The organism is Rhodococcus sp. SMB37 (assembly GCF_004345605.1).
In the GTDB taxonomy this organism is placed as follows: domain Bacteria; phylum Actinomycetota; class Actinomycetes; order Mycobacteriales; family Mycobacteriaceae; genus Rhodococcus.
On the sequence record NZ_SLVY01000002.1, the window covers coordinates 115,343 to 524,405 of the forward strand.

Consider the following 409,063-nt stretch of genomic DNA (forward strand, 5'->3'; position numbering starts at 1 on the left):
AACTCGTCGAGTTCCGCATCGGTCAGCGCAAGGCGGGACAACCGGGCGAGGTGCGCAACCTCGTCACGGGAAATGGCAGGCACCGTAGGTGGCCCCTTTCCAGTGGTGATGGATCATCTGGCGTTCGAACGTCCTGTCCAGGGTAATGCCCCACGTTCACGGCCGTGTACTCGGTTCGGCCGGTACCCGTAGGTGCCCGCTGCGTTGCGTACGCGAGAAACCCTTGTTGCGTTCGTGTGAAGACGCCACCGATGACCGGGTGTTTTCCTCCGTCACGTCACGATTCCCCGGCCGAGCGTCCCTATGCACGCCGCGAGGGTGAAAAGATGGACGACGCCGGGGGTTCTGATTGCTGCTGTAGTGGACGCGACCTGCACCCCTGGGCCGGCGGGTGTTCACGCGTCGGCGAGGAATGTGGGAAAGGACGCACGTGTCGTACCTGCTGCGTGTCCAGCTTCCCGACCGTCCCGGTAGCCTCGGCGCGCTCGCGTTGGCTCTGGGCTCGGTCGGCGCGGACATCCTGTCGCTCGACGTTGTCGATCGAGGAGCCGGCTTTGCAATCGACGACCTCGTCGTCGATGTCGAACCGGGCAAACTCCCCGACACCCTGATCACGGCAGCCGAAGCACTCGACGGCGTCACGGTCGACTCGATCCGTCCCTACGCGGGCATTCTCGACACCCATCGCGAACTCGAACTCATCGATCAGGTGTCGGCAGCGCGCGATGACCGCCTCCAGGTCCTCGTGGACGGCGCTCCCCGGGTCCTGCGTGTGAGCTGGGCGACCGTCATCGGGATCGGACCACAGGGCCCGTATCGAATCGCCGGAAGTCCCGGCGCCCCGGAAACCCGGCCGGCCGACACTCCGTGGATGCCCCTCGAGAAGCCGACGCTGCTCGACCACGAAGCCGGCTGGGTGCCCCAACTGTGGCGAGACATGGACACCATGCTTGCTGCGGCACCACTGGGTAGGCCGGACCGTGTGCTGATGCTGGGTAGGCCGGGTGGTCCGGAGTTCCGGCCGTCCGAGGTTGCACGAATGGGCTATCTCGCGGGAATCATCGGCACGGTGCTCGGCTGACGGGCCCTGACCGATGGAATGCGATCGAGTCAGGGGGCACTGCCACGTCAGGTGATCGCGTCGGCTTTGCAACCTCAGACGAGAACCACGCGACGCGCCACCGCGACGGCGTCTCTGCGCGAGTTCACCCCCAGCTTGCGGTACAGCGAACGCAATTGCGTTTTCACAGTGTTGAGACTGACGAATTGGGACTCGGCGATCGTTCCGATACTGCCACCGGACAGAAGCGCATCGAGCACTTCCCGCTCACGTGGTGTCAGTCGCACTATCTGACGAGACGGGCGGAAAGTGGCGAACTCGGCTGCCATCTGTTTCAGGTCGACGGGCAATTCGATGCCGAGCCCCGCGACCTCCTTGATCATCGACGGAGGCAGACCGGTGAACGGTCGAAGCGCCCCGGTCCGACGGGACCGCGTGGCGGCATCAGCGATGTGACGGCGCGCTTCGCTCCGACGTCCCCGTGCGCAGGCCGCAGCGGCACCGATCACGAACAGCTCCATGGACACCCGGAGCGGACAGTGCGGGTCCTCTCCGTATTGATGGACGATCGTTTCGGCACCGACGAAATCTCCTGTGAGCAAACAGATCCGAGCACGAACGGCAGCGGTGTGCGGATCGGCCGACCGCCCCACCAACCCGGCTGCCACATCGGCGCGCCCGAGAGCCAGATTGAGATCGGCCCGGACGGCGAGCAGGAGTTGCCCGGAGATACCGGTGGACAACCGCGCGAACGACTGCAGCTCGGATTCCACGTACTGGAGTCCATCCGCGTACAGGCCTGCAAGCAACGCGTACTGCCCACTCGCATACAACGCGAAGGCCCAAAACTCTTCGTCCTCTTGGGGGGTACCGAATTCGACGAGCATGCCGAACGCCTCGTCGGGCGCGAGTCGGTCCAGAGCAACAAGGGCGGAAGCAACCAGGCCTGGTGTTTTCGCCTGGGCCCCGACCGGCTCCGGGTACTCCAGATGCTGCCGCTCGGTTTCGATCCAGCGCTGAGCATCGATCGTTGCGCCGCGCACTGCATGAATGAGGGCCAGCGTGCCGGCCGCAACTCGCTCGACGGACATTCCCGCCCCGGCATCCCGAGCTCGCCGAAGCATGAGCGTCGAATCGTCCGGACGATCAGCGAGAAGATAGGTGATCCCCATCTGGAGATAGGAGCACGCGGCGGAGCGCCTCGCGGCATCGTCCGACTCCTCGAACACAGGTGAGGTTCCGGAGGCAACCGTGTCGCAGATCGCGGCCGCCTCCACACAATGCCCACCCCTGCGCAGCGTCACCGCGCGCGTGATCGCTGCCGTATGTTCCTCCGTGAAAGCTACAGGCGCCTCGAATGCGCGTACGGCCGGAGTGTCGAGGATCTCCGACCGGTTCGGAGTCGACGCAGCCATGACTCCACTACGGTGCAGGACCACCGATGAGCGCACCAGGGATGCACGGACGGCACCCGGGAACTTGCGCGACGACCCGCCGTTGGAGCACTCCGACTCCACCATCCCCGCCGACTCCAGGATGTCGAGGAAACCGACGGATTCGGGCGTTACCGGAAGGGTCGCGGCCTCGGCGTACTTCAGAATCGACCGCAACATCGGCTCCAGAACGGGATCGCTCGACACCGCGTTCGACACGAGCATGTCGACCGCGGTGTCGACGAGACGGGCAAGCCGGGGCGAAGCCTCCGAGAACTCGAGGCCACTGTCCATCAGCGCCTGGCAGACGCTCGAGGACAGTGCCGCCTGCCCCTCGATCCGCTGTGTGATCCACCGGGATACTCGCATCCCGTGCGGAACCCCTGACACCCGCAAGAATTTCAGTAGTTCTTCCTCGGTGAATGCAAGCGCGTCCGAGGAGATCACCATCCCATTCGGACAGGAATCGACGAGTCGGGGCCACGAGCGTGCAGTCCTGGTGGTCACGATGATCTGTGACACCGCACCGCAATCGAGAAGTCGCTCGATGCACGCCACCACCGAATCCACCTCATCGATGCCGTCCAGCACGAGAACTGATGCACAATGTTGCGCCATCAGCATCGAATACAGAGTATCGAAATTGTCACTGCCACTGTTCGGCGGCGGCGTGCCGGTGTATGCGCACACCGAAGACAACACCCGACCCCAGTACTCGTTGCTCGTGACACCACGTGAGGGCGACGGAACGAAGACAGGAAGACGATCCGGGACCGGATCGGTCATGAGCCAGGTACGGACCAGAGTGGTCTTTCCCGAGAACCGACTGCCGTGCACGATGACCACACGCGCGGAACTCGACAGCATCGAAAACAAGCGGTCACGAAACAATGGCAGTGTTTTCGGCACCGATCGTTGCCCTCCCCGATACTGGGCGCCCGACATCGCCACAGATCAACGGTCCAGCAGAACAATTCAGGCGCTGGACCGAGATAATCCGACTTCCGTGACTTTATCAGCGCCCCGAGAATTCCGCAGCGCTACGGACATCACCGGATTCCTCGCCTCCGTCGACTCCCCGCCTCCTTCTACCCGGGCCCGTCGACTCAGTGCGCGAATCCTCGTGCTGTATGTCCTCTACCCACACCCTCGCGCAGACGCTCGACCACGTCCTCGATCGCCTCTGCCAGCTTGTATGCGAGGTCGCGACTGAAACCTTCACGCAGCACGATCCTCAGCACGGCGACATTCTCGGCATCCGCCGGCATCGTGTACGCCGGGACCTGAAAGCCGCGGGCGCGCAGTTCATGCGAGATGTCGAATACGGTGAAACCCGGATCGTCGACTACCTCGAACGACAACACCGGAATCGCAGATCCATCCGTGATGATCTCCATATTGTCGATCTTGGCAATCTGCTGGGACAGCATCAGTGCGGTGTCGCGCAACGACTCCATGATCTGCCGATACCCGGCTGCACCCAGCCTGATGAAATTGTAGTACTGGCCGACCACCTGATTTCCGGAACGGGAGAAGTTCAGAGTGAAGGTCGGCATGTCACCTCCGAGGTAGTTGACGCGGAACACGAGGTCCTCGGGAAGGCATTCCTTCGAGCGCCAGACCACGAACCCGATACCCGGATATGTCATGCCGTATTTGTGGCCACTGACATTGATCGAGACTACGCGAGGGATCTGGAAGTCCCACTTCAACTCAGGATGCAGGAAGGGCACGACGAATCCACCGCTCGCCGCATCCACGTGCAACGGGACGTCCGGACCCCCGTTCGCAGCGACCTGGTCCAGAACATCGGCAATGGCCTGGACGGGTTCGAGTTCTCCGGTGAACGTCGTTCCGAGAATCGCCACCACACCGATGGTGTTCTCGTCGACGGCCTCGCGGACCTGCTCCGGAGTAATCACATATCGGCCTGGTTCCATCGGCAGGTACTTCGGCTCGACATCGAAATAGCGGCAGAACTTCTCCCACACCACCTGGACATTGCTGCCCATGATCAGGTTCGGCTTGGTCGAGTCCTTTCCCGCGGCGTCACGAGCCTGCCGCCACCGCCATTTCAGTGCGAGCCCCGCGAGCATCACTGCTTCGGAGGATCCCACCGTCGATACACCGGTCGCAGTTGCCGGATCCGTCGGGGACAGACCCTCGGCGTGGAAGAGTGCGGCAACCATGTTGACGCACCGGGTCTCGATCTCCGCGGTCGCCGGGTACTCGTCCTTGTCGATCATGTTCTTGTCGAAGGTCTCCGCCATCAGGCGGTCGGCCTGTGGATCCATCCACGTGGTCACGAAGGTCGCCAGGTTCAGGCGCGAACTTCCGTCGAGCATCAACTCGTCGTGGATGAACCGATATGCCGCTTCGGGTTCGGTTTCGGATTCCGGCAGCCGCAACGCAGGTATCGGATCGGTTCCGAGCCTGCCGGTATACGCGGGCGCGAGCGTCTCTGCGGGAGCGGCAATATGGTCTGACATCTCTTCCTCCGATTCATGACGCATCGAACACTCGTCCGATTCGATGACAACTGTGAAAACTGGATCTCGTCCGATCCGGTCGTTCCGGTCACACCTCGATCGGCGGGTAGAGCCTTTCCATGGTGTAACGGCGATTGCGCCGGACCGAGAGTGCACTCGCGGACAACGACGCGAGCAGAATGCCCCCGAGGACCGCGATCGCTATCCACAAGCGCGAATCGATCTGATCGGCCACGGTGAGCTGCCGGAGACCGTTCACCGTGTAGGTCATCGGATCGAACGGGTGGATGTACTGGAACGGCTTCGCTGTGGTGGGAACAGGGTAGATTCCGCCCGCCGACACCAACTGCAGCATCAGGAACGCGAGAGTGACGACGCGTCCGACTGCGACACCGAACACCGCGTTGAATGCCTGGATCATCGCCAGATACGTCGCTGAGACCAGCATCAGGAAGAGGATCGTTCCGGCCACGTGTTTGACGTCGAGGCCCACACCGAAATGCACGACCGTATACATGACGATCACTTGGAGAACGCCTACGAGCAATGCCGGCCAATACGACGCGAGGACCGTCCGATACAGCCCGAGGCCGCCGACCGTCGGCCTCGACTGCAACGGAGTGAGCAGCATCCACGTGATGATACCGCCGACGAACAGGGCCAACGACAGGAAGAACGGGGCGAAACCGGTACCGAACGTCGATGCCTCGTTGGTGGTGTCCTGCTGCAGCGCTACCGGCGTCGACAGCGTGTCGGCTGTTGCAGTGCGCTGCTGATCGGTCCAGCTCGGCACCTGCTGTGCTCCCTGGGAAAGCGCATCCGCCAGTTCATGCGAACCGGACTGCAGTTCCACCATGCCGGATGAGAGTTGCCCGGCACCGTCCGACAATTGGACACTGCCGTCGGTCAATTCGATCAGACCCGAATGCAGTGTAGCTGCGCCGGAGTTCAATTCGTTCACACCGCTCTGCAACTCGCGGATGTCGGCTGCCAGTCCGCCACCCTGCAACATCGCAAGGCCACTCTGCAGCGGGCTGCTCGGATCGTTCAGCTCGTACTCGAGTGTACGAGCGTCGCCTTGCAACCGGACGATCTCTGCACGCAATGCCTCCGTATCGGAGACCACCTCCTGCGGAGTGAACGGAGTCAACGCGGCGATCGCCTGCTGGACGATCGGGTCGGGACTCTGTCCGAGAATATCGATCACCTGTTGCACCGCTGCACCGGCAGAGGCCTGCGCGGGCTCGGGTATCCGGTTCTCCAGCTCGACGAGGTCCGCTCGAATCTGCGAGGCCCGAGTCGCGACACCCGCCAATTCACCGCTGTCGAGTGCGTTGAGCAACGGCTCGGTGACACCATCGATCTTGGTGGCCAGCTCATCGGTCCCCGCGGCCAGCTGAGCGGATCCGTCGCGCGCGGTGACCATGTTGTCTGCCAGCTCGGTGGCACCCGAGCTGAGCTGGTCTGCACCGCTCGCCGCGGTGTCGACGCCGCCGGCCAAAGTGCCGGCACCGTCGGCTGCCTGCTTCAGACCCGAACCCGCCGACTCCAGGCCGGTGAGGACCTGGCCGACCCCCTGGGCGCCGATCGTCGAGTTGACCTGGCTGATGACCTGCTCGGACGCGTCCTGCCCGATGATCGTGGCCAGATAGTTGTTCGCGTCGTTGAAAGTGAAGGTCAGATTCGCTTTCTCGGGATTGTCACCGTTGGGTGACTCCACGGCCGCGGTGAAGTTCGAGGGAATCGTGATCGTGTAGTAGTACTTTCCGTGTGCGAGACCGTCGACCGCCTCGCTCTCCGATACTTCGTCCAGGTCCAGCTGTCCGGACGCGATGAGCGATTTGACGACCTGGTCGCCGGCATCCACCTGTTCACCGGTCGAAGACATCCCGGTGTCGTTGTTGACGATCGCGGCGGGGATCTTGTCGACCGCACCGAACGGGTTCCAGAAGGCCCACAGATACATGGCGCCGTACAGCAGCGGCATGAGGATGATGGTGGCGATCGCGATGCGCGGCATGGTGCCGCGGAAGTATCGTTTCGAATCGCTGCCGAGAGAGACTCCTGCCAGCATCGGTCACCTCCCCTCTGTCATGACGCCGATGTCGCCGGGACCGAGCAGTCCGTGAAGATCGACTGTCGCCCGTATTCCGGCCCCCGGCTTCACCGGATTCACGTCGGCCGTGATCACCGATTGTCGTTCTCCGAGTGCGACCAGTCGTTCCACCAAGACCCCGCGTTCCACATCGTCGGCGATCTTGTCGACGCGCCCCACCACCAGAAGCGGGGGCCTTCGCGTGTTGGCGACCGCGATCCGCAGGAGCAGTTGCTGAATCTCCGGCAGATCGTCGATGAATGCATTGAGGCCGGGAAGCGGGACATCACCGAAGACCTCGGCGCACATGTCGGCCACACCGGCATCGTCGACGCGTGGAACGAATTTGTACCACGGCGAATCCCAGCGCTTCTGCTCGGTGACGAGGTCTCGGACGGTCACCGAGGGTTGCACGGCATCGAGTTCGTCCATACATGCAATCGCCGATCGGTCGAACACCTTCCTCGGCTCGTTCTCGAATCCGAGGACGGTGAGCGAACCTCGGGTGAGCCGCATCCGCCCGCACATTGCCATCAGCAGCGCGGTGCGCGCCGCGCCGGCCTGCCCCGATACCACGGTCACCCCACCGACGTCGATATCCAGGTCGAGAGGACCGAACACCCGCCCCCACGGGCCGTGAAGCTCGATCCCCCGGGCCGAGACGAGGCTGCCCGGGATTTCCGCCCACGCGGATTCGTCGATGGCAGGGTCATCGGCACGCCCGTAATCCTCGGATCCGTATTCATCGAGATATGCATCGGCCACTACACATTCCACACTTTCGCGTCGATCATCGAGTCGCTGCGGCCCCCGAAGGCACCCTCGGTCAGAGTTGGTTCTTGACCACCTGACCGTTCTTGACGATGACCGACAGGTTCTTTCCCGGATCTGCGAGCAGGTTCAAGTCGTCGAGTGGATTCCCGTCGACGAGCAGGACGTCGGCCCACGCACCCTTCCGGACAATCCCGAACTCCGCCTGGCGGTATGGATCTCGCTCGCCGGCCAGTCGGAACAGTTCGGCGTTGCCCGAGGTCAACATCTTCAGCGACTCGAGGTTCGTGTAATGGTCTCCGAGGCGAGCCGCCATCTCACTCTGCCGCGGCGCGATCTGCGGCTCGAGCAACAGATCGGTACCCCACGCGGTCTTGACGCCGTGCTTCTTCGCCCATTCGTAGACGTGGTCCACACCCGTGCAGATCTCGCGGTCCTTCTCTGCACGATCGGGATCGGGATAGTGATGATCACCGAGCGCGAAGGGCTGCATGGACAGCCATACTTCCTTCTCGGCGATCAGTGCGATGGTCTCCTCGTCTGCGAGGTGGCCGTGCTCGATGGACCTCACCCCAGCAGCAAGTGCCCGTCGGATGCCGGTGACATTGTAGACATGGGTCGCGACGTACGTGCCGTAGTCTGCCGCCGCATTCACCGCAGCTCTGAGTTCCTTGTCGATGAACTGCACGGTGTACAGCGGGTCGTACATCGATGCTGCGCCACCACCCACCATCAGTTTGATCTGCGAGGCGCCCTTCTTCAGTTGCTCTCGCACGCCCGCGAGAACCTGATCCTCCCCGTCGGCGACCCGCATGAAGCCGATCTGTTCGGCACGGCTCTGGTCGCCTCCGAACGCGGTCGGGCATTGGTAGACGAAACCGAAGTCACCGTGACCGCTGGTCTGCGAGAGGGCCGCCTGAGAAGGGTAGATGCGAGGGCCTTCGAAGAGCCCCCGGTCGATCACCGACTTGATGCTGCCGGTGTCTCCCGCCATGTCTCGCACTGCGGTAAAACCTCGGTGCAGCATGTTCTTCGCCTCGGCGAGCCCGTTCAGCGCGATATGCGATTCGGAACCCATCACCATGTCGACGTAGGAATTGGCATTCCCGACGAGGTGCACGTGGGCATCACTCATCCCTGGCATCAGCACTCGATTACCACCGTCGACGACGAGGGTTTCGCGGCCCGGTTCGTCGCCGATCGGCGACTCCGACACTGCCGTAATTCTGTCGCCGTCGATCAGTACGTCGCCGCCGAGCAGGTCACCGGAGTGGCCGTCGAACACGCGAACATTGCGGAACAACAGGCGCTTACCGGTTTCCGGGGTTGCCGTCATGAGCCGGACGTTAATCCGGATACTCCCGGCGCGCGCGCGATCGAACCGTCCACCGAGAGAATTCACCCTCCCACTTCACCCTCAGCCGACGGTGGCGGATAAGTGCACCCGAACTGGGATTTTCGACCTGGAATGCACGCCAACGTATTCCATGCATCGCGCTCTGCCGTGTTCTACACTGCCGCCATGCTGATCCGTCCAACTCTGCGCATGCAGTCGTGGGGATTCGTTGTCGGAGCTTTCCTCTTCGCACTCGGTTCGGCCCCTGGCGTTGCGCACCTGCTCGGTACCGCGGGTGCAAATACCTCGTTCTTCGTCGGCTCGTGGTTCTTCACCGGCGCTGCGTTCGTACAGTTGATATTGAGCGGCAACGCGACCGTTTCGGACGAGCAGGGCGTCGGGATTCGCGCCGAGTGGCTCTCGGCGATCATCCAGTTTCTCGGCACCCTGCTGTTCAATGTGAGTACCGGCGCGGCGCTGCACGCACACACTGTCAAGGGCGAGATGCACCTGGTGTGGAACCCGAACCTCGAGGGGTCGCTGTGCTTCCTCGTCTCCAGCGCACTCGCGGTGCTGATCCTGTGGCGCTCGAAGTCGTACTGGGAACCACGGTCGAAGAACTGGCAGAGCGTGTGGCTCAATATGCTCGGGTCGATCGCTTTCGGTGTATCGGCCGTCGGCTCGTTCGTCCTCGGAAACGGCAACACCCTGGATCCGAGTCTCGCGAACTTCGGAACATTCGTCGGCGCGCTGTGCTTCCTTCTGGCATCTGCAGTCTTCCTGGGCAGAGCCCACACATCTGCACCGGCACCCTCATCGGCACCTTGACACCGCGCAGCGTCAGGTTTCGGATTCCTCCGACGAGCCGAGCACCGCCTCCGGTCCCTGCTCGAGGACGACGCGGAACGCGTCCTCATCGAGAATCGGGATGCCCAGGTCGGAGGCTTTGTCGGCCTTGGACCCCGGATTGTCGCCGACCACCACGAAGGCAGTCTTCTTCGACACCGATCCCGCGGCCTTCCCGCCGCGGGCGAGGATCGCTTCCTTCGCTTCGTCGCGAGAAAGCCCGGCCAGGGTGCCGGTCACCACGATGGACATGCCTTCGAGGGTGCGCTGGATGGATTCGTCGCGCTCGTCCTCCATACTCACACCCGCCGCGGCCCACTTGTCGACGATCGCGACGTGCCAGTCGACGGTGAACCATTCGACGACCGCGGTCGCGATCGTGCCCCCGACACCTTCGACCGCAGCAAGCTCGTCGAGTGACGCCGACCGGATACGGTCGAGGCTGCCGAACTCCGTGGCCAGGGCGCGTGCTGCTGTGGGGCCGACGTGCCGGATCGACAGAGCCACCAGGACGCGCCAGAGCGGCTTCTCCTTCGCCTTCTCGAGGTTCTGCAGCAACCGCTCACCGTTCTTCGACAGCACGCCCTTGGTGGTCTTGAAGATCGATGTGCGCATCAGATCTTCTGCAGTGAGAGAGAACAGATCGCCTTCGTCGCCGATCGCCTCGGATTCGAGCAGTGCCGTCGCCGCCTCGTAGCCGAGGGCTTCGATGTCGAATGCGCCGCGCCCCGCCACATGGAACACCCGCTCACGTAGTTGGGCCGGGCAGTACTGCTGGTTCGGGCAGCGTAGATCGACGTCGCCCTCCTTTGCCGGCGCGAGCGGTGTCGCGCATTCGGGACACTCGGTGGGCATCACGAATGCGTGTTCGCTGCCGTCGCGCAGATCGACCACCGGTCCGAGCACTTCCGGGATCACATCTCCGGCCTTGCGAAGCACAACGGTATCGCCGATGAGCACACCCTTGCGTTGCACTTCGGACGCGTTGTGCAGAGTCGCGAGCGACACCGTGGACCCAGCGACAGAGACCGGTTCCATGTAGGCGAACGGAGTCACGCGACCGGTACGCCCGACGCTGACCCGAATGTCGAGGAGCTTCGTCGTCACTTCTTCGGGCGGGTACTTGTACGCGATCGCCCAGCGCGGGGCACGCGAGGTCGCGCCGAATCGGCGGTGCAGGGCCATCTCGTCGATCTTCACGACGAGTCCGTCGATCTCGTGCTCGATGTCGTGGCGGTGCTCGCCCCAGTACTTCATCCGTTCGATCACCGCGTCGGCGCCGGTGACCCGCATGGTGTGAGGCGAGACCGGGAGCCCCCACGCCGCGAGCGCGTCGTAGGCATCGGACTGGGACTCGGGCCGGAAGCCTTCGATCCGCCCGAAACCATGACAGATCATTCCGAGCCGGCGCTTCGCCGTCACTGCGGGATTCTTCTGACGCAGCGACCCCGCCGCCGAGTTCCGAGGATTGGCGAACGGCGCCTTACCGTCGGCGACGAGACTTGCGTTGAGTGTCTGGAAATCTTCGAGCCGGAAGAACACCTCCCCGCGGACTTCGAGGACCGAAGGAATCGGGTATTCGTCTGTGGCAGTGAGCCGTTCCGGAACAGAGTCGATGGTCATCGCATTGAGCGTGACCAGTTCGCCGGTGCGGCCGTCGCCGCGCGTGGCCGCGCGCACGAGCCGTCCGTCCTCGTAGACGAGGTTCAATGCGACGCCGTCGATCTTCACCTCGCACAGGTAGTGCAGATCCGATCCGGCCTCGGATTCGACGCGAGCGAGCCAGGCGCGCAGTTCGCCTTCGTCGAAGACGTTGTCGAGGCTGAGCATCCGTTCGAGGTGATCGACAGCCGTGAAATCGGTGGCGAAACCGCCACCGACGAGCTGTGTGGGCGAATCGGGAGTGCGAAGGTCCGAGTACTCGTCTTCGAGCGCGTTGAGCTGTCCGAGCAACTGATCGAACGCGCCATCGGAGATGATCGGGGCGTCGCGCACGTAATAGCGGAACTGGTGTTCGCGCACTTCCTCCGCGAGCTGCTGCCAGCGCTCGCGCACTTCTGCTGGAGCTGTGGGGGCCACGTCCGTCGGTTCACTCACAGCTTGCAAGCGTAGTCGAGGGGACCGACCGACTCGTCAGAGTGATTCGGGGTCTTCCGTGAACGCGGCAGAGATGTCTTTCGCCAACCGGAGCGCGGTCCGTGCCCAGGTGGGGTCGGCGTCGGCCAGACCGCACGCGGGGGTGACCGATACCGAACGCAACGTGGTGCGGGCGAATCCGAGCCGGTCGATCAGCGCTACGGCCGGCTTCGCCAGCTCCTGCCAGGTCGGATGCTTCTCCGGCGCGGTCGTCGGTATCAGACCGAGCAGCAGAGTCGTACCCGAATCGAGCAGTTCGCCCACTGCGTCGAGATTTGCCGCTGTGAGTTGCGCGAGGTCGAACGAGACGGCGACGGCCATACTACGACGCAGTAGGTCCGCAGGCAGACCACCCGAACAGCAGTGCACCGCGGTCGGTGATCCGAGGCCGGCGAGAGTCACATCGAGGACGTGCTGCACCTCGGGTTCGGGCACGGCAGGCACGGTTTCGAGCATGGTGCGTCCCTTCAGCGACCCGGCGAGCACGGCCGGCAGTGCCGGCTCGTCGAGCTGGACGACGGTCGAGACGCCGAGGCGCCGGCGGAGTTCGGCCGCGTGCCGTGCGACACCTTCCGCGAGAGACTCCGACAGGTCGCGCACCGCGCCTCGGTCGACGAGAGCGCGTTTGCCTGTCGCAAGCTCGGTATGCGCGGCGAGCGTCCACGGTCCGATCGACTGCACCTTGACGGTGCGATCGGTACCGGCCCCTGCGAGCTCCCACGCCTCCTCGAATGCGTCGAGATCCTGTTCGAGCAGGTCCTCGGCAACACGGGCGAGCGCACCCCGTCCGCCGCGCAGACGGTAGCCGGTGGTGGTGGTGTCGAGATGCATGTCGACGAGCACTGCGCCGGCCCGGCCGATCATGTCGGCACCGAGCCCACGCGCGGGGAGTTCGACCACGTGCGGCAGCGCCGGAAGTTCTCCTATGATCACCGCGGCAGCTTCCCGGGCGTCGGTGCCCGGCCATGATCCGATTCCGGTGGCAAGCCCCGCCCAGGGATTCGTACCGGTCTGCTCTGTCGTCACTGTTCTCCGGCCGTGTCGGTTGCCGCGATCGTGCCGCTACCGAGGACGATGTCGCCCCCCGGATCGCGGCGGTACAAGACCGCCGCTTGCCCTGCAGCGACACCGGTGAGCGGTTCGCGAAGCGAGATCTCGATACCACCGTCGCGGTCCGCGACATCGTCGACGCTGCCGACAGCTTCGGCGACCGCCTCGGCGAGGCCTCCATGCGCGCGGACCTGTACGACGCATTCGATCGGTCCGACCGGCGCGGAACCCGATGTCCACACGGCACGTTCGGCCCTGATCCACGACACCTGCAGGCGTTCGGCACCACCCACCTTCACGGTGCCGGTCTCGGGTTCGATCTCCGTGACGTAGCGAGGGCGCCCGTCGGCGCCCGGTCCGGCGATCCCGAGACCCTTGCGCTGCCCGATCGTGAAGCCGTGCACACCTTCGTGTTCGGCGAGGATCTCACCCGAGTCGGCGTCGACGACGGAACCCGGCCGGACACCGATCTCGGCTCCGAGAAATGCGCGGGTGTCGCCCGACGGGATGAAGCAGATGTCGTGGCTGTCGGGCTTGTTCGCCACCGCCAGGTCACGCTCGGCGGCCTCCTCGCGGATCTGTTCCTTCGGGGTGTCGCCCACGGGGAACATCGCACGCGAGAGCTGTTCCGCCGTCAACACTGCCAGCACATACGACTGGTCTTTGTCTGCGTCGACCGCACGACGCAGAACGCCGTCGTCGAGCTGCGCATAGTGGCCGGTCGCGACGGCGTCGAACCCGAGGGCGACGGCGCGATCCGCCAGCGCCGAGAACTTGATCTTCTCATTGCATCGCAGGCATGGGTTCGGGGTCTGCCCCGCGGCATAGGACGCAACGAAATCGTCGATCACGTCCTCCTTGAAGCGATCCGCGAAATCCCATACGTAGAACGGAATTCCGAGCACATCGGCGGCGCGGCGCGCATCGCCGGCATCCTCTTTGGAGCAGCATCCGCGCGAGCCGGTGCGCAACGTTCCCGGCGCCGTCGACAGCGCCAGATGCACACCGACCACCTCGTGACCTGCGTCGACGGCACGGGCCGCGGCAACCGCCGAGTCCACACCGCCGCTCATCGCCGCAAGAATCCTCATCCCCGGTCACCTCCTCGTCCGCCGACACTCGCCATTCCGGCAGCGCGCGCTCTCTCCACCACTTGCGGCAACGCCGCGAGTAGGACTTCGATATCTTCTCGGGTCGTGGTATGCCCCAACGAAAATCGCAGGGACCCCCGGGCGGTGGCGGGGTCGCATCCCATTGCGACCAGCACATGGCTCGCTCGCGCGACTCCCGCGGTGCATGCCGAACCCGTCGAGCATTCGATCCCGGCAGCGTCGAGCAACATCAGCAACGAATCGCCTTCGCACCCGGGGAAAGTGAAATGCGCATTGCCCGGCAAGCGGTCGGCTCCGCGCGGCCCGTTGAGCACCGCGTCGGGCACGACCCGTTCGACACCGGCGATCAGTGCGTCGCGCAGAACCTCGAGTTCGACGCTCCGTGACTGCAGTTCAGTGGTCGCATGGCGAAGCGCCGTCGCCATGCCCGCGATCGACGCGGTGTCCTGGGTCCCGGACCGAACGTCGCGTTCGTGACCGCCGCCGTGGGCCAGCGGAACACACGGCACCTGCCGGCCGAGCAGTAGCGCACCCACTCCCTGGGGGCCACCGAACTTGTGTGCGGCCACGGTGAGGGCGGACAGACCACTGTCTGCGAAGTCGACGGGAAGGTGCGTGACGGCCTGGACGGCGTCGCTGTGGATCGGAATATCGAATTCTGCGGCAACCGCAGCGAGCGAGGCAATCGGCATCACGGTGCCGACCTCGTTGTTCGCCCACATCACGGTCACGAGAGCAACCTCGTCGGCGTGCGCCTCGAGTTCCTCGCGCAACGTGCGCGGATCGACACGCCCGTTCTCGTCGACGGCCAGCCAGGTCACGTCCGCGTCCTCGTGCTCGACGAGCCACTCGACAGCATCGAGGACCGCGTGATGTTCCACCGCGCTCGCAATGATGCGACGGCGACGCGGATCCTGTGCACGCCGACCCCAGTAGATGCCCTTGACAGCGAGGTTGTCGCCCTCGGTACCGCCCGAGACGAAGATCACCTCTGAGGGGCGTGCGCCGAGATCGGCCGCGATCGACTCGCGTGCCTCTTCGACGCGGCGCCTGGCGGCACGACCGGATCCGTGCAGGGACGACGCGTTTCCGACCGTGGCGAACACCTGCGTCATCGCCTCGATCGCCGCGGGCAGCATGGGCGTGGTCGCGGCGTGGTCGAGGTAGACGGTCTTCGGGGTGCCGGACGGACCGGCGGCGGGCAAGGTCATGACCGATCAAGGATAGCCGGTCCGGTCGGGTCACCGTTGCGGTCGCCTGGGTGACGGTGCGCTCACTTCCGGCGCCACTGTCGCCACCACGTGCGGCACGGCAACCTGTTGGGCCGGTCGCACCGCCCGCTCACACCGGGCAGCGAGGTCGCGGCGATCGGTACCCGGCCACTCGAGCGGTGCGACGGTCACCGACACGACCAGCCCCCGCGAGCGCACGAGCCTGCCGATCGAGGCTCCGATCGTCTCCTCACCCACGAATGCGGGACCGGTGGTCCGGACCCCGGTGTGGTCGAGGTAGGCGAACCCGATGGGCTGTACCGGGCATTCCGCATCGATGGCCGCCTCGAACAGTGCCGAGCGAAAGCCCCCGTATGCACGACCACACCAGGTTGTCCCCTCGGGGAAGACCGCGACGCGCTCGCCGCCCTCCAACCGAGTCCGGACGGTGTCGACGACACCGGGCAGAGCACGCAGGCGTTCGCGTTCGATCGGGATCACCCGCATCCGCCGCGCCAGCGACCCCAGCGTGCCCCAGTCGAGGAGGTCGGCGCGCGCCACGAATCCGGCCGGAACCACCGCCATGACCACGAGCACGTCGGTCCACGACACGTGTGGTGCCACGACGAGGAGGCCCCCGTCGTATCCACGTCTGTCACGAAGGTCGGTGACGTCGACGCGCATTCCCACGCATCGCAGCAGTCCGCGCGCGCCCGCACGCAGCAGGGCCTCTCGTGCGGAGGGCGGAACGAGTCGGGCCGCCACGAGGATCGGCGCACACGCGAGGACCATCACGACGGTGACGGCACGCATGACGACGGTCGGCCATGCGACCCGGGGTGACGTCGAGGGAAGGCAGCCGTTGCTGCATGGGCTCGCGGGCATCCACGCATGCGCGCGCGTGGTCATGCTTCGTTGCTCTCGGCAGCGCCTCGCAGGCGTTCGAGGTAACGGACGTTCGCGTCGTGCAGGCTCAGCATGGCGACGAAGTCCGCTACGCCGAATTCAGGATCGTGTGCGGGTTCACCGCAGATCTGGGCACCGAGTCGCAGATATCCACGCATGAGCGGCGGAACGACGACCCTCGCGGGCTCGTCGACCTCGTCGAGGCATCGGCCGTCGACCACCACCGGGTTCAGGGGGCGGACGCGCCGTTCCGGTTCGATACTGTGGCGCCCCAGCACCATGTCGCGAACGCCGCGGACGTTCACTCCCACAGCATCACCGGGCGTCAGCTGCATCGACACCGAGACACAGCCGATGACCCGATCGTGACCCGTCAGTTCCAGATAGCGAAGGATCCCGGCCCACATGAGGGTCAGGACGGACCCGGAGCGGTGCGCCGCATCGACGCATGCGCGGCCCATCTCGACGGCACGCAGCCCGTGGGGGTCGAGTGCTGAGAGGTCGAATTCGGTGGCGGTGTAGTAGCCGCCGGCCGCTGCCGCCGCGCGCGGCGGCAGCATCCGGTAGCAGCCGACGAGTTCGCCGGTGCTGATCTCGTGCGCGAGCAGGTGGTCGCAGAACTCGTCGAACGGGTCGACGTCGAGGTCGCTTCCGTCCGTTGGGAGTGTGAAACCGGGTTCGGTGTCGAACACCCGGCGCCGAAGCCGCTGCGCTGCTTCCCGGTGGTGTGCCTCGGTGGAGATACTCAGGGAGTATCTTGGACCGGACAGCACCGGAACCGTGAATTCTCGTGTATGTGACAGCACCGCTGATGTGGTCATGTTGCAGGTGTAGCGCGGCGGTGCTGCACGACGGCAGCGCTGCGGTGTCACGTTCGTGAACAGGGTGGAACAACCGCGCGGCCCCACCCTGGACTCACCGGGGTGGGGCCGCGCGGAGTACTACGCGAAGGACCTATCAGCCCTTGTGCTTCTTGACGGCCTCGGTCAGCTGCGGTGCGACGTTGAACAGGTCGCCCACGACGCCGTAGTCCGCGATCTCGAAGATCGGGGCCTCTTCGTCCTTGTTGACCGCGACGATGGTCTTCGACGTCTGCATTCCGGCGCGGTGCTGAATGGCGCCGGAGATGCCGAGCGCCACGTACAGCTGCGGCGAGACGGTCTTGCCCGTCTGACCGACCTGGAACTGGCCCGGGTAGTAGCCGGAGTCCACAGCGGCGCGGGACGCACCGACTGCGGCACCGAGCGAGTCGGCGAGTTCCTCGACGACCGAGAACTTGTCGGCGCTGCCGACACCCCGGCCACCGGAGACGACGATCGACGCCTCGGTGAGCTCGGGGCGGTCGCCACCGACGATGGGCTCACGCGAGACGACCTTGACGGCGTTCTCTTCCTGCGCCGGAACCTCGACGTCGACGCGCTCTGCGGCACCGGCCTGTGGAGCGGACTCGATGGCACCCGGGCGAACCGAGATGACCGGAACCTCGCCGTTTGCCTTGGCGTCGACGGTGAACGCGCCACCGAAGATCGAGTGGACGGCCGAGCCGTCGCTCTTGACGTCGACGACGTCGACGAGCAGGCCCGAGCCGATGCGCGCGGCGAGACGGCCGGACACCTCCTTGCCCTCGACCGATGCTGCGGTGAGGACCGCTGCGGGGCTGGTGGACTCGACGAGGGCGGCGAGGACGTCGACCTTCGGGGTCACCAGGTAGCCGTCGACGATGTCGGATTCGGCGGCGTAGACCTTGGCGGCACCGGCCGCGGCGAGGGCTTCCTGCAGCTTGTCTGCGGTGCCGGCAGGACCGGCGACGACGGCGGACGGCTCACCGAGTGCACGAGCGGCGGTGATGAGCTCGACGCTGACCTTCTTCAGTGCACCCTCGGCGTGCTCGACGAGCACAAGTACTTCTGCCATTGCTTGCTTCTCTCCCTAGATATGTCTGCTGTGTGCCGTGGGGCGCGATCAGATGATCTTCTGGCCGACCAGGTACGTGGCGATCTGGTTGCCGCCCTCGCCCTCGTCCGCGACGCGCTCACCTGCGGTACGCGGGGGCTTCGGCGTAACGCCGGTGACGGTGGTGGCAGCGTTGGCGACACCGAAGATCTCCGGGTCGAGACCGATCTCGGCGAGCGTGAACGTCTGCACTTCCTTCTTCTTCGCGGCCATGATGCCCTTGAAGGACGGGAAGCGCGGCTCGTTGATCTTCTCGGTGACCGAGATGATGGCCGGCAGCGGAGCCTCGATGCCGAAGAGTCCCTCGTCGGTCTCGCGCTCGCCGGACGCCTTACCGTCGGCGACGGTCAGCTTGCGCAGGTGGGTGAGGTGGGGCAGGCCCAGGTACTCGGCGATGATCGCGGGCACAGCACCTGCGCGACCGTCGGTGGCCTCGTTACCTGCGATGACCAGCTCGACACCCTCGATCTGACCGAGCGCAGCAGCAAGCGCGTACGAGGTCTGGATGGCGTCCGAGCCGTGGAGAGCAGGATCGTTGAGGTGGATGGCCTTGTCAGCACCCATCGACAGCGCCTTGCGGATCGCATCGGTGGCGCGGTCGGGACCGGCCGTGAGGACGGTCACCTCGCCGCCATCGCGCTCCTTGATGAGCAGGGCTTCTTCGACGGCCCGCTCGTTGATCTCGTCGAGCACGGCATCGGCTGCTTCACGGTCGAGAGTGAAGTCGCCGTCGGTGAGCTTGCGCTCGGACCACGTGTCGGGGACCTGCTTGATCAAAACGACGATGTTCGTCATGGGTCTACGTCGACCTCCTGTGTGTAGCTGCTTCGGATCGGAGAGGCGATGCCTGAACCGACTGATCGTGCCTGTCGCACGTCGCGTGCGTCAGGTTACCAAACGCTAAGTTACTGGGTGGTAACTTAGCAGAATTCACGGTTCACCATAACCGCAGACAAGGAGCGAAATGGCTGTGATCTGGACCACCGAATCCGACGCCACAGGCGGTGGGTCTACTCTCGGGGCGGTGAGTGACTCCACCGTCCGCGCCGACGGCGCGCAACAGCTGCCACTGACCGGCGAACGGACAGTCCCCGGTATCGCCGAAGAGAACTACTGGTTCCGCCGCCACGAAGTGGTCTACCGCGACATGCTGCAGCGATGCGCCGATCGCACCGTCCTCGAGGCCGGCGCCGGCGAAGGTTACGGGGCCGACATGATCGCCGATGTCGCCACACGCGTCATCGGACTCGACTACGACGAGAGCGCTGTCGCGCACATCCGCGCCCGGTACCCGCGCGTCGACGTCCGCCAAGGCAACCTCGCCGAACTCCCCCTCGACGACGCATCGGTCGATGCGGTCGTGAATTTCCAAGTCATCGAACACCTCTGGGACCAAGCACAGTTCCTTCGGGAATGCCACCGTGTTCTGACGCCCGGGGGCGAACTGCTCATCAGTACACCCAATCGGATCACCTTCTCCCCCGGACGCGACACACCACTCAACCCGTTCCACACCCGCGAACTCGACGCCGCCGAACTCACCGAACTTCTTGTGGACGCGGGTTTCCGCGTCGAACTCATGACCGGGGTCCACCACGGCAGCACTCTGCGCGCACTCGACGCCAAGTACGGCGGGTCGTTCATCGACGCGCAGATCGAACGCGCCCTCGCCGGTGAGCCGTGGCCCGACGATCTGACCACCGATGTCGCGGCCATCACCTCCGACGACTTCGCACTCTTCCCCGAGGACATCGACGACAGCCTCGACCTGGTCGCGATCGCGGTGAAGGATCCCGCTCCGTGAGACCCGAAGCGAACCGCGAACCGGGGATGTTCGCCCTGGTCCTGCACTCCCACCTCCCGTGGCTCGCGAACCACGGACGGTGGCCGGTCGGCGAAGAATGGCTGTATCAGTCCTGGGCCGCGACCTATCTGCCCGTCGTCGACGTCCTTCGCCGCCTCGCCGACGAGGGGCACACACGGCTGCTGACCCTCGGCATCACGCCCGTCCTCGCCGCTCAGCTCGACGATCCGCACAGTCTCACCGGCATGCACCACTGGCTCGGCAACTGGAAGCTGCGCGCGCACGAGGCCGCCGGGATGGCCGAGCCGTCCTATCGCGCACTCGGCGCCCGTGAGCACCGCGCCGCCGACTGGGCGCTCGAGACGTTCGAAACCCGGTGGCGGCACGGCGGATCACCCCTCGTTCGCGAACTCATCGATGCCGACACCGTCGAACTGCTCGGCGGGCCGCTGGCGCATCCGTTCCAGCCGTTGCTCGATCCCCGGCTGCGGGCGTTCTCGCTGTCCGAAGGGCTCGAGGACGCACACCAGCGATGGCGCCACGCCCCCCGTGGCATCTGGGGGCCCGAATGCGGATTCACCCCGGGCATGGAAAAGGATTACGCCGCAGCAGGTGTCGAGCACTTCATGGTCGACGGACCGGCACTGCACGGAGACACCGCACTCGGACGCACCGTCCGCGAGTCCGACGTCGTGTGTTTCGGCCGCGATCTGCAGGTCTCCTACCGGGTCTGGTCTCCGAAGTCCGGATACCCCGGGCATTCGGCATATCGCGATTTCCACACCTATTGCCACGACACGGGTCTCAAGCCCTCACGCGTAACCGGACGCACCGTCGCCTCTCAGGACAAGGCGCCGTACGACCCCGACCTCGCGTCGGCGGCCCTCGATCGGCACGTCGCGGATTTCGTCGACACCATCCGGCAGCGGCTGCGAAGCGAATCGGCCCGCATCGGCCGCGACGCCCTCGTCGTCGCCGCGTTCGACACCGAGCTGTTCGGGCACTGGTGGTACGAGGGACCGATCTTCCTCGAACGACTTCTGCGTGCGCTGCCCGAAGCCGGGATCGAGGTGGGCACGCTGTCCGACGCACGCGAACGCGGATACGTCGGCGGAGCGGTGGATCTCGAGGACTCGTCCTGGGGGTCGGGCAAGGACTGGCGGGTGTGGGCCGGTGATCAGGTCTCCGATCTCGTCCAGCTCAACGACGAGGTCGTCGCCACCGCTCTCGACACCGTCGACAAGTCCCGCGACGCACTCGGATCGAACGCCCCGCTCCTGCGCAACCGGGTACACGACCAGATTCTTCGTGAAGCACTGATGACCGTCTCGAGCGACTGGGCGTTCATGGTCAGCAAGGACACCGCAGCGGGCTACGCACGCGACCGCGCACACAAGCACGCCCACGCGACGCGGGAGATCGCCGCCGCTGTCGCCGAAGGTCGCGATTCCGCGGCGGCACGACTCGCCGACGCATGGAACCGAGCCGACAATCTGTTTCCCGGACTCGACGCGCGACGTCTTCCCGGACGACACGGAGGCACCCTGTGACATCGACGATCGCCCCGCGACTGAAGATCCTCCTGGTGTCCTGGGAATACCCCCCGGTCGTGGTGGGTGGGCTCGGTCGGCACGTCCACCATCTGGCCACCGAGCTCGCCGCAATCGGGCACGAGGTAGTGGTGCTGTCGCGCCGCCCCACGGGCACCGACGCATCGACCCACCCGACGATCACCCACATCTCCGAGGGCGTCCTCGTCGTCGCGGTGGCCGAGGACGCGCCGCACTTCGAGTTCGGCACCGACATGCTCGCGTGGACCCTCGCGATGGGACACGCGATGGTCCGCGCGGGAGTCGGGCTCAGCCGCGGCGGCATCGGCGACGGCTGGCAGCCCGACGTCGTGCATGCGCACGACTGGCTCGTCGCGCACCCCGCGATCGCCCTCGCCGAATACTTCGACGTCCCACTGGTTTCCACCCTGCACGCCACCGAAGCGGGCCGTCACAGCGGATGGCTGTCGGGTCGCATCAACCGGCAGGTGCACTCGGTCGAGTGGTGGCTGGCCAACGAATCGGATGCGCTCATCACGTGTTCGGCATCCATGCGCGACGAAGTCACCGAGCTGTACGGCCCCAGGCTGTCCACTATCTCGGTCATCCGCAACGGCATCGACATCACCACCTGGTCGTACCGGGAACGGCAACCCCGGGCTGTGCCCGCACAGCTGCTGTACGTCGGCAGGCTCGAGTACGAGAAAGGTGTGCAGGATGCGATCGCGGCGTTGCCGAAGATCCGACGCTCGCATCCGGGAACCACGCTCGTCGTCGCCGGTGAGGGTACACAGTTCGAGTGGCTGCGCGAACAGGCTCGTCTGCACCGGGTCGCCAGGTCGGTGACCTTCGTGGGCAACCTCGACCACACAGAACTTCTCGGGTGGCTGCACGGCGCCGACGCCATCGTCCTGCCGAGCCGCTACGAACCGTTCGGGATCATCGCCCTCGAAGCGGCAGCAGCGGGCATCCCGCTCGTCACCTCCACCGCGGGTGGTCTCGGTGAAGCCGTGGTCGACGGCGCGACAGGACTGTCGTTCCAGCCCGGCGACATCGCAGGCCTGGTGTCCGCGGTCCGCGAGACCCTCGACGATCCTGCCGCCGCCCAGGAACGGGCACGCGCGGCCCGCGAACGACTCACCGACGACTTCGACTGGGGCGTGGTCGCCGAGGAAACCGTCCAGGTGTACGCAGCCGCGAAACGCCGCGTCCGGCACCCGATGGCGCGGCCGACGATCCCGCAGCGACCCCTGCCGGATCGCGGCTGAACCATCGGTTCCCCGGGTCGGGGCTATTTCGGGTACACGTCGGGTGCAGGTAACAACGGTGGCTGCCTGTCGAACCATGGGCTCGCCTGTTCGAGTTCGCCGGTAAGTGAGAGCAGCAGCGCCTCACCGCCGAGCGGGGCGACGAACTGCACGCCCAGCGGCACTCCTTCAGCTGTCCAGTGCAACGGAACCGAGATCGCCGGGCGCCCGGTGATATTCGCCAGTTGCGTATAGGGGGTGCGACCGAGATTGTCGTCGATCACCTTGTCGATCAACCCACTCCAGCGCGCGAGTCGTCCCATCCGGGTCGTCATGAGTACCGACCCGAGCGCCCGCATCCACATCGGCGTGGCCAGTTCACCCACCCGCGCCGGCGGATACGCCAGGGTCGGGGTGAGCAGCAGATCGTAGCGTTCGTGGAACGCAGCGAGGTCGCGAATGTAATCCGCCCATCGGGCATGCGCGGCAAGATAATCCGGCGCCGACACCGACCGGCCCAGTTCGGCCAGCATGCGGGTGTCGAACTCGAACCCACCCGGCCCACACCCGGTGCGTTGCCGGGCATCGTCCACCTCGAGCGCGAGCGACGCGAACCACATCGTCAGGAAGTCGGCAGCGAGTCGCCGCTCGTCGATTCTGGTCTCGGCAGGTTCCACCCGGTGCCCGAGTTCGTCGAGCAACACCACCGCGCGGTCGACCGCAGCAACGGCCTCGGGATCGACGCCGGTACCGATCGGAGAGGCGGTCGCGTAGCCGATCCGCAGGCGCCGCGGCGGCGTACTCAGCACTGCAGCATAAGAACCGGGAATACCACCTACCGCATAGGGCGCCGCAGGATAGGCTCCGGCCATCACGTCGAGCATCGCGGCCGAGTCGCGGACCGTCCGGCTGATCACACCGTTGGACACTGCGCCGTGCAGCGGCTCCCCACCGACCGGCCCCGTGGGTACCAGGCCCCGACCGGGTTTGAGACCGACCAGGCCGCAGCATGCCGCCGGAATCCGGATCGAGCCGCCACCGTCGTTGGCACCCGCCACAGGTACGACACCCGCAGCCACGGCCGCTGCGGAACCGCCCGAGGACCCACCTGGTGTGAGCTCAGGGTTCCATGGATTGCGGGTTGCCCCACCCGCCTCCGGTTCCGTGATGCCCTTCGCCCCGAACTCGGGTGTGTTGGTCTTACCGAAGATCACCAGCCCCGAATCGAGCCAGCGGTCGACCACCACGGAGTTCTGCGCCGCCGGGAGCTCGGCGAGGGCTCGGGAGCCGCTCCCGGTGGGCATTCCGATCACATCCTGCAACAGGTCCTTGACCAGGAACGGCACACCCGCGAACGGCCCCGACAGGGGCCCGTCGGCGCGAACGCGGGCACGCTCGTCGAGACGGCGCACCACCGTGTTCAGCGTCGGATCGACAGTCTCGAGGCGTGCGAGTGCTGCATCGAGCAACTCGACCGGCGACACTTCACCTCGGGCGACGAGTCCTGCAAGACCCACCGCGTCGTAGCGGCGATACTCGGCGTACTCCACGGCCGTTACCTCCTCCTAGGCCTGTCAAGGCGCGAGATTCGCGTCGAGGGGCGGGTCGCCCGCCTTCTTACGCGCGATGTCTTCGAGCGCCGCGACGTAGGCCGCCCGATCAGCGGCGCCGGCCTCCCACGCGTCCTTGCGGTTCTTCACGACCTTGGCCGGGGATCCCACGGCGATGCCGTAGTCGGGGATGTCGCCCTTGACGACGGCGTGCGCTCCCAGGACGCACCCGCGTCCGACCCGAGTGCCGCGCAAGACCGAGACCTTCGCGGCGATCCAGGTGTCGGGGCCGATCCGGACGGGGCTCTTCACGATGCCCTGGTCCTTGATCGGATAGGTGATGTCCTCGGTTCGATGGTCGAAGTCGCAGATGTAGCACCAGTCGGCGACAAGGGTCGATGCGCCGATCTCGATATCGAGGTAGGTGTTCACCACATTGTCCTTGCCGAACACGACCTTGTCGCCGATGCGCAGGGATCCTTCGTGGCACCGGATAGCGTTACCGTCGCCGATGTGGACCCACTTGCCGATCTCGAGTCGCGCCAGGTCCGGTGTCGCGTGGATCTCCACATTCTTCCCCAGGAAGACCATCCCGCGCAGCACCACATGCGGATTCGCCAGCTTGAACTTCGCCAGCCGGTAGTACCGCACGAGGTACCACGGGGTGTACGCCTTGTTGTTCAGCACCCATCGCAGCGATGCCGGTGTCAGGAATCGGGCCTGCTCCGGATCGCGGCGTCGCGATCCACGCCACCTGGTGCTCAACGGTGCACCCCACATGCTCGTCATGGCACGCAGCGTAACGGTCTGCCTCGGTCGGCAGGTGAAACACCCGGCCCGATACGCTGGCGAGTCGAATCCGACAGTCCTGAAGGAGTTGAGCGATGCGGGGTGCCCGGCGAGCTGCGGTGCTGACGGCGACGGCAGCACTGGCGTTGAGCGGGTGCGGTAGCGATAACGGTGGACCGTACTCCGCGGGCGCGTGGCCTGGACGCCATTCGGACGCGCGCAACAGCAATACGACCGTCAGCGACGGACTCGACGAGGTCACGTCGTCGTGGTCGCGGGCGACCGGTGGCGCTGTCGGTTCACCGGCGACCGTGGCAACGAACGGCCAGATCACCGTCACCTCGGCCACCGACGCGGGCTGCAACATCTTCTCGTACCAGATGGACAACGGGCGCAAACGCTGGTGCACGCGTCTCGGCCCCGCCGTGGCGGATATCAGCCCGGTGGCGGACGATGTCGCCAACGTGTACGTCGGCGAGGCCGGTGGCGTGTACTCGTTCACCGAGAACGGCCAGCGCCGGTGGCGGATACCGGTGAGCGGCACTCCCCGCGTGGTGCAGTTCGCAGGCGACGGAAGCCTCGTCGTGGTCACCCATTTCGGTCAGGTCAACATCGTCGATCCGCAGACCGGGATGCTCCGTGCACCCCTGTTCGATCTGGTCCCGATCCCCGGAGTCGCAGACGGCACGAACATTCCGCGTCAGGATCCCGACCACGGCCTGGCCGGATGCTTCGGCGGCTCCCCCGACTGCCCCGTCGCGACCACCCCCGCCGTCGACCAGGACACCGGCCGGATCTTCACGACGGTGTGGCGCACCGGCGCCGACCGCGCCGCACTGGTCGCCCTGCGGTACCCGGGCGGCGACAACCCGGTGGTCACCGAGGAATGGTCGAACGTCGATCTTCCGGGCGGCTCCACGACAAGTCCTGCGCTCTCGGCCGATGCCACCACCGTCTACGTCCACGACGGCGAGGGCGCGTTGTGGGCGATCGATGCCGAGACGGGGCAGCCCCGATGGAGTCACGAACTCGGATTCACCCCGGCGACAGGCCCTGCAGTCGCCGATGACGGGCTGCTCGTGTTGTCGGCCGGTGGCCCCTCCGGTGCACTGACCGCCCTGCGCGACACCGGCGACGGCGTCGAGGCCGCGTGGGAGCGCGACGATGTTCGGCAGGCCGGTGTCCCGGCGCTCACGGCGAACGGTCGCGGCTACACGATCACCCAGAGCGACGACGGCCTCACTGCGCTCGTGTTCGACGTGGCCGACGGACAGACCCTCGATGAAGAGGCACTCCCCGAGGCGACCGGATTCTCGGTGGGAACGGCGGTCGGACCGGACGGCCAGTTGGTCGCCACTACCGTGCAGGGTGAGATCTACGTGCTGGACGGCTCCGAGGACTGAGTGCACGTGCGCACCGCGAGCATGTCAGCGACTCGGTGTGCACACGAACGCCACCGGTGTCCGGCCGACGCGGGTGAGCACGACGCTCAGCGCGCGGTCGCCGCGCAGCTTCAATCGCGGGCGTAGCTGTGCGGGGTCGACGTCGACCCCGCGCACCAGGATCTCGGCCGAACCACACTCGTGGCGGGTCAGAGCCTGCCGCAGGTTCTTCTCCGAGTACTTCAGCTGCTCGAGAATCCGGAAGCCGCGCACTCCGTCGGGAAGTGCGTCGCCGGTGAGATAGGCGATGCGTGGATCGAGTTGCCACAGACCGTGTGTCGCGGCGTAGTGCCGGACGAGACCCGCGCGCACGATCGCGCCGTCCGGGTCGATGATCCACTCCCCCGGCGCCTCTTCCGGGATGTCGTCGTCCATCGCATCGGTGACTTCGAAAGCCGACCCGTCCGACCTCAGAACAGCGGCGCGACGGCGGATCCCGGGCTCACTCAGGCCGGGTGAGTAGAGACAGGCCTCCCGCACACCCGAGTCGAGCGACACGATCTCGACCTCGCCGGCCCAGCCGAGCTTGTCGAAGTCGAGCCCCGGAGCGCACTTCACGGCGAGATCGCGACCTGAATAGGCATCGAGAAGGTCGGGCAGCGGCGGCTGCAGCGCGGCCGGATCGTGAGTGCGTCGACCGCCGGACCTGCGCGCCGGATCGGCGATCACTGTGGTTCCGCGTGTCACCGGCCGCAGCGCGTCGGCTCGCACCAGATGAGCTGCGGGTACATTGTGGGCCGCCATTGCGAGGCGCACCTCGTCGAGGTCGCTCCCCACGACGGTGGTGGCCACCCCGACCAGCGCGGCCAGCTCTGCTCCCACCGAGCAGGTCACGTCGTGAACCTGTCGCCCTGCGAGCCGGCGCGCCCGGTGAGCAGCGACAGGCGACGGGGTCGCCTGTTGCACCGCGTCGTCGGTCAGCAACCACCCGTGCGCGCCCGCGAGTTTGGTTGCGGCCTTTCGCCGCGCGAGCACCGTCTCGACGAGCGGCGCCGCACGATCGCCGAAACACGTACGCGCCCAGCCGATATCCGACAGGCGCGTACGCGTCGACAGTTCCCGGCCGTCGACAGCGGACAATGCTGCGACGCCCTGATCCGACGTCAGATACTCGACATCGGCGAGCGTGAACTCGTAGCCCAACTACTTGCCGGGCTTCACGCCGGTGATCATCACGTTGTAGAAGAAGTTCCGCGGGACGACGTGCTTGAGCACGTTCTCGTCGACCCAGCTGAGAGTCTTCCAGCCACCGAATGCGAACTTGGCCCAGTTCCAGCCCAGCTTCTCCTCGGGAACCGCGGCCTCGAACGTGCGGACCGGCCAACCGAGTAGTGCAGCTGCGAATTCTTCGCTCGACGCCTTGACCTCGACTGCGCCCGCCGAGGTGGCGAGCTTCTCGAGATCCGCAGGATCGAACGTGTGCAGGTCGACGACCGCCTCGAGCGCCGCAGCGCGTGAGGACTCGTCCAGTTCGGTCTGCGGGCGACGCCAGTCGCTCAGGAACGGAAGTTTGGTCACAGTGGTGGTCGCCTCCCAGGTGATGCGACCCAGCCATCGTGCGTAGAAGTTACCGACGGTGCTGGGTTCACCCGCGAAGACGAAACGTCCGCCCGGCTTGAGCACACGCAACACCTCGCGCAGCGACTGCTCGACGTCGGGAATATGGTGCAGCACCGCGTGCCCGACGACGAGATCGAAGGTGTCGTCCTCGTAGGGAATGGTTTCGGCGTCGGCGACCCGGCCATCGACGTCGAGTCCGAGGTTCTCCGCATTGCGCAACGCAACCTTGACCATGCCGGGCGACAGGTCGGTGACCGACCCGCTCTTCGCGATCCCGCCCTGCATCAGGTTGAGCAGGAAGAAGCCCGTGCCGCAACCGAGTTCCAGAGCGCGCTCGTACGGCAACTGCTGCTCACCGGCCGCCAGGTCGAAGCGACCGCGCGCGTAGTCGATACAACGTTCGTCGTAGGAGATCGACCACTTCTCGTCGTAGGTCTCGGCTTCCCAGTCGTGATAGAGCACCTGAGCGAGCTTGGAGTCCTCGAGAGCAGCCGCGACCTGTTCGGCGGTAGCGTGCGGGTTCGGCGCGGGATCGTTCCCGTCGGTCCTGCTTGCAGTCATGACGCAGATCCTACCCGGCAGTAAGCTCTCGACAAGTGGCCCGTCCCGGCGATTACTTGCCCAGGAATTCGGCCTTGCCGGGCCCGTTCTCGATGAACGACTTCATACCGATCGTACGGTCCTCGGTGGCGAACAGCCCGGCGAAGACGTGCTGCTCGATCTTCAGGCCGGTGTCGAGGTCGGTGTCCAGCCCCTGATCGATCGCGGCCTTCGCTGCAGCGAGTGCGCGGCCCGCACCCTTGGTGAACTGGGAGGCCCAGGTGCGAGCGGCGTCGTACACGGCGTCGGGTGCGACGACCTCGTCGACGAGCCCGATCGACTCGGCTTCGTCGGCCCCGACGAAGCGACCTGTGAAGACGATGTCCTTTGCCTTCGACGGCCCGACGAGACGCGCAAGACGCTGGGTTCCGCCACCGCCGGGGATGATCCCGAGCAGCACCTCGGGGGTGCCGACCTTGACGTTGTCGCCGGCGATACGACGATCCGCGCCGAGTGCCAGCTCGAGCCCGCCGCCGAGCGCATACCCGGTGAGTGCCGCGACAGTGGGCTTCGGGATGTCGGCGACAGCACCGAGGGCGGACTGCAGATCATCGATGATCTTGCTCATCTGCACGTAGCTCAGGTCGGCCATTTCCTTGATGTCGGCACCAGCGGCGAAGACCTTCTCGCCGCCGTACACGATCACGGCCTTGACATCTTCGCGCACTGTGGCTTCACGCGCGGCTTCCCGGATCTCCTCCTGGACCTGACGGTTCAGGGCATTCATCGGGGGGCGGTCCAGCCGGATCGTGCCGATGCCGTCGGAAACCTCTAGTGTCACGAATTCAGCCATGCATCACAGCCTAGAGGCCCCCAGCTGTGCCGTCTCGACAAGGCCGGTGGCCGCCTCGACGAGCCGAGTCAGATGTCGTCGCGATTCGCCCAAGGGTGCGGGCCGCCGCCCTCGTAGTAGCCCTCGTCGCCGTCGAACGCGATGTGGATCCCGGTGTCGGTCCGGCTCATGATCGGCAGGATCGTGGGAATCTCCGGTTCGGCCGCCAGGATCTCGGCAACCGTCGCGTACTTCGACAGTTCCGTGAGCTGAGCCCAGGTGGGGGGAAGCAACACCGACCGACCGGACCTCCAGTGATCGAGTGATTCTTCGGGGGTCTGCCAGAGCACGTGTTCGGCCTCGCTGGTCTCGCCATCGGCGTTCTGCCCTTCCGGGGCGGCAGCCACGAAGAAGTGCGTGTCGTAGCGCCTCCGCTCGCCGAGCGGGGTGATCCAGCGTGCCCACGGGCGCAGTAGATCTGCGCGCAGGACGAGGCCCTCGCGGGTGAGGAAATCGCCGAAGGACAGTGCGCGGGACTCGAGTTGTCCGCGTGCCTGCGCGTGGGGTGCGGTGTCGGCCAGCACCGACTCGGGGTCCTGACCGGCGAGCAGGACACCGCACTCTTCGAAGGTCTCGCGCACCGCGGCCAGCACCAGCGCCTGTGCCCGCGCCGACGTGACATCGAAGCGCTGCGCCCACCAATCCACATCGCGACCGGTCCACCTCACCGACGCTTCACTGTCGCTGCCGTCGACACCACCACCCGGGAACACGGTCATGCCGCCCGCGAAGTCCATACCCACGACTCGCTGCAGAAGGAAGACCTCGACCCCCCGTGCCGAGTCCCGGACGAGCATGACCGTGGAGGCGTCCCTGACCGGCACGGATGTGGGATCGAAGGCGGTTGCCGAGCGTTCTTTGGCCATGCTCGGAGCCTAATCGATCAGTCCCGCGCGAACCCGCCCGGTCTCACCCGCGGCGGTGCCGCCCCGGCTCGCTCGTGCGGCGGGCGAAGAAGCGATCGTCGACCTTCTCCAAGGTGATCGACTGGCTGAATGCGGCGCTGAGGTTCTCCGCCGTGATCACATCGTCGATCAGCCCCTGCGCGACCACACCGCCCTCCTTGAGGAGCATCGCGTGAGTGAAGCCCGGCGGTATCTCTTCGACGTGGTGAGTGATGAGGACCGTTGCCGGCGCGTCCGGGTCGGCGGCGAGTGTTGCGAGCCGCGCCACCAACTCCTCACGCCCACCGAGATCCAGGCCCGCAGCGGGTTCGTCGAGCAGCAGCAGTTCCGGATCGGTCATGAGCGCGCGGGCAATCAATACCCTCTTGCGCTCGCCTTCGGAGAGCGTTCCGTAGGTGCGCTGGGCCAAGTGCTCGGCACCGAGGCCTTCGAGCATCTCCACCGCGCGGATGTTGTCGATATCGTCGTACTCCTCCCGCCACCGGCCGAGCACGCCGTACCCGGCGGAGATCACCAGATCGACGACCAACTCGTCGCGGGGGACGCGATTGGCGAGCGCGGACGACGACAGTCCGATACGAGGCCGCAGCTCCGACAGGTCGGTGCGGCCGAACGTCTCGGACAGCACGTGCGCGGTGCCGGACGTCGGGAAGTCCTCGGCGGCTGCGACGCGCAGCAACGACGTCTTACCCGCGCCGTTCGGACCGAGCACCACCCAACGCTCGTCGAGTTCCACCTTCCAGGTCACAGGCCCGACGAGGACATTTCCACCTCGCCGCACCAAAACGTCTTCGAATTCGATGAGCAGATCGGGATCAGGTTGTGCCACGCCGTCCATCTTCGCTCACACCCGGACTCGGGACACGGCAGGATCTCCTTCGTGTCGTCCTCCACTCGTGTGTACACCCCGTCCGACTACGCGGCCGAGCCCGATCGGTCGCCGTTCCCACTCGGCGCGACGCCGGTCGAGGACGGTACCCGCTTCGCCGTCCACGCTCCCCATTGCGACCGACTGCAGGTGTGCCTGATCGACGATGACGGTCGCGAACACCGTGTCGATCTGCCCGACCGCACATTCGGCATCTGGCACGGCACGGTCCCCGAGGTCGGCCCCGGCCGGCGATACGGCTATCGCGCGTACGGGCCGTGGCGTCCACGCGACGGCCTCCGCACCAATCCGCACAAGATCCTGCTCGATCCGTGGGGCCGTCGAGTGACGGGTACCGATCTGCAGAGCGACTCCGCGGACGCGGCCCGACTGCTCGCGTACGACGACAATCCCTTCGGCTCGATGTCCACCGCCGACTCTCTCGGGTACACGCCACTGTCGGTCATCACCCCGGCCACCTCCTTCGACACGACTTCGATCGGTACGGCCTCGATCGATACGGCACAGCATCGGCGACCGCGCACGCCGTGGGAGGACACCGTCATCTACGAACTGCACGTCGGTTCGTACACGGCCGTGCATCCCCGCGTGCCGAGTGCGCTGCGGGGTACCTATCTCGGTCTGGCCCACCCGGCAGTGATCGGCTACCTCGTGCACCTCGGTGTCACGGCGGTCGAACTCCTGCCGGTGCATGCATTCATGACCGAACCCCCGGTACGGGCCCGGGGAATGCGCAACCACTGGGGGTACTCGACCGCGTCGTTCTTCGCGCCACACCCCGGTTACGCCGTGGCACCCGGCAACGAAATCGCAGAGTTCCGCGCGATGGTCGCGGCACTGCACGACGCGGGAATCGAAGTGATCCTCGACGTCGTCTTCAACCACACGTGCGAGTGGTCTGTCGCGGGACCGAGCCTGTCGTGGCGCGGGCTCGACGCTCCCGGCTATTACCTTCTGGCCGACGGCGGCCACGACATCGATCTGACGGGCTGCGGCAACACCGTCGACGGTGCGTCGCCGATCGCGGTGCGGATGGTGTGTGACAGCCTGCGCTACTGGGCGACGGACATGGGCGTCGACGGCTTCCGGTTCGATCTTGCGAGTGCTCTGGGGCGTCCACACGGCGGCGCGTTCGATGCGCGCGCCGCGTTGTTCACCGCGATCACCTCCGACCCCGTCCTCACCGACCGCAAACTCATCGCGGAACCGTGGGATGCGACAGCGGAGGGCTACCAGCTCGGCCGGTTCGGCGCGCAGTGGTCGGAGTGGAACGACCGATACCGCGACGCCACTCGACGTTTCTGGGCACGAAATTCCGGAGTGCGTGAGATCGCGTCGCGCCTGACCGGGTCGGAGGACCTGTATAGACGCCATGAACGCCAGCCGTGGATGTCGATCAACTATGTCACCGCGCACGACGGGTTCACCGTCACCGACGCTGTCTCGTTCACGCACAAGCACAACGATGCGAACGGTGAGGAGGGCCGGGACGGGTCCGACCACAACGAGTCGGTGAACCACGGCGCCGAGGGACCGACCGACGACCCCGCGATCCTCGCCGCGCGCGCCCGGCACGTCCGTGCCCTGCTTGCCACACTGCTGCTCTCGACTGGAACTCCGATGCTGCTTGCCGGCGACGAATTCGGACACTCCCAGGGCGGCAACAACAACGCGTACTGCGTCCCCGCCGGGACGCCGGTGCCCGAGGCGTGGCCGCTCGACTGGGAACACGCCGACCATGAACGCATCGAGTTCGTCCGTGCTCTGTTGGAGCTGCGTCGGAGAGTGCCCGTACTCCGGCAACGTCGATTCTTCGAAGGCCGGTCCCGCACCGTCGGCTATCCCGACCTGGTGTGGTTCGGACGTGACGGCATCGAACTGCAGGATGCCGACTGGCACGACGAAGACCGCCACACAGTGCAGGCATGGCTCGACGGATCGGAGCTGGGAACGGTGACGCCGACGGGAAAGCCGTTACCCGACAGCAGCGGTCTGTTCGTCCTGCACGCCGGTGATGCGACGAGCGTGACGTTGGCGGGCCCCGAGTGGTACCACGGCGACATCCGGTGTGTGTTCGATTCATCCGCAGTCGACGGTCGTCCGGTCGATTCCACGGCATACCGCGCTGGCTCGTCGTTCTCGCTGACGGGCCCGACCGTGCTGGTGTTCCGGATCGCGAGCTGACGAGCGAGGTCTCGGGACTGCCGCGTCAGGACACCGTGGCGATCACGGTCATCGAGCCCGGTTCGACCTCGGTGAAGCCGGCGTCGCGCACCGGCACTCCGGTGCCTTCGGCGGCCCCGACGACGAGTTCGGCCCACCGGTCGCGATCCGCATCCCGGACCGCACACCGAAAACCTGTCGCCGCCCACGCCCGCGCCGAGTCGACGTCGAGCGCGCCGGCCAGCAGCATAGATGCATGGCCGACCTGCGCGGCAGCCTTGCCCACGGTCATCCCGAGTGCTGCGTTGAGCCACAGAACCGGCACGCCGTCGGGGACATCGCCCGGGTCATCGTGCGGGAGGTCCGTGCCGCCGATCTGTAACCGCGCGATCCGCGGATCGAGTCGGCCGACCGGGCCCGGGACGAGCGCGCGGGCCTGTGCACCGTCACGGTCGACGGTCACGCCGTCGACGTCCTGCGCGGCACGCCAGTGCGCCCCGCGAGCACGACGGCTCACCTTGCGGATCCGGGCATCGTTCCACGCGAGGAACGCGTCCTGCCACTCACCCGCTGCACCGTCCTCCCCGGCACCGACCCGAGGGTCCAGGCACAGTGCGACCGTCGCAACAGCCGCAGCCTCGAGCAGCGCGCTAGGGGCTGGAGGCTCGGCTTTGGGTATGTGCAGCACGAGAGGCATCGCGAGCACCGCGGACGGATCGTCCGGATCCTCCCGGTGACCGTACCCACGGGCGAGTACGCCGTGCCTGGTTTCGAATCCGGGATCAGCGAAGACCGGATGCGGCTCAGGCACCGTGCTCGATCGGAACACGCCGGAGCGTTCCGTCGCCGCGGTCGGCTGCTTCGATCTCCTCGCGCGTCACGCCCAGGACGAACAGAACGGCGTCCAGGTACGGGTAGGACAGCGCGGTGTCGGCGACCTCACGCAGTGCGGGCTTCGCGTTGAAGGCGATACCGAGGCCGGCCGCGCTGAGCATGTCGATGTCGTTGGCACCGTCGCCCACCGCCACGGTCTGCTCGATCGGGACGCCGGCGTCGTCGGCGAATTCCCGGAGCGCCCGTGCCTTCGCCGCGCGGTCCACGACATCTCCGATGACCTTGCCGGTGAGCTTGCCGTCGACGATCTCGAGGGTATTGGCGCGTACGAAGTCGAGTTCGAGATCGTGCGCGAGTCCTTCGATGACCTGACGGAATCCGCCCGAGACGACGCCGCAGCGGAATCCGAGACGACGCAGCGTCCGGATCGTGGTGCGTGCGCCGGGCGTCAGTTCGATCTGCTCGGCGACCTCGTCGATCACGCTGGCGGGCAGCCCCTCGAGAGTGGCCACGCGCTGCTCGAGCGATTCGGTGAAATCGAGCTCCCCGCGCATCGCTGCTTCGGTGACGGCGCGGACCTTGTCCTCGACACCGGCATGTGCGGCGAGCATCTCGATGACCTCGCCCTGAACGAGTGTCGAGTCGACATCGAACACGATCAGGCGCTTGGAGCGGCGCGCAAGGCCACCGCGCTCGACGGCAATGTCGACGTCGAGTCCCGCCGCGAGTTCCGCGAGCGCCTTGCGCAGTCCTTCGTCGGCGTCGGCGCCCTGGTCGGTGGCGGTGACCATCAACTCGAGGCCGGTGAGCGGGTAGTCGGCGATACCGCGGATCGAGTCGATGTTCGCCCCGAGCGAGGCGAGTGTGCGGCCGACGGAGCGCATGGCGCGGGCGCTCACAGGGCTGCCGAGCACGACGACAGCGTGGGTGGAGACTGCGCGGCCGTTCTCGGGGCGGGCCCCGACCTCGACGTCGGCGTTCATGCCGATGGTGGCCATGGCCGCCTCGACCTCGTCCTGCAGGGCTTCGGGGTCGCCGGGGCATACCACCACTACCCCGAGCGTCAGCCGCCCCTTGATGACGACCTGCTCGACATCGAGCAGGTCCACGTCGTGGCGGCTCAACGCCGCGAACAGCACCGAGGTCACACCGGGATGGTCCGGGCCCGTCACCGTCACGAGCACAGTGGTCTCAGACGCCACTACGTCTCCGATCTTCGTCAGTCGAATCGCGCACGGGTCGAAGCACGTGCGCATCCATTGTTGCAGTCGCGTGTGCCCCCGACGTGCGGGGGTTCGGCGCGCGGGAACCGGCTTCGCACCCGGACGACGAAGACCCCGCCCGTGGTCGTGGGCGGGGTCTTCGTTACGGGTCCGGAGAGGTGGTGCGTCTAGCTCTCGCCGGCGCGCGGGTGGTCTCCGGGAGTGCGATCTGCACCCTCGAGCACATTGACGTTGTGCTTGTGGCTACCCGGTCCGACATGCGCTTCGGCGCGCATCCGCTCCACCATATGCGGGTAGTGCAGCTCGAACGCGGGGCGCTCCGAGCGGATCCGCGGCAGCTCCGTGAAGTTGTGGCGCGGCGGCGGGCAGCTGGTGGCCCACTCGAGCGAGTTGCCGTAGCCCCACGGGTCGTCGACCGTGACGACCTGGCCGTATCGGTAGCTCTTGAAGACGTTCCACATGAACGGCAGCGTCGAGGCACCGAGGACGAAGGCGCCGATCGTCGACACGATGTTCAGGTTGGTGAACCCGTCGGTCGGGAGGTAGTCGGCGTAGCGGCGGGGCATGCCCTCGTTGCCGAGCCAGTGCTGCACCAGGAACGTCAGGTGGAAACCGACGAACGTGAGCCAGAAGTGCCACTTGCCGAGACGCTCGTCCATCATCCGGCCCGTCATCTTCGGGAACCAGAAGTAGATGCCGGCGTAGGTGGCGAACACGACGGTGCCGAACACCACGTAGTGGAAGTGCGCGACGACGAAGTAGGTGTCGTGCAGGTGGAAGTCCAGCGGCGGGCTCGCGAGGATGACACCGGACAAACCACCGAAGAGGAAGGTGATCAAGAACCCGACCGAGAACAGCATCGGTGTCTCGAACGTGATCTGGCCCCGCCACATGGTGCCGATCCAGTTGAAGAACTTCACGCCTGTCGGCACCGCGATCAGGAACGTCATGAACGAGAAGTACGGGAGCAGCACAGCGCCGGTGGCGTACATGTGGTGCGCCCACACCGCGATCGACAGGGCCGCGATGGCGATCGTTGCGTACACCAGACCGGTGTAACCGAAGATCGGCTTACGGCTGAAGACCGGGAAGATCTCGGAGACGATGCCGAAGAACGGCAGTGCGATGACGTAGACCTCTGGGTGACCGAAGAACCAGAACAGGTGCTGCCACAAGAGCACACCACCGGTGGCCGGGTCGTAGATGTGGCCACCGAGGTGGCGGTCGACGAACAGGCCCATGAACGCGGCGGTCAGCAGCGGGAAGACCAGCAGGATGAGGATGCTGGTAATCAGGATGTTCCAGGTGAAGATCGGCATCCGGAACATCGTCATACCGGGGGCACGGAGGCAGACGACGGTGGTGATGAAGTTGACGCCACCGAGGATGGTGCCCAGACCCATGACGCCGAGGCCGAGGATCCAGAAGTCCGCGCCGACGCCCGGGGAGTGCAGCTCACTGGTGAGTGGCGTGTACGCCGTCCAGCCGAAGTCTGCAGCGCCGCCGGGGGTCACGAAGCCGAGCATCACGATCGTCGCGCCGAACAGGTACAGCCAGTAGCTGAACGCGTTCAGTCGCGGGAACGCCACGTCGGGCGCGCCGATCTGCAGCGGCAGGATGTAGTTCGCGAATGCGAACACGACCGGGGTCGCGTACATCAGCAGCATGATCGTGCCGTGCATCGTGAACAGCTGATTGAACTGCTCGTTCGACAGGAACTGCAGGCCCGGAACCGCGAGCTCGGCGCGCATCAGCAGGGCCATCAGGCCACCGATGAGGAAGAACGACACCGAGGTGATCAAGTACATGATCCCCAGATCCTTGGGATCTGTGGTCGTGATCATCTTGTAGATGAACGAACCCTTGGGTCCCTGCCGCGGCGGGTATGGCCTTGCTGCAGCTATCTCTGGGACTGGCTGGGGCGCTACGGCAGTCACTAATCCTCCTGAATGCGCGCTCGACTCGGGCTGGAGGCGAACGGTCTCTCTGGCTTGCGCTCATCGAATCGTAGACCGTGCGCGCACCACTCGTTAACCGGGTCCTACTCGCTGTCGTACTCGGCCGTCACACTACCGCCGAAGCAGCGATCGGTGCACGAGCGAATCGCCGCAACGAGCACGTCACACACAGCCGAGTGACGTACATCACGTCAGGTGGAATCGGGTGCGCGGAGGCGTGCTTCCCGTTCGGCTCACTGTGGCAGGATCGCCGGGGCCGATCTGCACAAGCGATAGTCTGGTTCGTCCCCTCTACAGGAAGTGGTGGAATTGCCCGCGCACCGTGTCCGCATCGTCGCTCTCGCCGCCACCACGGCCGCCACCACGGCCGCCCTCGCGATCGCCGGCTGTTCGGCTCCGGCCGACGACCCGGCCTCCGAGATCGTGCGCACCACCACCCGCATCGCGGGCGCCGCGGTGATCGGTATCGAACGCGATACGACGACGGCGTGCGCACTGCCGAGCCCCACCGACCCCGGTCTAACTGCCGGCAGCACGCACGGTGTCATCCACACGGCCGGCGTGTCCGAGGTCCCGAACGATCCGCAGCGGATCGTCGTCCTCGACGCGGCCTCACTCGACGCCGTGTGCGCGCTGGGACTGTGGGAGCGCGTCGTCGGCGTGGGCATCGCCCCGGACGAACGCCCCGAATACCTCGGTACGGGCGTCTCGGAGATTCCCGCGATCGGTTCACCCGGCTCTCCCGATCTCGCTGCGATCGAGCAGGCCCGACCGGATCTCATCGTCGGCGCAGCGGCCGACACAGGACTCTACGAATCGCTGTCGTCCGTCGCACCGACCGTCGTCGTCGGGTCCGACCAGGTGTTCTGGAGGCAACAGTTCGAACGCGTCGGCGAGTCGCTGGGCCGGTCCGAGGCGGCACGCAGGGTGCTCGAGGAGTACTCCGTCGCAGCGAGTGAACTCGGACGCGAACTCACCTCGTCTCAGACACAAGCATCGCTCGTGCGCTTCACCGGCGACGGACCCACCATCGACGGCACCGCGTCGTTCCCCGGTCAGGTCCTCGCCGACCTGGGGGCCGAGAGGCCGGCCCCCCAGAGGTTCGGAGTCGAGGACGGCCGCGCATACCGGCCGCTCGACACCGAGGACCCCTCCACTGCCGACGGAGATGTGATTTTCGTCCGATTCGACGGACAGAACGGCCTCGATCGGGGTACGGATTACATGCAGCGGGACGAGTGGCTCGATCTCGGTGCCGTCACCGACAACCGGCTGTTCTCCGTCTCGGACGAGGTGTGGTCCACGCCCGGCCCGGTCGCGGCCCACGCAGTACTGACAGATCTGAGGCACTCACTCAATGGCTATTCGAACTGAGATCACTGCAGGTATCGGCCGGATCGGGATCGGTCTCGCAGGCGCACTCACGCTGGGCACACTGGTCGTCGCGCCGGCATCCGCCCAGCCCGTCGTCCGACCGGACATCGAGGTGCTCGCCGCCGACGGTGTGACTCCCCTCGGTGACACTCCCGTCCACGAAGGCGACACGGTGGTCGTCCGCGGTACCGGGTTCGACCCCGAGGCCAACCGCACCGGCGGACTGCCGCTACCGGTGCCGCCCGGTGTTCCGCATGGCACCTTCGTCTCGTTCGGCGGCTTCTCCGAGCACTGGCGCCCGTCCGAGGACGCCCCCACCGAGAGTCGCGCCACGGTGCGCTCCACCAACGCGTGGGTGTTGTCTGAGCGTGCACTGAACCAGGTCCCGGATCGGCCGTTCGACATGCGCCGCACGGTGCGGCAGCAGTGGGTTCCGCTCGCCGACGACGGCTCGTTCACGGCAACGATCACCATCGACGCCCCCGAGACCGTTCCCGACGATGCCCGGTACGGCATCTACACATTCGGAGCGGCCGATGCCGTCAACGCCGAGCAGGAGCTGGCGGTGCCGGTGAACTTCGATCCCTCCCCCGGGCCGAACGCCCCGGTGGCACCGTCCCAGGATTTCGTGTGGGGATTCGCACCCGGATACAGCGACCTCGTCACAGGAACCACGCAGGGTTCGGTCGTCGGCAGCGACGGTGCCTCGGTCCGCGACGACGGGACGATGACCTTCGAGCTCTCCGAGGCACGGATCGATACGTCCACGGGCCTCGGACACATCGAGTACCGAGGCACGGTCGTGTCGTTCACACGCTTCCACCTGCTCGAGATCGCACTCGCGAATCCGTGGATCGAGTTCACCGCCGACGGCACCTACCTCACCGCGGAGTCCTCGACCGGTGACCAGGTGGGCACCGACTCGATGAGCCGCATCAGGCTCGCCCGGCTCGATACACCCGCCGAGGGCGGGCGCACCGAATGGAGCGACGTGCCGGCCCAGTTCGCGGTGCCGCTGCAGCCGACCGTCCTGCTGCCGTACTCGGGGCAGGCCGCCTCCCCGGTGTCGTTCCACTTCTGACGTGTTGGGATGGACGCATGCCCACCCCTGATTTCGTCGCCACCCTCCGCACTCACGTCGGACACGATCCGCTGTGGTTGTCCGGGGTGAGCGCGATCGTGCTGGACGGCGACGGCCGTGTGCTGCTCACCCGCCGGGCCGACAACGGCAAGTGGGCGGTGGTGTCGGGCATTCTCGAGCCAGGTGAGGAGCCGGCCGCGGCGGCGGTCCGCGAAGTCGCGGAGGAAACCGGCGTCGACGCCGAGGTACTCCGGCTCACGAGCGTCGACGTCACCGAGCCGATCGCCTACCCCAACGGGGACGTCGCGCAGTATCTGGACGTGTCGTTCGTGATGCGCGCGACCGGCGGGTCCGCCCGGGTCGGCGACGACGAGAATCTGGAGGTGGCGTGGTTCGCGCCGGACGAGTTGCCTACGCCGCTCACGGCAACGTCAGCGCTGCGGTTGGCGAAGGCGCTCGCCGGCCGTCCTGAAGCGTGGTTCCGGAGGCCATGACCTGATCCGGGACGACGTCATGGCCGAATGTCGTCCATGAAGGTCGACATTCGGCCGTAGCGACGCAACCGAACCGGATGCGGGAGTCGAACTAGAAGTCCCAGTCCTCGTCCTCGGTGACGACGGCTTTGCCGATCACGTACGAGCTACCCGACCCCGAGAAGAAGTCGTGGTTCTCGTCGGCGTTCGGTGACAATGCCGACAGGATCGCCGGGTTCACGTCCGCCTCGTCCTTCGGGAACAGCGCCTCGTAGCCGAGGTTCATCAGCGCCTTGTTGGCGTTGTAGCGCAGGAACTTCTTGACGTCCTCGGTCAGCCCCGCTTCGTCGTACAGGTCCGAGGTGTAGTGGGTCTCGTTGTCGTACAGCTCCAGCAGCAGATCGAAGACCCACTCCTTGAGCTCGTCGCGTTCTGCCTGCGTGACCTTTTCGAGGCCCTTCTGGTACTTGTAGCCGATGTAGTAGCCGTGCACGGCTTCATCACGGATGATCAGGCGAATCACGTCGGCGGTGTTGGTGAGCTTCGCCCGCGACGACCAGTACATCGGCAGGTAGAAGCCCGAGTAGAACAGGAACGATTCGAGCAGCGTCGAGGCGGCCTTGCGCTTGAGCGGATCGTCGCCCTGGTAGTAATCGAGAATGATCTGCGCCTTGCGCTGCAGGTTCTCGTTCTCCTCCGACCACCGGAACGCGTCGTCGATCTGGCGTGTCGAGCACAGCGTCGAGAAGATCTGCGAGTAGCTCTTGGCGTGCACCGACTCCATGAACGCGATGTTCGTCAGCACCGCTTCCTCGTGCGGCGTGACGGCGTCGGGGATCAGCGACACGGCGCCGACGGTGCCCTGGATGGTATCCAGCAGGGTCAGGCCGGTGAACACGCGCATGGTGAGCTGCTGCTCGTATTCGGTGAGCGTGCCCCAGGACGGGATGTCGTTGGATACAGGCACCTTCTCGGGCAGCCAGAAGTTACCCGTGAGGCGATCCCACACCTCGGAGTCCTTCTCGTCGGGGACGCGGTTCCAGTTGATCGCCGACACGCGGTCGATCAACTTGATCCGGGCCCCGTCTGCGGGTGAATGCGATACAGAGGTCATCGGTTACCTACCTGAATGTCTTCGTGGGACGGGAGCGGCCGGGGGTGGATCAGAGCATGCACGAGACGCAGTTCTCCACCTCGGTGCCCTCGAGCGCCATCTGACGCAGCCGGATGTAGTACAACGTCTTGATTCCCTTGCGCCACGCGTAGATCTGGGCCTTGTTCACATCGCGGGTGGAGACCGTGTCCTTGAAGAACAGAGTCAGAGACAGGCCCTGATCGACGTGCTGTGTGGCCGCCGCGTAGGTGTCGATGATCTTCTCGTACCCGATCTCATACGCGTCCTGGTAGTAGTCCAGGTTGTCGTTGGTCAGGTACGGCGCAGGGTAGTAGACGCGACCGATCTTGCCTTCCTTGCGGATCTCTACCTTCGACGCCACCGGGTGGATGGAGCTGGTGGAGTTGTTGATGTACGAGATCGATCCGGTGGGCGGGACGGCCTGCAGGTTCTGGTTGTAGATACCGTGCTCCTGCACGGACGCCTTCAGCTCGCGCCAGTCGCTCTGGGTGGGGATGGTCACGCCTGCGTCGGCGAACAGGGCGCGCACGCGATCCGTCTCCGGTTCCCAGGCCTGCTCGGTGTACTTGTCGAAGAACTCACCCGACGCGTACTTCGACTCCGGGAACCCCTTGAAATGGGTGCCGCGTTCGATGGCGATCCGGTTCGATGCGCGCAGCGCGTGGAACAGTACGGTGTAGAAGTAGATGTTGGTGAAGTCGATACCCTCGGCCGAGCCGTAGTAGATGCGCTCGCGCGCCAGGTAGCCGTGCAGGTTCATCTGTCCGAGTCCGATGGCGTGGGACTCGTTGTTGCCCTTCTCGATCGACGGCACCGACGCGATGCTCGTCTGATCGGAGACCGCGGTCAGGCCACGGATCGCGACCTCGATGGTATGGGAGAAGTCCGGCGAGTCCATGGTCTTCGCGATGTTGAGTGAGCCGAGGTTGCACGAGATGTCCTTGCCCACATGGCTGTAGGACAGATCGTCGTTGAACTCCGACGGCGTCGAGACCTGGAGGATCTCGGAGCACAGATTCGAGTGGGTGATCTTACCCGCGATGGGGTTCGCCCGGTTGACGGTGTCCTCGAACATCACATACGGGTAGCCGGACTCGAACTGCAGTTCCGCGACCGTCTGGAAGAACTCGCGGGCCTTGATCTTCGACTTGCGGATGCGCTTGTCGTCGACCATCTCGTAGTACTTCTCGGTTACGTCGATGTCGGCGAACGGCTTGCCGTAGACACGTTCGACGTCGTACGGCGAGAACAGGTACATGTCCTCGTTCCGCTTCGCCAACTCGAACGTGATGTCGGGGATCACGACGCCGAGCGAGAGCGTCTTGATGCGAATCTTCTCGTCGGCGTTCTCACGCTTGGTGTCGAGGAATCGGTAGATGTCGGGGTGATGGGCGTGCAGGTACACCGCGCCGGCACCCTGACGTGCGCCGAGTTGATTGGCGTACGAGAACGAATCCTCGAGCAGCTTCATGATCGGGATGACACCCGAGGACTGGTTCTCGATCTTTTTGATCGGAGCACCGTGCTCACGAATGTTACTGAGCAACAGTGCGACTCCGCCGCCGCGCTTCGACAGCTGCAACGCCGAGTTGATCGAGCGACCGATCGATTCCATGTTGTCCTCGATGCGCAGCAGGAAGCACGACACGGGCTCGCCGCGTTGCTTCTTACCGGAGTTCAGGAACGTGGGGGTCGCCGGCTGGAATCGACCGGAGATGATCTCGTCGACGAGGTGCCGGGCAAGGATCTCGTCGCCGTCGGCGAGGGTCAGCGCGACCATGCACACACGATCCTCGAACCGCTCGAGGTAGCGCTTGCCGTCGAACGTCTTGAGTGTGTACGACGTGTAGTACTTGAACGCACCGAGGAACGTCGGGAAACGGAACTTCTTCGAATATGCCTGCTGGAAGAGTGATTTGACGAACTCGCGCGAGTACTTGTCCAGGACCTCGGGCTCGTAGTACTTCTCCTCGACGAGGTAGTCGAGCTTCTCGTCGATGTTGTGGAAGAAGACGGTGTTCTGGTTGACATGCTGCAGGAAGTACTGGCGCGCGGCGGCCACGTCCTTGTCGAACTGGATCTCGCCGTTCGGGCCGTACAGGTTCAACATCGCGTTGAGTGCGTGGTAGTCGAGCGACTCGTCTGCCGCGGCGCTCGTGGTCCGAGCGGGATCGGTAATGGTCACAGTGCTGCCCCTACATATCGGAAGGTATGAAATCAGCCGCGCAGCCGGCAGGCGCGCGGTACTCGAGAACTGCGGGCCGAGACCCACCTGTGCGTTATGCCGTCCGGAGGCTCTGCCCCCAGAATTGCGCGAGACCATCACGGACACGCTCGACGTCGTCTGCCGTGCCCATCAGTTCGAACCGATACAGATACGGCACCTTGCACTTTCGCGAAACGATGTCGCCCGCGAAACAGAACGATTCACCGAAGTTGGTGTTCCCCGCCGCGATCACGCCACGGATCAGGCTCCGGTTGCGCTCGTTGTTCAAGAAGCGGATCACCTGTTTAGGAACGAAATTCGTGTCGCGTCCGGTGATGGTGGTGCCACCTCCGTACGTGGGCAGGATCAGCACGAATGGATCGGCGACCTCGAACGAACCCTCACGGTCGTGCAGCGGGATCCGGACGGCCGGAATCCCGAGTTTCTGCACGAACCTGTGGGTGTTCTCGGATGCGCTCGAGAAGTACACCAGGGACGTCCCCGGGGTGGACCCCTGCGAGGTCATCGGTACTCACCAACTTTTCGGTCGATTGCGAAGGCCGGCCCGTCGTACCGTGCCGTACTGCCGTAGCGATCCGTGCGGGATCAGGCAGCGACGGCGAGAGCCTTGATGCGATCAGGACGGAAACCCGACCAGTGATCCTCGCCGGCCACGACGACGGGTGCCTGGAGGTAACCCAGAGCCATGACGTAGTCGCGGGCTTCGGGGTTCTCGGAGATGTCGACGACCGAGTATTCGATTCCGGCCTTGTCGAGGGCTCGATAGGTGGCGTTGCACTGGACGCAGGCAGGCTTGGTGTAGACGGTGATGTTCATGGGATTCCCCTCTTCAACACGGCCGCGACGGGCCGGACGACTGACTGCTGCGCGATGCTCGAATGCCCACCAAACCCGGCCCGATCTCACTTCCCCGAGAGATCCGTGCCGTATGGGCTTCCAACGGTCTCGACACTACACCTTGTGCCCGACAGATACATAGAACCCAGGATGTTGTGAGTTACATTCTTGATATTCCCAGGTCGCCTCACTTTCGCACCGCAGCTCGGACGCGTCTGCGGCGTGTCGAGGACCGTATTCGAGGTGCGTTCCCACACAGTGTGACGCGACCCACCGACAAGTACCGGTGGGCCGCGTCACGGACCGGTCAGGGCAGCGCGCCGGACACATCCTCCAGGTGCGCCGGCAGTGTCCTCACCCGGACTCCCGTCGCATGCCACAGCGCGTTGACAACGGCCGCCGCGCTACCGACGATGCCGATCTCACCGACACCACGTGATCCCGTCGGAGTGGCCCGTAGATCGTCCTCGTCCAGCCATGCGGCGTCGATGTTGCCGATGTCGGCGTGCGTCGGCACGTGATACTCGGCCAGATCATGATTGACGACGTGTCCGAAACGCTCATCGCGGATGCTCTCCTCGAACAGCGCCATGGAGATCCCGAAACACATCCCACCGATGAACTGCGAGCGGGCGGTGCGTGGATTGATCACCCTCCCCACCGAGAACATCCCCAGCATCCTGGGCACCCTGATCTCGCCGGTATCGGCATCGACGCGGACCTCCGCGAAATGTGCGCCGTACGACTGCGCGCGACAGTGTTCGAGTTCCCGATTCTCGCCTGCGGCCGCAGTCAGTTCCGCGCCGACCTCGGGACGATCGCCGAATCGTTTTCGGAACTCCTCCACCGCGGTCACGATCGCGGTACCCCACGACGAGGTACCCGACGAGCCACCGGCGACCGTCGCATTGGGCAGCGCACTGTCGCCGATCTCGACCCGCACGTCGCCGGCTCGGCATCCGAGAGTATCCGCAGCGATGAGGGTCAGGGCCGTCCATGCACCTGTTCCGAGATCGGCGGCGCCGATTCGCACGACGAACCGGTCGTCCCCCTCGTGGCGGATCGATGCTTCCGAGCCGGGGTTGACCATGTGCGGGTAGGTTGCGACCGCGACTCCCGTCCCGGTCAGCCACCGCCCGTGACGCCGGAGCCCAGGCGCACGATCGTCCGGATCCCAGCCGAACCGTCGGCCACCCTCGCGGAGGCACTCGACCAGTCTCCGCGACGACCACGGCTTCCCGGTCTCCGGGTCCACTTCGGGTTCGTTGCGGATTCGCAGATCGATCGGGTCGATTCCGCAGGCCTCCGCGAGTTCGTCCATCGCAACCTCCCCGGCGTACATACCGGGAGCTTCCCCGGGCGCCCGCATCCAGAACGGCGCGGGCACGTCCAAGGCCACCGCCCGGTGGGTAGTCCTCAGGTTCGGTACCCGGTACAAGCTCCGCGCTGATACCGCGGCCTGCTCGACGAACTCCGAGACGTGCGACGACTGGGTGTACGCCTCGTGGATCAGTCCTGTGATCGTCCCGTCACGGTCGGCGGCAATGCGTACATGAGACGCTGTCGGCGCTCGATAGCCGACGTAACCGAACATGTCCTGCCGCGTCACCGCGAACTTCACCGCGCGCCCCGGTACCGCACGTGCGGCCATCGACGCGAGCACGTCGTGTGCATGAGGCGCGCCCTTCGAGCCGAATCCGCCGCCGATGTACGGGCATATCACCCGGATCTTCGATGGGTCGATCCCGAGGACCGGTGCGAGTGCCTCGACCACCCCGTGCGGATGCTGAGTCGAATCGTAGAGCGTCAACTCGTCGTCCTCCCACAACGCCACCACGGTGTGGGGTTCGAGGGGGTTGTTGTGCTCCTCCGGGGTCGAATACCACTCGTCCACAACCACATCGGCACTACCGAAGGCAGCGTCGACGTTTCCCCGTTCGCTGTCGGCCGAGTAGCCGCCGTTGGCTTTCTCCGGTGCATACATCGCGGGGTGATCGGGCCGGAATCCGGTGTCGTGAGGTTGCGGGTCGTACTCGATCGTCAACTGATCGCACACCTGCCGGGCCACTTCCGGTGTCTCCGCGATCACCGCGGCAACCATCTGCCCCCGATACGCGACGTCCGAGCTCTGAAGGACCACGTACTCGCCTTCCGCTTCCGCTGTCAGCCGCGGTGCGTCGAAGACAGTGAGCACAGCAAGCACACCGGGAACCGCCCGTGCTGCCGCCGCGTCGATGTTCCGGACCCGGCCGCGCGCAATCGTTGCGGTTGCGGGGACGAGGTACGCCGGATCCGCTACGCGGTGCTCGTATGCGTACGGCGCGGTTCCCGTCACCTTTCCAGGTCCGTCCAGCCTCGCGGTCGACGTACCGATTGCACGCTTCTCGATGCGGTTCATGCAGGCTCCTCACGAGAAAATCCGGTCTGCAAGCTCTCGCAGGACCGCGACGACGGTGCGTCGGAGCAGCACCACCTTGAACTCGTTGCCGTCGAGCGGTTGCGCGTGGGCGAGCTCGGCGTCCGCTGCTGCGGCGAATACGGCATCACTCGGGAATTCCCCCAAGAGCGCTTCCTCGGCACGATGCGCCCGCCACGGCCGGTGGGCGACTCCGCCGAACGCGAGCCTGCACCCACTGATCGCACCGTCGGTCACGGTCAGTTCCGCCGCCACCGACACCAGGGCGAATGCGAACGCGGCGCGATCTCGGACCTTGCGATAGGTCGACGCGCTGCCCTGCGGTGGAGGAATGTGCACATCCACGATGAGGTCGTCGCGCGCGAGGTCGGTGTCGAGTTCGGGTGTGTCCCCGGGCAGGCGGTACAACTCCTCGATCGGGATGGTCCGTTCACCTTCCGGTCCGAGAACCACGGCTTCGGCGTCGAGGGCGAGCAGGGCCACAGCCATATCGGACGGGTGCGTGGCGACACAGCCATCGGACGCGCCGAACAGTGCGTGATACCGGGTGTAACCACCGAGAGCCGAACACCCGCTACCCGGTTCACGCTTGTTACACGGGGTCGATACGTCTCTGAAGTACACACATCGCGTGCGCTGGAGGAGATTCCCTCCGGTGGTTGCCGAGTTCCGCAGTTGCGGCGACGCACCCGAGAGAAGTGCACGGGACAGCATCGGATAGCGGCGCCGTACAACCGGGTGCGCGGCAAGGTCGCTGTTGCGCACGTTCGCACCGATCCGGACACCGCCGTCCGCGGCATCGACGATGTCGTCGAGCGGCAATCGCGAGATGTCGACCAGCAGGTCCGGAGTCTCGACGCCGAGCTTCAGATTGTCGACGAGATTGGTCCCTCCGGCAAGGAATGCCGCGTGGGGGTTGTCATGGACGAGTGCGACCGCGCCGGCCGGGTCCGCCGCCCGCTCATAGCGCACCGACTTCATTCCTCGGGCCTTCCGGTCGGCACTACGGTGTCGCTGCCCGCGAACTCGGAGATCGCCGCAACGATGTTCGGATACGCCCCGCACCGGCACAGATTGCCGCTCATTCGTTCGCGGATCTCGGCATCGTCGAGCGCAACAGCCGATTCGAAGTCCTCGGTGACGTAGCTGGGATCTCCGTGCGCAAACTCGTCGAGCATCCCCACCGCGGAACAGATCTGGCCAGGTGTGCAGTATCCGCACTGGAACGCATCGTCATCGATGAACTGCTGTTGGAGTGGATGCAACTCGCCGTCCGGGGACAGTCCGGCTGCCGTGAGGATTTCGGCCCCATCATGGGAGACGGCGAGAGCGAGGCATGTGGCGACACGGCGACCGTCGAGCAGCACGGTGCACGACCCGCACTGACCGTGATCGCATCCCTTCTTGGGGGCGGTGACGTCGAGGCGGTCGCGAAGAGCGTCGAGAACAGTGGTGCGCACATCGACCGTGACGCGGTGCCGTGCACCGTCGACGTGGAGCACTATGTTCCGCTCACACTCGTTCACGACAGGGGTCGATGCGATCTCCGTTGGCATGGGTGACCTCCGAGCGGTGGGCTGTGCCCTCAGCATTCCCGTCAGCGACCCGATCCAATCGTTCTCCGGCGGAATCGCGGATATCGAGCGCAACATCCACCCACAACTTAGGCAACGCTGCCCTAACCGTAAGATCGCTTGAAATGCCGCCTCGGCATCACCACGCAGGAGGAAGATCTTGTCCACAACATTGCATCGCCGCCGCACCCGCGGCGCACGCCTGTTGGCAGCCGTCGGCACCCTGGCGCTCGGAGTCACAATGACGGCGTGCTCGTCCGACACCGAGTCGAATGAGGACGCGTCGACCCCCGCCACCGACTCGAGCGAGTCGAGCGGTGAGTGGCCGCGCACCGTGGAGACGGCCGACGGCCCCGTCACCCTCGATGCCCAGCCCGAACGGATCGTGTCGACGAGCGTGACCCTCACCGGCACTCTGCTCGCGCTCGATGCCCCGCTGTACGGCACCGCCGCACAGCCGCCGAGCACCGTGACCGACGACGACGGCCTGTTCACACAGTGGGCCGACGTCGCAGCCGAGCGTGACGTGGAGATCCTCTACCAGGGCGAGCCGAGCCTCGAGGCGATCACCGCCGCGACACCGGACCTCATCGTCGTCTCGTCCAGCGGCGCCGATTCCACACTCGATCAGGTTGAACTTCTCTCCCAGATCGCGCCCACCCTCGTCTACGACTACTCGGACAAGTCGTGGCAGGACCTGACCACGCAGATGGCCGAGGCGGTCGGTGCAGAAGAGCGCGCAGCCGAACTTCTCGAGGAGTTCGACAGCAAGGTCGACGAAGCGAAGAGCACGATCGCACCCGCACTCGCCGAGGACAACACGGTGAGCATCCTCACCTACAATTCGCCAGAGGATTCCCGGATCTTCACAGACGAGTCCGCTCAGGGTCGTCTCGCCACACGGCTGGGCTTCGAGATCGCGTCCGTCCCCGAGACAGCGGGAGCGGCCGCGGCGGGGCGCTCGGACATCATCGCCGTGGCGACCGAGAATCTGCCGCTGGCACTGACCGGCGGAACCACCTTCATCATCAACGCCCTGCCGGAGGACGCCGACCGTCTGAAGGCCGATCCGACGCTGGCCAACACGAAGTCGGTCCAGAACGGCACTGTCCACGCGCTCGGCTACGACAGCTTCCGCCTCGACTACTACAGCGCGAACAACGTCGTCGACCGTATTGTCGACGCGCTCGGCTGATCCCGGACACCGTTCGCGAACGTCCCCGGTATCACACACACAGCGGGGCCGGAAACCTCAGAGGTTTCCGGCCCCGCTCGCATGTGACGGTCGCGATCAAGCGCTGACGACAGCTGCCTTCGCGTCGACGAGAGCGGTCACGACGGCAGCGATCTGCTCCGCGGTCTCGGCGTGCTCCTTGGCGTGGGCCTCACCGAACTTGCCGAAGGTCTCTCCGACAGTGAGCGACCCACCCTCGACGACCTTGCCGCCGGCGATACCCACAACCTTGGTTGCATCCTCGAGCGCCCACTTGCCGGCGTTCTTGCTCGGCGACTGGCCCACGATTGCGACCGGCTTGCCGCTCAGGGCGCCCACACCGTACGGGCGGGAGAGCCAGTCGATGGCGTTCTTCAGCACAGCGGACAGGGTGCCGTTGTACTCGGGCGTGACGAGCAGGAACGCGTCGGAGTCGGCGGCGGCATCGCGCAGTGCAGCTGCGGCGGCGGGGACGGTCTCGCCGTCGAGATCTTCGTTGTAGAAGGGGACATCTGCGAGCCCTTCGTAGACGGTGACCTCGACTTCGTCGGGGGACACTGCAACGGCGGTCTCTGCAAGCTGGCGGGTGACTGCGGCAGCGCGCAGGCTGCCGACGAGGGCGAGAACTCGGGTCTGGGCCATGTTCGAAATCCTTGAGGTCCGGGGACGGGGAAGTCCGGGGCGAAGCAACTACACGAGCATAAACGGACCGCGGTCCACTTCCATTCCCGTCCGCTAAAGTGTGACCTTGTGAACACACCGGTCCCCCTCGCCGGCGAGAGCGTGGAACGATGCGACGCTGCGCGCAACCGGCAACGGCTCCTCGACGCCACCGCACTGCTCGTCGCCGAACGCGGACCCGACGCAGTGACCATGGACGCCGTCGCAGCCCGCGCCGGCGTCGGCAAAGGCACGGTGTTCCGTCGCTTCGGCTCGCGGGCGGGACTCATGGCCGCGCTCCTCGATCACAGCGAGTCAGCGTTCCAGTACGCCTGCATGTACGGTCCTCCCCCGCTCGGGCCCGACGCCGAGCCGATCGCGCGGCTGATCGCATTCGGCCGGGCACGCGTCGAACTCGTCGAAGTCCAGGGCGAACTGCTCCGCGCAGCGGAGAGCTCGGTCGAGACCCGCCACGGCAACGCCCCCCGGCAGGTCTCGCTCATCCACCTCGAGATGCTGCTGCGCACGATCGGGATGGGCGCCCGGTCCCGCTTGCTCGCCCACTCACTGTTGGCGGCGCTCGACCCCGGCCTGATCCTGTACCAGTGGCATGAGCTCGGCTATTCCCTGAAGGAACTCGCCGACAACTGGGCAGACCTCGCTCATCGGGTCGTCACCGGCGACGGCCTTCCCAGTACGGAGTACTCCACATGAAGCCCGAGTGCAGAGCACTCCACGTAACGTGAGCGGATGACTCGCATCCTCGGCGTCCTCGCACTGTGTTCCGTGGCAGTCGCTGTCTCCGCATGCAGCGCCACCTCATCCGACCCCTCCGGATCAGGCTCGGCCGACGACCTCACCGGTCGCACGTTCGTCTCGACCGAGGTGACCGGCGACGCGATTCCCGGCGGAGGGCCGCTCGTCGTGGAGTTCCCCGAGCCCGGCCGCCTCGCCGCGACCGCAGGCTGCAACCGCTTCGCCGGCGGCATCGAACTCGCCGACGGCACCCTGAGTGCCCCGAATCTCGCGAGCACGATGATGGCGTGCCCGCCCCCTGCCGATGGAGCCGATGGATGGCTCAGCACCTTGCTCTCGGGATCACCGCAGTGGAGCCTCGACGGGGACGTGCTCACCCTCACGGGCAGCGCGACCACCGTCTCTCTGACCGACAAGAAGGTCGCCGACCCCGACCGATCGCTCACCGGAACCGAATGGGTCGTCACGACCATGCGCACCGCCGACGCGGTCATGTCGTCAGCGGCACTCGAGAACGCCGACGTGACGCTGACGGTCACCGAGGACGGTCAGGTCTCGGGCAGCACCGGATGCAACCGTTTCACCGGAACCGCCCAGGTCGGCGACGGTACCCTCGTGTTCGGTCCGCTGGCCACCACCCGCGTCGCGTGCGCCGACCCGGCGCTCGCCCAGATCGAGAACCACGTCCTCGCGGTCCTCTCAGGTGAGACCACCTATACCGTCGACGGGTCGGAGATGACACTCACGGCGTCGAACGGTGTCGACGGTCTGGGCTACCGAGCCCGCTAGGCCGCGTGCCGTCAGCACCCTGTCAGTACCGCTCCTCGAGCCAGCACGCGAGTGCCCGCCCAGCGGCGTCGATCTGCTTCGGCCAGTCCATCGCCGTGTCGTCGGCGTGGTCGCTCACGTACTTCACCAGCCGGACTCCCGCTCCCATGTAGGACGCGGCGGACGCGATCGCGAATCCTTCCATGTCTACGAGGTCGGCCCGCGCGGCCAACGCGTCGCGGACCTCGGCGTCGGAGACGAACGTGTCGCCCGTCGCAAGGACGCTGCCGTCGCCGTCGTCGACCGAGAGCGCGTCCTCGACCGGATGCCCCAGGCTACGCAACACCTTGCTGCTGATGTCGTGATTGATCACCGTCGACGGCACGTACAGGCCACCGTGATGACCGTGCAGCGCACCCGCCGTGCCGATATTGACGACGAGCGGCCGTACGTCTTCGGGGAAACGTGCGAGCGCCGCGGTGACTGTCACGGCAGCTGTGACCTTCCCGATGCCGGTGATGAGAACGTCGTACCGATCCGGCACATGCGCCGCTTCGGCCTTCGTTGCGGATACGACGAGAATCCCGTTCACGTGCTGCCTTTCTCGGTCCGATGGTTCGCCCTGGCACCGCTCGGTGCACCGACAACCAGTTTCCCGCACCGTATCGCGGCACGTCGCACACCGGCGACGTGCCCGCTAGAGTTCCCGCATGGAGAATCTTCGCGATCGCATCATCGATGAACTCGGAGTCCGGCCCACCATCGACCCGCGGGCCGAAATCGACGCGCGCGTGCGGTTTCTCACGGACTATCTGCGCAGCACCCCCGCAAAGGGCTTCGTGCTCGGGATCAGCGGAGGGCAGGACAGCACCCTGGCGGGTCGTCTCGTGCAGCTCGCGGCGGAGGCACTGCGCGCCGACGGGCACGAGGCCGAGTTCGTCGCCGTCCGTCTCCCCTACGGTGAGCAGGCCGACGAGCACGATGCGCGGATCGCACTCGACTTCATCAGGCCCGACCGCGAGTTCCGCGTCAACGTCAAGCCCGGTGCCGACGCCACTGCCGCCGAGGCTGCGCAGGGCATCCGTGAACTCCTCGGACATGACGCCACGCTCCGCGACTTCGTCCGCGGCAACATCAAGGCCCGCGAGCGAATGATCCTGCAGTACGCCATCGCGGGCGAACTCGGTTACCTGGTGGTCGGTACCGACCATGCGGCAGAGGCTGTCACCGGTTTCTTCACGAAGTTCGGGGACGGCGGTGTGGACATCACCCCGCTCACGGGCCTGACGAAGCGGCAGGGCGCGGCGCTCCTGCGTGAACTCGGAGCACCGGACAGCACGTGGCAGAAGGTTCCGACCGCGGATCTCGAAGACGACCGTCCCGCTCTGCCCGACGAGGTCGCACTCGGCATGACCTACGCCGACATCGACGACTACCTCGAAGGTCAGGGCGTCACAGCGGAGGTGGCGGAGAAGGTCGAGCGTGTGTTCCTCGCGACGAGGCACAAGCGGACCGTACCGGTCACTCCGCTCGACACCTGGTGGCGCTGAGCGCTACCCCCCGGCGAAGGGTGGCAGCACGTCCACCTTCGCTCCCGCGGGGTAGGTCAGATCTCGGGTGAGTTCGCCACCATCCTGTCCCGGTTCGACGAGATAGGCGGCAACCGACAGGACTCGTTCCATATCGGCCCCGTGGCGCTCGATCAGAGCCACGCGCAGCGCTGCCAGGTCGGAGCCGACGGCAAGGTCGACCGTCTCCTTCTCCCGTCCCGCGGCGTCTGCTGCTGCCGCGAAGTACCGCACCTCGATCCCGGTCACCTGATCAACCACCGATTGCTCCCATACTGCGTTCCGGCGGAACGAAATCCGCCGCGTCGATGCCGTGTCCGGCCCACTTGTTCCACATCGCGCCGCGCCACAGCGCGGCAAGTTCATCGTCGGTCGCACCACCGCGCACCGCCGCCCGCAGATCGGTCTCACGATCGCTGAACAGACACGACCGGACGGTGCCCTCCGCGGTGAGACGCGTCCGGTCGCAGTCCGAACAGAACGACCGGGTGACCGAGGCGATGATCCCCACGGTCGCCGGACCCCCGTCGACGGACCACCGTTCCGCAGGAGCCGACGGATCCTCCCGGGGCGCCTCCGTCAAGGTGAACCGTGTGCCGAGCACCTCGAGCAGACGCTGTGCGGTCACCATGTTCGCGCGGGCCCACTCATGGTCGGCATCGAGGGGCATCTCCTCGATGAACCGTAGTTCGACGCCTTCATCGAGGCACCACTGCAGTAGATCCACGGCACCCTCGAGTGTCTCCGGCATGAGGACCGCGTTGACCTTGACCCTGGTGAATCCGACGGCTTTGGCCGCGCGGATGCCTGCGAGCACCGAATCGAGCCGGTCGCGTCGGGTCAGCCGGGCGAAATGATCGCGGTCGACGGTGTCGAGGGAGATGTTCACCCGCGAGAGTCCGGCGTCGCGCAGACCCCGTGCGCGGTGAGCGAGTCCGACGGCGTTGCTGGTCAGCGCCAACGGCACGTCAGGTGCGACTCGGCGGCAGCCCGCGATGATGTCTTCGAGGTCGCGTCGCATCAGGGGTTCACCGCCGGTGAACCGCACTTCCTGCACGCCGAGCAGGCCGGCGGCGACCCCGACCAGGCGCACGATTTCTGCGGTGGTGAGCAGTTGCTCGCGAGGGATCGCGGGTAGGCCTTCCTCGGGCATGCAGTAAGTGCAGCGCAGTGAGCATTTCTCGGTGATGGACACGCGCAGATCTCGCGCCACACGACCGAAGCGGTCGAGCAGGTCGGGCACATCGGGACGATCCGATACGTCGTCCGTCTCCGCGCGCACGGACGGCATTCCCACATCCACTGCTGTCACAGAATCACCGGCCTCATATCGTCAGTATGCCTATGAAACGCGCCCGGGGTTACGAATGCCCCAGAAGGGCACCGGTACGGTAGTCGCCATGACAGGCGGCAGGCGGTCCGTGGAGGAACATGCACAGCACGTAGCGACGCTTCTCGAACCGCTACGGTCGATACCTCCTGCCCGGGTGCCGCTCGCTCGCGCGCTGGACCGGACACTTTCCGAGCCGGTCCATGCACCGATCTCTCTCCCCCCGTTCCGTAACTCTCAGATGGACGGTTACGCTGTCGACGCCGCGTCGGTGGCCGCCGTGCCGGCGACTCTGGCCGTACAGGCCGTCATCGCCGCCGGCGACGCCGTGTCCACCCTGACTGCAGGTACCGCTCTCAAGATCATGACGGGCGCCCCGATCCCCGACGGCGCCGATGCGGTCGTTCCGGTCGAGGACACCGAGACGGACGAGGCAGCGGGCACCGTGACCGTGCATCACCCGACCAAGTCCGGCACGTATGTGCGCGAAGCCGGCAGCGATGTGCACGCTGGTGCGCTCCTGCTCCCCGCCGGAACCCTCCTGGCGGCCCGGCACATCTCGGTCCTCGCCGCGGTGGGCCTGACCGACGTTCCTGTTCGAGGTCGCCCCCGGGTCGCGGTGATCTCCACCGGCAGCGAGCTCGTCACCCCTGGCGAAGATCTCGGGCCCGGGAAGATCTACAACTCGAACGGTCCCGCTCTTGCGGCCAGCGCCGCCGCGAACGGCGCCGAAGTCGTGTCGATCGCGCACTGCGAGGACGACCCCGAGGAGTTCGCGATCATGATCGCCCACGCGGTGGCGGTCGCCGATGTGGTCTTCACCTCCGGCGGCGTCTCGAAGGGGGATTTCGAGGTCGTCAAGGACACCCTCGAGCCGCGCGGCGGCACCTTCGTGTCAGTGGCGATGCAACCCGGCGGACCACAGGGAACCGCCGTCGTCGACGGCGTACCGATCCTGACCTTCCCGGGTAACCCCGTGAGCGCACTCGTCTCGTTCGAGGTGTTCGCCCGCCCGCTGCTGCGCGAGATCGCGGGCCTGCCTGCAATCGCCTCCGGCACACGACCGCTGACGACCAAGCTCGAGTCCGTCCCGGGCCGTCGTCAGTTCCTGCGAGCCCGCCTCGACGGTGAAGGTGTGGCGCCGCTTCCGGGGCACGGTTCCCATCTCGTCGCAGGTCTTGCCACCGCCGATGCGCTCCTCGACATCGACCCCGACATCACCACCCTCGACTCCGGAGATCACGTGAAAGTACTTCCACTGTGAGCGAATTGAGCCACCTCGACGATCAGGGCCGCGCGCGCATGGTCGACGTCTCGGCGAAGAACGACACCCACCGAGTCGCCGTCGCCGCAGGTGAGCTGGCGACCACCGCCGAGGTGATCGCACTCGTCCGTGCCGACGACATGCCGAAGGCAGACGTGCTGGCCACCGCCCGCATCGCAGGCATCGGCGCCGCCAAGCGCACGTGGGAACTCATTCCCCTGTGCCATCAACTGGCCTTGTCGACCGTGAAGGTGACCTTCGGTTTCACCGATACGACGATCACGATCGAAGCCGTCGCGAAGACCACCGGTCCCACCGGAGTCGAAATGGAGGCGCTCACCGCGGTAGCCGTTGCCGGACTCACGCTGCACGACATGGTCAAGGCGGTCGATCCCGCGGCGGTACTCAACGGAGTGCGCCTGGTGTCGAAGGAAGGCGGCAAGCGCGGACGGTGGTTCCGTGACGAGGCATCCGCGCAGGCCGCCGCGTCGGTACCTGATCCTGTGTCAGCGCGTTCCGCTGTCGTCGTGGTGTCCTCCACCGGTGTGGCCGCGGGCACGCGCGACGACAAGACAGGCCCGACCATCGAACGGTGGCTCACCGAGCGCGGGTTCACGGTCCGCGGACCGCTGATCTACGCCGACGCCCGGATCTCCTCGGGCCTGGCCGACGCACTCACCGGCAGCCCTGCCTTGGTCATCACCACCGGCGGCACCGGCGCGTCCCCGACCGACGGCACACCCGAGGCCACCCTCGCGGTGCTCGACCGCGAACTGCCCGGTGTTGCCGATTCGATCCGCCGTCGTGGGCTCGATGTCACCCCGCACGCGGTGCTCTCCCGCGGTGTCGCCGGTCTGGCCGGGTCCACCGTCGTGGTGAACCTTCCCGGATCACCGGGCGGCGTCAAGGACGGGCTCGCCGCACTCGACCCGATCCTCGATCATCTGTTGGCGCAAGTGTCCGGAGGCGGAGCCCATGAGTGACCTGTTGGCAAGAATTTCGTCGGAGCCGTTGGATCCCGCCGCGGTGGACGCCGCGGTTGCCGGCCCCGAGCACGGCGCAGTGGTGGTGTTCACCGGTGCGGTGCGTAACCACGACGGCGGCCAGACGGTGACGGCACTCGAGTACAAGTCGCACCCGGACGCCGAGGCATTCCTGCGGCGGGTCTGCGAGGAGGTGGCCTCAGAATCCGGTCTTCCGGTCGCTGCGGTCCACCGGGTGGGCGAACTCACCATCGGCGATCTCGCGATCGTCGCGGCAGTCGCCGCACCGCACCGAGCAGAGGCTTTCGCTACGTGCGCCGAACTCGTCGAACGCATCAAACATGAAGTGCCCATTTGGAAACGGCAGCAGTTCGCCGACGGCATCTCCGAGTGGGTCGGGGTCTGCTGACCGCGCCTTCCATACGAGCGAACGGCACCTTCACCGCCTCGGACGTGGTGAAGGTGCCGTTCGCTCGTATGCGGTGACGCCGATTCGACGACGGGTGAGGTAAGCTGATCCGGTTCGGGTGTCACGACGACACCCACCGTCGTGGGATACCGGCGGCCCGGGATCGTGCCCGGCCCGCAAGCAAGAACAAGCATCGGCTTTCCTCGCGGCGATCACACCGCACCATCTCGGGATCGCTCCCGTATGCGTGCACACACGCCGCAGTGAAAGGCAGCGCTGTTCTATGACCACATCCTTTTCCGATCTCGGGGTTCCCCGTCCTCTCGTCGCCGCACTGAGCGACTCGGGTATCACCAGCCCGTTCCCCATCCAGGCGGACACCCTTCCCGACTCCCTTGCAGGTCGCGACGTCCTCGGCCGCGGCCGGACCGGTAGCGGCAAGACCCTCGCGTTCTCTATCCCGCTCACCGCTCGCCTCTCCGGAGGTTCGACGCGTGCTGCCGGGCGTCCCCGCGGCCTCGTGCTCGCTCCCACCCGCGAACTCGCAACGCAGATCGCTGCTGTGGTCGAGCCCCTCGCTCACACCGCGGGCCTGCGAGTCACCACCATCTTCGGTGGCGTGTCCCAGAACCGTCAGGTCGAGGCCCTGCGACGCGGCGTCGATATCGTCATCGCCTGCCCCGGTCGCCTCGAGGATCTGATGCGTCAGGGCTTCGTCAGCCTCGATGCAGTCGAGCTCACCGTTCTCGACGAGGCCGACCACATGGCCGATCTCGGATTCCTCCCCGGCGTCACCCGAATCCTGAATGCCACCGCCAAAGGCGGACAGCGGCTGCTGTTCTCGGCGACACTGGACAACGGAGTCGACAAGCTCGTCAAGAAGTTCCTGACCAACCCGATCCTCCACTCGGTAGACGAGGCCAACTCCCCCGTCGCCGCGATGACCCACCACGTGTTCGACGTCGCCGGCGTCGACGCGAAGAAGGACCTCGTCCGCACCCTCGCTTCGGGTACGGGTCGCCGCATCCTGTTCATGCGCACCAAGCATCAGGCCCGCAAGCTCGCCAAGCAGCTCACCGACTCCGGTATCCCCGCGGTGGATCTGCACGGTAACCTGTCGCAGAACGCTCGCGACCGAAACCTGGCGGCATTCTCGTCGGGCGAAGCACGCGTGCTTGTTGCGACCGATGTCGCGGCACGCGGAGTGCACGTCGACGATGTACAGCTGGTCGTGCATGTGGACCCGCCCGCTGAGCACAAGGCCTACCTGCACCGGTCCGGCCGGACCGCGCGCGCCGGCAGCGCCGGTGATGTGGTGACCCTCGTGCTCCCGGATCAGCGCAAGGACCTCGCGACGATCATGCGCAAGGCATCGATCAACGTCACTCCGGTGAAATCCACCGCCAGCTCCGAGCACGTCCTCGCGCTCGTCGGCGAGATCGCACCGCACGTGTCACCGGCCCCCAAGCAGGCCTCGTCGTCCGGTTCGAACCGGCAGTCGCGTTCCGGTGGTGCCCGCCGCACCGGCGGATCCCGGCAGGGCGCCGGTGTACGCAGCGAAAGTGGGGCACGCCAAGGTGGTTCGGGCCGGCAGGGCTCGGGTGCGCGCAACGGTTCCGCGGCACGTCAGGGCAGCACGGGTGGTCGTCGTACCGCGGCCGGCCAGGGCGGCGCCGCAGGGAGCGGCCAGCGTCGGGCACCGCGCCGCAGCGCAGCTGCACGTTAGGCAGCGGAGCTGCACATTGGACACTCTCGCAGGAAGATACTTCAGCGTGGCGTGAACCGGTGGACGGCGTACATCGCGTCCGCCGACACCGGTTCATCCGCCACACACCGACCCAGCTGCTCGCGCACAGCGTCGGAATCCAGATCGGCGCCGATGACGACGAGCCGGGTGGTACCCGGAGCGTCGTCGCCGCGACCAGGCGGTTCGAATCGGATGTGGTCGCCGACGGTCTGCACCAGGTATCTCGTCGAGCGCAGTCCCGCGGTGACCGTCACATAGCCCTTGATCCGGAAGACTCCCGCGGGCTGATTCTCCAGAAGGTCCACGAGTGCGCGCGGATGCAGCGGTGCGTCGCTTTCGAACGTGATCGAGTCGTACCCGTCGTGCAGGTGCCGATGGTCGTGCTCGTCGTGTTCGCGCAGCAAGTCGTCGAGCGTCAGTTGTTCGCCCGGCCTGGGCTCGGCGCGTTCGGAGAAATCGAACAGCAGTCCGGGGTCGACCCGACTGTGGTCGGTCGAGACCACCGCCGCGCGTGCATTGAGTCCGCACAGGCGACCGAGCAGGTCGTCGTGGGTCTCGGTGTCGACGCGATCGGTCTTGTTGAGCAGGATGAGGTCGGCCATCGCAACGTGCTGGTCGAGTTCGGGATGACGTTCCCTCGTGGTGTCGAACTCGTATGCGTCGACGACGAGCACCAGTCCCCCATAGGTGATGTGCTCGTTCTCCGAGCTCACGACGAGCCGGATCATATTGCGCGGTTCCGCCAACCCACTCGCTTCGACGACGATGACGTCGAGATCGGATTTCGGGTGCGCAAGTTTGTCGAGCATCGCGTCCATGTCGCTGACATCGATCGCGCAGCACAGACATCCGTTGCTGAGCGACACCATCGAGTCGACCTGACCGGCAACCATCATCGAGTCGATGTTGACCGAACCGAAGTCGTTGACGATCACCCCGATTCGGGCGCCCCGAGTGTTGCGCAGCAGATGGTTGAGCAACGTGGTCTTTCCTGACCCGAGGAAACCGGCGACAACGACGACCGGGATCTTCCGTTTCGCCACGTGTTCCTCCTCGACCGTCGTTCGCCCGGGCATCCCATGCTAGGACGTGCCGCCGCCGGCCGAGTCACCCACCCTCGACACACCCGTGCGGGGTTCCGGTAGCAGGCGCTACCGGAACCGCGCACGGGTGGTGTCAGCTACCTCGCTTGATCCACTCCTCGAGGTGCGGCGATTCGGTACCGATGGTGGTGCCGTCGCCGTGCCCGGTGTGAACCGTCGTCTCCGCCGGGAGGACGAACAGCTTGTCGCGGATCGATCCGATGATCGTCGGGAAGTCCGAGAAGGAGCGTCCCGTCGCGCCGGGCCCACCAGAGAACAGGGTGTCACCGGTGAACAGTTCCCCTGCCTCCGGCACGTACAGGCAGGTCGAGCCGGGCGAATGCCCCGGCGTCGAGATCGCATGGATGTCAGTGCCTGCAACCGTGATTCGGTCGCCGTCCTCGAGAGTGCCGTGCGCGGCCCCCGGGTGAGTGGCTTCCCAGAGCATGTTGTCGGCCGGGTTCAGCAGGATCGGCGCATCGAGCTTCTCGGAGAGTTCGGGTGCCACCGTGATGTGGTCGTTGTGCGCGTGCGTGCACACGATCGCCACGACCCTGCGGTTGCCGACAGCGTCGATGATCGGCTGCGCGGTGTGCGCGGCGTCGATCACCACCACCTCATCGTCGTTGCCGACCAACCAGATGTTGTTGTCGACCTCCCACTCGCCGCCGTCGAGCGCGAACACACCCGACGTGACGACTCGGTCGATCCTGATGGGGCTCGTCGCGCTCACAACACCACCACCGAACGCAGAACTTCACCGCGGTGCATCGTGTCGAACGCCTTCTCGACGTCGTCGATGCCGATGCGCTCGGTGACGAACTTCTCGAGCGGAAGACGTCCCTGCTGGTAGAGGTCGACGTAGGTCGGGAAGTCGCGCTCGGGCAGGCAGTCGCCGTACCACGAGCTCTTGAGCGACCCGCCGTGCGAGAAGAAATCGATCAGCGGCAGCTCGAGGGTCATTTCGGGGGTGGGCACACCGACGAGGACGACCGTGCCCGCGAGGTCGCGGGCGTAGAACGCCTGCTTGTAGGTCTCGGGACGACCGACCGCGTCGATGACGACGTCGGCGCCGAAGCCACCGGTGATCTCCTGAATGCGCTCCACGGGGTCGACGCTCGTCGAGTTGATCACGTGAGTGGCGCCGAGGTCGGTGGCCCAGGCGAGCTTCTTGTCGTCGCGGTCGACGGCGATGATGGTGCCGGCGCCCGCGAGCCGCGCGCCCATGATCGCGGCGTCACCGACACCGCCGCAGCCGATGACGGCGACGGACTGACCGCGCGTGACTCCGCCGGTGTTGACAGCCGCGCCCAGGCCTGCCATCACGCCGCAGCCGAGCAGTCCCACGACTGCGGGATCGGCGGTCGGGTCCACCTTGGTGCACTGGCCCGCGTGGACCAACGTCTTGTCGGCGAACGCGCCGATGCCCAGCGCGGGCGACAGCTCGGTGCCGTCCTCGAGGGTCATCTTCTGGGTGGCGTTGAACGTCGAGAAACAGTATTGCGGTTGGCCACGCTTGCACGCACGACACTGACCGCACACGGCGCGCCAGTTCAGGACGACGAAGTCACCCACCTGCACCGAGTCGACGCCCGCGCCGACGGATTCGACGACACCGGCCGCTTCGTGGCCGAGCAGGAACGGGAACTCGTCGTTGATGCCGCCTTCGCGGTAGTGCAGGTCGGTGTGGCACACGCCGCACGCCGCGATCGCGACGACGACCTCACCCGGTCCCGGATCCGGAATGACGATGGGCACGACCTCGACGGGAGCACCCTTCGCGCGTGCAACAACTCCCCGGACTGTCTGCGACATGGTGATGTCTCCTTCGTGACTGTGGCGGAAGCCTGATCGGGTTCCCCCACGACCCTATCCACCGCCACGACTCTCGGGACCTGTTCGAAGGACGGGACCTACCTACCCGAACGACCAGCCGGCGTTCTTCTGCGAGCACTCGTCGATATGTAACGCCGCAGTAAGTTTCCGCGACGTGTGTGGTGACCCGCTCGTAATTCCCGCCCGGATTCTTCCGAATGGTGTGAACGGAATGGTAATTGCCCATGGCAACTCATAACTCGTCGTCCCGACGCCGGATCCTCGCCGGCGTACTGGCTCCTGTCACGCTCGGCGTCGCGGCCATCGTCGCGGTCGCTGTGGCCCAGCCGACCGTGCCTACCACTGCCGATCCGGCACTTGTCGCGTCGACGCAGGACTGCTACGACATGGTGACCATCTCACTCGGCGGCAGAGGCGACGCGCCGCGCGACCAGAGCAAGATGCTGGTCACGCCGGACGGGACCGTACTGCCGGCAGCGCTGTCGGACGACTACCACAGCCATTGGGTCGACCCGGTCGTCAACGCACCGCGGAACACCGTGGGCGACGAATCGTACGCGGCCGTCTACGTCGACTACCCGGCTCATATGGACTCCTATGAGGAAGCCGTCGACGGGGGCGTGGAGAACACCAAAACGATCATTCAGGCCATCCAGGTCTCGTGCCCCGACACGAAGTTCGCCATCGTCGGCTACAGCCAGGGCGCCGACGTCGCGCGTCGGGCCGCCCAGGAGATCGGCAATCAGCAACCGAACGAGGACGGGTCCTACGACATCATCGATCCTGATTCGGTCGTCGGTGTGGTGATCCTCGCCGATGCCGGACGCGGCGCAGGTGAAGGACCGTTCCCGGGTGCCGAGAACGAGTACGGCAACCCTGACGGATTCGACCGGAAGTACCAGGACGGGAAGGACAGCGCGTCGGGAAGTGGTGCGCTGCCCGGCACCGGTGGCGGATTCGGTGCGCTCGACGGCAAGGTCGCGTCGTTCTGCTCCGAAGGCGACCTGACCTGCTCGGCGCCCGAGAACATCGCGCTCCTGCAGCTCGCGATCAACGTCGGCCGGCAGCTCAACATCGATGCAATGCAGCGTGACGGGCTCACCCCGGAAACAGGCATGAACGTCGCCCAGGTGCTCAGCGGTGTGGCACTTGCAGCCCTCGCGGATATCTCGTCGAACGACGAGTGGATGCGATCGGACGAGACGTTCCTCGACGTGCTGATCAAGGTGTCGGACCCAGCGTATGTTCCGAACGACCCTGCGGTGAAGAATGTTTCGGCGGACGACACCGATGGTGCCGATGAGCCGATCCCGGCCGACCGACTCGCGAACCTGGCGTACCTGCCCGAGAAGCTGCTCAAGGAGGTCGTCGGTTTCATCGAGGACAACCAGAACACTCTCCAGGTGGCATTGAGCGATCCCTACCAGCAGACCCTCGGTCCCGGCACCGGGCACCACTTCGACTACTGGCGCGACAACGGTGAAGGCAAGCCGCTGACCTCCGCCGAGTACGCGGCCGCATGGCTGACCCATCTCGCCGAGCAGGCGAAGAACGGTGAGACCGTGAAAACCGACGTCGACCCGAACACCGCGAAGCTCGGTATCGCAAGCGATGAGGCGCTCGCGGTCGAGTCCACGTCGACCACGACCACGACCACGTCGCCCGAGGTTCCTGCGACGGACACCGTCGTCTCGACCGAGGGCACTCCGTTACAGGAAGCGGGGATCCCCGCACCGGACCAGGGCACAGCACCTGTCCAGGGCACAGCACCGGTGGACCCGCTCGCTGTCCCCGCTCCCGGCTCGACCACACCGGCGGAGGGACTCGACATCCCGGCACCCGAGCTGACCCCGGCACCCACGACGACCACGCCCGCTCCGCCGGCGGGCGACGGCAGCGTGACCTCGCCCGAGCAGCAGGTCTCGGGCTCCACCACTACAACCAAGGCACCGAAGCCGACGACCACCACGACTTCGCAGCAACCCGCAGCGGCCTGAGCTGCGACCTGTGAGAGAGAGCCCGAGTCAGGAACTCGACGTCAGCCCGCGGCTTTGACACCGGCCTCCGCACCGAGTGCCGCTGCCTCGCCGCGGGTACTGACGTCGAGTTTTCTCATGAGGCTCGCGACATGGAACTTGACCGTGGATTCACTGACCCCCAAGCGCTCTGCAATCACCCGATTACGTCGTCCTGCGACGAGGTGTTCCAGTACCTCGATCTCGCGAGCGCCGAGCCCGACCAGGGCATCGGCCGCGGCCGCACCGGTTGCGAGGACCGGAAGGTCCAGCGGCAGCGTCGCGCTCACGCGGCACCCCCATCCGTCCGTCGACTCGGATTCGATGGTGCCGCCCATGGTTTCGACTCGGTCACGTAGCTGACGTTCGAGCTCTGACGCGTCGACCTCCCCTCGCCCGTCGTCACGTATATCGACGCCGAGTTGCGCGCCGTCGCAGCTCCACGCGACCCGGATACGCGTGACCTCGCTCTGCGCAGACATGGCGAGGACTGCTCCGCGGGCCAGCGCGCGGGCGGCGTGCGCGACCTCGCCGGGCAACGCTCGTCCGTGGACGGGCGGGGCCACCATCTCCAATTCGAGGTCGCGGTGGCGGACGAGAGAGCGCAATTCGCCGTGCATCCGGGCGAACGCTGTCGTCACCGCCTCCTCAGCCAGTTCGCGGTGCGCGTCGACGGCTGTGCGCAGTGCGATCAATGCGCCCGTCGCGGTGTCGCGTGCCGTGGTGCGGGCACGGGCGTCGTCGAGATCCTTCGAACGCAGGGTCGCCAAGATCGTTTCCAGGGTGACCGCGTGCGCTTCCGTGAGTTCGGCGACGGTACGCGCACGTTCCGCGGAAGCTGCCCTCGATTCCGCAAGATACGCGGGGCTCGCACTGTGTACCTGTAGCTGGATGCCGGTCGCGACGATCGTGAACAGCGACCGCACGAGCTCGAGAGACGCAGCGGAGGCCCGCGCCCCGCGTGGTACCAGGACGAGAAGGGTGTCGGTGCGATCCAGCATCACGCACACATCCCGGTCCCGACCCGCAACCCGTGCCGTACCGCGTCGGATCTCCCCTGCCGTCAGCTCGGTACGGATACGGTCGAGCTCCGCAATCGTGACCCGATCGACGATTGTGGGATCGCCCGCGACCTTGCGCGGCCGCCCGGTGCATTCACGTGTGAACACCACGAGTGCGCTGTGCGGAACGAGGGCATCGATCAATACCGAGAAGCGCTGACCGATCTCGGTCAACGGGCCCACCAGTACGTCCCTCGTGTCGGTGATCAGGATGTCGGGACGAGGCGGTGCAGTACTCACGGACCCACGATATCGGCCGGTATCATCCCGTTCATCCCCTGTCGCGGTTGGAGGTGTTCGGGTATGAGCGCCGGAATCGGGCCGAGCACCGAGAACGGGCCCGGCACCGTGCCGCACCTGCTCCTCGACCGAGTACGTCGCACTCCGGACGCAGAGGCCTACACGTACCCGGATCGCGACGAGTGGCATTCCGTCACGTGGTCCGGGGTGTACGCCGCGATCGTACCGCTGGCAGCGGGGTTGATCGCCCGCGGTGTCGTCGCCGGTGCACGGGTCGCGATGTGCGCCGTCACGAGCTTCTCTGCGATCCTCGCCGATCTCGCCATCGCCTGTGCCGGCGCCGTCGCGGTCCCGATCTATCCGGCCACCCGGGACGACGAAACCCGCACGCAGATCCATCGGGCCGGCGCTGTGCTCACGTTCGCCGACCGGCCGGTTCTCAGCAGTCCCGTTCAACGACTCGATCGGCTCGACGATCTCGCTGCGGAAGGCCGAGCACTGCTGTCATCCGACCCCGAAGCCGTGTCACGCCGGATCGCGGCACTGACCGCGGACGATCCGGCGTGGCTGATCTATACAGCGTGCGACGACGGTCGGACCAAAGGTGCGTGTCTGACCCACCGCGCCGCGACCTATGGCGCCGTCGCGGTGGCACTGACCGGCATCGTCTCCCCTGCCGACCGCCAACTGCTGTGGCTCCCCCTCGCGCACGTGTTCGGCCGTGCATTGCTGCTGATGGGGATACAGGTCGGCTTCCCCACCGCAGTGGACGGTCGCGCAGACCGCGTGGCAGGCAATCTGCGGGCCACCCGGCCGACATTCCTCGGATCGGTTCCTCACGTGCTCACCAAGGTCTGCACCCTCGACAATGAGGATCTCGGTGGCCGACTGCGTTTCGTGATATCGGGTTCGGCGCGGTTGAGCGGCGAGGTGATCGAGCACTTCGATCGTCGCGGGGTGCCCGTCCTCGAGTGCTACGGGATCACCGAGACCGGCGGACCCGCATGCGCGAACCGTCCCGGCATGCGACGCGTGGGTACGGTCGGTGTTCCATTGCCCGGCACACGGATTCGAATCAGCACATCCGGTGAACTACTCATCCGTAGCCCCGGGGTGATGACGGGCTACGACCACGACCCGGCGGAGACCGCCGCTGCACTCGACTCCGAACACTGGTTCCACACAGGCGATCTCGCCCATATCGATGCTGACGGTTTCGTCACGGTCACCGGACGCAAGAAGGAAGTCTTCAAGACCAGCACGGGAAAGTATGTGTGCCCGGCAGCGATCTCCGAACGGTTTCGTGCAGTGCTGCCGGGCGCCGAACTGGTAGTCGACGGCGAATTACGCCCGTACTGTGTGGGACTCGTGTTCACTGCGCTCCCCGATCCGGTGGTGGATGCCGCCCTCGACCGGCTGAATGCAACCCTGAACCGCTGGGAGAGAATCCGCCGGTTCGCGGTGATCCACCCACCGTCGGACACGCGCGACCGAAACGAGGCCGGCAGACTGATCCGCGACCGGGTGCTCACGCGGTACGCCGCAGTCGCTTCCGGCCTGTACGAGCATGGTCAGCTCCGGAACTCGGGCTGATCGAGCAGGCGTAGCCAACTGCCGTCCGACTGGCGGCGCACCACCTGCGCTCGCGCCCCGGCACCGTCGCCGGGAGGCGTGCTGGTCAGCGCAATATCCTCGCTGGCCAGCGTCGGGAGCGGCGCCTCCGGTTCGAATCGTGGCCGGTTCACGAGGACCGCAGCCCACAGTTCCCGGATTGCAGCCCGCCCGACGGTCGTCTGCCCGGGCGGATATGCCATCACGGCATTCTCTTCGTAGAGCGCTGCCACGCCGTCCGCGTCGCCCGCGTTGGACCGTTCGACGAAGAACCTGGTGAGGTCCTCTGGGCGGTAGGCCTTCTCGTACTGCATCTCGTGTGTCATGCCTCCAGCGTCGAGCACTACGATCGAGAAGTCCAACAGATTGTTCTTATCGGAACTAGAATCTCTGGTTATGGAACTGAGGCAGCTCGAGTACTTCGTCGCGGTCGCCGAGGAATGCAATTTCACCCGTGCAGCCGAGCGGGTGCACATCAGCCAGTCCGGCGTGAGCGCGCAGATCCGGCAGCTCGAACGCGAACTGGGCGCTCCGCTGTTCGAGCGTTCCGCACGTACCGCCACCCTGACCACCGCAGGCAAGGCGGCGCTCGAACATGCCAGGGCAGCACTGAATTCCGCGAAGTCGGTAAGGACCGCGGTCAATGAGGTCTCGGCGGTGATCCGAGGCGAGCTGGCTGTCGGAATGGTCACCGCGTGCACGGTGACGCCCCTGTTCGACGCACTGTCGCTGTTCCACCGCGCCCATCCCCGCGTCGAGATCGCCCTGCTGGAGGACTCGTCCGATCGCCTCGTCGAGCGAGTGCGGTCACGCGAGATGGATGTTGCGCTCGTCGGCACGGCGTACGGCCCTCCCGACGACCTGGAATCGATCCTCTTGACCCAGGACCGGCTCGTCGCGGTAGTACCCGACGAGCATCCGCTGGCGCGGCGGCCGGTCATCGGACTTGCCGAGGTCACCTCGCACCCGCTGGTGTGCCTGCCCATCGGGACCGGTATCCGATCGGTCCTCGACATTGCATGCCGTGCTCGCGGTATCGAACCGGCCATGGCGATGCAGGCGAGTGCACCCGATGCGGTCGTCGATCTCGCCGCGCGGGGCCTCGGCGTTGCGATCCTGAGCGAGTCGATGGTGACACCTCGACCAGGGCTCTCGATCACCGTCATCGACGACGTCGACATCCCTGCGACGTTGTCGCTGATCTGGCCGGTCCCGGCAAGTCCCGCGCTGGGAGTCCTGCTCACGCATCTGCGACACGCCTTCGGCTCATGACTCCACGCTATGACCCGTGCGGTACGCGTTCCTGTAGTCCGAGGGCCGGACGCCCGCGGTCCGCGTGAAGGCCGCACTGAAGGAAAACGCGTCTGCGTAGCCGACCTCGTGGGCGATGCCAGCGATCGTGGAGTCGGTGCCGCGAAGCCGATCTGCGGCGATGGCCATGCGACGCCCGGTGAGATAGCGAATCGGGGATTCGCCGAGCAGTTCGGTGAAGCGCCGAGCGAACCACGCGCGCGACACCCCCGCTTCGGCAGCGAGGTCCGTGACGGTCCACGGGTGAGCGGGGTTCTCGTGGATCAATGTCAACGCCTGCCCGACGACCGCGTCGGCTTGCGCACGGTACCACCCGGGCACCGGGGCGCCCGGCCGCGCGAACCAGCCTCGCAACGCGACGATGAGCGTCAGGTCGAGCAGCCGGTCGAGCACGAGCTGCTGGCCCGGCTCGTCCCGCACGACCTCGTCCTCGAGTCGACCTACCACCCAGTCCGGAACCTCACCGGCCGGCACCACCAACACGTCCGGCAGAGCCGCGAGCAACCTGTCGTCGACGTCCCCTGCAACTTGGTAGGTGCCGTACACGACGATCGTCGTGTCCGCGCCCGGTGTCGCCGAGGCAGTTCGCCGACCGGTCTGCAGCTTTTCGGTGACGTCGACCCCGCCGGGGGTCGTGTAGCGATCGCCTGGCAGCGCGACGAGTTGCGGCGCGATTCCCGGCTCATCGGCCACCGTGTAGGGCGACCGAAGGCTGACGATCGCGACGTCGCCCGGCCCGACTCGAACCGGCTCGGCGTCGTCGATGAGCACCCACATGTGACCTTCGATCACCGCGACGAGCATCAGCGGTGCGCCGTCCGCGATGCGGATCGACCAGCCACGGTCCATCCCGGCCCGGTAGAGCACCGCGCCGCGGGCCCGGACCCCGTCGAGCAGATCGGTCAGAAGGTCGATGTGACCAGCATAGAACGCCGAGCCCGTCGACTCCGTGGACGCACGCACATCGGTACGAGAGCTGCAGCGATGGATCGCTGGCGGTAGGGACGTTGACTGGTCATGGAACGACCCACCTCGGACAGGAGAATCCTATGGCCACCATCGTGATGACCGGCGGCAGTGCGGGATTCGGAGCGGTCGCCGTCGATCTACTGTCCCGAGAGTCGGACGTGCACTTGCTCATCGGCGCACGCACGGCATCGCCGGATTTCATTCCTGTGGATCTCGCGTGCCTCGACTCGGTCCGCGCATTCGCCGAGGCGGTTCAGGAGCGCCTCGGCGACACCGGTATCGACGTACTCGCACTCAACGCCGGGTCGATACTCCCGTCCGACGCCGTGCGCACCGACGACGACATAGAAGCGACCTTCGCCGTCAACCATCTCGCGCACTATCTGCTGGTGCGCCTGTTGATGCCTTCATTCGCAGAGGAAGCCCGCATCGTGATCACCACGAGTGGAACACACGACCCGGCCCTCCGCACCGGGTTGGAGGCGCCGCGGCACGCCGACGCCGACCTGCTCGCGCACCCGGACCGCGACCCCGAGCGACACCTGACACCGCAGCGGGCCGGACAGCATGCCTACAGCGCGTCGAAACTGTGCAACGTACTCACCGTCCGAGCGCTGCGCGTACATCCCGACATTCGTGCCCGGCACATCACGGCGCTGGCGTACGACCCCGGGCAGGTCTTCGGCACCGGATTGGTTCGAAGCCTGCCGCGTCCACGACGTATCGCATGGTCGGTGTTCGGGACGGTCCTCGGCGCTCCACTGCGGCGGTTCGACCGCACGATGAACACACGCGTCGCTGCGGGAATCGCCCTGGCATCTCTCGTCTCCGGCAGGACGACTCCTCCACCCGGCCGTTGTTACGCGGCGCTGCGCAGCGGGCGATTGATCTTCCCGGATCCGTCGACACTCGCACGCAGGGACGACGTGGCGCGCGCGTTGTGGAACAACAGTGCACGGATGGTCGGACTGGCGGTCGATCAGAGCGTCGGGACACTAGGCCGGCGGAGTCGCTAGGACAATTCACGTCGCAGGAGTTCAGCCCCAGCGGCAAGCGCGACCATCTTGTCTCGTGCGACGCGTCGGCCCAGTGGCGCCATACCGCAATTGGTACTCGGGTAGAGCTTGTCTGCGTCAACAAACGGGAGTGCGCGACGAAGGGTTGCGGCGACCTCTTCGGGCGTCTCAATGGTGTCGCTCGCCACATCGATCGCTCCCAGCATGACCTTCTTGCCCCGAAGCAGTTCGATCAGGTCAACAGGTACCCGCGAATTGTGACTCTCCAGCGACACTATGTCGATCGATGACTGTCGCAGCAGTGGAAACGACTCTTCGTACTGGCGCCACTCGGCCCCGAGCGTTGCCTTCCAGTCAGTGTTGGCTTTGATGCCGTAGCCGTAACAGATGTGAACGGCAGTTTCGCAACTCAGCCCTGCTGTCGCACGCTCGAGCGCCGCTACGCCCCAGTCTTTCAGTTCGTCGAAGAACACGTTGAACGCGGGCTCATCGATCTGGATGATGTCGACGCCGGCGGCTTCCAAGTCCTTTGCTTCTTGGTTCAGGATAGTTGCGAACTCCCATGCCAGCATTTCGCGACTCTTGTAGTGGTCGTCGTAAAGCGTGTCGATCATTGTCATAGGGCCAGGCAAGGCCCATTTGATCGGCTGGTCGGTCGCTGCTCGAAGACGCGTCGCATCCGCTGCGAACACTGACTTTTCGCGGCTCACCGCGCCGACAACCGTCGGGACGCTCGCGTCGTAGCGTTCACGAATTCGCACGGTCTCGCGCCGGTCGAAGTCAACGCCACTGAGGTGCTCGATGAACGTGGTCACGAAATGCTGACGCGTCTGTTCACCATCGCTGATGATGTCGAGCCCGGCATGACGCTGCTCATGTGCTGCGAGTGTCTGGGCGTCGAGTTTCCCTTCGCGCAGTTCGTCGTCTCGCAACTTCCACGGCGACCAGAGCTTCTCCGGCTCCGAAAGCCACGAGGGCTTGGGCAAGCTACCGACGATCGAGGTGGGCAGGAGCGTGTTCATCTTTGGTACCTTTCGGTCTCGGACGGTCAGGCGGATTGCTCGGTAGCCCACCGTTCAAGAACAGCGCCATACGGTTTCATGAGATTCACCTCGGTGAACTTTCCCTGTGTGGTCGCGAGCCGAGTGCGCTCAACACGGTCGTAGCTCACCTGCGGAACTGAATAGTTGCCGTTGTCGAGACTCGGCTGGTACACCTCCGACGCCGCAGTGTTCGCGTTGTAGATCTCGGGACGATAAACCTTCTGAAACGTCTCCATCGTCGCGATCGTTCCCGCGAGCGCGAGGAACGAATAGTCGTTGAGCAAGTCACCACGGTGGTAGAAGGCCAATGGAGCGACGGACCCCTGAGGCATGAAGTAGCGAACCCTGAGCCCCATCTTCCCGAAGTACTGATCGGTGAGCGACTTGTCATCTGCCACATACTCCACCCCAAGAATCGGGTGGTAATTCGTGAGCCGACGGTACGTCCTGGACGTCGAAACGCTGATGCAGATGACTGGAGGCTGCGAGAACCGTTCGCGATACTCGTCCGATTCAACAAAACGCTGAAAGACCTGCCCGTGCAGATCACCGAAGTCGCTGGGGATTCCCGTCGCTTCGTGCCCCGGGAGCCGAACGCTGAAATCGTAGTCGCGAATGTACGAGGAGAAGTTGTTTCCGACGATGCCCTCCGTGCGGGCGCCTGTGGTGGTATCGACGATGTCGACGTCGAGCACTTCGATCACCGGAAAGGCGGCGTCATCCCCGGCCGACGCGAGATGCAGGTCCACCGAGACGATGTCGAGTTCGAGTGCGTAGCGGTCACCACGCGGATTGTCCCAGTGCACCAACTCGTTGACACGGGTGTTCATCATCGTCACCGCGTTGCACAGATTCTGCCGACGATTCTCGCCGCGTGCGAGATTCGCAAAGTTCGTCGTGCCGCGCGAGTTGGTCGACGGGGTGTAGTCCTCATTGAAGCGCGTCGTGCCGATACTGAAAACACACTCGTTCGTCATGCTGATCAGTTGCCCCAATACTTGCGGTGAGTGCAGCGACGAGCGCGTCACCGCACGAAGTTCACTGCCTGAGTTTTCGCGGCACTTCAACCGAATCTCCCGATCGTCCAGGGCCGATCTTTCGGCCGAGAACACCCGGGAGCCGACTGTCCGAAGTGGCGTGGAAGTCAGTGTAAGTAGACCCGACGCCATAGCCTAATTACTTTTTGCGATAGCTGGATATAGTCAATCCCTATGCCAGTAGATCAACTCCGAACCCCGAAACAACGTCGCGCATCTCCGCCACGAATCGCTGGGCCTGGCCGGTCAGAGACACCGAGGCATGACCGATCCAACCGATCTCGATGCGATCGTCCACGTCGAGAGGAACAGCGACGATAGACGGATCGAGATCGTCCGAGACGATGCCGGTGGAGATGGTGTACCCACCCAGACCGATCATGAGGTTGAAGATGGTCGCTCGATCGCTCACCCGAATGTCTTGCTTCGATGAACGGGTGGAGAGGATCTCTTCAGCGAGGTAGAAGGAGTTGTTCACACCCTGGTCGAACGTAAGCCGGGGAAAATCTTCAAGATCCCTCAGCGTCACACTCTTTCGCCCTGCAAGGGGGTTCGTGCGGGCGATGAAGATATGCGGCGAGGCCAGAAACAGCGGCGTGAAGACCAGCCCTGCTTCGCGAATCAGCTTGTTGATCACGTTTGCGTTGAACTCGTTGCGATAGAGCACACCGAGCTCACTTCGCAGCGTGCGAACATCCTCGATGATGTCCCACGTGCGGGTCTCTCGAAGACTGAACGCGTACTCCGCAGCCTCGGACGCTTTCACCATGCGGGCGAAGGCGTCTACGACGAATGAGTAGTGCTGAGTTGATACGGCCAGGAGCCGGCGCGAGGGCCCGCGGCCAAGATACCGCTGTTCCAGAAGTTCCGATTGCTCAACCACCTGGCGCGCGTAGCCGAGAAATTCCGCCCCGTCTTCGGTGAGCCTCACCCCACGGGTCGAGCGAACGAAGAGCGTACGTCCCACGCGACTTTCGAGGTCCTTCAGCGCGGCCGACATGGTCGGTTGCGCGACATAAAGCAGGTCCGCCGCGGCACTGATGGATCCTTCGGCAGCCACCTCCACGAAGTACCGCAACTGCTGAAGGGTGATTCCCCGCACCGTTCCCGCGACGTCCCGTGCCATAGCAAAAACCTATCGCACCTGTACACCTCGCCGACGCTGCGGATGACCGGTGTGCCGTCTATGGGCGCGTCAGCGACGACCGGCTCAAGACCGGCCCCACCGAAAACAAACCCGCTCCGACTCGGTCGGAGCGGGCTTCTTTCTGTGGAGCTAAGGGGACTCGAACCCCTGACCCCCACACTGCCAGTGTGGTGCGCTACCAGCTGCGCCATAGCCCCATATTCTCGTTCTCAGCGTCCGGGTGGCCCCTCGCGCTGAAAGAAAAACTACACCATCCGGCTCTGAGCCAACAAATCGCCTGGTCAGGGCGGTGACGGGCATGAGCGCCGGCCACCGCCCCAGACAGGTCAGCCTGCGAGCTCTGACACCCAGTTGTCGTTGCCGAGCGCGTCGATGACGGTTCCGTTCTGGATGACGGCGGGAGTGCCCGCTGCACCTGTGGTGGCGAGGAGCTGGCGCCCCGCTTCCGCGGACGTCGCGGCCTGCTCGACGCGGGCGCCGTCAGCGATGCACGACACCGCGTCGTCGGATGCTCCCGCGTCCCGGGCAATCTGTGCGAGCTGCTCGTTGCTGTGATCGCCGTCGCCGCCCTCTGCCGGCTGATTGTCAGGTGAGAAGACCGCGGCATGGAAGGCAGAGAACGCAATCGCGTCGCCGGTTTCGGCAACACACTGGTTCGCCGCGACAGCTCGCGTCGAGTAGTCGCCACTGCTCGACAACCGATCGAGGAATGCGAGGATGTGGTACCGCACCGCGACCGTGCCGTCGTCGATCGCCTGTGCCAGTTCCTGCCCGTGCTTGTGCTCGAGCTCGGCGCAGTACGGGCACATCGGATCTTCGAAGACGTCGACGGTGGTAGCGGCGTCCGGGAGGCCGAGCAGGATCGTGCCGTCCTCGTCGAGGGTGACTTCGACGGCAGCGTTGCTGACACTTCCGTATCCGTCATTGCGGGAATCGGTGCTTCCCGACTGCCACAGCACTCCGCCGATGACGAGCACCGCAACGATCACGACCGCGATGCCACCGAGGATGTAGGTGGAGGTGTTCGACGTCGGCTCCGGCGAGTATTTGACCGGCTTGACCTTCTTCGCACTCACGAATGCTGTCCTTCGTTGATCGGTGAATTGTCCGGCTTCACTCTGCCACCGGGGTCTGAGTTCGTCCTGAGAGCCGCCCGGGAACGCGGACCGAGCGCGAGAGGCGTGCGCGGAAACACTGTCAGCCACACAGACAGGGCGAGGAAGCCGACGTCACGGGCGATCTCGCGGGCATAGTCGCCGCCGTCGATCCCTTCCGCCACGCCGCCACCCCCGAAGCATCCGCAGTCGATGGACAGTCCCCGGCTCCAGGCCGACACGATCGCGCCGATGAGCACAGCAAGCGTCACCCCGGACAGCACCGCCGCCGGCCGCACCGCGAGGCCCACCAGCAGCAGGAGCCCGAGGACGATTTCGACCATCGGAAGCACCGCGGCCACAGGTCTCACCAGGTCGGTGGGAAGAAGTTGGTAGGCACGCACCGCCACGACGGTCTGCGTCGGATCGGAGAACTTGATCCACCCGGAGATCAGCCATACCGCAGCGAGACCGAGCCGCGCCGCTGCGGAGACGATGCGAATCCACACGGGGACGACACTACAGACCTACCGGTCAGCGATCCGTATCGCCGGTCACAGGCTTCTCGACGACCGGCTCGGTGGCCGGTCCGTCGTGACGCGGAGCCCGCGCCAGGGCCCACGGAATCACCGCCGCCAGCATGATCACCCCGGTCACACCGAACGCCACCGAATAGGACCACCGCTCGGCGATCATCCCCGCGGCAATCGGTCCGATCACTGCACCGATGTCCGAGGTCATCTGGAATGTGGCGAGCACCGGCCCACCGCGTGCCTTGCTGCCCACCACGTCGGCGATCGCGGCCTGCTGCGACGGGTTGATCAGACCGGATCCCACGCCGGCCACGGCGGACGTGATCAGAAACACCGAGAGGTCTGAGGACAGGCCCATCACGACAGTGCTCACACCGCAGACGACGAGTCCGGCGAGGACGAACGGGCGCCGCCCGTATCGGTCGGACCACGCGCCGGACTTGACCAGCACGAGCGCGTTGCCCACCGCGAACGCGGTCAGTGCGACACCCGCGATCCCTTCGCTCTGGTTCAGGGCCTCGACGACGAACAGTGGGACCATCGCGACGCGGACACCGAACACCACCCAGCCGTTGGCGAAGTTGGAAGTGAGCGCCGCGCGGTACGTCGACGACCGGAGCGCGGTGCTCAGCCGCATCACCGGAGCGCTGTCGCCCGAGGCCGGTTGCGCCAGATGCGACTTGCGCAGGCTGATCCCGACCACGGAGGCCGCCACGAGCAGCGCGACCGCATAAATGAGGAACGGAGCACGCAGGCCGAGCCCGACAAGGGCTCCCCCGAGCAGCGGCCCGGTGATGTTGCCGAGCAGGAAACTCGTCGCATAGAGCGCGGACACGCGGCCGCGCGCATCGGGTGGCGCGATGCGCACGAGCAGCCCCAGCGCAGCCACGGTGAACATCGTCGAGCCGATGCCGCCGAGTCCTCGGAAGACCAGGAGCTGCCAGTAGGTCTGCGCGAAGGCAACCGCACCCGTCGACACGGCGACGATGAGGACGCCGGTGATGTAGATCGGCCGCTCGCCGAGTTTCTGGACGAGCAGTCCGCTGGCCGGAGCGAACGCGAGTCGCATGAACGCGAACGCCGAGATGACGACCGTGGCTGCGGTGATACCCACGTCGAAGCTCCGCGCGAACTGCGGCAACGCGGGAGCGACGAGACCGAAGCCAAGGGCGATGACGAAGCTCGCCGCAACGAGTACCCAGATTTCGCGCGGCAGAGCCACGCCACGTGTACGCATGATGCGGCAATGTTAGCGATGCGCACGACCGCGATCGGTTCGAGCCCGAGGTGCGCCTCGCGGTCAGCCCAACACCGACGACACCAGTGCGCGCGCCGCGTCCTGCACCTGCGCGAGATGCTCGGCGCCGTTGAACGATTCTGCGTAGATCTTGTACACGTCTTCGGTGCCGGACGGACGCGCCGCAAACCACGCGTTCTCGGTCGTCACCTTCAACCCACCGATCGCCGCGCCGTTGCCGGGTGCCTCGGTGAGTGTCGCGGTGATCTTCTCGCCTGCAAGTTCGGTGGCGCTCACCTGCTCGGGCGACAGCTTTGCGAGAATCGCCTTCTGTTCTCGCGTGGCCGGCGCATCGACCCGCGCATAGGCCGGATCCCCGTACCGGCCCGCGAGTTCGGCGTAACGCCGAGAGGGCGTCGCACCGGTCACCGCGGTGATCTCGGCGGCCAGCAACGCGAGCACGATGCCGTCCTTGTCGGTGGACCACACCGCCCCGTCACGACGCAGGAAGGAAGCACCCGCGCTCTCCTCCCCCCCGAATCCGAGACTGCCGTCGAGCAGGCCCGGCACGAACGACTTGAAGCCCACCGGTACTTCGAGCAGGTCACGTCCCAGTCCGGCAGCGACGCGATCGATCATCGACGAACTCACAAGTGTCTTACCGACCTTGCTCCCCTCGGACCAGCCCGGCCGGTTCCGGAAGAGATAGTCGATGGCCACCGCGAGGTAGTGGTTGGGATTGAGCAGGCCGCCGTCCGGGGTGACGATGCCGTGACGGTCCGAGTCCGCGTCGTTGCCGGTCGCAAGGTCGTACTTGTCGCGGGCGCCGATGAGCGACGCCATCGCATCGGGTGACGAGCAATCCATCCGGATCTTCCCGTCGGTGTCGAGTGTCATGAATCGCCAGGTGGCGTCGACGAGCGGGTTCACGACGGTGAGGTCGAGGCGGTGCCGGTCGGCGATCTCACCCCAGTAGTCGACGGACGCGCCGCCGAGCGGATCGGCGCCGATGCGCAGGCCCGCAGCCCGGATCACGTCGAAATCCACGATGTTCGGGAGGTCGTCGATGTAGGTGCCGAGGAAGTCGTAGCGACCGGCCGCTGCCCGCGCGTCGACCGCTGGTACGCGCTTGACGCCCGCAAGGCCCGCGGTGAGGAGTTCGTTGGCGCGGGCCGCGATGACGGAGGTGGCGTCGGTGTCGGCGGGTCCACCGTGCGGCGGATTGTATTTGAAGCCCCCGTCGCGGGGCGGGTTGTGCGACGGCGTCACGACGATGCCGTCCGCTGACGCACCGTCGCCGGCATTGTGACGCAGGATCGAATGGCTGATCGCGGGGGTCGGTGTGAACCGATCGCGCGAATCGATCACCACCGCGACGTCGTTGGCAATCAAGACCTCGAGCGCGGTCGTCCAGGCGGGCTCGGACAGCGCGTGTGTGTCGCGACCCAGGAACAGCGGTCCGGTCGTGCCCTGCGCTGCGCGGTATTCGACGATGGCCTGGGTGGTGGCGAGAATGTGCTGCTCGTTGAAGGCCGCGTCGAGACTCGACCCACGGTGCCCCGAAGTGCCGAACGCCACCTGCTGAAGCGGGTTCTCAGGATCCGGCCGAATTGTGTAGTAGGCAGTCACCAGATGCGCAAGGTCGACCAGATCCTCGGGTGCTGCCGGTTGCCCCGCTCGTTCATGCGCCATGGGTCCTCCTCGTCGAACGCGTGTGGTGACCATCTTGCCCGCGGGAGGGCGCGTACGCGCGGCCATCCTGAGTCGTTCGCGTCGGAACCCTGGGTCGGCTCGCCGTCCGGAGGCGGTGAAGGTAGTCGCACGACCCGCCGGCCGGCATCCCGACCCCTATTTCGATCCGCGTATCGAACGATACTGGGACGGGCAGCAGTGGACCGAACACACCCGTCCCATCGGAAGTTCGGTGTCGCAGCCCTGACCGGCGGAACCTCCGACGAACAGGGCCCTGTCACGGCCGCAGTGACAACGACGTCCGAATCGGCGCCCACCACGACAGCCCCTCGCACGACAGCCACCTCTCGCACCACCACGCCTGCGCCGACCACCACATCCCTCGCGCCCGACTCGACCACGACAGTTCCGGCGCTCGCACCGGCGGCACCTCGGACAACAACCACCGCGTTCCATACCCGGCGACCTCGCGAACACATGAAAATACCCCGGGTGAAAGACCTGATCTGGTCTCTCACCCGGGGTTTCGGTGGAGCTGCCGGGAATCGAACCCGGGTCCTCCGCCGCCTTGCCAAGGCTTCTCCGTGTGCAGTCCGCTATGTCTCTACTTGGATCTCCCGGTCTCGCGAACAAGCCGTGATGACGATCCCAGTCACTGTTGGGTGTCCCATCCGACTCCGTGACCGAGCCGGTAGGTAAAGCCCTCTAGCTGATGCCAGTACCCGACCCGAGGGCGAGATCGGACTGACAGACACGCTTCGCTACTTAGGCAGCGAGAGCGTAGTCGCGCTGATTGGAATCGGCGCTTAATTGGTTGCAGCGACGCTTACGGTGGTCTCTTGCCTGCACCGACACGCTTCCCTTGACTCAACGTACGTAGTCGAAACCGTTCAGCCCCGTACGCGCCTGCGACGTTCGCAGGACTACCTACATTAACGTCACGTGCACCCGATGTCATTCCCTTTTCCAGGATTGTCCGGATGACGCCGCTCACAATGCCCCGACGGCCCGGTGGGGTAGCTCAGGTCGCGACGGTGATCAACACGACCGACGCAAGCGCGAGCACCATGCCGGCGTACTGGCCGCGGCCGAGCCGCTCCCCCAGCACGACGAGCGCGAGCAGTACCGTGGCCGCGGGATAGAGAGCCCCGACGACGCTGACCAGTGAGAGCATCCCACCCTGGAATGCGAACATCATCGCGGCGTTGGACACCACGTCGAGCAACGCGACGGCCACGACATGCGGATACAGCATCCGCGGCGGACCGCAGAACTGCCGCACGGCCACGGCCGCCACCCACACGACCGCACTCGCCGACAGGCGCTGGATCACCAGTGGCCACAGACCCGTCCCCTCGGGAATCTGGTCGAGCGAGATGAACGTGAGCGCGAACGCGACACCGCCTGCAATGGTGAGCCCCGCGACACGAAGGGTGAAGGTCGGGTGGTCGTCGCCACCGACGGTCTCCCGCGACTCCCGGCTGACGAGCACGACCGCCGCGAGTGCGACGACGATTCCGGCGACCGCGAGCAGCCCCGGCCTTTCCCCCGCGCCGAGGCCCGCGAGAGCGGGGATGCCGGCCACGAGCAACGCGGTCACCGGCGACACCACCGACATCGGGCCGGATGCCAGGGCACGATAGAACCACCAGACCGCAAATCCGCCGAACAGGCCGGACGCCGCGCCCCATCCGACGGACACAGCGGTGACCTCACCACCCGCGAAGGGCGCAATCACCAGGGCGATCAGGAGTGACAGCGGATAGGACGCCACGACGAACGACAGCGCCGTGGCACGTCGCGAAGCCACACCGCCGAGAAAATCACTGACGCCGTAGCCGACTGCGGCCACGAGGGCCAGCAGTACCGCGGTCAGCGCATTCCCTTCACGCGCCTGCCGAGCTCGCGGGTCACCTCACGTTCGGCGGTGCGTCGGGCGAGATCCTGCCGCTTGTCGTAGTCCTGCTTGCCCCTGGCGAGCGCCAACTCGACCTTGACCTTGCCGTCGGAGAAGTACATCGACAACGGGACCAAGGTCTGGTTGCCCTCGCGGGTCTTGCCGACCAGCGCATCGATCTCGCGTCGGTGCAGCAGCAGCTTGCGGGTTCGACGCGGGGCATGGTTGGTCCAGGTGCCGTGCCCGTACTCCGGGATGTGCAACCCGCGCAGCCAGACCTCTCCGTCGTCGACCGTCGCGAACGCGTCGACGAGTGACGCCTTACCTTCCCGTAGGGCCTTCACCTCGGTACCGACAAGGGCGATACCCGCCTCGTAGGTGTCGAGGATGGCGTAATTGTGCCGCGCCTTACGGTTCGTGGCGATGACCTTCCGGCCCTTTTCCTTCACGTGCAGGCCTTTCAGGTTCAGATCGGTCGAAGAACAACACAGTCCAGCATAGGAACCCGCACAAATCGTTATTCACGCACGTACAGGCGAAGTGTCGCGTACGCAGTGATTGCCGCCATGCCTACGCCGACGAGCACCAGGAACGGCGCGACCAGCAGGATGTCGCTGTCGGTGATTCTCGCGACGATGTTCGCGCCGTAGACCTCGGCGAGCATGTCGTCGACGAACAGGGACTTGGCAGCGAACAACCCACCGATGGCGAGGGCTGCACCGACGATCGCGGCAACGACGGCTTCGAGAAGGAACGGGAGCTGGGTGTACCAGCGGGTGGCGCCCACGAGCCGCATGATACCGACCTCGGTGCGGCGAGTGAACGCAGCGATCTGCACGGTGTTGGCGATGAGCAGAATCGCCGCGACGGCCTGGATGGTCGCGATCGCGAACGCCGCGTTGCGGATGCCGCCGAGCACACCGAACAGGCGCTCGACCAGATCCTGCTGGTTGAGGATGCTGTCCACACCGGGCCGCTCGGCGAAATCGGTCTGGATGATCGCGAAGCTCGACGGATCCGACATCTTCACCTTGAACGATGCCGGGAAGCTCTCAGGGCTGACCAGTTCGGCCAACTCGGGCTGGTCCGCGAAGACACGCTCGGTCGCGTCTGCCACGGCGTCGTCGCGGCTGAGGTACTGCACGGACACCACGTCCTCGGTGTTCTCGAGGTCGGTGCGCAGGGTGCTGCAGAGCTCCTGCTCACACTCCGGGTCGAGCGACGAGATGTCCTCGGTGAGGAACACCTGGATCTCCACACGATCGAGGAAGATCTTCTGCGTCTTGTCTGCCATCTGGACGACAAGCAGACCCGCGCCGAACAGAGCAAGCGAGATCGCGGTGGTGAGGATCATCGCAACGGTCATGGTGAGGTTTCGGCGCAGGCCGGTGGTGACCTCGCTGAACAGGAAGCTGGCGCGCATGGGGAGTCAAGGTCCTTCGGTTGCCGGATGGACTGGTCTCGGAACGGGCGACCGGGTCAGCGACCCACGCCGTACACACCACGGGCTTCGTCGCGGATCACCCGGCCCAGGTCGAGTTCGACCACGCGGCGCCGCATTGCGTCCACGATGTGGTGATCGTGCGTGGCCATGAGCACCGTGGTGCCCGTGCGGTTGATCCGTTCGAGAAGCAGCATGATGTCCTGGCTGGTCTCGGGGTCGAGATTGCCGGTGGGCTCGTCCGCCAGCAGCACCAACGGACGGTTCACGAACGCCCGCGCGATCGCGACACGCTGCTGCTCGCCACCCGACAGTTCGGTGGGCAGGCGCCCCGCCTTGCCCGACAATCCGACGAGTTCGAGGACCTCGGGCACGGTCCGTTCGATCACGGAACGGGGCTTACCGATCACCTCGAGCGCGAAGGAGATGTTCTCCGCCACGGTCTTGCGCTGCAACAGACGGAAATCCTGGAACACGCAGCCGAGATTCTGGCGCAGTTTCGGTACCCGTCGCGCCGAAAGCTTGTTGACGTGAAAATCCGCGACGTGGATCTCACCGCTGGTGGGCGTGTCCTCGCGCAACAGGAGCCGCATGAACGTCGACTTGCCGGAACCGGACGGTCCGATGAGGAAGACGAACTCGCCTTTGCCCACCTCGACGGACACACCGTCCAGCGCAGGCCGGGTCGACGTCTTGTAGGACTTGGACACATTTTCCAGGCGGATCACGACGCCATGCTAGCCGTTACCCGAAAGTGATCTACTGTCCCGGTTCGCCGGTCTGCTCCGTGCCCGATTCCCCATCGAATCCCGGGAGTCCCGGGATCTGCGGCAATCGGAAAGGATTCGAGTCGGTCGTGGTGACGGTGGGTTGCTCGGTATCGGTCGTCGGAGCGGGCGTGTCGCGCGGTGTCGTCGTGACGGACGGCGTTTCGGTCGGCGTGATCTCGGTCGTGGTGGTCGGATACGACTGCTCGGTGGTCTGCGCGGGCGGCACATACGGCACGTAGGGCGTCTCGGAGATCATGACGGCACCCGCGGGCGAGCCCGCGGTCGAGTCGTCCTGACTGAGGGTGAGGTACGCCCCCCACAAAGCGAGCCAGAGAGTGCACAGCGCAAGGGTGCTGGTGCGTACGCGTCCATGGAGCAGGTGACTCGGGATCCGAACCCTGCGACGGTGCTGCTCATCGGTCATGGCTCCTCCGACCGTTCGACCACGCTCGCGGTGTCGAGCTGCGGGCTCACCGTGATCCCCTTGGCACGCAGGGCGCCCGCGATACGGGCACGAAGCAAGCGGCCGACCTGGAACTGCTTCCCCGGCAGGGTTCGCGCCACGATGCGCATGCTGACCTGGTCGACCTCGAGGCTCTCGACACCCATGACGGTCGGCTCATCGAGCAGCAGTTCACGCACACGCGGCTCGTTGTAAGCGGCGACGCCGACATCTCGGAGAATCTCGTTGACCGCGGTGATGTCGGCTGTGACCGGAATCGGCACGTCGATCACGGCACGGGCCCAGTCCTTCGACAGGTTGATGGCCTTGTTGATCTGGCCGTTCGGCACCGTGATCACTTCACCTGCCGCGCTGCGTACCTGCGTCACACGGAGCGTGACGTCTTCGACTGTCCCCACAGCGTCCTCCGACGACCCCGTCACCGAGATCTGCACCGTGTCGCCGAAGCCGTACTGGCGTTCGGTGATGATGAAGAAGCCGGCGAGGATGTCCTGGACCACGCGCTGTGCGCCGAAGCCGAGCGCAGCACCCAGGACGGTTGCCGGTGCCACGAGAGAGCCGATCGGCAAGCTGAGATAGTCGAAGATCTTGAGCGTCGCGATGATGTAGACGAAGGCGATCCCGATCCATGTGACAACCTGCGCCACCGAATGCCGATGCTTGGTCGCCTCCGAGCGCACCAGGTCGTCGGACTGCTGGTAGCGGTTGTCGATACGCCGGGTGACCCGACCGCCCACCCAGGTCACGAACCGCGCGATGATCACGGCCCCCAGCACTGTCAGGGTGATCAGCAGCCCACTGGAGGACAACCAGTCGAGCAGAACATCGGTGGGAAACAGGGCTCCTCCTCTCCCGCAGGTGGAACCGTGCCGGGAACCTATATGCGTGCAGGGTCTACCAGATCACGCCTTCTGCTCTTCGCCCATCCGCCACCGGATGCCGGCTTCCAGGAATCCGTCGATGTCGCCGTCGAGCACGGTGGACGGATTGTTGACCTCGAACTCGGTACGCAGGTCTTTGACCATCTGGTAGGGGTGCAGCACGTAGGAGCGCATCTGGTTGCCCCAGGAGCTGCCGCCGTCGCCCTTGAGCGCATCCATCTCGGCGCGCTCTTCCTGGCGCTTGCGCTCGAGGAGTTTCGCCTGGAGGACACGCATGGCCGAAACCTTGTTCTGCAGCTGCGACTTCTCGTTCTGACAGGTGACGACGATGCCGGTGGGAACGTGCGTCAGGCGTACCGCGGAATCGGTGGTGTTGACCGACTGACCGCCCGGGCCGGACGACCGGTAGACGTCGACGCGGACGTCGTTCTCGTCGATATCGATGTGGTCGGTGGTCTCGACCACCGGCAACACCTCGACCTCGGCGAACGAGGTCTGGCGTCGGCCCTGGTTGTCGAACGGGCTGATCCGGACGAGTCGATGCGTGCCCATCTCGACCGAGAGGGTTCCGTAGGTGTAGGGCGCCTTGATCGCGAAGGTCGCCGACTTGATGCCGGCTTCTTCGGCGTAAGAGGTGTCGTAGACCTCGACGCCGTAGCCGTGCTTGTCGGCCCAGCGGATGTACATGCGCATGAGCATCTCTGCCCAGTCCGCGGCGTCGATGCCCCCGGCACCGGCACGGATGTTGACGAGGGCGTCACGCTGGTCGTACTCACCCGACAACAGCGTCCGCACTTCCATCGCCTCGATATCGGTGCGCAGGGTCTCGCGCTCGGAGTCGGCGTCGGCCAGCGCGGAGGTCCTGGCGTCGCCCTCCTCACCCTCGGCGAGCTCGTACAGCACGGGCAGGTCCTCGAGACGCTGCCGCAACTCTTCGACACGGCGCAGTTCGCTCTGCGCGTGGGATAGCTGACTGGTGACCTGCTGGGCATGCTCCTGGTCGTTCCACAGGTCGGGGTCGGCCGCCTGATGTTCGAGCTCGTCGATACGGCGACGCAGCTCTTCCACATCGAGAACCGACTCCACCGTCCGGAGGGTCGTTGCGAGCTCGGCCAGGTCTGCGGAAACATCGGGATGCACGATTCTCTAGGCTACCGGCTAGGCGCTAGCGTCTGACGCATGGCCACCGACTACACCGCCGATCTCGACCTCGCTCTGCGTCTCGCCGACGCCGCCGACGCGCTCACCCGCGATCGTTTCGGCGCGCTGGACCTGAGAGTCGATGACAAACCCGACCTGACACCGGTGTCCGACGCCGATCTCGCGGTGGAACGTTTGATCCGGAGCACATTCGCCTCCGAACGACCCGGCGACGCGATCCTGGGTGAGGAATTCGGTGGCGATCCGGTGTTCGAAGGACGCCAGTGGGTGGTCGATCCGATCGACGGCACCAAGAATTTCGTGCGGGGTGTGCCCGTGTGGGCGAGCCTCATCTCACTTCTCGTCGACGGAGTACCGGTCGTGGGCGTGGTCAGCGCCCCTGCACTGAACCGCCGGTGGTGGGCCTGTGCGGGCTTCGGCGCGTGGACGTCGCACGACGGCAGCGAGCCGCGCCTGATCAGGGTGTCCGACGTGCGTTCGCTGGGGTCGGCGTCGCTGAGTTTTTCGAGTCTGTCGGGCTGGAACGACCGCAACATCCGCAACCGGTTCGTCGACCTGACGGACGAAGTGTGGCGCGTGCGCGCGTACGGCGACTTCTTCTCCTACTGCCTCCTGGCGGAGGGCGCGCTCGAGATCGCGCTCGAACCCGAGGTGTCGCTGTGGGATCTGGCAGCGCTCGACGTGCTCGTCCGCGAAGCGGGCGGTGTGTTCACGAATCTCGACGGCACGGCAGGACCGCATGGCGGAAGTGCTGTCGCGACGAACGGCGCGTTCCACGACGAGGTCCTCACCCGACTGAACTCCTGACGCTCACCCGACAGTGCCCGCGCCGCGGTTCACCTGCGGCGCGGGCACTGTTGTCACACCCGTTCGCCTGGAACTTACTTGGAAGTAGACACTGACCTTACTCCGGAGTAAGGTAGATCTGGTCCGCTCCGATACAAGAAACTTCTGGTGATCATGAGCAAGCAAGACAGTGTGGCCCGGAACACCCCCCGCGACACGTCCGCCGTCGGCCTCAACCCGATCAAGCGGGACGCGATGGGAGCAGCGATGCGCGTGCTCACGCGGATCACCGGCTCCGAACTCGCCGACCGCTACAACTTCCGCCAGGCGATCGACCGAGTGACGTACGAGTCCACCAAGACCGGCTTCAAGACCCTCGGCGCCGCGACTCGCACTTTCAAGAAGGTCTCCGGCGGCAATGGGCCCGAGCGTCTCGCCACCGCGAAGAACGCCGACTACTTCGACCTCACTCCCACCGACGACCAGCAGATGATCACGGAGACGGTGCGCGACTTCGCCGCCGAGATCCTGCGTCCGGCCGCGCACGACGCCGACGAGGCTGCATCGGCCCCCGCCGACCTGCTCGCACGCGCCGCAGAACTCGGCATCACCCTCGTCAACGTGCCCGAAGCATTCGACGGTGCAGCCACCGAGCGCGGAGTCGTCACCAACAGTCTCGTCGCCGAGGCCCTCGCGCACGGCGACATGGGTCTGGCGTTGCCGATCCTCGCGCCGAGCGGCGTCGCCGTGGCCCTGACCGAGTGGGGTACCGACGAGCAACAGAAGACCTATCTGCCCGCGTTCGCCGGCGAAGATGTTCCGCAGGCATCCGTCGTCATCGCCGAGCCCCGCGCACTGTTCGATCCGTTCGCGCTCCACACGAAGGCCGTACGATCCCCGAGCGGATATCGACTCAACGGAGTCAAGGCCCTTGTCCCTGCTGCCGGTAGCGCCGAACTGTTCATCGTGGCAGCGGAACTCGACGGCAAGCCGTCCTTCTTCATCGTCGAAGCGAAGAGCAAGGGCGTCGTCATCGAAGCCGATCCCAGCATGGGTCTGCGAGCCGCCGGCCTCGGCCGCCTCCTGCTCGACGACGTGGCAGTGCCGCAGTCGGCGCTGCTCGGCGACGACAACCCGGACGTCCGCACAGCGCAGTACGCCGACGCGGTGCGGTTGTCACGCCTCGGCTGGGCGTCGCTCGCCGTCGGAACCGGCCAGGCCGTGCTCGACTACGTCGTGCCGTACGTGAACGAGCGCGAGGCATTCGGTGAGCCGATCAGCCATCGTCAAGCGGTTGCGTTCATGGTCGCGAACATCAAGATCGAGCTCGACGGCCTCCGCCTCGTCACCCTCCGCGGTGCTGCGCGCGCCGAGCAGGGTCTTTCGTTCGCCCGCGAAGCCGCGCTCGCCCGCAAGCTCGCGACGGACAAGGGAATGCAGATCGGTCTCGACGGCGTCCAGCTGCTCGGTGGCCACGGCTTCACCAAGGAACACCCCGTCGAGCGTTGGTACCGCGACCTGCGCGCCATCGGCGTGGCCGAGGGCGTCGTCCTCGTCTGAGCGGCCCGGACACACACAAGGAACCTGTGATGATCAATCTCGAACTTCCCAAGAAGCTCAAGGCTTCCGCGAACCAGGCCCACCAGGTCGCCGCCCAGATCTTCCGACCAGTCTCCCGCAAGTACGATCTCGCGGAACATGAGTACCCCGTCGAGCTCGACACGATGGCGGCCATGGTCGAAGCGCTCAACGATTCCGGCCAGGGCGCGGCAGGCGCGACGCTCGGCCGCGAAGGCAAGACCAAGGACTCCGACGGCAGCAACGCCAACGGCGGCAACATGGCCGGCCTCCTCAACGTCATCGAAACCTGCTGGGGCGACGTCGGATTGACTCTGTCTATCCCGTACCAGGGACTCGGCAACTCGGCCATCGCCGCGGTCGCGACCGACGAGCAGCTAGAACGGTTCGGCAAGGTGTGGGCCTCGATGGCGATCACCGAACCCAGCTTCGGTTCCGATTCGGCCGCCGTCACCACCACCGCCGTTCTCGACGGCGACGAGTGGGTCCTCAACGGCGAGAAGATCTTCGTCACCTCCGGCGAGCGTTCGTCGCACGTCGTCGTGTGGGCATCGGTGGACAAGTCGAAGGGCCGCGCTGCGATCAAGTCGTTCGTCGTCCCGCGCGACGCCCCCGGACTGAGCGTCGCCCGGCTCGAGCACAAGCTCGGCATCAAGGCATCCGACACCGCGGTGCTGCTGCTGCAGGACTGCCGCATCCCCAAGGACAACATCCTCGGCTCGCCCGAGGTCAACGTCGAGCAGGGGTTCGCGGGGGTCATGCAGACCTTCGACAACACCCGCCCGATCGTCGCCGGCATGGCGATCGGCCTCGGTCGCGCCGTGCTCGAAGAACTGCGCGGCATCCTGTCCGAGGCAGGCGTCGAGGTCAGCTACGACGTTCCGGCCAACAACCAGCATGCGGCCGCCGCCGAATTCCTTGCACTCGAGGCAGATTGGGAATCCGCCTACCTGCTCGCGCTGCGAGCGACGTGGATGGCCGACAACAAGAAGCCCAATTCGCTCGAAGCGTCGATCTCCAAGGCAAAGGCCGGTCGCACCGGTACCGCAGTGTCACTCAAGGCCGTCGAGCTCGCGGGCACCTACGGTTACTCGGAGCGTCCGCTGCTCGAGAAGTGGGCTCGTGATTCGAAGATTCTCGACATCTTCGAGGGCACACAGCAGATCCAGCAGCTGATCGTGGCCCGCCGCGTGCTCGGCAAATCGTCCTCCGAACTGAAGTAACCGTACCGAAGTACGGTTCGGAGGCCCATCGGGGAGGAACGAAGCCCCCGCCACACCCAAGTGCGGCGGGGGCTTCGCCGAATCCGGCCGGGCTTCACCGAATTGGATCCGAACCGGCAAGGACCCACTTCGGGCAAACACCCCTCCGGACACCACCTCGCCGCTACTGTGTGGTCGAGTGCACAGCAACGGAGGGGGCCCATTGCTCGACCTGGACATCCTGGAACGGATCACCGGCGGGCGAGCGAGCACGCGGCAGATCACCGACACACTCGGTGCAGTGGCGGTCATGCTGCGCTCCGGCCTGCTGCACTTCCCACGCGTCGATCGGAGCCTGGCGACCTTGGCCGCCACCCGCAAGTACGGACCGTTCGCCGGCGCGGTCCATGCCCACGCTGTCCGCGGTCTCGATGCTGTGGCCATCTCCGACGAACGCGGCGACGTGACCTACGCCGAACTCGACGCATCGTCGAACGCGCTCGTACGAGCATGGAGTGCTGCCGGGGTCACTGCCGAATCCGTTGTGGGCGTGATGGCGCGCAACCACCGAGGCCTCGTGCTGACAATGCTGGCCGCCGCGAAACTGGGATCCCGTCTGGTCCTGATGAACACCGGGTTCGCGTCGCGACAGCTCGTCGATGTGGCCACCCGCGAAAACATCTCGACCTTGGTCTTCGATTCGGAATTCGCGGACGTCACCGCGACACTCCGTGGGAATGTCCGCAGATACCTGTCGTGGCAGGACGATCCGGCTCTCGCCGTACCGACACTCGACACGGTAGTCGCAGGACTCGATCGATCCGCAGTCCCCGCACCGGAGAACTTCGGCGGCTTCGTCCTACTCACGAGTGGCACGACCGGCACGCCCAAAGGCGCCCCACGGGGCCGGACCTCGCCCTTCGCGTCGGCGCAGTTCCTCGATCGCGTGCCCTTGCGCGAGGGCCAGACGATGGTGATGGCGGCCCCGGCGTTCCACGGAACCGGGGTCTCGCAGTTGGCACTCGCTCTCGCACTCGGGCAGACCGTAGTGATGGTGCGCCGATTCTCCCCCATCGATGCTCTGCGTGCGATCGAGGATCACCGTGCGAACGTCCTGGTGGTAGTGCCCACGATGCTTCAACGGATCCTCGAGCTCGGCGCGGCGACGATCGCCCAGTTCGACACGTCGAGTCTGAAGATCATCTTCTCGGCCGGCTCGGCGCTGTCCCCCGACGTCTGCCGTCGCACCCAGGAATCGTTCGGCCCTGTCCTCCACAACCTGTACGGCTCCACCGAATGCGCGGTGGCGACCGTCGCAACGCCCGAGGACATCCAGCGCGCGGCCGGCACCGCGGGTCGGGCACCGGTGACCTGCCACGTCGAACTGTTCGACGACGACGACCGGCGGATCACCGCACCGGGCGAGGTCGGCAGGATCTTCGTCAAGAGCGGGCTGAGTTTCGCCGGCTATACCGACGGTCACGACAAAGAACGTATCGGCGGGCTTCTGTCGACCGGTGACGTCGGGCACTGGGACGAGCAGGGCTATCTGTTCGTCGACGGCCGCGACGACGACATGATCATCTCCGGCGGCGAGAACGTGTATCCACTGGAGGTCGAGAATCTCCTCGCCGAGCGAGACGATGTATTCGACGTTGCGGTAGTCGGTATCCCGGATCCCGCTTTCGGTCATAGGCTGCGGGCGTTCGTGGTGTCGGCTCCAGGCACCACCTCCACTCCCGGCGAGATCAAGGCGTTCGTCAAGTCCAACCTCGCCCGCTACAAAGTTCCGCGCGAGGTGGTGTTCCTCGAGGAACTTCCCCGCAACGCGACCGGCAAGCTGCTCCGGCGTGTGCTCGAGGAGCTGGACCCGGTCTCGCCCCCGACGAGGATTAGAACAACGAAAAGCGAAGGCCGGTCTTCTCATTCGGAAGACCGGCCTTCGCATTGGTAGCGGGGACAGGATTTGAACCTGCGACCTCTGGGTTATGAGCCCAGCGAGCTACCGAGCTGCTCCACCCCGCGTTGCAAGAACAAAGTTACACGAACGGGGAAACGAAAAGCAAATCGTCTGGGCTGCCGCTGTTTTGAGGCAGCATCCGGTGACCTGGGACACTTTTCGGTCATGATCCCCGACACATAACGAATGAATAACAAGTTTGTGACGAGGAGGCGATTCCTGCAGGTGACCTGCGGAAACCCATTTCGGAATCTCACATTCTGGGCATTGGTAGTTGAACTTTGCAGAATGACGCCTACCCCACTCTCCTTGTACGGTCGGTCCCGGTTCGAATTCACCGGACCACCACCGGACCGCCGCCGCCGAGTCTGCCCCGCGGAATCCGGTGCCTACGAAGACCTTCGGAGGGGCAGAGGCACGCACTGCCCATCCCGACACCACATGTCGTCGATGGACCGTCGTTGCTGCGAGCGCGAGAGGACCACCCAGCATGACCACACCGTTCACCAAGCACGCCCTCCGTACCGTCGTCGTGACCGGCGCACTCGTCGCCGTCCCGCTCGGCCTCGCCGCCGGCACCGCCTCCGCTGCTTCCCACAACTGGGACGGTGTCGCACAGTGCGAAAGCGGCGGCAACTGGGGAATCAACACCGGCAACGGCTACTACGGCGGCCTGCAGTTCTCCCAGAGCACCTGGGAAGCCAACGGCGGCTCCGGCAGCCCCGCCAACGCATCGAAGGAAGAGCAGATCCGGGTCGCAGAGAACACGCTGCAGACCCAGGGTCCCGGCGCGTGGCCCGTGTGCGGCCAGTACCTGACCACCGAGTCCGCACCGGCAGAAGCCGCCCCGGCACCGGAGGCACCCGCCGTTCCGGTCGTCCCCGATGCTCCGATCGTGGAGGTTCCGGCCCTTCCCGCCGAAGCCCGGCAGGTCTTCGACGCCGCATCCGACCTCGCAGCTCAACACGGTTTCGATGCACAGTTCTCGCAGCTCGTCAGTGTCGCCGGACTCTGATCCTGCTCCGAGAGATGACGAGGCCCCGCCCCCGATCGGGGGCGGGGCCTCGTCATCTCGTCATGTGGCGCTGTGCCACCGTCTGTCACAGCAGATGATCAGCCACCACTCGACTGGTAACTCTCGACCGCGCGCTGCACCCGCGCGAGTGCATTGCCGTACGCATCGAAGTCACCACTGCGCTGCGCGTTGGCAAGCTCGTCGAGTGCCGAGTCGAGCTCGGTCACCGCGGACTCACGGCTGGCGGGTGGAACCGCCACCGGAGGTGTTCCGGGCTCCGGTTGCTGACCATCGTCAGGCACCGCACCTTCGACCGTCTCGCTGCGGGTATCGTCCTCGATCTCCGCACTCGACACCGCCGAACCGCCCGGTGCCGTCGCGGCATCGCCGACACCCTGCCCGAACACCTGGTCCAAGGCTGCAGCCAGGGTCGGTGCGTAACCGATCCGCACACCACCTCCCGAGCCCGGCTCACGGTAGCTGACCAACACACGCGAGAGCTGCGGGAACGTCGATGTACTGCCCGCCGTCGGATTTCGCTCTGTGTACATCGGCTGGACATACAGGATGCCACCCTCGGCGATCGGCAACGTGAGCAGGTTGCCGTACTGGATCCGGTTGGATCTCTCGAGCAGAGTCCGCTCGGATGCGACACGGGTGTCGGAGATCATCGCGTTCTGTGTCTGCTCCGGACCGAAGGTCTGAGTGTCGGTCGGCAATTGCAGGATCGTGAATTGTCCGTAGTTCTCCGGGTCTGCCTCCACCGAGATGTACGCGGACAGGAACTGGCGGTTGTAGCCCACCATCGCGGACGTCAGCCGGAATCTGGCGTCGGCGGTCTCCTCGTCGCCCATCAACAGGTAGTACGGCGGCTGATTGGCGGTGGTGTCCACCGTCGGGTCCGCCGGAACCGACCAGAACGCGTTGTTGGTGAAGAACTCCAGCGGCTCGTCGACGTGGTACTTCGCGAGCATCTCCCGTTGAACCTTGAACAGATCCTCGGGGTAGCGGAAATGCGAGCGAAGTTCGTCGGAGATCTGATCCTCTGCCGTCACGGCGTCCGGGAAGACCCCCATCCACGCGTTGAGGACGGGATCCTGCTCGTCGACCTGGTAGAGCGTGACAGTGCCGTCGTACGCGTCGACGGTCGCCTTCACCGAGTTACGGATGTACGAGACCTCCTTGCGAGGCAGCAGACGTCCGGTGGTCTGGTCGATGCTGTCCTCGAGGAGACCCTCGAGCGAGCTGCGCTGGGCGTACGGGTAGTTGTCGAGCGTGGTGTACGCGTCGACGATCCACACGATGCGGCCGTCGACCGCTGCCGGGTAGGCATCACCGTCGGCAGTGAGCCACGGTGCAACCTTGGTCACGCGGTCGCGCGGGTCTCGGTTGTACAGGATCTTCGAGTCGCTACCGATCGCACTGGAGAACAGAATGTTGCGCTCGGCGTATGTCGCGGCGAACGCGAAGCGGTTGATCCAGTTGCCGATATCGACGCCACCCGCACCTGTATAGGTGTAGGTCTCGGTGTCGGTGTCGTACTCACGGGGTGCTGTGCCCTCCCTGCCACCGACGATCGCGTAATCGGGATCGGCCTCGGCGATCACTTCACCGAAGTAGATGCGCGGCTGCTCGACGGGGATGACCTGGTTACCGGCCGCCTGCGACGCGAGGTCGCTGATCATGTAGACCGGGTACCCGCTGTTGCTGTTCGCGGCTTCTTCCGCGGAGGTACTCGCGGCGGCATTCACCCGGTTCGCGGGAGCCGCGACGAGACCGTTGCCGTGGGTGTACACCGTGTGGCGGTTGATCCAGTCGGTCTGGTTGCCGGTCAGGCTCGTGGGTGACAATTCACGAGCGGCGACGATGTAGTCCTCCACACGGCCGTCGACCTCGTAGCGGTCGATGTCCAGCGATTCGGGATAGCCGTAGAAGTTCTTGAGCTGAGTCTGCTGCGTGAAGGTACGCGGCAGCACGTTCGGATCGAGGAGACGGGTGTTCGCGATCGTCGTGATGTCTGCCGGAACATCCTCGGGAGAGACGGTGCCGACCCCGGGATAGTCCTCGTACGTGACCTTGTCGTCGGTGATTCCATATGCCTCACGCGTGGCCTCGATGTTCCGTTCGATGTACTCGCGTTCCTTTTCGGCGGCGTTAGGCCGGACCGAGAACTGCTCGACCATGAGCGGGTAGATCGCACCGACGAGAATCGACGAGAGGACCAGCAACGCTGTCGCGAGGGCAGGTATCCGCAGATCGCGGAACACGATCGCCGCGAAGAACGCAATCGCACAGATGATGGCGATCGCCATCAGGATCAGCTTGCCGGGCAGAACCGCATTGATATCGGTGAAGCCCGCGCCGCTGAACGTGGGTTCCTTCCGGCCGCTCCACAACAGTTCGTACCGGTCGAGCCAGTAGGCCACCGCCTTGAACGCGACGAACAGGCCTGCAAGGACGGCCAGCTGGATACGCGCCGCGTTGGAGATGTGGCCACCGCTTCCACCCCGGCCTGCGAGGCGGATTCCGCCGAAGATGTAGTGCGTGACCAGGCTCGCGAAGAAGGCCAGGATGATCGCGACGAACAGCCAGTTGAGGACGAAACGGAAGAACGGCAGGTCGAACGCGTAGAACCCGACGTCCAACCCGAACTGTGGGTCGGTGGTTCCGAACGATCCCCCGTTGAAGAACATCTGGACCGTCACCCAGCTCGACTGGGCGATGAGCCCGGACAATACGCCGATACCGATCGGGATTCCGAATCCGAAGGCCCGCATCCGCGTCATGACCGTAGTGCGATACCGCGCGATCGGGTCGCCGGGCCCGGCTGTGGGCACGAACACCGGGCGGGACCTGTAGGCGAGGAACAGCGCAAGCCACAGCACCGCCGCCACCAGGATGCCGACGACGAGGAACAACGCCAATCGTGTCAAGAGAACTGTGACGTATACGCCACGGAAATCGACTGACCCGAACCACAGCCAGTTCGTATAGGTATCCAGGATTCTCGGGCCGAGTAGCAGCAACACGGCCACCACCAAGGCGAGAATCAGCAGAGCCTTGCTCCGCTTCGTCAGACTCGGTACTCCGGTCGGGGGCCTCATGCCCACGTGCCACGCTCCCAATTCGTACGGCGACGCGGGGATCCGCGCCGTCTCCACCTCGTGTCACAACCCGGTGACCGTTTCGCCCTACTCTACGGAAACCGCGTGTCGTGGGTGCACCCCCCGCTCCGGTGGACACATCCCGGTCGTTCGAATGTCAGGATAGGCATGTGAACGATCACCTTCCTGTTCCTTCTCCCGATGCACTCTCGCATGCCGTCCACGAGATCATCGATTTCGTCGATGCGGAGGGCTGGGACCGACCTCCGGTGATGTTCGCCCTGGTCCCCACCGCGCTGCTCGCAGCCGCGGAACCGAACCTCAGCGACCAACTCGACGACGGCCACGACTACACGCCGATCGTCCAGGATCTACTGCCCGACGACATCGAGGGGGGAAGTCCAGCGCTGGACGAGTTCCTCGCGACCACCAGCTGGCCGGCCTCGGTGTCCGGTTGTGCGCTCGTGCAGGAGATCGTCGTGCTTCCTCCGAGCGCGGAAACCGACCTGGACGAAGCACTCGTCCCCCGGCTCGCCGACAGGCATGCAGCCGACGATGCGGCACTCGGCGCCGCGCGCACGCACCCCGACCGCCGCGAGGCGCGCCTGATCACCGCGGTGCTGCGCGACGGCCCGGCCATGAGCCTGCTCGAGCTTCGCCCCACCGACGACGATCCGTTCGCGGGCGCCGAACTGCGCACGGCCGACGATCTCGCTCCGAATGTCATCGAAGCGCTCTATGCGACGCTCGAGGCCGCGGAAGACGACTGAGCGGAGCTCCACCCAGGCCGTCCCTGTTCGGTCAGCCGCAGGTCGGCGCGTCGCCGCCGGAGGCGACGGACGCGAGTGCGTCGATTGCACCTTCGAGGGTCTCCACCTCGATCAGTTGGATGCCGTCGGGCGTGTCGGACAACGCTTCGGCACAGTTGTCGGCCGGAACCAGGAAGTACTCGGCGCCGCCCTCGGCGGCTGCGGTCAGCTTGTGGGTGATGCCGCCGATCGGCCCCACGACACCGTCGGAGTCGATGGTGCCGGTGCCGGCAACGTGCTTCCCGCCGTTCAGTTCACCCGGGCTCAGCTTGTCGACGACGGCCAGACTGAACATCAGGCCCGCCGACGGACCACCGACGTCTGCGAGGTTGAACGAGACGGTGAACGGCACGTCCGGAATCTCTTCGGTGCCGATTCCGAGGAAGCCCTTGTCCGGGTCTGTCGGGCGCTCTCCGACTGTGACGGGAACGACTTCTTCGACGCCGTCGCGTTCGATCGTGATCTCCAGGTCGCTACCCGGCGCGGTGCCGCCGACCGCGCGCTGCACCTGACCGGCGGTGCTCACGGTCTCACCGCTCACCGCGAGGATCCGGTCGCCTTCATGGAGCAGCCCCGCGGCCGGAGCGTCGTCGGCCACCTGCGCAACCCGGAGGGTGACCGGCATGTCCAGGTAGTGGAGTGCAGCCAGCTCGGCGCTGAGCTCGGACTGCGCGAACTGTGCGTGATCTGCAGCTTTGACCTCGTCCTTGCTGCGGGTCGGCGGGTACACCTGTTCACGCGGCGACAGGCCGTAACGTCCGCTGAACCAGGCCAGGACGGACTGCGCAAGCGTCAGGTTGTCGGTGACCCCCACCGTGGTCATCACCAGTTCGCCGGTTGTGGGGTCGGGTTCGACGCCCTCGATTTCGATGACCGGTGTCCCGTCGACGTCGCCGAGCGTGTCGAAGGTCGGCCCCGGGCCGAGCGCAACATAGGGCACACGCACATTGAATGCCAGCACCGCGAGGACCACTACCGGGAGCAGAACGGCAAGGGGCATCACGAAGCGTCGATTCACCCGGCCAGGGTAGCGGGCGCGTGATGTTCGCGTTCAGCGTGACCGCACCGGCCGTTTCCGGCTCCGTCCCCTTGTACCGTTGACGGTATGAGCGACACCCCCTTCGGATTCTCGAACCCCGACGACGATCCCGACCGTAAGAAGGACGGGGGGTCCGACGGCGGCGCAGGCGGCTCCGGGGGCGCATCCCCGTTCGGTTTCGGCGTGCCCGGCAGCGGCGGCGACAACCCGTTCGGCGCGCAGGGCTTCGACCCGTCCCAGCTCGGGCAGATGCTGAGCCAGTTCGGCCAGATGCTCAGTGGCATGGGCAGCGCGATGGGCACCGGCGAGTCCGGTCCCGTCAACTACGACGTCGCCACCAAGCTCGCCCGCCAGCAGATCGGGTCGGTCACCCCGGTGTCCGCCGGCACCACCGATGCTGTGCGTGACGCGGCACGCCTCGCGGAGTTGTGGCTCGATGCTGCGACGACGCTGCCGGCCGGCGCCACCAAGGCCGTGGCCTGGACCCCTGTCGACTGGCTCGACAACACGCTCGACACGTGGAAGCGTCTCGCCGACCCGATCGCCGAACAGGTCAACGGCATGATGGTGCAGGGGCTTCCCGAAGAGGCCCGAACGATGGTGGGTCCGATGATGGGCATGTTCGCCCAGATGGGCGGCCTCGCGTTCGGCTCGCAGCTCGGTCAGGCACTCGGCCAGCTCTCGAAGGAGGTGCTCACCTCCACCGACATCGGGATTCCACTCGGGCCCGAAGGTACGGCTGCATTGATGCCCGCTGCGATCGAATCGTTCGGTGAGGGACTCGAGCAGCCGGCGCAGGAGGTGCTGGTGTTCCTGGCGGCACGCGAATCCGCACACCAGCGGCTCTACAGCCACGTGCCGTGGTTGCGTCAGCGATTGCTCGGCGCGGTCGAGGAGTACGCCCGCGGGATCAAGATGGATTTCTCGGCCATCGAAGATCTCGCGCAGGGCCTCGATCCAGCGTCACTGACCGACCCTTCGAAGATCCAGGAGCTCCTCGGCCAGGGCGCGTTCGAACCTCAGACCACGCCGGAGCAGAAGGCTGCACTCGAGCGGCTCGAGACGATGCTGGCACTGATCGAGGGCTGGGTCGAGATCGTGGTGTCGGACGCTCTCAGCGATCGCCTTCCCGGCGTGTCCGCGCTGAGCGAGACTCTCCGTCGTCGCCGCGCCACCGGCGGCCCGGCGGAGCAGACCTTCGCGTCGCTGGTGGGCCTCGAGCTCCGGCCGCGGAAGCTGCGGGAGGCCGCGACACTGTGGCGACGCCTCACCACCGATGCCGGCGCAGACGCACGCGACAACGTCTGGGCACACCCCGACCTACTCCCGGATTCCGCCGATCTCGACAATCCGACCGCGTTCGTCGACCGGGTGATCGGGGCCGGAACCGATGCGTTCGACGACCCCATTGCGCAGCTGAAGGCGACGATGGAACGCGAGGAGGCCGAACGTGAGAAGAACTCGGACGACGAGAATCCCGACGAATCGAGCTGAGGCCGTCTTTGCCCTGGTCACAGGCATTCGAGCCTGTGGATAACCCGGCCTGAACGACCTCGGGTGGAGCAACGCGACTGCGAAGCTTCCCGGTATGACCAGTTCCGTCCGTACCGAAGCGTCGGCCGATGCCGACACCCACACCGGTCTCTCGTGCGATCCCGCACTGCTCGTGTTGAGACGCACCGATGGTCGTGTGCAGCTGGGATGGGGGCCCGATACCGGTCGCGTCATCGTGCCGCCCGAGGGACTCGACGAATTCGATGTGCGCACGGTCCTGCACTTGCTGGACGGCCGGCACACGGACGTCGAGCTCGTCGAGACCGCGGTCGAGCGAGGGGCGGACCCCGCCGGCGTACGGTTGCTGCTCGACGATCTCGTCGCCACCGGAATCGTCCGGGGGCCGGCGCGGCCCCGGACCCGGGTCGCCCCGGAGCCCGCACAGCGGATCCGGATCTACGGCGACGGTCCGCTCGCCGATGCACTGTGCACGCAGCTGTCGTTGCGGGACACCAAATGGTTCCGGGCGGGTAGGTACACCGGCGACGAACGTCTCCAGGAGGACCTCGCGTGTGTGGTCCTCGCCGACATCCAGGTGCCCGATCCACTCGTGGTGCGTGACCTCATGCGGCATCGTGTGCCGCATCTGGCTGTCCGTACGAGGGACGGGCGCGGGATCGTCGGTCCCTTCGTCGTCCCCGGTCGCACGAGTTGCCTGCGATGCGCGGATCTGACCCGCACAGATCTCGATCCCTCGTGGCCGCTCCTCGCCGCTCAGCTGTGGGATCGGCCCGCGCATGCCGAGCGCGCGACCGTTCTCGCCACCGCTGCTGTCGCACTGGGAGAACTCGATGCAATTCTTGCCGGGTCCGTGTCGCCTGCCGTGGCCGATCACACCGTGGAAATCGATCTCTCGTCGTACCGGTTGTCGAGGCGTCGCTGGTTCTGTCACCCGGACTGCGAGTGCGCCGGGTGACCCGCCCCCGGGCCGGAGATGATGTGAGCCCGGTCAGGCATGATGGTGTGCGTGGCAGACATCCCGCGCAGAAGCTCTTCCCGCACCGCCAAACTCGCGAGCATTCCGTTGGGTATCGCGGGGCGCGCCGCTGTGGGCTTCGGCAGGCGTCTGGCCGGGGGCGATCGCGACGAGATCGACGCCGAAATGACCGCAAAGGCCGCGGAACAGTTGTTCACCGTGCTGGGCGAACTCAAGGGTGGCGCCATGAAGCTCGGGCAGGCCCTCAGCGTGATGGAGGCTGCGGTCCCCGAGGAGTTCGCCGAGCCGTATCGAGAAGCCCTGACGAAGCTCCAGGCGGAGGCACCGCCTCTGCCTGCCAAGGCCGTGCATCACATGCTCGACCAACAGCTCGGCACCAAGTGGCGCGAGCGATTCGCGTCGTTCGACGATGTACCGACCGCGTCTGCCAGCATCGGCCAGGTGCATAGGGCGGTGTGGTCCGATGGCCGCGAGGTCGCAGTCAAGGTGCAGTACCCTGGCGCCGACGAGGCGCTGCGCGCCGACCTCAAGACGCTGTCGCGGTTCGCCAGCCTGTTCTCGACCGTGATGCCGGGCACCGATGTACGAGCAATCCTCGACGAACTCTCGGCGCGGACCGAGGAGGAACTCGACTACCGCACCGAGGCCGACAATCAACGCGCATTCTCGAAGGCGTTCGAGAACGACCCGCAGTTCACAGTGCCGCGCGTCGTCGCGAGTGCCCCCAAAGTCACTGTGACCGAATGGCTCTCCGCCACTCCCTTGTCGTCGATCATCACCGGCGGGACGCGGGAGCAACGTAACCGGGCGGGCGCCTTGCTCGCCGAGTTCCACTTCTCCTCACCGGCACGAGTGGGGTTGCTGCACAGCGATCCACACCCGGGCAATTTCATGCTGCTCGAGGACGGACGTCTCGGCGTCATCGATTTCGGCGCCACCGCAGCGATGCCGGACGGTTTCCCACCGGCGCTGGGCCGGATGGTCCGGCTTGCGCTCGACGAACGGTTCGACGAGCTGACGCAACTCTTGTACGACAACAAGTTCGTGTTGCCCGGCCGGACGGTGACAGACCAGGAGATCGCCGACTATCTCCGTCCGTTCACCGACCCGATCCGAACCGAGTCGTTCCATTTCACCCGGTCCTGGCTGCAGCAGGCGGCGGGTGTGGCCACCGACTTCTCCGGTCCTCAGTTCCGGACTGCCCGCACGCTGAACCTTCCGGCCGAGTATCTGAGCATCTTCCGGGTTCTGTTGGGTTCGGTGGGGATCTGCGCTCAACTCGACGCATTCGCGCCCTACATGCGGATCCTCACCGAGTGGCTGCCGGGGTTCGTCGACGAGTGACCGCCCCGGGCGGCCGGGCGCGAGTGACCGCCCCGGGCGGCCGGGGCGATGAGTCTCCCACGACCGCCGGAGTGGATCATGCACACACCAATTCTTTGTCGGGATCGGTGACGACGGGATGCTTGCGCGGACGCCCGCGGGGGCGTTTGCGTGCAACGACCGTTCCGCGGTCGAGGATTTCGCCGCCCCATACCCCCCAGGGCTCCTCGCGGTCGAGGGCGGCTGCAAGGCACCGCGAACGCACGGGGCATGCGGCACACAGTTCCTTGGCACGCTCGAGGTCGGCGGGTGTCTCCGCGAACCACAGGTCCGGGTCGTAGTTGTGGCACGGCAGGATGCCGGCACGCGCACCGGTATCTCCGTCGGAATCGTGCGGGGCGGTCGACAGGGTGTCGCTCGGCACGAGAGCTCCTTTTCGCTGGTTCGGATGAATTGCGGTGCGAACCGAGCCGAAAAGCAAGAAGGCCACGGTCCGCTGGGCGGGGTCCGTGGCCTGGAATTCGGATGGCGACTACCGGAGGCGAACCTCGGGCAGAGTCCTGACCACGGACGAGACGGCTGCTGCACGCACACGACGGGCGCGCGGAGCAGCCACGTCGGCTGCCCCGGCGGCGGGGGCAGCGATGAGTGCGAACGCTGTGAAGCCGAGCATCGGTGCTACCTCCTTGCCGTGATTCGTGCACGGGCTCTCCCGTGACATCGTCATCCAGAGTAGTGATGCCCCGGCGGATGACACAAGTTATTTTCTACCTGCAGGTTTGTTCGTCTACGACGACGGTTACCCGTGGATGCATGACACTCGCAACGAGGAGATTCATTCCAGTGCTCGATTGCCCCGACCCGCGAGCTCTCGCCGGTTTCTATCGTGACCTCCTCGGCTGGCAGATCGAGACCGACCGGGACGAGTGGTTCGAACTCGCCAGGGACGAGAGCACCGCGATCGCATTCCAGCTCGCGCCCGACTTCGTTCCGCAGCGATGGCCGGAGGAAGGCGTCATGGCCCATCTCGACTTCAATGTCCCGGATCTCGACGACGCCGAGCGAGTCGCACTCGACCTCGGCGCCACCCGTGTCCACGGTCCGTCGACAGCAACGACGTTTCGTGTGTTCCGGGACCCGGCGGGCCACCACTTCTGCCTCTGTTCTTGCTGACAGAAAGTCCCGTCAGCGAACCTCGCGCGCTCGAGTTGTGTCGATGCCCACGCGCATGTCGGTCAGGAACCGGTTGATCGTTGCCCGTTCGTCGGCGCCGTAGGCGTCGAGTGCGGTAGTTGCGCTGGCGATGAGGGGACCGAAGAACTCCCACCCCCGATCCCTCGCGGCCGAGGTGACCTCGAGAAGCACGCGCCGACGATCGCGCTCGTCGCGTCGTCGCCGCACGTGACCCGCCTTCTCCATGCGGTCGATCAGCGCTGTCACAGACGCGGACTCGAGGTGGAGCCGTTCGCGCAGCCAGGTCGGTGTCGCGGGACGGCCGGCTCGATCGGCGTCGAGCAGACAGATCAATGCGCGGACGTCCGTGGCGTGCAGACCGTTGACCCGTGCGAACTCGGTACCGAGCGAGTGCAGCTCGACCACGAGTGCACGTAGCTGATGCACGGCACCGAGCGAGTGCTCCGTGGCTCCACGTTCGACATCCATGACACTCCCCCGGTCTCGACAGCGATGCTTCGACACTCTACTATCTCGCCAGAACAAGTATCTCGATTTATCGAGCTATTTAGGAGGGTTCGAATGCCCGCCGTATCCATCACCCACTTCGCCTCTACTGCAGAGGGTGCCGCGTTCTATCGCGCCTACGATCGCGTGCTCGAGAAATGGCCCGTCACCGTCACCACCACCGACCTCGATTCAGAGTTCGGGACGACGCGCGTGAACTCGTGCGGCCCCGAGGACGCGCCACCGATCGTCCTACTCCCAGGTGGCGGAGCCACGTCTACGGTGTGGTTCGAGAACGTCGCCGCCCTGGCCACACGGCATCGGGTCCATGCCATCGATCTGCTGGGAGAACCGGGGCGGAGTGTCGCCGACGGCTCACCGATGCGATCGGCCGACGCGTTGCTGGCCTGGCTCGGCACCGTCATGGATGGACTGGGCCTCGGCTCCTTCGCTCTGGGAGGCCATTCGTACGGGGCGATGATCGCCCTCGCCTTTGCACTGGACGAGCCGGATCGGGTCGAGAAACTCGTTCTCCTCGATCCCAATTCGTGCTTCGCCCGAATGCATCCTCGATATCTGGCCCGCGCGCTGCCACTACTGCTCCGCCCGACCGACACGCGCCAGCGCACATTCATCGAGTGGGAGACGAGCGGCCACTCGCTCGACGACGACTGGCTTGATCTCCTGGCGCGAGGCGCGGCAGACTTTCCCGCATCGAAGACCGTCGTCCCTCCCCGACCTAAGCCCGCCATTCTCGAATCTCTGCGGCCCGACACGACCGTGATTCTCGCGTCCGACAGCCGGGTCCACGACAGTCGGCGCATTGCACGGCGAATCACCGAGACACACGGACAGATCCGTGTAGTCACCCTGAACGGCGCCACCCACCACACCGTGCCGATGCACCCCGCTGCAGCGGTAGACGCCGCGCTGATCGACGCACTCAGCACAGAAGGGTCAATTCGGTCGTTCCGACCCTCGGATCAGTGACCGGGAGCCGGACGAGACCGGATTGCAACCGACCCCACACCCCCACGCGACCCCCACCGTGTTGTCGAATGCGACCATCGAGTGATGCGGAAGTTGTGTGTGAGGTCAATGTTGCGTGTGTTGTCTACCTCGTCGATTACAGTGCTCGCGCTCGGAATCGGCGCGTCCGGCCTCGCCGCGGCACAGCCCGCCGCGGAACCGCAGTCACCGGAGGGTACCGTCGCATCGAAGGAGACTGCCGTATCGGAGAACACTGCCGTATCGGATCGTGCCCCGCATGTCGTGGAGACCCGGGAGATCTCCCCCACTCACACCGTCGTCGACGTCTACTCCCCGGCAATGGATCGGGTGATCTCCAACGACGTCCTCCGGCCCGCACACGGCGGCTCGCTACCCACGCTGTACCTCCTCAACGGTGCACTCGGCGGCGAGGACGGCGTCGGCTGGATGAACAATTCGCAGGCCCCCGCATTCTTCGTCGACAAGAATGTGACCGTCGTACTGCCCATCGGCGGTCGCTTCAGCTTCTACACGGATTGGGGAGCCCCCGATCCGATCCTGGGCATCAACATGTGGGAGACCTATCTGACCCGGGAGTTGCCGGGTGTGATCGACCGCGAGTTCGGCGGAACCGGACTCAACGCCGTCGCGGGGTTGTCGATGAGCGGTGGGCCTGCGCTGGATCTCGCGATCCAAGCACCCGAGTTGTACCAGGCCGCCGCATCGTTGAGCGGATGCCCTGCCCCGAGTAATCTCCTTGCCAGCGTGGGCATCTCGACCATGATCGCCAGCGGGCTGAACAACCCGTTCAACATGTGGGGCCCGCCCGGAAGCCGGGGGTGGAAAGCGCACGACCCCGCTGCCAACGCCGCGAAACTCTCCGGTACCGCCGTGTACGTCAGCGCGTCCCGCGGGGCTGTGGGTGCGGTGGACCAGATCCCGGAGGGCGCGATCCCGCCGGTCGGCGGCATGGTCGTCGAAGCACTCGTCCACCGATGCACCGCAATGTTCGTCGATTCGCTCGAAGCGGCGGGTGTCCCGGCGACGGTGTCGATGCGCGACACCGGCGCCCACACCTGGGCCTTGTTCGAAGATCAGCTGCGCGAAGCGTGGAGCACCACGATCGCCCCGGCACTGCAGACCCGCTGATTTCTACAGATCCGAGCCCTACAGATCCGAGCCCTACGGATCCGAGCCCTACGGATCTGAGTCCTACAGATCGAGGGTGTCGGCGGCCCGTTCACCGCGCACGAGCGCGAGGACGTCGGCCCCGAACTGTTCGAGCTTTCTCGCTCCGATTCCCGGGATCGAGACGAGCGCCCGATCGTCGGCGGGTTGCTGTTCGGCGATCGCGACCAGGGTGTTGTCGGTGAACACCACATAGGCGGGAACCTTGAGTTCCTTGGATCGGTCGCGTCGCCAGTCCTTCAACGCCACCAGCAGGTCCTCGTCGAGGTTCGAAGGACATCCCTCACACCGGCCGAGCTTCGTGGAGGTGGAGGTCATCAGCGGTTTCCCGCACACCCGGCATTGCGGGCGCTTCTTCTTCGACGGCGCCGGTTCGATGATCTTCGACGCCGGCGAACTGTCGGGGATCAACCCCAGCAGGAATCGTGATCGGCGACGTGTCTTGCGCCCGCCCTCCGTCCGTGACAACGCCCAGGACAACTGCAGATGCACACGCGCGCGTGTCACCCCTACATACAACAGCCGGCGTTCCTCCTCGATGCCGGCTTCGTCGGGTGCGGTGTCCTTGTCGCCGGTGACGTGCGTGATCGGCAGCATGCCGTCGGTGAGCCCGACGAGGAACACGGCATCCCACTCGAGCCCCTTTGCCGCGTGCAGAGACGCGAGGGTCACACCCTGCACGGTCGGTGGCTGTCTGGCCTCGGCGCGCGCCGCAAGATCGCGCAGCAGGCTCGCGAGCGTCAGGTCCGGTTCGTGTTCGAGGAGTTCCTCGGTGAGCTGCACGAGGGCGGTGAGCGACGCCCACCGCTCGCGCGCCTGGGTGCCGGCAGGTTCGGTGTCGGTCAGGCCGAGCGGAACGAGCGTGGCCCGGACCAGGTTGACGAGCTTGCTTCCGCGATCCGCGTCCTCGGGCAGGTCGTCGCGCGAGCCGGTCTGACGCAAGGCGTTCACCGCCTGGCGAACTTCGGCGCGCTGGAAGAACCCTTCGCCGCCACGAACCTGATAGGGAATGCCGGTCTCGGTGAAGGCCTGCTCGTAGGCCTCGGACTGAGCGTTGATCCGGTACAGCACGGCGATCTCGGACGCCGCTACGCCGTCGCGCAGCAGCTTGGCGATAGCTTTCGCGACGGCTTTCGCTTCGGCGGGCTCGTCGTCGTATTCGGCGAAGACCGGTTCGGGCCCGGGCGGGCGCTGACCGATCAGCTGGAGTCTGGTGCCGGCGATCCGGCCCCGTGCTTGACCGATCACCCGGTTCGCGAGGTCGACGACCTGTGGAGTGGATCGGTAATCGCGTTCGAGCCGGACCATGGTGGCCTCGGGGAACCGGCGGGAGAAGTCGAGCAGATACTTGGGCGAGGCTCCCGTGAACGAATAGATCGTCTGGTTGGCGTCGCCGACCACCGTCAGATCGTCCCGTTCGCCGAGCCACGCATCGAGCACGCGCTGCTGCAGCGGTGTGACGTCCTGGTATTCGTCGACGACGAAACAGCGATACCGGTCGCGGAACTCCTCCGCCACCGTCGGGTTGCCCTCGAGAGCGCCCGCCGTCTGCAGCAGCAGATCGTCGAAGTCGAGATAGATGCCTTCTTCGCCCCGGTTCTTGAGGGATTCGTATCCTGCGTAGACCTTCGCGACCCGCTCCGGGTCGGCGGGCGGCTCGCGCCGTGCGCGAGAGGCGGCCGCCGGGTAGTCCTCGGGTGCATGGAGCGACCCCTTCGCCCATTCGATCTCGGACAGGAGATCGCGGACCGTGTCGGTGTCGGTCGGGAAACCTGCGCGATGTGCTGCCTGCGACACAACCGCGAACTTGCGGTCGAGCAGATGCCACGGAATATCGCCGACGACCTGCGGCCAGAAGTAGCGCAGCTGCCGCAGAGCGGCGGCGTGGAATGTGCGTGCCTGCACCTGCGGACCCGATCCGCCGACCCCGAGTTCCCGGAGACGCGAGCGCATCTCTCCCGCGGCGCGCGCCGTGAAGGTGACAGCGAGGACCTGTCCGGCCGAGACGTGGCCGTCGGAGACGAGGTGAGCGATCCGGCGCGTGATGGTGCGGGTCTTGCCGGTACCCGCGCCGGCGAGAACGCACACCGGGCCCCGGGGTGCGAGGACTGCTGCTGCCTGTTCCGGGTCGAGACCGTCCACCGCCGCTTCCACACGCATGACCCCCATCATGGCAGTGCGGACCGACATCGCGACCGACCGGCGTCACCACGCCGCGCGCCACCTGTGTCGGAGAACACATTTGAGGGGAAGTGGAACAGATCGGGGCCCGCGCGACGTTGTCGCCGTCATGACGACCTCCGAGATTTCGACCGCCGACACGCACGCGCTCACCATCTACTCGACCACGTGGTGCGGCTACTGCAAGCGCCTCAAGAAGCAGCTCGACGAGAACGGCATCGGCTACGCCGAGATCGACATCGAGTCCGATCCCGCAGCCGCGGAGTTCGTCGGCAGCGTCAACGACGGCAACCATGTCGTCCCGACGGTGAAGTACGCGGACGGAACGACCGCGACCAATCCGCCGCTGTCCGCTGTCAAGCGGGCGCTGGGTCTGTAGATCGGCCGGTCGGGTCGGGCGGTGCGGGTCTCGGACCTGCACCGCCCGACTCATTCGGGTGAGCACTCATCCACCGGGAGCCGGGACAGCCGACTCCGCGGCCCGACTCACCTCCTGCCATGCCAACCAGGTGTCCGCACGCTGCTTCGCTGCGTCGACGGCCGCGTCGAGTACCGCACTGCCGAGAATGAGACGCAGTGGCGGCTCATCGCTGTCCACGAGCGCGCTGATCGCCGTGGCCGCGAGCGCCGGTTCGCTGTCGATACTGGCATCCGCGAACTGTTCGGCGATGTCGGCGCGGAGTTGCGCGTAGTCGTCGGACGGTTCGGTGAATCCCATCCCGGTGTAGAGGTCGGTCCAGTATCCGCCGGGTTCGACGATGGTGAGGTCGACGCCGAAGCCTGCGAGTTCCGCGGCAAGTGCCTCGCTCGCGCCTTCGAGCGCGAACTTGCTGGCGCTGTAGATTCCGGAGGTCGGTCCGGTGACGACACCGCCGATGCTCGACATCTGCACGAGGTGGCCACCTCGCTGCCGCCGCATCGCACCCGCCACCGCCTGGCTCACCCATAGTGCCCCGAAGAAATTCGTCTCCATCTGAGCGCGCACTTGTGCTTCGTCGAATTCCTCGACGAATCCCGACCACATCGTTCCGGCATTGTTGATCGCGATATCGATGCGACCGAAACGTTCGACGGCGGTATCGACCGCCCCGAAGACCGCAGCGCGGTCGGTGACGTCGACGGGAGCCTGAGCACTCTGTCGTCGTCGAGATCGCCGACGGTGTCGATCGTGCGTGAAACCGCAACCACACGATCTCCCGCTGCGAGCGCTTCATCGACGAACGCCCTACCCAGACCGCGGCTCGCTCCGGTGACGAACCACACGCGCTCCCCTGCGTCCGATCGAGTCATCTTGCCTCCTACAATAAGACGAGACGGTCCGTCTCAGTATGGACGAAACAATAGCCTGCGCCTTCAGGCTGGTCAAGACGGTCCGTCTCGTCTCACTAAACGTATGATCACGCCATGCCTTCCATCGAACCGAACCGTTCACGACGCAGCGCCACCTCGCACACCGCAATTCTCGATGCGGCCGTCGAACTCGTGGCCGAAGTCGGCTATGCGCGCCTGTCGATCGAAGCAATCGCCACGCGCGCCGGTGTCGGGAAGCAGACGATCTACCGTTGGTGGCCGTCCAAGGGGGCAGTGCTCCTCGACGCATTCCTACGCAAGAACACCGGTGACTCCGAGAATTCGCCGGGCCTTCCCGACACCGGCGACCTCGACGCCGACCTGAAAACGGTGATGCGCACGACGATCGAGGAACTACACGACCCGGCCTTCGAGAAACCCCTCCGCGCACTGACCGTCGCGGTCCTCACCGACGACGCACTCGCCGAGGAGTACCTGCAGCGGTTCGAGGCACCGACACGAGAGGTCAACAAGCAACGACTCCGGTCGGCGCAGGAATCCGGTCAGCTACCGGACGGCCTCGACCTCGACGCCGCACTCGACGCGATCTTCTCGCCACTGACCCAGCGATGGTTGTTCCGGACCGGACCACTGACGGCCGACTACGCCGACCGCACCGTCGAAGTCGCGCTGGACGGAATACGACGGACGGATCAGTCGATCAACCGTTGACCCAACCGGAGATCAGCCCGCGCGCAATCGAGATCGAACCGGGCAGCAACAACGGCGCCTCCTCCGACGACGCCCAGTCGCCTACCGAGAGGGCAGCGCGCACCTCGTCGCGCGTGAACCACCGTGCCTCAGCGATCTCGCCGTCCAGGAACTCGACCGTCTGCTCCGGATCCGCCACGGCGGAGAACCCGAGCATCAGCGAGCGCGGGAACGGCCAGGGCTGACTCCCGAGGTACTCCACGTCGTGGACGTCGATGCCGACCTCTTCTCGGATCTCACGAACCACGCAGGCTTCGAGCGACTCCCCTGCCTCGACGAATCCCGCCAGCACGGAGAAGCGGCGCTCGGGCCACGACGGCTGGCGCGCCAGCAGGACGCGGCCGTCGCCGTCGTGCACGAGGCAGATGATGGCCGGATCGGTTCGGGGGAATTCCTCGTGACCGGTCACGGTGCTGATCCGCGACCAACCCGCGACGGTGGGCTCACTGGGGGAACCGTCGACGGCGCTGAACGCGGCCTGATCGTGCCAATTGAGCAGCGCCACAGCACTGACCATCAGATCGGCGTCGGCATCACCGAGATCTTCGCCCACTCGGCGGAGGTCGGCGACCGTTCCGGTCTGCGCGAGCACACGCGCCGCCCACACGTGCAGACCGTCGCGAACCCCGAGGAACACTGCGCCGGATACTGGTTCCGGCCCCAGTTCGGTGGCATCGGCCAGCACGAGAACCGATCCGTCGACAGGCGCCTGGCCTCGGCGATCGATCCGCAGGAGCTTCGCTGTTGCCCATCCGGCGCGAAGCGCGTCGACGTCGGAGCGCAGTTCCTCGGCGCGCTCGACGACGGTGCGCGACAACAGCGGTGTCTCACCCAATGCGAATGCCGTCACACCGTGCACACTAACCGCGCATCGCTCCGGAAGCCGAACCGGACACCAGCCGGATGTACAGGAGTTTGTCGCCGGGCTCGATCGCATCGATCTCCGGGGAACCGATCCTCCACATGCGGCCGTCGCGCACCACCGCGAGAACGATGTCCTTGAGATGACGGGGCGAACCCCCCACCTCGCTCTCGTCCACATCACGTTCGGCGATCGCGAAGCCTGCCTCGGGCGTCAGCAGATCTTCGATCATTTCGACGACGTTGGGGGTGGTCGTAGCGAGACCGAGGAGCCGACCCGCGGTCTCGGACGAGATCACCACCGAATCGGCTCCCGATTGCCGCATCAGGTGGGTGTTCTCCGATTCACGGATCGCCGCAACGATCTTCGCCTTAGGTGCGATCTCGCGTGCACTGAGGGTCACCAGAACCGCGGTGTCGTCCCGGTTCGCCGCGACGATCACAGCGGCGGCGTGCTGGACGCCCGCGAGTCGCAGCACGTCGGATTTGGTGGCCGAGCCCTGCACCGTGACGAGTCCCAGACGCTCCGCCGCTTCGAGGACATGGGGATCGGTGTCCACCACCACGATCTCGGACGGGGGAACCCCGTCGCCGAGCATCGCGTCGACGGCTGTATGGCCTTTGGTGCCATAGCCGATGACGACGGTGTGATTACGCACGCGGCGCCTCCATCGCTGAATCTCGAATGCCTGTCGCGAAGTATCGGCCGGTCGCGAGCGTGTCGTACCGGCCAAGACGGCAGCCTACGCTCAGAGCGCTAGTGTGGCGTGCATGTCCCCGCAACGTTCCCGCGGCCCGGCGTTGCGCCTCGCCGCTCTCCTCGCCGGCGCCGGCGTCCTACATTTCGTCCTCCCGACGCCGTTCGACAGCATTGTGCCGAAACAGTTGCCGGGCGAGGCTCGTCACTACACCTACGCGTCGGGTGTCGCCGAGCTGGCCGTCGCGACAACGCTCGCAGTTCCCCGTACCCGCCGGCTCGGTGGCACCCTTGCCGCGGCGTTGTTCGTCGCCGTGTTTCCCGCGAACGTGCAGATGGCGCTGAGCTGGCTTCGCAGCAACCGCGTCTCCCCCGCGGCGAAAGCCGTGGCCGTGGCCCGTCTTCCCCTGCAGATCCCACTCATCACCGAAGCGTTGAAGGTCCGGCGTACCGCCCGTTCGTGACGTCCTCCTACCGGCGCGCCAGGAGGAGTTCGGTGAGCTCCGACGGGCACGCCAGCGCCGGCAGATGACCGCTGTCGACCGTCTCCGGTTCGACACCGAGTCTGTCGTTCGCCAGCCGTGTGAGGAACGGGAGCGGAAACAGCCGGTCGTTGCGACCTGCGATGACCCGCACCGGCACGTCGGGCCACCTCACCGCATCCCACTGCGGTTCGAAAGCCGTATCCGACAACCGGGTCTCGTCACGCGCGAACGCCTCGTCGCGCAGCTCCGTGGGCACATCGTGGAAGAACAGTTCCAGAGGGTCGGGTGCCGCATCGGGATCGCGTTCGTCGAGGACGTCCTGGGTGCGCTTGGCGTCCTCGTGCCCGACGTTGCCCCACCACAGCCCGGGTGATTCGCCGGGTGCGGGGATCATCGGCGCCACCAGGATCAGTTCGTCGACGGGAACACGCTCGGCGACGAGGACCGCGGTGAACGCGGACATCGACTGCCCCACGACGATCAACGGTCGCTCGGCACCCCGGATCGCGGCGACCACGATGTCGGCATAGGCGCGCTGGTCGGCCTGATCGTCGCAGTAGGGGAGGTCGACCGGCATCGCCGTGTGTCCGCGCTGCGCGAGCAACGGCACCACTCGATGCCAGTACCACGAGTCCGATCCCGCGCCCGGCAACAATACGAATGTCGACATCGCACTCACCCGTTCTCGGCACCCGCCGATCGCACGAGCCGTTCGAGGGAATCGGCGTCCGGGAGGTCGTCGGGCGCCACGGTCCGGCCTGTCCTCACATAGTGGAATGCCGCACGGACCTTGTCGAGCGGAAGTTCTGCGGGACGCCCGGTGATCCGCGCGGTGCGCGCCGCCATCAACCTCGCCCACGCCAACCGATACGCAGCCAGCTGCATCCCCACCGACGCGAGCTTGTCGGAATCGGGTTCGGCGCCGGTCTTCCAGTCGATCACTGTCCAGCCGCCGTCCGGATCCTCGAAGACCGCGTCGATCCGGCCCCGGATCACGGTGCCGGACAAGGAAGTTTCGAAAGGCACCTCGACCTCGATCGGGTTCCGTGCGGCCCACGGCGACCGTAGGAACGCTTCCTGCAACCTGTCGAAGTCGGATTCGTCGCCGCCTTCGTCGTCGGCTCCGGGCAGTTCGTCGAGATCGAGCAGCCGGGTCGCGCCGAAGCGGCGTTCGAGCCACGCGTGGAACGCTGTACCGCGGCGCGCGAGCGGGTTGGGCCGGAACGGCAGGGGCCGGCGCAGACGTGCCGCGAGAGCGTCGGGATCCGCGGCAAGATCCACGAGCTGGCTGACCGACAGCTGCGCGGGCATCACCACTTCGGCACCGAGTTCGGCACGCTGTTCGCGTTCCGCGAGGAGCGCGTCGACGTCTGCTGCCCACTCATCCGGGTCGTCGTCGGAATCGTCGAGCGGCTCGGGTTCACCGGCAGCCACCGCGTCGAGGACCAGCGCGGCACCGCGTTCGACCGCGCCGCGCCGCGCGCCGAGGGGGTCGCGCGGCCACACGGCGCTGCGCGGCGTCTCGGTCATCGGATTGGTAGTACCCGGCTCGGGTGCGGGTTCCCACTGCTCGATCGCTCCGAGTTCCGGGCGTGCGGTCAGCAGTGCATGTAATTCCGTGAGGAACTCCGACGGACCCTTGGGCTCCGACCCGGTATCGGCCCAGTGGTGTCCGGACGCGTACAGGGCCCGCTCGGTTCGGGTCAGCGCCACGTAGAACAGTCGCCTGTCCTCGTCGTGCTTGCGCCGTTTGAGAGCATCCTTGTGCGCATCGATCGCGTTCTCGAGCATCTTGCGGTCGGACAGGTCGGCGAGGTCGAGCACGGGCACACCGTCGGTGCTCCCACCCGGTTCGTCTCCCGGCTGAGCACGATCGCCGCGGAGCCCAGGCGGGAGTTCGGCGAGCGCGCCGAGCCACGTCGATATTCCGGTGGTCGATGGAAAGATCCCGGTGTTCACGTGCGGGACGGCCACGACCTGCCATTCGAGGCCCTTCGCCGAGTGCACCGTCAAGATCTGTACCCGCTCCGGGTCGACCTCGACCTCTCCCGGGGTGAGTCCCTGTTCGATCTCCTCGGCCGCCGACAGGTATGCGAGCAGACCGGGCAATGTCGCGTGGCCGCGACCGGCAAAGGACGCGACGACGTCGGCGAACGCATCGAGATGCTCGCGCCCGGCCACCCCGCTGCGGCTGCCTACCCGGGCCTGCGCCTCGATGCCGATGCCGAGGACACGTTCGACTTCGGCCACGAGTTCGGTCAGTGGCTGCCCCAGCCGTTCGCGCAACGACGCGAGTTCGCGGGCAAGCGCCGCGATCCGTGCGAATCCGAACTTCGAATACTGCTCCGGCCTACCGGGATCCGAGATCGCATCGGCAAGCCCCGCTTGGTCGGCGTACTCGCCGGGCAACGCCGAATCGAGAGCGTCGTCGAGCGCATCGGGATCCGTGACAGCACCGGCGACGCCGTGCCGGCCGGAAATCGCCAGTTCCTGAGCCCTCCGCCACAGAGCACGCAGATCGGCTGCGCCGAGCTGCCACCTGGCGCCCGTCAGGACCCGCACGGCAGCACTGCCTGCCATCGGATCGGCGGCGAGACGCAGCATCGCGAGAACGTCGGCGACCTCCGGTGTGTGCAGGAGACCACCGAGGCCGACCACCTCGACCGGCAATCCGCGAGCACGTAGCGCCTCGGCGATCGGAGCGGCGTCGGCGTTCCGGCGCACCAGAACCGCCGCGGTGGGCGGCGGTACGCCCTCGGCGCGCGCGGCGGCGTATTCGGCGGCGATCCGGTCGGCCACCCAGTTGCGTTCGGCGTCGACATCGGTATGCAGCGCGATCCGCACGTCGCCGGGGGCCGCATCGGGTCGTGGCCTCAACCTGCTCACGGCGACTCCGCGTTCACGCAGTGGCTCGGATGACACATTTGCGAGTTCGAGTGCCTCCGGCGGATTACGCCAGCTGGTCAGGAGTTCCAGCTTCGGCGCGGGTTCGCTGTCGGGGAGCCTGAAGTCGGTCGCGAAGCGCGGAAGATTCGCTGCCGAGGCACCACGCCACCCGTAGATCGATTGCATGGGATCACCCACAGCGGTGACGGCGAGACCACCGTCCTGGCCACCACCGAACAGCGCGGACAGCAGGATCCGCTGTGCATGCCCGGTGTCCTGGTACTCGTCGAGCAGGACCACACGGAAACGCTCGCGCTCGCCTGCTCCGACCTCCGGATGATCTCGGGCGACACGCGCCGCGAGCGACATCTGACTACCGAAGTCGAGTGCGCCTTCACGGCGCAGGGTTTCGGCGAGTCGGTGCACCAAGGGAAGCATTTGCACACGATCATCCTGGGTCCCGAGGTAACCGAGGAGCGTCTTCGACGGCCCACCGCGCTGCCCCGGCCCACCCGGCAACGTGTGGATCAGCGTGTCGAGTTCGGTATGTGCTTCGGCCAGCTGTTCGGGATCGACCAAGTGCTCGGCGAGCTGACCGGACAACGCGAGAACGGTCTCGGTGACCGACGCTGGGTTCCGGTCGGTGTCCAGTTCACCATCCCACGCGCTGACCACGCGATGCGCGATCTGCCACAGCTCGGTCTCCGAGAGCAACGCCGCTGACGGTTCGATCGGCAGCAGCAACCCGTGCTCTCCCAGCAGGCGTCCCGCATACGCGTGGTACGTCCCGACCTCCGGCTCGCTGCCCAGGATCCGGCTGCGAAGCCCGCCGGTGGGGTCGAGGTCGCGGATCAGCGACGACCCGGCGAGCTTCGCGAGCCGTCGACGGATCCTGGTGGTCAACTGCTGGGCGGCCTTGCGTGTGAAGGTCAGGCCGAGCACCTGCTCCGGCTCCACGAAACCGTTCGCGACGAGCCACACCACTCGCGCCGCCATGGTTTCGGTTTTGCCCGCCCCTGCCCCGGCCACCACCAGGGCAGGGCCCATCGGCGCCTCGATGACGGCGGTCTGTTCGGTTGTCGGGGACGGTTGGCCGAGTGCCTCGGCGAGTTGTTCCGCGCTCACCCGGGCCCGGCTCATCCGGTCACCTGTCTGCCTTCGTCGTGCGCGGGGCAACTCGACTGGACCGGGCAGTGCCGACATCCGTCGTTGACCTGAGCGAGGAACTGCGGTCCTCGGGTTGCGGCCGCCGCCTCGTGGATCACCTCGCGCCAGCGGTCGAGTCCCTCGTCGTCGAGGGGTGGCTGGACTCGCTGGGTGGCCCCTTCCTTGTTGTGCGGCTTGGCGACGAACACCAAGCGCGCACCGCCCGGCGCCGCGGCGGGTTCCCCCTCGACAGCTCCTTCGGCGACCGCCACCTGATAGGCCGCCAGCTGAGCGTGGTCACGCGCGGCGTCCTTCGACACGGGGTTCTTCGCGGTCTTGACATCGACGACCACAGGGCGTCCGTCGGAGTCGCGTTCGAGCCGGTCGATTCGCCCGCGGAGGCGTATCCGGGGCGCGCCCTCCTCACGGGGTTCGATCATGCCGTCGACGGTGACCTCGACGCCTACTTCCTCGAGTTCGCCGCGGGTGCCCTGTAGCCATGTCGAGAAGGTGTCGAGCATTCTGCGCGTCCGTTCGAGTTCGCGACGCGCATACCAGTCGGAACCGAGATCGACCGAACCCCATGCATTCTCGAGCGCCTGGTCGATCCGGTCCGGGGGGATTCGCCCCGCGAGTGCCTGAACGAGGGTATGCACGAGCGTGCCTGTCACCGCGTGCGAGTTCTCGCCGTCGGATCCGCCGTGTCGCTCGAACATCCAACGGAGGGGGCACGTGACGAGCTGTTCGACGGTGGACGGGGACAGACGTACCGCATCCTCGTCCGGCTCCCACAGCGGCAGATCGGTACTCGGATCTGCGGTGCCGTACCACTTGTCGGGGTGGGCGCCCTGCACTCCCGCGCGGGCGAGCCGCGCGAGTTGCACGGCGGCACGATGCACCCGGTCCGGTTCGTGCTCCACGAGCACCGGATCGCATACGACGGAACGCAATTCCGCGACGAGCGCGGGCAGGGCCAGTACGCGCGTACGCACCTCGTCGGGCACGACCGGTTGTTCGGAACCGTTCTCGTCGTCCGATCCGAGAAGCTCGTCGACGAACCGCGACCGCACCAGTTCGGTATCGCCGCCGACCGAGTCGACCGCCGTGACGAGAAGGTGCGTGCGGGCACGACTGCAGGCGACGAGGAACAGCCGCCGCTCGTCGGCGAGCAGCGGAGCAGTCCGCGAGAGACGGGTGGTGCTGCCGTCACCTCCGTCGGCCCCGGACACCGCGTCGATGAGTGCTTCGATGCCGAGCAGGGTGCCACGCGCCCGCAGGCTCGGCCACAACCCTTCCTGCACGCTGGCGACCACGACGACATCCCACTCCCGGCCCGCCGCAGAGTGCGCGCTCAGGACGGTGACGGCCTCGGATTCGGCCGCGGCACGGCTGCGCACCGTGCCCGGGATCTCCTGTTCGGTGAGGTAGTCGACGAATCCGGAGATCTGGGCGCGTGGGAGCCGGTCGACGTAGTCGGCTGCCGCGTCGAACAGCGCCACCACCGCGTCGAGATCGCGGTCGGCCTGTGCGCCCACCGGGCCTCCGCGCGCGGAGGCCGCCACCCAGCGACGTTCCAGGCCGGTTGCCTGCCACGCCGCCCACAACACGTCCTCGAGCCCCCCGCCGCGAAGCAATGCCGATCTCGCCTTGGCCACCACCGACCGCACCCGTTTCAGAGGGGCCGCCTCCACGTCGGTCAGTCCTCGCATCATCCGGTCGGATTCGGCGGAGTCCTCGACGAGCAGTGTCCGGAGGAGTTCGGCCGAGTCGCGGTCGCCGTCGGAGGCAAGTTCGACCCGGCGCAGTCCGCGCCGGAGCCGACGCAACGCGACCGGCTCGGCGCCGCCGACCGGACCCGACAACAACGCGAGCGCCTCCTCGGGACCGAAACGGCGCTCGGACACCGCCCGCAGCACCAAGAGCATCCCGGCGACACTGTGCTGCCTGGCCAGGGGTAATTCGGACGCGGCCGTGGTCATCGGCACACCGGCCGCGAGCAGTGCACGGCGAAGTGGCGCAAGCACCCGCGGGACGGATCGGACGATCACGGCCATCTTCGACCACGGCACCTCGTCGATCAGATGGGCGCGGCGCAAGGTATCGGCGACGACGGCGGCCTCCTTCGCCTGCGACGACATCACGGCCACGCGCACCCGCTCGGTTTCGTCGGCCGCAGCAGCCCCGGGAGCAATGTCGTCGGAGCCCGGAGTCTCGGGCACCGAGGCTCCGCGGTGTGGCGGAAGCCCGGGGAGACGTCCGGCGATCGCGCAGGTGACGGACACGATCTCCGCTGCCGCGCGGAAGTCGGTGCCCAAGATGATGCGGCGCTGTGGATCGTGCTCGGCGAGCCCGGTGAGGAACTCCGGGTCGGCTCCGCGGAAGGTGAACACGCTCTGGTCGGGGTCGCCCGCGATCGTGCTCGTGCGTGTACCCGTGCCGATGACCCGCACGAGATGGGCGGCCTGCGGATCGAGATGCTGAGCGTCGTCGACGAGAAGATGCCGGATGCGAGTGCGCTCCCCCGCCAACAAATCCGGATCGGTCGCGAACGCCGCGAGTGCTGCGCCGACCAATTCGGCAGCGTCGAGCGCCGGAGCGGTGGCTTCGGGAGCCTCGAGCCCCACCGCTCCCCGCAGGAGCATCACCTGCTCGTACCGCTGCGCGAACAACCCGGCCGCGACCCATTCGGGGCGCTCACGACGCTCACCGAGCTCGATGAGGTCTTCTGGACCCATACCACGCTCGTTGGCCCGCAACATCAGATCACGCAGTTCCACGGCGAAACCGGTCATGCCGAGTGCGGGCCGGAGACGCTCCGGCCACATCACCGCGCCGTCGTCGATGTCGCCGCGCAACAGCTCACGCAGGACCGCATCCTGCTCGGCACCCGTGATCAACCGCGGCGGAGGATTCCCGTGCGCGGACGCCTGCAGGCGCAGCACGGCGAACGCATAGGAATGTACCGTGCGGACGAGCGGCTCGCGGGTGGCGCGCGGGTCGGCCGCCGCCCCCGCGCTCAACAGACCCGCGGTGATCGCCTCGCGCACCGCGGTGGCCGCGCGCCGGGAGTGGGTGAGCACGAGCACCGAGTCGGGTTGAGCCCCGGACGCGATGCGATGCACCGCGAGGTCCACGAGCAGGGAGGTCTTACCGGTGCCTGGACCACCGAGGACCTGCCACGGTCGCCACTGCGGAGCGGGCGGAGCGTCGGCGAAGACCTGCTGGACGCCCTGTGCCCACTCGCGGGTCGCGGTGGTGTCTTCCGGCCGCCGGACGAGTCGCGCGGCGGGGCGCCGCGGGCGCTCGGGAGCGCCCCGCAGTCCCGTGCGGAGATCGGCGTCGGTCATACCGGTATCCCAGCAGACGGGTCCGACAGACAGCCGCACCACCTCCTTGATGTCCTCCCGGCCGTGAACGACCGGGCTCGCGCCGAAGATAGTGCGGTCACCCCGCGGCGTCACCCAAGTGCCATAGTGAATGAGGTGAGCGCCTCCGCATCGCCCCTCCACACACATCTGTTCGGACCTGCCGACGGACCACCGGTGCTGGCCCTGCACGGCCTGACCGGCCACGGCAGACGCTGGCAGAACCTGGCCGATCGGCATCTCCCGGACCTCCGTGTGATCGCCCCGGACCTGCGGGGCCACGGCCGGTCGCCGTGGGAGCCTCCGTGGAGTTTCGAATCCCACGTCCAGGACCTTCTCGGTGTCCTCCACGCACACACCCACGAACCGGTCACGGTGGTGGGGCATTCCTTCGGGGGCGCACTGGCGCTGCACGTCGCCGCCTCAGCACCCGACCGGGTTCGCGCGCTCGTCCTGCTCGATCCTGCGATCGCGCTGCCGCCGGGCAGGTTGCTCGAAGTCGCCGATCTCACTGTGCGCTTTCCCGACTACACGGATGAGGCCGAGGCCCGCTCGGAGAAGGTGCACGGTGACTGGGGTGAGGTCGCCCCGGAACTTCTCGATGCGGAGATCGCAGAGCATCTGGTCGCACTCGACTCCGGCCGGGTGAATTGGCGTTACTGCGTGCCGGCGCTGGTGGCGTCGTGGGGCGAACTCGCACGCGAGTTCGTGCTGCCGCCGGCCCGAGTACCCACGGTTCTCGCACGTGCCGGCAGGGTCCGTCCCGCGTACACCTCGGACGAGTTTCGCGCGGCCCTGGCCGAGCGGCTCGGTTCGCATCTGACGATGCTCGAGCTCGAGTGCGACCACATGATCGACCAGGCGATGCCCGAGAGTGCTGCAGCACTGGTCAGGAAGGTGCTGTAGGCGTGGTCACGACAGACGCTCAGATCGAGCACGTACGCGGGCTCGTCGCGTCGATTCCTGCCGGCTCCGTGGCGACCTACGGCGACCTCGCTGACGCGGCGGGGCTGTCCACCCCCCGCACCGTCGGGTGGATCATGCGGACCGACAGTTCCGACCTGCCCTGGCACCGGGTGGTCCCGGCGTCCGGCAAACCGGCCTCGCATCTCGCCCATCGTCAGCTGTCCAGCCTCGCACTCGAAGGCACACCGATCAGCGGCGATCGGGTCGATATGCGCCGAGCGCGTCACACATTCTGACGGCGCGCGCACGGATTCGGACGGTGTCGGGCAGCATGAGTGCATGTCCATGCTGTCCGACTCTGTGTCCGGGTCCGAGGCCGTCATCGTCGCGGGTGGGCGAGCAACCCGGATGGGTGGCGCCGACAAGCCCGCGCTCGTGGTCGCGGGTCGGTCGATGCTCGACACCGCCCTCGCCGCGGTGGAAGGTTTTCCCCGCATCACAGTCGTGGGCCCGCACCGCGATGATCTCGACCCCGCAGTTGTCCAGACTCAGGAATCCCCGATCGGCGGTGGCCCCGTCGCCGCGTTGGCCTCCGCCGACCCCGCCGCGGAGATCGTCGTGATCCTCGCGGCCGATCTCCCGTTCGTCACCGCCGAGTCGATCGCCGTTCTGGCCGGTGCGCTCGACGCCGCACCCGACGCGGACGCGGCCTTTGCCGTCGACAACGACGGGAACCTGCAGTTCCTGCTCGCTGCGTGGCGTGGGCGCGCACTGTCCACACGTCTGTCGGCACTCGGTCCCGATCCATCCGGCCTGCCTATGAAAGCGCTCCTGCCGGAGCATTACGTCACCGTGGCCGTGCCCGGCACCGAGGACTGCGACACACCCGATGATCTGCATCGCGCCCGGGTAGCCACGGGCACCCGGGCGGACCCGAAGGAAGCGCGAAAGATTCTTCGGGACGCTCAGCGTCCATTGCCGATTCGTAGTGTTGCGCGCGACGGGGCCTTCGGGGCCACGCTCGCGTCTCCACTCGTCGCAGCGGCGCCGCTACCGCCCGCCGCGACTTCCGCCATGGACGGGTACGCAGTGTCCGGGGCCGGCCCGTGGACTCTGCGGACGGAGGTCCGATATGCCGGGGCTGCGGGTGAATTCGCACTGAATCCCGGGGAAGCCGCCCGCATCGCCACGGGCGCGCACCTACCGTCCGGTGCGACGTCGGTGGTGCGCGATGAGTACATCCTCGTCGAGGACGGAATCGTCACACGACCCCCGGACGCTCCGGTGCGCGACGACTTCCGCGGCATCGGTGAGGAATGGGAACCCGGATACATCCTGGCGGAAGCCGGATCGGCCGTGACGCCCGCGATCGTCTCGACGGCAGCGAGCGGCGAGGTGTCGCACATCCACGTACGCGGACCTGTGCGGGTCCACCTGGCGCTCACCGGTGACGAGATCCGTCGCAGCGGCCCGCTGTTCGAGGGACAGACCCGTGATTCACTCGGGCCGGTTCTTCCGCAGTTCGTGTCGTGGTGCGGCGCGGAGGTGGCCGGCGACGAGCATCTCCGAGACACTGCCGACGCATTCGACGTCCTGCTGCGCACGACCACCGACGCCGACGCGATCGTGATCGTCGGCGCAACCGGTCGCGGAGCGGCGGATCAGCTGCGCTCTGCCCTGGACCGCGCAGGGGCCTCGGCAGTGGTCGAACGAGTTCGGTGCAAACCTGGGGGATCTCAGGTTGCGGCAGTACTTCCCGACGGTCGAGCGGTGCTCGGCCTTCCGGGCAATCCCGTTGCAGCACTGGCGACCCTGTTGGTGATGTTGCCCGCGATCGTCGACGGGCGCACCCTCCGCACGCCGGCGACACCACTGACGGCGCCACTGGCGAACGCATCGGAGGTTGCCGGGGACATCACCCGCTTCCTCCCGGCGCGACAGCTTGATAACGGAAAGTGGCTGTGCGACAACACGATTCGAACGTCGCATCTGGCCGGACTCATCGGCCGTTCAGCAATCGCCCTGGTGCCGCCGAATGCCGCCGACGGCGATACTGTCGAACTCGTGCTCCTGCCCCGATAACCACTTTGACGTCCTCCCGGTCGTGAACAACCGAGATTCCTACCGCAGCGCTACACGCCACCTCGGTGGGTTCCTGTTTCATCGAGTCGTGCTCCCCACCAAGCAGGAAGACTTGCCGTCTCTCCGCAGGCGTTTCGCCTCTCCGCCCGTCCAGCGGCGAGGATATTTCGTGCTGCATTCAGATCCCGGTCATGGACCGCCCCACACAGGCACGTCCATTCCCGCACCGACAACGACTTCTTCCCGTCCACGCGTCCACACACCGAACACATCGGCGACGACGGGAACCACCGGTCGACCTTCGAGAAATGCCTTCCGTACCGGGCGGCTTTCTCCTCCGACAACCGGGTGAACATCCCCCACCCGGCAACGTGCACGGACTTCGCCAACCTCGTCCGTACGAGGCCCGCGACACACAAATCCTCGACATACACCGCTCGATTCTCGCGAATCAGTGTCATGGACTGCATGTGCGCCCACTCGCTGCGGGGATCGGCCACCCTCGCGTGAGCTCTCGCAACCTTGATTCGGGCTTTCGCCCGGTTCGTGCTGCGCTTTTCGCAGGTTCCGTTCGGCGCGAGGGAAGAACCTCGGCGACTCGATCACCTTCCCATCCGACAGGACCGCGAACGCGGCCAGCCCCAAATCGATCCCCACCTCCGCATCGCACTCCGGCAATGGCACATCGGTGGTCTCCACCACGAACGACGCAAAATAGCGGCCCGCGGCATCCTTGATGATCGACACACTCGACGGTTCCGACGGCAACTCCCGTAACCAGGCCACCTTCAGCTCCCCGACCTTCGCGACATACAGCTTCCGGCTGCCTCGAATACTGAACCCGTTCCGAATGAGCCGGACCGACTGCCGATTGTCCTTGCGAGACCGGAACCGCGGAGCCCGACCCTGCGACCCTTCCGCTTCCCGGACAGCAAATCGAACCAGTTCCGATACACGCGACGCGCGTCCTGACAGGCTTGCACCAACACCGCCGACGCCACCTCGGAAAGCCACACCCGCTGCGGAGTCTTCTTCGCCTCGGTGACCACCCGTTTCTGCACCTCGGTGTCCGAGATTTCACCCCGGCCGCATACGCGTCCTGCCGGGCGCGCAACGCGTCGTTGAACACCACCCGCGCGCATCTGAGTTGCACGCCCGCACCGTACAAGCGACCACCGACACACACCGCTCGAGGGATCGGCTGTCCGGCCGTGAACGACCGGGCTCGCGCCGAAGATAGTGCGGTCAGATGCTGTACACCGTTGTCGTATTCGTTCGGAGCGCAGGGGTGATCGCCGCCCGGTAGCGCCTCGCGACCAGATCGACGATCGAATCGGTCACCCCGAGCGGCGCAGCGACGCCGTCGGCGCCGCACTCGAACAGCCGGCTGTGGAACAGCCCCTCGGCGAGCAGGTACGCCGCGATGAACACCCTGCGGTCCCCCTGCACCCGCATGTCGTTCACGACGTCGGCCACCCGGGGACTTCCGGTCGCGACGTATCCGATCCTGACCGTGGTTCGGGTAAGCGCCGCCAGCATCCGCGCGGCAGACCTGACGTCGCACAGCGCGCGCGGGTCGGACGATCCCGCCGCGGCGAGCACCACCGTGTCGCCGGGTCGCCATCCCGCATCCCGCAAGCGCGACACCATCACCCGCGCCAGCACCGGATCCGGCCCGAGAGCGTCGGTCACCACGACGTCGCGGTGACCGCTCTCGGCTACCTCCCGGGGAACATCGGTGTGCACGTGATAGCCCGACGCGAGAAAGGCAGGCACGAGCACGGTCGGGCGGCCACTGTCGCGCAGGACCTCCGCGGGCGAGGGACCGAGCACATCGACGAACGCCACGCGCGTCGGCCCCGCGGTCCGCGACACTTCGCCCGCGAGCTGCGCGATCATCTCGACTCCCCGGGGGTTCCGGGTGCCGTGCGCGACGAGGAGCAGTGCCGCGTCGGTCGAGTTCATGATTCCTCCAACTCCACTGCCAGTCGATATCCACGTTTGACGACGGTCTGCACGAGCGCCGGCACACCGAGCGCCGAACGCAACCGTGCCACCGCGGTCTCGACGGCGTGGGTGTCCCCACCACCGCCGGGCAGGACGGTCAGCAGTTCTTCACGGGAAACGACGTTTCCGGGCTTCGCCGCCAGTGCCCGGATCAGTGCCATGCCTGCGGGAGCGAGGCAGCGCACCTCGTCGTCGACGACAACGCACCGGCCCCGCAGTCCGAGGACGTGTGTTCCGATGTTGATCCGGACGGCCCGCCGCGGCAGATCCTCCGCGATGTGCCGTGCGAGCGATCCGAGCCTCGCCCGTGTCGGCATCGTCACGGGCACATCGAGTTCGTCTAACGGCGCGGCTGTCACCGGACCGACACACACGGCGGTCACTCCGGTGCGCAACCCCTGCAACATCGGTTCGAGCATTCCGGTTGCCTTGGCCCTCATCAGCATCGACGCGACCGCCGGTGCGCTGGTGTAGGTGACGGCGTCGAGTGCGCGGTCGCTGATCTGCTCGATCATCCGGTCGAGCGATGTCGAATCCTCGGGTGGGGTCCAGCGGTACACGGGCACCGGTACGACGTCGGCTCCGGCCGCGCGCAGCACGTCACACAGGTCTTCTCCGGGTTCCCATTCGGTCCGTTCCCCGTGGAGTTGGACGGCGATCCGCTTTCCCTCGACACCTTCCGCAAGGAGGTGTTCCAGGACCTCGCTCGACGACTCGGACTCCGGCGACCATTCCTCCCTCAGTTCCGCGGCCCGAATCGCCCCCGTCACCTTCGGTCCCCTTGCGAGGATGCGGCTCGCGCTCAACGCCCGTGACAGATCGTCCGCGAGCCCCCAGCCGTCCGCCGCACCGATCCATCCACGGAAACCGATCGCGGTGGTCGCGATGGTCACGTCCGGCGGAGCGGCGACGATGGCACGCGTGGCGTGCTCGAGCTCGGCGTCGTCGGACAGTGGGATGATCCGGATCGCGGGAGCACGGACGACGTCGGCACCTCGCCGTGTGAGCAGCGTCGCGAACTCGTCCGCGCGCCGCGACGCCGTCACTCCGATGGTGAACCCGCGCAGTGGCGTGTTCTCGGAGCTCACGAAACGACGCCGGAGTCCACGGTCTCGACACTCCTGCGGCCGCGGAGCGGGCTGTGAACCTGCACGACCCCTGCCCACACCCGGACGTCGTACACCGGCAGGCTCACGGTGGAATCATCGAGGCAACGACCGTCGTCGAGCGAGTAGACCTGCTTGAGCAGCGGCGACGCCACCGTGGGTTCGCCGGCACGGTCACCGATGATCCCCCTCGACATCACAGCAGCGCGACCGATCGGGTCGATGTTGCCGACCGCACGCAACGTGCCGTCGTCGAGCAGAAACAATGCCACCTGCTCTCCCCCTCTCAGCAACACGGCCACTCCCCGCCCGGGGATGAGGTGGCTCAGGGGGCAGGCCGATGTCCATTCCAGCCGGCCGTTCAGCACGCTGTCGCGTGTCGTGGTCTCCGCGGTCGGCATCGCGATGACGGTCATGGGTCCTCCTCGAGACTTGTTACCCGAAATTCTGGTCCTGCGGTGTTTCGCCTGCGTTACCCGGCGGTTCCCACCGGGTAATCACGCTCTATTCCGCCTCGCCGGTCCTGACTCCTGGCATACCCATCAGAACAGGCACCTTACGTGCACCGGAATCGTCGAACTGCACGGTGGGATCGGCCTCGTCGGGAGCATTGACGAACGAGACGAAGCGGGCCAGCTTCTCCGGGTCCTCGAGCACCCCCGCCCACTCGTCCTTGTATCCGGCGACGTGCTTGGCCATCGCCGCCTCGAGTTCTTCGCCGATGCCGAGGCTGTCCTCGCAGACGACAGCCCTGAGGTGATCGAGTCCGCCGTCGAGCGCGTCGAGCCACGGCGCGGTGCGCTGGAGCCGATCGGCGGTCCGCACGTAGAACATGAGGAACCGGTCGATGTACTTGACAAGGGTCTCGTCGTCGAGACCGCCGGCAAGCAACTGCGCGTGCTTGGGCGACTGACCGCCGTTGCCGCACACGTAGAGGTTCCAGCCGCCCTCGGTGGCAATGATACCGACGTCCTTGCCCCGGGCCTCCGCGCATTCGCGCGCGCACCCGGACACACCGAACTTGAGCTTGTGCGGAGACCGCAGCCCCCGGTAGCGGTTCTCGAGGTCGACGGCCATGCCCACCGAGTCCTGCACGCCGTAACGGCACCAGGTCGAGCCGACGCAGCTCTTGACGGTCCGCAGCGACTTTCCGTAGGCCTGGCCCGACTCCATGCCCGCGTCCACAAGTCGCTTCCAGATCTGCGGCAGCTGCTCGACGCGGGCGCCGAACAGGTCTACGCGCTGCCCGCCGGTCATCTTCACGTAGAGCCCGAAATCGCGGGCCACCTCACCGAGGACGATGAGCTGCTCGGCGGTGCATTCACCGCCGGGCATCCGCGGCACCACGGAGTAGGTGCCGTTCTTCTGGATGTTCGCGAGGAAATGGTCGTTGGTGTCCTGCAGACCTGCCTGGCTGCGGTGCAGGATGTGGTCGGAGTCCGTCGAAGCCAGGATCGAGGCGACGACCGGCTTGCAGATGTCGCAACCACGTCCGGCGCCGTGGCGCTCGATCAGAGCCGAGAAGGTGCGGATCCCGGTCGCCTGCACGATCTGGAACAACTCGGCGCGGGACTGCTCGAAGTGCTCACACAGCGCCTTCGACATCTCCACGCCCGACGACGCGAGCAGCTGCTTGACGGTCGGAAGACAGCCACCACAGGTGGTGCCGGCGTTGGTGCATTCCTTGATCTGCGCGATATCGCATGCGCCCTCGGCGATCGCCCCGCAGATCGCGCCCTTCGTGACGCCGTTGCACGAACACACTTCGGCGTCGTCGGGCAGTGATCCCGCTCCGGGCTTCTCGCCGGCCGGTGAGATCAGCGATGCCGGGTCACCGGGCAATTCACGCCCCACCAGGGGTCGCAGCGATCCGTACGCTGACGCATCACCGACCAGGATGCCGCCGAGAAGGACCTTGGCATCGTCGGAGACGACGAGCTTCGCATAAGTGCCCTTGGCAGAGTCCGACAGCACCACCTCGAGCGCGCCGGGGGTCCGTGCGTGCGCGTCGCCGAAGCTCGCGACGTCGACCCCGAGGAGCTTGAGTTTGGTCGACATGTCGGCGCCGGGGAACTCGGCGTCGCCGCCGAGCAACCGATCGGCGACGACCTCGGCAGTGCTGTAGCCGGGGGCGACGAGCCCGTAGCAGACGCCGTCGACCGCGGCGACCTCCCCGATCGCGTAGACGGCCTCGTCGTTGGTGCTGCGGCACGAGAGATCCGTGAGCACACCACCTCGGCCCGCGAGGTCGAGTCCGGCCTCCCGCGCGAGTTCGTCGCGGGGGCGCACACCCGCCGAGAACACGACCAGACCTGCGTCGATCGTGCTGCCGTCGGACAGGGACACCCTCAGCCCCGAAGACACCGGTTCGATCTTCTCGGTAGCGACCCCCGTGTGTGTGACGAGGCCGAGGCCCGTGACGAGCCGGTCGAGGACCTTGCCACCGCCTTCGTCGACCTGGGCGGGCATGAGCCGGTCGTTGTATTCGACGATGTGCGCGGTCAGGCCCATGCCTCGCAGGGCATTCGCGGCCTCGAGGCCGAGCAGTCCACCTCCGACCACGATTCCGGCGGCGCTGCGCCCGGTGACCTCGGCGTCGGCGACGGTCCGTGCCGCCGCGTCGCGGATGCCGTCGAGGTCGTCGAGCGTGCGGTAGACGAAACATCCGGGCAGGTCGTGGCCGGGGACCGGCGGCACGAACGCGAAGGATCCGGTCGCTAGGACTAGCGCGTCGTAGGACAGGACCTGCCCCTCGCCGGTGGTGACCGTGCGCGCCGCCCGGTCGATCGAAGCGGCACGGGTTCCGATCCGAAGATCGACGAGGTCGTCACCGCGGTAGTCATTGCCGGCGAGGGCAAGTTCCTTACGGTCCCACAAGCCGACGTACGACGACAGGCCGACACGGTCGTAGGCCGGGTCCGCCTCCTCGCACAGCACCGTGACCGACCATGCGTCCTGATCGTCGCGGGCGCGCAGCGCCTCGACGAAACGGTGTCCGACCATGCCGTGACCGGCGACGAGTACGTTCTTGCGGCTCATGGGTTCTTCGCTTTCTCTTCGTGCAGGTGGTGCTGGTACTGGTGATGCAGGTCAGGAGGCCGGGGCCGGCTCGATTTCCGCGTCCTGCTGCGGGACCCGTAGGAAGACCACCCAGGTCACCGCGATGCAGGCCAGGTAGAAGGCGCCGAAGACCCAGAAGGCCATCGTCGCGGACTGTGCTTCACCGGAGTACGAGGCGCGGAGTACCAGGTTGATGCCGACTCCTCCGAGACCGCCGATGGCACCGGCGAAACCGATGAGCGCACCCGACATACTGCGCGACCACGCCGCCTTCCCGGCTCGATCGAGATGCTCGAGCCCCTGTGCCTTCGCTTCGAAGATCGACGGGATCATCTTGTAGACCGAGCCGTTGCCGAGTCCGGACAGAAGGAACAGTGCGACGAAGCCGAGGACGAATGCGACCATGATCCCGCCGGATGCTGCGCCTTCGGTGGCGTCGTCGAGGGTTCCCGCGACGATGAGGACGCCGGCGGCGAGCGCCATCGCGACGAACGTCCAGACGGTGATGCGTCCCCCGCCGATCCGGTCGGCGAGTTTGCCGCCGAGCGGGCGGGCCACCGAGCCGAGCAGGGGGCCGATGAAGGCGATCTGTGCGGCATGGAGGGCGGCCTCCGCCGGGGTGTCGCCACCGGCGAGGAAGTTGATCTGCAGAACCTGCCCGAACGCGAAGCTGAATCCGATGAACGAGCCGAAGGTGCCGATGTAGAGGAAGGAAATGACCCACGAGTCGCTGAACTTCAGGCTCTCGCCCATCGCCCGGAGATCTGCGCGCTGGTCGCCGAGATTGTCCATGAACAGGGCCGCACCGAGGGCTGCGCCCGAGCAGAGGACAAGGTAGATGGCACAGACGATCCACGGTGCGGTGTTTCCGACGGTCGCGATGACCAGCAGGCCGATCAGCTGGATCACGGGGACACCGATGTTGCCTCCACCGGCGTTCAGACCCAGCGCCCACCCCTTGAGGCGCTGTGGATAGAACGCATTGATGTTCGTCATCGACGACGCGAAGTTGCCGCCGCCGACACCCGCGAGGGCCGCGACCAGCATGAACGTGGTGTAGGAATGACCCGGGTTCAGCATCAGATACAGCGTGGCCACAGTCGGAACGAGCAGGACCAGTGCGCTGAAGATCGTCCAGTTGCGCCCGCCGAACTTCGCGGTCGCCACCGTGTACGGGATGCGCAGAATCGAGCCCACGAGGGTGGGCACCGCGACGAGGAAGAATTTGCCGGCGGCGTCGATACCGTAGATCTCGGTGGGCATGAACAGCACCATCACCGACCAGATCGACCACACCGAGAAACCGACGTGTTCGGCGATCACCGACCAGATCAGGTTGCGCTTGGCAATGTCCTTGCCGCCCGCTTCCCACGCGTCGACATCCTCGGCGTCCCATTTATCGATGTAGTGCTTGCGCGCGAATTTGCTTCGCAGCGGCTCTTTTTCGAGTACAACACTCACGCCGGCCACCCCTCTCAGGTTTCTGATGCACCCAAGGTATGGAGCGGGTGTTGCCGCGGTGCTGCCTGCGGTGACTGGAAAGTCAAGAGTTCCTCACCGGAGGACGATGTCCGGTGTGAGGGCCTCGCAACGTCAGAGGAGCAGGCGAACCAGGTCGGTGGTGTGGGCGAGACCGGGGAACGCTTCCTCGGTGGACCGCGGGTGCAATGCGTGCACCGCCAGCCGGAACATCGCCGCACGCAGCAGCATCTGCGGCCATTCCGGGAGGTCCTCCCACCTGCCGATCAATGCGTCGTCGGCGCCGCCCCACGACAGAGCGTCGACGACGGCCACGGCTGCGGCCCACGACGCCGGTCGCCAATACGGGGTGATATCGGTCAGCCCCGGAGCAGCTCGGCCCGCGAACAGCACCGTGCCGAACAGGTCGCCGTGGACCAGCTGGTCCGGAAGGTGCACGGGCTTGCGGAACGTGGCAAGTTGCGCGATCAGGTCGAGGCTCTTGCGTCCGTCGGGGGTCACGGTTTCGGGCGCACCGGCGGCGCGCGCCGAACGCAGCGGCACCGTCTCCCACGCGGCCCGGTCCGCGGCGACGAAGACATCGACGTCCGCCCACGGCGCGACCGGAGGTTGCATCAGGAATCGAGGCCGTTCGAGCTGGGATGTGGCCGCATGCAGCCGGAGCGACAGGGACACCACTTCGTCGTGTCGGGGTTCGGATGTGCCGACGATGTAGGTGTCGGCACGCCAGCCGGACACCACGTATCGTCCATCGGTCGCGCGGACCGGCCGCGCCAGCCGGACCCCGTCCACAGTGAGAGTTTCCCGGACTTTCGCCGACCACGCCGCGCGCGCGTGGTCGGCGACCCTGGACAGGACCACGTCTCCACAGCGGTATCCGCCGTCCCAGTCCGCCCCGAGCGGGATCGGCTGGACGTCGCGGAGACCGAACGTGGAGCACACGTGTTGCGGGGGTTCGAGCGAACTCACGCGGCCAACGGTACCGCCGGTAGGCAGCACGGCCGAGAAGGCACCCCGGCACTCAGGTCACAACTTGACACCAATCCGACAGGAGATCTTGCGTCCATCTCGCTGGCGCCCGGGATCGCGCCCGGCGGAATCTGCGCCGAACCGGTGTCAGTACAGCGGCAGGGATGTGTCGACCTGCTGAGCCCAGGCCACGACACCGCCCTGCAGATGGGTCGCGTCGGCGAACCCGGCGCGTTTGAGCACGGCGAGGGCCTCGGCCGACCGGATACCTGTCTTGCAGTACAGGACGATCGGTGTGTTCTGCGGTAGCTCGGCGAGCGCCTCGCCCGACAGAATCCGATCCTTCGGAACGAGTCGTGCCCCGTCGATGCGGACGATGTCCCATTCCACCGGTTCACGCACGTCGATCAGCGCGAGGTCGCGGCCGGAGTCGATCATCGTCCGCAGCTCGGTCGCGGTGATCGTCGCATCCGCTGTCGCAGCAGCCGCGTTCTCCGGCATGATTCCGCAGAACGCGTCGTAGTCGACGAGTTCTGTCACGGGGGACCGCCCGGGGTCGCGTCGCAGCGTGACGGTGCGGAAGGTCATAGCGAGCGCGTCGTAGATCATCAGGCGGCCCAGCAGCGGGTCGCCGATCCCGGTGATCAGCTTGAGCGCCTCGGTTGCCATGATCGTGCCGACCGTGCCCGGGAGGACGCCGAGCACGCCACCTTCTGCGCACGACGGCACCATGCCCGGTGGCGGAGCCTCGGGGTAGAGATCGCGATAGTTGAGCCCGCGTCCGTCCGGGGCATCGTCCCAGAAAACCGAGATCTGGCCTTCGAACCGGAAGATCGACCCCCACACGTACGGCTTCCGGGCGAGGATCGCGGCGTCGTTGACGAGGTACCGGGTGGCGAAGTTGTCGGTGCCGTCCAGGATCAGGTCATACTGCTCGAACAGCGCCACGGCGTTGCACGAATCGAGTCGTTCCGGATGTAGATGCACTGCGATGTTGTCGTTGATGGCACGGATGCTGTCGCGCGCACTCTCCCCCTTGGAACGTGCAACATCCGCCTGCCCGTGGATGATCTGCCGCTGCAGGTTCGAGGATTCCACGTGGTCGTCCTCGACGATGCCGATGGTGCCGACACCGGCAGCCGCGAGATACAACAGCGCGGGCGATCCGAGACCGCCGGCTCCGATGAACAGCACCTTGGCGTTCTTCAGCCGCTTCTGGCCAGTGACGCCGACGTTCGGGATGATCAGGTGCCGGCTGTATCGCGCGATCTCTTCGCGGGTCAGCTCACCAGCGGGTTCCACGAGTGGTGGTAGGGCAAGAGTCGGTTCCACCGACGGCAGTGCGGTCACGATCTACTCCTCTGCGGGTACGCCGCCGATTGTCCCACCGTCGACGACCCCCCTCCGAGGCGGTCATGCTCCGCGGGGAAACGGCCACGGGTTGTAGCGGCAGACCTTTCCGTCGGCAGGAACGACCCCGTCGGGATCGAGTCGGGCGATATCGTCGTTCGCGGTGCCGTAGGTCTGCTGCATCATGATCGGCGAGAGTCCGCCGTCGGTGGTGCACGCTTCGTGCTCGGGATAGCCCACCGCGTGCCCGACCTCGTGGTTGACCAGGTATTGGCGGTAAGAACCGATGTCGCCGTGGAACGCGACCGCCCCCCGAACCCAGCGTGGCTCGTTCACGAAGACCCGTTCGACACCGGGATTGAAGCACGAGCCTTCGAGTTCGATGTCGAATCCACAGAACTGCCGGATCGTCATCTGCGAGGTGAGCGAGACCCGGAAGTCGGGGACCTCGTTGTCGACCCGCCGGAACGCGAAGGCCCGATCTGCGGTCCAGCTCCTCGGGTCGGCGAGAGTCTCGTCGACCATCCTGGCGAATGCGGCGTCTCCGCCGTACGCGGTGGTGTCGACACCGTCCTCGATCTCGACCGTGTAGGTGAACACCTGCCGCTCGCCGAATCCCGCCTGCTCGGTACTGCCGGGAAGAACCTCCCAGGTACCGGCGCCGCGCTCGGTGAAGGATCCTCCGTCCGGCAGCACACCGGATTCCAGGTCGGCCGGGAAGATCCCGTCGGCGATGGGCGCCTCGACGAGGGCGTCGTCCACGGCCCCTGTCGTGTCGTCACCGTCTGCGACCGCACTCGTTGCATCGCCCTGCACCGCGTCCCACATCACGAAGACGGTCACTGCAGCGAGTACGGGCACGGCGTAGGCACGCCACCCGTACCGCGCGACGAAGCGTCCGAGCCGGCTCTGCTTGCGCACATCTCGCGTCGGTCGCGGCCGGCGCGGCGGACGACGGTCGCCCCCTACCGGATCCCACTGCGCCCGGAGCGGTTGCCTCGATCCGGAACGCGGACCCGAATCGCCGAGCGACGGGCGCGCACGGAGACGCGAGTCCTGTGATTGCTGCGAGTCCTGCGAAGGCAGGGCCGAGCCGTGCGGTCTGCGGGTCGTACGTGCTCCTCCTCGGTCGATCACGGTTGTCAGAATGTCACACTGCGGTCGATCCGACGGGCTGTCCGTGATGGGTCCTTACTTCTCACACAAGGGGGCTACCGCACCACCGGAAAAGGCGGATACTCGACGGTAGGGCTATCCGCCTGCACCGACACCGACCTGTAACCTGCATAGATGATTCGCGTCGACGTGGCAACGCTCACGATCGTCGCTTGTGCAGATTGGGAGCAAGCATGACCGAAGTCGCCGCCCGAGCCTCGGGACGAGGCAACACCAACGGCACGAAGCGGGGCTCTCGCATGCCGAGGGACGAGCGACGCGCGCAGCTGCTCGAGGCGGCCAGCGAGGTGTTCGTCACGCGGGGCTACCACGCCGCCGGTATGGACGAGATCGCCGACTGCGCCGGGGTCAGCAAGCCGGTGCTCTACCAGCATTTCCCCGGCAAACTCGAGCTGTACTGTGCTGTTCTCCAGAACTATGTCGACATCCTGATCAACGGGGTCCGGCAGGCCTTGCGGTCGACCACCGACAACAAGCAGCGTGTCCGCGCCGCGGTCCAGGCATTCTTCGATTTCGTCGACAACGACAGCCAGGGCTTCCGACTGGTGTTCGAGTCCGATCTCATGGGCGAGCCGCAGGTGGCACACCGCGTCGAGCAGGCGACCGAGGCATGCGTCGACGCGGTGTTCGATCTCGTCGCTCACGATTCGGGCCTCGATCCGTATCGCGCGCGCATCCTCGCAGTCGGGCTCGTCGGTACGAGCCAGTTCACGGCTCGCTACTGGCTCGACGCAGCACGACCCATTTCCAAGGACGACGCTGTCGACACCACCGTCGCGCTTGCCTGGGGCGGTCTCAAGCACGTCCCACTGCAGCCCGAGTTGCAGAAGCGCTGACTTCCGTCTCGGCGGCCACCCGGCAGAAACACCGAAGGGGCCGGGACGCAACCTCGAGTGCGTCCCGGCCCCTTCGTCGTGTGCGACGTCAGTTCGCGGCGAAGCCCACCTTGCCGGCGGTACCGGGTCCGATGTCGACGTAGGTGACCTTGGTGGCCTGCACGAGAACCTTGCGGCCCTTCTCGTCGACCAGCGCGAGCACGCCCTTGTTGCCGCCGTTCAGGGCATCGGTCACGAGCGCCTCCACCTCGTCGGGTGTCTGTTCGCTGACGATGACGATTTCGCGCGGGCTGTCCGCGACACCGATCTTGACCTCCACGAAAGACCTCCGAGATTCTCAGGCTGAACTGCTTGTCCTCGCCAGGTTAATGCAAGCCGAGCACTGCCATCCGCTTGGCGTGTTCGACCTGCATGCGATCGATGAGCGCAGCGATGTTGGACAGGTCTCCCGACGCAAGAATGACGAGTTCGGCGAGCTCCTCGCGTTGCGCGAGCACGTATTGGGCCTGTGTGATCGCCTCACCGAGCAGACGCCGGCCCCACAACATGAGCCGGTCCTTCTGCGTGCTGCTGCGTTCGACGACCGACCTGACCTCCTGCACCACGAACTCCGAGTGCCCGGTCTCGGCGAGCACTCCGCGCACCACGGTGGCAACCTGAGGATCGAGCATGTCGGCGATCTCACAGTAGAAATCGGCTGCGATTCCGTCGCCGACATAGGCCTTGACCAACGACTCGAGCCACGTCGAGGGTGTCGTCGAGTCGTGGTAGGCGTCGAGCACCTGATGATAGGGCGCCATCGCCGTGTAGATATCCACGCCTCGCTCCTCGAGCGCTGTGCGCAAGATCTCGAAATGGCGCATCTCGGAGGCCGCCATCTGCGCGAACGCAACTTTCCCCTGCAGTGACGGCGAGAATTTGGCTTCGTCCGCGAGACGATAGAACGCGGCGATCTCACCGGAGGCGAGCACCGAGAACAGCTCCGAGACACCGGGATGATCGGCTGGCAAGGGCGTCGCAGAGGGCGACAGGCGGGGTTCTGCGGCGGACGGCGACGTTTCGGCTCCCATGACGACAAAGCGTAGTACTACCTCGTCGAATGCGCCCCTCGCGGTACAATGGGATCAGAAGACTGCGCATCGAGCCGCTCACCGTGGCCCGCGGTCTTCGACGATAATGTGCGCGCACCCGTTTGAGGATCGCTGCCGCGCTCGCGGGCCCCATCTTCAGGCTCGCGTGAATACGCAGGCCGGTCGCCTTGTCCACCTCGTGCGTGCGTGCCGAGACCAGGAAGGCCAGACCCCTGAGCAAGATCACCATCGACCACGAAGACGATGCAAGCGAAAACACCGTCTCCGCGCAACTCGACGACACTCACATTGCCCCCACCTTCGCCGAACTCGGCGTCCGCGACGAAATCGTGCGCGCGCTGTCCGAAGCGGGTATCGAACGCACCTTCGCCATCCAGGAACTGACGCTGCCGCTTGCACTCGCCGGCGACGACCTCATCGGCCAGGCCCGCACCGGCATGGGTAAGACCTTCGGCTTCGGCGTGCCACTGCTGCACCGGGTCACCACCGCCGCATCCGGCACCGCTCCACTCGACGGCACTCCGCGCGCGCTGGTCATCGTCCCGACCCGCGAATTGTGCGTCCAGGTCACGCACGACCTCGAGAACGCATCGAAGTACCTCCCCGGCAGCGGCAAGAAGGGCCTCGAAGTCCTCGCCATCTACGGTGGCCGCCCCTACGAGCAGCAGATCGACCAGTTGAAGAAGGGCGTCGACGTCATCGTCGGCACCCCGGGCCGACTACTCGACCTCGCCAACCAGTCGCACCTGATCCTCGGAAAAATCGGCGTGCTCGTGATGGACGAGGCCGACGAGATGCTCGATCTGGGTTTCCTTCCCGACATCGAGCGGATCCTCGGGATGGTGCCCGACAAGCGCCAGACGATGCTGTTCTCGGCCACGATGCCCGGCCCGATCATCACCCTTGCGCGCACCTTCCTCACCCAGCCGACCCACATCCGCGCCGAGGAACCCCAGTCCTCCGCAGTCCACGAGCTCACCGATCAGCTCGTCTACCGGGCTCATGCGCTCGACAAGGCCGAACTGGTCGCTCGCATCCTGCAGGCCGAGGGCCGCGGCGCAACGATGATCTTCACCCGCACGAAGCGCACCGCGCAGAAGGTCGCCGACGAACTCGCAGATCGCGGCTTCGCTGTGGGTGCAGTCCACGGCGATCTCGGTCAGATCGCGCGCGAGAAATCGCTCGGACGTTTCCGCGACGGCAAGATCGACGTTCTCGTCGCCACCGATGTCGCCGCACGTGGCATCGACATCGACGACGTCACCCACGTCATCAACTACCAGTGCCCCGAAGACGAGAAGACATACGTGCACCGGATCGGCCGCACGGGTCGTGCGGGTCGCACGGGCATCGCCGTAACCCTGGTCGACTGGGACGACATCCCGCGCTGGCAGCTCATCGACAAGGCTCTCGGCCTCGGAATGCCGGACCCGGTCGAGACGTACTCGAGCTCGCCGCACCTGTTCGAGGAGCTCAGCATCCCCGAGGGATCCGCGGGCCGTGTTCGCAAGCCCACGACGACCCGCACCGAGTCCGAGGGCGGATCGGGTGAGCGTCCAGCGCGTAGCGAAAGCTCGACACGACCCAAGCGCACCCGGACCCGTCGTCGCACCGTGCGCGGCAAGGTCGCCGGTACTACCGCCACAGGCACCGACCAGGCGGATGCTCCCGCAACCGAGGCCCCGGCAGCGACGTCCAGCGCCGACGGTAACGCCGGCGACACCACCACCGACGGCACCGCCTCGCCCACCCGCCGGCGTCGCCGCCGGCGCCGCAATTCCGCCGAGAGCAATGCGGCATCGAACACCACAGCGGCGGACACCGGGTCATCGGACACTGCCGGCGTCAAGGACGCAGTGTCGAGCAACTCGGCCCGCTAGCCACGTGCCTGTGCCCGAGCGTCGCACGCGGGCGGATCTGATCGTTGCAGCGGTACTCGTCGTCGCCGTCCTGGTGGCGGCGTGTGTCGTGTGGTTGCGATCGGATGCACGCGGCACCACGTCGATCACCTGGGACGGGTCGGCCACCGCCCCTCCTGTCGCGGAGTCCGTGCCCGACACCCTCGAAGAGTCGTGGCGCGCTCCGAGTTCGGCGACGGCACATGCCGTCGTGATCGCCGACACCGTTGCCACGGCCGACGGTGACACCGTCGTCGGCCGCGACCTGCGGACGGGGGCCGAGCGGTGGAGCTACCGACGCGACCGGCCGCTGTGCGCAGCGATCGGCGCCTGGGGCTCCGTCGTGTCGGTCTTCAACGATCCACGCGGATGCGGGCAGGTGACAGCGCTCGACGCAGCCACCGGTGCACGGGGTGCGCAACGTTCGAGCGACACCGACAGCGAGGTGCGTCTTGTCGACACAGGGACGCACCTGATCGCGCTCGGTGACACCCGCCTGGAGGTGTGGCGATCGGATCTGGTGCGCACGGTCGAATACGGCCGGGTCGACGCGCCCGTCAACCCCAATGCACAGCCCCGCAGCGGCTGCGTCCTCCGGTCGGCGGACGCCGACGACAGTCACCTCGCGGTGCTCGAACAATGCGCCAGGGAACCGGGCGGGCGGCTGACGTTGCTCGATACCACTCCAGAGGACAGCCAGAAGCCCGAAGAGTTCGCATCCTCGATCCTGCCTGCCGCGGTACCGGACGGCGACGCGCAGATCGTCGCAGTGGTCGACGATCACACCGCCGTCTATCTTCCGCCCGGTCCGGACGGCGGTGCACGCCTCGAGGTGTTCGATGCTTCGGGTTCCGCCGTCGACCGGCACGAGTTGCCGCAGGTAGCCGGGCCCGACGCGGCCACCGGCCCGGCGGACGGATTCGACGATCTGCTCCTGTGGTGGACAGGCACAGACACCGTCGCACTCGACACCGAGGATTTCAGGCCGCTCTGGACCGTCGAGAGCACGCTCGGGCGCGGCTCCCGGATGGCAGGATCAGTGCTGCTACCGATCGACGACGCGATCGCCGTGGTCGACCCCGCGACAGGCGAGATTTCTCGGACGATCGACGTCGACCGTGATACGGACACGACGGTCTCGTTGTCCGTCGCCGGCGACACGGTCCTCGAACAACGAGGCGACGATGTGGTCGCGCTGACGGAGGTGGGCACGCAGTGAACGGGTCCGCTGGACCCTTCGCTTGCTAGGCCTCGGCCTGGACCGCAAGCGTGACCGGCGCGGCACCGTCCGTCCAGCACGCCAGCAGGTTCTCTGCGAGTTCCCGATAGGCCTGCGCGCCCTTGTTCTTACGTCCGGACAGGACCGTCGCACCCGACGCCGACGCTTCCGCGAACCGCACGGTCCGCGGAATCGGTGGCGCGAGGACGGGCAGGTCGTACCGATCGGACACATCGGCGAGCACATCCCGGCTGTGCGTCGTCCGCGCGTCATACAAGGTGGGTAGGGCGCCGAGCATCTCCAGATCGGGATTGGTGATCTGCTTGACCTCGTCGACCGTGCGCAGCAACTGCCCGACGCCTCGGTGAGCGAGGGTCTCGCATTGCAACGGCACCAGGACCGATCGGGCGGCGGTCAGTCCGTTGAGGGTGAGCACACCGAGTGAAGGCGGGCAATCAACGATGACGATGTCGTAATCGTCCTCGACGACTGCGAGAGCGCGTTTGAGGGCGTATTCCCGCCCGGGACGCATCAGCAACAGCGCTTCCGCACCGGCGAGATCGATCGTCGCCGGTAGTAGGACCAGACCCTCCCCCGTCTCGATGAGCACGTCCGCGATGTCGACGTCACCCATGAGCACGTCGTGCACGGACCGCTCGAGCCGATCCGGGTTGTGCCCCAGGGAGAACGTCAGACAGCCTTGCGGGTCGAGATCGACCACGAGGACACGTTGCCCGAGACCCACCAGGGCAGCGCCCAGTGACGCGACGGTGGTCGTCTTCGCGACGCCACCTTTCTGATTTGCCACCGCAAGTACTGTTGCCACGCGTCGATCCTCGCTCATAGCGGCAGCCCGCGCGAGACTTGACGCATACACGGCTGCCCGCGTGTGTCGCCGGTACGCCGATCGACACGACCGCAGGAGGTATTCCGCCCGTGATCCGCCGCGCCCGCCCCGGCGACATCGCCGCATCACCGACCTGATCTACGCCCTCGCAGAGTACGAACATGCGCGAGAGCTGTGCACGGTTGTTCCGGAGCACCGAGGTGCGGGACACGGGCGCAGCTTGCTTGCGGCTCTCGCCCACGAATGCGTGGAACGCGATTACACACGGCTGAGTTGGTCTGTGCTGGACTGGAATGAACCGTCCATCGGTTTCTACCGGTCGCTGGGCGCGGAGTCCCAGGACGAGTGGACAACCTTCCGGCTCAGTGGAGAGGCATTACGTGCGCTCGGAACCTGAACCGCTGCTGGTGTCTGTGTCTGCATCCGGCGGTGAGTCGGGCGCATAGTCCTGCGCGAGCCATCCCGTCGTCGCCGGTGCGAACAACAACACCAAGGCCGGAACAACGATCACGGCCATCAGTGCCCCGAGCACGGGCTGATGCGAGTCTGTGAGCAGCGACCACACGACCGGCAGCAGAAGGATCTGCGCGACGACCGCCACCGCCCTGCCCCAACGCGCCCCCCGCAGCAATGCGATGCCCGCGGCAAGGACGCCACCGAACAACAGCGCCAGCCACAACGCGAAGCCGTATCCGTTGGTCACCGACTGGTCGTGTTCACCCGATGCGGCCCGAAAGATCGAGTACACCGCGAACCCCATTGCCACAACGCCCTCGAGTACAACGAGTATGCCGGCGATACGGACCGTCGACGGAATGGCGCTGCGGGAAGATTCGGTGGTCACCCGGCCAGCGTAGTGGACCCGGGAAAGACCACTTAGGCTGATGTTCCGTGCGCGCACTGCTGATCGTGAATCCCAACGCGACGACGACCACACCGGCCGGTCGCGACCGGCTCGCTCACGCTCTGGCAGGCCGGGTCGCGCTGACCGTGGCGCACACGACTCACCGCGGGCACGCAGCGGAGCTGGCCCGATCGGCGCACGCCGACGGTATGGACGTGGTCATCGCGCACGGCGGTGACGGCACGGTCAACGAGATCGTCAACGGAATGCTCGGCGAACCGTCCCCGCGTGCCGCAGATCCGTCGATGCCGTTGCTCGCCGTGGTTCCGGGTGGTTCGGCGAATGTGTTCGCGCGCTCGTTGGGAATCGCCGCCGATCCGATGGAGGCCACCGAGCAGCTGCTGACTCTGCTCTCTCAGCGGGCCCGACGCCGGATCGGGCTCGGATTCTGCGAAGACCGCTGGTTCGTCTTCAACGCGGGTCTGGGACTCGACGCCCAGGTGTGTGAGGCCATCGACCTGTCCCGGGCCTCCGGGAAGAGGGTCACCACCGCGCGTTACGTGCGGCACTCCGTCAAGCAGTTCTTCGAATCGAAGAGGGTGGAGCCCGCGCTGACACTCGAGATTCCCGGCCGCGATCCTGCCGAGGGTGTCTACTACGCATTCGTGTCGAACTCGAGTCCGTGGACCTTCCTCGACGAGCGTCCGGTGCACACCAATCCCGGCACGTCGTTCGACACCGGGCTGGGTGTGTTCGCCATGACCACCACGCGGGTGGTACCGAGCCTTCGAGTGGTGCGTCAATTGCTGGCACGGCACGGCGAACCCGAATCCCCACATCTGATACGTATCGACGACACCCCGCGGGTACGGGCACTATCGACGCGACCGATCGGACTCCAGGTCGACGGCGATTACTTGGGAATGCGTACGGACGTCGAATTCGTATCCGTTCCGGACTTACTGGACGTAGTGGCTCCCGCGTCAGAATCCAAGCGGGTAATTCTGTGATTCGTCTTACATCTCCGCTGGCCAGGATGTAAAAATGTACTTCGAGAACAACGCGGCATCAATGCCGGCGTGAGCTTCCCCACGGTCGTGGTCGATTCTATTGACTTCACGCTCGTTCGTGAAAGCATTCACAAGTAACTCCGCGGAAATACTTCGCGACTCCAGCATGAACTCGATAAGACCATCATCCGGTGCGCGCAGCACCATCGAAGGAGAGTAGAAGCATGGACTGGCGCCACAAGGCCATCTGCCGCGACGAGGATCCGGAACTGTTCTTCCCTGTGGGAAACAGCGGCCCGGCGCTCGCGCAGATCGCCGATGCCAAGCTCGTGTGCAACCGCTGCCCGGTCACCACCGAGTGCCTCTCGTGGGCTCTCGAGTCCGGCCAGGATGCAGGCGTGTGGGGCGGCATGAGCGAGGACGAGCGCCGCGCACTCAAGCGTCGCAACGCCCGGACCCGGGCACGCACCGCCGTCTGACGTAGCACCTGTGTGAGGCATCGAAGTCGACGCACGGCCCGGCACCACTTCGGGTGCCGGGCCTTTGTGCGTCTTGGTCTTCGTCGTCAGGCAGGCCGCTTACCCAGCGGCAGGCTGAGCCGGGCTTCCGTTCCGCCGGCGCCGCTGGTCTCCAATTCGATGGAGCCCCCTAGTTCGGCAGCGACCAGCGTCCGGACTATCTGCAGACCGAGACGATCGGAATCCTCGAGGCGGAAGCCGTCGGGTAGACCCTTGCCCTCGTCGTGCACCACCACATCGAGCACACGGGCCGAACGATGCGCCTTCACTGTCACCGTGCCGTGCGCACCCGGATCGAACGCATGCTCCACCGCGTTCTGCACGAGTTCGGTCAGCACCATCACGAGCGGGGTCGCCCGGTCCGCCGGAAACACTCCCAGATTGCCCTCACGATGCACCCGCACCTGACTGCCGACCGCCGACACATCGACGACGATCGGTATCAACCGGTCGAAGACGTCGTCGAGGTCGACTTCCTCGTCGACCGACATCGACAGCGCTTCGTGCACCAGCGCAATCGACGTCACACGTCGGACTGCTTCGCCGAGTGCCTGCTGTGCCTCGCCGTTGCCCGTGCGGCGCGCCTGCAGTCGCAGCAGTGCGGCAACCGTCTGCAGGTTGTTCTTGACCCGGTGGTGGATCTCGCGGATCGTCGCATCCTTGCTCATCAGCGCGCGGTCTCGCCGCTTGACCTCGGTGACGTCGCGTATGACGACCGCCGCACCGCCGATCCGGCCCCCCGGGGTCAGGACGAGGGCACGGATCAGCACCGTCGCACCACGGGCCTCGACCTCCATACGCTGCCCGTTGCGACCCTCCACGGCGCCCCTCAGGTAGTCGGAGACATCGCGGCTCTCGAAGGGATCGGTGACGAGCGCCCGAGTCGTCTCGATCAGGTCCTGCCCGCGCAGATCCGAGTTGAATCCCATCCGGTGATAGGCCGACAAGGCGTTCGGACTCGCATAGACCACACGTCCTTCCCGATCGAGCCGGATGAAACCGTCACCGGCGCGCGGGCTCGACTTCGTGTCGGAACGTGCCTCGGCGGTCGGGAAGCTTCCTTCGCTGATCATCCGGTAGAGCGCATCGGCGCACTCCAGATAAGCGGTCTCCAATGCGCTCGCCGACCGTCTCGATACACGTGCGGCGTCGCGGCTGAGGACCGCAACGATGTCGTCGCCCCATCGCACGGGCACCGCTTGCCGCATGTTGATCGCATCGCCGGAGCCCGGCTGCGCGGTGACGATCCGTCCGGTCTCGAACGCTTCACGCACATACGGGTGCTCGTCGTCGGATACGACGATGCCCACGGCATCCTCGGGCAACACCGTCGAGGTCGTCGTCGGGCGGCACTGGGCCACGCACACGATGCCGCGGGGATCCGCGTTCACCCATAGCAGTACATCGGCGAACGACAGGTCCGCGAGCAACTGCCATTCCCCCACCACCCTCTGGAGGTGGTCGACAGCAGCGCCCGGCAGATCGGTATGGGTTGCGAGCAGCGCGCTGAGCGTCGACACCGTCTGAACTTCCGCGCTCAGGAGATGACCGCGATGAGGTCACCCTGCTGGATGACGTCGCCGACCGCGACGTCGACCGAGGTGACAGTGCCTGCGTTCTCCGCGATCACCGGAATCTCCATCTTCATCGACTCCAGGATGACCAGAGTGTCTCCCTCCGCCACCACATCACCTTCACTGACAACCACCTCGAAGACTGTGGAGACCATTTCGGCGCGCACGTCCTCTGCCATCGAACACCTCGATTCGCTGCTCCGGAGCCCGGACGGTGGACCTGCCGACAAGGCCACTCGACCGCACGTGGAACACTGTAATCAACAAGAAAGGAGATCCCACCATGGGTAAGCGAGGTCGCAAGAAGCGCAGCCGCAAGGGCAACGCCGCAAACCACGGCAAGCGTCCCAACGCCTGACGCACAGACAGTCGTCGCGGGGGCCGGAAAGCGCTGCTTTCCGGCCCCCGCGACGTCTGTTCGCTTCTGCCCTACTTGTTGTCGCGGACGTTCACCACGACGGTCCGACGGATCTCGACCATCAAACGTTCCCGCAGGCCCTCCGGCGCGTGTTCGCCACCGCACTTGCGGCTGAGCAGAGCCTTGACCTTCTCTTCGATGCCGTACGTCGCGAGGCACGAACCACAGTCGTCGAGATGCCGTTGCAGTCGAGTTCTCGATGCCTCGTCGCACTCCGAATCGAGGAGCAGGTACACGTCCGCGATGACCGCTGAGCAGTCGAGTTGCTCGAAATCTGCCTGCTCGCTCACTGCGAGACTCCCTTCTGGCCCTCGGTGCCGATAGACCCGTCGGTGCTGACAGTCGCTGCTTCGTCCTTCGCGCGGCCACGGTGGAATCCACGTTCACGCGCGACATCTGCGAGGAGCCCCCGCAACTGCTTTCGTCCCCGGTGCAGCCTGGACATCACGGTGCCGATCGGCGTACCCATGATCTCGGCGATCTCCTTGTAGGGGAAGCCTTCGACGTCCGCGTAGTACACGGCCATCCGGAAGTCCTCCGGGAGCTCCTGCAGTGCTGCCTTGATGTCGTCGTCGGGCAGCGCATCGAGCGCTTCCACCTCGGCGGACCGCAGACCGGTCGACGAATGCTCGGCGGTTGCCGCGAGCTGCCAGTCGGTGATCTCGTCCGTCGGGTACTGGGCGGGTTGACGCTGCCGCTTCCGATACGTATTGATATACGTGTTCGTCAGGATCCGGTACATCCAGGCCTTGAGGTTGGTGCCTTCCCGGAACGACCGGAACGCCGAGAAGGCCTTGATGTAGGTCTCCTGCACCAGGTCTTCGGCGTCGGCAGGATTACGGGTCATCCGCAATGCGGCGCCGTAGAGCTGGTCGAGCAAGGGCATCGCATCCCGCTCGAACCGCTCGGCCAGTTGTTCTGCAGACTCCTCGACCACACCGATCCCTTCACTCATCCCCTCGGTGAAGGCTACCGGGCAATCGGGATCCGGACGGGGAGGGCTCAATACCGGCACCGGTGCTCCGATCTTCTCGCTTCGACATGTTCGCTCGACAGGGGCCGAAGTCCTCGACGTGCGGCCCACGGGGATCAACAACATCCCGGTGCGAGTTGTTCCCGAACCTTCACATTTCCGGGCCTCCCACCGTCCGTCCGGCAGGTATTCCTAGTCTGATGTTCATGGCTTCCACCTCCACACCTGCGACCACCCTGCTGAAGCGTGAGAAGGTCGACCACCGTGTTCACGAATACTCGCACGACCCGAAATCTGGGTCGTACGGCTCGGAAGCGGTGGACGTCCTCGGTGAGCGACTCGGTGTGGCCGCCGCGCAGATCCTCAAGACGCTGGTGATCTCCCTGTCGGACGGTTCGCTCGCCGTCGCGGTGATACCGGTCCCCGACACGCTGTCGCTCAAGGCCGCAGCGGGAGCGCTGGGTGGCGGTAAGGCAGCGATGGCGGAACGCGCGGCCGCTGAACGTGCCACCGGGTACGTACTGGGTGGAATCTCCCCGCTCGGTCAGCGCAAGCGTTTACGCACCGTCGTCGACGCCTCCGCGCAGCAGTGGCAGCGCGTGCTGTGCAGCGCCGGCAGGCGGGGTCTCGAGATCGAACTGGCCCCCGCCGATCTGATCCGCCTCACCGACGCCGTGGTGGCGCCCGTCGCCTCCGGCCGCTGACCACCTGCCCGCTCCCGGGTGGTCTAGAGGAAGGCCAGCTGGTCGCCCCTGCCTTCGTCGGGTGCCACGAGTTCCGGACCCTTGTTCCGGACACTGTTGACTTTGTCCGACACGCGCCGGATCTCGATCCCGGAGACCGCCTCTGTGCTGGGCACGATCAGATCCGGATGCCCGAGGCTGTCGGGATCGAGCCAGGCGTCCCATCGTTCGGGTGGCATGATCAGGGGCATCCGTTGGTGCACATTGCTCAGCTGCGCGATCGAATCCGCGGTGAGGATCGTGGTACTGAGCAGCGGTGGCGCGTCGGGGGTGCGCGGGTCGTGCCACACCGCCCACAGGCCCGCCATGTAGATACGTGAACCGTCGCCCTGCGACATGAAATACGGAACCTTGCGGGTCTTTCCGCCGGAAGCCGGCTCGACCTGCCATTCGTACCATCCGTCCATCGGGACGAGGCAGCGTTTGTAGCGAAGCGACTGCGCGAACGACGGTTTGGTGGCGACCGACTCGGATCGGGCGTTGAACAGCGGTGCGCTCTTGCCGACCTCCTTCGCGAAGGACGGCACGAGGCCCCAGCGCATGCGCCGGATCCGACGTCGTGCCGCGCTCTCCGGATCCTCACGATCGTGCCGTGCCACCACGGTGAGCACACCGGTCGTGGGTGCCACGTTGTACTCGGGCACGATCTCGGCGTCACCCGTCTCGTCGATCGCATCGAGTTCGGCTGCCAACGTCGCCGGATCCACTGTGGTCGCATACCTACCGCACATGCCACGAGTGTGGCAGCCGCGACCGACACCTCGCCATCTTCACCGCGCGGCACCATCCGCAGTCGAGGTTCGACCGGTCCATGGGCGAAGATGGACGGGTGAGCCTGTGGAGAGCACCCCGAGCCGTGAACGCCGTCGACGCGTCCGTTGCACTACCCGGATCGAAGTCGATCACGAACCGCGCCCTGATCCTGGCCGCGCTGGCCGACGGGCCGTCGACGATCACCGGAGCTTTACGTAGCCGCGACACCGATCTGATGATCGGTGCGCTGCGCGCCGTCGGCACCACGATCGTCGACCGCGACGGAGGCACGACCCTCGACGTCACTCCCGGCATGTTGCGCGGCAGCTCGGTCGAATGCGGCCTGGCCGGCACGGTCATGCGGTTCGTACCGCCGTTGGCCGCGCTCGCGGTGGGCGACGTGCACTTCGACGGCGACGAGCAAGCACGCGTCCGCCCGATGGGCACCGTCCTCGACGCAATGCGCGGCCTCGGGGCAGAGATCGACGGCGACGGGCTTCCGTTCACCGTGCGAGGCAAGGGCGCGGTGCGTGGCGGCAGTGTCACGATCGATGCGTCCGGGTCCTCGCAGTTCGTCTCGGGTCTGTTGCTGTCGGGCGCGGCGTTCGACGAGGGCGTCGCGGTGCACCACGACGGGAAGCCGGTTCCGTCGATGCCACACATCGACATGACCGTCGACATGCTCCGGGCGGCAGGGGTTTCCGTCGACACGTCGGAGGCGAACACGTGGCGCGTCGCACCGGGCACGATCAAGTCCCACGACGTGACGGTCGAACCCGATCTGTCGAACGCCACGCCGTTCCTCGCCGCTGCGGCTGTCACCGGCGGCACCGTCTCGGTGCCGCTGTGGCCCGCGACGACCACTCAGGCCGGGGATGCGATCCGCGGCATTCTCGAGAACATGGGCGCGGACGTGTCGCTGGCCGACGGCGTGCTCACCGTGCACGGACCCGAGAGGCTCGCCGGCATCGACGTGGACCTGCACGACGTGGGCGAGTTGGCCCCCACGGTCGCGGCGGTCGCAGCGTTCGCGTCCGGCCCGTCCTACCTGCGCGGGATCGCTCATTTGCGCGGCCACGAGACCGACCGGCTCGCCGCTCTGGCCACCGAGATCAACGGCCTCGGCGGATCGGTCACCGAGACCGACGACGGCCTGCGTATCGAACCGGCGCCGCTGCATGGCGGGGTATGGCGGTCCTATGCCGACCACCGGATGGCGACGGCAGGCGCAATCATCGGTCTCGTGATCGACGGAGTCGATGTCGAGGACATCGGTACGACGGCCAAGACGCTGCCGGGATTCGAAGCCCTGTGGGACCGGATGTTGACGGGAGTCCGCTCCTGAAACGGCGACAGTACGACGAGTCCGATGTCCGGGTCCGCCCGGGCAGAGGATCGCGGCCTCGTACCAAGGATCGGCCCGCGCACCGCGACGCGATGGACGGCATGGTCGTCTCCGTCGACCGCGGACGCTGGGGTGTGGTGCTGGGCGGCGACCCGAATCGGGGCGTCACCACAATGCGCGCCCGGGAACTGGGACGAACTCCCATCGTGGTGGGAGATCAGGTGGGAGTGGTCGGCGATCTGTCGGGACGCCCCGACACCCTCGCACGGATCGTGCGCGTGGACGACCGCAGCACGGTGCTGCGACGCACCGCGGACGACACCGACCCGTACGAACGAGTGGTGGTGGCCAACGCCTCGCATCTGCTGATCGTGGTCGCGCTGGCCGATCCCCCGCCCCGTACCGGTCTGGTCGAGCGCGCGCTGGTGGCCGCATACACGGGTGGCTTGACGCCGGTGTTGTGCCTGACGAAGAGCGACCTGGCCGACCCCGACGCGTTCGCAGCGCACTTCGCAGACCTCTCCGTTCCGGTGATGCTCGCCGGGCAGGACGACGACCTCACCGAGCTGGCCGCACTGTTGCAGGGCCGTGTGACGGCGCTGATCGGCCATTCCGGAGTGGGCAAGTCCACCCTGGTGAATCGGCTCGTCCCCGACGCCGCGCGCGCCACCGGCGTCGTGTCCGGAGTCGGTAAAGGACGTCACACATCCACGCAGTCAGTGGCACTGCCGCTCCCCCACAGCGGGTGGGTCGTCGACACGCCCGGTATCCGGTCGTTCGGACTCGCGCACATCGAAGCCGACGACGTCATCGGCGCATTCTCCGATCTCGCGGTGGCCGTCGAACAGTGTCCGCGCGGATGCACCCACCTGGGGCCGCCCGCAGATCCCGAGTGTGCACTCGACAAACTCGAAGGCCAGTCGTTGCGCCGCGCGATGGCCGTACGAGAGTTGCTCGCCGCATTGGCCACGAACGACTCGTGGTAGGCCACACATGTAAGAGCCCGGCCTCGTCGAAACGAAGCCGGGCTCTGCCGTCTGTCACTAAGTGTCGGTCAGCGCATCCCGAGCACACGGCGGACGAGACCACGCTTGCGGGCCTTCTCGATGGTGGTGGCAAGACCCTGCCTGCGACCCGTGACCGGATCCACTTCGGCGGGCCCGCCGAATCCGCGCTCGGACGCCGTTTCCGGCGCTGCGTCGCGCGTGTCCTTGAGGTACTTGTCGGGAAGCGACAGCTTGGCGATGGTTCGCCATGACTTCCAATACTGCACCGCGAGCGGACCGGTCGTGTACGGCAGATCGTACTTGTCGCACAGTTCACGCACCCGTACGGCGATCTCGGCGTACCGATTCGAGGGCAGATCCGGGTAGATGTGGTGCTCGATCTGGTAACTCAGATTGCCGGTCATGAAATCCATGACCTTGCCGCCCGAGATGTTTGCCGACCCCAGCATCTGCCGCAGGTACCACTCGGCGTGGGTCTCGTTCTCGATATCGTTCTTGGTGAACTTCTCGGCGCCATCCGGGAAGTGACCACAGAAGATCACCGCGTTGGTCCACAGGTTACGGACGAAGTTGGCGGTGGCGTTGGCCTTGATCGTCGACTTCCACGCCTTACCGGTGAGCGCCGGGTAGACAACGTAGTCGCGGAGGTTCTGCTTGCCGATCTTGGCGAGCACCTCCTTGCCACGGACCTTCGTCAGTTCGCGATCGTCACGGCCCTGGACGACCTTGCCGAGTTCGAGTAACTGAATCGCGATGCCGTACTGGAACAGGGACGCGAGGAGCGCGTTGTAGGCGATGTTACCGAGGTAGAACGGCTTCCAGCGCTGATCGCGCGTGACCCGGAGCAGACCGTATCCGACGTCGTCGTCCATGCCCAGGATGTTGGTGTACTTGTGGTGGTGGTAGTTGTGGGTGATCTTCCAGTGCGCCGACGGGTCGGCGTTGTCCCACTCCCAGCTCGCCGAGTGCACCTCCGGGTCGTTCATCCAATCCCACTGCCCGTGCATCACATTGTGCCCGAGTTCCATGTTCTCGATGATCTTCGACAGAGACAGCATGGTCGTCCCGAGAATCCAGAGGGGACGTTTCCGCGAGCCGAGCAGGACCACGCGCCCCCCGATCTCGAGACCACGCTGCAACCGGATGGTATTGCGGACGTAGCGGGCATCACGCTCACCGCGAGACTCTTCCACCTCGCGCCTGATCGCGTCGAGTTCGCGGCCGATGGCCTCGACGTCGGCCTCGGTGAGGTGCGCGTACTCTTTGACATCCGAAATCGCCATGCACTTACCCTACCGTAGGTTACGACTCCGTAGGTTAGTAGATTTCCTGCTGTGACCGGAATCACGCACTACTGGTTGCGAGTGTCTTCCTGTGTCGCACAGCGGCCTTCGTGCGTCGCGCCGCCACAGCGTGCTCCGCGTGCGTCCGCAGCGCGGTGAGCAGACCCCGTCGCCGGCCCGTGATCGGATCGGTGGTGATCGCTGACAACCCCACGTTCGCACGCACGTGCCGGAACTTACGCTCGGATGACGTCTCGGGCGCATCGTCGGAGGTCGCCCTCAAGAACCGGTCGGGAAGTGCAAGCTTGTGGATCGTGCGCAGAGCGAGCCAGTACTGACGCCCCAACGATCCGGTCGTGTAGGGCAGGTCGTACTTGCCGCACAACGCGCGGACCCGGGCCGCGATCTCGGGATACCGATTACTCGGCAGATCCGGGAACAGGTGATGCTCGATCTGATAGCTCAGATTGCCGGTCATGAATCCCATGACCTTGCCGCCCGAGATGTTCGCGCTACCGAGCAACTGACGCAGATACCACTGCGCGCGCGTCTCCCGCTCGAATTCGTCGGGGGTGAACTTCTCCGCGCCGTCAGGGAAGTGCCCGCAGAAGATCACCGCGTACGCCCAGAGGTTACGGATGAGATTCGCAGTGAGATTCGCCTTCAACGTCGAACGCCATGCGGGACCCGTGACTGCGGGAAAGAGGACGCAGTCCTTGAGGACCTGCTTACCCGCCTTGACAGCGAACTCCTTGTTCGGCTCCGAATTCCATTGTGCATGAGGCACACCGGCAAGGTCCTTTGCCGCCGTCAGGTCGTGCAGCGCGATGCCCCATTCGAATCCCGCAGCGAGAATCACATTCGCTACCGGCTGCAGGAGGTTGATCGGACGCCACTTCTCGTCGCGGGTCATCCGGAGGATGCCGAATCCGACGTCGTCATCCATGCCCACGATGTTCGTGTAGGTGTGGTGCGCGTAATTGTGCGCGCGCTTCCAGTGGGCGGACGGGCCCGTCTGGTCCCACTCCCAGGATGTCGAGTGGATCTCGGGATCGTTCATCCAATCCCACTGCCCGTGCATCACATTGTGGCCGAGCTCCATATTTTCGATGATCTTCGCCAACGACAGCGACGCGGTGCCCAACAACCACCACGTCCGCTCTCGTGACCGGAACAGCGCCAGACGGCCGATGACCTCGAGGGTCCGCTGCAGCCGGATAGTGTTCTGGATGTACCGCGCATCGCGCACACCGCGCGAACGCTCGATATCGCTTCGAATCGCGTCGAGCTCACGTCCGAGCGCCTCGACATCGGCGTCGGTCAGATGCGCGAATTCCCGAATATCGCTGATAGCCAAACGGGGCCCTTCCCCCTGTGTTGAACGACCTGTGTTGAACGACGCGGTCAGGCGTCGAGCGTGCAGTCGCCTGCGGCCGCAGAGATGCAGGTCTGGACACGCTCGCCCTCTGCATGCTCCTTGCCCGACCGGAGGTCGACGATGTGCCCCTTCTCCAACGGCACCACACAAGTCTGACAGATTCCCATGCGGCAGCCGAACGGCATGAGAGCACCGACACTCTCCCCCGCCTCGAGCAGGGTCGTTGCGCCGTCTATGGTGACCGTCTTACCGGACTTCGCGAAGGTCACCGTACCGCCGGATCCCGATGTATCGGCACGGGAGACTGCAAATCGTTCGAGATGGAGCTTCTCGTCGATACCCACCCCCTTCCAGAACGCAGCGATATCGTCGAGCATCGCCTGTGGACCGCAAGCCCAGACGGTGCGGTCGCGCCAGTCCGGGCACACCTCGTCGAGACTCGAGAGCGCGAACTTACCCTGCGTGCGCGTGAACTGGAGGTGCGAGCGGAATCGATCGTGGGAGTCGTCGAACCCCTCCAGTTCGGAACGGAACATGACGCTGTCGGGGGTGGGCGCCGAGTGGATATGCACGACATCCGAGATTGCGGCTCCACGCTCGGTCGCGCGGCGGTCGAGTGTCCGGAGCATCGACATGATGGGTGTGATGCCACTGCCCGCCGTGAGGAAGAGAATCTTCTCAGGGGGCGGATCGGGAAGGACGAAGTCACCCTGCGGAGCCGCCAGCCGAACAACTGTCCCGGCCGGAACACCGCTGACCAGGTGACTGGAGAGGAAGCCCTCCGGCATCGCCTTCACGGCGATCGAGATGAGTTTGTCGTCGCGAACCGGCGTGGACGTCAGCGAATACGAACGCCAGTGCCAGCGCCCTTCGATGTGCAGACCGATACCGACGTACTGCCCCGGCTCGTACTCGAAGTCGAAACCCCACCCCGGACGGATGACGATCGTGGCGGAGTCGGGCGTCTCCGAACGCACCTCGACGATTCGGCCGCGGAGCTCACGTGCCGACCAGAGCGGATTGACCAGATGAAGGTAGTCGTCGGGCAACAGCGGTGTGGTCACCCGTGCGACAGCGCCACGCACTACATTCGACAGGGATCGTTCCGAGGACACGACATGCGCCGCCGGCTTCTCGATCCATTCCTTCAAACCCATCCGACACCTTCTCCTCGCCGATTCCTACGCCACCGTAGGTTAACAGAAGCTACGGTAGCGTAGGTTGCGTGCGTTCAGAGAAGTTCGAGCAGGAACGGCAGCTCCTGAGCGGCATACCACGCAAGTTCGTGATCTTCGGCGTCGCCGAGCACGAATTCCGCTTCTTCGTCGCCGAGATCGGCCGCGTCGATCACCGCCACGGCACGCGCAACGTCACTCTCGGCCGCACCCAGGTCGACGTGGACCGACGCGAGGGCCGACATCGGGACGGCCGCGTCGAGCCTGACCACCGCGTCGTCGAGATCGGGGCGAGGTTTCGCACTGTCGACGTCGGCCGCGATCACGACCCGCCGAGGTCCGAGCGTCCCGTCGTCGTCCTCTGCGGCGAGCAATCGCAGCGATGCTCTGGCGGCCTCCCCCATTGCGACCTCGGCCAGCTCATCGTCGTCACCGGCCGTGTACGCCTCCCGCAGGGCAGCGGTGACCGCGAAGGCCGTCCCGCTCACCGCATCGATCTCGCCGTCGGCCACGAACCGCTGCAACATCGCGAGCGTCGCCGGTACATAGACGCGCGTCACTTCTCACCTACTGGCATCCAACAACTCCTCGAGCGATTCGTGCAGCAATGATGCGAGGACATCCACGTCGGGCATGGCATCGCGGTCTGCATTCAAACCGTAGTAGATGTTGCCGTCGTACGACGTGAGGGCAATGCTGAGCGCCTGTGTCTTGAGCAACGGCGACACTGGGTACATCTCGAGGACGCGCGCCCCTGCGAGGTACAGCGCATGCTGCGGCCCCGGGGCGTTGGTGATCATGAGATTGAACATCCGCTGCGAGAATCCGGTCGCGACCCGCGCCCCCACCGCGTGCATCGTGGCGGGCGCGAAGCCGGACAACCGGATCATCGTCTGCGCGGCGATCCGTCGCCGCTGGCGCGAGTACGCCTCACCGGCATGCGAGATGTGAGACAGACGCACCACCGCGTTCGGCTCACCCACCGGCAGATCCACCAGGAACGATGACACCTCGCCCTGAGGGTGGACCCGGATGGTGTCGCCGTCACCGACCGGCCCCTCCGGTTCCTGTGTGTACACCGACATCGGCACCATCGCGCGTACCGTCGTCGCCTCGGTGAGTGGCTCACCACGCGACAACAACCAGTAGCGCAACGCACCCGCGATGACGGCAAGGACCACGTCGTTGATCGTGCATCCGTAGCGCGCATGAATCTCTCGATAGGGCCCGAGGTCGGACTGCACGACCGTGAACCGTCGACTGCGTGAGATCGACGCGTTCAACGGCGATTCCGGGGCGGACTGCGCAGCAGTCCTCGCAAGCCTGCCCACCACGTCGACCGTCTCCGCGACCGTCGACGCGAGATCACCGAGCGCCGTGCGCACAGCTGCCACGCCCTCGCCAGGCCGTGCCACCGCGCCCGCGAGCGCTCCCACCAGCAGCGCGGTGTCCGACGGCTCCTGCTCGGGCATCCAGAGTTCCTCGGGGACCTCGCGCGGCTCGGGAGTGCGGTCGAAGAGCACCTGCCCGATCTCGAGCGACTCCTCGCCGTCGACGAGAGCGGAGTGGGACTTGGTGAACAACGCGGCCCGGCCGTCGGCGAGGCCTTCTACGAGATACATCTCCCACAATGGGCGCGTGCGATCGAGCGGACGGGAGATCAGACGCGCGATCAGATCGAACAGCTGCTCGTCCGATCCCGGCCGGGGCAGCGCCGAGCGTCGCACGTGATAGGTGATGTCGAAGTCCCGATCGTCGACCCAGACCGGACGTGCCATGCCGAAGGCCACTTCGCGGACCTTCTGCCTGTACCTCGCGACTTCCGGGAGACGCTTCTCGACGAGGCGGACGACGTTCTCGTAGTCGAGTCCGCCTTCCTGTGGTTCGAGGATGGCCAACGATCCGATGTGCATCGGAGTGTTGCTCGTCTCCAGGTAATAGAACGATGCGTCCTGCGCCGTCATGCGGCTCGTCATAGCGAAGCGCCCCCCTCGATCCCGTCGGCATCTTCCGATGCCTCACCGATATTGAAGAGTACGGCCAACTCCTGCCTCATTGCGCACGGAACGTCGTGGTGGACACCGACCATTCCCACCGCGGCGGCTCCGCGTACGTTCACGACGAGATCGTCGACGAACACGCATTGCGACGGTTCCAGGGCCAACCGTTGTGCAACCAGCAGATAGCTGCTGGGGTCGGGCTTCGCCACACCGATGTCTCCGGACAGGACGACCTCGTCGACGATCCGACCCGAACCGAGACGACGCAGTGCACGAGCACCCGGCCCGGAGCCACCGGGATCGTTGCTCAGGATCGCCGTGCGCACGCCGCGACCACGCACCTCGGCGACCATCGCCCACAGCTCGTCCGCCTCCGAGCCCGGGCCGGTGAGAACGCCACCGAAATCCAAGATCAATCCGCGTAGCACCGTTCCGCTCCTCGATCCTGACCGTGTCATCGGGCTCTCTGCGCGACAATATGTCACGATGTGCCTGGTTCCGTCCTCTCCCAGAGCCCACCACCGACCGGCATTCGCCGGCCGGCGCCAGTCGATGTTCCGGGAGGCATGCGTATGTCACGTCCACAGTCGGGCCGCTTCATCCGACCCGTTCCACATTTCGAACCTCCGGTTCAGGAATCCTGCACCGCGCACCGCCCGCATGTCCTACGACGGACCACACCACACTCCGGCAGGTCGGGACGACCCCGTGTCGCTGCCGATCGGCTTCGACCGCCCTACGTCGTCGAGATGGCACCGAGCCGGAACGTCGATACGAGCGCGCACCGGTTCGCCGAGCTCGCCGTGAGGCTCGTCCTCGAAGTCGTGGACGGCCGCCGACCGGACGCCCAACTTACGACAGTCCTCACACCGGCTCTGGTCACGACATTCAGTGCAGCCCGTCGTGCTCGAACCGAAGCGGACTCGGCCGTCGTACTTCGCACACGCCTGCAGACGGTCGATGCCCGCACGGCAGAACTGTTCGGGTCCTACGCGCGCGGGCACCGTGTGTTCGCGATGGCCGGACGGGTCGTGCGCACGCCGACGCGCGGACATACCCGTCACGGATGGGCCATCACGACCCTCTGGCTCGGCTGAAAGCGGTCGGCCGGGAAATCATCAGCCGCGCCGATTGGTCTTGGCGTCCTTGCGGGCTGCGGCGCGACGTTCCCGGCGTGTGCCACCCTGCTGGGGGCCGGTGCCCTCGCTCGGACCGGTGCTCCGGGCGACGTGGGCGCGACCGTCCTCTGCCGGCCCGGTGTACGTCAGTCGGCGCTCGGTCTCGTCGAGTCCCTTCGCTCGCAGTGCTGCCGGAGCCGGAGCCGGAGCCGGCTGCTGTCGAGTCGCGGGTTGCGGCTGGGGCTGCGGTGCAGGCTTGGTCAACGACGGTGCGTTGCGGGCAGCCACGGCCGCGGACGCGGGGGTGACGGCAACTCCGCCGCCTGCCGCCGGCGCCTGGGCTGTGTTCGCCTCGACCTGCAGGTTGAACAGGAAGCCGACCGATTCCTCCTTGAGCCCCTCGAGCATGCCCGTGAACATGTCGAAGCCTTCACGCTGGTACTCGACGAGGGGGTCGCGCTGAGCCATCGCCCTCAGACCGATGCCCTCCTTGAGGTAGTCCATCTCGTAGAGGTGCTCGCGCCACTTGCGGTCGAGGACGGAGAGCAACACCCGCCGTTCGAGTTCGCGCATCGCATTGTCACCGGCGATGCCCTCGATCTCGGCCTCGCGACGCGCGTACGCGTCCCGCGCATCCTGCAGCAGGATCTCGCGCAACTCGTCGCGGTCGAGATCCTCGTTCTCCGCGACCAGCTTCTTGTAGTCCACGCTGACGGGGTAGAGGGTCTTGAGTGCGGTCCACAGCTGCTCGAGGTCCCAGTCCTCGACGTAGCCCTCGGCGGTCGCTCCGTCGACATACGCGGTGACGACATCCGTGAGCATGCGCTCGACCTGGCCTTCGAGGTCCTCGCCACGCAGAATCCGGCGACGCTCCTCATAGATGACGGTGCGCTGCTGGTTCATCACCTCGTCGTACTTCAGGACGTTCTTACGGATCTCGTAGTTCTGCTGCTCGACCTGCGTCTGCGCGCTCTTGATGGCCTTCGACACCATCTTCGCCTCGATCGGGACGTCGTCGGGCAGGTTGAGGCGGGTCATGATCGATTCGAGTGCCGCGCCGTTGAAGCGCCGCATCAATTCGTCGCCGAGCGACAGGTAGAACCGGGACTCGCCCGGATCACCCTGGCGGCCGGAACGACCACGCAGCTGATTGTCGATACGCCGCGACTCGTGCCGCTCGGTGCCGAGGACGTACAGTCCGCCCGCCTCACGCACCCGCTCTGCGTCTGCCTTGACCTCGGACTTGATCTGCTCGAGAGTCGGGTCCCACGCTGCTTCGTACTCCTCCGGAGTAGAGACCGGGTCCAGGCCACGCTTGCGCAACGCGATGTCGGCGAGGATGTCGGGGTTACCACCGAGAACGACGTCGGTACCGCGACCCGCCATGTTGGTCGCAACGGTGACCGCGCCCGACCGGCCGGCCTCCGCGATGATCTGCGCCTCCTGTTCGTGGAACTTCGCATTGAGGACGCTGTGAGGCACACCCTTCTTGGTGAACTGCTTCGACAGGTACTCCGAACGTTCGACGCTGGTGGTACCGATCAGGACGGGCTGACCGTTCTGATGCCGCTCGACGACGTCGTCCACCACAGCAGCGAACTTCGCCTCCTCGGACTTGTAGATGAGGTCGCCCTGGTCCACCCGGATCATCGGACGGTTCGTCGGGATCGGGATCACGCCGAGGTCGTAGATCTGGTGAAGCTCGGCCGCCTCGGTCTCGGCCGTACCGGTCATGCCCGAGAGCTTGTCGTACAGACGGAAGTAATTCTGCAGCGTGATGGTGGCGAGGGTCTGGTTCTCCGCCTTGATCTCGACCTTTTCCTTGGCCTCGATCGCCTGGTGCATGCCCTCGTTGTAACGGCGACCGGAGAGCACACGCCCGGTGAACTCGTCGACGATGACGACCTCGCCGTCGCGGACGATGTAGTCCTTGTCCTTGGTGTAGAGCTCTTTCGCCTTGATCGCGTTGTTGAGGTAGCTGACCAGCGGGGAGTTCGCCGCCTCGTACAGGTTGTCGATGCCGAGCTGGTCTTCGACGAGTTCGACGCCGGCCTCGTGCACACCGATGGTGCGCTTCTTGATGTCCACCTCATAGTGGACATCGACCTTCAGCATCGGCACGATGCGCGCGAATTCCGCGTACCACTTGCTCGACGCGTCGGCCGGACCCGAAATGATCAGCGGGGTACGGGCCTCGTCGATGAGGATCGAGTCGACCTCGTCGACGACCGCGAAGTGGTGCCCGCGCTGCACCAGGTCGTCGAGGGAGTGCGTCATGTTGTCGCGCAGATAGTCGAAGCCGAACTCGTTGTTCGTGCCGTACGTGATGTCGGCCGCATATGCGGCGCGGCGCTGGGCCGGGGTGAGGCCGGAGAGGATCACATCGGTTTCGAGACCGAGGAACCGATGGACACGCCCCATCCACTCGGAGTCGCGCTTGGCAAGGTAATCATTGACGGTGACGACGTGGACGCCGTCGCCGGCCAGAGCATTGAGGTAGGCCGGAAGGACACAGGTGAGGGTCTTGCCCTCACCTGTCTTCATCTCGGCGATGTTGCCGAAATGAAGCGCCGCGCCACCCATGATCTGGACGGTGTAGTGCTTCTGGCCGATGACACGATACGAGGCTTCCCGCGCCGTCGCGAACGCCTCCGGCAGCAGGTCGTCGAGGGTTTCCCCATCCTGAAGTCGACCGCGGAACTCGTCGGTCTTGGCCCGCAGCTCCGCATCGGTCAAGCTCTCGAACTCAGGGGCAATGGATTCGACGTGCTCTGCGATGTGCTTGAGCCGCTTGACCATGCGACCTTCACCGATCCGGAGCAGCTTCGTCAGCGACAGCACTGGTGTGTTCGTCCTCAATCTCGGGTACCTGCACGGACAAGAAATCCGGCCGAGGCCTTTCGGACCCCGGCCGGATTCCATGGTAGGCGTTCTCTCGAACCGACGGCGATGGCCACTACCTCATCGCCGTCTCACACGGATGTCATCCGAGTCTGAGCAACCCGTAGTCGAACGCATGACGGCGATACACCACCGATGGCTTGTCGGTCTCTTTGTCGTGGAAAAGGTAGAAGTCGTGGCCCACGAGTTCCATCTCGTAGAGTGCATCGTCGACCGTCATCGGCTCCGCTGTGTGTTCCTTCGTCCGAACGATCCGACCGGGGCCCTGGGGCTCCTGCTCGTATCCGTCGAGGTTGAGATCCGGCGAGATCGCGAGCGAGTCGTCCTGCGCGAGTTCTGCCGTTGCTTCTGCAACCGACACCGGGGTCTTGTCTCCGTAGGACACCTTGCGGCGGTCCTTCGTACGACGCAGTCGAGATTCGAGCTTGGCCGTCACCGACTCGAACGCAGCGTAGAAACTGTCGGCCTTGGCCTCAGCGCGTACAACGGGCCCTTTACCCCGAGCCGTGATCTCGACCCTCTGACAACTCTTCATCTGGCGACGATTGCGTTCGTGCTGTAGTTCGACGTCGAACAGGAAGATCGTCGGGTCGAACCGTTCGAGCCGAGCTAGCTTCTCCGACACGTAGATCCGGAAATGATCCGGGACCTCGACGTTGCGGCCTTTCACCACGACGTCGGCGTTCACGGTCTGCGGAGCGGAGTCGCCTGTATCGGCGACCGCGACGGTGGAATTCGAAGGGGTCGTCACTCGTACCTCCCGAGTACGGCCGGCGCAGCACGCGCACCGGCAGGATCGATGAGCGCCTGGGCGCTCTGCCCGAAACGGGGAAGATCGAGTATTTCTACCCGTCTACCTTGTTGTTTCCGGGTCTGAGGCCGACGGTAGTACGTAACCGGAAGGTCCGCCACTGTTCCGATCGAATTCACTTCTCAGGCGTGTCGTCGCCTATCACACAGACGGCGTCAGGCACGTGCGATCACCAGAATTCCGGACGTCCGAAACCCCGCTTTTCGGAGCACTCGGACAGCCTCCCTCGTGGTCGCTCCAGTGGTGACGATGTCGTCGATCACGAGCAATGGAAGGCTCCGCGGTAAGGAATCGGCACGTATGGAGATCCTTCCGGCGAGATTGTCCTGCCGCTGAGACGCAGACAGCCCGACCGAGTCGCGCACCCTCGCGCCCGTGACCAGCATCGGATGCACGTGAAGCGACGGGTCGTGCGAGGCCGCGCATCGGGCCATCCGCGTGACCGGGTCTCCCCCGCGCGCACGCGCCGCCCGGGCGCGGGTCGGGGCAGGCACCACGATCAGCGGCCCGGCGGGGAGCTCACCCCACCGTCGCAAGCGAGCGACGGCGACCGCCACCGCCAAGCCGAGCGGTGGCGCGAGGTCGCGGCGGCCACGCTCCTTGGCCGCGACGACAGCGTTGCGCCGCGCGCCGGAGTACGCCCCGAGCGCCCACACCGGCACCCCCGGGTCGACACGCACGTGCACCTGCGCCGGTGGATCATTCAGAGCGCGGGCACACTCACGGCACCACGGCGTGCCGGGCACACCGCAGCCGCCACAGCGGACAGGGAGCACGAGATCGAGCAATGCCGCCAGCACTCGCACAGTGTGCCGACCCGATACGACAGGTCAGCCCGGCAACACCGGCACCGCGGTCAACCCGGCCAGGCCGGGTACCTCTCGCCAGTAGCGGTCACCCGCGGGATCGCTGTTGTTGAGTTGGAACACCGCTCTCGTGTCGGCCACGTACTCGGTGGTCGTCGAAGCCTCGACCGCCACGACCGGTGGCGTGAGGTTCCGGCTCGGAAGCGCGTCCATTCGCGATCCGTCGATCGCGATCTGCACAACGGGGATATCGGAGGCAGAGCGGGAGACCACGACGGTGTCGGACGTGCTCCAGTCCAGCGACAGGGCGGGTCCGCCCAGCTCGAAGGCGATCTCGCGTGGACTCGTCAGCGAGAACTCTCCGTTCGGGGTCTGCACCACGGTTGCGATGTAGACACGTCCGTCGATGATCATCGCCGCGCGCACGCCGTCGCGCGACAGCCGCAACTCGCTGATGCGGCCGCCGAGAGCGCGGATCGCTCCGGCTTCGACCCCCACTACCGTGACGCGACCACTCCCGGGTTCTCTGACCGCCCTCACGACAGCTGTGCCGTTGACGACCGCCCAAACCGAATTGCTGTCGGGAGCCCATGACGGCCGGGTGATCGATTCTCCTTCGACAGCCGGCTCGGGCGATCCGTCGTTGTAGGCACCGACCACGAGTTCTGCAGCGGGTTCCGGTTCCGGTCGGCCGGTATCCGCGACTGCTGCAAGCAGTGCGCCGTCCCGCGACATCCCGACCGAACGAAGGTTGTCGACGGATCCGAAGAAGCCCTGAACCGGGGTCACGCCGGTTTCCGCGACATTGACCAGACCGCCGCCGAGCACAGCGTGTAATCCGATCGGAGTTCCCGAAGTCGCGAGGGGATTCATCGACGCGACGTCCGCGGTGGTCCACCCGTTCGGGTACCGCTCGTCGAGCGGCCGGCCGTCGGCGAGAAGGACGTAGGGTCCCGCGATCTCGGCGTTGGCCAAGGTCCAGATCACCTGGGCCGCCAGGAGTTCCCGGGCCGGTTCCGTCAGCGACGTGAGTCCGCCGAAATCCACCCTGATACCGCCCAGCCCCACGCCGACCTGACCGGTCCGACCGTCCGCCTTGGTGATCGCCCCGAGGATCGTCGCATCGGCCAGCTCGTTGTGGACCGCGGGTGCGAGCGAGGGTTTGGGACCTTCGATGAGAAGCCCGATCAGTTGCGCCGCCGCCTGCTCGGGTGTTCCGGAGATCCACCTGGGATCGGGAACGACCGTGCTGCCGTCGGGGGTGACGAAATACAGCGAGCGACGCTGATAGCTGTTGAGGAATCTGGGCTTGTCCATGATCACGCCCGGCGGCAGCTCGTCGATCCGCCATTCGCCGTCGTCACGGACAAGCGTGAACTTCGCTTCGAGTTCACCGTTGTCGGCGCGGTAGAGGCCGCCTTCCTCGAGATGCCCGACGATGTTCGCACGCACGACGTACTTCGCGGTGTTGTCGTCGCGCTCCTCGGCCAGCACATCGACCTTGTCGACGATCGTGGCACTGGCCGCATCGTCCCACCGACCCGACATCCCCGACGTGAGGAACTGACGGGCTGCGACGTGCCGGTTGGCGGGGTCGGTATTCGCCTGGAGGAAGTCCCGCAAGAGCAGGTCGGGTTCGCGTCCCGGTTCGGGTGCCGAGACCTCCGTCGTCGCGGGTCCCCGGTCGATTGTCCCGATGGCCTGGGGCGACGAGGAATCGGGAAGGCTCGCACACCCGGACACCATCAACGCGAGCACCGACAGCAGGACGATCACGGGGCCGAGGACACGTGAGCGCGTGTGGCTCATGTCGCGGCTCCTTCCGATGGTGCAGGCTCGTTCGTCCCCGCACTGTCGTTCGATCCAGCACTGACGTTCGTTCCGGCACTGGCGTTCGTTCCGGTGTGTCCGGGGACTGCCGGGTTCTCGACGACCCCGTCCTTCTCGGCTTCCGGTACCATCGGCGGCGGTTTTCCCTGGACCGCGTGAGCCGCGGTGGGCACGAGCGGAAGCGGGCTACGACCCGCCTTGCGTCCCCGTACGCGCGGCAGCGTCAACCGGAAGCTTGCGCCCCGACCTGGTTCGCCCCAGGCCTCCAGTTTGCCGTTGTGCAGATTCGCGTCCTCGACGCTGATCGCCAGACCCAGACCGGTGCCACCCGAACGTCGCACCCGCGACGGGTCGGAGCGCCAGAACCGGTTGAAGACGAGCTTCTCCTCACCTGGGCGCAATCCGACGCCCTGGTCGCGCACGACGAACGCGGCAGCGTTGTCGTCGGTGCGCAACCGCAGCAGGATCGGTTTACCCTCGCCGTGGTCGATGGCGTTGGCGAGCAGATTGCGCAGAATCCGCTCGACACGGCGCGGATCGACGTCCGCGTTGACGGGTTCGTCCGGCAGATCCACGATCAACTCGGTGGCCATCTCGCGCGCGAGATGGCGGACTGTCCCGATCGCCGCCCGCGCGCACATGCGCAGGTCGAGTTGCTCGGAAGCGAGTTCGGCGACCCCGGCGTCGTGGCGGCTGATCTCCAGGAGGTCGTTCAGCAGCGACTCGAACCTGTCGAGTTCGGCGACCAACAGTTCGGATGCACGTCTGAGTGAAGGATCCAGTTCGTCGCTGCCATCGTGAATGAGATCGGCAGCCATCCGGACCGTGGTCAGCGGAGTTCGGAGCTCGTGGCTGACGTCGGAGGTGAACCGCTTCTGCAGATTGCCGTATTCCTCGAGTTGGGTGATCTGTCGCGACAGGCTCTCCGCCATCTCGTTGAACGACATCGCCAAGCGCGCGATGTCGTCCTCGCCACGCACCGGCATGCGTTCCTTGAGCCGGCCGTCCGCGAAACGCACCGCGATCCGCGACGCCGAGCGAATGGGAAGAACGACCTGTCGGGCGACGATCATGGAGATCGCCGCCAGCAACACCAGGAGTACACCGGCACCGACGAGCAGGGTTCCGCGGACGAGTGCGAGAGTGCGTTCCTCGCCTCCGAGGGGAAACACCAGATACAGCTCGAGGGTCGAGATGTCGGACTCGGTCGGGCTGCCCACGATCAGAGCCGGTCCGGAATACCCGTCCGGGTCGTCGACCGTCGCGAACTGGTACGCGATCTGATCGTTCTGGACGAACGCGCGCAGGTTCTGCGGGATCTGCTCCGCCGCACCGCTCGACGTCGGTGCCCGCGGACCGTCACCGGGGACGATGAGCACCGGGTCGAAGGTTCCGGCGACACCGGTGTCCTGCCCCGCCTCGCTCCCCCTGTTGGTCAGGCTTGCGGCAGCACCGTCGAGCCGGACGGTCAGGGAACCGGAGTCGTCTGCTCCCGCAAGCTGGGCTTCGACCAGCGCGCGGGAGCGTTCCATCTCCTCGGTGGCCGCATCGATCTTGACTTCGAGGAGACGGTCGGTGATCTGGCTTGTGAGGACCACACCCAGCACGAGCATCACGATCAGAGACAGAGAATAGGGTCGATGCAACGACCCTCAGCTGAAGTGATCGACGCCAGGTGTGCGCGAGCCCACTGCTCAGCGTGCGTGACCACCTCAGCAGCGGCAGAGTTCTTCGTGTGATCCTCCGCCGCAGACGGTAACCACGGATCACGGCGGTCCGGCCTTGTAGCCGACCCCCCGGACAGTCAGCACGACCTCGGGGTTCTCGGGATCCTTCTCGACCTTTGCGCGTAGACGCTGCACGTGAACGTTCACCAGGCGGGTATCAGCGGCATGACGGTATCCCCACACCTGCTCGAGCAACACCTCGCGGGTGAACACTTGTCGCGGCTTCCGCGCGAGTGCGACGAGCAGGTCGAATTCGAGCGGGGTGAGGGAGATCTGTTCGTCGCCGCGGCTGACCTTGTGCGCGGGTACGTCGATCGAGATCTCACCGATCGAGAGCATCTCGGCGGGTTCCTGCTCGGTGCGGCGCAGCCGCGCCCGTACACGCGCGACGAGCTCCTTCGGCTTGAACGGCTTGACGATGTAATCGTCGGCGCCCGACTCGAGACCGAGAACGACATCGACGGTGTCCGACTTCGCGGTGAGCATGACGATGGGCACGCCCGAATCCGACCGGAGCACCCTGCACACGTCGATCCCGTTCATGCCGGGCAACATCAGGTCGAGCAGGACCAGATCGGGGCGGATCTCGCGGACTGCGCCCAGAGCCTGAGTCCCGTCGCCCACCACGAAGGGTTCGAACCCTTCACCACGCAGGACGATCGTGAGCATCTCTGCGAGTGCAGAATCGTCGTCGACAACCAGAATCCTCGGCTTCATAACCTCTATCGTGTCACTCCTTGACCGTTGTGAAGCAGATTTGAGATCTGAACGGCGAGTTGTTGCGGGTCGGAATCCGGTCCGGCGACAATCCACTCCGACATCCATCGGTCTGCCGCGAGCCCGTCGTACACCTCACCGGTGCGTGCCTGCAGATCGCCGTCGCGTTCGTATGCATCCCGATCGCGCGTGGAATCTGCGGCTTCCCGCGTGCGTGCACGCTCGGCCGCCAGATCCACGGGGACCCGCAGCAGCACTTGCAGATCCGGCGCGGGAAGAGCGAACCTGCCGAACTCGAGTTCGCGCACCCACCCGACCGAGGACCCCGACGCCGACTCGTGGTGCCGCGCAGCGGTGTACGCAGCGTTCGACGCCACGTAGCGATCGAGCAGCACGATGTCGTTGTCGGCGAGGAGCTTTCGGAGTTCATCCGCCGCATCACGCCGATCCAGCGCCCACAGCAATGCCATCGCCTCGATACTCGAGGCGGTGTCTCCGTGCCCGCCCCGCAGAGCCTCGGCCCCCAGGTCGGCGTGCACGGACTGCCCGTATCGCGGGAAGGCGAGCGTCGCCACCGACGAACCATGCGCACGCCAGGTCTCGACGAGGCCGGCGGACAACGTCCGTTTGCCGGCCCCGTCGAGGCCCTCGACGACGATCAGAACACCCATGCGGCTGTGTTTCTCGGTTTCTGGGGCTCGCCGTATCAGTAGCGGTAGTGCTCGGGCTTGTACGGGCCCTCGACGTCGACACCGATGTACTCGGCCTGCTCCTTGGTGAGCTTGGTGAGGGTGCCACCGAGTGCCTCGACGTGGATCCGCGCGACCTTCTCGTCGAGGTGCTTGGGCAGGCGGTAGACCTCGTTGTCGTACTCGTCGGGCTTCGTCCACAACTCGATCTGTGCGATCACCTGGTTCGCGAAGGAGTTGGACATCACGAACGACGGGTGACCCGTGGCGTTGCCGAGGTTCAGCAGCCGGCCCTCGGACAGCACGATGATCGTGTGGCCGTCGGCGAATCGGAATTCGTCGACCTGCGGCTTGATGTTGATCCGGGTGACGTCGGCGGCCCGCTCGAGGCCCGCCATGTCGATCTCGTTGTCGAAGTGACCGATGTTGCCCAGGATCGCCTGGTGCTTCATGGCCTTCATGTGCTCGAAGGTGATGATGTCCTTGTTACCGGTCGAGGTGATCACGATGTCGGCCCGGCCGATGAAATCCTCGACAGTGACGACGTCGTAGCCGTCCATCATCGCCTGCAGGGCGTTGATGGGGTCGACCTCGGTGACGGACACACGTGCGCCCTGCCCACGCAACGCCTCGGCGCAGCCCTTACCGACGTCGCCGTAGCCGCAGACCAGCGCAGACTTGCCGCCGATCAGGACGTCGGTGCCGCGGTTGATGCCGTCGAGCAGCGAGTGGCGGGTTCCGTACTTGTTGTCGAACTTGCTCTTGGTGACCGAGTCGTTGACGTTGATCGCGGGAAACACCAGCTCACCGGCAGCAGCAAGCTGGTAGAGCCGCAGCACACCCGTGGTCGTCTCTTCGGTCACGCCCTGCACGGACTCTGCAATGGTGGACCACTTCTTCGAATCCGCAGCGAGCGACTCGCGCAGCAGCTGCAGGAACACCTGGTACTCGGCGGAGTCCTGCTCTTCGTCCGTCGGCGGCACGACGCCGGCCTTCTCGAACTGGGCGCCCTTGAGGACGAGCATCGTGGCGTCGCCACCGTCATCGAGGATCATGTTGGCGGGCTCCCCGGGCCACGTGAGCATCTGCTCGGCCGCCCACCAGTACTCCTCGAGGGTCTCGCCCTTCCACGCGAACACAGGCACACCCTTGGGCTCCTCGGGGGTGCCGTGCGGGCCCACGACCACGGCGGCCGCAGCATGATCCTGCGTGGAGAAGATGTTGCACGAGGCCCACCGGACGTCCGCGCCGAGCGCGACGAGGGTCTCGATCAGGACTGCGGTCTGCACCGTCATGTGCAGCGAACCGGAGATGCGCGCACCCTTCAGCGGCAGAACCTCTGCGTACTCGCGACGCAGCGCCATCAACCCGGGCATCTCGTGCTCGGCCAGACGGATCTCTTTGCGGCCGAACTCGGCCAGCGACAGATCGGCGACCTTGAAATCGAGCCCGTTGATCTGGTCGGCGACGAACGTGGTGTCAGACACTGTGCGGATGCCTCTTCCTATCGGCAATCGGTGGATGCCCACCAGGCTAACAACAGTGGACGAGATGTCTGATACTCGACAGCTCCTTCTGATACTTCCATTCTGTGTCGACTGGCCGCAGAACACATCAACATGTCCATCAGGCTGGATGTCGGTGCCCGACGATACGGTCGATGCCCCGCCGGACCACAACGAGATGTCGCCGGCAGCGGAACCGATCGACGACGCTCGAGGCGCGGGGGTGAACAATGACCGACATTACCGACAGACGTCCGTTCGCGTTCACCACCCGACCTCACCTCGCGGTCGACGACACCACCGGCGACCCGACCGGACTCGACAACCTCGACACCCGCGTCCGATGGCTGCTCGACTGATCACCAGCGCCGAAACCGAGTTGGTCACGCGATTGTGGCACCCGGGCACCTTCGACACCCGGCCGCCGGCCGCGACCGCGAGGGCCGAGCACTACCGAAACACGGACACGTCGCGGCCGCCCGTCTCGGCAGGACCCCCACCTACCCCGACGGGGTGTATGCGCCCTCGCGGGTCAGCCGTGTGGTCACCGCACAAGCCACAGCGACACTGCGGACCCTGACGTTCCAGGATTCAGCGATCGCGTCGCTGTCATCCAGGTTCGATCCCTCCACCGGCGGTATCGCCGCTCGCGCGTATCCGCTGGGTCGACGACGCGGCCTCGGACGCTGCGCAGTCCACACGACTGCGGATCACCGACATCCAAACCCCACCGCAGGTCACCGCGATGGCCCGCCTGCCCACCACCAGGGCCCCGACGACGCTGGCACAGTGGCAGCGGGTGCGGTTTACCGCCGCGCTACCACCGCACCTGGACGGTCGGCCCGTCACGCAGTGGCATCTCCCCACCTTGACTCTCGATGGCCGGGGGCTGCTGCTGCGCTGCGCGGCCACCGAAGTCGTTCCCGCCGACGACCTGGCCGCGGGCACGATCGCGGTCGGGGTGGACTGGTCACCGTCCACCCTCGGAGCCGCGGCGACCGTCACCGACAGTCCGGAGGGATTGGTATCGGACTATCAGGGCTACACCTACGACGACCGAGGCCTGGGCATCAAACTGCCCGCCTGCAGGACGAAGGGCAACGGCTGCACCGCAAGTCCGCCCGTCTACGCCGGCTCGCCGAGAACGCACCGCAGCAGGTCCGCAGCACACTGGAGGCGAAGAACGCCGTCCTCGACGCGAATCGCACCGCGGTCGGCGCCACCCTTGAACCGAGTAAGCACGGGCGGGTGAACAACAATCGGGCGGCGCAGTCCACGCGCCGCAAAGCCGCCGATGCGCTGGCTCATACCGCCGTCCGGGTAGGTGTGCTGACGGTGACGGTGCCGGCGCGGGGATCGTCTGCCTTGTATCCGGGGTGTGACGCGCCGCTGGCCCGCCCTGGTGGTTATCACAATGCGTGGTACGAGCCCTGCCAGCTCGGTAGGAATCGTGACCATGTGGCGGGTTTAACCTCGCCGAACGTGTTCTCCTCGGCCGAGGTGCGGCGGTCCGCACCCGCAATGGAAGCCTGGAGATCCGCACCGCCGAGCATGCTCCGGCGCGGATGTCGGGACAAGACCGGGCCGACCTCGGCAAGGCCGCGCCATCGGCGGGTCCGCCACAGTGTTCCGGCCCGGACACCATCCGAGGGGGTGAATCAGTCGAGGACTCGTCCTGCACCTGAAGCGTCGGTGTGGGACACGGTCGAGCCCGCAGCATCGCAGGATGTGTCGGGTAGCCGTGAGGAACGTGCATCTTCACCGCCTGCCACTCAGGTGGCAGAAAGTCCCAGAGTTACGTAGACGCTATACAACTCGCGGCCGTATGACCTGCCCCAGCCCGGTTCACCGTGTGCTCATTCCGTCACGTTGACCTTCTCCACGAAGGGCACGAGGATATCCGCGAGCTCGGTCGCGACATCCGAGCCGGACGTCGGTGGCATCGAGATGAAGCTCAAAGCCACGCGCACCACGACACGGGCGAGCATCACAGCGTCCGCAGTGGGTGCGGAAATCCAGCTGTTCGCGAAGGTGTCGGCGAGCCTGCCTGCGCCGCGCTCGAGGATCGGCGCGGCATCGGTCGTGATCAAGCGCAGCAGGTCCGGCTTGGCCTCACCGTCGAGCAATGAGCGGACGAGCGGATCAGCGGCAGAAGCGACGAAGTAGGAGCCGAACCCGTCGACGAGGGCTGCGCGCGCATCACCGACGTGGGCATACACCGAATCCGCCACCGCATCGGCGAATTCGTCGACGAGCCGCAGCGCGTATCCCTGGGCGAGCCCCTGCCGCGACGAGAACTCCTTGTAGAGCGTCTGTCGGCTGATCCCCGCCGCACGGGCTACATCGCTCATGGTCACCGCCGACCAGTCACGTTCCAGCAGCAGCCCGCGCATCGCGTCGAGGATGGTCGTGCGCAGCAGAACCCGGCCCGCCTCGTGGAAGTGACGAGGGGACTGTCCGTGCTCCGGTGCCATGACCGTGACATTCTCACGACCGTGAGGGTGCGTCAAAGCGCACAGCTCATCGCCGGACGATCTCGATCATCTCGAAATCCACCTTCGCCGCGCCGCAGTCGGGGCAGGACCAGTCGTCGGGGATGTCGTCCCACAGGGTGCCGGGGTCGATGCCCTCCTCGGGCCAGCCCTGCGCCTCGTCGTATTCGAACCCACAGACCAGGCAGCGGAACAGGCGGTACTCGTGGGTCATGCCTTCTCCTCGAAGTCAATCGTCCGGCCCTGATCCGCATTCGCCGTCGCTGAGTGGCGGGCGACGAGAACGTCCCGGCGCCGCGGGTGCACATTGACCCGCGAAATGTCACCGGAGTAGTGCTCGAGGACTCTGTGGTCCATCACCTTGCGCCACAGCGGGGGGAAGTAGGCGAGGGTGAGCATGGTGGCGTAGCCGGCAGGCAGCTGCGGCGAGATCTCCATGCTGCGCAGTGTCTGGTAGCGCCGTGTCGGGTTGGCGTGATGATCGCTGTGTCGTTGCAGGTGGTAGAGGAAGACATTGGTCACCAGGTGGTCGCTGTTCCAGCTGTGGGCGGGGGTGCATCGCTCGTACCGGCCACTCGCCGTCCGCTGCCGCAACAGTCCGTAGTGTTCGAGGTAGTTCACGACTTCCAGCAGGCTGAAGCCGAACACCGCCTGGATCACGAGATACGGCGCGATCTCGATCCCGAACGCTGCGATGAGCGCGGCGAACAGGACGACCGAGAGCAGCCACGCGCTCAGCACCTCGTTGCGCAGCGTCCACGCGCGGCGGCCGAGGCGCGCGAGCCGATCACGTTCGAGCCGCCAGGAAGAACGCAGGCTCCCGAACACGCTGCGCGGCAGGAACTCCCAGAAGCTCTCACCGAACCGCGCCGAGGCAGGATCCTCGGGCGTCGACACCCGGACGTGGTGGCCGCGGTTGTGCTCGACGTAGAAGTGACCGTAGAAGGACTGTGCGAGCGCGATCCGCGACAGCCGTCGCTCGAGCCGCACCGTCTTGTGCCCGAGTTCGTGTGCGGTGTTGATACCGATGCCGGCCACCACCCCCACCGAGATCGCGAGCCCGATCTTCGAGACGACACCGAGGCCGCCGTCGATACCGAGCCACGACAGATCGCCCGACGACCACAGGTAGCACGCCCACACCAGCGTCGCGAACTGGAACGGCAGGTAGAGATAGGTGCAATAGCGGTAGAATCGGTCGTTCTCGAGCGTCTCGACGATCTCGGCGGGCGGGTTCTCCCCGTCTGGACCGAAGATGAGATCGAGGGCGGGGACGAGCAGGAAGACGAGGATCGGCCCGATCCACCAGACGACCGGCGTGACCGCATCCAGCCCCAGCCGGTTGCCGCCCCACACCAGCGCCGTGGCCACGAAGACCGCTGTCGGCGGAACGAGACCGAGCAGCCACAGGTATCGCTTGCGGTCGCGCCATTGCAATGCGGATGGATTCTGAACCCCTCCTGTGTGCGTGGCCATGTCCGTGCCCCTTCATCCCGTAAAGAAATGATCTATGTCACTGCGGCATGGACACTACCCGTACTTTTGTACTCGGACTAGACAAATTGGCTGATTTGTAATCATTCACAGCTACGCAAAAGGGCGCTCCACAGGGGAGCGCCCCGAATGCGAGCGATCTATACCGCCCGGACCTGTGCCGTCACGATGTCACCTGTCTCCCGGATCCGACCCGAGGCGAGCACGGAACACCTGCACAGCAGCGTCACCCGCACGAATCTCCAGCTTCGGATCGGACGCGGCAAGCCACACCGAGCGTCCCTGCCCCAACTCGAGGCTCTCGCCGCCGCACTCGACCGTGGCCGAGCCCGACGTACACAGCAGGATCTGCGGTCCGTACGGAGCCAGCGATACGGTCTCGCCTGCATCGAGTTCGAGCCGCGACAGAGCGAACTCCGGAGCCGGCGTGCGATACCGCCATTCATGCGAACCCACCAGGTCCGCCTCGAGGATCGGCACACCGGGTGCACCGAAATCAAGCACTCTCAACAGTTCCGGCACATCGACGTGCTTGGGAGTGAGGCCGCCGCGCAGGACGTTGTCCGAGTTCGCCATGATCTCGATACCCATCCCGTGCAGGTAGGCATGCAGGTTGCCCGCGTCGAGGTACAGGCCCTGGCCGGGTTCGAGGGTGATCCGGTTCAGCAACAACGATGCGAGGACACCCGCGTCGCCGGGATAGATCTCGGCGAGCTGCAATGCGGTGCGCACCTCGGCGACGAACTCGCGGGGAGCATCACCTCCGGTCGCGAGATACGTCACACACCCGTCCAGGACGCGGGGAACGAGCGCGGACAGCGCCTGTGCCGGCAACGTGATCCAGGTGGTGAACAGGGCACGGAGACCATCGGAGTCCGGCTGACCCGCAAGCAGGCCCACATACGGATCGAGTTCGGGCACGCGCAGCGCCTCGAGCAGCTCGACGGTGCGCGCCGCATTGCGGAATCCCGCGAGCGCCTCGAAACGTGTCAACGCGACGACCAGTTCGGGCTTGTGGTTCGGGTCGCGATAATTGCGCACCGACGAGTCGAGTGGCACGCCGAGCGCTTCCTCACGCGCATAGCCCTCGGCAGCCTGCGCGGCGCTGGGATGCGCCTGCAACGACAACGGTTCCTCTGCCGCGAGCAGCTTCAACAGGAAAGGCAGCCTCGGCCCGAAGCGTTCGACGATGTCGTCACCCAGCTGCGAGGGAGGATCTTCGTCGAGCAGATCGAGCAGTGACACCGGCGCATGGTCGTCGTCGATCACCCGAGCAGGATCGGCCGGGTGCGCCCCGAACCACAGCTCCGCCTCCGGATGATCGGACGGCACGGTCCTGCCGCACAACGTGGCAATGGCAGTACGCGAACCCCACGCGTAAGAGCGCACTGCACCTTCGAGTCGGTGCACTACCGACCACCGGCCAGCCGCAGATAGGCCGCAGCCATTTCCAGTCGCACGGTCAATACCGCCACCTGCTCGAGCGCAGGTGGTACCTCACGGGCTTCGAACTCCCCCACAACAGACACCAATTCCATATCCGGTAGTGCCGCGGCTCGGCGTCGCGCGGCCGGTCGATCCGCGTCCGTGCTGAGCACGAACACCCGCACCGGTGCGACCGGTGCAGGACCATCCAGTTCCTCGTCGTGGAAGAACGGGTCGTACGTGTCGGAAGCAGCGGTCGAATCGAGCAGGCGATCTCGCGCCACCAGAACGTCCGGTAGTGCTGCCGGCGTGGCAACCACACCGGCAATCTGCAACAACGAATCCGTGGAATGCCGCGCCAGCACCGCCGTCGCCGGTGAATCCCCTGCGATCACCACCCGCCGCGACAACATCCGCGTCGCCAGCGCCTTCGCCGGGTTCTCGAAAACCTCGTACGACGGATGGTCACGTGCGGCCTCGGCGTCGACCGAATCGGCGATCCGCCCGAGATCAGGGACTGCGCCACCGAGGCGGGATGCCTCCAGCGATGTGAGCACCGCGCAGAACACAGCGAGGTGCCGCGCGAACGCATAAGCAGTCGGGACGTGCACGCGCGGCGCGAGCAACACTGCGCGGCCTGCGGCCACCGACCGGACCGGCCCTTCGTCGGGGGCGTCCACCACGACCTCCGCGCTTCGCCGAAGCGCACCGTCGATGGATGCAACCAGTGTCGGATCGCCCGCATCGTCCCCCGCCACGACCACGACGTCGAGCGGTCCTACCCACGGAGGTGTGGTGGGGGCGGCCACGAGCGGCACTGCACAACGATCCGAGAGGAGAGCAACCACGAGTTCCGCCGCGCGACCGGCGCGGGCACCACCGGCGACGAGGACGACGCTGCGTGGATGGATGCCCTGCAGTCGGTCACGCAGGAACTCGTCGGCGGCAGAAACGCTCGCGCGAATCTGCGCGCCCCCGAGCGCGGCGCTACGCAGGATGCCGTCGACGTCGGCCTCGATGAGTGCACTCGCGTCATCGAAGTCGAACAGCGGCGAGGGAGCCGTCACGACCGTGCCCCCTTTCTCTCCTCACAGACTCTGATCGGCCCGACGCCGCATACACACCGGGCACTTCGATTATCGCTGCCACGAATGCTTCCGTCACGCACGCACGACAGCCAGGATTTCTTCGACCAGTGCGTCGACCTCCGCGCGGGTGGGCGCCTCCACATTCAGCCGCAGCAACGGCTCGGTGTTCGACGCCCGAAGGTTGAACCACGTGTTGCCGGGGAGTTCCACGGTCACTCCGTCGAGCCGGTCGACGGACCGGGTGCGGTCCGCGAACGCAGCGACGACTGCCTCGGTCCGATCCGCCGCGTCGCTGACGGTGGAGTTGATCTCACCCGACGCCTCGTACCGGTTGTAGGACGCCATGAGATCGGACAGCGAACCGTCGTGCCCCGCGAGCGCGGCGAGGACATGCAGTGCGGCGAGCATGCCGGAGTCGGCGCCCCAGAAGTCGCGGAAGTAGTAATGGGCAGAGTGTTCGCCCCCGAACACCGCACCGGTCTCTGCCATCTGCTGCTTGATGAACGAATGGCCGACACGGGTGCGCACCGGTTTCCCACCGAGTTCCGCGACCAGTTCGGGTACGACCCGCGACGTGATCAGGTTGTGGATGATCGTGGCGCCCGGTTCCTTACCGAGTTCGCGAGCCGCGACCAAGGCGGTCACAGCAGACGGAGTCACGAGTCCACCGCGCTCGTCGACGACGAAGCAACGGTCCGCGTCGCCGTCGAAGGCCAGGCCGACATCTGCACCGGATTCGACGACGAGGCGCTGCAGATCCACCAGGTTCGCGGGATCGAGCGGGTTGGCCTCGTGGTTCGGAAAGGTTCCGTCGAGCTCGAAGTACAGCGGCACCAGATCGATCGGGAGCGGGCCGAACGTGGCCGGGACGGTGTGTCCGCCCATTCCGTTCCCGGCGTCGACCGCGACCTTCAGTGGGCGCATCTGCGACAGATCGACCAATCCCCGAACGAACGACGCGTACTGCTCGAGCACGTCCTGTTCGGTAATCGTGCCGGGAGCGCCGTCGTAGGCCGGAACCCCTTCGATCACGTCGGTGGAGATGGTTCCGAGTCCGGTCTGCTGGCCGACCGGTTTCGCACCGGCCCAGCACAGTTTGATGCCGTTGTACTCGGCCGGGTTGTGGCTCGCGGTGAACATCGCACCGGGCGCGTCGAGGATGCCGGAGGCGAAGTACAGCTGATCCGTGGAGGCGAGGCCGATGAGCACCACGTCGAGTCCCTGTGCGACGACACCCTCGGCAAACGCGCCGGCCAGCGTCGGGGACGATTCGCGCATGTCGTGACCGATCACCACTCGGGTTGCGGCGCTGTCGTCACGGACGAGACGTGCGAACGACGCACCGACCTCGCGGACGAACTCCTCGTCGATCTGCGTCCCCACCACGCCGCGAACGTCGTACGCCTTGATCACGGCTGCAACCGATTCGGCAGATCTCGCCACTGTTTCCGCTCCTGATCGTCGAATTGCACCCGCGCCATCCTCGTGGCGCAGGTCCGCGATCAGCCTAGTGCGACGGAGTCAGCTCGTGGGATCGGGCAACACCCGAAGGTGACCGCGGCGGCCGGTGCGGGCGGTCGACGGAACCGCAGCGCGCGGCGCGACCTCGGCCTCCGCCGGATCCGCTTCGGCTCGGTTGCGTTCGCCCATGCCTGCCTCGCGCACCGCCTCGGCGAGAGCGGTGAGATCGTCCTCGTCGGGGGTAGCGGTGTCGAACGCCCCCTCGTATCGGACGAGTTCCCAGCCCTTCGGCGCGGTGATTCTCGAGCCGTGCGTTTCGCACAGATCCCACGAGTGCGGCTCTGCGACCGTGGCCAGGGGCCCCACAACGGCGGTCGAGTCCGAATACACGTAGGTCAGCGTCGCAACAGCAGGGTTCTTGCACCCAGGCCGGCAGCATCGACGCAGTGATCTCACGCATCGGAGCGTAGCGTGTCGCCGGCCCCGGGACTATTCGGACACACCGGGGAGCATCCGTCTGTTTTCCTCTGTCGTAATCTCCACTGCATGGCCCGAGCACGTCGTACTACCCCCGTGTCGTCCCGCGCGGTGACGCGACGCGGTCGCGGAATCCGCGGACCGCTGTTTCCTCACGACCTGCCGGCATGGAAGTCGCGGGCCGAGAAGTTCGACCTCCTGGTGCTCAGCGCGTTCGCGCCGATCGACGCTCAGTGGCACGACCGGTTGACGAAACTCGATCTCGCGGTCGACGACGTTCCGAAGATTCGCGCACGCGACCCCGACTCGGTGAACTGGCCCGACGAGGTCGTCGCCGACGGGCCGGTCCCGCTGTCGCGACTCGTCCCCGCGGGCATCGACCGTCGCGGCGCCGCGACTCGCGCCAGGATCGTGTTGTTCCGTCGTCCGCTCGAGCTCCGCGCGGAGGATCCTGACGATCTCACCGACCTCGTTCACGACGTCCTCGTCCACCAGGTCGCGACCTACCTCGGACTCGAACCTGAGGTAGTCGATCCGGAACTCGGCGATCTCGGCGACGAGAACTGAGCGAGCAGGGCCGCACGCGATGAAGGCCGGGCATTCGGTTGCCCGAGTACCCGGCCTTCATCGCACATCGCGTCCGGACACAAATGGATCGAGCCCGTACTCCCCGTACCGGGCCGGACCCGACCGTCAGACGATGCCGCGCTTGAGGCGCCGCCGTTCCCTTTCGGACAGCCCACCCCAGATTCCGAAACGTTCGTCGTGAGCAAGGGCATACTCGAGACACTCGTCACGAACTTCACACCCCAGGCAGATGCGCTTCGCTTCCCGCGTCGAACCACCCTTTTCAGGGAAGAACGCCTCCGGGTCGGTCTGTGCGCACAGTGCACGTTCCTGCCACTGCTCCTCGACGTCCGCCGAATCACCAAACCCTGTAATCAATTGCAGAATCGGTGTGCCGCTGTCGGAATCGTCGCAGCCACTCTCGACTGCAGTATCGATCCGAGAGATCTCGAAAACTTCGCGCTCGTCGGCCATCCTCCGCCTCCTCACCTGCAGCGCCGCAACTTTCGCGGATCGGGATCTTTCTGCCATCCCCCGAATCTTGTTCGAATGCGACGTCGTCGCAATCGATCCCGATCCGGAAACCCGGAATGACACATATGTGATTAGACACGCCGGGCGTGTCGCGGTCAAGCGGAATGGATTTTCTCGCTTACGATCGACGACTTTGCAATTTCTTGGTTTAGGACGGCGCTCGACGGGGTACCACGCGCACCACATAGGCTGGCCCCGTGAATGTGACTGTATTGGTCGGAGGTGTCGGCGGTGCCCGTTTCCTCACAGGGTTGCGAAAACTTCTCGACATCGCACCGGGCTCGGACATCGACCCCGACGCGCCGCATCGGATCACCGCCATCGTCAACGTCGGCGACGACGTGTGGATGCACGGACTGAGGATCTGTCCCGATCTCGATACATGCATGTACACCCTCGGCGACGGAATCGACACCGAGCGCGGTTGGGGCCGCAAGGCCGAAACCTGGAATGCCAAGGAAGAACTCGCGGCATACGGAGCAGACCCCGACTGGTTCGGTCTCGGCGACCGCGACATCGCCACCCACCTGATCCGCACGAGAATGCTGCGCACAGGATATCCGCTCTCCGCCGTCACCGAAGCGCTGTGCACGCGATGGAAGCCCGGCGTGACATTGCTCCCGGCATCCGACGACCGCAGCGAGACCCACGTCGTGATCACCGACCCCGCCGACGGTAATCAGCGTGCAATCCACTTCGAGGAATGGTGGGTGCGTCACCGCGCACAGGTACCCACCCACAGCTTTGCCCACATCGGCGCAGACGAAGCAAGACCCGCACCGGGTGTCCTCGACGCCATCGAATCCGCCGACGTGGTCGTTCTCGCGCCGTCGAACCCTGTCGTCAGCGTCGGCGCGATCCTCGCCGTTCCTGGCATCCGCGGCGCACTACGGACGACGAAGGCGAAGGTCATCGGCCTGTCCCCCGTCGTCGGCGGCATGCCACTGCGCGGCATGGCCGACGCGTGCCTCGACGTGATCGGAGTCGACACCACTGCAGAGGCCGTGGGCCGACACTACGGAGCGCGTAGCGGCACCGGAATCCTCGACGGCTGGCTCGTGCATTCGACCGATGACGCCGATGTCCCCGGCGTCCAGGTGCGGAGCGTGCCGCTCCTCATGTCCGACCCCGACGCGACTGCCGAAATGGCACGTGCCGCACTGGAACTCGCCGGAGTGCAATTGTGATGCCCGCAGACAGCACGACCGGCACCCCCGTGCGTGATCACGCACCCGGCGGACCTCTCGAGATCCGGCCGGTCACCGGACTACCCGAGTTCCGACCCGGCGACGACCTCGCAGCCGCCCTCGTCGCTGCCGCACCGTGGCTCGCCGACGGCGACATCCTGGTGATCACCAGCAAAATCCTGTCGAAGACCGAGGGCCGTATCGTCCCCTCACCCACCGACCCCGACGCGCGCGACGCACTCCGGCGACGCCTCGTCACACAGGAAGCGGTGCGGGTGCTCGCTCAGAAGGGACGCACCCTGATCACCGAGAACAAGCTCGGGATCGTGCAGGCCGCGTCGGGAATCGACGGCTCCAACGTCGACGGCGCGGAACTCGCGCTCCTACCCGAGAATCCCGATGCCAGCGCCGCAGCACTGCGCACCCGGATCTCCGAACTACTCGGAGTCACCGTCGGCGTCGTGGTCACCGACACCATGGGCCGGGCGTGGCGTATGGGCCAGACCGACGCAGCGATCGGATCGGCCGGGCTACCGGTCCTCCACGGCTACGAGGGCTCCCACGACTCGCAGGGCAACGAACTCATGGTCACGTCCGTCGCACTCGCCGACGAGATCGCGGCCGCTGGAGATCTCGTCAAGGGCAAACTCGGCGGAGTCCCCGTCGCGGTGGTGCGCGGGCTCGACCTACCCGACGACGGTTCCACCGCGCGGGCACTCGTGCGCGGCGGCGAGGACGACCTGTTCTGGCTCGGCACCGCCGAAGCACTCGAACGGGGCCGCCGTGAAGCACTGCTGCTGCGCCGTTCGATTCGGGAGTTCTCCGCCGATCCTGTCGATCCCGAAGACCTGCGCGACGCCGTCGCCGAAGCCCTCACCGCGCCGGCGCCCCACCACACCCGCCCGGTCCGGTTCGTGTGGGTGCGCACCGAGCAGGTCCGCCGCCGGCTCCTCGATCGGATGCGCGACCGCTGGGCCGACGATCTCGCGGGCGACGGACTCGATCCCGTCGCCATCGAACGCCGTCTCGCACGCGGATCGATCCTCTACGACGCTCCCGAAGTACTGGTGCCGTTCTGGGTCCCCGACGGAGCCCACGAGTATCCGGACGCGCGCCGCACCGCCGCTGAAGCCACGATGTTCACCGTCGCGGCAGGCGCGGCCGTGCAGGGATTACTCGTCGCACTCGCGACACGCGGCCTGGGAAGCTGCTGGATCGGCTCGACGATCTTCGCCCCCGACGTCGTGCGTGAGGAACTCGATCTCCCCGACGACTGGTCGCCGCTCGGCGCGATCGCGGTGGGATATCCGAATGACGAGCCGCAACCGCGCGAAGCCACTGATCCCGGCGACGCCCTGCGGGAGCTGTGATCGTGTCGGCCGATTCCCTGCACGCGTCCGCACTCGAGAGGCTCGACGCGTGGCACACCGATTCGGTGGACGCAGAGTCCCTGCGGCACACGATGCTCGCGTTCCTCGACTCCGCGCCCGGCGGCTGTCTGCGCTCCCACGTTCCCGGCCATATCACCGCGTCGTCGCTCGTGCTCGACACAGATCACCGCAATGTGCTGCTCACACTGCATCCGCGGGTCGGCAGGTGGATCCAGCTGGGTGGGCACTGTGAGGAGAGCGACGAGACCGTCGTCGATGCCGCGCTGCGCGAGGCCCGCGAAGAATCGGGCATCGACGAACTCATGATCGATCCGAACGTGCTCTCGGCGCATACGCACCCGATCACGTGCTCGCTCGGCGTACCCACACGGCATCTCGACCTGAGGTTCCTCGTGATCGCACCGGTGGGTGCAGTACCGGTGCGCAGCGACGAGTCGACAGACCTGCAGTGGTGGCCGATCGACGCGTTGCCGACCGACGCCGAACACGAGACGATCGACCACCTCGTACGGCTCGCTGCTGCTCGGCGCTGATCCGCGTCCGGTCTGCCGACGCGCTACAGGTCGATAGGTGCCGGCACCGGGCGCTTCGGGGCGATCCCGTCGCCCGACGATTCGCGTCGGACCCGTCGCCCCACCCACGGCACGAGGAACTCACGCGCCCACTTGGCGTCGGCCCGACGCTGCTCGGGGCGCGCAACGACCGGGGCGGGCCCGAGATCTACGGGCTCGATCCGGTGCTGCGCTCCCAACGCATCCAACACCCGGATCGCCATGTTGCGGTGTCCTTCCGGCGACATGTGCAAGCGATCGAAGTCCCACATGCGGTAGTCCCGGTATTCACCGAACCGCCAATAATCGACGAGCGTCGCACCATGGCGGTCGGCGACCCCCCGGACGAGTTCGTTGTAGATGGCGACCCGTCCCCGCAGGTGCCGGAACACCGGGGCCCAGCCGACGTCGTACGCCGTCCACATCAGCACCCGGGCGCCGGTGCCGGTAAGCGCGGCGATCGCCTCCTCGTACTGCGCGACGAGCACATCGAGATCCAGGCCGGGCCGCATGATGTCGTTGCCGCCCGCATAGATCGTCACGAGGTCGGGTTCGAGTGCAAGTGCAGCATCGAGCTGTTCGTCGAGGATCTGCCGGAGCAACCGTCCGCGGATCGCGAGGTTGGCATAGCCGAATCCGTCGTTGCCGCGAGCGAGCTGCTCGGCGACACGATCGGCCCACCCGCGCACGCCGTTCGGGCGGGTGGGATCGTCATCCCCCACTCCCTCGGTGAACGAATCCCCCAGCGCCACATACTTCCTGTAGGTCATGGCGTTGTCGATATCAGACATCGGTGCTGAACCGGATCCCTCCATCCGGGATCTGGACGCCGGGCCACACCCGCGCGCCACGCAGCAGTTCGCAGCGCGCACCGATGTCGGCACCGTCGCCGATCACACCGTCGCGGATCAACGCGCGCGGACCCACCCGCACACCGAATCCGACGATCGTCCGCTCGATCACCGCACCGGCCTCGACCCGCGCACCGTCGAAGATCACTGCACCGTCGAGGCGGGCACCCGCACCGATCTCGGCGCCGCGGCCGACCACCGTACCCCCGATGAGCAACGCACCCGGAGCGACGGACGCACCGGGGTGCACCAGCGACTCGCCACGCTGCCCGGGCAACGCCGGCGACGGAGCGATCCCGCGCACCAGATCCGCCGAACCACGCACGAAGTCCTCCGGGGTGCCCATGTCACGCCAGTACGCGGCATCCACGTGACCGAAGAGCTTCTTGCCCTCTGTCAGCAGCGCGGGGAACACCTCACGCTCGACCGACACCGGACGACCCTCGGGAATCGCCTCGATGATCTCGCGGCGGAACACGTAGCAGCCCGCGTTGATCTGATCGGTCGGCGGATCCTGCGTCTTCTCCAGGAAGGCCGTGACGCGACCATCTGCGTCGGTCGGCACACAACCGAACGCGCGGGGATCACCCACACGGACGAGGTGCAAGGTGACGTCGGCCTCGGTGCGAACGTGGGTGTCGAGCACGGCACCGAGATCGGTTCCGCCGAGCACGTCCCCGTTGAACACCATGACGTTCTCGGCGCGAAGCTTCGGCAGCACGTTGCGGATGCCGCCGCCCGTCCCGAGCGGCTCTGTCTCGGTGACGTACTCGATTTCGAGACCGAGATCGGATCCGTCCGCGAAGTGTTCCTCGAAGACCTCCGCCTTGAACGACGTGCCGAGCACCACGTGCTTGATGCCCGCCTCGCGAATCCGCGCGAGCAGGTGTGTCAGGAACGGCAGTCCCGCGGTGGGCAGCATCGGCTTCGGCGCCGACAATGTCAGCGGGCGAAGCCTCGTCCCCTGCCCGCCGACCAGGATCACCGCGTCGGTATGCGGTGCGGCAGCACTCGTCATGATTTCCCCTGTTTCTCGTCGAAATCGGTCCCCTCATGACCGACCTTGCCTGCATCGCGCTCGCGCACGGCCGAAGCAACCGCCAGCTTGGATCTCACCGCGAGACCACCGCGCAGCGCCCAGCGCAGCGGCGCCTGCCACGGATGCGGGTGTCGATCGGCCTGGAACCGGTACGCACTCTCATGATGCGCCGGAAGCATCAGTTCCGGGTGACGTCCCGCCGCGTGCCCCTTCGCGTGGGTGACTTCGGCGGACGGAACGTAGACGTTGTGCCATCCGGCGCGCCCGAGACGATCACCGAGGTCCACGTCCTCCATGTACATGAAGTATCGGGAATCGAATCCGTCGACGGTGTCGAACGCGGCACGACGAAGGAGCAGGCAGGACCCGGAAAGCCATCCGACGGGTCGCTCACTGATCGCTTCGTTCTCCTGGCGGTAGCGCTGCGTCCACGGGTTCGTGGGCCATACCGTTCCGAGCAGTGCGTGGCCGGCACCGGACGACAACGTCGGCACCGTGCGCGCGGACGGATAGATGCTCCCGTCCGGTTCACGGATCAGGGGCCCCAGCGAACCGGCGCGCGGCCACCGTTGCGCCGCCTCCAGGAGCGTGTCCAGTGAGCCCGGACTCCAGCGGACGTCGGGATTGGCGACCACCACGAACTCTGCCGACCCGTCGATCTCGGCAACCGCACGGTTGACTGCGCCGCCGTAACCGATGTTGCCCCCGGTATGCAGCAGGGTGACGTTCGAATGCACCAGCGCTGCCGCTTCCGGCGCGCCGTCGGTCGAACCGTTGTCGGCCATGATCACCCGGGTGCGCTGCGACGTCGCCGTCGTGAGCGAAGTCAGAAAGTTCTCGAGGTGCTCGCCGGGCGAGTAGGTCACCGTCACCACGGCCAGCGTCGAATCCACGCGCGCAACCATAGCGGCCGAAGCGTTGTGCGACGAGTCACAGGCGGACTTCGCCGGGCTCACCCCGACGCATCCAGTGCGGCGAGCGCTGCACTCAACGCTTCCCGCCACGGCCGGAGCGGAGTGAGACCGGCCGCCGACCATGCCTGCCCGTCCAGTACCGAGTACGCAGGACGCGGAGCCGGGCGGACGAACTCGTCGCTCGTGCACGGGTGGACCCGTTCCGGATCTGCGCCGACACCGTCGAAGACTGCACGAGCCAGGTCGTACCACGTAGCCTCACCCGCGTTGGTCGCGTGCAGAATCCCACCCGGTACCGGATCGAAGTCGGCGCGGGTGGCGAGTTCGAGCAGGCCCGCAGCGAGGTCGCGGGCATAAGTAGGGCATCCGACCTGGTCGTCGACGACGCGCACGGTGTCGCGGTCACGTTCGAGACGTCGCATCGTCGCGACGAAATCGTTTCCGTCGCCGGTGTAGACCCATGCGGTCCGCACGATGTGCGCGGACGGCAGGGCCGCGAGGACGGCCTGCTCACCGAGCAGCTTGGTCCGTCCGTAGGCGCTACAGGGGCCGGTGGGCGCATCGACCGGGTACGGCTGTGTGGCGTCTCCGGCGAACACGTAGTCGGTGGACACGTGGATCAGGGTTGCACCGACGTCGGCGCAGACCCGGGCGAGCACTTCCGGTCCGTGCCCGTTGACCGCCGTGGCCGCTTCCTCGTCGGTCTCCGCCGCGTCGACCGCGGTGTATGCGGCGCAGTTGATCACCACCGACCCCGGCGCGACGGCGCCGACCACCGATGCGTCGTCGGTGATGTCGATCTCGGCGGAGCCCGCGCCACGAATCGGAATTCCGGAGGAGGTCGCAAGGTCGATCACATGGCGGCCGAGCTGGCCGTGGGCCCCGGTCACAAGAACGTTACGCACCTGTTCGAGTCTGGCACGCCGGTGTCGAACACGCCCGTCGAGGAATTCCACCAGTAACCTTCATCGAGTACCCGGACGCCAGTCGAAGGAGGATCGCACGTGCCGTCAGAGCCGCCCCGCCGAAGGACCAGGGCGCGCCCCAGCACGGACGAGCGGCGTAGGACGCGTCCGACGGGCGCGTCGTCCCGGCCCGTACGAGAGGGAAACGCCTCCCGGCGCCCGGCCGGTGAACGCGCGAGGCCCCAGGCCACCCAAGGGGTGTCACGGGTGTTCACGGGCCGGCCGCGCCAATTCGCTGCCGCGATCGCCGCCGCACTCGTCCTGATCGCCACGGGCGTCGGATGGCGCACCTACGATTCGTTCGCGTCGTCGCTCGCATCGGTGGAAGGTCTCAACCTCGGAAACGGCACGGACGGTGCCCTCGACATCCTCCTGGTGGGTACCGACAGCCGCACCGACGCGCACGGCAACCCCCTGTCGCAGCGCGAACTCGACGCATTGCGCGCCGGTGAAGAGGTCGCCAACAACACCGACACCATCATCTTGATCCGGGTGCCCAACGACGGAAGCTCCGCGACGGCCATCTCCATCCCCCGCGACACGTACGTCGAAGTCCCGGACATCGGAATGTCCAAGATCAACGCCGCGTACGGCGCAACGAAGGAACTCGCACGGCTCGAGGCCGTCGAGTCCGGTGAAGACGAGGCCGCGGTCGAGGAAACCTCCACGAAAGCAGGCCGGGACGCATTGATCGAATCGGTCGCGGACCTGACCGGCGTGACGGTCGATCACTACGCCGAGGTCGGTCTGCTCGGGTTCGTCCTGCTCACCGACGCGGTCGGCGGCGTCGATGTGTGCCTGAACGCCCCGGTGGACGAACCGATGTCGGGCGCCCGTTTCACGGCAGGGGAACAGACCCTGCAGGGGTCCGACGCACTGAGCTTCGTCCGCCAGCGTCACGACCTGCCGCGTGGCGATCTCGATCGGATCGTGCGGCAGCAGGTGTTCATGGCCTCGCTCGTGCAGAAGGTTCTCAGCGCGAAGACGTTGAGCAATCCGTCGAAGGTGGGGCAGCTGACCGCTGCGGTGCAACGCTCGGTGGTGCTCGATTCGGATTGGGACATCGTGCAACTCGCTACCCAGATGCAGGATCTCGCGGGTGGTGCGGTGCAGTTCTCGACGATCCCGGTGCAGGACATCAATGCGATGACCGACTACGGCGAGTCCGTCGTTCAGGTCGATCCGGACGAGGTGCGTGAGTATGTGGCCGGCCTGGTCGGCGCGGACTACGACGGGTCCGAGACAACCACCACCAGCGACACGCCGACCCCCGACATCGACCCGTCGACCGTGACCGTGAACGTCTCCAACGCCGGCAGCGTGTCCGGGTTGGCATCCGAGGTGTCGCTGGCGATGAGTTCCGAAGGTTACGTCGAGGGTATGGTCGGCAACTACGAGGGCGGCACGATGTCCTCGACCACTCTGTACGCCGCCGACCCCGACTCCGACGAAGCACTCGCCGTCGCAGCCGCGCTCGGAGATGTCGACATCGACTACGACCCGAACCTCCCGTCCGGAACCGTCGAGGTGGTGCTCGCCGACGACTACACCGGCCCCGGTTCGTCGTCCTACTCCGGATCGAGCTCAGGATCCACGTCGGACACGACGACGCAATCCGATGTGGTGCCGGCGGGTGAGTCGGCGACCCCGGCCCCGGCCGCACCGCCCATCGACGCCGGGTCCGACGGACCGCGCTGCGTCAACTGATCGATTCCGCACCGACTCCCGAGAACGAGGTTTTCCGTGACCACCCTGACTACAGCCCTGCTCGACCCGATCCTCGCATCCGATCCCGCAGGCCCGCGCATCACGTGGTACGACGATGCCACCGGCGCTCGGATCGAACTGTCCGCACTCACGCTCGCAAACTGGGCAGCCAAGACCGCCAACATGATCCGCGACGAGTTCGGGGTGCTACCCGGCAGCCGGGTAGCAGTCCTGCTGCCCGCACATTGGCAGAGCGCAGCGGTCCTGCTCGGTGCATGGTGGGCAGGCACCGAGGTGGTTCTCGACGCCGACCCCGACGCGGATCTCGCGCTCGTCACCCCGGACCGGCTCGACGAGGTCGACGACGTCGCAGAGGTGGCGGCGCTGTCATTGGACGCATTCGGCCGCCCCGTCCCCGACCTACCCCCGGGCGTCACCGACTACGCCACGAATGTGCGGCTGCACGGCGACCAGTTCCGGCCCTCCGGCGCCGGCGACACCGCGCTCGGTGGCCGCACGGTCTCCGACGTGCTCGACGCTGCGAAGGCGTCAGCGTCGCGATCCGGGATCACCGGCACCGACCGTGTGCTGTCGAGCCGAACCTGGACCACGGTCGACGAACTCGTGGACGGGTTGCTCTCGGTGCTCTCCGTCGGCGCTTCCCTTGTCCAGGTGAGCAATCCCGATCCCGCCGCGCTCGAACGTCGTGTCGCGAGCGAGAAGATCACCACGCGATTGGACGCATGACACACCTGTACTGCGCCACCGGAAGTGCAGTCGGTCCCGTGCTGTAGTCTCCTTGCCGGAGTCGACACGTAGGGGGATTCGTGCCGGGGGGCTCACCATCGGAAGAACTGTTCATCGACGTCGTGGCCGTGGCCATGCTCGCGTCGACGCTCGACACGGCGTCGGACGACATGTCGGCGGCTATCGACGTCCTCGGATCAATTAGCGGTCAGCATCTCGGCGGCGCCGAATTGGATCGTGCCGCATCCGATTTCCGTGATCGGTGGCAAAACGGCATCCGCAAGATCGCGTCGGCCACAGACGGCCTCGCCACAGCGCTGACGGAGACGTGCAGTTCCTACAGCGCCCAGGTCGGGGCGACCGCCGCAGCATTGAGCACGATCGGTTCGACGCTGCCGGCGATCAAGGCTGTCATGAGCTCTGCGACGAAGTGCGGTAGCCACCGTCCTCCAGACCCGCTTCGATCTCGAACTTGTTGCGCGAACCGGGATTGCGCAATTCCTCCCACAGATAGCGCACCGCGAAGCCGAGTCCGTGACGCGCCCATTGGTCGGCGTGGACGGCCTCGTGTCGAAGCAGCCGGCGCGATGGTGGTTTTCGAGTGAGGAACACTCCCCCGATGGTGGTGCCACCGCGCGCGAATCCGCCGCGCATGCCGGTACTCACATAGAGCCCGAACTCGTCGTCGAACATCACCGCACCGCCCCAGAGGCGCGCCCACCCCAGCGCCAGAGCGGTGGGGATACGAGCGGATGACACTCCCCGCGATGCCCGCGTCATGCGGTGTGAGGTCCGGCCTGTTCTCGACACGAGTCGAGCTTACGACGACGGTGGGCGGCCCTCACACGAGGACCGCCCACCCGTGACACAGTGTTCAGGCCCGTACCGGGACGGCTTCTTCCACCTTGTCGAGGTTCTTCCGCTTGGCGACGGGGATGGTGAGCGTGATTGCGGCCGCGACCAATGCGACCCCGCACCCGATGAGCAGCCCTGTCCGGAAGCCTGCTTCGGTCGGGATGCTGTAGTCGCCCGACTGCACGCTCATCTGCGCCAGCACGACACCGACGACGGCGGCCGAGATCGACGTGCCCATCGCGCGCATCAGCGAGTTGACGCTGTTGGCCGATGCCGTTTCGCTCTGTGGGACGGAGCTCATGATCAGCGCGGGCATTGCACCGTAGGCGAATCCGACGCCGGTACTGCAGATCGCGGCAACGATCATCAGGCCCCACGTCGAGCCCATGAGCAACTGCGACGAGCCGTACGCAATCGCGATGATCACGCACCCTACGAACAGAGAGACCTTGGGCCCGCGCGCCGACGACAGCTTCCCGGCGATGGGCGAGACCGCCATCATCATCAGACCTCCGGGTGCCATCCACAGGCCCATCGCCAGCATCGACTGGCCGAGTCCGTATCCGGTTTCGGTGGGAAGCTGGAGCAACTGCGGGATGATCAGTGACTGCGCGTACATTCCGAAGCCGACGACGACCGATGCCGCGTTGGTCAGCAGCACCGCGGGCCGGGCCGCGATCCTCAGATCGACGAGCGGATCGGTGCGGCGTAGTTCCCACCAACCCCAGGCCACCAGCACGATCACCGCAAGAGCGAACAGCTCGAGAGTCGTCGAACTCCCCCATCCCCAGTCGGCCCCCTTCGACACCGCGACCAGTAGGGATGTCAGCGCGATACCAAGACCGATGGCGCCCACGATGTCGAAGCGTCCGGGATTCGCCTTGCCCTGGACATCGGGCACCACGTTCCACAGCAATACGAATACCACGGCACTGAGGACTGCTGTTGCCCAGAACAGCACACGCCAGCTCGTGTTCTCCGCGACAGCAGCCGCAATGGGGAGGCCGAGAGCGCCGCCGATCCCCATCGACGCGCTCATCAGAGCGATCGACGAGTGCAGACGCTCGGGCGGGAGAACGTCTCGCAGCAGGCTGATGCCCAGCGGAATCAGGCCGACGCCCAGCCCCTGCAAGCCACGGCCGAGGAGCATCGGCAGCAGCGACGACGACAGCGCGCACAGCACCGCACCGAGGATCAACGGAATCGTGCAGATCAACAGCATCCGACGTTTGCCGTAGGTGTCACCGAGGCGCCCGATCACCGGAGTCGCGACCGCACCCGTGAGCAGAGTGACGGTGATCACCCACGACGCATTGGACGCGGTCGTGTCCAACATCACAGGCAGTTGACCGATGAGAGGAACCACGAGCGTCTGAGTGAGAGCGCCGACGATTCCGGTGAACGCAAGCACCCCTACCAGCAGGGAGGGACGCACTTCCGGCGCCGCGACAGAACCTTGCATTGAATGAACTCCGTCTTCGAGTAAAGAAAATCCCAAGTCAGCAGGTAATATGTATTGAGCACATGGTATGCATGATGCATATTCACGGGTCAACACGGAGTTCGCCCATACTGGGAAAACGCGACCTAGGAGTGATGAGACACACAGATGGACAAGCCGACGCACCTGATCGAGTTCGAAATGATGCTCATCGGGCGGCATCTCAACTTCTTCGGCCCCCGCCGGCGAGATGCCGGACGTCTGGACCGCAGTGCGTACACCATGCTCAGCCGTCTCTCCGCCCAGGGACCGATGAGCATCGGCCAGCTGAGCGACGCATTCGGACTCGATTCATCCACGGTCAATCGCCAGACCTCGGCACTGCTGAAGACAGGGTTGGCCGAGCGGATCCCCGACCCCGACGGGGGCATCGCACGCAAGTTCCAGATCACCGAGGACGGCGCCCGACGCCTGGACCACGAACGCGCCCGAGCGATCGAGTCGCTCGAGCACGTTCTGGTCGATTGGGATGCCGAGGACGTGGCCGAATTCGCGCGCTATCTCGAACGGTTCAACACCGACATCGAGCGCTTGTCCGGCTCGCCATGGACCCGGCGCGCCGACATCGGGCAGCCGAAGAACCCGTGACTACCCGGCCAGCGCAGCGACGGGCGACACCCGACTCGCCCGCTGTGCCGGCACCAGGGAGGCGACAATGCCTGCCGCGCCACCCGCGACAACGATTCCTGCCAGCTGCAGCCAAGGCACAGCGCCGAGACCGACATGGCTCGCACCGATGACCGATGCGGTGCCGAACGTCCCGAGCACCAGACCGAGTGCGACACCCAGGATCGACGCGACTCCCGCGATGATCACTGCCTCACGCACGAGAAGGCTCCGCACCCCTGACCGGGACAGACCCACCGAGCGGAGCATCGCCGTTTCACGTCGCCGTTCGAGGACCGACAAGGCCATGGTGTTGCCGACCCCGATGAGCGCGATCACCACGGCGACCGACAGGAGGCCGGCGACGATCAGCAGCATCGTGTCGAGGACGTTCTCGAGTGTCTGCCTCATCTTCGCAGCTCCGACGACCTCGCTACCCGGAAACGCTGCCGCAGCCACCCGCGACACCTCGTCGGTGACAGCGACCAGGTCCTCCTCGGACAAATCGTCGTCCAGTTTCAGCCACATCGTTTCAGGCGCTGCCGAATCATCGACTGCACTCAGGTCGCCCATGGAGATCATGTCCGGCGACCCGGCGTCTGCAATGGCGACGGCCAGGTTCTGCATGCCGGTGCCACCGCCGACCTCGACGATCTCGCCGTCCTGCACGCCCAATGTCTCCGCCAGCGACCGCTCGAGCACGATCGTCCCCGACTCGGGCAGCCTCACATCGGTTCGGATGGTCGATGCGGTGGACACCGGATCGACGCCGAGCACAGAGAACTCCGTGCCGGCCACCGTGACCGTCGCAGACGCGATCTCTGTGCCCGCGTGAACCCCGTCGATCGCAGTGAGCCTGGCCGAACCTCCCATGGCTACCGGTTCCGCAGTCGCCGTGACAGCGATATCCACCGGGAAGTTCTCGTCGACGACCTCGGGCGCCCCGGCCTTCAGCGTGCCGATGCCCACCACGATCGTCGCCGTCAGTGTCACCCCGATGAACAGGGCCGTCGCTGTCGATGCTGTCCGGCGCGGATTGCGGCGCGCATTTCCGGCCGCGAGTGCTGCGACCGGCCCGCCCGCCCGGGCGAAGGCATCACCGACAGCCCCCACTGCCGCGGGCACGATCCGGCGCGAGGCCAGGACGACACCCACGAACAGCAGCAGACCGCCGGGACACGCGATCAGCACATTGCTCACCCAGGCGCCGATCACCAGCAATGCCGAGCCTCCGGCCATCGCCAGCAGCGCACACGCGCGGCGCACCCACGACTCGCCCACCGACTCGGGCTGAGCCTCGAGCGGATGCAACGCCGCGAGCGCCGACACTCGTGTCGCTGTTCGAGCCGCGCCGTTCGCTGCGACCACCGTGACGACGGTTCCGAGTACGAGCCCGGCGACAATCGTCGTGATCGTCACAGAGACGGAGGTGAGCGGGATCGGAGCATCCGCTGCGCGGGCACCCGCAACAACGCCCGCCGCGAGCCCACACCCGGCGAGCACGCCGAGAACGGCGGAGACGAAGCCGACGATCAGCGCCTCACCTCGCACACTGCGCCGCACCTGGGAAGCGGTGACACCGACGCATCGCATGAGCGCCAGTTCGCGGGTCCGTGCGGCAAGCAGCACCGCGAACGTGTTCGCGATGACGAGTCCCGCGACGACCACCGCGATCGCAGCGAAGCACAGCAGAACGTTGCGCAGCAACGCGATGTCCCCGACGTGCGCGTCGGACACCGCAGTGGCACGCGCCTCACCCGAGACCACCTCGGTCCCCGGCGCGGCGAGCGCGACCGCGTCGCGCACCGCATCACCGTCGCCCGCGACACGTATCTCCCAGTCCGCGGACCCGCCGGACCACGCCCGGACCTGTGCGGCGCTACCGAAGATCTGGCCCGAATCCATTGCGAGGGGCGAACCTGCCACGTCCACGACACCGACCACAGTCACGGACGCGGGTGCCATCTCACCCGACAGATCGGCCACCGTCACGGTGTCACCGACCGCGCGTCCCGATGACGAACCCACCGCGATCTCTCCGTCGCCGGCGGGCCATCGTCCATCCGCGAGACGTTGCCAGCGCATCGACTCGTCGGATGCGATCGTGGCCGCAGTACCGTACCCGGATGCTCCGTCCGCGAGCCGGACGGGACCGGTCACGTCGAGGGTGGCCGCGCGCACACCCGGCGCTGCCCCGACCGCGGACAACGTCCGATCCGGGTCCGTGGCGGGCCCCTCGGGTGTCACCACCGAGGAAATCCCTTCATACTGCGCCGCAGTCGCTTTCGTGATCGACGCATTCACGGTGTCACTGAGCACGAGAGTCAGCACGACGAACGCCACCGCTACGATCACCGCGAGCGCCGTCGCGACGTACCGTCCTCGGTGGGCACGGGCCTGCGCCAGAACCAGGTGCCTCATCGCGCCGCCACCGCCGCACCGGTCACGCTCAGCGCGCGCATCGTGTCGATGACGGTATCCGTGGTGGGGTGCGCGATCTCACCGGCAGGGCGGCCATCGGCCAGCAGAACCACCCGGTCCGAATACGACGCGGCAACCGGATCGTGCGTCACCATCACCACCGTCTGACCGGTTTCCCGCGCACTCGACCGCAGCATCGACAGCACCTCCGCGCCGGATTGCGAATCGAGATTGCCGGTCGGTTCGTCGGCGAAGATGACGTCGGGTTGTGGCAACAGCGCCCGCGCGACAGCCACGCGCTGCTGCTGACCACCGGACATCTCGTGTGGCAGATGGTCGAGACGAGCGCTCAGCCCGAGGCGACCGGTCACCTCGTCGAACCACTCCTGCGACGGTCGCGTGCCGGCGAGACGCATCGGCAGCAGCACGTTGTCGCGGGCGGTGAGTACCGGCAGCAGGTTGAACGCTTGGAACACGAAACCGATACGGTCGCGGCGTAATCCGGTCAGCACCGCATCCGAGGCGGCACTGATCTCGACATCCTCTCGGCGACCGTCACCGTGAAGAACCACACGCCCGGAATCGACCCCGTCGAGACCGGCGAGGGCATGCATGAGGGTCGATTTACCGGAGCCCGACGGACCCATGATCGCGGTGAAGCGGCCTCGCTCGAACGCGATGGAGACCCCGTCGAGGGCACGCACCTCGGCATCACCGCGTCCGTAGACACGGACCACGTCGTGAGCGGAACAAGCCGGAACGAATGTGCTTCTCGAAGTCATACATCGACGGTAGGAACGATGTGTCGCGAGAACATCGGAGCGCGGCTCCATCTTGCCCCACGCCGCCCTCACACCCTGGTAGTACCGACCTACGACGCGAGTCCGACCACGGTCCTACTCACCCGCTCCGAGCAGCTCGTCGGGCCGCACGAGACCGGCACGGAATGCGAACAGCACCGCCTGGACCCGATCGCGTGAGCCGGTCTTCGCAAGAACCCTACCCACATGGGTCTTCACGGTTCCGGCCGACAGCACGAACCGATCGGCGATTTCGGTGTTGGTGAACCCGTGAGCCATCGCAACGAGAACCTCGAGTTCACGAGGCGTGAGACCGTCCGGAACCGGCACTGCTGCAGCAGAACTCGAGTGCCCCTCCCCTAACAGTGGCGTGACGTGCTGCAGCAGACGACGTGTTGCGCGCGGCGCCATGACAGCATCGCCTCGGTGCACCGTCCGCACTGCATCGAGCAGGTCCTCCGGAAGGGCGTCCTTGAGGAGGAAGCCGCTCGCGCCCGCAGCGATCGCCTGAACGACGTAGTCGTCGTTGTCGAACGTGGTGAGCACCACAACTTTCGGGGCATCCGGAGCGCGCAGGAGGGCACGGGTCGCGGAGATCCCGTCGAGCCGCGGCATCTGGACGTCCATCAGGACCACGTCGGCGTGCACCCGACCGAGTTCGACGACCGCAGCCTCGCCGTCGGAGGCCTCGGCGACCACTTCGATGTCGGGTTGCGACTCGAGCACCATACGGAAGCCCGCGCGCACGAGCTGCTGATCGTCGACGAGTGCGACGCGGATGGGGTCGGCGAATTCGATCACGGCCGCCAGCCTATGCCGGGACCTCGGCACGGACCCGATAGCCACCGCCGCCCCGTGGCCCGGTGATCGAGCGACCACCGTGCAGCCGAGCACGCTCTTCGATACCGGTCAGCCCCTGTCCCCCCGGCCGAGCTTCCACGAGCGCGGCGGCGCCGCGACCGTCATCGACGATCTCGACGACGAGTGTGTCGGCGCGCCAGTCGAGGGTCACCTCGGTGTGCGCGAGGTCCAGCGTGTTTGAGGACGTTCGTGAGAGATTCCTGCACGATCCGGTAGACGGACAGGCCCAGGCCATCGGAGACATGACGGATCTCCCCGGTCACAGCGAGCGTCACTTCCAGGCCGCTCGTACGTATCTGCTCGACGAGCGTGGGGATATCGCCGATACCCGGTGTCGTGGTGAATTCACGCGGTGCGTCTTCTCGCAGTACCGACAGCAGCGATCGCATGTCGGTCAACGCCCGTCGACCCGTTTCGGAGATCGTCGTGAGCGCGGTGGCCGCCGCATCCGGGTCGGCGGACGCCGCGTACCGGCCACCGTCGGCCTGGGCAATGATCGCGGTGAGCGAATGCGCGACGATGTCGTGCATCTCCCGCGCGATGCGCGTCCGTTCCTGGGTCGCGGCAAGTTCGGCCTCTTTGAGACGTTCGACCTCGAGCAATCGGTTGCGTTCGGTCAGGGCTTCCATCTCCCGCACCCGCAGACCCCGGAGACGGCCGAACGCCCACACCCCACCCACGAACAGTGCCACCATCGTCGCCGACGCCACCGTGTCGAAGAGGGTGCGCCCTTCGTACTGCCCGAAGAAGCGGATCCCGGCCAGCGCTCCCCCGGTCACCGCCGCCACCAGGGCGATGTTGGCCCACAGGCGCGGGGCATATGCAGCGAGCGCATACACCGCCATGGGTACCGCGACCGGCGCCACCGGCGACATGTCCGAGGACACCGCGAGGTGACCGAATGCCGCAGCGGCCACGACCGCGCCCGCGAGCACCGGACGGGTGCGGCGCCAGGCGAGAGGCACACTCAACGCCAGGACGAGCGCCGCATCACTCCACTCCAGATCCGAGGTCGCCACGACGAGCAATCCGAACGCCGTGACCAGGCCGGCGATGACCGAGTCGACGACGAACACGCGGCCACGACTCCACCGTTGCCAGCGTTCGATCATCGAGGTGGTCTGCACGGATCACACCGTCAGCCGAGCAGCTTCTGCCGCAACGCCTCGTCCTTGTCGAGCACCATGCTCTCGAGTCCGGCCTGGAACTGCTCCATGCGTTCACTCAGCGCCGGGTCGGCAGTCCCGAGAATGCGGGCCGCGAGCAGTCCGGCGTTACGTGCCCCGCCGATCGACACGGTGGCCACGGGGACACCAGCAGGCATCTGCACGATCGACAGCAGCGAGTCCATTCCGTCGAGGTACTTCAACGGAACCGGAACCCCGATCACGGGCAGCGGGGTCGCGGACGCCACCATCCCGGGCAGGTGGGCTGCACCGCCGGCCCCAGCGATGATGACCTTGATCCCGCGACCGGCGGCGTCCTTCGCGTAATCGAGCATGCGCTGGGGGGTGCGGTGAGCGGATACGACACCGACCTCGAATCGGATACCGAACTCGGCGAGCGCCTCGGCAGCGGCCTCCATCGTGGGCCAATCCGAATCGCTGCCCATGATCAGGCCGACCTGTGCGCCCTGTGTCATGGCGGTTCCCTGCGTCGTGTCTGTCACTCTGATTCTCCCGTGTGTTCGTTCCAGCCGTCGGTCCACTCTGCGTGCGAAAGCCAGTGCGCGGCGCGCTCTGCACGTTCCCGGACCGCGGCGACGTACTCCGCGTCCTCGAGCGAGCCGGACGGTGCGCCGAGCAGGTTGACGTGCCCGATCTTGCGGTCCTTGCGTTCGCCCTTGCCGTAGAGGTGCACGCGCACATCGGGCATCCGCGCGAACAGGTGATGCAGTCGCTCGTCCATGCTCATTGCCGGTGCTTCCGGGGCACCGAGGACGTTCGCCATCACGACGACAGGCGCGAGGGGCGTCGTGTCACCGAGCGGGTAGTCGAGCACCGCGCGCAGGTGCTGCTCGAACTGGCCCGTACGCGCACCGTCCATTCCCCAGTGGCCGGAGTTGTGGGGGCGCATCGCGAGTTCGTTGACGATCAGCTCACCGGCCTGCGTCTCGAACAGTTCGACGGCCATCACACCCACCACACCGAGTTCGCCTGCGATCCGCAACGCAAGTTGTTCCGCCGCGGCCGCGACGTCCGCAGGCAGGTTCGGTGCTGGTGCGATCACGACGGAGCACTGGCCGTCGCGTTGCACGGTCTCCACGACGGGCCAGCTTGCACCCTGCCCGAACGGCGAGCGCGCGACCATCGCCGACAGCTCCCGACGCCACGCGACCTTCTCCTCCGCGAGCAGCGGCACACCGCGGCCGAGTTGCTCGGCGACGATCCGCTCGAGTTCGGTCTCGTCGTCGACGATCCACACTCCGCGGCCGTCGTACCCGCCGCGGGCAGCCTTGAGTACGAACGGCCATCCGAGGTGGTCCCGCGCCGAGGCGAGGTCGACGGTCGAGTTGATCTCCGCGAACTTAGGCATGGGCGCGTCCAACGCACCGAGCCGCTTGCGCATCGCGATCTTGTCCTGCGCGAAGATCAGCGCCTGCGGCGGAGGCAGCACGGCGACACCCTCGCTCTGCAGAACTTCGAGGTGCTCGGTGGGGACGCCCTCGTGGTCGAAGGTCAGCGCGTGGGCACCCGTTGCGGCGCGCCGCAACGCGTCGAGATCGTCGTGGCTGCCGAATACGACGTCGGGGCTCACCTGAGCGGCCGGTTCGTCCTCACTGCCCGCGAGTACCCGCAGCGTCTGGCCGAGCGCGATCGCAGCCTGATGCGTCATCCGCGCGAGCTGGCCACCGCCGATCATCGTCACGACGGGCATCCCGGTCGTCAGGGCGCGGGGAGAATCGGGGCTGGGGAGCGAGTCAGGTCTACCGGTCACAGCTGACAATGGTGTCACAGCGCGCCCGTCGCCTTCGCGTGGCGATCAGGTGAACATTTCGGGACTGACATTCCGATTCGTCACTTTCCTGTGGTAGGCCTGAAAATTTTCGCTGTGGTTCGTAGAAACCGCTCCGAGTTTCGTAGACTCGGCCGAGTGTCCGTCGTCGATGATGCTCTGAGCCGCTTTCCCGCACCACTACGAGAGCTGATGCTGCGTCACCGTGAACTCATCAAGTTCGCGATCGTCGGAGGCACGACTTTCCTGATCGACTCCGGGATCTTCTACACCTTGAAGCTGACGGTCCTCTCGGAGAAACCTGTCACCGCGAAGATCATCGCCGGGGTCGTTGCGGTGATCTGCTCGTACATCCTCAACCGCGAATGGTCGTTCCGGAACCGTGGCGGGCGGGAACGCGCGCACGAAGCGTTCCTGTTCTTCTTCGTCAGCGGCATCGGAGTCGTGCTCAGCTTCATTCCGTTGTGGATCTCGAGTTACGTGTTCAACCTGCGTGTGCCCGAGGTCAGTCTCGCCGTCGAGAACATCGCCGACTTCGTCAGCGCGTACGTCATCGGAAACCTGCTGCAGATGTTCTTCCGTTTCTACTGTTTCAAGCGGTTCGTGTTCCCCGACGAAACCATGCCGGACGTGCACACCGTGGAGGAACTGGACAGGCCCGACCTCGACCGGACCTGACGACACTGCTCATCTCGGTTCCCGGACTCACTGCTCATCTCGGTTCCCGGACTCCGCCGGGGGGTACCGACGTCCAGTCGCGGGCCCCACCGAGGAACATCGCGAACAACGCGGGTCTGCGCCGCTGCAGTTCGAGGCGCCCACCGTCCGCTTCCGCGAGTGCGCGCGCGAGGGCCAGACCGACACCGGTGGATCCGCGCCCGGAGAAGCCTCGTTCGAAGATGTGTGGCACGAGATCGTCGCTGACGCCCTCCCCTTCGTCGCTGACTTCGACACACACCGTCGAATCTCCCCGCATCGCAACCTCCCGAACGGCGACCGTGCAGGTTCCTCCTCCGTGAGCGAGAGCGTTGTCGACGAGAACCGCTACCGCTTCACGGAGGCGCGAGGCGGTCACGGACGAGCGCAGGGCCGGGTCACCTCGAAGCAGCAGCTCGCGGCCGGCATCCTGATAGGGGCCTCGCCAGTCCGCGATCACCCCCGCCAGTTCCCCCACCACGGACACCTCGGCGCGAAGTTCGGCGCCGCTGTTCCGCGACTGACGAACCAGCCCGTCGATGGCGACGGTGAGGCGATCCACCTGGGCCATCGCGGCTTCTGCCTCCTCGACCACCGTCGGGTCCTCATGTGTGGAGAGTTCGTCGAGCCGCAATCTGATCGCGGTCATGCGGGAGCGGAGTTGATGGGAGACGTCGCCGACGAGCGCGTGCTCGCGTTGCAGCCGCCCCGAGATCTCCACCGCCGCGGCGTCGAGGACGTCCGACACCCGGTCCAGTTCGACGATGGAATGACGCTGCGGCACCGGCTTGAAGTCGCCCTCGGCGAGCCTGGCAGCACGCGCAGCGACATCGCGCAGCGGGAGGGCCAGCCGCCGGGCGGTGGCCACCGCGACCAGTGCACCCACCGCGACGGACAGCAGCACGAGGAACCCGACCGCGGCGAGCACCTGCCGTTGCAGCGTGCGCATACCCTCGGAGGGCGCCTCGACCCGCAGCGACCCCGAGGTACCCATCGACAAGGATTCGACGAGGGGGTTCGCCGGGGTGACGTCACCGATGTCGAGGCGCGCCGCTTCGTTCTCGGGAGTGGGATACACGGCGACCACCCGCCCACCGTCGGGTACGAGCAGGCGCAGCGAACTGGTGTCGAGTCCGCCGACCACAAGGCCGTCGGTGCCTTCCTGCGCAATGATCTCGTCGGACATCCGTTCGAGCCGATCCCGAAGGTCTCGGCGTGTGGTGTCCTCCACGAACAAGTAGGCAGTGAAAGCGAGGGGAAGCCCGAGCAGAAGAGCGACGAGCAGCACCGCGGCCAGGACGGCGTTGAGGATGCGCCTGCGCACCGTCGCGCCCCCTCTAGTCGGTGTTCAGCCGGAAACCGACCCCGCGCACGGTTGCGATGCGTCGTTCCCCCGCGGGCCCCTCGTCGCCGATCTTCCGGCGTAGCCACGACATGTGCATGTCGAGGGTCTTCGAACCTCGGAGGTCGGCGTCGCCCCACACTTCGTCGAGAATCGCGTCGCGTGAGACGACCTGACCGGCATGTTCGAGCAGGACACGCAGGAGTTCGTACTCCTTGTTGGCAAGGGTGACCTCGGAGCCGTCGACGAGAACCCGCCGGGCCGCGTGCTCGAGGCGGATGCCGGAGACCTCGACGACCTCGTCCGCGTCTCCACCACCGCGGCGGCGCAGCAGCGCCCGTACCCGCGCCATCAGTTCGGCGAGCCGGAACGGCTTGCCGACGTAGTCGTCGGCGCCGGCGTCGAGTCCCACTACGAAATCGACCTCGTCGGTGCGCGCGGTGAGCATCAGCACTGCCAGGTCGGAACGGTTCGCCCTGATCTGACGGCACACTTCGAGGCCGTCCATACCCGGCAGCCCGAGGTCGAGGATCAACAACTCGTAGTTTCCGGAGAGCGCTTGTTCGAGCGCACTGGGACCGGCGGCCTCGATGGTCACCTCGTAGCCCTCACGCCCGAGGGCGCGGGACAGGGGCGCCGCGATGGCTTCGTCGTCTTCCGCTAGCAGAACGGCAGTCACTCGCTCAGCCTACGGACAATGCGGTGGGAAACCAGATCACCACGCCAGTCACCACGCCTTCCGATGTCTCTCGCCTTCACCCGACGGTGGCGCCACTGACCGGCCGGTGGACGACTCGCCCTGCGCATCGAAGGCCGTCCGGTACAGCAACGTGTGGACCTTCTGGACATCGGGGATGTCGTCGAACTCGAGTGGGTCGTCTGCCGCAGAAACCACGACGAGCGTGCCTGTGCGCAGGAGCCGGTCGACCAGTCCGTGCCGGAACTGCACGTTGCTGATCCGCCCCATCGGGATGTCGATACCGGAATGGGTGATCACGCCCTGGCGCACGAGGACCCGCCGATCCGTGACGATGAAATGCGTGGTCAGCCACCGGATCAACGGCGCGAGACACCGCCACCCCATGAGGACGGCCCACAACACCAGAACCGCGATGACCAGGAAAGTGGACGCCCCACCGTCCAGGCGGGTCTGCGCGAGCCCCACGAGGAACCCGGCGACAGCCGTGGCCAGCAAAAAGACGATGACCGGAACGATCAGCATCTTCGCGTGTGGATGCCGGTGGAGTAGCAGGTTCTCATCCGGTGCGAGGGCGTCCTCCGGGTATCCCATGGGCACCACGATTGCACATAGGTCTACACCGGCCGCAGGTGCGTGATGTCGCCGGCAGCGACCGCGACGGGCTCGCCCTCGCCGTCCGGTTGGATGACGATGCGGCCCTGCTCGTCGATGTTCACGGCGACCCCGTGCAGTTCGGTGTCGCCGGGCAGGATCGCGCGCACCCGCCTGCCGATTGTGCTGCACCGATCCCGGTACGCGTCGGCAGCGACCGTCGGATCCCAGCCGTGCCGTTCCCATTGCCGGATGCGCTCACCGAACGAGGTCAGCAAAGCCTCTGCCAGCCTCGTGCGATCGAGTTCGCCGGCCCCGGCGAGCAGCAGTGACGTCGCCGTGGGCACCGGCAATTCGTCCTCGGTGAGGGTGACGTTGAGCCCGACACCGACGACAACCGTGGGAACCGGGGCCGTCGACGCGACCTCAACGAGGATGCCGGCGAGTTTGCGGCCGTCGACGAGAACGTCGTTGGGCCATTTGAGCTCGGCCGGAACGCCGGTGACCTGGTGGATAGCGTCGACCGTCGCGATGCCCGTGAGCAGCGGAAGCCAACCGAGATCGGGAAGGGCGACACCCGGCAGCTTCAGCAGCACCGACACGATCACCTGCGCCCCGGGAATTCCGTTCCAGGCGCGCGAGTGCCGCCCGCGTCCGCCACTCTGGAACTCGGCGAGCAGCACCCGGCGGTCGCCGGATGCGGCCTCGGCGAGCAGGTCGGCGTTCGTCGACCCCGTCTCGTCGACGACATCGAGGCGTTCGTAGAACCCCGCGCTGCTCCCGGCACCGTCGACCAGCACTTTCCGCAAACGCGACACGTCGAGCGGCGATCGCGGATCGGGGTCGTTCGGCAATTCGGGGTTACGCGGCATGGGTCCAGCCTAAAGTGGGCGAACATTGGTACTGGCCGGTAGCTTCAGTTCAATCATTCAACGCACACGGACCTCCGTGCGGCAGTGCAGATTGACGATCGCTAAGCTGACTGCCCATGACCACTGTCCAGGAGCCGTCCGCGCCCGAGGCGGCGAGTACGCCCGATATCCACACCACCGCTGGCAAGCTGGCAGACCTGCGCGAACGCCAGGCCAAGTCGCAGGCTCCGGTCGGTGAAGCAGCCATCGAGAAGGTCCACGCCAAGGGCAAGATGACCGCCCGCGAGCGCATCACCGCGCTCCTCGACGAAGGCTCGTTCGTCGAGATCGATGCGCTCGCCCGCCACCGCAGCACCAATTTCGGCCTCGCCGACAACCGTCCCATCGGCGACGGCGTCGTCACCGGTTACGGCACGGTCGACGGCCGCGACGTCTGCGTGTTCTCCCAGGACGCGACCGTCTTCGGTGGCAGCCTCGGTGAGGTCTACGGCGAGAAGATCGTCAAGGTCATGGATCTGGCGCTTCGCACCGGCCGACCGTTGATCGGCATCAACGAAGGCGCCGGCGCTCGGATCCAGGAAGGCGTTGTCTCCCTCGGCCTCTACGGCGAGATCTTCCACCGCAACGTGCAGGCCTCCGGCGTGATCCCCCAGATCTCGCTGATCATGGGCCCCGCTGCCGGCGGGCACGTCTACTCCCCCGCCCTGACCGACTTCGTGGTGATGGTCGACAAGACCAGCCAGATGTTCGTCACCGGCCCCGATGTCATCAAGACCGTCACCGGCGAAGACGTCACCATGGAAGACCTCGGTGGCGCTCACACCCACATGGTCAAGTCGGGTGTCGCCCATTACGTCGGAAGCGACGAGCAGGACGCCCTCGACTACGTCAAGGATCTGCTCTCCTACCTGCCGTCGAACAACCAGGCCGCGGCGCCGCGCATGGCCCCGACAGATCCGATCGCCGGCTCCATCGAAGATTCGCTCACCGACGAGGATCTCGATCTCGACACGATCATCCCGGATTCCGCGAACCAGCCGTACGACATGCACGAGGTCATCCGTCGCCTCCTCGACGACGACGAGTTCCTCGAAGTTCAGGCCGAACGCGCCCAGAACATCATCGTGGGCTTCGGTCGCGTCGACGGCCGCAGCGTCGGCATCGTCGCCAACCAGCCGACGCAGTTCGCCGGCTGCCTCGACATCGACGCCTCCGAGAAGGCCGCCCGCTTCGTGCGCACCTGCGACGCGTTCAACGTCCCGATCATCACGCTGGTCGACGTCCCCGGTTTCCTGCCCGGCACCGAGCAGGAGTACAACGGCATCATCCGCCGCGGCGCGAAGCTCCTCTACGCGTACGGCGAGGCGACTGTCGGCAAGATCACCGTCATCACCCGCAAGGCCTACGGCGGCGCGTACGACGTGATGGGCTCGAAGCACATGGGTGCCGACCTCAACCTCGCGTGGCCGACCGCGCAGATCGCCGTCATGGGCGCCTCGGGTGCCGTCGGGTTCGTGTACCGCGGCAAGCTCAAGGACGCCGCCGCAAACGGCGAGGACGTCGACGCACTGCGCCTCGAGCTGCAGAACGAGTACGAGGACACCCTCGTGAATCCATACGTCGCGGCAGAGCGCGGTTACGTCGACGCGGTCATCCCGCCGTCGCACACCCGCGGCCAGATCGTGTCCGCACTGCGACTGCTCGAGCGCAAGATGGTCTCGCTCCCGCCGAAGAAGCATGGGAACATTCCGCTGTGACCGCGCTGACCGAGGAAGAGATCATCACTGACGCAGAGCTGACCGCCGTGACCGACGGTGCCCTCGAGGGCACCGACACCCCGGCGACCGCGAACGCAGAGCCTGCAGCGGACTCCGACGCACCCGCAATCCGGATCGTGAAGGGCAACCCGACCGACGCCGATGTCGCAGCGTTGGTCACGGTGCTCGCGGCTGCCGCCGCGGACGGCGCACCCGAGGGCGACGGCAAGCCGCCGGAGACATGGGGCGACCCCACCCGGATGCACCGCCAGTGGGCTCCGTTCTCGCCGTATTCGTACCCCAACCGCGGCTGATCGATGCCCCGTCTGGTCCTCGCCTCGGCGTCGCCGGCACGGTTGTCCGTGCTGCGCGGCGCCGGGGTCGAGCCGCTCGTACAGGTGTCGGAAGTCGACGAAGACGCGATCATCGCAGAACTCGGCCCGGACGCGGCACCGGAAGTCGTGGTCACGACGTTGGCCCGCGCCAAGGCCACGGACGTTCTGCACAAGCTGACCGCAGAAGGCCACACCCTCGAAGGCCACGACGATCTCGTCGTGATCGGCTGCGATTCGATGCTGCTGTTCGACGGGAAACTTCAGGGCAAACCCGGCACCGCCGAGGTGGCCCGAGCCCGATGGAAGCGCATGTCCGGGCACAGCGCGGAGTTGCTGACCGGCCACAGTGTGCTGCGTGCGCGCGGCGGGCAGATCGTTGCGCAGGCCGAAGACCATTCCGGCACAACGGTGCGTTTCGGCACCCCCTCCGATGCCGACCTCGAGGCCTACCTCGCGACCGGAGAGGCATTGCAGGTCGCCGGAGCGTTCACACTCGACGGCCTAGGCGGCTGGTTCATCGACGGTATCGAGGGCGATCCGTCGTCCGTGATCGGGATCGGTCTGCCGCTCGTCCGGAGACTCCTCGCCGATGCGGGGATCTCCGTCGCGGATCTCTGGTCCTCGAACCCCTCAGCGCATGAGTGACCGCGGCGCGTCGGAAGCAAGCTTCGAGCGCCTCCGACAGGAACCGTTCTTCGAGGTGGTCGTCGACCTGGTCGCGGGCTACCTCGCCACCGCATTCGACGATCCGCAATCGGTCGCGGGCGAGAAGTGGACGTTGAGTTGCCTCCCGACGACCAACGAGAAGGCCGGCATGACCCGACTGTTCTCGCTCGACGTCGGGCCGCTCGAGGTCGTCTACGTCGACCAGTACACCGAGGACGGCGAGACGGTCGACTACCGCACGGTGATGGTCACCTCGACCTCCGCTCTGGTGCGGCAGCTCGGATGTCCGCTCGACGAGCTTCTCCTGCGCTACCCGCTGCTGCGTTTCCGCCCGGTCGAGGATGCGTCCGCGGGAGGCGACGCCGTGGCGATCGACTGGTTCCTCTCCGACGAGGGCGCCGACGATCAGTTCTTCACGCTGCCACTCGACGAGTCCACCATCGGACCTCTGGCAGCGCTGCTGGCCGATAACGCCGACGGCCCGAGCCCCCGGCCCCACAACCGATGGTTCGCGCAGTATGTGCTCGACGCGCTGGAAGACGATGACTGAAATCCCTGCGATCGACGTGCTCTTCCGCATGCAGGTGAAGTCGACCCGCTGACCGCGGTTCTCGGTCACATCCCTGTCGTAGAGCGACGCAACGCCGTGACCATCGCATCTGCCTTCGACTTCGCGCGGTCGGCGTCGACGCCGGTGAACAGCTCGTCGACCGACTCGTGCCACAGCTCGCGCCAGCGCTCGAAACGCTCGGGGGTCAACCCGTATTTCCCGTGTAATGCGCGGTGAACGGGTGTGAACGAGCCCTCGTAGCGCGTCGTGCGGAAGAGGATCTGTTCCCAGAAGTCACCGACGACCACGAGGTGCTCGTCGAGTCCGACGATCGCGAGCACCTCGAAGACCGGGGCCAGCAGAGGATCCACCATGGCCTGTTCGTAGAAGTGCTTCACCAACGCGTCGATGTCGGCACGCGACGAGAGTTCGGTGCGGTGGGGTCGACTGGAGGTCACGCCCACCGAAGGTACCGCCTAGAATCGACGACGCACCTGCCACCACTGCCTCAGGAGCCCCTGTGCCCGTCGCGCCCGACCCCACCACCTCCTTCGCTGCCTATGCAGACCCCGGCCGCCTCGTGTCCTCCGAGTGGCTGTCCGCTCATCTGGGCCACCCCGAGGTCAAGGTCGTCGAATCCGACGAAGACGTGCTCCTCTACGACGTCGGACACATCCCCGGTGCGGTGAAGATCGACTGGCACCTCGATCTCAACGACCCGGTCACCCGCGACTACATCGACGGCGCTGCGTTCGCCGCGCTCATGGATCGCAAAGGAATCCGGCGCACCGACACCGTGGTGATCTACGGCGACAAATCCAACTGGTGGGCCGCGTACGCCCTGTGGGTGTTCACGCTGTTCGGTCACGAGGACGTCCGCTTGCTCGACGGCGGCCGCGACGCCTGGATCTCCGAGAACCGCGACACCACCCTCGACATTCCCGTCACCACGACGAGCGGCTACCCCGTAGTCGAGCGCAACGACGCGCCCATCCGGGCCTTCAAAGGGGACGTGCTCGACCACCTGGGCAGGGGCCCGCTGGTGGATGTCCGGTCTCCGCAGGAGTACACCGGCGAACGTACCCACATGCCCGACTACCCGGAGGAAGGCGCGCTGCGCGGCGGCCACATCCCCACCGCGGTGTCGATCCCGTGGGCGAAGGCCGCGGCACCGGACGGCCGATTCCGTTCACGCGCCGAGCTCGACGAGATCTATGCGGGTATCGGCAAGGACGACGACGTCGTCGCGTACTGCCGCATCGGTGAGCGGTCGAGCCACACTTGGTTCGTGCTGACTCATCTCCTCGGATACCCGAACGTGCGGAACTACGACGGCTCGTGGACCGAGTGGGGCAACGCCGTGCGCGTCCCGATCGCCAAGGGCGAGGAGCCGGGAGCCGTTCCCGCGTCATGAGCATTCCCGCACCGCTCGCCGAGATCGTCGACGACTTCGCCGCCGTCGAGGGCCAGGACAAACTGCAATTGCTCCTCGAGTTCAGCCGCGAACTGCCTCCGCTGCCGCCTGAACTCGAGGAAGCGGCGATGGAGCCGGTCCCCGAATGTCAGTCGCCCCTGTTCCTTTCCGTCGACGCCGCCGACCGGGCGCACGTGAAGCTGTATTTCAGTGCGCCCGCAGAGGCACCCACCACGCGTGGTTTCGCGTCGATCCTGCATCAGGGACTCGACGGGCTCAGCGCACAGGAGATCCTCGACGTTCCCGACGACTTCTACTCGGATCTCGGTCTCGCCGACGCCGTCAGCCCGCTGCGACTGCGCGGCATGAGCGCGATGCTTGCGCGCATCAAACGGCATCTGCGAGCCTGACGGTTCCATGGAGTTCACGGAACTCACCGACTACTCGATCCCGGCAGGGACCTTGACCGAGTGGTTGCCCTGCGCCGAGGAAGACGCGTGGCGCCAGGACCCGCGCCCGGCGTCGTACATCCACGAGGCGCACTTGCGCCGGTCCGCAGACCCGCGGTCCGGCGAAGGCCGGGAATCGTGGCTGGGCACCGCATTCGAGATCGCCGGTCCGATCGACACCGAGGTATTCGGTCGCGCCCTCCAACGGTGGATCGACCGTCACGAGCCTCTGCGCAGTCAGGCAATGTTCACGTCGAAGGGCAATCCGGCGAGCGCCCTGATCCGCCGGACGGCCCCACCCGGCAAGGTGGCGGTGCGGCGTGTCCAACATGATCCGGCCGATTCCGCCACAATCCGGACCCAGCTCCACTTGTTGTTCGACGATTACACGACGCCGCAGCTGTGGCCCGCGTATGTCTTCGCGACGCTGGCCCACGACTCCGCCGATCCCGAAGAGGAGTCAGGTGGGTCGGGCGCCTTCACCGTGTTCTTCGGAGCCGATCACTCGATCATCGACGGCTACTCGATCGTGCTGGTCGCGCATGAGATCACGGCACTGTACGAGGAGGAACGGACCGGCCGACCGGCCGATCTGTTCCCCGTCGGCAGTTACATCGATTTCGGGGCATCCGAGCGCGCCGACGTCCACGACATCGACGCCGACCACGAGGCGGTGCGGATCTGGCGCGAGACGCTGCGTGAGAGCGGCGGAGCGGTGCCCGGGTTCCCGCTGCCGATCGGGCGCCGCACCACCGGGACGACGCCCCAGAAGCGTCTGTCCGAGCGCTGGTTCGACAGCGAGGACGCAACCCGGTTCTCCGAACGTTGCCGAGATGCCGACGTCGGATTCTTCGCGGGTGTGCTCGCGTGCTTCGGCCAGGCCACGACAGACCTCACCGGAGCCGATCGCTTCCGCACCGTCGTTCCGTCGCACACCCGTACCGGGCCGATGTGGGCCGGGTCCCTGGGCTGGTTCGTCGGGTTGCGTCCGATCGATCTCGGCCTCGAAGGCTCCCCCGGTTTCGTCACCCTCGCGGGCCGCGCGGCGCAGGAGCTGCGTCGTACCCGCGCGAGCGCGCGCATTCCCTTCGACAAGGTCGGCGAGTTGCTCGGCGTGCCGATCCGCCCGCGATTCCTCGTGTCGTACATGGACGTCCGGTTCGTGCCCATGGCCGCACAATGGCCGGAAGCGAATGCGCGTGCGCTGCGGAGCCGCAGTTACACCCACGACGTCTACGTCTGGATCAACCGGACACCGGAAGGCATCAATGTCTCGGCACGATTCCCCGATAATCCCGAGGCCGCTGCGAATGTCCCGGAGTTCCTGGATCGAGTACGCGACCTGATGCGCCGGCTGAACACATCCGGGCCGTGGGCTCCCGACCTGGAGAACCACGAGCTCCCGGCTACTGGTCGGTAGCATTGTGGGTTCGACCGCGCACCGTAGTGTGTAGAGGCCATCCGGTTACATCGTCTATCCGATTGGCGCTTACACTGCCGACGACGGAAATAACCTAACGATCGATCAACAGGAGGCTCCGTGCCCAGTCATGCCAGCGCGCAGATCTCGAAGGTGCTCGTCGCGAACCGCGGCGAGATCGCTGTGCGGGTCATCCGAGCCGCCAAGGACGCAGGCTACGGAAGTGTCGCGGTCTACGCCGAACCCGACGCAGACGCACAGTTCGTGAAGCTCGCAGACGAGGCGTTCGCCCTCGGTGGCCAGACCTCGGCCGAGTCCTACCTGGTGTTCGACAAGATCCTCGACGCTGCGGCCAAGTCCGGCGCCGACGCGATCCACCCCGGCTACGGATTCCTTTCCGAGAACGCAGACTTCGCGCAGGCCGTCATCGACGCCGGCCTGATCTGGATCGGCCCCTCGCCGCAGTCCATCCGCGACCTCGGCGACAAGGTCACCGCGCGCCACATCGCTGAGCGCGCCAACGCTCCGATGGCCGCCGGCACCAAGGACCCGGTCAAGAACGCCGACGAGGTCGTCGAGTTCGCCAAGCAGTACGGCGTGCCCGTGGCCATCAAGGCGGCCTTCGGCGGTGGCGGTCGCGGCATGAAGGTCGCGCAGACGATCGAGGAGATCCCCGAGCTGTTCGAGTCCGCCACCCGTGAGGCCATCGCGGCCTTCGGTCGCGGCGAGTGCTTCGTCGAGCAGTACCTCGACAAGGCACGCCACGTCGAGGCCCAGGTCATCGCCGACCAGCACGGCAACGTCATCGTCGCCGGCACGCGCGACTGCTCGCTGCAGCGTCGGTTCCAGAAGCTCGTCGAAGAAGCTCCCGCGCCCTTCCTTACGGACGATCAGCGCGGACGCATCCATGCGTCCGCCAAGGCCATCTGCAAGGAAGCCGGCTACTACGGCGCCGGCACCGTCGAGTACCTGGTCCAGGGCGACACGGTCTCGTTCCTCGAGGTCAACACCCGCCTGCAGGTCGAGCACCCGGTCACCGAGGAGACCGCCGGCATCGACCTCGTTCGCCAGCAGTTCCGCATCGCCAACGGCGAGAAGCTCGAGCTCACCGAGGATCCGGCACCGCGTGGCCACTCCTTCGAGTTCCGTATCAACGGCGAGGACGCCGGCCGTGGCTTCATGCCCGCCCCCGGCCCCATCACCGTCTACAAGGAGCCGACGGGGCCCGGCGTGCGCGTCGACTCCGGTGTCGTCCAGGGCGACGTCATCGGCGGCCAGTTCGACTCGATGCTCGCCAAGCTGATCGTCACCGGCGAAAACCGCGAGCAAGCGCTGCAGCGCGCCGCCCGCGCCCTCGCCGAGTTCGAGGTCGACGGCCTCGCCACGGTCATCCCGTTCCACCGCCACATCGTCGAGAACCCGGCGTTCATCGGTGACGGCGAGAAGTTCGACGTCTACACCAAGTGGATCGAGAACGAGTGGGACAACACCATCGAGCCGTTCACCGGCGGCGGTGCAGCCGATGACGAGGACGAGGCACTGCCGCGTCAGAACGTCGTCGTCGAGGTCGGCGGTCGCCGCGTCGAGGTGTCGCTGCCCGGTCAGTTCTCGCTCAGCGGCAACGGTGGCGGCGCCGCAGGCGCGATCCGCAAGAAGCCGAAGGCACGCAAGCGCGGCGGCGCCGGTGGCGGCAAGGCATCGGGCGACGCCGTGACCGCTCCGATGCAGGGCACCGTCGTGAAGGTCGCGGTGGCCGAGGGCCAGGAAGTCGCCGAGGGCGACCTCATCGCAGTGCTCGAGGCCATGAAGATGGAGAACCCGGTCACCGCACACAAGGCCGGTGTCGTCACCGGTCTGTCGGTGGAGCCGGGCGCAGCCATCACCCAGGGAACGGTCCTCGCCGAACTCAAGTGATGACGCGCTGAGCCATCACGCACGCTGAACAGCATCGACGGCGCCCACCCCCACACCGGGGATCGGGCGCCGTCGCTTTCTCCACCTCACAGCATTTCGGAAGGCATCTGATGGAACCTGTCGAGATCAACGCCGGCAACTGGTACCTCCTCGCACGTGAGCTCGACGCGTGGGCCGACGACACCGCGTACGGCTGGTCTGTGAGTGAGTCGACGACCGCCGACGTGCAGGCCACCATCACGTTGCTGCCGGACGGCGCGTTGAGCGGGACCGCAATCGACGGACACACCGACGCGCTCGACGCTGCCCGCGCCGCAGTCACGAGATTTGCCACGGGAGGGCTCGGGCTGACCGTGCGCGATGCGTGATACGCACCGTCTCGCTCGAGTCCCACTACTCTGGGTATATGGCCGAACTGCCCGAGATCCGAATCGGCACCGCAGAGCGTGAGGAAGCGGTCGCGCTGCTCGGTGAGCACTTCTCGGCCGGTCGCCTGTCCCTCGTCGAATTCGACGATCGAGTCGCGCTCGCGACACAAGCCGTCACGCGGGCCGATCTGGTCCCGTTGTTCTCGGACCTGCCGTCGGCACCGTCGTTCCTGTACGAACCTTCAGCGGGAAACGTCGCCACCGACCTGCTGACGCTGGTTCCGTTCGCGCTCGCGGCACTGGTCATCATGGTGGCGGTCCGCCATCCGATCGCAATACTGCTCGGATTCGTGGTCCTGTTCATCGTCGTCAGGCGCGGAGTGCGACTGATGCGAGATCCCGGAACCGGGTGACCGTCAGGCCCTCGTCCCGGCGTCTCGTCCCGCTACGCGGCCGAACGCGAGGGCGTCACCGATGTGGAATCCGCCGTCTTTGCGCCAGCTGTAGGTGGAACTGATCTCGCCCGCAGCGTAGAGCCCCTCGATGACGTCACCCCGGGTGTCGAGAACACGCGCGCGTCCGTCCCGTCGCGGTCCGCCATTGGTCCAACCCAGCAGCGGAGTGACCTTCAGCGCGTAGAACGGGCCCTGCACGACCGGTCCGAGTGTGCCCGGATCGCGGGCGAAGTGGTCGTCGCGCCCTTCCGCACACGAGGTGTTGTAGCACTCGACGGTGCGCTCGAGTGTGGACGCGTCCAGCCCGATCTTCTCGGCCAGCACCTTGATCGACTCGGCACTCGTGATCGAGCCTTTCTCGACCTCGTCGCTGTTGTCGGCGCTCCAGCGCGAGCCGTTCATGAGGAGGTTCCATCCCACCGGCAGGACGTCGGGTGCCGGACTCAACGGACCGGCCGCGCGCATCTGCTCGTCGAAGATCAGGTGGAACGGCCGAAGCGGGAAGAGCTCGTGCGATCCTCCGCGGAGTGTGTGCCCGTGGCACGGAGGCGCGGTCTCGTCCACGAAGCGCCGACCGTCGTCCCCCACCCAGAGATAGTTGTGCGCGTTCCACAGTGCGAGGTAATGACCGACGCCTTCGGTATCGCGAACTCCGGTGATGCTCATCATGTTTCCCATGTGCCATAGATCGGCGCCCACCGCCTGCGCCATACGGTGGCCGTCGCCGGTCGAAGCAGGCGACCCCCACAGCACGTGATCCTCGATTCGTAGATAGTCACGCACCATCGACGTGTCGGCCTGGAAACCGCCGGTCGCGAGAACGACGCCGCCACGCGCACCGATACGTCGCGAACCGCTCACGCCGCCCACCTCGACGCCCACGACACCGCCGCTCTCGACGATCAGTCGCGTGGCCGGTGTGCCGAATCGGATCTCGATGCCGCGTTCGAGCAGCGCCGAGATCAGAAAGGCGTGCAGCAGACCGTTGCCCATGCGTCCTTCGATGGTGTCCATGCCTGCATACGAGTCGCTGCCCTCAACGGACAGGTACTCGGGGTCGGTGTGGTAGTCGCCGCTCATCGCGACGTCGGCGCCGAGTTCCTTCAACCACGTCGAGATCTCGGCCGTCTCGGTCGCCCAGGTGTCCACGACATCATCTGCGACGGGGAAGGACCCGCTGAGGGCGCGAAGGAAGATCCGCGCACGCTCCGGGTCTCGATTGACCCACCACCCTCCGCCGGACACGCGCGTGTTCCCCCCTGCACTGCCCTGGTCGCATTTCTCGACCACGAGAACATCGGCTCCACCCTGTTGCGCCTCGAGCGCCGCGGCCGAACCCGCGGCGCCGGACCCCACCACAACAACGTCGAATACTTCGTCGAACGCTTCGCCACTCACCTGGACCCTCTTTTCGCTACCGGTTCGAAACTCCACCGCGAATGGGTGTGACACGGATCATCTTCGGTGCGAATCCGATGCGGGCACGGCTTCCCGTCCAACGGGAGGAATTCGTCACGGCAGCGAACATGGAGTGCGGAAGTTGTGATCTAGGCTCTGATCATGGACTCCCCCGAAATCCGGATCGGCGACACCGAGCGGGCCCAAGCGCTGAATCTGCTGGGCGAGCATTTCAGCCACGGACGCCTCAACCTGTCCGAGTTCGAGGAACGCAGTGCGCAGGCCACGGCTGCGACCACGCGGGGAGAACTCGAAATCCTGTTCACCGACCTTCCCGCCGTAGCGGCAAACGCGCCGGACGCGGTGCAGGAGAAGGACACCGCGTCGGGCACGCTCGGGCATTGGCGAGAAATCGTGATGGGCCTGACGCCGCTTCTGGCCCTCGTGCTGTTCTTCGCGTTCGACACGTGGCTCTGGTTCCTTCTCGTTCCGGCCGTGTCGATCGTCCTGTATGCGGGCAGAAGTGACGACGAGGACGATGTGGACGACAAGCCCGAGAAGAAGAACTGACCTGTGCCTGATTCGTTCCGGCGTCGGCGTTCTTTCTCGCGTCTCGGCGCCTGGTACCGCGTTGTGCCGTTGATGCTCGCGACAATCACGATCACCATCATGCTGCTGACGCCCGGCGGTACGGTCCCCAGCGGACCTCCCCATACCGACAAGATCACGCACGCATTGATGTTCGCTGTGCTCGCGTACTGCTCTCGATACGCACGCCTCTCGCCGATCGTCACCGTGGCGTGGCTCGCGGTCTACGGCATCGTCACCGAAGTCCTGCAGGCCACGATCGCGGTGCGACGGTCCGGTTCGGTATGGGATTGGTGCGCCGATCTCGTGGGTGTTGCGATCGGCCTGGCGATCGCCGCCGCCGTCGGTCGGCGAGTTCGTGCCGGTCGGACGAAGTAGGCCACCGGCCCTATTCGACAGTTCGGGCGTTCTCGGTGTCGACCATCCGGGTACGTAATGCCTGCAGGCTGTCGTCGTCGAGGCCGAGACCCGACGCGAAGTACTCGTCGATCGTGCCGTAACGACGCAACGCCTCGTCGATGGCCGCTTCGAGGTATTTGCGCTCGACCCCGAGCAGCGGGACGAGCAGCGAGCGATCGCCGCCGAGCTTCTCGAAATGAACGAACATCTCCTCGAACTCCGGAAGCAGCAACTCGTTCGTCAACATGTAGTCGTCGAAGACAACTTCTTCTGTCGCACCCGCGAACATGAGCAGCGCCGCGGCAGCCCAACCGGTCCGGTCTTTTCCGGTGGTGCAGTGGATGAGCGCGGGTACGTCACCCAGCGCGATATCCAGGTACATCCTCCGGTACGAACGTTGTGCACTCGGCAGCGTGACGAGATCGCGATACGTCTCGAGGAGGTACTGCTCCCCCTTTCCACCAGCGAATCCGAGCGCTGCCCGGACTGGATCGGCCACCAGGTCGCCCATGGCAGCAGCAATCGACCCCGCATCCTTGTCCGCCAGTACATCGAGGTCGATACCCTTCGCTCCGGGTGGCAGCCGGTCCGGGGCCTGATCGCGTTCGTCCGCTGTCCTCAGATCGAACACGGTGGTGATCTTCAGCTCGGCGAGTAAGTCCAGATCGGTGCCGGTGACGCCACTCAGGTCGGTGGATCTGAATACCACTCCGGTGCGAACGACACCACCGAACGAACTGGCCCGGCCCCCGATATCCCGAAGATTGGCGAGCGAAGGAACTGCGAAAGCCGCCATACCGGGGCCATTGCCCACCGCATCGGTCATACGCACCAAGTTACCGCCGGCGAGGACATTCTGCGGCCGCTTGCGAGACGCGCGTCACTCTCTGACAGTCCGGTCCTCGGTGTCGATCATCCGGGTGCGCAATGCCTGCAGGCTGTCGTCGTCGAGCCCGAGTCCGGCTGCGAAGTACTCGTCTATCGTGCCGTAACGACGCAGCGCTTCGTCGAATGCACTCTCGAGGTAGGTGCGCTGAACCCCGAGCAGCGGGAGGAACAGAGCACGGTCTCCGCCGGCAGCTTCGAACCGGGTGAACATCTCCTCGAACTTCGGTAGCAGCATCTCGTTCGTCAACATGTAGTCGTCGAAGACATGCTGCTCGGTCGCGCCGGCAAACATGAGCAACGCCGCGGCGGCCCAACCAGTCCGGTCCTTGCCTGCGGTGCAGTGAATGAGCGCCGGAACATCACCGTGAGCGATACCTGTGTACAGCTCTCGGTACGAGGCCACTGCACTCGGCAACGTGATGAGCTCTCGGTAGGTGGCGAGCAGATGCTGCTCAGCACGCCCGTCTCCCAGGTGAGCCGCAGCGGCAACCGGGTCGGCAACCACGTCACCGAGAGATCCCGCGACCGAGCCCGTCGGGCGATCCGCGAGCACATCGAGACCGACGAGCTTCGCCCCCACCGGGAGCCGATCCGGACGCCGCTCGCGTTCCGCTGCCGTCCGAAGGTCGTACACGGCTGAAATCTGAAGCGAGGTGAGCACATCGATATCGGTGTCGGTGATGTCGGCCAGCGCCGTCGAGCGAAAGACCACACCGGTGCGGATGACGCCACCGAACGAGGTGGTTCGGCCACCGATGTCTCGAAGGTTGACGAGCGACGGAACGGCAAAGGTCGGCGCGACATCGGCTGCATTGTCCACGGCATCGGTCATGCCACACAAGTTACGCAACATGATCCGTTCGAGCAGCTTACGATCCCATAATTCACTTAACTATTCGATCATTTGTTCGATTTTAACCTTGTATATCGATCATATGTTCTATATAATCTGATCATGGGTGGGGAACTCTGGAAACTCGACGACACACAACTCATGGCCGAGACACTCGCCGTCTCCGCCGAAATCCACACCGCCCAGGTGCACCGGATGGATCTGATGATCGCGATGTTCGAACGCGACACCGTCACAGACCACGGCTACCGCAGCCCCGCACACTGGCTCGCCGCCGCAACCCACCTCGAACTCGGCGAATGCCACCGCATCGAATCACTGGCTCGTTTGCTGCGGCTGGAACCGGAAGTACGCACAGCATATTCAGCAGGGCTGCTCGATGCAGACAAAGCCCGCCAGATCGCCTACTTCTGCCAGCACTACCCCCGCACCATGAACCCCTGCGACTTCGACAAAGCCCGCACCATCCTCATCGACCACGCCAGCGAGAAGGTCGCCACCAAAGCCACCGTGCGCGCTCTGATCCGCCGACTCGAACACCTCTACAGCACCGGCGACGGACCACCACCCGGCGAAGACACCACGCGCAACGAACTGTTCGTCTCCACCACCCTGCACGGCCGCGTGGTCATCAAAGGCGACGTCGACGCCGTCACCGGCGCGCGACTACGGCATCTGCTCTCCCCGCTGGCGGCACCGAGGCCCGAGGTAGGTGGCGCCAAGGATGACCGGCCGGCCTCCAAACGCAACGCCGACGCCTTCGATCAACTCCTCCAGTACGTCGAAGCCGCCGGACTCGTCCCCGTCGAAGGCGGCGTGAAACCACACGTGACGATCACCGCCTCCATCACGGATCTGACGAAGAACAACGCAATCAAAGAACTCTTCGCAAACTCCCCAGAACAGGGATACGCGACCGAACCCTGGGCCGGACCGCTGTCGATCGACACCGCCCGGATGCTCGCCTGCGACTGTCACGTCACCCGGATCCTGCTCGACGAACACGGCGTGCCGTTGGCGCACGGCCGGACCCGCCGCACCGCGTCCGCCGCGCAACGCCGAGCGTTGACTGTCCGCGACGGCGGATGCGCCTTCCCCGGGTGTTCGACACCACCGGCGTGGGCGGATGCGCACCACATTCACCACTGGGTCGACGGTGGTGACACCGACCTCGACAACCTCGTGATGTTGTGCGGACATCATCACCGGTTGATGCATCACACCGAGTGGGAAGTCGAGATGACCGAATACCGTCGGCCGCAGTTCATTCCGCCCGCGAGCGTGGACCTGTTTCGGACACCGATACCGGGGAACAGACCGGATTTCGTCGTCTGACCCACACGCAAAGAGAACCGAGAGAACACAGCCACCGTCACCAGGGCACTCGTGTGTCCTGGCGACGGTGGCTGCCGTTGCTTCTAATTCCGCCTGCTTCTAATTCGCCAGTGGCCTGCAGTCGGCCTCACATCCGGGATTCGTCGCGGGATGCTCGGCAGTGGCGGGCCGGTGCAGCACTCCCGAAGTCGGCCGGACGCGCAGCTCCGATCCAGCCAGTTCCGCCTCCCCGTCGACGATCAACGAGTATCCGCCCGGTGTCGCCGGTGGGTACACAAGTGAGACGATCGGGTGCACCTGCGCGTTGGCACCCGTCCGGCGGCCCGGCTCGCCGATGCGGAACACACCATCGACGAGGGCCGGAGTCACCGCAACCGCGTGCGGCTTGGCGTCGGTCCCGGTCGTCAGCAGGTAGGCGTACCCGAAGTCGCCGAGCGCGGCGTCGAGTGCGTCGAGTTCGACCTTGATGCTCATGGCACCAAGAGTGCTCTCCATACGCTCTCCCGGTCAACGCCAGCACATCGTCCGGATCCACGCGCGATCTCAGACCACAGCGGCGAGAACCCTGTCGAGCGCCGCGATCGCCTCGTCGAGTTCGTCGAGGGTGACGGTGAGCGGCGGCCGGAAACGGATTCCGCGCTGCCCGGAACCGATCATGAGGACCTGTTCGTTGCGGTAGAGGTGAGCGAGTATCTCGTCGCGAAACTCTTGGGACGGCAACGTGATCGCGCACATCAGTCCGCGACCCCGCGGTTCGGTGACGACCGGGTGCCGAATCGCGAGCTGCTGCAGCGCCGCCAACAGATGCGCGCCGGTCGTTCGCGCGTGATCGACCAGTCCATCGCGCTCGATCACTTCGAAGATCCGACGGGCGCGCACCATGTCGGTGAGATTGCCACCCCAGGTGGAGTTCAGCCGTGACGACACCGCAAAGACGTTGTCGGGGACCTCGTCGAGTCGACCCCCTGCCATGATCCCGCACACCTGCGTCTTCTTGCCGAACGCAACGATGTCGGGCTCGATCCCGAGCTGTTGATACGCCCACATGGTGCCCGTCATGCCGACCCCGGTTTGTACCTCGTCGACGACCAGCAGTGCATCGTGCTCGCGACAGAGCGCCGCGATCGCTTGGAAGAACTCCGGTCGGAAGTGGTGATCGCCGCCCTCACCCTGAATGGGTTCGGCGATGAAGCATGCGATGTCGTGGGGATTGTCAGCGAACGCAGCACGTGCCTGCGCGAGCGCGCGCGCTTCGGCCTCGTCGACGGCACGCCCATCACACAGGTACGGAGCCTCGATGCGCGGCCAGTCGAATTTCGGGAAGCGATCGGTTTTGACAGGATCGGTGTTGGTCAGTGACATCGTGTATCCGGTGCGCCCGTGGAACGCTTCCGTCAGGTGCAGCACCTTGGTCCCGAGCGCGGGATCGCGACCGCGCGATTCGTTCAGCCTGCTCTTCCAGTCGAATGCGGCCTTGAGCGCGTTCTCGACGGCGAGGGCACCGCCGTCGATGAAGAACAGGTGCGGCAGTGCAGGGTCACCGAGTATCCGTGCGAACGCGTCGACGAACCGGGCCATCGCCACGGTGTAGATGTCGGAGTTGCTGGGCTTGTTGGCGGCCACCGCAGCGAGTTCGTCGCGGAGCGCGGGATCATCTGCCAGGTCGGGGTGGTTCATCCCGAGCGCAGACGACGCGAAGAATCCGAACATGTCCAGATAGCAGGTGCGGTCGCGTCGGTCGACGAGCCTCACTCCCCTCGAACCTTCGAGGTCGAGGACAAGGGGAAACCCGTCGGTCAGCATGTGCGACCTGAGGACGGCGTGTACCCGGCCGGGTGCCACGACTTCGGCACCGTCCCGATCACGGAATGCAGTGCTCATATTCGCGAGGGTACGCGACTTTTTACGGCTGATCCTCGATTTCGATTGAAGAACCAGGAGTCGATCCGGTTACTTTTCGTAAAATGTCTGCAGCACAACGGTGCTGCGAGTGGCAACATTCGCAGTGGCACGGATCTCCTGGAGGAGATACTCGAGTTCCCGCGGCGTCGCAACACGCACAAGCAGGATATAGCTTTCGTCGCCCGCCACCGAGTGACACGATTCGATTGCCTCGATGTGGCGCAGACGTGCGGGCGCATCGTCGGGCTGGGACGGGTCGAGAGGGGTGATAGCGACGAACGCCGACAGCATGAGACCGAGCGCCTCCGGGGCGACTTTCGCGGTGTATCCGCGAATCACGTTCCGAGACTCCAGTCTGCGCACCCGCGACTGCACCGCGGAAATCGACAGCCCGGCCTTCTCCGCAAGCACCGACAACGTTGCGCGGCCGTCCGCGACCAGTTCCCGCAACAGCAACCTATCGATCTCGTCCAGCGAGTCTTTCGAAGATTCCGACACCAGCGCAGGTTAACCGAGCGACAAAGGACCACACCGATGAATGCAACGGACAGTTTCAGCAATCGTGCACGCACCGCAGCGCAGAAGTGTGGCGCCACTCTGCCCGACGGCGGTGGCGCGCTGGTGGTCACCACACCCATCGACGGCACCGAGCTCGCATGCCTGGAACCACACACCGCCGCACAGATCGACGACGCGATCGGTTCGGCAGCACAGGTATTCGAGCGGTGGCGCGACGTCCCCGCACCCGTACGGGGACGACTCGTCCGCCGGTTCGGGGACCTGCTCGTCGAGCACAAACACGATCTCGCCGAGCTCGTCACGCTCGAGGCCGGAAAAATTCCGTCGGAGGCGCTCGGCGAAGTCCAGGAGATGATCGACGTGTGCGACTTCGCTGTGGGCCTCTCGCGGCAGCTCTACGGGCGCACGATGCCGTCCGAGCGGCCCGGTCACCGTCTGATGGAGACGTGGCATCCCCTCGGTGTGGTCGGAGTGATATCCGCGTTCAACTTCCCGGTGGCGGTGTGGTCGTGGAACACCGCGATTGCGCTGGTGTGCGGCGACCCGGTGGTGTGGAAGCCCTCCGAGACCACTCCACTGACCGCGCTCGCGTGTGACGCGCTTCTTCGCCGCGCCGCCGCGGACGTCGATGCCCCCGCCGATCTGCACCATGTCCTGATCGGCGACGCCTCGGCAGGCGAAGCACTCGTCGACGATCCCCGGGTGGCGTTGGTCAGCGCAACCGGTTCGGTCCCGATGGGACGGATCGTGGCGCCCCGAGTCGCCGCACGGTTCGGTCGCTGCCTGCTCGAACTCGGTGGCAACAACGCCGCAATCGTCACCCCGTCGGCGGATCTGGAGCTGACCGTACGGGGAGTCGTGTTCGCCGCGGCCGGTACTGCCGGGCAACGCTGCACGACGATGCGCAGGTTGATCGTGCATCGTTCCGTTGCAGACGATCTCGTCGCGCGCCTCGCGTCCGTGTATGCCGGGCTCCGGGTGGGAAACCCGTTCGACGACGGCGTCCTCGTGGGACCGCTGATCTCGCCGCGCGCCTACGACGCAATGCGCTCGGCTCTCGACCGCGCCGAACTCGACGGCGGCATCCTCGTGGCGGGTGGGCAACAGGTGGGGGTGCCGGGCGGCGGCGTATACGTCTCCCCCGCCCTCGTACGCATGCCCGCCCAGACCGAGGTGGTGCGCGAGGAGACCTTCGCACCGATCCTCTACGTGCTCCCCTACGACGAATTCGACGAAGCGATCGCGCTGCACAACGGTGTTCCCCAAGGGTTGTCGTCGTCGATCTTCACCACCGATCAGCGCGAGGCAGAGCGGTTCCTGGCGCGCTCGGACTGTGGGATCACCAACGTCAACATCGGCACGTCGGGTGCCGAGATCGGTGGTGCGTTCGGCGGTGAGAAACAGACCGGTGGCGGCCGTGAGTCAGGCTCCGACTCGTGGAAGGCCTACATGCGCCGCGCCACCAACACGGTCAACTACTCGGACGAACTTCCGCTCGCACAGGGGGTCGAGTTCGGGTGAGAACACCCTGAGTAGCGGCACCCGAACGCGACACCGGAACAGGCACTGTGGCGCACGCCACAACCTGTGGTAGACCATGGTGCATGTACCCAGGTAACTTCGTCGCCACCACACCGGACAAGCCCGCCATCGTGCGCCCTGCCACCGGCGAGTCACTCACCTACCGGCAACTCGACGAGAACTCGATCCGGCTCGCGAAGTACCTCCGGGAACTCGGACTGAAACCTGGTGATCACATCGCGCTCATCTCCGACAACGACCTGCGCGTGATGGAGGTGTATTGGGCGGCACTGCGCTCGGGCCTGTACATCACCGTCGTCAACTGGCACCTCACCGCGCACGAGGCCGCCTACGTGGTCGACGACTGCGGAGCAAAGGCCCTGATCGTCTCCGCACATGCCGCCGGCGCGGTGGACATGTCCACCGACGCGTATCCCAACGTGGAACACCGCCTCGTGTACGGGGGCGAGCTGACCGGGTTCGAGGACTACGCACAGGCCGTCGAGCGCTTCGACACCGCACCTCTCGAGGATCAGCCGCGCGGCCAGGACATGCTGTACTCGTCCGGTACCACCGGCCGCCCCAAGGGCATCAAGCCGAAGTTGCCCGACGGACAGGTCCAGGACATCCCCGACCCCTACACGGCGGTGTTCGCCCCGATGTACGGTTTCGACTCGGACACGGTGTACCTGTGCCCCGCCCCGCTGTACCACGCTGCGCCACTGCGGTTCTGCGGCACCATCCAGTCGGTAGGCGGGACCGTGGTCCTCATGGACCGGTTCGATGCCGAAGAGGCACTCGCGCTGATCGACCGGTACGAGGTCACCGCCAGCCAGTGGGTTCCGACGATGTTCGTCCGCATGCTCAAACTTCCCGAGGAAACCCGCACGAAGTACGACGTGTCCACTATGAAGGTCGCAATCCACGCAGCAGCCCCGTGCCCGCCCGAGATCAAGCGAGCGATGATCGAGTGGTGGGGACCGGTGATCAACGAGTACTACGCCTCCACCGAAGGCTCCGGTGCGACCTTCATCAACTCCGAGCAGGCCATTGCTCGTCCGGGTTCGGTCGGACATGACGGCGTGATGGGACATGTCCGCATCTGTGGGGAGGACGGTCAGGAGCTGCCCACCGGGTCGATCGGGACCGTGTGGTGGGAACGCGACGAGCGTCCGTTCGAGTACCACAACGATCCGGAGAAGACCGAGAAGGCAACACATCCCGACCACCCGACGTGGACGACGAGCGGCGACATCGGATATCTGGACGCTGACCGGTTTCTGTATCTCACCGATCGCGCGGCGTTCATGATCATCTCGGGTGGGGTGAACATCTACCCGCAGGAATCCGAGAACGTCCTCACACTGCACCCGAAGGTGTTCGACGTCGCAGTCATCGGTGTGCCGAACTACGAGTTGGGCGAGGAAGTCAAAGCCGTCGTGCAGCTCGCCGAGGGCGTCGAGCCCGGGCCCGAGGTCGAGCAGGAATTGCTCGAGTACGTCCGGTCCAAGGTGTCGAAGTTCAAGGCTCCGCGCAGCATCGACTTCTCCGATGATCTGCCCCGCACCCCCACCGGCAAGCTCGTCAAGCACAAGCTGCGAGCCCGGTACGCTCCGGCAGTGTCGTGACGTCGTCCAGCGTGGATCCGAGCACCCTGGCCGGGCAACTCCCGGCCGGGGTTCTCGTCACCGATCCCGACATCCTCGCCGGCTACCGGCACGATCGCGCGTTCGACCCGGATGCGGCCGTGCCACTCGCTGTCGTGCGCGCGACCTCCACCGCGGACGTGCAGGCCACGCTGCGATGGGCGCACGAGAACCGTGTCCCGGTGGTGCCCCGCGGGGCCGGAACGAGCCTGTCCGGCGGCTCGGGCGGTCTGGCCGGCGGACTCGTGCTCAGCACCGAGAAGATGCGCGACATCACGATCGACCCCGCCACACGCACCGCCGTCGCACAACCTGGTCTGCTCAATGCCGAGGTCAAGGCGGCCGCAGCCGACCACGGCCTGTGGTACCCGCCGGATCCGTCGTCGTTCGAGATCTGTTCCATCGGCGGCAACGCCGCAACCAATGCGGGCGGGCTGTGCTGCGTCAAGTACGGGGTGACCTCCGACTACGTGCTCGGGCTCGAGGTGGTCCTCGCCGACGGCACCGCGGTACGACTCGGAGGCCCCCGGCTCAAGGACGTCGCGGGCCTGTCGCTGACGAAACTGTTCGTGGGCAGCGAGGGAACCCTCGGAGTCATCACCGAAGTGACGCTTCGCCTGCTCCCGCCGCAGCCACCTGCGTCGACCATGGTCGCGACCTTCGGGTCGGTGGAGTGCGCGGCCGATGCCGTCATCGCGATCACCGCGACCCTCCGTCCCGCAATGCTCGAGTTCATGGACCGCACCACGATCAACGCGGTCGAGGACGCACTGCGGATGGACCTGGACCGCGGTGCCGAGGCCATGCTGATCGCACGGTCCGACGCCCCGGGTGCGGCCGCGGCACACGAGATCGAGGTGATGGTCCGCGCATGCCGGGATGCCGGGGCCCACGACGTGTTCGACACGTCCGACCCCGACGAAGGCGAGGCGTTCACAGCGGCGCGGCGGATGGCAATTCCCGCGGTCGAACGCCTCGGGAGCCTCCTCCTCGAGGATGTCGGAGTGCCGTTGCCGATGCTCCCCGCACTCGTCGCGGGAGTTGCGGAGATCGCCGACCTCAACGCGGTGACGGTTGCGGTGATCGCGCATGCCGGAGACGGAAACACCCACCCGCTGATCGTCTACGACCCCGCGGACGAGAAGATGACTGAGCGAGCACACGCTGCCTTCGGTCAGATCATGGACCTCGCGATCGACCTCGGTGGCACCATCACCGGGGAGCACGGTGTGGGCAGGCTCAAGAAACCCTGGCTACCCGCTCAGGTGGGCCCCGACGTCATGGCGTTGACCCGCCTGATCAAGAACGCCCTCGATCCCCGTTCGATCCTCAACCCAGGGGCTGTCCTGTGACGAAGAGCCAACCGACCGACCCCGCGACCAGCCCTATCCGCACCTCGGTGCCGCCGTGGCAGAGAACACGCCATAATCGGGGCGTGAACATGCGTACGCCAGAGTCCGGTACCGATCTTCCGCTGCGCGATACCCGGTATCGGGAGCTCGAGCTCTACCCCGAGTTCGACTTCGTCACCGCCTGGTTGCGCGACTACGTCCGCTCGACGATCGACAATGCACGCATCAGCGAACGCGAGTACTGGTCCGTCGTGTGTCTGCCCTCCGTCGGTGCATCGGACGAGGGCCATCGCATGATCAGTGTCCATGCCGGTGACCAGGAAATTGCGTGCTTGTACGTCGACACCAGCATCCGCGAGGACAGGCGGGTGGGCGGCTTCGTGACTGTCGACACACGCGTCCTCGAGCAGTCGTGCGGCGCCGATATCGACCGGATCACCGCAAGCTCCTCGGCACTGAGCGTCCACCGTAGCGGCGAGCAGGTGTCGATCGGGTGGAGTGAGACGCCGGCGAGTCGCGAGCAATTCGATGCGCTCCCATGGCGACCCGCAGCGCACGAACTCGTCCGCCGGTTGATGCAGAACGGCAGGAACTACTGGGCCGATGCGCACTGCCCGCAGCTCGCCATGTTCGCTCTGGAGTAGAGGCGCCGCGTAGTTCGCGAACCTGTCGGACGTCGGGTGCACCATGGAGTGGTGACCGACGTCCTCGCCCGTTTCTCCGCTCCCACCCGGGAGTGGTTCGACGGCGCTTTCGACGCACCCACACCCGCCCAGCTCGGCGCCTGGGATGCGATCTCGTCGGGTGCGCATACTCTCGTCGTCGCACCCACAGGTTCGGGTAAGACACTGTCTGCGTTCCTGTGGTCACTGGACAGGCTCGCTGCACGCCCCGAGACAACCGATGCCCCGCGCGAACACCGCACCCGGGTGCTCTACATCTCTCCCCTGAAGGCGCTCGGGGTCGACGTCGAACGCAACCTCCGGTCGCCGCTCGTCGGCATCACGCAGACCGCGAAACGGCTCGGATTGACGCCACCCGAGATCACCGTGGGTGTCCGCTCGGGCGACACCTCGCAGGCCGACCGCCGCAAGCTTGCCCGCACTCCCCCCGACATCCTCATCACTACCCCCGAGTCGCTGTTCCTCATGCTCACCTCGGCCACCCGCGAGAGCCTCGCCGGCGTCGAATCGGTGATCGTCGACGAAGTGCACGCTGTCGCCGGAACCAAACGCGGCGCGCATCTGGCACTGTCCCTCGAGCGTCTCGACCTGCTGTTGCCGAAGCCCGCGCAGCGAATCGGGCTGTCCGCAACCGTGCGCCCACGCGAAGAGGTGGGGCGCTTCCTCGTCGGCGGCGCACCCATCCGGATCGTGGCCCCACCTGCAGTCAAGACCTGGGACCTGACCGTCCAGGTTCCCGTCGAGGACATGACGGAGCTGGGCGTGTCAGGGGCGAGCGAAGCGACGGGGAGTTTAACGGGCGTCGGAGGCGCTTCGGAGTCACCGACTCCGCAGGCCGGATCCATCTGGCCGCACGTCGAGGAACAGATCGTCGATCTCGTCACCGCTCACCGTTCGACGATCGTGTTCGCGAATTCGCGGCGACTGTCCGAGCGGTTGACGGGCCGGCTCAACGAGATCTACGCCGAACGCACCGGCAGCTCCGTCGACCGCGAGGCCGCACCACCCGCGCTCCTGGGTGCGTCCACCGAGGTGACCTACGGCGCCGAACCCGTCCTCGCCCGTGCCCACCACGGTTCGGTGAGCAAAGACCAACGAGCTCTCATCGAAGACGACCTGAAGTCGGGCCGGCTGCGCTGCGTCGTGGCGACCTCGAGCCTCGAACTCGGTATCGACATGGGCGCGGTCGACCTCGTCATCCAGGTCGAGGCACCACCGTCGGTGGCGAGCGGGCTGCAGCGAGTCGGCCGTGCCGGGCACCAGGTCGGTGAGACCTCGCGCGGAGTGCTGTTTCCCAAGCACCGCACCGACCTCATCCATTGCGCCGTCACCGTCGAGCGGATGGTCGCCGGACACATCGAGGCCCTGCGGGCCCCGGCAAACCCTCTCGATGTCCTCGCGCAGCAGACGGTGGCGGCAGCCGCACTCGAACCCATCGGTGTCGACGACTGGTTCGACACCGTCCGGCGGAGCGGGTCGTTCGCGTCCCTGTCGCGGGGTGTCTTCGAATCGGTGCTCGATCTGCTCTCGGGCCGCTATCCGTCGGACGAGTTCGCCGAACTGCGCCCCCGTGTCGTGTGGGACCGCACCGACGGCACGCTGACCGGCCGGCCCGGAGCGCAACGCCTCGCCGTCACCTCAGGCGGAACCATCCCCGACCGTGGCCTGTTCACCGTGTACATGGTGGGCGAGAAGAACACCCGTGTCGGGGAACTCGACGAGGAGATGGTCTACGAATCGCGGGTCGGCGATGTGTTCGCGCTCGGCGCGACGAGCTGGCGAATCGAAGAGATCACGTTCGATCGGGTGCTCGTGTCCCCCGCGTTCGGCCGCGCCGGGCGGTTACCGTTCTGGCACGGAGACAACCAAGGCCGCCCTGCCGAGCTCGGCGCGGCGCTCGGTGCGTTCATCCGCGAGCTCGGCCACGCGGCGCCCGACGACGCCGGCGCGCGATGCCGGGCCGGTGGGCTCGACGACTACGCGACCGCGAATCTGATCGGCCTCCTCGGCGAGCAACGCACAGCCACCGGCCAACTCCCCACCGACCGCACCCTCGTCGTCGAGCGTTTCCGCGACGAACTCGGCGACTGGCGTCTCGTCCTGCATTCCCCGTTCGGTCTGCGCGTCCACGCACCATGGGCACTCGCGGTCGGGGCGCGCCTGCTCGACCGCTTCGGCATCGAAGCTCATCCGTCGCCGTCCGACGACGGCATCATCGTCCGGCTGCCCGACACCGAGGACGACCCACCGGGCGCCGACATCTTCGTCTTCGACCACGACGAGATCGAAGATCTGGTTACCGAGCAGGTGGGTGGCTCGTCCCTGTTCGCGTCCCGGTTCCGTGAATGTTCGGCGCGCGCGTTGCTGCTGCCGCGGCGCAACCCCGGCAAGCGAGCACCGCTGTGGCAGCAGCGGCAGCGTTCCGCGCAACTGCTCGATGTGGCCCGCCGGTACCCGAGTTTCCCGATCCTGCTCGAGACGGTGCGCGAATGCCTGCAGGACGTCTACGACCTCCCCGCGCTGCGTGAGCTTCTCGGCCGTCTGGCGCGGCGGCAGATCCGGCTCGTCGAGGTCGAGACCCCCACGGCGTCGCCATTCGCGACCTCGCTGCTGTTCGACTACGTCGGCGCGTTCCTCTACGAGGGCGACAGCCCGCTCGCCGAGCGGCGTGCGGCGGCGCTCTCCCTGGATTCGACGTTGCTCGCCGAGTTGCTCGGCCGGGTCGAGCTGCGCGAACTCCTCGACGCCGACGTGATCGATCAAGCCGAGCTCGAATTGCAGCGCCTGGTGTCGGAGCGGCGCGCTCGGGATGCGGAGGGGGTCGCGGATCTGCTGCGTCTGCTGGGGCCGCTGACCGACTCCGAACTGCGGGAGCGCAGCACCGACGATCCGGGTCCGTGGCTCGCCGACCTGTCGGCGCAGCGACGCGTGCTGCAGGTGTCCTACGCGGGCGAGAAATGGTGGGCTGCAATCGAAGACGCATCACGTCTGCGTGATGCTCTCGGTGTGCCCTTGCCTATCGGAGTGCCCACGGCGTTCGTCGAACCGGTCGCGGATCCGCTCGGCGATCTCGTCGCCCGTCACGCCCGGACGCACGGGCCGTTCACTTCGGAGGCGGTGGGGGCCCGCTTCGGTCTCGGCACTGCCGTCGTCGAATCCGTTCTGCAGCGGTTGACCGACGAGAGGCGCGTCACCTCGGGTGAGTTCCGTCCCGGCGCCACCGGACCCGAGTGGTGCGACAGCGAGGTCCTGCGCCGTCTGCGTCGACGCTCCCTGGCCGCGGCACGCCACGAGGTCGAGCCGGTGAGCACCGCGACCCTCGGCCGGTTCCTGCCCGACTGGCATCACCTCGGGCGGGGACCGGGCGCGAGCGCACTCTACGGTCTCGACGGTGTCGCGGCCGTCGCCGAGCAGATCGCGGGTGTACCCGTCCCCGCGAGCGCCCTCGAACCGCTGATCCTCGCGCCGCGCGTGCGCGACTACTCACCCGCCATGCTCGACGAGTTGACGTCGAACGGCGAGATCGTCTGGTCCGGTGCCGGCTCGATCTCAGGGAAAGACGGCTGGATCGCGCTGCATCCCGCCGACCTCGCTCCCGCCACGCTCGCACCTGCCGAGGACATCGAGATGACCGGTCTCCACCGGGCGATTCTCGAGTCCCTCTCAGGTGGCGGCGCATACTTCTTCAGGCAGCTCGGAGATGCGGTGAAAGCGCTCGAACCGGACGCCACCGACACGGCTCTGGCTGCAGCGATGTGGGATCTGGTGTGGAGTGGGCACATCGCCGGCGACACGCTCGCACCGTTGCGCGCCCTCATCGGCGACACGTCGCGCGCCACGCCGGCGCACCGCACGCCGCGGAGGGCTCCCCGCGCCCGCATGTACCGGGCGCGTCCGGTCGTTCCGTCGCGGTCGGGGCCGCCCACGGTGGCCGGCCGCTGGTCGCTGCTGCCCGAGCGCGACACCGATCCGACGGTGCGGGCACACACCACCGCCGAGCTGTTCCTCGAGCGGTACGGGGTGGTGACCCGAGGTGCCGTGACGAGCGAATCCGTTCCGGGTGGTTTCGCGCTCATGTACAAGGTGCTCAGCCGATTCGAGGAGACAGGTCGGTGCCGGCGGGGGTATTTCGTCGATTCGCTCGGCGGAGCTCAGTTCTCGACTCCCGACGTGGTGGATCGGCTGCGCTCGTTCTCCGATTCCCTCGAAGGTCGCCACACCCGCACCGAGGCGGTGACGCTCGCCGCGTGCGATCCCGCCAACCCGTACGGTGCCGCACTCCCCTGGCCGAAAGCCACGGCGGAGACCGCAAACACGTCGAAGCATCGGCCGGGACGGAAAGCGGGTGGCCTTGTGGTGCTGGTCGACGGCAGTCTCGTGATGTTCGTCGAGCGCGGTGGGCGGACCCTGCTCACCTTCACCGACGATCCCGGACGACTACGCACCGCGTTCGCGTCGCTCGCCCACACCGTCAAGAACGGTGGCGTCGACAAGATCGTCGTCGAGAAGATCGACGGCGCCTCGATCCACGGTCATGTCCTCGCGGAACTGCTCGGCGAGGCCGGGTTCTCCGCGACACCACGCGGGTATCGGTTGAGGTCCTGACATGCCCGAGGGCGACACGGCATTCCAGACGGCCGCACGGCTGCACGCGGTACTCGCGGGAAATATCCTGACCGAGAGCGATTTCCGAGTCCCGCGGTTCGCAACGACCGATCTCACCGGTGAGACGGTGGAGGAAGTCGCCTCGCGCGGCAAGCACATTCTGGTTCGCCTGCCACAACACACCTTTCACTCGCATCTGATGATGGACGGGCAATGGCACGTGTACGAGCGCGGAACCCGCTGGCGCAAGCCGGGTTTCCAGGCCCGTGCAGTGCTCGGCACCGAACGGGTACAGGCGGTGGGGTTCGACCTCGGTTTCGTCGAGGTACTCCCTCACGAGAAGGAAACAGACGCGGTCGGGCACCTCGGTCCGGACCTCCTCGGGCCGGACTGGGATCCGGCGGTTGCGGCCGCGAATCTCATGCGTGAGCCTGCACGTCCGATCGGGCTTGCGCTACTCGACCAACGCATCATGGCCGGCGTAGGCAACGTCTACCGCAGTGAACTGTGTTTCCTACGCGGAGTCGATCCCGCAACACCCGTACGAGAGGCCGGCGACCCGGCCGCGTGGGCCGAACTCGCACACCGCGTATTGCACACCAACCGGAACAGGCCCCAGAGGGTGACGACCGGCGATCCGCGACGAGGTCGTCAGCTGTGGGTGTACGGACGCCGCGGCAAACCGTGTCTGCGGTGCGGACTACCTATCGAATCGGGAACCCTCGCCGGTGCATCCGATGCCGAACGTGTGGTCTACCGCTGTCCCGGGTGTCAGCCGTCGCGCTGAGCGTCGTGCGCGGCCCGCTCGAGAAGTGCAACGCAGTGGTGCACGAACGTCTCCCGCGGGACGGTGATCGCCCCGTCGAGATATCCCATGAACAAACTGGTCAGGGCTCCGACGAGCCCCACGGCCACCATGTGACGGACGGCGTCGTCGCCGATCTCGGTGAGTTGGGCGCTGACGAGCGAGACGAACACCGGCGCCAGTTCGACGCCTCTCCCGCTGATCGCGGGTTCGCGCAACGGCGCGAGCAGAAGCACGCGACCCATCGCCGGTTCGTCGACCATCAGGGCCACAAAGGCCCGGACCGCCGCTTCTGCCCGGCGGGTGTGCTCCGCCGAGGTCACTGCTGCGACGAGTGCATCGCGGGCACGTTCGCCCACGAGTCCGTACACCTCTCGGACGAATGCGTCGCGGTCGGTGAAGCTCTCGTAGAAGTAACGTTCGGTGAGTTCGGCAGCCCGGCACACCGCGCGCACATTCGCGACGGATCCGTCGGGAGCGCCGATGAGGGAGATCCCCGCGTCGAGGAGACGTACCCTGCGGACACGCCGGCGTTCGTCGAGGCCGATTCCCGCCCAGCTTCGGCGCGTGGTGTCCACCGTGTGCAATTCCTGTCGTTGACTACGTGTCTACCGGATCCTACTCTGACAACATGCGTAGTCAGAGATCTCCGCAGGACGCCGAGTCCACCACAACCGAGAACGATCCCCTTCCTCTCGGGCCCGATTCACTGACCTGGAAGTACTTCGGCGGATGGCGCGGGATGCTGTTCGGCCCGTGGGCCGGGTCGATGCAGAACATGCACCCCGGACTCGGCGCCGGCGTCGAGGATCACTCGCAGTTCTTCGACGAGCGATTCGAACGGCTCTACCGGTCGCTGTACCCGATCTACGGGGTCGTCTTCGACGGCGAACGCGCACCTGAGACGGCCAAACAGGTTCGCGGTTACCACAACACGATCAAGGGCGTCGACAAGTTGGGCCGCAAGTACCACGCGCTCGACCCCGGCACCTTCTACTGGGCGCACGCCACGTTCTTCTACAGTCTCGTGATCTCCATCGAATGGTTCGAGGGACCGCTCGCCCTCGAGCAGAAGCACCGACTGTTCGACGAACACGTCCAGTGGTATCGGCTCTACGGCATGTCGATGAAGTCCGTCCCCGGATCGTGGGAGTCGTTCGTCGAGTACTGGGACGACATGTGCCGCAACGTCCTCGAAGACAACAAGGCCACACGCGACGTTCTCGACCTGTCGAACCTCGACCGGCCGCCGTTCATGCGCTGGTTCCCCGAATCGGTGTGGAAGATCGTGCGCCCACCGGTCACCCGCGGATTCATCTGGCTCACCGTGGGCCTGTACGACCAGCCCGTGCGCGACCTCCTCGGATACAGCTGGAGCCCCCGCGAGGAGAAACTCCACCGACTGATCGGCCGGGCCATCGGGCTCGGCAACCGGCTGGTGCCCTGGCGGTACCGCTACCACCCGCGCGCCCGCGCCGGGTGGGATCGCGCATCCGGCCGCATCACCGCGAATACCCCGCTCGTGCACACCCCCGCCCGGAACCTGCCACCGATAGACCGCCGCGACTCCCCCATGCACTACAGCCCGGACCTTTCCGAACAACACTGAGATTGTCACAACGCTGAGATTTTCGCCGGCACCTGCCACGCTGGTCGGTATGGGACTCGACGCCAACGCACTACTCCACGGGCCGTTGTTCTCCCGAGCTACGCCACTCGACCGCAACAATGCCGCCAGCCGCATCAGCGCGTACGTCTACGGCAACGTGCTGGTGCTGGCGGTGCTCATCCCGATCGTCCCGGGGCCGAACTACGTCGGAATCGCGATCGTCCTCGGCACCGCCCTGTCGACGTTCGTGGCACACGCCTTCGCGGAATCGGTGGGACACAGCGTCCGACAGAGAAGCCGCCTCACCACCGCCGAGCGGCGGGCGGAAGTACGAGACTCAGTGCCCATCCTCACCTCGGCGGTCGTCCCGTGCGTCGTCCTCGCGATCGGGTGGCTCGGCTGGATCGAGCCGCGTACCGCTCAGCTGCTTGCGGAACTCGCGGTGCTTGTGCGGATCGGCGGCATCGCGTTCGTGATCGGACGGCTCAACGGTGAGCGTCCCAGCACTCGACTGCTGATGACCGCGGCTGCGCTGACCCTGGTCGGTGCAATGGTCGTGGTGGTCAAGGTGCTGTTCACCCACTGATCATCACAGGCACCGCGTCTCACTTCACAGGCACCGGTTCGAGGATCTCCGCGCGCGCCTCCGGAGCCGCGACGCGCAACGCATCAGCGGATTCGTCGTCCAGCCGGCTCTGCGACTCGATCTCCGCCTCGACCCGGGCCCGATACGTCTCGACCTCCCGGTCCACCGCTGCCTCGTCCCAGCCGAGGATCGGCGCCACCAGATGCGCGACCTGTTCCGCGCAGTGCATGCCCCGGTGCGAATACTCGATCGAGATCCGGGTACGGCGGGCGAGGATGTCCTCGAGATGCAGCGCTCCCTCTGCGGCTGCCGCGTAGACGGCCTCCACCTGGAGGTACAGCGGAGCGTCGGTGATCGGCTCGAGCAGTTCGGGCCGGCCGTCCGCGCACGCGAGTACGTCGTCGATCAGTGATCCGTACCGGTCGAGAAGGTGCTTGACCCGGTACGGGTGGAGCCTGTGCTGCTCGGCGAGGTGCATCGTCTGATTGACCAGGGCGAAGTACCCGTCCGCACCCAGGAGCGGCACCTTCTCCGTGATCGACGGCGCGATGCGCGACGGAATGTCCTCGGCCGCCAGATCCACCGCGTCCTCGGCCATCACACGGTAGGTCGTGTACTTGCCGCCGGCGATCGCCACCAGCCCGGGCGAGACTCGCGCGACCGCATGTTCGCGCGACAGTTTCGACGTCTCGTCGCTCTCCCCCGCAAGCAACGGGCGCAGGCCTGCGTAGACCCCGTCGATGTCGTCGTGGGTGATCGGGACGACAAGGACGCTGTTGACGTGGTCGAGGATGTAGTCGATGTCGGCCTTCGTCGCGGCGGGGTGTGCCAGATCGAGGTTCCAGTCGGTGTCGGTGGTGCCGATGATCCAGTGGTTTCCCCACGGGATGACGAACAACACCGACTTCTCGGTCCGCAGGATGATCGCCGAGTCGCTCACGATTCGGTCGCGCGGGACCACGATGTGCACGCCCTTCGACGCGCGCACCCGGAACCGGCCACGTTGGCGCGACAACGCCTGGATTTCGTCGGTCCACACGCCGGTCGCGTTGATGACCACGTGGGCGCGCACTTCGGTGACGGAGCCGTCCTCACTGTCACGCACCCGCACACCCGACACCCGGTCGGCTTCGCGCAGGAACCCGACGACCTGGGTCGAGGTTCGCACGACCGCGCCGTACTGGGCCGCCGTCCGCGCGACCGTCATGGTGTGGCGGGCATCGTCGACGACCGTGTCGTAGTAGCGGATCCCGCCGACGAGGGAGTTGCGTTTGAGTCCCGGCGCCATTCTCAGCGCGCCTGCGCGCGTCAGGTGTTTCTGCGCGGGCACGGATTTCGCTCCGCCCATCCGGTCGTACAGGAAGATGCCGGCCGCCATGTACGGCCGCTCCCATCCGCGGTGAGTGAGCGGGAACAGGAACTTCAGCGGCTTGACCAGGTGCGGCGCGAGTGTCGACAGCGACAGTTCGCGTTCGCGCAACGCCTCACGTACCAGGCCGAACTCCAGTTGCTCGAGGTATCGCAGACCCCCGTGAAACATCTTCGACGACCGACTCGACGTGCCCGACGCGAAGTCCCGGGCCTCGACGAGTGCCACGCGCAGGCCGCGGGTCGCGGCGTCGAGTGCGGCCCCCGCCCCGACAACCCCACCACCGATCACCACGACGTCGAACTGGTCGCCGCCGAGGCGTCGCCATGCTTCCTCGCGCTGCTGCGGACCGAGAATCTGTACACCTGATTGGTTGGTCACCGCACCGCTCCCTCAGTCGCCGACATGTCCTGCACAACGCTAGTAGGTTCGACCGCACAGTGCTGTGCCAGTGAACACCGTTTCGACACCTCGAGGATTCCCGTGAACCAGTACATCGCCGCGATCGACCAGGGCACCACGTCCAGCCGATGCATCATCTTCGACCACGACGGGCGTGTCGTGTCGGTTGCGCAGAAGGAACACCGGCAGATCTTCCCGCAGGCGGGCTGGGTCGAGCATGATCCCGAGGAACTGTGGCTCAACACTCGCGAGGTGGGTGCTGCAGCACTCGCAAAGGCGGATCTGCGCAGGAAGGACATCGCGGCGATCGGGATCACCAACCAACGTGAGACCACTGTCGTGTGGGATCGCGCCACCGGAAAGCCGGTGTACAACGCGATCGTGTGGCAGGACACCCGGACCGACCGACTGGTGGAGCAACTGGCGGGAGACGCCGGCCCCGACCGGTATCGGGCCACGACGGGGCTGCCGCTGTCCACCTACTTCTCCGGGCCGAAGGTCCGGTGGATCCTCGACAATGTCGACGGAGCGCGGGAGAACGCCGAGGCGGGCCACCTCGCTTTCGGCACGGTCGATACCTGGATCCTGTGGCACCTCACCGGCGGCCGCGGACAGGACGGAAACCCGCCGGGCGTCCACGTCACGGACGTGACCAACGCCTCGCGCACGATGCTGATGGATCTCGAGACCCTGCAGTGGGATCCGCAGATCTGTGAGGACTTCGGTATCCCGATGTCCGTGCTGCCGGAGATTCGCAGTTCCTCCGAGGTGTACGGACATGCACGCGAGCGTGGCCCGCTCGCGGGGGTGCCCGTGGCCGGAATCCTCGGCGACCAGCAGGCCGCGACCTTCGGCCAAGCGTGTCTGTCTCCTGGGGAAGCGAAGAACACCTACGGCACAGGAAATTTCCTTCTCCTGAACACCGGGACGACGCCGGTGCACAGCAAGCACGGCCTGCTCACCACCGTGTGCTACCGCATCGGCGATGCGGACGCCGTCTACGCCCTGGAGGGTTCGATCGCGGTGACCGGATCGCTGGTGCAGTGGCTACGTGACAATCTCGGCATCATCGACTCTGCCGCGGAGATCGAGACGCTCGCGGCGTCTGTTCCCGACAACGGCGGTGCCTACATCGTGCCTGCGTTCTCGGGTCTGTTCGCCCCTCGATGGCGTCCTGACGCACGCGGGGTGATCGCCGGTCTCACTCGTTTCGTCGACAAGAGGCACCTGGCGCGGGCCGCTCTCGAGTCCACGGCCTTCCAGACGCGGGAGGTGCTCGAAGCGATGCGCGCCGACTCCCAGGTGGACCTGAGCACCCTCAAGGTCGATGGCGGGATGGTCGCGAACGAGCTGCTCATGCAGTTCCAATCCGACATGCTCGCGGTTCCGGTCGTGCGTCCGATCGTGCCGGAGACCACCGCGCTCGGCGCGGCCTATGCCGCCGGACTCGCCGTCGGATACTGGAGCGGCGAAGACGACATCCGGCGGAACTGGGCGGCCGACAAGACCTGGAAACCCACCATGGCCGCGGAACAGCGCGAAAGTCTCTACTCGGCCTGGAACAAGGCGGTCGAGCGCACGTACGACTGGGCCTGACCCGGAGGTCCGGCTAGCCGGTGAGCCACATGCCATCGGGAATGGGCGCACCGAGACCGGACAGCCGGACCCCGTGCATGTCGTCACCTATGAGAACCGCCGGCGCGGGCCGGACGTACCACGCACCCGGGATCAGCTCGGCCAGGCGTTCCTGCACGACGGCGTAGGCCGCCTCGCGCTCGTCCACGGTGGGGCCGACACGACCGGCGTCGAGCGCCGCGTCGAGGTCGGGATCATCGATTCCCACGATGTTCCCCTCGGACGCCGAGTGGAAGCTCGACCACAGGGAATGATCGGGGTCCTGAATGGTCACGCCGTGGACCATCATGTCGAAGTCGCGCGTACCGAACCGCGCGAATGCGGCGGGGAAGTCGAGGACCTCGACCTCGACGTTGTCGAAAGCCCTCAGCTGTGCCTGTGTGGTCTCCGCGACCGCTTTGTTCTCCACGGTCGGGAATGTCGTGAAGGTGAACGACACCGGCTTCCCCTCGGCCGCCAATTCATCGAACAGTTGCTGTGCAGCTTCCGTGTCGTGGCCGCCCATCGGCACGACCTCGGCCGCCGTTCCTGCGTCTTCCGCTGTAGCGAGGGTGCTCCAGTTGCTGTCCGAGGCCAGGTCGGCGCCGCCGGTGGTGATCGAGTTGAGCCGTTGCGTGGTGTCGGCAGACGCGCGGAGCGTGAGTCCGTCCAGGTACGGCCGGGGCGCATCCCAGTAGTTCGGGTTCTTCTCGAGCTCGATGACGTCCTGTCTGAACCAGTTCGCCAGCGTGAAAGGACCTGCACCGATCGGGTTCTCGTCGAACGACGCCGCGCCCTGCTGCAACGCGTCCGGGGATGCGATCCAGTTCATCGAACTGACGATCACGCTGTGCGCGTAGTTCGGGTTCGGTGCGACCAACGTGACTTCGAGCGTCATGGGGTCGAGCACCTCGGTCGACGCGATCTGTGATGCCTCACCGATCGATCCCGACGCGGTGTCGGGGTCGCGCAACCGATCCCAGTTGAACTTGACTGCCTCGGCGTCGAGCGGTGTGCCGTCGGAGAACGTCACGTCGGGTCGCAGTGACAGCACCATCGTGGCGCCGCCGTCGTCGCTCGAGAAGTCGGTGGCCAATCCGTATTCGATCTCGAGGGTGTCGACGTCGGTGGTCATGAGTGTGCCGTACAGCGCGTTTCCCAGCAGGGACGAACCCGCATACGTATTGCTCATCGCCGCGGGGTCGAGAGTGCGCGGCTCACCCATCTGAATGACGGTCGCGACACCGCCCGCCACCGGTTCGCCGACCTCCGCCGGATCATTTCCTGCGCTACCGGAATCCGATCCGCCGCACGCGCTCAGCATCAGGACGGAACATACCGCGACGGCCGCCGCATCGATGCTGCGTTTCGTCCGCGACAGTCTTCCTCGAAACATTGGCACCTCCCGGCATCCCCGTCTGAACGAGACCGAGACTAGGTCATTACTGTAATATGCACCATAAGGTTTACCGCGGGGATGTCGACCGCTTCGCGTCAGGGTCGGACACGTGGTGCACGACCCTCGTGAGCATGTTCTCGGCTCCGACCTCTGCCGGGTCGGTGAGGTAGTACTCGCGCACCGGACCCACGGCCTCGACTCCGCGGGCCGCGAGGTCTGCGAACAGGGCGTGGTAGGCGACGGGCAGGAGTGACGCAGGTCCGGTGAAGTCCACGGCAGCGAAGAGTCCACCCGGCATGAGGACAGCGTCGGCACCGACATCGGGTGCGACCTCGATCCCCACCCCGAAGTCGACAGTTCCCTCGAGGACCACCGGGTACCGTCCGACCACCGGCGCATCCGTGTCGACGCCGAGCACGGCAGCATCCACCAGGAGACTCTCGATCGAGGCGGCAACAGTGCGGTCGAGGTCGTCCACGTCGGCGCTGCCTTCGCGCCACAGCACGACCTGATCGTCGATGCGGCGCACCCGAACGGGAAGTTCCGTCGCGGCAATCTCTTCGAGCGACCCGACGAGGGCGAGCGAGCGCAACGCCCGCTCGGCCTCATGCTCGATCCGGGCACGCTCGACGGCCAGCACATCCGCACTGCGCGCCGGATCGTCGACGATGCGCCGGATCGAGGCGATCGAGACTCCGGCCCGGCGGAGCAGACCGATCCGCAGGGCCGTCGCGAGTTGGGCAGGCGCGTAGTACCGGTATCCGGTGTGCGGATCGACCCGCCCGGGGGTCAGCAGTTCCTCGCGGTCGTAGTAACGTAGGGCCTTCACGGTGAGTCGGCACGCCTGCGCGAACTCACCGATGCTCATCCACGGTGTCCGATCGGTCATGTCGTGACAGTGCCTACCGTGACGGGACTCACCGGTCCTCCGCGAACGGAATCACCGTGATCACATCGACCAGCAGGCCGTCGGGGTCGACGGTCATGAAGTGTCGCTGCCCGAAGTCCTCGCTGCGCAGACTCAGGGCGATGGGCAGTTCTGCTGCTACCGCACACGCGTGGACAGCGTCGACGTCGTCGACCTCTACCGAGACGAGCACTCCTACAGGCGATCCGCGAAAGCCCTCCGGGATCGTCTCGTGGTCTTGTATGACGAGCCCGAGCTGCACCGATTCGGTGATCGGCGAGTGCAGCTGTACGTACCAGTCGCTGTCGTACACGACAACCAGCCCCAGGAGGCCGGCGTAGAAGTCGCGGCTGCGGCGAAGGTCGGCGACCGGGACGACGGGAAAGATGCTCTGAGTTACGGAGGTACTCCGTGCTGTGAAGGTGCTCATGCATTTCACCGTCTGCCCTCCCCTGAGGGGAGAGTCAACTCCCAGCGCCGTCATCGTGCGTGACCCGCCGATCAGTCCAGGTCGTCGTGCCGCATCAGCTGACGCGCAGCCTCGGTCACCGACCCGCTCAGCGACGGGTACACCGAGAAGGTCTGCGCGAGGTCGGTCACGTTGAGGTTGTTCTGCACCGCCAGTGCGATCGGCAATATGAGCTCGGATGCGTTGGGCGCGACGATGACACCGCCGATCACCACACCGGTCGCGGGGCGGCAGAAGATCTTGATGAAGCCGCGTCGCAACCCGGACATCTTCGCCCGCGGGTTCGTGTTGAGCGGCAGCATCACCGTGCGGGCAGGGATCTCGCCCTTGTCGATGGTGGCCTGGGTGACACCGACGGCCGCGATCTCGGGCCGGGTGAACACAGCCGCCGCCACCGTCTTGAGCTTGATGGGGCTCACACCCTCGCCGAGCGCGTGGTACATCGCGATACGTCCCTGCATCGCGGCGACCGAGGCGAGTGGCAGCAGGCCCGTGCAGTCGCCGGCCGCATAGATTCCGGGCACCGACGTGCGCGACACACGGTCGACATGCAGATAGCCACCCCGGTCGAGTTCGAGACCCACCTTGTCGAGTCCGAGACCCTGGGTGTTCGGGACCGATCCGACCGTCATGAGGGCGTGGCTGCCCTCGACGACGCGGCCATCCGACAGAAGCACACGGACGCCGCTCTCGGTGCGTTCGACCGAATCGGCGCGCGCGTGCTTGACGAGCGTGACGCCGCGTTCGGTGAGCACATCTTCGAGCACGAGTGCAGCGTCCTCGTCCTCGTGGGGCAGGATGCGGTCGCGGCTGGAGACCACGGTGACCTGAACCCCGACCTCGGTGTATGCCGACACGAACTCCGCGCCGGTCACACCTGAACCGACCACGACGAGGTGCTCAGGAAGCCTGTCGAGGTCGTAGAGTTGACGCCACGTCAGGATGCGTTCGCCGTCCGGTTCGGCGTTCGGAAGCACACGCGGACTCGCACCGGTCGCGATGAGCACCACATCGGCGTCGAGGACCTTGTCCTCACCGGTGAACAGATTGGCGCGGACCTTGTGCGCGGCCATCCCGACCTCGGGGTCGATCAGCTCACCGTGTCCGGACAGCAGCGCGATGCCCGCGGCCTCGAGTCTCGTGCGAATGTCGGCCGACTGCGCACGCGCAAGACTCTTGACACGCGCATGCACCTGCGGCAGCGCGACGGACGTGCGTTCGAGTTCGATTCCGAGATCGGTGGCGCGCCGCATGTCGGTACGGATACCGGTGGACGCGATGAAGGTCTTGGACGGGACGCAGTCGAAGAGAACACATGCGCCGCCGACGCCATCCGAATCGATCAGAGCCACCGACGCGCCGTACTGCGCTGCCACGAGCGCGGCCTCGTAACCGGCGGGTCCGCCGCCGATGATGACAATCCGAGTCATTGTTCTCCTCTGTATCGATTCCGAATAAGGGTATCGGGCCGAACACGGGCGTCCGCGGGGGTGTGCGAACTCCCGTGACAACGCTATGCCACAGCGGGGGCACAGTGCAGACAGACCGCCCGAGCGCGCCGACGGCTCCGTCACAGCAGGCAGTGCCCGGCACGGTGCGATCGAGACCGAACCGTTAGCCTTGAGGACGTGCCGATCTACGCCGCCTACGGGTCCAACATGCATCCAGAGCAGATGCTGACGCGCTGCCCGCATTCGCCGATGTCCGGTACCGGCTGGTTGCACGGGTGGCGGCTGACCTTCGCCGGCGCCGACATCGGCTGGGAAGGCGCGTTGGCGACGGTCGTCGAGGATCCTGAGTCCAAGGTCTTCGTCGTGCTCTACGACGTACCGGAGGACGACGAACGCAGCCTCGACCGCTGGGAAGGCGCCGAACTCGGCTTCCACCGCAAGATCCGAGTCCGCATCGACACGGCCGACGGCCCCATTCTGGCCTGGCTGTACGTCGTCGACGGATACGAAGGTGGACTTCCGTCGGCCCGCTATCTGGGTGTCATGGCCGACGCTGCAGAGATCGCCGGAGCTCCGTCCGACTACGTGATGAATCTACGCACCCGCAACAGCCGCAACGTGGGCCCGGGGCGTCCTGACGCTTTTTGATCGGCCGCCCGCTGATCAACGCCTTCTGACCTACAGACGGCCGACATGCATGTGTCCCGGGACGCCGAAGCGTCCCGGGACATATCGCCGGATTCCCACTATCCGGCTGCCAGCGCATTCCCGTCGGGTCCCGCGTCCGGTGGGAACGTCCCGTTCGCGTACGGGTTGTACTCGTTGGTGAACAGATCCTCGGGGTCGACCGCGCCGTCTTCCAGAATGCCGAGACGCACGCTCTGATCGATCCAGATCCCGAAGTCGTCGGCTGCGATCGGCCCGCCGGGGTCGGGCACGCCCGGACTCTTCCACTGCTGGACGAATTCGGTGCTCTCGCTACGACCCCGAGCCTCGATGACAGAGACGAATCGATCGATCACCTCGTCACGCGGTCGGGTCTGTGCCCATCGGATGGCTCGCGCGGTCCCCTGCACGAAATCGGCGACCTCGTCCGGATGCTCCGCGATGAAGTCGTCACGAAACACGAGTGCACTGTAGGAGAGAGGTCCGGAGAGGTCGATATCGGTGAACAACGGTCGCAGGCCGCCGCGGGCGAGTGCTGCGTCCTTGATGATGCCACCGAGGTTCCCCACATCGATCGCACCCTGCCGCAATGCCTGTTCCGTGTTGAGCGGAGGCACCACGACCAGTTCGACCTGTGCGATCTCGTCGTCGGACAACCCCGACCGGAACAACCATTCCTTGATCACATACTCGTGGTAGGCGCCGAGCGTGTTGATCCCGATCTTCTTCCCGATCAGATCCCGGGCGGACGTCAGTGGGCTTCCATCGAGGACGTAGTACCCGTTGAAGGTGTGCTCCGTCGTGTCTCCGTCCGCGCCGCTCACCGACACCACAGCGGTCAGTGGAGCACCGGCTCCGGCAAGCTTCGCGATCGCGCCGTGGAACGCGGAACCGAAGTCGGTCTCCCCTGTGGCTGCGTTCTGGATACTCGAGGGCCCACTGGTGTTGTCCCCCAACCACTCCAGAGAAACACGGTCGAAGTATCCGAGGTCCGCGGCAAGCTCCGGGAAGGTGACGTTGCTCGGGCTACCCTCGTATCGGAGCACCCTTTCCCGTCCGGAGACGCCGCTTCGACGCTTCCGGGTGCGGCACCACACGCCGTCGACACCAGCGCGATCACCGCAAGCATGACCGCACCCACCGAAGATCTTCCCAGTACCGACGACATTCACTGCTCCTCAGTCGTTACCGTAGAAGAGCTCGCCCACCACGGACACTGATGTTCGCCCGTCGACACCGACCGGCACATCGCCTTCGATCGTGGTGCGGTGCAGAACTCGCACCACGTCGAGGTGATCGAGATCGGTGGGCGCTTGATGGGCGGTGATCCGGTTGTCCCACACGCCGATGCTGTCGTTCTCCCATCGGATTCTCACCGTGTACGCAGGATTCGTGATCTCATCGAACAACAAGTCGAGGATCCGGTCACTCTGCCGCGGGGACACTCCGATGATCCGACTGGTGAAGCCGGGTGTCACGAACAGTCCGCGCTCACCCGTCTCCGGGTGCACGCGCACCACCGGATGCTCGGTGATGTACGGCTCCGTGGTGACATGCTGCTCCGACCGGCTCCCGGATGCCCACCTCGGTGTGCGCCCACCGAAACGGTGTTCGGCACGCAGGCCCTCGACGAATTTCTTCAGCGGCACGGGCAGATTCGCGTAGGCGGCACCCAGGTCGGTCCACGTGGTGTCACCCCCGACCTCGGGGACGAGTTCGGACCGCAGGAATGTGATCGCGGGAGGATTGACCAGCGCCGAAACATCCGAGTGCCAGAAGTTGGCGTACGAATACTTCTTGGTGCCGGACCGCTCCGCGTACTTTCGACTGTCGACCTCGAGGATCTCTTTATGGGGAGACTCCGGGTCATAGTTGTACGGATGCGAATTGGTGACCCGGCCGAAGTACCGGGTGAACGCGATCTGTTCCGCATGATCGAGCGGCTGACCGCGGAAGTAGAGGACCTTGTGCTCGAGGAGCGCCGCTCGCAGTCGCGCGACGGTGACTGCATCGAGACTCTTCCGGAGGTCGATGCCCCCGACTTCGGCTCCGAGATGGCCGGCGACGGGTGCGATCTCGAAGGTCGTCGTGGGTTCGGCGAAAGTTGTCATCTCATTCCTCGCCGCGGAATGCTGCGCCGGAGATCGACACGGACTCCCGGCCGTCCGGACCCACCGGGACATCCCCCTCGATGGTGGTGCGGTACAGCACGCGGGTGACGTCGAGATGGTCGAGATCGGTGGGTGCCAGGTGCGCGGTCGCGCGGTTGTCCCACACTGCGATACTGCCGGGAAACCAACGGAACCGGACGGTGTAGGCGGGAGCCGTGACCTCCTCGAACAGCAGATCGAGGAGGTGATTGCTCTGCGACGGCGACAGCCCGACGATGCGGGAGGTGAATCCCGGTTGCACGAACAATGCCTTCTCCCCCGTCACCGGATGCACCCGCACCACGGGATGTTCGGTGACGAAGGGGTTGGCCTGCACGCGGCGGCCGTAGTCGCTGTCGGCGGACCATTGCGGTTGACGCCCACCGAATCGATGCTCGGCACGCAGGCCGTCGACGAGGTTGCGGAGGGATTCGGGCAGGCCTTCGTACGCAGCGACCAGATTTGTCCAGGTGGTGTCACCGCCGCGCTCGGGAACCTCATGTGCGCGCAGCAGCGTTACGGCCGGCGGATTCACTACCGCCGTGACATCGGTGTGCCACTTGTTGTCATAGCTGTACTTCTTGCGACCGAAGCGTCGTTCGTACTTGCGGCTGTCGACCGCCAGGATCTCCGGGAATCCCTCCGGCGCCTCGTCGTCGTACGGGTGCGACGGCGTGACTGTGCCGAAGTGTCGGGAGAACGCGATCTGCTGCGTATGGTCGATGTGCTGATCGCGGAAGAACAGCACCTTGTACTTGTGCAGCTTCCGGCGCAGCTTCTCGGCATCGTTGCCTGCGACTGGCTTTCGCAGATCGATTCCGGTGACCTCGGCGCCGATATGGCCGGCGACCGGTCGTACGGCCAGTTCGGTCGATACAGGCGTTTCCTGTACAAGCGTCATGACATCCCCTCGGGCTGTGTGCTACTCGGCCACCTATCGGGCCGTTGCGATCACTCTTCCTCGCCGGAGGTTCCACGGGTAGTCCGTTTCCACGATGCGAAAAATACTCAGCCTGAACTTATTTCGCGCGCGATCGCGACGCGGTCGGACCCACGACCGATACGGTCGGCCGCACGGTGCATCGGAGGCACGATCTGCCGCACCACGGCGTCCGTCAGCCTCCGCCTTTGCGCCTGCACGCCGATTGCACCCCACGGCCGCCGCATGCCGTCGAACACCGGCACTGCTACAGTAAGCAGAGAAGAGTCGGACTCATCCGGAGCGACTGCAAACCCGCGCCGACGAATCTGTTCGAGTTCAGCGCGGCAGGGCGCCGCCACTCGGGAACTCGTTGAGAACGCAAGCATCACCCGGCCCATCACGCTACTCGCGACCGGTTGCCGGGCGCGTGGAATCTGGGCTTCGCAGAACTTCTCGGGAGGCCGGGCAGAAAAGAGCGTGAGTACTTCATCCGACCTCACGACACCCAAACTCGTCGTGATCTCGATGCCTGCCGCAAGCGCATAGAGCTGCGGTGCACAGAAGTCGACACCCGCCCTCACCAGTGGCGGTACCGCAAGGGTGATCAGGCCCGGGCCGATGCGATAGCCGTCGCCGCCGGGAACCCTCTCGAGCAGCCCACCACGTAGGAGCGCTTGGGCTATTCGATACGCACTGCTCACCGGAAGACCGGTGCGCGCCGCGAGCGAGGAGACCGACAGGTCGGTCGCGCCGTCGTCGAAACATGCGAGCATCGCCACAGCGCGCTCGACTGCGCGGGATCCGGACCGGGCCTCGTTCGACGGACTACTCACCATCACCTCACGACTCTCAGTGACCACCCTCTTCGCCCCACCGGCGCGGCAGGGTGATCCTGATCGGAACTCTTGTCGGCGCAGCCCCCGCAGACAACGGTTCGGCGCGGCACGATCCCAATCCGACCCGGACGGGGAGACACCCTGCACGCCACCCCCACACGTGTTATAAGGTCACGCTAACAAAAGTTAGGCAAGCCAAGCTTGACTTCGAAAGAATGTGACTCCTCGTGATACGTAGTACCCGGCGCCCCCGCGCCGTAACCCGGTCCAGTACGGCCCCGTCTCGTGCGGCACGCTCTGCCGCCCCGGCGCTGATCCTCATCCCCGCGTTGCTCGCCGCCGCATGTGGCTCGTCCGACTCGTCGACGTCCACCACGGAAGGGCCGGCTCGAGCCGAGTCGCTGACGGTCGCCGTCGCCAAGGACACCGGTCCTCTCAATATCTTCGCCGGTGCGTCCGACCAGATGACCGAGCTCGTCTACGACAAGCTGCTTTCCCCGTCGCCGTACGTCGCCGACCCGCAGCCGTGGCTGGCCACCGACGTCCGGCAGGTCGATCCCACGACCTGGGAGGTCGATCTTCGCGACGACGTCACCTGGCACGACGGCGAAGCGTTCACCGCCGACGACGTCGCCTTCAGTTTCCACTACATGCATGCCGCCCCGACCGGGCGCTTCACGCATCACGTCAACGACACTCCGTCGATCTCGACGGTGGAAGCGACGAGCCCGACCTCGGTCCGGTTCGTGTGCGACTACGCATGCCCCGAACTCGGCACGGTCACGCTCGCCGATCTCCCCGTGCTTCCCGAACACGTCTGGTCGAAGGTCGACCCAGCAACGGCCAAGGAAGTGACCGACCTCCCGATCGGCACCGGGCCGTTCGAGCTCGTGGACTACAGCCCCACCACCGGGTACAGGTTCGAGGCCAACGCCGACTATTTCGCGGGCGCTCCGACGGTCGACGAGCTGGTCATGCCGGTGATCGCGGACTCCTCGGCGGCATTCACCGCGCTCAGCTCCGGTCAGGTCGACGCCGTCGACCGCGCCCTCACCCCGGAACTCGTCGATCAGTTCACCGCCTCGAACGACATCGGTACGATCACCGTGGCGCCGCTGACCTACCCCGAGCTGAAACTCAACTTCACCCGTGAGCCCTTCGCGCAGAACGACTTCCGTGCCGCGCTGAACTTCGCGGTCGATCGGGATCAGATGCTCGACATCGTCGGCCTCGGCCAGGGCCGCCCCGGCACCCAGGGCTACGTGCACCCGGATGCACCGTTTGCCGACCCGGACGCCTCCACCCCGTACGATCCGGCTCAGGCCACCGCTCTGCTCGACTCACTCGGATGGAAGGATATCGACGGCGACGGCACCCGCGAGAACCCGGCGGGAGAGGACGCACCGTTCACATTGATCGTCAACGGTGGTGACGCGCCGCAGGTCCGCGCCGCCGAACTGATCGCCGAGGACTTCGCCGAGGTAGGTATCGACGTCGTCGTCAGCCCCCTCGACGCCGGCTCTCTCTCGGATGCGTCTGCAAAGAAGAACTTCGACCTCTACGTCACCACGAACAGTCCGCACGCGGTGGCCGACTCCACGCAGTTCATCATGTCGCACCGTTCGGGCAACCTGTGGAGTCACCCCGATCTTGCCTACCCGGAATTCGATGCGCTGTACGAGAAATGGCGCGCCACCGAGACCAACGAGTCGCGCATCGCGGCGATGCAGGAGATGCAGGAGCTGTTCAACCGTCAGCCCACCGCCATCGCCCTGTACTACCCGGACGAGACCTGGGCCTTCCGCGCCGACCGATTCGCCGGCTGGGTCGAGACCCCCGGCTACGGCATCGTCCACAAGTGGTCGTTCCTGCCCTCCGACGTCGTCGACGCCGCGAACGCGGAAGCCCCGCAGGACTGATGCCAGCCCTGCGCCGAGCGGGACAGTACGCGCTGGTTCTGTGGGCCGCGGTGACATTGAACTTCGCACTTCCACACCTGGCACCGGGTGATCCCGTCAACTATCTGTACGGCGGCGACCAACAGTCACTCGACCCGAAGTACATCGCACAGATGCGCGCAGACTACGGGCTCGACCGGCCGATCCTCGAGCAGTACGTCACCTTCTGGTCCGGCCTGCTGCGCGGAGATCTCGGAATGTCCGTACAGCACAATCGCCCCGTTCTCGATGTGCTGTGGGAAAAGCTTCCGTGGACGCTCGCGCTGGTCGGGATCGGGACGCTGCTCGCGTTCGTCATCGGCTCCCTACTCGGCGTATGGGCGGCATGGCGCCGTGGCACCGCGAAGGAAACCGGGACCGTCGTCACGGTTCTCGCGCTCGATTCGATGCCCGGTTTCTGGATCGGCATGATTCTCATCGCGGTGTTCTCGGTGACGCTCGGCTGGTTCCCGTCGTACGGCGCGGCCTCGTTCGACGCGACCGGTGTCGAATGGCTCACCGAGGTCGCGTCCCGCATGGCGCTCCCCGTCGCGACGCTCACCATCGCCGGTATCGGCGGGTTCTTCCTCATGACCCGTGCGTCGATGGTGAGCGTGCTCGACGAGCCGTTCATCCGGCTCGCCCGAGCCAAGGGGCTCGGCGAGTTCCGTGTCGCGCTCGGGCATGCGCTGCGCAACGCCCTGTTGCCCGTGTACACCACGCTCACCCTCACCGTCGGGGTGCTGCTGTCGGGTGCTGTCGTCGTCGAATCCGTGTTCGCCTACCCGGGCCTGGGCAAACTCACCTTCGATGCTGTCACCGCGCGTGACTATCCGCTGCTGCAGGGTGCGTTTCTGCTCGCCACGGTCGGCATCGTCGCCGCGAATCTACTTGCCGATCTGACCTACCCGCTGCTCGATCCTCGGGTGCGCAAGGACCGGACCGCCGCGACGAAGCGCGCACTGGAAGGGACACCGGTATGAGTCTTCTCGGCACGAAGACCCGCTCGCGTCGCCTCGCACTCGTGGGCGCCGTGATTCTGGGGATTCTTCTGCTGTGCGCGGCCGCAGCGCCCTGGCTCGCGCCGTACGACCCCACCGAACGCGTCACCCGGCCGTTTGCCGCACCCTCCACAGACCATTGGCTCGGCGCCGACGACGTGGGCCACGACCTACTGTCGATGCTCATCCACGGCGCCCAGATCTCCTTGTTCGTCGGTGTGGTCGCGGCTCTCGTCGCAACCACGATCGGCACCGCGATGGGCATCGCCGCCGGGTATGTGCGCGGAGCCGTCGACACCGTACTGATGCGCATCGTCGATGTGGTGCTGTCGTTGCCGGTGCTGCCGCTGACGATCGTCATCGGAGTCTTCGCGGGCCCCGGCCTGGGCACCCAGGTCATGGTTATCTCGGCAGTGCTGTGGGCAGGTCTCGCCCGCGAATTGCGCGCGCAAGTACTGACTCTGCGCGAGCGGGACTACATCCAGGCGGAGCGGGCCATGGGCGCAGGCCCCGTGTATGTGCTGCGTCGGCATGTCCTTCCCGCGATTCTGCCACTGGTGATCCCGCAGTTCGTACTTACCGTCAAGACCGCGATCCTGCTCGAGGCATCACTGGCGTTCCTCGGGCTGGGCGACATCTCGGCGGCGAGCTGGGGGGCGATGCTGTCGATGGCCCACGCACGCAACGCCTTCCTCACCGACGCATGGGTCTGGTGGGTCCTGCCGCCGGGCATCGCCATCGCGGTCACCGTGCTCGGGTTCGCGTTGCTCGGCAATGCTATCGAGGAACGGTCGCGCCCGATCCTCACGGCCCACCAGTACCGGCTGCGTCGAAAGGCGCGGCCGGCGGAGGCACCTCCTGTCGACGAGATTCCGGTCGCACCGCTCGTCGTCGACGGCCTGACGGTCGTGTACGGCGAGCAGGGCAGCGGCGCAACGAAGGTGTCGTTCGCTGTCGAGGCGGGTGAACTCGTCGGCCTCGTCGGCGAATCGGGCAGTGGGAAATCGACCGTTGCCGCCGCGACGCTCGGGCTGCTCCCCTCCGCAGCAAGGATCACGTCCGGACGTGTCCTCGTGTCCGGCCGCGATGTCGCCGCGCTGCCGAACGAGGAACTACGAGCGCTCCGTGGGAACCGAATCTCCCTGATCCCGCAGGAAGCGCTGAGCGCGCTGAACCCTGTGCGCAGCATCGGATCCCAGATGGACGAGGCGATTCTGGTGCACCGCCCGTGCAGCCGACACGAGGCGCGTGATCGAACGCTCGAGTTGCTCACACAGGTCGGACTCGGCGCCGACCGCGCCGCCGCGTATCCGCACCAACTCTCGGGCGGTATGCGCCAGCGGGTCGTGATTGCGATGGCACTGGCCAACGAACCGGATGTGGTGATCGCCGACGAACCGACCAGTGGTCTCGATGTTCTCCGTGAGGCGGAGATACTGGCGCTGCTCGATGACCTCCGCAGACACCACTCGCTCGCACTGCTCATCGTCACGCACAACCTGCCGGTCATCGAGCGCATCGCCGATCGCATCGCGGTGATGAAAGACGGCGAACTCGTCGAGATCGGCACGGCCTCGCAGATCGGCACCGACCCTCGGCATCCGTACACCCGCAGGCTGGTCGACGCTGCGCCGCGGCTCGAATCCCTCCGGGAGAAGGTAGCTCGATGAGCGCATTGCTCGAAGTCGATTCGTTGTCGGTGGTGTTCGGCGGGTCCCCCGCTGTGGACGACGTGTCCTTCCGGCTCCGCACCGGCGAATCCGTCGCCCTGGTAGGTGGTTCGGGGGCCGGAAAGTCCACGGTTGCGCGGGCGATCGCCGGGCTCGTCTCCGCGACGTCGGGCCGCATCGTGTTCGACGATGTCGACCTGACCACCGCCTCGACACGCGCGGGTCGAACGCTGCGGCGCGGCATGCACCTGGTCTTCCAGGATCCATACGCCTCGCTCCCACCGGGGATGCGTGTCGGCGACATCGTCGCCGAGCCGATGGTGATCCACCGAATCGGCGACAGAACCGCCAGGCGCGACTCCGTCCTGGACGCGCTCGCGTCGGTGCGGCTGACTCCGGCAGCCGATTTCGTCGACCGCTACCAGCACGAGTTGTCGGGTGGGCAGCGACAGCGCGTCGCGTTCGCGCGAGCACTCGTGACCCGGCCCCGACTCCTGCTTGCCGACGAACCCACCAGCGGACTCGACGCGTCGCTGCGCGTGGAGATCGTCGATCTGATGTCCGATCTGGCACGCACCCAGGATCTCGCCGTCCTCCACATCACGCACGACCTGGCGCTCGCAGCTCGGAGCTGCGACGCCGTCATGGTCATGCAGGACGGGGTGGTCGTCGAAACGGGAAGTTCCACTGAAGTGCTCACCAATCCCTCGCACCGATACACGGCGGCATTGGTGGCCGCCGCGACCGGCGCACAGTGAACAACTACAGGAGAGATACGACATGTCTGCACAACTTGATCTGATCGACAACGGGATGCCCATCGACTTCACCGTCGACGACGTGATGAAGTACCACGGCCCCGGATTCCCAGGAGGTGTCGCCCACGCCGTCAAGGTGCTCGAGCGCGCCCTGCCGGCCCTGAGTCCCGACGCCCCGGCCGAGCGTCGCGAGATCACCATCTCCACCGCACATCGCGGTCCGGGCGTACGCGACACATTCGAAGTGGTCGCACGCGCCGTCACGGAGGATCGGTTCACAGTGGATTCGACGCTCGAGCGCACCGACCGAGGCTCGACCCTCGAGCGCTACGTGTTCGTGCTCTCCTACCGCGCCACCACGGTGCGCCTCGAGATCCGCGAAGGTTTCGTCACCGACGAGTTCATCAACCTCGGCCGCAAGGCGGATCGCACCGACGCCGAGAACGCTCGGCTCACGGTCCTCAAGCAGGAGATGGCCGATCGTCTGCTCGCCGCACCCGCGGACGAGGTCTACGACATCGTGGGATAACCGCGGGTCCGTACTGTACGACCAATGCCCTCCCCACGCACACCATTGATCCTGCTCACTGTCGCCGCCGCGTCGGTGGCGACCTGGTTCGCGTGGCTCGGATGGGGGACCGGTTACCGAACACTGCCGGACGGCAGTGTGACAGGGCCGTATTCGACGATGCAGGTGGTCGCGTCCGGAGTGACGATCACCTGCATCGTCGTCGTCGGGTGCCTGGCGTTGCGCCGCTCGGTCAGGGGCAGCATCGCGGTGGTCACGTGCACGACCGTCGGGTTCGCGCTCGCGTGGGGGCGCAACGCAGCAGCGAGCGACGAGAGCGGACTGTGGGTCGTGGGTCTGCTGTTACTCGTAGCAGGCACTGCTGTCGGAGAATCCGCGGTCGCGGTGCTCACCTGGCTCGTGTCTCGCCGCGTAGTGCAACACCGGCGCTGAGCGAGGTGGCCGCTGGTCGAGGTGGACCAGCGACGTTCGCCGAACGTGTCGGACACCCCGGTTACCGTCCCGAGCATGACCGACATACCCAAGGGCCCCGAATCGTATTTCCCGTCCATCGAGAAGAAGTACGGCCGACCGATCGAGGAGTGGAAGGCGTTGATCCGCTCGTCCGAACTGACGAAACACATGGAACTCGTGAACTGGCTGAAAACCGATCACGAAGTGGGGCATGGTCACGCGAATGCTCTTGTCGCCCATATCCTGAGCGAATCCGGGGCAGAGTAGGCCGGCGCCCGGTCACCGACAATGCGGTGGCCGGGGCGCCGTCGTCTCACGTATCCGACGTACTCATGTGTGGTCTACCCAGCGCAGAAGCGCGTAGAGGAATCGGGTCGCGCCCGGCATGAAGTTGCTGCCGTGGTGGTAGGTCGGATCGAGGGTCGTGACGATCAGTCGCCCCGCGGTCGAGACGGTGTCCTCGTACAGCATCATGCCCGCGTCGTGCGCATCACCCGCGGCGTCGGGCTCCTCGGAGACGATCAGCGGTACCACGTCTGCGTCCGTGCGCAGCAGTCCGTGGTGATGCCAGATCGCCGACTTGGTGGTCAGGTACTGCCATGATTCGTGGTCGTGACTACGGGTGCGGATCAACGGATCCTCCCCGTGGAGCCACCACCAGAAGTTCGTCGGCCGCGGTTCCCATTCGACGCCGGGAAGCCAGGTGTGGACGTGGTTCTCGCCGAGCACGACTAGGGTGCCGCCGCGCTCGGCGACAGCGCGGAACTGCGCGGCGTGGCGGGCGACGAGGTCGGGGTGCAGGCGGTCGGCGAGGATCACCGTCGAGTAGCCGTCGAGGTCTCCGTCGACGAGGTCTGCGAGATAGTGGAATTCCGGCTGGTGGGCGAGCACCGCCGGGTCCTTCATCGTCTGCAGGTGCGGGTAGGAGCCGCCGTGGACGAGCGCGAGTCGCGTGCCCTGCTGGGGCGCACGGTCGGTACGGGAGAAGGGTTCGACGGTCGTCACCGCTGCACCAGCCAATCGATGAGTTGCGTCGTCAGTTTCGAGGAGCTGTTGGGGTCGTTCGCCCAGCCTGTGAGGTCGTTGCCGCCGTGCGCAAGTACCTGCCCCTGTCCCAATGGGTAGACGTAGTCGAGGGGCAGAGCGTGGCGCCCGATCCGGGTGGCAACGTGGGCGTCCACCGGAATCTTGTCGATGTAGCCGCGCGCGTAGAACCCTGTGACACCCTTTCGAGTACTCAGATCGACAGGATCGACGCCGGCCCATACCGGGTGCGGGTCGCCGAGAGTGATCGCCAGGTCTTTCGGACCGGTGTACGCGAGCTTGCGCCACACACCCAGCCCCGGAAGGAATTCGGTGAGCACATGTCCCATGACCGCGACCCGGCCACCCGAGGTGACGAACTCGGTGAGCAGGTGCTTGTTTCGCTCCAGGAAGATCTGGTCGGAACCTCCACCGATGATCAGGCCGCGTACCGACGAGAGGTCTGTGTGAGGAAGGCGGTAGAGGTCGACCTCACCGAGCCGGGGGTCGCCGTGGACACCCCCCTCGAGATTGTCGCTTCCCATGGTGATTCGTAGGACCGGAGCGAGTGCGGCGGAGACAACTTCGCCTGGGTCGGGAGCGGTGCGTTCAGGTGCTGACACAGGATTCTTCCGCTAGGTCGAGCATGACGCTCGTGAGGCAACGTAACGGTTCATAAGGTAAGCCTTTCTTAACTGATGGTCAACTTCGTGTACCTCCGCAAGAGGTTCACTCCAAGAGACCGGCGAGCGTCTTCCAGGTGGCGTCCCATGACCAACTCTGCGCCCACTCCCGCCCGGCGCTACCCATTCGGGCCGCAACATCGGCGTCGTCGAGCAGCAGGAGCAAAGCCTTCGACAACTCCGCATCGTTCGCCGTCACCAAACCTGTTGCACCCGCGCGGACGGTTTCCGGCGCACCACCCGAGTTGCCCGCGATGACCGGAAGTCCTGCCGCGGACGCCTCCAGGAACACGATGCCCAGACCTTCCTCCTCGAACCCCGCCCTGCGAGTTCGGCAGGGCATCGCGAAGATGTCGGACGCTGCGAGCACGGCGGGAATCCAGGAGTGAGGAAGACCGCCGACGAAGGTCACCACATCGGTTACGCCGAGTCGCCGCGCGAGCGCCTGCAGGTCACGACGGCGAGGCCCGTCGCCGACCAACACGAGACGGGTGCCCGGGTGGCGGTCGTGGATCATCGGCATGGCCCGGATCAAAGCGTCCTGCCCTTTTCTGCGCACGAGTCTCGCAACGCACACAATCACCGGTCCCCTGTGTGCCCGATCGGGACCGTGTCGTTTCGGTGCCGCGAACAGACCGGGGTCGACCCCCGGGGACAGCCGCGTGAAGCACGTTCGGTCGGGTACGACAGACCGCAGCACTGCCTCGGTGTGGTCGCTGATGTAGGTGAAGACATCCACACCGTCAGCCATGTGCCGCAACCATGCCCGGGTAGGCCGCAGTTTCGCCCACCAGGTTTCGTGCCCGTGGCTGGATGCGACGATGCGCTGCACACCGACCGTGCGGAGAGGACGCGCGAGAGACGAGAGCGGCGCGGCAGCGGCGAACCAGACACGATCACACCCGTGCTCGACCGCGATCGACTGCACCGTCCGTGCCATACGCCGGGTGGGAAGAAGCATGCGCGAACGATCCCTGATCACCCGAAACGGCATCTGCGCATCGTGGTGGAAGGCACCCGGTTCCGCGGAGGTGTAGACGATCACGTCAGCCGGATCGAAGCGGCGGACCATCTCGAACGCGAACGTTTCGATACCTCCTTGCCTGGGAGGAAAATCGTTTGTCACGACCAGGATGCGGTTATGTGGCTTCACCGAGTCGTCTCCGTCCGGTTCGTCTGCACCCGAGTCCGCGCGGAGCGACAGGTCGTGTCCAGCGCGAACACGACTGCGGTGCCACCGAGAACCAGCGGGTAGACGAAGTACCCGAACCGGGAAGTGGGAGCGAGCAGGAAGCCAACCGAGAGGCCGACGGCAGCGAACGAGGCAGCACGAACGAAGGAGTCCGGCGGATTCCGCACCAGCACCACGGCAGCACAGACTCCTGCAACGGCCAGAACGGCCGAGGTGAGCGTCGCGCCGTACGGCACCAGACGCGTCAATGCCCCACCGACGAGCGACTCTCCGGCCGGGGTCACGATATCCGTGCGCCCCAGAGGAAAGAGAAGTGTGTGCTCGACGAAGGCCTCCGGGTCAGTGAAGGCCGGAATGTGGAACACGACCGTCAACGCCGCGCACGTTGCCCCCGCCCGCAGGGCGGTGCGGCGGTCGTATCGCGCACACATCAGAACGAGCGCGACCACGAAGACCGGGACCACGAGCGGTTTGAGAGCACACGCGAAGGCGAACGACACCACCGTCGTCACCACCCGGCCTCGGGTCGCCGCCGCAAGGCCGAGAAGTGCAGCGCCCACAACCGGAAGATCGACTCCTCCGACCGCCATGGGCAGTGCAACCACCGGCGACGCGATCAGAACCGTGAGCTGTATCCGGGACCGTCGCGGAAGCGGCCGGGCCAGGACCAGCTTCGACGCCAGCAGGACACACGCAACGAAGAACAGTGCGAACCAGATCCGCGGATCACCGATCCTGTTCTCCGGAAAAAGCTGCGAGGGAACACCGAAGAGTGTCATCGCTGGGCCGTACGGATTGTACTCGGCGAGGACCGACGGGTCCGGAACGTAGGGGCTGCCCGTGGTGATCAGAGAAGCGACCGACTCCGCGACCACCGACACCTCGAGCTGCGCGGTGTGTGTCGCGATCAGCGCCGTTCCCGGCGCCACTACGGCGCCGATCACCGCAGACACCGCGGCCGGCGTGAGGCGTCGCCTCGCTGCAAGCGCAGTGGCCACCGCGTATCCGGCGACTGCCCACAGGGCCCAGACGCGATGCGGATGCAGCTGCGTCACTACCCCGTAGGCGAGAACGACCACGGAAAAGGCCGCGTAGGTCAGCGTCCATCGATGGGCGAACAGACCGGCCGAGACGAAGCGTGCCCGGTCGTGAATGTGAGTGCGCTCGAGTAGCATACGGAAAACGCTACGGACGCATGCTCATCCGAACATCCCCTGCAGCAGCGATTTTCGGGGTAGCTCGGGCGAGCTACCCCGAGCGCTCAGGCCCGGCCCTGGACGTGCTCGAAGTAGAAGACGACCGCCTGAGTGCGGTCGCGCAGGCCCAGCTTCCCGAGGATTCGCCCGATGTGGGTTTTCACCGTTTCCTCCGCCACCGACAGCTCCGACGCGATTTCCGGATTCGACCTGCCGCGCGCCATCACCTGCAGGACTTCCCGTTCCCTCGGTGTCAACGCCGATGCCCGACCGGATTCCACGACCGCAGTGCCCTTGCGCCTGGCGAATTCGGCGATCAGCCGGGTGGTGACCGACGGTGCGAGCATCGACTCCCCCGCTGCGACCGTACGCACACCGGTGATGAAATCCGACGCGGACGACTGCTTCAGCAGGAACCCGCTGGCTCCGAGACTGAGCGCGTCGTAGACGTAGTCGTCGAGGTCGAAGGTGGTCAGCATCATCACTCTGGTGCGATTGTCCGGCCTGGTGAGTACCGCCTCCGCAGCGCCGATTCCGTCGAGCCTGGGCATCCGGATGTCGAGGACCACGACGTCGGGATCCAATGCTGCGACGAGCTCGACCGCCTCCGCGCCGTCCTCCGCAGATCCCACCACGTCGATGTCGCTCTGAGTGTTCAGCACCGCGGCAATTCCGTCGCGGACGAGTGCCTGGTCGTCGGCCACCACCACGCGGATCACTGCCTACCCTCCACATCGTCGAGCACTCCCCGAGGCTCAGTACCCGGGCAATCGAACGCAACGTCGACCACGAACCGCCCACGATCGTCCGGGCCCGTATGCACAATGCCCCCGTACGCCACCACACGCTCGCGTATTCCGATCAACCCGTGCCCGCCACCGACGAACGCCGAGCGACCGGGCGCGAGAGCGTTGCGGACCGTGAGTCGCGCAAGGCCGGCGCCGATCCGAACGTCGACGGCCACGGATTGTCCTGGCGCATGCCGATTGGCATTGGTCAGAGCCTCCTGCAGGATTCGGTACATTGCAGACGAGATCTCCCGCGGCACAGCACCCAGGACCCCGACGACGCGCACCTCCACCTGTTGTTCCGACGACCCGCGCCACCCCGCAACCAGATCCTCGAGCCGCTCGAGCGTCGGAGCCACCGATCCACCCTGCTGAGTTTCGGGTCCGCGGAGCACATCGACAACCATGCGCATCTCGGTGAGCGCGGTCGCCGCTGCGGTATGGATCTCGTCGAAGGTGCGGCGTGCCCCCTCCGGTAACTCCGGGTGGGCGAACGTCGCTGCCTGCGTCTGTACTGCGATCATCGACATGTGGTGGGCAACCACGTCGTGCAGTTCACGCGCGATCCGCGTGCGCTCCTGGGTGATGATCGCGCGCTGCTCCTGCTCCTGGCGCAACCCTCGCTCCACCACCAGATGTTCCTCGACCGCGCGCAGTCGCCGAAAGACCGCGCCGGCAGCCACGATCCCCGTGGCGGCAACAGCGATCATCGCGACCGCATGCAGCGGCAGGCCGACCGTCCACATTGCAGGTAGGACGACCAGGATCAGCGACGTCGACGCCGCAGCCGAGACCACCCGAAGCGGCCGGTCCGAGGCGAGTGCGATCAGTGCCATACCGGCCGAGATGCAACTTGCGACCGGCCATGGCACGACTTCGTCCTGGACCAGCCCCGAGACCGTGCCCGCAGCAAACCCGAAGGTCATCAGTTGCCAGGTCACCAGCGGGCTCGCGAACACGAACACCAGCGGAAGCACTTGTACCGCCCCGAGCAGATAGGCGGCCACGACCCACGGCACCATGTCGGTCAGCTGTCCGACCGACGTGCCGAACAGCAGGGTCAGCAACAGCACTGCACCGACGAGACCTGGTGTTCCGCTGCGTCCGCGCGGGCGCAGCGGGGCGTACGACGTCTCCGGTGTCCACGCTTCGACAACGGCCCGGACCTGGCCGGAGGCGACATCCCGGACACGTGATGATGGGGCGGTCGCCCTCGATCTCGTATGGAGCACACCCGACACTAGGTCGATGGTTCGTCGTCGGGCATCCCCCCGGAGAGCTATTTATCTTGCGGGGGAATCCGCACCGCCCCGCAAAAGAGCTATCCGACCGCGCCGAGCGCAAGGTTGGTCAGTACCCGCACACCCACCGGGAGTGCCCGTTCGTCGAGATCGAACGTCGGCTGGTGGATGTCGAGTTCGGGCCCGGAGCCGGACCACACACCCAAGCGACCCATCGCACCGTGAATCTGCTCGAGGTACCACGAGAAATCTTCGCCCCCACCGGATTGCGGAGTATCCGACAGCGCGTCGGGGCCGGCCGCCCGGATCGCGTCCTCGAACACCCGCGCCGAGATCTCGTCGTTGACGACGGGCGGCACGCCGCGACGGTAGTGCAGTTCGTAGCTCACCCCGGTGGGAGCGAGGAGGCCGTGCACGATCTCACGGACCATCGGTTCGAGAAGCTCCCAGGTCTCGTGGTCGCCGGTGCGCACCGTACCGGCCAGCATTCCAGTGCGCGGGATGGCATTCGGGGCCTTGCCCGCACTGACGGCACCCCACACCATGACGGTGCCGGTGCGCGGATCGATCCGTCGGCTGAGCATGCCCGGGAGTCCGGTGATCACGGTGCCAAGTCCGTAGACGAGATCACCCGTCAGGTGCGGACGCGACGTGTGCCCGCCGGGGGAATCGAGAACGAGCTCGATGGTGTCGGCGGCCGAGGTGATCGCTCCGACCCGCATTCCCACCTTGCCGACCTCGAGCCGCGGGTCGCAGTGCAACGCGAAGATGCGGGACACGCCGTCGAGACCTCCGGCCGCGACGACATCGAGGGCACCCCCTGGCATGACCTCCTCGGCGGGCTGGAACACCAGCCGCACACCGACGGGTAACTCGGGCACCGCCGCAAGAGCCAGGCCCGCTCCCAGCAGCACGGTCGTGTGTGCATCATGACCACACGCGTGGGAGACACCGGGAACGGTCGACGAGAAGTCGAGTCCCGTCATCTCCTGCAGCGGTAACGCATCCATGTCGGCACGCAACGCGATTCGCGGCCCGTTCGTCGGTCCGAGATCGCAGATCAGACCGGTTCCCCGGGGCAGCACCTTGGGTGTGAGCCCGGCCGCTGTCAACCTGGTTGCGACGAATTCGGTGGTGGCATACTCCTGCCGTGCCAACTCGGGGTTGGCATGGATGTGCCGGCGCCAGGCGATCAGGTCGCCGGCGTGCTCGTCGATCCATTTCTCCACGTACGGGTTCACCGGCGGCCCACCCCTTCGAGCAGGCGGGCACGCTGACCTGGGTCGACAGCAACGCGGGCCGCGGTCGCGGCGAGTGCGCGGGCGCCGTCGAGAAGGGCGCGGTCGGCGGACTCTGTGATACACGCGGCCGCGAATGCTTCCTGGTGTGTGACGGCTCCACCCGAGTCGAGACCGATGACGGGGTGTATTCCTGGCAGGACGTTCGTCACGTTTCCCATGTCGGTGCTGCCCAGCGGGCGGAACCCTTCCTCTTCGACGGGCAGCGGTGTGCGCCCTAGACCGATGATCTCTTCACGATATGCCTGCACCAGCCACGGGTCCGGGGTGAGTTCGGTGTAGGTGGGCGACACCGTCCGGATGCTGTGGGTGCATCCGGCGGCGAGAGCGCCGGCCTCGAAGCAGTGTCCGGCGCGTTCACGGAGATCGTCGAGCAGGCCGGCAGTGGTCGCGCGCAGGTAGTAGAGCATCTCGGAGTGCCCGGGCACGATGTTGGGTGCGGCTCCGCCGTCGCTGACGATGCCGTGGATCTGCTGCCCCGGGATCAGGTGTTGTCGCATGAGACCGATCGCGACCTGCGCGACGGTTGCCGCGTCGGCCGCATTGCGCCCGTATTCGGGTGCCGCGGACGCATGCGCTTCCCGTCCGACATAGGAGACGGCGATGTCGGCGAGCGCAAGCGAGGTCGCCCCGGTGATGTCGAAGGGCCCCGGATGGACCATCAGAGCGGCACCGACGCCGTCGAACTCGCCGCGCTCGAGCATGAGGACCTTGCCACCACCGGTTTCCTCGGCCGGAGTGCCGATCACGCGCACGGTGACGCCGAGTTCGTCCGCGAGCGCGGCCAACCCGATCCCGGCCCCGACAGCCGCGGCGGCGATGATGTTGTGCCCACATGCGTGCCCGATTCCGGGAAGCGCGTCGTATTCCGCGCAGAACGCGAGAACCAGCTCGCCACTGCCGTATCGGGCGTCGAATGCGGTCGGGAGATCGGCGACGCCGGTGCGGACCTCGAACCCGGCGTCGCGGAGGACCTCGACGATCTTGGCGGCGCTGCGGTGTTCGCCGAACGCCAGTTCCGGCTCTGCGTGGATCGAATGCGACAGTGCGATCAAGGTGTCTGAGGCAGCCTCGATCGCACTGTCGGATTCGGTCGTCACGATGCCCAGTCTGTCATGCCGGACGGGCGCATCCGACGATGCCACGCTCCCCCGGGCGATGATCAGCCGAGCCGGAAGTTGGACTCGTCCGTCTTCGTCTGCAGCGCCTCGATCAGCGGCGCATGCAGGCCGCGCTTGATTCCGCCCAGGTTCTTGCCGCGGGTCGAGGTCAGCGCCGCAGCCTTCTCGACGGCCGCTGCGAGGACTCCGTCACCGTCCACGTGCTGCTCTGCGATGCCGGCGGCAACTGCGTCGACGCCTCCGAATCGGCGACCGGTGGTCATCGCGTCGACCGCGGTCTGGATGGGAAGACGCTCTCGCATCAACGTGGACATTCCGACGGTGAACGGCATGTTCAGGTTCACCTCGGGCAGGCACCAGAAACCACGATCAGCGCGCATCACCCGAAAGTCGTGGGTGAGGGCGAGCATCGCGCCTGCTCCGAAGGCGTGCCCCTGCACGGCGGCGATCGTCGGCATCGGGAAGGTCAGGATCCGCACGAAGAGTTCGTGCACCGAGTCGAGGTATCCGGGCAGGTCTGCCAAGTTGCCGAAGATCCAGTCGGTGTCGAGGCCGTTGCTCCAGAACTTCCCGGTTGCGGCAGTGACAAGGGCAGCGGGGCCCTCATGCGCCTCGACCTCGTCGAGCCGGTGGTGCAGCTCGATGAGCATGTCGGGGTGGAAGCGGTTCTCGTTGACCTCTTCGCCTTGGTTGCCGAGGTACAGGACGAAGACGTCGCCGTCGCGTTCGAGGTAAGCCATGATCGCAAGAATACCCCGATTCCTACTCGTGAGTAACTTCCGAGTTGCCGCTAGGGTCTGACCTCATGGGAACACCCGAGATCCTCGATCCCGCCGCCACGGCGAAGGCCGCGGCCGACGTCGTCGCCGAACGCACCGGCATCACCGAACACACCATTGCCGTCGTTCTCGGTTCGGGCTGGCGCGCTGCAGTCGACCGCTTCGGCGAACCCACCGCAAGCATTCCGATGGGTGACCTCCCCGGCTTCGCGCCACCCACCGCGGCCGGCCACCCTGGCACCGTGCACTCGTTCACCGTCGGCGACAATGCGGTGCTCGTACTCGCAGGACGCACCCACGCCTACGAGGGCCACGACCTGAGCCGGGTCGTCCACCCGGTACGCACCGCAGTCGCCGCGGGAGCACACACCGTGATCCTCACCAACGCCGCGGGGGGTGTCGATCCCGATCTCGGAGTGGGACAGCCCGTTCTCATCTCCGACCACCTCAATCTCACCGGCCGCTCGCCGCTCGTCGGCGCCCAGTTCGTCGACCTCGTCGACGCGTACTCCCCCGAGTTGCGAGCGCTCGCCCGCGAGATCGACCCCTCGTTGCCCGAGGGCGTCTACGCCGGACTGCCCGGGCCGCACTACGAGACACCCGCCGAGATCCGGATGCTCCGCGTCCTCGGCGCAGATCTCGTCGGCATGTCGACGGTGCACGAGACCATCGCCGCACGCGCGGCGGGTGCGCGCGTCCTCGGCCTCTCGCTGGTCACCAATGCGGCGGCAGGCATCACGGGCGAGCACCTCAACCACGCGGAGGTCCTCGCCGCGGGGCGAGAGGCCGCGACCCGCATGGGTGATCTCCTGCGCGATCTGGCGGCCGGGCTGTGACCCTCCGGTTCGGGACCGCGGGGCTGCGCGGTCCCGTCGGCGACGGACCGGACTGCATGAACGTTCCCAACGTCGTGCGCACCACCGCGGGCCTCGCGGCATGGCTCGCCGGACAGGGACAGCGCGGCGGCACAGTCGTGGTGGGGCGCGACGCACGCACCGGGTCCGCAGAGTTCTTCACCGCGACCGCCGAGGTACTCGCCGCCGCCGGATTCGACGTCGTCGCCCTCCCCCGACCACTTCCGACCCCGGTCACCGCCTACGCGGTACGGGAACTGAATGCAGTTGCGGGAGTACAGATAACCGCGTCGCACAACCCGGCATCCGACAACGGCTACAAGGTGTACCTCTCGGGTGGAGCCCAGATCGTGTCGCCGGCCGACAGGCAGATCGAGGCGGCGATCGACGACGCACCGGAGGCCGACTCGGTCCCTCGCGCGGCAGTGGCGACCTCGGGCAGCGACCTCGTCGACCGCTACCTCGCACGGGTGGCGTCGTTGCCACGCTCGCCGCATCGGGACCTGAAGATCGCGTTGACGCCGCTACACGGCGTCGGAGGCGAGACGGCGGTCGCCGCGCTGCATGCGGCCGGATTCACCGATGTGCACGTCGTCGCGACGCAGTTCGAGCCCGATCCCGCGTTCCCGACGGTCGCATTCCCGAACCCGGAGGAGCCGGGCGCCGTCGATGCCTTGCTCGAACTCGCTGCCGACGTCCACGCCGACATCGCGATCGCGTTGGATCCGGACGCCGATCGCTGCGCAGTCGCAGTTCCCACTCAGGCCGGGTGGCGGATGCTTCGCGGTGACGAGACCGGAGTGCTGCTCGGCGACCGGATCCTCGAGAACGCACCGGCCGGGTCCCTGGTGGCGACGACCATCGTCTCGTCGACCCTGCTCAGCACACTGGCCGCCGCGCGCGGAGCCCGATTCGCGCAGACCCTCACCGGCTTCAAGTGGCTCACCCGAGCCGGTGAGGGTCTCGTCTACGCATACGAGGAGGCCATCGGGCACTGCGTCGACCCCGATGCTGTACGTGACAAGGACGGGATCGGCACGGCCGTCGTGGTCGCCGATTACGCAGCCGAACTGAAGGAATCGGGTCGCACGCTCGTCGATGCACTCGACGCCCTGCACCGCGAGTTCGGGCTGCACGTGGGCGACCAGGTGGCGATCCGCGTCACCGACCTCGCCCAGATCGACACGATCATGGCGAAGTTGCGGTCGGAGCCACCCTTCACGCTGGCCGACGAGCCCGTGACCCTGACCGATCTGGCGACCGACCCGGGACCACTGAACACCGACGCACTCGTCTTCGAGGGCGCCACTGTCCGAGTCGTGATCAGACCGTCCGGCACCGAACCGAAACTCAAGTGCTATCTCGAATCGGTGGCCCGCACGGGCAATCGCGATACTGCGACGAAGTCGCTGGACTCATTGCGCCGCTGGGCAATCGGGCTCGCCGGCTGAGCACGAGTCAGAGCCGGACAGGCTTTCCGTAGGTGATGGCGACGTCGTTGGACGACGTGACCGCCTTGGCGTAGGGCCGGATCGTGACCGGCCCGATCGCGCCGGACACCGATCCGCGGATACCCGCGAAACGCACCGTAGTGGAGTCGCCGTCGAAGGTGTGCTCTTCGATGATCGGCGCATCGGTGATACCCCCGGGCGCGAGCTCGACCTCGAGTTCCTGCTCCGGGACGAGCGACGCCTCCCAGGCGTTTCCGGTACCCAGGTCGACTCCCACTGCCAGGTCCGGGATGAGCTCCACCCCGAGATTCGCGCTGTTGTCACCTCCGACCGTCAGGCCGGGAGTGATGACGTGGGCGACCGCTCCGGGCAACGCGGCCGGATATCCGATCTGGTATCCGACGGTGAGTTTCGTACCCGCGGCCTGCGCCGCTTCATACCCGGTGATCCGGACGGATGTCGTTCCGTCTGCAAAGAACTCGACGCTGAGCGGCGAACTGTCGAGTGGTGGGTACATCTGGATCGACGTATCGGCCTGCGCCACTTCGATCGCGCGGCCACCCTCGAGGGGGGAGGATCCGGGAATTGTCGATGTCGGCGGAGGCCGCGGCGGGGTTGGCGAGGACAGCGAGCGTCGACGCCGCACCCAGCGCGGCAATCCGGAGCGGGGTTTTCAAACGTGTGTGAAAAAGGGTGTCGCGCATCGTATTTACCTGTTCCGCAGAGGTCATTCGGTCACAACGGACGTTGCGAACAGGGAGCAGCGTATAGAGGCGGGGTCACTGTCCGTGGCGGAGCCGGTCTCCGTACGGTTACGAAACAGAAACACTCTTGCGTCACACCAGGACCATTGGTCACATACGTAACATACCCCTAGCGGGTATTAACGTGGTCCGAATTGACGATCGCCGGCGTCGCCCAGACCCGGAACGATGTACTTCGCCTCGTTGAGTCCCTCATCGATCGACGCGGTCACCAGACGAACCGGATGCCCCGACGCAGCGAGCGTCTCGACTCCCTGCGGCGCCGCCACCACGCACACCGCGGTAATGTCGGTCGCGCCTCGCGACGCCAGCATGTCGAGCGTCTGCACCATCGAACCCCCGGTCGCGAGCATCGGATCGAGTACGAACACCGGCAGCCCCGACAGGTCCTCGGGCAACGACTCCAGGTACGGCACCGGTTCGAAGGTCTTCTCGTCGCGAGCCAGACCCACGAAACCGACCTGAGCCTGTGGGATCAGAGCGTGCGCCTGCTCGACCATGCCGAGCCCGGCACGCAGAACCGGGACGAGCAGCGGCGGTTGCTTCAACCGAACGCCGGTCGTGACGGTCACGGGTGTCCGAACTTCGAACGTCTCGACCGGTGCCTCGCGCACCGCCTCGTAGATCAGCATCTGGGTGAGCCTGCGCAAAGCGTGCCGGAAGGCAGCGTTGTCGCTGCGTTCGTCCCGCAGGATCGTGAGCAGGGAAGCAGCGAGCGGATGGTCGACCACGAGCGAATCCATGAATCGAAGGATAGAACGAGGGAACCGCGGGGCCGTCCGGTGCGTCGAAACAATGTGACACACGTCCAACGGTGAACGAGGAGACACGCGGTGCCCCACCCAGAGACTGACACCGGAACACTTCATGCCGATACCGAGGTGATCGCGGGATTCGGCCGCGTCGCCGCCGACCTCGCCGAACAGATCGACCAGGCCGCACTCCAGACCAGGACGAGCGACCCCGCCGGGCTCACATCCCTGCTCGGCCCGGTCGGCGCAGGCTTCGTCGCGGCGTTCACCGCCGCACACGACGGCCACTCCCGCGAACTGGACCGGATCCGCGAGGTCCTCTCGGGGATGGGCACGACAGCGACACTGACTGCTGCCGCATACGAACGTACCGAGAGGGAGACGATCACGTCCCTGCGTGGCATCGCGGAGGAACTCGAGATCCGCGAGGCCGCCCTGTGATGGCCGGGGTGGGGGCAGACGCACTCGTCTCGCCCCTGCACGATCTACTCGGAGCGTTCGGCTCGGACGTGCCGCCTGGTTCGGACCCGGGCAGCAACCTGCGTGCCGGGTGCGCGATGGCAGAGGAAGCGCACGCCACCTGCCGGAGTGCGCTCGCAGAGCTCTCGTGGGGGTGGACCGGGACCGCCGCCGAGGCCGCGCTCGGCAGCGGCGAGAGGATCCTCGCCGACACCCTCGGTGCCGTCGATCGGGGGATCGAGCTCGCCACCAGCGTGCTCGACGCCACGGTCACGGTGGTCATCGGGGCGGCCGAGTTGAAACGCATCATCGATTCGTTCGTCGTGCTCGCCCAGCAAGCAGCACCCGCGCTGGCCCTCCCGCAGGGGCAACTGATGCTGATCACAGCCGCGATCGAACACATCTCCGAGGGTCTGGACGTACTCACACGGGTGGTTACCGCACTCTCCGAGCTCACCTCGACGGTGACCGCATTGATCCCCGAGCCGCCGGTGGGGCCTCCGACACCGAGCGAGGGCGGCACCGTATCCGCCGCGTCCGGGACTGTGTCGACGGGATCCGGTGAGATATCCACGATGGGCGGCTCGGCACCCGCGGTCGGTGGCGAGGTCGCGGTGACCCTGCCCGACGGCACCGTCGCACATGCCCCGAACCCGACCGCCGCCGAAGCCGTTCGCCGCGCACTCGACCAGCAGGGAACTCCGTACGTGTGGGGTGGCACGACTCCGGGCCGCGGACTCGACTGCAGCGGCCTGACCCAGTGGGCATACGGGGAGGCCGGTCTCGAGATTCCGCGTCTCGCAGAGGAACAAGACGTCGGGACACCTGTCGACTCCGGGTCCGTGCTGCCGGGCGACCTCGCGGTCTGGGACGGGCACGTCGCAATGGTCGTCGGTGGCGGGATGATGGTCGAAGCAGGCGACCCTGTCGCCGTGACCCCCATCCGCACCACGAACGGCGGGATGGGCTTCCAGGGCTTCTACCGGCCCACGGCATGAGGCGAGGCCCGGCCCGAACTCCCTCCTGCATCCGAGGGAACCGATACGCCGTCCGGTGCGTCCAACCGTGTATGGACACCAACCAGACGATCCCGGTGACAGCCACCGCGCAGAACGCCGCCGGCACCATCCGGGTCCGCGCCACCGACGAAGGCCTTCCGATCGATCTACGCATCGACCCGCGAGAACTCCGATTCGGAGCCGCTCAGCTCGCCGAGGCCATCGTGGCGCTGAATCGGCGGGCCGCACTCGAAGCGGCGATTCTTCGGCGTGAGCAACTCTCCGCTCAGGGCGTCCACAGTGATGTCCTCGACCGGATGGGCATGCCCACCCGCGACGACCTCCCCGATCTCGAACACGACGAGGGCGGTCACGGCACGCATCCGACCTGGATGCACCGGCCCCTGTAGATCCTGCGACCGAGCACTCGACACCACATCAACGGAAGGACGACAGGCCATGAGCGAGCAACAGGTCGAGGAGATCGTCGACCGCGTACGCACACAGCTCGGTGTACTCGAGCACACACTCGACGGACTCGGTGCGGTACGCGGTTCCGCGAGGAACGAGGACGGCAGCATCGTCGCGCACATCGACGGTCGAGGCGCCCTGGCAGGCCTGGAACTTGCCGAATCGGTGACTCGGCGCGACGCTGTCGAGCTCGGGGCGGAGATCCTCGCGGCCGTTCACGAGGCCGCGCGCCGGGCGGGCGCGGAACGCGCCCGGCTGCTTCAAGACCTCCGGAGCGCGCTCGGGTGACGCTTTTCTCCCCTCCCCCGCTATATCTTCGGCGCTGCAATGGCTAGGCTTCGCGCCATGGCTGGAGACATCGTCCCGATCGAGCTCGGTCTCACCGACGGCGACCTCGTCACCTTGTGGGCGCCCAAGTGGCGCGAAGGTGACGACGAGTGGGAGGCCTTCCTCGGCCACGGTGACGACCTGTACGGGTTCCCGTCGGTCGCGCACCTCGTCGCGTTCGTGCGCGCGAACAACGACAACGACCTCGTCGAGCATCCGGCGTGGCCGGTCGTGTCGAAGCTCGCTGCCGTCGAGTTCGAGCCCGATGAGGCGCACGCGTTCGATCTGATCGGGGTCCCGGAGCTCGTGGCCGGCGATCTCGAGCCGGTCTTCGTCTCGGAGCTCCAGGACACTTTCGACATCGTCAGCATCCTCGGCGACGTGTGCGAGCTCGATGTGGTCACCAAATTCTTCGAACGCCCCGAGGTGGACACCGCGCTTCGGTACGGCGTCGCGGCGTTCGACGACCGCACCGGCGCGGAGCTGTGGAACAAGCTCGGTGCTGCGGTCGCCGAGGACTGGGACGCCGTGATCGACGCGCTCGACGCGGTCGTCACGATCCCGGACACCGACGAGGCTGCCGTTTCGGAGATCGAGTCGGAACTGGTCGCGGTCGACGAGAACGACGTCGAGGCGGACGACGCGGTCGATGATGCCGAGGACGACGAGTACGAATACGTCGACGACGAGGCGGGCGACGACTTCTGGGCGTCCGTGGGCATCGATCCCATCAAGATCATCACCTCCGAGGGCACGTGGTTCACACTGCGGTGCTACCTCGACGATGACGCCGTGTTCCTCGGCTCCGAGGGCTCGATCCTCGTATTCGGGTCCGAACGTGCGCTCGGCCGGTACCTGGCCGACAACCACGACCACGACCTGGCACCGCTGGAGACATACGAGGCCATCCGGCACGCCGCCACGGACGGCTCACTCGAGGTCGCGGTCACCGAGGACAACGTCTACGTCCTCACGGGGATCGCCGACGACATCGTCGAAGGCATCACCGCGGTCGATCCCGAGCAGATGGAACTCGCCGTCGAGCTGTTCACCGATGCCGCGAACTACGTCGGCGAGGACGCAACCGACGCGGCACTCGCCGGTTCGACCGAGCTGGGCTGGTTCGTCAACTACGTGATCGAACCGGATTCGAGCAGACTCGCCCCGAGTGCGCCGTTCGATGCAGAGGCCGTCGCGTGGCGCGACCTCGAACGTGAGTTCGAAGCCCACCTGCGCAAGCTGTGAGGCGTTCCGCGCGGTCGAGTACCGAGCCGGGTACTCAGCCGACGAGCACTGCGTAACCGGGCTTGATGACGTCATCGATCAGTTCGAGGCGTTGGTCGAACGGGAGGAACGCCGACTTCATCGCATTGATGGTGAAACGCTCCAGATCCGACCACCCGTAATCGAACGCCCCGACCAGCCGAGTCATCTCCCGCGTCATCGTGGTGTCGCTCATCAGCCGGTTGTCGGTGTTGACGGTCACCCGGAAGCGCAGACGGGCAAGCAGGTCGAAGGGATGCTCCTCGATGGTCCGCACGGCACCGGTCTGCACATTGGAGCTGGGGCACAGTTCCAGCGGAATCCTCTTGTCCCGCACGTAGTTCGCAAGCAGGCCGAGGGTTGCCGTGCCGTCCGGATGCACCGTGATGTCGTCGACGATGCGTACGCCGTGCCCGAGACGGTCGGTGCCGCAGAACGCGACTGCCTCGTGGATCGACGGCAAGCCGAACGCCTCACCGGCGTGAATGGTGAAGTGTGCGTTCGCGGCGCGCGTGTACTCGAACGCATCGAGGTGCCTGCTCGGAGGATTTCCGGCCTCGGCGCCCGCGATGTCGAATCCGACGACTCCGCGGTCGCGGAATCGCACGGCCAGTTCGGCGATCTCCCGAGAACGCGCGGCATGCCGCATCGCGGTGAGCAGGCACCCCACCCGAATGCGTCGCCCACTGGCCGCTGCCACTGCCGATTCCCCCGCGCGGAACCCTTCGAGGACATGCTCGACCACACGGTCGAGACTCAGACCCCGCTCGAGGTGTTGCTCGGGCGCGAACCGGACCTCGGCGTAGACGACGCCGTCTTCTGCGAGGTCGATGACGCATTCCCGCGCGACCCGCTCGAGCCCCTCGGGAGTCTGCATCACGGCGACAGTGTGCTCGAAGGTCTCCAGGTAGCGCTCGAGCGACCCGCTGTCGGCGGAGCCACGGAACCACGAGGCGAGCCCGTCGGCCGTATCGGCCGGCAATCGATGACCGCAGTCATCGGCGAGTTCGAGGATCGATTCGGGCCGCAGCCCGCCGTCCAGGTGGTCGTGCAGGACCACTTTCGGCGCGACCCGAAGCCGCGTCCCTCCCGGCTGCTCGTTCATGTCCCGGACGGTAGTCGCCTACTCGGCGATCCGCTCGATGACGAGTGGCCGCCGTTCCGGGAGCTCCGCCCCGATGCGTACTCCGCCGCGCAGGTCTGCCAGCGCGGCCGGGAACATCTGCGGCGTGTCGGTGTGGAGTGTCGCGATCGGCTGGCCGGCACGGACCGAATCGCCGGGCGTCACGTGAAGTTCGACACCCGCACCTGCCTGCACAGCGCTGCCCTGTTGTGCACGCCCCGCTCCGAGCCGCCATGCGGAGAGCCCGACGGCCATGGCATCGAGGCCGACGAGGACGCCGTCCGACTCGGCGCACACGGTCTCGGTGTGGTGCGCGGTCGGCAGCGGCGCATCGGGGTCGCCACCCTGGGCGACGATCATCGAGCGCCAGCGATCCATCGCGGCTCCGTCGCGTAGCCGGTCGGCGGGATCGATGTCGTGCACACCCGCCGCCGCGAGCATCTCACGGGCGAGTGCCAAGGTCAGTTCGACGACGTCGTCGGGGCCGCCGCCCGCGAGCACCTCGATCGCCTCACATACTTCGAGGGCATTGCCTGCGGTGCGTCCGAGCGGTGTGTCCATCCGGGTGAGCAGAGCGGTGGTGCTCAGGCCGGCATCGGAACCGAGTTCCACCATCGTCCTGGCGAGCTCTCGGGCTTCTCCGAGTTCCTTCATGAACGCCCCGCTGCCGACCTTCACATCGAGGACGAGCGCGCCCGTGCCCTCGGCGATCTTCTTGCTCATGATCGAACTAGCGATCAGAGGGATCGATTCGACCGTGCCGGTGACGTCGCGCAGCGCGTAGAGCTTCCGGTCGGCGGGAGCCAGGTCGGCACCAGCGGCGCAGACGACTGCACCGACTGCGGGATCGGTGAGGATCTCGGCTATCTCGGCAGTGCTCAGCTCGGCACGCCAGCCCGGAATCGATTCGAGTTTGTCGAGCGTGCCCCCGGTGTGCCCGAGTCCGCGACCCGACAGCTGAGGCACCGCCACGCCGCACGCTGCCACCAACGGGGCGAGAGGAAGGGTGATCTTGTCACCCACTCCCCCGGTGGAATGCTTGTCGACGGTGCGCAGGCCCAGCCCGGTGAAATCGAGTCGCCGGCCCGAGTCGATCATCGCCGTCGTCCAGCGTGAGGTCTCGGTGCGACTCATTCCGCGGAAGTAGATGGCCATGGCGAGCGCGGACATCTGCTCGTCGGCGACGATCCCGTGGGTGAACGCTTCTATCACCCAGTCGATTTCGGATCCGGTCAGTTCGAAGCCGTCGCGCTTGCTCCGGATGATCGAGGTGATCTCAGGCATGGTCACCACCGTCGGCGACGATCGCGGCAAGATCCTCGGGGCCGAAGGCGTCGGGTAGGAGTTCCGACATCGGGCGGGCACCGGCGGTGGTGTCGATGAGCAGACCGGGGCCGCCGTGTTCGAGAAGGACCTGCCGGCATCGGCCGCACGGCATCAGCAATGCCCCGCGCGCGTCGCACACGGTGACCGCTCGAAGACGTCCCCCACCACCGGAGATCAAGTTACCGACGAGTACGCATTCGGCACAAAGACCCAAGCCGTGTGAGACATTTTCCACATTGCAGCCGCTCACCGTCCTGCCGTCCACAGCGAGAGCAGCAGCCCCCACCGGAAACTTCGAGTAGGGCGCATAGGCGTGCCTCATAGCTTCATGTGCATTGGCGCGCAAGGACTTCCAATCAATCTCCGGCACAATCCCACATCCTTCCATGGTGGTCCACGCAACGATTCGACGCCCCCACCGCCCGCGATCACAGTTGGAAAGGCAAACCTAACTTACGTTTTCAGGCCGGTACGAATCAGCCGGGAGATTAGTTCCCGGCTTTGCGATGGGTTTAGAGTCATGCCAAGTCGGTTCAGGTTTCACGTCGGGCCCGGTACTGCGGTTTTCCACAGGCGAGAGCGGCTCGACGCGTCCACCATTGACGTTGGAGGCACAGCACTCGATGAGCAGCACGACTGAAGCCGCCCCCGCACCGGCGGGGCGCACACGGTCGCTATACCGGGGGGACCCCGGAATGTGGTCCTGGGTTCTACACCGGATCACCGGCGTGGCGACGTTCTTCTTCCTATTCGTCCACGTCCTCGATACCGCACTCGTCCGGGTCAACCCCGAGACCTACGACGCGGTCATCGAGACCTACAAGAACCCGATCGTCGGCCTGATGGAGCTCGGCCTGGTGGCCATGGTGCTCTACCACGCCCTCAACGGCTTGCGCGTCATGCTCGTCGACTTCTGGTCCAAGGGCCCGAAGTACCAGCGCGTGATGCTCTGGACGATCCTGGCGATCTGGTTCGTGGTGATGATCCCCGCGACCATTCGCATCTTCTACAACATGTTTGCGGGGCACTGACATGACTGAAGCGAAGACCCTCGGCACGTCGTACGACCGCCCGGCGAGCCTCGACAACCCACGCTCCCCGCGTCGCTCGGCGAAGAACAACTTCGAGCTGTACGCGTGGATGTTCATGCGCTTGTCCGGCGTCGCACTGGTCATCCTGGTGCTCGGCCACCTGCTGATCATGCTGATGCTCGACGACGGCGTTCACCGCATCAACTTCGCCTTCGTTGCGGGTCGCTGGTCCAGCCCGTTCTGGCAGGTCTGGGACCTGTCGATGCTGTGGCTCGCACAGCTGCACGGCGGCAACGGCCTGCGCACCGTCATCGCGGACTACGCACGCAAGGACTCCACCCGGTTCTGGCTCAACACGATCCTGGTCGTGTCGATGATCCTGATCATGGGTCTGGGCACCTACGTGATCTTCACCTTCGATCCCAACATCGTTGCGAGCTAGGGGAGCCAAGACTTCATGCAGGAACATCGTTATGACGTGGTCATCGTCGGTGCAGGCGGCGCCGGAATGCGCGCCGCGATCGAAGCCGGCCCCCGGGCCCGCACCGCGGTTCTGACCAAGCTCTACCCCACTCGCAGCCACACCGGCGCCGCACAGGGTGGCATGTGCGCCGCCCTGGCGAACGTCGAGGAAGACAACTGGGAGTGGCACACATTCGACACCGTCAAGGGCGGCGACTACCTCGCCGACCAGGACGCCGTCGAGATCATGGCGAAGGAAGCCATCGACGCCGTCCTCGACCTCGAGAAGATGGGTCTTCCGTTCAACCGCACGCCCGAGGGCAAGATCGACCAGCGTCGATTCGGTGGCCACACCCGCGACCACGGCAAGGCCCCCGTCCGTCGCGCGTGCTACGCAGCCGACCGCACGGGACACATGATCCTGCAGACGCTGTACCAGAACTGTGTCAAGCACGACGTGGAGTTCTTCAACGAGTTCTACGCGCTCGACATCGCGCTGACCGAGACCGAGAACGGTCCGGTCGCGACGGGTGTCATCGCCTACGAGCTCGCCACGGGTGAGATCCACGTCTTCCACGCGAAGTCGATCGTGTTCGCCACGGGCGGCTCGGGCCGTATGTACAAGACGACGTCCAACGCCCACACCCTCACCGGTGACGGCCTGGGCATCATCTTCCGTAAGGGCCTGCCGCTCGAGGACATGGAATTCCATCAATTCCATCCGACGGGACTGGCCGGACTCGGCATTCTCATCTCGGAGGCGGTCCGCGGTGAGGGTGGCATCCTACGCAACGTCGACGGCGAGCGCTTCATGGAGCGGTACGCACCCACCATCAAGGACCTCGCCCCCCGCGACATCGTCGCGCGCTCGATGGTTCTCGAGGTGCTCGAAGGCCGCGGTGCCGGACCGAACAAGGACTACGTCTACATCGACGTGACCCACCTGGGCGAAGACGTCCTCGAGGAGAAGCTCCCCGACATCACGGAGTTCGCGCGCACCTATCTCGGCGTCGACCCGGTCACCGAGCTCGTTCCCGTGTACCCCACCTGCCACTACGTCATGGGTGGTATTCCCACCAATGTCGAGGGTGAGGTGCTCCGCGACAACGACAACGTCGTCCCGGGTCTGTACGCGGCCGGCGAGTGCGCATGCGTGTCCGTGCACGGCGCCAATCGCCTCGGCACCAACTCGCTCCTCGACATCAACGTGTTCGGCCGCCGCGCCGGCATCGCTGCCGCGGAGTACGCGAACAGCCACGACCACGTGGACATGCCGGAGAACCCGACGAGGTACGTCGATGACTGGCTCGACCTGATCCTCCACCAGGGGGGCAGCGAGCGCGTCGCCGATATCCGTCGCGACCTCCAGCAGTCGATGGACAACAACGCGTCGGTGTTCCGCACCGAGGAGACGCTGACCCAAGCGCTCAACGACATCCACGAGCTGAAGAAGCGCTACAAGGAAATCACGGTCCATGACAAGGGCAAGCGCTACAACAGCGACCTGCTCGAGGCAGTCGAGCTCGGCTTCCTGCTCGAGATGGCCGAGGTGACCGTCGTCGGTGCCCTCAATCGCAAGGAATCGCGTGGCGGTCACGCACGCGAGGACTACCCGAACCGGGACGACGCGACCTACATGAAGCACACCATGGCTTACAAGGTGGGCGAGGACCTGATCTCCGACATCCGCCTGGACTACAAGCCGGTGGTCCAGACCCGGTACGAGCCCATGGAGCGTAAGTACTGATGACAACTCTCGAGAAGAACGACAACGCCCCCGCGTCCGAGCTGCCTCCCGTGCCCGAGGGCGCGACCATGGTCACGCTCAAGATCGCCCGGTTCAACCCGGAGGACGACAAGGGCCAGCACTGGGATTCCTTCCAGGTTCCCGCGCTTCCCACCGACCGCATGCTCAACCTGCTGCTGTACGTGAAGGGCTACCTCGACGGCACCCTCACGTTCCGCCGCAGCTGCGCACACGGTGTCTGCGGCTCCGACGCGATGCGGATCAACGGCGTCAACCGCCTGGCCTGCAAGATCCTGATGAAGGACATGCTGCCCAAGGACGGGAAGCCGGTCACCATCACGATCGAGCCCATCCGCGGTCTTCCGGTCGAGAAGGACCTCATCGTCGACATGGAGCCGTTCTTCGACGCGTTCCGTGCCGTCAAGCCGTTCCTCATCGCGACCGGTAACGAGCCGACCCGCGAGCGCATCCAGTCGCAGCACGACCGCGCACGTTTCGATGACACCACCAAGTGCATCCTGTGTGCGTGCTGCACCACCTCGTGCCCGGTGTACTGGAGCGACGGCAGCTACTTCGGTCCCGCTGCCATCGTCAACGCTCACCGCTTCATCTTCGATTCGCGTGACGAAGGTGCCGCCGAGCGTCTGGATATTCTCAACGACAAGGAAGGTGTGTGGCGCTGCCGTACCACCTTCAACTGCACCGACGCGTGCCCTCGCGGCATCCAGGTGACGAAGGCGATCCAGGAAGTCAAGCGTGCGTTGATGTTTGCACGCTGACAGCAGACCACCTCTGCAGCCCCATCGAAGGCCCGCACACTCGTGTGCGGGCCTTCGATGTTCAAGAACCGTGTGCTCTCAGCCGGGAACGACTACACCCGCAGTTCACATCCGAGCCGGGAACCCGATCAGTGGCGTGCACGCCCGGTACCGCTACGGCGTGCTCTGGCGCCGACGAGCGCGCCGCCGAGCACACCCGCGCCGAGCAGAGCCAGTCCCCCGCGCACACCCGGGCCCTCCTGGACCTGGACACGAGGCGTGATCACCGCGGGATCCGGTGCGGGAACGTGCGCGAGCGCGAGATTCGCCTTCGTCGACGCGGCAAACGCGGTGCAGAACAACACGAGCTGCGCGGTGATGTTTCCGAACACGAGGATGCCGAGAATCGGGCCGAACGCGACGCCCGCGGGTCCCTGGAGGACCCTCTCCAAGTAGATCGATCCGGCCTGCTTGAGGATCTCGAAGCCGACGCCTGCGATCACGCCGGCGAGGATCGCACTGCGGAACGTGACCGGTTCGCGTGGCAAACGCGCAATGACCCAGGTGAACACCGCGCTTGTGGCGGCGGTCGCGATGAGGAGCGCCGCGATACGCAGCAGCACGCCCACCCCGACGATGTTCTCGATGTTCAGCAGTTCCACGATCCACCGCATCACCGGCCCGCTACTGACCGCCGACAACCCCAACGACACGATCATCGCGAGACCCAGACTGATCAGCGCACCGCCGTCCTTGAGCTTCACGACGAGGAAGTTGCCCTTCTCGCGCGGGTTGTCCCACATCGCAGTGAGCGCGTCACGCAGGTTCGCCATCCAGCCGAGACCGGCGTACGACGCGGTGATCAGACCGATGACACCTACCGCACCGCGGGAATCGATCGCGGAATCGATGATTCCCTGGACCGTGCTGCCGAGCTCACCGGGGATGTTCTCGGTGATCGCATCGCTGATCTGCTCGAGCATCTCCGGCCGACCGGCGAGGACGAAACCGGCAATCGAGAACGCGACCATGATGACCGGGACGATCGCGAGGACCGTGAAGTATGTGAGACCCGCGGCGTAGTAGCTGCCCTTGTGCTCCTGATATCGCATACCGGAACGCACCAGATGGTCGAGCCACGGCCGGGCCGCACGTTGGCGTTCGAGGAATCCGGGCTTGTCGTCGACGTCGGGGCCACCGACCATCTGGGTCTCCTTACGCAATCACTTTCGCGGTAGGAATCCCACCTTGTCATAGACCTGGGCCAGTGTCCGGGAAGCCACCTCACGTGCCCGGTCCGCACCGTTCGACAGAATTCGGAGCAGTTCCGCCTCGTCAGCGAGGTACTCGTCCACCTTCGCTCGCAACGGTGTGACGAACTCGGTGAGTACCTCTGCGGTGTCGCCCTTGAGGTCGCCGTAGCCCTTGCCTTCGTACCCGGCGACGAGTTCGTCGATCGAGCGGCCCGACAGCGCCGACTGGATGGTGAGCAGGTTGCTCACGCCCGGCTTGCGCTCCGGATCGAACCGGATCTCGCGGTCGTTGTCGGTCACCGCCGACTTGATCTTCTTCGCCGAGACCTTCGGATCGTCGAGCAGATTGATCAGGCCGGCGTCGGTAGCTGCCGACTTGCTCATCTTCGACGTGGGATCCTGCAGATCGTAGATCTTGGCGGTGCCCTTGACGATCAGGGCTTCCGGGACGACGAAGGTCTTCCCGAAACGCTTGTTGAAGCGCTGCGCGAGGTCGCGGGTGAGCTCGAGGTGCTGCCGCTGGTCCTCACCGACCGGGACCTGGTGGGCGCGGTAGAGCAGGATGTCCGCAGCCATGAGCACCGGGTAGGTGAACAGGCCGACGCTGGCGTGCTCGGAGCCCTGCTTGGCGGACTTGTCCTTGAACTGCGTCATGCGGCTCGCCTCACCGAAACCGGTGAGGCAGTTGAGCACCCAGGACAGCTCGGCGTGCTCGGGAACCTGGCTCTGCACGAACAGCACGGAGCGCTCCGGGTCGATCCCGATAGCCAGCAACTGCGCAGCCGCGACGAGGACCCGCTTGCGCAGTTCCTTCGGCTTCTGCGGCACGGTGATGGCGTGCAGGTCAGGGATGAAGTAGAAGGCGTCGTTCTCGTCCTGCGCAGGAACCCACTGCTGCAACGCACCGAGGAAGTTCCCGAGGTGGAACGAATCCGACGTGGGCTGGATACCCGAGAGCACCCGTGGCCGCGCGGCGGGGCGGGCGTCCTGCGCTGTGGCGTTCTGATCTGCAGTCGACATGACCTCGATAATTTCACGCACCGGTTTCCGGGGCCGAACGAGGTCGAGAAGTGCCGTCGTGATCGCCGTCGCGATCGACGACGCCTACTCGAACGTGACGGTGACCGGGGCGTGGTCCGACCAGCGCTCGGCATAGGTCGCGGCGCGCTCGACCCGCGCGTCGGTCGCCCGGACAGCCAGGGCCGGGGTCACGAGGTGGTAGTCGATCCGCCAGCCGGCGTCGGCGTCGAAGGCCTTGCCGCGGTACGACCACCAGGAATAGGGGCCTGCGACGTCGCCGTGCAGGTCGCGTGCGACGTCGAGCCATCGACCGGTCGCGAGCAGGTCATCCATCCAGGCCCGCTCGCCGGGCAGGAAACCGGACTTCTTGACGTTGCCCTTCCAGTTCTTGATGTCGCGCTCGGTGTGGGCGATGTTCCAGTCGCCGCACACCACCATGTCGCGGCCTGCCGCGATGACGTCGGCCGCGCGCTCCCCCAGGTACGCGGCGAAGCCCTTCATGAAGCGCTCCTTGTCATCCTGCTTCGGGGTATCTGCTTCACCGGTGGGCAGGTACAGACTGCCGATCGTCACGTCCCCGAAATCCGCCTCGATGTAGCGGCCCGAGTCGGCGAACTCCTCGACGTCGAAACCCACACGCACGGCGTCCGCCGGTATGCGCGACAGTATCGCAACGCCCGCGCGTCCCTTTGCAGACGCCTCGGCTCCCCCGACATGCCAACCGGCGTCCAGCGCCGGCGCGATCGCGGTGTGGAACTGCTTCTCGCTCGCACGTACTTCCTGGAGACAGACGACGTCCGCAGAGGAGGTTTCGAGCCACGCGAGCAGGCCCTTGCCGGCCGCTGCGCGCACGCCGTTGACGTTCACGGTGGTGATGGTGAGGGACACGCCGGACACCGTATCCGACACCGCCGACGGACAGGAAACACGGGACGCCCCTGATAGGACGTCCCGTGTCGTCATGCACTCCGATCATCGAAGCGACGGGCTTCTAGTGCGAGGCGCGGGCCTTCTGCAGGTTCTCGTCGAGCGCACCGAGGAACTCCTCGGTGGTCAGCCACGACTGTTCGGGGCCGACGAGCAGCGCGAGATCCTTGGTCATGATGCCCGCCTCGACGGTCTTGATGACAACGTCTTCGAGCGCCTGCGCGAACTCGATCACGTCGGGAGTGTTGTCGAGTTTGCCGCGGTGCTCGAGACCTCGGGTCCAGGCGAAGATCGACGCAATCGGGTTGGTCGACGTCGGCTTGCCCTGCTGGTGCTGCCGGTAGTGCCGGGTGACGGTGCCGTGTGCAGCCTCCGCCTCGACGGTCTTGCCGTCCGGTGTCATCAACACTGAGGTCATCAGGCCGAGAGAGCCGTAACCCTGCGCCACGGTGTCCGACTGGACGTCACCGTCATAGTTCTTGCAGGCCCAGACGTAGCCGCCCTCCCACTTGAGGGACGACGCCACCATGTCGTCGATGAGGCGGTGTTCGTAGGTGAGTCCTGCAGCGTCGAACTCCGCCTTGAACTCTTCCTCGTAGATCCGCTGGAACTCGTCCTTGAACATGCCGTCGTAGGCCTTGAGGATCGTGTTCTTGGTCGACAGGTAGACCGGGTAGTTGCGCTGCAGACCGTAGGACAGTGAGGCGCGCGCGAAGTCCTGGATGGACTTCTTGTAGTTGTACATCCCCATGACGACGCCGCCGTCCTCGGGAATCCTGCAGACCTCGTGCTCGATCGGCTCGGAGCCATCGTCCGGTGTGTAGGTGATGGTGACAGTGCCGGCTCCGGGGACCTTGAAGTCGGTCGCGCGGTACTGGTCGCCGAATGCGTGACGACCGACGATGACCGGCTTGGTCCAGCCCGGAACCAGCCTCGGCACGTTGGAGATGATGATGGGCGCGCGGAAAATGGTGCCGCCGAGAATGTTACGGATGGTTCCGTTGGGCGAACGCCACATCTTCTTCAGGCCGAACTCCTCGACGCGCGCTTCGTCGGGGGTGATGGTCGCGCACTTGACGCCGACGCCGTACTTCTTGATGGCGTGTGCGGAGTCGATGGTGACCTGGTCGTCGGTCGCATCGCGATTCTCGATGCCGAGGTCGTAGTACTCGAGATCCACATCCAGGTAGGGATGGATGAGCTTGTCTTTGATGAACTGCCAGATGATGCGAGTCATCTCGTCGCCGTCGAGTTCGACGACCTTACCCTCAACCTTGATCTTGGACATACGCGGTTCGTGTCCTCCTTGGACGGCAGTCGAGTCCCCGATCGGCCGCACTTCAGGAATACGGCCGCCTTCGGCTCAGGTATCCGAGCGTGGCTCTGCACGCGTCCGGTGCGGAGCCAAACAGAACAAGCGTACTGCTATTCGATACGCACACAACCCCGGTCACACCCCTCGCAAACACTACTGACCGGTAACTTTTACCCCTCCCGACACCGGCCGGAGAGAGGTCGAGAGCCGCCTATCGGACCGTGGAACCCAGCCGTTAGACTTCCGACGAGGTCATGAGTGCCAGCGCGAAGCCCCGGCTTGCTGGTCGGCAACCCTCCGGCCAGGGTGGGGTGCTCCGGGTGAGGACACGGTCGTCGGCGCACCGCAGACGACAAGCCGGCTCCTGGGAGGTTCGAAATGCTGATGAACTGTCGATACCGGCTTCCCTTCCAGCCCTCCGACATGGCGAGTAGGACACGATGACCATCACCACCGGCCTCGAGGCGGTCGCATCTTGACAGCAGGTACCAACCGTCGGCGGATCGAACTCCCCGCGGAAGACGGACAGCTCGGCACCGTCGACATCGGCAACATCACCCTCGAGAGCGGCGACATCCTTCCCGACGTCACCGTTGCTCTGCAGCGGTGGGGCGCGCTGTCGCCCACCCGCGACAACGTCGTACTCGTCGAGCACGCCCTGACCGGCGACTCGCACATCACCGGGCCCGCCGGACCGGATCACCCGTCCCCCGGCTGGTGGTCCGGCATGGTAGGCCCCGGTGCCCCGATCGACACCGACCGGTGGTGCGTGGTGGCCACGAACGTCCTCGGCGGATGCCAAGGGACCACCGGACCGAGCAGCACCGCACCCGACGGCAAACCGTGGGGCTCGCGATTCCCCCGGATCACCATTCGCGATCAGATCACCGCGGAAGCCGCCCTTCTCGATACTCTCGGCATCGACGCGTTGGCCGCGGTGACGGGCGGCTCGATGGGCGGCATGCGTTCGCTCGAATGGATCGTCACCCACCCGAACCGGGTGCGGGCGGCACTGGTCCTCGCAGTGGGTGCCCGCGCAACCGCCGATCAGATCGGTGTCCAGAGCACTCAGATCGCTGCCATCATGGCGGATCCGGACTGGCAGGGCGGCGACTACTACGAGAGTGGCCGCCGACCGGAGGCCGGGCTGGGAATCGCCCGCCGCATGGCCCACCTGTCGTATCGCAGCGAGGAAGAACTCGACTCGCGGTTCGCGAATCTTCCTCAAGGCGACGAGGATCCGTGGCGTGATGGGCGCTACGCGGTGCAGAGCTATCTCGACCACCAGGCGTCGAAACTCGTCAATCGGTTCGATCCCGGGACCTATGTGGTGCTCAGCGACGCCATGAACCGGCACGACGTGGGCCGCGGTCGCGGTGGCATCGAGGCCGCGTTGAGGAGCACGCGTGTGCCGACGATCGTCGCAGGTGTCGATTCCGACCGGCTCTACCCGATCCGATTGCAGCAGGAGATCGCAGACGGTCTGCCCCACTGCGACCGGCTGCGCGTCCTCGAATCACGCGACGGACACGACGGCTTCCTCACCGAGGCCGATGCGGTCGCGAAGCTGCTCGTCGAGCTGATGGAGCTGGCGGACGCCTGAAAGCCGTGTGCTCTATCCGGTGCCGAGCGGATCGATCGAAACTGCCAGTGTCACGATCGCTCCGCCCATCGCGAGCATCGCGGCCACGTCGAAACGTTTGCTTCGCACCGCGAGCACACCCACTTGATCCGAGTCGAGAGCCCACCTGAGGATTCCCGCAAGGATCATCGCACCGCCGAACACGAAAGCGCCCCGGCGCCAGCGATCGGCCAGCACGAGGACCACCGCTGCGGCGATCACCAGGGTGACCGCCAGCAGCGGCAGGTTCAGTCGTGTGAGTCGCGCCGAACTGTCCATCTGCAGGTCGCTCAGAGACCGGCGTCGTGCTCGGCGCGTTCGACGACGTTCGTCAGCAGGAACGCGCGGGTGAGCGGTCCGACACCGCCAGGGTTCGGGGAGATGAACCCTGCGACGTCACGGACGTCGTCGGCGACGTCGCCGCGCAGGCCGTCGGCAGTGCGCGAGACACCCACGTCGAGCACAGCTGCACCGGGCTTGACCATGTCGGCGGTGATGAGTGCAGGCACGCCCGCCGCGGCGACGATGATGTCGGCGCGCTTCACCTCGGCGGCCAGGTCCTTGGTACCGGTGTGGCACAGCGTCACGGTCGCGTTCTCGCTGCGTCGGGTCAGCAGCAGCCCGATCGGGCGGCCCACGGTCACGCCGCGGCCGATGACCACCACGTGGGCGCCGTTGATCGGCACCTCGTAGCGACGCAGCAGGTGGACGATGCCGCGCGGGGTGCACGGCAACGCGGCTTCCTTGCCGAGCACCAGGCGTCCGAGGTTGACGGGATGCAGTCCGTCGGCGTCCTTGGCGGGATCGATGCGCTCGAGGGCGGCGTTCTCGTCGAGGTGCTTCGGCAACGGCAGCTGCACGATGTAGCCCGTGCATGCGGGGTCGGCGTTGAGTTCATCGATCGCCGCTTCGAGCTGCTCCTGAGTGATATCGGCGGGCAGATCCTTGCGGATCGAGGTGATGCCGACCTTGGCGCAGTCGTTGTGCTTGCCGCGCACATACGCTGCAGATCCGGGGTCGTCGCCCACCAGGATCGTGCCGAGGCCGGGCGTGATGCCCTTGTCCTTCAGCGCTGCCACACGGACCACCAGGTCCTCGAAGATTTCGTCGCGGGTTGCTTTGCCGTCCAGGATGGTCGCAGTCACGTCACTCATTCTTCCAGGTATCCGCTCGCCCACGGCAGGCGGTGTCGCATCTTCCCCGGCGGGGATCAGCCGCCAGCGTCCATCGGATTGTCGCCGGGGGCGCCGGCCCGGCACAGATCTTCGAAGGCCGATGCGAGCCGCCGTTCGTAGTCCTCGGGGTCCGGCATCGACGAATCGCTCACCAGGAACGTCAGATCCAGAACGTCACCGAGCGATGCCACCGCATGGACGAGGTCGAATTTTCGGTTGAGCATCGGCGTGCCGAGCGCTTCCACCACCGGGCTGTCGCCGAATCGGAGGCCCTCGACCGTACCGCGGGGCACATTGGTCACCGTGGTGTTCGCCAGCGCTACGACGTCACTGCTCGAGGCGATCTGCCGGTCGCGGGCACGACGGAACGACACTTTCAGGTCCAGGGCGGGCGAGACATCGACAGGGGCAGTGGTCGCCGCCGTTTCCGGACGCGAGACACGCTGCTTCTCCAGGTTCGCCGACTCCCGGACGAGGCGAAGTCGCCCGAGCGGGTCTGCGTGGTCGGTGTGCAGGTCGACATACATGAGCGTGACCTCGTTCGCCGCACGGGTCTTCCCTGTTTCGACGTGCCCTGTTTCGACGCCGGATCTGCGTCGGGTCGACCGGGGAACGATCGCCGCGAGCGAAGCGGGCGGGGTCTCACCGTGATGCTGGAGATACGAGTGCAGGCCGCCCGCGACCACTGTCAGGATCACGTCGTTGACGGATGTTCCGGTCGCGCGAGCGAGGGTCCGGACGTCGCGCAGATCCATGCGGACCCGGCCGAACCGCCGGGGCCCGCTGCCGCCGGTGTCGAAACGCGTTCGTGGACGGTGCGGCGTCGGTGCGGCGATCGTCCCCGCTGCGGTCAGTGTGGTCAGCGCCTTGCGCGCGCGGAGGGCGGCGAGGACCGCGGGTGCCATACGCGCAAACCGAAAGGGTAGTGCCGAGGCCGCGCGGAGCGCTCCCGGAACCGAGGTGGGCGCCCCTCTCCCGGTGGGCGCGGCGTCCGGGTCGTCGAACAGCGCACGGGCGATCTCGGCGGCACCCAGTCCGTCGGTGATCGAATGGTGCATACGCAGCGCGACGATGGTCGACGCGTCCGGGAGGTCGTCGACACCTCGGATGCCGGTCAGGACATGCACCTCCCACAGCGGCCGGGCCGGGTCGAGGGAGCGTTCCTTCATCGAGGCCATGAGCCTGTGCAGTTCGCTGCGGGTGGTGCGGCCGACCGTGGTGAAACGGATGTGGTGATCCGGGTCGATGTCCGCCTCGACCCAGTACGGGTAGTCGAGGTCGGCGGGAACTCGATGCAGACGTCGGCGAAGCGCCGGGGTCCGATGCAATCGATCGAGGAACCAGGTCGTCGCCTCGGCACGCGTGCGGATCGGGTTCGCGCCCCGTTCCGTGTCAAAGACGTAGAAACTCACCATGACCGCAGGTGGGTCGTCCGGGTTCACCTCCTCGACGAACACGTGCAGGGCGTCGCGCGGAGCCAGACGGACCCCGTGTCTGCGTGTCATCGCGATGGTTCGCCTCCGCGGTCTCGCTGTGCTTCCGACCGCCCGATTCAAACAGCTCCCGGCCGGCGCCACATCCGTTGCCTTCTGGTGAGCAAACATGAACACACTCGATGTGCTCCGCCATCAGGCAGCCTCACCTTCCGGTGAAACAGTCCCGGTCTCACCGACAGTGTCGTCGTGCCGGGTTGACGCTTCATCGCCTGCTGCGTTGACCACTGGCGTGGTCGCGGACTCCTGCGTGGCTCCACGTCCGTCCCCACCCGAATCGGTGGCGGCCGGGCTACTCCCGGTACCGGTCCCCGTATCACCCGTGCGGTGGGTCTCGCCGAGGCGGGCGAGGTTGATCGCGGCATTACGATCACGATCGATCGTCACACCGCAGTGCTCACACACATACATCCGGTCCGCGAGCGTCAGGTTTGGTTTTCGCCTGCCACACCCCGAACACATCTTGCTGGAAGGAAAATAGCGGTCGGCCTCCACCAGCACCGACCCGTACCACCGGGTCTTGTAGCCGAGCATCCGCCGGATCTGCGCCAACGCCGCATCCGCCAGCGCGAGCATCGTGTTGTGTGCTTTGCGGGCACCTCCGGCGTGCGAGCGTAACGCCCGCATCTGTGCCGGGGTGGGGTCGAGCGCGTACTTGTAGGCCTGTGCTGTCCAGCCGTGCGGGATCTCGAACCCGGGCCATCACCGGACCTCCGGCTCGGGTATGCCCTGTGTGGTGGCGGTAACCGTCCGCACCGGATCGTGGTTATGGTCATGGTCGCCCGCCACGATCCGGCGGCTCTGCGTCGTCAGGGCCGCGATCGGATGCTCGGTTCCGTGCCGGGCCGGGCGGTCGCGGTATGTCACGATGATCATGCTCGCAGAGGGGTCCGACAAGACCCGCCGTGCCGTCGCAGGTGTCTCGTCTGCACCGGGTCTCGCCTCAGTGAGCATCTCACCGACGGATGTCGGTTCGTGGGTGCTACACGCCTCCGGGTACGCGCCCACCCGGCTGGCTTCACACGCCTTGTGACACACATTCGGTCATGTTTGTTCACAGGATGTCGAGCAGTTCGTAACCCCCGCGTGCGCGCAGCCGCGGTCCGGCTGGCACGCTGGATCGAGTGTTCCGAGTGATGTTCCATGAGCCCCGTATTCCACCGAATACGGGGAATGCGATCAGAATGGTCGCCGCGACCGGCGACGAGTTGCACCTCGTGGAACCCCTCGGATTCGACCTGTCCGAGCCGAAACTGCGTCGGGCCGGGCTCGACTACCACGATCTGGCATCGGTGACGGTGCATGCCGATCTCCAGGCGGCATGGGAGGCCCTGAATCCGGAGCGTGTCTTCGCGTTCACGGCACACGCCGAGAACAGCTACGCCGACATCGAGTACCGGCCGGGTGACGTCCTATTGTTCGGTCCCGAACCGACCGGCCTGTCCGATGAGGTGCTCGCTGATCCGCATGTCACGGCGCAGGTCCGTATTCCGATGCTGCCCGGGCGTCGATCGCTGAACCTGTCGAATGCCGCCGCGGTGGTGGCCTACGAGGCGTGGCGTCAGCACGGGTTCGACGGCGCGGTCTGATCCGAGTTCCATGCCTCTGAGCGAATGAATCCTTCGCCTCGTTGAACAGCCGCAGTGTGCCATTCGTTCGGACTGTACCGTTTGTCGGACGAGGGCGACTGCTAGGCGCCGCTCTCGACGGGACGGCCCGACTGCTGCCATCCGTCGGTGCCACCGGCAACGGAGACCGCGTTGATGCCACGCCCGGACAGGTAGTCGGCGGCCTGCAGGCTGCGTCCACCCACCGCGCAGATGATGTACACGGTCTCGGCTGCAGGAATCTCCTCGACTCGTGCGACGAATTCGCTGAGCGGAATGTGCGTCACGCCCGGAACCCGCACCTGGACGTATTCGTCGAGTTCGCGCACATCGATGACGGGCGCCCCCTCGGCGAGTGCGGTTTCCAGTGCACCCAGATCGACCTCACGCATCGTTGTCGGTCCTCTCGTCGGTGGCTTCGCCGGGATTTCCGGCAGAAGGCCGTCCCGATCGGGCGATCAACCGGATCACCAGGTAGAGAATGCCGGCGCACACGATCAGGAACGCCAACCACGGTAGCGCGACACCCGCTGCGACCACCGCGGCCCCCAGGGTCGTCCACAGGCTGTTCCATCCCTCGACGACGCCGTCCCAGAAGCTGTCGCTGTCCGACGGCCGCTGCTGTGTGCTGATGTCGACGGTGAGCGTCGACAGGTCGACCATGTCGGCCAGTTGCCGACGCTGGGCTTCGAGGCTGTCGAGGTCGGCCTGCCGCTCGGCCAGAGCATTTTCCGCTTCGATGACGTCGGCGGTGTTGTCGGCCGTCTCGATGAGCGTGCGCAACCGGTCAACCGAGGCGCGGAGCGCACCGACCCGGGCCTCGAGGTCGGTGTACTGCAGGGTGACGTCGTCGCGGCTCGTGGTCAGGCTCGTGACGCGGCCGAGTTGCCGCACATCGTCGATCACAGCGTCGAGCCCGTCGGCGGGGACACGGACGGTGAGCACACTGCTCGATTCCGGCCGTTCGGTGATCGAGTCGACGCGACCGTCGGCGTCTTCCACGATGGTGACCACATCTCGACCGGTCGCGACAGGATCGTCTGCGGTGAGCATGATGCGTCCGGTCACAACCTCCTTCCGGTCCGGTTCTGCCTCGCCGGCCGGCGACGAGGAGCGGGCACCGTCGGTGAGCGCCGGCGTGGACTCCGACAATGCAGGTCCGGAATCGGTCGTGGGTCCCGAGCCGCTGCCACCACCTCCCTCCCCGCACGCAGCGGCAAGGAACGCGACCAGCGCGAGGAGCGCAACCATCAGCAGGCGTCTCATGGGGCGCGATGCTATCGAAAGTCGCGGGATTTCACCGATGTCCGCAGATCCATCCGCTGAAGCCGGTCGGCCAATATCGTCACGACACCCTCCGCGTTCTGGATTCGTCCGCGCACCAGCAGCGCAGGCGCGGTGTGCGCAAGGGTCCGGTATCGCGCCCACAGCCCCACCGAGCACACCACATTCACCATGCCGGTCTCGTCCTCGAGGTTGAGGAAGGTGACGCCGGCCGCGGTTGCGGGACGCTGCCGGTGGGTGACAGCGCCACCGACGAGAACCCGCGTCCCATCCGGGATCTGCAGCAGACGCGACGCGGGAATCACCCCCGACGCATCGAGCTGGTCGCGCAGGAACTGCGTGGGATAACTGTCCGGTGAAACTCCGGTGGCCCACACGTCGGCGGCGGCGAGTTCGACATCGCTCATGCCGGGCAGGGCGGGAGCCGAAGCGGACGCGCCGATGCCCGGTAGTCGGCCCGCGCGTTGCGTCGACGCCGGCCCGGCCGCCCACAACGCTTCTCGCCTGGTGGTGCCGAAACCCGCCAGGGCGCCGGCCGTCGCGAGGGCTTCGGCCGCAGGCGTGGAAAGTTCGATGCGCGCGGTCAGGTCGAGCAGTGAGAGATACGGACCGTGTGCCTGTCGTTCCTCGATGATGCGTTCGGCGAGGTCGTCGCCGATGTGTCGCACCTCTCCCAGTCCGAGGCGCACCTCCCGACCTCGATTCTCGACGGTGGCGTGGGCGAGGCTCGCGTTGACGTCCGGTCTGTGCACCACGACACCGTGTCGTCGGGCGTCTGCCACCAGCGACTGCGGCGAGTAGAAACCCATCGGTTGCGCACGCAGTAGGCCCGCGCAGAACGCCGCGGGATGATGCAGTTTGAACCAGGACGAGTAGAACACCAGCGACGCGAAGCTCTGCGAATGGCTTTCGGGGAATCCGAAATTCGCAAAGGCGTACAGCTTCTCGTAGATGCGGTCGGCGACATCCCCGGTCAGGCCGTGCAGTTCGCGCATGCCCTGGTAGAACCGGTCGCGCAGACGTTCCATCTTCTCCGGGGATCTCTTCGATCCCATCGCGCGACGCAGCTGGTCGGCTTCCGCCGCGGTGAATCCGGCGACGTCGACGGCCATCTGCATCAGCTGCTCTTGGAACAGCGGGATCCCGAGGGTGCGTTCGAGCGATTTCTCGAGGCACGGGTGGTCGTAGACGACGGGTTCGAGGCCGTTGCGCCGACGGATGTACGGGTGCACGGATCCGCCCTGGATGGGTCCCGGGCGGATCAGCGCCACCTCGATGACGAGATCGTAGAAATTTCTCGGTTTCAATCGTGGCAGTGTCGCCATCTGCGCGCGCGACTCCACCTGGAACACGCCGACGGAATCCGCGCGGCGCAGCATCTCGTAGACGGCGTCCTCCGACAGATCGAGCTGCGCGAGATCGACGTGGATGTCTTCGTGTTCGGCGACGAGGTCGATCATGTAGTGCAGCGCAGAGAGCATGCCGAGGCCGAGCAGATCGAATTTGACGAGTCCGACGGCGGCGCAGTCGTCCTTGTCCCATTGCAGGACGGTGCGACCGGCCATCCGTGCCCATTCGATGGGGACGACATCGGCGACGGGACGGTCGCAGATCACCATCCCTCCCGAGTGGATTCCGAGGTGTCGCGGCAGGCCCTCGATCTGGGCTGCGAGCCGGAGCACCGGTTCCGGGATATCGGTAGTGGTCGCGGTATCGGATCCGGGGCCCACCCCGCCCCAGCGGCTGACCTGCTTGCTCCATGCGTCCTGCTGTCCCTGCGCATAACCGAGTGCGCGCGCCATGTCGCGTACCGCGGACTTCCCGCGGTAGGTGATGACGTTGGCCACCTGTGCGGCGTGGGTGCGCCCGTATTTCCCGTAGACGTGCTGGATGGCCTCTTCACGGCGGTCGGATTCGATGTCCAGATCGATATCCGGTGGCCCGTCACGCTCCGGCGACAGGAACCTCTCGAACAACAGACCATTGCCGACGGGATCGACGTTGGTGATGCCGATCGCATAGCACACAGCGGAGTTGGCCGCGGATCCTCTTCCCTGACACAGGATGTCGTTGTTCTTGCAGAACTGCACGATGTCGTGGACGACGAGGAAGTATCCGGGGAAGCCCAGCTGTCCGATGATGGCGAGTTCGTGTTCGATCTGCCGGTAGGCCTCCCGATAGTGCTCCGGTGGTCCGTATCGGCGCAGCGCCCCGTCGTAGGTGAGTTCACTGAGCCACGTCTGCTCGGTGTGTCCGTCGGGTACGTCGAACGGCGGCAGTTTCGGTGCGATGAGACGAAGGTCGAAGGCGCATTCGCGGCCAAGATCCGCGGCTGCCTGCACGACGCCGGGAAACGCCTCGGACAGGCGCGCCATCTCCGCCCCCGATCGCAAGTGGCCGCCACCGACCGGAGGCAGCCTGTCCGCGGCGGCGTCGAGACTCTGCCGGCCGGAGATCGCAGCCATGGCCATCGCAAGCCGTCGCCTGTTCGGGGCGGCGAAATGCGCAGCCGTGCTCGCCACACAGGAGAGTCCGTATCGTCCGGCGAGCTCCGCGAGGACGGTGTTGCGTTCGTGGTCGTCGGGTAGGCCGGGCCAGGTGAGTTCGACGGTGACGCGCTCGGTTCCGAATCGGTCGACGAGATCGCGCAGAGCGTGATCGGCAGCGGCGGGCCCGTCCGTGCCCAGGGCCTGCCGCACATGTCCCCTGCGGCATCCGGTGAGGATCTGCCAGTGCCCCCCGGCGGCCTCGGTGAGAGCGTCGTAGTCGTAGCGGGGATTGCCCTTCTCCCCTCCGGCCAGGTGCGCAGCTGCGATCTGTCGCGAGAGGCGCCGATATCCTTCCCCTCCGCGGGCGAGGACGAGCAAGTGCGCGTCGTCGAGGCTCAGTTCGGCTCCGAAGACGGTACGCACGTCGAGTTCACGTGCGGCCTCGGCGAACCGCACCACGCCGTAGAGACCGTCGTGGTCGGTGAGTGCGAGTGCGTCGAGCCCGAGTCGGACCGCCTCCTCGACGAGTTCTTCGGGGGTGGAGGCACCGTCGAGGAAGCTGTAGGCCGAGTGCGAGTGCAGTTCGGCGTACGGCACGACGGGGCCGTGCGGCAACTGCACCTTCCCCTCGTAGTCGGGGCGGGTGCGCGACCAGGCGGGAGCATCGTTGCCGTCACCGGGATGTTCCGGGGCCGGTCGGCCGGACAGAACGCGTTCCAATTCCGACCAGGTCGGCGGACCGTTGTCCCATCCCATGTCCACCTCCGACGTCGCACGCTACACTCTATCGTACATACGTTCGAAAACCGGGGAGCGATGCTCTGATGAACGGCAGAAAACCTCATGCCGATGGCCGATCGGCATCATCTCCCCCGCCCGCGACGGGCAACAGCGCACGGCGGACCTGCTCGACTGATTCGACGCCTCGATCTCACGACGACCCCGATGGGCACACGTATCGTCGACAACGGACCGCCACCGAAGGAGCGTCTCGTGTACACCGCCGTGGGAATCGTCGCCGTGCTGCTGCTCGTGTTCGCGATCGACCGCCTCGGCCTGTTCGCCGAACGACGCGGCTGGGTCTACTGGCGTAAACACAACCGTCCCTCCGGCGCGAGCGCAGGAGTGTTCGGTGAGATGCAATCGCTGGTGTCGCCGTCGTACCGGCACGTCGTCGAAGAACAACAGCGACAGCAGACCTCACGGATCGACCATTCCACGGGAGCTCCTCCGCTCGATGTAGACCTCGAAAGCGGGACAGCAATCCTGCGCCGCGATTCGTGATCGTGGCGCGGGTTTCGACACCGGGTCAGTACCCAGCGTTCGGCTCGACCTGAGCGAGCAACTCCTCCCCCGCGATGAAGCGGCGTACGTTCTCTCGCAGCGTCGGCGCGAAGTTCGCAGTGAGGTGACTCCGGGTGTTGGCGATGTGCGGGGTGATCACCACATTGTCGAGAGCCCACAGCAGGTGGCCGTCGGGCAAGGGCTCGGGATCGGTCACATCGAGCACCGCACCGGCGATCTTCCCCGCCCGCATCGCATCGACGAGCGCGTCCGTGTCGACGAGGTTGCCGCGCGCGACGTTGACGAGCCACGCCGTGTCCGGCATCGCTTCGAGCACAGCGGCGTCGACGAGACGATCGGTTTCTCCGGTTGCGGGCGCTGCAATCACGAAATGATCTGCCATGGACCACACTTCGGCGGTGCGAGTCGACGGCAACGTGATCTTCGCTCCGTCGACCGGGCGACCTGAACGGTTGACGGCTACCACCTCCACGCCGAGGGCGTGCAGCCGCGGGATCATGGCCCGGCCGATCCCACCGCATCCGACGATCGCCACGGTCGATCCGTGGAGCGTCCGCACACGCGGGTCGATCTCGTCCTTCTGCCAGGTCGTCGCCGCCAGTGACGAGTGGAATTGGCGCAGTCCCACGAGCAGACCCGCGACTGCGTACTCGGCGACATTGTCGGCATACACACCCGAGGCATTCGCCCAGATGCGCCGATCGTCGATGAGCCCCGCGCGGAAGAACGGCTCGATACCCGCATAGGTGAGTTGTACCCAGCGGATGTGGTCGGGCAGACCCTTCGGGAAATCGTCGGGACCGCCGTCCCACACGAGGGCATCCGCGTCGTCGAGTTCGGCAAGTGTTCCCCCGCCTTCGACGATTGCAGTCGCGAGATGGTCGTCGTGCCCGGGTCCGAGATGAATGCGCATGGCTCGAGATTAGTGGCTTGCCGACCCGCGTGAGCGGCAACCTCGAAATAAATCGAATACATATTCGATTTCTCTTGTTATTCGTACTTTTGTTCGATATTATTTCAGCATGGGTGGGGAACTCTGGAAACTCGACGACACACAACTCATGGCCGAGACACTCGCCGTCTCCGCCGAAATCCACACCCTGCAGGTGCAGCGGGTGGATCTGATGATCGCGATGTACGAACGCGACACCGTCACAGACCACGGCTACCGCAGCCCCGCACACTGGCTCGCCGCCGCAACCAACCTCGAGATCGGTGAATGCCACCGCATCGAATCACTGGCTCGCCTACTGCGACTCGAACCGGAAGTGCGCACAGCCTATTCATCCGGCTTACTCGATGCGGAGAAAGCCCGCCAGATCGCCTACTTCTGCCAGCACTACCCCCGCACCATGAACCCCTGCGACTTCGACAAAGCCCGCACCATCCTCATCGACCACGCCAGCGACAAGGTCGCCACGAAAGCCACCGTCCGCGCCCTGATCCACCGACTCGAACACCTCTACAGCACCGGCGACGGACCACCACCGGGTGAAGACACCACGCGCAACGAACTGTTCGTCTCCACCACCCTGCACGGCCGTGTAGTGATCAAAGGCGACGTCGACGCCGTCACCGGAGCGCGACTACGGCATCTGCTCTCACCGCTATCAGCACCACGACCCGAAACGAACGGCATCACAGACGACCGGCCCGCCTCGCGGCGTAACGCCGACGCCTTCGACCAACTCCTCCAGTACGTCGAAGCCGCCGGACTCGTCCCCGTCGAAGGCGGCGTGAAACCACACGTGACGATCACCGCCTCCATCACGGATCTGACCAAGAACGCTGCGGTGAAAGAACTGTTCGCCGGTTCCCCGGAATACAGGTATGCCACCGAGCCGTGGGCCGGGCCGCTGTCGATCGACACCGCCCGGATGCTCGCCTGTGATTGTCACGTCACCCGGATCCTGCTCGACGAACACGGCGTGCCGTTGGCGCACGGGCGGACGCACCGGACTGCGACGACGGCGCAACGCCGAGCGTTGGCAGTGCGAGACGGCGGATGCTCCTTTCCCGGGTGTTCGACACCACCGGCGTGGGCGGATGCGCACCACATTGACCACTGGGTCGACGGTGGTGACACCGACCTCGACAACCTCGTGATGTTGTGCGGACATCATCACCGGTTGATGCATCACACCGAGTGGGAAGTCGAGATGACCGAATACCGTCGGCCGCAGTTCATTCCGCCCGCGAGCGTGGACCTGTTTCGGACACCGATACCGGGGAACAGACCGGATTTAGTCGTCTGACCCACACGCAAAGAGAACCGAGAGAACACAGCCACCGTCACCAGGGCACTCGTGTGTCCTGGCGACGGTGTAGTGGTTCTCCCCCATCCGGAAATCAGGTTCCACACCTGATGTGTACACACTGCCCGACGACCAGGATCGAACACGTGAAATTACTCGGGCGGATCGTGGCGACCCTGTTCGCCATCGGCGCGACGCTGATTCTCGGCGTGGCAGGTGCCGGACTCTACTTCTGGAACACAACCGCGATCGACACGACGGGCCAGGTGACATTCGACCGGCCGTTGCAGATTCCGCCGATCGCCGAAAGCACGGTCGCGGAAGACGGAACCAGGGTGTTCGACCTGACGATGCAACGGGGCACCAGCGACCTCGGGCACGGGCCCGATACGCAGACCTGGGGTGTGAACGGCGACTATCTCGGCCCGACTCTGCGGGCGACACGCGGCGAGAACGTCCGGGTGAATGTGAGAAACGAGGTCGGCGAGACGAGCACGCTGCACTGGCACGGGATGCACCTTCCCGCCGCGATGGACGGTGGTCCTCACCAGAACGTCGAACCCGGCGCCACATGGTCTCCGCAGTGGACGATCGACCAGCCAGCCGCCACGCTCTGGTACCACCCGCACCTTCACGGCTCCACCGCGTCGCACGTTTACCGTGGGCTCGCGGGACTGTTCCTACTCGATGAGCAGGACGGCCCCGGACTTCCCGACGAGTATGGAGTCGACGACATCCCGGTCATTGTGCAGGACAAGAAGTTCGATGGCACGCAGCTCGACGAGGACGGCGCGATATTCGCCAACGTCGGAATCCTCGGCGACGAGATTCTCGTCAACGGCACTCCCGGCACGTTCCTGGACGTGACCACCGAACGTGTCCGGCTGCGCCTGCTCAACGCGTCGAACGCACGAATCTACAACTTCTCGTTCGACACGGGTCTGTCGTTCGATCTGGTCGGTACCGACGGCGGGCTGCTGGAATCACCTGTCGCGCTCCGCAGCCTCCAGCTCTCGCCCGGCGAACGAGCAGAGATCGTGGTCGAGGCGCCGGCGGGAACCCGGAATGTACTCCGCAGCACCCCGCCCGATCTGCGCGCCGACTTCTGGCAAACCCGATTCTCGGGCGGCGACGACAGCGTCGACGTTCTCGAACTCCGCGCCGCCGACACTCTCGAAACGAACGAGATGGTCCCGGCACGGCTCGCAACGCTGGAGGATCTCGGCGAGCCGACCGTCACACGCACCTTCGACCTCACGAGCTCGACCGAGATCAACAACCGCGAGATGGACATGAATCGGATCGACGAGGTCGTCGTCGCCGGCACCACCGAGCTGTGGGAAGTCACCAACATCAGCGGGATGGTCCACAACTTCCACGTCCACGACGTGCAGTTCCAGGTCGTCGAGGCGACCGGTATGCCTACCGACCATCCGACGCTGACCGGTCGGAAGGACACCGTCTACGTACCGCCCGGCGCCACAGTGCGACTGCTCATGCGATTCGACGACCACACCGACCCCAACGTTCCGTACATGTACCACTGCCATCTGCTCCGGCACGAGGACGACGGCATGATGGGTCAGTTCGTGGTCGTCGGCGCCGAGGAAGTCGACCAGGTGGGAGTCCTGTCCGTCCACTCGGCCCACATCGGCGACGGACACAACGGCGAGAACCACAGCGGAGAGGGCCACACCGGGTAGCCGGGTGTGCGCCTCGTCGCACGACTCGGCGCACGGAATAGATCCTCGTGCGACCGCGTTGACCCATTCGGATCGGCGCGTCGCGTACGCCCCGGAGCCAATGTGAATTGCCTTCGTGGAATACCGTCCGGCTGGAACCACGTTGCGCCCCGTGCCGTGAGGCATCCGGCGCGTCGGTCCACCTTCCTTGTCGCCCAGCCCCGCTTCCCACCCACACCGAGGACCACCCGGGTCCTGCTCGCGATTACAGTTGCCGTTCGGCAACATCGAGCAGACCGGGAGTACGTATGAATCGTTGGGCCGAGATCGTCGTGACGAGAAGCCGGTGGGTCCTCGCCCTCGTCCTGCTCGTCGTTCTCGTTGCAGGAGCATGGGGCATCGGCGTCTTCGGCAAGCTGTCCAGCGCCGGGTACTACGTCGCCGACAGCGAAGCCATGCAGGCCCAGCAGATCATCTACGACACATTCGGGTCGCAGACAGCCGACATCATCGCGATGTACACCGCGCCCGAGGGCAGCACCGTCGACGACATCCGGCCCGACATCGAGCAGACACTCGCCGCGTTCGACGAGCAGTACCCGTCCGAGGCCATCACGACCTATTGGACGGCACCTTCACCGACGGATCAGCTGTTGCTCTCGACAGACGGGCAAAGCGTGGCGGCAACCATCACGCTCGGCACGAACTCGGGCGTGACGTCGGCAGACTTCCGGTCGGCCCTCGACAAACTCGAGGTACCCGGCATCGAGTCGCAGTTCGCGGGCAACACCGTCGTTTCCATCGATTTCACCCACACCCTCGAGCGTGATCTCATCAAGGCCGAGGCGATCGCGATTCCGATCACGCTCATCCTGCTCGTCTTCATCTTCGGCGGTGTCGTGGCCGCGGCCGTCCCCGTCTTCGTCGGGGTCCTGGCCATCTTCTCCTCTCTCGCGACGCTGCGCCTGCTGTCGACGGTCACCGAGGTCTCGTCGTACGCGCTCAACATCACGTCGCTCATCGGTCTGGGTCTGGCGATCGACTACGGCCTGTTCATCGTCAGCCGATACCGCGAGGAACTCGCATCCGGATCGGACCCTGCCGCCGCGACGAAACGAACGATGCTGACCGCGGGCCGCACCGTGATGTTCTCAGCGGCTCTGCTCATCTGCGCGTTCGCGGGCATGCTCGTGTTCCCGCAGGCGGTGCTCCGGTCGCTCGGCCTCGGAGCGATGGCTTCGGTGTTCAGTGCGGCCGTCCTGTCGCTGACTGCGGTGCCGGCCGTGTTGGCGCTCCTCGGGCACCGCATCAACGCGTGGACCTGGGACCGCGAAGCCTCGACGCGCAGCGAGGCTCGGGCACGCAAGTTCTGGGGCGGTGTCGTACGCAAGGTCATGAAGCGACCCGCCGTCATCGCGATCGCCATCACCGCGGGCTTGTTGTTCCTCGCCACCCCGGTCTTCCAGGCCCAGTTCGGCGAAGTCGAGTACACCGCGTTGCCCAAGAACAGTGCCGCGCGCGCAGCGACCCAGACGCTTCTCGATGAATTCCCGAGCACGGGCAACGGCCCGACGCTCGTGCTGCGCGACGAAGGCGGGCAGAGTACCGACTCCGATGCCATCCGCACGGTGTCGCGTGAGGTCGCCGGCATCGACGGGATCTCACAGGTCGTCACTGTCGGACAGCAGGACGACGTCGCCGTGGTGCAGGCCGTCTACGCGCAGGGTGTGGACGGTACCGACCGGGCCAGTGAGATAACCGACGAACTGCGGACAATCCCAGTCCCGGACGGCACGGAACTGCTCGTCGGCGGCGGCCGGGCACTCGTCGACGACGCCAATACGGCAGTCTCCGATGCACTGCCGTGGATGGTCCTGATCATGGTTGTCTCGACCCTGATCCTGCTGTTCCTCGCATTCGGGTCGGTGGTGCTGCCGATCAAAGCGGTGCTGATGGCAGGCCTGAGTCTCGCCGCGACCTTCGGGGTGCTCACCTGGGTGTTCCAAATCGGGCACGGGGCGTCACTGATCGGTGTGGTGCCCAACGAACTGGAGCCGACATTCGTCGTGCTGATACTCGCCGTGGTGTTCGGTCTGTCCACCGATTACGAGGTGTTCCTGATGTCGCGCATGGTCGAAGCGCGCGCGGCGGGAGCGACGACGGAAGAAGCAGTCGAGTACGGCATCGCGCGCACCGGACGTGTGGTCACGTCCGCAGCCTTGCTGCTGATCGTGGTGACCGGCGCGTTCACCATCTCAGGATTGTCGATCATGCGATTCCTCGGTGTCGGCATGATCATCGCCCTGGTCATCGATGCGACCGTCGTGCGCATGCTGCTGGTGCCGTCGCTGATCAAACTGATGGGCGAAGCAAACTGGTGGGCTCCGCAGTGGATGAAGAGGATCCACGAGAAGGTCGGGCTCGGTCACTGACCACCCGTCAATTCAGCGGGTAGTCGGGCACGCTGTCGTCGGTGGCGAACAGATCGGTCGCGCGCATCATCGTGTGGAAGAGCGTCCGGTTGGCGAAGGTGAGGTCGCGTAGGCGTATCCGCAGCCGTGAGGGAGGGGCCAGGAACGGGCCGGCACTACCGCGACGCGCGACCGCGGTCAGTGATCGCATCCGCTGGTCGTACGCGGCGAATGCCGCGACGTGGTCGTCGCCCGCAGCGACGAGTTCACCGGCTAGGACGTAGGCACCGACCATCGCGAGTCCGGTTCCGAATCCGCCGAGCGTGTTGGCGTACCCGGAGTCGCCGACGAGCGCGACACGGCTACGAGTGAACGAGGTCATCGTGGTGCGGGCCAGTTCGTCGAGATAGAAGTCGTCGGCGGCGAGGGCTGCGTCGAGCATGGCAGGTACCCGCCAGCCGGCACCGCGGAAGTGCCGGGCAAGGAACTCCTTCTGCGTGCGCACGTCGCCCCGGTCGTAGCCCGGCACGTCGGGATCGGCGCGGAAGACGAACATCTGCGAGGCCTTCGGTCCGCCGAGCGTCGCGAACCGGCCGGGTTCGTTGTAGCCGTATCCGACGGTTCGCCCGTCAGGCAGCAGGGTGACCAGATCGTCCGTCGACATGTCTCCGTTGACGACAACGTAGTGATAGCCGAGCCGGCGCAGGTGGTCGGTCTCCGGTCCGAAAGCCAGGGCTCGAACTTCGGAGTGGATTCCGTCGGCGCCGACGACCAGGTCGAAACGGTCGTCGTGGCCGTGTGCAAACGAGACCGCGACCCCACCGGCGTCCTCGTTCAATGCGACGATCTCGTCGTCGAAGACGAATCCGGACTGCTGTGCGGCGTGCTCGTGGAGCAGTGAGGCGAGGTCGCCGCGAAGGATCTCGACGTCGCCGCCGATGAACTCGCCGGGCATCACTGCCTTGATGCGCCCGTCGGCATCGACCAACCGGATGTCGGTCTTCGGCGTCTGCGCGGCCAGCACTGCGTCCATGACGCCCATCCGCTCGAGTACGCGGCGGTGGGTGCGCCCTTTGAAGTCGACCGCCTGCCCGCCGGGCCGTACGGCCGGCGCCCGTTCGACAACGGTGACCTCGTATCCGTTGCGTCCGAGCAACAGTGCCAACGCTGGTCCGGCGATGCTCGCTCCGGAGATCAGTACCTTGCGTGAAGACATGACACTCCTAAATTGCGTCCAATAGACGCTTTTAAAAGTAGCGTACGGTAGACGCAGTTTCAAGGCTCGACGGGAGGAACCATGTCCGAGACAGCGTCCGAGCCAGGGAGTACGGCGTCCCTGACGGAGTCCCTCTGGCCCGATCCTCCGCGCACCAAACGCGGCCCGAAACCCCGCCTGACCCGCGACGAGATCGTTTCCGCCGCAGCCGCGACCGCCGATACCGACGGGATCGATGCCGTCACGATGCAGCGGGTCGCCGACGCACTGGGCGTCGCGAAGATGAGCCTGTACCGGTACGTACCGGGCAAGACCGAACTCGTCGCACTCGCCCTCGACCACACCCTCGGCAACCCGCCTACACTTCGATCCGGCTCATGGCGCGACAGACTGCGCGGGTGGGCGATCGCGCTACACCGATGCATGAGCACCCATCCGTGGTCGCTCGACATCACCGTCGGCACGCGCATCCCCGGTCCACACGAACTCGCCTGGTTCGAGGAAGGACTCCTGGCGCTGCGGGAAACACCGCTGGACGGGTCTCAACGCCTCGACGTCCTCGCCATGCTCACCTTCCACGTACGTGGAAGTGCGCAGCAGAGATCAGGTAGCGATCGGCCCGAGGCCGAACTCGCCGAACTTCTCGGACCCGTACTCGCCACCCACAGCGATCGGTTTCCCGAGACGGCGGCGGCGTTCGCGGATCCCATCGGCAGGACGCGGCGCGACGATGCATTCTCGTTCGGTCTCGACCGAATCCTCGACGGCGTCGCGACGCTGATCGCAGAGGGAACCCACTCTGGATAGAGTTACAGGGCAGTTACTTTCGTGGCAATCACCGGACGCACGGGTTTGGGCGTGGCTCCGCAACTCGCGGGTCGCGCGGCGAGCTCCCGGGTCTCGACATCGACCCTCCAGGCCCGACCGTCGCGGTGTCGTACCAGCGGCTCCGCTCCGGTCTCGTCTACAGTGAAGGCATCCATCGAGTGGTCTCCGACAACGTCACGGACCGCGAGTTCGGCAACCTGACCCGCCGCTCCCCACGTGCTGCGGCCACGCGCGCCGGGCACATGGACCTCACCGCGTGCCGCCGCGCGCACCGCCTCGACGTTCTGCGCGGCGCCGAGGCGACCGTACGAATACCCAGTGGGTAGCACGATCATCGACGGGGCGAATCGGTGCCCGCCGGTGTGAGAGCATTCCCACACCGAGTCCGAGAATTCCGCCTGTAGCGCCGCCGCGATCGGGCGCCCGAGGACGGCACAGCACTGGTCGCGCTTACCATGCGCACAGACGAGCACAGTCGGGCCCGACACCGTCTCCCCCAGCCCCAGCGGGGGTCCGGCGACCACGCGCGGCACGATATCGAGCAGCTCCGCCGGATCGGTGACCTCGAGACGTTCGCACCACGCGTTACCCGGTTCGGTGCGAGCGAGGAGCACGGTCTTCGACGTTCGCGGGACGTCGCGGCCGGGACGTCGGATGAACATGATCCGCACCCCGGCCGCATCCGCGCGGGCCGAGAGCTCACTCGACAACTCTGCACCGAGCGCAGTGCCGTCGAGTACGTCGCGGCCCCACGCCGACGGGAACTCCAAACATACGTAGCCGGGAGCTGTCGCGGTGGTGCCGGGCAGCGGTTCGTCGACGGCGGACAGGGCTGAGCAGGTAGGGGCGGTCACGTCGCCATTGTGTCCCGCCCACACATCCGAAGAAAGTCGGGTGGCTGCGGTGTCAGCGATTGCGCCGCAGTCGCCTGATCCCCGCCTGCGTCCAGACCCTGAGGAAGCCCTGGGACAGATAGGCGAGGCAGCCGACCGCGAGCGTCCACTTGGTGACGCTGATCGTGGATGCGGCGCGCACCGTGTCGTCGGTGATCTTGTCGCGGTGGTCGAGCAGGTACAGACCGGCGACGTTCTCCACGTAGTCGCCCGCCGCGGCCATCACGGGTGCGGTGAGCAGGATTCTGCGCACCCCTGGCGACAGCGACCGATGGTGGTCGAGTGCGCGCGCACCGGCCCGCAACGCCACCGCGAATGTCAGCGGGTGGAACATGTCCCAGTAGTAGTGCTCTCGGTAACGGGTAATTTCACCGGGTCCGAGATTGTCGAGGATCTTCCGGTACTTCGTCGCGGAGAACGTCGTCTGAACCATCCCGACGGTCAGCGCGGTGGAACCGAGGACGCGGGCGATGTTCGCCTGCGAGACGATAAACAGTGCGGATGTAGCGAGAAGCTTCCGGTCGGGCGAAGACAAGGCCATGCACCGATCGTAGGCCAGGTTCGACAAGCTCAGTCGGCGAGGAAGGGCAGCACCGCTGCCGCGAAATCCTCCGACCGATCACGATGGATACTGTGTCCGCACGGAATCTCCCGCACCACACCGTCCGGAAGCAGCGACAGCGCTGCGGTGAGCAGACGCGGATCGACCATGCTTCCGCGGCGCGCCCCGCGCAGCAGCATCGTCGGACACTCCAGTGACGGAAGTTGTTCCCACCACACTGGATTCGGGGTGTGGAACTCGGATACCACCGCCTCGGTCATCGATCGGTCGAACGAGAACACCGCCCGCGGGTTGAGCACCATACTGGTCGCGGCGTGCCACAGTTCCGCGGGAGTGGGCCGGTGCGCAGGAATCTCGGGAACCGGATCACCCTCGCGCAACGGCAGCGGCGCCTCCTCCAGGACAAGCCGTCTCACCAATCCGGGCTGCTGCTGCGCCACCAGCGAACCGGCGTGCCCACCGAGGGAGTGACCCACCAGGTCCACCATGTCGAAACCAAGGTGTTCACACAGCCCAGCGACATCGGCGGCGAACTCCGAGAACCGGTACGACGACGCGCGGGCGCTGCGGCCGTGCCCGCGCAGATCGACCGCGAGGACCCTGCGCCCGGCGGCAGTGAGCCGCCGCACAAACCTGTCCCATGTGCGTCCGTCACCGCCCATGCCGTGCACCAGCACGACCGGAACGCCCCCGCCACCTTTGTGAGGTGCCGAATCCCGGTAGGCGATCGCGACACCGTTCGGCGTCGCCGTGAACGCAGAAGTTTCCACGGCAAACCAGCCTAGTCGCCGGGTGATACCGGCCGCGCAAGGAAGGTGTGGCATCGAAAGTTAACTTAGCCTAAGCTGCGCTACCGCAGCGCCTGTTGCGACTTTCGACCTCACTCGATGAAGACTTCGTCCCCTGGGGGGTGGGTCGCTGTCGACCAACGGATGGGATCCGATGACAACGAAACTCGAGCACTACACGCCCTGGGCCGTGGCCGCCTTCCGCATCGTGGTGGGTTTTCTGTTCATGTGCCACGGAACGTCCACCCTGTTCGCGTGGCCGGTCGAGCCCTTCAGCGGCCAGACGGCATCGTTCGGCGCGTGGCCGTCATGGTGGTCGGGAATCATCGAACTGGTCGTGGGAGTTCTGATCATCACCGGAGTCGGCACGCGGATCGCGGCGTTCATCGGATCGGGCACCATGGCGGTGGCGTACTTCTGGAAGCATCAGCCCGACGGGTTCCTGCCCATTCAGAACGACGGCGACTCGTCCGTCTTGCTCTGCTGGGCACTGCTTCTGCTGGTCTTCGTCGGCCCGGGCCGAGCGGCACTCGGCAACGTCCTCACCCGACGCCGCCCCGACCGAGGAGGCGAAGAGTCCACCGACGACACTCGGCAGACCGAGGAGCACACGGCCCTCTCGGTCCGGTAGTCGACGCCACCGCTCCTGATCAGTCGTAGATACCCTCAACCCGCCAACCATCGGTTCCGTGGACGATCAGCAGGGCCCGCCCTCCGTCGAGCAGCACCTGCAGTCGCGCGATGTCGCGCGCGGCTTCGGAATCCCACCAGTATTCGTCCACCGGCCAGGGTCCCGCCCATCCGGTCACCTGCCAGCTGCGACTTCCCCATCGCAACTGCGTCGGCCGACCGCTGAGCAGGCCCCGCTCGGTGATCGTCACCTCCTCACCCACGTCGTCGTCCACTGCAATCGGCGGTGGCACGTGCAGCACCATGGCCGGAGCCGGTGGCGGTAGCCGTCCCGGCCAGGGCGCATCCGGATCCGACCGCGGCACCGCCTCCTCCCCCACCGGGACGAGCGTGATCCGTTCGGCGGGCCCGCGCCCACCGCTGAGCACTCCCACTCTGACCGCGTCACCTCCGAGCAGGCCCTGCACCCGGACCAGCGCTCGTCGTGCCCGTTCGTCCTCGTCGCCGACGCCGCCCCACAGACCCAACTGCAAGGCACCGGAGTTCACCACCTCCACGGGCTCGAGACGCAGCATGGTGACCCCGGCGGTGGGGCGGTCGGCGCTGCGCCCGGTGAGCCAACCGTCGAGTTGCCAACGCACTCTGTCGGCAGTCCCTTCGGGGGTCAGCGGTTCGGCACAGCGCCACGTCCGAGCCAGTTCTTCCCCGTTGCCGGTGCGGGCAGAGACGAGCAGCCGTGTGCACGCCACACCGGCCGCAGCAAGGCGGGTATGCAGCAGTTCGGCAAGCATCCGGCCGATGAACGCCGCCGTGTCCACTCGCTCGACCGGAGGGTCGCATACATGCTCCACGGTGAGATCGGGGGGAACCGCACGCCCCGACGGCGGGCGTTCGGGTAGTCCACGTGCACTCCGGTGCGCCGCCACCGCGTCGGCACCGAACCTCGACGCCACATCCGAAACGGACAGCGCCGCAAAGGATCCGATCGTGCGCACTCCGAGCCTACGAAGCAGATCCACAAGGTCGGCTCGCTCCGGAGCGGCCAGCGCCGACTCCACCGACAACTGCGATATCGGCAGCGGAGCGAGGAACCCGGGGCCTGCCCCGCTCGGCACCAACGCGGCCCGACGCGCGGCGAGCACCGCGGTGGACAGTTCGTCGGCGATGCCCACCTGGCATTCCACTCCGACGGACGCAACCTCGTCGACGAGACGTTCTGCGGCGGCCTCCTCTGATCCGAACCATCGCACAACGCCGCGCGCCGCGAGAATCACGAGGCCCGGACGCAACACCTCGACGCCGGGGGCGGCCGCATCGATCGCCGCGACCACCGGTTCGAACAGTCTCGCATCCCGATCCGGATCATTCTGTGCCACATGAAGTTCAGGGCATCTCCCTTGAGCTTCGCGACGCACCGAGCCGCGTACGACACCTGCCGCCCGCGCCGACGCCGAGCATGCGACCACCCGATTCGCGGACACCACGGCAATCGGCGTGGCGGCGGGAATATCCGCTGCCGCAGCCGCGGCCACCGCGGGCCAGTCCGGGCACCACACCGCCACGACACGCGACGTCGACCGGTCGTCTCGGGTCACCGGGCCACCTCGAGGTTCGGAACAGTATCGGTGCTCGAAACATCGATGTTCGAAACGGCATCTGCTCGCCGTCGCTCGCCGGATGCCCACCGCACGCCGCCGGGTTCGGCACAGACATCGATGCGCGCGGCCCGAGGGGCGGCCGCACGCCCCAGGGCCCGCACCGACAGTCTGGTACCGCACAGCCGCGCACGACCGGGCCCGGTCAACCCCTCGTAGCCGCTCACCTGAGCCTCGAGACGCACCTGCGCGCCGTTCCAGTGCCCGTCGGTGACCACCAGGACCGCCCCTTTGCTCCGCACACGGGCAGCGACGACGCGGGCCCGAGACGGCGGAACCGACATCCCTCCCAGGCCGAGTACCACCAGGTCCAGCCCGTCGAGCAGTACCGCCGCAACCTCCACCGGGTCGGGTCCCGGGTCGGGGATCACCGCCACCCGACTCAGCCGGGCCCCCATCTCCGCTGCCGCGAGCAACCCGAGCCTTCGCTGGCCGATGACGGCAGCGTGCCCACCCGCCGCGGTCACCGTCGCCACCAGGCCCAGCAGTAATGATGCCGACCCCGACACGGACACCACGGTGCCGCGGACCAGTCCTCCTCGCGGAAGTAGTTCGGTGAGGGGTTCCGGCACCGGAAGCAACCGCTCGACCGGACTGTGCGCCGGGGCGGGCGCGGAGGCTTCTCCTTTCGCCGGAACCGCGGAGATCCGGCGTCTCAACGCCTCGATCCGCTCCGCTCGACTCGGTTCTCCACTGCCGTCGACCGCATCTTCACCGATCGGAAATTCGGCCACTTCACCCACATGTACCCCTGTCATCCGCCTGTCGCATTCGCTCACGACCTGCCGACCACGGGGAAGACGTGGCCCAGCCCGAATTGAATTCGAACGTATTTTCGAACCCCTCCAGTAGACCCGATACCGGCACCTGACGTCAAGTGATCACCCACACCTCGATCCGTCGACCTGCCGAGGTATCCGCCCGGATCGATTACCCTCGTGAGGTGGCAGAACGGGAACGAGAAGGAAGGGCCGTCGGTCCGGATCACCTGGTGGCCGGGCGTTATCGACTCGACTCCAAGCTCGGTGGCGGAGGTATGGGCGCCGTATGGCTCGCCCGCGACAACCGACTCGGACGGAACGTGGCCGTCAAGCAGGTGATCTCCACCGCAGATCTCGACCCTGCCGCCGCCGAGGAGATCCGCCGACGCGCTCTCCGCGAGGGCCGGGTCGCTGCTCAGCTCACCCACGAGCACGCGATCTCCATGTACGACGTCGCGCTCCACTACGGCGAACCGTGGCTGGTCATGGAGCATCTACCGTCCCGCAGCCTCGCTCAGGTCATGAACGCGATCGATGCCCTCCCGCCATACGTGGTCGCGCAGATCGGTGCCGACGTCGCCGACGCGCTCACAGCCGCCCACGCGACCGGCATCGTGCATCGCGATGTCAAGCCCGGGAACATCCTCATCGCCGAACGCGGCAACGACGCAGGCGTCGTGAAGATCAGCGACTTCGGCATCGCCCGCGCCAAGGGCGACAACGATCCGTCCAGCGTGATCATCGGTACTCCCGCATATTTCGCGCCCGAGGTCGCCCGGGGCAGCGATCCCACCGAAGCCAGCGACGTGTTCTCCCTCGGCGCCACCCTCTACACCGCTATCGAGGGACAGCCACCGTTCGGCTACGAAGCGGACTCGATCGCGCTCCTGCACCGTGTCGCCCGCGGCGAGATCATCCCGCCCACCAGAACCGGGCTCCTCACCGACACCCTGCTCACCATGCTCGAACCCGACCCGGCACGCCGGCCGACGATGATCGAGGCGCGCAATCGCCTCGCCGAGGTGGTGCTCGGCCCCGGCGGGAACCCGGCCATGCTCCGCGGCCGGCCGATCGTGTCGCAGGACGGCACCGTTCCGTCCTGGGCGCAACGGTCGACTCCGGTCGACGACCAGACACGGCCCCGCAGCTCGTTCATGGACCAGCCCCTGACCCTGCCCGCGACACCGCGGACCGGAAGCACCGATTCGACTACGTCGTGGGTGGCCGGTGTTCTCGACCGCCTGGCTCCCAAGGGCGACCTCCCGGAATCGACGCAGGAGAAGGTCCTCGCGTATGCACCGATGGCAATGGCGGTGATGGGTGCGATCATCCTCATCGCGTTCGTCGTCGCGCTTGTCATCGCGTTCCTCGTGGCCTGATTCCCGGCATCGTGTCGGTGCCGTGTGCCAGTCTTCCGTCACATCCAGCGACACAGTACCGAGGAGACCCGTGACCACACCCGATCCGACCATGGCCGCCATCACCGACGCCGTCACTGCAGGCCGTTCCGGCGATACCGCCGCCGCACGCCTGAGTCTCGAAAGCCTGTGGGACGAGATCGGACCCGATGGCGACGCCCTGCACCGCTGCACTCTCGCGCACTTCCTCGCCGACCTCTACGACGATGCCGCCACTTCCCTCGTGTGGGACGCCCGGGCACTCGAAGCCGCCGATTCTCTCGACGACACCCGAGTACAGCAAGAGCATGCCTCGCTGCAGATCCGAGGGTTCTATCCGTCGTTGCATCTCAATCTCGCCGACGACCACCGCCGCCTGGGCAATTTCGATGCCGCTACCGAGCACCTCACCGCGGCACGTATCTACGTCGACGCCCTCGCCGACGACGGCTACGGCGCCACCGTCCGATCCGGCATCGACAACGTGACACAGGCGATCGAGGCGAAGAGCACCGAACGACTCGTCACGCACTGACGGAGTCGGCCGGCGCCCCGCCCCGCATCAGTCGATACGCCGCCGATGCGCCCACCGGGTGAGCGCATTCCGGTTGGACTGCTGAGTCTTACGCAGAACATTCGACGCGTGCGTCTCGACAGTCTTCACCGAGATCACGAGTTCCTCGGCGATCTCGCGGTACGTGTATCCGCGGGCGAGCAGTCGCAACACCTCGAGTTCGCGCGGGGTCAGTGAATCGAGTTCAGGATCCAGCGGGGGTTCCGGTGCGGTGGATCTACCGGTGAACGAATCCAGCACGAACCCGGCCAACCGCGGGCTGAACACCGCGTCTCCCCCGGCGACCCTTCGTACGGCGTCGGCGAGATCCGGCCCGGAGATCGTCTTGGTGACGTAACCCCGGGCACCCGCCCTGATCACCGCGATGACGTCCTCCGCGGCATCGGACACGCTCAGCGCCAGGCACACCGAACCCGAGTCGATACGACCGAGCACCGCGACACCGCCCCCGTCCGGCATGTGCACGTCGAGCAGCACCACGTCGGGTTTCGTGGAGTCGATCCCCGCGACGGCCTCTGCCACGCCGCCGGCTTCACCGACGATCTCCATGTCCTGTTCGCGCCCCAATTCTGCTCGGACGCCGGACCTGAACACCGCGTGGTCGTCGACGAGAAAAACCCGGAAACGCCGGGTCGATTCGGAGATCTCGGACGGTGTCGCCGGGGTCGAACTCACTGGGGCTGCTCCTCGTGGTGGGGCTGTGTCGCCTCCCACTCTAGGGTCGCCTCCTCGGCGTGTCCTCCACCGGATCGCGGCATATGGATGCGGATCTCCGTACCTTTCCCCAGCGCGGTCTTGACCACGGTCCGTCCGCCGCGTCGTTCGATCCGTGCTGTGATCGAACGTGCCAGTCCCTGCCGGTCTTCCGGCACGATGTTCGGGTCGAACCCGACACCGCGATCCCGGACGAACACGCTGATCTCGTGAGGTTCGACCTCTGCGAACAGGTCGATGTTGTCGACCTGCGCGTGCTTCGCAGCGTTGACAAGGGCTTCCCGAGTGGCGCCGAGCACCGCCGTGAACGCTTCCGCCGATATGTCCTCGTCGTCGGGTGCCACGTCGCCGACGATCACGGGAGCCACGGACACGCCGCGCTGATCCTCCACTTCCCCCGCGATGGTGCGCAGCGCTTCCGCCAGGGAAGTGCGTGGAGTCTCGTCGCCGCCGAAGAGCCATCGCCGCAGCTCGCGTTCCTGGCTGCGTGCGAGCCGCACGACCTCCTGCGGGCTGTCGGCCTGCTTCTGGATCAGCGCCAACGTCTGCAACACCGAATCGTGCAGGTGCGAGGCGATCTCGTCGCGCTCCTCGGTGCGGACCCGTGCAGCGCGCTCGCTCTCCAGTGCCCGCCACATACGGATCCACAACGGTACGGACAGCAGCGCAGCCCCGACCAACGTCACGATGACAGCGAGCAACGACGACCGCAGTGCCTCGACGTCCACCTGAGCGAGGACGACGACACCGAGACCGGTGACCACGAGGGTGAGGCCGCCGAGGACCCGCGCCCACGTGAGCACAGTCGGTTTTGCAGGCAGGCCGAACACCGAACGGGGACCTTCGGCGTCGAACTCCCGCCAGATGAGGGCAGCACCCACCGACACGACGACGATCGGCGCAATCGCCGAGGCCGCACCCCCGCTGAACACCCAGGACAATCCGATGGCGAGTGCGATACCCATGACCGCGAGCCCCACGGCGCGGCGGCGTTCGGTTCCGGACGGCCGATCGGTGTCGGCTCCGGGCGGAACGAACATCCACAACAGCCCGTAGGCGACGATCCCCAGCCCGCCGAGAGCGGCGAGCACCGTGAACGCGACGCGTACCTTCGTGACGTCGATATCGAGATGGTCGGCGAGACCACCTGCGACCCCACCGACGACTCGCCCGCCGACTCTCCGCTGGAGACGATCGACAGGCACGGGCAATCCGGATACAAGGTCCACACATCGATACTGACACGATGTGCCGTCCCGAGGCATCGGGGAACGACCCTGAGGTCGGGGCCTCCGACCACGGCCACGAAATCAGGGTTCGTCCCTGATGTGCGGAACGATCGCGGCCGCCAGGATGGATGCCATGACCACGCGAACCTTCCCAGAACAACTCACAGATATGTGGCGCACCCGCCCTGTGCGGTTGCCCGAGCAGGGACACGTCGCCGGTGTGTGCGCAGGTATCGGTGTGCGGTACGGCATCGACCCGGTGCTGGTGCGGATAGCGTTCGTCGTGTCAGCGCTGTTCGGTGGCGCGGGCATCGTGCTGTACCTGGCGGCGTGGGTACTCTTCACCCGGCACGGCGATCAGGTGTCGGCGATCGAATCGCTCGTCGGCCGCGGACACAGCTCCGACTCGAGCAGTAAGGTGATCGTCCTTCTCGTCGCACTCGCGATCGCCGCAAGCGCGGTCGGCCCGGTCGGCGTCGGCTCCGGCGGTTCCGGCTTCATCAGCATGGTGCTGATGCTCGGCGGCTGGTGGTTGCTGTATCAACGCCGGCCCGACCCCCCCACTCTCCCGCCACCGGCCAACGGGTTCTCTTTCCACCGCAACATGTTCCCGCCGCAGCCTTTCGGTCAACCGTTCCAGACACACTTCGGCCAGACACCGTTCACCGAACCGACGTTCACTCAGCCGCCCCAGTCACCGTTCGTGTCCGAACCCACGACCGCGCAGCGCGACGCTGCCGGTGGTGCCACCGACGGCCCGGGCAACAGCGACCCAGGAAACGGCAGCCCTCAGAACGACAGCACCGTGTCGTTGTCGAAGGACGCACCCGAGTCGGACGACACAGCACAGGTGCAGGACCGGCCGCTCGATACCGGCAGTGCCACACCGCCCGCCTGGGACCCCCTCGGTGTCGCACCGTTTGCGTGGGACCTCCCCGAACCGGCACCGACCCACTCGCCCGTTCCCGTCGAGAAGAAGCCGCGGTCGCGTCTGACCACAATGATTCTCGGGTTCGCAGTGCTGGCCGCAGCGGCTGCCGGGACAGTCGCCGTCTCCACCGACATCCAGTGGCTGACCCCAGCACGGATCGGGGCGATCGCCCTCGCTGTGATCGGTCTCGGTCTGCTGCTCGGTGCGTTCCTGCACCGCGGATACGGCCTCCTCGTGGTGACCGGCCCGCTGATGGGGTTCGTCATCCTGGGATCGCTGGTCGGACCGCTCGACATCCAGTCATCGGGCGAACAACGATTCGCACCCCTCACTGCCGCCGAGTTGGGCTCGGAATACTCCGTGCAACTCGGAGACCTACAGCTCGATCTGAAGAACCTCGAACTGACGCAGGACCACGAGATCTCGATCGATACCCGACTCGGCGATTCGCAGATCTTCCTGCCGCCGAACCTCGACGTCGATATCACGTGCAACTCGACGGCCGCGTCTCCGTGCACCATGCAGGGATTCGACGGTGGGGCCGACGGCCCCGGAGGACCGGTCCTGTCCATCGACATCGACACAGTTATGGGAAACACGGAGGTGCATCGTGGCTGATTTCGACACCACATTCGACGCCGGGATCGACGACGCCGACGCGACCTGCAAGTCACGACGCGGCCCCTCAATCCTGCTTCTGCTCTCTGCGATCGCAGCGCTCGTGGTCAGTGGGTGGGCCCTCATCGGGCCCTTCTCCCTCGATTTCCTCGGCACCTTCGACACCGGATGGGTTCTCGTCGGGGCAGCGATCGTCATCGGCGCAATCCTCGTGCTGATACCGGGGCGCCGGAAGAACGCGCATTAGAGATGAAAATGCCTGTGCCCCGGACCGTGACGGTCCGGGGCACAGGTATATCTCACGACACCGACGGTGCCGTCACTCCCACTCGATGGTTCCCGGCGGCTTGCTCGTCACGTCGAGCACCACGCGGTTGACGTCGGCCACCTCGTTGGTGATGCGCGTGGAGATCCGCTCGAGGGTCTCGTAGGGCAGGCGCGTCCAGTCGGCGGTCATCGCGTCCTCGCTGGACACCGGACGCAGCACGATCGGGTGACCGTAGGTGCGTCCGTCGCCCTGGACACCGACGCTGCGCACGTCGGCGAGCAGCACCACCGGGCACTGCCAGATCTGACCGTCCAGACCCGCGGAGGTCAGTTCCTCGCGGGCGATCGAATCGGCGTGCCGCAGGATTTCGAGACGCTCACGGGTGACCTCACCGATGATGCGGATACCGAGGCCGGGCCCGGGGAAAGGCTGACGGCCCACGATCTCCTCGGGCAGGCCCAGCTGACGACCGACTGCGCGCACCTCGTCCTTGAACAGCAGGCGCAGCGGCTCGACGAGGTCGAACTGCAGATCCTCGGGGAGCCCGCCGACGTTGTGGTGGCTCTTGATGTTCGCGGTTCCGGATCCGCCGCCGGATTCGACGACGTCGGGGTACAGGGTGCCCTGCACGAGGAACTCGACCTTCTCGCCCTTCGATGCGCCTTCGCCGAGTACCTCGGACACCGCGCCTTCGAAGCTGCGGATGAACTCGCGGCCGATGATCTTGCGCTTGGTCTCGGGGTCGGTGACGCCGGACAGTTCGCTCAGGAACGTCTCGGATGCGTCGACGGTGACGAGTCGGGCACCGGTCGCTGCAACGAAGTCGCGCTCGACCTGCTGCCGCTCGCCCTCACGCATCAGGCCGTGGTCGACGAACACACAGGTCAACCGGTCGCCGATGGCGCGCTGCACGAGCGCGGCCGCAACCGCGGAATCGACACCACCGGAGAGCCCGCAGATCGCGCGTCCGCCACCGACCTGCTCGCGCACCTGCTCGATGAGTGCGTCCGCGATGTTGGCGGCGGTCCACTCGCCGGGGATACCCGCGATCTCGTGCAGGAATCGGCTCAGGACCTGCTGGCCGTGCGGCGAATGCAGCACCTCGGGGTGGTACTGGACGCCGGCGAGGCGACGCGCACGGTTCTCGAACGCGGCGACGGGTGCACCTGCGCTGGTGGCGGTCACCTCGAATCCTTCGGGTGCAACGGTCACGCCGTCACCGTGGCTCATCCACACCGGCTGCGTCGCGGGCAGACCGTCGTGCAGCACACCACCGGACACCGTCAGGTCAGTGCGGCCGTACTCACGGGCTCCGGTGTGCGCGACCGTGCCTCCGAGAGCATTCGCCATGGCCTGGAAGCCGTAGCAGATGCCGAACACCGGGATGTCCAGGTCGAACAGCTTCGGGTCGAGTTTCGGAGCGCCGGCCTCGTACACGCTCGAGGGGCCGCCGGACAGGATCACCGCAAGGGGTTCCTTGGCTGCGATCTCATCGATGCTCGTGGTGTGCGGAACAACCTCCGAATAGACGTTGGCCTCGCGCACGCGTCGTGCGATCAGCTGTGCGTACTGGGCTCCGAAGTCGACGACGAGTACGGGTCGGGACTGCTGGGTTTGCGACACCCGAACAGTCTAAGCGGCCGCGCCCGGGCATCCGGACGCGGCCGCTCAGGTCCCACGTAGTTCACCTGTGTTGTGGCTCTCGAGCCGCTCCCGACCCGCCGGTGATCTCGACGATCGGCAGGGACAGCGCGCCGGGCGCACCTTCCGGGACGACGGGGTTCTTCGGCGCGATCGGCTGCAGCCGGCCGTACGACTCGCCCTGCGCGGGACGCAGATCCTGCTCACCCTTGTTCGGCCACAGCGACGCCGCACGTTCCGCCTGTGCCGCGATGGTCAGTGAGGGGTTGACTCCGAGGTTCGCGGAGATGGCGGACCCGTCCACGACGCTCAGCGTCGGGTAGCCGTACACCCGGTGGTACGGGTCGATGACACCGTGCTCCGGGTCGGTTCCGATGACTGCGCCGCCGAGGAAGTGCGCGGTGAGGGGGATGTTGACGATCTCACCCCAGGTGCCGCCGGCGATACCGTCGATCTTCTCTGCGATCCGGCGAGTCGCCTCGTTTCCGGCCGGGATCCACGTCGGGTTCGGCTCCCCGTGGCCTTGTTTGCTGGTCACCTTGCGTCGTCCGAACACGCCCTTCTTGGTGTAGGTGGTGATGGAGTTGTCGAGGTTCTGCATCACCAGTGCGATGATGGTCCGCTCGCTCCAGTCCTTCACAGAGAGCATCCGCAGCATCTTGGCGGGATTCTTCGCGACTTGGCCCAGGAATTTCACCCAGCGCGGGACCGGGCCGTCGCCGTCGGTCATCAGTGTCTGAAGCAGACCCATGGCGTTGGAGCCCTTGCCGTACCGGACGGGCTCGATGTGGGTGTCCGAAGTGGGGTGGAACGACGAGGTGATCGCGACGCCGTCGGTCAGGTCCATCTCGGGATCGACCTTCAGTTTGCCCGCGCCGACGATGGACTCGGAGTTCGTGCGGGTGAGTTCGCCGAGGCGGTCGGACAGTTCTGGCAGGGCTCCGGTGTCCTTGAGGTGGTGCAGCAGATGCTGTGTGCCCCAGGTTCCGGCGGCCAGCACGACGTGTGATGCCGTGAAGGTCCGCTTGCCCTTGCGCACCAACGCCCCAGTGCGTTCGGTACGCACCGTCCACGTGCCGTCGGGGCCTTCGTGCAGATCGGTGACCGTGGTCATGGGGAGGATGTCCGCGCCCGCACTCTCGGCGAGACCGAGGTAGTTCTTGATCAGGGTGTTCTTCGCTCCGTGGCGGCATCCCGTCATGCATTCGCCACATTCGATACAGCCGGCACGGTCCGGGCCGGCGCCGCCGAAGTACGGGTCCGGGACGGTCCTCCCGGGTTCACCGAAGTAGACACCCACCGGTGTCTGGATGAACGTATCGCCCACGCCCATGTCGTCGGCCACTTCCTTGATCACCTTGTCCGCCGCGGTCATACGGTGGTACTGCACGACGCCGAGCATGCGTCGCGCCTGGTCGTAGAACGGACTCAGCTCGTCGTGCCAGTCTGTGATGTCGGCCCACTGCTGGTCCTGGAAGAACGCGGCGGTCGGCTTGTACAGCGTGTTGGCATAGTTGAGCGATCCACCGCCGACGCCCGCGCCGGCGAGGATCAGGCAGTCGCGAAGGAGATGGACCCGCTGAATGCCGAAGCATCCGAGTTTCGGTGCCCAGAGGAATCGCTTCAGATCCCAGCTGGTCTTGGCGAAGTCGGCGTCGGCGAACCGGCGGCCGGCCTCGAGAACGCCGACCTTGTATCCCTTTTCCACCAGTCGCAATGCGGTGACACTGCCACCGAAACCCGACCCGACGATCAGAACGTCGTAGTCCGTGACCCGCTGTCTACCCATTGGAGCACCTCCGCCGAACCTGCGTTGTTACCGGCCAGTATGCATGTCCCACATGTGACTACGCACACAAGGGCATCCTAACTGTTACGGATGGTTGCAGAAACTGCAGGTCACTCGAGGCAAAAGTGGCCGGATGCGACATCTGTGCACTACAACGCACATTGTCACATCCGGCCACAACGTCACGGCGGAATCGGTCAGGCGCGCACCGACAACCCGACCTTCTGGAATTCCTTGAGATCCGAGTATCCCGACTTCGCCATCGCCCGTCGCAGACCACCGACGAAGTTCAGCGAACCGTACGGGTCGTCGGACGGCCCGGTCAGCACGCGCTCGAGGCTCGGCCGCTCATCGAAGGCGACCTGGAGTGCAGCGCCACGAGGAAGGGACGGATGAGCGGCTGCAGACGGCCAGTACCATCCACGACCCGGTGCCTCCGCGGCGATGGCGAGCGGCGCACCCAGCACTGCAGCATCGGCACCGCATGCGATCGCCTTGGCGAGGTCGCCGGAGGTCTCCACGTCACCGTCGGCGATGACGTGGACGTATCGGCCTCCGGTCTCGTCCAGATAGTCGCGACGAGCCGCAGCGGCATCCGCGATCGCCGTGGCCATGGGGACACCGATCCCGAGCGATGCGCTCGTGGTGGTGGCTCCGTGCGTCGACCCGAAACCGACGATGACGCCCGCCGCACCCGTGCGCATCAGGTGCAGAGCCGTGCGGTGATCACTCACGCCACCCGCTACCACCGGTACATCGAGTTCCGAGATGAACGTCTTCAGGTTGAGCGGTTCGCTCTCGCCGTGCGCAACATGCTCCGCGGAGATGATCGTGCCGTGCACGACCAGAAGGTCGATACCGGCCTTGACCAGTTCGGGCGTCAACGCGCGGGCATTCTGCGGGCTCACGCGCACCGCGGTGGTGACTCCTGAGTCGCGCACCTGCGCGACGGCCGCAGCCAGCAGATCGGCCTGCAGCGGCGCTGCGTGCAGTTCTTGCAGGTACGCAATGGCTGCGCTCGGATCCGGATCGTTCTCGGCGATGTCGACGAGACGGGCGATCACGGCGTCGACATCGGCGTGCCGCCCCCACAACCCCTCACCGTTGATCACACCGAGGCCGCCGGCCCTACCGAGTTCCACCGCGAACGCCGGCGACACGAGCGCGTCGGTCGGATGCGCGAGCACGGGAATGTCGAACCGATAGGCATCGAGCTGCCAGGCCGTCGACACCTCCTTCGACGAGCGGGTACGACGCGACGGCACGATGTCCACATCGTCCAGCTCGTACGTGCGGCGGGCCGTCCGGCCCATGCCGATTTCAACGAGGTCGCGCACGCGCGCCCCTTTCTCGTGAGAATGCGGTTGTCCCGTCTACCGAGACGGGACCTACTGCGAACGCACCGAACCTAGCGGGCAGCGTAGTTCGGTGCCTCGGCAGTGATCGTGATGTCGTGCGGATGGCTCTCCTTGAGCCCCGCAGCGGTGATCTGTACGAACTGGGCGCGCTGCAGTTCTTCGATGGTCGAGGCCCCGGTGTATCCCATTGCCGCGCGCAGACCACCGATGAGCTGATGGGTGACCTGCTGCAAGGGTCCGCGGAACGGAACCCGGCCTTCGATACCTTCCGGGACGAGCTTGTCCTCCGACAGGACGTCGTCCTGGAAGTAGCGGTCCTTGGAATACGACTTGGCCTCGCCGCGGCTCTGCATGGCGCCGAGCGAACCCATCCCGCGGTAACTCTTGAACTGTTTGCCGTTGACGAGAATCAGTTCGCCCGGCGATTCGGCGGTACCGGCGAGGAGCGAGCCCAGCATCGCGGTGGATGCGCCGGCAGCGAGCGCCTTCGCAACGTCTCCCGAGAACTGCAGGCCACCGTCGGCGATCACGGGGACACCGAGGGCGTTCGCGGCCGCGGTGGCTTCGAGGATCGCCGTGATCTGCGGAGCACCGACACCCGCGACCACACGGGTCGTACAGATCGACCCGGGTCCGACGCCGACCTTGACCGCGTCGACCCCGGCCTCGATGAGCGCGGTGGCACCCTCGCGGGTGGCGACGTTGCCGCCGATGATCTGGACGCGGTCGCCGACCTCGGCCTTGAGCTTCGAGATCATGGACAGCACTCCGGCGGAGTGTCCGTGTGCGCTGTCGACGACGAGCACGTCGACGCCGGCATCGGCAAGGGTCATCGCACGCGACCACGCCTCGTCGCCGACACCGACTGCGGCACCGACGAGAAGCCGTCCGTCGCGGTCCTTCGTGGCGTTGGGGTGCTGCTCGGTCTTGACGAAGTCCTTCACGGTGATCAGACCGGTGAGCTTGCCCTGTCCGTCGACGATCGGCAGCTTCTCGATCTTGTGGCGGCGCAGGAGGCCGAGTGCGGCCTCCGCGGTCACGCCTTCACTCGCGGTGACCAGCGGAGCCCTGGTCATCACCTCGGCAACCGGGCGGCTCTGATCCACCTCGAACCGCATGTCGCGGTTCGTGATGATGCCGACGAGCTGACCCGCGTCGTCGGTCACCGGGAGACCCGAGATCCGGAATCGCGCGCACATCGCGTCGACATCGGCGAGTGTGTCGGTGGGCTTGCAGGTCACCGGATCGGTGACCATGCCCGCCTCCGAGCGCTTGACGGTCTCGACCTGCGCGGCCTGCGTTTCTGCAGGCATATTGCGATGCAGGACGCCCATGCCGCCGGCGCGCGCCATTGCGATGGCCATGCGCGATTCGGTGACAGTGTCCATGGCGGAACTGACCAGCGGGATCCGGAGTCGGATCTCGCGGGTGAGCTGGCTCGAGGTGTCGACCTTGCTGGGAACGATGTCCGACGCCGCGGGCAGCAGCAGCACATCGTCGAAGGTCAGACCGAGCATTGCGACCTTGTTCGGGTCGTCACCGCCGGTGTGCACGTGCCCTCCGGTACTACTCATGCGGTTCGGACCCTCCGTGGTGATCGATGGGTGCGGACGGACGGACCGTCCGGCAGTGGGATTGTGTGAAACGGCAGCGTCATGGATGGCGGAGCCGTCGACGACCATGGTATCTGTTGGCAACCGCGAGACTCGCCGCAACCCGTGTCGGCGTGCTCGAGATCTCCCCATTATGGTCGGTCCACCGGCGTGTCCACGCTGGACGGCTGGCGCGGACCCCCTCGATCTGCGTACCGTGGTGGCGTGCGTGATCAGTTGCCCCCCGGTCTGCCACCGGATCCGTTTGCAGGAGATCCCGACGATCCGTCCGCCGCATTGGACGCGATCGAGCCGGGTCAGCCATTGGACCCTGCCGAACGACTCGCGGTCGAAGAGGATCTTGCCGACCTCGCAGTGTACGAGGCATTGCTGGCTCCACGCGGAGTCCGCGGCCTCGTCGTGTGCTGTGAGGATTGCCACCAGGAGCATTACCACGACTGGGACATGCTCCGCGCGAACCTGCTCCAACTGCTCGTCGACGGCACAGTCCGCCCCCACGAGCCGGCCTTCGACCCGTCCCCCGACGCGTACGTCACCTGGGACTACTGCCGCGGGTACGCCGACGCGTCGATGAACGAAGCCCTGCCGGTCGACCCCTACGGACTCGATTCCTGACGACCCCCGATTCCTGACGACCCCCGATTCCTGACGACCCCCGATTCCTGACGACCCCCGATTCCTGACGACCAGGGCGGCACAGCGACGAAAAGCCCGGCAGCTCACGCTGCCGGGCTTTTCCGTGGTCTGGACGTCAGGCGCTGCCGGACGTCGTCTCGTCGAGATCCAGGTCGGCCGACGAGGGTTGTGCGGTGCTCGATCCCTGTGTACCGGACGACGTACTCGGGTCCGGCGCGGACACCGTGGTCGTCGGAGCAGGCTGGGTCGTGCCGGTCGAACTATCCGGGCTGGGTGTCCCGGTGCTCGGCGGCACAGACGGGGAGGTTGTCTCCACCGGCGACGTAGGCGCGTTCAGGATCGTCGGATCGACGCTCGGCTCCGGATTCGTCGTGGTTTCGACGGGCGCCGTCGGCTGCGGTGCACCCGGGGTGCTCGGCGGGACCGACGGGACTACCTCGGCTCCCGGACCGGGAGGAAGTGGCGCACCCGGAATGGGGGGAGGAACCGGCAGTGCCGGGATGACACGGTTCATCTCCTCGGTGAGCCGTTGCAGCCAATCGCCGAGTTCGTTGCGTTGGCCCGCATCCCTGACGTCCGACGAGCGGACCTCCGCCGACCGGAGCAGTTCGGTCGCGGCCTCGGTCTCGCCTTCGGCGATCAGTTGCTCGGCCCTCTGCAGGGTCGAACTGGTGTCGATCCTCGCCATGGTCGACTCCGCCTGTTCGCTGAACACAACTTCCTTGACGCCCCAGAGTGCGTCTCCCGGTTCGGCGCTGTACGAGACGGTGGCAGCACCACCGATAGCAGCTGCGATGAGCGCAGCAGCCCCGGCGAGCGGGCGAATGAGCCGAAGCTGGCCCTTGGAACGCGTGGGTGGTTGCGCAGCCAGCGCCTCACGGGCGCCGAGTTCACGGTTGACCGCCGCGACGACCTCGTCGAGATCGGGGCCGGCCGGTAGCGGATCTGCCAGGATCTCCGCTCGCCATCCCGCGAGCATTGTGGCGAGTTCGTACTCCTCGGTCGACTGGGTCTCCACTGGACCGTCGCCGGAGATCGCATCGATGAGGGCGTCATCGCGCCGAACTGCCGCGATGTCCACGGGGGTGCCGTCGTCGGGAAAATCGTCGGATATGCCGTGCCCCGCGCCGCGCCTCCTACCCATTCCTCTCACCTGCTCTCGTCACTTCCTTCTTGAGTTTCGCGATGGCCCGGTGCTGGGCCACACGGATAGCACCTGCAGTACTCCCGAGAGCAGACGCCGTCTCTTCCGCCGACATCCCCATGACCAGTCGCATGATGAGGATCTCCCGTTGTTTCTCGGGCAGCGTGCCGAGCAGATCCTTCATCTGCCGGCTCGCTTCCGAGTTCAACGCGTGTTCCTCGGGACTGTCGTCGAGCGACATCACCTCGGGTACATCGGCTACCGGATCCGCACGGTTACGTGCGGAGTTGCGGTGCGCATCGGCGACCTTGTGTGCGGCAATGCCGTACACGAACGCCATGAAAGGACGCCCCTGATCCTGGTAACGGGGCAACGCCGTCATCACCGCCAGGCACACCTCCTGCGCTACATCGTCTGCCGAAAGCTGTCCGCGCTCGGCAGATCCGACCCGCGCCCGGCAATACCGGACGACGAGAGGCCGAATACTTGCAAGTACTCGAGCGAGAGCAGCCCGATCGCCCTGCGCAGCCGCAGCAACGGCGGAGCCCAACTCCTCACCCATAACAGTCATCGAATGCGCAAGTCCTGGCGTTACAAGTGGCACGGTCCCCCAACCGGGCGTGCTTCCACCTGGCAGTGGAACTCCTCCAGAGTAACGACACCTCATGACCAACCATCGGGTGCGGGCACCGAACTAGGGCCGGATCGTTGCGAAGTGGCCACCACCACGCGCCACGGCCGTGGCGCATTCGTTACGCACACGCTCGACATCGGCACCCGCACCCAGCCCGACGAGCAACATCGATGCCGCCCACCGCAGCGGAACCAACCCGTGGACGGCAGCCCGATCACACACGTCGGCCGCAAGCTCGAGGGCCGGAGTCAGGTCGGCAGTATCGGTGAGCGCAGCAGCCCGGAGAAGGTCGGACTTCACTTGGTGGCGCACCGACCCGAACGTTTCGGAGTCTGCGGCACCACGGGCCGCGAACACACGCGCGGTCTCGAAGTCGCCGGACGCCAGGGCCGTTTCCGCCGTGACCCACGACAACCGGATCCGCTGACGCAACAACCTGTCTTTCCCCTGCAGCCCGTCACAGCCCGGCCGAGCCCCGGCGAGGATCTCGGAGCAGCGCTCGAGCAGCCGGCGTGCCTGTGCGAGCCGCCCGCGACCGAGCGCGTCGGCCGCCAGGCCGGTCAGCGCGTCGCAGCGCGCCTCGGCGAGTCGCGCTCCCCGGTCCGAGCTGCGGGCACCGGCGGCCATTCCTGCGACTGCGGCCAACGCGCGACCGTCATGCACTGCCGCAGCGCGGTGCCATCCGAGTTGCCGCAGCAACGATGCCCGAGTGCTCTCGGCGAGCGACGCCCACACCCCGCGTGAGCCCGACCGAGTCACCAGTGCCAGTTCTGCGCGGGCGGCACTGTATCGGCCCTGACCGCCGAGTGCGACCGCACGCAACCAGTGCTCTTCGAGCACAGAGACTGTCCCTGAAGGTATGTGGGCGGGGCTCCCGCCGAAGGCGGCTGCACGCAACGACAACGCGGCGCCGCACGGAGGTGCCGTGCCGATTTCGGATTCCGAGTTGCTGAGGATCGACATACGGAGAATCATTGCACCGACGCTGCAAAGTCTCCCATTCCTCGGATTCCAGCATTTCGCACCGAGAGCGCAACAATTCCCAAACAATGGATACGGACGACTTTTCCAGTCCCGAAATCGACATCCAGTTGAACAAAACGTGAATTACATACATATTGCATGTACGTTTACGGGCGGTAATTCGAGGGGTCACGCGTCGGATATCGCCGGATATCACAGCCCATCGGACTCCGCATTTCGTATATAAGGGCAGCTCAGATGCCCTGCACGTCCGACACTTCGTCACGGTCACAACCGTGCGGCCCCCTCGTGCGGCCACACGGCAATCATGGTCGCCGACCAATGTAAATATTTCCGACGTTAATTCTTTCCGCTTTCGTTATGGACTTCGCCACTGATCGAAGGCATTGACGAATAATCGATAACACTTTTACGGTAAGGAGGCCGGACATTATTCGGATCCGGCTCGGAGGGACATCTTTCCGAACGATGGTCCGCTCGCCTGTTCAGGTGAGCACGCTGCGAAGGAGTGCACATGCCCGCACCTCACACCCTGCCCGGTCCGAACGCTGATCTCTGGGACTGGCAGATGCATGGTAAGTGCCGGGGCGCGGACTCCTCCGTTTTCTTCCACCCGGACGGCGAGCGTGGACGCGCCCGCAGCCAACGTGAGAACCGTGCCAAGGAGCTGTGCCAGAGCTGCCCCGTCCTCATCCAGTGCCGCGAGCACGCCCTCCGTGTCGCGGAGCCGTACGGCATTTGGGGCGGGATGTCGGAGAGCGAACGCGAGTTGTACACGCGACACCATCGCCGCAAGGTTGCGGTATGACCGCCGCCCGGGCCGACGCTCCCTCGCGCCCGCTGCGGGGCTGACAGCCGGTACCTGGATGGGCGGCACCGAGACACAGAGAAGCCCCGCACGGAGAAGTCCGTGCGGGGCTTCGCGCATCGTGCCCCTCAGCGTCTACCCGAGGAGCCCGACCTACTTAGTGGGCGTGCCCGTGCCCGTGCCCATCGTCCTCGACCGGCTCGGGCTTCTCCACGACCGCACTCTCCGTGGTCAGGATCATCCGTGCCACGGAAGCAGCGTTGACGACCGCGGAACGGGTCACCTTCACCGGGTCGACGACACCCTCGGCGATCAGGTCGCCGTAGGTGAGCGTGGCCGCGTTGAAGCCGTGGTCCGCGGGCGCCTCGGAAACCTTGTTCACCACGACAGCGCCGTCGAGCCCGGCGTTCGAGGCGATCCAGTACAGCGGCGCGGTGAGGGCGGTGCGCAGGACAGCGACACCGGTGGCCTCGTCGCCGGACAACGAGCCCTCGAGCTCGGCAAGCGCCAGCGACGCCTGCACGAGTGCAGAACCACCGCCGGGCACGATGCCCTCCTCGACGGCCGCCTTCGCAGCGTTGACAGCATCCTCGACGCGGAACTTGCGTTCCTTCAGGTCGGTCTCGGTGGCAGCGCCGACCTGGATGACGGCGATTCCACCCGCGAGCTTGGCGAGCCGCTCCTCGAGCTTCTCCCGATCCCAATCGGAATCGGTGTTCTCGATCTCGCGACGCAGCTGAGCTGCGCGGTTCTCGATATCCTCGGCCGAGCCGGCACCGTCGACAATCGTCGTGTTGTCCTTCGTCACCACAATGCGACGGGCCGAGCCGAGCAGATCGAGTCCGGCTTCCTTCAAAGACAAACCGATGTCGGAGTTGATCACGGTACCGGCGGTCACGACCGCGAGGTCGTCGAGGAACGCCTTGCGACGGTCGCCGAAGAACGGGGCCTTCACCGCGACTGCCTTGAGGGTCTTGCGGATCGAGTTGATCACCAGGGTCGAGAGCGGCTCCCCCTCGATGTCCTCGGCGATGAGCAGGACCGGCTTACCCGATTCGGCGATCTTCTCGAGCAACGGCAGGAAGTCGGGCAGCGAACTGATCTTCTCGCGGTACAGCAGCACGAGGGCATCCTCGAGGACTGCCTCCTGCGCGTCGACGTCGGTGATGAAGTACGGCGACAGGTAGCCCTTGTCGAACTGGACGCCTTCCGTGACGACGAGATCGGTGCTCAGGGTCGAGGATTCCTCGACCGTGACCACACCGTTCTCACCGACGACGGTGAGCGCTTCGCCCACCATCTCGCCGATCTCCGCGTCACGCGAGGACACCGTGGCAACCTGAGCAATCGCCTTCTTTCCCTCGACGGGGGTCGCGGCAGCGAGAAGCGCCTCGACGACCTTCTCGGCGCCCTTCGAGATACCCACGCCGAGCGAGATGGGGTTGGCACCCGCGGCAACGTTCTTCAGGCCGGCCTTGACGAGCGCCTGCGCGAGGACAGTCGCAGTGGTCGTGCCGTCGCCTGCGACGTCGTTGGTCTTGGTGGCGACGCTCTTGACGAGCTGAGCGCCGAGGTTCTCGAACGGATCCTCCAGCTCGATCTCGCGGGCGATGCTCACGCCGTCGTTGGTCACCGTGGGGCCGCCGAACGCCTTGGCGAGCACCACATGCCGCCCACGGGGGCCGAGGGTTACCTTGACGGCGTCGGCGAGCTGGTCGACACCGCGCTCGAGAGCACGGCGCGCGGTTTCGTTGAACTCGATTTGCTTGGACATGTTCTCCGACTACTCCTGGGTTCGGATGATCCCCAACGGATTCCGCCCCGGGTCCGTTACGGAACTCCGGGGCGGAACTGTTGCGGCCTACTTTGCGACGACAGCCAGAACGTCGCGGGCCGAGAGGATCAGGTACTCCTCGCCGGCGTACTTGATCTCGGTTCCGCCGTACTTGCTGTAGATGACGACGTCGCCTTCCTTGACATCCAGCGGGATGCGCTTGTCGCCATCTTCGTCCCAGCGGCCGGGACCGACGGCGACGACGGTGCCCTCCTGGGGCTTTTCCTTTGCCGTATCAGGAATGACCAGGCCGGAGGCAGTCGTCGTCTCGGCCTCGTTGGCCTGGACGAGGATCTTGTCCTCGAGCGGCTTGATGTTCACGCTCGCCACGATGCGCCCTCCACTTTCAGGGGTATTTGGGTCCGAGGCTCTCGTCGTCCTCGAACTCGGTTTTGTTCAGTCACCAGAGTGACTCCTCGCGTAGTCCCGTCGTCGCGGGTGCCGGGTCGACGCTCGGTGTCACTAGCACTCTATACACGCGAGTGCCAGCGCTCAAGGGCTGCGGGTGCTGACACGCGGAAAGCGAACAGGACTGCCCGCATGTTACGGTTCAATAACGGAAACCGAGAGTGTGACCATTCGGTGACCGCGACGGCGAGCGACCCTGGCCGCGACGGTCACCAGTCACGCACGAGAGGTGAACAATGCCAACGTCGCTAGGGATCTCCGTCGGCGCCTCCGGCGTCGGCGCCGCCCTGCTCGTCGACACTGCCACCGGGCTCACGTCCGAGTACCGCAGGCTGGCGGTCGATTCCGGCCACCACCGTGATGTCGGCGATCTGGTCTTCGATGCAATCTCATTGATGACCACTCAGGTCGTGGATCAGCCGATCCCCGACGCCGTCACTGTCGCCTACCGCACCGAAGAGCAAGCAGACGCCATCCGCACCGCTGCGGAGCGCCGCGGAAAGCTCGTACGACTCGTTCCCGAGACCACCGCCCTTCTCGCGTACCTCCGCACCGTCGGAGTGCGCAGCGAGGCCGGCTCGATCGCCATCGCCGACATGGGCGCGTCCGGCACCACCATCTCGGTCCTCGATCAGGAAACCGGCACGGTACTGCGATCTGCGCGCACGGAGGACATCAGCGGCAATGCGGTCGGCACCGTGATCTACGACCACGTCCACCGCGCCACCAACCGCATGCGAACGCGCATGCAGGTCGATCCCGCACTGTTGAAAGCACGCTGCCAGGGCGCCCAGGAAGTACTCACCACCTCCGAGCGCACCCGGATCGACATTGCCGAAGCCGGGCCCGATGCGTCGGTCACCCTGACGCGCGCCGATCTCGCGGCACTCGCCACCGAACTCTCCGACACCGCCGCCGCGTTCACCCGCCAGGTCACGACCCAGTCGTTGCCGCGGCCGCATATGCTTGCCCTCGTCGGCGGCACCGCGGCCGTTCCGGCGCTGGCCACCGCTGTCACCGACAGTTTCGACGGCCACGTCATCACCGTGCCGGAACCGGCGTCCGCGGCCGCCCAGGGCGCTGCGCACCTGTCCGGCTCCGCGCACTTCGGCGGTTACGACGTCGTCGGCTCCGCGACCGCATCCTCCACATCGGCCGGAGCACGCATGTCCGGCGCTGTGGCCGCGGCACTCGTGCTCGCCGCGGTCGTCGCAGGACTCGCGACCGACAAGTTCACCGACCGGTCCGCCAGCACACCGGTGTCTCCCGCTGGAACCAACGGTGTCGTCGTGACCGAAGAACCGTCGCAGCAGACCTACCCGAGGGAGACCGACATTCCGTCGTCCGATCCCGACCCGTCGCTGTCACCGACACAGACCACCGACGGCGACCTCGACGGAGCGCCACTTCCGACACCACCTCCGTCCACCGTTCCTCGGACGGATATCCCGGTGTCGAGCGACAACCCCACGGCCACCCCGACCCCGATCGATCAGGTGCAGACGCTCGAAGCGGCACCCGACGAAACCACCGACAGATGGCATTCGACGACGTCGCCGCGACCGACCCCCACGGACCCGACCGACCCCGCAGTCACAACGGACCCCACGAGTCCGACAGATCCCACGAAACCGACCGACCCCACGGACCCGACGGAACCCACAACCCCCACCGACCCCACCGACCCCACCGACCCCACGGACCCGACGGAACCCACAGACCCTACAACCCCGACCGACCCCACAGACACAACCGAGCCGGAACCGGGCATCACACCTGAGCCGTCCACCCCAGCGCTGACCACGTCACCCGAACTGAACTCGCCGACGGCGACCATCGAGGAGCGATCGGCGACCGAGAGCAGCACCAGCGAGGATCCGGCAACCTCGGACACCCCGACTTCGGATACCTCCGCTTCGGATGCCCCGACGACGACCGGCTAGGAGTCGTCGCCCTGTCGGCCGAGAATCAGGCCGACACCTGCGCCACCGACACCGACAGTCCTGGATCCGTCCCCACGGACAGGGCAGACGGGGTCGCTCCACCCGCGATGAGATGCGCGCCCAGAGCTGCGATCATCACGCCGTTGTCGGTGCACAACCGCGGACGGGGCACGCGCAGGGCCATGCCTGCTTCCGCGCAGCGCTCCTCGGCGAGCTCACGCAACCGCGTGTTCGCTGTCGCACCCCCGCCGAGCACCAGCGTGTCGACACCGACGTCACGAGCCGCTCGCACCGCCTTCATCGTGAGTACGTCGGCCACGGCCTCCTGGAAGCCGGCAGCGACATCAGCGACGGGCACGGCCTCGCCGGCGCGTTCCTTCGCTTCGACGAACCGCGCCACGGCCGTCTTGAGCCCGGAGAACGAGAAGTCGTTGCGGGCATCTCGCGGACCGGTCATACCGCGAGGGAACACCACAGCGGTCCGGTCTCCTTCTCTTGCGAGTCGATCGACTTCCGGGCCCCCGGGATAACCGAGTCCGAGCAGTCGCGCGACCTTGTCGAATGCTTCCCCCGCCGCATCGTCGACGGTGGTGCCGAGTTCGACGATCGGCTTGCTGAGGTCCTGGACGTGCAACAGATGGGTGTGTCCGCCCGAGACCAGCAGCGCGACACACGGCGGCATCGGTCCGTGTTCGAGTGTGTCCACGGCGACGTGACCGGCTAGGTGGTTGATCGCATAGAAGGGGACGTTCCACGCTGCTGCATAGGCCTTGGCTGCGGCAACTCCGACGAGGAGCGCACCCGCCAAACCGGGACCGATCGTGACGCATACCGCGTCGGGCTTGGCGATACCGGCCGAGGCGAGGGCCCGCTGCATCGTGGGCACCATCGCCTCCAAGTGTGCGCGGGATGCGATCTCCGGCACCACACCACCGAAGCGGGCGTGCTCGTCGACGCTGGAGGCCACCTCGTCGGCGAGAAGCTCGAGGGTGCCATCACCGACGAAACGGACGATACCGACGCCCGTTTCGTCGCACGAGCTCTCGATCCCCATCACAATAGGTCCGGTCACTGTCGTGGCTCCTCTCGCCGATCGGGGCGACGCATGGTGAATGCATCGGCCCCACTGGGCTGGTAGTAACGCTTCCTCATCCCCACGACCTCGAAACCCTCACGCCGATACAACGCGATCGCCGCGTCGTTGTCGGTGCGGACCTCGAGGAACACCGGACCACCCCACCGATCCGCGACACGCAACAGTTCGGTCAGCAGGGCCTTACCGATCCCGCGCCGCCGCGCGCCGGGGTCGACACCGATCGTGTGCACTTCGGACTCCGGTTCGATTCCGGTGCCGAGTCGTGCGAGTCCGGCGTAACCGAGAAGTGTCCCCGACTCGTCCCGTGCAGCAACGTAGTGGTTGTGAGGCGCGGCGAGTTCTGAACGGAACGCCTCGGCGCTCCACGGGTCGTCTCCGGGAAACAGCACGGTTTCGAGTTCTGCACATCGGTCCACGTCGTCGCCGCGGAGTGCGTCGATGAGCGGCGTGCTCATGCGCGACGGTCCGCTGTCGCGACGGCGTCGGGGCGTCGCAGGTACAACGGCACCAGCGGCTCCGGAGTAGCTCCCGCGCGCAGATCTGCCGAGACCGCGGCGACCAGACCTGCGGGTGATGGCGAGTACACGGGCGCCGCGGGAAGTTCGAACAGGGCGGCATGCTGGGCCGACCCCGCGACCCGTTGCGAGGGCGCCGACGGCACGTCCGCGGGCTTGCGGACATCGGGCCCCTCGACACGACGCCGGGATCCGTCGTACCGAGCGAAGTACACCTCACGACGCCGGGCGTCTGTGACCACGAGCAGATCGCCGCCGTCGGGTGCTTCACCGTGCACGTCCTGCGCGATCGCATCGAGGCTGCAGACACCATGGACCGGAACCCCGAGGGCGTCGCCGAATGCCGCGGCGGTGACCATGCCGACGCGCAGTCCGGTGAACGGCCCCGGTCCGACACCCACGACGATCGCGTCGAGGTCGGCCGGTACGCATCCGGACTCGTCGAAGCACTCGAGGATCTGCGGGGTGAGGATCTCTGCGTGGGCCCGGGGATTGTCGGTCAGACGCACGGCAACCGTGGAGATGTGGGCTGCGTCTCCCCCACTGCCGAGTCGGACGAGACCCGAGGTCACGACGGGTGTTGAGGTATCGACGGCGAGCACAAGCACGATTCACCAGGATACCCGGTTCGCAGTCCTGCCAGGACCTCAGCGCCGGTCAGTCGACCCAGGCCCATTCCGCCCGGCGCACATCGGACTCGGGATCACGACGCAATCGCACCCGCAGGTGCCGGTCGGTGAGCTTCTCGACGAGCCCTCCGCCCCACTCGACCACGACGACGGCCGCACCGAGGTCGGTGTCGAGGTCCAGTGCATCGAGTTCGTCGAGGGCGTTCGGGCCGTCGCCCAGTCGGTACGCATCGACATGGACCAGACCCACCGGTGGCGCACCTTCACGCGGCCCCGGCCGGTGTTCGCGGGCGATCACGAACGTCGGCGACGTCACACGGCCCTGCACCCCGAGGCCGGCTGCGAGCCCCCTCGTCAACGCGGTCTTGCCTGCCCCGAGTGGGCCGTCGAGTACTACGAGGTCACCGGCGCGGAGGTCTCGGGCCAGTCGGCGCCCGAACGCCTCGGTGTCCTCGACGGTCGGCAATTCGATGTGGCGTGCGGAGTCAGACAATTGCGGCTCGCCTCGTCGAGATGTCATGTGCGAAGCCTCGCTGGATCAGCCGGTCGATCGCGCGGTTGACGACCTCCGGGAACTCGAATTGCACGAGATGTCCACCGCCGCGGACCCGCTTGAGTTCGGCACCGGGGAGCGCCTCGGCGAGTTTCTCGGAGCTAGCGAACGGGATCACCATGTCGGCGTCGCCACAGAGCACGAGCGACGGCACCGAACCCAGCACGGACAGCGCAGCGGATTCGTCGTGTAGTTCGAGGGTGCGCAGGAAGTTCACGATTGTCACCACCGAGGTCTCGTCGAGCATCCGATCGGACAACTCGACGAGGCGCGGACTGACCACTGTCCCGTACGACGCCGCGCGCAGTATCGGCGTGACGACCGCACGCGCCATACCGCGTGCCGCCTGCACGAATCCGGGCGCGGTACGCGCGGCATATCGGAACGCGTCGATGACGGGGTTCTCGAGGTTCCGGCCGAGCCCGGTCCGGTTGAGACCCGCCGCGGTGGTCGCAAGCAGCCCCGCACCCACGATCCGGGACTCGAACAGATCGGGGCGCTGCGACGCGAGCGCGATCGTCGTCATGCCGCCCATCGAATGGCCGATCACCACGACCGGCCCGCCGGGGGTCGTCTCGTCGATGACCCGGCCGAGGTCGCGTCCGAGTTGAGCGATGGTGCACGACTTGGGGTCGGGCATACCGGATTCACCGTGGCCGCGCTGGTCGTAGAACACCATCCGGACGTCCTCGCCCCACCGCTCGAGCACGTGCCGATACTGCAGATGCCACGACTGCATGCGCAAGCAATAGCCGTGAACGAAGACGACGGTCAGCGGAGCACGTGACGATCCGGATTCACGCACGACGAGAGGGACGCCGTCATCTGTCATGACGATCCGCTTCGGCAGACGGAGAACGGCGTCGAAGTCCTCATCCCGATACAGCTCGTGCGCAGGCATGCCGGCGCTCCGCACGGCGTACAGCCCCGCGGATGATGCGAGCGTCACCAGGCTCGCGCCCAACAGACCCATTCGACCCATCAGCGTCATCGCAACTCGCCTCCTTCGCCACCTACATACGTGCGGACGGTTCGGCCACCGATCCCGGTCACGATCTCGTAGTTGATCGTGTCCAGGAGCTCGGCCCAGTCCTGGGCACCCGGTTCTCCGAGACGTCCGTCACCGAAGAACAACGCTTCGTCGCCCTCCTGTACTCCCCCGCCGTCCGGGCCGAGGTCGACGACGACCTGGTCCATGCACACCCGGCCCAGTTGGGGACGTCGGCGTCCGCCGAGCAGAACGTCGATTCGGCCACTGAGATTGCGTCGGATCCCGTCGGCATACCCCATCGGCAGAAGCGCCACGGTCGTGTCGGCAGGGGCGATCCAGCGGTGCCCGTAGGACACCCCCGCACCTGCCGAGACCTTCTTCACGAGCGCCACCCTTGTTCGCAGTGTCATCACCGGCCGGAACCCGAAATCGCCTTGCTCGGGGATCGGCGTCAGCCCGTACATCGCAATCCCGGGCCGAACCATGTCGAATCGCAGGTCAGGACGGGTGACGGTGGCTGCAGAATTCGCCAGATGAACAACTTCCGGAGGCAGTGACGCACGCCGCAGGTCATCGGCTGCCTGGTGGAGCCTGTCGCGTTGTGAATCGATCTCGGGGTGGCCGAGTTCGTCGCCGTGGGCGAGGTGTGAGAACAATCCGCGGAGCCGCACCGCTCCGGCCGCCTGCGCGCGGGCGACGTCCCGCACGAATTCTGGCCATTCGTCGCGTGCCACACCGTTGCGGTTGAGTCCGGTGTCGACCTTGGCCGTGATGACGGCGGTTTCACCGATGCTCTCCGCCGCGGCGACGATGGCCGCGAGGTGCCGCGACGACGACACACCGAGTTCGATTCCGGCTGCGATCGCGGGCGCGTAATCGGCATCGACCGTGTGCAACCACGACAGCACCGGCGCATCGATTCCGGCAGCGCGCAGCTCGAGCCCCTCCGCGAGCGTGGTGACACCCAGTTCACGGGCGCCTGCCGCGAGCGCGGCGCGGGCGACAGGGACGGCACCGTGGTTGTAGGCGTCGGCCTTGACCACCGCCATGACCGCGGCGTCCCCTGCGTAGTCCCGAAGGCGCCTGACGTTGTGTACGACCGCGTCCAGATCGATGATCGCTTCCGCTTGGGGAAGCGATCGGCGGCCGGTGGACGGTGTGCGTTGCAGGGCGGTCACATGTATTGATCCTGCCACCGAGGCGATCGGTGCCGTCGGGGAGCCCGGGTGTGTCCGATTACGATTCGGATGCGTGGGTCCGCAGAATCCGCACCGCGGCGCGGAGATAGTCGGCAATGCTGCTCGCCGATACCGGTGCGGTTCCGGAACTCTCGCCGCCCTCACCGCGCGCTGCGAGATTCGCGGCAAGTGCGTGCGCGCGTGCTCCCGCAGCCGCAGCCAGGTCGATCGGCATTCCCGACGACATCAACGCTCCCACGATCCCGGCCAGGAGGTCTCCAGCGCCCGCAGTCGACGCCCACGACCCGCCTGCGTCGTTGACGAACGTATGCCCGTCGGGTCGGGCTATGAGCGTCGCGCGGCCCTTGAGCAGCACGTGCACCTGCCATTGGGCGGCGAGTCGCCGCGCGGCCACGACCCGGTTCGGATGCGGGTCGCTGCCGGTGAGCCGCGCGAACTCCCCGGCGTGCGGGGTCAGCAGTGTCGGCGCGGATCGACCCCGCACGAGTGACGGATTGCGCGCGAGGATCGTCAGGCCGTCGGCGTCGACGAGTACCGGCAGATCGGTCGCCAGAACGTCGCGCAGCGTCTTCTCCGCCTGCACGTCGGTGCCACCGCCCGGCCCGACCACCCATGCTTGCGCCCGGGCCGCAGCGTCGAATGTCGGGGCCGCGACGACCTCCGGAAAGCGGGCGAGCACCTCCGCTGCCGCGCTACCGACGTAGCGCACCATTCCGGAGGTCGCGGCCACCGCCGCTCCCGTGCACAGCACCCCTGCTCCCGGATACTGCGCGCTGCCTGCCACGATGCCGACCACGCCCTGGCTGTACTTGTCGTCGTCGGGCCCGGGCACCGGCCAGATCGCGCCCAGCTCGGCAGGCTCCGCCGACACCAGGTCGGCGGGCGGGAGATCGAGACCGATGTCGATCAGTTCGACGCGACCGCATCGGGCAGGCGCGAGGACATGCACGGGTTTCCGGGCGCCGAACGTCACCGTGAGAGCCGCGGTCACTGCCGGACCGTCGACCACGCCGGTATCCGGGTCGACACCGCTCGGGGTGTCGATCGCGACGATCGGCGCGGTGATCGCGTCGACGAGAGCGGCTGCTGCCGGGCGCAGCGAACCGCGGCCGGAGATTCCGACGATGCCGTCCAGCACGAGGTCGGGATCACCGAGATGCTCGGGTATCGCCGATGCGGTGCGGCCCCCGACGGCTTGCAGCGCTGAGAGCCCCCCGGGATGCGTGCGATCCGGGGCGAGCAACACTGCTGTCACCGCGACCCCGCGCCGACGCAGGAACGCTCCGGCCCACAGCGCGTCGCCGCCGTTGTCACCGGAACCCACGAGCAAGGTCACCGTCCGGCCCGCGACGGCGCCCGTGCGCGTGTGGAGCTCCTCGGCCACAATGCGCGCGAGCCCGTATGCCGCTCGGCGCATCAGCGTGCCCACGGGCAGGGACGCCAGGAGCGGCGCTTCTGCGGCGCGGATCTGCTCACACTGGTAGTAGCTGCGCATCGGGGCTCCCGGTCGCTCGGCCTGTGCTGCTTTCGTGGCTCTGTGGTGCTCTATCCCACAGTGACGGATCTATTCCACAGTGACGGACTTGGCGAGGTTACGGGGCTTGTCCACGTCGTAACCACGAGACTGCGCGACCTCCGCCGCGAACACCTGCAACGGCACCGTCGACAACAACGGCTGAAGCAACGACGGCGACGCCGGGATCTCCACGAGGTGATCCGCGAACGGACGCACCGTCTCGTCACCCTCCTCCGCGATCACCACGGTCACCGCGCCACGGGCCTGGATCTCCCGAATGTTGCTGAGCAACTTGCTGTGCAGAACGGCACGCCCCTTGGGTGAGGGCATGACGACGATGACGGGCAACCCGTCCTCGATCAACGCGATCGGCCCGTGCTTGAGCTCACCGGCAGCGAAACCCTCCGCGTGCATGTACGCCAGCTCTTTGAGCTTGAGCGCACCCTCGAGCGCCACCGGATACCCCACATGCCGACCCAGGAACAGCACCGCAGGCGACGCCGCCAACTCCCGCGCCAACTCCCGCACCGGCTCCATCCCCAGCAGCAACTGCTCGATCTTCGCGGGCATCGCCTCGAGATCCTGATACTCGCGCGCCACCTCATCGGGATACTTGGTACCCCGCGCCTGCGCCAACGCCAACCCCACCAGCAGGTTCGCCGCCATCTGCGCCAGGAACGCCTTCGTCGACGCCACCCCGATCTCCGGACCGGTCCGCGTGTACAACACCGCATCCGCCTCACGCGGGATCTGCGCGCCGTTGGTATTGCACACCGCCAGCACCCGCGCCTTCTGATCCTTCGCGTGCCGCACTGCTTCGAGCGTGTCCGCGGTCTCCCCCGACTGCGAGATCGCCACGACCAGCGTCGACCGGTCCAGCACCGGATCCCGGTATCGGAACTCCGAAGCCAGCTCCACCTCCACCGGCAGCCGCGTCCAATGCTCGATCGCGTACTTCGCGACCAGACCCGAGTGATACGAGCTGCCACACGCGACGACGAACACCTTGTCGATGTCGCGCAGTTCCTGATCCGACAGACGCTGCTCGTCGAGCACGATCCGGCCGTCGACGAAATGCCCGCGCAACGTGTCGGCGACCGCGGTGGGCTGCTCCTCGATCTCCTTGAGCATGAAGTAGTCGTGGCCGCCCTTCTCCGCGGCCGCGAGATCCCAGTCGATCGTGAACGGCTGCGTCGGCACATCGGTGTTGCCGTCGAAGTCGGTGACCTCGTACGAGTCCTTCGTGATCACCACGACCTGGTCCTGGCCCAGCTCGACGGCGTTGCGGGTGAACTCGATGAACGCCGCCACATCCGAGGCGATGAACATCTCTCCGTCCCCGACACCGACGACCAGCGGCGTCGAGCGGCGGGCCGCGATGACCGTCCCGGGATGATCGGCATGCACGAACACCAGCGTGAATGCGCCCTCGAGGCGGCGAAGCACACTGCGGGCACTCTCCACGAAATCACCGGCCGTGGGTCCCTCGGCGTAGGCGCGGGCCATCAGATGTACCGCGACCTCGGTGTCGGTGTCCGATTCGAGTTCGACATCGGCCGCTTCGAGTTCGGCGCGGAGCGGCGCGAAGTTCTCGATGATGCCGTTGTGGACCACCGCGATCCGGCCGCTGGCATCGCGATGCGGATGCGCGTTGCGGTCGGTGGGGCGACCGTGCGTCGCCCACCTCGTGTGCCCCATTCCGGCCGTGCCGGCGAAGCGGTCCTCACCGATCTCGGCGAGTTCCGCTTCGAGGTTCACGAGCCGACCGGCCTTACGTTCGACAGCGAGCCCACCGGCGCCGTCGAGGACGGCGATACCGGCCGAGTCGTACCCTCGGTACTCCATCCGCCGAAGGGCTTCCACCACGACGTCGAGGGCACGGCGGTGCCCGACATACCCCACGATTCCGCACATGGTTAGCAGGGTACTTGGCACGCTCGGCTCATCGATAACGCGCTGGTGACCAGGTGGCGAGCGCTACACAGGACAACTGCGGCACGCCCATCCCGATCACCGCACCCGTCTCCCACATCGATCGGCTAACGTTCTCGCCGTGGCGGCGAACCCGAAATCCCTGGCTCGGCAACTCTCGAAGCGCGGCCCTCACACGGTGCTGCGCGGCGACCTCGCGCTCGCCGGTCTCCCCGGCATCGTCTACACCCCAGCGGAGGGCTTCAACCTTCCTGCGGTGGCGTTCGGTCACGGCTGGCTGACCGGGATCAGCAAGTATTCGGGGCTGCTCGAGCACCTCGCGTCCTGGGGGATCGTTGCTGCAGCGCCCGGCACCGAACGCGGGCCTGTCCCCTCCTCCATCGGATTCGCCACCGATCTGCTGACCACCCTCGATATCTGTACCGGTGTCCGCCTGGGCACCGGTCGCATCAGCGTGCACCCGCGCCGGCTGGCCCTCGTCGGGCACGGCCTCGGCGCCGGTGCCGCGATCCTGGGTGCGGCGCAACGCAGGGTAGGCGCTGTCGCGGCGCTCTACCCCGCCCCCACCACCCCGTCCGCAGCCGACGCCGCAGCTCGCGTCGAGGTACCCGGGCTGGTGCTCGTCGGAGAGAAGAGTTTCGGATCGATGAACAGCGACGCGGTGTCGGTGGCCCAGAAGTGGGGTGACGGGGACGTACAACTGCGAATCGTCGACGGCGCCGACGACCAAGGGCTCGTCGAAGGCCGCCGCCTGCTCGGCGCACTCGGGTTCGGTGGCGCAGAGCGGAAGACACAGGAACGCACCCGGGCACTGCTGACCGGATTCCTCCTGGATCGACTCACCGACGACAAGACCTACGCGGCATTCGCCGATCCCACCACCGAGATCCCCGGCTCCACCGTGATCACGGATCCCTCTCTGGTCGAGCAGGATCTCGGCAGCCGGATCAACAAGCTGCTCAGCAGCTAGGCGCCGCGAGTCACAGCGGACCGGCCTCGGCCAGCACGACTCCGTCTCCGTCGTCCCTGGGCCTCCCTGCGTCGCCCGGGTCGGTGGTCGCTGCGCCCGCGGTCGCTCCCGAACGACGGTCGGCTCCGCGGCCCCCGGCGGGTGCCTGAGCGACTACCGGGCCGGACGGTGGCCCCGCATCCTCCGACGGCGCGCTCTCCGCGGGCAGTATCACGGGCGAATCGGTCCCCGAGGGCGCACGCGCCGAAGGTACGGGCTCCGAGGGTGTGGCCGCCGGAGGAGAAGCAGGGGCGGGCTCTCGCGAATCCGGCACGAACCCGGTCGGTGCCGCCGGGACCGGCGACTCCGGGACCGATTGAGGCGCCACCGGTTGAGGTGCGAGCGGTGGGGGTGCGACTTCTTCGACACTCGGCCGGAAGATCCCGGACGTGACGGCCTCTGTGAAGGCTGTCGCTCCCTCCGCCGCTGTCGTCGCCAGATCGGCCACCGCCCCGGTCAGATCCGCGACGGCCTCGACGAGATCTCGCCCGGCGCCGACGAGATCGGCCGTTGCTCGCAGGACGTCGTCCTGTCCGCCGGCGGTGTCGGTCGTGCCGCGGGAACCACTACCGGGCTGCCTCACCGACTCGGGTGCCGATGTCGGTGCGTCCAGCAGGTCGAACGCCCGGGCAACCGCGGCGAGGTGGTCGTCGACCGCGGCGTCGGCGATATCGCACACCTCGATGAACCGATCGATTCGTGCCCTGATCGTCGGTGCGAACACCTCGTGCAGCCATCGCGCGCACCACGCGGCGACGCCGTCAGGACCTGCCGCGGGCGTGCCGGCTTCCGCGCACCACAGCGCCACCTGCTCGGCGGTGGGGCCGTCGGTGTCGCCGCGCGCGCCCGCAATGATCGCGTCGATGTCCTCGGGGGTCCGGCCGTCGACCGACATGTCCGCGAACCGTCCGATCGCAGACGACTTCTCGTTGACCGCTCGGGTAATTCCGTCGACGGCACCTGCACATGCCCGGGCCAGCGCATGCACCGACTCGTACAGCATCGCACCGCGCTGCACGGCTCGATCCAGATCGTCGCGGGCAAGGTCACCGGCATCACCGCGCCACGCGGAACGCATTGCGCGTACCCCGTCCGTCTGTTCCTCGACTCGACCCTCCAGATCGGCCACGAGTCGGGTCAGCACCGCCGCGTCGTCCGCGAGTACCGACACGTCGAGCCCGATCTGCTCGTCGTAGCGTCCGCGCAAACCGTCGACGGTGACCCGCCCGGCAATGCCTACCCGGTGGGCACGCGGAAGGTATGCGGCGAAGAAGTCCAATCCGCGTGCACCGGCATCGAGCAGCTCGGCCAGACCTACGCGCGAACTCACCGAGCGAGTTCTGTCCGGGTGTCGCGCAGTGCGTCGAGTGTGGCCTGCTCCTGGTCGTGGTAACCGCGCGCTGCTTCTGCGGCTGCGTCGGAATACCGGTTGGTCGCCGCAGTCCACTCGCCGAGGGCACGCCGCAGGCGGCGGTACCCGTCTTCGACGGCGACCCCGCGCGATCGATACGTCTCCCCGGAGCACCCCGGGCCGAACTCCAGGGCGCCGAGGGCACGGCGGCATGCCCGGTCCGCGGCCACCGCGGAGCCGGTCACCGCGGACGCGACCGTCCGGACCGCTGCGCCGTCGAAATACAGTTCGGATCGTGGCTCCACGTCCGCTCCTTCACGTGTCGGTCGACACCGTCACAGAGTTGGACGCACCGCCGGACGATCCGGTTCCCCTTCGACGAAAAGAATCGATCCGCCCGTGGACGGCGATCATTCAGATGCCGGCGACGACCTTGGCGAGGCGATCGGCAACCGCCTGTGCGTGAGTGTCCTCCGACGCTTCGACCATGACTCGCACGAGCTGTTCGGTGCCGGACGGGCGGAGCAGCACTCGCCCGGCGTCGCCGAGTTCCCGTTCGGCTTCCGCCACAGCATCCGCGACCGCGCGGTCCGCAGCGACCGCTACTTTGTCGGATACAGGGACGTTGACGAGGACCTGTGGGAGTGATCGCATGACCGCGGCCAGGTCTGCCAGTGACGTTCCGGTCGCTGCGATCCGTTCCATCAACCGCAGGCCGGTCAGGACGCCGTCACCGGTCGTGCCGTGCGCGGGGAAGACGATGTGCCCGGATTGCTCGCCTCCGAGGGAGAAGCCGCCGCGACGCAGTTCCTCGAGCACGTACCGGTCGCCGACACCGACGGTCACGACCTCGATGCCGGACTCACGCATCGCCAGGTGCAGGCCCAGATTGCTCATGACGGTCGCGACGAGAGTGTTCTCCCGCAGCTCGCCGCGGTCTCGCATGCTCAGTGCAAGCACCGCCATGATCGCGTCTCCGTCGACGACCGCGCCGGACGCATCGACAGCGAGGCAGCGGTCCGCATCGCCGTCGTGTCCGAGCCCGAGGTCGGCACCGTGCTCGACCACGGCCTTCCGCAGGGAATCGAGGTGTGTGGACCCGCAGCCGTCGTTGATGTTGAGGCCGTCCGGCTCGGCGCTCACCGCGATCACGGTGGCGCCTGCGGCGGCGTAGGCGGCGGGACCGACGTGCGACGCGGCGCCGTGCGCGCAGTCGACCACGACCGTGACACCGTCGAGCGACACGCTCGTCGCGCTCGCGAGGTGCGCCAGATAGCGGTCTGCAGCGGCGGCGGCAGTCCGCACCCTGCCCACTCCGGCCCCGGTCGGACGCGCCGGAGTCACTCCGTCGTGCAGTGCCGCCTCGATCCGGTCCTCGGCGGCATCGTCGAGCTTGTGACCGCCCGCGGCGAAGATCTTGATTCCGTTGTCCGGCATGGGGTTGTGTGACGCCGAGATCATCACGCCGAGATCCGCGGCGTACTCACCGGTGAGGTATGCGACTGCCGGTGTCGGCAGTACGCCGACAGCCACGACGTCGACACCCGCCGCGGCGAGTCCCGCAGTAACGGCGGCTTCGAGCATCTCGCCGCTGGCACGCGGATCGCGACCCACCACTGCGACCGGACGACGCCCCTCACCGCCGGGCGCCAGCACGGTCGCCGCCGCGCCGGCGAGTTGCATCGCCAATTCCACAGTCAGTCCGCCGTTCGCCGTACCGCGAACCCCGTCCGTGCCGAACAACCGGGCCATACACACGTCCTTCACGTCGAGTCTTCGAAGACAGGCCCCCCACGAGCACTGTCACCGGAATCAGAATGCACGAAAGCAGGCGCCGGTAGTGATTCTCTACCGACGCCTGCTCTCGTGGTCGAACAGATGCCGAGGCCGACAGGGTCAGCGTCGGCAACACATCAGCGCTTGGAGTACTGAGGTGCCTTACGGGCCTTCTTGAGGCCGTACTTCTTACGCTCGGTCGCACGCGGGTCACGCGTGAGGAAGCCGGCGCGCTTGAGCGACGGACGATCCTCGGGGGTGACCTCGATCAGCGCACGCGCGATGGCGAGACGCAGAGCGCCGGCCTGGCCGGACGGTCCGCCGCCGTGCAGACGCGCGTGGATGTCGAACGACTCGCCGCGCTCGACGGTTACCAGCGGCGACTTCACGAGCTGCTGGTGCACCTTGTTCGGGAAGTAGTCCTCGATGGTGCGGCCGTTGAGCACGAACTTGCCGCTGCCTGGCACGAGGCGGACGCGAGCGACTGCCTCCTTACGGCGACCGACGGTCTGGATCGGGCGATCGAACACGATCGGCTCGACAGGTGCCTCGACGAACTCCTCGGCAACCTCCTCGACCACGTATTCGTCCGCGGCAACCTCGACGTTGTCGGCGTACTCTTCGGGGTTCACGTTCTGCTCCTCCGGCGCCGTCACTGGGCCACCTGCTTGATCTCGAACGGCACCGGCTGCTGCGCGGCGTGGGGGTGGTTCGGGCCCGCGTACACCTTCAGCTTCTTGGCGATGGCGCGGCCGAGCTTGTTCTTCGGGAGCATGCCGGTGACGGCCTTCTCCACGAGGCGGTCGGGGTTCTTCTCGAGAACCTCGCCCACCGAACGAGCGCGGAGACCACCCGGGTGACCGGAGTGGCTGTAGAGGAACTTGCCCTCGCGCTTGTTGCCGGAGATGGCAACCTTGTCGGCGTTGATGATGACGACGAAGTCACCACCGTCGACATGCGGGGCAAAGGTGGGCTTGTGCTTGCCGCGGAGCAGGTTCGCTGCCTGCACCGCGAGGCGGCCGAGCACCACGTCGGTGGCGTCGATGACGTGCCACTGATGGGTCACGTCGCCGGCTTTCGGTGTGTACGTAGACACAGATCTTCCTCGTCTATCGTTTCGCTGCTGGCCCGCGCGCCGCGCATAGTCGTCCTCGGCGGCCAGTTGAGACCCGAGAGACGACGCTTGCCGTGCACATGGCTACGACAGCGTGCGACACGCCGATCGCACACAATACCCGCCCGGCGGCTATGGGGTCAAAAGGCGGGCCGACGCACCTGCCGGAAGACTCGAAGTCCCGGTGGCCTCTCCACCACCGGGACATCGTGCAGCGAGTCGCTCGCCTCGCGGACGGATCGTCACCCCCCGTATCGGGCGGCGTTCATCTTTTCGGTGATCCGCATCTCCTCATTACCGCGCCCCACAGTCCCACTGATCTCTGCCAGCACCTGGTTCAAACCGAGTCGGGCCTGGGACCAGCGCCGCTGGGTGTCCGCGTATGCCTCATTGGCCTTGCCTTCCCAGCTGTCGTCCAGCCGCGCCACCTGAGCCTCGATGCGGTCGAGGATGTCGTTCATCTGCTTCTGGACCCCCGCGACTCCGGTATTGAGATTGTCAACGCCTTCGAAGTTCTGGAAGATCTCGCCATGTGGGCCGATCGCCATTGCCTGCTCCTTGCAAAATATTGTGTGGTCACCCGCCGTCGGGTCGGTCAGTAGTCACCGCTGAGCACGCTGCCGGTGTTCTTCAACTCCGCGGCCTGGTTGGCCGCAGTCTCCTCGTAGGACCGGCCGCCGGTGCGGACGGCCTCGGCGATCTCATCGAGCGCCTGGTTCAGTTGGTTCGCATTGTGGGTCCAGCGCTCCATGATGTTCGTGAACTCCATTGCACCGTCGCTCTTCCACACCGTCGACGTCTCCGACACGCGCGCACCGAGCACCCTTACTGCGCTGCCGAGTTCATCGCGTGACTCCTGCAGCTGGGTCGACGCCACTTCCATGGCGACGACATCAGCATTGAGCTGCTGTCCACCACCGGTTCCGCCCTCACTCATCGTGCACCCCTCCATTGTTCGGCGTCACGGTTCACTCGGCCCCCGTTGGTCCGACCCGTTTCGCCCCTACATCTGATTCGACGCAGCCCGCACCGGATCGGTTCCGCTCGATCCGAACTACGTCGGAGTCTTCTCACACCGGCTCCACAGTGTGGACAGCCTGCTCGCATTCACTTCTGATTCCGGTCCATTCGTCGGCGAGGAACTGGCAGCCGATGGAAACCTGCAGGCCCGGCATGACGACGACCGACCACCTCACCGTGGAAAACTCGTCGGGCACCTCGACGTACGAGATGACCGGGCGGTCACCGAAGCGCGTGTCCGACTCCACATCTCGGATGACATCGCTGCGCGCCGTCGCACGGGCCGCAAGACTCCGCGCTACCGCGTCCGAATCCATCCCGTCCGCGAGGTGTGAGTACACGATCACGATCCTGCGGTCGGGGCCCGAATCCGGCAACAGCTCGGCCCTGCCCGGATCCTGCACACCGGAATCGCGTATGCGCCAGTACGACGGGAGGTCCAGGCGTACGACGCCGAGATCGATCGTGGCGAAGGCGGATGCACCCGGATCCCGCGTGGCCGTGACGGAGGCATCGTCGATCGGTTCGGCCCGGACGGTCTCCGCACTCGCTGCACCACCCCTGTCCGCGACGAACTCGCGGGCGCCCTCATCAGCCGAGATGAACACCATCGCGACCACCACGACGATCACGATCAGAGCTCCCGCAACCATCCACCCGAAGCGGGGCGCGCGCGACGGTTCGGGCATGGGTGCACGGACATCCTGCAGCCACTGCGCGGTCGACGACCCGACCTCGCTCCGAGAGGCCGCGACCCGCCCCGTGCCCGCCTCGAGTACTTCTGTGATCGGCGCAAGCATTTCCGAGGCTGCCACCGGGACAACCCGAATCCCCCGCCCGATTCGCTCACCCAGCCGTCCACACAAGTCGACACCCGCGGGCTCACCCGGAATCCCCGTCACCAGCAGCACATCCGGATCGACCCGCCCGGCGACCGATTCGATCAGAGACCTGAGGCGGGTCGCGCCGTCGTCGGAATCCACCTCGTCGGCCGGCAGCCCCGGGTCCCTCGCAACACGGTCGATGACGGCCCGTCCGCCGCGAATCGGTTCGAGAGAGGTCGCTGTGACCCCGTCCGGCATGACTTCGAGAGTCACACACCGCTCATCGGCACCCACGTCGGCTGCGTCGCACGCGGCGACCGCAGCCGGAACCAGCTCCGCATTGCGCGCGACATTCCGCGCGGCGGTGTACAGCGCGTCACGCCGCCGCGCACTCCACTTCGTCGGATGAACCGCGACGACAGTTCCGATGTTCGGGGGTGCACCGATCACGGCAGCGGCGTAACGCACCAGCCCTGTCAGCAACTCGGCGGAGTCGTCCCCTCGATCCTCGGCGAGCACGTCGGTCGTCTCGAGCGACGCCGCAGCATCTCCGAAGACCCATCCGCCGCTCAGCCTCGCGGCGACGGCAGGCACGTGCCGGATACGCTCGGCACGGCGTACACACACGCTGGTCGCTCCGGCGTGGAGTCCGAGCACATCCGCGCTCACGACGGTTGCAGCCATGCCGTCTGGATGAGTTCGTTACCGTTGCGTCGCACGAGAATCCCGCGACCGGGCGGCATCGGACCGGGTCTTGCCGTTCCCACGAGCGCGCCTTCGTCGCGGCTCCCGCTCATGACCAGACCCGGAGTCGACAGCTCACGCAACCGTGCGATGACCGGTTCGTACAGGGCGCGGCTCGCACCGCCTGCCCGCCGCGCGATGATCAGATGCAGACCGATGTCCTTCGCCTGCGGCAGATACTCGAGCAGCGGCGTCAGCGGATTCTGACCGGATGACGCGACCAGGTCGTAGTCGTCGATGATGACGAACACCTCGGGGCCGGTCCACCACGAACGGTCGCGCAATTGCTGTTGCGTGGTGTCGGCACCCGGAAGTCGACGTTCGAAGACCCCCGCGAGCTCGGTGGCCATCGCGGACAACACGGATGTGCCCGGCGCGTATCCGCCGAGATGGTCGCCTTCGACGACCCCGAGCATGGTCCGGCGATAGTCACCCATGATGATCCGTGCCTGCGCACCGGTGTTCGACTCCATGAGGCTCCGGCAGATCCCGCGGAGCAGCGCAGTCTTTCCGCAACCGGAGTCGCCGAACACAAGCAGGTGGGGGCTGTCGGTGAAGTCGAGGGTCACCGGTGCGAGCTCCGCTTCGTCGATTCCGATCGGCACGCGCAGCCGCTGCGCGACCGGCGCGCTGATCGGGACCGGCCATCCGTCGGGAAGCGCAGAGAGGACGGCCGCACGGTCGATTTCCTCGGGAAGCATCCGGACCTCAGGCGCGTGGCCACCCGGAGTTGCAGCAGCGATCGCAGCAACAGCCGTGGTCACGCCCTCGGCGAGATCGTCGACGCCGGAACTGCCGTCGGCCCGCGGCAGTGCGGCCAGTACGTGAAGTCCGTCCCTGTCGATACCTCGGCCGGGTCTGCCCTCGGGCACCAGCGCTGCTTTCTTGCGCCCGTATTCCGAGTCGGCCGGGTCGCCGAGACGGAGTTCGAGGCGGGTTCCGAGGTGGTCGCGTAGCGCTGGGCGAACATCCCACCACCGCGGTGCGCTGATCATGACGTGAATTCCGTAGGACAACCCGCGTGACGCCAGGACGCCCACGCTCTGTTCGAGTGGTTCGAAGTCCTCCCGGATACTGGGCCAGCCGTCGATCACGAGGAAGACATCGCCGAACGGGTCGCCGGAGACATGCTGCGCTCCGTCTGCGCGTAAGCGTCGCAGTGTCGCCATCGATTCGATGCCCCATTCGCCGAACTGCTGTTCTCGCCTGCGCAGCAGGCCCATGAGCTCCGCGACGGTGCGGCGGACCCGGTCGCCTGCGAGACGATTCGCCACGGAGCCGACGTGTGGAAGCCCTACGAGCCCGGCGAGCGTGCCGCCACCGAAATCGAGGCAATAGAACTGCACCTGCTCGGCTGTGTGGGTGAGCGCCATCGACATGATCAGGGTGCGCAGCAATGTCGATTTACCCGACTGCGGACCGCCGACCACGATGGTGTTGCCTGCGGCCCCCGACAGATCGACAACCAGGGGGTCTCGACGCTGTTCGAAGGGCCGGTCGACGATCCCGATCGCTGTCCGCAGGGTCGACTGATGCAGAAGATCTCCGGTGAGAAGCGAGTGCGACAGCACCATGTCGAGGCTCGGGGACTCCTCGAGGGGCGGCAGCCACACCTCGTGTGCGGGGGTGCCGTGTCCGCGGACCCGACCGACCACGACGTCGAGCACACTGCGGCCGCCGTCGGACGGTGCCGGGGCGGTATCGGGGGTCGGTTCGCCGACCGACGGCACCGGTAGGGGAACACCACGATCGACAGGTACATCTCGTGCCGTGAACAAGCGCGGACCCGGAGTCCCCGCTGCTGCCGTCCGAATGCGGCGCGCCGGACGGCCGGGCTCGTACGGTCCCGACACGTAGGCCGCGTCGAAGCGCACGATCTCGGCCGAATCACACTTGAGGTAACCGGCGCCCGGCGTGGGCGGCAGACTGTAGGCGTCCGGAACACCGAGAACGCTCCGGGATTCATTCGCGGAAAAGGTCTTCAGACCGATCCGGTACGACAGGTGACTGTCGAGGCCACGCAGTTTTCCTTCGTCGAGCCGCTGGCTCGCCAACAGCAGGTGTATGTGCAGCGACCTACCGAGACGACCGATCGCCGCAAAGAGATCGGCGAAGTCGGGCTGCTGGGAGAGCAGCTCGGAGAACTCGTCGACGACGATGAACAATGCCGGCAACGGTGCAAGCGGAGCACCTGCGGTCCGCGCCTTCTCGTAGTCACCGACATTTGCGAAGTTGCCGGCCGCTCGCAGCAGCTCCTGTCGGCGGGTCATCTCACCCTCGAGTGCGTCCTTCATCCGCTCGACCATCGCGAGTTCGTCCGCGAGGTTGGTGATGACCGCTGCGACATGGGGACTCCGATCGAGCCCGAGGAAGGTCGCGCCGCCTTTGAAGTCGACGAGCACGAGATTGAGGGCGTCGGGTGAGTGCGTGGCGACGAGACCGAGCACAAGGGTCCGCAGGAACTCGCTCTTTCCCGAACCCGTGGCACCGATGCACAGGCCGTGCGGACCCATTCCGTTCTCCGCGGATTCCTTCAGGTCGATCTCGACCGGAGCGCCGTCTGCACCGACCCCGATCGGCACCCGCAGCCTGTCGCGACCGGATCGCGGCGCCCAGGCCTGGAGCGGATCGAGTCGCGCGATGTCGCCGAGTCCGAGCAGGTCCTGCCAGGTCTCGATGCTGCCCGAGTCGGCACCGTCGTCCGTGGCGAGCTGAGTTGCAGCCCGGTATGGGGCGAGTCGTCGTGCCAGGGCCTGCGATTGCGGGGCACTGATCCCGTCGGCGTCCGCAAAGGTCTCCACCGCGCTGCCCGTTTTCGCGCCGAGGCGGCCGTTCGCCGCGACGAGCTGCAACCCACGAAGTGCCGCGAGCCGCGGGGCGAACGCGGAGAGGTCGAGCAGGGTCACGGAGTCGAGCCCGTCGTCGAGGAGCCCGGACCCGGATCCGGAGACCCCACCGTCGATGACGATCAGCAGTTGCGGAACTCCGTCGACGGCAGGGGTATTGCGGACGAACCGTCCGCGTGCGGACAGGTGTACGCCGAGGACCGTCTCGAGTTCGAGCACGGAACCGAAGACCATGCGAACGCTGCCCGCTCCGTCACGCGTCTCCGGGTGCTGAGCGTGCGGCAGCCACTTGACCCACTCCCACTCCGCAGCAGTGTCCGGTCCGCAGACCACCGCGACCTGGAGTACGTCGGGTGCGTGGAAGGTGCACAGCTGCCCGAGCATTGCTCGGGCCAGTTGCTGCGATGCCTCGCGGTCGCCGCCGATACCGACCGACGCGAATCCCCGAAGCGATACGGCCGTCGGTAGTGCCGGCACCACCGAGTGCGCGCGCACGAAGCGGCGCAACGACACCGCGGCAACGGGTTCGAGATCCTCGACCGGACCGGTTTCGGGAGCGATCAGCTTGGTGGCGAGTCGCTGTCCGCCCCGGCCCACCCGCACGTGGCAGAAGTCTGCGTCGGTCGGGCGGCGTTCCCACATCCGGACGGTCCCGACCAGAGTCCACAACAGCGCCGGATCCGGGTGGGTCCACTCGAGGGCCCGCCGTTGCGCCGAGCCGGTCTCCGCGACGTCCCTGCGCAGAGTGTCGAGATAGCGCAGGTAGTCCTTGCGGTCCTCATTCGTCTCTGCGGTTTTCGCGCCGCCTCCGCGACCGCTGTTGGCAAGCATGCCGATCATCGACACCATCATCATCAGCGGAAAGACCAGGGCCATGGGGCTTCGTGCCATACCGGAACCGAACATGAGCGCAACCATGCCGATCATCGCCGCAACCATCACCAGCGGCAGCAGCTTCATGAGCAGATTGCCCGGTGTGGCTCTCGGAATATCGGGCGGCGCCTGCAGACTCACCTCACCACCGGGTGCGCGCGGCGCATCCCGACGCGCTCGGCGCGCGAATCGTACAGTGCTCAAGTTCCCCAACCCCCGTACACACCGGCCGCCTACAGCGGCCTTCCCCCCGGTCGTGGAAGAGTAGCGCACCGTCGCGACAGTTACATCCGCGACGATGCTGTCGGCGCTTCCGCGACGATGTCGTAAGGTCTGCGTCGTCGAAAGGTCCGCGCCACCTTCGGTCGCCGGGCCGGCGCGCGAACTACGGGGGGAACAATTCGATGACAGCTGCAGCGACGAGCCCGAACGTACCCGGTGCGGTAGCAGCACCGGAACTGTGCAGGATCACAGTGCTCACCAAACACTCCGAGGTCGATCTGGCACTGCCACTGGGCGTTCCGGTTGCCCTGCTGCTCGCGGGAATCGTCGATCTCGTGGCTGCTCATCGCCCCGACAACGAATTCGACGTCACTCCGGAACGGGTCGAGCCGGAAGCATGGAGCCTGGCCCGGATCGGCCGAGCTCCACTCGCGGGCGCCGCGAGCCTCGACGAGCTCGGAATCCGCGACGGTGAGGTGCTGATCCTCGAGGAGTCGTCGTCACCGCCGTCGCCACCCTTGTTCGACGACGTGATGTACAACGTGGCGGTCGCAGGTCGCGACCGGTTACGGCGCTGGTCCGATCGCACTGCGGCGATGGTCGGTGCTGTGGTCGCAGCGGCTGCGATCACGACCGGGTGCGGGTCGTTGCTTCTGCTGCCGTCTTCCGGTGGCGAGCGGGTGTTCGCGGGGATCGCGACTGTGGTGCTGGCGCTACTGCTCGTGACCGCGGCCGCCGTCATTGCACGGGTCTATCTCGACCGGCCGATCGGACTGCTGCTCGCGGTCTGCTCCGTCCCCGTTTCCTTCGTCACCGGGATGCTTCTGGTTCCCGGCGACTTCGGTGCGCCGCACCTGCTGTTGGCGACCGTCCTGACCGGCGCGGTCGGTGTGGTCACGGTGGGTGTCACGACGGTCGGACTCGCCACGTTCACCGCGATCCCGACGATCTCGGCGGTCGCGACGATCGCCCTGGTCGTCGGCACCGCCACCGACGTGCAGTTTCAGGCGCTCGGGGCCGGCGTCGTCGTGACCTCGCTGCTGTTGGCGACCTTCGCCGCCCGTGCCGCCACGCTCCTCGCCCGCCTTCCTCTTCCTCCGGTTCCCGCGCCCGGAACCTCCCTGGACCCTGTGGTTCCCGACCCGGACGACGAGAATCCGCCGCCCACGTTCGAGGAACTCGAGGCGAAGACGGCGCGTGCCCGAGCTCATCTGACCGGGTGGGTGTACGCGGTGGTCGTGCTCGCGACGGCGGGTGCATGGTGCGCGGCGTGGCCGGTCCCGGATACGGCTGTCTCCTGGCCCGGTGTCGCGTTGGCGGCGGCGACGGGAATCGTCCTGATGTTCCGAGGTCGCACGTACATCGGGGCCGAGCAGGCAGCTCCGATGATCGTCGGTGGTGCAGTGCTCGTCCTGGGTCTTGTCGTCGGCGCCGCGCTCTTCGGAACCGTTGCTCCGCAGGCACTCTTCGGCATCACTGTCGTACTGTTCGTCGGTGCCCTGATTCTCGGGGTCGTGGTGCCCCAGCGCACCTTCACACCTGTGCAACGGCGGATCAGCGAACTCACCGAGTACGCCGTCATTGCCACGATCGTGCCGCTGGCATGCTGGGTAGCCGGCCTCTATTCCGCGGTCCGTGGGTTGTGACTCGTCGTCGAAGGCTCACCCCCGCCTGTCTCGTCGCCACCCTGATCGTCGCAATCTCCACCGGCGCGGCCGTGGGTCCGGCTACGGCAGCTCCCCCGGTTCCCGACAGCGGACTGCTGCCCGCCGGTGACGAACCCGCGGCCCCGGAACCCGCCGAGCAGCGAAACCTGTGTACTCGGGGCCGAACCGTCGCAGACGATCCGCAACGTCCGCTCGCACAACGCATCATGGACTTCGAACGGGTGTGGCCGCTGACGCGCGGTGCCGGTCAAGTCGTCGCTGTGATCGACACCGGAGTCAACCGGCATCCACGTCTTCCCCGCGTCACCCCTGGCGGCGATTATGTTGCGACCGATGACGGCACGGTCGACTGCGACGCGCACGGAACGCTCGTCGCCGGCCTCATCGCGGCGCAGCCGGTGGAGGGATCGGGGTTCGCCGGCGGTGCACCCGACGTCGAGGTGATCGCCATCCGCCAATCCAGTCGCAACTACTCCGACCGCTCCGCCGGAGATGAAGAGGCGGCACAGAACTCCCCCGGTTACGGGGATGTGCGCACCCTGGCATCTGCGGTGCGACATGCCGCGGATCTCGGAGCCACGGTCATCAACATCTCCGAAGTCGCGTGCACGCTCGCGAGTGACGGGATCGCCGACGGACCGCTCGGCGCGGCAGTCCAGTACGCAACCGACGTCGAAGACGCGGTCGTGGTCGCGGCAGCCGGAAACAAGGATGTGTGCCCGGCATGGAATCCTCCGGCTGCGAATCCGCTCGATCCGCACGCAGATCCGTGGGATTCGATCACGACGATCGCCTCCCCCGCCTGGTACGACGACTATGTGCTCACAGTCGGCTGGGTCGAAGCCGACGGCACACCGTCCGACGAGAGCGTTCCGGGTCCGTGGGTAGATGTCGCAGCGCCCGGGAGCGGCATCGTCTCCCTCGACCCGTTCTCCGACGGTCTCATCGACGCGCAGATCAGCACCCAAGGGCCGGTACTGCTCTCGGGAACGAGCTTTTCCGCACCACTGGTCTCTGCAACGGTCGCGTTGGTGAGAGCCCGCCACCCTCACCTCGACGCGCGCGCCGTGATGGACCGCATCGAATCGACCGCCCACGCCCCGGCGGAAGGCTGGAACCCCCGGGTCGGGCACGGCATCGTCGATCCGTTGGCCGCGGTCACCGCACCGCTGCTCACCGAGCGGGACGATCCTGCGACCCCGAAGCAGATCGCCGGCCCCACCCCGGTCGATCCTCCGGACCCGACTCCGCGGTACGTCGCGTGGGGCGCTGGTGCCGCGGTCCTCGGTATGCTCGTCTTCGCGCTGATGGCGGCCCTACCCTTTCGGGAACGTGCACGCCGGCGAGAACTCGGACGCGACCGTCATTCGCCTGTTCCGAGTGGCGCGGGTCGAGGGTCCGGGGCGACGCCGTCGTGAGCGAGTAGCGCCTCGGCACGCCCGAGCGAGGGGCCTGGTGCGAGCAGGCCGACGATCTGCCAGGGCGCACGTGCCGGTTCTCCCTCGAGCCCGAGTGCCGTGGCCGCCTCCGCATCGGCAATGCCGTACCGGACTCCGGTGTCCGCGATGTAGAACAGAGCTCCCCGGCGTTCACTGTCGGGGACGACCGACGTCGTCTGCACGAATGTTCCTCGCCCCGGCGGAATATGGACGACGTCCACGTTCGGTCCCGGCCCATCTGCCTGTGCCGGATCGACCGGGATCGCGTCCTGGGCTATCGGCAGGACACTGCCCGCGGACAGCACCAGTTCCGACCGATGCTGATCGTGGGGGCCTTCCTCGGGTTCCCAGGTCAGGCATCCGACGGGCCGGTCTGCAGGGTCGACGATCGTGGGCACCACCGCCGGGAACGTGTCGACCGCGAGGTGATGCACCGTCGGCGCGTTCTTGAGCGTGTCGGGCGGCACGATCGGAATCTCGGCGACGCCCTGCGAGTCCGAGGCGTGGATGATCTGCGCAGTCGCACCGGACACCTCCTGCACCCCATCGTTCAATACGACGTAGTAGCGCTGACCGCCCGGCTCCGCAAGTCCGACGACGGATCCGACGAGGACATCGCCGACCCCCACTTGCGGCCTACTTCCTGCACCCGGGATCACGGGTGCGGTCAGCTCCGGAAGTTCGGGGAGCGCCGCGAGCAGTCCTTCGCCGACAGGTCTGGCCGACCCGACATCGATGCCCAGTACCCGTGTCAGAGCACGATCCTGCGGGTCGATCTCGGCCCGTCCGCCTCCGTAAGCGAGGTGGTACTCACCGTCGAAGGTCATGAGCAGTGCTTCGTCCTCGTCGAGCGGCCCACCGACACCGGTGTACTCGGGCGTGCCGGCCGACACCGCGGTGGTGACGAACTGCCGCCCACCTGGATCGATCGTGTCGCATACCGTCCAGGACAGGTCGTGGTCGACGTACGCGAGAGACGACGGAGCGCCGGGGATACCGACGAGCGGTCCCCTCGGTCGGGCTTCGAGTTCCTCGTCGGCCACGACGGCGGGTTCGGCAGGGTCGTCGAGCACGAGTCGCGCGGATGCCAGATTCATCGCGGGATGGAACACCCCCTCGATCGCCACGTAGAGCGCACCGGAATCCCTTCCGACCACGAGTGCCGCGTTGCCGATCCTGTCCTGAGGCCGGAACAGGGCCAACGCGGCGCACCCTGCCAGTACCAGGCAGGCGACCACCATCCCCACCATGAGCGACCGCCCCTGCGACCGCATCGGGTCGTGGATCATGCGGACGTCGCGACGGACGAGCGCATGCTCCATCCGTCTCATCAGAAATCGGTATCCGCTCACCTGCCATCGAGTGGTGGGCTGCGATGCCATATGTCCTCCCCCGTGCGGCACGCTCACTGCCGCAACACAGTACAGTTGGCGCTCGGGAAGCTCGGGCGGGCACCCAGCGGGCCGCCCGATCGGCGTCGGGGGGAGTGCCGTGGATCGAACTGTGTCCGAGGTCGTGCGTGAAAGATCCGTCGTGCGGGAACGGCACCGGCTCGTCTCGAGGCTTGTCGTGGCACAGTGCGCTGCACTCGCGGTCTGGATCGCAGCGGCCGCGACAGGGGCCTCCGCGTGGGTGGCACCGACGGCAGCCGCTGCGGCCGGTGCACTCGTGCTCATCCGAATCCGCGGCCACGACGCGATCGACGTGGCGATGACGCTGCTGCGGCACACGTTTCCGCGTGCGCACGCCCCGGCAGATATCCGCGATACAGCGCAGTCGGCCGGCCGCACGGTCGGATTGTGTTGGGACGGAACGTGTGTGACTGCCGTCGTCGAGGTGCTCGCTCCCGTCGGGGTCATCACACGGCTGGGACGAGATCGGGCCGACCCGTCGCAGACCCTGCCCTTGGGTGCTCTGTCCGACTGCCTGCGCCGGCACGATGTGATGCTCGACGGGATCGATGTCGTCGTCCATGGCCGGCGGGTGCTGGACGCAACCCCCGCGGGTCAGGTCTATGCGCAGCTCATCGGGCCCCTGCCCGCGGCTGCGACACGCACGGTGTGGCTCGCACTACGCCTCGACGCCTCGACGTGTCCCGACGCCGTGGAACGGCGCGGTGGCGGCACCGAAGGCGCGACCCGGACGATCACTGCGTCGGCTCGGCGTGTCGTCCGAGCACTCGGTGATTCCGGTTGCCCGGCACGAATATTGACAGCCACGGAGATCCGGTCTGCTGCACACCGGATCACGCACGGCGCCGATCCACTGGCGGCGGAGCGTTCTTGGCGGTACGTCCGCCTCCCCGTCGGGTACAGCACCGGGGCCGTACTCGATCCGCGGCGACTCGACGCGAGCACCCTGACCCACATCTGGACCCACCCGTCGCTGTCGTCGACGGTGACGGTGCGCATACGTCCGGGCTCCTTCGGCGCAACGCGCGTCGGGGGGCTGGTCCGGTACGCGACGCGTACCCCCGACGGTCCGATCACCTCCGGTTCTCGCACCGTCCACGGGCGCGAGCGTGAGGCGCTGCTCGCGTCTCTGCCCTATGCGACGACCGGGCTCGAGGGCATCACCGATCTACGCAGCCTGAGCCGCGACCACCTCGACGGCTTGGCACTGCCCGTCGCAGGCTGTGGTCAGCTGATCGGCGCGGACGAGTCGGGTCGGGCGATCGCGGTGCGCCTCACCGGGCCTGGGGTGCGCTCGGTCCACGTCGCGGGCGAGTTGTACCTCGCACAGCAGATCGTGTTCCGCGCGGTAGCGATCGGTGCGCGCGTGGCGATCCACACCGACCGTGCCGATGCGTGGCGGCCGCTGCTGAACAGTGCTGCGTCACCGGATCGTTTGAGGATCGCCGGCGAGCATCCCGACGACCGTGAGTTCGACACCGTCGTCTTCGACGGGGTCCGGCCGTCGCGCAGGCCGCACACCGGTGCCATCCACGTGCATGCGCATCCCGATCAGTGGCCCCGCGAACGTCCCACCGTTGCCATCGAACAACCGAACGGATCCGGCGAGCGGGTCGTGCTCACCACACGCGGAAAGCGGATGACGCTGACCCTCGTGACCATCGCGGCCGAGTCCGCGCACATCGGGCGCCCCCGCATTCCGGAGTCCGTCCCGTCACGGTGAGCACGAGCGACGTCACTCGACTACGTAATCGAGTAGCAGGGCATCCCGGCCTCAGCCGGGATAGGGACGATCCTCCCGGCCTCGCCTCACCGCGTGCACCCACCACTCGAGCTGCCGAAGCATGCGCGCGGCCGAGTCGATGGCCGCACCGTCACGCGTCGTGCCGTCGGCGGCGAAGGCGTGCTTGACACGATGGAAACTCACGGACTCGCGCACCGGCACCATGTGGACCTCCACGACGACCTGCCGAAGCTGCTCGACCGCACGCAGCCCGCCGGACAGCCCGCCATAGGACACGAACCCGACGGGCTTTGCGCGCCACTCGTGCTTGACGCTGTCGATCGCCGTCTTCAGCGCTGCGGGATAACCGTGGTTGTACTCGGAGGTGATCACCACGAACGCCTCCGTTGCGTCGATCCGGCGCGTGAACGCCTCGACGTCGGAACCTCCCGAAAGGTCCTGCGGCAGCGGCGTCTCCGCGAGGTCGATGATGTCGATGCCGAACTCCTGACCGTCGACCCCCGAATGGCATCTCACCACCTCGGCGAACCAGTTCGCGACAACCGGTGCGACCCTCCCCTCACGCACACTCCCCACGATGATCCCGAGCCGAATCGGTGCCTGCCTCTTCTGGTCCATACCCGCGATCGTAAGGCGCCTCAGGCGGTCAGACCGTGGGTGAGCAGGCCCGCGAGTTCGCGGTATGCCTGTGCGTCGGCGAGCCCGGTTCGCTCCGCCACTTGTCGCTGCTGGATACGCACCATGACCGTCGCAACGACGTCGGCCACGAACGTCGCGTGCACGTCGCGCAGTTCGCCCGCCGCGACACCGTCCGAGATCAGCACGCGGACCCGGTCGGCCGCGAGGCGGGTATTGCGCTCGTACACCTCCCGCGCGACAGGTGTCGCGGCGATGTCCTCCATGAAGCGGGCCGATGCAGGTTCGAGCTGCCTGCCTACGGATTCGAGGTAGGTGCGGATCCGCGCTTCGGCTCCTGCGGCCTCCGCGACATCGGCTTCGACAAGCTCGGTTGCGCCGCGGAAGAAATGAACGGTGACGGCGTAGACGAGTCGGTCCTTGTTCTCGGCGAGGGCGTAGAGCGTCGATTTCGAGCACCGCAGCCGGGTTGCGATGTCATCCAGCGTGAAGTGCGCAAATCCTTCGTCCAGGAACAGCGCGACAAGCTGGTCGAACAGCTGCGCCTGCCGTGCGGTGGTGCGCCGTGCCGCTGCTCTTGCCATACTCGAAATAGTACTGCAGTATCGGTTTGAGTACTGTTTTGTGAATCCGTCTTCTTCGAGGAGTTCTGCCGTGCCCGTCGAGCGTCTACTGCCCACCCCAGAGGCCCACGATCTGATCGACCTCACGCGCGACGTCGCCGACAAAGTGCTCGCACCCCGCGTCGTCGAACACGAACGCAATGAGACCTTCCCGGACGGCGTGTTCCCCGCGCTCGGCGCCGCAGGCCTGCTCAGCCTCCCCTACCCCGAGGAATTCGGCGGTGGGAACCAGCCGTACGAGGTGTACCTCCAGGTCCTCGAGGAATTGGGCGCACGCTGGGCAGCAGTCGCAGTCGCCGTGAGTGTGCACGGCCTGTCCTGCTTCGCCCTTGCGACGCACGGCACCGATGAGCAGAAGAACACGTGGCTACCCGACATGCTGGGTGGCGAGACTATCGGCGCCTACAGCCTGTCCGAGCCTCAGGCCGGCTCGGACGCAGCGGCATTGACCTGCCGGGCGCAGCCCACCGACGGCGGATACCGGATCAACGGCTCGAAGGCGTGGATCACCAACGGCGGCAAGGCCGATTTCTACACCCTGTTCGCGCGGACCGCCGACACCGGTAGCAAGGGCATCTCGTGCTTCCTCGTACCCGAGGGCACCGAGGGCCTGAGCTTCGGGAAGCCCGAAGAGAAGATGGGCCTGCACGCGATCCCCACCACGTCAGCCCACTACGACGATGCGTTCGTACCCGCAGAACGCCGCATCGGCGCCGAAGGACAGGGTCTTCCCATCGCCTTCAGCGCCCTCGACTCCGGACGTCTCGGCATCGCTGCCGTCGCAACCGGACTCGCTCAGGCCGCGCTCGACGAGGCAACCACATACGCCAAGGAACGCAAGGCCTTCGGCAAGGCGATCATCGACCATCAAGGTCTCGGTTTCGTCCTGGCAGACATGGCCGCAGCCGTCGATTCCGCCCGCGCCACCTACATCGACGCTGCCCGCCGCAAGGACGCGGGTCTGAGTTATTCGCGTCAGGCCTCCGTCGCGAAACTGGTCGCCACAGATGCCGCCATGAAAGTCACGACCGATGCCGTGCAGGTCCTCGGTGGATACGGTTACACCCGCGATTTCCCCGTCGAACGGTTCATGCGCGACGCGAAGATCACCCAGATCTTCGAAGGCACGAACCAGATCCAGCGACTCGTGATCGCACGGTCGCTGGCGAGTTGACCTGCGCTGCGGGTCCCACCGGACTGTTGGACACCGCACACCCGTCCGAAGTCTTGCGTCAGACGCCGAGGGCCTCCGACAGCAACGGCCAGGATTCATGCAGCGCGTCTTCCCAGTATCCCCAAGTGTGGGTGCCCTCGATACGAGTCGAATAGGTCGCCTCGATCCCGAGTGCGTCGAGTTCGGTGCGTAGCCGGTCGGTGCACCCACTCACAGCGGTCTCGATCACCCCGAGCAGCGCGAGATCCGGTATCACCGCAGGTCCGTGTTCCTCCCATGCGCGGGCCTCGTGCGAGCCGGGCAGTCCTCCGCTCGACGACACGAACACCGTCGTTCCGCGCAGCCGCTCTGCATTGCGGATCACATCCTGCTCCATCCAGTACGGACCGCCGACCGGCCCCCACATGTTCTCCACGTCACCGCCCCCGAGCCCGACGACCATCTCGACATAGCGGCTACCCACCTCCGTCGAGGTCTCGGCGCAACCGCTGTACGACGCCACTGCCCGGTACAGATCCGGCGCATGCTCAGCGAGCGCGAGTGCAGATGTCGCCGACATCGACACACCCGCGATCGCGTTGCTCCCGCTCGCACCGAGCGCAGCGTCGACCATCGGTGGCGCTTCCTCGGTGAGGAAGGTCGTCCACTGGTTGCGACCCAGTTCCGCATCGTCGGCAAGCCAGTCGGTGTAGTAGCTGAATGCACCGCCGATCGGGGTGACGACGTTGACATTCTTGTCGCCGAAGAAATCGACGATATCGGTCTGTTCACGCCACGTGGCCTCGTCGACACCACCACCGGCGCCATTGAGCAGATACAGCACAGGGCGCGGCTCGGTGACGTCAGCGGGACGGATCACCCGGAGTTCGATCGTGCGACCCATCGCCTCGGAATGGACGAACAGGGACCAGTCGCGTTCGGAATGCCGGTCCACGCGTTCCAGTGCCGTGACACCGGAATCGACCCCGGCCGGCGGCTCATCGGCCCGACCGATGCCTGGATCGGTGCCACCCGTCGCCGCAACCGCAGCCACCGCGATCGCTGCCACGATCGCACATCGTCGTCCGATCAACTTCGCGCTCCCCTTCGTCAACCGCAGCAGCCGCGCTCGATCGGCCCGCGTGTCTCCCGCGTCGCAAGGTTCCGCGCGGCGAGATCCTCATCGGCAGGGTAATCGACACGGACGAGTGAAAGGCCGTGAGCCGGCGCCACTGCCACGGATGCGGCGCGTTCACGCTCGCCGAGCAGGGCGGTCATCCACTCGACCGACCGGCGACCTTCCCCCACTGCCAGCGCCGCTCCGACGAGACTGCGGACCATCGACCAGCAGAACGCATCGGCACTCACATATGCGGTGAGGATGTCACCGGAACGGGTCCAGTCGTAGCGCTGGAGTTCGCGGACCGTGGTCGCGCCCTCGCGCCGCTTGCAGAAGGCGGCGAAGTCGTGCAGCCCCAACAAGGATCGGGACGCGCGCTGCATCTCTCCGAGATCGACGGTTTTCGGCCAGGCGACGGTGTCGCGGGCGCGCAGCGGATCGGCCCCGTGCGCGGCCGTCGTCAGGCGATACTCGTAGTGTCGACGGACCGCAGAGAATCGCGCGTCGAAATGCTCGGGAGCCTCCGAGATTCCGGTCACCCGGACATCCCGCGGGAGAAACCGAGCGAGCCGCCTGATCCAGCGCGACGGATCATCCGGAAGCGACTCGGTCGGTACATCGACGTGCGCGACCTGACCCGAGGCGTGCACTCCGGCATCGGTGCGACCCGCGACGGTGAGGAGCACGGGCTCCCGAACGATCGCGGACAGCTTCTCTTCGATCTCGCCGCACACCGTACGACGGCCGGGCTGGCGGGCCCACCCGGAGAAATCGGTGCCGTCGTAGGAAATGTCGAGCCGGAGCCGGGTCCGATCACCGGAAACTGTGTCCGAAGCGACGAGCCCGCCGCCCTGAACAGGGACGGCGGGCTCGTTCGTTTCAGCAGATGCCGAAGCCAAGTGGACTAGTCCTTCTTGGCCTCGTCCGCCTCGGTCGCGTCAGCGGCCGTTGCGGTGGTGTCTTCGATCGCCTCGACGACGGCATCGGCGTTCTCGACCTCGGCGTCGGTGGCGTCGGCCGTGGTGGCCTCCACCACGTTCTCCTCAGCAGCCGGTGCAGCCTGCGAAGCCGCGACGCGCCGGGCGCGGTCGGCCTCGGAGGAGACGGTCTTCTCGCGCACGAGCTCGATGACCGCCATGGGCGCATTGTCGCCCTTGCGCGGCATCGTCTTGATGATGCGCGTATAGCCGCCGTTGCGGTCCTCGAACGAGGGACCGATCTCCGCGAACAGGGCGTGCACGACGTCCTTGTTGCGGATGACCTTCAGCACCTCACGACGCGAAGCCAGCGTGCCGGTCTTTGCGTGCGTGACGAGCTTCTCGGCGTACGGGCGCAAGGCCTTGGCCTTGGCCTCGGTGGTGGTGATGCGGCCGTGCTCGAAGAGCGCGGTGGCCAGGTTGGCGAAGATCGCCTTCTGGTGCGAGGCCGACCCGCCGAAGCGGGCGCCCTTCTTGGGCTTGGGCATGATTTTCTCCTAGTAAGGACCGTGAGCTGCTACAGCTGCTCGGTCTCGGCGTAGTCCTCGTTGCCGTCGGTGTCGCCGAACCCGGCGTCGGTGTCGCTCCAGGTACCGGTGGCGGCGTCGTAGCCGGCAACGCTGCTGGGGTCGAAGGACGCGGGGCTGTCCTTCAGCGACAGGCCGAGCGAGTGCAGCTTGACCTTGACCTCATCGATGGACTTCTGACCGAAGTTGCGGATGTCGAGCAGGTCGGATTCCGTCCGTGCCACCAGCTCGCCGACGGTGTGGACACCTTCGCGCTTGAGGCAGTTGTAGGACCGGACCGTCAGGTCGAGGTCCTCGATCGGAAGTCCGAAGGAGGCGATGTGGTCGGCCTCGGCAGGCGAGGGACCGATCTCGATGCCTTCTGCTTCGACGTTCAGCTCACGAGCCAGACCGAAGAGCTCGACAAGCGTCTTGCCCGCCGAGGCGAGTGCGTCGCGTGCGGCGATCGAGTTCTTGGTCTCCACGTCGAGGATCAACCGATCGAAGTCGGTGCGCTGCTCGACGCGGGTGGCCTCCACCTTGTACGTCACCTTGAGCACCGGCGAGTAGATCGAGTCGACCGGAATACGGCCGATCTCGGCACCGGATGCCTTGTTCTGGACGGCGGGGACGTAGCCGCGACCGCGCTCGACGACGAGCTCGACCTCCAGCTTGCCCTTGTCGTTCAGGGTGGCGATGTGCAGATCGGGGTTGTGGATCTCGACACCGGCCGGCGGAACGATGTCCGCTGCGGTGACGACGCCCGGGCCCTGCTTACGGACGTACATGGTGACCGGCTCGTCCTCTTCCGAGCTGACCACGAGGCCCTTGAGGTTCAGGATGATGTCGGTGACATCCTCCTTCACACCCGGAACCGTGGTGAACTCGTGGAGCACGCCGTCGATGCGAATGCTGGTGACAGCGGCACCGGGGATCGAGGAGAGCAGGGTGCGGCGAAGCGAGTTGCCGAGCGTGTAGCCGAAGCCGGGCTCGAGCGGCTCGATGACGAACTTCGACCGATTGTCGGCGAGGACCTCTTCGGTCAGCGTGGGTCGCTGCGAGATGAGCATGAGTTGCCTCCTTGTGGGCGTCCGCTATTTGACGCCCTAGTGGTGGTGTGGTGCCCTCCCCGCCCCAGCAGGGCCAGGAGGACACCACGGCACGAAGTGCTCTGATGACAGAGCACGAAGCGCTCTTACTTCGAGTAGTACTCGACGATGAGCTGTTCCTGCAGCGGGATCTCGATCTGCGCGCGCTCGGGCAGCTGGTGGACCAGCACCCGCAGACGCGGACCGACGACCTGCAGCCACGCAGCGACCGGGCGCTCGCCCTGGGTCTCACGCGCGATCTGGAACGGCAGCGTGCTCAGCGACTTCTCGCGGACATCGATGATGTCGTACTGGGAGACGCGGTAGCTCGGGATGTCGACCTTCTTGCCGTTGACCAGGAAGTGTCCGTGGGACACCAGCTGGCGGGCCTGGCGGCGGGTGCGCGCGAGGCCGGCACGGTAGACGACGTTGTCCAGGCGCGACTCGAGGATGGTCAGCAGCACCTCACCGGTCTTACCGGGGCGGCTGGCTGCTTCCTCGTAGTAGCGGCGGAACTGCTTCTCCATGATGCCGTAGGAGAAGCGGGCCTTCTGCTTCTCCTGCAACTGGAGCAGGTACTCGCTCTCCTTGATCCGCGCGCGGCCGTGCTGGCCGGGCGGGTAGGGGCGACGCTCGAATGCCTGGTCGCCTCCGACCAGGTCGACGCGGAGACGACGCGACTTACGTGTAACGGGACCGGTATAACGTGCCATGACTTAGAACCTTTTCCTTTCCCGTTGTTAGACGCGACGACGCTTGGGCGGGCGGCAGCCGTTGTGCGGCTGGGGGGTGACGTCGGAGATCGTTCCGACCTCGAGGCCGGCGGCCTGGAGGGAGCGGATCGCGGTCTCGCGGCCCGAACCCGGGCCCTTGACGAAGACGTCGACCTTCTTGACGCCGTGCTCCTGCGCCTTGCGGGCAGCATTCTCGGCGGCGAGCTGCGCGGCGAACGGTGTCGACTTGCGCGAGCCCTTGAAGCCGACGTGGCCCGAGGACGCCCAGGAGATCACGTTGCCCTGGGGATCCGTGATCGAGACGATGGTGTTGTTGAAGGTGCTCTTGATGTGAGCTGCGCCGTGCGGGACGTTCTTCTTGTCCCTACGCCGTGCCTTCTGGGTCTTCTTCGGACCGGCGGTGCGTGACTTGGGAGGCATTACTTCTTCTTTCCTGCGACGGTGCGCTTCGGGCCCTTACGGGTACGAGCGTTGGTCTTGGTGCGCTGTCCACGCACGGGCAGACCACGACGGTGTCGCAGGCCCTGGTAGCAGCCGATCTCGATCTTGCGACGGATGTCCGCCTGAACCTCGCGGCGGAGGTCACCCTCGACCTTGTAGCTCTCCTCGATGTACTCGCGGAGCTTCGCGAGGTCCTCGTCGGACAGATCCTTGCTGCGCAGGTCCGGGCTGACGCCGGTTGCCTCGAGGATCTCCTTGGAACGGGTACGGCCGATGCCGTAGATGTATGTGAGTGCGATCTCCATCCGCTTCTCGCGGGGAAGATCAACACCTGAGAGACGTGCCATGTGGCATTCCTATTCGGTGTGCGGAGGTCTGCTCCCAGCCCGTCCCCTGCGTAAGAAACTGTGTAGTGACAAACACAGTGGGGCCCCGGCCTCCGAACCGGGGGTGTATCGCACAGCTCCTCGACGAATCGAGGATCGTAACCGTGCGACTGGTACTGGAAGGTCTTCTTGCTTGTTGCCAAGCAGATCTTCGCGAGGAAGGTCGATCTAGCCCTGACGCTGCTTGTGACGCAGGTTCTCGCAGATCACCATGACCCGACCGTTACGACGGATCACCTTGCACTTCTCGCAGATCTTCTTGACGCTAGGCTGAACCTTCACGTGCGTCCGATCTCCTGTATGTGCGCCTCCGGACACGACGCAAGTCCTTCCGGAGACAGGTTTTTCCCCGACCGTGCGGCCGGGGAAGTCTGTTACTTGTAGCGGTAGACGATGCGTCCACGCGTGAGGTCGTAGGGCGAAAGCTCCACGACAACCCGGTCCTCGGGAAGGATACGAATGTAGTGCTGCCGCATCTTGCCGCTGATGTGGGCCAGCACTTTGTGGCCGTTCTCCAGCTCGATGCGGAACATCGCATTGGGAAGCGGTTCGATGACCCGACCCTCGACCTCGATTGCGCCGTCCTTCTTAGCCATATCCTCCGCGATCCGTTGTTCGACGTGTGGTTGCATCGGCATCCGATACCGTGACGCTCGGCATCCCCGGAATCCCGTTGCGAAGACCATGTCGACGCAGACCGACCGGAGCGCAGCGCGCACCACCGCTCAATATTACGGGAAGTTCATCACCAGGCCAAATGGCCACGATGTTAGGAGGCACACGTGCGTGCGCTGGTTCAACGGGTCACCACCGCGGCCGTCGCAGTCGACGGAGTGGAGGTCGCGCGGATCACGCCCCCGAACGGTGGCCACGGACTGCTCGTCCTCATCGGCGTCACCCACGACGACGACGCAGCGAAGGCCACGACCCTCGCACGCAAGGTCTGGACGATGCGGATCCTCGAGGACGAGAAGTCTGCGGCGGATCTGAACGCTCCGCTGCTGGTCGTCAGCCAATTCACGCTGATGGCGGACACAAGGAAGAGTCGGCGCCCGTCGTGGTCGGCGGCGGCGCCCAGGCCGGTGGCCGAACCCTTGATCGACGAGTTCACCTCGGCGTTGCGCACACTCGGCGCGCACGTCGAATCGGGGGTCTTCGGGGCCCACATGGAAGTGAGTCTCGTCAACGACGGCCCGGTGACCCTGCTCGTCGAAGTATGACGCGCCTCGCTACTCGGGGCGGGTCGTGAGGATCCGCGGACCGTCCTCGGTGACTGCCACGGTGTGCTCCCAGTGTGCGGCGCGGCTGCCGTCGGTGGTCACCACGGTCCACTCGTCCTCGAGGACCACCGTCTCGTATGTGCCGAGTGTCAGCATCGGCTCGATCGCCAGCACCGAACCCACGACGAGCTGGGGGCCCTTGCCCGGTTTGCCCTCGTTGGGAAGAAACGGATCCATGTGCATCTCGCGGCCGATGGCGTGCCCGCCGTAACCGTCGACGATGCCGTACGGCCGGCCGTGCAGACGCTCCGCGGCGTGGGTGCCCTCTTCGATGGCGTGGGACACGTCGGTGAGACGGTTACCCGCGATCATCGCGGCGATGCCCGCCTCCATCGACAAGCGCGTGGCGTCGCTCAGGTCGGCGTCGGCAGCGGACAACTCCCCCACCCCGAAGCTCCACGCCGAATCGCCGTGCCATCCGTCGAGGATCGCTCCGCAGTCGATCGACACCAGATCACCCTCGGCAAGGAGCTCGTCTGCCGACGGGATGCCGTGCACCACCCTGTCGTTGACCGACGAACAGATCGAGCCCGTGAAGCCGTGGTACCCCAGGAACGACGGAACGGCGCCCGCATCGCGGATCACCGCTTCCGCCACCCGGTCGAGTTCCAGGGTGCTCACGCCCGGCTTCGCCGCATCCCGCACCGCGACGAGCGCGGCACCCACGATGGCGCCCGCGGCTGCCATCGCGTCGAGTTCGCCCGAAGTGCGGAACGGAACCACTTTGCGCTTGCGCCCGAAACCCATACCCGAATTCCTGTGTCTACTTGCCGAGCGCAGCGAGGGCGCGCGCGTTGATTTCCTCGACCTCACCGACAGCGTCCACGGTGATGAGGACATCTGCATAGTGGTCGAGCAGCGGTGCAGTCTCTTCCCGGTAGACCCGGAGACGATTGCGGATGACGTCCTCGGTGTCGTCGGCACGGCCGCGAGCGAGCATGCGCTCGACGACGATGTCCTCGTCGATGACGAACGACAGCACACCGTCGAGTGCGGTGTCGAGGTTCTTCAGGATGTTGGCGAGTTCCTCTGCCTGCTCGACGCTCCGGGGGAACCCGTCCAGAAGGAATCCGTTCGCGGCGTCGGGCTCCGCAAGCCGCTCACGCACCATGTTGTTGGTGATCTCCGCGGGGACGAGGTCGCCGGCGTCGATGTACTTCTTGGCTTCCAAGCCGAGCGCAGTGCCCTGACCGATATTGGCGCGGAACAGATCGCCGGTCGAAATGGCGGGAACGCCGAGCTTCTCGGACAGGATTGCGGCCTGTGTGCCTTTGCCGGCACCGGGAGGACCGAGGAGTACAAGTCTCACTTGAGGAACCCTTCGTAGTTGCGCTGCATCAATTGACTTTCGATCTGCTTGACAGTGTCCAGCGCGACACTGACGAGAATGAGCACCGCTGCGCCGCCGAAGATACTGCTGGCGGTCTGGCCGCCCGACAGGAAGAAGTTCGGGAGTACTGCGATGAGACCGAGATAGATCGAGCCCGGAACCGTGATGCGGTTGAGCACGTAGCTGAGGTATTCAGCCGTCGGCCGGCCCGGGCGGATACCGGGGATGAAGCCGCCGTACTTCTTCATCTCGTCGGCGCGTTCCTCAGGATTGAACGTGATGGCCACGTAGAAGAACACGAAGAAGACGATCAAACCGAAGTACAACGCGATGTAGACCGGGTTGTTCGGATTGACGAGATACTCGTTGATGATGCGCTGCCACCAGCTCGGCTCCGGATTGGTGGTCGCACCGGTGAGCTGAGCGATGAGGTTGGGCAGATACAGCAACGACGATGCGAAGATCACCGGGATGATGCCCGCCTGGTTGACCTTCAGCGGCAGATACGTCGACGAGCCGCCGTACATGCGGCGACCCACCATCCGCTTGGCGTACTGCACCGGGATACGACGCTGACCCTGCTCGACGAAGACGACGCCGGTGATCAGCAGCAACGCCACGACCAGCACGATCGCGAAGACGAGACCGCCGCGGGATTCGAGGATCGTCCGTCCTTCGGACGGCAGTGCAGATGCGATACCCGCGAAGATCAGGATCGACATACCGTTGCCGACACCGCGTTCGGTGATCAGCTCGCCGAACCACATCACGACTGCAGCGCCTGCTGTCATGACGAGGACGATGACGACCATGCTGAACACGCCGTCATCGGCCAGGATCGGCTCCGCACAGCCCTGCAGCAGCTGACCTCGGGCGGCGAGCGCCACGATGCCGGTCGCCTGCAGGACAGCCAGCGCCACGGCCAGATATCGCGTGTACTGCGTCATCTTGGCCTGACCCGCTTGGCCCTCCTTGCGGAGTTCCTCGAATCTGGGAATCACGACGGTGAGCAGCTGCACGATGATGCTCGCCGTGATGAACGGCATGATGCCGATGGCGAACACCGACAGCTGAAGGAGGGCACCACCCGAGAACAGATTGATCAGGGAGTAGATGCCGGCTTGTTCGCTGCCGGCGAGCTGGTCGACACACGCCTGGACGTTGCCGTAGTCGACGCCCGGGGACGGCACCGAGGCGCCGAGTCGGTACAGAGCCACCAGCCCGAGGGCGATGAGGATCTTCCGCCTCAGGTCCGGTGTCCTGAGGGCCGAGACGAAGGCGGAAAGCAAGAATCCTCCTGGCAGGCCGATCGGGAGCGACAGACCGGATAGGCCCGTCGGACAGTAGACAACTCTAGAACTCTAACAGTGTGCACCGCTGCGGCCACCGGCCAGGATCGCCGATGGGACGACGCAGAGGGTGCAACGCGCTGCAAATACGTCACAAGCGTACGGCAGCACAGACATACGCGAACGGCCGCGGTGCAGTCATCGACTACACCGCGGCCGTTCGTCAGCCGTGATTCATACAGAGCCGAACCGGTCAGGCCAGTTCGGTTGCGGTGCCACCGGCAGCGGCGATCTTCTCCTTGGCGGAACCGGAGAACTTGTTCGCGGAAACCTGGACGGCAACCGTGATCTCGCCCTCGCCGAGGACCTTGACGAGCTGGTTCTTGCGAACCAGGCCGTTTGCCACGAGCTCGTCGACGCCGATCCGGCCACCCTCCGGGAAGACCCGGGCGATGTCGCTGACGTTGACGACCTGGTACTCGGTGCGGAATGCGTTCTTGAAGCCCTTGAGCTTCGGCAGACGCATATGCAGGGGCATCTGGCCACCTTCGAAGGCTGCCGGGACGTTCTTACGCGCCTTGGTGCCCTTCGTACCGCGACCAGCGGTCTTGCCCTTGGAACCCTCACCGCGTCCGACGCGGGTCTTGTCCGTCTTCGCGCCCGGGGCCGGGCGCAGGTGATGCAGCTTGATGGTCATTCTCAGACCTCCTCAACGGTCACGAGGTGACGCACCACGTTGATCAAGCCACGGTTCTGCGAGTTGTCCTCGCGGACCACCGACTGGCGGATCTTCCGCAGGCCGAGGGTGCGCAGGCTGTCACGCTGATTCTGCTTGGTACCGATGGTGCTCTTGATCTGGGTGATCTTCAGCTCTGCCATTACTTCACGCTCCCAGCAGCAAGTGCACGGGCGCGGAGCATGCCGGCGGGAGCGACGTCCTCGAGGGGGAGGCCACGGCGAGCCGCAACTTCCTCCGGACGCTGCAGGCCCTTGAGAGCTGCAACCGTCGCGTGCACCACGTTGATGGCATTGTCGGAGCCGAGCGACTTCGACAGGATGTCGGAGATGCCCGCGCACTCCAGCACGGCGCGCACAGCGCCACCGGCGATCACACCGGTACCGGGGGAAGCCGGACGCAGCAGGACGACGCCTGCAGCAGCCTCACCCTGAACCGGGTGGGTGATGGTTCCGCCGATGAGCGGAACGCGGAAGAAGTTCTTGCGAGCTTCCTCGACACCCTTGGTGATGGCCGCGGGAACTTCCTTGGCCTTGCCGTAGCCGACGCCGACCACACCGTTGCCGTCTCCGACGATCACCAGCGCGGTGAAGCTGAAACGACGGCCGCCCTTGACGACCTTCGACACTCGGTTGATCGAGACGACACGCTCGATGTGGTTCGACCGCTCGGCAGCGTTGCCGCCGCGCGAGTCACGATCGCGGCGGTCGCCGCGACCACCACGGTTGTCCCCGGTGTTGGGGCCATTCTGTCCGGCGGGGCCGCTTCCGCCGTCACGCCGCTGACGTCCCGGCATCAGACGTTCCTTCCGTTAGCAAAGATGATCATCAGAACTTCAGCCCGCTCTCGCGTGCTGCGTCCGCGAGGGCCGCAATGCGGCCGCTGTAGGTGTGTCCACCGCGGTCGAAGACCACGGATTCCACGCCGGCAGCCTTCGCGCGCTCGGCGATCAGCTGTCCGACCTTGGCGCCGCGCGCCTTCTTGTCGCCCTCGAGCGCACGCACGTCGGCCTCGATGGTCGACGCAGCGGCAACGGTCGTGCCGGTGAGGTCGTTGATGACCTGCACGTGCATGTGGCGCGACGAGCGGTTGACGACGAGACGCGGACGCTCTGCCGTTCCGGCGATCTTCTTGCGGAGGCGGAAATGACGACGCGTCTTCGACAGCCGACGCGTCGTGGACGCATCCTTGCCGCGCGGGATCCGCTTGGCCTTCTGGTTCTCGGTCTGGCTCATGATCACTTACCCGTCTTTCCGACCTTGCGACGGACCTGCTCGCCCTCGTAGCGGATGCCCTTGCCCTTGTACGGGTCGGACTTACGCAAACGGCGGACGTTGGCCGCGATCTGGCCGACCTGCTGCTTGTCGATACCCGCAATCGAGAACTTCGTGGGTGACTCGACGGCAAAGGTGATGCCTTCGGGGGCCTCGATGAGCACCGGGTGGCTGTAACCGAGCGAGAACTCGAGGTCCTTGCCCTTGAGCGCCACGCGGTAGCCGACGCCGAAGATCTCCATCTTGATGGTGTAGCCCTCGGTCACACCGACGATGAGGTTCTGCACCAGGGTCCGCGACAGACCGTGCAGCGCACGGCTGCGACGCTCGTCGTTGGGGCGGTTGATGTTCAGTGCCCCGTCGTCGCCCTTGGCAACAGTGATGGGCTCAGCGATCGTCAGCGACAGGTTGCCCTTGGGGCCCTTCACTGCGACGTTCTGGCCATCGATGTTCACCTCGACACCCGAGGGAACTGCAACGGGGAGTTTTCCGATTCGCGACATTGTGGTGGCCTCCCTTACCAGACGTAGGCGAGGACTTCCCCGCCTACTCCCTGCTTGGCCGCCTGGCGATCGGTGAGCAGACCGGAGGACGTGGAGATGATCGCCACGCCGAGTCCGCCCAGGACCTTGGGCAGGTTGGTGGACTTCGCGTACACGCGAAGGCCGGGCTTCGAAACGCGACGCACGCCGGCGAGGCTGCGCTCACGGGAAGGCCCGTACTTGAGGTCGACGACGAGGGTCTTGCCCACCTCGGCGTCCTCGGTGCGGTAGTCGGAGATGTAGCCCTCGCGCTTGAGGATCTCGGCGATGTTCACCTTGATCTTCGATGACGGGAGCTTGACCTCGTCGTGGAACGCCGTGTTGGCGTTACGCAGACGTGTCAAGAAGTCTGCGATGGGGTCGGTCATGGTCATGGTCTGACCTGTACACCTTTCTCGGAGCGGTTCCCATGCAACACCGGGAGGACCCGGCCGTGGGCCTGCAGCGAATTTGGTTTCAATGCGAGCCGGCCCGGAGCGGGCCGACCCCTGACAGCGTGATGGTGGGCGGAGGCGCGAGGCGCGCCGCCCACCCGCTCACGTCACCAGGAGCTCTTGTGAACTCCCGGAAGCTCACCGGCGTGTGCCATCTCACGGAGGCAGACGCGGCAGAGACCGAACTTGCGGTACACCGCGTGCGGACGACCGCAACGCTGGCAGCGCGTGTAGGCGCGGACCGCGAACTTGGGCTTCTTGTTGGCCTTGTTGACCAGTGCCTTCTTAGCCATGGGCTCAGTTCTCCTTGAACGGGAAGCCGAGGTGCTTGAGCAGGGCACGGCCTTCTTCGTTGTTGGTAGCGGTGGTCACGACAGTGATGTCCATGCCGCGCGGGCGGTCGATCTTGTCCACATCGATCTCGTGGAACATCGACTGCTCGTTCAGGCCGAACGTGTAGTTGCCGTTGCCATCGAACTGGTTGCCGTTCAGGCCACGGAAGTCGCGGATACGGGGAAGCGCAATGGACACGAGACGGTCCAGGAACTCCCACATACGATCGCCGCGCAGCGTGACGCGCGCACCGATGGGCATACCCTCGCGAAGCTTGAACTGCGCGATGGACTTACGGGCCTTGCGGATCTCCGGCTTCTGACCGGTGATCAACGCGAGGTCGTTGACCGCACCGTTGATGAGCTTCGCGTCGCGGGCAGCGTCGCCGACACCCATGTTGACGACGACCTTCACGACGCCGGGGATCTGCATGACGTTCGCGTAGGCGAACTCCGCGTTCAGCGCGTCACGGATCTCCGCACGGTAGCGGGTCTTCAGACGCGGCTGGATCTTGTTCTCGGTGGTGGTCATGTCAGATGTCCTTCCCGTTCTTCCGGGAAATCCGAACGCGCTTGCCGGTTTCCTCATCGGTCCGGTAGCCCACACGAGTGGGGTTTCCGTCCGAGTCGACGACCGCAACGTTGGAAACGTGGATCGGGGCCTCCTGCGTCACGATGCCGCCCGAAGAGGCGCCACGCTCGTTGGCCGAGACCGCGGTGTGCTTCTTGATCCGGTTCACGCCCTCGACGAGGACACGGTTCTCGCGCGGGAAGGCAGCGATGACCTTGCCCTTCGCGCCCTTGTCCTTACCCGAGATGACGAGCACGGTGTCGCCCTTGTGCACCTTCATCACAGCACCTCCGGAGCGAGCGAGACGATCTTCATGAACCGCTTGTCGCGAAGCTCGCGACCGACGGGTCCGAAGATGCGGGTGCCGCGCGGATCGTTGTCACCCTTGATGATGACTGCGGCGTTCTCATCGAACTTGATGTACGAGCCGTCCGGCCGACGGCGCTCCTTGGCGGTGCGCACGATCACGGCCTTGACGACATCGCCACGCTTGACGTTGCCGCCGGGGATGGCGTCCTTGACGGTGGCGACAATGATGTCACCGATACCGGCGTAGCGACGGGACGAACCACCGAGAACGCGGATGCAGAGAATCTCCTTGGCACCCGTGTTGTCGGCGACACGCAGTCGCGACTCCTGCTGGATCACTTACGTCTCCTTGACCTGGATTGGTATGTACGTCAGATTTCCGACCTGGACGTACGCGGTCGTCGGCTGCTCACGGCGCACGCGCGAAAGACACACGGGTCCCGCGAAGCAACCCGTCCAGAGTAGGCCATATACCGCACCCAGGGCAAATTAGCGAACTGTGAGCTCGCCCCTGGCCCCGGATCCGGGTGTGTCGCACGATACTTCGCGCACCCACCCGCACTCCGAACACGCCTCGGCCCGGCATCCGAAACGGATGCCGGGCCGAGGCTTTTCGTCACACGAGGTGTGAAGGCCTACTTGGCCTTCTCGAGCACCTCGACCAGACGCCAGCGCTTCGACGCGGACAGCGGACGGGTCTCCATCAGCTGCACGCGGTCGCCGACGCCGGCAAGACTGTTCTCGTCGTGTGCCTTCACCTTGGTGGTACGGCGAATGATCTTGCCGTACAGCGGGTGCTTCACGCGATCCTCGAGCTCGACCACGATGGTCTTTTCCATCTTGTCCGAGACGACGTAGCCGATGCGGACCTTGCGGCTCGCGCGCTCTTCGTTCTGGGTCACTGCCTTTTCCTCACTCATGCCACGTCACCCGCATCCGGGCCGGTGGCCAGACCGAGCTCACGCTCGCGCAGAACCGTGTAGATACGAGCGATCTCGTTACGCACGGTGCGCAGTCGTCGGTTGTTGTCCAGCTGACCGGTAGCCATCTGGAAGCGGAGGTTGAACAGCTCTTCCTTGGACTCACGAAGCTTCGAGGTCAACTCTTCCTCGGTGAGCTCGCGGAGTTCTGCGGCGGGAGTTTCGGTAGCCATCAGAACTGCTCCTCCCTCGTCACGATCCGGCACTTGCACGGGAGCTTGTGCATCGCGCGGCGCAGGGCCTCACGAGCAATCTCCTCGTTCGGGTAGCTCATCTCGAACAGCACGCGACCGGGCTTGACGTTCGCGACCCACCACTCGGGCGAACCCTTACCGGAACCCATGCGGGTTTCGGCCGGCTTCTTGGTGAGTGGGCGATCCGGGAAGATGTTGATCCAGATCTTGCCGCCACGCTTGATGTGCCGGGTCATGGCGATACGAGCGGCTTCGATCTGCCGGTTCGTGATGTAGGCCGGCTCGAGAGCCTGGATGCCGTACTCGCCGAAGGCAACCTGGGTTCCGCCCTTGGCGGTACCCGAACGGCTCGGATGGTGCTGCTTGCGGTGTTTGACCCGCCGGGGGATCAACATTGCGTCAGCCCTCCTTGTTCTCTGCCGAAGCCGGGGCGTCGGCTGCCCGTCCCGCTTCGGTGCTCGTCGCGGTGGTGCCCGAGGCGCCGGAACGACGCGGGCGGCTCGGACGCTCACGACGCGGGCGGTCAGCGGGAGCAGCTGCAGCAGCAGCGAGCTCACGACGGCCACCGACGATGTCGCCCTTGTAGATCCATACCTTCACGCCGATACGGCCGAAGGTGGTCTTCGCCTCGTAGAGGCCATAGTCGATGTCCGCACGCAGCGTGTGCAGCGGGACGCGACCTTCGCGGTAGAACTCCGAGCGCGACATCTCGGCGCCACCGAGGCGGCCCGAGCACTGCACGCGGATGCCCTTGACGTTGGGCTGACGCATGGCCGATTGGATGGCCTTACGCATCGCCCGGCGGAACGCCACGCGGTTCGAGAGCTGCTCTGCGACGCCCTGCGCCACCAGCTGAGCCTCGGACTCGGCGTTCTTGACCTCGAGGATGTTGAGCTGAACCTGCTTGCCGGTCAGCTTCTCGAGCTCGGCGCGGATGCGATCGGCCTCGGCGCCGCGGCGGCCGATGACGATGCCCGGACGCGCGGTGTGGATGTCCACACGCACACGATCGCGGGTGCGCTCGATCTCGACCTTCGCGATACCTGCACGCTCGAGGCCGGAGGCCAGGAACTTACGGATCGCGACGTCTTCTTTCACGTAGTCCGCGTACTGCTTGTCTGCGTACCAACGCGACTTCCAGTCGGTGGTGATGCCCAGACGGAAGCCGTGCGGGTTGATCTTCTGGCCCACTACTGAGCTCCCTTCCGGCGGTTGCGAGACGAGTTCGAGCCGATGCTCTCCACGATCACGGTGATGTGGCTCGACCGCTTGCGGATACGGAACGCGCGACCCTGCGCACGCGGCTGGAACCGCTTGAGGGTTGCGCCCTCGTCCACGTACGCCGTCGCAACAACGAGCGTGCTGGGGTCGAGGTTCAGGTTGTTCTGCGCGTTGGCAGCTGCCGAGGCGATCACCTTGGCGACCGGCTCCGCAGCGGCCTGCGGCGCGAACTTCAGAATTGCGAGGGCTTCCTCGACGGACTTTCCGCGGACGATGTCGACGACGCGGCGCGCCTTCATCGGGGTCACACGCACGTGGCGCGCAACAGCCCGAGCGCTCGGGTTTGTGGTTTCAGTACTCATCGACGCTTGCTCTTCCGGTCGTCCTTGATGTGGCCCTTGAACGTACGGGTCGGTGCGAATTCACCGAGCTTGTGGCCGACCATCGAATCCGAGACGAACACCGGAACGTGCTTGCGTCCGTCGTGGACGGCAAACGTGTGACCGATGAAGTCCGGCAGAATCGTGGAACGGCGCGACCAGGTCTTGATGACCTGCTTGGTGCCCTTCTCGTTCTGGACGTCAACCTTCGCCAGGAGGTGGTCGTCGACGAACGGGCCCTTCTTGAGGCTGCGTGGCATTCTCTAACTCCCTCCTTGACTAGCGCTTTTTACCGGTACGGCGGCGACGAACGATGAGCTTGTCGGACGCCTTGTTCTTACGGGTACGGCCTTCGGGCTTGCCCCACGGGCTGACCGGGTGGCGACCACCCGAGGTCTTGCCCTCGCCACCACCGTGCGGGTGGTCGACGGGGTTCATGACCACACCACGGACGGTCGGGCGCTTGCCCTTCCAGCGCATACGGCCGGCCTTGCCCCAGTTGATGTTCGACTGCTCGGCGTTGCCGACCTCGCCGACGGTTGCGCGGCAGCGCACGTCGACGCGACGGATCTCGCCGGACGGCATACGCAGCGTGGCGTAGGTGCCTTCCTTACCGAGGAGCTGGATGCTCGCGCCGGCCGAACGGGCCATCTTGGCGCCGCCACCGGGACGCAGCTCCACCGCGTGGATGGTGGTACCGGTCGGGATGTTGCGCAGCGGAAGGTTGTTGCCCGGCTTGATGTCGGCCGTCGGGCCGGACTCGATCGGAGCGCCCTGCACCAGGCCCTTGGGGGCAATGATGTAGCGCTTCTCGCCGTCCACGTAGTGAAGCAGTGCGATGCGGGCGGTGCGGTTGGGGTCGTACTCGATGTGAGCGACCTTGGCCGGGATGCCGTCCTTGTCGTTGCGACGGAAATCGATCAAGCGGTATGCGCGCTTGTGTCCGCCACCCTTGTGCCGGGTCGTGATACGACCGTGCGCGTTACGACCACCGCGACCGTGCAGTGGGCGGATCAGCGACTTCTCGGGCGTCGACCGAGTGATCTCGGCGAAGTCCGACACACTGGCGCCACGACGGCCCGGCGTTGTCGGCTTGTACTTACGGATTGCCATGAGTCTTCTCGTCCTCTATCTCTCGCGAGTTCCGGCGCCTAGGCGACCGGTCCTCCGAAGATCTCGATGGGCTTGCTGTCGGCGGTCAGGGTCACGAGCGCGCGCTTGGTGTCCTTGCGCTTGCCGTAACCGAACCGCGTCCGCTTGCGCTTGCCCTGACGGTTGGCGGTGTTGACGCTGCTCACCTTGACGCCGAAGATCTTCTCGACGGCAATCTTGATCTGCGTCTTGTTCGAGTCCGGGTGGACCAGGAAGGTGTAGGTGCCCTCCTCCATCAGCCCATAGGACTTCTCGGAGACGACGGGAGCCAGCAGGATGTCGCGCGGGTCGGCGATCGTGCTCACTTGCTCTCCTCCTTGACTTCCTGAGCCGACTCGGCCGGCCCGTGGATGAACGCGTTGAGCGCCTCGACGCTGAACACGATGTCGTCGCTGTAGAGGACGTCGTAGGTGTTCAACTGATCGGGTGCGAGCGCGTGGATGTTCGGCAGGTTCTGCACGCTCTTCCACGCGGCGACGTCTGCACGTCCGACCACCAGGAGCACGTTCTTGCGCTCGGTGAGCTCACCGAGGAAGGTGCGCGCCGACTTCGTCGACGGGGTCTGACCCGCGACGAGCTCGGTGATCACGTGGATGCGCTCGTTGCGCGCCCGGTCGGAGAGGGCACCGCGCAGGGCGGCTGCCTTCATCTTCTTGGGCGTCCGCTGGCTGTAGTCGCGCGGCTGCGGGCCGTGGACCGTGCCGCCGCCGACGAACTGCGGTGCACGAGTCGAGCCCTGACGTGCGCGGCCGGTGCCCTTCTGGCGGTACGGCTTACGGCCGCCGCCACGGACCTCTCCGCGGGTCTTGGTCGAGTGCGTGCCCTGGCGTGCGGCAGCGAGCTGCGCGACAACCACCTGGTGCAGCAATGCGATGTTCGCCGGGGCGTCGAAGATCTCAGCGGGGAGATCGACGGTGCCGGTGGTCTTGCCACCTGCAGCCTTGACGTCCAGCGTCAGCTTGGTTGCGGTCTCGGTGCTGGTCATGCCCGTGCACCACCCTTCACTGCAGTCTTGACGATCACGAGGCCACCCTTGCGGCCGGGGATCGCGCCCTTGATAAGCAGCAGACCGTTCTCGGCGTCCACCTTGTGGACGGAGAGGTTCTGCGTCGTGACGCGGTCGCTACCCATACGGCCGGACATGCGCGTGCCCTTGAAGACACGGCCCGGGGTGGCGCAGCCACCGATGGAACCGGGACGACGGTGCACAGCCTGCGCACCGTGCGAAGCGCCCTGACCGGAGAAGCCGTGACGCTTCATGGTGCCGGCGAAGCCCTTGCCCTTGGAGGTGCCCGTGATGTCGACGAATGCGCCGTCCTCGAACACCTCTGCGGTCAGTTCCTGGCCGACCTCGTACTCCGAGGCGTCCTCGACACGGAGCTCGACGAGGTGGCGGCGCGGGGTCACGCCGGCCTTGTCGAACTGGCCGCGAACCGGCTTGTTGACCTTGCGCGGTGCAATGGCGCCGAATGCGAGCTGCACGGCGTTGTAGCCGTCGCGCTCCTCGGTGCGAATCTGCGTGACCACGTTCGGTCCGGCCTTGACGACGGTCACCGGAACGACCCGGTTGTTCTCGTCGAAGACCTGGGTCATGCCGAGCTTGGTGCCCAGGATTCCCTTGATCTGGTTAGTCATCTGTTCTCTCCGCTGCGTCTTCTACAAGCTCGCTGTAAGTCACTGAATATTGACGTCGACGCTCGCCGGGAGGTCGATGCGCATGAGTGCGTCGACCGTCTTCGGCGTCGGGTCGAGGATGTCGATCAGCCGCTTGTGAGTACGCATCTCGAAGTGCTCGCGCGAGTCCTTGTACTTGTGCGGCGAGCGAATGACGCAGTACACGTTCTTTTCCGTTGGCAACGGCACCGGGCCGACCACGCGGGCACCCGTACGGGTGACCGTCTCGACGATCTTTCGCGCAGATGCGTCGATCGCCTCGTGGTCATAGGCCTTGAGCCTGATGCGGATCTTCTGTCCCGCCACGCTTAGTGTCCTTTTCTTGCCGCGTTTCGTAGCGCCCGAATGAATCGGGAGCCACCTCGTCTGCACAGTTCCGAACGGAACGGCGACAGAGAACAGCACTCATACACATAGCGATCCGGGCTCACCCGATCCGCTGCCGCTGTTCATCTGTCATTGTTCTCCGGTCCACGCGGTCGGGCGTGTCGCTGCGCCGCTCATTCCTCGGCGCCGAAACTTTCGCTTCGACACCGCACAGAACGGGACCGGATGCGCTCATACGAGCGCACGTTGGTGCTGCTTCCGTCTTGCATGTGGCCGCGACCTGGCCGTAAAGGCTCGATCCGCGACTGTTACTACTTTCACCGTTCCGAGCCGCGAAACATCCATGGCCCGGTCAAGGCAACCCGACCAGTATGCAGCAATTCGCCACTGAGTACAACTCCGGGAATGCTCCCCCGGCCGAGACGGAAGCCCTAATCCATCGCGTTCATCGGGGGCGTTCGCAACGGTGCTGCCGCATCCACCGTGTTGGTCGGGTCGGGACCGGGGCCGGGTGCGACCTGCAACACTTCGGGCGCAGCTCCCGGCGCCGGCGCCAGATCGGGCAGATCCCGCCACACCGGGATCGCTTCCTGCAGCTCGAGGCCGATTTCGATGATCCGTTCGTCCTGCCAAGGCCTGGCACCGAGTTGCACGCCGAACGGCATTCCCGTCGCAGACGACCGCCCCACCGGAAGTGTCACAACGGGCGCACCCGAATAGTTGGCCCACTTCACGTCCCCCGGTACGCCTTCGGTCACACTCACGCCGAGGAACTCCTCGCGCAGCGCGCCGTCCACCCGAGTGCCGGGGATCATGACCGCGTCGAGATCGTTGTCGGCGAAGAGCCTGTTGTAGTCGTACTGGTAGCGCAACCGGTCGCGCTCGAGCATCAGGTAATCCACGACAGGGACCGCCAGCGACGCCACCGCAGCCCCCACACTGGTCACCCGCTCCGGCCGATACAGGCCGATCCGATCCGCGAATTGCCGGTGGTACGAACCCATCTCGACCACATCGCCCGTTGCGAGCGAGGTCGGAGTCGGTGGCATCACGACGGAAACCACCTCTGCACCGAGCGAACGCGCGACCTGGATGGCGTCGTCGAACAGGGTCTGCAGCGAAGGCGGGAGATCCGACGGCGGAAGTCCCAGCCGAACCCCGGCCAACGGCAACGCACCCCCTTTCGCTGCCAGCGGATAGCCACCTGCCGGAACCGGGGGGCCGAGCGCGGTGATCGGATCATCGACGTCGACGGTCGCGAGGGCCGACAACATCATCGATGCGTCGGCGAGACTCCGCGCCATCGGTCCGACGTGGTCGCGGGTCCAGGTCAGCGGAATCATGCCGTGGGAGGTGATCCGCCCGTAGGTGGGTTTGATCGACGAAATTCCGCATGCGCTCGCAGGCAGCCTCACCGATCCTCCGGTGTCGCTGCCGACCGCCAGCGGGGCGAAGCGGGCGGCCAGGACCGCTGCACTGCCACCCGAAGACCCACCCGGTGACATCTCGGTGTTCCACGGATTACCCACTTGTGGCGTCGCGACACCGATCGCGAACTCGTCGGTGTGGGCGTGCCCCATGAGGATTGCGCCGGCGTCCTCGAGCTTGCTCCACACACCGGAGTGTCCGGCTGCGATGTTCCCTTCGAGCACTCTGCTCGACGCGGTGAGCGGCAGCCCCGACACCGCAAAAATATCCTTGAGGGCGATCGGCAGACCACAGACATCGGGTGCGGGAGTCCCCTCGCTCCGCGCCCGCGTGAGCCTCTCCCCCGCCGCGTCTGCGCCTGCGTACGCGAACTCCGGATACAGCCGGACCCATGCGCTGGTGAGACCGTCGAACTCCCGCGTCCGCGCCAGGCACGCATCGAGCAGTTCCTTCGGATGCAGCCGGCCGGCGTGCAGGAGACTCGCAGCCTCGACCGCACTCAACAGCGCCGGGTCCGTCGCATCCACCGTGCCCGGATCCGGGAGCCTGTGTCCCGGTGTCGTGGGGCGACGATGTCCTGGTGACGCGTGGCCGACCTGCGCAGTGGCTGTGCTCACGAGCAGCGCACCCCCCGCGAGTGAACCCAACATCCGTCGGCGAGAGAATGCACTACCCATCTCCCCAGCGAAGCACGGATGGGGTGTGAGCGCAGAATCGGCGTACCGGGACAGGCGCAGATGTCGACGGAGAACCGTCGCCGTCGGGAGATTTCACAGCACGAGAAGGTGCCGTACGCGATAATGCCCCGGATCGACATGCCCTCTCGACCCCACCCGACACCGATGATGAACACACAGGAGTAGCCGATGCCCCCGCCCAACCGGTCCGGCTCCTCTCGCCACCTGGGACGTCGCCCCCAGCTGTCGGATGATGTGGCGTCGTTCGTCCGCAATCGGATCATGGCGGGCGACGTGCGCCCGGGAGACTTCGTGCGGCTCGACGAGACTGCGGCCGAACTCGGGGTCAGCGTCACCCCGGTTCGTGAGGCCCTGCTCACCCTTCGCGGCGAGGGCTTGGTCGAACTGGTTCCGCACCGGGGCTACGTCGTAGCGCCTTTGACCCGATCGGACATCGACGACGTCTTCTGGTTGCAGGGGTGCATCGCCGAGAAACTCGCCGCGCGTGCAGCGGAAACCATCGGTGACGACACGATCGCTGAGCTCGACGACATCAACGTCAGGTTCAGCGACGCGGTTCGGACCGGCGACGGCGCACGTATCGAGACCCTCGAGTTCTCCTTCCACCGCACACTCAACCGGGCTGCTGCCGCACGAAAACTCGCATGGTTCCTGCACAACGCGACGCGTTACACGCCCGCGCACTTCTATTCGTCCGACCAGGAATGGGGCGTCGAGGCCGTCGCAGCGCACCACCGAATTCTCGACGCGCTCCGCGAGCACGACCCGAACACGGCCGGAACCGAGACCCGGGACCATTTCACCGACGGAGCACGCCGCCTCGTCCGGCATCTGGACGACATCGGCATCTGGTCCTGATCTCATCTCGAACCGGCGTTCTCGGACACCCGGCCGGGAACGTCCCCGAGCGGTAGCATCTCGACGCAGGAGGCGGGGACCCCCGCTGGACGGGCCATGACCGAGTCCCGACAGGGACCGAGTTCGACGGTGGAGTGCGGATGCGAAGCAACCACGACCATGCAGTCCTCGTGGAGGATGTCCACAAGTCGTTCGGGAATGTGCACGCACTCGCCGGTGTCGATTTCTCAGCTCCGGAAGGCTCGGTCCTCGCCGTACTCGGCCCCAACGGTGCCGGTAAGACCACCATGGTCAAGATCCTGTCGACGCTCATCCGGGCCTCGAGCGGGCGCGCCGTCGTTGCAGGTCACGATGTCGAGACCAACCCTGCCGCGGTCAGACGCTCGATCATGATGACCGGGCAGTTCGCAGCATTGGACGACACTCTCACCGGGCGGGAGAACCTCGTACTGTTCGGACGGTTGATGGGACTCGACAAGGCTTCGGCAAAGCTGCGCGCGGACGAACTGCTCCGCGAGTTCGACCTCGTCGAGGCCGGACGCCGACCGGTCAAAGGCTATTCGGGTGGTATGCGCCGCCGTGTCGACATCGCGTGCGGACTCGTGGTCCGGCCCGAGGTCGTGTTCCTGGACGAGCCGACCACCGGACTCGATCCACGATCGCGTCAAGGTGTGTGGTCGCTGGTCGAATCCCTGAAGAAACAGGGCATCACGACCCTGTTGACCACCCAGTACCTCGAAGAAGCGGACGTACTGAGCGACAACATCATCGTGATCGACAAGGGGACGGTCATCGCGCGGGGCACGGCGAACGAACTGAAGGCCTCGACCGGAGGTAGCTACTGCGAGATCGTCCCCGTCGATCCGGCGGACCTACCACAGATCGTCCACGCGCTCGGATCCCTCGTTCCCGAGTCCACCCGTGCCGATCTCGCGGCTCCCGGCGACTTCGACCGGGTGTCCATCCCGGCTCCCGCCGGAGCGGCGACCCTCACGGAGGCGCTCGATCTGATTTCGCCCCTCGACATCGAACTCGCCGATATCGGATTGCGTCGACCTTCGTTGGACGACGTGTTCCTCCAGCTGACGGGCCACAGCGCGTCGACGGCACCCCCCGAACTCGATGCCGCCGCGGCGGGAGGGGGCGCGTGACGGCCCGCACCGAGCATCTTCCGGCGGGTCGGGTACCCGGCGGCGCGAGTGTGAGCGTTCCCGACCGGCGGTCCGGATCGCACCGCCGTGTCCACCCGAACTCGGTGTCGCAGTGGTCGGCGCTTACCGGACGCACCCTGCGCACGATGGCCCGATACGGCGAACTGATCATCGCTGTGATCGCACCGTTCGTCTTCGGTCTCGGATTCTATCTGCCGCTGAAGTTCGTGATGCAGATGCAAGGCATCGACTACGCGCAATTCCTGATGCCGATCATCGTCCTTCAATCAATGGCGTTCACTGCCATCTCCGCGGCCCAGATGGCGGCACAGGAGGCCACGACCGGGCTGACGACCCGGTTGAAGACGATGCCGGTGGGCGCGACCGTGCCGCTGCTCTCGCGCATGACGGCGGGGCTGACGAGATCAGTGATTTCGCTGTTCGCCGCGATCGGATTCGGCTACGTGATCGGTTTCAGGTTCACCGCGGGACTCGGACAAGCGGTCCTCTTCGGAGTGACGGCACTCGCGATCAGCCTCGTGCTGTGCCTGGGAGCCGACGCAATCGGCAGCCTCTCCAAGAGCCCCGAAGCGACGTCCCAGGCGCTGACGCTTCCACAGCTGATCCTCGGGATGCTGTCGTGCGGTTTCGTTCCCGAGCAGGGCTTCCCCGAATGGATCCGCCCGTTCGTCCGTAACCAGCCGATCTCGCAGTTCTCGTTCGCGATGCGCGACATGGCAGATGGTGGGGTCACCTGGGAGGTGTTCTTCCCGAGCCTGCTGTGGCTGGTCGGGCTGACCGTGGTGTGTCTACCTCTTGCCGTGTGGGCGAACACGAGGCGGAGGTGACTTGATGAGTCAGGACGCTGCGATGGGGACGGGAACCGGGTCGTTCGGATATCCGGCACCGAATGCCGTGGTCGGCGAAGGGTCCTTCGCCGCGTTGTGGGAGCACAGCCGCCTTCAGTGCAGCCGGCTCCTCCTTCGCTGGGCCCGCGATCCGGCGACGATGATCCAGGCATTGATCTATCCCGCACTGACGCTGGTGATGTTCCGGATCGTGCTCGGCGACAGCATCACGGCCGCGACGGGGCAGCCGTCGATCTTCGGGACGGTCCCGATGATCGTGCTGGTCGGTGCGATGTTCGGCTCCGTCGTCAGCGCTGTCGGGTTGCGCGCCGAACGCGAGTCCGGCCTGCTGAGCCGCTTCTACACGCTGCCGATCCACCGATCAGCGGGGCTGGTGGGGCGCCTGATGGCCGAGGCCGTTCGCGTCCTCGTCACCTCGATTGTGATTTTCGCCGCAGGCGTCGTCATGGGCTTCCGGTTCACGCAGGGCATCCCGGCAACGATGTTGATGTTGGTGGTACCCATCGTGTTCGGGATGGGATTCGCCATGATGGTGACCGTTCTGGCCACCTTGTCGACCAAGATCCCGCTCGTCGAGATGGTATCGATCGTGTGCACCCTCCTCATGTTCTTCAATTCGGGGTTCGTGCCGGTCATGGCCTATCCGACCTGGTTGCAGCCGATCGTCGCCAACCAGCCGATGTCGTGTGCGATCGACACCATGCGCGCACTCGCAGTGGGTGGGCCGCTGGCCGAACCGATGATCAAGACCCTGGCATGGTCGCTCGGGATGTTCGTCCTGTTCCTGGTGCCCGCGATCCGCGGCTATCGACGGGCAGCCCAACAGGGATGACCTTGAACTTCCCGGACGGACACGGCTGCCGCTGCTAACCTCACTTGCGTCCAACCAGGTACGGATACGCCACGACCCGGCTGTCCGCCCGAGGAGCTCCGATGAAATTTGCGCGCCGGATCGCTGTGGCCACAGCCACCGCTACCCTTGCCGTCTCGGCGTCGCTGGCCACCACACCCGCGATCGCGTCTGCCCAGCCCACCGCCGACCTGCCTCCTGGCGAGGTCTCCACAGATTCCCCCGCTACGAGCTACAACCGCCTCTCCGAGCTGCTCTCCACGATGGGGCCCAGTACCGACGGCACGAACGATCTCGACTGTGTCCCGTCCCCGGAGCATCCACGCCCGGTGGTACTCGTACACGGAACCGGGTCGGGAATGACGCAGACGTGGCCCATCGTCGCGCCACAGCTCGCCGACCTCGGCTACTGCGTCTACGCGCTGAACTACGGCGGCGCGACGGCCATGTTCGATCCCGATACGACGATCTGGGGCGTCACCGACATCGAGCAGTCCGCAGTGGAGGTACGGGACTTCGTCGACGCCGTTCTCGAGCACACCGGGAGCGACAAAGTCGATCTGGTGGGTCATTCACAGGGTGGAATGCTGTCGCGGCAGTACCTGAAATTCGAGGGTGGAGCCGATCCCGTCGACCCGGCGCGCAACAAGGTCGAGAACCTCGTCATGCTCGGAGCGACGAACCACGGCACGTCCTTCAACGGACTCCAGCAGCTGTATGGGGCGCTGGCAATCCTCGGTCTGACGAACGGGAAGGACATCGTCGCCCAGGCATTGTTCGCCGGCACCAACCTCGGTGTCGCCGGGCAGCAGCAGCTCATCGGTTCTCGGGTGCTTGCTGCCCTCAACAACGGACCCGAGACACTGCCAGGGATCACCTACACGTCGATTGCGACCCGGCACGACGAGATCGTGACGCCTCCGGAGAGCTCGTTCCTCGAGCCCGACCCCGGGGCCGAGGTCTACAACAAGTGGGTCCAGGACCTGTGCCCGTCGTCGCCCGCAGATCATTCGACGATGCTGATGCTGCCCGAATCGCTGTATCTGCTGAAGTCGGCACTCGATCCCGCCTACGCCGGTGCCCACGAAGTGCCCTGCACTGTTCCGGACGCACCCGGAACCGCATAGCGCTCGGCCCCGACCGACACTGCCCCGAAGCGCGAACAGGGCCCCTCCTGGGCGGAGGGGCCCTGTTCGTCGGATGCCGGATCGAAGATGTCCGGCGAGGATCACAGTCCGAGCGCGCGCTGGAGCACCGGCCACGAATCCTTCAGATCGTCCTGCCAGTAGCCCCACGAATGGCTACCCGAGTCGCGGAAGTTGTAGGTGGCAGGGATGTCCAGTTCGTTCAGGCGGTTCTGCAGGTTGTGCGTGCAGTAGTTGGTGGCCGCCTCGATCACGCCACCCACGACCACCTGGTTCGCGAGCACGTCCACCTGGCCGTCGATCTCAGGGCCGTCGAGCGTGTCGTACGGGCCGGGCAGGCCGTTGCCGTTCGAGATGTACAGTTCGAGGCCACGCAGCTGCTCTGCGTTGATATACGGGTCCTTCTCGCGCCACATCGGGTCGTCGAGCTCGCCCCACATGTTGCGAGTGTCTCCCCCGCCCCAGGTTTCGGTGGTCACCTTCACGAACTGCTGCCCCAACGGATCGGAGGTCTGCGCGCAGCCGCTGTACGCCGCCACACCGTTGTAGAGGTCGCCGCCTTCGATGGCGAGCTGCAGAACCGATGTGCCGGACGACGAGAGACCTGCGATCGCGTTGACGCCGTTCGTTCCGAGTGCGGCGTCGATCAGCGGCGGGATCTCCTTGGTGAGGAAGGTCTCCCACTTGTTCACGCCGAGAACCGGATCCTCGTTCTTCCAGTCGGTGTAGTAGCTCCACTTGCCACCGACCGGCGAGACGACATTGACGTTCTTGTCCTTGAAGAAGTCGATGGCGTCGGTGCGGAACCGCCACGTCGCGCTGTCCTCGCCGCCGCCGGCGCCGTTCAGAAGATACAGCGTCGGGCGGGGCTCACTGGTATCGGCGGGGCGCCACACATCGAGCAGGACTTCCTTGTTCATCGACGCCGAGTGGACGTAGACGAGGAGCTGCTGCTCCCCGTACTGCTCGATACGCGTGATGTAGGAGCCGTTCGCGGACTCGACCACCTCGAGAGGCTGCTCACTGTCCCAGACGGGGTCGGCCGCGGCCGTGGCTCCACCGAAGAACAACGGCAGTGCTACGACAGCTGCCGAGAGCGCGGCGAGTCTCGTCCTTCGAGTGCATGTCCGCGACTCGACAACCTTCATTCGCTTGAACCTCCTCAGACCCGTTTCCGGGACATGATTTCCAGACCTCGGGTGCGTCCGAGGCGCACCGTCCGGCGCAGCAATACGTATATCTACAGGTCAGGCGTGCACGTTACCGTGGATCGCGCATCTGCGATCCGACAGTCCTGCGCGAGCACACCATACCGGGCGATCACTGTGGATCAAGATCGACACGATCACTGTCCAGAGCAGGCACGATCACGTCGAGCGCCGTCGGTTCCATCATCTCTCCGTGCTCCCCCGGTACGAACCGGGTACGAATGCCTCCCGTGACGAACGGCACCCACAGGTCCGCGGCGTCCGCTTCGGTCGGGTGTTCCTCCACCGCACTGAAGAACTCCATGTCACCGGTGAACACTCCGGGTTCGTGACGGTTGATCAGGTCCGGTGACGTCATCGCCGCAGCGAAGATGCGTTGGGTCCTCTCGATATCGAGTTCGATCAGTTCCGCCGGAACCGCACGCACGAGCGCTTCGGCGGCCTCACGAGGAAGCTGCCGGTCGAGTGCCCCGGGATCCACCTCGACGCCGAAGGTGCGCAGGTTCTCCGAGATCTCAGACTCGAAACGGTCGGTGTCGATCCGCGGGACACTGTCGATCAGCGCGAGTTTCTCCACACTCAGACCGCGGGACTGGAGTTCGACCGCCACCGCATGCGCGAGCACACCGCCCAGGGACCAGCCGAGCAATCGGTACGGTCCGTGCGGCACGGTTGCGACGATCTCGTCGGCGTACCTGCGCGCGAGATCGTCCAGTGACGCTCCGGCGAAATCGGGTTCGGTCAACACCGGCGTCTGAACCCCGTACACGGCGCCAGGTCCGTCCAGGCGCGCCGCGAGCGGCGCGTAGGTCCAGGCGAGCCCGATCATCGGGTGCAGGCAGAACACCGATTCCGCGGGGTCCCCGGCGCGCAGCGGCAGGATCACGGAAAGGGCCGCATCCGCTTCCGAGACGGCGACGCCCTCGACTTCCGCGCCCGCTTCGACATCGACGCCGAGCCGGGCCGCGAGGTCCTTCACGACGGGCGACTCGAGCAGCCAGGGGACACGCACAGCCACGCCGATCTCGTCCCGCAGTCTCGCAACCACTTGGGTCGCGACGAGGGAATTGCCCCCGAGGTCGAAGAAGTCATCGTCCAAGCCGATCCGGTCGACGTCGAGCACCTCCGCATACACGCGTGCGACCAGCGCTTCGAGCCCCGTGCGGGGAGCACGGTGCGGCCGCATCGACGTTGCGGGTTCAGGGAGGGCCGCGCGGTCGAGCTTGCCGACCGGAGTCAGTGGCATGGAGTCGAGGACGACAACCACGTCGGGAACCATGTGACGTGGCAACGAGCGCGCTGCCGTGCGGAGGAGTTCCGACGTCTCGACGACCCGACCGGGCGCCGCGGTCACGTACGAGACGAGCCGCACGACGCCTGCCCCGGATGTCCGAGCGATCGTGACCGAGAAATCCACCGCATCGTCATGACGAAGCACCGCATCGATCTCGTCGAGTTCGATTCGGAATCCACGGATCTTGACCTGGAAATCCGACCGACCCACGTAGACGATGTCGCCGGTGTCGGTCCAACGGGCCAGATCCCCGGTCCGATAGAGGCGGGCGCCGGATCCGAACGGGTCGGCAACGAAGCGGTCGGATGTCAATCCCGCTCTCCCGTGGTACCCGCGCGCCAGTTGCACACCCGACAGGTAGAGCTCACCTGCAACGCCGACCGGGACGGGCCGCAAGCGCACGTCGAGCACGACGGCACCGACACCGCGGATCGGTCCGCCGATCGTCACGTCGTCACCAGGAGCCAACGGCGCGCTGATATTGGTCATGATCGTGGTTTCCGTGGGGCCGTAACCGTTGTGGAACGCGCGGCCGGAAGCCCAGCGCGACACCAGTTCGGGTGGCACCGCCTCTCCACCTGCCACGAGGACACGAAGTTCATCGAGTCCCTCTGGGTCCAGGGAGGAGATCGCGGCCGGTGTGATGAATGCGTGCGTCACGCGCTCGGCCCGGATGAAATCCGCGAGGTCACGCCCGCCGTAGATGGTCGGCGGAGCAATCACGAGCGTCGCGCCGGCCGCGAAGGCCATCAACAACTCGAGCACTGACGCGTCGAAGCTCGGCGATGCGAAGTGCAACACCCTGGCGTCGACGCCCAATGCATACCGATCACGCTGCTCGGCAGCAAAATTCGCCAACCCGGAATGAGTGACGACGACACCCTTGGGGAGCCCCGTCGAGCCTGACGTGTAGATGATGTAAGCGGTATTGCCGGCGTGCACACGACGTACGCGCTCGCCCGCCGCGACCGGGCCGCCCGGGCTCGTCTCCATCCGGGCCACCGTGTCCTCCGACGTCAGGTCGATCCATTCGACGTCGCCGGGCAACCCGACGAGATGCTGTGTCACGGTAAGGCCGAGCGCCGCTCCCGAGTCGGACACCATGTGTGCAACACGATCGGCCGGGTAGTTCGGATCGACCGGTACGTACGCGGCACCGGTCTTCGCCACCGCCCACACTGCGGCGACCGACTCGATCGAGCGTGTGAGACCGAGGGCCACAACATCTTCTGTACCGATGCCACGTCCGATCAGCAATCTCGCCAATCGCGACGAGAACGTGTCGAGCTCGGCGTACGTCCACTCGCGCCCGTCGTGGACCACAGCGACGCCGTCAGGGTTGCCCTCGGCGGCCGCCACGAGGAGATCACCGAGCGGAACCGGAGATTCGGCCGGTCCACCCTCGCGGTGGACCAGGTCCTCGAATTCGTCGGAGTCGAGATACGGCAGGGCGTCCACCGGCACCGCGGGGTCGGCAAGGATGCCGTCGATGATCCGCAGGTACCGGGCGGCAAGCGTGGTCACGGTGTCGGCATCGAGAATGTCGCTGCGGTACTTGAATCCGAGCGTGACGGTGTCTTCCGCGGTGACGGCGACGGTCAGCGGATAGTGCGTGGCGTCGCGGGTGTTGACGCCGGCGACGATCAGTCCGTCGACCGATCCCGCCTCTGCGATGCCGCTACGGTCCACCGGATACGACTCGTACACGAGCAGGGTGTCGAAGAGCGCTCCGAGACCCGTCCGCTGCTGGATCTCGGCGAGGCCCACATGATGGTGGTCGAGAAGCGACGCCTGATCGACCTGGATGCGCTGGAGCAGTTCCTCGGTGGTTGCCGAGTCGCCGAGTCGCACGCGGACGGGCAACGTGTTGATGAACAGTCCGACCATCGATTCGACGCCCGGAAGGTCCGCGGGCCGGCCCGACACGGTAGTACCGAACACGACGTCGTCACGACCGGTCGTGCGGGCGATGAGTGTCGCCCACGCACCCTGCAGGACGGTGTTGACCGTGACGCCGAGCCTCGCTGCGACCTCTCCGAGGGTGTCACTGCGGTCGCGGCCTAGATCGATGTGGTGCTCGGCCGAAGTGGCTCCGGCGTCGCCGGCCTCGGAGCCGACCAGCAGTGTCGGTTCGTCGACCCCCCCGAGTGCGTGGACCCACGCGTCGACCGATTCGCGGTGGTCGCGGCGCCCCAGCCACTCGAGATAGCTGCGGTACGACGGCACCCGACCGAGCAACGCAGCATCACCCGACGTCGCGTACAGCACCAACAGGTCCTTCATCAGCAACGGCATCGACCAGCCGTCGAGGAGGATGTGGTGGCTCGTGACCGCGAGCGTCCAGGATTCGGATCCCGTCCGCACCATTGTGAAGCGGATCAGCGGCGGCGCTGCCAGATCGAAGGCCACGTCCTGGTCGGCGCGCAACACCGCGTCGAGTTCGACAGTGTCGGCCGCCGGGTTCCCCGGCCCGGTGAGGTCGAGTTCCCGCCACGGCAGCACGACGTCGTCGACGACAACCTGGACCGGCTCACCGGATTCACCCGAGACGAAGGTAGTCCGCAGGTTGGGATGCCGGTCGAGAAGTGCGGCGGCAGCGCTTCGTAGACGTGCCGGGTCGACGAGTCCGGCGAGGTGGATCAGTACCTGAGTGCTGTAGACGTCGGACTGTCCTTCGGCGAGCAACGCGTGGTAAAGCAATCCGGACTGCAACGGTGCGAGCGGCCAGACGTCGGACACGTTGGGGTACTCCGCTTCCCAGGCGTCGATGTCGCGCTGGGTGACCTCGACCAAGGGGAGATCGGTCGGTGTCCGCCCGCCTGCGTCGGGGCGTGCCGCGTGAGTGGCGAGCGCTTCGAGTGCACGCACCCACCATTGTCCGAGTTCCTCGACGTCGTCGCGGTCGAGCAGACCGGCGGGGAATCCGAGGTTCGCGCCGAGCTCCCCTCCGATGACCACCGCGTTGATGTCCACCGAGGCGAGCGCGGGAGCGTCGCTGTCGTCGCGACCGGACAGGTCACCGAGGTCGCCGGCGGGTAGCCAGCCCAATTCTGCGGCCTGACCCTGGGACACCTCGCCGGCGTCGAGACGTCCGAGGTAGTTGAAGCTGATCTGACCGGACGGCAGATGTGCGAGTTGCCCAGCGGTGTCGGAGTTGCAGTACCGGAGCAGTCCGTAGCCGAGTCCCTTGTCGGGGATGGCCCGCAGGTGTTCCTTGACGACCTTGAGTGCAGTGCCGGCGGCTGCTCCGCCCTCGATGGCGTCGTCGAGGTCGATGCCGGACAGGTCGAGCCGCACAGGGAACATCGCGGTGAACCAGCCCACGGTGCGTGACAGGTCGGCCCCGGGGACAAGGTCTTCCTCGCGTCCGTGGCCCTCGAGTCCGATCAGCGCGGACAGTTCATCCGTGCCACGATCGCGACGCCACCCGGCGAGCGCCAATGCAAGGCCAGTGAGCAACACGTCGTTGACGCTGCCGTGGTAGAGCTCGGGAACTGTGGTGAGCAGTGTGTCGGTGACCTCGGCTGCGACCCGGACCTGGACCTTCTCGACCGTCGACGCAAGATCGACTGCGGGGTCGAAGGCACGCGTACCCAGAAGGGGGTCGGGTCCGGCCAGGATCGACGTCCACATCGGCAACTCTGCCGTGCGATCGCCGGCACTGCGAACGAGGGCATCAGCCCAGGTCCGGAACGACGTTCCGACCGGCTGCAGCGCCGCGGGCTGTCCGTGATCGATCTGCGCCCAGGCAGTCACGAAGTCGGGCACCAGGATTCGCCACGACACTCCGTCGACCACGAGGTGGTGGGCGACCACGGCCATCCGCCCGGTGCGGTCTGCGCCCGGTGCGGGATCGAGCCAGACGAACTGCAGGACGGTGCCGCGCGACGGATCGAGCCGCGCCTCGGCGCTGTCGAGTTCGCGGGCCGCGATACTGCGCCACCGGTCGTCGTCCGCATCGGCAGGCACCTCCACGTGGGAGACGAGAGAATCGACGTCGACCGAGCCCGGTGCGGTCGTGGCCAGCACCCATTCTCCGGTGCCGCTCCGGCGCAGGGACGCCCGCAGCATATCGTGCCGGTCGATAACGGCACGAAGGGTCGCGACCACGTCCGGACGTGTGATGCCTTCGGGCAGTTCGAGCGCGATGGTCTGGGTGTAGCGGTCGAAGCTGCCCGCGCGCTCGACCATGTAACGCACGATCGGGGTGAGCGGGATGTCACCGACTCCTCCCCCCTCGAGTTCGACGAGCAAGGGTGCGGTCCCGGTACCGATCCGCGCGACCTCGGCGAGTCCGGCCACGGTGCGCTGCTCGAAGACCTCCCGGGGCGTGAACACGATCCCGAGCGCTTTGGCGCGCGACACCAGCTGGATCGATACGATGCTGTCGCCCCCGAGCGCGAAGAACGAGTCGTCGACGCCGACCTCGTCGATGCCGAGCACGTCGGCGAAGACCTCGGCGATCGCTACCTCCGTCGGCGTCGCGGGTGCACGGAATTCTTTGTCTCCCACGAACACCGGAGAAGGAAGCGCCTTCTTGTCGAGCTTTCCGTTCGGAGTGAGAGGCAGAGCATCGAGGATCACGATCGCGTCGGGGACCATGTATCCGGTCAGGAACTGCCCGACCTCGTCGAGCACCTCGGCGGGCACAACGTTGGTACCTGCGCGTGGGACGACGTATCCGACGAGCTTGTCGCCGGTGTGCGCGTCGGTCCGCACCACGGCGACTGCATGCGCGACACCCTCGACAGAGGTCAGCGCGGCTTCGATTTCTCCGAGTTCGACACGGAATCCACGCAGCTGCACCTGGGAGTCACTGCGTCCGACGTATTCGAGTTGCCCGGAGGCGGACCAGCGCGCGATGTCGCCGGTGCGGTACATGCGAGTCCCCGGCAAGCCGATCGGGTCCGCGACGAATCGTCCCGCGGTCAGCGCACCGCGGCCGAGGTACCCGCGGGTGAGCTGATCGCCGGACACGTACATCTCGCCGGGGACCCCGACGGGGACCGGCCGCAGCCGCGGATCGAGGACATACACGCCGAGCCCCGGGATCGCGCGGCCCACGAGGCTGGCCGCGGTCTTGCTGTCGTCCGAGGCCAGTTCGAGGCGGGAGACGTGCACCGTGGTCTCGGTGATGCCGTACATGTTGACCAGGCGAGGCGCATCGTCGGTGTGTCGGCGGTACCAGTCGGCGAGACGACGCAGGTCGAGCGCCTCACCTCCGAAGACGATGTATCGCAGCGCGAGTCGACCCGAGTCTCCCTCTTTCGCAACACGATCGGCTTCGGCGAGCTGGTAGAAAGCCGACGGCGTCTGGTTGAGCACCGTGACCTGCTCTCGCACGAGGAGCGCATGGAAGTCCTCCGGCGAGCGGGACGTGAAGTGATCGACGACGACGAGCCGGCCGCCGTGGAGCAGCGGACCCCACAGTTCCCAGACCGAGAAGTCGAAAGCATACGAGTGGAACAGGGCCCACACGTCGTCGCCGTCGAATTCGAAAGCCGCTCGGGTGTTCTCGAACAATTCGAGGACCGTCCGGTGCGGAACCTGCACCCCCTTGGGGCGGCCGGTGGATCCGGAGGTGTAGATGACATACGCGAGGTTGTCGCTGCGCAGCGGCGCTGTGCGCTCGTCGTCGGTCACGGGTGCATCGCTACGGGTCGACAGATCGATCGCTGCGAGGTCGATCACGGGAATGGCGGTGCTCGGTAGCCCATCGTGGTCGCCCGAGACGAGCACGGCGACCGGCGACGCATCTGCGAGCATGAACTCGAGGCGGTCGGCAGGATAGGCGAGGTCGATCGGCAGATAACCGCCGCCGGCCTGCTGTACCGCGAGCAGCGCGACGACGAGGTCGTCGGTGCGGGCCATCGCGACGGCCACCAGAGAGTCGGGCCCCACACCGTGATCGACGAGTTCACGTGCAAGCCGGTTCACACGGGCAGCGAGGTCGCGGTATGTCAGGTGGCGGTCGCCGAACGTCACGGCGATCGCGTCGGGTGTGCGCGCCGCCTGATCGCTGAAACGCTGGACGAGAGTGCGGTCGCTCGCCCGGGTGCCCGATTCGTTCCACGCTTCGAGCAGCGTGGCACGCTGCTCCTCGGTCAGCAGCGGCACGTCGCCGATCACAGTGTCGGGGTCGGCGGCGACTGCACTGAGCATCCGGCCGAGTCGATCGCCGAATTCGCTCACCGTCGCCTCGTCGAACAGGTCGGTGGCGTAGTTGAGCGCCACCGCCATTCCGCCGGGCACCCCGTCCGGCCCGAAGGCTTCGACGACGGTGACCTGCAGATCGAACTTGGCGTCGGTGATCGGGAAATCGACGGGTTCGACGCTCAGCCCCGGAAGGTCGAAACGGGACTGCCCGAGATTCTGGAACGTCAGAGCGACCTGGAACAGCGGATGCCGGGCCTGGGAACGTTCAGGGTCGAGGGCCTCGACGAGGCGTTCGAACGGCAGGTCGGCATGTCCGAATGCGCCGAGGTCGGTTTCGCGGACTCGGGCCAACAGATCGCCGAAGGTGTCGGACGGTTTCACCTCGGTGCGCAGTACCAGGGTGTTGACGAACATCCCGATCATGTCGTCGAGAAGCAGCTCGCCGCGACCCGCAATGGGCGAGCCGACAACGATGTCGCCCGTGCCGGACAGCCGGGCGAGCAACGCCGCAAGTGCACTGTGCACGACCATGAACAGCGACGCACCCCTCGCGCGGGCAAGTTGTTCGAGTGCGGCGTGTGTCGGTGCGTCGATCTCGAATGCGGTGTTCGCACCCCGATACGACGCAACCGAGGGGCGGGGCCGATCCGCGGGCAGGTCCAGCTGCTCCGGAATGCCCTTCAGCGTCTCGCGCCAGTAGGTGAGCTGCCGGGTGATCGGCGACTCCGGGTCGCTCTCGGACCCGAGGACCTCGCGCTGCCACAGCGTGTAGTCCGCATACTGCACGGGCATCGGCGCCCAGTCGGGCTCGCGGCCCTCCGCGCGCGAGGTGTAAGCAAGCATCACGTCCCGTGCGAGCGGGCCCATCGAAAAACCGTCGCCGCTGATGTGGTGCAACACCACGACGAGCACATGCTCGTCGTGTCCGAGGCGCAACAGGGAGATCCGCAAGGGCACCTGTTCGGTGAGGTCGAACCCGCCCGTCACCGTGGCCTCGACGTGTCGCGCCACGTCAGCATGGTCGGTGTCGACCACGACGATATCGGGTACGGCCGACGCCGCGGGGAGGATCACCTGCTGTGCGATACCGTCCGATTCGGGATAGACGGTCCGCAGCGACTCGTGTCGTCGGATGAGATCGGCCACCGCGGCGCGCAGAGCCTCGACGTCGAGTGGTCCACGCAGCCGGATCGCGAGTGGCAGGTTGTTCACGGACGAGTCGGGCTCGAACCGGTTGAGGAACCACATCCGCTGCTGCGCAAGCGACAGCGGGATCCACTCGGGTCGGGTCTGCGCCGTCAACGGCGCCACGGACCCCTCGCTCGACGCGGACTCGACATGCGCGGCGAGGAATTCGACGACGGGGTACTCGAAGAGCGCGCGCACCGCCACCCTGGTGCCGAGGGCGGAGCCGAGGCGCGCCACGACCTGTGTTGCCACAAGCGAGTTACCGCCGAGCTCGAAGAAATCGTCGTCCCGGCCCACCCGATCGACATCGAGGACATCGCCGAAGACACCGGCGACGATCTCTTCGACCGGGGTTCGTGTCGCGCGGAACTCTCGCGACTCGAAGACGGGCGCAGGCAGCGCCTTCCGGTCCAGCTTGCCGCTCGTGTTGAGCGGCAATTCATCGAGCTCGACGATCGCCGACGGCACCATGTACGACGGTAGCGTCTCCCGCACGGTAGCGAGCAGCGACTGCCGGTCCACGGACTCACCGACCACATAGGCCACGAGCTGTTCGCCGGTCGGCGTGGGCACGACGAGCGCGACGACCTGGGTGACCCCCGAGTGTGCGAGGAGCGCGGTCTCGATCTCTCCGAGCTCGATCCGCTGTCCGCGGAACTTGACCTGGAAGTCGGTACGGCCCAGGTAATCGAGTGCGACGGCGCCGTCGCCGGTGCGGATCCACCGAACGAGATCGCCGGTGCGGTACATCCGTTCGCCGGTATGCCCGAGAGGGCTCGCAACGAACCGGTCGGAGGTCAGGTCCGGTCGGCGCACGTACCCACGCGCGAGCTGGACTCCTCCGAGGTACAGCTCCCCCGGTGTGCCGAGGGGAACCGGCTGCAGACGCGCATCGAGGACGTAGACCTGCACGTTCCATTCCGGTAGCCCGATGGGCACGACCCCGGTGGCGTCTGCAGCCTGGTAGGTGACCGAGACCGCGGCTTCGGTGGGTCCGTAGAGGTTGTGTACCGCCGCATTCGTTCCGATGCGACGGAAGGCGGCGACGGTCTCCGGGGGAAGCGCCTCACCGATGACGAACACGAGCCGCAGACCGGAGCAACTCCCTGCCGGGGCGTGTGCAGCGAATACGGTTAGCATCGACGGTACGAAGTCCGTGAGCGTCACCCGGTGACGGTCGATCATGTCGGCGACGTACGCCGGGTCGCGATGCCCGTCGTGGTCCGCGACGACGAGGCACGCACCGCTGCGCAGCGGCAGGAACCATCCCCACAGCGACACGTCGAAGGTGGTGGCGGTCTTCTGCAGGTACACATCGTCGGCACCGATGGCGTATTCGTGCACCATCCAGGCGACCTGATTGACGATCGCGTCATGCGACACGGCGACACCCTTCGGGCGTCCCGTCGACCCGGACGTGAAGATCACGTAGGCGGGAGTGGCAGGCCGGATCGGCCCGCTCAGTTCGTAATCCTGAACCGGCTGTGCCGCGTAGCGATCCAGTTCGAGAGCGTCGACTTCGACGGCATTCGCGTCGGAGGGCAGATCGGGGCTGTCCGCTACGGTGGTGAGCACGCACACCGGCATGGCGGTGTCGAGGATGTGCCCGATCCGCTCCGACGGATGGTCCGGGTCGAGTGGGACATAGGCACCGCCCGCGGTGATCACGGCGTAGATCGCCACCACTAGATCGACGGAACGACGGATACCGATCGCGACGAGCGCCTCGGGGCCGACGCCCGTATCGATGAGATACCGCGCGAACCGGTTGACGCGTGCGTCGAACTGCGCGTAGGTCAGCGCCTCATCGCCGAAGACGACTGCGGGAGCATCCGGGGTCCGGACAACCTGGGCGCGGTACTCGGACAGGAGTGTTCCGCTGTCCACGGCACGGTCGGTGGCGTTGACGGCGTGGACGAGTTCGCGGCGCACGTCGGGCGCCAGCAGGTCGACATCACCGACGACGGTGTCGAGGTCGGAGACCAGTGCATCGAGGGTCGCGACCAGCCCGTCGGCGAGGCCGCGCACCGTGTTCTCATCGAAGAGATCCGTGGCATAGGTGAACTGCGCGGACATTCCGCACGGTTTCCCGGCGTCGAGTCGCGGGGTGACGGTCAGCTGGAGATCGAACTTGGCGATGGCACCGCCGAGGTCGACCGCCTCGACGTCGAGGTCCGGCAACGACAGGTCGGGACGATCCATGTTCTGGAAGAACAACGCGACCTGGAAAAGCGGGTGGTGCCCGGTCGAGCGCACGGGGTCGAGGACCTCGACCAGCCGCTCGAACGGTAGTTCTGCGTGCGCAAACGCATCGATGTCGCCGGTGCGGACTCTGTCTAGCAGCGCGGCGAACGTGTCGCCCGGCGCGACGGCCGTGCGCAGAACGAGGGTATTGACGAACATCCCGATGAGGTCGTCGAGGGCCTGTTCGCCTCGACCCGCGACGGGGGTGCCGATGGCGATGTCCGTAGTGGACGACAACCTTGCGAGCAGCGCTGCGAGCGCAGCGTGCACGATCATGAAAGGTGAACAGCCCGTGGCCTGCCCGATCTCCGCGACAGCTGCGTGCAAGGGGACGTCGATCTCGAACAGCACGGTGCCTCCGCGCCCGGAGGCCTCGACGGGCCGGGGGCGGTCGGTCGGCAGGTCGAGACGGTCGGGTAGTCCGTCGAGCGCTCTCGTCCAGAACTCGATCTCGCGTGCCGCGACCGAACCGCGGTCCGTCTCGTGGCCGAGCACCGCTCGCTGCCACAGTGTGTAGTCGGCGTACTGCACCTCGAGCGGCGACCATGCGGGGGTCTCGCCCGCGGTGCGCGCGAAGTATGCGGTGGCGAGGTCTCGTACGAACGGGCCAGTGGATGCTCCGTCGGCCGCGATGTGATGCACGACGAGCACGAGGACATGCTCGTCGTCGGCCACCTGCAGCAGTTCGACACGCAGTGGCACTTCTTCGGCGACGTCGAATCCGGTGGTGACAGCGCGGGCGACACGGCCGGGCACATCGGCGGGGTGCACGATCTCGACCTCGACGGGAGGCGCGACCTCGGACGCATCGAGGACCACCTGACAGCCCACACCGTCGCGGTCGGGGTAGAAGGTGCGCAACGATTCGTGCCGTTCGATCACGTCGTGGACGGCTGCGCGAAGTGCGGCGATGTCGAGTCGGCCGCGCAACCGCAGGGCCACGGGGATGTTGTCGGCAGCGGAGGCCGTGTCGAAGCGGTTGAGGAACCAGATTCGCTGTTGTGCGGGTGACAGCGGGATCGGATCAGGTCGCGGTCCAGCAGTGAGAGGCGTCCTTGTGGTGTCGCCGGTATGTGCATCGACCAGCGCGGCAAGTTCCACCACGGTCGATCCCTCGAAGACCAGACGAGCCGGTACACGCATGTCGAGGCGTTCCCCGAGTCGGGCAGCGACCCGGGTCGCGACGAGGGAGTTTCCGCCGAGATCGAAGAAATCATCATCCAGACCCACCCGATCGATACCGAGCACATCTGCGAACACGGCCGCGACCGCGACCTCCGTCGCGGACTCCGGCGCCCGGAACTCGGTGACGATCAGTCCGGGATCGGGTAGCGCGTCGCGGTCGAGTTTCCCGGTGGGTGACAGCGGAATGGTCTCGAGTTCGAGAATGACCGACGGAACCATATGCGAGGGAAGATGTTCGGACGCCTCGCGGGAGACCGCTCGGACGTCGAGGCCGACGCCCGCAGCGCGGTGTACGTACGACACCAACTGCGTCTCGCCGGCCGCAGTCGAACGCCCCACCGTCACCGCGAAATCCACACCGGCGCACGACGACAACACCGCATCGATCTCACCCAACTCGATACGGAACCCCCGCACCTTCACCTGAAAATCGTTGCGCCCCACATACACGATCCCCGACCGAGCATCACGCGGACCCCGCACCACATCACCGGTCCGGTACATCCGCGCACCACCCGGCGCCGCCACGAACCGCGACGCAGTCAACCCCGCACGACCGTGATATCCCCGAGCAACCCCGGGACCCGACAGATACAACTCACCCGCCACACCCACCGGAACCGGATGCAACCGCGAATCCAACACGTGACCAGCAGAATTGCGGATCGGCGCACCGATCGTCACCTGCTCACCCGGCACCAACGGATCCGACATCGTGATCACGATCGTCGTCTCCGTCGGACCGTACACGTTGAAGAACCGACGACCCGGCGCCCACCGCGCCACCAGATCCGGCGGACACGCCTCCCCACCGACCGCCACACACTCGAGCACACCCAACCCCGCCGGATCCACCGACGCCAACGCAGCCGGTGTCACGAAGGCATGAGTAACCCCATGACGCACAACAAGATCCGCAAACTCGACCCCGCCGTAGACCGACGTCGGCGCCACCACCATCGTCGATGACGTTCCCACCGCCAGCAGCAACTCCATCATCGACGCATCGAAACTCGGCGACGCGAAATGCAACGTCCGCGACCCCGGGCCCAGCCCGTACCGCTCCACCTGCTCGGCACAGAAATTCGCCAGTCCCGAATGCGACACCACTACGCCCTTGGGCTTACCCGTCGACCCCGACGTATAGATCACGTACGCCGTATTCTCGACCCGCAACGTCCGAACCCGCTCGTCGAACGACACCGGCTCCGCCGGAAGATCTGACAACTCCGCCACCGTCGCGGGATCGTCGAGTGCAATCCAGCGCGCCGTCACCGGCAACGTCGGTACCGTCTCAGCAAGGGCCAGGCCGAGGACCGCACCGGAATCCACGGTCATGTGTTCGACCCGGTCGGCAGGATAGTTCGGGTCGACCGGCACGAATGCGGCACCGGTCTTCGCGACCGCCCACGTCGCGACGACCGATTCGAGCGATCGAACGAATGCGAGCGCGACCACGTCCTCCGGGCCGACTCCCTGGCCGATCAGCAGCCGGGCGAGCCTCGAGGATGCCTCGTCGATCTCCGCGTAGGTCAACGAACGATCTTCGTATACGACCGCGGTGGCCGACGGAGCGCGTTCCACCGCCGCAGCGAGCAGCTGCGGGAGCAGTAGTGCGCGAGGTTCGCGACGCCGCGTCGGGCGCTGACGGGTGCGCGGGCGTCCGGAAGCCGGCGGGCGCTCGCCACGGCGATCATCGAGATTCATCCGTGTATTGTCCCCTTGCCCCGTCCCGTGCTCACGCCAGGCGTCACTCACCACTGTTTTCCTCGCACCTACGTCCACGTCAGGTCCGGCAGGTTACCGGACGGTATCGAGCCCCATTAGACCATCGGGGCACGATTCCTCACGTTACGGGCGTGTCGGACAGAGCGAGGTGGGGTGATCCGTGTTACGGACCACCCCACCACCGGGACTGTTCAGCTGTTGCTGGTCAGGAGCGTCCTGCCAGCCAGCGGCCGAGAACCGGTCCGATGTGGGCCACAGCATCTCGTGACAGCATCCGCCAGTGTGTCTCCGGCACCATCTCGGCGACCACCACGCCGCTCACATGGCGGTGCCAGCTCTCGGCGTCCGATGCGCTCCGATCGTCACCGGCAACGAAGACCAGCAAATCACCGTCGAACTTTCCGGGCCGATGCGTGGCCAGCGCGCGGTACGAGTGGCGCACTCCGTCGAACATCCGCTCGATGCGCGCAGGAGTGAGATCACCCAGCGGTGAAGGCAGCGCGGCGGCCAGATCCATCGCTGCTTCGGGTGTGAGATCTGCAATCGACATCTCACCGACGGTGACGCCGTTCGTCGCTCCAGAGGTAGCGCCGTCGGCGACACCGAACATGTCGGCGACGGTCGGCGCCGATTCCTGCAGGCCCGTATCCGAATCGATATCGGCGTCGGCGGGATAGGTGTCGAGCACAGCAAGAGTCGAGATCTGTTCGCCTTCACGTTGCAGCGCGACCGCGACGGCGTGGGCCAGTACGCCGCCCATCGACCAGCCCACCAGGTGGTAGGGGCCGTGCGGTGCGATGCCACGGATATGCCGGACGTACTCGTAGGCCCAGGCTTCGATGTCGGCGGGCATATCGGCACCCTCCTGCAGTGCGGGCGACTGCAGGCCGTAGACCGAGCGCTTGTCTCCCAGGTGACGGGCAAGACCTACGAAACTCCAGGACAGCCCAGTCACCGGGTGGAAGCAGAACACCGGCGCCCCCGCGCCTCCGGTCTTCAGCGGAAGTACAGCATCGAACGGATCGGTGGCGGCGGAGCGGGCACCGAGCGCTTCGGCGTCGATTCGAGCGGCCAACTGCTCCACGCTGGGATGAAGGAACAGCCACGGCAGCGGCACCTCGGCAAACAGGTACTCCCGCACGCGCGCGACCACCTTCACCGCGCTGAGTGACGTGCCGCCGATCTCGAAGAAGTCGTCGTCGAGGCCCACCTTCCCGGGGATGTCGAGCACGTCCGCGAAAGCGGCTGCGACGGCGTTCTCGGTCGAGGTGCGCGGTGCCCGGTACGGCCTCGGAGTCACTTCGGGTTTCGGGAGCGCCTTCCTGTCGACCTTGCCGTTGATGTTCAGCGGCACCGCGTCGAGGGCCACGAAACCCTGCGGAACCATGTAGGACGGCAGCATCCGGGCGAGTTCGGAGCGCATCGCGGGAATATCGAGCTGCTTCCCAGCGGGTACGACGAATACGACGATGCGGTCACCGGACTGCACGGAAGCCCCCGGCTGAACCGAGGCGACGGCCTCACGCACTTGAGGCAGCGAACGCATCGCGACCTCGATCTCACCGAGTTCGATGCGGAATCCGCGAACCTTGACCTGGAAATCCGCGCGGTCGAGGTATTCGAGAGTGCCCGAACCGGTCGCGTCGGACGGTCGCCACCGTACGATGTCGCCCGTACGGTACAACCGAGTTCCCGGGTCGCCGAACGGGTTCGCGACGAAACGTTCGGTGGTCAGGCCGGGTCGTCCGAGGTAGCCGCGGGCAAGCTGCGTGCCGGCGAGGTACAGCTCGCCCGGCACACCCGGCGGGACCGGGTGGAGCCGTTCGTCGAGGACGAACACCTGCGTGTTCGACACCGGCTCGCCGATCGGCACAGAGGTCGAGGGCAGTTCGAGAACCTCGTGGGCGGTCACCGACACCGCGGCTTCCGTCGGGCCGTAGAGGTTGACCAGTCCGGAGGCGGACTGCGACAGTGCCCGTTCGGCGGTATCGACCGGCAGCACTTCGCCGATCGCCAGAACCTGGCGAAGCGTGTCGGGCAACTCACCGCCCGCATCGTCGAGTAGTGCGTCGAGCATCGACGGAACAACGTGCAGGGTGGTGACGTGCTCGCGCCGGATCAGGTCGTTGAGGTAGGCGGGGTCGCGGTGTCCGTCCGGTGCTGCGATCACGAGCCTTGCGCCTGCGGTGAGCGCGGACCAGAACTCCCACACCGACAGATCGAACGTCGCCGCGGTCTTGAGGAGCACCGCATCGGACGAAGTGAGCGCGAAGTGCTCACGCTTCCAGACGAGCTGGTTGACGATCGCACCGTGCGACACCACGACGCCCTTGGGGCGGCCCGTGGAGCCGGAGGTGAAGATGACGTAGGCAGCGTTGTCGGAGCGCAGCGGTGAGATCCGCTCGGAGTTACGGATAGGCCGGCCGTCGTAGTCATCGAGCTCGAGAGAATCCAGCTCGAGAACGAAGGGACCGGCGGGGAAGTCGATCCGCTCGCGCGAGGTGGTCAGCACACCCGCCGGGGACGCCGTGTCGAGGACGTATCCGATGCGTTCGGCCGGGTGGTCGGGGTCGAGCGGCAGATACACCCCTCCCGCCTCGGCTACCGCATACATCGCGACGATCAGGTCGGTCGACCGTCGCATGGCGAGTGCCACCACTGTCTCCGGTCCTACACCCCGATCGATGAGAAGCCGCGCCAACCGGTTCACACGCGCCGCGAAATCCCGGTAGGTGACCGTGTCGGTCCCGTCGACGAGGGCCACCGCATCCGGTGTCGCGCGTACCTGGTCGTCGAACAGGTCGGCCAGCGTCCGGCCAGGACCGACGGCATGTTGTTCGGCCTCCCATGCCTGCAGCATGGCTTCGAGTTCCTGCGGGTCGTGGAGGTCGACGTCGCCGACCGGAACCGATGCGTCACCGACCACGGCGTTGAGGATCCGCACGTACCGGTCGAGCATCCGCTGCACCGACGAACGGTCGAAGAGCTCCGTGGCGAAGCCGAACTCGATACCGAACCCGTCCTGCCCACCACCTGTGCCGTGGTCGACGATGGTCACGTGCAGATCGAATCGGACGGATGTCGATGCGGTGTCGAGCGGCTCGACCTCCAGTCCGGGAAGGCTGAGGGAATCGACGGTGAAGTTCTGGTACGAGAAGCCGACCTGGAACACAGGGTGCTGTGCGGGCGACCGAACTGGGTCGAGCACCTCGACGAGTCGCTCGAAGGGGACATCGGCGTTGTCGAATGCGGCGAGATCCGCTGTCCGCACCTGTTCGAGCAGTTCGACGAAGGTGTCCCCGAGTTCCACCGGTGTGCGGAGCGCGAGCATGTTGACGAACATCCCGACGACATCGTCGAGTTCGGGTGCGGTCCGTCCGGCGACCGGGGTGCCGACCACCACGTCCGCGGTGTCGGACAGTCGCGCGAGGAGAACCGCGAGGGCGGCGTGCATGACCATGAAAGGTGTCGCGCCGCCTCGACGTGCGAGTTCCGAGATCCCCCGGTACATCTCGGGGTCGAGCACCGTGCGCACCCGGTCGCCGGCGGATCCGAGGATCGCAGGGCGTGGGCGATCGGTGCAGAGCTCGAGGGTTCCGGGGATTCCTTCCAGAGTCTCCGCCCAGAACGCACGTTGCCGACCCGCGACGGACCGCGGGTCCTCGTCGGAACCGAGGAGTTCGCGCTGCCAGAGGGTGTAGTCGGCGTACTGGACGGGCATCGGGGCCCAGTCGGGTCGAGCACCGCCGCTACGTGCGGTGTACGCGGACACGAGGTCGCGTACGAGCGGAGCCAGCGAGGATCCATCACCTGCGATGTGATGCATCACCAGGGCGAGGATGTGTTCGCTCGGGCCGTTCGCGAGTATGGATGCACGCACGGGGACCTGGTTCGTTACGTCGAATGCTTCGCCCGCGAGTTCGCCGAGTCGCTGCGGAAGGTCCTCCGCGTCCACAGTCTCGACGGCCACGTCGAACTCGACATCGGCAGGGTCGAGGATCCGCTGTTCACCGACGCCGTCGATCTCGGGGTAGACCGTACGCAGCGTCTCGTGCCTCGCAACGATGTCGGCGAGCGCGGTGCGCATCGCCTCCACGTCGAGATGTCCGGTGAGCCGCACCGCGAGCGGGATGTTGTAGAGCGACGAGTGTGGTTCGAGGCGGTTGAGGAACCACATGCGTTGCTGAGCGTAGGACAGGGGTAGGTGATCGGGCCGACTCCTCGGAGCGAGCAATGACGTTCCGGCCGACGGCGAATCGTCCACACGCGCGGCCAGCGACGCCACCGTCGGCTCGTCGAACAATGCCGCGGCCGTGACGGTAACGCCGAGCACGGACCGGAGATGGCCCACCACACGGGTCGCGAGCAGTGAGTTTCCGCCGAGATCGAAGAAATCGTCGTCGAGACCGACCTGTTCGACCCCGAGCGCATCCGCGAATACCGCCGCGACCGCGACTTCCGTCGCCGACTGCGGCGCGCGGAAGTCGGTGACCACCGGATCGGGATCGGGAAGCGCCGAGCGGTCGAGCTTTCCGGATGGGGTGAGCGGGAGCCGGTCCAGGGGCACGATCACCGAAGGCACCATGTATGACGGGAGGAGAGCCGTCGCATGCTCGGTGAGCTCACGAACATCCGGCCGGGTGTCGGTGCCATGCACGTACGACACCAATCGGGATTCGCCGGCCGCAGTCGAACGCCCCACCGTCACCGCGAAATCCACACCGGCGCACGACGACAACACCGCATCGATCTCACCCAACTCGATACGGAACCCCCGCACCTTCACCTGAAAATCGTTGCGCCCCACATACACGATCCCCGACCGAGCATCACGCGGACCCCGCACCACATCACCGGTCCGGTACATCCGCGCACCACCCGGCGCCGCCACGAACCGCGACGCAGTCAACCCCGCACGACCGTGATATCCCCGAGCAACCCCGGGACCCGACAGATACAACTCACCCGCCACACCCACCGGAACCGGATGCAACCGCGAATCCAACACGTGACCAGCAGAATTGCGGATCGGCGCACCGATCGTCACCTGCTCACCCGGCACCAACGGATCCGACATCGTGATCACGATCGTCGTCTCCGTCGGACCGTACACGTTGAAGAACCGACGACCCGGCGCCCACCGCGTCACCAGATCCGGCGGACACGCCTCCCCACCGACGACAACGCACTCCAATACGGCCAGCCCGGCCGGATCCACCGACGCCAATGCGGCCGGCGTCACGAAACCATGTGTCACACCCTGCCGCACAACAAATTCCGAGAACTCGGCGCCGCCGAACACTGACGTCGGCGACACCACCATCGTCGATGAGGCCCCCACCGCCAACAACAACTCCAACACCGATGCATCGAAGCTGGGAGAGGCGAAGTGCAGCGTCCGCGACCCGGGGCCCAGTCCGTACCGCTCGACCTGCTCGGCGCAGAAATTCGCCAGTCCCGAATGCGTGACCACAACACCCTTGGGGCGCCCCGTGGAACCCGACGTGTAGATGATGTACGCCGCATGCTCGAGCCGCAACGTGCGGATCCGTTCGTCGAACGTGACGGGGACCGACGGCAGCGCCGCAAGCGCGGACTCGGTCTCGGGTGCGTCGACGACGACGACGTCAGCATCGGTCGCCACTGCTTCGACCTGGCTCGCCAGCGTCAGGACGAGATCCGCCCCCGAATCGGTGAGCATGTATTCGATGCGGTCGGCCGGATAGTTGGGATCCACCGGTACGAACGCGGCACCGGTCTTGGCCACGGCCCACGTGGCAAGAACCGACTCGAGCGAGCGGGTCATCAGGATTGCAACGCGATCCTCCGGTCCTACGCCGCGGTCCAGCAGCAAACGCGCCAACGCGGACGACGCGGCATCGAGCTCGCGATACGTGCGAGCTCCGGAATCGGACACCACCGCGGGAGCGTCGGGATCGCGCTCGACAGCGGCGGCGAGCAGGTGAGGCAGCAGCGGCATGGGAGTATGACGTCGGATTCGCCTGAAACGACCGTTTCGACGGGTGAGAACACGGCCCGCATTGCTCGAATGTACGTCCCCGGACTCGATGACCTCGACCGTCATACCACTCCCCGTTCTACATCGGGGCGGAATGCGGTCGTGGGCAGCATATTCGGCGATACCCACGGGACGAGTGCTTTGCGTGAACGAGGCCCCCGACAAACCGGGTCACGCACACCGACCGCTTCCGAGTCTTACATGAGAACACTGTCGTTTCCACTTGAATGATGATTGAACTATTCGATTTCGACTGAAACAGAGAACAATTCGGACATTTCGTGAACAGTGGTCCACGCCGCGATGCGCGGGCCCACCACCTTACACGCGTCGGGTCCCGTCAGCTCCCAGTGGGACACCTGGACCTCACAGCGGTGCACCTCGCCCGCGACGAACGGGGTCCAGTCGAGAAGGGAATGATCCGCTCCCGGTTCCGATCCCCGCGCCGCCACGAAGAGGACGTCCCCTGAGAACCGACCCGGCCGATGGTGCGCGAGCACATCGAACGACCATCCGATTCCGTCGAGAAAATCTGTCGTCGTGGGAACCCCGGCGGTACCCGCATCCAACTCCCGTGTGATATCCGACACCAATGCGCCCGCGCCGCGGAGACCTGGGGCGACGCCGCCCTGCAATGCCGCGAGGGCAACCTGCTCCACATCGACGGGCGCCTCCAACGGCGCCGGAACCTGCGTGTCGAGCAGGATCAACGACGCCACCTCGTCTCCGTCGCGCTGCAATTGCACGGCCATCTCGTGGGCGATCACGCCGCCCATCGACCACCCCGCGAGGTGGTAACGCCCACGAGGCTGCAAACGACGGATCTCGGATACGTAGAGCCGGGCCCATTCGTCGATGGATCGGGGCAGTCCGTCGGCACCGGACAATGCGGGTGATTGGAATCCGTAGACGGGCCGCCCTTCCTGCACGTACTTCGCCAGTTCCGCAAAGCTCCAGGCGAGTCCGACCACCGGGTGGACGAAGAAGACCGATTCGAGATCCGGGTCGCCGGCACGGAGCGGGATGACCATGTCGAATGCACCCCCCATTGCGGGCTCGCCCGACTCGACTAACGCCCCGATCCGGGCAGCCAACTCCTCCACCGACCCCGACTCGAACACCACCGGCACCGGCACCCGCACACCCACCACCGACGACAACCGCGCCACCACACGCGTCGCCGCCAACGAATTACCCCCCAAATCCACAAACGAATCATCCAAACCGACCCGCTCCACCCCCAACACCGACGCCACCACCGACGCCACAGACTCCTCCAACACCGACCGCGGCGCCCGAAACTCCCGCACCGCAAACACCGGCTCCGGCAACGCCCCCCGATCCACCTTCCCCACCGGAGTCAACGGCACCTCATCAAGCACCACCACCAACGCCGGCACCATATACCCCGGCAACACCCCCGCAACCTGCTCACGCACCACACCCGAATCGAGCACCACACCCGACTCCGACACCACATACGACACCAACGCCGACTCACCCGACGCCAACACCGCCCCCACCGTCACCGCAAAACCCACCCCCGGCAACGACGCCAACACCGCATCGATCTCACCCAACTCGATTCCGAACCCCCGCAGCTTCACCTGAAAATCGCTACGCCCCACATACTCGAACACCCCACCCGAACCACGACGAACCACATCCCCCGTCCGATACATCCGCCCACCCGACGACGAAAACGGATCCGCCACAAAACGAGACGACGTCAACCCCACACGACCGTGATACCCCCGCGCCACCTGCGCCCCCGCCACATACAACTCCCCCACCACACCATCAGGCACCGGACGCAAACGCTCATCCAGCACAAAACACCCCACCCCCGCAATCGCCGACCCGATCGACACCCCCGAACCCGGCACCAACTCCGACGAACTCGTCGCCAAAATCGTCGTCTCCGTCGGACCATACGCATTGAAAAAACGCCTCACACCCGGAACAGACCACCGCCGCACCAACTCCGGCGTAAACGCCTCCCCCGCCACCACCACAGTCGACAACGAATCCAACCCCACCGGATCCATCGACCCCAACGCACCCGGCGTCATGAACACATGCGACACCCGCTCCGCCGCAATCAACTCCGCCAACTCCGGCCCACCACCCACACCCGCCGGAGCCACCACCACCGACGCCCCCACCGAAAACCCCACCAACAACTCCAACAACGACACATCGAAACTCGGCGAACACACATGCAACACCCGAGACGACCCATCCACCCCGAAATGCTCACGCTCAGCCGAAATCAACGGCGCCACACCAGCATGCGACACCACCACACCCTTAGGCCGCCCCGTCGACCCCGACGTATAAATCATCCACGCCGCATCAGAAAGCTCCACCGACCGCACCCGATCCGCATACGACACCGGACGCGACGACAACCCCCCCACCTCGGACACCAACCCCGCATCATCGAACACCACCACCGGCACCGTGGGCGGGCACGACACAGACACCACATCCACCACCGACGACACCGTCACAGCCAACACAGCACCCGAATCAGCCACCATGAACTGCACACGCTCAGCCGGATACCCCGGATCCACCGGCACAAAAGTCGCCCCCGACTTCACCACCGCCCACAACACCACCACCGACTCCAACGAACGCGGCACCGCCACCACCACCGCATCCCCCGGACCCACACCCCGAGAAATCAACCACCGAGCCCACCGCGACGAACACTCATCGAGCTCCCGATACGACAACGACCGCTCACCAGCAACCACCGCCACCGCATCACCACACGACTCCACCGCAGACACCAACAACTGCGACAACACCACACCCCGACCACGCCCACCACGTTGCTTCGAGGGGTTCTTCCGTCCGGCCCGTGCGATCCGGCCGCTTTGTCGCAATTCTTCCGCTTCGGCCTGTCCAACCGAACGCGACCCCCGGTCAGCACCCACCACGAAATCGACTCCTTCCGGTCGAGCGACCCCGACGCCACTCGACCGGAAGTAAAGTTACCGAACAGTTACCTTTCTTGCAGCACCCACGGATCGGCCGCACCGGCACTCTTGCCTGCCAGCGGACCCGAAACAACGCTGTCCACCCCGGCGTGTCGGTCGGTGACGATCACAGCTTCGAGGTCCTCCGAATCGGACAATGTGGATACCTCAGCGGCGGGAACGAATGCATGGCTGACCCACTCTTCGAGTGCGAGCTCGCCGAGGTCATCGTCGCGACCAGGAACGACGACGACCGCGCCTGCGACCGCCGCGGCCAGCACTGCGAAAACAGTCCAACGGTCGGCGGCCGTGCTGCCGGGCAGAATGCGCGAATCGTAGGTCAGGGCCAGCTCCTCCTGCCCCCGGCGCAACGCGGCAACCACTTCACCGTGGCTGAGACACACATCACCGAAGCACAGCGCCCGACCACCGGGACCGAGCACCTCGGGGCGATCCGTGTAGCCGAGTGAACGGCCGGACAGGCCGGCCACCGCCGCGTCGACAGCCGGATCGTCGATCGCGATCCACGTCGTCCCGGCACCCGCCGCCGTCTCCGTGAGCTCGACGACCCGGTCGGTCGTGGCGAGACCCCATCGCGCGGGCACCTGCCGGTCGACGGACACTGCGGCCCCCGACTTCGCCACCGCCCACAATGCGACCACCAGATCGACACCGACCGGAAGTTCCACGGTCACGACATCGCCCGACACCGCTCCGAGGGAGATCAGGTGCCTCGCCCACTGCGACGAGCGAGCCTCGATCTCCGCGAAGCTCGACTCCGTGTCGCCGAACACGACGGCGGGAGCGTCCGGATCCGATTCGACGGCAACCTGGAGTTCCTGCGCGATGGTGCGATCCACGCTCATCGGTGTCGTCGACGGCACCGACGGCGCCACGGTCGTGCTGACCGAACGCTCACTGTCCGTGCGGATGTCCAGGTCGCCGACCACCGCGGCAGGGTCGGCCGCCACCGTGTCGAGGAGGGTCATGAACCTGTCTGCGAGAGTGTCGATCGTGTCCGCGTCGAACAGGTCGGTCGCGTAGGTGAAGGCGAGTGCCATCTCCCCGGCCGCACCGTCGACGCCCTCCTGCGGTTCCGCGGTCACCTGCAGGTCGAACTTCGCTGCCAGCTCGCCACCGTCGACGGCTTCGACTGTCAGACCCGGGAGTTCGAGTCGTGCCGGTTCGATGTTCTGGAACGACAACACCGTCTGGAACACGGGATGCCGCGCCGTCGACCGGGTTGCGACGACCTCGTCGACGATCCGCTCGAACGGTACATCGGCGTTCGCGAACGCCTCGAGGTCCGTGGCGCGCGCATCGTCGAGAACCGAGCCGAAGGTGGCAGCAGGGTCGATGTCGGTGCGCAACGCCAGCGTGTTGACGAACATGCCGACCACGTCGTCGAGCGCACGAGCACCGCGTCCGGCCACGGGTGTGCCGATGACGACGTCGCGGGAGTTGCTCAGGCGCGACAACAACACCGCAAGTGCGGAGTGCACCACCATGAACAGCGTGGCCCGGTGCGCCGCAGCGAGTTCGTCGAGGCGACTACGGGTTGCTGCGGTCACCTTGGTGACGCGCGTGGCTCCGCGCAGACTCGGAGTCGCAGGCCGTGGCCGATCCGTGGGCACGTCGAGCAGGTCGGGAACCCCTGCAAGACGCTCACGCCAGTACGCGAGCTGGACGCCCGCCGGCGACTGCGGATCGTCGGCGTCACCGAAGGCTTCCTGCTGCCACAACGCGAAATCTGCGTACTGGATCTCGAGCGCGTCGGCAGCGGGAGCATCCCCCGCAAGCCGAGCCACATACGCCGACATCAGATCGCGGGCGAGCGGCGGAAGGGAAGCACCATCGGCCGAGATGTGATGAACCACGAGCGCAAGTACGTGGTCGTCGGGCGCGATGCTCACGAGACGACCGCGAACGGGTACCTCGGTGGCGACGTCGAATCCCTGCGAAACCACCTCGACGACGGCCGCGAATGCCTCAGCCTCGGAGTCCACCGTCACCGTCGTGAGGGGATCCACCGCATCGGCATCCAGGATCTCCTGGTACGGGCCCCGCTCATCCTGTGGATAGACCGTGCGCAGCGACTCGTGTCGCTCGACGATGTCGCGTACCGCGGAAGCCAGTGCCGCGCTGTCGAGGTCGCCGCGCAATCGGATGGCGAGCGGAATGTTGTATGTCGCCGATCCCTGGTCGAGCTGGTTCAGCACCCACATGCGTTGCTGCGCCAGCGACAACGGGATCCGATCCGGCCGTGGACCGGCCACCAGTTCGGGAAGCCTCCGGCCTTCCTGCCCGGAGTCGGCTCGCGCCGCAAGACCGGCAACAGTGGGATCTTCGAACAGTTCACGGATCGCGAGGTTCGAACCCAGCGCCTCGTTGATCCGTGCGATCACCCGTGTCGCGATGAGTGAGTTGCCGCCCAGATCGAAGAACGAATCGTCCGCGCCGACCTTCTCGACGTCGAGGATCTGCGCCAGGATCTTCGACACTGCGCGTTCGGACTCCGTCGCCGGTTCCCGGTAGTCGTCGCCGAGAGCGTCCATCCGTGGCGCCGGGAGAGCTCGTCGGTCGAGCTTTCCGTTGACGGTCAGGGGCAATTCGTCGAGCACGGTCACGATGTCGGGCACCATGTAGCCGGTCAGGAACTCCGACACCCGGGTGCGCACGTCTGCCGCGACCACGGCCTCGCCCGCGCGCGGCACGACATAACCGACGAGTCGTTCGCCGAGCCCGTCGTCGCGAACCATTGCAACGGCATGGGCGACACCCGACGCCTGCAGCAGCGCCGCCTCGATCTCGCCGAGTTCGATACGGAAACCGCGCAACTGCACCTGGGAGTCACTGCGGCCCGCGTATTCGAGAACGCCGACCGAATTCCAGCGTGCGATGTCCCCGGTGCGGTAGAGCCTGCCGCCGCCGAACGGATCCGCGACGAAACGTACCGCAGTCAGATCAGGACGTCCGAGGTACCCGCGCGACAACTGGTTGCCGGACACATAGACCTCACCAGGCACACCCTGGGGCACCGGCTGCAGCCGCCGGTCGAGCACGCGCACCGCAATCCCGGGCAGGGACCGCCCGATCGCGCTCGCCGCCCCGGCCCGCGCATCGGTGCGCTCGACCGGGTGGAAGGAGACGTGCACAGTCGTCTCCGTGATGCCGTACATATTGATCAGGCGGGGCGAGACGGGATGCCGGGCGAACCAGCCGCCGAGGCGACCCGGATCGAGTGCTTCACCACCGAATACCACGTACCGCAGCGTCGACGGAGCAGCGTCGACCTCACTCGGGGCGAGGGCACGGTCCGCCTCGTCGAACTGGTAGAACGCCGACGGCGTCTGGTTGAGTACCGTGACGCCTTCGGTGCGCACCAGACCGGCGAACAGCTCCGGCGACCGCGACGTCGGGTAGTCGACGACGACGAGCCGGCCACCGTGGAGCAGTGGCCCCCACAGTTCCCACACCGAAAAGTCGAACGCGTACGAGTGGAACAGGGTCCACACATCGTCCGACCCGAAACCGAATAGCGGTTCGGCATTCTCGAAGAGGGTGAGCACGTTGCGGTGGGTGACACCGACACCCTTCGGGCGGCCCGTGGAACCCGACGTATAGATGACATAGGCGAGATCATCGGGACGCAACGGCGCCGGACGGTCGGCGTCGGTGAGCGCATCTGCCGAGAACGTCTCGGCCACGTCGTCCGCACCATCGGTACGAAGAATGTCGATTCCGCTGTCCCACAGCACACTCGCACCGTCGCCACGCCCGATCACGTCGGAGGTCACGATCGCGCGTGGGCACGCATCGTCGAGCATGTACCGGATGCGATCCTGCGGGTAGCTCGGATCGACCGGCAGGTAGGCTCCGCCCGACTCGATCACGGCCAGGAGCGCGACGACGAGGTCGATCGAGCGCGGCAACGCCACCGCCACGAGTGACCCCGGGCCGACTCCTGAGGCGATGAGCCGACGCGCCATCCGGTTGGCGCGGGCCGTAAGTTCGGCGTAGTCGATGGTGGTGCCGGCGAAAGTGACCGCCGGAGCGGTGGCGTGAGCGACCACAGATTCCGACAGACGACCGGGGAGCGTGGCCGGGGTCCGTGCCGGTGAGCCCGCACCGAGCGAACTCCACGCGGTCAGAACCCGTTCGCGTTCGCCCACTTCGAGGAGAGGCAGATCCGCGACTGCGGTCCTCTCGTCGGACACTACCGCGCCGAGGATCCTGGTGAACCTGCCCGCGAGGCTCGCCACCGTGGTGCTGTCGAACAGTTCTGTCGCGTAGTTGAATTCGACGGCGAACCCACCGGGTGCACCGTCCACCCCCACAGTGTCGGCGACCGTGACCTGAAGGTCGAATTTCGCTGTCGCCGCGTCGAATTCGACGCCAGAGATGCTCAATCCGGACAACTCGAGGTTCGACACGGGCATATTCTGGAACGTCAGCATCACCTGGAACAACGGGTGACGGGCCTGCGAACGCGGCGGGTCGAGCACCTCCACGAGGCGTTCGAACGGTACGTCGGCGTGCACGAACGCATCCAGATCCGCGACGCGCACCCGACCCAGCAGGTCTTCGAAAGACTCCCCACCGTCGACCTCGGTGCGTAGCACTAGCGTGTTGACGAACATGCCGATCACATCGTCGAGGGCAGCCTCGCCGCGGCCGGCCACGGGCGTACCGACCGCGATGTCCGTGGCACCGCTCATCCGTGCGAGCAACACGGCGAGTGCAGCGTGAACAACCATGAATTCGGTTGCTCCACTGCGGCGTGCCAGATCTGCGATACCGGCACGCAGATCGCGGTCGAGATCGACCCGCAGCGATGCACCGCGGTTGCTTGCCACTGCAGGTCGCGGGCGATCGACGGGAAGTGGAAGCTCCTCCGGCAGGTCTGCGAGGGTGCGTCGCCAGAACTCCACCTGCTCGGACATCAAGGACTCGGGATCGGACTCTTCGCCGAGCACCTCGCGCTGCCACAGCGTGTAGTCCGCGTACTGCACTTCGAGCGGAGCCCACGAGGGCGCGTTCCCCGAGACGTGCGCGTCGTAGGCGGCCACCACGTCGCGCACGAGTGGGCCGATCGAATAACCGTCGGCGGAGATGTGGTGCACGACCACGACCAGCACGTGCTCGCGCTCCGACACCTCGAGCAGCCGCACCCGGAGCGGAACCTCACGAGTGACATCGAATCCGGTGGTCATGATCTCCGCGATGCGATCGGGCATCTCGTCTTCGGACAGCGGTTCGGGTGCCACGTCGAGCCGCGCATCCGATGCCGGGAGTATCTGCTGGTAGCCGACTCCGTCGACCTCCGGGTAGACGGTCCGCAGCGATTCGTGCCGGGCGACGACGTCGTCGATTGCTGAGCGCAATGCCGCATGATCGAGATCTCCGGAGAGCCGGATTGCCATCGGGATGTTGTCGACGAACGACTCCGGCTGCAGGCGATTGAGGAACCACATCCGCTGCTGCGCCGACGACAACGGAACACGATCGGGACGCTCCCGAGCTGCCAGTGGCACCGAGTCGCCACCGGATACGAGTCTTCCGATCCGGGCAGCCAACTCCTCCACCGACCCCGACTCGAACACCACCGGCACCGGCACCCGCACACCCACCACCGACGACAACCGCGCCACCACACGCGTCGCCGCCAACGAATTACCCCCCAAATCCACAAACGAATCATCCAAACCGACCCGCTCCACCCCCAACACCGACGCCACCACCGACGCCACAGACTCCTCCAACACCGACCGCGGCGCCCGAAACTCCCGCACCGCAAACACCGGCTCCGGCAACGCCCCCCGATCCACCTTCCCCACCGGAGTCAACGGCACCTCATCAAGCACCACCACCAACGCCGGCACCATATACCCCGGCAACACCCCCGCAACCTGCTCACGCACCACACCCGAATCGAGCACCACACCCGACTCCGACACCACATACGACACCAACGCCGACTCACCCGACGCCAACACCGCCCCCACCGTCACCGCAAAACCCACCCCCGGCAACGACGCCAACACCGCATCGATCTCACCCAACTCGATACGGAACCCCCGCACCTTCACCTGAAAATCGCTACGCCCCACATACTCGAACACCCCACCCGAACCACGACGAACCACATCCCCCGTCCGATACATCCGCCCACCCGACGACGAAAACGGATCCGCCACAAAACGAGACGACGTCAACCCCACACGACCGTGATACCCCCGCGCCACCTGCGCCCCCGCCACATACAACTCCCCCACCACACCATCAGGCACCGGACGCAAACGCTCATCCAGCACAAAACACCCCACCCCCGCAATCGCCGACCCGATCGACACCCCCGAACCCGGCACCAACTCCGACGAACTCGTCGCCAAAATCGTCGTCTCCGTCGGACCATACGCATTGAAAAAACGCCTCACACCCGGAACAGACCACCGCCGCACCAACTCCGGCGTAAACGCCTCCCCCGCCACCACCACAGTCGACAACGAATCCAACCCCACCGGATCCATCGACCCCAACGCACCCGGCGTCATGAACACATGCGACACCCGCTCCGCCGCAATCAACTCCGCCAACTCCGGCCCACCACCCACACCCGCCGGAGCCACCACCACCGACGCCCCCACCGAAAACCCCACCAACAACTCCAACAACGACACATCGAAACTCGGCGAACACACATGCAACACCCGAGACGACCCATCCACCCCGAAATGCTCACGCTCAGCCGAAATCAACGGCGCCACACCAGCATGCGACACCACCACACCCTTAGGCCGCCCCGTCGACCCCGACGTATAAATCATCCACGCCGCATCAGAAAGCTCCACCGACCGCACCCGATCCGCATACGACACCGGACGCGACGACAACCCCCCCACCTCGGACACCAACCCCGCATCATCGAACACCACCACCGGCACCGTGGGCGGGCACGACACAGACACCACATCCACCACCGACGACACCGTCACAGCCAACACAGCACCCGAATCAGCCACCATGAACTGCACACGCTCAGCCGGATACCCCGGATCCACCGGCACAAAAGTCGCCCCCGACTTCACCACCGCCCACAACACCACCACCGACTCCAACGAACGCGGCACCGCCACCACCACCGCATCCCCCGGACCCACACCCCGAGAAATCAACCACCGAGCCCACCGCGACGAACACTCATCGAGCTCCCGATACGACAACGACCGCTCACCAGCAACCACCGCCACCGCATCACCACACGACTCCACCGCAGACACCAACAACTGCGACAACACCACACCCCGACCACGCCCACCACGACGTTCACCGCGGGCGGGGCGCTCTGCGCGAGGTGCTCGCGGGGCGCGGGGGGCGCGGCCACCGCCGTGATCGGCGGTGCGACCGCCTGCGGCCTTCGTCGGACGCTCGGTGCTCGATTCGGGTACCGTCGGCTGCGGCTCGTCCGACTGCGGGGCATTCATCGGAGTAACCCCATCCGAGCCGCCGTCATGTCGTGAACGCATGTAAAAGCCCACACCCTTCGCTTTCGGTACCTCGAAGCCCGCCTGATACGAACCGAGCCAGCATAGTCATCCGTATCGGCGAGCATTCCTTACCCGTTAGTAACCTCTTGGTTTGATCTCTCCGGGCAGCTTCGACGTTACCGTCGACCCGACTCGCCGCCTGCAGGCGAACGACCGTGGGGCCGCCTGCAAGCGGCCCCACGTGTATCAGTGCTGGTCAGAAGCGACATGCACTTGATGTGCACTCCGCCACTGCGCGAGTACTCCTGCCGGGGCCTCATCGACGAGCACGACCACCGCGAGATCTTCGAGACCGGGTTCGAGGGTCTGAAGGGACGACGCCGGCAGATGGACGTGCGTGACCCATTCGTTGTAGAGAACACCGTCGAGGTCTTCACCATCCACGACACCCTCGGGCACGAACACTACGACGGCCCCGGTCGCGGTGACGAGCAACTGCTCGAGCGCCAGTGCCCTCGCACCCGCACCGTCGACCCCTGCGCGCGAGACCGCCGCACTCCGGGACTCGTAGGTCATCGAGTACCGGTGCCGCAAGGCTGCGAGCAGGTCGACGAGCTCCGCGTTCGACAGCGTCCGTGAATCGAGGACCACCGCCGGATCCGACGGCTCGACCGGACGCACACGATCGGCGTAGGTGACCGGATCCGCCGGCATCGCTGCGATATCTCCCGCGATGTCCTCGTCGTCGACCACGAACCAGTCCCCGACAGGCTCGCCGGCCGTCACGGCGTCGACGGTCAAGCCCAGCACCGCACCCGCTGGCAGGGTGGTGGCCCACCGCTGTGGATCGACCACAGCGAGGGCTGCGCCGGTCTTCGCCACGGCCCATTGCGCGACCACCGAAGCCACCGACCTCGGCATCGCGATGGCCACGACGTCGCCGGTGCCGACACCGCGTGCGATGAGCACACGTGCAAGCTGCGACGACCGCTCGTCGAGTTCTCGGTACGAGAACTCGCGTCCTTCCTCACCGGTGGCGGCGTCCGCCGGCACCGCCAGAGCCGGCGCGGACGGATCCTCCTCGATGACCTCACCGAGGACGGTGGCCAGCGTGCGCGCCGCAGACGTGACGACAGGAGTCACCGGACCCGACTCCTCGACGATGCGCGCCGCCTCGTCGGCACCGAGCAGATCGATCTCACCCACCGCAGAATCCGGGTCGGCGACGAACGCGTCGAGCACTCGGACGAACTGTTCGGAGACCCGCGAGACCGCGGCCTCGTCGAAGAAACGCTCGAGATACTTGAACGTGAAGTCGATCGCGGTGTCGGCAACGGTGAGCAGCGTGATCGGATAGTGCGTCGCGTCCTTGACGCCCACCCCCGTGATGGTCATCCCGTCGATCGAGCCTGCCGCGTCGGACAGCGCTTCACGGTCGATCGGATACGACTCGAACACCAGCAGCGAATCGAAACCGATCGGGGTGCCGGCTCGCTGTTCGATGTCGGACAGGCCGACGTAATGGTGATCGAGGAGCCCGGCCTGCTCCGCCTGCAGGCGCGTGAGCAATGCCTCGACCGATTCGTCGGGGTCGGCGTTCACCCGCACCGGCAGGGTGTTGATGAACAGACCCACCATCGACTCCACACCGGGCAGGTCGGCGGGACGTCCGGAGACGGTCGCGCCGAATACCACGTCGTTCCGCCCAGTGAGCCGGCCGGCAAGCACCGCCCAGGCCGCCTGGACGAGCGTGTTGACCGTGACGCCGAGGTGCCCGGCGAGCGTGGTCAACCGCGCGGTGCGTTCGGAGTCGTACAGCACCGACACCTTGGCGATCGTGTCGTTGTCCGCGTCGCGGACGACCGGCGCGAGGATCGTCGGCTCCTCCAGCCCGCGCAGGGTATCGGCCCACGCGTCGAGGGAGTCGTCACGATTCTGCTCCGACAACCAGGACAGAAAGTTCCGGTACGAGCGGACACGGGGCAGCAGCGACTGATCGCCACGCAGCACGTACAGGGCCATCAGGTCCTGCATAAGCAGCGGCATCGACCAGCCGTCGAGCAGGATGTGGTGGCTCGTGACCGCGAGGTGGTACCGATCCTCGGCTGCCTTGACGAGCAGGAATCGCATCAGCGGAGCGGTCTCCATGTCGAACCGTCGGGCCTGCTCGGCTGCAAGCACCTCCGTCAGTTCCGCCTCGCGACGCTCAGCCGGCATATCACCGAGATCGACCTGCTTCCAAGGCAGCTCGACCTCGTCGAGCACCAACTGGACCGAGTTGCCCTCGTCGTCGGTGACGAACGCAGTGCGCAGGTTCGGGTACCGGTCGAGCAGCGCCTGACCTGCAGCGCGCAGACGCTCCGCGTCGACGGCGCCTTCGAGGTCGAGAACGGCCTGCATCGTGTACACGTCGACATGGCTCTCGTCGGTCATCGATGCGTGGAACAGCAGACCGGACTGCAACGGCGAGAGCGGCCACACGTCGCCGAGCGACGGGTAGCGGTGCTCCCAGTGTTCGATCTCGGTCTGATCGAGGTCGACCAGCGGCAGATCCGACGGGGTGAGACCACCTGCATCCGGCCCTGTCGCGTACTTCGCGAGTGCGCTCAGCGCAGCAATCCAGTGCGCAGAGAGCTCGTCGACGTCGTCGTGGTCCAGCAGGCCCTCCGGGAACGCGATGTTCGCGCCCAGTTGCGGGCCGTCCGGCCCGTCGCTGACCACAGCGTTGATATCGACCGCGGCGTTCGCCGGCATGTCCGCGTCCTGGACCACGTCGAGCTTGCCGAGGGCGTCCGTAGGCGCCCACCCGATCGCCGCCAACTCCTCCGGCACATCCGCCGCAGACACACGACCCAAATAGTTGAAACTGATCT

The 409,063-nt window shown here is 66.3% G+C and carries 366 protein-coding genes, 2 tRNA genes, 1 other RNA gene, 7 pseudogenes and 1 riboswitch (1 of these 377 only partly in view); of the genes and pseudogenes, 127 read left to right on the forward strand and 249 right to left on the reverse strand.

The annotated features are described in order from the left end of the window. A protein-coding gene (gatC, locus tag EV641_RS03875) for an Asp-tRNA(Asn)/Glu-tRNA(Gln) amidotransferase subunit GatC (RefSeq protein WP_054713283.1) crosses the window boundary here: on the reverse strand, positions 1-83 show its 5' end (the start). Its footprint begins 217 nt before the window's first position; 83 of the gene's 300 nt are visible here — the first part of the coding sequence; it begins with the start codon at positions 81-83; its stop codon lies off the left edge, out of view. Positions 84-430: 347 nt separating this feature from the next. On the opposite strand from gatC, the gene EV641_RS03880 reads away from it, so the two are divergent. After that, positions 431-1,081: an amino acid-binding protein gene (locus tag EV641_RS03880; RefSeq protein WP_054713284.1), complete on the forward strand. Its 651-nt coding sequence runs from the start codon at positions 431-433 to the stop codon at positions 1,079-1,081. A 74-nt stretch (positions 1,082-1,155) separates the two neighbouring features. On the opposite strand, the gene EV641_RS03885 is transcribed toward EV641_RS03880, so the two are convergent. The 5 genes from EV641_RS03885 to EV641_RS03905 form a co-directional block, all read right to left on the reverse strand. Beyond that, the gene (locus tag EV641_RS03885) at positions 1,156-3,360 is read right to left on the reverse strand and encodes a LuxR C-terminal-related transcriptional regulator (protein ID WP_241996857.1); all 2,205 of its coding nucleotides are present in this window, start codon (positions 3,358-3,360) and stop codon (positions 1,156-1,158) included. A gap of 239 nt (positions 3,361-3,599) precedes the next feature. Continuing rightward, positions 3,600-4,982, reverse strand: coding sequence for a glutamate decarboxylase (locus EV641_RS03890; RefSeq protein ID WP_132470860.1), 1,383 nt, complete (start codon positions 4,980-4,982; stop codon positions 3,600-3,602). An 88-nt stretch (positions 4,983-5,070) separates the two neighbouring features. After that, positions 5,071-7,056, reverse strand: a complete 1,986-nt coding sequence (locus EV641_RS03895) for a YhgE/Pip domain-containing protein (protein WP_132470861.1) — start codon at positions 7,054-7,056, stop codon at positions 5,071-5,073. A gap of 3 nt (positions 7,057-7,059) precedes the next feature. Beyond that, positions 7,060-7,842, reverse strand: coding sequence for a hypothetical protein (locus tag EV641_RS03900; RefSeq protein ID WP_347238212.1), 783 nt, complete (start codon positions 7,840-7,842; stop codon positions 7,060-7,062). A 61-nt stretch (positions 7,843-7,903) separates the two neighbouring features. Continuing rightward, entirely contained in the window at positions 7,904-9,184 is a 1,281-nt protein-coding gene (locus EV641_RS03905; RefSeq protein ID WP_132470862.1) for an amidohydrolase family protein, read from the reverse strand. Positions 9,185-9,370: 186 nt separating this feature from the next. On the opposite strand from EV641_RS03905, the gene EV641_RS03910 reads away from it, so the two are divergent. Next, positions 9,371-10,012, forward strand: coding sequence for a hypothetical protein (locus EV641_RS03910; protein WP_054713287.1), 642 nt, complete (start codon positions 9,371-9,373; stop codon positions 10,010-10,012). Between the two features lie 12 nt (positions 10,013-10,024). On the opposite strand, the gene ligA is transcribed toward EV641_RS03910, so the two are convergent. The 8 genes from ligA to EV641_RS03950 all read right to left on the reverse strand — a co-directional run bounded on the left by ligA (position 10,025) and on the right by EV641_RS03950 (position 19,193). Continuing rightward, positions 10,025-12,127, reverse strand: a complete 2,103-nt coding sequence (ligA, locus tag EV641_RS03915; RefSeq protein WP_132470863.1) for an NAD-dependent DNA ligase LigA — start codon at positions 12,125-12,127, stop codon at positions 10,025-10,027. Positions 12,128-12,163: 36 nt separating this feature from the next. Then, positions 12,164-13,192, reverse strand: coding sequence for a methionine synthase (locus EV641_RS03920; protein WP_132470864.1), 1,029 nt, complete (start codon positions 13,190-13,192; stop codon positions 12,164-12,166). Continuing rightward, positions 13,189-14,307 (reverse strand): tRNA 2-thiouridine(34) synthase MnmA, encoded by a 1,119-nt coding sequence (mnmA, locus tag EV641_RS03925; protein ID WP_132470865.1) that lies wholly within the window; start codon positions 14,305-14,307, stop codon positions 13,189-13,191. The genes EV641_RS03920 and mnmA overlap by 4 nt, the downstream gene beginning before the upstream one ends. Beyond that, positions 14,304-15,539 (reverse strand): cysteine desulfurase family protein, encoded by a 1,236-nt coding sequence (locus tag EV641_RS03930; protein WP_054713288.1) that lies wholly within the window; start codon positions 15,537-15,539, stop codon positions 14,304-14,306. The genes mnmA and EV641_RS03930 overlap by 4 nt, the downstream gene beginning before the upstream one ends. Positions 15,540-15,569: 30 nt before the next feature. Next, the gene (locus EV641_RS03935; protein ID WP_132470866.1) at positions 15,570-16,448 is read right to left on the reverse strand and encodes a lysophospholipid acyltransferase family protein; all 879 of its coding nucleotides are present in this window, start codon (positions 16,446-16,448) and stop codon (positions 15,570-15,572) included. Then, positions 16,445-17,266 carry a GNAT family N-acyltransferase gene (locus tag EV641_RS03940; RefSeq protein WP_132470867.1) on the reverse strand — a complete coding sequence of 274 codons (822 nt, stop codon included), beginning with the start codon at positions 17,264-17,266 and terminating at the stop codon, positions 16,445-16,447. Before EV641_RS03940 ends, EV641_RS03935 begins: the two co-directional genes overlap by 4 nt. Positions 17,267-17,402: 136 nt before the next feature. Then, positions 17,403-18,359 carry an electron transfer flavoprotein subunit alpha/FixB family protein gene (locus EV641_RS03945; protein ID WP_054718641.1) on the reverse strand — a complete coding sequence of 319 codons (957 nt, stop codon included), beginning with the start codon at positions 18,357-18,359 and terminating at the stop codon, positions 17,403-17,405. Between the two features lie 48 nt (positions 18,360-18,407). Next, the gene (locus EV641_RS03950; protein WP_054718638.1) at positions 18,408-19,193 is read right to left on the reverse strand and encodes an electron transfer flavoprotein subunit beta/FixA family protein; all 786 of its coding nucleotides are present in this window, start codon (positions 19,191-19,193) and stop codon (positions 18,408-18,410) included. A gap of 175 nt (positions 19,194-19,368) precedes the next feature. Between EV641_RS03950 and EV641_RS03955 the strand changes: the two genes are divergently transcribed. The 3 genes from EV641_RS03955 to EV641_RS03965 are packed head-to-tail and all read left to right on the forward strand — an operon-like array spanning position 19,369 to position 23,020. Then, the gene (locus tag EV641_RS03955) at positions 19,369-20,202 is read left to right on the forward strand and encodes a class I SAM-dependent methyltransferase (RefSeq protein ID WP_241996859.1); all 834 of its coding nucleotides are present in this window, start codon (positions 19,369-19,371) and stop codon (positions 20,200-20,202) included. A gap of 26 nt (positions 20,203-20,228) precedes the next feature. Next, positions 20,229-21,752, forward strand: coding sequence for a glycoside hydrolase family 57 protein (locus EV641_RS03960; RefSeq protein WP_132471091.1), 1,524 nt, complete (start codon positions 20,229-20,231; stop codon positions 21,750-21,752). 20 nt (positions 21,753-21,772) lie between these two features. Beyond that, on the forward strand, positions 21,773-23,020 hold the full coding sequence (locus EV641_RS03965; protein ID WP_132471092.1) for a glycosyltransferase family 4 protein: 1,248 nt from the start codon (positions 21,773-21,775) through the stop codon (positions 23,018-23,020). Positions 23,021-23,043: 23 nt separating this feature from the next. Here the strand turns inward: EV641_RS03965 and EV641_RS03970 are convergent, their stop codons facing one another. Both EV641_RS03970 and EV641_RS03975 read right to left on the reverse strand, forming a co-directional pair. Then, a complete protein-coding gene (locus EV641_RS03970) occupies positions 23,044-24,549 on the reverse strand; it encodes an amidase family protein (RefSeq protein WP_132470869.1) in 1,506 nt (501 codons plus the stop codon). 24 nt (positions 24,550-24,573) lie between these two features. Further along, complete coding sequence (locus EV641_RS03975) at positions 24,574-25,338, reverse strand: acyltransferase (RefSeq protein WP_132470870.1); 765 nt, start codon at positions 25,336-25,338, stop codon at positions 24,574-24,576. 95 nt (positions 25,339-25,433) lie between these two features. Here EV641_RS03975 and EV641_RS03980 point away from each other — a divergent pair, with 95 nt between their 5' ends. Then, a complete protein-coding gene (locus EV641_RS03980; protein WP_132470871.1) occupies positions 25,434-26,741 on the forward strand; it encodes a PQQ-binding-like beta-propeller repeat protein in 1,308 nt (435 codons plus the stop codon). A gap of 24 nt (positions 26,742-26,765) precedes the next feature. Here EV641_RS03980 and EV641_RS03985 read toward each other — a convergent pair whose 3' ends face one another. From EV641_RS03985 to EV641_RS04005, 5 genes are all read right to left on the reverse strand, one after another. After that, complete coding sequence (locus EV641_RS03985; RefSeq protein WP_132470872.1) at positions 26,766-27,923, reverse strand: class I SAM-dependent methyltransferase; 1,158 nt, start codon at positions 27,921-27,923, stop codon at positions 26,766-26,768. Further along, positions 27,924-28,901, reverse strand: a complete 978-nt coding sequence (locus tag EV641_RS03990; RefSeq protein ID WP_132470873.1) for a class I SAM-dependent methyltransferase — start codon at positions 28,899-28,901, stop codon at positions 27,924-27,926. 52 nt (positions 28,902-28,953) lie between these two features. Further along, complete coding sequence (locus tag EV641_RS03995; protein WP_054717655.1) at positions 28,954-29,733, reverse strand: enoyl-CoA hydratase-related protein; 780 nt, start codon at positions 29,731-29,733, stop codon at positions 28,954-28,956. Positions 29,734-29,801: 68 nt separating this feature from the next. After that, positions 29,802-30,638 carry an NUDIX hydrolase gene (locus tag EV641_RS04000; protein ID WP_132470874.1) on the reverse strand — a complete coding sequence of 279 codons (837 nt, stop codon included), beginning with the start codon at positions 30,636-30,638 and terminating at the stop codon, positions 29,802-29,804. A gap of 43 nt (positions 30,639-30,681) precedes the next feature. Further along, entirely contained in the window at positions 30,682-31,515 is an 834-nt protein-coding gene (locus EV641_RS04005; RefSeq protein WP_132470875.1) for an ABC transporter ATP-binding protein, read from the reverse strand. A 42-nt stretch (positions 31,516-31,557) separates the two neighbouring features. Here EV641_RS04005 and glgX point away from each other — a divergent pair, with 42 nt between their 5' ends. Then, positions 31,558-33,750, forward strand: coding sequence for a glycogen debranching protein GlgX (gene glgX, locus EV641_RS04010; protein ID WP_241996819.1), 2,193 nt, complete (start codon positions 31,558-31,560; stop codon positions 33,748-33,750). Positions 33,751-33,775: 25 nt separating this feature from the next. On the opposite strand, the gene EV641_RS04015 is transcribed toward glgX, so the two are convergent. From EV641_RS04015 to ctaD, 3 genes are all read right to left on the reverse strand, one after another. After that, positions 33,776-34,540 carry a peptidyl-tRNA hydrolase gene (locus EV641_RS04015; protein WP_241996820.1) on the reverse strand — a complete coding sequence of 255 codons (765 nt, stop codon included), beginning with the start codon at positions 34,538-34,540 and terminating at the stop codon, positions 33,776-33,778. Next, on the reverse strand, positions 34,533-35,819 hold the full coding sequence (serB, locus tag EV641_RS04020) for a phosphoserine phosphatase SerB (protein WP_132470876.1): 1,287 nt from the start codon (positions 35,817-35,819) through the stop codon (positions 34,533-34,535). Before serB ends, EV641_RS04015 begins: the two co-directional genes overlap by 8 nt. A 134-nt stretch (positions 35,820-35,953) precedes the next feature. Further along, entirely contained in the window at positions 35,954-37,723 is a 1,770-nt protein-coding gene (ctaD, locus tag EV641_RS04025; protein WP_132470877.1) for a cytochrome c oxidase subunit I, read from the reverse strand. A gap of 330 nt (positions 37,724-38,053) precedes the next feature. Here ctaD and EV641_RS04030 point away from each other — a divergent pair, with 330 nt between their 5' ends. From EV641_RS04030 to EV641_RS04040, 3 genes are read left to right on the forward strand one after another with little or no spacing between them, the layout of a single operon-like run. Continuing rightward, on the forward strand, positions 38,054-39,118 hold the full coding sequence (locus EV641_RS04030) for an iron-siderophore ABC transporter substrate-binding protein (protein WP_132471095.1): 1,065 nt from the start codon (positions 38,054-38,056) through the stop codon (positions 39,116-39,118). Next, positions 39,102-40,199 carry an HtaA domain-containing protein gene (locus EV641_RS04035; protein WP_132470878.1) on the forward strand — a complete coding sequence of 366 codons (1,098 nt, stop codon included), beginning with the start codon at positions 39,102-39,104 and terminating at the stop codon, positions 40,197-40,199. The genes EV641_RS04030 and EV641_RS04035 overlap by 17 nt, the downstream gene beginning before the upstream one ends. 17 nt (positions 40,200-40,216) lie before the next feature. Continuing rightward, entirely contained in the window at positions 40,217-40,693 is a 477-nt protein-coding gene (locus tag EV641_RS04040) for an NUDIX domain-containing protein (protein ID WP_054714030.1), read from the forward strand. A 91-nt stretch (positions 40,694-40,784) separates the two neighbouring features. On the opposite strand, the gene nrdF is transcribed toward EV641_RS04040, so the two are convergent. The 7 genes from nrdF to EV641_RS04075 all read right to left on the reverse strand — a co-directional run bounded on the left by nrdF (position 40,785) and on the right by EV641_RS04075 (position 48,843). Further along, positions 40,785-41,786: a class 1b ribonucleoside-diphosphate reductase subunit beta gene (gene nrdF, locus EV641_RS04045; protein ID WP_054714033.1), complete on the reverse strand. Its 1,002-nt coding sequence runs from the start codon at positions 41,784-41,786 to the stop codon at positions 40,785-40,787. Between the two features lie 49 nt (positions 41,787-41,835). Beyond that, complete coding sequence (gene nrdE, locus EV641_RS04050; protein ID WP_241996860.1) at positions 41,836-43,917, reverse strand: class 1b ribonucleoside-diphosphate reductase subunit alpha; 2,082 nt, start codon at positions 43,915-43,917, stop codon at positions 41,836-41,838. 169 nt (positions 43,918-44,086) lie between these two features. Beyond that, positions 44,087-44,539, reverse strand: coding sequence for a class Ib ribonucleoside-diphosphate reductase assembly flavoprotein NrdI (nrdI, locus tag EV641_RS04055; protein WP_132470880.1), 453 nt, complete (start codon positions 44,537-44,539; stop codon positions 44,087-44,089). A gap of 80 nt (positions 44,540-44,619) precedes the next feature. Further along, positions 44,620-44,850 (reverse strand): redoxin NrdH, encoded by a 231-nt coding sequence (locus EV641_RS04060; protein ID WP_054714035.1) that lies wholly within the window; start codon positions 44,848-44,850, stop codon positions 44,620-44,622. Positions 44,851-45,178: 328 nt separating this feature from the next. Further along, on the reverse strand, positions 45,179-47,269 hold the full coding sequence (locus EV641_RS04065) for a xanthine dehydrogenase family protein molybdopterin-binding subunit (protein WP_132470881.1): 2,091 nt from the start codon (positions 47,267-47,269) through the stop codon (positions 45,179-45,181). Between the two features lie 9 nt (positions 47,270-47,278). Next, positions 47,279-48,268 carry a xanthine dehydrogenase family protein subunit M gene (locus EV641_RS04070; RefSeq protein WP_132470882.1) on the reverse strand — a complete coding sequence of 330 codons (990 nt, stop codon included), beginning with the start codon at positions 48,266-48,268 and terminating at the stop codon, positions 47,279-47,281. Continuing rightward, the gene (locus EV641_RS04075) at positions 48,265-48,843 is read right to left on the reverse strand and encodes a 2Fe-2S iron-sulfur cluster-binding protein (RefSeq protein ID WP_132470883.1); all 579 of its coding nucleotides are present in this window, start codon (positions 48,841-48,843) and stop codon (positions 48,265-48,267) included. The genes EV641_RS04070 and EV641_RS04075 overlap by 4 nt, the downstream gene beginning before the upstream one ends. Positions 48,844-49,021: 178 nt before the next feature. Between EV641_RS04075 and fepB the strand changes: the two genes are divergently transcribed. Continuing rightward, complete coding sequence (gene fepB / locus EV641_RS04080) at positions 49,022-50,056, forward strand: Fe2+-enterobactin ABC transporter substrate-binding protein (protein WP_241996822.1); 1,035 nt, start codon at positions 49,022-49,024, stop codon at positions 50,054-50,056. Positions 50,057-50,152: 96 nt separating this feature from the next. Here the strand turns inward: fepB and EV641_RS04085 are convergent, their stop codons facing one another. Next, a complete protein-coding gene (locus EV641_RS04085) occupies positions 50,153-50,716 on the reverse strand; it encodes an NADPH-dependent FMN reductase (RefSeq protein WP_132470884.1) in 564 nt (187 codons plus the stop codon). A gap of 108 nt (positions 50,717-50,824) precedes the next feature. Between EV641_RS04085 and EV641_RS04090 the strand changes: the two genes are divergently transcribed. Together EV641_RS04090 and EV641_RS04095 are read left to right on the forward strand one after the other, a co-directional pair. Beyond that, positions 50,825-51,448, forward strand: a complete 624-nt coding sequence (locus EV641_RS04090) for a TetR/AcrR family transcriptional regulator (protein ID WP_132470885.1) — start codon at positions 50,825-50,827, stop codon at positions 51,446-51,448. 36 nt (positions 51,449-51,484) lie between these two features. Next, complete coding sequence (locus tag EV641_RS04095; RefSeq protein WP_132470886.1) at positions 51,485-52,279, forward strand: META domain-containing protein; 795 nt, start codon at positions 51,485-51,487, stop codon at positions 52,277-52,279. Positions 52,280-52,301: 22 nt separating this feature from the next. Here the strand turns inward: EV641_RS04095 and EV641_RS04100 are convergent, their stop codons facing one another. Continuing rightward, a complete protein-coding gene (locus EV641_RS04100; RefSeq protein ID WP_054718245.1) occupies positions 52,302-52,850 on the reverse strand; it encodes a nucleosidase in 549 nt (182 codons plus the stop codon). Between the two features lie 118 nt (positions 52,851-52,968). On the opposite strand from EV641_RS04100, the gene nadE reads away from it, so the two are divergent. Continuing rightward, positions 52,969-53,808, forward strand: coding sequence for an ammonia-dependent NAD(+) synthetase (gene nadE, locus EV641_RS04105; protein WP_132470887.1), 840 nt, complete (start codon positions 52,969-52,971; stop codon positions 53,806-53,808). A gap of 3 nt (positions 53,809-53,811) precedes the next feature. Here nadE and EV641_RS04110 read toward each other — a convergent pair whose 3' ends face one another. Both EV641_RS04110 and moaA read right to left on the reverse strand, forming a co-directional pair. Beyond that, positions 53,812-54,087: a MoaD/ThiS family protein gene (locus EV641_RS04110; protein WP_132470888.1), complete on the reverse strand. Its 276-nt coding sequence runs from the start codon at positions 54,085-54,087 to the stop codon at positions 53,812-53,814. Next, positions 54,080-55,138 (reverse strand): GTP 3',8-cyclase MoaA, encoded by a 1,059-nt coding sequence (moaA, locus tag EV641_RS04115; protein WP_132470889.1) that lies wholly within the window; start codon positions 55,136-55,138, stop codon positions 54,080-54,082. Before moaA ends, EV641_RS04110 begins: the two co-directional genes overlap by 8 nt. An 88-nt stretch (positions 55,139-55,226) precedes the next feature. Here moaA and glp point away from each other — a divergent pair, with 88 nt between their 5' ends. The 4 genes from glp to EV641_RS04135 all read left to right on the forward strand — a co-directional run bounded on the left by glp (position 55,227) and on the right by EV641_RS04135 (position 59,538). Then, positions 55,227-56,420, forward strand: coding sequence for a gephyrin-like molybdotransferase Glp (gene glp, locus EV641_RS04120; RefSeq protein WP_054718251.1), 1,194 nt, complete (start codon positions 55,227-55,229; stop codon positions 56,418-56,420). Then, the gene (gene moaCB, locus EV641_RS04125) at positions 56,417-57,403 is read left to right on the forward strand and encodes a bifunctional molybdenum cofactor biosynthesis protein MoaC/MoaB (RefSeq protein ID WP_132470890.1); all 987 of its coding nucleotides are present in this window, start codon (positions 56,417-56,419) and stop codon (positions 57,401-57,403) included. Before glp ends, moaCB begins: the two co-directional genes overlap by 4 nt. Beyond that, entirely contained in the window at positions 57,396-57,812 is a 417-nt protein-coding gene (locus EV641_RS04130) for a molybdenum cofactor biosynthesis protein MoaE (RefSeq protein WP_054720425.1), read from the forward strand. Before moaCB ends, EV641_RS04130 begins: the two co-directional genes overlap by 8 nt. A 283-nt stretch (positions 57,813-58,095) precedes the next feature. Further along, positions 58,096-59,538, forward strand: coding sequence for a DEAD/DEAH box helicase (locus EV641_RS04135; protein ID WP_132470891.1), 1,443 nt, complete (start codon positions 58,096-58,098; stop codon positions 59,536-59,538). A 41-nt stretch (positions 59,539-59,579) separates the two neighbouring features. Here EV641_RS04135 and EV641_RS04140 read toward each other — a convergent pair whose 3' ends face one another. From EV641_RS04140 to EV641_RS04150, 3 genes are all read right to left on the reverse strand, one after another. Next, complete coding sequence (locus EV641_RS04140; RefSeq protein ID WP_054720363.1) at positions 59,580-60,602, reverse strand: GTP-binding protein; 1,023 nt, start codon at positions 60,600-60,602, stop codon at positions 59,580-59,582. Between the two features lie 133 nt (positions 60,603-60,735). Then, entirely contained in the window at positions 60,736-61,374 is a 639-nt protein-coding gene (locus tag EV641_RS04145; protein ID WP_054720361.1) for an MBL fold metallo-hydrolase, read from the reverse strand. Beyond that, entirely contained in the window at positions 61,371-62,456 is a 1,086-nt protein-coding gene (locus EV641_RS04150) for an S-(hydroxymethyl)mycothiol dehydrogenase (RefSeq protein WP_132470892.1), read from the reverse strand. Before EV641_RS04150 ends, EV641_RS04145 begins: the two co-directional genes overlap by 4 nt. 245 nt (positions 62,457-62,701) lie before the next feature. Between EV641_RS04150 and EV641_RS04155 the strand changes: the two genes are divergently transcribed. Beyond that, positions 62,702-64,474: a cutinase family protein gene (locus EV641_RS04155; protein ID WP_132470893.1), complete on the forward strand. Its 1,773-nt coding sequence runs from the start codon at positions 62,702-62,704 to the stop codon at positions 64,472-64,474. Between the two features lie 41 nt (positions 64,475-64,515). On the opposite strand, the gene EV641_RS04160 is transcribed toward EV641_RS04155, so the two are convergent. Then, positions 64,516-65,793: a LuxR C-terminal-related transcriptional regulator gene (locus EV641_RS04160; protein ID WP_132470894.1), complete on the reverse strand. Its 1,278-nt coding sequence runs from the start codon at positions 65,791-65,793 to the stop codon at positions 64,516-64,518. Between the two features lie 63 nt (positions 65,794-65,856). Between EV641_RS04160 and EV641_RS04165 the strand changes: the two genes are divergently transcribed. Further along, the gene (locus EV641_RS04165; RefSeq protein ID WP_054718382.1) at positions 65,857-67,386 is read left to right on the forward strand and encodes an AMP-binding protein; all 1,530 of its coding nucleotides are present in this window, start codon (positions 65,857-65,859) and stop codon (positions 67,384-67,386) included. Here the strand turns inward: EV641_RS04165 and EV641_RS04170 are convergent. Further along, on the reverse strand, positions 67,365-67,730 hold the full coding sequence (locus EV641_RS04170; protein ID WP_241996824.1) for a nuclear transport factor 2 family protein: 366 nt from the start codon (positions 67,728-67,730) through the stop codon (positions 67,365-67,367). The two genes, EV641_RS04165 and EV641_RS04170, sit on opposite strands and share 22 nt — an antisense overlap. A gap of 70 nt (positions 67,731-67,800) precedes the next feature. Between EV641_RS04170 and EV641_RS04175 the strand changes: the two genes are divergently transcribed. Then, on the forward strand, positions 67,801-68,676 hold the full coding sequence (locus EV641_RS04175) for a LysR substrate-binding domain-containing protein (protein WP_054718378.1): 876 nt from the start codon (positions 67,801-67,803) through the stop codon (positions 68,674-68,676). Here the strand turns inward: EV641_RS04175 and EV641_RS04180 are convergent. Then, positions 68,671-69,678, reverse strand: coding sequence for an AraC family transcriptional regulator (locus EV641_RS04180; protein WP_241996826.1), 1,008 nt, complete (start codon positions 69,676-69,678; stop codon positions 68,671-68,673). The two genes, EV641_RS04175 and EV641_RS04180, sit on opposite strands and share 6 nt — an antisense overlap. Positions 69,679-69,764: 86 nt before the next feature. Here EV641_RS04180 and EV641_RS04185 point away from each other — a divergent pair, with 86 nt between their 5' ends. Then, positions 69,765-70,700: an SDR family NAD(P)-dependent oxidoreductase gene (locus EV641_RS04185; RefSeq protein ID WP_132470895.1), complete on the forward strand. Its 936-nt coding sequence runs from the start codon at positions 69,765-69,767 to the stop codon at positions 70,698-70,700. Here EV641_RS04185 and EV641_RS04190 read toward each other — a convergent pair. The 16 genes from EV641_RS04190 to prfB form a co-directional block, all read right to left on the reverse strand. Continuing rightward, the gene (locus tag EV641_RS04190) at positions 70,697-71,722 is read right to left on the reverse strand and encodes a methionine synthase (protein WP_199233133.1); all 1,026 of its coding nucleotides are present in this window, start codon (positions 71,720-71,722) and stop codon (positions 70,697-70,699) included. The genes EV641_RS04185 and EV641_RS04190 overlap by 4 nt on opposite strands. A gap of 26 nt (positions 71,723-71,748) precedes the next feature. After that, the gene (locus EV641_RS04195; protein ID WP_054717725.1) at positions 71,749-72,720 is read right to left on the reverse strand and encodes a putative oxygenase MesX; all 972 of its coding nucleotides are present in this window, start codon (positions 72,718-72,720) and stop codon (positions 71,749-71,751) included. Positions 72,721-72,952: 232 nt separating this feature from the next. Next, positions 72,953-73,906, reverse strand: coding sequence for a LysR family transcriptional regulator (locus EV641_RS04200; RefSeq protein ID WP_054717720.1), 954 nt, complete (start codon positions 73,904-73,906; stop codon positions 72,953-72,955). 145 nt (positions 73,907-74,051) lie between these two features. Next, positions 74,052-74,124 (reverse strand) — tRNA-Ala (locus EV641_RS04205). A gap of 129 nt (positions 74,125-74,253) precedes the next feature. Continuing rightward, complete coding sequence (locus tag EV641_RS04210) at positions 74,254-75,003, reverse strand: DsbA family protein (RefSeq protein ID WP_132470897.1); 750 nt, start codon at positions 75,001-75,003, stop codon at positions 74,254-74,256. After that, positions 75,000-75,530 carry a MauE/DoxX family redox-associated membrane protein gene (locus EV641_RS04215; RefSeq protein ID WP_054717723.1) on the reverse strand — a complete coding sequence of 177 codons (531 nt, stop codon included), beginning with the start codon at positions 75,528-75,530 and terminating at the stop codon, positions 75,000-75,002. The genes EV641_RS04210 and EV641_RS04215 overlap by 4 nt, the downstream gene beginning before the upstream one ends. A 25-nt stretch (positions 75,531-75,555) precedes the next feature. Next, complete coding sequence (locus EV641_RS04220) at positions 75,556-76,791, reverse strand: MFS transporter (protein ID WP_132470898.1); 1,236 nt, start codon at positions 76,789-76,791, stop codon at positions 75,556-75,558. Positions 76,792-76,854: 63 nt separating this feature from the next. Then, positions 76,855-78,483, reverse strand: a complete 1,629-nt coding sequence (gene pgm, locus EV641_RS04225; protein ID WP_132470899.1) for a phosphoglucomutase (alpha-D-glucose-1,6-bisphosphate-dependent) — start codon at positions 78,481-78,483, stop codon at positions 76,855-76,857. A 527-nt stretch (positions 78,484-79,010) separates the two neighbouring features. Then, positions 79,011-79,381, reverse strand: a transfer-messenger RNA (tmRNA) gene (gene ssrA, locus EV641_RS04235). A gap of 123 nt (positions 79,382-79,504) precedes the next feature. Next, positions 79,505-80,347 (reverse strand): EamA family transporter, encoded by an 843-nt coding sequence (locus EV641_RS04240; RefSeq protein WP_132470901.1) that lies wholly within the window; start codon positions 80,345-80,347, stop codon positions 79,505-79,507. A gap of 8 nt (positions 80,348-80,355) precedes the next feature. Then, positions 80,356-80,829, reverse strand: a complete 474-nt coding sequence (gene smpB / locus EV641_RS04245; protein ID WP_054717540.1) for an SsrA-binding protein SmpB — start codon at positions 80,827-80,829, stop codon at positions 80,356-80,358. Between the two features lie 68 nt (positions 80,830-80,897). After that, positions 80,898-81,803: a permease-like cell division protein FtsX gene (ftsX, locus tag EV641_RS04250; RefSeq protein WP_054717544.1), complete on the reverse strand. Its 906-nt coding sequence runs from the start codon at positions 81,801-81,803 to the stop codon at positions 80,898-80,900. Positions 81,804-81,859: 56 nt separating this feature from the next. Then, on the reverse strand, positions 81,860-82,549 hold the full coding sequence (gene ftsE, locus EV641_RS04255) for a cell division ATP-binding protein FtsE (protein WP_054717546.1): 690 nt from the start codon (positions 82,547-82,549) through the stop codon (positions 81,860-81,862). 31 nt (positions 82,550-82,580) lie between these two features. Next, positions 82,581-83,015: a hypothetical protein gene (locus EV641_RS04260; protein WP_054717550.1), complete on the reverse strand. Its 435-nt coding sequence runs from the start codon at positions 83,013-83,015 to the stop codon at positions 82,581-82,583. Beyond that, positions 83,012-83,863 (reverse strand): mechanosensitive ion channel family protein, encoded by an 852-nt coding sequence (locus tag EV641_RS04265; RefSeq protein ID WP_199233135.1) that lies wholly within the window; start codon positions 83,861-83,863, stop codon positions 83,012-83,014. The genes EV641_RS04260 and EV641_RS04265 overlap by 4 nt, the downstream gene beginning before the upstream one ends. A 93-nt stretch (positions 83,864-83,956) precedes the next feature. After that, positions 83,957-85,075, reverse strand: a complete 1,119-nt coding sequence (gene prfB / locus EV641_RS04270) for a peptide chain release factor 2 (protein WP_132470903.1) — start codon at positions 85,073-85,075, stop codon at positions 83,957-83,959. Between the two features lie 39 nt (positions 85,076-85,114). Between prfB and hisN the strand changes: the two genes are divergently transcribed. The 4 genes from hisN to EV641_RS04290 all read left to right on the forward strand — a co-directional run bounded on the left by hisN (position 85,115) and on the right by EV641_RS04290 (position 90,616). Further along, positions 85,115-85,903, forward strand: coding sequence for a histidinol-phosphatase (gene hisN / locus EV641_RS04275; RefSeq protein WP_132470904.1), 789 nt, complete (start codon positions 85,115-85,117; stop codon positions 85,901-85,903). Between the two features lie 147 nt (positions 85,904-86,050). Next, the gene (locus EV641_RS04280; protein WP_132470905.1) at positions 86,051-87,442 is read left to right on the forward strand and encodes an acyl-CoA dehydrogenase family protein; all 1,392 of its coding nucleotides are present in this window, start codon (positions 86,051-86,053) and stop codon (positions 87,440-87,442) included. Positions 87,443-87,471: 29 nt separating this feature from the next. Then, a complete protein-coding gene (locus tag EV641_RS04285; protein ID WP_132470906.1) occupies positions 87,472-88,683 on the forward strand; it encodes an acyl-CoA dehydrogenase family protein in 1,212 nt (403 codons plus the stop codon). 289 nt (positions 88,684-88,972) lie between these two features. Then, positions 88,973-90,616 (forward strand): acyl-CoA synthetase, encoded by a 1,644-nt coding sequence (locus tag EV641_RS04290; RefSeq protein WP_206752018.1) that lies wholly within the window; start codon positions 88,973-88,975, stop codon positions 90,614-90,616. Here the strand turns inward: EV641_RS04290 and EV641_RS04295 are convergent. Next, positions 90,611-90,687, reverse strand: a tRNA-Met gene (locus tag EV641_RS04295). The two genes, EV641_RS04290 and EV641_RS04295, sit on opposite strands and share 6 nt — an antisense overlap. A gap of 425 nt (positions 90,688-91,112) precedes the next feature. Between EV641_RS04295 and EV641_RS04300 the strand changes: the two genes are divergently transcribed. Then, positions 91,113-91,637, forward strand: coding sequence for a transglycosylase family protein (locus EV641_RS04300; protein WP_054716038.1), 525 nt, complete (start codon positions 91,113-91,115; stop codon positions 91,635-91,637). Between the two features lie 98 nt (positions 91,638-91,735). On the opposite strand, the gene EV641_RS04305 is transcribed toward EV641_RS04300, so the two are convergent. Next, positions 91,736-94,747, reverse strand: coding sequence for a UPF0182 family protein (locus tag EV641_RS04305; protein ID WP_199233136.1), 3,012 nt, complete (start codon positions 94,745-94,747; stop codon positions 91,736-91,738). 164 nt (positions 94,748-94,911) lie between these two features. Here EV641_RS04305 and EV641_RS04310 point away from each other — a divergent pair, with 164 nt between their 5' ends. After that, entirely contained in the window at positions 94,912-95,511 is a 600-nt protein-coding gene (locus tag EV641_RS04310) for a PPA1309 family protein (RefSeq protein ID WP_132470908.1), read from the forward strand. Positions 95,512-95,542: 31 nt separating this feature from the next. Here EV641_RS04310 and EV641_RS04315 read toward each other — a convergent pair whose 3' ends face one another. Continuing rightward, positions 95,543-96,568, reverse strand: coding sequence for a PDZ domain-containing protein (locus EV641_RS04315; protein WP_132470909.1), 1,026 nt, complete (start codon positions 96,566-96,568; stop codon positions 95,543-95,545). Positions 96,569-96,655: 87 nt separating this feature from the next. Here EV641_RS04315 and EV641_RS04320 point away from each other — a divergent pair, with 87 nt between their 5' ends. From EV641_RS04320 to EV641_RS04330, 3 genes are all read left to right on the forward strand, one after another. Next, on the forward strand, positions 96,656-98,083 hold the full coding sequence (locus tag EV641_RS04320; RefSeq protein ID WP_132470910.1) for a zinc-dependent metalloprotease: 1,428 nt from the start codon (positions 96,656-96,658) through the stop codon (positions 98,081-98,083). Positions 98,084-98,177: 94 nt separating this feature from the next. Further along, positions 98,178-99,059, forward strand: coding sequence for a TOMM precursor leader peptide-binding protein (locus EV641_RS04325; protein ID WP_132470911.1), 882 nt, complete (start codon positions 98,178-98,180; stop codon positions 99,057-99,059). A 39-nt stretch (positions 99,060-99,098) separates the two neighbouring features. Beyond that, entirely contained in the window at positions 99,099-100,424 is a 1,326-nt protein-coding gene (locus EV641_RS04330; RefSeq protein ID WP_132470912.1) for an AarF/UbiB family protein, read from the forward strand. A gap of 76 nt (positions 100,425-100,500) precedes the next feature. On the opposite strand, the gene EV641_RS04335 is transcribed toward EV641_RS04330, so the two are convergent. Both EV641_RS04335 and EV641_RS04340 read right to left on the reverse strand, forming a co-directional pair. After that, a complete protein-coding gene (locus EV641_RS04335) occupies positions 100,501-100,761 on the reverse strand; it encodes a WhiB family transcriptional regulator (RefSeq protein ID WP_132471098.1) in 261 nt (86 codons plus the stop codon). A 174-nt stretch (positions 100,762-100,935) separates the two neighbouring features. Then, positions 100,936-101,124 (reverse strand): hypothetical protein, encoded by a 189-nt coding sequence (locus EV641_RS04340; protein WP_132470913.1) that lies wholly within the window; start codon positions 101,122-101,124, stop codon positions 100,936-100,938. A gap of 92 nt (positions 101,125-101,216) precedes the next feature. Between EV641_RS04340 and EV641_RS04345 the strand changes: the two genes are divergently transcribed. After that, positions 101,217-101,576: a VOC family protein gene (locus tag EV641_RS04345; protein ID WP_054714697.1), complete on the forward strand. Its 360-nt coding sequence runs from the start codon at positions 101,217-101,219 to the stop codon at positions 101,574-101,576. A gap of 12 nt (positions 101,577-101,588) precedes the next feature. Here EV641_RS04345 and EV641_RS04350 read toward each other — a convergent pair whose 3' ends face one another. Then, entirely contained in the window at positions 101,589-102,065 is a 477-nt protein-coding gene (locus tag EV641_RS04350; protein ID WP_054714694.1) for a MarR family winged helix-turn-helix transcriptional regulator, read from the reverse strand. Positions 102,066-102,158: 93 nt separating this feature from the next. Between EV641_RS04350 and EV641_RS04355 the strand changes: the two genes are divergently transcribed. Then, the gene (locus EV641_RS04355) at positions 102,159-103,073 is read left to right on the forward strand and encodes an alpha/beta hydrolase (protein ID WP_054714691.1); all 915 of its coding nucleotides are present in this window, start codon (positions 102,159-102,161) and stop codon (positions 103,071-103,073) included. Between the two features lie 120 nt (positions 103,074-103,193). Then, a complete protein-coding gene (locus tag EV641_RS04360) occupies positions 103,194-104,222 on the forward strand; it encodes an alpha/beta hydrolase family protein (protein WP_241996829.1) in 1,029 nt (342 codons plus the stop codon). Positions 104,223-104,285: 63 nt separating this feature from the next. On the opposite strand, the gene EV641_RS04365 is transcribed toward EV641_RS04360, so the two are convergent. Then, a complete protein-coding gene (locus EV641_RS04365) occupies positions 104,286-106,421 on the reverse strand; it encodes an ATP-dependent DNA helicase UvrD2 (RefSeq protein WP_132470914.1) in 2,136 nt (711 codons plus the stop codon). A gap of 145 nt (positions 106,422-106,566) precedes the next feature. On the opposite strand from EV641_RS04365, the gene EV641_RS04370 reads away from it, so the two are divergent. Further along, the gene (locus EV641_RS04370; protein WP_277874478.1) at positions 106,567-106,821 is read left to right on the forward strand and encodes a mycoredoxin; all 255 of its coding nucleotides are present in this window, start codon (positions 106,567-106,569) and stop codon (positions 106,819-106,821) included. A 66-nt stretch (positions 106,822-106,887) separates the two neighbouring features. Here EV641_RS04370 and EV641_RS04375 read toward each other — a convergent pair. After that, a pseudogene (locus EV641_RS04375) lies at positions 106,888-107,523 on the reverse strand (SDR family NAD(P)-dependent oxidoreductase); the annotation flags it as partial. A gap of 323 nt (positions 107,524-107,846) precedes the next feature. Between EV641_RS04375 and EV641_RS04380 the strand changes: the two are divergent. Further along, positions 107,847-108,464, forward strand: a complete 618-nt coding sequence (locus EV641_RS04380) for a TetR/AcrR family transcriptional regulator (protein ID WP_132470916.1) — start codon at positions 107,847-107,849, stop codon at positions 108,462-108,464. Here EV641_RS04380 and nudC read toward each other — a convergent pair. Both nudC and EV641_RS04390 read right to left on the reverse strand, forming a co-directional pair. After that, entirely contained in the window at positions 108,454-109,353 is a 900-nt protein-coding gene (nudC, locus tag EV641_RS04385; protein WP_132470917.1) for an NAD(+) diphosphatase, read from the reverse strand. The genes EV641_RS04380 and nudC overlap by 11 nt on opposite strands. A gap of 10 nt (positions 109,354-109,363) precedes the next feature. Then, positions 109,364-110,068: pseudogene (locus tag EV641_RS04390) on the reverse strand (NAD(P)-binding protein); the annotation flags it as partial. A 67-nt stretch (positions 110,069-110,135) separates the two neighbouring features. Here EV641_RS04390 and EV641_RS04395 point away from each other — a divergent pair. Beyond that, positions 110,136-110,525: a hypothetical protein gene (locus tag EV641_RS04395; RefSeq protein WP_132470918.1), complete on the forward strand. Its 390-nt coding sequence runs from the start codon at positions 110,136-110,138 to the stop codon at positions 110,523-110,525. 7 nt (positions 110,526-110,532) lie between these two features. On the opposite strand, the gene EV641_RS04400 is transcribed toward EV641_RS04395, so the two are convergent. From EV641_RS04400 to EV641_RS04410, 3 genes are read right to left on the reverse strand one after another with little or no spacing between them, the layout of a single operon-like run. Next, positions 110,533-111,216 carry an alpha/beta fold hydrolase gene (locus tag EV641_RS04400; RefSeq protein ID WP_132470919.1) on the reverse strand — a complete coding sequence of 228 codons (684 nt, stop codon included), beginning with the start codon at positions 111,214-111,216 and terminating at the stop codon, positions 110,533-110,535. A 5-nt stretch (positions 111,217-111,221) separates the two neighbouring features. Then, positions 111,222-114,572 carry a UvrD-helicase domain-containing protein gene (locus EV641_RS04405; protein ID WP_132470920.1) on the reverse strand — a complete coding sequence of 1,117 codons (3,351 nt, stop codon included), beginning with the start codon at positions 114,570-114,572 and terminating at the stop codon, positions 111,222-111,224. Further along, complete coding sequence (locus EV641_RS04410) at positions 114,569-117,925, reverse strand: ATP-dependent DNA helicase (RefSeq protein WP_241996830.1); 3,357 nt, start codon at positions 117,923-117,925, stop codon at positions 114,569-114,571. The genes EV641_RS04405 and EV641_RS04410 overlap by 4 nt, the downstream gene beginning before the upstream one ends. Positions 117,926-118,060: 135 nt before the next feature. Between EV641_RS04410 and EV641_RS04415 the strand changes: the two genes are divergently transcribed. The 3 genes from EV641_RS04415 to EV641_RS04425 are packed head-to-tail and all read left to right on the forward strand — an operon-like array spanning position 118,061 to position 120,931. Then, positions 118,061-118,849, forward strand: a complete 789-nt coding sequence (locus tag EV641_RS04415) for an alpha/beta hydrolase (RefSeq protein WP_241996831.1) — start codon at positions 118,061-118,063, stop codon at positions 118,847-118,849. Between the two features lie 2 nt (positions 118,850-118,851). Continuing rightward, the gene (locus EV641_RS04420; RefSeq protein ID WP_132470922.1) at positions 118,852-119,145 is read left to right on the forward strand and encodes an MGMT family protein; all 294 of its coding nucleotides are present in this window, start codon (positions 118,852-118,854) and stop codon (positions 119,143-119,145) included. 43 nt (positions 119,146-119,188) lie between these two features. After that, a complete protein-coding gene (locus EV641_RS04425) occupies positions 119,189-120,931 on the forward strand; it encodes an NTP transferase domain-containing protein (protein ID WP_132470923.1) in 1,743 nt (580 codons plus the stop codon). A gap of 50 nt (positions 120,932-120,981) precedes the next feature. Here EV641_RS04425 and EV641_RS29645 read toward each other — a convergent pair whose 3' ends face one another. The 9 genes from EV641_RS29645 to EV641_RS04470 form a co-directional block, all read right to left on the reverse strand. Next, on the reverse strand, positions 120,982-121,458 hold the full coding sequence (locus tag EV641_RS29645; protein ID WP_347238216.1) for a transposase: 477 nt from the start codon (positions 121,456-121,458) through the stop codon (positions 120,982-120,984). 718 nt (positions 121,459-122,176) lie between these two features. Then, on the reverse strand, positions 122,177-122,896 hold the full coding sequence (locus EV641_RS04435) for a sirohydrochlorin chelatase (RefSeq protein WP_132470924.1): 720 nt from the start codon (positions 122,894-122,896) through the stop codon (positions 122,177-122,179). Next, a complete protein-coding gene (locus EV641_RS04440; RefSeq protein ID WP_132470925.1) occupies positions 122,893-124,026 on the reverse strand; it encodes a uroporphyrinogen-III synthase in 1,134 nt (377 codons plus the stop codon). Before EV641_RS04440 ends, EV641_RS04435 begins: the two co-directional genes overlap by 4 nt. Beyond that, positions 124,023-124,460: a nitrite reductase small subunit NirD gene (gene nirD / locus EV641_RS04445; RefSeq protein ID WP_054719291.1), complete on the reverse strand. Its 438-nt coding sequence runs from the start codon at positions 124,458-124,460 to the stop codon at positions 124,023-124,025. The genes EV641_RS04440 and nirD overlap by 4 nt, the downstream gene beginning before the upstream one ends. Positions 124,461-124,548: 88 nt before the next feature. Continuing rightward, positions 124,549-127,083 (reverse strand): nitrite reductase large subunit NirB, encoded by a 2,535-nt coding sequence (gene nirB, locus EV641_RS04450; RefSeq protein ID WP_132470926.1) that lies wholly within the window; start codon positions 127,081-127,083, stop codon positions 124,549-124,551. Between the two features lie 51 nt (positions 127,084-127,134). Next, positions 127,135-128,565: a nitrate/nitrite transporter gene (locus EV641_RS04455; RefSeq protein WP_132470927.1), complete on the reverse strand. Its 1,431-nt coding sequence runs from the start codon at positions 128,563-128,565 to the stop codon at positions 127,135-127,137. A 132-nt stretch (positions 128,566-128,697) separates the two neighbouring features. After that, positions 128,698-129,552, reverse strand: a complete 855-nt coding sequence (locus EV641_RS04460) for a TIGR02569 family protein (protein ID WP_132470928.1) — start codon at positions 129,550-129,552, stop codon at positions 128,698-128,700. A 147-nt stretch (positions 129,553-129,699) separates the two neighbouring features. Beyond that, the gene (moeZ, locus tag EV641_RS04465) at positions 129,700-130,884 is read right to left on the reverse strand and encodes an adenylyltransferase/sulfurtransferase MoeZ (RefSeq protein ID WP_132471101.1); all 1,185 of its coding nucleotides are present in this window, start codon (positions 130,882-130,884) and stop codon (positions 129,700-129,702) included. An 81-nt stretch (positions 130,885-130,965) separates the two neighbouring features. Next, positions 130,966-132,087: a DUF3152 domain-containing protein gene (locus tag EV641_RS04470; protein ID WP_241996864.1), complete on the reverse strand. Its 1,122-nt coding sequence runs from the start codon at positions 132,085-132,087 to the stop codon at positions 130,966-130,968. Positions 132,088-132,251: 164 nt separating this feature from the next. Here EV641_RS04470 and EV641_RS04475 point away from each other — a divergent pair, with 164 nt between their 5' ends. Next, positions 132,252-132,914 carry a TetR/AcrR family transcriptional regulator gene (locus EV641_RS04475; protein WP_054719363.1) on the forward strand — a complete coding sequence of 221 codons (663 nt, stop codon included), beginning with the start codon at positions 132,252-132,254 and terminating at the stop codon, positions 132,912-132,914. A gap of 88 nt (positions 132,915-133,002) precedes the next feature. Here EV641_RS04475 and EV641_RS04480 read toward each other — a convergent pair whose 3' ends face one another. Beyond that, entirely contained in the window at positions 133,003-133,233 is a 231-nt protein-coding gene (locus EV641_RS04480; protein ID WP_132470929.1) for a DUF3107 domain-containing protein, read from the reverse strand. 46 nt (positions 133,234-133,279) lie between these two features. Beyond that, complete coding sequence (locus EV641_RS04485) at positions 133,280-133,984, reverse strand: ferritin-like fold-containing protein (protein ID WP_054719356.1); 705 nt, start codon at positions 133,982-133,984, stop codon at positions 133,280-133,282. A 203-nt stretch (positions 133,985-134,187) separates the two neighbouring features. On the opposite strand from EV641_RS04485, the gene EV641_RS04490 reads away from it, so the two are divergent. Further along, entirely contained in the window at positions 134,188-135,885 is a 1,698-nt protein-coding gene (locus EV641_RS04490; protein WP_132470930.1) for a DEAD/DEAH box helicase, read from the forward strand. 4 nt (positions 135,886-135,889) lie between these two features. Continuing rightward, positions 135,890-137,122, forward strand: coding sequence for a PQQ-binding-like beta-propeller repeat protein (locus EV641_RS04495; RefSeq protein ID WP_132470931.1), 1,233 nt, complete (start codon positions 135,890-135,892; stop codon positions 137,120-137,122). A gap of 25 nt (positions 137,123-137,147) precedes the next feature. Here the strand turns inward: EV641_RS04495 and EV641_RS04500 are convergent, their stop codons facing one another. Then, entirely contained in the window at positions 137,148-137,948 is an 801-nt protein-coding gene (locus EV641_RS04500) for an AAA family ATPase (protein WP_132470932.1), read from the reverse strand. 110 nt (positions 137,949-138,058) lie between these two features. On the opposite strand from EV641_RS04500, the pseudogene EV641_RS04505 reads away from it, so the two are divergent. Next, positions 138,059-138,366, forward strand: a pseudogene (locus EV641_RS04505) (GNAT family N-acetyltransferase). On the opposite strand, the gene EV641_RS04510 reads toward EV641_RS04505, so the two are convergent. Next, the gene (locus tag EV641_RS04510) at positions 138,346-138,813 is read right to left on the reverse strand and encodes a hypothetical protein (RefSeq protein WP_132470933.1); all 468 of its coding nucleotides are present in this window, start codon (positions 138,811-138,813) and stop codon (positions 138,346-138,348) included. The pseudogene EV641_RS04505 and the gene EV641_RS04510 overlap by 21 nt on opposite strands. Positions 138,814-138,860: 47 nt before the next feature. On the opposite strand from EV641_RS04510, the gene EV641_RS04515 reads away from it, so the two are divergent. Further along, positions 138,861-139,823, forward strand: coding sequence for a diacylglycerol kinase family protein (locus EV641_RS04515; RefSeq protein ID WP_132470934.1), 963 nt, complete (start codon positions 138,861-138,863; stop codon positions 139,821-139,823). A 6-nt stretch (positions 139,824-139,829) separates the two neighbouring features. Here the strand turns inward: EV641_RS04515 and EV641_RS04520 are convergent, their stop codons facing one another. Then, complete coding sequence (locus EV641_RS04520; protein ID WP_132470935.1) at positions 139,830-140,030, reverse strand: hypothetical protein; 201 nt, start codon at positions 140,028-140,030, stop codon at positions 139,830-139,832. 17 nt (positions 140,031-140,047) lie between these two features. Here EV641_RS04520 and EV641_RS04525 point away from each other — a divergent pair, with 17 nt between their 5' ends. Then, a complete protein-coding gene (locus EV641_RS04525) occupies positions 140,048-140,302 on the forward strand; it encodes a WhiB family transcriptional regulator (RefSeq protein ID WP_132470936.1) in 255 nt (84 codons plus the stop codon). Between the two features lie 86 nt (positions 140,303-140,388). On the opposite strand, the gene EV641_RS04530 is transcribed toward EV641_RS04525, so the two are convergent. Beyond that, entirely contained in the window at positions 140,389-141,861 is a 1,473-nt protein-coding gene (locus EV641_RS04530; RefSeq protein ID WP_132470937.1) for a PAS domain-containing sensor histidine kinase, read from the reverse strand. 17 nt (positions 141,862-141,878) lie between these two features. After that, on the reverse strand, positions 141,879-142,094 hold the full coding sequence (locus EV641_RS04535) for a biotin/lipoyl-binding carrier protein (protein ID WP_054718207.1): 216 nt from the start codon (positions 142,092-142,094) through the stop codon (positions 141,879-141,881). Positions 142,095-142,129: 35 nt separating this feature from the next. Here EV641_RS04535 and EV641_RS29135 point away from each other — a divergent pair, with 35 nt between their 5' ends. After that, positions 142,130-142,273, forward strand: coding sequence for a hypothetical protein (locus tag EV641_RS29135; protein WP_158289119.1), 144 nt, complete (start codon positions 142,130-142,132; stop codon positions 142,271-142,273). Between the two features lie 71 nt (positions 142,274-142,344). Here the strand turns inward: EV641_RS29135 and rsrA are convergent, their stop codons facing one another. Together rsrA and EV641_RS04545 are read right to left on the reverse strand one after the other, a co-directional pair. After that, positions 142,345-142,623, reverse strand: coding sequence for a mycothiol system anti-sigma-R factor (rsrA, locus tag EV641_RS04540; RefSeq protein ID WP_054718204.1), 279 nt, complete (start codon positions 142,621-142,623; stop codon positions 142,345-142,347). Beyond that, positions 142,620-143,288 carry a sigma-70 family RNA polymerase sigma factor gene (locus tag EV641_RS04545; protein WP_199233138.1) on the reverse strand — a complete coding sequence of 223 codons (669 nt, stop codon included), beginning with the start codon at positions 143,286-143,288 and terminating at the stop codon, positions 142,620-142,622. Before EV641_RS04545 ends, rsrA begins: the two co-directional genes overlap by 4 nt. Before the next feature lie 224 nt (positions 143,289-143,512). Between EV641_RS04545 and ybaK the strand changes: the two genes are divergently transcribed. Next, positions 143,513-144,010: a Cys-tRNA(Pro) deacylase gene (gene ybaK / locus EV641_RS04550; protein WP_132470938.1), complete on the forward strand. Its 498-nt coding sequence runs from the start codon at positions 143,513-143,515 to the stop codon at positions 144,008-144,010. Between the two features lie 23 nt (positions 144,011-144,033). On the opposite strand, the gene EV641_RS04555 is transcribed toward ybaK, so the two are convergent. Next, entirely contained in the window at positions 144,034-144,780 is a 747-nt protein-coding gene (locus EV641_RS04555) for an SOS response-associated peptidase (RefSeq protein WP_054718201.1), read from the reverse strand. A gap of 80 nt (positions 144,781-144,860) precedes the next feature. Between EV641_RS04555 and aroA the strand changes: the two genes are divergently transcribed. Beyond that, on the forward strand, positions 144,861-146,147 hold the full coding sequence (aroA, locus tag EV641_RS29650; RefSeq protein ID WP_132470939.1) for a 3-phosphoshikimate 1-carboxyvinyltransferase: 1,287 nt from the start codon (positions 144,861-144,863) through the stop codon (positions 146,145-146,147). Then, positions 146,114-147,133: a ribosome small subunit-dependent GTPase A gene (gene rsgA, locus EV641_RS04565; protein WP_054718211.1), complete on the forward strand. Its 1,020-nt coding sequence runs from the start codon at positions 146,114-146,116 to the stop codon at positions 147,131-147,133. Before aroA ends, rsgA begins: the two co-directional genes overlap by 34 nt. A 68-nt stretch (positions 147,134-147,201) precedes the next feature. On the opposite strand, the gene EV641_RS04570 is transcribed toward rsgA, so the two are convergent. The 6 genes from EV641_RS04570 to EV641_RS04595 form a co-directional block, all read right to left on the reverse strand. Next, on the reverse strand, positions 147,202-148,437 hold the full coding sequence (locus tag EV641_RS04570; RefSeq protein ID WP_054718214.1) for a fatty acid desaturase: 1,236 nt from the start codon (positions 148,435-148,437) through the stop codon (positions 147,202-147,204). Positions 148,438-148,498: 61 nt separating this feature from the next. Further along, positions 148,499-149,794 (reverse strand): fatty acid desaturase, encoded by a 1,296-nt coding sequence (locus EV641_RS04575; RefSeq protein ID WP_132470941.1) that lies wholly within the window; start codon positions 149,792-149,794, stop codon positions 148,499-148,501. A 47-nt stretch (positions 149,795-149,841) separates the two neighbouring features. Beyond that, on the reverse strand, positions 149,842-150,972 hold the full coding sequence (locus EV641_RS04580) for a ferredoxin reductase (RefSeq protein WP_054718220.1): 1,131 nt from the start codon (positions 150,970-150,972) through the stop codon (positions 149,842-149,844). A 74-nt stretch (positions 150,973-151,046) separates the two neighbouring features. Then, positions 151,047-151,517, reverse strand: coding sequence for a hypothetical protein (locus tag EV641_RS04585; RefSeq protein ID WP_199233148.1), 471 nt, complete (start codon positions 151,515-151,517; stop codon positions 151,047-151,049). A gap of 36 nt (positions 151,518-151,553) precedes the next feature. Beyond that, positions 151,554-152,966 (reverse strand): wax ester/triacylglycerol synthase family O-acyltransferase, encoded by a 1,413-nt coding sequence (locus tag EV641_RS04590; RefSeq protein ID WP_132470943.1) that lies wholly within the window; start codon positions 152,964-152,966, stop codon positions 151,554-151,556. Continuing rightward, positions 152,963-153,448, reverse strand: coding sequence for an HAD-IA family hydrolase (locus EV641_RS04595; RefSeq protein WP_132470944.1), 486 nt, complete (start codon positions 153,446-153,448; stop codon positions 152,963-152,965). The genes EV641_RS04590 and EV641_RS04595 overlap by 4 nt, the downstream gene beginning before the upstream one ends. A gap of 291 nt (positions 153,449-153,739) precedes the next feature. Here EV641_RS04595 and EV641_RS04600 point away from each other — a divergent pair, with 291 nt between their 5' ends. Continuing rightward, on the forward strand, positions 153,740-154,087 hold the full coding sequence (locus EV641_RS04600; RefSeq protein ID WP_241996833.1) for an Rv3235 family protein: 348 nt from the start codon (positions 153,740-153,742) through the stop codon (positions 154,085-154,087). Positions 154,088-154,108: 21 nt separating this feature from the next. Here the strand turns inward: EV641_RS04600 and secA are convergent, their stop codons facing one another. The 8 genes and pseudogenes from secA to ahcY all read right to left on the reverse strand — a co-directional run bounded on the left by secA (position 154,109) and on the right by ahcY (position 165,076). Further along, positions 154,109-156,949 (reverse strand): preprotein translocase subunit SecA, encoded by a 2,841-nt coding sequence (gene secA / locus EV641_RS04605; RefSeq protein WP_132470945.1) that lies wholly within the window; start codon positions 156,947-156,949, stop codon positions 154,109-154,111. A gap of 142 nt (positions 156,950-157,091) precedes the next feature. Beyond that, positions 157,092-157,760, reverse strand: a complete 669-nt coding sequence (gene raiA, locus EV641_RS04610; RefSeq protein WP_132470946.1) for a ribosome-associated translation inhibitor RaiA — start codon at positions 157,758-157,760, stop codon at positions 157,092-157,094. Between the two features lie 215 nt (positions 157,761-157,975). Continuing rightward, complete coding sequence (locus tag EV641_RS04615; RefSeq protein WP_132470947.1) at positions 157,976-158,620, reverse strand: ComF family protein; 645 nt, start codon at positions 158,618-158,620, stop codon at positions 157,976-157,978. Between the two features lie 30 nt (positions 158,621-158,650). Further along, positions 158,651-160,435, reverse strand: a complete 1,785-nt coding sequence (gene lpqB, locus EV641_RS04620; protein WP_132470948.1) for an MtrAB system accessory lipoprotein LpqB — start codon at positions 160,433-160,435, stop codon at positions 158,651-158,653. After that, positions 160,432-162,226 (reverse strand): annotated as a pseudogene (mtrB, locus tag EV641_RS04625) (MtrAB system histidine kinase MtrB). Before mtrB ends, lpqB begins: the two are co-directional and overlap by 4 nt. Beyond that, positions 162,223-162,909, reverse strand: a complete 687-nt coding sequence (gene mtrA, locus EV641_RS04630; RefSeq protein WP_199233149.1) for an MtrAB system response regulator MtrA — start codon at positions 162,907-162,909, stop codon at positions 162,223-162,225. Before mtrA ends, mtrB begins: the two are co-directional and overlap by 4 nt. Then, positions 162,906-163,571: a dTMP kinase gene (locus EV641_RS04635; RefSeq protein WP_132470949.1), complete on the reverse strand. Its 666-nt coding sequence runs from the start codon at positions 163,569-163,571 to the stop codon at positions 162,906-162,908. Before EV641_RS04635 ends, mtrA begins: the two co-directional genes overlap by 4 nt. A 35-nt stretch (positions 163,572-163,606) precedes the next feature. After that, entirely contained in the window at positions 163,607-165,076 is a 1,470-nt protein-coding gene (ahcY, locus tag EV641_RS04640) for an adenosylhomocysteinase (RefSeq protein WP_132470950.1), read from the reverse strand. A gap of 248 nt (positions 165,077-165,324) precedes the next feature. On the opposite strand from ahcY, the pseudogene EV641_RS04645 reads away from it, so the two are divergent. After that, a pseudogene (locus tag EV641_RS04645) lies at positions 165,325-166,897 on the forward strand (transposase). Positions 166,898-166,950: 53 nt separating this feature from the next. Here EV641_RS04645 and EV641_RS04650 read toward each other — a convergent pair. From EV641_RS04650 to EV641_RS04680, 7 genes are all read right to left on the reverse strand, one after another. Further along, entirely contained in the window at positions 166,951-167,568 is a 618-nt protein-coding gene (locus EV641_RS04650) for a TetR family transcriptional regulator (protein WP_054718438.1), read from the reverse strand. A 46-nt stretch (positions 167,569-167,614) separates the two neighbouring features. Beyond that, positions 167,615-167,800, reverse strand: a complete 186-nt coding sequence (locus tag EV641_RS04655) for a rubredoxin (RefSeq protein WP_132470951.1) — start codon at positions 167,798-167,800, stop codon at positions 167,615-167,617. After that, complete coding sequence (locus tag EV641_RS04660; RefSeq protein WP_054718429.1) at positions 167,797-169,062, reverse strand: alkane 1-monooxygenase; 1,266 nt, start codon at positions 169,060-169,062, stop codon at positions 167,797-167,799. The genes EV641_RS04655 and EV641_RS04660 overlap by 4 nt, the downstream gene beginning before the upstream one ends. 189 nt (positions 169,063-169,251) lie before the next feature. Continuing rightward, the gene (gene manA / locus EV641_RS04665) at positions 169,252-170,490 is read right to left on the reverse strand and encodes a mannose-6-phosphate isomerase, class I (protein WP_054718432.1); all 1,239 of its coding nucleotides are present in this window, start codon (positions 170,488-170,490) and stop codon (positions 169,252-169,254) included. Beyond that, positions 170,490-171,572, reverse strand: coding sequence for an SIS domain-containing protein (locus EV641_RS04670; protein ID WP_132470952.1), 1,083 nt, complete (start codon positions 171,570-171,572; stop codon positions 170,490-170,492). The genes manA and EV641_RS04670 overlap by 1 nt, the downstream gene beginning before the upstream one ends. 93 nt (positions 171,573-171,665) lie before the next feature. After that, entirely contained in the window at positions 171,666-173,036 is a 1,371-nt protein-coding gene (locus EV641_RS04675; RefSeq protein WP_132470953.1) for a phosphomannomutase/phosphoglucomutase, read from the reverse strand. A 78-nt stretch (positions 173,037-173,114) separates the two neighbouring features. Next, positions 173,115-173,510, reverse strand: coding sequence for a DUF3499 domain-containing protein (locus tag EV641_RS04680; protein WP_132470954.1), 396 nt, complete (start codon positions 173,508-173,510; stop codon positions 173,115-173,117). 90 nt (positions 173,511-173,600) lie between these two features. On the opposite strand from EV641_RS04680, the gene EV641_RS04685 reads away from it, so the two are divergent. Then, the gene (locus EV641_RS04685) at positions 173,601-174,098 is read left to right on the forward strand and encodes a metallopeptidase family protein (RefSeq protein WP_132470955.1); all 498 of its coding nucleotides are present in this window, start codon (positions 173,601-173,603) and stop codon (positions 174,096-174,098) included. 126 nt (positions 174,099-174,224) lie between these two features. On the opposite strand, the gene EV641_RS04690 is transcribed toward EV641_RS04685, so the two are convergent. Further along, positions 174,225-174,485 (reverse strand): WhiB family transcriptional regulator, encoded by a 261-nt coding sequence (locus EV641_RS04690; protein ID WP_199233150.1) that lies wholly within the window; start codon positions 174,483-174,485, stop codon positions 174,225-174,227. 344 nt (positions 174,486-174,829) lie between these two features. On the opposite strand from EV641_RS04690, the gene cofD reads away from it, so the two are divergent. The 3 genes from cofD to EV641_RS04705 are packed head-to-tail and all read left to right on the forward strand — an operon-like array spanning position 174,830 to position 177,743. Then, complete coding sequence (gene cofD, locus EV641_RS04695; protein WP_132470956.1) at positions 174,830-175,819, forward strand: 2-phospho-L-lactate transferase; 990 nt, start codon at positions 174,830-174,832, stop codon at positions 175,817-175,819. Further along, positions 175,819-177,189 (forward strand): coenzyme F420-0:L-glutamate ligase, encoded by a 1,371-nt coding sequence (locus EV641_RS04700; protein ID WP_132470957.1) that lies wholly within the window; start codon positions 175,819-175,821, stop codon positions 177,187-177,189. Before cofD ends, EV641_RS04700 begins: the two co-directional genes overlap by 1 nt. 2 nt (positions 177,190-177,191) lie before the next feature. Further along, positions 177,192-177,743 (forward strand): NUDIX domain-containing protein, encoded by a 552-nt coding sequence (locus EV641_RS04705; RefSeq protein ID WP_054720857.1) that lies wholly within the window; start codon positions 177,192-177,194, stop codon positions 177,741-177,743. Between the two features lie 23 nt (positions 177,744-177,766). On the opposite strand, the gene EV641_RS04710 is transcribed toward EV641_RS04705, so the two are convergent. The 4 genes from EV641_RS04710 to rfbD are packed head-to-tail and all read right to left on the reverse strand — an operon-like array spanning position 177,767 to position 181,470. After that, positions 177,767-178,531 (reverse strand): SGNH/GDSL hydrolase family protein, encoded by a 765-nt coding sequence (locus EV641_RS04710; protein WP_132470958.1) that lies wholly within the window; start codon positions 178,529-178,531, stop codon positions 177,767-177,769. A gap of 13 nt (positions 178,532-178,544) precedes the next feature. After that, entirely contained in the window at positions 178,545-179,630 is a 1,086-nt protein-coding gene (locus tag EV641_RS04715) for an NDP-sugar synthase (RefSeq protein ID WP_132470959.1), read from the reverse strand. Continuing rightward, positions 179,627-180,544 (reverse strand): glycosyltransferase family 2 protein, encoded by a 918-nt coding sequence (locus tag EV641_RS04720; protein WP_132470960.1) that lies wholly within the window; start codon positions 180,542-180,544, stop codon positions 179,627-179,629. Before EV641_RS04720 ends, EV641_RS04715 begins: the two co-directional genes overlap by 4 nt. 59 nt (positions 180,545-180,603) lie before the next feature. Then, positions 180,604-181,470 (reverse strand): dTDP-4-dehydrorhamnose reductase, encoded by an 867-nt coding sequence (gene rfbD, locus EV641_RS04725; protein ID WP_132470961.1) that lies wholly within the window; start codon positions 181,468-181,470, stop codon positions 180,604-180,606. Between the two features lie 267 nt (positions 181,471-181,737). On the opposite strand from rfbD, the gene EV641_RS04730 reads away from it, so the two are divergent. Next, positions 181,738-183,237 carry an LCP family protein gene (locus EV641_RS04730; protein WP_132470962.1) on the forward strand — a complete coding sequence of 500 codons (1,500 nt, stop codon included), beginning with the start codon at positions 181,738-181,740 and terminating at the stop codon, positions 183,235-183,237. Positions 183,238-183,273: 36 nt separating this feature from the next. Further along, entirely contained in the window at positions 183,274-183,984 is a 711-nt protein-coding gene (locus tag EV641_RS04735; RefSeq protein WP_132470963.1) for a TIGR03089 family protein, read from the forward strand. Positions 183,985-184,395: 411 nt separating this feature from the next. On the opposite strand, the gene EV641_RS04740 is transcribed toward EV641_RS04735, so the two are convergent. Together EV641_RS04740 and EV641_RS04745 are read right to left on the reverse strand one after the other, a co-directional pair. Further along, positions 184,396-184,764 carry a hypothetical protein gene (locus tag EV641_RS04740; RefSeq protein WP_054719054.1) on the reverse strand — a complete coding sequence of 123 codons (369 nt, stop codon included), beginning with the start codon at positions 184,762-184,764 and terminating at the stop codon, positions 184,396-184,398. A 94-nt stretch (positions 184,765-184,858) separates the two neighbouring features. Beyond that, positions 184,859-186,301 carry an MFS transporter gene (locus tag EV641_RS04745; protein ID WP_132470964.1) on the reverse strand — a complete coding sequence of 481 codons (1,443 nt, stop codon included), beginning with the start codon at positions 186,299-186,301 and terminating at the stop codon, positions 184,859-184,861. A gap of 147 nt (positions 186,302-186,448) precedes the next feature. Here EV641_RS04745 and EV641_RS04750 point away from each other — a divergent pair, with 147 nt between their 5' ends. Next, a complete protein-coding gene (locus tag EV641_RS04750; RefSeq protein ID WP_132470965.1) occupies positions 186,449-186,928 on the forward strand; it encodes a MarR family transcriptional regulator in 480 nt (159 codons plus the stop codon). On the opposite strand, the gene EV641_RS04755 is transcribed toward EV641_RS04750, so the two are convergent. From EV641_RS04755 to EV641_RS04780, 7 genes are all read right to left on the reverse strand, one after another. After that, positions 186,929-189,367 (reverse strand): ABC transporter permease, encoded by a 2,439-nt coding sequence (locus tag EV641_RS04755; protein ID WP_132470966.1) that lies wholly within the window; start codon positions 189,365-189,367, stop codon positions 186,929-186,931. It lies immediately after the preceding gene. Next, the gene (locus EV641_RS04760) at positions 189,364-190,149 is read right to left on the reverse strand and encodes an ABC transporter ATP-binding protein (RefSeq protein WP_132470967.1); all 786 of its coding nucleotides are present in this window, start codon (positions 190,147-190,149) and stop codon (positions 189,364-189,366) included. Before EV641_RS04760 ends, EV641_RS04755 begins: the two co-directional genes overlap by 4 nt. Positions 190,150-190,263: 114 nt before the next feature. Further along, positions 190,264-190,968, reverse strand: coding sequence for a response regulator transcription factor (locus EV641_RS04765; RefSeq protein WP_277874476.1), 705 nt, complete (start codon positions 190,966-190,968; stop codon positions 190,264-190,266). Between the two features lie 10 nt (positions 190,969-190,978). Further along, positions 190,979-191,179: a hypothetical protein gene (locus EV641_RS29655; protein WP_241996834.1), complete on the reverse strand. Its 201-nt coding sequence runs from the start codon at positions 191,177-191,179 to the stop codon at positions 190,979-190,981. Continuing rightward, positions 191,130-192,155 carry a histidine kinase gene (locus tag EV641_RS04770; protein WP_241996835.1) on the reverse strand — a complete coding sequence of 342 codons (1,026 nt, stop codon included), beginning with the start codon at positions 192,153-192,155 and terminating at the stop codon, positions 191,130-191,132. The genes EV641_RS29655 and EV641_RS04770 overlap by 50 nt, the downstream gene beginning before the upstream one ends. An 11-nt stretch (positions 192,156-192,166) precedes the next feature. Next, positions 192,167-192,670, reverse strand: coding sequence for a 5-(carboxyamino)imidazole ribonucleotide mutase (purE, locus tag EV641_RS04775; protein WP_132471105.1), 504 nt, complete (start codon positions 192,668-192,670; stop codon positions 192,167-192,169). Between the two features lie 23 nt (positions 192,671-192,693). Next, positions 192,694-193,965: a 5-(carboxyamino)imidazole ribonucleotide synthase gene (locus tag EV641_RS04780; RefSeq protein ID WP_132470968.1), complete on the reverse strand. Its 1,272-nt coding sequence runs from the start codon at positions 193,963-193,965 to the stop codon at positions 192,694-192,696. Between the two features lie 210 nt (positions 193,966-194,175). Between EV641_RS04780 and EV641_RS04785 the strand changes: the two genes are divergently transcribed. Then, positions 194,176-194,661 carry a GtrA family protein gene (locus EV641_RS04785; RefSeq protein ID WP_132471106.1) on the forward strand — a complete coding sequence of 162 codons (486 nt, stop codon included), beginning with the start codon at positions 194,176-194,178 and terminating at the stop codon, positions 194,659-194,661. Between the two features lie 34 nt (positions 194,662-194,695). On the opposite strand, the gene EV641_RS04790 is transcribed toward EV641_RS04785, so the two are convergent. The 4 genes from EV641_RS04790 to EV641_RS04805 are packed head-to-tail and all read right to left on the reverse strand — an operon-like array spanning position 194,696 to position 198,184. Further along, positions 194,696-196,003, reverse strand: coding sequence for a HAMP domain-containing sensor histidine kinase (locus EV641_RS04790; protein ID WP_132470969.1), 1,308 nt, complete (start codon positions 196,001-196,003; stop codon positions 194,696-194,698). A 13-nt stretch (positions 196,004-196,016) separates the two neighbouring features. Next, entirely contained in the window at positions 196,017-196,700 is a 684-nt protein-coding gene (locus tag EV641_RS04795) for a response regulator transcription factor (RefSeq protein WP_132470970.1), read from the reverse strand. Positions 196,701-196,748: 48 nt separating this feature from the next. After that, positions 196,749-197,312, reverse strand: coding sequence for a PH domain-containing protein (locus tag EV641_RS04800; RefSeq protein WP_054720630.1), 564 nt, complete (start codon positions 197,310-197,312; stop codon positions 196,749-196,751). A gap of 23 nt (positions 197,313-197,335) precedes the next feature. Next, positions 197,336-198,184: a biotin--[acetyl-CoA-carboxylase] ligase gene (locus EV641_RS04805; RefSeq protein WP_132470971.1), complete on the reverse strand. Its 849-nt coding sequence runs from the start codon at positions 198,182-198,184 to the stop codon at positions 197,336-197,338. 116 nt (positions 198,185-198,300) lie between these two features. Between EV641_RS04805 and EV641_RS04810 the strand changes: the two genes are divergently transcribed. From EV641_RS04810 to EV641_RS04825, 4 genes are read left to right on the forward strand one after another with little or no spacing between them, the layout of a single operon-like run. Beyond that, a complete protein-coding gene (locus EV641_RS04810) occupies positions 198,301-199,941 on the forward strand; it encodes an acyl-CoA carboxylase subunit beta (protein WP_132470972.1) in 1,641 nt (546 codons plus the stop codon). Next, a complete protein-coding gene (locus EV641_RS04815; protein ID WP_132470973.1) occupies positions 199,938-200,255 on the forward strand; it encodes an acyl-CoA carboxylase subunit epsilon in 318 nt (105 codons plus the stop codon). Before EV641_RS04810 ends, EV641_RS04815 begins: the two co-directional genes overlap by 4 nt. A gap of 3 nt (positions 200,256-200,258) precedes the next feature. After that, entirely contained in the window at positions 200,259-200,921 is a 663-nt protein-coding gene (locus EV641_RS04820; protein ID WP_132470974.1) for a Maf family protein, read from the forward strand. Beyond that, the gene (locus tag EV641_RS04825; protein WP_132470975.1) at positions 200,914-201,492 is read left to right on the forward strand and encodes a hypothetical protein; all 579 of its coding nucleotides are present in this window, start codon (positions 200,914-200,916) and stop codon (positions 201,490-201,492) included. The genes EV641_RS04820 and EV641_RS04825 overlap by 8 nt, the downstream gene beginning before the upstream one ends. 65 nt (positions 201,493-201,557) lie before the next feature. Here the strand turns inward: EV641_RS04825 and EV641_RS04830 are convergent, their stop codons facing one another. Beyond that, a complete protein-coding gene (locus EV641_RS04830) occupies positions 201,558-201,950 on the reverse strand; it encodes a group III truncated hemoglobin (RefSeq protein ID WP_054714176.1) in 393 nt (130 codons plus the stop codon). Between the two features lie 62 nt (positions 201,951-202,012). On the opposite strand from EV641_RS04830, the gene EV641_RS04835 reads away from it, so the two are divergent. The 6 genes from EV641_RS04835 (at position 202,013) to EV641_RS04860 (ending at position 207,470) form a co-directional block, all read left to right on the forward strand. Continuing rightward, the gene (locus tag EV641_RS04835) at positions 202,013-202,906 is read left to right on the forward strand and encodes a sulfurtransferase (protein ID WP_054714173.1); all 894 of its coding nucleotides are present in this window, start codon (positions 202,013-202,015) and stop codon (positions 202,904-202,906) included. Next, positions 202,903-203,316: a SufE family protein gene (locus EV641_RS04840; RefSeq protein ID WP_132470976.1), complete on the forward strand. Its 414-nt coding sequence runs from the start codon at positions 202,903-202,905 to the stop codon at positions 203,314-203,316. The genes EV641_RS04835 and EV641_RS04840 overlap by 4 nt, the downstream gene beginning before the upstream one ends. A gap of 7 nt (positions 203,317-203,323) precedes the next feature. Then, positions 203,324-204,775, forward strand: a complete 1,452-nt coding sequence (locus EV641_RS04845) for a condensation domain-containing protein (protein WP_132470977.1) — start codon at positions 203,324-203,326, stop codon at positions 204,773-204,775. Between the two features lie 120 nt (positions 204,776-204,895). Beyond that, positions 204,896-206,689 carry an acetyl/propionyl/methylcrotonyl-CoA carboxylase subunit alpha gene (locus tag EV641_RS04850; RefSeq protein ID WP_132470978.1) on the forward strand — a complete coding sequence of 598 codons (1,794 nt, stop codon included), beginning with the start codon at positions 204,896-204,898 and terminating at the stop codon, positions 206,687-206,689. 110 nt (positions 206,690-206,799) lie between these two features. After that, positions 206,800-207,057: a hypothetical protein gene (locus EV641_RS04855; protein ID WP_132470979.1), complete on the forward strand. Its 258-nt coding sequence runs from the start codon at positions 206,800-206,802 to the stop codon at positions 207,055-207,057. A 38-nt stretch (positions 207,058-207,095) separates the two neighbouring features. Beyond that, complete coding sequence (locus tag EV641_RS04860; protein WP_132470980.1) at positions 207,096-207,470, forward strand: DUF1707 domain-containing protein; 375 nt, start codon at positions 207,096-207,098, stop codon at positions 207,468-207,470. Between the two features lie 3 nt (positions 207,471-207,473). Here the strand turns inward: EV641_RS04860 and EV641_RS04865 are convergent, their stop codons facing one another. After that, positions 207,474-208,910 (reverse strand): FAD-dependent oxidoreductase, encoded by a 1,437-nt coding sequence (locus EV641_RS04865; RefSeq protein WP_132470981.1) that lies wholly within the window; start codon positions 208,908-208,910, stop codon positions 207,474-207,476. A 159-nt stretch (positions 208,911-209,069) separates the two neighbouring features. On the opposite strand from EV641_RS04865, the gene EV641_RS04870 reads away from it, so the two are divergent. Together EV641_RS04870 and EV641_RS04875 are read left to right on the forward strand one after the other, a co-directional pair. After that, positions 209,070-209,480 (forward strand): DUF1707 domain-containing protein, encoded by a 411-nt coding sequence (locus EV641_RS04870; protein WP_132470982.1) that lies wholly within the window; start codon positions 209,070-209,072, stop codon positions 209,478-209,480. 72 nt (positions 209,481-209,552) lie between these two features. Then, positions 209,553-209,876, forward strand: a complete 324-nt coding sequence (locus EV641_RS04875; protein WP_054714187.1) for a VanZ family protein — start codon at positions 209,553-209,555, stop codon at positions 209,874-209,876. A gap of 10 nt (positions 209,877-209,886) precedes the next feature. Here EV641_RS04875 and EV641_RS04880 read toward each other — a convergent pair whose 3' ends face one another. Both EV641_RS04880 and EV641_RS04885 read right to left on the reverse strand, forming a co-directional pair. Beyond that, positions 209,887-210,723, reverse strand: coding sequence for a tyrosine-protein phosphatase (locus tag EV641_RS04880; protein WP_132470983.1), 837 nt, complete (start codon positions 210,721-210,723; stop codon positions 209,887-209,889). A gap of 54 nt (positions 210,724-210,777) precedes the next feature. Next, positions 210,778-211,617 (reverse strand): tyrosine-protein phosphatase, encoded by an 840-nt coding sequence (locus EV641_RS04885; protein WP_132470984.1) that lies wholly within the window; start codon positions 211,615-211,617, stop codon positions 210,778-210,780. Between the two features lie 123 nt (positions 211,618-211,740). Here EV641_RS04885 and EV641_RS04890 point away from each other — a divergent pair, with 123 nt between their 5' ends. Beyond that, complete coding sequence (locus tag EV641_RS04890) at positions 211,741-212,973, forward strand: HNH endonuclease signature motif containing protein (RefSeq protein WP_132470985.1); 1,233 nt, start codon at positions 211,741-211,743, stop codon at positions 212,971-212,973. A gap of 99 nt (positions 212,974-213,072) precedes the next feature. On the opposite strand, the gene EV641_RS04895 is transcribed toward EV641_RS04890, so the two are convergent. From EV641_RS04895 to EV641_RS04905, 3 genes are all read right to left on the reverse strand, one after another. Continuing rightward, complete coding sequence (locus EV641_RS04895) at positions 213,073-213,447, reverse strand: pyridoxamine 5'-phosphate oxidase family protein (protein WP_132470986.1); 375 nt, start codon at positions 213,445-213,447, stop codon at positions 213,073-213,075. Between the two features lie 69 nt (positions 213,448-213,516). After that, positions 213,517-214,854, reverse strand: coding sequence for an L-lysine 6-transaminase (gene lat, locus EV641_RS04900; RefSeq protein WP_132470987.1), 1,338 nt, complete (start codon positions 214,852-214,854; stop codon positions 213,517-213,519). Positions 214,855-214,923: 69 nt separating this feature from the next. After that, entirely contained in the window at positions 214,924-215,373 is a 450-nt protein-coding gene (locus EV641_RS04905; protein WP_132470988.1) for an Lrp/AsnC family transcriptional regulator, read from the reverse strand. Positions 215,374-215,409: 36 nt separating this feature from the next. Here EV641_RS04905 and EV641_RS04910 point away from each other — a divergent pair, with 36 nt between their 5' ends. The 6 genes from EV641_RS04910 (at position 215,410) to EV641_RS04935 (ending at position 225,988) form a co-directional block, all read left to right on the forward strand. Further along, the gene (locus EV641_RS04910; RefSeq protein ID WP_054717702.1) at positions 215,410-216,915 is read left to right on the forward strand and encodes an aldehyde dehydrogenase family protein; all 1,506 of its coding nucleotides are present in this window, start codon (positions 215,410-215,412) and stop codon (positions 216,913-216,915) included. 83 nt (positions 216,916-216,998) lie between these two features. Then, positions 216,999-218,543, forward strand: a complete 1,545-nt coding sequence (locus EV641_RS04915) for an AMP-binding protein (protein WP_132470989.1) — start codon at positions 216,999-217,001, stop codon at positions 218,541-218,543. Next, on the forward strand, positions 218,540-219,913 hold the full coding sequence (locus EV641_RS04920; protein WP_241996836.1) for an FAD-linked oxidase C-terminal domain-containing protein: 1,374 nt from the start codon (positions 218,540-218,542) through the stop codon (positions 219,911-219,913). The genes EV641_RS04915 and EV641_RS04920 overlap by 4 nt, the downstream gene beginning before the upstream one ends. Before the next feature lie 89 nt (positions 219,914-220,002). Further along, positions 220,003-220,557: a hypothetical protein gene (locus EV641_RS04925; protein WP_241996867.1), complete on the forward strand. Its 555-nt coding sequence runs from the start codon at positions 220,003-220,005 to the stop codon at positions 220,555-220,557. Positions 220,558-220,608: 51 nt separating this feature from the next. Then, positions 220,609-225,201: an ATP-dependent helicase gene (locus tag EV641_RS04930; protein ID WP_199233139.1), complete on the forward strand. Its 4,593-nt coding sequence runs from the start codon at positions 220,609-220,611 to the stop codon at positions 225,199-225,201. Between the two features lies 1 nt (position 225,202). Next, positions 225,203-225,988 carry a DNA-formamidopyrimidine glycosylase family protein gene (locus EV641_RS04935; RefSeq protein WP_132470992.1) on the forward strand — a complete coding sequence of 262 codons (786 nt, stop codon included), beginning with the start codon at positions 225,203-225,205 and terminating at the stop codon, positions 225,986-225,988. On the opposite strand, the gene EV641_RS04940 is transcribed toward EV641_RS04935, so the two are convergent. After that, on the reverse strand, positions 225,973-226,554 hold the full coding sequence (locus EV641_RS04940) for a TetR/AcrR family transcriptional regulator (RefSeq protein ID WP_132471108.1): 582 nt from the start codon (positions 226,552-226,554) through the stop codon (positions 225,973-225,975). The two genes, EV641_RS04935 and EV641_RS04940, sit on opposite strands and share 16 nt — an antisense overlap. Before the next feature lie 83 nt (positions 226,555-226,637). Between EV641_RS04940 and EV641_RS04945 the strand changes: the two genes are divergently transcribed. Beyond that, the gene (locus EV641_RS04945) at positions 226,638-227,615 is read left to right on the forward strand and encodes an oxygenase MpaB family protein (protein WP_132470993.1); all 978 of its coding nucleotides are present in this window, start codon (positions 226,638-226,640) and stop codon (positions 227,613-227,615) included. Between the two features lie 49 nt (positions 227,616-227,664). Beyond that, positions 227,665-228,201 carry a hypothetical protein gene (locus tag EV641_RS04950; protein WP_132470994.1) on the forward strand — a complete coding sequence of 179 codons (537 nt, stop codon included), beginning with the start codon at positions 227,665-227,667 and terminating at the stop codon, positions 228,199-228,201. 19 nt (positions 228,202-228,220) lie between these two features. Here the strand turns inward: EV641_RS04950 and glpD are convergent, their stop codons facing one another. Then, positions 228,221-229,951: a glycerol-3-phosphate dehydrogenase gene (gene glpD / locus EV641_RS04955; protein ID WP_132470995.1), complete on the reverse strand. Its 1,731-nt coding sequence runs from the start codon at positions 229,949-229,951 to the stop codon at positions 228,221-228,223. A gap of 102 nt (positions 229,952-230,053) precedes the next feature. On the opposite strand from glpD, the gene glpK reads away from it, so the two are divergent. Continuing rightward, on the forward strand, positions 230,054-231,568 hold the full coding sequence (glpK, locus tag EV641_RS04960) for a glycerol kinase GlpK (protein WP_132470996.1): 1,515 nt from the start codon (positions 230,054-230,056) through the stop codon (positions 231,566-231,568). 13 nt (positions 231,569-231,581) lie between these two features. Here the strand turns inward: glpK and EV641_RS04965 are convergent, their stop codons facing one another. From EV641_RS04965 to EV641_RS04980, 4 genes are all read right to left on the reverse strand, one after another. Next, positions 231,582-232,982: an ABC transporter substrate-binding protein gene (locus EV641_RS04965; protein ID WP_132470997.1), complete on the reverse strand. Its 1,401-nt coding sequence runs from the start codon at positions 232,980-232,982 to the stop codon at positions 231,582-231,584. A gap of 70 nt (positions 232,983-233,052) precedes the next feature. Further along, positions 233,053-233,874 (reverse strand): MerR family transcriptional regulator, encoded by an 822-nt coding sequence (locus EV641_RS04970; RefSeq protein WP_054714216.1) that lies wholly within the window; start codon positions 233,872-233,874, stop codon positions 233,053-233,055. Between the two features lie 28 nt (positions 233,875-233,902). Then, the gene (locus tag EV641_RS04975) at positions 233,903-234,322 is read right to left on the reverse strand and encodes a VOC family protein (protein ID WP_132470998.1); all 420 of its coding nucleotides are present in this window, start codon (positions 234,320-234,322) and stop codon (positions 233,903-233,905) included. 71 nt (positions 234,323-234,393) lie between these two features. Further along, positions 234,394-235,791, reverse strand: a complete 1,398-nt coding sequence (locus tag EV641_RS04980) for an NAD(P)H-quinone dehydrogenase (RefSeq protein ID WP_132470999.1) — start codon at positions 235,789-235,791, stop codon at positions 234,394-234,396. Between the two features lie 198 nt (positions 235,792-235,989). Here EV641_RS04980 and EV641_RS04985 point away from each other — a divergent pair, with 198 nt between their 5' ends. Next, on the forward strand, positions 235,990-236,460 hold the full coding sequence (locus tag EV641_RS04985; protein ID WP_054714223.1) for a gamma-glutamylcyclotransferase: 471 nt from the start codon (positions 235,990-235,992) through the stop codon (positions 236,458-236,460). Between the two features lie 98 nt (positions 236,461-236,558). On the opposite strand, the pseudogene EV641_RS04990 reads toward EV641_RS04985, so the two are convergent. From EV641_RS04990 to EV641_RS05005, 4 genes and pseudogenes are all read right to left on the reverse strand, one after another. After that, positions 236,559-237,607 (reverse strand): annotated as a pseudogene (locus EV641_RS04990) (ABC transporter substrate-binding protein). Between the two features lie 49 nt (positions 237,608-237,656). Next, positions 237,657-238,589, reverse strand: a complete 933-nt coding sequence (locus EV641_RS04995) for a TauD/TfdA family dioxygenase (protein WP_132471000.1) — start codon at positions 238,587-238,589, stop codon at positions 237,657-237,659. Between the two features lies 1 nt (position 238,590). Beyond that, complete coding sequence (locus EV641_RS05000; protein ID WP_132471001.1) at positions 238,591-239,529, reverse strand: TauD/TfdA family dioxygenase; 939 nt, start codon at positions 239,527-239,529, stop codon at positions 238,591-238,593. A 107-nt stretch (positions 239,530-239,636) separates the two neighbouring features. Beyond that, a complete protein-coding gene (locus tag EV641_RS05005) occupies positions 239,637-240,383 on the reverse strand; it encodes a helix-turn-helix domain-containing protein (protein WP_132471002.1) in 747 nt (248 codons plus the stop codon). A gap of 230 nt (positions 240,384-240,613) precedes the next feature. Between EV641_RS05005 and EV641_RS05010 the strand changes: the two genes are divergently transcribed. From EV641_RS05010 to EV641_RS05040, 7 genes are all read left to right on the forward strand, one after another. Then, positions 240,614-242,305 carry an ABC transporter substrate-binding protein gene (locus EV641_RS05010; RefSeq protein ID WP_132471003.1) on the forward strand — a complete coding sequence of 564 codons (1,692 nt, stop codon included), beginning with the start codon at positions 240,614-240,616 and terminating at the stop codon, positions 242,303-242,305. After that, positions 242,305-243,306 (forward strand): ABC transporter permease, encoded by a 1,002-nt coding sequence (locus EV641_RS05015; protein WP_054719673.1) that lies wholly within the window; start codon positions 242,305-242,307, stop codon positions 243,304-243,306. The genes EV641_RS05010 and EV641_RS05015 overlap by 1 nt, the downstream gene beginning before the upstream one ends. Continuing rightward, positions 243,303-244,994, forward strand: coding sequence for a dipeptide/oligopeptide/nickel ABC transporter permease/ATP-binding protein (locus EV641_RS05020; protein WP_132471004.1), 1,692 nt, complete (start codon positions 243,303-243,305; stop codon positions 244,992-244,994). Before EV641_RS05015 ends, EV641_RS05020 begins: the two co-directional genes overlap by 4 nt. Then, positions 244,991-245,752, forward strand: coding sequence for a dipeptide/oligopeptide/nickel ABC transporter ATP-binding protein (locus EV641_RS05025; RefSeq protein ID WP_132471005.1), 762 nt, complete (start codon positions 244,991-244,993; stop codon positions 245,750-245,752). Before EV641_RS05020 ends, EV641_RS05025 begins: the two co-directional genes overlap by 4 nt. A 22-nt stretch (positions 245,753-245,774) precedes the next feature. After that, positions 245,775-246,281 (forward strand): hypothetical protein, encoded by a 507-nt coding sequence (locus EV641_RS05030; RefSeq protein ID WP_132471006.1) that lies wholly within the window; start codon positions 245,775-245,777, stop codon positions 246,279-246,281. A gap of 24 nt (positions 246,282-246,305) precedes the next feature. Further along, a complete protein-coding gene (locus tag EV641_RS05035; RefSeq protein WP_132471007.1) occupies positions 246,306-246,713 on the forward strand; it encodes a hypothetical protein in 408 nt (135 codons plus the stop codon). A gap of 75 nt (positions 246,714-246,788) precedes the next feature. Beyond that, entirely contained in the window at positions 246,789-247,001 is a 213-nt protein-coding gene (locus EV641_RS05040) for a DUF4287 domain-containing protein (RefSeq protein ID WP_054714682.1), read from the forward strand. Between the two features lie 63 nt (positions 247,002-247,064). Here EV641_RS05040 and EV641_RS05045 read toward each other — a convergent pair whose 3' ends face one another. The 9 genes from EV641_RS05045 to EV641_RS05085 form a co-directional block, all read right to left on the reverse strand. Continuing rightward, the gene (locus tag EV641_RS05045) at positions 247,065-247,739 is read right to left on the reverse strand and encodes a hypothetical protein (protein WP_132471008.1); all 675 of its coding nucleotides are present in this window, start codon (positions 247,737-247,739) and stop codon (positions 247,065-247,067) included. Further along, the gene (locus EV641_RS05050) at positions 247,736-248,380 is read right to left on the reverse strand and encodes a hypothetical protein (RefSeq protein ID WP_241996837.1); all 645 of its coding nucleotides are present in this window, start codon (positions 248,378-248,380) and stop codon (positions 247,736-247,738) included. Before EV641_RS05050 ends, EV641_RS05045 begins: the two co-directional genes overlap by 4 nt. 106 nt (positions 248,381-248,486) lie before the next feature. Then, the gene (locus tag EV641_RS05055) at positions 248,487-249,593 is read right to left on the reverse strand and encodes a glycosyltransferase family 4 protein (RefSeq protein WP_054714666.1); all 1,107 of its coding nucleotides are present in this window, start codon (positions 249,591-249,593) and stop codon (positions 248,487-248,489) included. Further along, entirely contained in the window at positions 249,590-250,807 is a 1,218-nt protein-coding gene (locus EV641_RS05060) for a glycosyltransferase 87 family protein (protein ID WP_054714663.1), read from the reverse strand. The genes EV641_RS05055 and EV641_RS05060 overlap by 4 nt, the downstream gene beginning before the upstream one ends. Positions 250,808-250,893: 86 nt before the next feature. Next, positions 250,894-251,547, reverse strand: coding sequence for a response regulator transcription factor (locus EV641_RS05065; protein WP_054714660.1), 654 nt, complete (start codon positions 251,545-251,547; stop codon positions 250,894-250,896). Then, on the reverse strand, positions 251,544-252,848 hold the full coding sequence (locus tag EV641_RS05070; RefSeq protein ID WP_158289121.1) for a histidine kinase: 1,305 nt from the start codon (positions 252,846-252,848) through the stop codon (positions 251,544-251,546). The genes EV641_RS05065 and EV641_RS05070 overlap by 4 nt, the downstream gene beginning before the upstream one ends. Positions 252,849-252,937: 89 nt before the next feature. Beyond that, positions 252,938-254,098 carry a M20 family metallopeptidase gene (locus tag EV641_RS05075; protein WP_054714655.1) on the reverse strand — a complete coding sequence of 387 codons (1,161 nt, stop codon included), beginning with the start codon at positions 254,096-254,098 and terminating at the stop codon, positions 252,938-252,940. Further along, entirely contained in the window at positions 254,095-255,255 is a 1,161-nt protein-coding gene (locus EV641_RS05080; RefSeq protein ID WP_132471010.1) for a M20 family metallopeptidase, read from the reverse strand. Before EV641_RS05080 ends, EV641_RS05075 begins: the two co-directional genes overlap by 4 nt. Before the next feature lie 62 nt (positions 255,256-255,317). Continuing rightward, the gene (locus EV641_RS05085) at positions 255,318-256,016 is read right to left on the reverse strand and encodes an enoyl-CoA hydratase/isomerase family protein (protein WP_054714652.1); all 699 of its coding nucleotides are present in this window, start codon (positions 256,014-256,016) and stop codon (positions 255,318-255,320) included. Between the two features lie 65 nt (positions 256,017-256,081). On the opposite strand from EV641_RS05085, the gene EV641_RS05090 reads away from it, so the two are divergent. Both EV641_RS05090 and EV641_RS05095 read left to right on the forward strand, forming a co-directional pair. Further along, positions 256,082-256,891, forward strand: coding sequence for a purine-nucleoside phosphorylase (locus tag EV641_RS05090; RefSeq protein WP_132471011.1), 810 nt, complete (start codon positions 256,082-256,084; stop codon positions 256,889-256,891). After that, positions 256,888-258,360 carry a phospho-sugar mutase gene (locus EV641_RS05095; protein ID WP_132471012.1) on the forward strand — a complete coding sequence of 491 codons (1,473 nt, stop codon included), beginning with the start codon at positions 256,888-256,890 and terminating at the stop codon, positions 258,358-258,360. Before EV641_RS05090 ends, EV641_RS05095 begins: the two co-directional genes overlap by 4 nt. A 7-nt stretch (positions 258,361-258,367) precedes the next feature. Here the strand turns inward: EV641_RS05095 and EV641_RS05100 are convergent, their stop codons facing one another. Then, positions 258,368-258,904 (reverse strand): MspA family porin, encoded by a 537-nt coding sequence (locus EV641_RS05100; RefSeq protein WP_347238213.1) that lies wholly within the window; start codon positions 258,902-258,904, stop codon positions 258,368-258,370. Between the two features lie 339 nt (positions 258,905-259,243). Beyond that, the gene (gene upp / locus EV641_RS05105; protein ID WP_054719849.1) at positions 259,244-259,867 is read right to left on the reverse strand and encodes a uracil phosphoribosyltransferase; all 624 of its coding nucleotides are present in this window, start codon (positions 259,865-259,867) and stop codon (positions 259,244-259,246) included. Positions 259,868-259,957: 90 nt separating this feature from the next. Here upp and EV641_RS05110 point away from each other — a divergent pair, with 90 nt between their 5' ends. The 5 genes from EV641_RS05110 (at position 259,958) to EV641_RS05130 (ending at position 263,376) form a co-directional block, all read left to right on the forward strand. After that, positions 259,958-260,317, forward strand: coding sequence for a type VII secretion target (locus tag EV641_RS05110; protein WP_132471013.1), 360 nt, complete (start codon positions 259,958-259,960; stop codon positions 260,315-260,317). Continuing rightward, positions 260,317-261,333 carry a C40 family peptidase gene (locus EV641_RS05115; protein ID WP_132471014.1) on the forward strand — a complete coding sequence of 339 codons (1,017 nt, stop codon included), beginning with the start codon at positions 260,317-260,319 and terminating at the stop codon, positions 261,331-261,333. Before EV641_RS05110 ends, EV641_RS05115 begins: the two co-directional genes overlap by 1 nt. Positions 261,334-261,404: 71 nt before the next feature. Further along, positions 261,405-261,743, forward strand: a complete 339-nt coding sequence (locus tag EV641_RS05120; RefSeq protein ID WP_132471015.1) for a hypothetical protein — start codon at positions 261,405-261,407, stop codon at positions 261,741-261,743. 49 nt (positions 261,744-261,792) lie between these two features. After that, entirely contained in the window at positions 261,793-262,092 is a 300-nt protein-coding gene (locus EV641_RS05125) for a YbaB/EbfC family nucleoid-associated protein (RefSeq protein WP_054719482.1), read from the forward strand. Positions 262,093-262,149: 57 nt separating this feature from the next. Continuing rightward, positions 262,150-263,376, forward strand: a complete 1,227-nt coding sequence (locus tag EV641_RS05130; RefSeq protein ID WP_132471016.1) for a primosomal protein — start codon at positions 262,150-262,152, stop codon at positions 263,374-263,376. Positions 263,377-263,410: 34 nt separating this feature from the next. On the opposite strand, the gene EV641_RS05135 is transcribed toward EV641_RS05130, so the two are convergent. From EV641_RS05135 to EV641_RS05145, 3 genes are read right to left on the reverse strand one after another with little or no spacing between them, the layout of a single operon-like run. Further along, the gene (locus EV641_RS05135) at positions 263,411-264,499 is read right to left on the reverse strand and encodes an adenosine deaminase (protein WP_132471017.1); all 1,089 of its coding nucleotides are present in this window, start codon (positions 264,497-264,499) and stop codon (positions 263,411-263,413) included. Between the two features lie 18 nt (positions 264,500-264,517). After that, the gene (locus EV641_RS05140) at positions 264,518-265,801 is read right to left on the reverse strand and encodes a thymidine phosphorylase (RefSeq protein WP_132471018.1); all 1,284 of its coding nucleotides are present in this window, start codon (positions 265,799-265,801) and stop codon (positions 264,518-264,520) included. Then, complete coding sequence (locus EV641_RS05145; protein WP_054718361.1) at positions 265,794-266,213, reverse strand: cytidine deaminase; 420 nt, start codon at positions 266,211-266,213, stop codon at positions 265,794-265,796. The genes EV641_RS05140 and EV641_RS05145 overlap by 8 nt, the downstream gene beginning before the upstream one ends. 253 nt (positions 266,214-266,466) lie before the next feature. Between EV641_RS05145 and sdhC the strand changes: the two genes are divergently transcribed. From sdhC to EV641_RS05165, 4 genes are read left to right on the forward strand one after another with little or no spacing between them, the layout of a single operon-like run. Further along, positions 266,467-266,874, forward strand: a complete 408-nt coding sequence (gene sdhC / locus EV641_RS05150) for a succinate dehydrogenase, cytochrome b556 subunit (RefSeq protein WP_132471019.1) — start codon at positions 266,467-266,469, stop codon at positions 266,872-266,874. Between the two features lies 1 nt (position 266,875). Further along, a complete protein-coding gene (locus EV641_RS05155) occupies positions 266,876-267,316 on the forward strand; it encodes a succinate dehydrogenase hydrophobic membrane anchor subunit (RefSeq protein WP_054718355.1) in 441 nt (146 codons plus the stop codon). 15 nt (positions 267,317-267,331) lie between these two features. After that, the gene (gene sdhA, locus EV641_RS05160; protein WP_054718352.1) at positions 267,332-269,083 is read left to right on the forward strand and encodes a succinate dehydrogenase flavoprotein subunit; all 1,752 of its coding nucleotides are present in this window, start codon (positions 267,332-267,334) and stop codon (positions 269,081-269,083) included. Next, positions 269,083-269,862 carry a succinate dehydrogenase iron-sulfur subunit gene (locus tag EV641_RS05165; protein ID WP_054718349.1) on the forward strand — a complete coding sequence of 260 codons (780 nt, stop codon included), beginning with the start codon at positions 269,083-269,085 and terminating at the stop codon, positions 269,860-269,862. Before sdhA ends, EV641_RS05165 begins: the two co-directional genes overlap by 1 nt. Positions 269,863-269,990: 128 nt before the next feature. On the opposite strand, the gene EV641_RS05170 is transcribed toward EV641_RS05165, so the two are convergent. From EV641_RS05170 to EV641_RS05185, 4 genes are all read right to left on the reverse strand, one after another. Further along, the gene (locus tag EV641_RS05170; RefSeq protein ID WP_132471112.1) at positions 269,991-271,046 is read right to left on the reverse strand and encodes a YhjD/YihY/BrkB family envelope integrity protein; all 1,056 of its coding nucleotides are present in this window, start codon (positions 271,044-271,046) and stop codon (positions 269,991-269,993) included. An 18-nt stretch (positions 271,047-271,064) separates the two neighbouring features. Further along, positions 271,065-272,114, reverse strand: coding sequence for a tryptophan--tRNA ligase (trpS, locus tag EV641_RS05175; RefSeq protein WP_054720404.1), 1,050 nt, complete (start codon positions 272,112-272,114; stop codon positions 271,065-271,067). An 84-nt stretch (positions 272,115-272,198) separates the two neighbouring features. Further along, complete coding sequence (locus EV641_RS05180; RefSeq protein WP_241996838.1) at positions 272,199-273,002, reverse strand: exodeoxyribonuclease III; 804 nt, start codon at positions 273,000-273,002, stop codon at positions 272,199-272,201. Positions 273,003-273,105: 103 nt separating this feature from the next. After that, the gene (locus EV641_RS05185) at positions 273,106-274,329 is read right to left on the reverse strand and encodes an NADP-dependent isocitrate dehydrogenase (RefSeq protein ID WP_132471021.1); all 1,224 of its coding nucleotides are present in this window, start codon (positions 274,327-274,329) and stop codon (positions 273,106-273,108) included. Positions 274,330-274,606: 277 nt separating this feature from the next. Continuing rightward, positions 274,607-274,721, forward strand: a riboswitch (SAM riboswitch). A gap of 110 nt (positions 274,722-274,831) precedes the next feature. Here EV641_RS05185 and EV641_RS05190 point away from each other — a divergent pair. Next, a complete protein-coding gene (locus EV641_RS05190; RefSeq protein WP_132471022.1) occupies positions 274,832-275,959 on the forward strand; it encodes a homoserine O-acetyltransferase in 1,128 nt (375 codons plus the stop codon). 12 nt (positions 275,960-275,971) lie between these two features. Here the strand turns inward: EV641_RS05190 and EV641_RS05195 are convergent, their stop codons facing one another. The 5 genes and pseudogenes from EV641_RS05195 to EV641_RS29660 form a co-directional block, all read right to left on the reverse strand. Further along, a complete protein-coding gene (locus tag EV641_RS05195) occupies positions 275,972-276,256 on the reverse strand; it encodes a DUF3017 domain-containing protein (RefSeq protein ID WP_054718000.1) in 285 nt (94 codons plus the stop codon). Between the two features lie 11 nt (positions 276,257-276,267). After that, entirely contained in the window at positions 276,268-277,122 is an 855-nt protein-coding gene (locus tag EV641_RS05200) for a bifunctional methylenetetrahydrofolate dehydrogenase/methenyltetrahydrofolate cyclohydrolase (RefSeq protein ID WP_199233140.1), read from the reverse strand. A 65-nt stretch (positions 277,123-277,187) separates the two neighbouring features. Next, the gene (locus EV641_RS05205) at positions 277,188-278,657 is read right to left on the reverse strand and encodes a wax ester/triacylglycerol synthase domain-containing protein (protein WP_199233141.1); all 1,470 of its coding nucleotides are present in this window, start codon (positions 278,655-278,657) and stop codon (positions 277,188-277,190) included. Between the two features lie 123 nt (positions 278,658-278,780). Next, complete coding sequence (locus EV641_RS05210) at positions 278,781-279,332, reverse strand: zinc ribbon domain-containing protein (RefSeq protein WP_277874479.1); 552 nt, start codon at positions 279,330-279,332, stop codon at positions 278,781-278,783. A gap of 99 nt (positions 279,333-279,431) precedes the next feature. Then, positions 279,432-279,551: pseudogene (locus tag EV641_RS29660) on the reverse strand (IS607 family transposase); the annotation flags it as partial. Positions 279,552-279,769: 218 nt separating this feature from the next. Between EV641_RS29660 and EV641_RS05215 the strand changes: the two are divergent. Further along, positions 279,770-280,234: a tRNA (cytidine(34)-2'-O)-methyltransferase gene (locus EV641_RS05215; protein ID WP_054719260.1), complete on the forward strand. Its 465-nt coding sequence runs from the start codon at positions 279,770-279,772 to the stop codon at positions 280,232-280,234. A 101-nt stretch (positions 280,235-280,335) separates the two neighbouring features. On the opposite strand, the gene EV641_RS05220 is transcribed toward EV641_RS05215, so the two are convergent. From EV641_RS05220 to EV641_RS05230, 3 genes are read right to left on the reverse strand one after another with little or no spacing between them, the layout of a single operon-like run. Further along, positions 280,336-280,644 (reverse strand): rhodanese-like domain-containing protein, encoded by a 309-nt coding sequence (locus EV641_RS05220; RefSeq protein WP_054719257.1) that lies wholly within the window; start codon positions 280,642-280,644, stop codon positions 280,336-280,338. Next, positions 280,637-281,518 (reverse strand): DUF4349 domain-containing protein, encoded by an 882-nt coding sequence (locus EV641_RS05225; RefSeq protein WP_054719253.1) that lies wholly within the window; start codon positions 281,516-281,518, stop codon positions 280,637-280,639. Before EV641_RS05225 ends, EV641_RS05220 begins: the two co-directional genes overlap by 8 nt. A gap of 11 nt (positions 281,519-281,529) precedes the next feature. After that, entirely contained in the window at positions 281,530-284,781 is a 3,252-nt protein-coding gene (locus EV641_RS05230) for an error-prone DNA polymerase (protein ID WP_132471025.1), read from the reverse strand. A 189-nt stretch (positions 284,782-284,970) separates the two neighbouring features. Here EV641_RS05230 and EV641_RS05235 point away from each other — a divergent pair, with 189 nt between their 5' ends. Next, positions 284,971-285,309: a DUF6191 domain-containing protein gene (locus tag EV641_RS05235; RefSeq protein WP_241996840.1), complete on the forward strand. Its 339-nt coding sequence runs from the start codon at positions 284,971-284,973 to the stop codon at positions 285,307-285,309. Between the two features lie 25 nt (positions 285,310-285,334). Here EV641_RS05235 and EV641_RS05240 read toward each other — a convergent pair whose 3' ends face one another. Beyond that, positions 285,335-286,243 carry a D-isomer specific 2-hydroxyacid dehydrogenase family protein gene (locus tag EV641_RS05240; RefSeq protein WP_054719099.1) on the reverse strand — a complete coding sequence of 303 codons (909 nt, stop codon included), beginning with the start codon at positions 286,241-286,243 and terminating at the stop codon, positions 285,335-285,337. 109 nt (positions 286,244-286,352) lie between these two features. Here EV641_RS05240 and EV641_RS05245 point away from each other — a divergent pair, with 109 nt between their 5' ends. The 3 genes from EV641_RS05245 to EV641_RS05255 all read left to right on the forward strand — a co-directional run bounded on the left by EV641_RS05245 (position 286,353) and on the right by EV641_RS05255 (position 291,699). After that, the gene (locus EV641_RS05245; protein WP_132471026.1) at positions 286,353-287,585 is read left to right on the forward strand and encodes an HNH endonuclease signature motif containing protein; all 1,233 of its coding nucleotides are present in this window, start codon (positions 286,353-286,355) and stop codon (positions 287,583-287,585) included. A gap of 137 nt (positions 287,586-287,722) precedes the next feature. Next, positions 287,723-289,288 (forward strand): multicopper oxidase domain-containing protein, encoded by a 1,566-nt coding sequence (locus EV641_RS05250; RefSeq protein WP_241996869.1) that lies wholly within the window; start codon positions 287,723-287,725, stop codon positions 289,286-289,288. Between the two features lie 287 nt (positions 289,289-289,575). Beyond that, positions 289,576-291,699: an MMPL family transporter gene (locus EV641_RS05255; protein WP_132471028.1), complete on the forward strand. Its 2,124-nt coding sequence runs from the start codon at positions 289,576-289,578 to the stop codon at positions 291,697-291,699. 7 nt (positions 291,700-291,706) lie between these two features. On the opposite strand, the gene EV641_RS05260 is transcribed toward EV641_RS05255, so the two are convergent. Further along, positions 291,707-292,894: an FAD-dependent monooxygenase gene (locus tag EV641_RS05260; RefSeq protein ID WP_132471029.1), complete on the reverse strand. Its 1,188-nt coding sequence runs from the start codon at positions 292,892-292,894 to the stop codon at positions 291,707-291,709. Between the two features lie 81 nt (positions 292,895-292,975). On the opposite strand from EV641_RS05260, the gene EV641_RS05265 reads away from it, so the two are divergent. Beyond that, positions 292,976-293,701, forward strand: coding sequence for a TetR/AcrR family transcriptional regulator (locus EV641_RS05265; protein ID WP_054717607.1), 726 nt, complete (start codon positions 292,976-292,978; stop codon positions 293,699-293,701). Positions 293,702-293,703: 2 nt separating this feature from the next. Here the strand turns inward: EV641_RS05265 and EV641_RS05270 are convergent, their stop codons facing one another. Genes EV641_RS05270 through EV641_RS05280 form a run of 3 tightly spaced genes read right to left on the reverse strand, consistent with a single transcriptional unit; the run spans position 293,704 to position 295,947 of the window. Beyond that, complete coding sequence (locus EV641_RS05270) at positions 293,704-294,576, reverse strand: sucrase ferredoxin (protein ID WP_241996842.1); 873 nt, start codon at positions 294,574-294,576, stop codon at positions 293,704-293,706. Between the two features lie 52 nt (positions 294,577-294,628). Next, entirely contained in the window at positions 294,629-295,156 is a 528-nt protein-coding gene (locus EV641_RS05275; RefSeq protein ID WP_054720582.1) for a hypothetical protein, read from the reverse strand. A gap of 29 nt (positions 295,157-295,185) precedes the next feature. Next, positions 295,186-295,947 (reverse strand): alpha/beta hydrolase, encoded by a 762-nt coding sequence (locus EV641_RS05280; protein ID WP_241996844.1) that lies wholly within the window; start codon positions 295,945-295,947, stop codon positions 295,186-295,188. 172 nt (positions 295,948-296,119) lie between these two features. Between EV641_RS05280 and EV641_RS05285 the strand changes: the two genes are divergently transcribed. Further along, positions 296,120-296,596, forward strand: coding sequence for a DoxX family protein (locus EV641_RS05285; protein ID WP_132471031.1), 477 nt, complete (start codon positions 296,120-296,122; stop codon positions 296,594-296,596). Between the two features lie 19 nt (positions 296,597-296,615). On the opposite strand, the gene EV641_RS05290 is transcribed toward EV641_RS05285, so the two are convergent. Together EV641_RS05290 and EV641_RS05295 are read right to left on the reverse strand one after the other, a co-directional pair. Further along, positions 296,616-298,190 carry a DNA polymerase Y family protein gene (locus EV641_RS05290; protein WP_132471032.1) on the reverse strand — a complete coding sequence of 525 codons (1,575 nt, stop codon included), beginning with the start codon at positions 298,188-298,190 and terminating at the stop codon, positions 296,616-296,618. Continuing rightward, positions 298,187-298,993, reverse strand: coding sequence for a hypothetical protein (locus EV641_RS05295; RefSeq protein ID WP_132471115.1), 807 nt, complete (start codon positions 298,991-298,993; stop codon positions 298,187-298,189). The genes EV641_RS05290 and EV641_RS05295 overlap by 4 nt, the downstream gene beginning before the upstream one ends. A 200-nt stretch (positions 298,994-299,193) precedes the next feature. Between EV641_RS05295 and EV641_RS05300 the strand changes: the two genes are divergently transcribed. Both EV641_RS05300 and EV641_RS05305 read left to right on the forward strand, forming a co-directional pair. Next, the gene (locus tag EV641_RS05300) at positions 299,194-300,390 is read left to right on the forward strand and encodes a serine/threonine-protein kinase (RefSeq protein ID WP_241996845.1); all 1,197 of its coding nucleotides are present in this window, start codon (positions 299,194-299,196) and stop codon (positions 300,388-300,390) included. Between the two features lie 70 nt (positions 300,391-300,460). After that, complete coding sequence (locus tag EV641_RS05305; RefSeq protein ID WP_132471033.1) at positions 300,461-300,943, forward strand: hypothetical protein; 483 nt, start codon at positions 300,461-300,463, stop codon at positions 300,941-300,943. Between the two features lie 27 nt (positions 300,944-300,970). Here the strand turns inward: EV641_RS05305 and EV641_RS05310 are convergent, their stop codons facing one another. Continuing rightward, positions 300,971-301,657, reverse strand: coding sequence for a response regulator transcription factor (locus EV641_RS05310; protein ID WP_054713789.1), 687 nt, complete (start codon positions 301,655-301,657; stop codon positions 300,971-300,973). Beyond that, complete coding sequence (locus EV641_RS05315; RefSeq protein WP_054713787.1) at positions 301,654-302,961, reverse strand: ATP-binding protein; 1,308 nt, start codon at positions 302,959-302,961, stop codon at positions 301,654-301,656. Before EV641_RS05315 ends, EV641_RS05310 begins: the two co-directional genes overlap by 4 nt. 97 nt (positions 302,962-303,058) lie before the next feature. On the opposite strand from EV641_RS05315, the gene EV641_RS05320 reads away from it, so the two are divergent. Together EV641_RS05320 and EV641_RS05325 are read left to right on the forward strand one after the other, a co-directional pair. Beyond that, positions 303,059-304,474 carry a PspC domain-containing protein gene (locus EV641_RS05320; RefSeq protein WP_132471034.1) on the forward strand — a complete coding sequence of 472 codons (1,416 nt, stop codon included), beginning with the start codon at positions 303,059-303,061 and terminating at the stop codon, positions 304,472-304,474. A gap of 25 nt (positions 304,475-304,499) precedes the next feature. After that, the gene (locus EV641_RS05325; protein WP_132471117.1) at positions 304,500-304,721 is read left to right on the forward strand and encodes a hypothetical protein; all 222 of its coding nucleotides are present in this window, start codon (positions 304,500-304,502) and stop codon (positions 304,719-304,721) included. Between the two features lie 72 nt (positions 304,722-304,793). Here EV641_RS05325 and guaA read toward each other — a convergent pair whose 3' ends face one another. The 4 genes from guaA to guaB form a co-directional block, all read right to left on the reverse strand. Then, positions 304,794-306,365, reverse strand: a complete 1,572-nt coding sequence (guaA, locus tag EV641_RS05330) for a glutamine-hydrolyzing GMP synthase (RefSeq protein ID WP_132471035.1) — start codon at positions 306,363-306,365, stop codon at positions 304,794-304,796. Positions 306,366-306,426: 61 nt separating this feature from the next. After that, the gene (locus EV641_RS05335; protein WP_132471036.1) at positions 306,427-308,172 is read right to left on the reverse strand and encodes a GMC family oxidoreductase; all 1,746 of its coding nucleotides are present in this window, start codon (positions 308,170-308,172) and stop codon (positions 306,427-306,429) included. A gap of 197 nt (positions 308,173-308,369) precedes the next feature. Further along, entirely contained in the window at positions 308,370-309,509 is a 1,140-nt protein-coding gene (locus EV641_RS05340; protein WP_132471037.1) for a GuaB3 family IMP dehydrogenase-related protein, read from the reverse strand. Between the two features lie 71 nt (positions 309,510-309,580). Continuing rightward, on the reverse strand, positions 309,581-311,104 hold the full coding sequence (gene guaB / locus EV641_RS05345; protein ID WP_054713793.1) for an IMP dehydrogenase: 1,524 nt from the start codon (positions 311,102-311,104) through the stop codon (positions 309,581-309,583). A gap of 243 nt (positions 311,105-311,347) precedes the next feature. On the opposite strand from guaB, the gene EV641_RS05350 reads away from it, so the two are divergent. Further along, positions 311,348-311,758 (forward strand): DUF5319 domain-containing protein, encoded by a 411-nt coding sequence (locus EV641_RS05350; protein ID WP_054713782.1) that lies wholly within the window; start codon positions 311,348-311,350, stop codon positions 311,756-311,758. Between the two features lie 136 nt (positions 311,759-311,894). On the opposite strand, the gene EV641_RS05355 is transcribed toward EV641_RS05350, so the two are convergent. The 3 genes from EV641_RS05355 to EV641_RS05365 all read right to left on the reverse strand — a co-directional run bounded on the left by EV641_RS05355 (position 311,895) and on the right by EV641_RS05365 (position 314,520). Further along, on the reverse strand, positions 311,895-312,923 hold the full coding sequence (locus EV641_RS05355) for an anti-sigma-D factor RsdA (protein ID WP_132471038.1): 1,029 nt from the start codon (positions 312,921-312,923) through the stop codon (positions 311,895-311,897). Further along, positions 312,916-313,494: a sigma-70 family RNA polymerase sigma factor gene (locus EV641_RS05360; RefSeq protein WP_132471039.1), complete on the reverse strand. Its 579-nt coding sequence runs from the start codon at positions 313,492-313,494 to the stop codon at positions 312,916-312,918. The genes EV641_RS05355 and EV641_RS05360 overlap by 8 nt, the downstream gene beginning before the upstream one ends. 123 nt (positions 313,495-313,617) lie before the next feature. Next, on the reverse strand, positions 313,618-314,520 hold the full coding sequence (locus EV641_RS05365) for a hypothetical protein (RefSeq protein ID WP_132471040.1): 903 nt from the start codon (positions 314,518-314,520) through the stop codon (positions 313,618-313,620). Positions 314,521-315,055: 535 nt separating this feature from the next. Between EV641_RS05365 and EV641_RS05370 the strand changes: the two genes are divergently transcribed. Next, complete coding sequence (locus EV641_RS05370) at positions 315,056-315,349, forward strand: WhiB family transcriptional regulator (protein WP_054719026.1); 294 nt, start codon at positions 315,056-315,058, stop codon at positions 315,347-315,349. Positions 315,350-315,506: 157 nt separating this feature from the next. Here the strand turns inward: EV641_RS05370 and groL are convergent, their stop codons facing one another. Further along, on the reverse strand, positions 315,507-317,123 hold the full coding sequence (gene groL / locus EV641_RS05375) for a chaperonin GroEL (RefSeq protein WP_132471041.1): 1,617 nt from the start codon (positions 317,121-317,123) through the stop codon (positions 315,507-315,509). 87 nt (positions 317,124-317,210) lie between these two features. Beyond that, positions 317,211-317,513 (reverse strand): co-chaperone GroES, encoded by a 303-nt coding sequence (gene groES, locus EV641_RS05380; protein WP_006550071.1) that lies wholly within the window; start codon positions 317,511-317,513, stop codon positions 317,211-317,213. A 314-nt stretch (positions 317,514-317,827) separates the two neighbouring features. On the opposite strand from groES, the gene EV641_RS29395 reads away from it, so the two are divergent. Continuing rightward, on the forward strand, positions 317,828-319,534 hold the full coding sequence (locus EV641_RS29395; RefSeq protein ID WP_132471042.1) for an Hsp70 family protein: 1,707 nt from the start codon (positions 317,828-317,830) through the stop codon (positions 319,532-319,534). A gap of 25 nt (positions 319,535-319,559) precedes the next feature. On the opposite strand, the gene tsaD is transcribed toward EV641_RS29395, so the two are convergent. From tsaD to glmS, 8 genes are all read right to left on the reverse strand, one after another. Beyond that, positions 319,560-320,588, reverse strand: a complete 1,029-nt coding sequence (gene tsaD, locus EV641_RS05390; protein ID WP_054720541.1) for a tRNA (adenosine(37)-N6)-threonylcarbamoyltransferase complex transferase subunit TsaD — start codon at positions 320,586-320,588, stop codon at positions 319,560-319,562. A 14-nt stretch (positions 320,589-320,602) separates the two neighbouring features. After that, entirely contained in the window at positions 320,603-321,085 is a 483-nt protein-coding gene (gene rimI, locus EV641_RS05395) for a ribosomal protein S18-alanine N-acetyltransferase (RefSeq protein ID WP_054720539.1), read from the reverse strand. Beyond that, on the reverse strand, positions 321,082-321,753 hold the full coding sequence (gene tsaB, locus EV641_RS05400) for a tRNA (adenosine(37)-N6)-threonylcarbamoyltransferase complex dimerization subunit type 1 TsaB (RefSeq protein WP_132471043.1): 672 nt from the start codon (positions 321,751-321,753) through the stop codon (positions 321,082-321,084). Before tsaB ends, rimI begins: the two co-directional genes overlap by 4 nt. A gap of 49 nt (positions 321,754-321,802) precedes the next feature. Then, positions 321,803-322,294 (reverse strand): tRNA (adenosine(37)-N6)-threonylcarbamoyltransferase complex ATPase subunit type 1 TsaE, encoded by a 492-nt coding sequence (gene tsaE, locus EV641_RS05405; RefSeq protein WP_132471044.1) that lies wholly within the window; start codon positions 322,292-322,294, stop codon positions 321,803-321,805. Beyond that, a complete protein-coding gene (locus EV641_RS05410; RefSeq protein WP_132471045.1) occupies positions 322,260-323,318 on the reverse strand; it encodes an alpha/beta hydrolase in 1,059 nt (352 codons plus the stop codon). Before EV641_RS05410 ends, tsaE begins: the two co-directional genes overlap by 35 nt. Then, the gene (alr, locus tag EV641_RS05415) at positions 323,315-324,487 is read right to left on the reverse strand and encodes an alanine racemase (protein WP_241996870.1); all 1,173 of its coding nucleotides are present in this window, start codon (positions 324,485-324,487) and stop codon (positions 323,315-323,317) included. The genes EV641_RS05410 and alr overlap by 4 nt, the downstream gene beginning before the upstream one ends. A gap of 67 nt (positions 324,488-324,554) precedes the next feature. After that, positions 324,555-326,012: an NAD(P)H-hydrate dehydratase gene (locus EV641_RS05420; protein ID WP_132471047.1), complete on the reverse strand. Its 1,458-nt coding sequence runs from the start codon at positions 326,010-326,012 to the stop codon at positions 324,555-324,557. A gap of 69 nt (positions 326,013-326,081) precedes the next feature. Further along, positions 326,082-327,947, reverse strand: coding sequence for a glutamine--fructose-6-phosphate transaminase (isomerizing) (glmS, locus tag EV641_RS05425; protein WP_132471048.1), 1,866 nt, complete (start codon positions 327,945-327,947; stop codon positions 326,082-326,084). 139 nt (positions 327,948-328,086) lie between these two features. Between glmS and EV641_RS05430 the strand changes: the two genes are divergently transcribed. Beyond that, a complete protein-coding gene (locus tag EV641_RS05430; RefSeq protein ID WP_132471049.1) occupies positions 328,087-328,935 on the forward strand; it encodes a hypothetical protein in 849 nt (282 codons plus the stop codon). Positions 328,936-328,945: 10 nt separating this feature from the next. On the opposite strand, the gene EV641_RS05435 is transcribed toward EV641_RS05430, so the two are convergent. The 9 genes from EV641_RS05435 to eccCa all read right to left on the reverse strand — a co-directional run bounded on the left by EV641_RS05435 (position 328,946) and on the right by eccCa (position 339,726). Beyond that, complete coding sequence (locus tag EV641_RS05435; protein WP_132471050.1) at positions 328,946-330,304, reverse strand: hypothetical protein; 1,359 nt, start codon at positions 330,302-330,304, stop codon at positions 328,946-328,948. Then, positions 330,301-330,630, reverse strand: a complete 330-nt coding sequence (locus EV641_RS05440; RefSeq protein WP_132471051.1) for a hypothetical protein — start codon at positions 330,628-330,630, stop codon at positions 330,301-330,303. Before EV641_RS05440 ends, EV641_RS05435 begins: the two co-directional genes overlap by 4 nt. 109 nt (positions 330,631-330,739) lie before the next feature. Then, positions 330,740-332,077, reverse strand: coding sequence for a phosphoglucosamine mutase (gene glmM / locus EV641_RS05445; protein ID WP_132471052.1), 1,338 nt, complete (start codon positions 332,075-332,077; stop codon positions 330,740-330,742). A gap of 161 nt (positions 332,078-332,238) precedes the next feature. Continuing rightward, positions 332,239-332,757, reverse strand: a complete 519-nt coding sequence (rpsI, locus tag EV641_RS05450) for a 30S ribosomal protein S9 (RefSeq protein ID WP_132471053.1) — start codon at positions 332,755-332,757, stop codon at positions 332,239-332,241. Then, positions 332,754-333,197 (reverse strand): 50S ribosomal protein L13, encoded by a 444-nt coding sequence (gene rplM / locus EV641_RS05455; RefSeq protein ID WP_054714919.1) that lies wholly within the window; start codon positions 333,195-333,197, stop codon positions 332,754-332,756. The genes rpsI and rplM overlap by 4 nt, the downstream gene beginning before the upstream one ends. A 260-nt stretch (positions 333,198-333,457) precedes the next feature. Beyond that, positions 333,458-333,763 carry a WXG100 family type VII secretion target gene (locus EV641_RS05460; RefSeq protein WP_132471054.1) on the reverse strand — a complete coding sequence of 102 codons (306 nt, stop codon included), beginning with the start codon at positions 333,761-333,763 and terminating at the stop codon, positions 333,458-333,460. A 47-nt stretch (positions 333,764-333,810) separates the two neighbouring features. Then, positions 333,811-334,152: a WXG100 family type VII secretion target gene (locus tag EV641_RS05465; RefSeq protein WP_158289123.1), complete on the reverse strand. Its 342-nt coding sequence runs from the start codon at positions 334,150-334,152 to the stop codon at positions 333,811-333,813. A gap of 133 nt (positions 334,153-334,285) precedes the next feature. Continuing rightward, positions 334,286-335,743 (reverse strand): type VII secretion-associated protein, encoded by a 1,458-nt coding sequence (locus EV641_RS05470; protein WP_132471055.1) that lies wholly within the window; start codon positions 335,741-335,743, stop codon positions 334,286-334,288. Continuing rightward, positions 335,725-339,726 carry a type VII secretion protein EccCa gene (eccCa, locus tag EV641_RS05475; protein WP_132471056.1) on the reverse strand — a complete coding sequence of 1,334 codons (4,002 nt, stop codon included), beginning with the start codon at positions 339,724-339,726 and terminating at the stop codon, positions 335,725-335,727. Before eccCa ends, EV641_RS05470 begins: the two co-directional genes overlap by 19 nt. 200 nt (positions 339,727-339,926) lie before the next feature. On the opposite strand from eccCa, the gene eccD reads away from it, so the two are divergent. Beyond that, positions 339,927-341,390: a type VII secretion integral membrane protein EccD gene (gene eccD / locus EV641_RS05480; protein WP_132471057.1), complete on the forward strand. Its 1,464-nt coding sequence runs from the start codon at positions 339,927-339,929 to the stop codon at positions 341,388-341,390. Beyond that, complete coding sequence (mycP, locus tag EV641_RS05485) at positions 341,387-342,829, forward strand: type VII secretion-associated serine protease mycosin (protein ID WP_241996847.1); 1,443 nt, start codon at positions 341,387-341,389, stop codon at positions 342,827-342,829. Before eccD ends, mycP begins: the two co-directional genes overlap by 4 nt. On the opposite strand, the gene eccB is transcribed toward mycP, so the two are convergent. Then, a complete protein-coding gene (eccB, locus tag EV641_RS05490) occupies positions 342,775-344,232 on the reverse strand; it encodes a type VII secretion protein EccB (RefSeq protein WP_054720609.1) in 1,458 nt (485 codons plus the stop codon). The genes mycP and eccB overlap by 55 nt on opposite strands. A gap of 109 nt (positions 344,233-344,341) precedes the next feature. On the opposite strand from eccB, the gene eccE reads away from it, so the two are divergent. Continuing rightward, complete coding sequence (gene eccE, locus EV641_RS05495; RefSeq protein WP_241996849.1) at positions 344,342-345,985, forward strand: type VII secretion protein EccE; 1,644 nt, start codon at positions 344,342-344,344, stop codon at positions 345,983-345,985. A gap of 51 nt (positions 345,986-346,036) precedes the next feature. On the opposite strand, the gene EV641_RS05500 is transcribed toward eccE, so the two are convergent. Together EV641_RS05500 and EV641_RS05505 are read right to left on the reverse strand one after the other, a co-directional pair. Next, positions 346,037-346,624 (reverse strand): NAD(P)H-dependent oxidoreductase, encoded by a 588-nt coding sequence (locus EV641_RS05500; protein ID WP_132471060.1) that lies wholly within the window; start codon positions 346,622-346,624, stop codon positions 346,037-346,039. 20 nt (positions 346,625-346,644) lie between these two features. Continuing rightward, entirely contained in the window at positions 346,645-347,226 is a 582-nt protein-coding gene (locus EV641_RS05505; RefSeq protein ID WP_054715412.1) for a TetR/AcrR family transcriptional regulator, read from the reverse strand. Positions 347,227-347,296: 70 nt separating this feature from the next. Here EV641_RS05505 and EV641_RS05510 point away from each other — a divergent pair, with 70 nt between their 5' ends. Further along, positions 347,297-348,439 (forward strand): acyl-CoA dehydrogenase family protein, encoded by a 1,143-nt coding sequence (locus EV641_RS05510; RefSeq protein WP_132471061.1) that lies wholly within the window; start codon positions 347,297-347,299, stop codon positions 348,437-348,439. 58 nt (positions 348,440-348,497) lie between these two features. On the opposite strand, the gene EV641_RS05515 is transcribed toward EV641_RS05510, so the two are convergent. From EV641_RS05515 to infA, 9 genes are all read right to left on the reverse strand, one after another. Continuing rightward, complete coding sequence (locus EV641_RS05515; protein ID WP_241996850.1) at positions 348,498-349,487, reverse strand: alpha/beta hydrolase family protein; 990 nt, start codon at positions 349,485-349,487, stop codon at positions 348,498-348,500. A gap of 41 nt (positions 349,488-349,528) precedes the next feature. Then, on the reverse strand, positions 349,529-350,437 hold the full coding sequence (truA, locus tag EV641_RS05520) for a tRNA pseudouridine(38-40) synthase TruA (protein ID WP_054715408.1): 909 nt from the start codon (positions 350,435-350,437) through the stop codon (positions 349,529-349,531). 5 nt (positions 350,438-350,442) lie between these two features. Next, positions 350,443-351,003 (reverse strand): 50S ribosomal protein L17, encoded by a 561-nt coding sequence (rplQ, locus tag EV641_RS05525; protein ID WP_054715403.1) that lies wholly within the window; start codon positions 351,001-351,003, stop codon positions 350,443-350,445. Positions 351,004-351,032: 29 nt separating this feature from the next. Next, positions 351,033-352,091: a DNA-directed RNA polymerase subunit alpha gene (locus tag EV641_RS05530; RefSeq protein ID WP_054715400.1), complete on the reverse strand. Its 1,059-nt coding sequence runs from the start codon at positions 352,089-352,091 to the stop codon at positions 351,033-351,035. 125 nt (positions 352,092-352,216) lie between these two features. Continuing rightward, positions 352,217-352,822 carry a 30S ribosomal protein S4 gene (gene rpsD / locus EV641_RS05535; RefSeq protein WP_054715397.1) on the reverse strand — a complete coding sequence of 202 codons (606 nt, stop codon included), beginning with the start codon at positions 352,820-352,822 and terminating at the stop codon, positions 352,217-352,219. A 27-nt stretch (positions 352,823-352,849) separates the two neighbouring features. Further along, positions 352,850-353,263 carry a 30S ribosomal protein S11 gene (gene rpsK, locus EV641_RS05540; RefSeq protein ID WP_132471062.1) on the reverse strand — a complete coding sequence of 138 codons (414 nt, stop codon included), beginning with the start codon at positions 353,261-353,263 and terminating at the stop codon, positions 352,850-352,852. Further along, on the reverse strand, positions 353,263-353,631 hold the full coding sequence (gene rpsM, locus EV641_RS05545) for a 30S ribosomal protein S13 (RefSeq protein ID WP_054715390.1): 369 nt from the start codon (positions 353,629-353,631) through the stop codon (positions 353,263-353,265). Before rpsM ends, rpsK begins: the two co-directional genes overlap by 1 nt. Before the next feature lie 207 nt (positions 353,632-353,838). Next, on the reverse strand, positions 353,839-353,952 hold the full coding sequence (gene rpmJ / locus EV641_RS05550; RefSeq protein WP_003938068.1) for a 50S ribosomal protein L36: 114 nt from the start codon (positions 353,950-353,952) through the stop codon (positions 353,839-353,841). Positions 353,953-354,044: 92 nt separating this feature from the next. Next, entirely contained in the window at positions 354,045-354,266 is a 222-nt protein-coding gene (infA, locus tag EV641_RS05555; protein WP_006554587.1) for a translation initiation factor IF-1, read from the reverse strand. A gap of 186 nt (positions 354,267-354,452) precedes the next feature. On the opposite strand from infA, the gene dtd reads away from it, so the two are divergent. Next, a complete protein-coding gene (gene dtd, locus EV641_RS05560; protein ID WP_132471064.1) occupies positions 354,453-354,890 on the forward strand; it encodes a D-aminoacyl-tRNA deacylase in 438 nt (145 codons plus the stop codon). A gap of 9 nt (positions 354,891-354,899) precedes the next feature. Here dtd and map read toward each other — a convergent pair whose 3' ends face one another. The 25 genes from map to EV641_RS05685 all read right to left on the reverse strand — a co-directional run bounded on the left by map (position 354,900) and on the right by EV641_RS05685 (position 369,800). Next, complete coding sequence (gene map / locus EV641_RS05565; RefSeq protein WP_132471065.1) at positions 354,900-355,697, reverse strand: type I methionyl aminopeptidase; 798 nt, start codon at positions 355,695-355,697, stop codon at positions 354,900-354,902. 16 nt (positions 355,698-355,713) lie between these two features. Then, the gene (locus EV641_RS05570; protein ID WP_054716666.1) at positions 355,714-356,259 is read right to left on the reverse strand and encodes an adenylate kinase; all 546 of its coding nucleotides are present in this window, start codon (positions 356,257-356,259) and stop codon (positions 355,714-355,716) included. Beyond that, positions 356,256-357,569, reverse strand: a complete 1,314-nt coding sequence (gene secY / locus EV641_RS05575; protein WP_054716668.1) for a preprotein translocase subunit SecY — start codon at positions 357,567-357,569, stop codon at positions 356,256-356,258. The genes EV641_RS05570 and secY overlap by 4 nt, the downstream gene beginning before the upstream one ends. A gap of 253 nt (positions 357,570-357,822) precedes the next feature. After that, positions 357,823-358,266, reverse strand: coding sequence for a 50S ribosomal protein L15 (gene rplO, locus EV641_RS05580; protein WP_132471066.1), 444 nt, complete (start codon positions 358,264-358,266; stop codon positions 357,823-357,825). A 2-nt stretch (positions 358,267-358,268) separates the two neighbouring features. Next, positions 358,269-358,448, reverse strand: coding sequence for a 50S ribosomal protein L30 (gene rpmD / locus EV641_RS05585; protein ID WP_054716674.1), 180 nt, complete (start codon positions 358,446-358,448; stop codon positions 358,269-358,271). After that, entirely contained in the window at positions 358,448-359,101 is a 654-nt protein-coding gene (gene rpsE / locus EV641_RS05590; protein WP_132471067.1) for a 30S ribosomal protein S5, read from the reverse strand. Before rpsE ends, rpmD begins: the two co-directional genes overlap by 1 nt. Before the next feature lie 31 nt (positions 359,102-359,132). Continuing rightward, the gene (gene rplR, locus EV641_RS05595) at positions 359,133-359,540 is read right to left on the reverse strand and encodes a 50S ribosomal protein L18 (protein WP_054716703.1); all 408 of its coding nucleotides are present in this window, start codon (positions 359,538-359,540) and stop codon (positions 359,133-359,135) included. A 2-nt stretch (positions 359,541-359,542) separates the two neighbouring features. Beyond that, positions 359,543-360,082, reverse strand: coding sequence for a 50S ribosomal protein L6 (rplF, locus tag EV641_RS05600; RefSeq protein ID WP_054716679.1), 540 nt, complete (start codon positions 360,080-360,082; stop codon positions 359,543-359,545). A gap of 14 nt (positions 360,083-360,096) precedes the next feature. Then, the gene (rpsH, locus tag EV641_RS05605; protein ID WP_054716682.1) at positions 360,097-360,495 is read right to left on the reverse strand and encodes a 30S ribosomal protein S8; all 399 of its coding nucleotides are present in this window, start codon (positions 360,493-360,495) and stop codon (positions 360,097-360,099) included. 167 nt (positions 360,496-360,662) lie between these two features. Then, complete coding sequence (locus EV641_RS05610) at positions 360,663-360,848, reverse strand: type Z 30S ribosomal protein S14 (protein ID WP_054716685.1); 186 nt, start codon at positions 360,846-360,848, stop codon at positions 360,663-360,665. A gap of 4 nt (positions 360,849-360,852) precedes the next feature. Continuing rightward, on the reverse strand, positions 360,853-361,419 hold the full coding sequence (gene rplE, locus EV641_RS05615) for a 50S ribosomal protein L5 (protein ID WP_054716688.1): 567 nt from the start codon (positions 361,417-361,419) through the stop codon (positions 360,853-360,855). Position 361,420: 1 nt separating this feature from the next. After that, on the reverse strand, positions 361,421-361,738 hold the full coding sequence (rplX, locus tag EV641_RS05620; RefSeq protein WP_054716691.1) for a 50S ribosomal protein L24: 318 nt from the start codon (positions 361,736-361,738) through the stop codon (positions 361,421-361,423). Continuing rightward, complete coding sequence (gene rplN, locus EV641_RS05625; protein ID WP_003938082.1) at positions 361,738-362,106, reverse strand: 50S ribosomal protein L14; 369 nt, start codon at positions 362,104-362,106, stop codon at positions 361,738-361,740. Before rplN ends, rplX begins: the two co-directional genes overlap by 1 nt. A gap of 296 nt (positions 362,107-362,402) precedes the next feature. Next, positions 362,403-362,687: a 30S ribosomal protein S17 gene (gene rpsQ / locus EV641_RS05630; protein ID WP_054716694.1), complete on the reverse strand. Its 285-nt coding sequence runs from the start codon at positions 362,685-362,687 to the stop codon at positions 362,403-362,405. Next, positions 362,684-362,920 carry a 50S ribosomal protein L29 gene (rpmC, locus tag EV641_RS05635; protein WP_054716697.1) on the reverse strand — a complete coding sequence of 79 codons (237 nt, stop codon included), beginning with the start codon at positions 362,918-362,920 and terminating at the stop codon, positions 362,684-362,686. The genes rpsQ and rpmC overlap by 4 nt, the downstream gene beginning before the upstream one ends. After that, positions 362,920-363,336 (reverse strand): 50S ribosomal protein L16, encoded by a 417-nt coding sequence (rplP, locus tag EV641_RS05640; protein ID WP_132471068.1) that lies wholly within the window; start codon positions 363,334-363,336, stop codon positions 362,920-362,922. The genes rpmC and rplP overlap by 1 nt, the downstream gene beginning before the upstream one ends. A gap of 4 nt (positions 363,337-363,340) precedes the next feature. Further along, on the reverse strand, positions 363,341-364,132 hold the full coding sequence (gene rpsC, locus EV641_RS05645) for a 30S ribosomal protein S3 (protein WP_132471069.1): 792 nt from the start codon (positions 364,130-364,132) through the stop codon (positions 363,341-363,343). After that, positions 364,132-364,524 carry a 50S ribosomal protein L22 gene (gene rplV, locus EV641_RS05650; RefSeq protein WP_132471070.1) on the reverse strand — a complete coding sequence of 131 codons (393 nt, stop codon included), beginning with the start codon at positions 364,522-364,524 and terminating at the stop codon, positions 364,132-364,134. Before rplV ends, rpsC begins: the two co-directional genes overlap by 1 nt. Beyond that, complete coding sequence (gene rpsS, locus EV641_RS05655; RefSeq protein ID WP_054719989.1) at positions 364,521-364,802, reverse strand: 30S ribosomal protein S19; 282 nt, start codon at positions 364,800-364,802, stop codon at positions 364,521-364,523. The genes rplV and rpsS overlap by 4 nt, the downstream gene beginning before the upstream one ends. Before the next feature lie 19 nt (positions 364,803-364,821). Then, positions 364,822-365,655 (reverse strand): 50S ribosomal protein L2, encoded by an 834-nt coding sequence (rplB, locus tag EV641_RS05660; protein ID WP_054719986.1) that lies wholly within the window; start codon positions 365,653-365,655, stop codon positions 364,822-364,824. A 38-nt stretch (positions 365,656-365,693) separates the two neighbouring features. Next, on the reverse strand, positions 365,694-365,999 hold the full coding sequence (gene rplW / locus EV641_RS05665) for a 50S ribosomal protein L23 (protein WP_054719983.1): 306 nt from the start codon (positions 365,997-365,999) through the stop codon (positions 365,694-365,696). Beyond that, the gene (rplD, locus tag EV641_RS05670) at positions 365,996-366,679 is read right to left on the reverse strand and encodes a 50S ribosomal protein L4 (protein WP_132471071.1); all 684 of its coding nucleotides are present in this window, start codon (positions 366,677-366,679) and stop codon (positions 365,996-365,998) included. The genes rplW and rplD overlap by 4 nt, the downstream gene beginning before the upstream one ends. Then, positions 366,676-367,329, reverse strand: coding sequence for a 50S ribosomal protein L3 (gene rplC, locus EV641_RS05675; RefSeq protein WP_132471072.1), 654 nt, complete (start codon positions 367,327-367,329; stop codon positions 366,676-366,678). The genes rplD and rplC overlap by 4 nt, the downstream gene beginning before the upstream one ends. A 39-nt stretch (positions 367,330-367,368) precedes the next feature. Continuing rightward, complete coding sequence (rpsJ, locus tag EV641_RS05680) at positions 367,369-367,674, reverse strand: 30S ribosomal protein S10 (RefSeq protein WP_003938093.1); 306 nt, start codon at positions 367,672-367,674, stop codon at positions 367,369-367,371. A 452-nt stretch (positions 367,675-368,126) separates the two neighbouring features. Next, positions 368,127-369,800 carry an amidase gene (locus EV641_RS05685; protein ID WP_199233142.1) on the reverse strand — a complete coding sequence of 558 codons (1,674 nt, stop codon included), beginning with the start codon at positions 369,798-369,800 and terminating at the stop codon, positions 368,127-368,129. A gap of 189 nt (positions 369,801-369,989) precedes the next feature. Here EV641_RS05685 and EV641_RS05690 point away from each other — a divergent pair, with 189 nt between their 5' ends. The 5 genes from EV641_RS05690 (at position 369,990) to EV641_RS05710 (ending at position 374,676) form a co-directional block, all read left to right on the forward strand. Beyond that, positions 369,990-370,679 carry a GntR family transcriptional regulator gene (locus EV641_RS05690; protein ID WP_132471073.1) on the forward strand — a complete coding sequence of 230 codons (690 nt, stop codon included), beginning with the start codon at positions 369,990-369,992 and terminating at the stop codon, positions 370,677-370,679. Between the two features lie 140 nt (positions 370,680-370,819). Beyond that, positions 370,820-371,830, forward strand: a complete 1,011-nt coding sequence (locus tag EV641_RS05695; protein ID WP_132471074.1) for an ATP-binding cassette domain-containing protein — start codon at positions 370,820-370,822, stop codon at positions 371,828-371,830. Then, positions 371,827-372,678, forward strand: coding sequence for an ABC transporter permease (locus tag EV641_RS05700; RefSeq protein ID WP_132471075.1), 852 nt, complete (start codon positions 371,827-371,829; stop codon positions 372,676-372,678). The genes EV641_RS05695 and EV641_RS05700 overlap by 4 nt, the downstream gene beginning before the upstream one ends. Positions 372,679-372,682: 4 nt before the next feature. Further along, positions 372,683-373,531, forward strand: coding sequence for an ABC transporter permease (locus EV641_RS05705; protein WP_132471076.1), 849 nt, complete (start codon positions 372,683-372,685; stop codon positions 373,529-373,531). A gap of 101 nt (positions 373,532-373,632) precedes the next feature. After that, positions 373,633-374,676 (forward strand): alpha/beta fold hydrolase, encoded by a 1,044-nt coding sequence (locus EV641_RS05710; RefSeq protein ID WP_054715139.1) that lies wholly within the window; start codon positions 373,633-373,635, stop codon positions 374,674-374,676. A gap of 101 nt (positions 374,677-374,777) precedes the next feature. Here EV641_RS05710 and EV641_RS05715 read toward each other — a convergent pair whose 3' ends face one another. From EV641_RS05715 to EV641_RS05740, 6 genes are all read right to left on the reverse strand, one after another. Further along, positions 374,778-375,842: an alpha/beta hydrolase family protein gene (locus EV641_RS05715; RefSeq protein WP_054715136.1), complete on the reverse strand. Its 1,065-nt coding sequence runs from the start codon at positions 375,840-375,842 to the stop codon at positions 374,778-374,780. A 172-nt stretch (positions 375,843-376,014) separates the two neighbouring features. Beyond that, positions 376,015-389,676, reverse strand: a complete 13,662-nt coding sequence (locus tag EV641_RS05720) for a non-ribosomal peptide synthetase (protein WP_132471077.1) — start codon at positions 389,674-389,676, stop codon at positions 376,015-376,017. 226 nt (positions 389,677-389,902) lie between these two features. Further along, positions 389,903-395,677: a non-ribosomal peptide synthetase gene (locus EV641_RS05725; RefSeq protein ID WP_241996852.1), complete on the reverse strand. Its 5,775-nt coding sequence runs from the start codon at positions 395,675-395,677 to the stop codon at positions 389,903-389,905. A 278-nt stretch (positions 395,678-395,955) separates the two neighbouring features. After that, positions 395,956-398,529, reverse strand: coding sequence for an amino acid adenylation domain-containing protein (locus EV641_RS05730; RefSeq protein WP_347238214.1), 2,574 nt, complete (start codon positions 398,527-398,529; stop codon positions 395,956-395,958). A gap of 200 nt (positions 398,530-398,729) precedes the next feature. Further along, positions 398,730-406,187, reverse strand: coding sequence for a non-ribosomal peptide synthetase (locus tag EV641_RS05735; RefSeq protein ID WP_132471079.1), 7,458 nt, complete (start codon positions 406,185-406,187; stop codon positions 398,730-398,732). 249 nt (positions 406,188-406,436) lie between these two features. Beyond that, on the reverse strand, positions 406,437-409,063 hold a 2,627-nt coding region (locus tag EV641_RS05740; RefSeq protein ID WP_206752017.1), incomplete at its 5' end, for a condensation domain-containing protein.

Coding starts and splice junctions, on each gene's coding strand:
- tsaE (WP_132471044.1), bottom strand. CDS start 322,294: ATGACATCTCGACGAGGCGAGCCGCAATTGTCTGACTCCGCACGCCAC.
- EV641_RS04035 (WP_132470878.1), top strand. CDS start 39,102: ATGGCTATTCGAACTGAGATCACTGCAGGTATCGGCCGGATCGGGATC.
- nadE (WP_132470887.1), top strand. CDS start 52,969: ATGGAGAATCTTCGCGATCGCATCATCGATGAACTCGGAGTCCGGCCC.
- EV641_RS04345 (WP_054714697.1), top strand. CDS start 101,217: ATGACACTCGCAACGAGGAGATTCATTCCAGTGCTCGATTGCCCCGAC.
- EV641_RS04860 (WP_132470980.1), top strand. CDS start 207,096: ATGGCCGAACTGCCCGAGATCCGAATCGGCACCGCAGAGCGTGAGGAA.
- EV641_RS05470 (WP_132471055.1), bottom strand. CDS start 335,743: ATGGCTGCAACCGTCGTGAGCGCGGATGTGCTCGGACTCCACGCCGGA.
- EV641_RS04290 (WP_206752018.1), top strand. CDS start 88,973: ATGCTGCGCTCCGGCCTGCTGCACTTCCCACGCGTCGATCGGAGCCTG.
- EV641_RS04520 (WP_132470935.1), bottom strand. CDS start 140,030: ATGGTGCTGCGCGCACCGGATGATGGTCTTATCGAGTTCATGCTGGAG.
- eccB (WP_054720609.1), bottom strand. CDS start 344,232: ATGGCATCGCAGCCCACCACTCGATGGCAGGTGAGCGGATACCGATTT.
- EV641_RS04885 (WP_132470984.1), bottom strand. CDS start 211,617: ATGACCGATGCCGTGGACAATGCAGCCGATGTCGCGCCGACCTTTGCC.
- EV641_RS04340 (WP_132470913.1), bottom strand. CDS start 101,124: ATGTCACGGGAGAGCCCGTGCACGAATCACGGCAAGGAGGTAGCACCG.
- rplE (WP_054716688.1), bottom strand. CDS start 361,419: ATGACCACCACCGAGAACAAGATCCAGCCGCGTCTGAAGACCCGCTAC.
- EV641_RS05685 (WP_199233142.1), bottom strand. CDS start 369,800: ATGGGTAGTGCATTCTCTCGCCGACGGATGTTGGGTTCACTCGCGGGG.
- EV641_RS05690 (WP_132471073.1), top strand. CDS start 369,990: ATGCCCCCGCCCAACCGGTCCGGCTCCTCTCGCCACCTGGGACGTCGC.
- EV641_RS03935 (WP_132470866.1), bottom strand. CDS start 16,448: ATGACCACGCGCGCGCATGCGTGGATGCCCGCGAGCCCATGCAGCAAC.
- EV641_RS05230 (WP_132471025.1), bottom strand. CDS start 284,781: ATGGGATGGGACAACGGTCCGCCGACCTGGTCGGAATTGGAACGCGTT.
- EV641_RS05355 (WP_132471038.1), bottom strand. CDS start 312,923: ATGGGTAGGAGGCGCGGCGCGGGGCACGGCATATCCGACGATTTTCCC.
- EV641_RS05725 (WP_241996852.1), bottom strand. CDS start 395,677: ATGCCGCTGCTGCCTCACCTGCTCGCCGCCGCTGTCGAGCGCGATCCC.
- EV641_RS05185 (WP_132471021.1), bottom strand. CDS start 274,329: ATGTCCAAGATCAAGGTTGAGGGTAAGGTCGTCGAACTCGACGGCGAC.
- hisN (WP_132470904.1), top strand. CDS start 85,115: ATGGCCACCGACTACACCGCCGATCTCGACCTCGCTCTGCGTCTCGCC.
- rplV (WP_132471070.1), bottom strand. CDS start 364,524: ATGAGTACTGAAACCACAAACCCGAGCGCTCGGGCTGTTGCGCGCCAC.
- rpsM (WP_054715390.1), bottom strand. CDS start 353,631: ATGGCACGTCTCTCAGGTGTTGATCTTCCCCGCGAGAAGCGGATGGAG.
- EV641_RS05085 (WP_054714652.1), bottom strand. CDS start 256,016: ATGGCTTACCTCGAACGCGACGGCGACGTCTTCGTCCTGTACCTCGGC.
- EV641_RS04545 (WP_199233138.1), bottom strand. CDS start 143,288: ATGAGTGAAGGGATCGGTGTGGTCGAGGAGTCTGCAGAACAACTGGCC.
- EV641_RS04800 (WP_054720630.1), bottom strand. CDS start 197,312: ATGGGATACCCGGAGGACGCCCTCGCACCGGATGAGAACCTGCTACTC.
- EV641_RS05120 (WP_132471015.1), top strand. CDS start 261,405: ATGGACACCAACCAGACGATCCCGGTGACAGCCACCGCGCAGAACGCC.
- eccD (WP_132471057.1), top strand. CDS start 339,927: ATGACAGCTGCAGCGACGAGCCCGAACGTACCCGGTGCGGTAGCAGCA.
- rplP (WP_132471068.1), bottom strand. CDS start 363,336: ATGTTGATCCCCCGGCGGGTCAAACACCGCAAGCAGCACCATCCGAGC.
- EV641_RS04325 (WP_132470911.1), top strand. CDS start 98,178: ATGACCAGTTCCGTCCGTACCGAAGCGTCGGCCGATGCCGACACCCAC.
- EV641_RS04590 (WP_132470943.1), bottom strand. CDS start 152,966: ATGACGAGCCGCATGACGGCGCAGGACGCATCGTTCTATTACCTGGAG.
- EV641_RS05420 (WP_132471047.1), bottom strand. CDS start 326,012: ATGCGCAGCTACTACCAGTGTGAGCAGATCCGCGCCGCAGAAGCGCCG.
- EV641_RS05165 (WP_054718349.1), top strand. CDS start 269,083: ATGACAACTCTCGAGAAGAACGACAACGCCCCCGCGTCCGAGCTGCCT.
- EV641_RS05130 (WP_132471016.1), top strand. CDS start 262,150: ATGGCTGGAGACATCGTCCCGATCGAGCTCGGTCTCACCGACGGCGAC.
- EV641_RS03945 (WP_054718641.1), bottom strand. CDS start 18,359: ATGGCAGAAGTACTTGTGCTCGTCGAGCACGCCGAGGGTGCACTGAAG.
- EV641_RS04700 (WP_132470957.1), top strand. CDS start 175,819: ATGCCCGCAGACAGCACGACCGGCACCCCCGTGCGTGATCACGCACCC.
- EV641_RS04995 (WP_132471000.1), bottom strand. CDS start 238,589: ATGACAACTTTCGCCGAACCCACGACGACCTTCGAGATCGCACCCGTC.
- EV641_RS04980 (WP_132470999.1), bottom strand. CDS start 235,791: ATGACTCGGATTGTCATCATCGGCGGCGGACCCGCCGGTTACGAGGCC.
- EV641_RS05335 (WP_132471036.1), bottom strand. CDS start 308,172: ATGGGTAGACAGCGGGTCACGGACTACGACGTTCTGATCGTCGGGTCG.
- EV641_RS05015 (WP_054719673.1), top strand. CDS start 242,305: ATGCCAGCCCTGCGCCGAGCGGGACAGTACGCGCTGGTTCTGTGGGCC.
- tsaD (WP_054720541.1), bottom strand. CDS start 320,588: ATGGGGATCGAGAGCTCGTGCGACGAAACGGGCGTCGGTATCGTCCGT.
- EV641_RS05460 (WP_132471054.1), bottom strand. CDS start 333,763: ATGGCGATCGGCCCACATGGCGAGATCTTCCAGAACTTCGAAGGCGTT.
- EV641_RS04175 (WP_054718378.1), top strand. CDS start 67,801: ATGGAACTGAGGCAGCTCGAGTACTTCGTCGCGGTCGCCGAGGAATGC.
- EV641_RS04785 (WP_132471106.1), top strand. CDS start 194,176: ATGCTGCGTCACCGTGAACTCATCAAGTTCGCGATCGTCGGAGGCACG.
- EV641_RS05125 (WP_054719482.1), top strand. CDS start 261,793: ATGAGCGAGCAACAGGTCGAGGAGATCGTCGACCGCGTACGCACACAG.
- EV641_RS05020 (WP_132471004.1), top strand. CDS start 243,303: ATGAGTCTTCTCGGCACGAAGACCCGCTCGCGTCGCCTCGCACTCGTG.
- glmS (WP_132471048.1), bottom strand. CDS start 327,947: ATGTGCGGAATCGTGGGGTATGTCGGGCACCGCCGTGCCCTCGACGTC.
- EV641_RS04570 (WP_054718214.1), bottom strand. CDS start 148,437: ATGGCGATTTCGGATGTCAAAGAGTACGCGCACCTCACCGAGGCCGAC.
- EV641_RS04650 (WP_054718438.1), bottom strand. CDS start 167,568: ATGGCACCGGAGCACGGACAGTCCCCTCGTCACTTCCACGAGGCGGGC.
- rplR (WP_054716703.1), bottom strand. CDS start 359,540: ATGAGCCAGACCGAGAACCAGAAGGCCAAGCGGATCCCGCGCGGCAAG.
- EV641_RS04825 (WP_132470975.1), top strand. CDS start 200,914: ATGAGTGACCGCGGCGCGTCGGAAGCAAGCTTCGAGCGCCTCCGACAG.
- EV641_RS04890 (WP_132470985.1), top strand. CDS start 211,741: ATGGGTGGGGAACTCTGGAAACTCGACGACACACAACTCATGGCCGAG.
- EV641_RS05060 (WP_054714663.1), bottom strand. CDS start 250,807: ATGCTACTCGAGCGCACTCACATTCACGACCGGGCACGCTTCGTCTCG.
- EV641_RS05370 (WP_054719026.1), top strand. CDS start 315,056: ATGCCCGCACCTCACACCCTGCCCGGTCCGAACGCTGATCTCTGGGAC.
- EV641_RS04805 (WP_132470971.1), bottom strand. CDS start 198,184: ATGCCGCGTAACCCCGAATTGCCGAACGACCCCGATCCGCGATCGCCG.
- EV641_RS05115 (WP_132471014.1), top strand. CDS start 260,317: ATGGCCGGGGTGGGGGCAGACGCACTCGTCTCGCCCCTGCACGATCTA.
- EV641_RS04875 (WP_054714187.1), top strand. CDS start 209,553: ATGCTCGCGACAATCACGATCACCATCATGCTGCTGACGCCCGGCGGT.
- EV641_RS05195 (WP_054718000.1), bottom strand. CDS start 276,256: ATGGACAGTTCGGCGCGACTCACACGACTGAACCTGCCGCTGCTGGCG.
- EV641_RS04925 (WP_241996867.1), top strand. CDS start 220,003: ATGCGTACGCCAGAGTCCGGTACCGATCTTCCGCTGCGCGATACCCGG.
- EV641_RS04660 (WP_054718429.1), bottom strand. CDS start 169,062: ATGGCCACGCACACAGGAGGGGTTCAGAATCCATCCGCATTGCAATGG.
- EV641_RS05710 (WP_054715139.1), top strand. CDS start 373,633: ATGAAATTTGCGCGCCGGATCGCTGTGGCCACAGCCACCGCTACCCTT.
- pgm (WP_132470899.1), bottom strand. CDS start 78,483: ATGGCGCATGAACGAGCGGGGCAACCGGCAGCACCCGAGGATCTGGTC.
- EV641_RS04475 (WP_054719363.1), top strand. CDS start 132,252: ATGACCGAAGTCGCCGCCCGAGCCTCGGGACGAGGCAACACCAACGGC.
- EV641_RS03940 (WP_132470867.1), bottom strand. CDS start 17,266: ATGACCACATCAGCGGTGCTGTCACATACACGAGAATTCACGGTTCCG.
- EV641_RS05235 (WP_241996840.1), top strand. CDS start 284,971: ATGGGCACACGTATCGTCGACAACGGACCGCCACCGAAGGAGCGTCTC.
- purE (WP_132471105.1), bottom strand. CDS start 192,670: ATGACACAGGGCGCACAGGTCGGCCTGATCATGGGCAGCGATTCGGAT.
- EV641_RS04740 (WP_054719054.1), bottom strand. CDS start 184,764: ATGACGCGGGCATCGCGGGGAGTGTCATCCGCTCGTATCCCCACCGCT.
- EV641_RS04355 (WP_054714691.1), top strand. CDS start 102,159: ATGCCCGCCGTATCCATCACCCACTTCGCCTCTACTGCAGAGGGTGCC.
- EV641_RS04555 (WP_054718201.1), bottom strand. CDS start 144,780: ATGTGCGGTAGGTATGCGACCACAGTGGATCCGGCGACGTTGGCAGCC.
- rplQ (WP_054715403.1), bottom strand. CDS start 351,003: ATGCCCAAGCCCAAGAAGGGCGCCCGCTTCGGCGGGTCGGCCTCGCAC.
- EV641_RS04525 (WP_132470936.1), top strand. CDS start 140,048: ATGGACTGGCGCCACAAGGCCATCTGCCGCGACGAGGATCCGGAACTG.
- EV641_RS04190 (WP_199233133.1), bottom strand. CDS start 71,722: ATGAACACGCTCCTGCCCACCTCGATCGTCGGTAGCTTGCCCAAGCCC.
- rpsK (WP_132471062.1), bottom strand. CDS start 353,263: ATGCCTCCCAAGTCACGCACCGCCGGTCCGAAGAAGACCCAGAAGGCA.
- EV641_RS04965 (WP_132470997.1), bottom strand. CDS start 232,982: ATGTTTCGAGGAAGACTGTCGCGGACGAAACGCAGCATCGATGCGGCG.
- lat (WP_132470987.1), bottom strand. CDS start 214,854: ATGAGCACTGCATTCCGTGATCGGGACGGTGCCGAAGTCGTGGCACCC.
- EV641_RS05000 (WP_132471001.1), bottom strand. CDS start 239,529: ATGACGCTTGTACAGGAAACGCCTGTATCGACCGAACTGGCCGTACGA.
- rplD (WP_132471071.1), bottom strand. CDS start 366,679: ATGACCAGCACCGAGACCGCAACCAAGCTGACGCTGGACGTCAAGGCT.
- EV641_RS04005 (WP_132470875.1), bottom strand. CDS start 31,515: ATGGACGGCGTGGCACAACCTGATCCCGATCTGCTCATCGAATTCGAA.
- EV641_RS04535 (WP_054718207.1), bottom strand. CDS start 142,094: ATGGCAGAGGACGTGCGCGCCGAAATGGTCTCCACAGTCTTCGAGGTG.
- EV641_RS04910 (WP_054717702.1), top strand. CDS start 215,410: ATGAATGCAACGGACAGTTTCAGCAATCGTGCACGCACCGCAGCGCAG.
- EV641_RS03930 (WP_054713288.1), bottom strand. CDS start 15,539: ATGACCTTGCCCGCCGCCGGTCCGTCCGGCACCCCGAAGACCGTCTAC.
- EV641_RS04840 (WP_132470976.1), top strand. CDS start 202,903: ATGAGCATTCCCGCACCGCTCGCCGAGATCGTCGACGACTTCGCCGCC.
- EV641_RS04755 (WP_132470966.1), bottom strand. CDS start 189,367: ATGAGGCACCTGGTTCTGGCGCAGGCCCGTGCCCACCGAGGACGGTAC.
- EV641_RS04410 (WP_241996830.1), bottom strand. CDS start 117,925: ATGACCGACGCCGATCTCCGCACGGGACTGCGGGGCGCTCCCGAGCGC.
- EV641_RS04195 (WP_054717725.1), bottom strand. CDS start 72,720: ATGACGAACGAGTGTGTTTTCAGTATCGGCACGACGCGCTTCAATGAG.
- groL (WP_132471041.1), bottom strand. CDS start 317,123: ATGTCCAAGCAAATCGAGTTCAACGAAACCGCGCGCCGTGCTCTCGAG.
- EV641_RS05140 (WP_132471018.1), bottom strand. CDS start 265,801: ATGCCTGAGATCACCTCGATCATCCGGAGCAAGCGCGACGGCTTCGAA.
- EV641_RS05695 (WP_132471074.1), top strand. CDS start 370,820: ATGCGAAGCAACCACGACCATGCAGTCCTCGTGGAGGATGTCCACAAG.
- sdhA (WP_054718352.1), top strand. CDS start 267,332: ATGCAGGAACATCGTTATGACGTGGTCATCGTCGGTGCAGGCGGCGCC.
- EV641_RS05505 (WP_054715412.1), bottom strand. CDS start 347,226: ATGGCAAGAGCAGCGGCACGGCGCACCACCGCACGGCAGGCGCAGCTG.
- glp (WP_054718251.1), top strand. CDS start 55,227: ATGACAGGCGGCAGGCGGTCCGTGGAGGAACATGCACAGCACGTAGCG.
- EV641_RS04970 (WP_054714216.1), bottom strand. CDS start 233,874: ATGACCGATCGGACACCGTGGATGAGCATCGGTGAGTTCGCGCAGGCG.
- EV641_RS04200 (WP_054717720.1), bottom strand. CDS start 73,906: ATGGCACGGGACGTCGCGGGAACGGTGCGGGGAATCACCCTTCAGCAG.
- EV641_RS04400 (WP_132470919.1), bottom strand. CDS start 111,216: ATGTCGACATTCGTATTGTTGCCGGGCGCGGGATCGGACTCGTGGTAC.
- EV641_RS05610 (WP_054716685.1), bottom strand. CDS start 360,848: ATGGCTAAGAAGGCACTGGTCAACAAGGCCAACAAGAAGCCCAAGTTC.
- EV641_RS04185 (WP_132470895.1), top strand. CDS start 69,765: ATGGCCACCATCGTGATGACCGGCGGCAGTGCGGGATTCGGAGCGGTC.
- EV641_RS04600 (WP_241996833.1), top strand. CDS start 153,740: ATGGCACCGAGCCGGAACGTCGATACGAGCGCGCACCGGTTCGCCGAG.
- rpsQ (WP_054716694.1), bottom strand. CDS start 362,687: ATGAGTGAGGAAAAGGCAGTGACCCAGAACGAAGAGCGCGCGAGCCGC.
- EV641_RS04820 (WP_132470974.1), top strand. CDS start 200,259: ATGCCCCGTCTGGTCCTCGCCTCGGCGTCGCCGGCACGGTTGTCCGTG.
- EV641_RS04595 (WP_132470944.1), bottom strand. CDS start 153,448: ATGACACGGTCAGGATCGAGGAGCGGAACGGTGCTACGCGGATTGATC.
- EV641_RS04150 (WP_132470892.1), bottom strand. CDS start 62,456: ATGTCGCAGACAGTCCGGGGAGTTGTTGCACGCGCGAAGGGTGCTCCC.
- EV641_RS04060 (WP_054714035.1), bottom strand. CDS start 44,850: ATGAACATCACCGTCTACACCAAGCCTGCCTGCGTCCAGTGCAACGCC.
- EV641_RS04715 (WP_132470959.1), bottom strand. CDS start 179,630: ATGACGAGTGCTGCCGCACCGCATACCGACGCGGTGATCCTGGTCGGC.
- lpqB (WP_132470948.1), bottom strand. CDS start 160,435: ATGAGCCACACGCGCTCACGTGTCCTCGGCCCCGTGATCGTCCTGCTG.
- EV641_RS03990 (WP_132470873.1), bottom strand. CDS start 28,901: ATGACTGCAAGCAGGACCGACGGGAACGATCCCGCGCCGAACCCGCAC.
- EV641_RS04710 (WP_132470958.1), bottom strand. CDS start 178,531: ATGACCTACAGGAAGTATGTGGCGCTGGGGGATTCGTTCACCGAGGGA.
- EV641_RS04070 (WP_132470882.1), bottom strand. CDS start 48,268: ATGAAGTCGGTGCGCTATGAGCGGGCGGCGGACCCGGCCGGCGCGGTC.
- EV641_RS04285 (WP_132470906.1), top strand. CDS start 87,472: ATGATCAATCTCGAACTTCCCAAGAAGCTCAAGGCTTCCGCGAACCAG.
- rplO (WP_132471066.1), bottom strand. CDS start 358,266: ATGACCATCAAGCTGCATCACCTGCGCCCGGCCCCGGGCGCGAAGACG.
- EV641_RS05530 (WP_054715400.1), bottom strand. CDS start 352,091: ATGCTCATCTCGCAGCGACCCACGCTGACCGAAGAGGTCCTCGCCGAC.
- EV641_RS05155 (WP_054718355.1), top strand. CDS start 266,876: ATGACTGAAGCGAAGACCCTCGGCACGTCGTACGACCGCCCGGCGAGC.
- EV641_RS04075 (WP_132470883.1), bottom strand. CDS start 48,843: ATGCCAACGGAGATCGCATCGACCCCTGTCGTGAACGAGTGTGAGCGG.
- EV641_RS05030 (WP_132471006.1), top strand. CDS start 245,775: ATGTCTGCACAACTTGATCTGATCGACAACGGGATGCCCATCGACTTC.
- EV641_RS05260 (WP_132471029.1), bottom strand. CDS start 292,894: ATGTCTTCACGCAAGGTACTGATCTCCGGAGCGAGCATCGCCGGACCA.
- EV641_RS05315 (WP_054713787.1), bottom strand. CDS start 302,961: ATGCCTCGGGACGGCACATCGTGTCAGTATCGATGTGTGGACCTTGTA.
- EV641_RS04880 (WP_132470983.1), bottom strand. CDS start 210,723: ATGACCGATGCGGTGGGCAATGGCCCCGGTATGGCGGCTTTCGCAGTT.
- EV641_RS04635 (WP_132470949.1), bottom strand. CDS start 163,571: ATGGGTGTTCTGATCGTCGTCGAGGGCCTCGACGGGGCCGGCAAACGG.
- guaB (WP_054713793.1), bottom strand. CDS start 311,104: ATGAGTAGTACCGGAGGGCACGTGCACACCGGCGGTGACGACCCGAAC.
- EV641_RS29395 (WP_132471042.1), top strand. CDS start 317,828: ATGCCAACGTCGCTAGGGATCTCCGTCGGCGCCTCCGGCGTCGGCGCC.
- EV641_RS04580 (WP_054718220.1), bottom strand. CDS start 150,972: ATGGGTTTGAAGGAATGGATCGAGAAGCCGGCGGCGCATGTCGTGTCC.
- EV641_RS04165 (WP_054718382.1), top strand. CDS start 65,857: ATGAGCGCCGGAATCGGGCCGAGCACCGAGAACGGGCCCGGCACCGTG.
- EV641_RS03885 (WP_241996857.1), bottom strand. CDS start 3,360: ATGCTGTCGAGTTCCGCGCGTGTGGTCATCGTGCACGGCAGTCGGTTC.
- EV641_RS03980 (WP_132470871.1), top strand. CDS start 25,434: ATGCGGGGTGCCCGGCGAGCTGCGGTGCTGACGGCGACGGCAGCACTG.
- EV641_RS03995 (WP_054717655.1), bottom strand. CDS start 29,733: ATGGCTGAATTCGTGACACTAGAGGTTTCCGACGGCATCGGCACGATC.
- nirD (WP_054719291.1), bottom strand. CDS start 124,460: ATGACCGTCATCGCGATGCCGACCGCGGAGACCACGACACGCGACAGC.
- rplF (WP_054716679.1), bottom strand. CDS start 360,082: ATGTCGCGAATCGGAAAACTCCCCGTTGCAGTTCCCTCGGGTGTCGAG.
- EV641_RS04040 (WP_054714030.1), top strand. CDS start 40,217: ATGCCCACCCCTGATTTCGTCGCCACCCTCCGCACTCACGTCGGACAC.
- ftsX (WP_054717544.1), bottom strand. CDS start 81,803: ATGCGCGCCAGCTTCCTGTTCAGCGAGGTCACCACCGGCCTGCGCCGA.
- EV641_RS05360 (WP_132471039.1), bottom strand. CDS start 313,494: ATGACTGTTATGGGTGAGGAGTTGGGCTCCGCCGTTGCTGCGGCTGCG.
- EV641_RS05735 (WP_132471079.1), bottom strand. CDS start 406,187: ATGAATGCCCCGCAGTCGGACGAGCCGCAGCCGACGGTACCCGAATCG.
- EV641_RS04300 (WP_054716038.1), top strand. CDS start 91,113: ATGACCACACCGTTCACCAAGCACGCCCTCCGTACCGTCGTCGTGACC.
- EV641_RS04485 (WP_054719356.1), bottom strand. CDS start 133,984: ATGGGAGCCGAAACGTCGCCGTCCGCCGCAGAACCCCGCCTGTCGCCC.
- EV641_RS04380 (WP_132470916.1), top strand. CDS start 107,847: ATGCCTTCCATCGAACCGAACCGTTCACGACGCAGCGCCACCTCGCAC.
- nrdF (WP_054714033.1), bottom strand. CDS start 41,786: ATGACCTCTGTATCGCATTCACCCGCAGACGGGGCCCGGATCAAGTTG.
- EV641_RS04395 (WP_132470918.1), top strand. CDS start 110,136: ATGTCCCCGCAACGTTCCCGCGGCCCGGCGTTGCGCCTCGCCGCTCTC.
- EV641_RS05720 (WP_132471077.1), bottom strand. CDS start 389,676: ATGAATCTCGATGATCGCCGTGGCGAGCGCCCGCCGGCTTCCGGACGC.
- EV641_RS03960 (WP_132471091.1), top strand. CDS start 20,229: ATGTTCGCCCTGGTCCTGCACTCCCACCTCCCGTGGCTCGCGAACCAC.
- EV641_RS04220 (WP_132470898.1), bottom strand. CDS start 76,791: ATGCGTACACGTGGCGTGGCTCTGCCGCGCGAAATCTGGGTACTCGTT.
- EV641_RS03895 (WP_132470861.1), bottom strand. CDS start 7,056: ATGCTGGCAGGAGTCTCTCTCGGCAGCGATTCGAAACGATACTTCCGC.
- infA (WP_006554587.1), bottom strand. CDS start 354,266: ATGGCTAAGAAGGACGGCGCAATCGAGGTCGAGGGTCGGGTCATCGAA.
- rplC (WP_132471072.1), bottom strand. CDS start 367,329: ATGACTAACCAGATCAAGGGAATCCTGGGCACCAAGCTCGGCATGACC.
- rplX (WP_054716691.1), bottom strand. CDS start 361,738: ATGAAGGTGCACAAGGGCGACACCGTGCTCGTCATCTCGGGTAAGGAC.
- EV641_RS04405 (WP_132470920.1), bottom strand. CDS start 114,572: ATGAGCCGGGCCCGGGTGAGCGCGGAACAACTCGCCGAGGCACTCGGC.
- sdhC (WP_132471019.1), top strand. CDS start 266,467: ATGAGCAGCACGACTGAAGCCGCCCCCGCACCGGCGGGGCGCACACGG.
- EV641_RS05090 (WP_132471011.1), top strand. CDS start 256,082: ATGGGAACACCCGAGATCCTCGATCCCGCCGCCACGGCGAAGGCCGCG.
- EV641_RS04170 (WP_241996824.1), bottom strand. CDS start 67,730: ATGACACACGAGATGCAGTACGAGAAGGCCTACCGCCCAGAGGACCTC.
- trpS (WP_054720404.1), bottom strand. CDS start 272,114: ATGTCGACTGCAGATCAGAACGCCACAGCGCAGGACGCCCGCCCCGCC.
- EV641_RS05240 (WP_054719099.1), bottom strand. CDS start 286,243: ATGCGCATTCATCTCGGACCCGGGCACGACGACCATCTCGCGACTGCA.
- rplB (WP_054719986.1), bottom strand. CDS start 365,655: ATGGCAATCCGTAAGTACAAGCCGACAACGCCGGGCCGTCGTGGCGCC.
- EV641_RS05285 (WP_132471031.1), top strand. CDS start 296,120: ATGACAACGAAACTCGAGCACTACACGCCCTGGGCCGTGGCCGCCTTC.
- EV641_RS04945 (WP_132470993.1), top strand. CDS start 226,638: ATGCGTAGTCAGAGATCTCCGCAGGACGCCGAGTCCACCACAACCGAG.
- mnmA (WP_132470865.1), bottom strand. CDS start 14,307: ATGAGGATTCTTGCGGCGATGAGCGGCGGTGTGGACTCGGCGGTTGCC.
- rpsH (WP_054716682.1), bottom strand. CDS start 360,495: ATGACCATGACCGACCCCATCGCAGACTTCTTGACACGTCTGCGTAAC.
- rpsE (WP_132471067.1), bottom strand. CDS start 359,101: ATGCCGGGACGTCAGCGGCGTGACGGCGGAAGCGGCCCCGCCGGACAG.
- EV641_RS04760 (WP_132470967.1), bottom strand. CDS start 190,149: ATGACTTCGAGAAGCACATTCGTTCCGGCTTGTTCCGCTCACGACGTG.
- EV641_RS05705 (WP_132471076.1), top strand. CDS start 372,683: ATGAGTCAGGACGCTGCGATGGGGACGGGAACCGGGTCGTTCGGATAT.
- aroA (WP_132470939.1), top strand. CDS start 144,861: ATGGGCGAAGATGGACGGGTGAGCCTGTGGAGAGCACCCCGAGCCGTG.
- EV641_RS04425 (WP_132470923.1), top strand. CDS start 119,189: ATGTCCATGCTGTCCGACTCTGTGTCCGGGTCCGAGGCCGTCATCGTC.
- upp (WP_054719849.1), bottom strand. CDS start 259,867: ATGGATTCGCTCGTGGTCGACCATCCGCTCGCTGCTTCCCTGCTCACG.
- EV641_RS05220 (WP_054719257.1), bottom strand. CDS start 280,644: ATGCGTGAGGTCGATCTGGGTGCACTGGAAACCGCACTCGCCGAGGGG.
- EV641_RS05170 (WP_132471112.1), bottom strand. CDS start 271,046: ATGGTCGGTGGCCCCGACGTCGACGACAAGCCCGGATTCCTCGAACGC.
- EV641_RS04685 (WP_132470955.1), top strand. CDS start 173,601: ATGGCCCGAGCACGTCGTACTACCCCCGTGTCGTCCCGCGCGGTGACG.
- EV641_RS03975 (WP_132470870.1), bottom strand. CDS start 25,338: ATGACGAGCATGTGGGGTGCACCGTTGAGCACCAGGTGGCGTGGATCG.
- nrdI (WP_132470880.1), bottom strand. CDS start 44,539: ATGACCTCGCAGGGGTCCACCCCGGGGACGTCCCTGGTGTACTTCTCG.
- EV641_RS04935 (WP_132470992.1), top strand. CDS start 225,203: ATGCCCGAGGGCGACACGGCATTCCAGACGGCCGCACGGCTGCACGCG.
- EV641_RS03910 (WP_054713287.1), top strand. CDS start 9,371: ATGCTGATCCGTCCAACTCTGCGCATGCAGTCGTGGGGATTCGTTGTC.
- EV641_RS04855 (WP_132470979.1), top strand. CDS start 206,800: ATGGAACCTGTCGAGATCAACGCCGGCAACTGGTACCTCCTCGCACGT.
- rpsD (WP_054715397.1), bottom strand. CDS start 352,822: ATGGCACGTTATACCGGTCCCGTTACACGTAAGTCGCGTCGTCTCCGC.
- EV641_RS04845 (WP_132470977.1), top strand. CDS start 203,324: ATGGAGTTCACGGAACTCACCGACTACTCGATCCCGGCAGGGACCTTG.
- EV641_RS04330 (WP_132470912.1), top strand. CDS start 99,099: ATGATGGTGTGCGTGGCAGACATCCCGCGCAGAAGCTCTTCCCGCACC.
- EV641_RS05205 (WP_199233141.1), bottom strand. CDS start 278,657: ATGACACGCAGACACGGGGTCCGTCTGGCTCCGCGCGACGCCCTGCAC.
- EV641_RS05365 (WP_132471040.1), bottom strand. CDS start 314,520: ATGTCGATCCTCAGCAACTCGGAATCCGAAATCGGCACGGCACCTCCG.
- EV641_RS05265 (WP_054717607.1), top strand. CDS start 292,976: ATGTCCGAGACAGCGTCCGAGCCAGGGAGTACGGCGTCCCTGACGGAG.
- EV641_RS03890 (WP_132470860.1), bottom strand. CDS start 4,982: ATGTCAGACCATATTGCCGCTCCCGCAGAGACGCTCGCGCCCGCGTAT.
- EV641_RS03905 (WP_132470862.1), bottom strand. CDS start 9,184: ATGACGGCAACCCCGGAAACCGGTAAGCGCCTGTTGTTCCGCAATGTT.
- EV641_RS04085 (WP_132470884.1), bottom strand. CDS start 50,716: ATGGCCCAGACCCGAGTTCTCGCCCTCGTCGGCAGCCTGCGCGCTGCC.
- EV641_RS05255 (WP_132471028.1), top strand. CDS start 289,576: ATGAATCGTTGGGCCGAGATCGTCGTGACGAGAAGCCGGTGGGTCCTC.
- EV641_RS04000 (WP_132470874.1), bottom strand. CDS start 30,638: ATGGCCAAAGAACGCTCGGCAACCGCCTTCGATCCCACATCCGTGCCG.
- EV641_RS04135 (WP_132470891.1), top strand. CDS start 58,096: ATGACCACATCCTTTTCCGATCTCGGGGTTCCCCGTCCTCTCGTCGCC.
- EV641_RS04915 (WP_132470989.1), top strand. CDS start 216,999: ATGTACCCAGGTAACTTCGTCGCCACCACACCGGACAAGCCCGCCATC.
- EV641_RS04095 (WP_132470886.1), top strand. CDS start 51,485: ATGACTCGCATCCTCGGCGTCCTCGCACTGTGTTCCGTGGCAGTCGCT.
- EV641_RS05275 (WP_054720582.1), bottom strand. CDS start 295,156: ATGGCCTTGTCTTCGCCCGACCGGAAGCTTCTCGCTACATCCGCACTG.
- rpmC (WP_054716697.1), bottom strand. CDS start 362,920: ATGGCTACCGAAACTCCCGCCGCAGAACTCCGCGAGCTCACCGAGGAA.
- EV641_RS04895 (WP_132470986.1), bottom strand. CDS start 213,447: ATGAGCATCAAGGTCGAACTCGACGCACTCGACGCCGCGCTCGGCGAC.
- EV641_RS05500 (WP_132471060.1), bottom strand. CDS start 346,624: ATGGACCAGAAGAGGCAGGCACCGATTCGGCTCGGGATCATCGTGGGG.
- EV641_RS04435 (WP_132470924.1), bottom strand. CDS start 122,896: ATGAACTCGACCGACGCGGCACTGCTCCTCGTCGCGCACGGCACCCGG.
- EV641_RS04365 (WP_132470914.1), bottom strand. CDS start 106,421: ATGCGTGTGGAAGCGGCGGTGGACGGTCTCGACCCGGAACAGGCAGCA.
- EV641_RS04155 (WP_132470893.1), top strand. CDS start 62,702: ATGGCAACTCATAACTCGTCGTCCCGACGCCGGATCCTCGCCGGCGTA.
- EV641_RS05245 (WP_132471026.1), top strand. CDS start 286,353: ATGGGTGGGGAACTCTGGAAACTCGACGACACACAACTCATGGCCGAG.
- rimI (WP_054720539.1), bottom strand. CDS start 321,085: ATGAGCACGCCGCTCATCGACGCACTCCGCGGCGACGACGTGGACCGA.
- map (WP_132471065.1), bottom strand. CDS start 355,697: ATGGGTTTCGGGCGCAAGCGCAAAGTGGTTCCGTTCCGCACTTCGGGC.
- rpmD (WP_054716674.1), bottom strand. CDS start 358,448: ATGGCAGAGCTGAAGATCACCCAGATCAAGAGCACCATCGGTACCAAG.
- EV641_RS05320 (WP_132471034.1), top strand. CDS start 303,059: ATGACCACGCGAACCTTCCCAGAACAACTCACAGATATGTGGCGCACC.
- EV641_RS04950 (WP_132470994.1), top strand. CDS start 227,665: ATGGGACTCGACGCCAACGCACTACTCCACGGGCCGTTGTTCTCCCGA.
- nrdE (WP_241996860.1), bottom strand. CDS start 43,917: ATGTTGAACCTGTACGGCCCGAACGGCGAGATCCAGTTCGACAAGGAC.
- EV641_RS04130 (WP_054720425.1), top strand. CDS start 57,396: ATGAGTGACCTGTTGGCAAGAATTTCGTCGGAGCCGTTGGATCCCGCC.
- EV641_RS05465 (WP_158289123.1), bottom strand. CDS start 334,152: ATGAGTGAGGGCGGAACCGGTGGTGGACAGCAGCTCAATGCTGATGTC.
- EV641_RS04260 (WP_054717550.1), bottom strand. CDS start 83,015: ATGACCGATGAGCAGCACCGTCGCAGGGTTCGGATCCCGAGTCACCTG.
- EV641_RS04320 (WP_132470910.1), top strand. CDS start 96,656: ATGAGCGACACCCCCTTCGGATTCTCGAACCCCGACGACGATCCCGAC.
- EV641_RS04655 (WP_132470951.1), bottom strand. CDS start 167,800: ATGACCCACGAGTACCGCCTGTTCCGCTGCCTGGTCTGTGGGTTCGAA.
- serB (WP_132470876.1), bottom strand. CDS start 35,819: ATGCGCACGTGCTTCGACCCGTGCGCGATTCGACTGACGAAGATCGGA.
- rpsS (WP_054719989.1), bottom strand. CDS start 364,802: ATGCCACGCAGCCTCAAGAAGGGCCCGTTCGTCGACGACCACCTCCTG.
- ybaK (WP_132470938.1), top strand. CDS start 143,513: ATGGCTTCCACCTCCACACCTGCGACCACCCTGCTGAAGCGTGAGAAG.
- EV641_RS05715 (WP_054715136.1), bottom strand. CDS start 375,842: ATGAAGGTTGTCGAGTCGCGGACATGCACTCGAAGGACGAGACTCGCC.
- EV641_RS04585 (WP_199233148.1), bottom strand. CDS start 151,517: ATGTTGCAGCGGTTCGTGGCCGACGGCGAGATCGATGCGGTGAGCGGG.
- EV641_RS04350 (WP_054714694.1), bottom strand. CDS start 102,065: ATGGATGTCGAACGTGGAGCCACGGAGCACTCGCTCGGTGCCGTGCAT.
- EV641_RS05225 (WP_054719253.1), bottom strand. CDS start 281,518: ATGAGACGCCTGCTGATGGTTGCGCTCCTCGCGCTGGTCGCGTTCCTT.
- EV641_RS04750 (WP_132470965.1), top strand. CDS start 186,449: ATGGACAAGCCGACGCACCTGATCGAGTTCGAAATGATGCTCATCGGG.
- EV641_RS04065 (WP_132470881.1), bottom strand. CDS start 47,269: ATGAACCGCATCGAGAAGCGTGCAATCGGTACGTCGACCGCGAGGCTG.
- EV641_RS04745 (WP_132470964.1), bottom strand. CDS start 186,301: ATGCAAGGTTCTGTCGCGGCGCCGGAAGTGCGTCCCTCCCTGCTGGTA.
- EV641_RS05035 (WP_132471007.1), top strand. CDS start 246,306: ATGCCCTCCCCACGCACACCATTGATCCTGCTCACTGTCGCCGCCGCG.
- nirB (WP_132470926.1), bottom strand. CDS start 127,083: ATGAGCCGCAAGAACGTACTCGTCGCCGGTCACGGCATGGTCGGACAC.
- glmM (WP_132471052.1), bottom strand. CDS start 332,077: ATGGCCCGGTTGTTCGGCACGGACGGGGTTCGCGGTACGGCGAACGGC.
- EV641_RS03950 (WP_054718638.1), bottom strand. CDS start 19,193: ATGACGAACATCGTCGTTTTGATCAAGCAGGTCCCCGACACGTGGTCC.
- EV641_RS05025 (WP_132471005.1), top strand. CDS start 244,991: ATGAGCGCATTGCTCGAAGTCGATTCGTTGTCGGTGGTGTTCGGCGGG.
- EV641_RS04810 (WP_132470972.1), top strand. CDS start 198,301: ATGACCACTGTCCAGGAGCCGTCCGCGCCCGAGGCGGCGAGTACGCCC.
- EV641_RS05040 (WP_054714682.1), top strand. CDS start 246,789: ATGACCGACATACCCAAGGGCCCCGAATCGTATTTCCCGTCCATCGAG.
- EV641_RS05410 (WP_132471045.1), bottom strand. CDS start 323,318: ATGACGCTGATGGGTCGAATGGGTCTGTTGGGCGCGAGCCTGGTGACG.
- EV641_RS05135 (WP_132471017.1), bottom strand. CDS start 264,499: ATGAACGAGCAGCCGGGAGGGACGCGGCTTCGGGTCGCGCCGAAAGTG.
- EV641_RS04975 (WP_132470998.1), bottom strand. CDS start 234,322: ATGAGCACCTTCACAGCACGGAGTACCTCCGTAACTCAGAGCATCTTT.